This is a genomic window from Streptomyces sp. JNUCC 64 (assembly GCF_054484115.1).
This window is the reverse complement of record NZ_CM137015.1, coordinates 288213-749585: the sequence shown is the minus strand read 5'-3', so window position 1 is coordinate 749585 and position 461373 is coordinate 288213. Positions and strand designations below refer to the sequence as shown.

The 461373-nt window shown below is 74.2% G+C and carries 336 protein-coding genes, 9 pseudogenes and 1 riboswitch (2 of these 346 running past the window's edge); of the genes and pseudogenes, 189 read left to right on the top strand and 156 right to left on the bottom strand.

What is annotated here, in order from left to right; genetic code table 11:
• The 4 genes in view from fxsT (ACVWNX_RS02845) to ACVWNX_RS02830 are tightly spaced (at most 36 nt apart) and all read right to left on the bottom strand, a layout consistent with a single transcriptional unit that may run on beyond the window.
• Window positions 1-345: the 5' portion of an FxSxx-COOH system tetratricopeptide repeat protein gene (gene fxsT, locus ACVWNX_RS02845; RefSeq protein ID WP_454412257.1), read on the bottom strand. Its footprint begins 3753 nt before the window's first position; only the first 345 of its 4098 coding nucleotides appear in the window; its start codon is at window positions 343-345; the stop codon falls past the left edge of the window.
• The gene (locus ACVWNX_RS02840) at window positions 338-1657 is read right to left on the bottom strand and encodes a TIR-like protein FxsC (RefSeq protein WP_454412256.1); all 1320 of its coding nucleotides are present in this window, start codon (window positions 1655-1657) and stop codon (window positions 338-340) included. The genes fxsT (ACVWNX_RS02845) and ACVWNX_RS02840 overlap by 8 nt, the downstream gene beginning before the upstream one ends.
• A 36-nt stretch (window positions 1658-1693) precedes the next feature.
• The gene (locus ACVWNX_RS02835) at window positions 1694-2557 is read right to left on the bottom strand and encodes a macro domain-containing protein (RefSeq protein ID WP_454412255.1); all 864 of its coding nucleotides are present in this window, start codon (window positions 2555-2557) and stop codon (window positions 1694-1696) included.
• Window positions 2554-3348, bottom strand: a complete 795-nt coding sequence (locus ACVWNX_RS02830) for a toll/interleukin-1 receptor domain-containing protein (RefSeq protein WP_454412254.1) — start codon at window positions 3346-3348, stop codon at window positions 2554-2556. Before ACVWNX_RS02830 ends, ACVWNX_RS02835 begins: the two co-directional genes overlap by 4 nt.
• Window positions 3349-3740: 392 nt before the next feature.
• Here ACVWNX_RS02830 and fxsT (ACVWNX_RS02825) point away from each other — a divergent pair.
• A pseudogene (gene fxsT / locus ACVWNX_RS02825) lies at window positions 3741-7663 on the top strand (FxSxx-COOH system tetratricopeptide repeat protein).
• 18 nt (window positions 7664-7681) lie between these two features.
• On the opposite strand, the gene kdpB reads toward fxsT (ACVWNX_RS02825), so the two are convergent.
• Window positions 7682-9823 (bottom strand): potassium-transporting ATPase subunit KdpB, encoded by a 2142-nt coding sequence (gene kdpB, locus ACVWNX_RS02820; protein ID WP_454412253.1) that lies wholly within the window; start codon window positions 9821-9823, stop codon window positions 7682-7684.
• Window positions 9824-10336: 513 nt separating this feature from the next.
• The gene (locus ACVWNX_RS02815; protein ID WP_454412252.1) at window positions 10337-11566 is read right to left on the bottom strand and encodes a Gfo/Idh/MocA family protein; all 1230 of its coding nucleotides are present in this window, start codon (window positions 11564-11566) and stop codon (window positions 10337-10339) included.
• 387 nt (window positions 11567-11953) lie between these two features.
• Between ACVWNX_RS02815 and ACVWNX_RS02810 the strand changes: the two genes are divergently transcribed.
• Complete coding sequence (locus tag ACVWNX_RS02810; RefSeq protein ID WP_454414609.1) at window positions 11954-13843, top strand: ABC transporter ATP-binding protein; 1890 nt, start codon at window positions 11954-11956, stop codon at window positions 13841-13843.
• Window positions 13844-13850: 7 nt separating this feature from the next.
• On the opposite strand, the gene ACVWNX_RS02805 is transcribed toward ACVWNX_RS02810, so the two are convergent.
• Together ACVWNX_RS02805 and ACVWNX_RS02800 are read right to left on the bottom strand one after the other, a co-directional pair.
• Entirely contained in the window at window positions 13851-14825 is a 975-nt protein-coding gene (locus ACVWNX_RS02805) for a class I SAM-dependent methyltransferase (protein ID WP_454412251.1), read from the bottom strand.
• Window positions 14822-15871: a saccharopine dehydrogenase NADP-binding domain-containing protein gene (locus tag ACVWNX_RS02800; RefSeq protein ID WP_454412250.1), complete on the bottom strand. Its 1050-nt coding sequence runs from the start codon at window positions 15869-15871 to the stop codon at window positions 14822-14824. Before ACVWNX_RS02800 ends, ACVWNX_RS02805 begins: the two co-directional genes overlap by 4 nt.
• A 140-nt stretch (window positions 15872-16011) precedes the next feature.
• On the opposite strand from ACVWNX_RS02800, the gene ACVWNX_RS02795 reads away from it, so the two are divergent.
• Window positions 16012-16644, top strand: coding sequence for a TetR/AcrR family transcriptional regulator (locus ACVWNX_RS02795; RefSeq protein WP_454412249.1), 633 nt, complete (start codon window positions 16012-16014; stop codon window positions 16642-16644).
• Between the two features lie 444 nt (window positions 16645-17088).
• On the opposite strand, the gene ACVWNX_RS02790 is transcribed toward ACVWNX_RS02795, so the two are convergent.
• Together ACVWNX_RS02790 and ACVWNX_RS02785 are read right to left on the bottom strand one after the other, a co-directional pair.
• Window positions 17089-17982 (bottom strand): hypothetical protein, encoded by an 894-nt coding sequence (locus ACVWNX_RS02790; protein WP_454412248.1) that lies wholly within the window; start codon window positions 17980-17982, stop codon window positions 17089-17091.
• Between the two features lies 1 nt (window position 17983).
• Window positions 17984-18400: a hypothetical protein gene (locus tag ACVWNX_RS02785; RefSeq protein WP_454412247.1), complete on the bottom strand. Its 417-nt coding sequence runs from the start codon at window positions 18398-18400 to the stop codon at window positions 17984-17986.
• A 118-nt stretch (window positions 18401-18518) separates the two neighbouring features.
• Here ACVWNX_RS02785 and ACVWNX_RS02780 point away from each other — a divergent pair, with 118 nt between their 5' ends.
• The 4 genes from ACVWNX_RS02780 to ACVWNX_RS02765 all read left to right on the top strand — a co-directional run bounded on the left by ACVWNX_RS02780 (window position 18519) and on the right by ACVWNX_RS02765 (window position 25069).
• Entirely contained in the window at window positions 18519-22838 is a 4320-nt protein-coding gene (locus ACVWNX_RS02780; protein ID WP_454412246.1) for a CHAT domain-containing protein, read from the top strand.
• A gap of 87 nt (window positions 22839-22925) precedes the next feature.
• On the top strand, window positions 22926-23648 hold the full coding sequence (locus ACVWNX_RS02775) for an alpha/beta fold hydrolase (protein WP_454412245.1): 723 nt from the start codon (window positions 22926-22928) through the stop codon (window positions 23646-23648).
• 176 nt (window positions 23649-23824) lie between these two features.
• Window positions 23825-24592 (top strand): thioesterase II family protein, encoded by a 768-nt coding sequence (locus ACVWNX_RS02770; RefSeq protein ID WP_454412244.1) that lies wholly within the window; start codon window positions 23825-23827, stop codon window positions 24590-24592.
• A 93-nt stretch (window positions 24593-24685) separates the two neighbouring features.
• Window positions 24686-25069, top strand: a complete 384-nt coding sequence (locus tag ACVWNX_RS02765; protein ID WP_454412243.1) for an ACP S-malonyltransferase — start codon at window positions 24686-24688, stop codon at window positions 25067-25069.
• 126 nt (window positions 25070-25195) lie between these two features.
• Here ACVWNX_RS02765 and ACVWNX_RS02760 read toward each other — a convergent pair whose 3' ends face one another.
• Entirely contained in the window at window positions 25196-25678 is a 483-nt protein-coding gene (locus ACVWNX_RS02760) for a MarR family winged helix-turn-helix transcriptional regulator (RefSeq protein WP_454414608.1), read from the bottom strand.
• A 276-nt stretch (window positions 25679-25954) separates the two neighbouring features.
• On the opposite strand from ACVWNX_RS02760, the gene ACVWNX_RS02755 reads away from it, so the two are divergent.
• Window positions 25955-26386, top strand: a complete 432-nt coding sequence (locus ACVWNX_RS02755) for a DUF6069 family protein (protein ID WP_454412242.1) — start codon at window positions 25955-25957, stop codon at window positions 26384-26386.
• A 93-nt stretch (window positions 26387-26479) separates the two neighbouring features.
• Here ACVWNX_RS02755 and ACVWNX_RS02750 read toward each other — a convergent pair whose 3' ends face one another.
• The 3 genes from ACVWNX_RS02750 to ACVWNX_RS02740 all read right to left on the bottom strand — a co-directional run bounded on the left by ACVWNX_RS02750 (window position 26480) and on the right by ACVWNX_RS02740 (window position 33893).
• Window positions 26480-27604 carry a terpene synthase family protein gene (locus tag ACVWNX_RS02750; protein ID WP_454412241.1) on the bottom strand — a complete coding sequence of 375 codons (1125 nt, stop codon included), beginning with the start codon at window positions 27602-27604 and terminating at the stop codon, window positions 26480-26482.
• The gene (locus ACVWNX_RS02745) at window positions 27601-28185 is read right to left on the bottom strand and encodes an EF-hand domain-containing protein (protein WP_454412240.1); all 585 of its coding nucleotides are present in this window, start codon (window positions 28183-28185) and stop codon (window positions 27601-27603) included. The genes ACVWNX_RS02750 and ACVWNX_RS02745 overlap by 4 nt, the downstream gene beginning before the upstream one ends.
• Window positions 28186-28454: 269 nt before the next feature.
• Entirely contained in the window at window positions 28455-33893 is a 5439-nt protein-coding gene (locus ACVWNX_RS02740) for an amino acid adenylation domain-containing protein (protein WP_454412239.1), read from the bottom strand.
• Window positions 33894-34249: 356 nt separating this feature from the next.
• Here ACVWNX_RS02740 and ACVWNX_RS02735 point away from each other — a divergent pair, with 356 nt between their 5' ends.
• The 3 genes from ACVWNX_RS02735 (at window position 34250) to ACVWNX_RS02725 (ending at window position 37283) form a co-directional block, all read left to right on the top strand.
• A complete protein-coding gene (locus ACVWNX_RS02735; protein ID WP_454412238.1) occupies window positions 34250-35446 on the top strand; it encodes an RNA-guided endonuclease InsQ/TnpB family protein in 1197 nt (398 codons plus the stop codon).
• Window positions 35447-35555: 109 nt separating this feature from the next.
• Entirely contained in the window at window positions 35556-36545 is a 990-nt protein-coding gene (locus ACVWNX_RS02730) for a helix-turn-helix domain-containing protein (protein WP_454412237.1), read from the top strand.
• A gap of 294 nt (window positions 36546-36839) precedes the next feature.
• Window positions 36840-37283 (top strand): peptidoglycan-binding domain-containing protein, encoded by a 444-nt coding sequence (locus ACVWNX_RS02725; RefSeq protein ID WP_454412236.1) that lies wholly within the window; start codon window positions 36840-36842, stop codon window positions 37281-37283.
• A gap of 58 nt (window positions 37284-37341) precedes the next feature.
• Here the strand turns inward: ACVWNX_RS02725 and ACVWNX_RS02720 are convergent, their stop codons facing one another.
• A complete protein-coding gene (locus tag ACVWNX_RS02720; protein WP_454412235.1) occupies window positions 37342-39147 on the bottom strand; it encodes a peptidoglycan recognition protein family protein in 1806 nt (601 codons plus the stop codon).
• A gap of 47 nt (window positions 39148-39194) precedes the next feature.
• Entirely contained in the window at window positions 39195-41063 is a 1869-nt protein-coding gene (locus tag ACVWNX_RS02715; protein WP_454412234.1) for a PhoX family protein, read from the bottom strand.
• A 515-nt stretch (window positions 41064-41578) separates the two neighbouring features.
• On the opposite strand from ACVWNX_RS02715, the gene ACVWNX_RS02710 reads away from it, so the two are divergent.
• Complete coding sequence (locus ACVWNX_RS02710; protein ID WP_454412233.1) at window positions 41579-42205, top strand: TetR/AcrR family transcriptional regulator; 627 nt, start codon at window positions 41579-41581, stop codon at window positions 42203-42205.
• 52 nt (window positions 42206-42257) lie between these two features.
• Here ACVWNX_RS02710 and ACVWNX_RS02705 read toward each other — a convergent pair whose 3' ends face one another.
• Together ACVWNX_RS02705 and ACVWNX_RS02700 are read right to left on the bottom strand one after the other, a co-directional pair.
• Window positions 42258-44003: an ABC transporter ATP-binding protein gene (locus ACVWNX_RS02705; protein ID WP_454412232.1), complete on the bottom strand. Its 1746-nt coding sequence runs from the start codon at window positions 44001-44003 to the stop codon at window positions 42258-42260.
• Entirely contained in the window at window positions 44000-45703 is a 1704-nt protein-coding gene (locus ACVWNX_RS02700) for an ABC transporter ATP-binding protein (protein WP_454412231.1), read from the bottom strand. Before ACVWNX_RS02700 ends, ACVWNX_RS02705 begins: the two co-directional genes overlap by 4 nt.
• Window positions 45704-45853: 150 nt before the next feature.
• On the opposite strand from ACVWNX_RS02700, the gene ACVWNX_RS02695 reads away from it, so the two are divergent.
• The 4 genes from ACVWNX_RS02695 (at window position 45854) to ACVWNX_RS02680 (ending at window position 49808) form a co-directional block, all read left to right on the top strand.
• Window positions 45854-46900 carry an ABC transporter substrate-binding protein gene (locus ACVWNX_RS02695; protein ID WP_454412230.1) on the top strand — a complete coding sequence of 349 codons (1047 nt, stop codon included), beginning with the start codon at window positions 45854-45856 and terminating at the stop codon, window positions 46898-46900.
• Between the two features lie 8 nt (window positions 46901-46908).
• Window positions 46909-48012 carry a FecCD family ABC transporter permease gene (locus ACVWNX_RS02690; protein ID WP_454412229.1) on the top strand — a complete coding sequence of 368 codons (1104 nt, stop codon included), beginning with the start codon at window positions 46909-46911 and terminating at the stop codon, window positions 48010-48012.
• Complete coding sequence (locus tag ACVWNX_RS02685) at window positions 48009-48836, top strand: ABC transporter ATP-binding protein (RefSeq protein WP_454412228.1); 828 nt, start codon at window positions 48009-48011, stop codon at window positions 48834-48836. The genes ACVWNX_RS02690 and ACVWNX_RS02685 overlap by 4 nt, the downstream gene beginning before the upstream one ends.
• 450 nt (window positions 48837-49286) lie before the next feature.
• Window positions 49287-49808 carry a helix-turn-helix transcriptional regulator gene (locus ACVWNX_RS02680; protein WP_454412227.1) on the top strand — a complete coding sequence of 174 codons (522 nt, stop codon included), beginning with the start codon at window positions 49287-49289 and terminating at the stop codon, window positions 49806-49808.
• Window positions 49809-50037: 229 nt separating this feature from the next.
• Here the strand turns inward: ACVWNX_RS02680 and ACVWNX_RS02675 are convergent, their stop codons facing one another.
• Window positions 50038-51096 carry a methyltransferase gene (locus tag ACVWNX_RS02675; protein ID WP_454412226.1) on the bottom strand — a complete coding sequence of 353 codons (1059 nt, stop codon included), beginning with the start codon at window positions 51094-51096 and terminating at the stop codon, window positions 50038-50040.
• A 370-nt stretch (window positions 51097-51466) separates the two neighbouring features.
• Complete coding sequence (locus ACVWNX_RS02670) at window positions 51467-53017, bottom strand: FAD-binding oxidoreductase (RefSeq protein WP_454412225.1); 1551 nt, start codon at window positions 53015-53017, stop codon at window positions 51467-51469.
• A 268-nt stretch (window positions 53018-53285) separates the two neighbouring features.
• On the opposite strand from ACVWNX_RS02670, the gene ACVWNX_RS02665 reads away from it, so the two are divergent.
• Window positions 53286-54863, top strand: coding sequence for an aspartate aminotransferase family protein (locus tag ACVWNX_RS02665; RefSeq protein WP_454412224.1), 1578 nt, complete (start codon window positions 53286-53288; stop codon window positions 54861-54863).
• 111 nt (window positions 54864-54974) lie between these two features.
• The gene (locus ACVWNX_RS02660) at window positions 54975-56006 is read left to right on the top strand and encodes a methyltransferase (protein ID WP_454412223.1); all 1032 of its coding nucleotides are present in this window, start codon (window positions 54975-54977) and stop codon (window positions 56004-56006) included.
• A gap of 251 nt (window positions 56007-56257) precedes the next feature.
• On the opposite strand, the gene ACVWNX_RS02655 is transcribed toward ACVWNX_RS02660, so the two are convergent.
• Both ACVWNX_RS02655 and ACVWNX_RS02650 read right to left on the bottom strand, forming a co-directional pair.
• Complete coding sequence (locus ACVWNX_RS02655; protein ID WP_454412222.1) at window positions 56258-57652, bottom strand: aldehyde dehydrogenase family protein; 1395 nt, start codon at window positions 57650-57652, stop codon at window positions 56258-56260.
• Window position 57653: 1 nt separating this feature from the next.
• On the bottom strand, window positions 57654-58685 hold the full coding sequence (locus ACVWNX_RS02650) for a phenylacetate--CoA ligase family protein (RefSeq protein WP_454412221.1): 1032 nt from the start codon (window positions 58683-58685) through the stop codon (window positions 57654-57656).
• A gap of 526 nt (window positions 58686-59211) precedes the next feature.
• On the opposite strand from ACVWNX_RS02650, the gene ACVWNX_RS02645 reads away from it, so the two are divergent.
• Window positions 59212-60411 (top strand): NAD(P)/FAD-dependent oxidoreductase, encoded by a 1200-nt coding sequence (locus ACVWNX_RS02645; protein ID WP_454412220.1) that lies wholly within the window; start codon window positions 59212-59214, stop codon window positions 60409-60411.
• A gap of 179 nt (window positions 60412-60590) precedes the next feature.
• On the opposite strand, the gene ACVWNX_RS02640 is transcribed toward ACVWNX_RS02645, so the two are convergent.
• Complete coding sequence (locus ACVWNX_RS02640; protein ID WP_454412219.1) at window positions 60591-61916, bottom strand: metal-dependent hydrolase family protein; 1326 nt, start codon at window positions 61914-61916, stop codon at window positions 60591-60593.
• Between the two features lie 3 nt (window positions 61917-61919).
• Window positions 61920-63836 carry an AMP-binding protein gene (locus tag ACVWNX_RS02635; protein ID WP_454412218.1) on the bottom strand — a complete coding sequence of 639 codons (1917 nt, stop codon included), beginning with the start codon at window positions 63834-63836 and terminating at the stop codon, window positions 61920-61922.
• 443 nt (window positions 63837-64279) lie between these two features.
• Between ACVWNX_RS02635 and ACVWNX_RS02630 the strand changes: the two genes are divergently transcribed.
• From ACVWNX_RS02630 to ACVWNX_RS02605, 6 genes are all read left to right on the top strand, one after another.
• A complete protein-coding gene (locus ACVWNX_RS02630; RefSeq protein ID WP_454412217.1) occupies window positions 64280-65605 on the top strand; it encodes a DegT/DnrJ/EryC1/StrS aminotransferase family protein in 1326 nt (441 codons plus the stop codon).
• Complete coding sequence (locus tag ACVWNX_RS02625) at window positions 65593-66774, top strand: NAD(P)/FAD-dependent oxidoreductase (RefSeq protein ID WP_454412216.1); 1182 nt, start codon at window positions 65593-65595, stop codon at window positions 66772-66774. The genes ACVWNX_RS02630 and ACVWNX_RS02625 overlap by 13 nt, the downstream gene beginning before the upstream one ends.
• A gap of 319 nt (window positions 66775-67093) precedes the next feature.
• Window positions 67094-74599, top strand: coding sequence for an amino acid adenylation domain-containing protein (locus tag ACVWNX_RS02620; RefSeq protein WP_454412215.1), 7506 nt, complete (start codon window positions 67094-67096; stop codon window positions 74597-74599).
• 76 nt (window positions 74600-74675) lie between these two features.
• Window positions 74676-77855 carry a non-ribosomal peptide synthetase gene (locus tag ACVWNX_RS02615; RefSeq protein ID WP_454412214.1) on the top strand — a complete coding sequence of 1060 codons (3180 nt, stop codon included), beginning with the start codon at window positions 74676-74678 and terminating at the stop codon, window positions 77853-77855.
• Window positions 77852-79033, top strand: coding sequence for an acyl-CoA dehydrogenase family protein (locus tag ACVWNX_RS02610; RefSeq protein ID WP_454412213.1), 1182 nt, complete (start codon window positions 77852-77854; stop codon window positions 79031-79033). Before ACVWNX_RS02615 ends, ACVWNX_RS02610 begins: the two co-directional genes overlap by 4 nt.
• Window positions 79026-79760, top strand: a complete 735-nt coding sequence (locus tag ACVWNX_RS02605; RefSeq protein WP_454412212.1) for a thioesterase II family protein — start codon at window positions 79026-79028, stop codon at window positions 79758-79760. Before ACVWNX_RS02610 ends, ACVWNX_RS02605 begins: the two co-directional genes overlap by 8 nt.
• A 34-nt stretch (window positions 79761-79794) precedes the next feature.
• On the opposite strand, the gene ACVWNX_RS02600 is transcribed toward ACVWNX_RS02605, so the two are convergent.
• Complete coding sequence (locus tag ACVWNX_RS02600) at window positions 79795-80448, bottom strand: helix-turn-helix domain-containing protein (RefSeq protein ID WP_454412211.1); 654 nt, start codon at window positions 80446-80448, stop codon at window positions 79795-79797.
• A 138-nt stretch (window positions 80449-80586) separates the two neighbouring features.
• Here ACVWNX_RS02600 and ACVWNX_RS02595 point away from each other — a divergent pair, with 138 nt between their 5' ends.
• Entirely contained in the window at window positions 80587-81747 is a 1161-nt protein-coding gene (locus tag ACVWNX_RS02595; protein WP_454412210.1) for an NtaA/DmoA family FMN-dependent monooxygenase, read from the top strand.
• A 360-nt stretch (window positions 81748-82107) separates the two neighbouring features.
• Here ACVWNX_RS02595 and ACVWNX_RS02590 read toward each other — a convergent pair whose 3' ends face one another.
• The 8 genes from ACVWNX_RS02590 to ACVWNX_RS02555 form a co-directional block, all read right to left on the bottom strand.
• A complete protein-coding gene (locus ACVWNX_RS02590) occupies window positions 82108-83286 on the bottom strand; it encodes an NAD(P)/FAD-dependent oxidoreductase (RefSeq protein ID WP_454412209.1) in 1179 nt (392 codons plus the stop codon).
• A 52-nt stretch (window positions 83287-83338) separates the two neighbouring features.
• Window positions 83339-84094: a thioesterase II family protein gene (locus ACVWNX_RS02585; protein WP_454412208.1), complete on the bottom strand. Its 756-nt coding sequence runs from the start codon at window positions 84092-84094 to the stop codon at window positions 83339-83341.
• Complete coding sequence (locus ACVWNX_RS02580) at window positions 84091-86418, bottom strand: amino acid adenylation domain-containing protein (RefSeq protein WP_454412207.1); 2328 nt, start codon at window positions 86416-86418, stop codon at window positions 84091-84093. The genes ACVWNX_RS02585 and ACVWNX_RS02580 overlap by 4 nt, the downstream gene beginning before the upstream one ends.
• Window positions 86415-86678, bottom strand: a complete 264-nt coding sequence (locus tag ACVWNX_RS02575) for a phosphopantetheine-binding protein (protein WP_454412206.1) — start codon at window positions 86676-86678, stop codon at window positions 86415-86417. Before ACVWNX_RS02575 ends, ACVWNX_RS02580 begins: the two co-directional genes overlap by 4 nt.
• A gap of 11 nt (window positions 86679-86689) precedes the next feature.
• The gene (locus ACVWNX_RS02570) at window positions 86690-88045 is read right to left on the bottom strand and encodes a class I SAM-dependent methyltransferase (protein ID WP_454412205.1); all 1356 of its coding nucleotides are present in this window, start codon (window positions 88043-88045) and stop codon (window positions 86690-86692) included.
• Window positions 88042-91053, bottom strand: a complete 3012-nt coding sequence (locus ACVWNX_RS02565; RefSeq protein ID WP_454412204.1) for a condensation domain-containing protein — start codon at window positions 91051-91053, stop codon at window positions 88042-88044. The genes ACVWNX_RS02570 and ACVWNX_RS02565 overlap by 4 nt, the downstream gene beginning before the upstream one ends.
• Before the next feature lie 137 nt (window positions 91054-91190).
• On the bottom strand, window positions 91191-93323 hold the full coding sequence (locus ACVWNX_RS02560) for a beta-ketoacyl synthase N-terminal-like domain-containing protein (protein WP_454412203.1): 2133 nt from the start codon (window positions 93321-93323) through the stop codon (window positions 91191-91193).
• Entirely contained in the window at window positions 93320-94135 is an 816-nt protein-coding gene (locus ACVWNX_RS02555) for a thioesterase II family protein (protein WP_454412202.1), read from the bottom strand. Before ACVWNX_RS02555 ends, ACVWNX_RS02560 begins: the two co-directional genes overlap by 4 nt.
• Before the next feature lie 1209 nt (window positions 94136-95344).
• On the opposite strand from ACVWNX_RS02555, the gene ACVWNX_RS02550 reads away from it, so the two are divergent.
• A complete protein-coding gene (locus ACVWNX_RS02550) occupies window positions 95345-96289 on the top strand; it encodes a ParB/RepB/Spo0J family partition protein (RefSeq protein ID WP_454412201.1) in 945 nt (314 codons plus the stop codon).
• A 61-nt stretch (window positions 96290-96350) separates the two neighbouring features.
• Here the strand turns inward: ACVWNX_RS02550 and ACVWNX_RS02545 are convergent, their stop codons facing one another.
• The 5 genes from ACVWNX_RS02545 to ACVWNX_RS02525 all read right to left on the bottom strand — a co-directional run bounded on the left by ACVWNX_RS02545 (window position 96351) and on the right by ACVWNX_RS02525 (window position 107457).
• On the bottom strand, window positions 96351-97448 hold the full coding sequence (locus tag ACVWNX_RS02545; RefSeq protein ID WP_454412200.1) for a cytochrome P450 family protein: 1098 nt from the start codon (window positions 97446-97448) through the stop codon (window positions 96351-96353).
• A complete protein-coding gene (locus ACVWNX_RS02540; protein ID WP_454412199.1) occupies window positions 97436-98734 on the bottom strand; it encodes an ACP S-malonyltransferase in 1299 nt (432 codons plus the stop codon). Before ACVWNX_RS02540 ends, ACVWNX_RS02545 begins: the two co-directional genes overlap by 13 nt.
• Window positions 98731-102618, bottom strand: coding sequence for a beta-ketoacyl synthase N-terminal-like domain-containing protein (locus ACVWNX_RS02535; RefSeq protein WP_454412198.1), 3888 nt, complete (start codon window positions 102616-102618; stop codon window positions 98731-98733). Before ACVWNX_RS02535 ends, ACVWNX_RS02540 begins: the two co-directional genes overlap by 4 nt.
• The gene (locus ACVWNX_RS02530) at window positions 102615-103928 is read right to left on the bottom strand and encodes an MFS transporter (RefSeq protein WP_454412197.1); all 1314 of its coding nucleotides are present in this window, start codon (window positions 103926-103928) and stop codon (window positions 102615-102617) included. The genes ACVWNX_RS02535 and ACVWNX_RS02530 overlap by 4 nt, the downstream gene beginning before the upstream one ends.
• An 82-nt stretch (window positions 103929-104010) precedes the next feature.
• A complete protein-coding gene (locus tag ACVWNX_RS02525) occupies window positions 104011-107457 on the bottom strand; it encodes an AMP-binding protein (RefSeq protein WP_454412196.1) in 3447 nt (1148 codons plus the stop codon).
• Window positions 107458-107847: 390 nt separating this feature from the next.
• Here ACVWNX_RS02525 and ACVWNX_RS02520 point away from each other — a divergent pair, with 390 nt between their 5' ends.
• The 7 genes from ACVWNX_RS02520 (at window position 107848) to ACVWNX_RS02490 (ending at window position 117340) form a co-directional block, all read left to right on the top strand.
• Complete coding sequence (locus ACVWNX_RS02520) at window positions 107848-108612, top strand: thioesterase II family protein (protein ID WP_454412195.1); 765 nt, start codon at window positions 107848-107850, stop codon at window positions 108610-108612.
• 94 nt (window positions 108613-108706) lie between these two features.
• On the top strand, window positions 108707-111697 hold the full coding sequence (locus ACVWNX_RS02515) for an amino acid adenylation domain-containing protein (protein WP_454412194.1): 2991 nt from the start codon (window positions 108707-108709) through the stop codon (window positions 111695-111697).
• Between the two features lie 26 nt (window positions 111698-111723).
• Window positions 111724-113592 carry a non-ribosomal peptide synthetase gene (locus ACVWNX_RS02510; protein WP_454412193.1) on the top strand — a complete coding sequence of 623 codons (1869 nt, stop codon included), beginning with the start codon at window positions 111724-111726 and terminating at the stop codon, window positions 113590-113592.
• Window positions 113589-114950, top strand: coding sequence for a KamA family radical SAM protein (locus ACVWNX_RS02505; RefSeq protein ID WP_454412192.1), 1362 nt, complete (start codon window positions 113589-113591; stop codon window positions 114948-114950). The genes ACVWNX_RS02510 and ACVWNX_RS02505 overlap by 4 nt, the downstream gene beginning before the upstream one ends.
• 16 nt (window positions 114951-114966) lie before the next feature.
• The gene (locus ACVWNX_RS02500; protein WP_454412191.1) at window positions 114967-116142 is read left to right on the top strand and encodes an argininosuccinate synthase-related protein; all 1176 of its coding nucleotides are present in this window, start codon (window positions 114967-114969) and stop codon (window positions 116140-116142) included.
• 292 nt (window positions 116143-116434) lie between these two features.
• Window positions 116435-116863, top strand: a complete 429-nt coding sequence (gene panD / locus ACVWNX_RS02495; RefSeq protein WP_454412190.1) for an aspartate 1-decarboxylase — start codon at window positions 116435-116437, stop codon at window positions 116861-116863.
• Between the two features lie 123 nt (window positions 116864-116986).
• Window positions 116987-117340, top strand: a complete 354-nt coding sequence (locus ACVWNX_RS02490; protein ID WP_454412189.1) for a GNAT family N-acetyltransferase — start codon at window positions 116987-116989, stop codon at window positions 117338-117340.
• Window positions 117341-117355: 15 nt separating this feature from the next.
• On the opposite strand, the gene ACVWNX_RS02485 is transcribed toward ACVWNX_RS02490, so the two are convergent.
• Complete coding sequence (locus ACVWNX_RS02485) at window positions 117356-117595, bottom strand: DUF5133 domain-containing protein (protein ID WP_454412188.1); 240 nt, start codon at window positions 117593-117595, stop codon at window positions 117356-117358.
• A gap of 178 nt (window positions 117596-117773) precedes the next feature.
• On the opposite strand from ACVWNX_RS02485, the gene ACVWNX_RS02480 reads away from it, so the two are divergent.
• The 3 genes from ACVWNX_RS02480 (at window position 117774) to ACVWNX_RS02470 (ending at window position 121296) form a co-directional block, all read left to right on the top strand.
• Window positions 117774-118472: a TNT domain-containing protein gene (locus ACVWNX_RS02480; protein ID WP_454412187.1), complete on the top strand. Its 699-nt coding sequence runs from the start codon at window positions 117774-117776 to the stop codon at window positions 118470-118472.
• 87 nt (window positions 118473-118559) lie between these two features.
• Window positions 118560-118793: a hypothetical protein gene (locus ACVWNX_RS02475; protein WP_454412186.1), complete on the top strand. Its 234-nt coding sequence runs from the start codon at window positions 118560-118562 to the stop codon at window positions 118791-118793.
• A gap of 757 nt (window positions 118794-119550) precedes the next feature.
• Entirely contained in the window at window positions 119551-121296 is a 1746-nt protein-coding gene (locus ACVWNX_RS02470) for a bifunctional metallophosphatase/5'-nucleotidase (RefSeq protein WP_454412185.1), read from the top strand.
• Between the two features lie 61 nt (window positions 121297-121357).
• Here the strand turns inward: ACVWNX_RS02470 and gndA are convergent, their stop codons facing one another.
• Window positions 121358-122797 (bottom strand): NADP-dependent phosphogluconate dehydrogenase, encoded by a 1440-nt coding sequence (gndA, locus tag ACVWNX_RS02465; protein WP_454412184.1) that lies wholly within the window; start codon window positions 122795-122797, stop codon window positions 121358-121360.
• Between the two features lie 326 nt (window positions 122798-123123).
• On the opposite strand from gndA, the gene ACVWNX_RS02460 reads away from it, so the two are divergent.
• On the top strand, window positions 123124-124485 hold the full coding sequence (locus tag ACVWNX_RS02460) for a transglycosylase family protein (protein WP_454412183.1): 1362 nt from the start codon (window positions 123124-123126) through the stop codon (window positions 124483-124485).
• 108 nt (window positions 124486-124593) lie between these two features.
• Here the strand turns inward: ACVWNX_RS02460 and ACVWNX_RS02455 are convergent, their stop codons facing one another.
• A complete protein-coding gene (locus ACVWNX_RS02455) occupies window positions 124594-125883 on the bottom strand; it encodes a DMT family transporter (RefSeq protein ID WP_454412182.1) in 1290 nt (429 codons plus the stop codon).
• A 456-nt stretch (window positions 125884-126339) separates the two neighbouring features.
• Between ACVWNX_RS02455 and ACVWNX_RS02450 the strand changes: the two genes are divergently transcribed.
• From ACVWNX_RS02450 to ACVWNX_RS02435, 4 genes are all read left to right on the top strand, one after another.
• Window positions 126340-128712: a GH92 family glycosyl hydrolase gene (locus tag ACVWNX_RS02450; RefSeq protein ID WP_454412181.1), complete on the top strand. Its 2373-nt coding sequence runs from the start codon at window positions 126340-126342 to the stop codon at window positions 128710-128712.
• A gap of 130 nt (window positions 128713-128842) precedes the next feature.
• Window positions 128843-130159 carry a wax ester/triacylglycerol synthase family O-acyltransferase gene (locus ACVWNX_RS02445; RefSeq protein WP_454412180.1) on the top strand — a complete coding sequence of 439 codons (1317 nt, stop codon included), beginning with the start codon at window positions 128843-128845 and terminating at the stop codon, window positions 130157-130159.
• 146 nt (window positions 130160-130305) lie between these two features.
• Window positions 130306-131769, top strand: a complete 1464-nt coding sequence (locus ACVWNX_RS02440) for an SDR family NAD(P)-dependent oxidoreductase (RefSeq protein WP_454412179.1) — start codon at window positions 130306-130308, stop codon at window positions 131767-131769.
• Window positions 131770-132226: 457 nt separating this feature from the next.
• Window positions 132227-132400 carry a hypothetical protein gene (locus ACVWNX_RS02435; RefSeq protein ID WP_454412178.1) on the top strand — a complete coding sequence of 58 codons (174 nt, stop codon included), beginning with the start codon at window positions 132227-132229 and terminating at the stop codon, window positions 132398-132400.
• Window positions 132401-132477: 77 nt separating this feature from the next.
• Here the strand turns inward: ACVWNX_RS02435 and ACVWNX_RS02430 are convergent, their stop codons facing one another.
• Entirely contained in the window at window positions 132478-133890 is a 1413-nt protein-coding gene (locus ACVWNX_RS02430; protein ID WP_454412177.1) for a lipase maturation factor family protein, read from the bottom strand.
• 101 nt (window positions 133891-133991) lie between these two features.
• On the opposite strand from ACVWNX_RS02430, the gene ACVWNX_RS02425 reads away from it, so the two are divergent.
• From ACVWNX_RS02425 to ACVWNX_RS02415, 3 genes are all read left to right on the top strand, one after another.
• Window positions 133992-136085 carry a SpoIIE family protein phosphatase gene (locus ACVWNX_RS02425; protein ID WP_454412176.1) on the top strand — a complete coding sequence of 698 codons (2094 nt, stop codon included), beginning with the start codon at window positions 133992-133994 and terminating at the stop codon, window positions 136083-136085.
• 10 nt (window positions 136086-136095) lie between these two features.
• Window positions 136096-136959 carry an Fpg/Nei family DNA glycosylase gene (locus ACVWNX_RS02420; RefSeq protein WP_454412175.1) on the top strand — a complete coding sequence of 288 codons (864 nt, stop codon included), beginning with the start codon at window positions 136096-136098 and terminating at the stop codon, window positions 136957-136959.
• Window positions 136960-137253: 294 nt separating this feature from the next.
• Window positions 137254-138429 (top strand): macrolide family glycosyltransferase, encoded by a 1176-nt coding sequence (locus ACVWNX_RS02415; protein WP_454412174.1) that lies wholly within the window; start codon window positions 137254-137256, stop codon window positions 138427-138429.
• Between the two features lie 288 nt (window positions 138430-138717).
• On the opposite strand, the gene ACVWNX_RS02410 is transcribed toward ACVWNX_RS02415, so the two are convergent.
• Together ACVWNX_RS02410 and ACVWNX_RS02405 are read right to left on the bottom strand one after the other, a co-directional pair.
• Entirely contained in the window at window positions 138718-139572 is an 855-nt protein-coding gene (locus tag ACVWNX_RS02410) for an ABC transporter permease (protein WP_454412173.1), read from the bottom strand.
• A complete protein-coding gene (locus tag ACVWNX_RS02405; protein WP_454412172.1) occupies window positions 139569-140480 on the bottom strand; it encodes an ABC transporter ATP-binding protein in 912 nt (303 codons plus the stop codon). The genes ACVWNX_RS02410 and ACVWNX_RS02405 overlap by 4 nt, the downstream gene beginning before the upstream one ends.
• Before the next feature lie 132 nt (window positions 140481-140612).
• On the opposite strand from ACVWNX_RS02405, the gene ACVWNX_RS02400 reads away from it, so the two are divergent.
• Together ACVWNX_RS02400 and ACVWNX_RS02395 are read left to right on the top strand one after the other, a co-directional pair.
• Window positions 140613-141854, top strand: coding sequence for a sensor histidine kinase (locus tag ACVWNX_RS02400; RefSeq protein WP_454412171.1), 1242 nt, complete (start codon window positions 140613-140615; stop codon window positions 141852-141854).
• A gap of 62 nt (window positions 141855-141916) precedes the next feature.
• Window positions 141917-142564: a response regulator gene (locus tag ACVWNX_RS02395; protein ID WP_454412170.1), complete on the top strand. Its 648-nt coding sequence runs from the start codon at window positions 141917-141919 to the stop codon at window positions 142562-142564.
• A 107-nt stretch (window positions 142565-142671) separates the two neighbouring features.
• Here ACVWNX_RS02395 and ACVWNX_RS02390 read toward each other — a convergent pair whose 3' ends face one another.
• On the bottom strand, window positions 142672-143130 hold the full coding sequence (locus tag ACVWNX_RS02390; protein ID WP_454414607.1) for a hypothetical protein: 459 nt from the start codon (window positions 143128-143130) through the stop codon (window positions 142672-142674).
• A 787-nt stretch (window positions 143131-143917) separates the two neighbouring features.
• Between ACVWNX_RS02390 and ACVWNX_RS02385 the strand changes: the two genes are divergently transcribed.
• Complete coding sequence (locus ACVWNX_RS02385) at window positions 143918-145159, top strand: CapA family protein (protein ID WP_454412169.1); 1242 nt, start codon at window positions 143918-143920, stop codon at window positions 145157-145159.
• A 41-nt stretch (window positions 145160-145200) separates the two neighbouring features.
• On the opposite strand, the pseudogene ACVWNX_RS02380 reads toward ACVWNX_RS02385, so the two are convergent.
• Window positions 145201-145397, bottom strand: a pseudogene (locus ACVWNX_RS02380) (hypothetical protein); the annotation flags it as partial.
• 397 nt (window positions 145398-145794) lie between these two features.
• Here ACVWNX_RS02380 and ACVWNX_RS02375 point away from each other — a divergent pair.
• Window positions 145795-146670 (top strand): polysaccharide deacetylase family protein, encoded by an 876-nt coding sequence (locus tag ACVWNX_RS02375; protein WP_454412168.1) that lies wholly within the window; start codon window positions 145795-145797, stop codon window positions 146668-146670.
• Between the two features lie 100 nt (window positions 146671-146770).
• Here the strand turns inward: ACVWNX_RS02375 and ACVWNX_RS02370 are convergent, their stop codons facing one another.
• On the bottom strand, window positions 146771-147442 hold the full coding sequence (locus tag ACVWNX_RS02370) for a class F sortase (protein ID WP_454412167.1): 672 nt from the start codon (window positions 147440-147442) through the stop codon (window positions 146771-146773).
• A 338-nt stretch (window positions 147443-147780) separates the two neighbouring features.
• Between ACVWNX_RS02370 and ACVWNX_RS02365 the strand changes: the two genes are divergently transcribed.
• On the top strand, window positions 147781-148344 hold the full coding sequence (locus ACVWNX_RS02365) for a hypothetical protein (protein ID WP_454412166.1): 564 nt from the start codon (window positions 147781-147783) through the stop codon (window positions 148342-148344).
• 144 nt (window positions 148345-148488) lie between these two features.
• Here ACVWNX_RS02365 and ACVWNX_RS02360 read toward each other — a convergent pair whose 3' ends face one another.
• The 3 genes from ACVWNX_RS02360 to ACVWNX_RS02350 form a co-directional block, all read right to left on the bottom strand.
• Window positions 148489-149055 (bottom strand): hypothetical protein, encoded by a 567-nt coding sequence (locus tag ACVWNX_RS02360; protein ID WP_454412165.1) that lies wholly within the window; start codon window positions 149053-149055, stop codon window positions 148489-148491.
• 247 nt (window positions 149056-149302) lie between these two features.
• Complete coding sequence (locus ACVWNX_RS02355) at window positions 149303-150067, bottom strand: bestrophin-like domain (RefSeq protein WP_454412164.1); 765 nt, start codon at window positions 150065-150067, stop codon at window positions 149303-149305.
• Between the two features lie 18 nt (window positions 150068-150085).
• Window positions 150086-150214, bottom strand: a complete 129-nt coding sequence (locus ACVWNX_RS02350; protein WP_454412163.1) for a hypothetical protein — start codon at window positions 150212-150214, stop codon at window positions 150086-150088.
• Window positions 150215-151706: 1492 nt separating this feature from the next.
• On the opposite strand from ACVWNX_RS02350, the gene ACVWNX_RS02345 reads away from it, so the two are divergent.
• The gene (locus ACVWNX_RS02345) at window positions 151707-152519 is read left to right on the top strand and encodes an SAM-dependent methyltransferase (RefSeq protein WP_454412162.1); all 813 of its coding nucleotides are present in this window, start codon (window positions 151707-151709) and stop codon (window positions 152517-152519) included.
• Window positions 152516-154654, top strand: a complete 2139-nt coding sequence (locus ACVWNX_RS02340) for a putative bifunctional diguanylate cyclase/phosphodiesterase (RefSeq protein WP_454412161.1) — start codon at window positions 152516-152518, stop codon at window positions 154652-154654. Before ACVWNX_RS02345 ends, ACVWNX_RS02340 begins: the two co-directional genes overlap by 4 nt.
• Window positions 154655-154756: 102 nt before the next feature.
• Here the strand turns inward: ACVWNX_RS02340 and ACVWNX_RS02335 are convergent, their stop codons facing one another.
• Window positions 154757-155656: a LysR family transcriptional regulator gene (locus ACVWNX_RS02335; RefSeq protein ID WP_454412160.1), complete on the bottom strand. Its 900-nt coding sequence runs from the start codon at window positions 155654-155656 to the stop codon at window positions 154757-154759.
• Window positions 155657-155750: 94 nt separating this feature from the next.
• On the opposite strand from ACVWNX_RS02335, the gene ACVWNX_RS02330 reads away from it, so the two are divergent.
• Genes ACVWNX_RS02330 through ACVWNX_RS02320 form a run of 3 tightly spaced genes read left to right on the top strand, consistent with a single transcriptional unit; the run spans window position 155751 to window position 159180 of the window.
• Complete coding sequence (locus ACVWNX_RS02330) at window positions 155751-156458, top strand: succinate dehydrogenase (RefSeq protein ID WP_454412159.1); 708 nt, start codon at window positions 155751-155753, stop codon at window positions 156456-156458.
• Window positions 156459-156460: 2 nt separating this feature from the next.
• Complete coding sequence (locus ACVWNX_RS02325) at window positions 156461-158434, top strand: fumarate reductase/succinate dehydrogenase flavoprotein subunit (RefSeq protein WP_454412158.1); 1974 nt, start codon at window positions 156461-156463, stop codon at window positions 158432-158434.
• Complete coding sequence (locus ACVWNX_RS02320) at window positions 158431-159180, top strand: succinate dehydrogenase/fumarate reductase iron-sulfur subunit (RefSeq protein ID WP_454412157.1); 750 nt, start codon at window positions 158431-158433, stop codon at window positions 159178-159180. The genes ACVWNX_RS02325 and ACVWNX_RS02320 overlap by 4 nt, the downstream gene beginning before the upstream one ends.
• 166 nt (window positions 159181-159346) lie before the next feature.
• On the opposite strand, the gene ACVWNX_RS02315 is transcribed toward ACVWNX_RS02320, so the two are convergent.
• From ACVWNX_RS02315 to ACVWNX_RS02305, 3 genes are all read right to left on the bottom strand, one after another.
• Window positions 159347-161857: an ATP-binding cassette domain-containing protein gene (locus ACVWNX_RS02315; RefSeq protein ID WP_454412156.1), complete on the bottom strand. Its 2511-nt coding sequence runs from the start codon at window positions 161855-161857 to the stop codon at window positions 159347-159349.
• A 464-nt stretch (window positions 161858-162321) separates the two neighbouring features.
• On the bottom strand, window positions 162322-163335 hold the full coding sequence (locus ACVWNX_RS02310; RefSeq protein ID WP_454412155.1) for an MsnO8 family LLM class oxidoreductase: 1014 nt from the start codon (window positions 163333-163335) through the stop codon (window positions 162322-162324).
• Between the two features lie 341 nt (window positions 163336-163676).
• Entirely contained in the window at window positions 163677-163886 is a 210-nt protein-coding gene (locus tag ACVWNX_RS02305; protein ID WP_454412154.1) for a dodecin, read from the bottom strand.
• A 184-nt stretch (window positions 163887-164070) separates the two neighbouring features.
• Between ACVWNX_RS02305 and ACVWNX_RS02300 the strand changes: the two genes are divergently transcribed.
• Entirely contained in the window at window positions 164071-165327 is a 1257-nt protein-coding gene (locus ACVWNX_RS02300) for an extracellular solute-binding protein (protein ID WP_454412153.1), read from the top strand.
• A gap of 285 nt (window positions 165328-165612) precedes the next feature.
• On the opposite strand, the gene egtD is transcribed toward ACVWNX_RS02300, so the two are convergent.
• The 5 genes from egtD to ACVWNX_RS02275 all read right to left on the bottom strand — a co-directional run bounded on the left by egtD (window position 165613) and on the right by ACVWNX_RS02275 (window position 171494).
• Window positions 165613-166578 carry an L-histidine N(alpha)-methyltransferase gene (gene egtD / locus ACVWNX_RS02295; RefSeq protein WP_454412152.1) on the bottom strand — a complete coding sequence of 322 codons (966 nt, stop codon included), beginning with the start codon at window positions 166576-166578 and terminating at the stop codon, window positions 165613-165615.
• Complete coding sequence (egtC, locus tag ACVWNX_RS02290; protein ID WP_454412151.1) at window positions 166575-167330, bottom strand: ergothioneine biosynthesis protein EgtC; 756 nt, start codon at window positions 167328-167330, stop codon at window positions 166575-166577. Before egtC ends, egtD begins: the two co-directional genes overlap by 4 nt.
• Window positions 167330-168682, bottom strand: a complete 1353-nt coding sequence (gene egtB, locus ACVWNX_RS02285; RefSeq protein WP_454412150.1) for an ergothioneine biosynthesis protein EgtB — start codon at window positions 168680-168682, stop codon at window positions 167330-167332. Before egtB ends, egtC begins: the two co-directional genes overlap by 1 nt.
• Complete coding sequence (egtA, locus tag ACVWNX_RS02280; RefSeq protein WP_454412149.1) at window positions 168679-169959, bottom strand: ergothioneine biosynthesis glutamate--cysteine ligase EgtA; 1281 nt, start codon at window positions 169957-169959, stop codon at window positions 168679-168681. Before egtA ends, egtB begins: the two co-directional genes overlap by 4 nt.
• A 986-nt stretch (window positions 169960-170945) precedes the next feature.
• Window positions 170946-171494 (bottom strand): GNAT family N-acetyltransferase, encoded by a 549-nt coding sequence (locus tag ACVWNX_RS02275; protein WP_454412148.1) that lies wholly within the window; start codon window positions 171492-171494, stop codon window positions 170946-170948.
• 353 nt (window positions 171495-171847) lie between these two features.
• Here ACVWNX_RS02275 and ACVWNX_RS02270 point away from each other — a divergent pair, with 353 nt between their 5' ends.
• On the top strand, window positions 171848-172351 hold the full coding sequence (locus tag ACVWNX_RS02270; RefSeq protein WP_454412147.1) for a TerB family tellurite resistance protein: 504 nt from the start codon (window positions 171848-171850) through the stop codon (window positions 172349-172351).
• Window positions 172352-172455: 104 nt separating this feature from the next.
• Here the strand turns inward: ACVWNX_RS02270 and ACVWNX_RS02265 are convergent, their stop codons facing one another.
• The gene (locus ACVWNX_RS02265) at window positions 172456-172932 is read right to left on the bottom strand and encodes a type II toxin-antitoxin system PemK/MazF family toxin (protein WP_454412146.1); all 477 of its coding nucleotides are present in this window, start codon (window positions 172930-172932) and stop codon (window positions 172456-172458) included.
• 424 nt (window positions 172933-173356) lie between these two features.
• On the opposite strand from ACVWNX_RS02265, the gene ACVWNX_RS02260 reads away from it, so the two are divergent.
• The gene (locus tag ACVWNX_RS02260) at window positions 173357-174343 is read left to right on the top strand and encodes a LacI family DNA-binding transcriptional regulator (protein ID WP_454412145.1); all 987 of its coding nucleotides are present in this window, start codon (window positions 173357-173359) and stop codon (window positions 174341-174343) included.
• Window positions 174344-175028: 685 nt separating this feature from the next.
• On the top strand, window positions 175029-176465 hold the full coding sequence (locus ACVWNX_RS02255) for an aldehyde dehydrogenase family protein (RefSeq protein ID WP_454412144.1): 1437 nt from the start codon (window positions 175029-175031) through the stop codon (window positions 176463-176465).
• Between the two features lie 107 nt (window positions 176466-176572).
• On the opposite strand, the gene trxA is transcribed toward ACVWNX_RS02255, so the two are convergent.
• Window positions 176573-176974 (bottom strand): thioredoxin, encoded by a 402-nt coding sequence (trxA, locus tag ACVWNX_RS02250; RefSeq protein ID WP_454412143.1) that lies wholly within the window; start codon window positions 176972-176974, stop codon window positions 176573-176575.
• A gap of 201 nt (window positions 176975-177175) precedes the next feature.
• Here trxA and ACVWNX_RS02245 point away from each other — a divergent pair, with 201 nt between their 5' ends.
• From ACVWNX_RS02245 to ACVWNX_RS02185, 13 genes and pseudogenes are all read left to right on the top strand, one after another.
• The gene (locus ACVWNX_RS02245; RefSeq protein ID WP_454412142.1) at window positions 177176-178609 is read left to right on the top strand and encodes a dihydrolipoyl dehydrogenase family protein; all 1434 of its coding nucleotides are present in this window, start codon (window positions 177176-177178) and stop codon (window positions 178607-178609) included.
• 828 nt (window positions 178610-179437) lie between these two features.
• Window positions 179438-180223 (top strand): annotated as a pseudogene (locus ACVWNX_RS02240) (AfsR/SARP family transcriptional regulator); the annotation flags it as partial.
• A 217-nt stretch (window positions 180224-180440) separates the two neighbouring features.
• On the top strand, window positions 180441-181262 hold the full coding sequence (locus tag ACVWNX_RS02235) for an AfsR/SARP family transcriptional regulator (protein WP_454412141.1): 822 nt from the start codon (window positions 180441-180443) through the stop codon (window positions 181260-181262).
• A 92-nt stretch (window positions 181263-181354) separates the two neighbouring features.
• Window positions 181355-182137, top strand: a complete 783-nt coding sequence (locus ACVWNX_RS02230) for a thioesterase II family protein (protein WP_454412140.1) — start codon at window positions 181355-181357, stop codon at window positions 182135-182137.
• Between the two features lie 101 nt (window positions 182138-182238).
• Entirely contained in the window at window positions 182239-182502 is a 264-nt protein-coding gene (locus ACVWNX_RS02225) for an acyl carrier protein (protein ID WP_454412139.1), read from the top strand.
• Window positions 182503-182617: 115 nt separating this feature from the next.
• Window positions 182618-182923, top strand: a complete 306-nt coding sequence (locus ACVWNX_RS02220; RefSeq protein WP_454412138.1) for a DUF6059 family protein — start codon at window positions 182618-182620, stop codon at window positions 182921-182923.
• A 177-nt stretch (window positions 182924-183100) separates the two neighbouring features.
• Window positions 183101-183469, top strand: coding sequence for a hypothetical protein (locus ACVWNX_RS02215; protein ID WP_454412137.1), 369 nt, complete (start codon window positions 183101-183103; stop codon window positions 183467-183469).
• Between the two features lie 58 nt (window positions 183470-183527).
• Window positions 183528-184970 (top strand): FAD-binding oxidoreductase, encoded by a 1443-nt coding sequence (locus tag ACVWNX_RS02210; protein ID WP_454412136.1) that lies wholly within the window; start codon window positions 183528-183530, stop codon window positions 184968-184970.
• The gene (locus tag ACVWNX_RS02205; RefSeq protein WP_454412135.1) at window positions 184967-185740 is read left to right on the top strand and encodes an SDR family NAD(P)-dependent oxidoreductase; all 774 of its coding nucleotides are present in this window, start codon (window positions 184967-184969) and stop codon (window positions 185738-185740) included. Before ACVWNX_RS02210 ends, ACVWNX_RS02205 begins: the two co-directional genes overlap by 4 nt.
• Window positions 185741-185804: 64 nt before the next feature.
• A complete protein-coding gene (locus ACVWNX_RS02200; RefSeq protein WP_454412134.1) occupies window positions 185805-187055 on the top strand; it encodes a cytochrome P450 in 1251 nt (416 codons plus the stop codon).
• A gap of 6 nt (window positions 187056-187061) precedes the next feature.
• Window positions 187062-187265 (top strand): ferredoxin, encoded by a 204-nt coding sequence (locus ACVWNX_RS02195; protein WP_454412133.1) that lies wholly within the window; start codon window positions 187062-187064, stop codon window positions 187263-187265.
• 87 nt (window positions 187266-187352) lie between these two features.
• Window positions 187353-188315: a GNAT family N-acetyltransferase gene (locus ACVWNX_RS02190; protein WP_454412132.1), complete on the top strand. Its 963-nt coding sequence runs from the start codon at window positions 187353-187355 to the stop codon at window positions 188313-188315.
• Window positions 188219-190009: an FAD-dependent monooxygenase gene (locus ACVWNX_RS02185; RefSeq protein WP_454412131.1), complete on the top strand. Its 1791-nt coding sequence runs from the start codon at window positions 188219-188221 to the stop codon at window positions 190007-190009. The genes ACVWNX_RS02190 and ACVWNX_RS02185 overlap by 97 nt, the downstream gene beginning before the upstream one ends.
• 18 nt (window positions 190010-190027) lie before the next feature.
• Here the strand turns inward: ACVWNX_RS02185 and ACVWNX_RS02180 are convergent, their stop codons facing one another.
• Window positions 190028-190549, bottom strand: a complete 522-nt coding sequence (locus tag ACVWNX_RS02180; protein ID WP_454412130.1) for a MarR family winged helix-turn-helix transcriptional regulator — start codon at window positions 190547-190549, stop codon at window positions 190028-190030.
• 119 nt (window positions 190550-190668) lie between these two features.
• Here ACVWNX_RS02180 and ACVWNX_RS02175 point away from each other — a divergent pair, with 119 nt between their 5' ends.
• From ACVWNX_RS02175 to ACVWNX_RS02155, 5 genes are all read left to right on the top strand, one after another.
• On the top strand, window positions 190669-192204 hold the full coding sequence (locus ACVWNX_RS02175; protein WP_454412129.1) for an FAD-dependent monooxygenase: 1536 nt from the start codon (window positions 190669-190671) through the stop codon (window positions 192202-192204).
• Between the two features lie 160 nt (window positions 192205-192364).
• The gene (locus ACVWNX_RS02170) at window positions 192365-193342 is read left to right on the top strand and encodes a quinone oxidoreductase family protein (RefSeq protein ID WP_454412128.1); all 978 of its coding nucleotides are present in this window, start codon (window positions 192365-192367) and stop codon (window positions 193340-193342) included.
• A gap of 179 nt (window positions 193343-193521) precedes the next feature.
• Window positions 193522-195108, top strand: coding sequence for an MDR family MFS transporter (locus ACVWNX_RS02165; protein ID WP_454412127.1), 1587 nt, complete (start codon window positions 193522-193524; stop codon window positions 195106-195108).
• A gap of 262 nt (window positions 195109-195370) precedes the next feature.
• Window positions 195371-196402, top strand: coding sequence for a methyltransferase (locus ACVWNX_RS02160; protein WP_454412126.1), 1032 nt, complete (start codon window positions 195371-195373; stop codon window positions 196400-196402).
• A gap of 44 nt (window positions 196403-196446) precedes the next feature.
• Entirely contained in the window at window positions 196447-198051 is a 1605-nt protein-coding gene (locus ACVWNX_RS02155; RefSeq protein WP_454412125.1) for an FAD-dependent oxidoreductase, read from the top strand.
• 151 nt (window positions 198052-198202) lie between these two features.
• Here ACVWNX_RS02155 and ACVWNX_RS02150 read toward each other — a convergent pair whose 3' ends face one another.
• Window positions 198203-199789, bottom strand: a complete 1587-nt coding sequence (locus ACVWNX_RS02150; protein ID WP_454412124.1) for an FAD-dependent monooxygenase — start codon at window positions 199787-199789, stop codon at window positions 198203-198205.
• A 214-nt stretch (window positions 199790-200003) separates the two neighbouring features.
• Here ACVWNX_RS02150 and ACVWNX_RS02145 point away from each other — a divergent pair, with 214 nt between their 5' ends.
• The 15 genes and pseudogenes from ACVWNX_RS02145 to ACVWNX_RS02075 all read left to right on the top strand — a co-directional run bounded on the left by ACVWNX_RS02145 (window position 200004) and on the right by ACVWNX_RS02075 (window position 212618).
• Window positions 200004-200456 (top strand): anthrone oxygenase family protein, encoded by a 453-nt coding sequence (locus tag ACVWNX_RS02145; protein WP_454412123.1) that lies wholly within the window; start codon window positions 200004-200006, stop codon window positions 200454-200456.
• On the top strand, window positions 200453-200986 hold the full coding sequence (locus ACVWNX_RS02140; protein ID WP_454412122.1) for a hypothetical protein: 534 nt from the start codon (window positions 200453-200455) through the stop codon (window positions 200984-200986). The genes ACVWNX_RS02145 and ACVWNX_RS02140 overlap by 4 nt, the downstream gene beginning before the upstream one ends.
• On the top strand, window positions 200983-202860 hold the full coding sequence (asnB, locus tag ACVWNX_RS02135) for an asparagine synthase (glutamine-hydrolyzing) (protein ID WP_454412121.1): 1878 nt from the start codon (window positions 200983-200985) through the stop codon (window positions 202858-202860). Before ACVWNX_RS02140 ends, asnB begins: the two co-directional genes overlap by 4 nt.
• Window positions 202861-202952: 92 nt before the next feature.
• Window positions 202953-203324, top strand: a complete 372-nt coding sequence (locus ACVWNX_RS02130; protein ID WP_454412120.1) for a TcmI family type II polyketide cyclase — start codon at window positions 202953-202955, stop codon at window positions 203322-203324.
• Window positions 203321-203755, top strand: coding sequence for a cupin domain-containing protein (locus ACVWNX_RS02125; protein ID WP_454412119.1), 435 nt, complete (start codon window positions 203321-203323; stop codon window positions 203753-203755). Before ACVWNX_RS02130 ends, ACVWNX_RS02125 begins: the two co-directional genes overlap by 4 nt.
• The gene (locus ACVWNX_RS02120; protein WP_454412118.1) at window positions 203752-205032 is read left to right on the top strand and encodes a beta-ketoacyl-[acyl-carrier-protein] synthase family protein; all 1281 of its coding nucleotides are present in this window, start codon (window positions 203752-203754) and stop codon (window positions 205030-205032) included. The genes ACVWNX_RS02125 and ACVWNX_RS02120 overlap by 4 nt, the downstream gene beginning before the upstream one ends.
• Complete coding sequence (locus ACVWNX_RS02115; RefSeq protein WP_454412117.1) at window positions 205029-206291, top strand: ketosynthase chain-length factor; 1263 nt, start codon at window positions 205029-205031, stop codon at window positions 206289-206291. Before ACVWNX_RS02120 ends, ACVWNX_RS02115 begins: the two co-directional genes overlap by 4 nt.
• A gap of 61 nt (window positions 206292-206352) precedes the next feature.
• Window positions 206353-206811: pseudogene (locus ACVWNX_RS02110) on the top strand (SRPBCC family protein); the annotation flags it as partial.
• Between the two features lie 12 nt (window positions 206812-206823).
• Entirely contained in the window at window positions 206824-207561 is a 738-nt protein-coding gene (locus ACVWNX_RS02105) for an SDR family NAD(P)-dependent oxidoreductase (protein WP_454414606.1), read from the top strand.
• Between the two features lie 32 nt (window positions 207562-207593).
• The gene (locus ACVWNX_RS02100; RefSeq protein WP_454412116.1) at window positions 207594-208343 is read left to right on the top strand and encodes an SDR family NAD(P)-dependent oxidoreductase; all 750 of its coding nucleotides are present in this window, start codon (window positions 207594-207596) and stop codon (window positions 208341-208343) included.
• A 2-nt stretch (window positions 208344-208345) separates the two neighbouring features.
• Window positions 208346-208669, top strand: coding sequence for an antibiotic biosynthesis monooxygenase family protein (locus ACVWNX_RS02095; protein WP_454412115.1), 324 nt, complete (start codon window positions 208346-208348; stop codon window positions 208667-208669).
• A complete protein-coding gene (locus tag ACVWNX_RS02090; RefSeq protein ID WP_454412114.1) occupies window positions 208666-208974 on the top strand; it encodes an antibiotic biosynthesis monooxygenase family protein in 309 nt (102 codons plus the stop codon). The genes ACVWNX_RS02095 and ACVWNX_RS02090 overlap by 4 nt, the downstream gene beginning before the upstream one ends.
• Window positions 208975-209074: 100 nt before the next feature.
• On the top strand, window positions 209075-210631 hold the full coding sequence (locus ACVWNX_RS02085; protein ID WP_454412113.1) for a peptide MFS transporter: 1557 nt from the start codon (window positions 209075-209077) through the stop codon (window positions 210629-210631).
• A gap of 266 nt (window positions 210632-210897) precedes the next feature.
• Entirely contained in the window at window positions 210898-211272 is a 375-nt protein-coding gene (locus ACVWNX_RS02080) for a MerR family transcriptional regulator (RefSeq protein WP_454412112.1), read from the top strand.
• Window positions 211273-211307: 35 nt separating this feature from the next.
• Complete coding sequence (locus ACVWNX_RS02075) at window positions 211308-212618, top strand: MFS transporter (RefSeq protein WP_454412111.1); 1311 nt, start codon at window positions 211308-211310, stop codon at window positions 212616-212618.
• A gap of 299 nt (window positions 212619-212917) precedes the next feature.
• On the opposite strand, the gene ACVWNX_RS02070 is transcribed toward ACVWNX_RS02075, so the two are convergent.
• Window positions 212918-214237 carry a glycoside hydrolase family 18 protein gene (locus tag ACVWNX_RS02070; protein ID WP_454412110.1) on the bottom strand — a complete coding sequence of 440 codons (1320 nt, stop codon included), beginning with the start codon at window positions 214235-214237 and terminating at the stop codon, window positions 212918-212920.
• 624 nt (window positions 214238-214861) lie between these two features.
• Between ACVWNX_RS02070 and tnpA the strand changes: the two genes are divergently transcribed.
• A complete protein-coding gene (gene tnpA / locus ACVWNX_RS02065) occupies window positions 214862-215284 on the top strand; it encodes an IS200/IS605 family transposase (RefSeq protein WP_454414605.1) in 423 nt (140 codons plus the stop codon).
• Window positions 215281-216477 carry an RNA-guided endonuclease InsQ/TnpB family protein gene (locus tag ACVWNX_RS02060; RefSeq protein WP_454412109.1) on the top strand — a complete coding sequence of 399 codons (1197 nt, stop codon included), beginning with the start codon at window positions 215281-215283 and terminating at the stop codon, window positions 216475-216477. The genes tnpA and ACVWNX_RS02060 overlap by 4 nt, the downstream gene beginning before the upstream one ends.
• 99 nt (window positions 216478-216576) lie before the next feature.
• Here ACVWNX_RS02060 and ACVWNX_RS02055 read toward each other — a convergent pair.
• Window positions 216577-216832 (bottom strand): annotated as a pseudogene (locus ACVWNX_RS02055) (glutaminase); the annotation flags it as partial.
• 776 nt (window positions 216833-217608) lie between these two features.
• Between ACVWNX_RS02055 and ACVWNX_RS02050 the strand changes: the two are divergent.
• The 5 genes from ACVWNX_RS02050 (at window position 217609) to ACVWNX_RS02030 (ending at window position 230448) form a co-directional block, all read left to right on the top strand.
• Window positions 217609-218547, top strand: a complete 939-nt coding sequence (locus tag ACVWNX_RS02050; protein WP_454412108.1) for a DUF4132 domain-containing protein — start codon at window positions 217609-217611, stop codon at window positions 218545-218547.
• Window positions 218544-223442: a DNA-binding protein gene (locus ACVWNX_RS02045; RefSeq protein WP_454412107.1), complete on the top strand. Its 4899-nt coding sequence runs from the start codon at window positions 218544-218546 to the stop codon at window positions 223440-223442. Before ACVWNX_RS02050 ends, ACVWNX_RS02045 begins: the two co-directional genes overlap by 4 nt.
• Before the next feature lie 255 nt (window positions 223443-223697).
• Entirely contained in the window at window positions 223698-224858 is a 1161-nt protein-coding gene (locus ACVWNX_RS02040) for an ATP-binding protein (RefSeq protein WP_454412106.1), read from the top strand.
• Window positions 224855-228514 carry a vWA domain-containing protein gene (locus tag ACVWNX_RS02035; RefSeq protein WP_454412105.1) on the top strand — a complete coding sequence of 1220 codons (3660 nt, stop codon included), beginning with the start codon at window positions 224855-224857 and terminating at the stop codon, window positions 228512-228514. The genes ACVWNX_RS02040 and ACVWNX_RS02035 overlap by 4 nt, the downstream gene beginning before the upstream one ends.
• Before the next feature lie 41 nt (window positions 228515-228555).
• Window positions 228556-230448: a hypothetical protein gene (locus ACVWNX_RS02030; RefSeq protein ID WP_454414604.1), complete on the top strand. Its 1893-nt coding sequence runs from the start codon at window positions 228556-228558 to the stop codon at window positions 230446-230448.
• A 309-nt stretch (window positions 230449-230757) separates the two neighbouring features.
• Here the strand turns inward: ACVWNX_RS02030 and ACVWNX_RS02025 are convergent, their stop codons facing one another.
• Complete coding sequence (locus tag ACVWNX_RS02025) at window positions 230758-231396, bottom strand: TetR/AcrR family transcriptional regulator (protein WP_454412104.1); 639 nt, start codon at window positions 231394-231396, stop codon at window positions 230758-230760.
• Between the two features lie 152 nt (window positions 231397-231548).
• Between ACVWNX_RS02025 and ACVWNX_RS02020 the strand changes: the two genes are divergently transcribed.
• The 5 genes from ACVWNX_RS02020 to ACVWNX_RS02000 all read left to right on the top strand — a co-directional run bounded on the left by ACVWNX_RS02020 (window position 231549) and on the right by ACVWNX_RS02000 (window position 238376).
• Window positions 231549-232946 (top strand): M14 family zinc carboxypeptidase, encoded by a 1398-nt coding sequence (locus ACVWNX_RS02020; protein ID WP_454412103.1) that lies wholly within the window; start codon window positions 231549-231551, stop codon window positions 232944-232946.
• A gap of 345 nt (window positions 232947-233291) precedes the next feature.
• Window positions 233292-234638: a tetratricopeptide repeat protein gene (locus ACVWNX_RS02015; protein ID WP_454412102.1), complete on the top strand. Its 1347-nt coding sequence runs from the start codon at window positions 233292-233294 to the stop codon at window positions 234636-234638.
• Between the two features lie 227 nt (window positions 234639-234865).
• Entirely contained in the window at window positions 234866-235957 is a 1092-nt protein-coding gene (gene rutA, locus ACVWNX_RS02010) for a pyrimidine utilization protein A (protein ID WP_454412101.1), read from the top strand.
• Between the two features lie 139 nt (window positions 235958-236096).
• Window positions 236097-237197 carry a hypothetical protein gene (locus tag ACVWNX_RS02005; RefSeq protein ID WP_454412100.1) on the top strand — a complete coding sequence of 367 codons (1101 nt, stop codon included), beginning with the start codon at window positions 236097-236099 and terminating at the stop codon, window positions 237195-237197.
• Between the two features lie 306 nt (window positions 237198-237503).
• A complete protein-coding gene (locus ACVWNX_RS02000; RefSeq protein WP_454412099.1) occupies window positions 237504-238376 on the top strand; it encodes a DUF3592 domain-containing protein in 873 nt (290 codons plus the stop codon).
• 321 nt (window positions 238377-238697) lie between these two features.
• Here ACVWNX_RS02000 and ACVWNX_RS01995 read toward each other — a convergent pair whose 3' ends face one another.
• Complete coding sequence (locus tag ACVWNX_RS01995; RefSeq protein WP_454412098.1) at window positions 238698-239669, bottom strand: helix-turn-helix transcriptional regulator; 972 nt, start codon at window positions 239667-239669, stop codon at window positions 238698-238700.
• Between the two features lie 541 nt (window positions 239670-240210).
• Here ACVWNX_RS01995 and ACVWNX_RS01990 point away from each other — a divergent pair.
• From ACVWNX_RS01990 to ACVWNX_RS01935, 12 genes are all read left to right on the top strand, one after another.
• Window positions 240211-240579 carry a hypothetical protein gene (locus ACVWNX_RS01990; protein ID WP_454412097.1) on the top strand — a complete coding sequence of 123 codons (369 nt, stop codon included), beginning with the start codon at window positions 240211-240213 and terminating at the stop codon, window positions 240577-240579.
• The gene (locus ACVWNX_RS01985) at window positions 240570-241640 is read left to right on the top strand and encodes a glycosyltransferase family 2 protein (protein WP_454412096.1); all 1071 of its coding nucleotides are present in this window, start codon (window positions 240570-240572) and stop codon (window positions 241638-241640) included. Before ACVWNX_RS01990 ends, ACVWNX_RS01985 begins: the two co-directional genes overlap by 10 nt.
• Window positions 241641-241942: 302 nt before the next feature.
• Complete coding sequence (locus ACVWNX_RS01980; RefSeq protein ID WP_454412095.1) at window positions 241943-242926, top strand: lysylphosphatidylglycerol synthase domain-containing protein; 984 nt, start codon at window positions 241943-241945, stop codon at window positions 242924-242926.
• Window positions 242923-244368, top strand: a complete 1446-nt coding sequence (locus tag ACVWNX_RS01975; RefSeq protein ID WP_454412094.1) for an aspartate aminotransferase family protein — start codon at window positions 242923-242925, stop codon at window positions 244366-244368. Before ACVWNX_RS01980 ends, ACVWNX_RS01975 begins: the two co-directional genes overlap by 4 nt.
• Entirely contained in the window at window positions 244359-245402 is a 1044-nt protein-coding gene (locus ACVWNX_RS01970; RefSeq protein WP_454412093.1) for an NAD-dependent epimerase/dehydratase family protein, read from the top strand. Before ACVWNX_RS01975 ends, ACVWNX_RS01970 begins: the two co-directional genes overlap by 10 nt.
• Before the next feature lie 33 nt (window positions 245403-245435).
• Window positions 245436-246422, top strand: coding sequence for a UbiA prenyltransferase family protein (locus tag ACVWNX_RS01965; RefSeq protein ID WP_454412092.1), 987 nt, complete (start codon window positions 245436-245438; stop codon window positions 246420-246422).
• Window positions 246423-246570: 148 nt separating this feature from the next.
• Complete coding sequence (locus ACVWNX_RS01960) at window positions 246571-247617, top strand: glycosyltransferase family 2 protein (RefSeq protein WP_454412091.1); 1047 nt, start codon at window positions 246571-246573, stop codon at window positions 247615-247617.
• The gene (locus ACVWNX_RS01955; protein WP_454412090.1) at window positions 247614-248828 is read left to right on the top strand and encodes an endonuclease/exonuclease/phosphatase family protein; all 1215 of its coding nucleotides are present in this window, start codon (window positions 247614-247616) and stop codon (window positions 248826-248828) included. The genes ACVWNX_RS01960 and ACVWNX_RS01955 overlap by 4 nt, the downstream gene beginning before the upstream one ends.
• Entirely contained in the window at window positions 248825-249982 is a 1158-nt protein-coding gene (locus ACVWNX_RS01950) for a glycosyltransferase family 4 protein (RefSeq protein WP_454412089.1), read from the top strand. The genes ACVWNX_RS01955 and ACVWNX_RS01950 overlap by 4 nt, the downstream gene beginning before the upstream one ends.
• Window positions 249979-251061 carry an endonuclease/exonuclease/phosphatase family protein gene (locus ACVWNX_RS01945; protein ID WP_454412088.1) on the top strand — a complete coding sequence of 361 codons (1083 nt, stop codon included), beginning with the start codon at window positions 249979-249981 and terminating at the stop codon, window positions 251059-251061. Before ACVWNX_RS01950 ends, ACVWNX_RS01945 begins: the two co-directional genes overlap by 4 nt.
• Before the next feature lie 2 nt (window positions 251062-251063).
• On the top strand, window positions 251064-252071 hold the full coding sequence (locus ACVWNX_RS01940; protein ID WP_454412087.1) for an aldo/keto reductase: 1008 nt from the start codon (window positions 251064-251066) through the stop codon (window positions 252069-252071).
• Between the two features lie 368 nt (window positions 252072-252439).
• Window positions 252440-253726 (top strand): phosphatase PAP2 family protein, encoded by a 1287-nt coding sequence (locus tag ACVWNX_RS01935; protein WP_454412086.1) that lies wholly within the window; start codon window positions 252440-252442, stop codon window positions 253724-253726.
• Window positions 253727-253811: 85 nt separating this feature from the next.
• Here ACVWNX_RS01935 and ACVWNX_RS01930 read toward each other — a convergent pair whose 3' ends face one another.
• Window positions 253812-254984: an agmatine deiminase family protein gene (locus ACVWNX_RS01930; protein ID WP_454412085.1), complete on the bottom strand. Its 1173-nt coding sequence runs from the start codon at window positions 254982-254984 to the stop codon at window positions 253812-253814.
• Window positions 254985-255413: 429 nt separating this feature from the next.
• On the opposite strand from ACVWNX_RS01930, the gene ACVWNX_RS01925 reads away from it, so the two are divergent.
• The gene (locus tag ACVWNX_RS01925; RefSeq protein WP_454412084.1) at window positions 255414-255995 is read left to right on the top strand and encodes a TetR/AcrR family transcriptional regulator; all 582 of its coding nucleotides are present in this window, start codon (window positions 255414-255416) and stop codon (window positions 255993-255995) included.
• Between the two features lie 114 nt (window positions 255996-256109).
• Here the strand turns inward: ACVWNX_RS01925 and ACVWNX_RS01920 are convergent, their stop codons facing one another.
• On the bottom strand, window positions 256110-257747 hold the full coding sequence (locus ACVWNX_RS01920; protein ID WP_454412083.1) for a penicillin-binding transpeptidase domain-containing protein: 1638 nt from the start codon (window positions 257745-257747) through the stop codon (window positions 256110-256112).
• Between the two features lie 86 nt (window positions 257748-257833).
• On the opposite strand from ACVWNX_RS01920, the gene ACVWNX_RS01915 reads away from it, so the two are divergent.
• The 4 genes from ACVWNX_RS01915 (at window position 257834) to ACVWNX_RS01900 (ending at window position 262642) form a co-directional block, all read left to right on the top strand.
• A complete protein-coding gene (locus ACVWNX_RS01915) occupies window positions 257834-258970 on the top strand; it encodes a LysR family transcriptional regulator (protein ID WP_454412082.1) in 1137 nt (378 codons plus the stop codon).
• Window positions 258967-259878: a serine hydrolase gene (locus tag ACVWNX_RS01910; RefSeq protein WP_454412081.1), complete on the top strand. Its 912-nt coding sequence runs from the start codon at window positions 258967-258969 to the stop codon at window positions 259876-259878. The genes ACVWNX_RS01915 and ACVWNX_RS01910 overlap by 4 nt, the downstream gene beginning before the upstream one ends.
• A 235-nt stretch (window positions 259879-260113) precedes the next feature.
• Window positions 260114-261559, top strand: a complete 1446-nt coding sequence (locus ACVWNX_RS01905) for an FG-GAP and VCBS repeat-containing protein (protein ID WP_454412080.1) — start codon at window positions 260114-260116, stop codon at window positions 261557-261559.
• 384 nt (window positions 261560-261943) lie between these two features.
• Window positions 261944-262642 carry a hypothetical protein gene (locus tag ACVWNX_RS01900; RefSeq protein WP_454412079.1) on the top strand — a complete coding sequence of 233 codons (699 nt, stop codon included), beginning with the start codon at window positions 261944-261946 and terminating at the stop codon, window positions 262640-262642.
• Between the two features lie 56 nt (window positions 262643-262698).
• Here ACVWNX_RS01900 and ACVWNX_RS01895 read toward each other — a convergent pair whose 3' ends face one another.
• Window positions 262699-263112 (bottom strand): (R)-mandelonitrile lyase, encoded by a 414-nt coding sequence (locus ACVWNX_RS01895; RefSeq protein WP_454412078.1) that lies wholly within the window; start codon window positions 263110-263112, stop codon window positions 262699-262701.
• Window positions 263113-263371: 259 nt separating this feature from the next.
• Between ACVWNX_RS01895 and ACVWNX_RS01890 the strand changes: the two genes are divergently transcribed.
• Together ACVWNX_RS01890 and ACVWNX_RS01885 are read left to right on the top strand one after the other, a co-directional pair.
• Window positions 263372-264256 (top strand): helix-turn-helix domain-containing protein, encoded by an 885-nt coding sequence (locus ACVWNX_RS01890; RefSeq protein WP_454412077.1) that lies wholly within the window; start codon window positions 263372-263374, stop codon window positions 264254-264256.
• A 41-nt stretch (window positions 264257-264297) separates the two neighbouring features.
• Window positions 264298-265275, top strand: coding sequence for a helix-turn-helix domain-containing protein (locus tag ACVWNX_RS01885; RefSeq protein WP_454412076.1), 978 nt, complete (start codon window positions 264298-264300; stop codon window positions 265273-265275).
• A gap of 58 nt (window positions 265276-265333) precedes the next feature.
• Here ACVWNX_RS01885 and ACVWNX_RS01880 read toward each other — a convergent pair whose 3' ends face one another.
• The 8 genes from ACVWNX_RS01880 to ACVWNX_RS01845 all read right to left on the bottom strand — a co-directional run bounded on the left by ACVWNX_RS01880 (window position 265334) and on the right by ACVWNX_RS01845 (window position 274741).
• Entirely contained in the window at window positions 265334-265651 is a 318-nt protein-coding gene (locus ACVWNX_RS01880; RefSeq protein WP_454412075.1) for a hypothetical protein, read from the bottom strand.
• A 78-nt stretch (window positions 265652-265729) separates the two neighbouring features.
• The gene (locus ACVWNX_RS01875; RefSeq protein ID WP_454412074.1) at window positions 265730-267622 is read right to left on the bottom strand and encodes a hypothetical protein; all 1893 of its coding nucleotides are present in this window, start codon (window positions 267620-267622) and stop codon (window positions 265730-265732) included.
• A gap of 37 nt (window positions 267623-267659) precedes the next feature.
• Window positions 267660-268832, bottom strand: coding sequence for an FAD-dependent monooxygenase (locus ACVWNX_RS01870; protein ID WP_454412073.1), 1173 nt, complete (start codon window positions 268830-268832; stop codon window positions 267660-267662).
• A complete protein-coding gene (locus ACVWNX_RS01865; RefSeq protein WP_454412072.1) occupies window positions 268829-271864 on the bottom strand; it encodes a LodA/GoxA family CTQ-dependent oxidase in 3036 nt (1011 codons plus the stop codon). The genes ACVWNX_RS01870 and ACVWNX_RS01865 overlap by 4 nt, the downstream gene beginning before the upstream one ends.
• A gap of 69 nt (window positions 271865-271933) precedes the next feature.
• Entirely contained in the window at window positions 271934-272374 is a 441-nt protein-coding gene (locus ACVWNX_RS01860; RefSeq protein WP_454412071.1) for a hypothetical protein, read from the bottom strand.
• Window positions 272375-272582: 208 nt separating this feature from the next.
• On the bottom strand, window positions 272583-272804 hold the full coding sequence (locus ACVWNX_RS01855) for a hypothetical protein (RefSeq protein WP_454412070.1): 222 nt from the start codon (window positions 272802-272804) through the stop codon (window positions 272583-272585).
• Window positions 272805-272960: 156 nt separating this feature from the next.
• Complete coding sequence (locus ACVWNX_RS01850; RefSeq protein WP_454412069.1) at window positions 272961-273542, bottom strand: hypothetical protein; 582 nt, start codon at window positions 273540-273542, stop codon at window positions 272961-272963.
• A 233-nt stretch (window positions 273543-273775) separates the two neighbouring features.
• Complete coding sequence (locus ACVWNX_RS01845; protein WP_454412068.1) at window positions 273776-274741, bottom strand: helix-turn-helix domain-containing protein; 966 nt, start codon at window positions 274739-274741, stop codon at window positions 273776-273778.
• Window positions 274742-274811: 70 nt separating this feature from the next.
• Between ACVWNX_RS01845 and ACVWNX_RS01840 the strand changes: the two genes are divergently transcribed.
• The gene (locus tag ACVWNX_RS01840) at window positions 274812-275153 is read left to right on the top strand and encodes a cupin domain-containing protein (protein ID WP_454412067.1); all 342 of its coding nucleotides are present in this window, start codon (window positions 274812-274814) and stop codon (window positions 275151-275153) included.
• A gap of 231 nt (window positions 275154-275384) precedes the next feature.
• Window positions 275385-275816 carry a DUF4440 domain-containing protein gene (locus tag ACVWNX_RS01835; RefSeq protein WP_454412066.1) on the top strand — a complete coding sequence of 144 codons (432 nt, stop codon included), beginning with the start codon at window positions 275385-275387 and terminating at the stop codon, window positions 275814-275816.
• A gap of 116 nt (window positions 275817-275932) precedes the next feature.
• On the opposite strand, the gene ACVWNX_RS01830 is transcribed toward ACVWNX_RS01835, so the two are convergent.
• Window positions 275933-276460, bottom strand: a complete 528-nt coding sequence (locus ACVWNX_RS01830) for an EF-hand domain-containing protein (RefSeq protein WP_454412065.1) — start codon at window positions 276458-276460, stop codon at window positions 275933-275935.
• A 328-nt stretch (window positions 276461-276788) separates the two neighbouring features.
• Between ACVWNX_RS01830 and ACVWNX_RS01825 the strand changes: the two genes are divergently transcribed.
• Window positions 276789-277409 (top strand): DJ-1/PfpI family protein, encoded by a 621-nt coding sequence (locus ACVWNX_RS01825; protein WP_454412064.1) that lies wholly within the window; start codon window positions 276789-276791, stop codon window positions 277407-277409.
• Window positions 277410-277694: 285 nt separating this feature from the next.
• Here ACVWNX_RS01825 and ACVWNX_RS01820 read toward each other — a convergent pair whose 3' ends face one another.
• Complete coding sequence (locus ACVWNX_RS01820) at window positions 277695-279392, bottom strand: MFS transporter (protein WP_454412063.1); 1698 nt, start codon at window positions 279390-279392, stop codon at window positions 277695-277697.
• 153 nt (window positions 279393-279545) lie between these two features.
• On the opposite strand from ACVWNX_RS01820, the gene ACVWNX_RS01815 reads away from it, so the two are divergent.
• The 3 genes from ACVWNX_RS01815 to ACVWNX_RS01805 all read left to right on the top strand — a co-directional run bounded on the left by ACVWNX_RS01815 (window position 279546) and on the right by ACVWNX_RS01805 (window position 282425).
• The gene (locus ACVWNX_RS01815) at window positions 279546-280070 is read left to right on the top strand and encodes a MarR family winged helix-turn-helix transcriptional regulator (RefSeq protein WP_454414603.1); all 525 of its coding nucleotides are present in this window, start codon (window positions 279546-279548) and stop codon (window positions 280068-280070) included.
• 109 nt (window positions 280071-280179) lie between these two features.
• Window positions 280180-280953 (top strand): ArsR/SmtB family transcription factor, encoded by a 774-nt coding sequence (locus ACVWNX_RS01810; protein WP_454412062.1) that lies wholly within the window; start codon window positions 280180-280182, stop codon window positions 280951-280953.
• 161 nt (window positions 280954-281114) lie between these two features.
• On the top strand, window positions 281115-282425 hold the full coding sequence (locus tag ACVWNX_RS01805; protein WP_454414602.1) for an MFS transporter: 1311 nt from the start codon (window positions 281115-281117) through the stop codon (window positions 282423-282425).
• Window positions 282426-282468: 43 nt separating this feature from the next.
• Here the strand turns inward: ACVWNX_RS01805 and ACVWNX_RS01800 are convergent, their stop codons facing one another.
• Window positions 282469-282852 carry a tetratricopeptide repeat protein gene (locus ACVWNX_RS01800; RefSeq protein ID WP_454412061.1) on the bottom strand — a complete coding sequence of 128 codons (384 nt, stop codon included), beginning with the start codon at window positions 282850-282852 and terminating at the stop codon, window positions 282469-282471.
• 134 nt (window positions 282853-282986) lie between these two features.
• Here ACVWNX_RS01800 and ACVWNX_RS01795 point away from each other — a divergent pair, with 134 nt between their 5' ends.
• Entirely contained in the window at window positions 282987-283952 is a 966-nt protein-coding gene (locus ACVWNX_RS01795) for a pirin family protein (protein ID WP_454412060.1), read from the top strand.
• Window positions 283953-284158: 206 nt separating this feature from the next.
• Here the strand turns inward: ACVWNX_RS01795 and ACVWNX_RS01790 are convergent.
• Window positions 284159-284431: pseudogene (locus ACVWNX_RS01790) on the bottom strand (IS630 family transposase); the annotation flags it as partial.
• 199 nt (window positions 284432-284630) lie between these two features.
• On the opposite strand from ACVWNX_RS01790, the gene ACVWNX_RS01785 reads away from it, so the two are divergent.
• From ACVWNX_RS01785 to ACVWNX_RS01775, 3 genes are all read left to right on the top strand, one after another.
• A complete protein-coding gene (locus tag ACVWNX_RS01785) occupies window positions 284631-286427 on the top strand; it encodes an acyl-CoA dehydrogenase family protein (RefSeq protein WP_454412059.1) in 1797 nt (598 codons plus the stop codon).
• Between the two features lie 66 nt (window positions 286428-286493).
• A complete protein-coding gene (locus ACVWNX_RS01780; protein ID WP_454412058.1) occupies window positions 286494-287039 on the top strand; it encodes an EF-hand domain-containing protein in 546 nt (181 codons plus the stop codon).
• A gap of 110 nt (window positions 287040-287149) precedes the next feature.
• Window positions 287150-288628 (top strand): aldehyde dehydrogenase family protein, encoded by a 1479-nt coding sequence (locus tag ACVWNX_RS01775; RefSeq protein ID WP_454412057.1) that lies wholly within the window; start codon window positions 287150-287152, stop codon window positions 288626-288628.
• A 183-nt stretch (window positions 288629-288811) separates the two neighbouring features.
• Here ACVWNX_RS01775 and ACVWNX_RS01770 read toward each other — a convergent pair whose 3' ends face one another.
• The gene (locus ACVWNX_RS01770; protein WP_454412056.1) at window positions 288812-290230 is read right to left on the bottom strand and encodes a YVTN family beta-propeller repeat protein; all 1419 of its coding nucleotides are present in this window, start codon (window positions 290228-290230) and stop codon (window positions 288812-288814) included.
• A 439-nt stretch (window positions 290231-290669) separates the two neighbouring features.
• Here ACVWNX_RS01770 and ACVWNX_RS01765 point away from each other — a divergent pair, with 439 nt between their 5' ends.
• Complete coding sequence (locus ACVWNX_RS01765) at window positions 290670-291128, top strand: MFS transporter (protein ID WP_454412055.1); 459 nt, start codon at window positions 290670-290672, stop codon at window positions 291126-291128.
• A 106-nt stretch (window positions 291129-291234) separates the two neighbouring features.
• Here the strand turns inward: ACVWNX_RS01765 and ACVWNX_RS01760 are convergent, their stop codons facing one another.
• Window positions 291235-291435 carry a hypothetical protein gene (locus tag ACVWNX_RS01760; RefSeq protein WP_454412054.1) on the bottom strand — a complete coding sequence of 67 codons (201 nt, stop codon included), beginning with the start codon at window positions 291433-291435 and terminating at the stop codon, window positions 291235-291237.
• A 752-nt stretch (window positions 291436-292187) separates the two neighbouring features.
• Between ACVWNX_RS01760 and ACVWNX_RS01755 the strand changes: the two genes are divergently transcribed.
• Complete coding sequence (locus ACVWNX_RS01755; protein ID WP_454412053.1) at window positions 292188-293171, top strand: IS481 family transposase; 984 nt, start codon at window positions 292188-292190, stop codon at window positions 293169-293171.
• Here the strand turns inward: ACVWNX_RS01755 and ACVWNX_RS01750 are convergent.
• From ACVWNX_RS01750 to ACVWNX_RS01735, 4 genes are all read right to left on the bottom strand, one after another.
• Entirely contained in the window at window positions 293168-293725 is a 558-nt protein-coding gene (locus ACVWNX_RS01750) for a hypothetical protein (protein WP_454412052.1), read from the bottom strand. The genes ACVWNX_RS01755 and ACVWNX_RS01750 overlap by 4 nt on opposite strands.
• A 169-nt stretch (window positions 293726-293894) precedes the next feature.
• Window positions 293895-294566: a helix-turn-helix domain-containing protein gene (locus ACVWNX_RS01745; RefSeq protein WP_454412051.1), complete on the bottom strand. Its 672-nt coding sequence runs from the start codon at window positions 294564-294566 to the stop codon at window positions 293895-293897.
• A gap of 45 nt (window positions 294567-294611) precedes the next feature.
• Window positions 294612-294743, bottom strand: a complete 132-nt coding sequence (locus ACVWNX_RS01740) for a thioredoxin family protein (protein ID WP_454412050.1) — start codon at window positions 294741-294743, stop codon at window positions 294612-294614.
• A 1067-nt stretch (window positions 294744-295810) separates the two neighbouring features.
• Entirely contained in the window at window positions 295811-296467 is a 657-nt protein-coding gene (locus ACVWNX_RS01735; protein WP_454412049.1) for a TetR/AcrR family transcriptional regulator, read from the bottom strand.
• A gap of 223 nt (window positions 296468-296690) precedes the next feature.
• Between ACVWNX_RS01735 and ACVWNX_RS01730 the strand changes: the two genes are divergently transcribed.
• Together ACVWNX_RS01730 and ACVWNX_RS01725 are read left to right on the top strand one after the other, a co-directional pair.
• Window positions 296691-296816, top strand: coding sequence for a hypothetical protein (locus ACVWNX_RS01730; RefSeq protein ID WP_454412048.1), 126 nt, complete (start codon window positions 296691-296693; stop codon window positions 296814-296816).
• Between the two features lie 64 nt (window positions 296817-296880).
• Complete coding sequence (locus tag ACVWNX_RS01725) at window positions 296881-297252, top strand: DoxX family protein (protein ID WP_454412047.1); 372 nt, start codon at window positions 296881-296883, stop codon at window positions 297250-297252.
• Between the two features lie 398 nt (window positions 297253-297650).
• Here the strand turns inward: ACVWNX_RS01725 and ACVWNX_RS01720 are convergent, their stop codons facing one another.
• Window positions 297651-298067 carry a PPOX class F420-dependent oxidoreductase gene (locus ACVWNX_RS01720; protein ID WP_454412046.1) on the bottom strand — a complete coding sequence of 139 codons (417 nt, stop codon included), beginning with the start codon at window positions 298065-298067 and terminating at the stop codon, window positions 297651-297653.
• 38 nt (window positions 298068-298105) lie between these two features.
• On the opposite strand from ACVWNX_RS01720, the gene ACVWNX_RS01715 reads away from it, so the two are divergent.
• The 8 genes from ACVWNX_RS01715 (at window position 298106) to ACVWNX_RS01680 (ending at window position 304048) form a co-directional block, all read left to right on the top strand.
• A complete protein-coding gene (locus ACVWNX_RS01715; protein WP_454412045.1) occupies window positions 298106-298612 on the top strand; it encodes a small multi-drug export protein in 507 nt (168 codons plus the stop codon).
• A gap of 113 nt (window positions 298613-298725) precedes the next feature.
• Complete coding sequence (locus ACVWNX_RS01710; protein WP_454412044.1) at window positions 298726-299292, top strand: TetR family transcriptional regulator; 567 nt, start codon at window positions 298726-298728, stop codon at window positions 299290-299292.
• A 108-nt stretch (window positions 299293-299400) separates the two neighbouring features.
• On the top strand, window positions 299401-299931 hold the full coding sequence (locus ACVWNX_RS01705) for a DapH/DapD/GlmU-related protein (RefSeq protein ID WP_454414601.1): 531 nt from the start codon (window positions 299401-299403) through the stop codon (window positions 299929-299931).
• A 336-nt stretch (window positions 299932-300267) separates the two neighbouring features.
• Entirely contained in the window at window positions 300268-300885 is a 618-nt protein-coding gene (locus ACVWNX_RS01700) for a hypothetical protein (protein ID WP_454412043.1), read from the top strand.
• A 262-nt stretch (window positions 300886-301147) separates the two neighbouring features.
• Window positions 301148-302593: a PepSY-associated TM helix domain-containing protein gene (locus ACVWNX_RS01695; protein WP_454412042.1), complete on the top strand. Its 1446-nt coding sequence runs from the start codon at window positions 301148-301150 to the stop codon at window positions 302591-302593.
• 256 nt (window positions 302594-302849) lie between these two features.
• The gene (locus ACVWNX_RS01690; RefSeq protein ID WP_454412041.1) at window positions 302850-303020 is read left to right on the top strand and encodes a hypothetical protein; all 171 of its coding nucleotides are present in this window, start codon (window positions 302850-302852) and stop codon (window positions 303018-303020) included.
• Between the two features lie 91 nt (window positions 303021-303111).
• Entirely contained in the window at window positions 303112-303441 is a 330-nt protein-coding gene (locus tag ACVWNX_RS01685; protein WP_454412040.1) for a hypothetical protein, read from the top strand.
• 148 nt (window positions 303442-303589) lie between these two features.
• The gene (locus ACVWNX_RS01680; RefSeq protein WP_454412039.1) at window positions 303590-304048 is read left to right on the top strand and encodes an NADAR family protein; all 459 of its coding nucleotides are present in this window, start codon (window positions 303590-303592) and stop codon (window positions 304046-304048) included.
• Window positions 304049-304234: 186 nt separating this feature from the next.
• Here ACVWNX_RS01680 and ACVWNX_RS01675 read toward each other — a convergent pair whose 3' ends face one another.
• The 6 genes from ACVWNX_RS01675 to ACVWNX_RS01650 all read right to left on the bottom strand — a co-directional run bounded on the left by ACVWNX_RS01675 (window position 304235) and on the right by ACVWNX_RS01650 (window position 312376).
• Window positions 304235-304729 carry a DUF4430 domain-containing protein gene (locus tag ACVWNX_RS01675; RefSeq protein WP_454412038.1) on the bottom strand — a complete coding sequence of 165 codons (495 nt, stop codon included), beginning with the start codon at window positions 304727-304729 and terminating at the stop codon, window positions 304235-304237.
• A 71-nt stretch (window positions 304730-304800) separates the two neighbouring features.
• Window positions 304801-305625 (bottom strand): ECF transporter S component, encoded by an 825-nt coding sequence (locus ACVWNX_RS01670; protein ID WP_454412037.1) that lies wholly within the window; start codon window positions 305623-305625, stop codon window positions 304801-304803.
• Window positions 305622-307319: an ABC transporter ATP-binding protein gene (locus tag ACVWNX_RS01665; RefSeq protein ID WP_454412036.1), complete on the bottom strand. Its 1698-nt coding sequence runs from the start codon at window positions 307317-307319 to the stop codon at window positions 305622-305624. Before ACVWNX_RS01665 ends, ACVWNX_RS01670 begins: the two co-directional genes overlap by 4 nt.
• On the bottom strand, window positions 307316-308506 hold the full coding sequence (locus tag ACVWNX_RS01660) for a CbiQ family ECF transporter T component (RefSeq protein WP_454412035.1): 1191 nt from the start codon (window positions 308504-308506) through the stop codon (window positions 307316-307318). The genes ACVWNX_RS01665 and ACVWNX_RS01660 overlap by 4 nt, the downstream gene beginning before the upstream one ends.
• A 4-nt stretch (window positions 308507-308510) precedes the next feature.
• Window positions 308511-309539 carry a hypothetical protein gene (locus tag ACVWNX_RS01655; protein ID WP_454412034.1) on the bottom strand — a complete coding sequence of 343 codons (1029 nt, stop codon included), beginning with the start codon at window positions 309537-309539 and terminating at the stop codon, window positions 308511-308513.
• A complete protein-coding gene (locus ACVWNX_RS01650; protein ID WP_454412033.1) occupies window positions 309536-312376 on the bottom strand; it encodes a prenyltransferase/squalene oxidase repeat-containing protein in 2841 nt (946 codons plus the stop codon). The genes ACVWNX_RS01655 and ACVWNX_RS01650 overlap by 4 nt, the downstream gene beginning before the upstream one ends.
• A gap of 556 nt (window positions 312377-312932) precedes the next feature.
• Between ACVWNX_RS01650 and ACVWNX_RS01645 the strand changes: the two genes are divergently transcribed.
• Window positions 312933-314345, top strand: a complete 1413-nt coding sequence (locus tag ACVWNX_RS01645; RefSeq protein WP_454412032.1) for a prenyltransferase/squalene oxidase repeat-containing protein — start codon at window positions 312933-312935, stop codon at window positions 314343-314345.
• Window positions 314346-314468: 123 nt separating this feature from the next.
• Here the strand turns inward: ACVWNX_RS01645 and metE are convergent, their stop codons facing one another.
• Window positions 314469-316787 (bottom strand): 5-methyltetrahydropteroyltriglutamate--homocysteine S-methyltransferase, encoded by a 2319-nt coding sequence (gene metE / locus ACVWNX_RS01640; RefSeq protein WP_454412031.1) that lies wholly within the window; start codon window positions 316785-316787, stop codon window positions 314469-314471.
• 167 nt (window positions 316788-316954) lie between these two features.
• Window positions 316955-317177, bottom strand: a riboswitch (cobalamin riboswitch).
• Window positions 317178-317441: 264 nt separating this feature from the next.
• On the bottom strand, window positions 317442-318842 hold the full coding sequence (locus ACVWNX_RS01635) for an NAD(P)-binding domain-containing protein (RefSeq protein ID WP_454412030.1): 1401 nt from the start codon (window positions 318840-318842) through the stop codon (window positions 317442-317444).
• Between the two features lie 105 nt (window positions 318843-318947).
• Here ACVWNX_RS01635 and ACVWNX_RS01630 point away from each other — a divergent pair, with 105 nt between their 5' ends.
• A complete protein-coding gene (locus tag ACVWNX_RS01630) occupies window positions 318948-320018 on the top strand; it encodes a flavin-containing monooxygenase (RefSeq protein WP_454415045.1) in 1071 nt (356 codons plus the stop codon).
• Between the two features lie 126 nt (window positions 320019-320144).
• On the opposite strand, the gene ACVWNX_RS01625 is transcribed toward ACVWNX_RS01630, so the two are convergent.
• Both ACVWNX_RS01625 and ACVWNX_RS01620 read right to left on the bottom strand, forming a co-directional pair.
• On the bottom strand, window positions 320145-320795 hold the full coding sequence (locus ACVWNX_RS01625; protein WP_454412029.1) for a superoxide dismutase: 651 nt from the start codon (window positions 320793-320795) through the stop codon (window positions 320145-320147).
• A 296-nt stretch (window positions 320796-321091) separates the two neighbouring features.
• Window positions 321092-321427: an antibiotic biosynthesis monooxygenase family protein gene (locus ACVWNX_RS01620; RefSeq protein ID WP_454412028.1), complete on the bottom strand. Its 336-nt coding sequence runs from the start codon at window positions 321425-321427 to the stop codon at window positions 321092-321094.
• A 102-nt stretch (window positions 321428-321529) separates the two neighbouring features.
• Here ACVWNX_RS01620 and tsaD point away from each other — a divergent pair, with 102 nt between their 5' ends.
• Window positions 321530-322600, top strand: a complete 1071-nt coding sequence (tsaD, locus tag ACVWNX_RS01615) for a tRNA (adenosine(37)-N6)-threonylcarbamoyltransferase complex transferase subunit TsaD (protein WP_454412027.1) — start codon at window positions 321530-321532, stop codon at window positions 322598-322600.
• 479 nt (window positions 322601-323079) lie between these two features.
• Here tsaD and ACVWNX_RS01610 read toward each other — a convergent pair whose 3' ends face one another.
• The gene (locus ACVWNX_RS01610) at window positions 323080-324147 is read right to left on the bottom strand and encodes a polysaccharide deacetylase family protein (protein ID WP_454412026.1); all 1068 of its coding nucleotides are present in this window, start codon (window positions 324145-324147) and stop codon (window positions 323080-323082) included.
• 630 nt (window positions 324148-324777) lie between these two features.
• Here ACVWNX_RS01610 and ACVWNX_RS01605 point away from each other — a divergent pair.
• The 3 genes from ACVWNX_RS01605 to ACVWNX_RS01595 all read left to right on the top strand — a co-directional run bounded on the left by ACVWNX_RS01605 (window position 324778) and on the right by ACVWNX_RS01595 (window position 338173).
• On the top strand, window positions 324778-327921 hold the full coding sequence (locus ACVWNX_RS01605) for a class I adenylate-forming enzyme family protein (RefSeq protein WP_454412025.1): 3144 nt from the start codon (window positions 324778-324780) through the stop codon (window positions 327919-327921).
• Window positions 327922-328526: 605 nt separating this feature from the next.
• The gene (locus ACVWNX_RS01600) at window positions 328527-331736 is read left to right on the top strand and encodes a non-ribosomal peptide synthetase (protein WP_454412024.1); all 3210 of its coding nucleotides are present in this window, start codon (window positions 328527-328529) and stop codon (window positions 331734-331736) included.
• Window positions 331736-338173, top strand: a complete 6438-nt coding sequence (locus ACVWNX_RS01595; RefSeq protein ID WP_454412023.1) for a non-ribosomal peptide synthetase/MFS transporter — start codon at window positions 331736-331738, stop codon at window positions 338171-338173. The genes ACVWNX_RS01600 and ACVWNX_RS01595 overlap by 1 nt, the downstream gene beginning before the upstream one ends.
• Before the next feature lie 176 nt (window positions 338174-338349).
• Here ACVWNX_RS01595 and ACVWNX_RS01590 read toward each other — a convergent pair whose 3' ends face one another.
• The 6 genes from ACVWNX_RS01590 to ACVWNX_RS01565 form a co-directional block, all read right to left on the bottom strand.
• Window positions 338350-338775 (bottom strand): VOC family protein, encoded by a 426-nt coding sequence (locus ACVWNX_RS01590; protein ID WP_454412022.1) that lies wholly within the window; start codon window positions 338773-338775, stop codon window positions 338350-338352.
• Window positions 338776-338968: 193 nt separating this feature from the next.
• Window positions 338969-340174: an MFS transporter gene (locus tag ACVWNX_RS01585; protein WP_454412021.1), complete on the bottom strand. Its 1206-nt coding sequence runs from the start codon at window positions 340172-340174 to the stop codon at window positions 338969-338971.
• A complete protein-coding gene (locus tag ACVWNX_RS01580) occupies window positions 340171-340512 on the bottom strand; it encodes an ArsR/SmtB family transcription factor (RefSeq protein ID WP_454412020.1) in 342 nt (113 codons plus the stop codon). Before ACVWNX_RS01580 ends, ACVWNX_RS01585 begins: the two co-directional genes overlap by 4 nt.
• A gap of 550 nt (window positions 340513-341062) precedes the next feature.
• On the bottom strand, window positions 341063-341305 hold the full coding sequence (locus ACVWNX_RS01575) for a DUF6332 family protein (RefSeq protein ID WP_454412019.1): 243 nt from the start codon (window positions 341303-341305) through the stop codon (window positions 341063-341065).
• A 100-nt stretch (window positions 341306-341405) separates the two neighbouring features.
• The gene (gene arsB / locus ACVWNX_RS01570) at window positions 341406-342524 is read right to left on the bottom strand and encodes an ACR3 family arsenite efflux transporter (protein WP_454412018.1); all 1119 of its coding nucleotides are present in this window, start codon (window positions 342522-342524) and stop codon (window positions 341406-341408) included.
• The gene (locus ACVWNX_RS01565; protein ID WP_454412017.1) at window positions 342521-342829 is read right to left on the bottom strand and encodes an ArsR/SmtB family transcription factor; all 309 of its coding nucleotides are present in this window, start codon (window positions 342827-342829) and stop codon (window positions 342521-342523) included. Before ACVWNX_RS01565 ends, arsB begins: the two co-directional genes overlap by 4 nt.
• Before the next feature lie 90 nt (window positions 342830-342919).
• Between ACVWNX_RS01565 and ACVWNX_RS01560 the strand changes: the two genes are divergently transcribed.
• A complete protein-coding gene (locus tag ACVWNX_RS01560; protein ID WP_454412016.1) occupies window positions 342920-343339 on the top strand; it encodes an arsenate reductase ArsC in 420 nt (139 codons plus the stop codon).
• A gap of 108 nt (window positions 343340-343447) precedes the next feature.
• Here ACVWNX_RS01560 and ACVWNX_RS01555 read toward each other — a convergent pair whose 3' ends face one another.
• Together ACVWNX_RS01555 and ACVWNX_RS01550 are read right to left on the bottom strand one after the other, a co-directional pair.
• A complete protein-coding gene (locus tag ACVWNX_RS01555) occupies window positions 343448-344563 on the bottom strand; it encodes a MerR family transcriptional regulator (protein WP_454412015.1) in 1116 nt (371 codons plus the stop codon).
• 128 nt (window positions 344564-344691) lie between these two features.
• Window positions 344692-346092: a WD40 repeat domain-containing protein gene (locus ACVWNX_RS01550; RefSeq protein WP_454412014.1), complete on the bottom strand. Its 1401-nt coding sequence runs from the start codon at window positions 346090-346092 to the stop codon at window positions 344692-344694.
• A gap of 192 nt (window positions 346093-346284) precedes the next feature.
• Here ACVWNX_RS01550 and ACVWNX_RS01545 point away from each other — a divergent pair, with 192 nt between their 5' ends.
• Window positions 346285-346794 (top strand): NUDIX hydrolase, encoded by a 510-nt coding sequence (locus ACVWNX_RS01545; RefSeq protein ID WP_454412013.1) that lies wholly within the window; start codon window positions 346285-346287, stop codon window positions 346792-346794.
• Window positions 346795-346880: 86 nt separating this feature from the next.
• Here ACVWNX_RS01545 and ACVWNX_RS01540 read toward each other — a convergent pair whose 3' ends face one another.
• Window positions 346881-348155, bottom strand: a complete 1275-nt coding sequence (locus ACVWNX_RS01540; RefSeq protein ID WP_454412012.1) for a transglycosylase family protein — start codon at window positions 348153-348155, stop codon at window positions 346881-346883.
• Window positions 348149-349495 (bottom strand): FG-GAP repeat domain-containing protein, encoded by a 1347-nt coding sequence (locus tag ACVWNX_RS01535; protein WP_454412011.1) that lies wholly within the window; start codon window positions 349493-349495, stop codon window positions 348149-348151. The genes ACVWNX_RS01540 and ACVWNX_RS01535 overlap by 7 nt, the downstream gene beginning before the upstream one ends.
• 598 nt (window positions 349496-350093) lie before the next feature.
• Here ACVWNX_RS01535 and ACVWNX_RS01530 point away from each other — a divergent pair.
• Entirely contained in the window at window positions 350094-351059 is a 966-nt protein-coding gene (locus ACVWNX_RS01530; protein WP_454412010.1) for an AraC family transcriptional regulator, read from the top strand.
• 41 nt (window positions 351060-351100) lie between these two features.
• Here the strand turns inward: ACVWNX_RS01530 and ACVWNX_RS01525 are convergent, their stop codons facing one another.
• Window positions 351101-351946 (bottom strand): hypothetical protein, encoded by an 846-nt coding sequence (locus ACVWNX_RS01525; protein ID WP_454412009.1) that lies wholly within the window; start codon window positions 351944-351946, stop codon window positions 351101-351103.
• On the opposite strand from ACVWNX_RS01525, the gene ACVWNX_RS01520 reads away from it, so the two are divergent.
• Window positions 351945-352280, top strand: coding sequence for a hypothetical protein (locus tag ACVWNX_RS01520; RefSeq protein WP_454415051.1), 336 nt, complete (start codon window positions 351945-351947; stop codon window positions 352278-352280). The two genes, ACVWNX_RS01525 and ACVWNX_RS01520, sit on opposite strands and share 2 nt — an antisense overlap.
• A 19-nt stretch (window positions 352281-352299) precedes the next feature.
• On the opposite strand, the gene ACVWNX_RS01515 is transcribed toward ACVWNX_RS01520, so the two are convergent.
• Window positions 352300-353136 (bottom strand): SDR family NAD(P)-dependent oxidoreductase, encoded by an 837-nt coding sequence (locus tag ACVWNX_RS01515; RefSeq protein ID WP_454412008.1) that lies wholly within the window; start codon window positions 353134-353136, stop codon window positions 352300-352302.
• A gap of 75 nt (window positions 353137-353211) precedes the next feature.
• On the opposite strand from ACVWNX_RS01515, the gene ACVWNX_RS01510 reads away from it, so the two are divergent.
• A complete protein-coding gene (locus tag ACVWNX_RS01510; protein WP_454412007.1) occupies window positions 353212-353625 on the top strand; it encodes a winged helix-turn-helix transcriptional regulator in 414 nt (137 codons plus the stop codon).
• 118 nt (window positions 353626-353743) lie between these two features.
• On the opposite strand, the gene ACVWNX_RS01505 is transcribed toward ACVWNX_RS01510, so the two are convergent.
• Window positions 353744-354160, bottom strand: a complete 417-nt coding sequence (locus ACVWNX_RS01505; RefSeq protein WP_454412006.1) for a hypothetical protein — start codon at window positions 354158-354160, stop codon at window positions 353744-353746.
• A 300-nt stretch (window positions 354161-354460) separates the two neighbouring features.
• On the bottom strand, window positions 354461-355816 hold the full coding sequence (locus ACVWNX_RS01500) for an FG-GAP and VCBS repeat-containing protein (RefSeq protein WP_454412005.1): 1356 nt from the start codon (window positions 355814-355816) through the stop codon (window positions 354461-354463).
• A gap of 649 nt (window positions 355817-356465) precedes the next feature.
• Here ACVWNX_RS01500 and ACVWNX_RS01495 point away from each other — a divergent pair.
• The 3 genes from ACVWNX_RS01495 (at window position 356466) to ACVWNX_RS01485 (ending at window position 358366) form a co-directional block, all read left to right on the top strand.
• Window positions 356466-356732, top strand: coding sequence for a hypothetical protein (locus tag ACVWNX_RS01495; protein WP_454412004.1), 267 nt, complete (start codon window positions 356466-356468; stop codon window positions 356730-356732).
• A 46-nt stretch (window positions 356733-356778) separates the two neighbouring features.
• Entirely contained in the window at window positions 356779-356994 is a 216-nt protein-coding gene (locus tag ACVWNX_RS01490) for a hypothetical protein (RefSeq protein ID WP_454412003.1), read from the top strand.
• 139 nt (window positions 356995-357133) lie between these two features.
• On the top strand, window positions 357134-358366 hold the full coding sequence (locus tag ACVWNX_RS01485) for a glycosyltransferase (protein WP_454412002.1): 1233 nt from the start codon (window positions 357134-357136) through the stop codon (window positions 358364-358366).
• 277 nt (window positions 358367-358643) lie between these two features.
• Here the strand turns inward: ACVWNX_RS01485 and ACVWNX_RS01480 are convergent, their stop codons facing one another.
• A complete protein-coding gene (locus ACVWNX_RS01480) occupies window positions 358644-359984 on the bottom strand; it encodes a transposase (protein WP_454412001.1) in 1341 nt (446 codons plus the stop codon).
• Window positions 359985-360231: 247 nt separating this feature from the next.
• Between ACVWNX_RS01480 and ACVWNX_RS01475 the strand changes: the two genes are divergently transcribed.
• Entirely contained in the window at window positions 360232-361083 is an 852-nt protein-coding gene (locus ACVWNX_RS01475; RefSeq protein WP_454412000.1) for an SDR family NAD(P)-dependent oxidoreductase, read from the top strand.
• A gap of 13 nt (window positions 361084-361096) precedes the next feature.
• On the opposite strand, the gene ACVWNX_RS01470 is transcribed toward ACVWNX_RS01475, so the two are convergent.
• The 3 genes from ACVWNX_RS01470 to ccrA form a co-directional block, all read right to left on the bottom strand.
• Window positions 361097-362401: a beta-ketoacyl-ACP synthase III gene (locus ACVWNX_RS01470; RefSeq protein WP_454411999.1), complete on the bottom strand. Its 1305-nt coding sequence runs from the start codon at window positions 362399-362401 to the stop codon at window positions 361097-361099.
• A complete protein-coding gene (locus ACVWNX_RS01465) occupies window positions 362401-364293 on the bottom strand; it encodes a fatty acyl-AMP ligase (protein ID WP_454411998.1) in 1893 nt (630 codons plus the stop codon). The genes ACVWNX_RS01470 and ACVWNX_RS01465 overlap by 1 nt, the downstream gene beginning before the upstream one ends.
• Window positions 364294-364549: 256 nt before the next feature.
• A complete protein-coding gene (gene ccrA / locus ACVWNX_RS01460) occupies window positions 364550-365899 on the bottom strand; it encodes a crotonyl-CoA carboxylase/reductase (RefSeq protein ID WP_454411997.1) in 1350 nt (449 codons plus the stop codon).
• A gap of 352 nt (window positions 365900-366251) precedes the next feature.
• Between ccrA and ACVWNX_RS01455 the strand changes: the two genes are divergently transcribed.
• The 4 genes and pseudogenes from ACVWNX_RS01455 (at window position 366252) to ACVWNX_RS01440 (ending at window position 390106) form a co-directional block, all read left to right on the top strand.
• Window positions 366252-375080: an SDR family NAD(P)-dependent oxidoreductase gene (locus ACVWNX_RS01455; protein ID WP_454411996.1), complete on the top strand. Its 8829-nt coding sequence runs from the start codon at window positions 366252-366254 to the stop codon at window positions 375078-375080.
• Between the two features lie 262 nt (window positions 375081-375342).
• Window positions 375343-384471, top strand: a pseudogene (locus ACVWNX_RS01450) (type I polyketide synthase); the annotation flags it as partial.
• Between the two features lie 89 nt (window positions 384472-384560).
• Window positions 384561-388847, top strand: a pseudogene (locus tag ACVWNX_RS01445) (type I polyketide synthase); the annotation flags it as partial.
• Between the two features lie 98 nt (window positions 388848-388945).
• The gene (locus ACVWNX_RS01440; protein WP_454411995.1) at window positions 388946-390106 is read left to right on the top strand and encodes an LLM class flavin-dependent oxidoreductase; all 1161 of its coding nucleotides are present in this window, start codon (window positions 388946-388948) and stop codon (window positions 390104-390106) included.
• Here ACVWNX_RS01440 and ACVWNX_RS01435 read toward each other — a convergent pair.
• The 9 genes and pseudogenes from ACVWNX_RS01435 to ACVWNX_RS01395 all read right to left on the bottom strand — a co-directional run bounded on the left by ACVWNX_RS01435 (window position 390080) and on the right by ACVWNX_RS01395 (window position 403153).
• Window positions 390080-393064, bottom strand: a complete 2985-nt coding sequence (locus tag ACVWNX_RS01435) for a helix-turn-helix transcriptional regulator (RefSeq protein ID WP_454411994.1) — start codon at window positions 393062-393064, stop codon at window positions 390080-390082. The two genes, ACVWNX_RS01440 and ACVWNX_RS01435, sit on opposite strands and share 27 nt — an antisense overlap.
• Before the next feature lie 102 nt (window positions 393065-393166).
• Window positions 393167-393949, bottom strand: coding sequence for a thioesterase II family protein (locus tag ACVWNX_RS01430; protein WP_454415044.1), 783 nt, complete (start codon window positions 393947-393949; stop codon window positions 393167-393169).
• Entirely contained in the window at window positions 393946-395211 is a 1266-nt protein-coding gene (locus ACVWNX_RS01425; protein WP_454411993.1) for an ABC transporter ATP-binding protein, read from the bottom strand. Before ACVWNX_RS01425 ends, ACVWNX_RS01430 begins: the two co-directional genes overlap by 4 nt.
• 232 nt (window positions 395212-395443) lie before the next feature.
• Window positions 395444-395938: pseudogene (locus tag ACVWNX_RS01420) on the bottom strand (ATP-binding cassette domain-containing protein); the annotation flags it as partial.
• Window positions 395935-396834 carry an ABC transporter permease gene (locus ACVWNX_RS01415; protein WP_454411992.1) on the bottom strand — a complete coding sequence of 300 codons (900 nt, stop codon included), beginning with the start codon at window positions 396832-396834 and terminating at the stop codon, window positions 395935-395937. The pseudogene ACVWNX_RS01420 and the gene ACVWNX_RS01415, both read right to left, overlap by 4 nt.
• A 3-nt stretch (window positions 396835-396837) precedes the next feature.
• On the bottom strand, window positions 396838-397779 hold the full coding sequence (locus tag ACVWNX_RS01410) for an ABC transporter permease (RefSeq protein WP_454411991.1): 942 nt from the start codon (window positions 397777-397779) through the stop codon (window positions 396838-396840).
• On the bottom strand, window positions 397776-399437 hold the full coding sequence (locus ACVWNX_RS01405; protein WP_454411990.1) for an ABC transporter substrate-binding protein: 1662 nt from the start codon (window positions 399435-399437) through the stop codon (window positions 397776-397778). Before ACVWNX_RS01405 ends, ACVWNX_RS01410 begins: the two co-directional genes overlap by 4 nt.
• Before the next feature lie 148 nt (window positions 399438-399585).
• Entirely contained in the window at window positions 399586-400758 is a 1173-nt protein-coding gene (locus ACVWNX_RS01400; RefSeq protein WP_454411989.1) for an acyl-CoA dehydrogenase family protein, read from the bottom strand.
• Window positions 400759-401839: 1081 nt separating this feature from the next.
• Window positions 401840-403153: an aminopeptidase gene (locus ACVWNX_RS01395; protein WP_454411988.1), complete on the bottom strand. Its 1314-nt coding sequence runs from the start codon at window positions 403151-403153 to the stop codon at window positions 401840-401842.
• 433 nt (window positions 403154-403586) lie between these two features.
• On the opposite strand from ACVWNX_RS01395, the gene ACVWNX_RS01390 reads away from it, so the two are divergent.
• Window positions 403587-405977 carry an ATP-binding cassette domain-containing protein gene (locus tag ACVWNX_RS01390; protein ID WP_454411987.1) on the top strand — a complete coding sequence of 797 codons (2391 nt, stop codon included), beginning with the start codon at window positions 403587-403589 and terminating at the stop codon, window positions 405975-405977.
• 264 nt (window positions 405978-406241) lie between these two features.
• On the opposite strand, the gene ACVWNX_RS01385 is transcribed toward ACVWNX_RS01390, so the two are convergent.
• Window positions 406242-407216 carry a dihydrodipicolinate synthase family protein gene (locus tag ACVWNX_RS01385; protein ID WP_454411986.1) on the bottom strand — a complete coding sequence of 325 codons (975 nt, stop codon included), beginning with the start codon at window positions 407214-407216 and terminating at the stop codon, window positions 406242-406244.
• Window positions 407216-408013, bottom strand: a complete 798-nt coding sequence (locus ACVWNX_RS01380; protein WP_454411985.1) for an aldolase — start codon at window positions 408011-408013, stop codon at window positions 407216-407218. Before ACVWNX_RS01380 ends, ACVWNX_RS01385 begins: the two co-directional genes overlap by 1 nt.
• A gap of 291 nt (window positions 408014-408304) precedes the next feature.
• Here ACVWNX_RS01380 and ACVWNX_RS01375 point away from each other — a divergent pair, with 291 nt between their 5' ends.
• Window positions 408305-408880 (top strand): helix-turn-helix domain-containing protein, encoded by a 576-nt coding sequence (locus tag ACVWNX_RS01375; RefSeq protein ID WP_454411984.1) that lies wholly within the window; start codon window positions 408305-408307, stop codon window positions 408878-408880.
• A 342-nt stretch (window positions 408881-409222) separates the two neighbouring features.
• Here the strand turns inward: ACVWNX_RS01375 and ACVWNX_RS01370 are convergent, their stop codons facing one another.
• The gene (locus tag ACVWNX_RS01370; protein WP_454411983.1) at window positions 409223-409567 is read right to left on the bottom strand and encodes a hypothetical protein; all 345 of its coding nucleotides are present in this window, start codon (window positions 409565-409567) and stop codon (window positions 409223-409225) included.
• Window positions 409568-409848: 281 nt separating this feature from the next.
• On the opposite strand from ACVWNX_RS01370, the gene ACVWNX_RS01365 reads away from it, so the two are divergent.
• Window positions 409849-410637 carry a sulfite exporter TauE/SafE family protein gene (locus ACVWNX_RS01365; RefSeq protein WP_454411982.1) on the top strand — a complete coding sequence of 263 codons (789 nt, stop codon included), beginning with the start codon at window positions 409849-409851 and terminating at the stop codon, window positions 410635-410637.
• A 25-nt stretch (window positions 410638-410662) separates the two neighbouring features.
• Here the strand turns inward: ACVWNX_RS01365 and ACVWNX_RS01360 are convergent, their stop codons facing one another.
• A complete protein-coding gene (locus ACVWNX_RS01360; RefSeq protein ID WP_454411981.1) occupies window positions 410663-411241 on the bottom strand; it encodes a helix-turn-helix domain-containing protein in 579 nt (192 codons plus the stop codon).
• Between ACVWNX_RS01360 and ACVWNX_RS01355 the strand changes: the two genes are divergently transcribed.
• Both ACVWNX_RS01355 and ACVWNX_RS01350 read left to right on the top strand, forming a co-directional pair.
• Window positions 411221-411703, top strand: a complete 483-nt coding sequence (locus ACVWNX_RS01355; RefSeq protein ID WP_454411980.1) for an FAD/NAD(P)-binding protein — start codon at window positions 411221-411223, stop codon at window positions 411701-411703. The two genes, ACVWNX_RS01360 and ACVWNX_RS01355, sit on opposite strands and share 21 nt — an antisense overlap.
• Before the next feature lie 89 nt (window positions 411704-411792).
• Complete coding sequence (locus ACVWNX_RS01350; RefSeq protein WP_454411979.1) at window positions 411793-412413, top strand: L-threonylcarbamoyladenylate synthase; 621 nt, start codon at window positions 411793-411795, stop codon at window positions 412411-412413.
• Between the two features lie 17 nt (window positions 412414-412430).
• On the opposite strand, the gene ACVWNX_RS01345 is transcribed toward ACVWNX_RS01350, so the two are convergent.
• On the bottom strand, window positions 412431-412925 hold the full coding sequence (locus ACVWNX_RS01345; RefSeq protein ID WP_454411978.1) for a tellurite resistance TerB family protein: 495 nt from the start codon (window positions 412923-412925) through the stop codon (window positions 412431-412433).
• Window positions 412926-413155: 230 nt separating this feature from the next.
• A complete protein-coding gene (locus ACVWNX_RS01340; RefSeq protein WP_454411977.1) occupies window positions 413156-414064 on the bottom strand; it encodes a helix-turn-helix domain-containing protein in 909 nt (302 codons plus the stop codon).
• Here ACVWNX_RS01340 and ACVWNX_RS01335 point away from each other — a divergent pair.
• A complete protein-coding gene (locus tag ACVWNX_RS01335) occupies window positions 414054-414332 on the top strand; it encodes a hypothetical protein (protein ID WP_454411976.1) in 279 nt (92 codons plus the stop codon). The two genes, ACVWNX_RS01340 and ACVWNX_RS01335, sit on opposite strands and share 11 nt — an antisense overlap.
• Before the next feature lie 182 nt (window positions 414333-414514).
• On the opposite strand, the gene mnhG is transcribed toward ACVWNX_RS01335, so the two are convergent.
• From mnhG to ACVWNX_RS01285, 10 genes are all read right to left on the bottom strand, one after another.
• Window positions 414515-414889: a monovalent cation/H(+) antiporter subunit G gene (mnhG, locus tag ACVWNX_RS01330; protein WP_454411975.1), complete on the bottom strand. Its 375-nt coding sequence runs from the start codon at window positions 414887-414889 to the stop codon at window positions 414515-414517.
• Window positions 414886-415203 (bottom strand): monovalent cation/H+ antiporter complex subunit F, encoded by a 318-nt coding sequence (locus ACVWNX_RS01325; protein ID WP_454411974.1) that lies wholly within the window; start codon window positions 415201-415203, stop codon window positions 414886-414888. Before ACVWNX_RS01325 ends, mnhG begins: the two co-directional genes overlap by 4 nt.
• A complete protein-coding gene (locus tag ACVWNX_RS01320; RefSeq protein ID WP_454411973.1) occupies window positions 415200-415802 on the bottom strand; it encodes a Na+/H+ antiporter subunit E in 603 nt (200 codons plus the stop codon). Before ACVWNX_RS01320 ends, ACVWNX_RS01325 begins: the two co-directional genes overlap by 4 nt.
• Before the next feature lie 7 nt (window positions 415803-415809).
• Complete coding sequence (locus tag ACVWNX_RS01315) at window positions 415810-417498, bottom strand: Na+/H+ antiporter subunit D (protein WP_454411972.1); 1689 nt, start codon at window positions 417496-417498, stop codon at window positions 415810-415812.
• The gene (locus ACVWNX_RS01310) at window positions 417495-418094 is read right to left on the bottom strand and encodes a Na(+)/H(+) antiporter subunit C (RefSeq protein ID WP_454411971.1); all 600 of its coding nucleotides are present in this window, start codon (window positions 418092-418094) and stop codon (window positions 417495-417497) included. The genes ACVWNX_RS01315 and ACVWNX_RS01310 overlap by 4 nt, the downstream gene beginning before the upstream one ends.
• Window positions 418091-421042, bottom strand: a complete 2952-nt coding sequence (locus tag ACVWNX_RS01305) for a Na+/H+ antiporter subunit A (protein WP_454411970.1) — start codon at window positions 421040-421042, stop codon at window positions 418091-418093. Before ACVWNX_RS01305 ends, ACVWNX_RS01310 begins: the two co-directional genes overlap by 4 nt.
• A gap of 339 nt (window positions 421043-421381) precedes the next feature.
• Entirely contained in the window at window positions 421382-421651 is a 270-nt protein-coding gene (locus tag ACVWNX_RS01300; protein ID WP_454411969.1) for a hypothetical protein, read from the bottom strand.
• Window positions 421648-422226: an RNA polymerase sigma factor gene (locus tag ACVWNX_RS01295; protein ID WP_454411968.1), complete on the bottom strand. Its 579-nt coding sequence runs from the start codon at window positions 422224-422226 to the stop codon at window positions 421648-421650. Before ACVWNX_RS01295 ends, ACVWNX_RS01300 begins: the two co-directional genes overlap by 4 nt.
• 268 nt (window positions 422227-422494) lie before the next feature.
• Window positions 422495-424186, bottom strand: coding sequence for a VanW family protein (locus ACVWNX_RS01290; RefSeq protein ID WP_454411967.1), 1692 nt, complete (start codon window positions 424184-424186; stop codon window positions 422495-422497).
• Window positions 424187-424392: 206 nt separating this feature from the next.
• On the bottom strand, window positions 424393-425262 hold the full coding sequence (locus ACVWNX_RS01285) for a universal stress protein (RefSeq protein ID WP_454411966.1): 870 nt from the start codon (window positions 425260-425262) through the stop codon (window positions 424393-424395).
• A 158-nt stretch (window positions 425263-425420) separates the two neighbouring features.
• Between ACVWNX_RS01285 and ACVWNX_RS01280 the strand changes: the two genes are divergently transcribed.
• From ACVWNX_RS01280 to ACVWNX_RS01270, 3 genes are all read left to right on the top strand, one after another.
• Window positions 425421-426200 carry an SDR family NAD(P)-dependent oxidoreductase gene (locus ACVWNX_RS01280; RefSeq protein ID WP_454411965.1) on the top strand — a complete coding sequence of 260 codons (780 nt, stop codon included), beginning with the start codon at window positions 425421-425423 and terminating at the stop codon, window positions 426198-426200.
• Window positions 426201-426335: 135 nt separating this feature from the next.
• Window positions 426336-426617, top strand: coding sequence for a DUF2087 domain-containing protein (locus ACVWNX_RS01275; RefSeq protein WP_454411964.1), 282 nt, complete (start codon window positions 426336-426338; stop codon window positions 426615-426617).
• Window positions 426618-426730: 113 nt separating this feature from the next.
• Entirely contained in the window at window positions 426731-427282 is a 552-nt protein-coding gene (locus tag ACVWNX_RS01270) for an SRPBCC family protein (RefSeq protein ID WP_454411963.1), read from the top strand.
• Here ACVWNX_RS01270 and ACVWNX_RS01265 read toward each other — a convergent pair.
• On the bottom strand, window positions 427183-430317 hold the full coding sequence (locus tag ACVWNX_RS01265; RefSeq protein ID WP_454411962.1) for a BTAD domain-containing putative transcriptional regulator: 3135 nt from the start codon (window positions 430315-430317) through the stop codon (window positions 427183-427185). The two genes, ACVWNX_RS01270 and ACVWNX_RS01265, sit on opposite strands and share 100 nt — an antisense overlap.
• A gap of 181 nt (window positions 430318-430498) precedes the next feature.
• Window positions 430499-431002, bottom strand: a complete 504-nt coding sequence (locus tag ACVWNX_RS01260) for a GNAT family N-acetyltransferase (protein ID WP_454411961.1) — start codon at window positions 431000-431002, stop codon at window positions 430499-430501.
• Between the two features lie 235 nt (window positions 431003-431237).
• On the opposite strand from ACVWNX_RS01260, the gene ACVWNX_RS01255 reads away from it, so the two are divergent.
• A complete protein-coding gene (locus ACVWNX_RS01255; protein WP_454411960.1) occupies window positions 431238-432314 on the top strand; it encodes a polyprenyl synthetase family protein in 1077 nt (358 codons plus the stop codon).
• Between the two features lie 145 nt (window positions 432315-432459).
• Window positions 432460-434163 carry a carboxylesterase/lipase family protein gene (locus ACVWNX_RS01250; RefSeq protein ID WP_454411959.1) on the top strand — a complete coding sequence of 568 codons (1704 nt, stop codon included), beginning with the start codon at window positions 432460-432462 and terminating at the stop codon, window positions 434161-434163.
• 7 nt (window positions 434164-434170) lie between these two features.
• Here ACVWNX_RS01250 and ACVWNX_RS01245 read toward each other — a convergent pair whose 3' ends face one another.
• Window positions 434171-437395: an AfsR/SARP family transcriptional regulator gene (locus ACVWNX_RS01245; protein ID WP_454411958.1), complete on the bottom strand. Its 3225-nt coding sequence runs from the start codon at window positions 437393-437395 to the stop codon at window positions 434171-434173.
• A 274-nt stretch (window positions 437396-437669) separates the two neighbouring features.
• On the opposite strand from ACVWNX_RS01245, the gene ACVWNX_RS01240 reads away from it, so the two are divergent.
• A complete protein-coding gene (locus tag ACVWNX_RS01240) occupies window positions 437670-438428 on the top strand; it encodes a DJ-1/PfpI family protein (RefSeq protein ID WP_454411957.1) in 759 nt (252 codons plus the stop codon).
• A 52-nt stretch (window positions 438429-438480) separates the two neighbouring features.
• On the opposite strand, the gene ACVWNX_RS01235 is transcribed toward ACVWNX_RS01240, so the two are convergent.
• Window positions 438481-439305 carry a L,D-transpeptidase family protein gene (locus tag ACVWNX_RS01235; RefSeq protein ID WP_454411956.1) on the bottom strand — a complete coding sequence of 275 codons (825 nt, stop codon included), beginning with the start codon at window positions 439303-439305 and terminating at the stop codon, window positions 438481-438483.
• A gap of 251 nt (window positions 439306-439556) precedes the next feature.
• Between ACVWNX_RS01235 and ACVWNX_RS01230 the strand changes: the two genes are divergently transcribed.
• Genes ACVWNX_RS01230 through ACVWNX_RS01220 form a run of 3 tightly spaced genes read left to right on the top strand, consistent with a single transcriptional unit; the run spans window position 439557 to window position 441907 of the window.
• Window positions 439557-440237, top strand: a complete 681-nt coding sequence (locus tag ACVWNX_RS01230) for an ABC transporter permease (protein ID WP_454411955.1) — start codon at window positions 439557-439559, stop codon at window positions 440235-440237.
• A 15-nt stretch (window positions 440238-440252) separates the two neighbouring features.
• Window positions 440253-440924: an ABC transporter permease gene (locus ACVWNX_RS01225; RefSeq protein WP_454415043.1), complete on the top strand. Its 672-nt coding sequence runs from the start codon at window positions 440253-440255 to the stop codon at window positions 440922-440924.
• Between the two features lie 23 nt (window positions 440925-440947).
• A complete protein-coding gene (locus ACVWNX_RS01220) occupies window positions 440948-441907 on the top strand; it encodes an ABC transporter substrate-binding protein (protein ID WP_454411954.1) in 960 nt (319 codons plus the stop codon).
• Between the two features lie 82 nt (window positions 441908-441989).
• Here the strand turns inward: ACVWNX_RS01220 and ACVWNX_RS01215 are convergent, their stop codons facing one another.
• From ACVWNX_RS01215 to ACVWNX_RS01200, 4 genes are read right to left on the bottom strand one after another with little or no spacing between them, the layout of a single operon-like run.
• On the bottom strand, window positions 441990-443153 hold the full coding sequence (locus ACVWNX_RS01215; RefSeq protein WP_454411953.1) for an ABC transporter ATP-binding protein: 1164 nt from the start codon (window positions 443151-443153) through the stop codon (window positions 441990-441992).
• A 9-nt stretch (window positions 443154-443162) separates the two neighbouring features.
• A complete protein-coding gene (locus tag ACVWNX_RS01210; RefSeq protein WP_454411952.1) occupies window positions 443163-443924 on the bottom strand; it encodes a LutC/YkgG family protein in 762 nt (253 codons plus the stop codon).
• Complete coding sequence (locus tag ACVWNX_RS01205) at window positions 443921-445453, bottom strand: lactate utilization protein B (protein WP_454411951.1); 1533 nt, start codon at window positions 445451-445453, stop codon at window positions 443921-443923. Before ACVWNX_RS01205 ends, ACVWNX_RS01210 begins: the two co-directional genes overlap by 4 nt.
• A complete protein-coding gene (locus tag ACVWNX_RS01200) occupies window positions 445450-446205 on the bottom strand; it encodes a (Fe-S)-binding protein (RefSeq protein ID WP_454411950.1) in 756 nt (251 codons plus the stop codon). Before ACVWNX_RS01200 ends, ACVWNX_RS01205 begins: the two co-directional genes overlap by 4 nt.
• A gap of 163 nt (window positions 446206-446368) precedes the next feature.
• Here ACVWNX_RS01200 and ACVWNX_RS01195 point away from each other — a divergent pair, with 163 nt between their 5' ends.
• The 9 genes from ACVWNX_RS01195 to ACVWNX_RS01155 all read left to right on the top strand — a co-directional run bounded on the left by ACVWNX_RS01195 (window position 446369) and on the right by ACVWNX_RS01155 (window position 455600).
• On the top strand, window positions 446369-447670 hold the full coding sequence (locus ACVWNX_RS01195) for an alpha/beta fold hydrolase (protein ID WP_454411949.1): 1302 nt from the start codon (window positions 446369-446371) through the stop codon (window positions 447668-447670).
• Window positions 447671-448109: 439 nt separating this feature from the next.
• Window positions 448110-448547 (top strand): hypothetical protein, encoded by a 438-nt coding sequence (locus ACVWNX_RS01190; RefSeq protein WP_454411948.1) that lies wholly within the window; start codon window positions 448110-448112, stop codon window positions 448545-448547.
• Window positions 448548-448781: 234 nt separating this feature from the next.
• The gene (locus ACVWNX_RS01185) at window positions 448782-449399 is read left to right on the top strand and encodes a helix-turn-helix domain-containing protein (protein ID WP_454415042.1); all 618 of its coding nucleotides are present in this window, start codon (window positions 448782-448784) and stop codon (window positions 449397-449399) included.
• Window positions 449400-449626: 227 nt separating this feature from the next.
• Window positions 449627-451222: an ABC transporter substrate-binding protein gene (locus ACVWNX_RS01180; RefSeq protein WP_454411947.1), complete on the top strand. Its 1596-nt coding sequence runs from the start codon at window positions 449627-449629 to the stop codon at window positions 451220-451222.
• Between the two features lie 62 nt (window positions 451223-451284).
• A complete protein-coding gene (locus ACVWNX_RS01175) occupies window positions 451285-452250 on the top strand; it encodes an ABC transporter permease (protein WP_454415041.1) in 966 nt (321 codons plus the stop codon).
• Complete coding sequence (locus ACVWNX_RS01170; protein WP_454411946.1) at window positions 452243-453145, top strand: ABC transporter permease; 903 nt, start codon at window positions 452243-452245, stop codon at window positions 453143-453145. Before ACVWNX_RS01175 ends, ACVWNX_RS01170 begins: the two co-directional genes overlap by 8 nt.
• The gene (locus ACVWNX_RS01165) at window positions 453127-454167 is read left to right on the top strand and encodes an ABC transporter ATP-binding protein (protein WP_454415040.1); all 1041 of its coding nucleotides are present in this window, start codon (window positions 453127-453129) and stop codon (window positions 454165-454167) included. Before ACVWNX_RS01170 ends, ACVWNX_RS01165 begins: the two co-directional genes overlap by 19 nt.
• The gene (locus ACVWNX_RS01160; RefSeq protein WP_454411945.1) at window positions 454160-454840 is read left to right on the top strand and encodes an ABC transporter ATP-binding protein; all 681 of its coding nucleotides are present in this window, start codon (window positions 454160-454162) and stop codon (window positions 454838-454840) included. The genes ACVWNX_RS01165 and ACVWNX_RS01160 overlap by 8 nt, the downstream gene beginning before the upstream one ends.
• Before the next feature lie 163 nt (window positions 454841-455003).
• Window positions 455004-455600, top strand: a complete 597-nt coding sequence (locus ACVWNX_RS01155) for a hypothetical protein (RefSeq protein ID WP_454411944.1) — start codon at window positions 455004-455006, stop codon at window positions 455598-455600.
• A gap of 100 nt (window positions 455601-455700) precedes the next feature.
• On the opposite strand, the gene ACVWNX_RS01150 is transcribed toward ACVWNX_RS01155, so the two are convergent.
• The 4 genes from ACVWNX_RS01150 to ACVWNX_RS01135 all read right to left on the bottom strand — a co-directional run bounded on the left by ACVWNX_RS01150 (window position 455701) and on the right by ACVWNX_RS01135 (window position 460118).
• The gene (locus ACVWNX_RS01150; protein WP_454411943.1) at window positions 455701-456327 is read right to left on the bottom strand and encodes a class F sortase; all 627 of its coding nucleotides are present in this window, start codon (window positions 456325-456327) and stop codon (window positions 455701-455703) included.
• An 85-nt stretch (window positions 456328-456412) separates the two neighbouring features.
• Complete coding sequence (locus ACVWNX_RS01145; RefSeq protein ID WP_454411942.1) at window positions 456413-457000, bottom strand: hypothetical protein; 588 nt, start codon at window positions 456998-457000, stop codon at window positions 456413-456415.
• A gap of 234 nt (window positions 457001-457234) precedes the next feature.
• Complete coding sequence (locus ACVWNX_RS01140) at window positions 457235-459334, bottom strand: ATP-binding protein (protein ID WP_454415039.1); 2100 nt, start codon at window positions 459332-459334, stop codon at window positions 457235-457237.
• A 61-nt stretch (window positions 459335-459395) separates the two neighbouring features.
• The gene (locus tag ACVWNX_RS01135; RefSeq protein WP_454415038.1) at window positions 459396-460118 is read right to left on the bottom strand and encodes a response regulator transcription factor; all 723 of its coding nucleotides are present in this window, start codon (window positions 460116-460118) and stop codon (window positions 459396-459398) included.
• A 405-nt stretch (window positions 460119-460523) separates the two neighbouring features.
• On the opposite strand from ACVWNX_RS01135, the gene ACVWNX_RS01130 reads away from it, so the two are divergent.
• Complete coding sequence (locus tag ACVWNX_RS01130; RefSeq protein ID WP_454411941.1) at window positions 460524-460736, top strand: hypothetical protein; 213 nt, start codon at window positions 460524-460526, stop codon at window positions 460734-460736.
• Between the two features lie 42 nt (window positions 460737-460778).
• On the opposite strand, the gene ACVWNX_RS01125 is transcribed toward ACVWNX_RS01130, so the two are convergent.
• A protein-coding gene (locus ACVWNX_RS01125; protein ID WP_454415037.1) for a phosphodiester glycosidase family protein crosses the window boundary here: on the bottom strand, window positions 460779-461373 show its 3' end. The gene runs 686 nt beyond the window's last position; only the last 595 of its 1281 coding nucleotides appear in the window; the start codon falls outside the window, past its right edge; it ends in the stop codon at window positions 460779-460781.

Genomic DNA, 461373 nt, shown 5'->3' with positions numbered 1-461373 from the left:
CGAACCGCCGCCGGGGAACGCCCAGTCGAGGGAGACCGCGTGCGGACGCGTCCTGGCGTGCCAGCGGATCAGCTCGGTCCTCGGCCGCTCCCCCTCCCGGGCCACCGCCACGTAGTCGGTGAGCAGGTCGACGAGCCCGGACGTCGAGGAGAGCGTCGAGGGCGGCAGGAACGGATGGACGTACCGGTGCAGCCCGGGCGCCTCCAGGTCGCCGTCCACCATGAGCACCCGCAGCCCGTTGGAGGCGAGGATCCACGCGGTGTTGGCCAGCGCCATGGTGCGGCCGGTGCCGCCCTTGTACGAGTAGAAGGTGACGATCCGGCCGTCCCGGTCGCCGTCAGCCATCGACGCCCCCCGGGGCCGTGTCGTCCGGTGGCCGTTCCTCGTCGGCCGCGTCCGCCATGGCGGCGGCCGGGCGGGTGCCCGCGACATCCGTCACCGGCCCCCGGAGCCGGGGCCGGAAACCGCCCGGCCGGGCGGGCGGTCGGGCGGGCGAGTGCCGCAGGTACGACTGGGCCGCCGCCTGCACCACCATCGGCAGCAGCGCGCGGAACGCCTCCAGGGTGGGCACCCCGTGGATCGCGGCCCGCAGGGCCGCCCGGCCCTGCTGCATCACCCGGGGCAGCACCGCGACCAGCTCGGCCCGGCCGGGGGCGTCGGGCGTCCCGTTGTCGGGGTCGTCCGGGTTCCACGGGATGACCACGCTCACCCAGGGCGCGGCCTCCCGGTCGACCTGGCCCAGCAGCTCCCGGAACCGGTCGTCGCGCAGCGCCCACCGGTCGATGAGCAGCACGGTCGGCACGATCGGCGCGCCTGTTCCCACCAGGTCCTTCACCGCGGCCTCGAAGGGCACCTGGGTGACCCGGTAGTCCAGCGCGGCGGCCAGCTCCGCGGTGACGTCGCCGAGCGGACGGTCGGACTCCCCGGGGTACGGGTTCCAGTCGGACCCGCGCCCGCCGTAGGAGTCGGGGGAGCGCCGCACGGGCAGCCCCGAGCGGTCCGGGGCGGCCACCACCACCCGCAGCCGTCGTGCCCCCGAGGAGGTGTCGAAGGCGCTGGGCAGCAGCCGGTAGTCCACCGGTGGGCCGGTCGGCGGTGGGGCGTGGCGCGCGGCCCGCACGATGCTCCGGGCGAGCGCGGAGAGCGCCCGCTCGTAGGCGCCGCGCAGATAACTCAGCTTGACCAGCGCGTACAGTCCCTCGGCGGCGTACTCCTCCCCGTACTCCTGGTCGAGGTGCCGGACGTGACGTGCCGCCGGGGGGAGGGCCGCGTCCCGCACCGGCACCCACAGCAGGGGGACGATCGGCCGCTCCGGGGTGCCCGGCCCCGTCCGCCGCGCGAAGGCCGTCCACTCCCGGCCGCAGGTCGGGCTCGCGAAGTAGCGGGGTGAGTACACCGGGACGAACACCTGGCACTCCGCGAGCGCCCGGGAGATCCGCTCCGACCAGTCGTCGCCGGAGCGCGTCTCCCGGTCCATGAACCCCGGCGCGACCCCGTCCGGCAGGTCCGTCAGCGCCATGATCCGCCAGCACAGGTCCTGGTAGACCCGGGCGATCCACAGATCGGGGTCCGCGCTCCCCGGGGTGAACCTCGGGGTGTGCGCGTAGCTGAGGAAGAAGTACGGGCGGGCCTCGCGGTCGCCGGGAACGGACGGCACGCTCACCCCCCTTCCCGGCCCGTTCCCGGCCCGGACTCACAGACTGCGCAGGAACGCGTCCAGTTCGAGCATGTCCACCCGGTCGCGGTCCTTGGGATGGACCACGATCGTCAGGTTCTCGCACACCACGCCCTGTCGGGACCGCGCGACGAACGACAACAGGATCAATTTCACCAGCCCGCCGTGGTCCATGGTGTCGATCCGCGCCAGATCGGACCCCACCACCGGCATCGCGACGGCCTCCCGCCGCCCGCCGAGGTGCACCGCCGTCCACAGCCGCCCCAGGCTCCCCCACAGGGCGTCCACCCCGGAGCTGACCGTGTAGTCGTTCGACAGCCGCCCGTACGCGGTGCAGAAGTACCGCCGGGCCGGGCCGCCCAGCACGGCCACCGTGCCGATCGGGTACCGGTCGAGCTTGCCCAGGGGTTTCGCCGCCCGTTCCTCCCGCGCCGAGGGCTCCGCCCCGGCCAGCGCCGCCGTCAGCTCGGCGTCGAGCCGGGCCACCTCCCCGTCGTACACCCGGTGCAGCAACTGCCCCTGCACACTGCGCCGGGCCACCAGCACCTCGTCCGCGGTGTCGGTGTCGAACGCGTCGTTGAAGCCGATCACCAGATGGGCGTCCTGGTCGAAGAGGTCGCCGATCTCCAGGGCCACCGTGAAGTCCGGGTGCCGGAAGGCCCGTTCGATCCGGTCGCGGGGCCAGGAGACCGCCACCCCCGCCACCAGCGACACCAGGGCGATGGCCAGCAGGCTCCACCCCCGGGGCAGCGCGCTGTCCGGCCACAGGGCCAGGTACAGCTGCGCCGCCCCGGCCAGCGCCCCGAACGGGACGGCCGTGTTGCGGGCCAGCAGGGCGAGACCGTGCCGGGTACCGAACAGCGTCCGCGCGCCCCGGGTCACCGTCGGCGGTCGGGGGAGTCGGGGCCGTCCTCCCGGGGCTCCGCGCGGGGCGGGGACTCGGGGGACAGGAGCCGGGGCACCTGGTTCTCCGCCAGCAGCCGGAGCGAGGACGCCCCGGAGTCGTACAGGTCCCCGAACGGCACCCCCCTGCGGTCCGCCGCGTGGACCCCGGAGCGCAGCGCGCCCACCGCGCGTTCCAGATCGGTGATCCGGTTGACCTGCTCCCGGATCAGGACGAGCAACTCGTTGAGGACGGCCTCGGTGGGGGCGGCCGGTGCCGCCTCCACGGGCGCGGCGGCGCCCGCCGTCAGGTCGACCTCCTGGAGGGTCTGCTCCAGCTCGGGCCAGAGCCTCTGGAAGAGGTGCGTCACCGTCTGTTCGGCGGCGGCCGGTTCACAGCGCGCGTTGATCGCCCTGACCATCTCCAGCACGTCCGCAGGGGAGTTGGCGTTCACCGCCTGGAACTGCGCCAGCGGGCTGCCCACCAGCTCCGCGACGGTCACGCCCAGCAGGAACGGGATCACCTTCCCCTCGCTGACCTGACGGGACAGCGCCCCCGACTCGAAGTTGATCCACGGCGCGGTCAGATTGCCCGGCGTGACGCACACGACACCGAACGACGACCCCTCCAACTGCTCGGCGATTCGCTGGAGTCCACGGTCGCCCTTGCGGATGTCCGCCGACGACACGAACGGCTCGATCGCCGTGTTGAAGTACTTCAGCCAGTTGTGCAGCGCCTCCGCGCACACCCGCGACGGCTCCCCGGACCAGCTCAGAAACACCTTCGGCATCCGCTCCCCGTTCCCCTCGGTGCCCGGCGCCCGTCCTCGTGAAGGCGACCGGCACCGGAGTGGTGCCGGTGTGCTTCCCGGGGTCCGGCGCCGTCACACCTGTGCCGTCCGCCCGTTCCGGCGGACCGTCAACCGGATCCCGCCCCGGCCGGGCCGGACCGCCATCCCCGCCGTCACCACGGCTGACGTCCGGGCCGCCGCCCGCCGCGCCGGGCCATCGGATCACCCGTCCGCACCTCCTCCACCATCCGTCCCACCCGCCCCGCGCTCACCGGACGGCGGCCACCGAAACCCGTCAACTCCCGTGCGCGGACGGTTAACCTGGGACGCCCAGGGCGACAGCGGGTGTTCCGGGCCGGGACGGACCGCGCGGTGACACAGCGGGGGCAGCGATGAGCGAGGGCCCGAACGGCCGGATCGTCACGTTCTACTCGTACAAGGGCGGCACCGGCCGGACCATGGCGCTGGCCAACACCGCGTGGATCCTCGCCGCCAACGGCCACCGGGTGCTCACCGTCGACTGGGACCTGGAGGCACCCGGACTCCACCGCTTCTTCCACCCCTTCCTCGCCCCTGGCGTCATCGGCTCCACCACCGGGGTCATCGACCTGATCACCGACTACGCGTGGGCCGTCACCGGCCCCGGGCCGTCCACCGACCCCGACCCGGTCGCCACCCACGCCCGGGTCCGCCCGCACGCCGTCTCCCTCGACTGGGCCTTCCCCGGCGGAGGTTGCCTCGACTTCGTGTCGGCGGGACGGCAGAACCGCGATTACTCCGCCACGGTCGGCACCTTCGACTGGGACGACTTCTACGACCGGCTGGGCGGCGGCCCCTTCTTCGACGCCCTGCGCGACGACATGAAACGCCACTACGACTACGTCCTGCTGGACAGCCGCACCGGTCTCAGCGACATCGCCGACATCTGCACCGTCCACCTCCCGACGTCCTGGTGGACTGCTTCACCCTCAGCGACCAGAGCATCGACGGCGCCTCCGCCATCGCCCGCCAGATCGATGAGCGCTACGCCTCCCGGGGCATCCGCATCCTGCCCGTCCCGATGCGGGTGGACGAGGGCGAGAAGGAGAAGGCCGACGCCGGACGGGCCCTCGCCCGGGCCCGCTTCGAGGGTTTCCCCGACGGCCTCACGGGAGAGGAACTCACCTCCTACTGGGGCAGCGTGGAGATCCCCTACCGGCCCTACTACGCCTACGAGGAGATCCTCGCCGCCTTCGGTGACCAGCCGGGGGTGGCCTCCTCCCTGCTCGGCGCCTTCGAACGGCTCACCACCGTCATCACCGACGGCCGGATCACCCGGCTGCCCCCGCTCGACGAGGACCGACGGCTGCGTGTCCTCGACGCCTTCACCCGTCGCCGTCCCGCGCCGCGCTCCGACGTCCGGCTGTTGTGCGCGCCCCAGGACCGGATGTGGGCCGAGTGGGCCGAAGCCCTGCTGAGCCGCGCGGGGTTCCTGGTGCGGCGGTACGACGGCACCGCCCCCGAGGCGGAGCCCGACCCGCTCGCCGCCGACCGCGGCGTCCAGACCGTCGTCATCCTCTCCGAGGCGTACGTCCGCTCGATCAGCGGCCGGGCGACCCGGGAGGGCTCCCTCTCCGCCGAACTGGGCGGCGGCAGAAGGAACCTGGTGCTCCGGGTCGGCGAGGTCCGTCTCCCCGGCTTCCCCATTCCCTACGCCCTGGACATCGCCCGGCTCGACGAACACACCGCGGGCGCGGCGCTGCTGCGCGCCCTCGACCGGGGCCACCGGACCGGCACCGAGGTCACGGCCGGGCTGCGCTTCCCCGGCGCGGTGCCCCGGATGTGGAACGCCCCGCCGCGCAACGCCGGATTCACCGGCCGCGACCGGCTGATGGACTGGTTGCGCGACCGGCTCGGCTTCGGTGGCCGGATCACCCTCACCGGTCTCGGCGGCGTGGGCAAGACCCAGATCGCCCTGGAGTACGTCCACCGGTTCATGTCCGACTACGACCTGGTCTGGTGGATCGAGGCCGAACAGCCCGAGCAGGTCGTCACCGGTCTCGCCGACCTGGCCGTCCGGCTCGGCCTCCCGGTCACCGCCGATCTGAACGAGGCCGCCCGCTCCGCGCTGGACGCGCTCGGCCGGGGCGAGCCGTCCCCCCGCTGGCTGCTGGTCTTCGACAACGCCGATGACCCGGCCCTGCTGCGCGGTCTGTCCCTCAGCGGCGGGCACGTCCTGGTCACCGCCCGCGACCGCACCTGGGCCGACTACGGGGACACCCTGGAAGCCGATGTGTTCCTGCGGGAGGAGAGCGTCGAACACCTGCTGCGGCGGGCCCCCGGACTGGAGCCCGCCGACGCCCAGCGGGTCGCCAACGCGGTGGGGGACCTGCCGCTCGCGGTGGAACAGGCCGCCGCCTGGCTCGCGGAGACCGCCACCCCGGTCCACCTCTACCTGGAGCAGCTCACCGAGGAGGCCGCCCGCCCCCTCGCACTCAACCAGCCGCCGGACTACCCCGCACCCGTCGCCGCCACCTGGAACGTCTCCATCGTCCGGCTCCGCGAGCGCTCCCCGGCGGCGGTCCGGCTGCTCCAGCTCTGTGCCTTCCTGGGCCCCGAACCGATCGCCACCTCCCTGCTCTACAGCGAGGGGATGACCGCCGCGCTGCTGCCGTACGACCCCGCGCTCAGCGAACGGCTGGTGCTCGGCCGGATCGTCCGCGACCTCGGCCGCTTCGCCCTCGCCAAGCTGGACCAGCACTCCAGCGCCTTCCAGGTGCACCGTCTCGTCCAGTCCGTGGTCCGCTCCCAACTCGACCCCGAAGAGCAGCGGGAGACCCGGCACACCGTCCACGGCGTCCTCGCCGCCGCCCGGCCGCCCGGCGACGAACCGGTCGACGACCCCGACACCTGGCCCTGGTTCGCCGTGCTCTGGCCCCATCTGGAACCCTCCGAGGCCGCGGACTGCGCCGACCCCGCCACCCGGGCGCTCCTCGTGGACCGCGTCCGCTATCTGTGGCGGCGGGGGGACCCCGGCTCCGCGCTCGCCCTCGCCCGGGAACTCGGGGACCGCTGGCTCACCCGGTTCGGCGCGCACGACCCGCCCTCGCTGCGGCTGCGCCACACCGTGGCCGCCGTGCTGCGCGCCCAAGGTGACCACCACGGCGCCCTCCGCGCGGACGAGGAGACCCTCGCCCTGCGCCGCGCCGCCCCCGGCCCGGGCGACCCCGACGCCCCGCTCACCCTGGGCGCGCTCGCGGAGGACCTCGTCCTGCTCGGCCGCTACGGGCGGGCGCTGGACCGGTCCGCCGAGGCCTACCGGACGCTCCTTGAGGCCCACGGAGCCGATCACCCCCGCACCTTGACCGCGGCCGAGGGGCACGCCCGGACGCTGCGCTGCGCCGGGCGGTACCGCGAGGCCCTGGAACTGGACCGGGCCACGCACGACACCCGCGCCCGGTCGCTCGGCCCCGACCATCCGCTCACCCTCGCCTCGGCCTCGGCCGAGGCGCGCGGACTGCGGGAGACGGACCGTGCCCCCGAGTCCGTCACCCGTCTCACCGGGCTCCACGAGGCGCACGTCCAGCGGCTGGGCGAGGACCACCCCGTCACCCTGGCCGTCGCCTCCAGCCTCGCGGTGTCCCTGCGCCGGGCGGGCCGCGCCCAGGAGTCCCTGCGGATCGCTCTGCGGACCCATGAGCACCACCGCGCCGAGGTCGCGCCCGGCGCGGCCCCGGCGCCGAGTGGGGGACCGCCGCCCACCGGCGGTACGGCCGACGCCCTCGCCGCCGCGCTGCACCTGGCCGTCGCCCGGACCGGCACCGACCCCGTGAGCGGCCTGGCACTGGCCGTCGGGACGCACGAGGAGTACCGCGCGCTGCTCGGCGCGGAGCACCCGGTGTCCCTCACCGCCCTGTGCGCCGTCGTCTGGGCCCGGTACGCGGCGGGCGTGCCCGGTGCGACGCCGCTGGCCTCGACCGCCCACCGGGGCCTGCTCGACGCCCTCGGCGAGGAGCATCCGCACGTCTGGCTGAGCGCCGGACTGTACGGTGCCGTCCTGGCGCGCGACGGATCCCTCCCCGAGGCCGAACGCTACGAGCGCCGGGCGGTGACCGGGCTCACCAGGGTCCTGGGCCCGGACCACTCGCTGACCCTGGCGCACCGGCTCAACCTGTCGGTCACCCTCGAGGCCAAGGGCTGGACGACGGCGGCGGCCGCCCTGCGCGCGGTGGCCGAGGCCGGGCTGACCGCCCGCCTCGGCGCCGGCCACCCCGTCACCGAACGGGCCGCCCGGGGCGAGCGGGTCAACTCCTATCTGGAGCCCCCGCCGTGGTGAGCGCCGGGCGGCACCGTCTCAGCCGAGGCCCGGGACGGCGGAGACGAGCAGGTCGATCAGCTTGATGCCGACGAAGGGCAGCACGAGTCCGCCGAGCCCGTACACCGCGAGGTTGCGGCGCAGCAGGTCGTGGGCGGAGGCGGGCCGGTAGCGGACGCCGCGCAGCGCGAGCGGGATCAGGGCCACGATGATCAGGGCGTTGAAGATGATGGCCGAGGTGATCGCGGACGTGGGGCTGTGCAGGCCCATGACGTTCAGCGTTTCGAGCCCGGGGTGGGCGGCGGTGAACATGGCGGGAATGATCGCGAAGTACTTGGCGACGTCGTTGGTGATCGAGAAGGTGGTGAGGGCGCCCCGGGTGATGAGGAGCTGTTTGCCGATCTCCACGATCTCGATGAGCTTGGTGGGGTCGGAGTCCAGGTCGACCATGTTCCCGGCCTCCTTGGCGGCGGAGGTGCCGGTGTTCATGGCGACGCCCACGTCGGCCTGGGCCAGCGCCGGGGCGTCGTTGGTGCCGTCGCCGGTCATCGCGACGAGTTTGCCGCCCTCCTGTTCCCGCCGGATGAGGGCGAGCTTGTCCTCGGGCGTCGCTTCCGCCAGGTAGTCGTCGACCCCCGCCTCCTGCGCGATGGCGCGCGCGGTCAGCGGGTTGTCGCCGGTGACCATCACCGTGCGGATGCCCATCCGGCGCAGCTCCGCGAAGCGTTCCCGCACGCCCTCCTTCACCACGTCCTTGAGGTAGACGATCCCGAGCGCGTAGGGGGCGTTGCCGTCGTGGACGGCGACCAGCAGCGGGGTGCCGCCCGCCGCGGAGATCCGGTCGCTCCAGGTCCGCGCCTCCTCGGGCACCGTGCCGCCGTACCGCTCGACCCAGGCGACGACCTGGGCGGTCGCCCCCTTGCGGACGTGGTGGGAGCCGTCCGGGCCGCGCAGGTCGACGCCGCTCATCCGGGTCAGCGCGCTGAACCTCAGGAAGCGGGCTCCCGCCAGTTCGTCTCCGGACGGGGCCCGCAGTCCGTACCGCTCCCCGGCCAGGGCCGCCACCGACCGGCCCTCGGGCGTCTCGTCGGCCAGGGAGGCCAACTGCGCGGCGGTCACCAGCCGGGCCTCCTCCACGCCCGGCAGCGGAACGAAGTCGACGGCCTTCCGGTTGCCGAGGGTGATCGTTCCCGTCTTGTCCAGGAGCAGGGTGCCGATGTCGCCCGCCGCCTCGACCGCCCGTCCGGACATGGCGAGGACGTTGCGCCGGACGAGCCGGTCCATGCCCGCGATGCCGATCGCCGAGAGCAGCGCGCCGATCGTGGTCGGGATCAGGGTGACGAGCAGGGCGACCAGGACGGTGGTGGAGGGGGCGGCACCCGCGTGCGAGGCCATCGGCTGGATGGTGACGACCACCAGGACGAAGACGACGGTGAGCGCGGCGAGCAGGATGTGCAGCGCGGTCTCGTTGGGCGTCCGCTGCCGGGAGGCGCCCTCGACCAGGGCGATCATCCGGTCCAGGAAGGAGCGGCCGGGACGTGAGGTGACCCGGACGACGAGGTGGTCGGAGAGCACGGTGGTTCCGCCGGTCACCCCCGTGCGGTCGCCGCCCGCCTCCCGGATGACCGGTGCGGACTCCCCGGTGACGGCGGACTCGTCGACGGCGGCGACCCCGTCGACGACCTCTCCGTCGGCGGGGATCGGCTCGCCCGCCGCGACGAGCACGAAGTCGAAGGGCTTGAGGTCGGAGGCGGGGACCAGCTCCCGCTCGGTGTCGTGCGGGTTCGTCCCGTACCGCCAGTGGCGGATGCGCAGTGCCGTCATGTCCGTCCGCGCCCTGCGCAGCGACTCCGCCTGCGCTTTGCCCCGGCCCTCCGCCACCGCCTCGGCGAGGTTGGCGAAGATCACCGTCAGCCAGAGCCAGCCGCTGATCACCCAGGTGAACACGGAGGGCTCGAAGAGCGCCGACAGCGTGGTGAGGGCCGATCCCGTGCCCACCACGAACAGCACCGGGTTGCGCGCCAGCGCCCGGGGGCGCAGCTTCCGCAGGGCCTCCGGGAGGCACCTCACGAGCTGTACCGGTTCGAGCGATCCGCCCCGGGGGGAACGATGGCCCGCCGGGGTGCGGGGCGGGGTGGCGGGAACGGTCGCGGGGGTCTGCTGGGGTGCGCGGGAGTGCATCGCGGATGACCTTCTGCTGGGCCGGGTCGCCCGATCGGTGTCGGCCGGGGGAGTCGGGCGGGCGTCCCCGTGACTTCCGGGCGCGGGGGCGCCGTCAGCGCGGCGGAGTCCCCGCGGCGCGGTGGGCGACCGGGGAAAAACTAGGCCCCCACGGACCCCGGACCGGTACCGGCGGAGGCGAATTGACGCCTCCCTGACGGGCGTCGCGCTCCACCGTCAAGACTTCGGCAAAAGGTGCTGAGGGGGCGTCAGGATCGGGTCAAGAAGCCTCCTGGCCCCGACTGGTGTGCCCGGACCGTCAGCGGGTGCCGGGTCGCGGCCGTTGCCCGGTGTCCCACCGGGCGGTCAGCGGCTTCACGTTCCGCACACGGACGAGCGGGACGGACGGCCACGGGCCCTCGCGGTCACGGTCCGGTCCCGGAGGCGCCGTCCCGTCTCCCGGCCGGAACGCTTGACGACGGGTGCGCGGGGGCCGGGAGCCGACCGGCCGGGCTCCGCGGTCGGGTGCCGGGTCTACGGGGCCCGGGTGCCGTCCAGGCGGACGGGTCGACCCGTGCGGGCGGAGCGGGCGGCGGCCGTCGCCAGCCGTACCGCCGCCACCCCGTCCCGGGCGCTCACCCGGGGCGGCGGACCGCCCGCCAGGGCCACCGCGAACTCCCGCAACTGGGTGAGGTACGGGCTCTCCGCCGACGGCCCGTCCGGTTCCGGTGACGTCTCCCCGGAGCCGTCCGGCGTTCCGGAGTCGTGCTCCAGCACGCCTCCCGGGCCGGTGATCCGGAAGCCCGTGCGGAACGGCAGGTCAGGGTGTCCCCAGAGGGCGTGCACCCGGCTGACCGCCCCCGAGGCGTGGGTCAGCACCGCCGTGCCCTCCATCAGGGGGCCGTCCGGCGCGGTGGCCGGACGTTCGGTGAGCCCGGCGCTGACCTCGGTCACCTCGCCCGCCACCAGCCGGGCGAAGTCCAGGTCGTGGATCATCAGGTCCATCAGCACGCCGCCGGAGCGCTCGGGGTCCGCGAACCAGGGGGCCCACGCGGGAAAGGCGCCGCCCCGGGTGAAACGGAGCGAGGCCGGGGTGCCGACGTCCCCCCGTGCCACCGCTTCGGCCGCCGCCGCGTAGGCGGGGAAGTACCGCACCACGTGCGCCGGGAACAGCGGGACCCCCGCGTCCTCGGCGGCCCGGGCGACCTCCTCCGCGTCCTCGGCGGTCAGGGCCAGTGGCTTCTCGCACACCACGGGACGTCCGGCGCGGATCGCTGCCAGCGCCAGCGGACGGTGAGCGGGCGTCGGGGCGCAGACGTCCACCACCGCGCACCGCGCCAGCAGGTCGTCCAGGTCCCGGGCCGTGGTGACCCCCGCGTCCCGGTGGCGGTCGGCCAGCGCGGCGGCCCCGCCCCCGGCGGACAGCACCACGACGCGGGCGCCCAGCGCGAGCCAGCCCGGCAGATGGGCGCGGGCCATCGCCCCCGCGCCGAGCAGCCCGACGACGAGCCCCCGCGCCACCTCCGCGTCCGTGGCCCGCACGTCCGCCGCCTCCGCGCCCGTCGTCTTCCGGTCCGCAGTCTTCCGGTCCGTCGCCCGCACGTCCGCCGTCCTCGCGTCGGCCGCCCGGGTCTCCCTGATCCCGCTGCCGCCGCTCTCCGCGTCCGGCACCCGGGTCCCCGTGGTCCCGTCCGTCCCGGCTCGCGCGCTCCGCCCGTCCGTCGCTTCCGCGTCGGTCCGTTCCGCGTCGGTCCGTTCCGCCATGCCCGCTCCCTCGTTCCGTGCCGGGCACGCACCCGGCGCCCGTCCGCTTCCCCTCAGCACCGGCCGTCCCGTTTCCCTCCGGGCCCGGCCCGGCCCGGCCGCGTGGGCCGACCCGGCCCGACCGGCCCGACCGGCCCGACCGGCCCGACCGGTCCGACCGGTCCGTTCCGTCCGCTGGTGCCCGGGACGTCCTGGACGTCCTGGACTCTCGCACAGTCGCCTTCCCCGAGGAACCCCGGCGTCCGGCGGTGCTCCGGGCGTCGACGGCCGGGGTGGGCAACCTCCCTTCCCCGGGCCGCCGCTGACGGTCCGGAACCAGCGGGAAGGCTTCTCGTGCCACGGCTTGACCTCAACATTGATCGAGGTTCTAACGTCTCCGGTATGACCATGGAAATCACCGCCTGGACCCAGATCAACAGCCTCACCCACGCCCGTCGGGGCTCCGTCAGCCGGGCCACCCTGCGCCGCGTCGGCACCTTCGCCCGCCCCCACCGGGCGACGATCGTCCGCTTCCTCCTCCTCACCGTCGTCACCTCGCTGCTCGCCGTGGCCACCCCGCTGCTCGCCGGACGGGTCGTGGACGCCGTGGTGAGCGGCGGGCCACCGGGCACGGTGGTCCGGATCGCCCTGCTGATCGCCGTGATCGCCGTCGCCGAGGCCGGGCTGGGACTGCTGGAACGCGGACTGTCCTCACGTCTCGGCGAGGACCTCATCCTGGATCTGCGCCGGGCGGTCTTCGACCATGTGCAGCGCATGCCCGTCGCCTTCTTCACCCGCACCCGCACCGGTGCCCTCGTCAGCCGTCTCAACAACGACGTCATCGGCGCCCAACGCGCCTTCAGCAGCACCCTGTCCGGAGTCGTCGGCCATCTGGTGACCCTGCTGTTCAGCCTCACCGTGATGCTCACCCTCTCCTGGGAGATCACCCTCCTCGCCCTGGTGCTGCTGCCCGTCTTCGTCCTCCCCGCCCGCCGCGCGGGCGCCCGGATGGCCGGGCTCCAGCGGGAGGCGACCCAGCTCAACGCGGCCATGGCCACCCGGATGACCGAACGGTTCTCCGCGCCCGGCGCCACCCTGGTCAAGCTCTTCGGACGGCCCGCCGAGGAGTCCGCCGAGTTCGCCGTCCGCGCCGCCCGGGTCCGGGACATCGGGGTGCGCACCGCGATGGCCCAGTACACCTTCATGACGGCCCTGACCCTCGTCTCCGCCCTCGCGCTCGCCCTGGTCTACGGACTCGGCGGCTGGTTCGCCCTGCGCGGGGCCCTGGAGCCCGGCGCGGTCGTCGCCCTCGCCCTGCTGCTGACCCGGCTGTACGCCCCGCTCACCGCGCTCGCCGGGGCCCGGGTCGAGGTGATGAGCGCGCTGGTCAGCTTCGAGCGGGTCTTCGAGGTGCTGGACCTGGAGCCGCTGATCGCGGAGCGGCCGGACGCCCGCGAGACCCCGGACGGACCGGTGTCCGTCGAGTTCACCGACGTCCGCTTCGGCTACCCGGCCGCCGACCGGGTCTCCCTCGCCTCGCTGGAGGAGGTCGCCGCGCTCGACGTCCGGGAGGGCGGCGAGGTCCTCAAGGGGCTGTCGTTCCGCGCCGAACCGGGTCAGACCGTCGCCCTCGTCGGCTCCTCCGGAGCGGGCAAGTCGACGATCGCCTCCCTGCTGCCGCGCCTCTACGACCCGGACTCCGGCACCGTGCGGGTCGGCGGCGTCGACGTCCGCGACCTGTCCACCGACGCGCTGCGCGCCACCGTCGGGATGGTCACCCAGGACGGCCACCTCTTCCACGAGTCGGTGCGGGCCAACCTGCTGCTCGCCCGCCCCGGGGCCACCGAGGCCGAACTGTGGGACGCCCTGCGCCGGGCCCGCCTCGACGGCCTGGTCCGCTCGCTCGCCGACGGCCTCGACACCGTCGTCGGGGAACGCGGCTACCGGCTGTCGGGCGGCGAGCGCCAGCGCATGACGATCGCCCGGCTGCTGCTGGCCCGTCAGCGCGTCGTCATCCTGGACGAGGCCACCGCCCACCTCGACAACACCTCCGAGGCCGCCGTGCAGGAGGCCCTCGCCGAGGCGCTGGCCGACCGGACCGCCGTCGTCATCGCCCACCGGCTGTCGACCGTGCGGACGGCCGACCAGATCCTGGTGGTGGAGGACGGCCGGATCGTCGAGCGCGGCACCCACGCCGGACTCCTCGCGGCGGACGGCCGGTACGCGCGGCTCTACCGCACCCAGTTCGCCGCCGGGGAGGAGGCGCTGTCCGGGGCGGGCGTCCCGGACCGGACGTGACGGCGGCTCAGCCCGCCCGGACCCGGCCGAGGACCAGCAGATAGGGCACGTCCATCACCAGCCGTCCGTCCACCGCGCGGTTCTCCCCGGCGAACAGGTCCGTCAGGGAGGACCGCGCGGCGTCCCAGCGCCCCGCCGCCTCCAGCGCGGCGCGGTAGGTCCGCAGCGGGCCGGGCTTGCGGGCGAACACCCGGACCGCCTCGTCGACGGACGGGTACTCCACCCGGACCTCGCGCACCACGGTCTCCACCGTCACCGGGAGCGGGGCGAACCAGCGGCGCACCCGCTCCGGTTCGCCCCAGCGGGTGGGGGCCGTCACGGCGGGCGGGGGCACCGGCAGCCGGCTCGTGACGGTCGGCGCGATCCGGCCCAGCGCCCCGTCGGGGGTCCAGGAGGCCACCGCCAGCAGTCCGCCCGGCCCGCAGACCCGCACCAGTTCGGCGGCGGCCCGCCACGGGTCCGGCGCGAACATCACCCCGAACGTGGACAGCGCCACGTCGAACGAGGCCCGGGGGAAGGGCAGGGCCCCCGCGTCCCCCACGACGAACCGGGTCCGCCCGGCGACCCCCGCCCCGGCCGCCCGCTCCCGGGCGGTCCGCAGCAGGTCCGCCGCCCGGTCCAGGCCCACCACCCGGGCGCCCGCCCGGGCCGCCGCCAGCGCGGCGGGCCCCGACCCGGTGCCCACGTCCAGCACCCTCGGCGCCGGTCCGTCCGGTCCGCCGGGTCCGCCGGGTCCGCCCGGGTGGTGAGACCAGCTGGGTTCGTAGCGCCAGCCCGGTTCGTCCAGCCCGTCCAGCCTGTCTGACCTGCCCGGTCCGTTCAGGCCCTCCGGTCCTTCCGGTCCTTCCGCTCCCCGGCTGAGGCCGCCGAGACGGCCGAGGCGGGCGAGCGCGATCCGGGTCACCTCGTCCGCCGCGTGCGCCCAGGCGTCCCCCGCCGCCGCGTATCCGTCGGGTCCGCCGCCCGACCAGTCGGCGCTCACCGGGTCCGCCCCCCGGTCCCCGCCAGCTTCCGGACCGTCAGTCCGTCGGCCGCCAGCCGGGTCGGCAGGCAGGCCAGTTCGGTCACCTCGTCCAGATGGCGCACCCCCGGCTCCGGCCCGTCGAGCAGCAGGTGCCGCGTGGTGTGGGCGGCGACCAGCGCGGTGAACCGGCTCTGGCGGCGCCCGGTGACCGCGTACGCGGTGTGCCGTCCGTCCCCGTGGGCGTCGACCCGTACGGCGAAGGCGTCGCCGCCTAGGTGCACCCGGCCGAACAGCCCGGTCAGCAGCCGTCCCGGTCCCGGCCGGGCCGCGGCCCGCAGCGCCCCGGTGGCCCGCAGCCCGAACAGCAGCGCCGTCAGCGTCCGGGAGTCCAGGCACAGCCGGGTCGTCACCCGGGGCACGCCGAGGGTGCGGGGCAGGGTGTGCTGGTCGGAGAAGGGGAAGGGGTGCGCCGTCCTGGTCCCGTGGCCGGGCAGTGAGACCCGCAGCCGCTGTCCGGCGACGGGCGCGGCGAGCCCCGCCACGGTCCAGCGCACCGCGTCGGCGCCGTGCCGTTCCCCGGAGCCCAGCAGGACGGTCACCTCGATCCGCCGGGCGCCGCCCACGTCCTCGTGGGCCCACCGGGCGAGGAGGTTGGTCAGCCCGGGGGCGACCCCGACGCTGAGGACCGCGCTGGCGCCGGTGCGGACCGCCGTGCCGTGCAGCGCGGCGGTCGCGTCCAGCAGCGCCCCGCTCGCCCCGACGTCGACCAGGTGGACGCCCCGCTCCAGACACACCCGGGCGATCGTCCCGTCCGGCGGCTCCACGCACAGCACCACCGCCGTGACGTCCCCGAGCCGGTCGAGGACCGCCGCGAAGCCGTCCGGATCGGTCACGTCCACCCGGACGCCGCCGAGCCGCCGGGCCCGTTCCGCGTCCCGGCCGCCGGGCACCACCCGGCCCGGGAACCACTGTCCGAGGGCGTCCGTCACCTCCGCGCCCACCGCGCCGTAGCCGCCCACGACCAGGACGCGGCCGGGGTCGGAACCCGTATTCGCTGTAGTCATGCTCCAGTGAACCACACTGTAGTGCCACTACAGTGAAATCGTGGTGGCGATCACCTGGGCCGGGACGGGGACCCGGAGGTGGAGTACCGTTCCGCCGATGTGCCGGACCGCCGCACCGCGCCCCCGAGGAGCCCCCGCCCGTGACCGCAGCAGCACCTCTCACCCGCGCCGAGAAGGCCCGCCGCACCCGGCTCCGGATGCTCGAAGCCGCCACCGCCCTGTTCACCGAACGCGGCTGGACGGGCACCACCGTCGAGGGCGTCGCCCGCGCGGCCGGGGTCGGCGTCCAGACCGTCTACTTCACCTTCGGCACCAAGCGGACCCTGCTGAAGGAGGTCCTCGACACCGCCGTCGCCGGGGACGCCGACCCTTCGGCCACCCTCGACCGGCCCTGGGCCCGTGAGGTCCTCGCCGCCCCCGACCCCGCCGACCAGCTCGCCCGGCAGGCCGCCGGGGCCCGCCGGGTGCTGCGCCGGGCCGCCCCCGTCCTGGAGGTGGTCCGCACCGCCGCCGCCTCGGACACCGAACTCGCCGAGCTGTGGCGGGACACCGAGGAGCGGCGGCGCGCCGTCCAACTGCGGTTCGCCCAGGCCCTGGTGACGAAGACCGGCGGGGCGCTGCGGGACGGCCACGACGCCGGATCCGCCGCCGACGTCGCGTTCGCCGTGCTCGGCCCCGAGACCTACGGACTGCTGGTCGGTGCCCGGGGCTGGTCCCCGGCCCGCTGGGAGCGCTGGGCCGCCGACGCGCTGGTCCGGCAGCTCCTGCCCTGAGGTCCGGTGCCCGCCGGGCCCGGCTCGTCCGGGGCTCCAGGAACCCCGTGCCGTACGAGGTCCCGTCCCCGTCGGGCCCTGGCGCCGCACCCCGGCTCTCCCGGACACCGGCCCGCACCCCGGCTCTCCCGGCACCCCGGCTCTCCCGGCACCCCGGCTCTCCCGGCACCCCGGCTCTTCCGGCACCCCGGCTCTCCCGGCACCCCGGCTCTCCCGGCACCCCGGCTCTTCCGGCCCCCTCCGTGCGGCACCGGGCGGTACCTCGGGGTGTCCGTCCCTGACGTCGGGGGTCCGTCCCCCGGCCTCCGGAGTCCGTCCCCCGCCTCCGGAACCCCGTTCTCCGGCGACGAGGTTCCGTCCCCGCCGCCTCCGGCGCGTGCCCCGGACGCGCTCCCGGACCGTCCGCCGCGCGTCACCGGGCGGCGGACGGCGCCGCCGCCCGGCTCAGTCGCCCTTGCGGAACACCTCCGACAGCCGGTCGCCGGACTCGTGCCCCAGTGGCCCGGGGGCCCGCTCCGGCTCCGCCGCCTCGACGCCCACCCGGACCGCGAGGCCACGGGCGTGGACGTCCACCGCCGCCTCCACCAGTTGGGCCAGCGCCTCCACCGAGTCCCGCGCCCGCAGCCGGGCGACCAGCGCGCAGCCCACGGCCACCACCAGGGCGGGCCACCACCACCGCGCCACCACCAGGTAGCCGAGGGCCCAGGCCGCCAGCCGGGCCGCCGACGCCACCGAGGCGCGGGCCGACTCGATCTGACGCTGCGCGGGTTCGTCCAGCACCAGCCACAACCGGGGCCACAGCGATGCCAGATCGACGCCGTAGGCCGCGTACACCCGTTCCCCGGCGGCCTGGAGGCGGTCGCCGTACCAGGTGGGACGGCTCGGGGGCACCAGCCCGGTCCGGTCCCGCGCCAGGGTGAGCCGGACGATCTCCCGCTCCGGGACGGCCGGGTCGCGGATGGCCTCGACCCGCCGCCGGTCCGCCCGTGCGTAACGCTCCGCCCGCCGCCGCGCCAGCGCCCGCGAGGGCGCCAGCCGCGCCTCCCGGAACCAGTACCGCTCGACGCCCGCGCCGAGGAACTGCGCGGTCATCGAGAGGGCGGAGGACATCAGCAGCACCAGCGCCACCACCAGCGCGGCCGTCCCGCCCCGGTCCAGGGCGGGCCGTCCGGCGAGGGAGTCGAGGGCGGTCCGCAGCCGGTCGAGGTCGTACCAGTGGGCGTGACCGAGCGTCACCCCGGCGGCCAGTACCCCGAGGAACAGGGCGCCGGGCAGCACCAGCAGGTTCAGCCAGCGCTCGGTGAGCTTGCCGCCGAGCGTCGCGAGCAGCGGGTTCACGTCAGGACTCCCGCCGGAGCCGCTCCTTGCGCATCCGCGTCCCCGTGACCGCGCACACCGGCGCGGGCCACAGGTCCCGGGCCGGTTCCCGGCGCGGACACGGTCGTTCACCCGGGCACAGCGCCACCTTGACCAGCGGACGCATCCCGGGCAGCGCCGCCCCCGACGGCCGGGCGTCCAGGACGCCCCGCGAGCGACCGAGCAGCCCCCGGGCGTCCCCCGCCCCGCGCAACGCCTCGTCGAGCGCGCGCAGCGCCTCGTCCACCCGTACCGGATCCCCGCCCGCGGCGAGCAGCGAACGGGCGTGCTCCGCGCTCCGGGTCACCTCCCGGTCCCACCCGGCGTCCGGCTCCGCCAGCAGCAGGCACAGCGCCGCGACCGATTCCGCGCGCCGCCGCTCCCCGTCCGTTGCCGTCATGATCCTGATTCTGCCCCATGGCGGACGGCGACGGGGAAGGATCCAAGGGGCGGGGCGGGCCCGTGCGTTCGGGCGCGGGGAGCCCGAGGGGCCGGGACGGAAGGGCGGAGGCGGCGTGATGGAACGGGACCACCGGTTGCGGGCGGTCGAGGAACGACTGGCACGGGCCCGACGGGACGGCGACCCCGGCGGACTCTTCGGACCGGAGGCGGACGCCGAACTGGGCGCCCTGCTACGGGCCTGCGACCTCACCACCGACCTGGCCGCGCGCCGGGCCGCGGGCTGGCTGTACTGGTTCCGGTGCGCCGCGCTCGGCGAGGGCCGGGGCGTACGGGAGGGCAGTTGCGCGGGCACCCTGCTCTTCCCCGTCTGGGCCGTCGACCCGGCGGCCGTCCCGGACGAGCTGGCGGCCGGGTTCGCCGGGCTCCCGGCCGGACGGCGTCCCGCTCCCGGGGCGGCGGACGGCCCCGTCGAATGGGCCCTGGTCTGCGAGTCCTCCGTGGCCGCCGTCCAACTCCCGCGCGGAGTGCCCGGAGCGCCCGACGCGCTGACCGCGCTCGCCGACCACGTCCGGGCCACGGCGGGCCTCGACCTGGAACAACTGCTGTGGACGGGGGCCGCCTCCGGGACCCTCGCGGTCCTCGCCACCCCGCCCGACGACCCCGCCCGCCCGGCCAGGCTGGACGTCCTCGCCGCCGCGCTGGCCGCCCTGGGCCGGATCGGCGCCCCGGCCGGGACCCTGGACGAGGCGGTGCGCACCGGCCGCCGCGCGGTCAAGGCCAGCCGCCCCGACGACCCGCTGCGCCCGGTCCGGCTCAACAACCACGGGCTCACCCTCGTCCAGCGCTACGAGGCCGCCTCCGATCCGGAGGACCTGGCCGAGGCCGTCGGCATCGCCCGGGACGTCCTGGACGGGACCGGGCCGGACCACCCCGACCACGCCCGGTACGCGAGCAGCCTCGCCCATGCGCTGGCCCTGGACGCCGAACGGGAGGGCGGGGCGGCCGACGGCTACGACGAGGCGGTGGAGCTGATGCGCCGGGCGGTGCCCGGCGATCCCAACGGCCGCGCGGCCGCCCTGCTGAACCTGGGCACCGTCCTGTTCCAGCGGTACCGCCGCACCGATCGCGCGGCCGATCTGGAGGAGGCCGCCGCCGTGCTGACCGAGGCCCGGTCGGACCCGTCGGCGGACGCGGGGCTGCGCGCCCGGACCGAAGAGACGCTCACCGCGGTGCTGCGCGCGCGACGGGCCCGCACCGGCCGCCACCCCGCCGAGCCCCCGAGCCCGAGCCCGAGCCCGGGACCGCCCGCCCGACCCGGCCGGGCCTCCGGATTCCGTCCGGCTTCGGGCTTCCGTCCGGCCGCCGAACCGGGTCCGGTCACCCGTCCGGGCCCGGCCACCACCGGGGAGCCCGCTCCCGCCCGGGGTCCGGCGCACGCCCCGGGCCCGGCCACCCACTCGGATCCGACCGCCCACCCGGGTCCGACCGCCCACCCGGGTCCGGCCGCCCACTCGGGTCCGACCGCCCGCCCGGGTCCTGCCGTCCACTCGGGTCCGGTCCCCGCCCCGGGTCCGGCCGCCCACCCGGGTCCGGTCACTGACCCGGGTCCGTCCGCCGGTCCGGGTGGTCCGGGTCCGGCCGCCGACCTCCGTTCCGCCCCCGTCCCCGCCCCCGGTCCCGCCGACGCCTCCGGGGACGCCGTCCGCGAGACCGGGGACACGGCCCACCGGACCGGGGCGACGGCTCATCGGCCCGGGGGCGAGCCCGAGCCCGCCGCCCGCACCGCCGCCCGGCTGATCGCCACCGCTCTGGAGCTGCGCGCCCGCCACGACGGGGGCACCGCGGGCCCCGAGGCGCTGCGGGAGGCGGTCGCCCGGCTGCGGGAAGCCGTCGCGCTGCTGCCGGAGGGCCACCTCCGGCGCCCCGCCGCCCTCCACGACCTGGGCGGCACCCTGGTCTCGGCCCGTCAGACGGGCGTCGGCCCGGTGGACCTGGACGAGGCGGTCGCCGTTCTGCGCGAGGCCGTCCGGCGCACCCCCGACGGCCACGGCGAACTCGGCGGACGGCTGACCACCCTGAGCGGGGCGCTGACCCTGCGCTACCGGGCGACGCACGACTCCGGTGACTTGCGGGAGTCCCTGCGCCACCGCCGCCGGGCCGCCGCCCTGCCCGGTCTGCCCGTGGCCCAGCGGGCCGCCGCCCTCGTCGCCTCCGGCTCGGCGGTGCTGGACCTCGCCGAGCGCGTCCCGGACCCGGAGCCGCTCCACGAGGCGGCCGACCAGATCAGGGCGGGGGTGGCCCTCACCCCCGCCACCGACCCCAAGCTGCCCGGACGGCGGACCAACCTGGCGCTCGTCCTCCTCGTCGGCTTCCAGCTCACCGGCGCCCGCGCCCTCCTGCGGGAGGCCCGTTCCCTCATGGACGCGGTCCTCGCGGACCTTCCGCCGGGCAGCCCCCAGCGGAGCGGCGCCCTGATGACCGCCGCGACCGTCCGGCTCGCGGGGGAGCGGACGGGCCGCTCGACCGCCACCCGTCGCGCCGCGGTCGCCCTGATGCGCGAGGCCGTGCGCGGCACCCCGCACGGACACCCCCGGCGGGCCGGACGGCTGTCGGTCCTCGGCTCCACGCTGCTGCTGCTCCACGAACGCACCCGGGCCGCCTCCGATCTGACGGAGGCGGCGGACGCCCTGCGCGCCGGGGCACTCGACCCGCACGGCGCCCCGCCCACCCGGGTGGACGCGGCCCGGGGCTGGGGCCGCGCCCTGCTCGCGCTCGGCCGCCCCGACCTCGCCCTGGAGGGCTTCACCACCGCGGTGGACCTGCTGCCCTCGGTCTCCCCCCGCCATCTGGTCCGCGACGACCAGGAGTTCGGGCTCGGCCGGTTCGTCGGACTCGGCGCGGAGGCCGCCGACTGCGCGGTGCGCCGGGGCGACCCCTCGCTCGCGGTCCGGCTGCTGGAACAGGCGCGCGGGGTGCTGCTCGCCCAGGCGTTCGACGCGGACAGCGATCTGACGGAACTGGCGGCGCGCTCACCCGGACTGGCCGAACGCTTCGTCCGGCTCAGGGACCGCGTCGACGCGCTCACCGACGAGAACCGCCCGGAGCCCGACGACCCCGTGACCCCGGAACCCGCCAGGTCCGCCCGCCCCGCCGGGTCCACCGGGTCCGCCGGGTCCACCGCGTCCGCCGGGTCCACGGAGCCCGCCGCGTCCGCCGCCGAGCAGCGCGCCCGGGCCGCCGCCGAGTGGGAGGCGCTGACCGCCCGCATCCGCGCCGAGCACCCCGGACTGCGGCTGTTCCGGCCGGTGCGCGAGTGGGACGGGACCGAACTGCGGGCCACCGCCGACCAGGGTCCCGTGGTCCTGCTGTACCTCCCGCCCCCGGACGGCGTGCCCGTCACGGACCCGACCGGGGGCGCGCTGCTCCTGACCGCCGACGGCGTGCACGCCCTGCCGCTGCCCGGGCTCACCGCCCGGGCGACCGCCGCCCGCGCGGCCCGGTTCCAGGAGGCGCTGGCCGTCCTCGCGGACCCCGGCGCCCCGCGCGCCCGGGCGCTGACCGCCCAGGCCGGGGTGCGGGACACCCTGGACTGGCTCTGGACGACGGTCACCGGACCCGTCCTCGACCGGCTGGGAGCGGCCGGAACGCCGTCCCAGGAAGGGGAGCCGCCGAGGGTCTGGTGGTCGCCCGGCGGCGCGCTCGGCGCCCTGCCGCTGCACGCGGCGGCCCCCGGCGGCACCGGGCCGGGCGCCCTCGACCGGGTGGTGTCCTCCTACACCCCCACCCTCCGGGCGCTGCGCCACGCCCGCGCCCGGGTGCGCGGGGGCCCGGCGGAGGGCCGCCCGCTGATCGTGTCCGTGCCCGGGGCCGAAGGGCTGCCCCCGCTGCCCGGGGCCCACGAGGAGGCCCGGCGGCTGGCGGAACTGCTGGGGGACGCCACCGTCCTGGACGGCGCCGCCGCCACGACCGCCGCCGTCCGGCGCCTGCTGGCGGACCATCCGTACGCGCACTTCGCCTGTCACGCCGTCAGCGATCCGTCGCACCCCTCGCTGACCCGGCTGGCACTGCACGGCCCGGCCGCCGCCGCGCCCACCGTCCGGGACCTGGCCCGGCTGCGGCTGCCGCGCGCCCGGCTCGCCTATCTGTCGGCCTGCGACACCCTGCGCACCAGCCCCGCGCTGGCCGACGAGTCGGTGCACGTGGTCAGCGCCTTCCAGATGGCGGGCTTCCCGCACGTCGTCGGCTCCCTGTGGAGCGTGGACGACACCGTCGGCGCGCGGGTCGCCCAGGCGGTGTACGCGCGGCTCACCGCCGCCGGGGGACCACCGGCCGTCCAGGACACGGCCCGCGCCCTGCACCAGGCGGTCCGCGCCCTGCGCGACGACTATCCGCGCACGCCCAGCCTCTGGGCCTGCCAGGTCCACGCGGGACCCTGAGGACCGGCCCCGGTCCGCCCGGTCGCCGGGTTCGGCCCCCGGCGAACGCCCGTCCCCGCGCCGGGGGTTCCCGGGTACGGTCCGGGCATGACCGACGGGGACGGGACGGCGCGGATCGACGGGGTACGGCTGGCCTACCGGGTGTCGGGCCCGCCGGACGCCCCGGCGGTGGTGCTGCTGCACGCGCTGGGGGAGCGCGGCGCGGACTGGGACGAGGTGGCGCCGGTCCTCGCCCGCGACCGCCGGGTGTACGTCCCCGATCTGCGCGGACACGGCCGCAGCGACCGGCCCGGGGCGTACGCGGCGGAGCGGCTGCGCGACGACGTGCTGGGGCTGCTGGACGTCTGGGGGCGGGACCGCGTCGACCTGGTCGGCCACTCCCTGGGCGGTGTGGTGGCGCACCTGGTGGCCTCCCACCGCCCGGAGCGGGTGCGCCGTCTCGTCCTGGAGGACGTGCCGGTCCCCCGCCCGCGCGATCCGGTGCCCCCGGTCCGCCCGGACGGCGAGCCGGACTTCGACTGGGACGCGGTCCTCGCGGTCCGGCGGTGGCTGGACCGGCCGGACCCCCGGTGGCTCGCCGGGCTCGCCCGGATCACCGCCCCCACCCTGGCCGTGGCCGGCGGTCCCGGCAGCCACCTCCCCCAGGAGGGCGTCGCCGAACTCGTCCGCCGCGTCCCCGACGGACGGCTGGTCACCATCCCGGTGGGCCATCTGGTGCACCGGGCCGCGCCGACGGAGTTCACGGCGGCGGTGACCGCGTTCCTGGACGCGCCGCCCCCGTCACCGCAGGCCCGTCCCCGTACCCGGTGACCGCCCGGCCGCGGCTCCCGGACGGGAACCCGTACCGCGCGGCGCACATCCGCCGCCCGTCGACGGGGTAGGCCGACGCACGGCCCCCGACACGGCCCCGGGCCGTCGAACCCGAGCCCGCGCACAGCACCCGAAACGGCCTCCCCGGCCGCCGAACCCCGAAGGGAACGATCCCCGTGGCGACCCCGCCCCCCGACGACCCCGAGCTGTGGGTCCGCAGGTTCCACCCCCGTCCGGACGCCGCCGTGCGGCTGGTGTGCCTGCCGCACGCGGGCGGTTCCGCCGGATCCCTCTTCGGCCTCTCCCGCGATCTGCCCGGCTTCGCCGAGGCCCTCTGCGTCCAGTACCCGGGCCGTCAGGACCGCCTCGGCGAACCCCTCGTCGACGACCTCTCCCTGCTCGCCGACCGGGTCCACGCGGCGCTGCGCCCCTGGACGGACCGGCCGCTGGCGCTCTTCGGGCACAGCATGGGGGCCTCCCTCGCCTTCGAGGTCGCCCGTCGGCTGGAACGGGACGAGGGCGTCGTCCCGGCGGTCCTCTTCGTCTCCGCCCGCCGCGCCCCGTCCGTCCACCGCCGGGAGACGGTCCACCAGTTGGACGACGCGGGCCTGCTCGCGGAGGTGATGGGGCTCGACGGGACCGACCGGAGCCTGCTGGACCACGAGGAGCTGCTGCGGATGGTCCTGCCCGCGATCCGCGCGGACTACCGTGCCGTCGAGACCTACCGCTGCGCTCCGGACGCGTCCGTGCGGTGCCCGGTGCTCGCCCTCACCGGGGACCGCGACCCCCGGGTGACGCCGGAGGAGGCCGCCGCCTGGGAACGGCACACCCGGGAGGAGTTCGCCCTGCGGGTCTTCGACGGCGGCCACTTCTATCTGAACCCCCACCACGCCGAGGTGGTGCGGACCGTCGGCGCCCGGCTGCGGGAGCGGGTGCGGGTCTGACGCCCGGACGCGGCGCCGTCCCTTGAGGAACGCTCGACGGAGCCTCCCCCGGGGATGGAGGGAGCCTCGACCCGGACCGGTCAGGCTGGCCCCATGACACCCCCTCACCGGCGCTCCGTCGTCCTGATGTTCCCGGGCACCGGCGCGCAGCACCCCCGGATGGCGGCCGGACTCTACGGCCACGAGGCGGTCTTCACCGAGGCGGTCGACGCGGTGCTGGCGCTGCTGGGCCCGGTGGGCGACGCGGTGCGCGCGGACTGGCTGGCCGGGGAACCCGCCGGGGCATCGGGGGCGGAGGTCCGACGGGCCGCTGGGTCCGGGGAGACCGGACGGTCGCCGTCCGCCCGGGGCGTGCGTCGCTGGTCTGTCCGGCCTGTCGCACTCACCGTCGCGCCTCCTCCGGGACCAGCGCGCTCCCCGCGGCAGCGGGACCCTGGCGCGCCGTCGGTATGCGGGGTTCTGGCGCGGTCAGCGTGACCGGGAGGGCTCGAAGGCGACTCGAAACCCGATGGGACGACGGCCCGGACGCACCGGGACGGGACGCACCGGGACCGGGCTGACGGCCCGGGCGGGCCGGACGGTCCGTCCCGGAGCCGGGGAGGGTCAGTCGCGCACGGCGGCGCTGTCCAGCGAGCGGACGAACTTGGTGAGCAGCCGGGCGAAGTCCCGCTGCTCGTCGGCGCCCCAGTCCTGGAGCACGCTGGTGTAGAAGCTCTGCCGGGTGCGGTGCGCGGCGGCCACCGCGTCCCGGCCCGCCGGGGTCAGCTCCAGACAGCTGCGTCTGCCGTCCTCCTGGGAGGCGACCCGGCGGACGAACCCGTCCTTGACCGCGTCGGCGACGATCCGGCTGGCGCGGGACGGGTCGATGGCCAGCCGGTCCGCGACGAACCCCACGGTGACGTCCCGGCCGCTCTCGCCCAGCCCCTCGTCCACGGCGTCGATCACGTTGAGCGTGTTCAGGGCGACGGGCTCGGCCATCCCCTGGACGACCGGCCGGGCCAGGCTGCGCCGGGACTGCCGCCGCCGGATCTGGATCAGTGCCAGCTCGACCGCGCTCAGCACGGACGCGTCCACGGAGGCGTCCACGGGGCCGCCAGGGCCGTCGGGGCCGCTCGCGGGGGCGGTGCGGGACCCGGCGGGTCCGTTCTTCCGGCCGTTCGCGACCTCGGGTGTCTCTGCGCCACTCACGCTTCGCATCGTACTCCACGTCGTATGGGACGGGCATTCCTGTGGACTGGGCACTCCTAGGTGTGAGACCATTATATGCGCGAATCATGCATATGCTGGCTCGTGTGAATCGGTCGTGGGGACGACCGCCGTCCGGGACGGCCGCCCCCGCCCCGGCATCCCAGGAGGTCCGCCATGCCCGACAACCCCACCGCCCCCCGCGCCACCGCCCCGACGCGCGTCCGTGCCCTCGCCGTCGTCGGCGCCGTCGTCGCCGACGCGCTGATCTGGGTCCTCGCCCGTACGGTGTTCGACGTCGATCTGCGCACCCCCGACGGCCCCGGCTCGACCACCGCCACCGAACTGCCCTTCCCCGCCGTCCCGATCGCGGTGGCCGTCGTCTCCCTGCTCGGCTGGGCCCTGCTGGCGGTGCTGGAGCGCCGCACCGCCCGTGGCCCGCGGCTGTGGACCGGGGCCGCCGTGGCCGTGCTGCTCCTCTCGCTGGTCGCCCCGCTGTTCGCCACGGGGCTGACCGCCGGTTCCCGGATCACCCTGGTCCTGCTCCACCTCACGGTCGGCGCGATCCTCATCCCGGCCTTCCGGCAGGGAGCGCCCGCACGGGCCTGACCCGTCCCACCTGTCCGTCCGCCGGTCCACCGGCCGGGGCGGCGCCCCGCCCGGCCCCGCTCCGGGACGGCGGTGTCACAACGATGGGGCGGATCAGGAGGGCGGGGGCACCGACCGCTCGGCGTAACGGGCGGAGTCCAGGGCCCAGGTGAGGTAGGCGGCGGGGAAGTTGAGGGTGGCGCAGACGACCCGGCTGACGTCGCGGACGGCGGGCGGCGGCAGGCCGAGGCCCCCGGCGACGGCGGGGACGCGCCGCCCCAGGGCCGCCGCCCGGTCGAGACGGTCGACGACGCGTCCGGTGACCCACCGGACGGCGGCGGCCTCGGTCATCCCCAACCGGTGACGGGCGACGAGGAGGTGGTTCACGGTGAGCCGGTCCGCGCTCTCCTTGGAGCGGGACAGGACGTCGTTGCACCAGTTCGCGGCGTCGCTGACGTGACGGGTCAGCTCCCGCCACAGGGCGGTGGCCGCGAAGGCGGGCGGCAGTTCGGCGCACAGCACCGCCTCGGGCAGGTCGTAGAGCCACGGTCCGCTGGAGCGCCTGCGCAGCAGCGGGTACTCCTCCAGGGTGGGCACCGCCCCGGCGCGGCGCAGGAGGTGCTCGCGCAGGCACCCGGCGCGCTGCTCGCGCAGATGGCGGCGGAACCGCTCCCGCCAGTGGCCGCTCATGCCCCGCCCGGTCCGCCGCCACAGATCCGCCAGCGCGTCCTCGACCGCCCGCCCGGCCGGGTCGGCCGGGCCGTTCGCCGCCGGGGCGACCGACCCCACCGGGCTGACCGGCCCCGGCGGTCCGGTCCGCTCCAGCAGCCGCCCGAACAGGGCGTCGACCGCCTCGGGAGTCGTCCGGGACTCGATGTGGTCGTCGAGGTGGAACACCCAGATCAGCCAGTGGGCGTACAGCAGCACGTGCTCGTCCCGCTCCTCGGGCAGGGCGACGGTGGCGAGCCGGTCGAGGCCGTGCGCGCGCAGCCGGTCCGCCGCCGCTCCGACGGCGAGCCCGTTCCCGGCGGCCCACCGCCGGGCCCGCCGCTCCAGGAGGGCGGAGTGACGGTGGCGGCGGTGCGGGGCGCACAGCCACCGGGTGGACTCCGCCAGCGCGGGCGGAGCACCCCCGGCGCCCCCCGGACCGGCCTTGGGCGCGGCCTCCGCCGCGCCCCCCGGACCGGCCTCCGCCGTGGCCCCCGCCACGACCGGGGCCACGGGAAGGGAACCGGTCACCGTCGGGCCGTGGGGAACGGGAACCGGAAGGTGGCCCCGTACAGCCAGTTGCCCGGGGCGTCGGGGTCGGTGCTGGTGTAGTACTCGCGCACCGCGGTGAGGTACTCCGGGACGTCCAGCGCCCCGTCCGCGTTGACGTCCAGCCGGTCGAACGCGGTACCGCTCTCGGTCTCCGGGACGCCCAGCACGGTCTCCATGGCCTGGAACTCCGCCCGGTCGATCGCGCCGTCCCCGTCCGTGTCGGCGACGATCGCCAGGGCTGCCGCGGCGGGGTGGAAGACCGCGTCGAACAGGTCGCCGTCGACGAACGCGGCCAGCATCCCGTTGCGGTACTCGGCCGGGGTGATCCGGCCGTCGCGATCGATGTCGCAGTGATCGGACAGGGTGTCCCAGAAGCGGTCGAAGGCGTCCATCAGGGACTGTCCCCTCGGGGTGGACGACGGCTCGGCGAACGTCAGCAGCAACTGTGCCGCCAGCCCCAGCAGGTCCTGACGCTCGATCAGCCCGTTCCGGTCGAAGTCGATGTGGAGGTACGACCAGTCGATCTTGTTGGCCAGTACCCGTTCCCGGTCCGTGCCCATGGGACGCTCCGTTCTCCGCGCCGGGCCCCGTCCCCCGGAACCGCCCGTCCCGTCGCGGTGCGCATGTCGATTCCTCTCCCTTTCTCCTTAGGCAGTCCTCCCGGGACTGTCAACGCCCGTCCCACGGAAGGGTGAACGCCTCATACGCCTCATACGCCTCATCCGTCGTCCCGTGGAGAGGCGGCGGGAAGGCCGCCGCGTCCCGGTCCGGCCGGACGGTCCCGCCGAACCGGAGGGGCCGGGGCGCGACGGCCCCGGCCCCGGGCCCGTCAGCCGACCGGACCCCGCCCGTCCGGCCGCGCGGCCGTCTCCGCCGCCGCCCGGGTGAGACGACGCAGCACGTCGAACCAGCCGTGCGCCAGTTCGCTGACGTCCTCCTCGGTGTGCAGAGCGCCGGGCCAGCTCCAGCGCGCGGCCAGCCGGGCCCCGTGCTCGCGCTCCTCGACGGCCAGCGTCAGCGCCACCGCCCGGTTGACGACGGAGTCCTCCTCCTGGGCGCCCCCCATCGCCGCCCCCTGCTCACCCGTGGACCGCCAGTACGCGGTCTCCTCGGCCACCCGGAACCTGCCCAGGTAGTTCAGCGCGACCTCCGGGTCGCCGAGCCGGGACAGGACCGGCGAGGTCCGGGGGTTCAGATAGCGCAGCAGACCGTAGCCGATGCCGTGGTCGGGCAGCGCCGCGATGTCCCGGGCGACCCGCGCGACCGCCTGCGCCGGAGTGGACGAGCCCTCGGCCGCCGGGCCCGGCCCGCCCTCCCAGTCGATCCTCCCCGGGTCGATCAGCAGGGGGAACTGGGCGGTGAACCAGCCCACCGTGGCCGACGGGTCGACACCGTCCGCCAACGGCTCGCGCCCGTGCGCCTGCAGATCGACCAGCACGCCGGACCGGTCCGGCGGCCCGGCGTCCCGGTACCGCCGCCACTGCGAGACGGTCAGCCCGAACGCGGTGTACAACACATCGCGCAGATCGGCTCCGAAGGCGGGCGGAGCCTTCAGCAGGGCGGCCGTCTCCTCCTCGGGCAGGTCCAGGGCCAGCCACCGCATCGTGCGTATCCGATGGGGCTCCCCGTCCGGCCCCCGGTCCGGGAACCGGGCGCGGTGCCCGTCGAACATGCCCTTCCAGAGGGCGAGTTCCCCTTCGCGGGCGGGACTCAGCGCCTCCCGCGCCAGATGCCGCGCCCACCTCCGGTACGACGTCGAGGGGGACCTCAGCCCCGGGTCACGACCGTCGACCGCCGCGCGCCAGGCGCGCTCCAGATCGGGCAGCAGCACCCGCCAGGAGACGCCATCGACGACCAGGTGGTGCAGCAGGAACAGCAGCCGTCCGGGCCGGTCCGGCCCGGCGTCCAGCCAGATCACCCGTTGCGTCCGCCCGGAGACGGGGTCCAGGGCCCGCTGCTGCGCGGTCTGCTCGCGCCGGATGATCCCGGCCCACCCGCCGGGGTCGTCCGGAGCCTCCACCGGGACCCGGACGAAACCTTCCTCCGCCAGTACCGTCCCCGGCGCGGTGACCTCCAGGACCCATGGCCCCGAGGACCCGGGCGGGGACCCCTCCCGTCCGGCCGGACCGGCGTGGGCGCCGTCCGGCAGCGTCAGCCGGGTCCGCAGCGCGTCGTGGTGATCGGTGACGGTCTGCACGGCGGCGATCAGGTGCTCCTCCCGCACATCGGCGGGGACCCGCACCGCCATGGAGAGGTGGTACTCCTTCAACGGGCCCTGGTCCTCCCGGGACCGTTCGAGGATCGGCGTCGCCGGGAACACCCCGACCGGGGAGTCCGGCCCGTCGGCCCCGGACCCCGGCGGTGGCGTCCGCCTTCCGATCCGGCCCGCGTCGAGGGCCTCGGCGAGCGCGGCGGTGGTGCGCAGTTCGAAGACGTCCTTCGGGGTGATGTCCAGTCCGGCGTGCCGTGCGCGGCCGGTGAGCTGGATGGACGTGATGCTGTCGCCGCCCAGCGCGAAGAAGTCGTCGTGCACCCCGACCTCCGGGAGGTCGAGGACGTCCTCGAGGACGGCCGCGAGCCGCTTCTCGGTGGAGGTGCGGGGTGGGACGCGGTCCGTGGCGGTGTACTCGGGAGCGGGCAGCGCGGCGTGGTCGGTCTTGCCGTTCGGGGTGAGCGGTATCGCGTCGACGGGGACGAAGGCCGCCGGGACCATGTGCTCGGGCAGCAGCCCGGCCAGGTGCTCCCGCAACCGCGCGGTGACGCCGTCGGTCCGGTCGTCGTCGAGCACCACGTAGGCGATCAGCCGCGTCTGGTCCCGCGCGTGCTCCCGTACGGCGACGGTGACGTCCCGCACCCGGGGGTGACGCAGGACGGCGCTCTCGATCTCCCCGGTCTCGATGCGGAAGCCCCGCACCTTGACCTGTCCGTCGCGGCGGCCGCGGTAACGGAGCGTTCCGTCGGGCGCGCGGGTGGCGAGGTCGCCGGTGCGGTACATGCGCCGGCCGGGCCCGCCGAACGGGTCGGCGACGAAGCGCTGCGCGGTGAGGCCGGGCCGCCGGTGATACCCCCGGGCGACCCCGGCTCCCGCCACGTACATCTCCCCGACGGTGCCCGCCGGTACGGGGCGCAGATGGCCGTCGAGGAGGTGGACCCGCAGGTCGTCGAGGGGGAGCCCGACCCGGTCGACGGCCGCCCCGGTGCCGATCCCGTCCGGGTCGACGGTGGCGAGGGTGACGTGGACGGTGGTCTCCGTGATGCCGTACATGTTGGTGAGCCGTGGCGCGCCGGGCCCCCGGTGCCGGGCGAACCAGGTGTCCAGCCGCTTGACGTCCAGCCGCTCCCCGCCGAACACCACGTGCCGCAGCCGCAGCGGCAGTTGACCGGCGGGCACCTCCTGGTCGGCCTGGGCGAGCTGGTGGAAGGCCGACGGCGTCTGGTTGAGGACCGTGACGCCGTGGTGGCTGAGGAACGCGCGGAACTCCCGGGGCGACCGGCTGACCTCGTAGGGCACCACGGCGAGCGTGCCGCCGTTCAGGAGCGGTCCGAAGACCTCCCACACGGAGAAGTCGAAGGCGTAACTGTGGAACAGCGACCACACGTCGCGGTCCGAGAAGCCGAACGCCCCGTGGGTGGTGTCGAAGAGCCGGGTGACGTTCCCGTGCGGGACGACGACGCCCTTCGGCGTTCCCGTGGACCCGGAGGTGTAGATCACGTACGCCGCCGAGTCCCCGGTGAGGACGCCGCCCCGGTCGGTGTCCACCGGATCGGCGGCCGACCGTCCCGCCAGCTCGTCGAGGACCGCCGGATCGTCCAGGCGGACGGTCAGCCGGTCCCCGGTGGGCAGCGCGTCGGCCAGGTGCCGGGTGGTGACCACGGTCTCCGCACCGGCGTCCGCGAGGAGGAACGCCAGCCGCTCCTCCGGATAGGCGGGATCCACCGGTACGTACGCCGCGCCCGCCTTGAGGACCGCCAGCACCCCGACGACGAGGTCCGCGCCGCGTTCGAGGGCGAGGGCGACCATGGAACCCGGACCCGTGCCCCCGCCGATCAGATGGTGGGCGAGCCGGTTGGCACGGGCGTTCAGTTCCGCGTAGGTGACCCGTGTCCCCCGGTCCACCACCGCGACGGCCCCGGGCACGGCCGCGGCGCGTGCCTCGAAACGCTCGGTCAGGGTCGCCCCACCGCGCTCCACCACCCCGCTGACGGACGGCGTGCCGGGCACGGCCGCCGCCGGGAGCGGCAGGGCCGTCGCCACGGGCGAGTCGGCGGTCTCCGGCAGCCGGGCCAGCAGCCCCGCCAGTCCGTCGGCGGCGGCGCGCGCCAGGAAGGACGGCAGCGCGTCGGGGCGGTACCGCACCCGGACCGCGAACCGGTCACCGGGGACGGTGGCCACGCTCAGAGGGTAGTCGTCGCCGTCGACGGCCGACGGTCCTTCCACCGGCCCGTGGACGAGGAGGGCGTCGAAGAGGGGGCCGACGCCGACCCGTCGCTCGATGTCGGACAGCGCGACGTCCCGGTGGGGGAGGAGCGCGGCGTCCTCGGCCTGGAGCCGGTGCAGCAAGCGCGCCGTGGACTCGGCCGGCCGTATCCGGACGCGCACGGGGAGCGGGGTGACGGACGGCTCCCCGGACCGGTCCGGGGAGCCGGGACCCTTGGACAACGACGTCCCCAGCACCAGGTCGTCGCGGCCGGTCAGCCAGCCGAGGACGATCGCCCAGGCACCCCGCACCACCGTGCCGACGGCCAGTCCCCGCTCCCGGGCGAAGGCCGTCAGGGCGGCGGTCTCCGCCCCGGACAGCTCCCGGACCTCGGTCACTGGGACGCCGCCCGCACCGGCCCCGTCCTCCGGCACCGTCATCTCGCGCGCCACCAGCGTGGCTTCCTCCACGCCCCGCAGCGCCTCGTCCCACACCTTCAGGGAGGCGTCCGGATCGGTGCCCACGGCGGACGCCTCACCGGGCAGCAGCACCTCCAGGGTGCCGATGGGCGTGTCCGCGCCGCTCTCCGCGACGGTGTCGAGCAGCCGCCGCACCCGGGCGGCGTGTCCACGGGTCTCCTCCTCGGTGTACACCCCCGTGTTGGCCTGGACCTCCAGGGTCAGTCCCCGGCCGTCGGAACGGTCGAGGAAGCAGAGCGAGAGGTCCTTGATGGGGCCGCTGGAGAGGGTCCGCGCCGCCGCCGGGAGATCTCCGAAGCGGAAGTCGTAGGAGAACGGCATGATGTTGACGAGCAGGGAGTACAGCGGCCCCCCGGGGCCCCCGGGCTCCGGCCGTCGCATCTCCTCCGTGCGGTAGCGGTGGTGGCGGAGCGCGCCGCGCAGGGACTCGTCCGCCTGCCGCGCCACGTCCGAGAAGGACAGCTCCGGTCGCGGCCGGACCCTGATCGGCAGGATGTTGGCGACCATGCTGGGCGTGGTCTTGGCGACCTTGGTGGCCCGGGTGGAGACGGGCATGCCGATGGCCACGTCCGTGGCGCCGGTCATCCGGTGCAGATAGATGGCGGCGAGCCCCACCAGCAGGGCCGACTGCCCGACCCCCGTCTCCTCGCACAGCCCGTCCATGGCGCGGATCCCGGCCGCCGTGAGCGGCTCGGAGCCGAGGGCGACACCCCCGAACGGGGCGGATCTCCCGGCGACCGGGGCCGCCTCGGGCAGCCCCCGCAACGTCTCCCGCCAGTAGTCGGCGCTCCGCCGGTAGGCCCCGGACGCGTGATGGACGCGCTCCGCCGCGAGATGCCGCTCCAGGTCCCCGAACGGACTCGGCCCCGGCTCCCCGCCCCGCTCCAGGGCGGTGTGGACCTCGGCGACGCGCCGCACCAGCATCGAGGTGCCGTACGCGTCGATCGCGATGTGGTGCAGGCACATGTACCAGAGGTACGCGTCGTCCGCGACGCGCAGCAGCGCGAAGCGGAACAGCGGCTCGTCGGCCGGGGAGAAGACGCGGGAGAAATCCTCGCGTATCCAGGCGTCGGCGACGGCGCGCGGATCCGGCCGGTCCCTCAGGTCGAGGAGCGGCAGGGGGACGTCGCCGGGCCCGTCGGGGCGCCGCAGCAGCCCGTGCGGACCCTGGACGAACCGGTCGTGTAGGGTGACGCACTCCCGCACCACCTCGCGGAGCGCGCGCGTGAACACGGCGGTGTCCAGGGCTCCTTGGATCTCGATGTACTGCCCCATGTTGTACTGCGGGTTGTCCGGGCCGAGGGTCTGGGCGAGCCAGACCCCCCGCTGCGCGGCACTGGGTTCCTCGACCGGGTTCTCATGACCGTGCATGGAGAGGCGCCTCCGTCGGGGTAGGGTCCGACACGTCGTCGACGGCGATGGCGACGGCGCATCGGCGGACGCCGGACGACGGGCGATCCCACCGGGAATCCGGGGGGTTCGAGGCTCGTCGAGGGGGCCGCCGACCGTCGGCCGCCCCCCTCCGGACTTCGGACGATGACCCGTCAGACTCTCTCAGGGAAGATCCCGTTCGCGTAAGAGGGCCCCGCGCCGGGTTCCGCGCCGGCCGGTGCCGAGGGAGTCCCCCGCCGTCCGGCGGGGGGGGCGACGCCCGGGACCTGAGGTGACGCGCTCCGTTCTGTTCCGCGAGTTTGGATTCTTACCTGTGGTGCCGCTAGTTTGTGAGCATGACCATGAGCCATGTGAAGCGGGCGTTCAAGTACCGCTTCTACCCGACCGATGCGCAGGCGGCCGAGCTGTCGCGCACGTTCGGCTGTGTTCGCAAGGTCTACAACCTGGCGCTCGCCGCACGCACGGAGGCGTGGACGCGACAGGAGCGGGTCAACTACAACCAGACGTCCGCGATGCTGACGGCGTGGAAGAAGACCGGGGAACTCGCGTTCCTGAACGAGGTGTCCTCCGTGCCGTTGCAGCAGTGTCTGCGGCACCTGCAGGCGGCGTTCACCAGCTTCTTCGGCAGGCGGGCCCGGTACCCGCGCTTCAAGTCGAGGAAGAAGTCCCGGAAGTCCGCCGAGTACACCACCAGCGGTTTCCGCTTCCGTGACGGACGGCTGACGCTGGCCAGGATGACGGAGCCGCTGGACATCGTATGGTCGCGCCCGCTCCCCGGGGGAGCGAAGCCGTCCACGGTGACCGTGTCGCAGGACAACGCGGGACGCTGGTTCGTCTCGATCCTGTGCGAGGACCCCTCCGTGAAGCCGCTCCCCGCCACCAGCGCGGAGGTCGGCATCGACGCGGGCCTGGACCACTTGCTGACCCTCTCGACCGGGGAGAAGATCGCCAACCCCCGGCACGAGCGCCGCGACCGCGCCCGTCTCGCCCTGGCCCAGCGCCGTCTGGCGAAGAAGGCCAGGGGCGACGGCGCCAACCGGGCCAAGGCCCGGCGGAAGGTCGCCAGGATCCACGCCCGGATCACCGACCGCCGCCGCGACCATCTCCACAAGATCACTACTCGTCTCGTGCGTGAGAACCAAACGCTCGTGATCGAGGACCTGACCGTGCGCAACATGGTCCAGAACCACAGCCTCGCCCGCGCCGTCTCCGACGCCGCATGGCGCCAGACGCGCACGATGCTGGAGTACAAGGCAGCCTGGTACGGACGGAACCTCGTGGTCGTGGACCGCTGGTTCCCCTCCTCCAGGCTGTGCTCCACCTGCGGCACCCCCGCCGGGAAGATGCCGCTGAACGTCCGCACCTGGACGTGCGACTGCGGCACCACCCACGACCGGGACGTGAACGCGGCGAAGAACCTTCTGGCCGCCGGGCGGGCGGTTACAGCCTGCGGAGCTGGTGTAAGACCTCAACGGAGTTCTCCGGGCGGGCAGTCGGCGACGAAACAGGAAGTCTCACGGCGCGAGCCGTAAGAATCCCCTCCCTTCAGGGAGAGGAACGTCAAAATGGTGCGTCCGACGGGCCGCTCGTGGCCGGCGGACGCACATGGACCAAGACATCTGAATGACCGGGGGGTCGGGGATGACCGAGGCGGACGAGGGCCCGAGAGGCGACCTCTTCTCGGAACTGCGTCGTATCAAGGACGCCTCGCGACTGAGCTACAACCGGCTCGCGGAGCGGACGCACTACAGCCGCTCCTCCTGGGAACGGTTCCTGAACGCCAAACAGCTGCCCACCAGGGTGGCCGTCGAGCAGTTCGCCGCGGCGGCGGGGGAGGACCCCGAGCCGCTGCTCGTCCTCCTCGACCGGGCGGCCATCGGCCCGGAGACCCCGGCGGAGAAGGCCGCGAGGGCGACGGGGAAGCCGACCGGAGCGGCGGAACCGGTGGAGCCCCCGCAAGGAGCGGAACGGGTGGCCGGGGACGGACCGGACCCGACGGACACGGGGAACCCCGCCGTTCCACCGGCCGGGAGCGGCCCGGTGCCGGAGGCGGCGGGAGCGGCGGTAACGGACGGACGGTCCCGGGGGCCACGGCGTTTCCTGCGGAGCGTCACCCTCCACACGGCCGTCGGCGTCATCGTCGGGGGACTGCTCGGCAGCGCGCTGACGCTCTACGTCAGCGGCACCGGGGACGGGGCGCCCCGGGGGACCGCTGCCGCGCGCACCGATCCGTCCGGCGCGGGGGCGGCGTCGATGGCGGTGGCGCGGAAGCCCAAGGTGAGCTGTGAGAGTGACACGTGTCTCCGGCGTGAGCCGCAGGCGCACGACTGCCACTGGGACGCGATCACCGTACGGGAGACCTTCCTGCGCGGCATGAGCATCCAGCTGAGGTACAGCGCGGCCTGCCAGGCCGTGTGGGGGCGGATAGAGAACGGCGACGTCGGCGACACGGTGACGGTCAGGGACAAGCGGGGGACGTCCGACACCGCCATGATCCGCATGGAACACGACACCTACACCCGGATGCTCGCCGTGACCCCGGACGAGCCGTGGGAGACCATCACCGTGTGCGGCGCCATCCCCAGCCAGAAGGAGCAGGAGTGCTCGCCGCTGGGCGAGCTGGCCCCCTGACCCACCGCTCCGGGACCCGGTTCCCGCGACCGGGCGCGCGTCCCGGACACGGCCGCCGTCCGGGACGCCCCCAAAACGTCCCTGGGACGGTGCCGGGAAGCCACCGGAACGGGAGCGCAACGGGCCCGGCCCGACGGGGGATCCGGCCTTCCCAACGCCGTCCGGGAAGGCCGGGACGCCCCCGTGGAGGGGCGGTCGGCCCCCTCCGGACGCTGTTAGCTTTCGAATCGCCGCACCTCAGCGGCACGACCCGGCCGCCACCCGATCCGGCCCTGCCCACTAGGGGGACCCACCATGAAACGCGCACTCGCCACCTTCGGCACCGTCGCCGTCCTCGCCCTGAGCGCCGTCGCCACCGGCGTCACGCCCGCCGCCGCGGCGACACCGACCTGCACCAACAAGGCGACCTACCTGGACACGGCCGGCTACGGCACGCGGGTTCCGGTCGACGCGTCCCGGAGCAACTTCTGCGTGCTGCGCCAGGGTGCCACCGGCGGCGGGGTCGAGGCCCTCCAGACGACCCTCCACTACTGCTACGGCGCGACGAACCTGGCGGTGGACGGCCAGTTCGGGCCCGCCACGGCCGCCGCGCTCAAGAACGCCCAGCGGATCGCCAACGTCACCGCCGACGGCGTCTACGGACCGAACACCCGGGACGCCCTGCGGTGGCACTGGAGCCGGAACTGGGAGCACATGCGCTGCCTCCGGCTGACCTCCGCCCCCGGACCGCTGCGCTAAACGAGCGGCACGTGTGCGGGGAGCGCCCGGGAGACCGGACGCTCCCCGCACACGGTTCCTAGAACCGGCCCCGGTTCAGTGCCGTCTGGAGGGCGCGGACGGTCGCGGGCCCCCAGGCGCCGTCCACGGCGAGCCCGGCCCCGATCATGTTGTTGAGGTGCTTCTGCAGCGCCTTGTACGTACCGGGTCCCGCGGCTCCGTCCACCACGAGTCCCGCGCCGCTCCAGGTGTTCAGATGGCGCTGCAGCCCCCGGACCGAGCCGGGCCCCCACTGGCCGTCGACCGCGACGCCGATGACCTTCTGCGTGGCGCGGATGGTGGCGGGTCCCCACTGGCCGTCGACGGTGAGCATGGCCCCGTTGTCGAGGTAGCCGATGTAGGCGGCCTCGGTGCCGGGGCCCCAGAGGCCGTCCGCGTCGGCGCCGACCTTCTGCTGGAGCCAGCGCACGCCCGCGTCGGTCTGCGGCCCCCAGGCCCCGTCCACGGCCAGCGCCGGGCTGCGGCCCAGCGAGTTGACCGCCACCTGCTGGGCGGTGACGGACCGCACCGAGGTCATGCCGCCGCCGGAGCCCCCGGTGTGCGCCACGTACTTGGCCTCGGTGCCGGGGCCCCAGAGGCCGTCCGCGTCGGCGCCGACCTTCTGCTGGAGCCAGCGCACGCCCGCGTCGGTCTGCGGCCCCCAGACCCCGTCCACCTCCAGCGCCGGGCTGCGGCCGAGGCCGTTGACGGCCTCCTGCTGGGAGGTGACGGACCGCACGGAGGTCATGCCGCCGGTGCTCCCGCCCCCGCCGGAGTGGCCGTCGCTCCCGTTGGTGATCGGCAGCGTCGCCGCCTGCATCCCGCCCTGCACCCAGGCCCTCAGCCCCGCGCCGGGGCACTGGGTGGACTGGCCCGACAGCCCGCCGTGGTAGGTCTGGTCGAGGGTCTTGCCGGTGAGCTGGTTGGCCTGGCGGTAGAGCGCGGCGATCGCCGAGAGCGCCCGTGGGGTGGCGTCGCCGTCCTCGCCGATGAAGCAGACGCCGATGTGGGTCGCGTTGTGGCCGGTCGCGTGGGCGCCCACGACGTTCCAGCCGCGCCCTTCGTAGATGTGCCCGTTCCGGTCGACGAGGAAGTTGTAGCCGACGTCCGCCCAGCCCCGGGAGTCCATGTGGTAGTTCTGGATCTGCTGGACCGTCTGCGAGGTGGGACCGCTGGAGTAGTGGACCGTGAACCCGGTGCGGCTCCCCGGCTCGACCCGGGTGACCTCGCGCGGCGGGCGGGCGCCCCACTGGGCGCGGGAGTAGACGAAGAGGGGGCTCGCGGGCTTCGGCGGCTGCGGGAGCCCGTCGTCGCCGTACTCGGCGAGCGCGCCGAACTCGCCGCGCAGCAGATACGGCTGGAGGTTGCCCGGGCAGGACGTGGAGTAGACCTCCTTGTGCCCCTTGAGGTGCGGTCCCGCCCGGAAGCCGGGACCCCCCGCCCGCAGGACGGTGACGAGCTTCCGGATCGAGGTGACCATCTCGGCCGTCGGCTGGTCCTCGGACTCCAGGAGCCCGCAGATCGCGTAGAAGTCCGAGTTGGCGCCCGGGGTGGAGGTCCCGTTGGCGGCCGAGCGGTGGTGGAAGCCCCGGCCCTCGAAGATCCCCCCGTGGTGGCAGACCACGAAGTTGTACGGGATGTCGGAGTCGCCCCCCAGCATCTTCTGGGTCTGGAGGGCGAGCACCTGGCTGTGGCAGAGCATGTGCGGGCCGTAGGTGATGCTCCCCTCGCCGCGCTGGTGGATGACGACCCCGCCCACCCAGGGCTGGAACAGTCCGTGGTTCCAGGTCTTCGCGGGCAGGGCGAGCCACGCCGCGCGGGGGATGATGCTGATGGTGATGGCCATGACGACTTTCTTCCGGTGGCTGGTGGGAGAGGCTGACGGCGTGGGGCTCAGCGCGAGCCGATGACGCCGCCGTCCGCGCGGCGGACGACGATGGTGGCCGACCGCGGACGGCCCGCGGGGTCCCGGTCGGGCCAGTCGCTGACCGCCCGGGGGTCCTCCGCCGTCGGGCCGCCCCAGACGGCCGTGCGCGCCCCGGGGTGCTGGATGTTGACGAACATCGTCCGCAGGTCCGGGGTGAGCACAGCCGAGGTGACCTCGGCGCCCCGGGGCGCGGTCAGGAACCTGCGGACGCCGTCGCGCCGGGTGGCGACCAGGACGGCGTTGTTGCCGAGACCGTCACCGAGGGCGTGACCGGAGATCCCGGTCTGGATCCACATGCGCCCCGCCGCGTCGAAGGACAGGCCCTTGGGCGAACCGAACTTCCCTTCCTCCGGCAGCCGGACGTCGGAAGCCCGCTCCGGATCGCCACCGAGGACGACGACCTCCCAGTCGAAGGCGCGGTCGTCGCCGGACCGCTCCCGCCAGCGGACGACGTGCCCGTACGGGTTGGCGTCGCGGGGCCCGGCCGTTCCCCGGGCCGGATGGTGCCCACCGGTCCCGTTGGCCAGCGCGCAGTACACGCTGCGGCCGTCCGGTCCGACGGCGATCTGCTGGGGCCGGTCCATGGGGGTCGCGCCCAGGGCGTCCGCGGCCTCCCGGGCGCGCAGCAGCACGTCCGCCTGGTCCGTCCAGCCGAGCGCCTTGGTCAGCGGACCGCGCCCGTGGACCAGGGGGAGCCAGCGCCCCGCCCCGTCCTCCTGGAAGCGGGCCACGTACAGGGTGCCGTGGTCCAGGGGGCTCCGTCCCCGGGCCCGCCGCGACCGCCACGAGCCGTTCCCCACGAACTTGTAGAGGTAGCCGCCTTCCTGGTCGTCACCGCTGTAGACGACGACCCGCCCGCGTGACGCGGTGACCGCCGCCGAGGAGTGGCCGAAGCGGCCCAGCGCGGTGCGCTTGACCGGGGTGCGGTCCGCCGCGAAGGGGTCGATCTCCACGATCCAGCCGAAGCGGTTCGGTTCGTTGCCGTTCCCGGCGGCGAGGTCGAACCGGGGGTCCGTCTGGTGCCAGCGCTTGCCGTGGCCGCCCGCGCTGAGCCCGTAGCGGCGCTGGGTCCGGGTGGGCGACCAGTTGGCGGCGTCCGTTCCGAACCAGGCGTTCGGGTTCTCCTCGCAGCTGAGGTAGGTGCCCCAGGGCGTCACCCCGTAGCCGCTGTTGCTGAGCGTGCCCAGCGGCGGGCGTCCGGTGCGCAGCGCCGGGTGACGGGGTCCGACCGGCCCGGAGAAGGTGACGGGGGTGGTGCCGGTGATCCGGACGTTGTTCCGCGAGCCGACCGTCCGCCAGCCGCCGTCGGGGTCCTGTGCGACCTCCACCACGCTGACGCCCTGCGCCGCCAGTTCCTTGGCGACCCGTTCCCCGTCCGACCGCTGCGCCGAGGGGTGGAGCAGCGCGGGGTCCACCGACTCGTGGTTGATCACCAGCACTCCGCGGCGGCTGCCGTCCGCGCCGCGCCGGGCCGGGAAGAAGTGCGTCCCGCTGTGGTGCGAACCGATCTGCCGCGCTTGGTCGGCCGCCGTGCCGGAGGCGTCCGCGCGCCATGCGGGATCCCCCGCGCGCAGTGGATCGCCCCAGGCCACCAGCGTCCGCGCGGTGTAACCGGCGGGCAGGACGACCGCGTCGGCATCGCCCACGGGCACGGCCTCGAAGCCGAGTTCCTCCGGGTCGGCGCCGCCCGCCGCCGGGGCGGGAACCGAGGCGGCCGCCGGGGAGGCGGCGAGCCCGGCGGAAGCCGTCGCGAGCGCGCCGGTGAGCAGCGCGTTCCGGCGGGACATCCGGGCGGTGACCACGTCCTGGAAGGACGGGCTGGGGTCGGCAGACATGGGGACAACTCCTGACTGGACGGAACGCGCGGTGCGGGGCGCCGGAACGCGGGGACCGGTCGGCGGGCCGGGAAGCGTCGGCACCCACCCCCGTGAGGTGCCGACGGCGGACGCGGTCCGGATCGACTCGCCGCCCGGGACCGAACGCTACGGCCCGATGGACGCGCTCCCGGGTGTCCCAGCCGTCCCGACGGCTGTCTCACGCCGCTGACCTGCGGTTTCAGTGATCGTCCCGAACCGTTTCCGAGACACCGGGGCGGACCACGGCCCGGCTGGGGAGGTCACGGCGGACCCGGGACGGGCCCATCGGCCGAGCGGTGCCGGGTGCCGCGTCGCGTCGGAGCCGGAAACGGGACGGTCCGGCGTTCCCGCGCGGTGGAGATGAATGAGTCTCACTCGAATGGGAGACGGGGGCGATGACGTGCCGAACCGTCATTGGCGCGTCCCGAAATGGCATCGGGAAGGAGACCGACCCTCGGCCGACGGCGCCGCCGCCGAACCCGTAAACTGCCCGGATGAGTCAGCGTCGAACAACGCGGGGTCGCCCGCGGACCAAACCCGCCGAAGAACGGCGTGCCGACCTTCTCGACGCAGCCGAGAAGGTGTTCGCCGAGCGCGGGATCGACGCTGCCCGAATTGATGAGATCACGGAGCAGGCGGACGTCGCCATCGGCACGTTCTATCTGCATTTCGGCTCGAAGCGCGATTTGATGCTCGCGTTGCAGACGCGTTTTGTCGACCGACTGGTCGAACGGCAGAACGAAGTGGTGCAACACCTGTCCGCCGACGACTGGGTCGGACGTCTGGACGCCTGGCTCAGCGACGCGGTCCGGGTGTACGTGGAGCACGCGGAATTGCATGACGTGCTCTACGGGCACACCCCCATCAACGCCAAGACGGATATGCAGGTCAGTACCGAGAACCCGCACGTCGAAGCGTTCCGGAAACTCATCGCCGAGCGCCCGGACCCGCCGTCGGACGCCCCCAACCCCGCCATGGCCGCGAGTCTGATCTACAGCGCCTGGTACGGGGCCACCCATGAGCTGCTGCACCACGAGGCCGAGGACATCGACCGGCTGGCCGATGAACTCATCGCCGACATCACCGACCTCGCCCACCGCTATCTGAGGGTCGACGGCTGACCGCCGCGAGCTGCCGACGACCCCGTACCACGGTCGTCGGCAGCGGCACGGGTCAGCGGGCCGAGTTGGCGATGCGCCAGTGCCGCGCCCGCTCGTACTGCTGACTCAGCCGAGCGAACGCCCCCCCGGTGCGCAGCAGCTCCTCCGGAGTGCCGGACTCCACCACCCGACCGTCGTCGAGCGAGACCACGTGGTCCGCGGCGGCCAGGGTGGCGGGACGGTGGGCGATGACGATCACCGTGCGGTCGGGGCTGTCCCCGAGGTTGGCGATGGCCTGGGTGATCGCCGCCTCGTTCTCGGGGTCGAGCGCGGAGCTGGCCTCGTCGACGAGCACGATGCGCGCCCGCTTGAGGATCGCCCGGGCGATCGCCACGCGCTGGCGCTCACCGCCCGACAACTGGGCGCCGCCCTCGCCCACCCGGGTGTTCCAGCCGTCGGGCAGCCGCTCGATGACCTCGTCCAGCCGGGCCGCGCGGGCGGCCTCCCGCAGCTCGTCCCAGGTCGCCTCCGGGTGCGCCAGCCGCAGATTGTCCTCGATGGTGTCGTCGAAGAGGTAGACGTCCTGGAAGACGATGGCGATCTCGTCGAGCAGGGCGGTCTGGTCGAGTTCGCGTACGTCGACGCCGCCGACGCGGACCTGCCCCGAGTCGACGTCGAAGAACCGGGCGATGAGCCGGGTCACCGTCGTCTTCCCGGAACCCGACGGTCCCACCAGCGCGGTGGTGGTGCCCGGCCGGCAGCGCAGGGACACGTTCCGCATCGCCGGGGAGTCGCCGCCCGGGTAGGTGAAGGTGACGTCCGAGAACTCCACCTCCGCCTCCTCGACCCGCCGCACCGGCTTCGCCGGCGCCGGGAGGGTGGGCGTGGCCAACAGCTCCTCGATGCGCCCGATCTGGTTCCGCATCGCGCGCAGGGCGCCGATGAGGTCGATGAGGTTGCCGAGCGGCTCCAGGAAGCGGGAGGCCAGCACGAGCAGCGCGATCGCCTCGGCGATCCCGATGCGTCCGCTCAGCATCAGCTCGGCGGCGAGCGCCAGCACCGCGATGAAGCCGCCCATGATCACACCGGTGTAGACGAAGAACGGCCGCCGCGCGCGCCGCATCCCGTCCCGGTAGGTCTCCCGGTGGTCGTCGAGCGCGGCCCGCATCCGGGGGGTCCCGTCGGCGTGACCGGCGGCCCGCAGCACGGGCTGCGCCTGGCCCAGCTCGATCGCCCGGCTGGCGACCCCGGTCGCCGCCTGTTCCAGCTCGCTCTCGGTGATCTCGGCGATCCGGGCGGCCCGCTGGAGCGCCCAGAAGGCGACCAGGGCGATCGCGCAGAGCAGCAGCGCCATCCGCCAGTCGACCGCGAACGTCACGATGACGACCGTCGCGGGCAGCAGCGTGGAGGTGATCGCGGGCCCGGCGACCGTCACGGCCAGATGCGCGGCGCTGCCCACGTCGGCGGTCACCCCGCGCGCGAGCCGTGCCTTGTGCTCGGCGGTGAACCACCCCAGCGTCAGGGTGCTCACATGCCGCATCAGACGGCGGCGCAGTTGCGCGGCGAGGGCGCCCGACGCCTTGAAGCCCACCGGTGTGGCGATGATGCTCAGCACCGCGTAGGCGACCGCGCCGACCGCGCCGAGCACCAGCCAGGGCGTGGCCGCGCCGACATCGGGCTCGGGCCGGACGACGGCGTCCAGGATCGGGACGAGCAGGGCGAGCAGCAGCCCCTGGAGGACGGCCTGCCCCGCCGTGAGCAGCCACAGCCGGGCCAGCAGCCTGGGCTCCGGCCAGAGTCGGTACAGCCGGCGGATCATGCGAGCACTCCTTCTTGCGCGGCCCACATCCGGGCGTAGAGACCTTCACGGGCGAGCAGTTCGTCGTGGACGCCCCGTTCCACCAGCCGTCCGCCCTCGAACACGAGGATCTGGTCGGCCCCGGCGATGGTGTGCAGCCGGTGGGCGATGACGATCACCGTCTTGCCGATCGCCAGGGTGGCCAGCGCCTCCTGGACCGCCGACTCGCTGTCGGCGTCCAGGGCGGCCGTGGCCTCGTCCAGCACGACGATGGGCGCCCCGGACAGGATCGCCCGGGCGATCGTCAACCGCTGGCGCTCACCACCGGACAGTCCGCCGCCGTTCGCGTCGAGCAGGGTGTCGTACCCCTGGGGCAGGCCCTCGATCACCTCGTGGATCTGCGCGGCGACGGCCGCCCGGCGGACCTCCTCGTCGGTGGCGCCCGGACGGCCGATGCGGATGTTCTCCACCACGCTGTCGCGGAGCAGCGCCACGTCCTGGAACACCAGGGACATCGACGCCAGCAGCTCGGCCGACCGGATCGAGCGCACGTCGACGCCGCCGATCCGGACGGCTCCCTCCGTGACGTCGTAGAAGCGCGGCAGCAGACTGGTGAGCGTGGTCTTCCCGGCGCCCGACGGCCCCACCACCGCGGTCACCTGACCGGGCGGACACACCGCGCTGACGTCCTCGATCGCGTTGGTCACCCCGTCGTAGGAGAAGGAGACCCGGTCGAACTCCACTCCGTGGCCCCGGGGCTTCTGCGGGTCCTCGGGCTCGGGCAGGGAGGTGCGGGCCAGTAGCCGCTCGATGTTGGCCGCGCCCATCCGGCCCTTGCGCACCCCCTGGGCGGCGGTCACGGCCGGCAGGATCGAGTTCGGCAGCCCGACCGCGACGACCAGGAACGCCACCAGGTCGGCGACGCCGAGCGATCCCCGGTCCACCAGGGTCAGTCCGACGGCCGTCACGGCGGTGAGCACGGCCATCTCGGAGCCGAGCAGCCGGGACGCCGCCGAGCTGTAGCGCACCTCGGCGACCCAGGCGGCGAAGGCGTTGGTGTGCTCGTCGACGGCGTCGTCGAAGCGGCGCAGGACCCGGCCCCCGGTGCCGAACGTCTTGACCACCTGGATGCCGTCGGCGTACTCGACGCTGGCCGCGCTGATCCGCGCGTCGGCGGCGATCAGCCGGTTCATATGGGTCGTCATGGAGCGCATCGAGATCCGGTAGAACACCCCCATCAACCCCAGCACCCCCAGCACCACCAGTGCCATCACGGGGTCGACGGAGACGAGGTAGCCGGTCCCGACGGCCACCACGGTGACCGCGCCGGTCAGTTGGCCCAGGGCGTGGGCGATGACCTCGTGCATCTCCTCCAGGTCGCCCGTCATCGCGCGCTTGACCTTGCCCGAGCCCGCGGCGCGGAACCAGCCCAGCGGCAGGGTGCCGAGGTGGCGCACGATCCGCACGCGCACCTCGTGCAGGATCGCCGCGTCCGCGTAGTGCCCCACCCGGGCCGACTGGACGAACAGCAGCAGCCACAGACTGGCGCCCGCGGCGCCGATGCCGACCCAGGTCCAGATGGCCGTGTCCGCGCCCGACGGGTCGTCGAGCATGAGGCGGGCGATCTCCGCGACGGCGATGTAGGGCACGATGCCCGCCGCCGCGCTCAGGGCCGAGAGGACCCCGCAGACCACCAGATGGGTCCGGATCGGAGCCAGCATGCGAAACAGAGCGCCCGGGCCAGCCAGCCCGGGCGTCTGTGATGTTGATGATTTCATTAGGGTACCCTAACATGGCGACTGAGTCTCATTCAATAATGTTCACACCACCGCTATTTGCTCTGTGCACTTCAGTGAAGGGAACGCCACTTCATGTTCCGTCCGCATCCTGACCGTCAGCCGCGCGGCCGTAGACCGCGCGTCGCCCCGTACCGGCTCCGGGCCGTCCTGCTCAGCACCCTCGTCGCCCTCACGGCGGCCGGGTGCGGCGACACCGACGACGGCTCCGGCGGGAAAGGCGGATCGGACGCCATCACCTTCGAGTCCTGCGGCAAGTCCTTCACGCTCGACCGGGCCCCACGACGCGTCGTGATCACCACGGACGCCCTCGCCGACACCCTGTTCGCCCTCGGGGTCGGGGACCGGATCGTCGCCAAGACGCGCGGCGAGTCCGCCCCCGCACCCGAGTTGAGGAAGCGCCTGGCCGCCCTGCCCAGCCTCGGGGCGCGCAACCCCGGCACCGAGGCGCTGGTCGCCGCCAAGCCCGACCTCCTGATCACCGATCAGATAGAGAAGGTCTCCGGCAACCAGGGCAGCCCGACCATCGCCGAGCTGAGGAAGCTCGGCATAGCGACCTACGTGGTCGGCGGCGGCTGCGCCAAGGACCTCACCTCGGACACCTCGGGGCTCGACTCCCTGGACGGGGACCTCGACCAGCTCGGCACCGTCTTCGACGTGAAGGAACGCGCCCGGGCGCTGGCCGACCGCTTGCACGGCAAGCTCGACGACGTGCGCCAGCGCGTCGCCGACCGGCCCAAGCGCAAGGTCGCCGAGATCTCCCGGGTCGCCGGACAGCTCTACGTGACCTCCGGCGGGCTCTCGAACGACGTGCTCCGACGGGCGGGCGGCGAGAACGTCTTCGCCGATCTGCCGGGACAGTTCGCACCGGTCAGCGCGGAGCAGATCATCGCCCGCGACCCCGAGGCCATCATCGTCGACGACTTCACCGCCTCGACGAAGGGGCAGAACGAGTCGATCGCCTTTCTGAAGCGGACCTTCCCGCAGACCGAAGCGGTCAAGAAGGGCCGCTTCCTCGCGATCGACTCGGCCAAGACCGGCGCCCGGGGCAGCACCCGGCCGGTGGACGGCGTCGTCGAAGCCGCGCGCTTCCTGCACCCGAGCGCCTTCCGCGCGCAGTAGGGGCCGGGATGTCACAGCGCACACCGGCTCCGGCCGTCGCCGAAGCCGTGGGGCACCCGAAGGCCGCCCCACGGCGGACCGGGGGCCCCGGCCTCCGCGGTGTCCCTCTCCGCGCCGCCGTACCGGTGCTCCTCCTCGTCCTCGCCGCCACCGTCTGCGTGGCCGTGTCCATCGGTTCCGTCGGCGTGCCGCTCGGAACCGTCGTCTCGGTCATCGCCGACCGTCTGACCGGTGCCGGGACCTCCGCCACCGTCATGGACGAGCAGATCGTGTGGCACCTGCGGCTGCCGCGCGTCCTCCTGGCGGCCGTCGTCGGCGCTGGCCTCGCCGCCGTCGGCGTCACCCTCCAGGCGACCGTCCGCAACCCGCTCGCCGACCCCTTCGTCCTCGGAGTCTCCGCGGGCGCCGGGCTGATGGCCTCCGTGGTGATCACTCTCGGCTCGGTGGCGGTGGCCGGGCTGTCGACCTCCGCCGCGGCCTTCGTCGGAGCCCTCGTGGCCACCGCCGCGGTCCTCGGACTCTCCCGCCGCGCCGGACGGGTCGTCCCCAGCCGGCTGATCCTCGCCGGGGTGACCCTGTCCTACCTGTTCAGCGGAGCCACCAGCTTCGTCATCTTCCGCAGCTCCAACGCGGACGCGGCGCACTCGGTGCTCTTCTGGCTGCTCGGTTCGCTGTCGGCGTCGTCATGGGCGAACCTCTGGCTTCCGGCGGCGGCCGTACTGGTCGTCGGAGGGCATCTGATCCTCCGGACCCGCACGCTCAACGCGCTCGCCGCCGGTGACGACGCCGCGCTCTCGCTCGGCGTCCCCGTGCACCGCGCCCGGATCCAACTGCTGGTCGTGGCCTCGCTGCTGACCGGTGTGCTGGTCGCCGTCTCCGGGGGCATCGGCTTCGTCGGGCTCATCGTCCCCCATCTGGTGCGTCTGACCATCGGTCCCGACCACCGGCGGCTGCTGCCGGTCGCGATGCTCCTCGGGGCGGTCTACCTCGTCGTCGTCGATCTGCTGTGCCGGGTCGCCGTCCGACCGGAAGAACTGCCGATCGGCATCGTCACGGCCCTCCTCGGGGCGCCGGTCTTCCTGTGGCTGCTGCGGCGTTCGGAGGCGTCATGAGACTCTCGCTGTCCGGGGTGGGCGTCCGCCTCGGCTCCACCCCGATCGTCGCCGACTGCGACCTCACCGTCGGCGAGGGCGAACGCGTCGGCCTCGTCGGGCCCAACGGCAGCGGCAAGACCTCGCTGCTGCGCACGGTCTACCGGGCGCTCGACCCCGTGGCCGGAAGCGTCGAACTCGGCGGTGACGACGTACGGAAGCTCAGTCAGCGGGACGTCGCGCGCCGCGCCGCCCTGGTCGCCCAGGAGAGCACCCCGGACTTCGACTTCACCGTCGAGGAACTCGTGGCCATGGGCCGAGGACCCTGGCTCGGGGCGTTCGAGGGCACCAGCGGCCGGGACGGCGAGCGGGTCCTCGGCGCGCTGGAACGCGTCCGGCTGGCCGGCCACCGCACCCGTCGGCTGTCGACCCTGTCCGGCGGCGAGCGGCAACGGGCCCTGGTGGCCCGGGCGCTCGCCCAGGAGAGCCCGCTGCTGCTCCTCGACGAACCCACCAACCACCTCGACATCTACGCCGCGCTGGAACTGCTCGAACTCGTCCGCGACCTGGGCCGGGCGACGTTGTGCGTCCTGCACGACCTCAACCTCGCGGCCGCCTACTGCGACCGGCTCTACGTCCTGCACGGCGGACGGATCGTCGCCGACGGTCCACCCGCCGAGGTGCTCACCCCCGAACTGGTCCAACGGGTCTTCGGGGTCGTCTGCACCCATCTGACCCATCCGGTCACCGGAGGTCTGCTCCTGGCGTTCTCGCCGCGGCGCGCCGTTCCGGTCCCCGATGCCCCGGGAGGTGGCGGAGCACCGTTGAGCGTCCGCGTTCCCTGACGGAACGGCGCATGACATCGGACACGGTCACGCCACGAGGTGAAGGAGCGTCACCGAACAGGCCACATCAGGCCGTTCCCACCCGTGGTCGTGACCGTGGCCGTCTTCGTGTGTGAACCGGGGATTGCGTGACGGCCACCCTGGCTGATAGAAAGATGCTATGTGCATCGGTTTCTTGATAGGCATGGACAATAGCCGAATCGCTCGGGAGACTGATGGGGGCGCTGCCCAGGGGTGCCGGTCGGACGGTCGGGTCGGCCCCACCGGGCGCGCGTACACCGGTGATCGACGACGAAAGGAGGTCGGCGTGCCGCTGAGAACCGCCCCACGACGATGAACCGATGGTCTCCCCGGACCCACGACAGGGATCCGCCACCGGAAACGCGACAGCCGCGGAAGCCGGTGCCCCCGAAGTCCGAAGCGCTCGTCAAAAGAAAGGCGAATCACCCGGTGATTGATCGTGCGAACGTCATACCGTTCACGGAACGCCAGGATGGAGACGAAGCCCAGGCCGCCATCGCCCAGATCGACGAAGTGCTCACCCTCTTACAGGAACTCGGCGACATCGCCCGCCGCGCCCGGAAGAACCTGGTGGCCCCGCAGCACCGGGAGCGGCCCGTCCGCACCCCGCAGAGCCAGGTGCCCGCCGCCCCCGCCGCGCCGTCCAGAACCCTGATACGGCCTCAGGACGAGCCCTGTAGAGACTCCCCCGGCGGGGGGCCGAGGCACCCCGGCGTCCCGCAGAAGCCGCCGCTGCCCCTCACCCGGCGCCAGCAGGAAGTGCTCGATCTGCTGGCCCAGGGCCTGTCGAACCGCCGGATCGGCCGTTCCCTGCACATCACCGAACAGACGGTGAAAGCCCATCTGCACATGGTCTACCACAAGCTCGGTGTCGCGGACCGCACGGAAGCCGTGGTCATCGCCATGCGCCAGGGACTGGTCCCGAACCAGCGGGAGGACACGCCCTCCTGACCCCCTCCCGCGACCGTCGTCGGACGGCTCGCGGACGATGACGACGGGCCGTCCCCCCCTGACCCGCCCGTCGACTGTGGTCGACCCCCAGGACCGCAGCGCCCTCGTCGGACCGTCGGCGGCCCGGCACCGTTCGTGCCGGGCCGCCGACGCCCGTGTCCCGTCCCGTCCCACCGCCGACCGGCTCGCCGTGGTGGCGCCGGACGGCGGCGGGTGGGACGGGACCGGCTCAGGGAGTGCTGTCGGGCACCGCCTCGATGAGCGACGCGTTCAGCTCCCGCTCCAACGGCACCACGTCCGTGACGCGCAGCCCGGCCCGGGCGCACAACGCGGTGTACTCCGCCCGGGTGCGCTCCCGTCCGCCGATGGTCACCAGCATGTGCAGATCGGTCAGATACGGGTTCTCGATGGCCACGTGGTTGAGGGTGTCCCCGTTGACCGTGTCGGGCAGCACCGGCTCGGCGATGAGCAGCCTGCCGTGGTCGGGCATGGCCGCCCGGACCCGCCGCAGGATCGTCAGGGCGCGTTCGTCGTCCCAGTTGAGGACCACGTTCTTGATGAAGTACAGATCGGAGCCCTTGGGGACCTCGGTGAAGAAGTCACCGGCGACCGCGCGGCAGCGGTCGGCCAGCCCGGCCGCGGCGATGGTCGCCCGCGCCTGGACCGCCCCCGCCTCGGTCTCCAGCACGGTGCCCGTCAGCTGCGGGTACCGGGCGAGCCAGGCGGCGAGCAGCGTGCCGTCGCCGCCGCCGACGTCGGTGATCGTGCCGAACCGGCCCAGGTCGTACGCCGAGGAGATCGCCGAGGCCATCTCCTGGGGGAGGTGGCGCTTGCTCATGGCGGCGTGGAACAGGGCGGCCAGCTCCGGCTGGCCCGACATGTAGTCGTACACCGGCTCGCCGAACTCCGTGTCGAAGGCGGCCCGTCCGGTGCGCAGCGACTCCTCCAGGTTCAGCCAGTTGCGCTGGAAGACGTGGTGTGTCAGGAATTTGGCGAAGGCCAGCAGGGAGGCCGGGTGGTCCTGGCGCAGCAGGGCCCCGGCCTCGGTGAGCGCGAACCGGCCGGGCACGCGCTCGGCGCACAGGCCCAGCGAGGCCAGGGACCGCAGCAGCCGCTCCAGTTGTTCCGGGGGCAGACCGCAGGCCGAGGCCAGCTCGGCGGTACCGGCCTCGCCGTCGCCGATGCGGTCGGCCAGGTCCAGGCGCGCGGCGGCGCCGATGGCCTGGGTGGCCAGTGTTCCGAAGATCCCCGCGACCACGGTGCGGCGGGCGTCGGCCTCGACCGTCATGAGGTCACCGGTCCTTCCCCGTCGGTGTGCCGGGGTTCGTCCGTGAACGGTGTCATGCGTGTTCCCTTCTCCAGGTGGGTGCCGCGAGGAGGCCGACGGTCCCGGTCCGTACGCGGAGTCCGTCGGTCGGCCGGTGCCCTCGCGGCCCCGGTGCTCGCGTGGTGCGCCGTCCGTTCCGGTGGCGGTGTCCGGGGCGGAGCCGCCGTGGAACGGTGCGGTCATGCGGACGGCCAAAGGCCGTTCCCTTCCGGTGCGGGCCCGTGCGGGGCGCCGTTTCCCACCGGGTGGTCCGGGTGGTCCGGGTGGTCCGGGTGGTCCGGGTCGGCCGGGGCGGCGGGCCGGGCGGACTTCCGCCGCCCCGGACCACGGCTCACGGCGTCGCGGTGACGGACAGGGCGTGGCGGAAGACGTTCAGCGGGTCCCACCTCGCCTTGACCTCCCGCAGCCGGGAGTAGTTCCCGCCGTAGTACAGGGCGTGCCACGGGGTGCCGGAGGTGTTCCACTCCGGGTCCGCCAGGTCGACGTCCGCGTAGTTGATGTAGGCGCCGGTGTTGGTCCCGTCCGGAACCGGCACCCCGCCCGTCGACGCGTGCACGTCCCGGTAGAACTCCCGGATCCACCGCAGGTGCCGGTCGTCCTCGGCCGGGTCCTGCCAGGTCACCATGTAGAACGTCTTCAGCAGGGCGGCGCGGGGGATCGCGGTCGCGTCGGAGGCCACGGTGTTCACCTCGCCGCCGTAGCCGATGAACTCCAGCGCGGAGTAGGTGCCCCGGTAGTCGTCCCGGGTGAGGTGGCGGTAGACGGTGGCGAGCTGGTCCTCGCCGTGCGGGGCGCGCAGATCGGCCGACTTGACCTTGCAGCGCAGGGCGAGGGCGGTCGGTCCGGTGTCCGGAACGGCCAGGTAACGGGTCGCGGCCAGCCACGGCAGCGACTGCCGCCGGACCGTGGGCTCCACCCCGACGCCGGTGCCGATCTCTTCCAGGAAACGGTCCATGCGGGCCCGGGCGTCCGGCGCGTCCGCGGGGATCTGCGCGTTCATGGCGATGTTCCCGGCGGACCGGTGGAGGCAGTTGAGCAGGGCGTACAGATCGACGTTCGGCGAGCCGGGCGCGCTGTTCGCCAGTTGCCAGCGGGTGAAGTTGCCGACCAGCCGGATGAAGGCCGCTTCGGTGAGCCCGTCCCAGGGCCAGCTGGCCTCGGCGATGTGCAGCGCACCCGGAGGGCGGGGCAGCAGGGCGGCCGGATCGGTGCCGGATGCCCCGGGGGACCGCATCCAGTAGCGGGTGACCACCCCGAAGTTGCCGCCGCCGCCACCGGTGTGCGCCCACCAGAGGTCGCGGTTGGGGTCGTCCTCCGCGCGGGTGGCCACCACCGTCGACACCTCGCCGTTCCCGTCCACGACGACCACCTCGACCGCGTACAGATGGTCGACGCTGAGCCCCAGCAGCCGGGAGAGGGGACCGTAGCCGCCACCGCTGAAGTGTCCGCCCGCGCCCACGCCCATGCAGAAGCCGCAGGGGACGGTCACTCCCGAGTGGTGGAAGAGGTCGTCGATCACCTTTCCCACCCGGGCGCCCGCCTCGATGACGAAGGCCCCGCGCTCCGGGTCGAACCCCACGTGGGACATCGGCGAGAGGTCCAGGACCACGTCGACGCCGGGCGAGGCCCCGAAGTCCTCGCCGCAGTGTCCGCCGGACCGCACCGTGATCCGTTTCCCCGCCGTGACCGCCTCGCGCACCGCCTCCTCGACCTGCCGGGGGGAATGGGCCAGCCGAAAGTATTCCGGCTGTGCGGGGAACCGGTAGTTGTAAGCGTGCCGCAGGTTCTCGTAACGGATGTCGTCCGGGGTGATTCTGATGGAACCCGGTGTCAGATAAGCCGGTCCATTTCCCGCTTCTTCATGGGTGCCGCCATGCTTCATGAGCTGTCCGCCGTCTCTGCTGTCCGGACCGGGAAGTGGGTAACGGCCTTATAGCCGTGTGGACTTGCCAAGTCGTTTGATCACTTTACCCTGGCGATGGGGTCGGGCATCGGGAACGTAAACGAAAGTTCAGTCCGGCTAAACCTGGAGATCTAAACCCGTTGTCGGTGGTGATGTCCGCCGGTAAAGTCGAGAATCACGTGAAAATGGATGAGTGAATGCGTGCCAGGGGCAGGATTCCTCAACGAATACGTGAAAGAGGCACAGCATGGGCAATCCGACGGATGAGCACGACTTCGCGGACCGTCTTCTGAACGGCTGGCTGGAGAGCGTGGGGCTGGACGTCGAGTACACCCGGGCGGAAGGGAACACGCTCCACTTCGTGGACGGGAACGGCCGGGAGACCGCCGTCCTCGACCATGTGTGCGGGTTCGGGTCCCTGCTCTTCGGACACAACGACCCGGAGATCATCGAGTACGCGAAGTCCGTACTGGACCGGCGGGTCCCGGTGTTCGCCCAGCTGTCCCGGCAGTCCCACGCCAACGACATCGCCGCCGTGCTCAACGGCATCCTGCGGCGCGAGACGGGCGAGGACCACTCCTACGCGCCGATCTTCGCCAACAGCGGGGCCGAGGCCGTCGAGATCTGTGTGAAGCACGCGGAGCTGGAGCGCCAGGCCCGCGTCGCGAAACTCGCCGACGAGGTCACCGCGCACATCGAGGAAGCGCGGGAGGAGGTCCTCGCGGGGCGGGCCACCGTCTCCGGGAGCCCACAGGTGCCGGGCGGCGGGTCCGCCGACCCCGTCGAGGCGTTCGAGGCCCTGGTCGCCGAGGTTGAACGACGGCGCGCGGAGCTGATGTCGAGGCCCCCCGTCCACCTGGCGCTGGAGAACGCCTTCCACGGCAAACTGGTCGCCAGCGTCCAGCTGACCCAGAACCCGCACTGGCGCACCCCGTTCACCTCGCTGGCCTCCTCGACCCGGTTCCTCCCGGCCGACCGGCCGGAGGCGATGGCGATGGCGGTCGAGGAACTCCGCGAGAGCCTGCTGGACGTCGTGGTGGACGACGGCGCGGTGAAGGTCGTGGAGCGGGACTTCCCCGTGGTCGGCGCCTTCTTCGTGGAGCCGGTCCAGGGCGCGAACGGCATGCGGTCGGTCACCGAGGAGGCCGCGCGCGAGATCAGGGCGGTGTGCGACGCGCTCGGATGCCCCCTGGTCATCGACGAGATCCACAGCGGCATGGGACGGACGGGGGCCTTCCTCGCCAGCACCCACATGGGCCTGCGGGGCGACTACTACGCGCTGGCCAAGGCCCTCGGCGGCGGGATCGCCAAGAACTCCGTGGCGCTCTTCCGACGGGACCGCTTCCGTCCGGAGTTCGAGGTGATGCACAGCTCGACCTTCGCGAAGGACGGGTTCTCCGGCGCCGTCGCGCTGAAGGTGCTGGAGATACTGGAGGCCGACGACGGCCGCGTCTACCGGGTGGCCGCCGAACGCGGCGACCGGCTGAAGGGCTCGCTCGAAGCGGTCGCGGCAGACTTCCCGGACGTGGTGGACACCGTGGAGGGCGTCGGCCTGATGCTCGCCCTGGAGTTCCGCGACCAGACGGACGTGGCCTCGGACCTCATCCGGGAGAAGGCCCGTTCGGGCATGCTCGGATACCTCGTCGCCGCGTTCGTCCTGCGCGAGCACCGGATCCGGGTGCTGCCCGTGGGGCCGGTGGGGAACTCCGTCCGGTTCGAGCCGTCCATCCACCTCACGGACGAGGACATCGCCCGTACGGAGGCCGCGCTGCGGGACGTCTGCACGCTGCTCCGGGACCAGGACGCCGACCGTCTGACCCCCTGACGCGGACCGCCCGCCCCCCCGCCACGGGAACCCTCCCGGGAACCGGCGGGGGCGGAAGCCGAACGGGCTGATGACCACCGATGGCTGGAAATGACAGAGAGGTGTTCCGCGATGAGCGGTGAGATGTCGGCCGAGTCCCTGGCGTCGGGCCTGATGGAACACGCGCTCAGTGCCGCGTGCGCGGCCTCCCTGCGCGCGGCTGTCACCCTGGGCGTGCCCGAGGCCCTGGGCGACGCGCCCGCGACCGCGGACGAACTCGCGACCGCGGTCGGCGCGGATCCGGAGGCCCTGCGGCGGCTGCTGCGGTCGCTGACGTCCTACGGCGTGTTCGCGGAAGACGGCGCGGACGCGTTCGTCCACACCGGGAAGTCGCTGGCCCTGCGCGAGGACTCCCCGGACAGCCTCAAGCACCTGGTGCTGTGGTGCACCGAGCCCTGGCTCTGGTCGCTCTGGGGCCGGCTCGACGAGTCGGTGCGCACCGGGGGCGAGGTGTTCAGCCAGGAGTACGGCCGGAAGTTCTACGAACACCTGCACAAGGAGTGGCCCGACTCGGCCGCCGTCTTCGACCGCGCCATGACCCAGCAGACCCGGCTGTCCGCGCGGACGCTCGCCGGACTGCTCCCGGTGTCCGGTGCCGGCACGGTCGCCGACGTCGGCGCGGGACAGGGACTCGTCCTCGCCACGCTGCTGGAACGGCACCCGGCGCTCCAGGGGTTCCTGCTCGACCTGCCCGACGTGGTGGCGAACGCCGACCCCCGGCTGCGCCCCGGCGGCGAACTGGCCCACCGGGTGAGGCTGGTGCCCGGCGACTGCCTCCGGGAGATCCCCGTCCGGGCCGACCTCTACCTCTTCAAGAACATCCTCGGGGTGGACGAGGAGAGGTCGGCGCTGATCCTGCGCAACGCGGTGGCGTCCGCCCGGCCGGGGGCGCGGATGGTCATCGTGGAGAACTTCGTCGACGCCGACGGCCCCGGGCTGCCGCTCGCCTCCGCGATGGACCTGCGGATGCTGCTGGTCATCGGCGGCCGCAAGCACACCCGGGCCGGGCTGCTGGGGATCGTGGAACGCGCCGGTCTGGTCGTGGACGGGGTGCGTCCGGTGGACTCGTCCCTGCACATGATCGAGGCGACCGTACCGGGGTAGCGGGCGGGCGCGTCACGTCCGGCGTGGAACGGGTCCGGTCGGCACTCCGCCGACCGGACCCGTCGTCCGTCGTTCTCGTCCGTCGTCCACCGGCCGGTGCGGCCGTCCGGCCCCGGGGCCCGTCTGGCCGTGGTCCGTCGGGCCCGTGGTCCGTCGTCCCGGCCGCCTCCGTGGCCGGGACGGGCCGTCGCCGACGACGACGTCGAGCGGCACCGCCCGGGGAGTGCCCGGACGGTGCCGCTCGACGCCCCTCACCGCCGGCCGACGACGACCGCCTTGCTCCGCATCAGGAACTCGCCGAGGTAGCCCTCGTGGGGGAGTCCGGGGCGCGTCCAGGTGGTCGGGTGGTCGCCGACGTGGACCTTGTCGATGGTCGGCTCGTCGACCAGCGCGTCGACGATTCCGTCGTCATCGGTGAGGACGGTGAGCGACAGGGTCTCGCGCAACGGTGCCAGCCAGTCGCCCTCGCGCCGCCACGGCAGGACCCACACACAGGGGAAGCCCATCTCGATCCGGGCCTGCGGGGCGTCCGGGCGGTCCAGCAGGAACACCGCCGGGCGCAGCACCGCGGAACCGTCCCCGAGGTCGTGGACGACGGTGTCCGGGCCGAGGACCGGCCGGGCGTCGCCCGCCTTGGCCCGCAGGTACTCCGCCACCGCGTGCGCGGCGGCGAGGGGGCGGACCGGGAGCCCGGCGCGCTCGTCACCCGGCGGCAGCGAGGGGAGCCGGGCCAGCCGGGCGGCGATCGCCTCGGCGACGGGCGCGGGATCGCCCTCCACGAACACCGCGGTCGCGTTCACGCAACCGGTCCCGGCGTGCCCGGCGACGGACTCCGTGAGGGTGTCCAGATGCCGTGCGGCGTCCACGCCGGAGGTGAGCAGGACCTTCGACCTGCCGGGTCCGAAGGGCATGACGAGCGTGCTGGCCGCGTACTTCCGGGCCACTTCGTCGGCGCCGAACGCGATGGCGACGTCGGCCTCGGCGACCAGCCGGTCGGCCGTCGGGTGGTCCGTGGGCAGCAGGACGACCTGGTCGTGGTCGTAGCCGACCTGGCGCAGCGCACCGACCAGCCGGTGCGCGGTGAACGGCTCCCGCTGCGAGGGCCGGACCGCCACCCGGTACCCGAGGGCGAGCGCGTCCAGCCAGGTGGTGTGCACGGCGGGGGAGTTGGCCGGGGCCTGGACCATCAGGACCTCGCCGCGCCGGGTCCAGACGCCGGAGCCCCGAGCGGTACGGGGGTCGCGCCAGTCGTCCGTCGCGCCGACCGGGCGGGCCTGTTCCACGCTCTCGCGGACGGTCGCGGCGTAGTCGCCGACCTCCCGGGTCGTCCGCCGCACGACGGAGACGGGTAGCCCGGACACCTCGGCCACGGTCCGGTGGAACACGTCGGAGGAGACCCCGTCGACCGAGCCGCTGGCGAACAGCCAGCCCGCCCGGGTCAGGAGCTTCGCCCGGCGCGCGGGGTCCGGCGGGGTGGCCCGGCGCAGCGCCTGGACGTTCCGCTGGGCGAAGAGCCAGGGCACGAGGCTCAGTTCGGCGACCGGTTCACCGGTGACGGACCGGACGGTCTCGCGGTTGCGGCTGCGGTACGGGCCTCCGGTGCCGAGGGCGTCGAGCCGCACGGGCACGGTGGACGGGGTCGGCACGTCAGTAGACCCCTTCGATGACGGTGGTGTCGCCGAACTCCTGGACCGGCCTGATCTCGGACACCGCGTCGCCGGGATGACCCAGCCGGTGCGGATGCCGGATGGCGGTGTCCCGGTCCAGGTTGTTGGGCAGGAACAGGTTCCGGGTGATGTGGTGGGTGACCACCTGGCCGCGCTCCCCGTGGGCCACGTTCCGTCCGGTGCCGGGATCGACCACCGAGAACATGGAGAACGGGGACGGCGGGTCGAAGACCGGCGGCTCCCCGGCCGGTGCCCCGGGCCGTTCCGGCATCGCGCAGAAGATCATCGTGCTGCCGAAGATGCTGACGAAGTTGACCCGGGGGAAGACCTCGGTCCGCAGCAGATGACGGGTGTCCTCGTCCATCGAGGTGCCGCCGTAGATGATCGTGTTGACCTTGGCGTTGATCAGGTCCACCAGGTGTTCGCGCCGGCAGACCGCCTCGATGAGCGGCGGGGTGATGACCATGACGCGGATGTCCTGGGTCTGGAGGATCCACTCGATCTGGTTGACCAGATGGGTGACGTACTCCTTCAGCTCGCCGACGGCGCCCCGGGCGGTGACCAGCTTCGCCCAGCGGGGGTCGAGGTCGAGGGTGAAGCAGACGCTCCGGAACCGCTCGGCGGTGTCCTGGGCCAGGATCCCGGCCATGTGCGGTCCGGTCGGCATGGCCCCGAGCCAGCTGTCGCCCGTCGCGATCCCGTGCTCGACCAGGCGCTGGTGGTACCAGGCCCAGGACTGCTCACGGACGTCGGGCAGGACGAACACCCGCTTCGGCGCGCCGGTGGTCCCCCCGCTCTCGCCCACCACCGGAGGAGTGGGCAGCGCGTCGATGCTCCCGTACCCCCGGGGGACCAGGTCCTCGATCCGGACGTTCCGCAGCTGGTCGACGACGTTGGGGAACAGCGAGAGGTCCGCCACGGTCCGCACGTCCTCGCGCGGGTCGAAGGGCAGTTTCCTCGCCAGCTCCCGCCAGAACGGGGAGCCGGTCTTCGGGCCGAAATGCCAGTCCATCGCTTCCTGGATGAGGTCCTGCGCCTCGGGCGGGCTATCCCACGAATTGTCGAGTGCGGATGCGGCACGTGAGGTCATTGCCTTGCTCCTCGGCATTCTCTTTCAATGGTCGACTGAGTGGACGCGGATGGTGATTGTGTTTCACACTCGGGCGGCCAGAGGTGTTTTCTGAGCTGCCTCCGCAGTCCCTTCCGAAGGTACAAGGCCGGATACTTCCGCCGCTAGCCCGGGTTTGTCATCCGATGGACCGTCTGGTTTTACAACCGTGGATTTAGTCTCGTTGCCCCGGGTGCGGGGGTGTGCGTAGTCTGCGATGCGCTGCCTCTCCACTGTGAGAGAAAAGCGGGAGTGACGGGGGAACCGGCGTTCACGCGCCCGGAATCGACCGGACTCCGGGGTGGGAAATGGGCTCGGCCGAGGGAATGCCGCCACCGGGCGGCCCCGTCCCGGCCCCGACGCCGCGCCCCGGAGCCCGTGGGCGGCCCCGTCCCGAGGACCACCACACGAGAGCGGGCAGGAGCGAAGGATGAGCGGAGCCGGTTACGACGTGATCGTCGTGGGAGCGCGGTGCGCGGGGTCGCCGACGGCGATGCTGCTGGCGAGGAAGGGGTACCGGGTCCTGGTCGTGGACCGGGCGACCTTCCCCAGCGACACGCTGTCGACGCATCTGGTCCATCCGCCGGGCGTCGCGGCCCTGCGCAGATGGGGCCTGCTCGACCGGCTGGTGGCCACCGGATGCCCTCCCATCCACACCTACGCGCTGGACTTCGGCTCCGTCGTGCTGACGGGCGGCCCCGGAACCGTCGCCGAACCGGTGGCGTACGGTCCCCGGCGGATCGTGCTGGACAAGCTGCTGGTGGACGCGGCGGTCGAGGCGGGCGCCGAGGTCCGTGAGGGGTTCGCGGTCACCGAACTCGTCTTCGACGGGGACGGCACGGTGACGGGGGTGCGCGGCCGGGAGGCGGACGGCCCCCCGGTGACCGAGCGCGCCCGGGTGGTGCTGGGCGCGGACGGTCTGCACTCGCTGGTCGCGCGGGCCGTGCGGGCGCCCCGGTACAACGAGAACCCCAAACTGATGTGCGGCTACTACAGCTACTACAGCGGGCTGGAGATGGACGGGGTCTTCAGGGCGCACTCCCGCCCCTACCGGGGGTTCGGGGCGTGGCCGACGCACGACGGGCTGACCCTGGTGGGCGGCTGCTGGCCGTTCGCGGAGCTCAACGAGGTGCGGAAGGACCTGGAAGGGAACTACCTCAAGAACTTCGAACTGGCGCCCGCCTGGGCCGAACGCATCCGTGGGGCGAGACGTGAGGCGCGGGTGGTCGGCGCGGCCCTTCCGAACTACTTCCGCAGGCCCTACGGACCCGGTTGGGCCCTGGTCGGCGACGCCGGTTACTGCAAGGACTTCTTCACCGCCCAGGGGATCAGCGACGCGTTCGTCTCCGCCGAACTCTGCGCCGACGCCTTGGACGGGGCGCTGTCCGGACGGCAGCCGTTCGACACGGCGATGGCCGATTACCAGTCCGCCCGGGACCGGCACGCCCAACCCGTCTACGACTTCACGATGCAGGTCTCCACACTGGAACCCCTTCCCCCGGAATTGCAGAAGCTCCTGGAGGACATCGAGGGGAACCAGGCGGCGATGGACGCCTTCGCCCAGGTGAACTCCGGCGTGCTGTCGATGGCGGATTTCCTTTCCACCTGGAATTCCCCGCACAACGGCTGAGACGCGGCGCCGGGAATTCCCCGGGCCCGGGTTCCGGGGCCGGGGACCCGGGCGGACGCCGGTGTAGGGGAACCGTCCGCGCGGACGGTTCCCCTACACCGGCGCGGACCGTGTCGCGCGGTGCCGACCGGATCGGTGGGCATCCCACGGCACGGTCCGCGCCGCGCGGTGACGGTCGTTCAGACGGTCCGCCCGGACGGGCCGGTGGGCACCCCGCCGTCCTCGCCGTCCCCGTTGTCCCGGCCGCCGCGTCCGTCCCCGCCGGTCCGCCGGTGGACGAGTTCCCCGGACTTCCACACATGGGTGATGCGGTCCTGGTCGGCCAGCACGGTGACGTCGGTCAGCGGGTCCGTGTCCACGGCCAGCAGATCGGCGTCGTATCCGGCGACCAGCCGACCGGACCGGGGGGCCCGGGGCCCGAGCGTGTCGGGGCCGTGTGCCGTGGCCGCCTCGATCGCCTCCAGCGGGCTCATCCCCGCGGCGGTCAGATGGGCGAACTCGCCGCCGTGCCTGCCCCAGGAGAGCGGTCCGTCCCGGTCGCTGGTGCCCAGATCGGTGCCGAGCGCGATGGAGACGCCCGCCCGGTGCGCGGTCCGGATCGCCTTGAGGTGCCGCTCCGCCATGACCTCGAAACGGTCCCGCCAACGGGGCGGCAGCGCGGCGACGTTCTGCCGGAGGGCTTCGTAGATGGTGCGCGTGGGCACCAGCAGCATCTCCCGCTCGGCCAGCAGGTCGGCGCACTCCTCGTCGAGTTCGGTGCCGTGCTCGATGGTGTGGCACCCGGCCTCGATCGCGGCCAGGATGCCCGCGCGTCCGTGGCAGTGCGCCGCGACCACCCGGTCCGCCCGCGCGGCCTCGGTGACGATCGCCCGCAGTTCCTCGTCCCGGTACTGCCGGTGCACCGGGTTGTCCACCTCGCTCAGCACCCCGCCCGAGGTGCAGACCTTGATCACCTCGGCCCCCGCCCTGAGCTGGAGGCGCACGGCCCGGACGCACTCGTCCACGCCGTCGGCGATGCGCAGCGTGCCGCCGCTCCGGCAGGGGTCGGTCACCCAGCGGTGGGGGAGGCGGTGCGCGTCGCTGTGTCCCCCCGTCTGCCCGATGACCTGGTTGGCGCTGTAGATGTTCGGGCCGACCAGGGTGCCCTCCCGCACGGCCTCCGCGAGGACGCAGCCGTGGCCGCCCATGTCCCGCAGACTGGTGAACCCCGCCCGCAGCGCCGTCTCGGCGTCCTTGACGCTGCGGGCGACCGCCAGCGCCTCGGGCGTCAGCATCAGTTCCTCGGTGCTGACCCGGCCGCGTATCCCGGCGAAGTGCACATGGCAGTCCCAGAGGCCGGGCAGCAGCGCGGCGACCCGGGTCGGTCGCAGGGCCCGGTCGTCGTCGCCCAGCTCGGCCGTCGGCCCCGCGAACAGGATCCGGCCGTCGGCGTGCACCACGGTGCCGTTGACGGTGGGTGCTCCCGAACCGGGGATGACCAGGTCCGCGTCGATGCGATGCCTCACGCCCTATGCCTCCGCCGTCTGGCGCCGCGCGACGTCGGCGCGCAGTGCCTTCTTGTCGATCTTGCCGATGGCCGTGGTGGGCAACCGTTCCACGACCTCCATCCGTTCGGGCAGTTTGTAGGCGGCCAGCCCGAGCCCGCGCAGGAAGCGGCGCAGCTCCGACAGCGTGGGCGCCCGGTCCGCCTCCGGTACGAGGTAGAGCCAGACCGCCTCGCCGTACAGCTCGTGCGGCGCGCCGACGGCGGCCGAGGCCCGTACGCCGGGGTGCCGGGCCACCATCAGCTCCAGGTCCTCCGCCGGGATCTTCTCGCCGCCCCGGTTGATGATGTCGCGCACCCGCCCGTTGACGACGAGGTCGCCCCCCGGCGTCCTGGTCGCCAGGTCACCGGTGCGGTAGAAGCCGTCGGGGGTGAACGCCTTCGCCGTGGCGGCCGGGTCCCGGTAGTAGCCCGCGACGGTGTACGGCCCCCTGGTGAGGAGTTCCCCCGCGGTGCCGTCCGGGACCGGCTCGCCGTGTTCGTCCACGATCAGCACCTCGTCGGCGGGGGAGGCGGGGTGCCCCTGGGTCCGGACGACGACCGTCTCGTCGTCGGTGAGCCGGGTGTAGCTGAGCAGGCCCTCGCTCATGCCGTAGCACTGCTGGAGCGTGGCACCCAGCGTGGAGCGGATCCGGCCCGCCAGCTCGGGGGTGGGCCGGGCGCCGCCGATCTGGAGGACCCGCAGACTGCTGAGGTCGGCGGTGCTCCCGGCCGCGGCGGCCAGCCACCGCGTCGCCACCGTGGGGACGAGCGCGCAGTGCGTCACCCGCTCCCGCTCGATCAGCTCGAACGCCTTGTGGGGGTCGGTGGGATCGCCCAGCACGACCGTGCCGCCCACGGCCAGGGTGCCCAGGACGCCGGGGCAGTTCAGGACGAAGCCGTGCGCGGCGGGCATCACGGCGAGGCAGACCGTGTCCTCGGACACCTCCGCGATCTCGCTGGCCGTCCTGATCATGTAGGCGTAGCCCGCGTTGCCCCGGGGGATCACCTTCGGCGGCCCGGTGGTGCCGCCGGACAGCAGGAACACGGCGGCGTCCAGCGCCGCGTCCCGGTCCGGGCGCGGCGCGGGAGCGATGGCCGCCCCGGTCGGCCCGTCCCAGGGCGAGTCGGGGTCGCACAGCGCGGCGAGGTCCACGTCCCCCGTCGTCGTGCCGTCGAGGGCGAGGACGTGCCGCAGACCGTCGTGCTCCTCGCGCGGATCGCGGGCCGCCCCCGGGGACCGGGACGAGCGGCCGCCCCGGTCCACGGCGAGGGCGACCGGCCGGGCGGTGCGCACCACATGGCCCAGCTCGTAGTCGCCGAACCCGGGCAGCACCAGCACCGGGGGCGCCCCGATGTCGATCAGCGCCAGGGTCAGCACCATGAACTCCGCGCAGTTGGGCAGACGCACCACCACCCGGTCCCCGGCGCGGACGCCGAGTCCCTCCAGCCGGTGTCCCGCCACGGTGACCGCCCGGTGCAGCTCGCCGTGGGTCAGGGTCACCGTCGGGCTCACCACGGCACGGCGGCCGGGGGAGCGCAGCCGCGCGGCCCGCAGCAGACCGGCGATCCGCTCCGGGCGCCACAGACCGTCCCGGAGGTAGCCCTCGGCCCGCCGCCCGTCGATCGTGGGCACGTCCGGATCCAGCGGCCCGGCGCCGAGCGGGCTCATCGGGACGCCCCCCCGGATGTCGTCGGACAGTTGCTCGATCGTGTAGTCCACCCGGTCCCAGAGGTTGACCTTGACGCCGAACTGTTCGCGCAACTGGATCTCCAGATCCGTGGTTTCGATCGAGCTGAGCCCGAGATCGGCGCGCAGCCGGGTGAACGGTTGGATCTCTTCGAGCTTTTCCCCCACGATCCCGATATCCAGCAACAGTTTTTTCAGCAGGTCCACGGACACGGTGACGTCCCCTTGTTGTCAGATGATGAAGATCCGGGTCGGCGGCGTTTCCGCGTTTATGGAACGGTGTCGCGGCGACGCAGGCCGAGGCTAATCGACGCCTGCTGGCGTGACAATGGTCTAGTACGTCGGTCGTAGCTGGTCCGTTGTCGTTCCCCCGAGGGGTGAAGGTCATGGATCAGTGGACTCACCTGCGTGTCCGCCGCAGGGGACCCGATGCCTTAGACCGTCGTACATCCCCAGCTCAGCTGGGGTGACACGAGGTCGTAGAACGGCATTAGATCAACCGGTGTATTCCCGATGGTGGCTGGATTTGAGATTCTTGGGTTATGCCGGACAAATATCGCAAGCCTAGGGCGTGCGGTAGTAGCCGTGAAAGGCTCTCCCTGATTCTCGGGGACGGTGCCGTCTCGGATAGGCGCACTGATACCCGATCCGCTCGGGTGGCACGGTGTTCAGGCAGTTGGGGGTCTTGGAGGTGGGCGGTGGACCAGTCGTACGCAATTCCTTACCCGCAGCTCGGGTCCGTGCTCGGAGAGCAGGAAATCAGAGTGCTGGCCCAGTTGGTGAAATCCGGTGACAACCTGTCCGGGGGGCGATGTCGAGAAGAGTTCGAGCGGCGTTTCCGTGAATACCTCGGAGTGCCGTACGCGCTTTCGGTGACGAGCGGGACGGTCGCCCTGGAGATCGCGATACGGCTGCTCGACCTGGAGGCCGGGGACGAGGTCATCGTCACCCCGCAGACCTACAAGGCGAGCGCCCAGCCACTGCTGAACTACCCGGTGAAGGTCCGCTTCTGCGATGTGGACCCGGTCTCGCTGAACATCGGCCCCGAGCAGTTCGAGTCGTTGATCACCAGCCGTACCAGGGCGCTGATCCTGGTGCACTACGGCGGGTTGCCGTGCGACATGGACCGCATCATGGCGATCGCCCGCAGACACGGCATCACGGTCATCGAGGACTGCGCGCACGCCCTCGGCTCGGAGTACCGGGGCCGCAAACCCGGCACGCTGGCCGACATCGGCTGCTTCAGCTTCCACTCCAGCAAGAACATCACCACCCTCGGCGAGGGCGGGATGATCACGCTGTTCGACCGGACGCTGGCCGACCGGGTGGACCGCGTCCGGTCCAACGAGGCCGACGCGGTCTACCACGAGAAGACACGGGTCATCGGGGAGAGCACCAGCGCCCACCCGTGGATGCTGCACCCCGGCTACGCCTTCACCCACGGCTGCGCCGCGATCCGCTACGGCGGCACCAACGCCACGCTCGCGGAGCCCAACGCGGCGGTGGGCGTCGTGCAACTGTCCCGACTGGACGAACTGGTGAGCCGTCGCGCCGAGATCGCCGCCGCCTACACGGAGGTGCTCGCGCGGTTCCCCGGCGTACAGGTGCAACGGGGCTCCGAACCGGTCCGGCACGGCTACCACCTGTACACGTTCTTCGTCGACCCGGCCGGAGGCATCCGGCGCGACCGGCTGGTGTCCCGGCTCGACGCGCTCGGCGTCCAGATGCAACTGCGCTACTTCCCCCTGCACCTGCTCCCCGAGTGGCGGGCCAGGGGCCATGACGTCGGCGAGTGCCCGGTGGCCGAGCGCATGTGGTTCGAGCGGCAGGTCAATCTGCCGTGCCACCCGGGCATGACCGACCGGCAGGTCGACCAAGTGGTGTCCACGCTGGACGCCGTCCTCCGCGAGGAGGTCCGCGGCACACCGATCACGCCGGGAACGGCGGGCAAGACGGAGGAGAACCCCCAGTGTCCGAAGTAGAGCACTACGACGTCGTCGTGGTCGGCGGAGGCCCGGTCGGGCTCGCCTCGGCGTGGCACGCCGCCCGGCGCGGCGCCCGGGTGGCGGTCTTCGAGCAGTTCGCGTTCGGCAACGAGCGGTCCGGCACCAGCGGGGCGGAACGCCACTGGCGCCTCCAGTACACCGAGCCGGACCTGTGCCGGCTGACCGGGGAGGCCCTGCCGCTGTGGCGGGAACTCGAACGGGCCGCCGACAGCCAACTGCTGCACGCCTTCGGCAGCCTCTGGTTCGGCGACGTCGACGTGGCCACCAACGAGGGCAGGATATCCGCGACCGCCGAGACCATGGACAAACTGTCCATCCCCTACGAGTGGCTCACCGCGCGCGACATCGAGCGGCGCTACGGGTTCGCCGATCTGCCCCGGCACTTCGAAGGGTTCGTCCAGCCCGACGGCGGGGCGGTCGACGTACGGGCCACCGTGAACGGTCTGCTGCGGCTGACCGAGGCGGCGGGCGTCGTGCTGCGCGCGGGGGAGGCGGTGGAGGAACTCGTCCCCGACGAGGGGGGCGTACGACTGCGCACCCCGCGCGGCTGGTGCCGGGCGGGCAAGGTGGTGCTGGCCAACGGCCCCTACGCCAACCGGCTGCTGGAACCGCTGGGCGCCCGCCTGGACCTCAACGTGTTCGAGATGGAGCTGGTCACCCTGCGCCAGCGGGACCCCCGGGCGCGGTACCCGTTCTGGTTCGTCTTCCAGGAGCCGACCGAGGAGGACACCAACCTGTTCTACGGCTTCCCGCCCAACGCCTGGCAGGACACCGACACGGTCCGGGTCGGCCCCGTCTTCGAGGTCAACCCGCTGGACGACCCCGACCGGGCGACCGGCACCCCGCACCCCCGCCACGTGGCCCGGGTGTGCGACTGGGTCGAGCGGCACCTGCCCCTGGTGGACCCGCGCCCCCTGGTGCGCGAGACCTGCCTCGCGGTGCTGCCCGCCGACCCCGAACGCCAGTTCTTCCTCGGCACCGCCGGAGACCTCTTCGACGGCGGGGACAACGTGGTGATCGCCACCGGGGGGTGGGGGTTCAAGTTCGTCCCGCTGCTGGGCAAGGTCTGCGCCGACCTCTGCGTGGACGGTGCCACCGACTACCAGGTCGAACGCCTCATGCTGCCCGGCCCGGCGCGGCCCTAGACACCGCCGCCCGACCCCGCGACGCCCGGCGCGGCCCCGCACACGGCAGTCCGCCACGCGAAGCCCGGTCCGGCGCGCCCCTGGACACCGCCGTCACACCGCCGCCCGCCGTGCGCCGCGCGGTCCGCCCGCGCGCGGCACCGCCGGAACCCCCTACTGGCTCCGCCACGAGGACGTTCCGGCACCCGACCACCACACACACGCACCAGACGCCGCACGGCCACCCCGTACGGGCGACGACGCCTGTCCGACGACAGGACCCGGTCCCGTCGCACGGGTACGCACGGCCGACGCCCCGTTCCGCAAAGGAGATCCTCCGGTGACATCCGCAGCCCCCGTCTCGGGTGCTCAACACGACGGCGCCGTCGTCGACATCGCCGTCGTCGGGATGGCGGGCCGGTTCCCCGGCGCCCCTGACCTCGACGCCTTCTGGCACAACCTCCGCTCCGGCGTGGAGTCGATGGAAACGCTGACCGAGGAGGAACTGCGGGCCGAGGGGCTCGACCAGGAACTCATCGGCGGACGGGACTACGTACCGGTCGCGCCGACGCTCGAAGGGATCGAACTCTTCGACGCCGGGTTCTTCGGCTTCACCGCCCGCGAGGCGGCGCTGCTCGACCCCCAGCAGCGGCTCTTCCTGGAGAGCGCCTGGCACGCGATGGAACACGCCGGGATCGACCCCGCCCGCTCCGGCACCACCGGGGTGTTCGCCGGTGGCAACATGCCGGCGTACCTGATGTCCAATCTGCTCGGCGGCCACCGGATCGTGCTCGACTCGACGATGTTCGAGCTGCAGATCCACAACGACAAGGACTACCTGGCCAGCCGGACCGCCTACAAGCTCGGGCTGACCGGCCCCGCGGTGAACGTGCAGACCGCGTGCTCCACCTCGCTGGTGGCGGTGCACCAGGCAGCCGCCGCGCTGCGCTCCGGGTCCTGCGGACTCGCCCTCGCCGGAGGGGTGTGCGTCCGGGTGCCGCACCGCGTCGGCTACCGCTACGAGCAGGGACTGATCTACTCGCCGGACGGACACTGCCGCCCCTTCGACGCCGACGGCGCGGGCACCGTCTTCGGTAACGGCGTCGGCGTGGTCGTGCTGAAGCGGCTGACCGACGCCCAGCGCGACGGTGACCGGGTGCTCGCCGTCCTCAAGGGCTCCGCGGTGAACAACGACGGCGCGGACAAGGTGGGCTACACCGCCCCCAGCGTGCGCGGCCAGGAGGCGGTGGTCGCCGAGGCGATCGCCGACAGCGGGGTGCCCGCCCGCTCGATCACCGCCGTCGAGGCGCACGGCACCGGCACCCATGTCGGCGACCCCATCGAGGTCACCGCGCTCACCCGGGCGTTCGCCCGGCAGACCGCGGACACCCAGTTCTGCGCGCTCGGCTCGGTCAAGTCGAACATCGGGCACCTGGAGTCGGCGGCGGGCATCGCCAGCTTCATCAAGGCCGTGCTCCAGCTCCAGCACCGGACCCTGGTGCCCAGCCTGCACTTCCAGCGGCCCAACCCGCGCATCGACTTCCCGGCCACCCCGTTCTTCGTCAACACGGAGCTGCGGGAGTGGCCGGAGGGGGAGTCCCCCCGCCGCATCGGGGTCAGCTCCTTCGGCATCGGCGGCACCAACGCGCACGTGGTCCTGGAACAGGCGCCGGAGCCGACCCCGGCACCGCCCTCCGACCGGCCGCAGCTGGTGGTCCTCTCGGCGAAGACCCCGGCCGCGCTGGACGCGCTCGGCGACGCGGTCGCGGAGCGGCTCGCCGCGCTCGCCGACCGCCCGCTGGCCGATGTCGCGCACACCCTCCAGACCGGCCGCGCGGCGATGCGCTACCGCAGGGCGGTGCTGGCCACCGGCACCGCCGAGGCGGCCGGGCTGCTGTCCGGGTCGGAACCGGGCCGGGTGCGCGGCGCGGACGCCGGTACCGCCCCGGCCAAGGTGGTGTTCCTCTTCCCCGGACAGGGCGCCCAGTACCCCGGGATGAGCCGGGGCCTCTACACGGACGAGCCCGCGTTCACCGAGGCCATGGACGAGTGCGCGGCCCTGCTGGAGGAACCCCTCGGCATCGATCTGCGCACCGTCCTCTACCCGGACGAACCCACCCGGGACGGACTCACCCACACCACGCTCGCCCAGCCCGCGCTGTTCGCCACCGAGTACGCGCTGGCCCAACTGCTGCTGTCCTGGGGCGTCGAACCGGACGTCATGGTGGGGCACAGCATCGGCGAGTTCACCGCGGCCTGTCTGTCCGGGGTGCTGTCCCTGGCGGACGCCACCCGGCTGGTGGCCCTGCGCGGCAAGCTGATGCGGGACCAGCCGACGGGGGCCATGCTCTCGATCGCGGCGCCCGCCGCCGACGTCGAACGCCTGCTGCCGCGCGGGGTCTCCATCGCGGCCGTCAACGCGCCCTCGCTGTGCGTGGCCTCCGGCCCGCACCAGGCGGTGGCCAGGCTCTCCGAGCGGCTGACCGCCGAGGGCGTCACCGTGCGCCCGCTGCACACCTCCCACGCCTTCCACTCGTCGATGATGGACCCGGTGGTCGAGCCGTTCACCCGGGCGGTGGCCGAGTCCGTCCTCATCGCCCCCGGCCGCCCGTTCGTCTCCTGCGTCACCGGGGAACCCGTCACCGCCGAACTGGCCACCGACCCCCGCTACTGGGGCACCCATCTGCGCCGCCCCGTGCTCTTCTCCGACGCGGTGCGCACCGCGATCGGCGACCGCCCCGCCGTCCTCGTCGAGGTGGGGCCCGGCAACACCCTCAGCACCCTGGCCCGGGTCGGCGCCGAGGACGGCCGCCCCCGCGCGGCCGCCGTCACCACCATGCGCCGCCCCGACGAGTCCGCCGACGACTCACGGGTGCTGCGCACCGCCGTGGGCGACGTCTGGCTGTTCGGCGGCACCGTCGACTGGCCCGCCCTGCACGAGGGCCGCCGCGAACGGGTGGAACTGCCCGGCTACCCCTTCCAGCGCGACCGCTACTGGATCGAACCCCGCTCCACCAAGACGGACGCCTCCGCCCTGGCCGACCTCGGCGGACAGCTCGCCGAACGCGAGGAGCCCGAGGCACGGCCGTCCACCAGGGCGGCCCGGCCGGGCACCCTGGTGACCGGGTACGTGGCACCGGCGGACGAGCTGGAGGAGACGATCGCCGGGGTCTGGGAGGAACTGTTCGGCATCGCGCCGATCGGCACCCGGGACAACTTCTTCGAACTCGGCGGCCACTCGCTGCTGGCCACCCAGGTGCTCAACCGGCTCCAGGCCACCGCCGGGGTCACCGTGCCGATGAGCGAGCTGCTGGCCGCGCCCACCGTCGCCGGACTGGCCGAGCGGATGCGCGGGGCCGACGCGACCGGGGCCGACGACCGGCTGGCCGCCGTCGTCCCCCGGCCGGAGCTGCGCCACGAACCGTTCCCGCTCACCGAGATGCAGCAGGCGCAGTGGATCGGCCGGCTGTCCAGCTTCGACATGGGAGGCGTCGCCCCCCATCTGTACTTCGAGTTCGACAGCCGCGTCATCGAGGTCCCCCGGCTGGAGACGGCCTGGCGGCGGGTGGTGGAACGGCACGACATGCTGCGGATGGTCGTGCTCCCGGACGGCCGCCAGCGCGTCCTGCCGGACACCGGGCCCTACCGCTTCGAGGTCCTCGACCTGCGCGGGACACCGGCGGCGGAGGCCGAGCGGGAGCTCGCCGCGATCCGCGACCGGATGGGCACCGAGGTGCGCCCGGCGGACACCTGGCCGCTGTGGGAGATCAGGGTCAGCCTGCTCCCCGACCACCTCGTACGGGTGCACGTCAGCTTCGACCTGCTGGTCGCGGACGTGTCCTCGTTCTTCTACCAACTGCTGCCGCAGTGGCGGGAGTTCTACCACGAGCCCGGAATCGACCCCACGCCCCTGACACTGTCCTTCCGCGACTACGTGCTCGCCGAGGAGGCACTGAGGGACACCCCGCGCTACGAACGCGCCCTGGAGTACTGGCGCAAGCGGGTCCGCGAGCTGCCCGCCGCCCCCGAACTCCCCACCGCGCAGACCACCGGCACCGGCGAACGGCTGGCGTTCGTCCGACGGCACGCCACGCTCGACGCCGAGCTGTGGGGCCGGATCAAGGCCAAGGCGGGCGAGTTCGGCGTCACCGCGTCCAGCGCGATGCTCGCCGCGTTCGCCGTCACCATCGGCACCTGGAGCAAGAGTCAGCGGTTCACCCTCAACTTCACGGCCGTCAACCGGCTGCCGGTGCACGAGGAGGTCGACGACCTGGTCGGCGAGTTCGCCTCCTTCGACCTGCTGGAGGTGGACGCGGTGGCGGCCGGCGACTTCGCCGGACTGGTCCGTGGACTCCAGCGGCAGAGCTGGGACGACTTCGAACACCGCTACGTCAGCGGGGTGCGCATCCTGCGCGAACGGGCCCGGGCGCGCGGCGGCGCCGGTGACGTCATGCCGGTCGTGTTCACCAGCGCGCTCGGCAGCGACGTCGACGGCAAGCCCGCGCCGTCCCCCGTGGACTGGCTCGGCGAGCAGAACTACTTCATCTCCCAGACGCCGCAGGTGACCATCGACCACTTCCTGCTGGAGTTCGGCGGCAACCTGGAACTGGCCTGGCACGCCGTCGACGGGCTGTTCCCCGAGGGCCTGATGGCCGAGATGTTCCAGGCGTACCAGGACTTCGTGGTGGGCCTGGCCGAGACCGACGGCTGGCACCGGCCCCCGGTGCTCGACCTGCCCGCCGGGCAGCTGGCCCCCCGGGCCGAGGCGAACGACACGGACGGCGCGCTGCCGGACGGGGTGCTGCCCGCGCGGGTGCTGGCCCGGGCCCGTTCCACCGAGCCCGCGGTGATCGCCGAGGACCGCGTCCTGGACTTCGCCGAACTCGCCGGACGCGCGGTGGCGCTCGCCCGGACGCTGACCGGGGCCGGGTTCGGCCCGGGGAGCGTGGTCGGCGTCGGACTGGCCAAGGGCTGGCGGCAGATCGTGGCGGCCCTGGCGGCCTCGGCGGCGGGCTGCGTCTACGTCCCGCTGGACCCCGGCCTGCCGGAGGCCCGCCGCCGCTGGCTGGTCGGACAGGCGGGCATCGGATGCGTGCTGGCCGACCCGGAGACGGCCGACCACTGGCCGGACGCGCCGAGGGTGCTGCCGGTCTCCGAGGACGACGGATGGTCCCCGGTGGACCCGGCGGAGTGGACCTGTCCGGCCCGCCCGGAGGACACCGCCTACGTCATCTACACCTCCGGCTCCACCGGAACGCCCAAGGGCGTGGCGGTCAGCCACCGGGCCGCGCTGAACACCCTGGTGGACATCGAGGAGCGGTTCGGCGTCCGGCCGGGCGACCGGGTGCTGGGGCTGTCCGCGCTCAACTTCGACCTCTCGGTCTTCGACGTGTTCGGGATGCTCGCGGCCGGCGGGGCCGTGGTGCTCCCCGACGCGGCGGACCGGCGCAACCCGGCCCGCTGGGCCGAACTGTGCGGGCGGCACGGCGTCACGGTGTGGAACTCGGTGCCCGCGCTGATGGGGATGATGGTCGAACACCTTGAGGCGACGGGCGATCCGGCCCCGGTCTCCTCACTGCGGCTGACCATGCTGAGCGGGGACTGGATCCCGCTGTCCCTGCCGGACCGGCTGCGGGCGGTGGCGCCCTCCACCGAGGTGATCAGCCTCGGCGGCGCGACCGAGGCCGCGGTGTGGTCGATCGCCCACCCCGTCGGCGAGGTCCACCCGGACTGGCCGTCCATCCCCTACGGCCGTCCCCTGCGCAACCAGCGCTTCCACGTCCTCAACGACCTGATGCGGCACGCGCCGGTGTGGGTGCCGGGCCAGCTGTACATCGCCGGGGCGGGCCTCGCCGAGGGCTACTGGAACGACGAGGCGCGCACCGCCGAGTCCTTCCTCACCCACCCGGAGACGGGGGAGCGGCTGTACCGCACCGGTGACCTCGGCCGGTACCTGCCCGACGGCACCATCGAGTTCCTCGGCCGCGACGACTTCCAGGTCAAGGTCGGCGGCTACCGGATCGAGCTGGGGGAGATCGAACACGCCCTCGCCGGGCACCCCCGGGTCGCCAACGCGGTGGTGTCCGCGCTCGGCCCCCGCACCCAGCAGCGGCTGGTCGCGCACGTCGTCCCGGCGGCCCCGGAGGACCGGGACGACCCCGGCTTCACCGACGGGCTGCGGGACCACCTCGCCCGGTCGCTGCCCTCCTACATGATCCCGGCCGACGTCGTCCTCATCGACGCGATGCCGTTGAGCGGCAACGGCAAGGTGGACCGCTCGGCGCTGCCCGACCCCCGGCGCGAGGGCAGCGGCGGGACCACGGACACCACGGGAGGGACGGACGGAACCGACGGGACGGAGGACACCGAGGGGGCGCTGGGCACCCTGCTGAGCCTGGCGGCCGATCTGCTCGGCGTGGACCGGCCCGGGGCGCGGGACAACTTCTTCGAACTGGGTGGCGACTCCATCATGGGCGTCCAGTTCGTCGGCCGGGCCAACGCCGAAGGCATCGCGATCAACCCGCAGGACCTCTTCGAGAGCACCACCTTCCTGGAACTGGCGCGGGCCGTCCCCGTCGAGGAGGCCGCCGCGAACACGGCCACCGCCGTACCGCTCACCCCGCACCAGACCCTCGCGGCCGCCCAGACGGGCTCGCTGGTGCTGGAGGTGCCGGACGACTTCGATCCGGTGCTGGCCGGACGGGCGCTGGACGCGCTGCTCCACCGCCATCCGGCGCTGCGCGCCCGGACGCGGACCGAGGACGGACGACGGGTCGCGGCGCCGTCCGACCGGACCGGGGACGCCGAGGTGCCCGAGATCGACCTCGGCGCCCTGCCCGAGGAGGTGCGGGCGGAGGCGCTGCCGCAGATGCTCGCCGAGATGACCGGGGAACTGGACGCGGAGGCCGGGCCCGTGGTCAAGCTCGCGGTGTTCCGGCTCGGCGAGCGGGGCAGTGTGCTGGCCTGCGCGATGGCCCAGGCACTGGTCGACGACGCCTCCGTCGTCCTCTTCTGCCGGGAACTGGTCCAGGCGTACCGGCGGCTCGCCGCCGACCAGCCGGTGGCGTGGAGCGCGGGCGCGGGTTCGCTCCCGGAGTGGAACCGGGGCCTGCGCCGGGAGCCGACGCATCCGGCCGGACTCGACGGGACCCCGGGCACCCCCCGGGCACTGCCCCGGTGCCACACGGTCGCCCTGGACGCCGCCCGCACCGCGGAGCTGCTCTCCGAGGCGGCGGCCCGCTACCACCTGGACCCCACCGAGGTCCTGGCGGCGGCCGCGTCCGCCGCGCTGGGCCGGGCGCTGTCCACCCCGCCGCAACTGCTGGTGGAGCGTTCGCTGCGGGCCGACCTGTCCGGCAGCACGGAACCCGCCGGCCGTCTGGTGGGCCGGGTGACCGAACTGCGGACCGTGGAGCCGGTGACGGCCGGAGAGGGACCGGACCGCTTCCTGCCCTCGGTGAAGACCCAGCTCAGGGCCCCGCTGCCGGACCCGGTCCGGGGAGCGGTGGTCGTCCTGCGGGAACCGGTGGTCTGGGACCGCCTCGACGACGGCATCGGGGTCCCCGGGGACTTCGCCGGGATCGACGGACTCGCGGGATGGCACGACCGGACGGCGGGCGAGCTGAGCGCGGCCCTGGTGGACGGTGCCCTCCGGATCCGCTGGCGACTGGACGGGGACCTGACCGAGACCGAACGGGACCGTCTGGCAGCCGCGTTCGACACGGTCGTCGAGGAGATCGGCGCGCACTGCCGCGAGGCGGCGGAGGGCTCCTACGAACCGTCCGACTTCCCCCTGGCCGGCCTGTCCGGGGACGAACTCGACGCCTTCCTGAACGACCTGCGGTGACCGCGATGACCCGCGATGCCCCGCGACGGCTTGTGGCGACTTGTGATGACTTGTGACGAAGACGGACGGGACAGAGATGAATGACAACGCACCCACCCAGCGACCCGTCCGCGACATCGCGGACATCTACGAACTAGCGCCGATCCAGCAGGGCCTGCTCTACGAGCAGCTCGCCCAGCCCGGCCTGGGCGTCTACGTGGAACAGCTGAGGCTGGAGTTCTCCGGGACGATGCGTCCCGAGCACTTCGAGCGGGCCTGGCAACTGGTCGTCGACCGGCACCCGATCCTGCGCACCTCCTTCCACTGGCGCAAGGACGGCACCGTGATGCAGGTCGTCCACGGGAAGGCCGTGCTCCCCCTGGAGACCCTGGACTGGCGCGACCTCGACGACCGGGAGCAGGAGGACCGGCTGGAGACCTCCCTCGCCGCCGAACGGGCGGCCGGGTTCGACCTGGCCGACGTCCCGCTGATGCGCAGCACGCTGATCCGGCGCGCCGCCGGACGGTGGACGTTCTCCTGGCGGTTCTCGCACCTGCTGATGGACGGATGGTCGTTCACCCTCGCCATCCAGGACTTCATCGACCACTACCGGCTGCTGTGCCGGGGCGGTGAGCCGACCGTCTCCCCCGGGCGGCCGTACCGCGACTACCTGTCCTGGTGGCGCGACCGGGACAGCAAGGAGGCACAGGAGTTCTGGCGCGCGGAACTCGCGGACTACCGGCCCGTCGAACAGGTCCACCTGGGAGGCACCGAGGTGCCCGCGGGCCGCTCCGTCCACGCCCACGTCGAGCGGCTGCTCACCGATCTGGCCCCCCGGCTGACCGCGCTGGCCCGCGCGGAACAGCTGACGCTCGCCACCCTCGCCCAGGGCGCCTGGTTCATCGTGCTGGGCCGCTTCCTCGGCCGCACCGACCTCGCCTGCGGGATCACCATGGCGCACCGGCCGCCCGACCTGGTCGGCTCCACGGACATCCTGGGACCGATGATCGCCACGCTTCCGCTGCGCCGGAGGCTGGACCCCTCGGCGGGACTGCGCTCCTGGCTGCGGGAGTTCGGCAAGCACGTCGTGGAGGCGAGCCAGCACAGCGCCGTGTCGCTGCCCGAGATGCAGTCGGTGCTCGGCACGGACACCACCGTCCCGGTCCTCCAGAGCAGCGTCTCCTACGAGAACGTCCCGATGCCGGACTTCGACCTGGCCGACGTCGGTGCGGAGATGACCGGACTGGCCTACGACGGACGGCCGCACTTCCCGATCACCATGGTGATCATGCCGGGGGCCGAGATGCCGCTGCGGATCGTCCACGACCGCCGCAAGGTGGCCGACGACGTCGCCGAGCGCTTCGCCGACGAGGTCGTCTCGGTGCTGACGCAGATCGTCGAACGCCCGGACGCGACCCTGGGGGAGCTGTCCTTCCTCAGCGCCCCCCGGTCCGCAGGCGATCCGCTCGTCGAGCCGGTGGACGCCTGTCTGCACGAGACGTTCCGGCGGCACGCGGCCGCCCGGCCCGACGCGGTCGCCGTGCGGTACGGGGAGCGGACCCTCACCTACCGGGAGCTGGACGAGTACTCCGACCGGGTCGCCGCCGCGCTCTCGGCGCGGTGTCCCGGGGTGACGCGGGTGGGCCTGTGCCTGCCCCGGTCCGCCGATCTGGTGGCCGCGATGATCGGCGTCTTCAAGGCCGGGGCCGCCTACGTCCCGCTGGACCCCGAGTACCCGCCGAGCAGGCTGGCCGAGGTCCTGGCCGACTCCGGCGCGGAGGTGGTGCTCACCGACGGTTCGCCGGACGGGGAGTTCGCCACGGGCGACGCGCGGGTGCTCACCCTCGCGGAGGCGGCCGGGCACCCGGCCGACGGCGGGCCGCCCACGGCCACCGACCCCGACGCGGTGGCGTACCTGCTCTACACCTCGGGCTCGACCGGACGGCCGAAGGGCGTGCCGGTCACCCACCGCAACGTCCAGAGCCTGCTGGCGGCGGGCCGCGAGACCTTCGGCTTCACCCCGGAGGACGTCTGGACCTTCGCCCACTCCTTCGCCTTCGACTACTCGGTGTGGGAGATCTGGGGAGCGCTGGGCAACGGCGCCCCGCTGGTCGTGGTGGACCGGGAGACCGCACGCGATCCGCGCGCCCTGGCCCGGCTGATCGACGGGGAACGGGTGACGGTGCTCAGCGAGACCCCCTCGCTGTTCGAACACCTGGTGCCCGAGCTGGCCCGGGACACCACCCTGCGGAAGGTGTTCCTCGGCGGCGACCGGCTGGACCCCGCCGTACTGCGGCCGTGGTTCGCCGCGTTCGGGGAGCGGGAGGTCGAGCTGTACAACCTCTACGGGGTGACCGAGGCCACCGTGGTGTCCACGTACCACCGGGTGCGCCCGGAGGACGTGGCCACCGACCAGCCGGTCCCGATCGGCCGCGCGCTGCCCAACCAGCGGGTGCACCTGCTCGACGAGCACGACCGCCCGGTACCGGTGGGCGCCACCGGTCAGCTGTGCGTCGCCGGACACGCGGTCGCCTCGGGGTACCACGCCCGGGACGAGCTCACCGCGCGGCGCTTCGGCACCGCCCCCTCGGACGACGCGTCCTGCGGGACGGTGCCCCTCTACCGCACCGGTGACCTCGCCACAGCCACGGCCGGGGGCGAGTACCGGTTCCTGGGGCGCGCGGACGCACAGGTCAAGGTGCGGGGGTTCCGGGTCGAACCGGGCGAGGTCGAGGCGGTGCTGCGGGAGACGCCCGGCACCCGGTCGGCGGCGGTGGCCGTGCACGGCACCGGGGAGCGGAAGCGGCTCGTCGGCTACGTCGTCCCCGAGGACCCGGACCCGGCGCTCGCCGACGCGCCCCGGCCCGCCGAACCGGTGCGGGACTTCCTGCGCGCCCGGCTGCCCGAGCACATGGTGCCGGTCGCGGTGTACTGGGTCGACCGGATCCCCACCACCCCCGGCGGCAAGGTGGACCTCGCGGCCCTGCCCGCCCCGGACGAGGTGGCCACCGGCCGCTCCACCGCCCCGAGGACCGACGCCGAACACCTGGTCGTCCGGCTGCTGTCCGAGGTGCTGGAGGTGCCGGAGGTGGGCGCGGACGACGTCCTGGGCGAGCTGGGCCTGCACTCGATCGGCGCCATGAGGCTGACCGCCCGGCTGCGCGGCGAGTACGGGCTCGACCTGGCCCTCGGCGAGCTGCTGGCCGCCCGCACGGTGGCCGCGCTGGCCGTCGCGCTGGAGGCCGTGGGACCGGTACCGGCCCGGGAGGCCCGATGAGCACGGCACCGTCCGGACGGACCGTTCCGGAGGACCGCCACGACAGCCCGGAGAACCAGGAGTGGCGGGAGCGGGTGCGGCGGTTCGCCGAGAAGGAGATCGCCCCCCTCTCCACCACGATGGACCGGACGGCCACCCTCGACGCGACGCTGCGCGAGCGGCTGTTCTCGGCCGGTCTGATGTCGGTGGAGATCCCGCGCGGCTACGGCGGCACCGGCGGCACGCTGTGCCAGCTGGTCCTCGCCATCGAGGAGGTGTCCCGGGTGGACCCCGGGGTCGCCGTCGGCGTCCACGTCCACAACGTGCTCGTCGCGGGAACGCTGCTGCGGCACGCGACGGGCGACCAGCGCAGGACGTACCTCCCGCTGCTGGCCACCGGGAGGATCGGGGCCTTCGCGCTCTCCGAGGAACGGGCGGGCAGCGACGCGTTCGCCCTGAGCACCGTCGCCCGGCGCGACGGCGGCGGGTACGTGCTCCACGGCCGCAAGCGGTGGACCAGCAACGCGCGCAACGCCGATCTGCTGCTGGTCTTCGCGCTCCTGGAGGACGGCGGGCCCACCGCGTTCCTGGTGCCCGCCGACGCCCCCGGGGTGTCCCTGGAGCACCGGGTGGAGCAGATGGGGGTGCGGGCGGCGGCCACCTCGGACGTGGTCTTCGACGGGACCCCGGTCCGCGCCGCCCAGCTCGTCGGTCCGCCCGGCGGCGGCCAGACGGTGGCGATGGGCGGACTGGACCTGGGACGGCTCGGCATCGCCGCCCAGATGACCGGTCTCGCCCAGGGGGCGCTGGACGCGGCGGTCGGCTACAGCCGGTCCCGCGAGCAGTTCGGCAACCGCATCGCCGACTACCAGGGCGTCCAGTTCCCGCTGGCGGACGTGGCCAGCCAGCTGGCGGCGGCGCGGGCGCTGCTGTACGAGACGGTCGGCCTCTTCCAGCGGGACTCCGATCCGGTCGAGCGGATCCGGTACGCCGCCATGGCGAAGCACACCGCCTCCCGGGTCGCGGAACGGGCGGCCTCGGTGGCCGTGGAGACACTGGGCGGCAACGGGTTCACCGACGCCTATCCGGTGGAGCGGCTCTACCGGGACGCCAAGGCGGGGAAGATCTACGAGGGCACGTCCAACGTCCTGCTCCGCACCATCGCCTCGATCATGATCGGGGGGAAGCCGGGTGACTGACCGGGTGCGGCTGCTCTGTTTCTCCTACGCCGGTGGCAACGCCCAGACGTACGTCCGCTGGCGGCGTCCGCTGGGCGAGGGCGTCGAGGTCCATCCCATGCAACTGCCCGGCCACGGCGAGCGGATCGGCGAACGGCCCGAACACCGCTGGGACGCGCTGCTGGACGACGTCCGCACCAGGCTGGCGAAGCTGGCGGACCGGCCGATCGCCCTGTTCGGACACAGCCTAGGGGCCCTGATCGCCTTCGAGTGCGCCCGGATGCTGGTGGCCGAACACGGCGTCCAGCCGGTGCGGTTGCTGGTGTCCGGCCACCGGGCGCCGCATCTGCCGATGCGCGAGGAGGCCCTGCGCCACCTCCCGGACGCGGAGTTCCTGGCGAGGCTCAGCGAACGGTCACGCGCCCTGCGGGCCCTGACCGACCCCGGGTTCCGCGCGCTGCTGCTGCCCGTGCTGCGGGCCGACTTCACCGCGTCGGAGACCTACGCGTTCACCGGGGGAGAGCCGTTGACCTGCCCCGTCACCGCGCTGGGCGGTGAACAGGACCAGGACGCCGGGCTGCCGGAACTCGCCGAGTGGCGTCAGCACACCACCGGCGGGTTCGAACTGGTCGCCTTCCCCGGGGACCACTTCTTCGTCGACGACGCGTGGCAGGCCGTGGTGGCCGCGGTCGGCGACCGGCTGCGGCCCCGCACCGGGACCACGGGACCCGGTCGGCCACCCGGCTGACCGGAGTGAGGGCGGCACCGGCCCGGTGCCGCCCTCACTCCGGCGGACGAGGGTCCGCCTGCCGCTCCCGCCGGTACCGCCGCTGTTGGCAGGCGCGCGAACAGTACCTGCGGCGACGGCCCCGCGCGGGCTGGAGGACGGGACCCGCGCAGACGGCGCAGCGACGCGAGGCCACGGTCTTTTCGTCACCGGGGCGCCTCCTTTCGTCACGCGGCCCCCGACGGCCCGCCGCCCGCCGGGGGATCGACTGCGCCGCGGCGACGAGGCCGGACGCCGCGACGAGCCCGCGCGGTGTGTGGTCGACCAGTTCGCCGTCGAGGTCCGGACACTGTCCGACGATGTCGTCGTCGGGACACCGCAACAGGTGCAGCAGATAGGCGTGGGCGCTCTGCAACCGCCGGATCTTCTCCTCGGTCAGCCTGACCTGGTCCTTCACCGCGCTCTGCCACTGCCGGTTCCGGCCGCCCGAGGTCACGGCGGACACCTGGTCGAGCGGCATCGCCCCCACCACGCAGCACAAGTAGGCGAGGCCGATGCGACGGAGTTCGGTCTCCCCGTAGGCCCGCCGTCCGTTGACCCTCGGCGGCTCGTCCAGCACGCCCTGGGCCTCCCACCACCGCAGGGTCGACGGGGCGAGGCCGTAGAGGGCTGCCGCCCGGCCGATCGAGACACGCGGGGGATCGCTCATGCGCCCATTTGACATCAAGTCGCCTGGAAGACTCAAGATTGAGGTTAGGTAAGCCTTATCGCACCCCTCCGGGGTGGTGGTGGAGGCGGCGTCGGGAGCCGCGCGGCTGTCCGGAGAACTCAGAAAGGCGACCGCCTGATGCAGCGTCAACTGGTGCTCAACTACGTGCTCACCTCCCAGGGCTACCCCTGGGAGGCATGGCGTCACCCCGCCATGGACGTCACTCGTGTCAACGATCTCGACTTCCACCTGGAACAGGCACGGCTCGCCGAGGCGGGACGGTTCGACGCCCTCTTCGTCGTCGACCACCGCGCCCAGTTCCACACCCCCGACGCGGCGCTCTTCTTCAACCTCGACCCCGTCCAGCTCCTGACCGCCGTCGCCGCCCACACCGAGCACATCGGCCTGATCGCCACCCTCGGCACCAGCTACTGGACGCCCTACGCGGCGGCCCGTCAGCTCGCCACCCTCGACCACCTCTCACGGGGCCGGGCGGGCTGGAACGTCGTCACCTCCGCGTCCGTGCAGGAGGCCCGCAACCACGGCCTCGACGACGCCGAGAACCGGGAGATCCGCTACGGCAGGGCCCGGGAGTTCATCGACGCCTGCCTCCAGCTGTGGCACTCGTGGGAGCCGGACGCGATCACCGCCGACCGGTCGCTGCCCACCCCGGTGGACCCCGGGAAGATCCACGCCATCAACTTCGCCGGTGAGTACATACGGGTCGACGGACCGCTCGGCACGCCCCGCTCCCCGCAGGCGGTGCCGCTGATCTGCCAGGCCGGACCCTCACCCGCCGGACGCGAACTCGCGGGCTCCTACGCCGACCTGGTCTACGCGGCCTACACCGGCCCGGAGGAGGGCCGCGCCTACCGCGAGGACCTCTCGGACCGGGCCGTCACGGCGGGCCGCGCGGCCGACGCGCTCAGGGTCGTGCCCAACCTGGTGCCCTTCGTCAAGAGCACCGAGGCCGAGGCCCGGGCCTTCCAGCGGGAACTCCTGGACCTCGCCCCCGAGGACGCGCCCACCCTCGGCTCCCCGAGCATGGTGGTGGGCACTCCCGAACAGATAGCCGACCGGATCACGTCCGACTTCGCCTCCGGGGCCCACGACGGCGTCACCCTCGCGGTCCCCCTCCTGTCCGGCCTCGCCGACTTCGTGGACACGGTGGTGCCGATCCTCCAGGCCCGTGGCGTCCACAAGCGCGAGTACGCCCCCGGCACCCTGCGGGAGAAGCTCGGCCTCCCGTTCACCCTCCCGGTGGCCCGCGACCGCTGGCACCGGTTCTACCCGGTGTGACGCGGCCGTACCGGGCCGCCGCTCCCCCACGCGGCGCCAGGCGGGGCGGTGCCGGATTCCGCCGCGCCGTGGCGTACCGCACGGGATCGGGGTCCGTGCCGGGGCTCCGGCGTGCCGGACGTACGGTCGGCCTCCGGCGTCTGGCTCTGAGCGCACGCCATGAGGAGAGAGACGCCAGGGCGATCCGCCACAGCGTCAGCTCGACCGCCCGGAACTTCGGCGCGCGAGCCTGACCAGGGCGGCTTCACGGCCCGGTGCGGCCCGCGCCGGGCCGGGCGCCCCCGCGAACGCCCGATGAAGCACGGCAGCGCCCCGGCGGTCGTGCCCGTGACGGAGGGCCCCGGCCCGGGCGGACGGGCCTCAGTGGCCGCCCGGTGCGGTGGTCAGCAACTCCTCGGCCGACCGGGTTCCGCCCAGGACCCCCAGATAGACCCGGGTCAGCGCGGGGGAGTCCCGGATCCTCCGGTGCATCGCCAGCCTGTCATCGGTCACCCGGAGGTCCGCCGTGGCCAGCGTGGACGCGTAGGACTCCATGAGCACTCCGTCCCGCAGGCTCGCGAACTCGGCCAGCGCCGTGTCCACCAGCCCGTCCGTGCCGCACCGCCCGGCGAGTGCCCGGCCGAGCGACTCCGCCTGGAGGAAGGCGTCGGTGATTCCCCGGGCCGTGATGCTGTCCTTGTGGTGTCCGGCGTCCCCCACCAGGGCCCAGCCGGGACCGGTCGCCTCGCGGAAGAAGTTCCGCTGGTCGCCCGTCCCCCGCAGCCGCAGCACCGGCTCCCTGTTCCGCACCTCCTCGTGGAGATCGGGCGCCAGGGCCCTGACGACCTCCAAATGGTGCCCGAGGGGATCCCTGCGCACCCGCGCGAACTCCGCCTGGGGGACGAAGGTGGACAGGAGGGTGACGCCCTCGTGCGTCGGTATGACCCCGAGGTAGCGGCCGGTGGACTCGACGAGTCGCACATGCTCCCCCGCCAGGCGCCACCCCGAGTAGTAGACGCAGGTGCGGCGTGGGTCCTCGACCGTGGTGCGGGCGGCGCAGAGCGTGGCGAGCGTCGAGCGCATCCCGTCGGCCCCGACGACGACACGGGCACTCTCCCGGACGACCGTCCCGTCAGGGCCGCCCAGCACCGCACCGGTCACCCGCCCGTCCCGGCGGACGACGTCCAGCAGTCTCGTCCGGGGTCTGAACTCGGCCCCCGCGGCCCGGGCCGCCTCGACCAGCAGACGGTCGAGCACATGACGGCGCGGGGCGACGGCGAAGTCCACCCCCTCGTACGCGGGGACCGGACCGGACACCGAGACCCGGTCGATGGTGTGCGTCATGGTCCGCAGCGGGGGGCAGCCGGTCTCCAGCAGCGGGTCCAGGACCCCCCAGTCCCGCAGCCGGGACACCCCCGGCGGATGGATGTACAGCGTGGACAACGTGTCCGAGGGGAACCCCGACCGGTCCACCAGCAGCACCCGGTGCCCGGACTCGGCCACCAGCATCGCGGTGGCCGCTCCCGCGCAGCGGGCACCGACCACGATCGTGTCGTACAAGGCATCACCTTTCGGTCGTGGCCCGTGCCTGACGGTCGGCCCGGCACAGGGATCAGTTCCAGCCCGACCGGGAGGCGATGACACCGGCGACGTCGTCGGCGCGGTCGAGGAGGAGGTTGTGACCGCCCGGCAGACGGCACAGCGCGAATCCCCCGTCGGTGAACGCGGACCAGGCCGCGAAGTCCTCTCCGGACACCGCCCCGTCCGAGACGCCGAGGATGCCGACCACCGGGGCACGCACCCTGGTGGTGCCGTCCTCAGCGGGCCGGTAGGTTTCGATCGCCGCGTAGTCCGCCCGCAGGGCCGGCACCAGCAGACCGAGCAACTCCTCGTCGTCGAGGACGAAGTCCGGTACGTAACCGTCGGCGGCGACCCGCCGGACGAAGGGACCGAGCGGGTACGTGTGAACACCGTTCCGGGGGACGCGGTCGGGCGGCTCGTGCGCGGACAGGAACAGCGTACGGACGGGGTGGTCGCGCAGCCGCCGGGCCATCTCGAACGCCAGGATGGCCCCGGAGCAGTGCCCGTAGAGGGTGACCGGGCGGCCCCCGGAGTGGTGGACGACCGCCTCCGCCGCGGCTTCGGCGAGCGCGTGCACGTCCCGGAGGGGCTCCTCGTGCAGCCGGGCCTCCCGCCCCGGCAGCCGCACCGCGACGGGAAGCGCGAAGCGCCCCACGGCTCGGCACAGGTCACGGACCGCTGCCGCGCCCGCGCCCGCGTGGGGGACCGCGTAGAACACCTCGTCCCGCGGCGCGGGCGCCCCGCTCGTCATCTCCACCAGCCACGGGCTGGTCCGTGTCTCCGTCACGGTCGTCCCCGTTCCGTCGTGACCAGCGCGGTCAGGGCCGCGCGGTCCACCTTCCCCACCCGGTTCACCGGGAACGACGGCACCTCGACCACGTGGTCGGGAACCATGTGGCGGGGCAGCCACCGCCGGGCGAACGCCAGCAGTTCGTCCCGGACGAGACCGTCGGCGAGGTAGAACGCGGCGAGGCGGCTGCCGCCCGGTCCCGGCACGGCCAGCACCACCGCCGCCCGTACCCCCTCGCACCTGGTCAGCACACCGCGGACCTCCCCCAGCTCGATGCGGTGACCCCGGACCTTGACCTGGTCGTCCGTCCGGCCGAGGAACTCCAGAACCCCGTCCTCCCCCCACCGGGCGCGGTCTCCGGTCCGGTACATCGGGGCGCCCGGCGTCGGCGCCCACGGGTCGGGCAGGAATCTGGTCGCGGTCAGCGACGGGTCCCCGGCGTAGCCGTCGGCCACGCACACTCCGCCGATGTACAGATCGCCCGCCACCCCCACGGGACAGACGGCCAGGCGCTCGTCCAGGACGTAGTAGCGCGCGTTGTCCATCGGTACTCCGTAGGGCACGCTCGGCCGGGCCGGATCGACGTCGTTGGCCAGGAAGTGGTTCGACCACACGGTGCACTCGGTCGCTCCGCCCAGGGCGACCACGTCCGCCGCGGGGAACGCCGCCCTGATCTCGCCGGGCATCGTCAGCGGGATCCAGTCCCCGCTCAGCAGCACCAGGCGCAGCGCCGCCCCGCCGAGGTCCCGGCGGAGCGGAAGATAGGGCGTCGCCATCCCCAGCATCGCGGGCGCGGAGTTCCACACCGTGATGTCCTCCCTGACCAGGATGTCCAGCAGGACGTCCGGCTCGCTCAGCTCCTCCTCGCCCGCCACGCGCACGTACCCTCCTGCCGCGAGGGTGCCGAACACGTCGAACACCGACAGGTCGAAGCAGAAGGAGGCCACCGACAGAACCCGGTCGCGGGGCCCCACCCCGTACGCGCGTCGGAGCCAGGTGATGAGGTTGACCACCGGGCGGTGCCGTACCACCACGCCCTTGGGGACGCCGGTCGAACCCGAGGTGAAGATCACGTAGGCCACCGAGCCGGGGGACACCTCCGCCTCCGGCGGGGTCGCGGGCCGCTCCCGGACGTCCGGTCCCGACCAGAACGTGCGCCGCCGGGGGAGCGCCGGGCCGGGCCCGAGGACCAGTTCGGCGTCGAACCGGTCGGCCAGCGCGCCTTCGAGACCGGCTCCGCCCCGCTCGTGGACCGTTACGCGGGCCACGGACGGAAGCACCTCCCCGATGCGGCGGAACGCCCCGCGGGGCAGGGCGAGACCCGGGTGGTCGTCCCGTTCGGGGTCGACCAGGTCGCCGAGCAGGATCCGTCCCCCGGGGCGGAGCAGACCGACGGCGGCCTCCAGCACCTCGTACAGGTACTCGACGTCGGGGAAGAACTGGACCACGCTCGACATCACCACCACGTCGAACGGGCCGGTCACCAACTCGCCCGCCCGGTGGGCGGGGCCGACGACGCCCTCCAGCTCCGGGTACCGTCCGCCGTGGCGCTCCAGCACCCCTTTCACCGACGACGGCGAGACGTCCAGGGCCACGTACCGGCCCGCGTCCCCCGCCAGCTCCCCGACGAGTTCCCCGGAGCCGCACCCGATCTCCAGCACCGACGGGCGCTCCGCGGCACCGGTGCCGTCGCCGGCGGCGAACAGCCGGGCGATGCGCCGCCGGTACGCCTCCAGACCGGCGACCGTGTAGGCGGTCGTGCCCCGGGTGTTGAAACCGGCGGCGAGGAGCCGGTCCGGGGCCTCGACGACATGGTCGAACAGGGCCGCGAGTGCCGTCTCCCCGCAGGCGTCCCCGGCGGAGTACCGGTCCGGACGTCCGGGGCACACGACGCCCCGGACGGAGGGCACGGAGGCCGCGAGCCGTTGCGCGGCCCGTTGCCGGCCGGCACCGGCCACCAGGTACGCGACCCCGAGCCGGTCGAGCAGCCGTTCCGTCCTCGCCGGGGGCCAGTCCGGGTCGAGGGGTACGTACGCGGCCCCGGTCTTCAGAACGGCCACCAGGGAGACCACGGCCCAGGAATCCCGCTCGCTGTACAACGCCACGTGCTCGCCCGGCCCCACGCCCCGGGCTGTCAGGAGCCGGGCGAGCCGGTCCGACCAGGCGTCCAGCTCCCGGTAGGTGAACACCGTCCCGGCGGCGTCCCCCACCGCGTCCGCGTCCGGGGATCGCCGGACCGCCTCCCGGAGCAGGTCGACGACGGTGGCGTGCTCCGGGAACGGGGCGGCGGTCGCGTTCCACCCGGCACGGGGGTACCTCATCGGGAGCCGTCCGTCAGGAAGCCCGCCACGGCCCGCTCCACCCCGTGGACCGTGGGGGCGTCGAAGAACAGCCGTAGCGGCAGCCGCACCCCCACCTGGCGCGAGAGGTCCGTCATGACGAGGGCGACCAGGTAGGAGTTGCCGCCGACGGCGAAGAAGTCGGAGTCGGGGGCGAAGTCCTCGTGCTCCAGCGCCGTTCGCCAGGCCCGGCGCACCATCCGGGGGAGTGCGTCGGTGGCGATGTCGACGTGCTCGTTCATCAGCGGCCCTCTCATTCCTGTCCGGTGGCACCGGTGTCACAGACGAGTTGGATGTCCGGGAGCGGGCCGCCGGGCGGTGCCGCTCCCTCCGACGCTTCGCGCACATGCCTTCTCAGGGCCTCCACCAGCGGCCACGCCCGGCCGGGCGGCAGCGGGGGCTGATGTGCCGTCACGGTGCCTCCCCGGTGGGGGAGGGAGAGCCGGAAGTGGTCGTCGGCGGTGCCGACGGGGGCGGCCCACACCTCCAACGAGGCCGTTCCGCGCCCCGGTTCGCAGCCGACCCGCACCCGCCACCCGCGCCGGGTGCCCAGACCCCACAGCGACTCCGGGTCCGCGCAGCCCTCGGCGGGCCCCAGCCGCGCGTTGCGTACGCCCCGCCACACCGCGGGCCCGCCCCCCTCCGTGAGATGCCGGGCGACCGCCGCCAGGGGGCCGCCCGGACCGGTCCCCCGGGGAGGCCGCTCCGGGGGCGGGCAGCCGACGTGCAGCACGGCGTCGAACCGGTAGACGCTCATCTCGTTGCGGAAGATCCCCCGGCGGGGGGCCACCTCGACGGCCGTGACCCGGTCGAGGACCTCCGCGAACCGCCCGACGTGATCCGGCGACAGACTCAGTTCGAAGTCCCGCCGTTGGTGTCGTTCGAGGTCGAACGCGACCGTTCCGTCCTCCTGCCGCGCGCGGTAGTAGTGGGGGAGCGTCGTCGCGTCGCGGAGGTCGCCCAGGAAGACGTGTCCCCCGGGGGCCGTCACCGCGACGGCCCGGGAGACCACGTCCTCCAGATAGGCCGTGCCCGGGAAGTACTGGACGACCGAGTTCAGGACCACGGTGTCGTAACCGGGGCCGGGCGGGACCGGTAGGTCCTCGTGCGCGGCGTGCTGGTGGACCTCCACCCGGGTACCGGGTCCGGCCCGGTCGGCGATGCCCCGCAGCGCGTCGAGGGAGGCCCGCGCGAGATCGGTGGCCACGTACGTGCCGGGGCCGCCGCCGCGCAGCAGCCCGTCCATCACCAGTCCGGTCCCGGCGCCGATCTCCAGGACGGTGCGGGGGCGCAGCGCCCGCACGCGGTCCACGGTCGCCCCCACCCACTCCCGCATCTGTTCTCCGGGGACCTCCGCCCCGGTGAGGCCGTCGATCCAGCCGACGAGCCGTGGATCGGGGTCCTCGGAGCCGGATCCCCGGCCGGACGCCACCGGCGTTCCGTACAGGTCCTCGAACAGGTACGACCAGCCGTCGACCGTCTCGTCCGCCCCGACCGCGGGTACCACCGCGATCCTGTCCCCCGGCCCCGGCAGCGGCCGGGCCGAGGAGACCCGGGGGTGGGACTCCAGGAGGGCGGCCCATGCCAGGGCCCGCTCCGCCCGGGTCATCGCGCGGCCTCCTCGTACGCGTCGGTCTCGTCGGCGAGCCGCTCGAAGTAGGACCGCATCGCGGCGAGCAGTTCCCTGATCCGGTCGTCCGGATACCGGTTCGCGCTGTAGGTGACGGAGAACGACAGCCGTCCGTCCGAGAGCATCGCGCCGATCTCCAGCTCGTGCGGGCGGGTGCGGTGCGGCGCCCGGTCGTGTTCGGGGAACCCCGCGAACCGCAGGACGCCGCCGTTCCGTTCGCCGCCCCCGACCGAGCCCAGGTACGTCACCCCCACCGGGTTGCGGTGCCGGGGCAGCGGTTCGTCCGAGACGAAGGCGAGCAGCCCGTGGCCCAGACCTCCGGTGGGAACGTCGCGCAGGGCGCGCCGGGCGTCGTCGAGTTCGTGGCGCGCGCTTCGCCCCGGTGCGGGCAGCGCCAGGGGGAACAGCGAGGCGAACCAGCCGATCGTCCGGGAGAGGTCGACCGAGTCGACGACGTCCTCACGGCCGTGTGTCTCGAAGTCGATCAGCAGGGGGCCGGGGTCCGTCACGGGCCGCAGTCCGGCGGCTGCCCCGGCGAGTACCACCGCGGTCAGCGACGCCCCGGTCGACGCGGTGACCCGGGAACGCAGGGCGCGGGTGGTCGTCTCGTCCAGGGAATCCGCCAGGGTGCGCTGCGAGGCGACGTCGTTGCGGCCGTCGGGGTGGTCGACCCGGAGCGCGGACGCCGCCGTCGCGGTGACCCGGCGCCAGTACTCGCGTTGGCCGAGCACCTCGGGGGAGGCGGCGAAGTCCCGCAGGGCCTCCCCCCAGTCGCGGTAGGTCGAGGGCTGGGGAAGGAGGACGATCTCCTCGCCGCGGTCGAGCTGCCCGCACGCCGTGGTGATGTCGTCGACGAGGATGCTCATGGAGGCGGGCTCCATGACGAGGTGGTGGGCCGTCAGGAGGAGGGTGCGCTCGCCGCCGGGCAGGGTGAACGCGGCACAGACGACCAGGGGCCCGCCGCTGTCGAGGGCGATGGCCGACTGGCAGGTGCGCACGGCGCGGTCGAGGGCGGCCCGCGCCCGGCCCGGTGCCAGGTGCGAGAAGTCGAAGCGCCGCATCGCGTCGCCCTTGGGCGCCTCGCCGTAGGATTGGGTCCATTCGCCCGAGGGCGACCGGGTGAAGCGGAGGCGGAAGGCGTCGTGGTGGGCGAGCGCCGCGTCGACGGCCGCGCCCAGCCGCTCGTCGTCGACGCCGGGGGCGATGTCGAAGAGATTGCTGTAGTTGTAGTGGCCCGCCCCGGGGTCGGGCCCCGTCAGGAACCACGACTGGACGGGCAGCAGCGGCACCGGTCCTGCCATCCGGTCGTCCTGGGCCGTCGTGGAGGAGGCGCTCGTGCCGGGCGCGAGGGGGGAGCCGGCGGTCAGCAGCGCCGCGAGGTCGGCCACGGTCTGTCCCAGGAACATGTGACGGGGCCGCATGGGATAGCCCGCCTGCCGGGCGGCTGCCACCACCCGCAGTCCCAGCAGGGAGTCCCCGCCGATGTCGAAGAAGTTCTGGTCCGGGGTGAGCGCGTCCAGCCCGAGGGTTTCCCGCCAGATGGCGAGCAGGGTGGTCACGGCCCGGTCCCACTCCCCGGTCGGCGCGTGCGGGGGGAGCGCGGGACGTTCCGGCCCGGCGGTTCCGGGAACGGCGGCGGGGGAGCGGACGGGGCTGGTCAGCGGGACGGCGTCGACCGGTCGGTCCGGATCATCCGCCAGGGCCCGCAGGACCGCGATCAAGTCCTGTGCGAAGCCCTCCCCCCACGGCGCGTCCCACAGGTCGGCGGAGAAGTCCACGACGCAGGCGAGCCGGTCGCCCTCCTGGTGGAACGAGGTGGTGACGTCGAGCGCGCTGCCCTCGGCGCCGGAGTCGAGGGTCCGTACTTCGACGCCCTCGGCCGTGAAGTCGGGGCCCGGCGGCTGGAGGGACACCGCGTGCTGGAAGAGGGGGTGGTGGGAGAGGCTCCGGGTGGGCGTCACGAGTTCCACGACCCGCTCGAACGGCAGCCGGTCGTGCCGGTAGACGCCCAGGGCCCGGCGGCGCACCCGTGACACCAACTCGGTGAAGGTGATCCCTGGCTCGTAGTCGGACCGGTACACGAGTTCGTTGACCAGGGAACCGATCATGGGGTGCGTCACGGGGTCGTGCCGCCCGGACGCCGCCCCGCCCACGCAGAAGTCGGCCTGTCCGCCCAGACGTGCCAGCACCACCTGGTAGGCGCTCAGGAGCAGCATGTACGGGGTCGCCCGCGACGCGCGGGAGCGGCGCTCCAGCGCCGCGGTCAGCGCCGCGTCCAGATGGGTCCAGACCCGGTGGGCGCGCCCGCTCAGGGCCGGGGGCCGGGGGCGGTCGGTGACCAGGGAGAGGTTCCGGGGCGTCGGGGTCAGGGTGTCCTTCCAGAAGTCCCGCCCGGCCCGCAGCGCGGCCGGGTCGGCGGTGCGCGCCTCCATGGCCGCGTACGCGCCGTACGGGACGGCGAGGCGTTCGACCGGTGTCCGCGAGCCGTTCCGGTGGCGTCGGTAGCCCTCGGTCAGCTCCCGGAGGAGCACCGCGCACGACCATCCGTCGAAGACGATGTGGTGGAAGCCGAGCAGGAGGAGGAAGTCCTCCTCGCCCCGCCGCACCAGCAGAGCGCGCATCAGGGAGTCGGCGAAGTCGAAGGGGGCGTTCGCCTCCCGTTCGACGGCCTCGGCCACCCGGTGGTCGCGTTCGGCCGCCGGTAGCCCCCGCAGGTCCAGCCGGCGCAGCTCCGGCCCCTGCTCCCGGACGATCTGGACGGGACGCTGGTCGCGCACCTCGATGACGGAGCGCAGCACCTCATGGCGCTCCACGATGTCCGCGAGCGCCCCGCGGAGGGCGTCGGCGTCCACGGGGCCCCGCAGTTCCAGGTGCACGGGGAAGACGTACATGGCCGCGCCCGTGTCCAGCTGGTGCAGGAAGAAGAGACGTTCCTGGGCGCTGGTCAACGGATGGGCGAGGGCCGCCGTGGGGACGGGGTTCGGCATGGGTGTCCTCTGGGGGTCGCGGAGGGGAACGGGTCGCTGAGCGGTGCGGGCCGGCGCCGGTCGTGTTCCCGGGCGGGAGCGGCCTGGCAGTTACCGGCGGGCGGGCCGGACCGGGCGGGCGTCCGGGACCGCCCGAGTCACTCTCCGGAGGGCGTGCGCCGGTGGGACGAGTCGACGAGTGCGGCGAGTTCCCCGAAGTCCTCGGCGCCCAGCAGGTCGCTCACGTCGAGGCGCCAGGCGTGGTCACGTGAGAGGACGGCCTGGATCCGCAGTGCCGACAGCGAGGAACCGCCCAGCCCGACGAACGAGTCGCCCTCCGCCACCTCCTCGTACCCGAGGGCGTCGGCGACCACCCCGAGCAGGGTGGCGAGGGCGTCGCCCGAAGGGCGCGGCCGGCGCTCGTCCGGCCCCTCGTGGAACCAGAACGACTCCTCGTCGAAGGGGTACGGCGGGAGGTCGGCTGGACGGGGACGCGGACCGTCGGCGAAGAAGCGCCGCCAGGGGACGTCCGCCCCGTCCGCCCCGTCGACGTACCGCTGTGCCGTCGTCTCCTCGGGAGGGAGGCCGTCGGCGGGTGCCCCGGGGACGGAGCGGACCCGTGGCACGTCCCGCCAGCTCTCGGGATCGGTGGCGGCCAGCGTCCGGCAGGTCTCGGCGAACTGGGCGGGGTCCCGCGCGAGGACCGCCACCCGGGGGCCCCGGTGGTGCTCGCGGTCGTGCCACAGGCTGAAGGCGGTCTCGTGGAGCGGGGCGTCGCCCCCGGTCCGGGCGTGCGCGGCGAGCAGCGCGCGCAGCGCGGTGGGCGTCCGCGCCGAGAGGGGGAGGACCAGGGGGTGGTGCGCGGGGCTCCCCTGCGCGGCGGCGGACGTCTCCCGGTGGGGCGCCTCCTCCAGCACGACATGGGCGTTGGTGCCGTTGAACCCGAAGCAGCTGACCCCGGCGAGCAGCGGACGGGCCCCGTCCCGGCCCGGGCGCAGGTCCCACGGGCCGGTCGGTACGAACAGCGGGGAGTCCAGGAAGTCGATGTGGCGGTTGGGCTCCCGGAGGTTGACGGTCGGCGGCACCATGCCGTGCTCCAGCACCAGCAGGGCCTTCACCAGGCCGGAGAGCCCGGCGACCCCGTCGACGAGGTGTCCGATGTTGCCCTTGACGGATCCGGCGGCGATGAACTGGCGCCGGTCGGTGTGGCTCCGTACCGCGTCGGTGATCCCTCGCACCTCGATGGGATCGCCGAGCGAGGTGCCCGTCCCGTGCGTCTCCAGGTACGCGAGAGCCTCCGGGGTGATCCCGGCGCGCCGCCAGGCGTCGAGGAGGAGCTCGGTGTGGGCCGTGGGGTTGGGGGCGGTCAACATGGCCGACGCCCCGTCGTTGTTGAGGGCCGAGGCGCGGATCACCGCCCGGACCCGGTCACCGTCGAGCAGGGCCCGCTCCAGCGGTTTGAGGAACACGGCCACCACGCCCTCGCCCCGGCCGATACCCGTTCCGTTCTGGTCGAACGGACGGCAGCGGTGGTCGTCTGAGGTGATGCCCGCGGCGTCCATCGGACGGTTCGCCGAGGCGATCGGGAGCGGGAAGAGGTTGACGCCGCCGACGAGGGCGGTGTCGCAGTCGCCGTTGCGCAGCCCGAGGAGCGCCTCGTGGAGCACGACGAGGGAGGAGGCGCAGGTCGCGCTGGAGACGAAGGCCGGGCCGTGCAGGTCGAGGAGGAAGGACAGCCGGGACGCCGCGAAGGAGGGGACCACTCCGGGTACGGCGGACGGCGTCATCTCCACCACGTCGCCGGAGTAGTCGCCCGCGGCGGCGGAGACGTAGACCCCGGCCCGGGTCCCGCGGACCCGGCCGGTCTGTCCGGCGTCCTCCAGACAGTGGTAGGCGGTCTGGAGGAAGCGTCGTTGCTGTGGGTCCATGGCCCGGGCGTCGGCCGGGGTGACCCCGAAGAACCGGGCGTCGAACCGGTCCACGTCCTCCAGCCAGGCGGCGGTGAGGAACTCCGGTTCCGTCCCCGGATCCGGGGCCACGGGTGCGCACAGCTGACGCCGCCGTGGCGGCGCGCTCTCCACGCGGTCCTCCCCGGCCATGAGGACGTCCCAGAACCGCGCGTACGTGGGGGCGCCGGGGAGCTGCGCCGCCACGCCGGTGATCGCGACGTGTCCCGACCGCTCGGCGCTCCGGCCCGGGGCGCCGAGCGCGGCGACGAGGTCCCGGGCGGTTTCGCGGTCGATGTGTCCGCGGGCGAGGAGTCCCATGATCGTTGTCGTCGGCTGCGTCACGTCCGGGCCTCCTGGCCGTGTGGGGGAGCGGGATGCGGGAGCGGACCGGCCATCAGATGGCGCAGCGCGACCCGGGCCTCGGGCCGTTCGGTGAGGTAGAAGTGCCCGCCGGGGAAGGGGCGTTCCGGTACCGGTCGGCCGGTCGACCGGGCCCACACCTCCGGTTCGTCGGGCGCGGTGAAGGGATCCTCCCGTCCGGCCCAGAACTCGTACTCCGGTCCGGGCGGTGGGTCGGCGGGGTCGGGGCGGTAGGAGTCCAGCAGGAGCAGGTCGTCGCCGAAGACCGTGATCACGTCGTCCAGGAGCTCCGGGGTGGAGAGGACCTCGGAGGGGGTGCCGCCGTAACCGGTCAGCAGGGCGGTCAGTTTCTCGCGGCTCCGCCGGGGCGCGGGTGACGGCAGCGCGGCGGCTTCGGCGGCGGCCCGGCCGGGGGAGATGGCACTCGACACGATCACCTTCCTCACCCAGGCCCGCCGTCCGGGCGTCAGCACGCGCAGCACGGCGTCGCACAGCAGTCCCCCCAGGCTGTGCCCGAAGAACACCGAGGGGCGGTCCAGGAGGGGCGCCACGTACCGGGCGAGGGAGGCGCGGGCCTCCTCGAAGGAGGCGGTGCGCGGTTCGTCCTCGCGCGTGCCCCGGCCCGGCAGGTCGAACAGCAGGCCCTCGGCGCGTGGGGGGAGCCCGGACGCGAGGGGCAGGAGCGACAGGGCCGAGCCCCCGGCGTGCGGGAAGAAGAAGACGCGTGTTCCGGCCGTGTCCGAGCCGACCGAGAGGTGTCCGTCGTGTACCGCCACCCGTGAGTTCGGGCTCACCGGCATCGCTCCTCGCATGCTGATCGTGGTGGGGGCCCCGGTGGCGCGGGCCACGCGGCGGGGAGGCCGGGCGGCGGGCGCCGCCCGCCGTCTCCGTGCCGCCGGGACGCTTCCGTTCCTGTTCGCGTTCTCCGCCGCATTTCCGCGTGGGGTCCGGAGTTTCCTCCGATGCATTCCCTGGCTGTAGTCGCGGTCATGGGCACTTCCGCAGGTGAACTCATTAACATGTACCCGACCGGTGGGGCGTGCGCAAGAGGCGCTGGTTGCACGCCCCTATGCGTGCCGCTGATTCCCGCTGGCGTCGAACCGTGATTCCGGTCGATGTCGGCGGGGCGGGAATTCGCTTGTGTGCGGCCTTCTTTCGCGGCCTCCGCAGGCAGGCCGTGCTCGGGTTCCATGTCATACGGGCAGGATGGGGCGCGTACGTTCCATGTGCTTCTCGGGCAAGTGTTTGGCCGGGATGATTGGAAGTGACTTCGAGGGGGAACCCTCCCTGGCCGGTCGCCCGGGGGCAGTTGAGCGGAGAGGGAATTCATCCCGGCATCGTGACGGTGCTGGGAAAGTTGGGCATACTCTTGATCGCCAACAGAACGAGTCATGACCTGCCCGTGCGTTGTTGGCCGGGCTGGCCCAGAAGTCGATGGAAACGCAGGTGTGCGAAGGGTGTGAGCAGGGGAAACCGGTGTTGTTCGACAGCCCTGACCATGCTTGCGAAGCTGGTGTCAGTCGTCTCGCCGCGTTCCCGCCGCCGAGACCCGGCGTATGCCGAATGACGATGAAGGAACACGGAAGAACATGAACGGGGGCTTTGGTTGTCGATGTCTTCGAAGCGTACCGGAAGGTCTCGGTACGCCCGTGCGCAAGCAGGCGGGAAGTTATTGGCGGTAATACGCCAGAACCTCGATCGCGCCGCATAGGTCAGTTTTCCGTGTCAGGTCCGGGGTCGTCGATCCCCTGGGTTGACACGGTAATCGCCACTCGCGAACCCGCGTTGAACGGCGGAAACCCAAGCGGTTGCTTCTCTGATCTTGAGCTCCATGCAAGGTGACCATCCAGGCAGAGCCAAAGGTTGAATGCGCTGTGATTGAGATGACGAAGTCCGCAGATCGGTCCGACGAAGGCTCGGATTACCTGATAGAGCTTCGGGACCGGGGACTGCGCGACCTACCGGTCAGCCTCGTTCCCCTCGAACGGATTTCCGTGACGTACATGCCGCGACTGACCGGCGAGGACGAGGAGTACGCCCGCCAACTCGCCCTGTCGGAGGCGGACCTCCCCCCGATCCTCGTCCATGGACCGACCATGAACGTGGTGGACGGGGTTCACCGGCTCCGCGCCGCCCGGCTGCGGGGGCACCACCGCGTCGCCGTCAGGTTCTTCGAGGGCAGCGAACAGGACGCGGCCCACCTCGCCATCGCGCTGAACGTGGCCCAGGGCAGACCGCTGTCACCGGACGACCGGGCGGCGGCCGCCGTCCGCGTCCTCACCGACCGCCCGGAGTGGTCGGACCGTGCCGTCGCCGCCGTGGTGGGGCTGTCGCCCGTCAAGGTCGCGCAGGTCCGCCAAGACGTCGCGGAGAGCCGGACGGTCCGGTTCCGCGTCGGCAGGGACGGGCGGGCCCGGCCGGTCAACGCCGCCAGCGGCCGCGAGCGGGCCAGCGAACTGATCCGGCTCAATCCGCACGCCTCGCTGCGCCAGGTGGCGAAGGAAGCGGGTATCGCCCCCGCGACCGTGGCCGACGTGCGCGACCGGATGCGCCGAGGTGAGGATCCCGTCCCCGCCCGGTTGCGGCCGCTGCCGGGATCCGCGCCGGAGCCGCCCCCACCGACCTCGGAGGAGCACGACGGCTTCCCTTCCCACCCCGGGAGCCTGGCCGGTCCCCCCACCGAGGTCTTCTCCCCGGCCGCGCTCCGGGGCATCGTCCACTCGCTGCACCGTGACCCCTCCCTCCGGCTGAGCGCGTCGGGCCGCAACATGCTCCGCCTCTTCGGGATCTGCGGACTCATCGCGGAGGACCGGACCTGGCTCACCGACCACGCGCCTCCCCACTGTATGGAGAAGATCACCAAACTGGCGGACGGGTACGCCGAGGCGTGGCGTCTGCTCGCCGAGGAACTGCGCTCGGAGGAGAAGCGCCAGCGCCGGGTGTCATAGACGACGTGGACGGGCCGGTGCGTCCGTCCTCCGTGAGGGGACGAGGGCACCGGCCCGCCGGTCAGGCCCCCAGGTCGAGCCGGAGGCTCTCCCGGCGCGCGTAGGTGGAATTGCGGTTCCACCGGGGCCGGGGCCCGATGGCCCGCGCCGCGGGGAAGCGGGCGCAGAACCGGGTCAGCAGGACGGCCGACTCCGCGCGCGACAGCGCGGCTCCCAGACAGTAGTGCGCCCCGTACCCGAAGGCGTGCGTCCGCACGCCCTCGGGGGCCGAAGGGTGCGGATCGGCGATGACGTCCCGGCCGTTGAGCGAGAGCAGCACCAGGTCACCGGCCGCCACCCGTCGACCCCGTAGTTCGAGGTCGGCGTCGGCGACGCGCGCGACATGGCTGAGCGGAGGGTTGCCGCGCAGGACCTCCTCGGTGACGGCCCGCGCCGCCGGAGCCCCTCCGGCCCGCACCGCGGCGGCGGCCCCGGGACGGGTCACCACGTGGTGGAGCACGTTGCCCAACAGCGAGGCCGTGGTCTCCAGCCCGCCGAAGAGCATCATCGAAGCGGTCGCCAGCCGGTACCTCTCGTCCGTCATCCGGTCCCAGAACCCCTCGTCCGCCCCGTCACCCGCGGCGCCGAGTTCACCGAGCATCTCGGTCAGGGCCCGTCCGGCCGCGTCCGCCGCGTCCCGGCGGTACACGCCGTCGAGGAAGACGGAGATCGCCCGGGTCCAGCGGTAGAGCGTCCCGGTGTCCACCTCCGTCAGTCGCAGCAACCGGCCCATCACCCGCGCCGGAACCAGATCCGTGACCAGGCTGACGGCGTCCGGTTCAGCGCTCCCCGCCAACCCGTCCAGGGCCTCGTCCACGATCCGGATGAGCACCGGTTCCAGGGCCCGCACCCGGCTCGGGGAGAACAACGGGCCGAGCTGTTCGCGCAACCGGGCGTGGTCGGTGCCGTCGAGCTGGACCAGCCAGCGGGTCAGGACCGACTCCAGCAGACCGCTGCGCTCCCTCGCCGCCTCGCTCATGTAGAGGTCCAGACAGCGTGTCAGACTGGCTGACGACAAACGCGGTTCGCCCAGTGCCTCGCGCACCGCCGCCGGGTCGGTCACCACCCAGCACCCGAGGCCGCTGTAGCGCACCACCTCCGCCTCCCCTACAGCAGGCACGTCAGCACCTCCTCCCGTGTCCCGGTGGCCCCGGCCAGGCCGTCCACCAGGCTCTTGCGCAGTGCCTCGTCCACGCCCTTGGCCTCCAGCGCCGAGAGGATCCGCCGGGCCGCCCCTGCCACCACGGCCGCTTCGACCGTCCCCGGACCGTCCGTCGGCACGGCACGCACCTCGTCCAGCGACCGTGCCAACTCCTCGTACGGCGCGCGGACGAACTCCGTGAACTCCGCCTGGGAACGGTGACGGGGGGACGGCGTGCCCACGGCCAGCCGGAGGCATCCGGTGAGGAACGACTCCGCGGTGCGGCGGTCGACCCGCGCGCCCGTCGTCCGGCGTGCCCCGGAGGTGAGGAACCCGCCCGCCGCGGCCACCGCGGCCGCGGTGCCGCAGACGAGGACCGGGATCCGGGGCCACGCCTCCCGGGTCAGATCGCGTAGTACCGTCTTGGGCCCCAGCTCCACCACGACCTCGACCGCGTGCTCGCGCAGCCCGTCCAGCGTCTTCGGCCAGGACACGCAGCCCGTCAGCTGCCCCACGAGGCGGGTAGCGGCCTCGTCGCCGGTGCGGTACGCGACGCCGTCGAGGGAGGAGACGACCGGTACCGTCCCGTCTCCGGGAGCCGCCTCCCGCACCGCCGCCGCGTAGTCGGCCGTCACGGGTTCCATCAGGGGGCTGTGCGGAGCCACGGCCACGTCCAGTTCGCGCACCACGGCACTCCGTTCCACCAGGAGCCGGCCCGCCGCGGCCAGAGCCGGCCGGTGTCCGCTGATGACCGTCTGTTCGGACGAGTTGACGTTCGCCAGGGTGACGACGTGACCGGGCCGGGACACCGTCGCGCAGACCCGGCGCACCTCGTCGGGCGCCGGCCCGAAGACGACACGCATCCCACCGGCCTCGGCCCCCGCCATGAGCCGGGCCCGCCGTGCCACCAGAGAGACGGCCCGCTCCAGGTCCAGAACCCCCGCGCACACGAGGGCGGAGATCTCCCCGAGGCTGTGCCCGGCCACCGCGACGACCCGGCTGAGGGCGCCGGGCACCTCGTCCAACGCCCGCCAGGACGCCAGGGCGTGCGTCAGGACCGCCGGCTGGACGACCGTGGGGTCGGAGAGTTCGCCGTGCTCGTCGAGGCAGGCCCGCAGGAGGTCGTAGCCGAGGACGCCGGAGGCCCGCTCGTAGACGTTGCGCGCGGCGGCCGACGCCGCCACCAGATCCTGTCCCATCCCCGCGGTCTGGGAGCCCTGGCCGGGGAAGACCAACGCGGTACGGGGGGAGTGGTCAGTGGTCACGGTCGGGCCGTCCTCTCGTCCAGGAGCCGGGCGGCGTCGTCGGGGGAGAGCGATCCGCCCTCCACCGCGTCGAGGATCGCCTCGACCGAGCCGGTGTCCGGCCCGTCGTCCGGGCCGCGGGGCGCGGTCCGCTCCACCAGCGAGCGCAGCTGGGCGTCCAGGGTCGGATTGCCGTAGAGGTCCGTCACCTCGAAGTCGAGGCCGGGGAGTTCCTCGCGGATGAGCCGGACGAACCGCAGGGCGCTCAGGGAGGTGCCGCCCGACGAGAAGAAGCCCGCCGATCCGTCCGGAGCCGGAGCGCCGAGGGTCCTGCGCCACACCGAGTCGAGGGCTTCGCGGAGCCGTGCGGCGTCGGGACGGTCGGTTCCGGCCGTGTCCCGGACCCCTTCGGCGGGAGGGTCACCGCGTAGTTCCAGCGCGGCCCGGGCCTCGTCGAGCACCCCGGGGCCGAACGGGATGCGCAGGACCGGCCGCAGATAGCCGACCTCGGCCAGGTCCAGCCGGACCACCATGTCGAGGGCGTGGCCGTTGCGGAGGAACCGGTCCAGCGCGGCACGGAAGTCGGTGGAGTCGATGGGCGGGATGGGACTCCTGGTGTCGTAGGCGCCGCTCTCGTCCAGCACCAGGGTGAGGTTCATGGTGTGGGTCGGGACGCCCCCGTCGGTGAACAGCGGTCCGACGGCGTCCAGATACTGGTTGACGGCGCAGCACTCGCTGGCGCCCTTGGTGCCGGAGAGCGAGGAGATGGAGGAGACGAGGACCAGGAAGTCGGGCCGGTCCGCGCGCAGTTCCCGATGCAGCAGCCACGCGCCGCGCACCCGGTTGGCGAGCCCGGCCCGGAACCGGTCGAGGTCCAGCTCCTCGACCCACTGGTGGAAGAGCTGCTTCGTCAGCATGAAGGCGCCGTGCACGGGACCGGCGTCACGGCGGATGCCGTCGAACGCCTCCCGCACGGCGTCGGCGTCCGTGATGTCGCAGCGCACCGACACCACCCGGGTGCCGTTGGCCTCGATCCGCGCGCGCCACTCCCGCTGGTAGGACCGGTGCCGGGCGGCGTCGGCTGCGGCCGGGCCGCCACCGGAGTCCTCGTCGGCCAGCCCGTTCCTGGACAGCAGGACGACCGTGCCCGCCCCGCGTTCGCTCAGCTGGTGGCCGATCTGCATGCCCAGGTACCCGGTGCCGCCCGCGAGGACGTAGGTGCCCCCCGGCCGAACGGCGATCTCCCGCCCCTCCTCGGTCCGCTGGCGCTCGACCACCTTCGTGTAGCGCCTGCCGTTCCGGTAGGCGACCAGCGGCAGCCGGGTCGCGGCGGACGCGGTGAGCTCATCGGCCAGGTGCCCGGCTACGTCGTCGGGGGTCCCGGTCAGGTCGTGGTCGACGGCCAGGTCCGTGACGGCGGGGAACTCCTGGGAGAAGACCCGGGCGAAGCCGAACGAGGTGACCCGTGCCGGGACCACCGCCTCCCCCGGGAGCACCCGTTCCGTGTGACTGCTGACCACCGCGAGCCGCAGCGGTCCGGGCACCTTCCGCCGGATCAGGCTCCGCGCCAGCTGGAACAGGGAGTGCGCGCCCTCCTCCTGCGCCCGGTCGAGCCCCTCGGGGCTCTCCATGGTGTCGTCCACCGGAGTGCAGGTCGTCGCGTGGACGATGCCCGCCAGCCCGGCCGGGTCCAGCCGGTGCCACAGCCGGTCCAGGTGCTCGGGGGTGAACGCGGGCAGCACGTGGTCCGCGTCCGTGCCGCCCCCGGACGCGCTGTCCGGGGAACCGACGTGGACCAGTTCGGCCCGCAGCCCCCGGTCCCGCAGCCGGTCCGCGAGCCGGGCGACCGCACGCTGCCCGGGCCGGGCGAACAACACCCAGGCCGCACCGGTCCCCACCGCTTCGCCGTCCGGCTCGGCCGCCGGCCGTTCGACCCAGTCGATGTCGAAGAACAGCTCGCCGACGTCCCGGCGGACGCCGCTGCCCCCGGCGGGCCAGACGCGTTGGTCGGTGGGAGGAGCCGTGGGCATGGTCAGTGCCCGGGCCTCCGGGACGTGGGACCCGATGTCCGGGGCGTCGAGCCCGGAGACGAACGCGGTGACCAGCTTCCGCAGCGCGGGAGGCACCGACGGCGTGAACCGCGGCGGCTCCACCGGGCCGGGCGGGGACTCCCCGGGCTCGTCCGCGAGGAAGACGCCCTGCGCGCCCAGGTCCTCGGGCATGCGCTCGAAGGTGCGCACCTGTAGCAGCCGCCCGAGCTTGTCGGCCAGGTCGCGGGTCGAATCGGCGAGGACGCAGATCCGCGCCGGGCCCGGGGAGCGCCGGACGCCCAGGGTGTGGGCGATGTCGGCGAGGTCCGCCGACGGGTGGGACTCCAGCCAGCCGGCCACGGCGGCCGTGTGCTCCCAGACCGCGCGGCGGGAACCGGCCGAGAGCAGCACCGGCAGCGTCCGCCCCGGCAGCGGGGCCGGGGGGCCGGGCCGGGGGGCCTCCTCCACGACCACGTGCACGTTCGTACCGCTGATGCCGAAGGAACTCACCCCGGCCCGGCGCGGCTCGCCGTCCACGGGTTGCGGCCAGGGCGCGCCGTGCGGGCTGACCACGAACGGGGTGTCCGCGAAGCCGATCGCGGGGTTGGGTTCCTCCAGCCAGGCCAGTCCCGGGAACGCGCCCCGCTCCAGGCAGAGGACGGCCTGCGCGAGGCCCGCGATGCCCGCCGCGTCGCCGAGGTGGCCGAAGTTGGTCTTGATGGAGCCGATGCGGCAGAAGCCCGTCCGGTCGGTGTCCTCCCGGAAGGCCCGGGTCAGCGCGTCGACCTCGACGACGTCGCCCAGTTTGGTCCCGGTCCCGTGCGCCTCGACGTAGCCGATGCGGTCCGCCCCGACCCCCGCCTCCCGGAGGGCCGCGCGGATCACCGCCGCCTGGGCCTCGGGATTGGGCGCCTGCATGCCGTTGGAGGCGCCGTCGCTGCTCATGGCGACGCCGGAGACGACGGCCCGCACCGGGTCCCGGTCGGCCACCGCCTCGTCGAGCCGTCTGAGCACCATCGCGACGACGCCCTCACCGTAGACGATGCCGTCCGCGGCGGCGTCGAACGCGGCACAACGGTTGCGCGGACTCTGCAGGACGTGGTCGGGCGCGTCGCTCCAGTAGGGGAAGAGACGCAGACTCACCCCCGCCACCACCGCCCGGTCGCACTCGCCGCGCTCCAGAGCCCGCTTGGCCAGGTGCACCGCGCTGAGCGAGGACGAACACGTGGTGTTGACGGTCAGCACCGGTCCGCGCAGATCGTTCCGATAGGCCAGCTGGTAGGCGAGGTTCGCGGGGATGTTGTTGATGAAGGCGCGTTCGTCGGGAGAGTCGTACAGCCGCAGGTACTCCATCGGGGGCTCGGGGGTGTAGCCGACGAAGACACCGGTCCGGGAGCCGCGCAGCCCGGCTACCGGGTGCCCGGCCGCCTCCAGCGCCTCGTGGGCCACCTGGAGGAAGAGGCGTTCCGCGGGTCCCAGGAACTCGGCCTCGTACGGGTCCAGTCCGAAGGCTCCGGGGTCGAACCGGTCGATGTCCTCCAGCCACGAACCCCAGGAACGGGGATCGTCCTCCGGCGCGGACCGCGCTTGCCCGTAGGCGTGCGCCAGGTCCGCGGAGACCCCCGCGACCAGGTCGAAGCGGTCCGGGGGGAAGGGACGCACGGCGTTGTGGCGCGCCAGCAGCAGCCGCCACAGCTCGTCCGGCGTCCGGGCCCCCGGTAGTCGGCAGGCCATCGAGGTCACGGCGACGGGGACGCCCGTCGGGCCCCGTCGCACCGACCGCAGCAGGGGCACGGCGTCCTCCGCCCCCAGCCGTCCCGAGGCGACCAGCGACAGGACGTGCGCGGCGAGCGGGCTGCTTTCCGTGGTGCTCACTTGTCCACCTCCGAGGCGGTCCGGTCCTCCACCGTGGGGGGAGCCGACGAGGGCGGCCCCGCCGGACGCCGTGACACGGCGTGCGCCAGCAGGGCGACGGCGGGGGCGAGGGCCGCCGCCGCCGTCGCGAGCGCGGCCCGCAGGGACACCGCGGAACCGACGTATCCGACGGCCGGGCCGCCGGCGAACTGTCCCGCCGAGTCGAACATGTCCTTGGCCGACAGCATCGTGGCCCGGGCGCGCTCCTCGGTGCGTTCGACCAGCCAGGCGTTGAGGAGCGGCGCGTACGCCGGCCGCAGCGCCATGGCGGCCCAGTACGCGGCCACGGCCAGCAGGAACTGCCCGGACAGCGCCAGGACGAGGGTCGTCCCCATCAGGAGCAGCACCAGGACGCACAGCATCCGGAGCGTGTCGCGCGGCACGGCCGTGTCGCCCACGTACTTCCCCACCACGTGGGTGGCACCCAGCCCGAGCAGCGTGGAGCCGAAGGCCAGCACGCTGAACCAGGTCACGGTGTTCATGCCCAGGAGGTCGGGGAAGGGCAGGTTCTCCAGGAAGTGCGCCCCCCACAGCCGGTCCAGACTCTCGTGCCAGACCCCGATGACCATCACCACGACGAGGACGGTGAGGACCGCGGGGCCGGTGCGGACGAGCCGGACGACGGAACGCAGGCTCCCGGCGGCCTCGCGCAGGACGCCTCCCGTCGGTGTGGCCCCCTCCTCGGGCGCGTCGGCCGGGGCCCGGCGCTTCTCCGGCATGGTCAGGAAGAGCGCCACGGAGAGCGCCACCAGGGCCCCGCCCGCGTACAGCAGGGGGAGGTGGTGGCCGAGGGTGGCGAGACCCGCGCTCAGCACGGTGCCCAGCAGCGTACCGACGAGCCCCGCCTGTGACCCGCGCAGATAGACCCGGGTCAGGTCCCGGTCCCCGGCCTCGTCGGCGACCCACGCCTCCTGGGCGCCGGTGACCAAGGCGAAGCCCAGCGCGCACACCACCTGGGCGGCGGCGATGCCCAGGAAGAACGGCAGCACGCCCTCCATCAGGAACGAGCCGCCCAGCAGGGCGACGCCGAGCACGACGGACAACCGTCGGCTGACGGCGTCCGCGAGTACTCCGGTGGGTAGTTGGAGGACGAAGTAGGCCGTTTCCAGAATGGTCCCGAGAAGCATCAGGTCGAGCGGGCTGAGGTGGGCGTCCTCGACCCGGTAGACGACGACGGTCGCGAACACCATGCCCAAGCAGGCGCCGATTCCGAACTCCATGAGGAGGTAGAGGCGGTAGGCCCCACATCGTGAGCGGAGTTGGTCCAGCAACAGGTCCTCCTGGTGGATGTCGTCCCCTGGTGGGGTCTCACTCGTGACGGGCTCCGGCGCGGGACCGCCCCCGGGGCCGGACTCACCGGCCGTTCCCGGGGCGGCCGTCGAGGGCGCGCAGCGCCGACGGCACGTCCAGTTCGCCGCGTTCCAGCGCGCGCAGCAGCCCGAGTTCGTCCGTGGGCACCGGCGGGCGCCGGTCCGGTGTGACCGGGGCGTCGAGCGAGGCGCGGAACGTGGTGATCGTCGGATGCGCGAAGAGGTGGCCGACGGAGAACTCGTGACGGGGCAGCGTCTCGCGCATCCGGGCGTGCAGCACCATGGCGAGAAGGGAGTTGCCCCCTTGGTCGAAGAAGCTGCGGTCGGGGTGGACGGGGCGTTCCAGGACCTCCTCCCACACCCGGGTGACACGGGCCGTGAGCTCGTCCCCCGAGGCCGTCGCGGGGGGCTCGGCGCCGGACGGGGAGACGGGGTGCGCCCGTGCCGCGCGGCGGCGCATGAGCACCCGGTCCAGCTTGCCGCTCTCGCCGCGCGGCAGCGCGGCTTCCACGATGACGTGGCCCGGCACTGCGTGTTCGGGCAGCAGTCCGCGCAGGCCGTCCCGTACGGTCCGTTCGTCGATGCCCGCACCACCCACGAAGGCGACCAGTTCGGCTCCCCAGGCCCGCTCGGCGAGCAGCGCGAACGCCTCCTCGACCCCGGGCAGCCGCAGCAGACGGTCTTCGACCTCACCCAGCTCGACGCGGTGTCCGCGCACCTTCGCGAGGCCGTCCCGGCGCCCGTGGAACTCCAGGGCGCCCGCCTCTCCGAAGCGCACGAGGTCGCCGGTGCGCAGGCGGCGCGTCCCCCCGACGGTCTCGAAGCGGTCGCCGTCTTCGTGGCCGTTCACGGTGCGGTAGCCGAGGCCCACCTGCGGTCCGGTGAGCACGAGTTCGCCCACCGCGCCGTACGGCAGGGGTCGTCCCTCGCGGTCCACGACGGAGACGGCGGTACCGGGCAGCGGGTGGCCGATCGGGCAGAGGCCCGACCGGGAGGACAATCCGGGGTGGCATTCCTGGACGAGGGACTCGATGGTGCCCTCTGAAAGCCCGTATCCGTTGTACAGCGTCACGCCCTCCCACAACCGCGTCACGGTCTCCCGCATCTCGTGCAGGCGGAAGGTGTCGGCCCCGACGATGAGCGTGGAGAGGTCGGCCGGGGGCGTCGTGGCAGCGAGGTGACGGACCAGGCGGGACACTACGGCGGGTGTGGACTCCAGAAGGGTGATCCGCCACCGGTGTATCAGTTCCCCGGTCCGGACCAGGTCGATCCGGTCCTCGTCCGGGCAGATCACCAAGGTGCCGCCGGTGGCGAGGGCCTTGAGGACGTCCCCGACGAAGACGTCCGACGTCCAGCTGCCGAACTGCAGTACGCGCTGTCCGTCGGACAGCGCGTAGAACGACCGCCACGCCTCGACGACGGGCCGCAGCCCCCCGGCCGGGAGTCCGACGAGCCGGGGGGTTCCCGTGCTGCCCGACGTCGCCACGTGGTAGGCGGGGGAGCCGGGGGCCAGGGTCCGTCCGGGGAGACGGCCGAGGGGGGCCGTCCCGGTGGTCCGCCCGGGGTCCGACGGCTCCGGGAGCGAGGAGAGCGCGACGACCGTCCGGGGCGCCAGGGCCGCCGCCACCCCGGCGCGCCGCTCCGCTGTCCAGGAGGGGCTCGTCGGACACCAGGAGGCGCCCAGCGACCAGACCGCGCACAGGGCGACGACGCCCTCCACACCCCGTTCGCCCTCCAGGATCACCCGGTCCCCGGGACCGACGCCGCGCGTGGTGGCGAGCCACTCGGCCAACTCCTCGATCCGATGACGGAGTTCCCGGCGGGTGAGCACCCGCGTCCCGTGGACCAGCGCCGGCAGGTCCGGGTCCCCGGCCGCCAGCAGGTCGCCGACGCACCAGGCGGCGGGCGCGGTCGTGGTGCCCGAGAACGCGTGCGAGGCGTCCGACGGGGTGACCAGTCCGGCGGCCGGATCCACCTCGTCGAGCCGGGCGAGCCAGTACTCGAGGTCGCGGACGAGCGCGGTGACCGACGACCGGTCGTACCGCTCCGTGTCCCAGGCCACCTCGACCGTCACCCGGTCCTCCCCCAGGTCCACGGTGAGGCTCAGCTCGTCGCCGCTGGCGCCGGAGGCGAACAGCGGCCGTACGGGCGCTCCGGGAAGCCCCTCCTCCCGGCGGAAGTTCTGGAAGACCAGGGTGGAGGTGAACAACCGGCTCATGCCCGGCAGTCCGGCGGCCGCGACGACCTCGGCGTACGGCAGGTGGGCGTGCTCGGTGACGGCGACAGTCCGTTCCAGGACGCGTGCGCAGTCGGTGGTGAAGTCGTCGGACAGGCTCAGACGCAGGGGCAGCGTGTTGATCAGGAAACCGCTGGCCTCACCGGCGCCGGGGAGCACCGACACCGGGCGGGTGTTGACGGTGAGTCCCACACTGACGTCGGGCCCGTCCTGGTACTGGCGCAGCAGGTGCATCCACAGCGTGGTGAACACGCTGGCCCTGGTGAGCCGGTGCCGTCGGCTGAACCCGTCCAGCCCACGCACCGCCCCGGTGGACAACGCCCTCTCCCAGCTCCGCTGACCGGGCTGGCCGCCCGGCTCCCGGTCCCCCGGGAGCCGGGCGAAGGACGGGTCCGGCGCGGCGCCCGCGCCGGACATCTGCTCGCGCCAGAACTCCCGGGCGGCCCCGGCCGGGCCCGGTGACGCGATCCAGGACAGGTAGTCCGCACTGGACGGGCGCTCCGCGAGCGGCTCGTCCGGACGGGCCAGCCGGCGGTGGAAGTCCCCGACGCACTGCTCCATGGACCAGCCGTCCATGAGCGCGTGATGGCCCACCAGCACCAGGACCGTGTCCCTGGCGCCGTCGTCGCTGGTCCCGCCCTGCAGGAAGTGGGCGCGGAGCAGTTCGTCGGGGAACCGGCCCCGCAGCTTCCGGGAGCGTTCCCGGCACCACTCGGCCAGCGCGGGCCCTGGGCCCGGTACTCCGTCCGTCACGATCTCCAGGGCCGGTCCGTGCGGACCGATCAGCTGGAACGGGCCCGAGCCGTCGACACCGATCCGGGTCCGCAGCGCGCTGTTGGCCCGGACGGTCTCCCGCCAGGCGGCCCGGGCCTCCTCGGGCGTGGTCCGCGGGGGGAGGGCGTAGGCGAGGACCAGCCAGTAGGCGTCGCTGTCGGGTCTGCGCAGACCCTCGACGACCATGACCGCTTGGAGGGGTGTCAGCGGCAGCCGCACCGGGCCGTGGGGCCCCGGCTCCCGGCCGCCGGGACCGCCCCGGGCGCCGTCCACCCGTTCCGTGACGCGCTCCGCCTGTCCTGCCGCGGTCGCCGCCAGATAGAAGTCCCGTGGCGAGATCGACAGTCCGTCCTCCGCCAGCAGATCGATCACGCGCAGCGCGGACACCGAGTCCCCGCCGACTTCGAAGAAGTTGGACCGCGGAGATAACGAGTCGTTCTCCAGAACACGCTTCCAAGCCTGGAGTATTCGGTTTTCCATCCTCACGGTGAGCCTCGTGTCTTCCTGCCCGCGTTCGGCTCGACGGAGAGTTCCTGGACCTTCTCGCACGCCCCCATGGTGTCAGGCTCCGGTGAATGTCCGGCAGTTGCTTGAACGCGATCCTGGTCAAGCAGCGCACGGCGTCGGCCGAGATCTCCCAGAAAGCGCGCGAGCGCTTTCAGTTCACCGCCGGATGCTCGTCCCGCAGGGTGCGGAGTGTCAAGGATTCCCATCCACCCGGTGGGTCGCTTTCCGTTCAACTGCTCGCTCCTTTCAGTTGAACAACGGTGCCCGAGTCGGGGCGGCGGCTCGTAGTCTGACGGAACATGACACGGAAAGCACTCCCGTCGTGGCGGGAGGGCACGCGAACCTCACACCAGGAGGAGCGCAGTGGCGGACGACGACCCCTCGGATCGCGCTTGGTTCGGCACCGGAACCCCCACGGGGGCCAGGCTCTACGTCATTCCGCAGGCGGGAGGCGGTGCGGCGGCCGTCACGGAGCTGCGACGGGCGCTGGCGCCCGGAGTCACCGCCGTACCGGTCCGCGCCCCGTACCGCGAGTCCCGGATCGCGGAGCCGCTTCCCGAATCCCTGTCCGCCCTCGCGGCCGAGTTGGCGGAACGGATCGAAACGCATTCGGGTGGCGAACCCTTTCTGATCCTGGGGCATTGCTCGGGTGCTTTCCTTGCCTACGAGACGGCCGTGCGACTGGACGGAAGCCGGGGGCTGGCCGGGCTCGTCGTGTCCGCCCAGGTGGCCCCCGAACGTTTCGCGCCGGTCCGGACGCACACCATGTCCCCGAAGGGCTTCCGTGCCTATGTGGCGGAGCATGGACTCGTCCCCTCGGAAGTCCTCGCCGCTCCGCTTCTCTGGGAACTACTGGAACCGACGCTACGCGCCGATCTGAGACTTTATGAGGAGTACCGGCCGTCCGAACACGCGCTCACCGTACCGGTTCTTGCGGTACACGGCCGCCACGACAGACGATTTCCCGCCGCGGCGGCACAGGCATGGTCGTCGCGGACCACCGGCGGGTTCTACCGGCTGACCGTCGAACGCGACCACGACTATCTCGGCTCGCATCCCGAGGAGTTCGCCGCGGCGCTGACGGACGCCCTCGTGCGCTTCGCCCCCGCATTCGAGTCGCTCGGCTGAACCGGCAACGCGAGGAGACCGCGTGTCCGCACCTTCCCGATCCATCCGGCCCCGGCCCCCTTCCCCCCACCCCCTTCGGACGACGGTCCACGGGGTGGTCGAACACCGGGCCGCCCTGACCCCCTGGGCGATGGCCGTCCGGACGACGACCGGCGACCGGCTCACCTACGCCCAACTGCACCGGCGTGCCGTGGCGCTGGCCGGACGGCTGACCGCGCGGGGCGTGCGCCCCGGGCAGCACGTCGTCCTCCGCGTGCGACGCGGTACCGCGTTCGTGGTGTCCTGCCTGGCCGTCATGCGCGCGGGTGCCGTCTGCGTCGCGGTGGACCGGGAGTGGCCGCCCGCGCGGGTGCGACACGTCATCGACACCGCGGGAGCGCACCTGCTCACCGACGAGGACGGGGACGGCTTCCCGGCGGCACCCGCCCCCGGCCGCCGCAGGTTCACCCCCGGTCCGTCGGACGCCCCCGGCCGCGTGCCGCCGGAGACCCCTCCCCCTCCCGTCCTGGGCACCGACCCCTGCATGGTCTTCTTCACCTCGGGGAGTACGGGCGAGCCCAAGGGTTCGGTGACCCCCCACCAAGCCCTGGTCCACCGTTTCGTCGGCGTCGACTACGCGGACTTCGGGCCGGGCCGGGTGGTCCTCCAGGCGGCACCGGTCTGCTGGGACGCGATGACGATCGAACTGTGGTCGGTGCTGATGAACGGAGGCACCTCGATCCTCCTGGACGAGGACTCCCGGGTCACCCCCCGGCTTCTGCGCGGACTCGTCCGGGACGAGGGACTGGACACGCTCTGGCTCACCGCGGCCCTGTTCAACGCCCTCATGGACGACGACCCCGGGTGCCTGTCCGGAACGCGCCAGGTGCTGACCGGCGGCGAACGGCTTTCCGTCCCCCAAGTGAACCGCTTCAAGGCGGCCCATCCGAAGGTTCGCCTCGTCAACGGCTACGGTCCCGTGGAGACGACGGTGTTCGCCACCACACGGACCGTCCAGAGCGGGGACGCGGAACGCTACGGCCAGATCCCGCTCGGCACCCCACTGCCCCGCACCACCGTCCACGTCCTCACCCCGGAGGGGACGCCCGCCCCGCCCGGTGAACCCGGAGAGATCTGCGTGGGCGGCACGGGTCTCGCCCTCGGCTATCTGGGACGCCCCGATCTGACCCGGGAGCGCTTCGTCGTCCTCCCCTCGGGCGAGCGGGTCTACCGCACCGGGGACATCGGATGGCGGCACCCGGACGGGGTCCTGTTGTACGGGGGGCGCGAGGACCGGCAGGTCAAGATCCGGGGGCAGCGGGTGGAGCCCGGGGAACTGGAGCGCTGTCTGGAGGGCGTCGACACCGTCCGGCAGGCCGTGGTCACCGTCGTCCGCGACGGGGCGGGGACTCCGGTCGGACTTGCCGCGCACTGTCTAGTCCACCCGGGACGCTCCGCCGTGGAGGAAGCACGTGCCGTCTGCGCGACCCGGTTGCCGCCCTACCTCAGACCCGCGTGGATCCTTGACCACGGGACGTTCCCGCTGACCGCCTCGGGAAAGGTGGACCTCCGGGCCCTCGAACTGGAGGCGGCCCGGGCCCGGCGGTCCGCCTCGACCACGGACGAGGGACCGGCGTCCGGTCCGCTCGCCGCCTGCCTCGCCGAGGCGACGGCGCTGCTGGCCTGCCCCGTCGGACCGGACGACGACCTCGTCGCCCTGGGCACGGACTCCCTCCTCGCCATGCGTCTGGTCAGCAGACTGGAACGACGCCACCGGCTCCACGTCCCGTTCGGTGCCGTACGGTCGTCCCGGACGCCCCGGCGGATCATCGCGCGGGCCCGGCCGTTGACCGAGCCGGAACCACCGGACCCCCCGCACTCCGGCGAGGTCGCCGACAGCCGTCTGGACCTGTGGTTGCGGGAGCGGTTCAGCCCGGGGGACCCGGCCCAGCTGCTGGTGTCCTCGTTCGAGGTCCGCCCCGCCGTGGACACGGAGGCACTGGGAGCCGCGCTGCGGACCCTGGCGGCCCGCCACCCGGCGCTGCGCACCCGCTATCTGCCGGGGGACGGCCCGCCGCGTGCCGAGGTCGGCGCCGATCCCGGGTTTCCCGTGCTCCCCGCCCCGGCGCCGCCTCCGCAACGGGACGGTCCCGCCCGGTGCCCCGCGGAGTGGCTCGCTCCGTTCGACCTCGAGGCGGGCACCCCCGCGCGCTGTCTCGTGTCCCCACTGCCCGACGGGTCCCTGGTGACACTGGTCGTCCACCACATCGCCTACGACGGCTGGTCGGAGCACGTGTTCCTCTCGGAGCTGGGCGCCGCCTACGCCGCCGCCCGCGCCGGGACGGCCGCCGGGACCGCGCCCGGAGCGGCGGACGGCGAAGTGCGGCGACCGCCCCCGACGGGCCCGGAACGAGCCCGGGCCCGCGACCGGTGGCGCGAGCTGCTCAAGGGAACCGCCCCCCTTCCCCTCCCGCCCGGCGACGGACGGGGCGACCGCATCGAGGAGACGAGGATCGCTCTGGACGCCGGGCGGGTACGGGCGCTCCTGCGCGCCACCGCCGCCGACGATCCCCACCTGGCCGCCGTCACCTGGTACGGCAGGGCCCTGCACCGCTGCACCGGCGTCGACCGCTTCGCCGTGGGCTCCTACTTCGCCGGACGGGAGACGGCCGGCGAGGACGCCGTCGGCTACTTCGTCCGCCCGGTACCGGTACCGCTGGACTTCGCGTCCGGCGCCACCCCGGCGACGGTCGCCGCCGAGGCCGGGCGCTACTGGTCCCGCGCCCTCGAACTGCCGGCCCTCCCCCTCGAAGCCCTCGCCGACCTGGCCCCCCGCCCGTCCCGTTTCGGACTGCCGCCGGTCTTCCAGGCGGCGCTGGCCTTCCAGAACCTCCCCACGGGCGCGCTCCGTCTGGAGGGCCACCACGTGCGTCGCCGCGAGCTGCTGCCTCCGGCGGCTCCGTTGCCGCTGGCACTGCAGATCAGGCCGGGGCCGGACGGCGGCTGGGACGTCCGGCTCCAGTGCGACCCCACGCTCGTCCACCGGTCCGTCCTGCCCCGACTGGCCGGCCACCTCACCGATGCCTTCCCCTTTCCCCCCTCATGACCATTTCCGGCCCCGAAGGGCGACCCATGGCCATCAGCACCTCCGAACCCGCACCCCGACTGGACGTCCGTCTCGTCGACCGGCTCCTCCGCGACCCGGAGGCGGTCGCCCTCGTCGAGGGCGACCGGACCCTGACCGCGGGGGAGGTCCACGCCCGGGCCGAAGCCGTCGCGCGCAGCCTGCGCGAACTGGGGGTCGGCACCGGCGACCTGGTGGCCGTCCGCATGGAACGGTCGGCCGAATCCGTGATCGCCCTCCTCGGGGTGGTGTTCGCGGGGGCCGCGCACGTGGCCCTCGACATCGGGGACCCGGTGGCCCGGGCCCGGTACGTCCTGGCGGACTGCCGTCCCGCCGTGCTGCTGACCCACGAGGACCGGCACGACCAGCTCGCGGACCCGGACGGACCGAGGACGCTCCTCTTCGAGGAAGCCGAACGGGCCTCCTCGCGGACCGCCGTGGGCGCCGTGGGAGCAGCCCCCACGGGGTCCCCTGACGATCCGGTCGCCGCGATCTACACCTCCGGTTCCACCGGCCGTCCAAAGGCGTCGATGATCAGCCATCGGGCCCTGGCCCGCCGACTGGACTCGCTGCAGGGGACCCATCCCCTCGGCGAGGACGACCGCATCGTCCACCACACGGCCTACGGCTTCGACATGTTCCTCATCGAGGTGTACTGGCCCTTGCTGAACGGCTGCGCCGTGGTGCTCGCCGAACCAGGACGGCGACGGGACGGCGGGTACCTGGCGGAGCTGATCCGGGAGCACTCCGTCACGACCCTCTACTGCGTGGTGTCCTTGCTGGAGATCTTCCTGGCGGCCCAGCCCCCGGACCGGCACTTCCCCACGCTGCGCCAGGTCCTCACCGGTGGGGAGCCCCTGAGCCCCGCGCTGGTCCGCGCCTTCCACGAGCGGTCGCCGGCCACACTGACCAATCTCTACGGGCCGAGCGAGTGCACCGTCTACTGCACCGCGTGGCAGTGCCCGCGCGACCCGGCCCTGGAGAAGGTGCTGATCGGGCGGGCGATCGAGGAGACCTCGCTGTGGATCCTCGACGAGCGGGGGAACCCCGTGCCCGACGGCGAACCGGGGGAACTCCACATCGGCGGCACCGGTCTCGCCCTCGGTTACCTCAACCGCCCGGAGCTCACCGCGGAGCGCTTCCTCCCCGACCACCTCGGGGACCCGGACGGTCGCCTCTACCGCTCGGGCGACCTGGTACGGACCTTGCCGGGAGGAGACCTGGAATTCCTGGGGCGCCTCGACGACCAGGTGAAGGTCAGGGGGCACCGGATCGAGCCGGGAGAGGTGGAGGCGGCGGCGCGGCGCTCCGGCCTGGTGAGGCACGTCGCGGTGGTGGTCCACCGAACGGCCGACGCGGCGCGGCTCGTCGCCTTCGTGGTGCCCCGCGAGGACGGCCCCGAAGCCCCTGCGGAACTCGTCCGGCGGCTGCGCGAAGCGCTGGCGGCCGAACTGCCCGCGGTCATGGTCCCCGCCGTCGTCTCGGTGGTCGACCGGCTCCCGCTGACGGAGAACGGCAAGCTGGACCGGCGGACCCTGGTGGAGCGGGCCGCCGCCCAGTCACCCCTGACCCGCGCGGCGGAGGAGCCGCCCGCGGACACCCTGGAGAGCACCGTGGCGGGCCTCTGGGCGACCGCCCTCGGAGTGCCCGCCGTCGGCCGCGCCGACGACTTCTTCGACCTCGGGGGCACCTCGCTCAAGGTCATCCACGTGATGCGGGGGCTCCAGGAGGAGTTCGGGGTCGAACCGCCGGTGCAACTGCTGTTCCGGCAGCCGACCCTGCGGGGTTTCGCGGCCCTGCTGCGGGAGCACCTGGCGACCACCCCGGCCTCCCTCGTGCCCGGGGGCTCCCCCGGGGAAGGGACGGCCTCCCGGTGACCGCGTACACCTACCGGCACGTGCCCCTGGTGGAGCCCGACTGGCGGCGCTTCCCGGGGTGGCGGGGGGTGACCCGGGCCGACTGGGAGTCTCCGCTCTGGCAGCGCAGGAACAGTGTCAGGTCCGCGCGGCACCTGAGGTCGGTGCTGGGCGACACCGTGGGCGACGTGTTCTACGCGGATCTGGAGCGCGATCGTGTGCAGCGTGCCACCATGCCGGTGCGCGTGACGCCGCAGATGCTCAACACCATGGCCGCGAGGGCGGCCCCGGCGGGTCCCGGCGGCCTCACCGACGCCTTCTACGAGGACCCCGTCCGCCGGTACATGCTCCCGGTCTTCTCCGACCGGCGCTCCGACTGGCCCTCCCACCCCCGGGCCCAGCGGGACTCGCTGCACGAGCAGGAGATGTGGGTCGTCGAAGGGCTGACCCATCGCTACCCGACGAAGGTACTGGCCGAACTCCTCCCCACCTGCCCCCAGTACTGCGGCCACTGCACCCGGATGGACCTCGTGGGGTCCTCCACCCCACAGGTGGACAAGCGTCAGTTCGCCTCGAAGCCCCTGCCCCGGCTGGAGGCCATGCTGGAGTACCTCCGCACGCACCCCGAGGTGCGGGACGTCGTGGTGTCCGGCGGCGACGTGGCCAACCTCGCCTGGCCCAGGCTGGAGTGGTTCGTCGAACGGCTGGTGTCCATACCCAGCGTCCGGGAGGTCCGGCTCGCCTCCAAGGCGTTGATCGGGCTTCCCCAGTACTGGCTGAGCGGTGAGGTGCTGTCCGGGCTGGAGCGGATGGCGAAGATCGCGGCCGACCACGGTGCCCGGATCGCCCTGCACACCCACGCCAACGCGGCGGCCTCGGTCACCCCGCTCGTCGCGCGGGCCGCGCGGGCCGTGCTGGCGACCGGCATCCGGGACGTGCGCAACCAGGGCGTGCTGATGCGCGGGGTGAACGGGACCGCCGCGGAACTCCTGGACCTCTGCTTCGCCTTGCTCGACGAGGCCGCGATCATGCCCTACTACTTCTACCAGTGCGACATGGTCCCGTTCAGCGAGCACTGGCGCCTCCCGATCGGCGAGGCACAGCACCTGCAGGACCAGATCATGGGATACCTGCCTGGCTTCGCGACCCCCCGGATCGTGTGCGACGTGCCCTACGTCGGGAAGCGGTGGGTGCACCAGGCCGCGAGCTACGACCGGGTGCGGGGGATATCCCGCTGGAACCGGAGCCACCGCCTGTCCGCCCCGGGGGCCGGCCCCTCGTCCGAGGACGAGCCGTGCGCCTACTACGACCCCATCCACACCCTTCCGGAACAGGGACGACGGTGGTGGCGCGAGAACAGCGCGACCCCGGCGAGTTGAGTGAGGAGAACGGCACGTGACGAGCCGGGCGGACATACGTTCCTTCCACGACGTGACGGCGGGGCCGGACGGCCCCGACCTGCCGGTGGTGACGCTCTTCAGCGGCGGGCTGGACAGCTCCTACCTGCTGTACCGGCTGCGCTCCGCCGGTTTCACCCGCGTCCACGCGGTGAGCGTCGACATCGGAGACGAGGAGACCACGGCGGAGAAGCGCGGGATCACCGACCGGCTGGGGGTCGAACTCCACGTCGTGGACGCGAGGCACCAGTTCGCCGAGGAATACGTACGGCCCGCGATCGCCGCCCAGGCCGTGTACCTCGGAACCCATCCGATCAGTTCCTCGCTGAGCCGTCCCTGCATCGCGGGCCTGGCGGTCGAGTTCGCGGAGGAGATCGGTGCCCGGACGGTCCTCCACACCGCCAACCGTTCGCAGAACACCCTGCGAAGACTCAACGGGGCGTTCGGCCTGCTCGGATTCCCCGGGCGCTTCGGCAGCCCGTACGACCTGGAGCCGGTGGACCGGTCCCGCAAGATCGAGGAGCTGGGCCGGGCGGGCCTGGGCGGTTTCCGGCGACGCACGGTGAGCGTCGACTCGAACCTGTGGTGCCGGGAGTTCGAGTCGGGCGACCTGGACGACCCGGAGGACCACCCGGTTCCGGAGGAGCTGTACCGGTGGGCACGCGCGGCCCTGCCCACCGGTGCCGCCGAACTCGTGACGATCGGTTTCAAGTCCGGGGTACCGGTGAGCGTCGACGGCCGTGAACTCCCTTTCGTCGAGCTGATCGACACGCTCAACCGCCGTGCGGGCGCGCACGGCATCGGACGGTACAGCGGTCTGGAGCACCTGGCGGGCGGCGAGAAGGTGCTGGAGGTACGGGAGATGCCCGCGGCTCATCTGCTGCTGAGGACCTCGCGCCATCTGGAGACGGCCGTTCTGGAGGCCGAGACGATCCGGGAGAAGATGCACCTGGAGCAGATCTGGGTCCGGGAGGCGCTGGAGGGCCGGTGGTTCGGCGAACTGCGCCGGGCCGGTCAGAGTTTCCTGGAAAGCTGCTCTGAGCGGGTGACGGGCACCGTCACCTGGAAGCTGTCCGGGCAGTGCGCCGACACCCTGGCGATCCGCGCCGAGGCCCCGAGGTACATCCGGAACAGGGAGGACTGGGAACGCCGCTCCCTTCCGCACGTACGGTGACGCTCCAGGAGGCGGGCGGCGGCGTGGTCCGGCAACTGCGCGCGGACCGTGGCCACGACTCCGGCACGTACCCACGGCCGCTCTGGAAACGGTGCGCCGAACCGGTCGTCGCCCGCCGCGAGGTGCCCACGGCTCCGGCCAGGGACCGTCCGACGGGCAGTCGGGCAAGTGGTCGGCGTGATCCCTTGGAACACCCGGGGAATCCGTCTGTGCATGCGGCTCGTTGTAAGGTGAAGAACCGCCCTTGACCTGCAAAAACGCAGGCAGGGAGCTGATCTTCAGGAGTACCTCCATGCTGCGCACCATGTTCAAGTCCAAGATCCATCGGGCCACCGTCACCCAGGCCGACCTGCACTACGTCGGTTCCGTCACCGTCGACGCCGATCTCCTCGACGCGGCCGATCTGTTTCCCGGGGAGCTGGTCCACATCGTCGACGTCACCAACGGCGCCCGGCTGGAGACCTATGTCATCGAGGGGGAGCGGGGCTCGGGGGTCATCGGGATCAACGGTGCCGCCGCGCACTTGGTGCACCCCGGGGACCTGGTGATCCTCATCAGCTACGCCCAGGTCGCGGACGCCGAGGCCAGGGCCCTGCGGCCCCGGGTGGTCCACGTCGACGGCGACAACCGGATCGTCGCGCTCGGTGCCGACGCCTCCGAGCCGGTACCGGGCGGCGACACCCGGCGCGGTCCCCACGCGGTGGCGGGCGCCGCCACCTGAGCGGCCGATCCCGGCGCCCCGGCCCGTCCCGTACCGTCGGGAGCGGGACCGGCCGGGTCCGCCCCACGGGGCCGCACCGGCACACGGCACCGCGGCGCGGCACCGACGCAACGGGAGGACGGCATGACGGCCGAGGACGGGACGGAGATCCGGGACGACCGCGCGGCGGGACGTCTGGAAGCGCGTAGCGGCGGGGCGCTCGCCGGGCACGTCGTCTACTTCGTCCTGGACGAACCGGGCCGCGCCCTGGTGCCCGTCCACACCGTGGTGCGCCGGGAGTACGAGGGCCGTGGCGTCGCCGGGTCCCTCGCCCGCGAGCTGTACGCGATCGCCGCCCGTGAGGGCGTGCCCGTCGCCCCTCTCTGCCCGTACGTGGTGAAGTGGGCCGCCCGGCACCCGGAGGAGGCCCCCGCCGCCGATCCGGAGCTGCTGGAGGCGGCGAAGCGGTACGTCGTCGCCCACCCCGAGCTGTGGTGACCCGCCGCTGACTCCTCAGGCCGCCGCGCGCACGGCGGTCGGCCGGTGGGCGCCGCAGCAGTCCCGGGCGAGCGCCTCGTCCGCCGCGGCCACCGCCGCCCGGAGGTCGTCGGTCCCCGTCGCCTCGCACAGGGCGCGGCTCACGGACGCCAGTGATCGCCGCAGGGCCGGACGTTCCCGCTCGGCGAGGGCGATCCGCAGGGTCGCGTACCGGGTGAGCAGGTCTCGCAGTACTTCGGGTGACGGTGTCTGCACGGAGGACTCCTTACGGTCACCCTGCTTATGTCCCCTCACGGCGGGTCCACACCTTCGGATCAGCGGCCGGGGGTCCGACCGGCCTCTCCCGGCCAGGATCCGCCACGTATCGCGCCCGCCCGACTGCGGTGCGTAAGCTGTGCGCTCGGATGATCATCGCACCCGAGGAGATGACTGAGTGAACCGCGTCCGCATCCGTACCGTCCTGGCCGCGCTCGGTGTCGCGGCGACCGTGGCGACGGCCCCCGCCGCCCAGGCCGCCGCCCCGTCCGCCGGGACCGAGGGGGCAGCCCCCTCCGTCCGGTCCGCCGCACCCGCCGCTCCCTGCACCGGCGCGTTCGAGGGCGACCCCCGGCTCGGCCCCGAGACCCTCCCGGCCAAGCGGGACCGGCCGGTCGGCCCCCTGCTGCGTGGCTGGCAGCGCACCGGTCAGCTCGGTTCCCAGGACTTCCTGCGCAAGTACTGGGAGGGCCCGGCCGACACCGGTGGCTGGAAGTACCCGCCGAACGACGGCTTCGCCGAGGTCAACGGGCAACTAGACAAGGAGCCCGCCAAGCTGCGCAAGGGCCAGCGGCTGGACCGCTTCGGCTCCGAGTACGGTGCCTATCTGGCCCCCGCGGGCGCCCCCTACGCCAAGCGGGCGCTGCCCCCGCAGAGCCTCAACACCCGTGACGCCGCCGTCCCCTGCGACTACCGCGTCTACAAGGTCGCCAAGCCGTTCTGGGTCTGGAAGGGCGGCATCGCCCCCTGGTTCGAGCAGCCCGGCGGCGGCCAGCAGATCAAGCTCGACCCCGTCTTCCTCGACCCGGGGCAGGGCCAGCGGCTCAACGTCAAGTGGCTCCTCGACAACGGCTACCTCACCCGGGCCGCCCGTTGAGCCGTCCGGTGACCGTCCCGCCGTGTCCGGTCGCTCCGGCCGGTCCGGCGGTCATCCCGGCGGGCGCGGGCGCGGGCCGGTGATCCGGTGAACCGCGCCGAGCTGCGCGGCGCGCTCGTCGTCGCGGGCGTCCCCGACGGCTACTACCGCGTCGAGGGCGTCCACGAACCGTCCCCCACCCCGACCGACTTCCTGTTCCTGCGGAGGGCGGAGGACGGCGGCTGGGAGACGGGCGCCTACGAACGGGGGCGGCACGAGGTGATCGCGCACCACCCGACCGAGGCCGACGCCTGCGCCCATCTGCTGCGGCTGCTCACCTGACCCGGTCCCCGGCCGTCCCCCTCGGGGGTGAGTGACCGGGACCGGAGCGGGCAGGCGGGGGAGGAGTGCGGAAGTCACCCCTCACGGAGGACACGATGACCCACCCCTTCCCCGACCCCGTCCCGCCCGGACCCACCCCGGGGCCGCTGCCCGGCCCCGACCGCCCGACGCCCCCGCCGACGCCACCGCTCCCGGACCCGGCTCCCACCCCGCCCGCCCCGCCGCGGCCACCGACCCCGCCCGGCCCCGATCCGGTCCCGCCGTCGCCCGTGCCCGGGCCCCCGGGGCCGGAGCCCGTCCCCCGGCCTGGCCCGGTCGGCTGACCCGCTGACCCGCCGCCGTGACGCCCGCCCCGGGCGTCACGGCACGGAGGACCCCGGGGAAGCGGAACCGCGTCCGGGGAAGCCCGTACGGAAGGGGAAAGCCCCGTACGGAGCCCTGTACGGGACCCGTAGGCAAGCGGAAGCGCCGTGCGAACCCCGCACGGAAGCGACGGAGAGCCCGCGTCGGCGGGGAAGCGACGGAGCCCGGATCGGCAGGGGAGCCCGGCGCGGAAGCGAGCCCCCGGGACCGCGAGCCCGGCCCCCTCCAGGACCGTGATCCCGGCCCCTGGGCCCCCCGGCCCCCGGGACCGCGACCCCGGGACCCCGGCCCCGCCGGGCGGCCACGCCCCCGTCGGGTGAACCGTTTCGGCCGTCCGGGCGACACGCTCCGATGGTGTCGGCCCGACCCGTCCCGGAGCGCTAGAACACCCTGAGTGATCAGCAGAATCATCCGGCGCGGCGCCCCCGTGCGCGCCCTCGCCCTCGGCTCCCTCCTCTCCCTCCTCCTGACCTCGCCCGCCCCGGCGGCCCCCGGGGCCCCGGCGCCCCGGGACCCCGTGCCCGTCCAGCTCCTCGCCCTCAACGACCTGCACGGCAACCTCGATCCGGTGGCCGGGGCGTCCGGCCGGATCACCCACCGGGGGCCGGAGATCCAGGCGGGCGGACTCGCCCAGGCGGCCACCCTGCTGGAGGCCGCGCGGGCGGGTCAGCGCAACACCCTCACCGTGGCGGCGGGCGACATGATCGGCGGCAGTCCGCTGATCTCCGCCCTCTTCCACGACGAACCGACCGTCGAGGCCCTCGGCGAACTCGGGCTGACCGTCTCGTCCGCGGGCAACCACGAGTTCGACGAGGGCGCCGCCGAACTGCGCCGCGTCATCGACGGCGGCTGCCACCCCGAGGACGGCTGCGCCCCCGACGCCCCGTACCAGGGCGCGGACTTCGACTACCTGGCGGCCAACGTCACCGCCAAGGGCGCCACCGAGCCCCTGTTCACGCCCTACGCGATCCGGACCCTGCCCGGCGGACAGCGGATCGGCTTCATCGGCGTCGTCACCAAGGACGCGCCCAGCGCCATCAACGCGGCGATGATCCGGGACGTCGAGTTCCACGACGAGGTGCCCGTCATCGCGCGCTACTCCCGTGAACTGACCCGGCGCGGGGTCCGCGCCCAGGTGCTCCTGGTCCACGAGGGCGAGGCCGTCAGCGGCACCGCGGGCGCGCGGTGCGACGAGGGCGGCCCGGGCGCCCGGCTGAACGGCCGGATCAAGGACATCGCGGAGCGCGCCACCAGCGCGGTCGACGTCGTGGTCAGCGGGCACTCCCACCTCTCCTACGAGTGCGTCGTCAAGGATCCGCGCGGGCGGGCCCGCGCGGTCACCCAGGCCGACTCCTTCGCCCGTTCCTTCACCGATCTGCGGTTCGACCTCGACGCGCGCGACGACGTCGTCCGGGACTCGGTGCGGGCCGTCCACGTCCCGGTGCCCGTGACCACCGCCCCGCAGCCCGCGATGGCCAAGCTCGTCGAGACCTGGCGGGCCCGTTCCCAGGAACTGGCGGCCCGGGTCGTGGGATACATCGCCGGAGACCTGCCGGGCCGGGGGTCGACCCTGCCCGAGACCCCGCTCGGCAGCTTCCTCGCCGACGCCCAGGCCGCCGCGACCCGGGCCCGGGGCGCCGATCTGGCCCTGCTCAACTCCGGCGGGATGCGCGCGGACCTCGTCCACCGGGGCGACGGCGCCGTCACCTACGCCGACGCCTACCAGGTCCAGCCGTTCGACAATCCGCTGTGGGTGCTGCCGCTGACCGGGGCCCAGCTCACCACCGCGCTGCGGCAGCAGTTCAGCGGGGAGAACGAGGCCGTCCCGCGCTACCTCCAGCTCTCGGACGAACTGCGCTACTCGGTCGACCTGAGCCGCTCCGGGGCGGACCGGCTGCTCGCGGAGACCATCCGGGTCAAGGGCGAACCGATCACCGCCGACGGCGTCTACCGGGTGGCGCTCAACGACTACCTCGCCAACGGCGGCAACGGCTTCCCGGTCTTCGCCGAGGTCACCACCCGTGAGGGCGGCGACACCACCGACCTGGAGGCCCTGGTCACCTATCTGGAGACGACCACCTCAGCGACGGCGCCCGCCCCGGTGCCCGCGCCCGGCCGGATCACCTTCGTGACCCCGTAGCACCCCGCCCGTGTGCGGGCCCGGCCGTCCGGGCCCGCACACGCGCCGGAACGTCAGAACGTCAGACGGCCACCTCGGAGCGGTCGCCGCCCCACAGGGTGTGGAACGACCCCTCGCGGTCGGTGCGCCGGTAGGTGTGCGCCCCGAAGAAGTCCCGCTGGCCCTGGGTCAGGGCGGCGGGCAGCCGCTCGGCGCGCAGCGCGTCGTAGTAGGCCAGCGCCGCCGAGAAGCCGGGCGTCGGCACGCCCTGCCGGACCGCGGTGGCCAGCACCTCCCGCCAGTCGTCCTGGGCCGCGCCGATCTCCCGGGCGAACCCCTCGTCGGAGAGCAGGCCCGGCAGTCCGGGACGGGCGTCGTACGCGGCGCGGATGCGGTCGAGGAACGCCGCCCGGATGATGCAGCCCTCCCGCCAGATCGACGCCACCGCGCCCAGGTCGACGTTCCAGCCGTACTCCGCGCTGCCCGCGGCGATCTCGTGGAAGCCCTGGGTGTACGAGACGATCTTCGACGCGTACAGCGCCTGCTCCACCCGGGCGGCGAACGCCTCCGCGTCCGCCCCGTCCAGCGGCCGGGCCACCGGTCCGGCCAGCGAACGGGAGGCCGCCCGCAGCCCGGCGTGGCCGGACACCGCCCGGGCGAACACGGCCTCCGCGATCCCGGACACCGGCACCCCGAGGTCCAGCGCGATCTGCACGGTCCAGCGGCCGGTGCCCTTCTGCTCGGCGCGGTCCTGGACGACGTCCACGAACGGCTTCCCGGTCGCCGCGTCCACGTGCGACAGCACCTCGGCGGTGATCTCGATGAGGTACGAGTCCAGCCGTCCGGTGTTCCACTCCCGGAAGACCTCCGCGATCCGGGCGGGGGAGTAACCGGCCACCTCGCGCAGCAGCTGATACGCCTCGGCGATGAGCTGCATGTCCGCGTACTCGATGCCGTTGTGCACCATCTTCACGAAGTGCCCCGACCCGTCCGGGCCGATGTGGGTCACACAGGGCGTGCCGTCCGCCGCCTTCGCGGCGATCCGCTCCAGCATCGGGCCGAGCGAGGCGTAGGACTCCTCCGGCCCGCCGGGCATGACGCTCGGTCCGTGCAGCGCGCCCTCCTCGCCGCCGGAGATGCCCGCGCCGACGAAGTGCAGGCCCCGCTCGCGCAGCTCCCGCTCCCGGCGCCGGGTGTCGGCGAAGTGGGCGTTGCCCCCGTCGATGATCATGTCGCCGGGCTCCAGCAGCGGGGCGAACTCCCGGATCACCGCGTCCGTCGGCTCGCCCGCCTTCACCATGACCACCAGCCGCCGGGGGCGTTCCAGGGCGGCGACGAACTCCTTCGCGCTCTCGGCGGGGACGAAGACGCCCTCCTCGCCGAACTCCGCCACCAGCTCCCGGGTCCGCTCGGCGGTGCGGTTGTGCACGGCCACGGAGTAGCCGTTGCGGGCGAAGTTGCGGGCGAGGTTGCGTCCCATCACGGCGAGACCCGTGACACCGATCTGAGCGGTGGCGCTCATGGTCGTGGCTCCTGTCGACGTACCGAACTCGATCACTCGGTCACCGGTGTCACGTCCCCCTCCGGGGCGTGCCACCGGCGCCTTCCTGAAGGGGAACCCCCTCGGGGTCGCGGCGGATTCCCGCACGCCGGAGTGACGAGCGTCGCTCCGGCGAATCGCGCACTTCCTGATGGTCCATCAGAAAGTGTCCGGAGGGCGGGATTCCGCGCCCCCCGTGCGCCGGACGGGCGACCGATTACCCTCTTGTCCGGCCGGTTCGCAGCGCATAGTTTGGCGAATCCTGATGCCTTGGGGGCCCACCCCAGAGGACAACTAGGGGGCACCGAATGGCTGTGCGTGGCCGACACCGCAGGGTCCAGCCGAAGCGGATCAACCGGACCTCACTGACCCTCACCGTCGGCGGCGCCGGAATCGCCATGCCGCTGGTCGGGGCCGACCTCGCGCACGCCGCCGACGTCAGCACCTGGAACAAGGTCGCCGCCTGCGAGTCCAGCGGGGACTGGAACACCAACACCGGCAACGGCTACTTCGGCGGACTCCAGTTCACCCAGTCCACCTGGGAGGAGTACGGCGGCCGGGCCTACGCCCCCCGCGCCGACCTCGCCACCCGCGACCAGCAGATCGCCGTGGCCGAGAAGGTGCTCAAGGGACAGGGCCCCGGCGCCTGGCCCACCTGCTCGGTCCGCGCGGGCCTGACCAGGGGCGGTGACGCCCCCGCCGTCAACCCCACGGCCACCCGCGCCAAGGCGGCGCCGGAGCGCTCCGTACGGGACGTCAAGCCGGAGACCACCCCGCAGTCCCGGGCGGGCAAGGCGGAGATGTACACCGTCGTCCGCGGTGACAGCCTCTCGGAGATCGCCGACGAGCGCCGGGTCTCCGGCGGCTGGCAGCGACTGTACGAGGGCAACCGTTCGACGATAGGGAGCGATCCCGACCTCATCGTCCCCGGCCAGCGTCTCTCCCTGGACCCCCGGGCCCGTACCGCGAAGCCCCGGCAGGCCGACCGCTCCACCGCCCGGGAACGCGAACGGGACCGCTCCGAGAGCCGCCCCGGAAGTGGGCAGCGCGCCGGTGAGCCGTCCACCGCGAAGAAGCCCACCGCCCGTAAACCGTCCGCCGCGCCCGAGAAGCCCCATCGGGATTCGGCCACGCCCAAGGCGAACCCGAAGGCCGAGCCGAAGGCCGCTCCGAAGTCCACGCCCAAGGCGAAGCCGAAGCCGAAGGCCGCCCCCGAGCGGGCCCGGACCGCCCCCGCCACCCGCAGCGACGAACGCCGCTCCACCGGTTCGCTGTCCTCCCCGGTCGCCGCCGCCACCGGCACCGCGTACCGGGTCTCCGGCAGCCACTGGTCCAAGGGCTACCACACCGGTGTCGACTTCCCCGTACCGACGGGCACGTCGGTACGGTCCGTCGCCAACGGCCAGGTGGTGTCCGCCGGGTGGGCCGGGTCGTACGGCTACCAGGTCATCGTCCGGCACACCGACGGCCGGTACAGCCAGTACGCCCACCTCTCGGCGATCTCCGTGCGGTCCGGACAGAGCGTGGTGAGCGGACAGCGCATCGGCCGCTCCGGCTCCACCGGCAACAGCACCGGACCCCATCTGCACTTCGAGATCCGCACCGGGCCCGGCTTCGGCACCGACATCGACCCGGTGGCCTATCTGCGCGCGGGGGGCGTCCGCATCTGACGGCGGCCCGTCGCGCGCCGGACGGGCGGGCGTCGGCCGGGCGGACCGGGTACGGGGCGCCTCCGCCCGGATGCCGGGCCTCCGCCCGGACCCCGGGTTCCGGACGCCTCAGATGCCCACCCGGTGTCTGCCGCCGGGGCTCCGGTAACGGTGCCGCTCCCGCACCGGCCCCACCACCGGGTCCCGGGACAGCCGCAGCACGTCCGGCCCCCGCTCCCGTGCCCCGTCGCGCTGCGCCGGAACGCCGGGCGCCCCGGAGGGCAGGACCGGCAGCACGGGGAAGCCGTCGAACGACCCGGGCGACCCCGGGGGTCCACCGGGCGGGCCGGCCACCGGCTCCACGGCCGGGCCGCTCACCGCCCCGTCGAACGCCCCGTCGTCCGGACCTTCCGGCGAGCCGTCCGGCCCGATGGCCGGCCCACCGACCGGAACGGACCGCGCGTCCCGTTCCCCGGCCGTCCGCACCGCCCCCGGAGCACCGGTCCGGGACACCGCTCCCGTGACGGCCTCCGGTGGCTCCGCCCCGGTCCCCGTCCGCGTTCCCGCTTCCGTCCCCTCCGGGGTCGGACCCTCGCGCTCGATCCGCTCGGTCGTCAGCAGGATCAGCCCGCCCGCCGCGACCACCCCGCACCCCAGGGCCAGCAGGGTGCCCGTCGTCCCGAACCGGAACGCCTCGCCCAGCAGGGTCAGTCCGACCGCCGCGGCCACCGCCGGGTTCACCACCGTCACCGTCGACAGCGGTGCCGCCAGCCCCGCGCCCCGGTACGAGGACTGCGACAGGGTCATGCCGACCGTCGCCAGCAGGGCGACCACCGCCAGGTTCGGCAGGTCCAGCGCCCCGACGCCGTCCGTCCACTCCACCGCCAGGGCCTTGGTGAACACCGAGGCGACTCCGAACGCCACCCCCGCCCCACCGGCCAGCAGCAGCCCGCGCACCACGGGCCGCCGGTGTGCCGTCCGGGCCGCCAACGTCAGCGTCACCAGCACCACCACGGTGAGCACGGCCAGCGCCAGCCGCTCCCCGTCCGTCATCGCCCGGTCGCTCCCGGCCCCGGTCAACGCCAGCATCCCGGCCAGTCCGACGGTCGCCATCAACGCCCCGCGCCAGGCCGCCGGGCCTGCCGTACGGCCCATCAGGACGGCCGCCATCGGCAGCGCGAACACGATGGTCAGCGCGCCGAGCGGCTGCACCAGACTGAGCGGTCCGTACGCCAGCGCCACCACATGGAGCAACGCGCCCACGCCGTTCAGCCCCACCGCGCCCCACCACACCGGACGCCGCGCCAACGCGTAGCCGCCGGACGCGCCGTCCGCCACCCGCTCCTGGAGGATCGCCCCGCCCGCGTACGCCACCGCCGACACGAGGCACAGCGCCACCGCGAACACGAACCCGCTCATACGGGCCCCCCAGGGGAACGGTCGGCCCTGCGCGGAGTGCGGCGCGCCGGGCGCGACGGTGGGTGGGATGTCATGGTTCCCAGCATTCCGCTCATCGGACCCCACGTCGTCGTACCTGAGCACGCAATCCGTCCTACTGCCGATGGAGTAGGACCCCGAGAGATCACCCATCCCGGTCGTCCCCAAGGTGGACCCCGGGTGCCCCGGACCCGCCGTCCGGGGGGTCCGCCGCCCGGTGGGCGGCGCCCTCGGGAGGCCGTCCGGGGGACAGCGCACCCCGGCCCGCCCGGCGCCTTGACCCCTTTCACCCCGCTGCCAAGAATGAGCCCCCGCCGCCCCGTTCACCGCTTCCGCACCACCGGTCCCGCCCCACCCCGTACGCGCCGGTGTCCCCGTCCGGCACGGTGCGCGCGGTACGGCGGGGCAACCCCCACCCCCTCCCGGAGGTCTCCCCCCATGCCACGGACCAGGCGACCGCGCCCCTCGCGCCGGGTCGCGGCGGCCCTCGCGCTGACCCTCGCGTGCGCCGTCACCCCCGTCACCGCCCCGGCCGCCGCCGCGCCGGAGCCCGTCGCGTCCCGGCTGACGGACCTGGTGAACCCGTTCATCGGCACCGCCGACGAGGGCAACACCTACCCCGGCGCGGCCGTGCCCTTCGGCATGGTCCAACTCTCGCCCGACACCGGCCACAACACCGGCTACGACCACGCCGACACCCGGATCCGCGGCTTCTCCGCCGTCCACCTCTCCGGGGTGGGCTGCCGGATCGGCGGCGACCTGCCGGTGCTGCCGACCACCGGGGACGTCACCGAGACCGACTACGCCAAGTACGCCGTCCCCTTCGACCACGCCGACGAGAGCGCCGCCCCCGGCTACTACCGGGTCGACCTCGGCAACGGCGTCCGCGCCGAACTCACCGCCACCACCCGCACCGGCGTCCAGCGCTACACCTTCCCCGCGACCGACCGGGCCAACGTCCTCCTCAACGCCGGTCAGGCGCTGCACCGCAACCGCGCCAGCGAGGTCGAGGTCCTCGACGACCGCACGGTCCGCACCAGCATCACCGGCAGCGGCTTCTGCCAGGCCACCGAGCCGTACACGGTCCACACCCTCACCCGCTTCGACCGCCCCTTCACCGCCCACGGCACCTGGCGCGGCGGCACCCTCACCCCCGGCGCCGACCGGGCCGCCGCCACCACCGGCCGCAGCGGCGCCTGGCTCCGCTTCGACACCCGCGGGGACCGCACCGTCGAGGCCACCACGGCCCTCTCCTACGTGGACGCCCGGGGCGCCGGGGCCAATCTGCGCGCCGAGGGCGGCCGTTCCTTCACCCGGGTCCGCGAGGCGGCCCGCGCCGCCTGGGAGGACCGCCTCGACGACGTCCGGGCCCACGGCGGCGGCACCGCGCTGCGGCGCACCTTCTACTCCTCGCTGTACCGGTCCTTCCTCGCGCCCAACGTCGGCGACGACGTCGACGGCCGCTACCGGGGCTGGGACCGGCGGGTCCACCGGGCGCGGGGCTTCACCTACTACCAGAACTGGTCCCTGTGGGACACCTACCGCACCCAGGCCCAACTGCTCGCCCTGCTGGCGCCCCGCGAGTCCCGGGACATGGCGCTCTCGGTGCTCCAGGTCGGCGAGGACAGCGGCTGGCTGCCCAAGTGGGGCTACGGCCCCGTCGAGACGAACATCATGACCGGCGACCCGGTCACCCCCTTCCTCACCAACGCCTACCAGCAGGGGCTGCTCGCGGGCCACGAGGAACGGACCTATCAGGCCCTGCGCCGCAACGCCGACGGCGTCCCGCCCGCCGGTTCCCCGGCGGTCGGCCGGGAGGCCAACGCCGAGTACCTGGCCCGGGGGTACGCGCCCTATCTGAAGGGCCGTCCGCACGCCAAGCCCGGCGACTCCGACTACGACCACGGGGCGTCCGCCACCCTGGAGTACGCCCTCGCCGACGCGGCCCTCGCCGGGATGGCCCGCGACCTCGGCCACCACGCCGACGCCCGCCGCTACACCGACCGCTCCCGCTCCTACCGCGCGCTCCTCGACCCCGCCACCGGCTTCTTCCGCGCCCGCGACGCCTCCGGCGCCTTCACCGGGCCCGCCGACCCGGCGCACGGCGTCGGCTTCCACGAGGGCACCGCCTGGCAGTACCAGTGGCTCGTTCCGCAGGACCTGCCCGGCCTGATCGACCTCCTCGGCGGCGCCGAGCGGACCAACGAGCGCCTCGACGCCTTCTTCGCCTACGACCGGCTGCTCGCGGACCCCGCCCGCACCGCCCGCGAGGTCTGGGTCAACCGCCCCTACGCCTACTACGGCGCCGCCACCTACAACCCGCAGAACGAACCCGACCTCATCGCCCCCTACACCTACCTGGCCACCGGACGCCCCTGGCAGACCACCGACGTGGTGCACGCCGCGCTCACCCTCTTCACCGACGCGCCCACCGGCATGACCGGCAACGACGACCTCGGCACCATGTCCGCCTGGCACGTCCTGTCCGCCCTCGGGATCTACCCGGTCCGCCCCGGCACCGACGTCTGGGGACTGTCCACCCCCGTCTTCCCCCGGGTGGACCTGGTCCTCGACCGCCGCCACCACCCGCACGGCGGCTTCACCATCCGGGCCCCCGGCACCTCCGCCGACCGCCGCTACGTCCGGTCGGTCCGGCTCGACGGCGCCCCCCACTCCCGCACCCAGCTGACCACCGGCACCCTGCGCGCCCTGCGCGAACTGTCCTTCGAGGTCGGCACCGCGCCCTCCGACTGGGGCACCGCAGCGCACGCCGCGACCCCCGGCCCGGTCCCCGGAGCCGCCCGCCGCTGAGCCGCCCGGCGGACCGCCGCCTCCCGGACGGGGGACTTCCCGGGCCGCCCGTACGCGTGCCGACCGCGCCGGGCCCCGGCCGCCCCCGACGCTTGAGGGCGCACCCCCGTCCCCCATCCGGGAGCTGACCATGGGCACCGATCCGCTGGCCCCCCTCGACCTGGCCTTCTGGAGCATGGAGTCGGACCGGCACCCCCTGCACATGGGAGCCCTCGGGGTCTTCACCGCGCACGCCCCGGGGGCGGCCCGGCACGCCGCCGAACTGCTCGCCGTCCGCGCCGCCGCCGTCCCCGGACTGCGGATGCGGATCCGGGACGTGACGGTGCCCCTCGGCGGCGCGGCCCGGGAACCGTCACCCGGCTTCGACCCCCTCGCCCACGTCCGCCTCACCGAGCCCGTCGCCGACTTCCACACCGCCGCCGGACGGGCCATGGGGCTCCCCCTCGACCGGACGAAACCGCCCTGGGAGGCGCTGGTCCTGCCCGCCGAGGGCGACCCCTCCTCCTTCGCCGTGCTGTTCAGGTTCCACCACGCCCTCGCGGACGGACTGCGCGCCCTGGGGCTCGCCGCCGCCGTCATGGACCCCACCGGCGCCCCCGACGACCGGCCGCCCCGCGCCCCGGAGCGCGGCACCGGCCCGCCGCCCGGCCCCGAGCCCCTGGCCGAACGGCTGCGCGGGGCCGCCGCCGGGCTGGCCCGGGTGCTCGACGTGGGTGCCGCCCTGGCCCGCGCGGGCTGGGACGCCCGCCCCCCGGCCGCCCTGACCTCCCCTCCCTCGGGCACCCGCCGCACCGCCGGGGTGCTGCTCGACCTGGACGACGTCCACCGGGTCCGCAAGAGCGCCGGGGGCACCGTCAACGACGTGCTGATCGCCCTGGTCGCCGGGGCGCTGCGGCGCTGGCTCGACGGACGCGGGGACGACGACGGGGTCCGCCCCCGGGCGCTGGTCCCGGTCTCCCGGCGGCGCCGCCGCACCGGGCACCCGCCGGGCAACCGGCTCTCCGGCTACCTGGTGCGGCTGCCCGTCGACGAACCCGACCCGCTGGCCCGGCTGCGGGCGGTGCGCACCGCCATGGACCACAACAAGGAGGCCGGTCCGCACCGGGGGCCCGGGGCCGTCGCGCTCCTCGCCGACCATCTGCCCCCGCTCGGCCACCGGGTCGGCGGACCGGTGCTGGCACAGGCCGCCCGGCTGCTGTTCGACGTGCTCGTCACCAGCGTCCCGCTGCCCAGCCTCGGGCTGCGGCTGGGCGGCTGCCCGCTCACCGAGGTCTATCCGCTGGCCCCGCTCGCCCACGGCCAGGCCCTCGCCGTCGCCGTCTCCACCTACCGGGGCGGGGCCCACGTCGGGCTGGTCGCGGACGGCGTCGCCGTTCCCGACCTGGACGTCCTCGCGGCGGCCTTCACCGCCGAACTCGCGGCCCTCGGCGCGGCCGCCGGAGGCTGAGACCGGCCCGGTCCCCGTCCGCCGGCGGGCCGCTGTTTGGCGTCCCGGCCGGGCCCTCCCGTAAAGTTCCGCTTTCGGACACCCACCCCCACCCCGGCCCGGGCCGACACCCGGGTCCCGGCGGACCGAGCGGCACGAGGAACGGCATGACGGCGACAGAGGACCTCCCCATCTACGGTCCGGGCATCGACCCGGAGCGGCTCGCCGTCTGTCTGAGCGTGCTGGAGGAACTCGACACGCTGGAGGTCGACCACCCGGACGCGATCACCGTCCGACGGGCCACCGCCGGGATCTACCGCACCGTGAAGCAGCGCCGCCGCCAGGAGCGCAGGGCGGCGAAGACCGAGCACGACCGGGCCGTCACCGAGGCCACCGCCACCGGCTCCGCCGAGCGGATCGACGACGAGACCCAGGGCATCCTGCCCTCCGGCTCGGCCCTCGGCGAACTCGCCGGGATACTCCAGCGCCCGCGCTCCTGCTACACCTGCAAGACGCGGTACGTCGAGGTGGACGCCTTCTACCACCAGCTCTGCCGGGACTGCGCCGCCGCCAACCGCGCCAAGCGCGACGCCTCCGCCGATCTGACCGGCAAGCGCGCCCTGCTGACCGGCGGCCGGGCCAAGATCGGCATGTACATCGCACTGCGGCTGCTGCGCGACGGTGCCCACACCACGATCACCACCCGGTTCCCCCAAGACGCCGTCCGCCGCTTCAAGGCGATGCCCGACAGCGCCGACTGGATGCACCGGCTGAAGATCGTCGGCATCGACCTCCGGGACCCCGCCCAGGTGGTCGCCCTGGCCGACTCGGTGAGCGCGGCCGGTCCGCTCGACATCCTGGTCAACAACGCCGCCCAGACCGTCCGCCGCTCCCCCCGGGCGTACAGCGAGCTGATCGCCGCCGAGTCCGCCCCGCTGCCCGCCGGTGAGCTGCCCGCCTCCGAGGTCATCGGGGGCTTCGGTTCCGGGGCGGTCGCCGCGCTGCCCGCCGCCCGGGAGGGCGGGCTGTCCGCGCGGGACGTCACCGAGCTGGCCCTGGTCTCCGGCTCGGCGTCGCTGGAGCGGATCGCCGCCGGGACCGCCATCGACGCGGGCGGTCTGGTGCCCGATCTGCACGCCTCCAACAGCTGGGTGCAGACCGTCGACGAGGTCGACCCCGTGGAGCTGCTGGAGGTCCAGCTCTGCAACTCCACCGCCCCGTTCATCCTGATCAGCCGGTTGCGCCCGGCGATGGCCGCCGCCGTACGGGCCGGGGCGCGGCGCGCGTACATCGTCAACGTCTCCGCGATGGAGGGCGTCTTCGAGCGCGGCTACAAGGGCGCCGGGCATCCGCACACCAACATGGCCAAGGCCGCGCTCAACATGCTGACGCGCACCAGCGCCCAGGAGATGTTCGACCGGGACCGCATCCTGATGACGGCCGTGGACACCGGCTGGATCACCGACGAGCGCCCCCACCCCGACAAGATCCGGCTCGCCGAGGCCGGGTTCCACGCCCCGCTGGACCTGGTGGACGGCGCGGCCCGGGTGTACGACCCGATCGTCCGGGGCGAGGCGGGCGAGGACCTCTACGGCGTCTTCATGAAGGACTACGCGCCCGGCAAGTGGTGAGGGGACGCGCCGTCCGGTCCGGACGGCGCGCCGTCCGGACTCACCCGGACGGATCAGCCCGCCCGTACGGCCCGGGGCGGGAGCCGACCGGCTCCCGCCCCGGGCCGTACGCGTAGGGGGGTGCCCCGGCGCCGGAAGACAGGGGGGCGTCCGGTGCCGGACCGTGACCAGATGGATTCCTCACACAGTTGGACACCCCGGTTTGTTACCTACGCTATAGAGCGGACACGTGCTCAGATGGTTAATCTGTACCGGACAGACGGCACCAAGGGGTTCGTACCCGGACTCCCTCCGATGCCGTCCGCCCCGGGACGGACCGCTCATCCGGTCCGCCCCGACGAGTCCCGGCGCCACCGCGTCCGAACCGTTTCCCACCCAGGCCCGTCGGCGCCGGGCACCCGCAGACAGCGTGAAGCCGGACCGCCCGGAGGGTGACCTCAGACAGAAGGAGTGCGCGGTGACACCAGAGAAGACCACGGGGGAGAAGCTCGCGGAACCCGTCGAACGGACCGTCCGCCGGGGACCCGAGACGCTCGGCAGCCTGGAGGTGTGGTCCCGCTCGGCGCCGATCCGGCTCGCCGGGTACGAGGACGACCTCGCGGAGCCGCACATCCTGCCCAGCGTGGACTGACGTCCGCGATCCGTCCGGGGACGCGCGCCGGTCGGGCCCCGTCCCCGGGTACGGCTCCCCGCGGGACCCGGTCGCCGTCAGCCCGCGCGGGTGGGCGGCAGGAAGTCCCGTACGTACGTCCGGGTCCAGCAGGCGCCCGTCCTCCGCAGCTCCGGTCCGGTGGTGAAGGAGTAGCGGAACAGCCGCGCCCGGACGTGGCGCGGCGGCGCGTCCGGCGGGAACGGACTGTGCCGCAGCAGCCGCAGGGTGTCCCGGTCACCCCTCAGCAGCCGTTCCACGAAGGCCCCGAACCACGGCTCCGCGTACGCCGGGGACAGGGCGGCGAACCACATCAGCCAGTCCAGCCGCAGATGGTACGGCGCGAACTGGCGCGGCCAGCGGCGCACGTCCCCCGGCTTCCCGTGGAACTCGTACGCCCGCCAGTCGCCGTCCCGCCGGGGCACCGCGTCGGCCGTGCCCTCGACGACGACCTCGTACCGGACCCGGCTGACGCTGCCGAACGCCCCGTAGCTGTTGACCAGGTGCAGCGGGTCGAACGAGCGGTTCATGACCTGCCGCCGCGACAGCAGATTGCGCGCCGGACGGTAGCTGAGCACCGCCACCAGCACGGTCACCGCGATCACCACCGCCGTGTACCAGGCCGGGGCGCCGCCCGTCGCGGGCGGGGGCCCGGGGGCGCCCGGGAGGTCCAGTACGGAGACCGCCAGCGCGATCGTCAGCCAGTTCAGCCAGGCGAAGTTCCCCGACAGCACCAGCCACAGCTGGGAGACGATCATCGCGCCCGCCGCCCAGCTCGCCACCGGCTGCGGAGCGAACAGGAACACCGGCACCACCAGCTGGGTGACGTGGTTCGCCGCGGCCTCCACCCGGTGCAGCGGACGCGGCAGCCGATGGAAGAACCAGCTCAGCGGACCGGGCATCGGCTGGGTCTCGTGGTGGTGGAAGAGACAGGTGAGCCGCCGCCAGCAGGGATCGCCCCGCATCTTGATCAGCCCCGCGCCGAACTCCACCCGGAACAGCGTCCAGCGCAGCAGCACCAGCACCAGCAGCGGGGGCGCCACCTCGTCGTTGCCGAGGAAGACCGCGAGGAACCCCGTCTCCAGCAGCAGCGACTCCCAGCCGAAGCCGTACCAGGTCTGCCCCACGTTCACCACCGACAGGTACATCGCCCAGGGCACCGCCCACAGCGCCATCGCCGCCCCCAGCGGCAGCCACCGGTCCGCTCCGGCCAGCAGCGCCGCCGACACCGCGCAGCCCGCCCACGCCCACAGCGCGTAGAAGCGGTCCGAGTAGTGCAGCCGGAACACGCTCGGCGCCCGCCGGGCGGGCACCCGCGCCACGTACCGCCGCACCGGGAGCATGCCGTCGTCGCCCAGCAGCGCCCGGAACTGACGGGCCGCCCCCAGGAACGCGCACAGGTACACGGCGGCCAGCAGCCGCTGGAACAGCTCCCGGGCGAGCCAGTAGTCGGGCTCCGTGAACCATCGCACCCCTCCATGGTGCCGCCCGTCACTCCCGGTGACCGTACGGGCGGGCATCCGGGCGAACCCGAAAAGTCGAACTATCGCGGTGGTGGTGGGAGGGTGGGCCCATGGCAGAGCGGGGAGCGAGAGACCCGTCACTCCCGGACGACTGGCCCGCCGCGCCGGAAGCGATCCTGTCGTTCACCCGCACGGGCAGCTTCGACTGGGACCTCGACAGCGGGCGGATGCACCTGGACCCCGCCGCCCTCGCCCTGCTCGACCTCGACCCCGACGAGTTCGACGGCAGCCCCGCCGGGCTCTCCGCGCGGATCCCCCCGGCCGACGCCCAGCGCCTGGACGCCCGGGTCGCCCAGGCCATGAAGAGCGGCGGCGAGACCTACGACGGCTACTTCCGGGTCCGCCACCGCGACGGCGTCCTGCGCTGGAACCACACCCAGGCCCGCATCCTGCGCGACGGCGACGGTCGGCCGCACCGCATCGCCGGGACCGTCCGGGACGCCACCGCGGACCTCGGCGACACCACCGCCCGCGCCCCCCACCCCACCGGCCGGGCCGCCCGCCACGCCAGCGTCGTGCGGATCGCCACCGACGCCCTCGCCCACGCCCGCACCGTGCAGGACGTCATCGACGTGCTCAAGGACACCCGGGGCATCACCCACCTCGGTGCGACCAGCCTGGTCCTCGGACTCGTCGAGGCCGGACGCATCCGGCTGGTCGCCGAGGGCCCCGTCGGCAGCTTCGTGCCGGGCACCCGGATCACCCGCGTCGACGAGCCCTATCCGATGAGCGAGGTCGTACGCACCCTCACCCCCCGCTTCATCGAGTCGGCGGAGGAGTTCGCCGACTCCTATCCCGTGCTGTGGCCGCACCTCACCGAGCTGCGGATCACCTCCGCCGCCTATCTGCCGCTGATCGCGCAGGCCCGGCCCATCGGCGCCCTCGGGCTGCTCTACCACGACCGCCACGGCTTCACCGCCGAGGAACGGGACGTGCTCGTCGCCCTCGGCAGCAGCATCGCCCAGGGGCTGCGCCGCGCCATGTTCTACGAACAGGAGAAGGACCTCGCCACCGGCCTCCAGCGCGCCATGCTGCCCCGCACCGTCCCCGCCGTCCCCGGCGCCGACATCGCGGTCCGCTACCGCTCCGCCGCCCTCGGCCGGGACGTCGGGGGCGACTGGTACGACGTGATCCCGCTGCCCGGCGGCCGGGTCGGCGCCGTCATCGGCGACGTCCAGGGACACGACACCCACGCCGCCGCCGTCATGGGCCAGCTGCGGATCGTGCTGCGCGCCTACGCGGCCGAGGGCCACACCCCGGCCACCGTCATGGCCCGCGCCTCCGTCTTCCTCCACGAACTCGACACCGAACGCTTCGCGACCTGCCTGTACGCCGAGGCCGACCTGTCCACCGGAGTCGTCCAGCTGGTCCGCGCCGGACACCTCGACCCGCTGATCCGCCACACCGACGGCACCTGCCGACGGCTGCCCGTCACGGGCGGACTGCCCCTCGGGCTCTCCGCCGAGTTCGGACGGCTGGAGTACGCGGTCACCACCGTCGAACTCGACCCCGGCCAGACCCTCATCCTCTGCACGGACGGCCTGGTGGAGACCCCCGGCGCCGATCTGGACGACGGGCTGATGGCCCTCACCGGCCTCGTCGAGGAGGGCCCCCGCGACCTCCAGAGCCTTGCCGACCGGCTCTGCTCCACCGCCCATGAACGCGGTGGCGACGACGACGTGGCGCTGCTCCTGCTGCGCCGCCTCGGCGTCGGCGCCCCGCAGTCCGGGGGACGGCTCCAGCAGCGGGTGCCGCCCGGCGACCCCGAGGCGCTGCGCGGGGCCCGCCGGATGATCCGCTCCGCCGTGGTGGCCTGGGGCGCGCGGGACCGGGCGGACGAGATCGAACTCGTCGCGGACGAACTGATCACCAACGCCCTGATCCACACCGAGGGCCCCGCCACCGTCACCCTGCGCGTCCTCACCGGAACGGAACGCCGCTTCCGGGTCGAGGTCGAGGACCCCTCCAGCGCGCTGCCCCGCCGCCGGGACGCCGGAGCGGCGGAGGTCTCCGGCCGGGGCCTGCTCCTGGTCGACCTGCTCGCCGACGTCTGGGGGGTGGAGTCCAGGGGCGGCGGCAAGTGCGTGTGGACCGAGTTCGCCGTCCCGCCGCGCACCCCGGGCGGGCCGCCGTCCGCCGTGTGAGGCTGGAGCCATGCCCGAGCTGCCGGAAGTCGAAGCCCTCCGGGACTTTCTCACCGAGCGCCTCACCGGCCACGAGATCGTCCGGGTGCTGCCCGTCGCGGTGAGCGTGCTCAAGACCCACACCCCGCCGCTCACCGCGCTGGAGGGGCACGCCGTCGGCACGGTGCGACGGCACGGCAAGTTCCTCGACATCGCCACCGAGGACGGCCCCCACCTGGTGACGCACCTGGCCCGCGCGGGCTGGCTGCACTGGCGGGACCGGCTCCCCGACGGCATGCCCCGCCCCGGCCGGGGCCCGCTGGCGCTACGGGTCGCCCTGGAGACGGGGGAGGGCTTCGACCTCACCGAGGCGGGCACCCAGAAACGGCTCGCCGTGTACGTGGTGGACGACCCCCAAGAGATCCCCGGAGTGGCCCGGCTCGGCCCCGACCCGCTCGACCCGTCCTTCGACGAGGCCGCCCTCGCCCGGCTGCTGACCGGGGAACGCCGCCGGATCAAGGGCGCCCTGCGCGACCAGAGCCTGATCGCGGGCATCGGCAACGCCTACAGCGACGAGATCCTGCACGCCGCGAAGATGTCCCCGTTCAAGATCGCGGCGTCCCTCACCCCCGGGGAGACGACCACCCTGTACACCGCGCTGCGCACCACCCTGACCGAGGCGGTCACCCGCTCCCACGGGGTCGCGGCGGGACGGCTCAAGGCGGAGAAACGCGGTGGGCTGCGGGTCCACGGCCGGGCCGGGGAGCCGTGCCCGGTCTGCGGGGACACCATCCGCGAGGTCTCCTTCCGGGACTCGGCGCTGCAGTATTGCCCCACCTGCCAGACCGGGGGCAAGCCCCTGGCGGACCGGCGTCTCTCCCGCCTCCTCAAGTGACCTCCCGGCACCGCGCCGGGGCACGTCCGACGCGGCCCCCGGTCCGGTCCGGCCCAGCCGTTCCGACGCGCTCCCCGTCCCGGCGCTCCCCGCCCCGGCCGGTCACCGGAAAACCAGATGCCCCGTGGCGCGCGGGTCGGCTAGGGTCACCCGCATGTCCTCCTTCCGACAGCTCTACGGCTGACACGGCCGGGACGGCCGAGAGCCGTCCCGCACCCCCGCACGCGCGCTGACCACCAGCGCGCGGGCGCCGCTGTGTCCTTTTCCGCCGCAGACCCGAAGTGAGTGACCACCATGTCCCGTCGCCGTGCCCATATCGCGATGATCGGCGTCCCCGCCGTCAGCCATGTCCTGCCCAGCCTCGACGTCATCCGCGAACTGGTGGCCCGGGGCCACCGCGTGACCTACGCCAACGACCCGGCGGTGGCCGGGCTGATCGAGCCCACCGGAGCCGAACCCGTAGCCTGCCCCTCGGTGCTGCCGGTCGCCGACAACGACTGGCCCGAGGACCCGGTCGCCGCGATGGGCCTCTTCCTCGACGACGCCGAGCGGGCACTGCCCCGGCTGCGCGCCGTCTACGACCGCGACCCGGCGGACCTGTACCTGTACGACATCGGCGCCTACGCCGCGCGGGCCCTCGCCGAAGCACAGGGCCGCCCCTTCCTCCAGCTCTCCCCGACGTTCGTCGCCTGGGACGGCTACGACCAGGAGGTGGGGGAGTACCTCCGTCAGCTGCCGGGCGCCGACGCCCACCGGGCCGACTTCGCCCGGTGGCTCGCCGGTTGCGGGGCCACCACCACCGACGTGGACGAGTTCCGCGGCGCGCCGCCGAAGGTCCTGGCCCTGATCACCCGGGCGATGCAGCCGCACGCCGACCGGGTCGACCCCGGCCGGGTGACCTTCGTCGGACCCTGCTTCGACCCGGCGGCGGACCCGGAGCGCTGGACCCCTCCGGCGGGCACCGAGAAGGTGCTGCTGGTCTCCCTCGGCTCGGCGTACACCCGTCAGCCGGAGTTCTACCGCCAGTGCCTGGCGGCCTTCGGCGGGCTGCCCGGCTGGCACGTGGTGCTCCAGATCGGCAAGTACACCGACCCGGGGGAACTCGGTGACGTCCCGGCCAACGTCGAGGTGCGTTCCTGGGTGCCGCAGCGGGCGATCCTGGAGCGGGCGGACGCCTTCGTCACCCACGCGGGCATGGGCGGCTGCGGGGAAGGGCTGCGGGCGGGCGTTCCGATGATCGCCGTGCCGCAGGCCGTCGACCAGTTCATGAACGCCGACCGGCTCGTGGAACTGGGCGTGGCCCGCCGCCTCGACACCGCCGAGGCCACCGCCGGGAACCTGCGGACGGCCCTGACGGAGCTGCTCGCCGACCCGGAGGTCGCCCGTCGCTCGGCACGGCTGCGCGACGAGGCGCGGGCCGAGGGCGGCACCTCCCGCGCCGCCGACCTCATCGAGGAGGCGCTGGGCTGATCCACGCCCCGTTCCGCCCGGGTGCCGTGACCCGTGTTCCCTGACCGGGTCGCGGCCCCCGGGCGTCCGTGGTCCGTGACCGGGTCGCGGCCCCCGGTGTCCTGTTCCCTGACCGGGACGCGGCTCCGGGCGTCCGGTGCCCGTTCGCGACTCGTGCGCCCGGTGCCGGTACCCGTCCGTCCGGGAGCCGTGACCGGGGAGCGGCGCCCGTCCGTCCGGAGACCGTCATCCGGACGGACGGGCGGCCGTCACCCGGACCGGGGCACGGCCGCCCGGCGGACGGCACCCTCACACGTCCCGCCGTCGCACCGTCTCCACGGCCACCACGACCGCCGCGCCCGCCCAGGCCGCGAACACCGTCCACGCCCCGGTGACGGTGACCGGGTACTTCTCCGGCGGTCCGGGCCGCTCAGGGTTCTCCACCAGTGCCGCCCAGGCGCTCAGCGGCATCGCGTTCCCGATCTCCGCGACCCAGCGGTACGTCTCCCCGCGGAACAGCGCGGGCAGCAGCAACAGCACCCCGGCGACGGCCAGCACACCGCCTGCCACGTGCCGGACCACGGCGGCGAGCGCCAGCCCCACCAGACCGCACACCGGGGCGAGCAGCGCGGCGGCGGTCACCGCCCGGAGCGCCCCCGGATCGCCGGGGCCCAGCCCGCCCTGGTCCCGCAGCAGCCACTGCGTCACCCCGAACGACCCCCAGGACACGACCGTGCCGAACCCGGTGAGCGCCACCGCCACCACCAGGGCCTTGGCCGCGACCACCGCCCGCCGGTCGGGCACCGCGGCGAACGTGGCCCGCACCAGTCCCGAGGCGTACTCGCCGGTCAGGGCCGCCGCCCCGAAGGCGCCCGCCGCCAGGATCAGCAACTGCCACGCGGGATCGGCGAACGCGGTGGACAGGGGGTCGAAGAGGAAGGGCGGATCCGGGCGGCCGGGCGGCAGCCGGGGCTGTCCGGCCAGCCGGTCCGCGTTGACCCGGGCGGAGTTGGCGTTGATCCCCGTCACGGTGAGCGCGGTGCCCAGGAGCAGCCATCCGGTCAGGGGCGGCGCCCACAGCTTGCCCCACTCGGCGGCCACCAGGTCGGTGAAGCGCGCCCGTCCCGCGAACCGCCCCCGGTACCCGGCCGTCGCGGCGCTCACGCGGCGGCCCCCGTCCCGTACTCGACGCTGTCCGAGGTCAGTTCGAGGAACGTCTCCTCCAACGACGCTCTCCCCGGCGTCAGTTCCGCCAGGGGAACGCCCAGGCGCGCCGCGACGGCGCCCACCTCGGCGGCGGTCGGACCGGTCACGGTGTACGCGCCGTCCCCGTCCGGGCGGACCTCCGAGCCCCGGTCCCGAAGCGCGGGCAACAGCAGCCCCGGCTCGGGCGTCCGCACGGTCACCCCCGTGTCGCGTCCGCGCGCCGCGAAACCGGTCAGCGGCCCCTCCGCCAGGAGTCTGCCCCGGCCGATGACGACCAGGTGGTCGGCGGTGTGCTCCATCTCGCGCATCAGATGGCTGGAGACCAGCACCGTGCGGCCCTCCCCGGCCAGCCGCCGGAACAGCCCGCGCACCCAGCGCACCCCCTCCGGGTCCAGCCCGTTGAGCGGTTCGTCGAACAGCAGCACCGGCGGGTCCCCGAGCAGCGCCGCGGCGATCCCCAGCCGCTGCCGCATGCCCAGCGAGAACCCCCGCACCCGGCGGTCGGCGACGGCCCCGAGGCCGGTCTCCGCCAGCACCTCGTCCACCCGGCGGCGCGGCAGCCCGTTGCCCCGGGCCAGCGCCGTGAGATGGGCGCGGGCCCGGTGGCCGCCGTGCGCGTCCCCCGCGTCGAGCAGCGCCCCGACCCGGTGGAGCGCGCGGGGCAGCCCGGCACAGGACCGGCCGTCGACCGTGACGGTGCCCCGGGTGGGCCGGGTGAGCCCGAGGACCATCCGCAGGGTGGTGGACTTGCCGGATCCGTTGGGCCCCAGGAACCCGGTGACCCGTCCGGGGGAGACGGTGAAGGACAGACCGCGCACGGCGGTGGTCCGGCCGTAACGCTTGACGACCTCATGGACTTCGATCATGCGTCCCACCGTGCCCGGCCCGGCGCCGCCGGGGCGTCGGCTCCCGGGCCGCACCGTCCGCTCCGGGGGTGGCCCCCGGGCGTATGCCCCGGGGCCGATGTCCTGACCAGGGACTCTCCTTATGATCGGGGCATGACCACCGCTGATCGGGGCAGGACCGCCCTGGTTCGGATGACGACCGCCGAACCGTTCCGCACGGCGCGGTCCTTGCGCCCGCCACCGGCGGTGGCCGGGGCACTGGCCTGGTGCGGTGCCCTCGCCTACCCCGCCGTGCTCCACGCGGCGGTGGCGGCCGAACCCGAGCCGACCGGCGTCCGGTTGCTGCCGTCGGCCCTGTGCGCCGTCCTGGTCGTGGCCCTGGTGCCGCGCCGCCCGCTGCCCGCGCTGGCCCTGGTCCTCGTCGCCTCCTTCCTCGCCACCACCACGGCCGCCGCCCAGGTCCCGCCGTTCCGTCCGCCGGGGGAGGGGCCCGGCCCGCTCTGGCAACTCGGTTACCTCCAGGCGCTCCTGGCGGACGCGGTGGTGGCCTGGATCGTGGCGACCGGCCCGGGGGTGCTGCGGATGGCCGGGGCCGCCGGGACGGCCTTCGCGGCGCAGGCGCTCGGCGCCTCGTCCTACCGCTCGGGCTCCGACGCCTACGTCTCCACCCTGGTGTTCCTGGTGGTGGCGCTCACCGTGGCCTGCACCGCCGGACACCTGGTCCACGAGCGCCGTCGGCACGCCGCCGTGGACCTGATCCGCTCCCGGGAGCTCGCGGTAAGCGCCGAACGGCTGCGCATCGCGCGGGAGTTGCACGACGTGGTCGCCCACAGCATCGGCGCCATCGCCATCCAGGCCGGGGTGGGCCGCCGGGTGATCGACACCCGGCCCGGGGACGCCCGGGACGCGCTGACCGCGATCGAGGGCACCAGCCGGGAGACCCTCGCCGGGCTGCGGCACATGCTGGGGGTGCTGCGCAGCGCCGACCCCGAGGGACCGCCGCCCGCCCTCGCGCCCGCCCTGGCCGACCTCGACCGGCTGGTCGGCACCGCGCGCGACGCCGGGGTCCGGGTCGGGGTGGAGTGGTCGGGCGCACGGCGTCCGCTCCCCGCCGACGTGGAGCTGGCGGCCTTCCGGATCGTCCAGGAGGCGCTCACCAACGTGATCCGGCACGCGGACGTCACGGAGTGCCGGGTGACGGTGGAGTACGGCGACGACGCCCTCTCCCTGACGGTCACCGACGAGGGCCGGGGCACCACGGCGGAGTCCGGCCGGGGGTACGGCCTCACCGGGATGCGGGAACGCGCCGCCCTGCTGCGCGGCCGCTGCACGGCCGGGCCGCGCCCCGGCGGCGGGTTCCGGGTGACGGCCTGGCTGCCCGTGGCGGACCGGTGACCGGGGGCGCGGGGGCCGGGGCCACCGGGACCCCGTCCGGCCCGGAGTCCGGGGAGGTCTCGGTGCTCCTCGTCGACGACCAGCCGCTGGTCCGGGCCGGGTTGCGGGTCCTCATCGCGGACAGCCCCGGTCTGATGCTCGCGGGGGAGGCGGCCGACGGCGCCGAGGCCGTCCGGCTCACGGCCGAACGGCGGCCGGACGTGGTGGTGATGGACATCCGGATGCCCGGGATGGACGGGGTCGAGGCCACCGGTCTGATCACCCGGGGACCGGCCGCCTCCCGGGTCCTGATCCTCACCACCTTCGACGACGACGCCCATGTGTACGGGGCGCTGCGGGCGGGCGCCAGCGGGTTCCTGGTCAAGGACATGGACCTGGACGAGATCCTGACGGCGATCCGGGTGGTCGCCGGGGGCGAGGCGCTGCTGGCGCCCCGGGTCACCCGGCGGCTCATCGGGGAGTTCGCCGCCCGCCCCGAGCCCGCCGTGGCCCGCCCGGCCGCCGCCGGGGGGATCACCGCACGGGAACGGGAGGTGCTGACCCTGGTCGGCGGCGGCCTCTCCAACCGGGAGATCGCCGACCGGCTGGTGATCAGCCCCGCCACCGCCAAGGCCCATGTGGGGCGGCTGTTCACCAAGTTGGGGGCGCGGGACCGGGTGCACCTGGTGATCACGGCCTATGAACTCGGTCTGGTGACGCCCTCGCGCTGAGACGCCCCCGGACGGACGGCTTGGCTGGCGCCCCGGGCAGACCGGACGCGCTCCCGCCGTCCGTCCGGCGCGCCCGCCGCGTCCGGACGGTCGGAACAGCCGGACGGTCAGAACAGATGGATGGCCAGATGTCCCAGGGGGACGCCGAGGCGCCACGCGGGTGTCCACACCTGCTCGTTCTCGTCGACGGCGGCACCGGTGCGCCGCCAGGCGAGCCCGGTGTCGAGGTCGGGGGCGAGCAGTTCGGTGTGCTCCAGCCAGCGCCACGCGGCCTCGGCGAGCCGGAGGTCCGGATTGACCCCGCCCCGGGCGCGCTCCCGGGCGGCGAGTCCGGCGAGCCGTTCGCGCACCCACTCCTGCCAGGGATGGCCGTACGCCGTCAGCGAGAGCCACTCGTCGAGCTGGGAGACGACCCGGATGCCCGACAACTCGTCGTTGAGGTCGGAGAGGTAGGCGGTGAGGGCGAGCGTCTGCCGCCCGGCCCGGAACTCCAGGGTGCTGGAGGGGACGAGATCGCCGGTGCGGAGCACTTCGTCCGCGATGTACTCGGCGTACAGCCAGGCCATGGGGATCACGAGTTCGTCGCCACTCGTGCCGTTCGTTTTGTCGGGCAGCACCGTTCCACCTTCTCTCGGACCCCGGCGCCCCGTGGACTCCGTGCCGGACCGGCACGGAGCCGGGGCCCGGGACGCGCCGCGGGTCCGGCTCACTCACGTTGACTCTGTGCTTCGCGGGCGGGCCTGCCGGGGTACGCGTGTCCCCGGACGGCAAGCCACAGGTGTGACGCAGGGGTGGGGCGCCCCGGCGTCCGGTCGGCCGAGCCCTCACATTACGGCCGTCCCTGGCGGAATGTGACGGTGAATCGTGAACCGAATCATCGGCGGGCCGCCCCGGGTGGCGTCGGACGGCAGGGGCGGCGGAAGAGCGGAGGGAGCCTCCGCGCCTCCGCAACCGTCCCGGGGGCCGCATCCGGGTCTTCCCGTCGCATCCGACGCACCGGAGGCGTGAATTCCGCTACACAGCGTCGCGCATCGGGTACGTGCGGGGGTTGAACGGCGGACCATCGTCACGCAGTGAAAGCGGCCCGAGTGAAACGTGAGATGCGTCACAGTGGGTGCGGATGCGCGCGTCGAGGGCGGGGGAGCGTCCGGCGGAGGGGTTTCCCGCGCCCGGCTCCGGGTGCCTCCCATCGGGTGACCGTCCCGCGTGGCCGCTTGCGACGGTTCCTCTTCCCCCGTGAAGTCATATGAAAGGAAAAGAAGACGGATATGTCGAGCGGAGGAGCCCGCGCGGTGCCCCGTGCCCGCCCCGCCCGCCGCCCGGCAGCACGCGCAGCGACGGGAAGCCGGTGCCATGACCCCGCATCACCATCCGTGTCCCCACCGCACGTTCCGCCCCCGGGCCGCCCTCGCGACCGGTGTGGCCCTGCTGCTCGGCGGAGCCGTCACCGCCTGCGCCGATCCGGCACCCCCGGACCGCCCGGGCGCCACCCGCGCCGCCTCCCCGTCGGCCGCCCGCTCCGGCCCGTCGGCGTCCGCCGCCGCCCCGGAGCGGGGCGGGGAACGCGGCTTCACCCTGGTCGCCACCGGGGACGTCCTGCCGCACGACTCGATCATCCGCCGGGCCCGGGCCGACGCGACCGGCGAGGGCTACGACTTCGCCCCCATGCTGGCCGGGGTCCGGCCCGTGATCTCCGGAGCCGACCTCGCCCTCTGCCACATGGAGACGATCTACGGCGCCGACGGCGACTACACCGGCTACCCCGCCTTCAAGTCCCCGCCCGAGGTGGCCGCCGGACTCCGGGCCACCGGCTACGACTCCTGCTCCACCGCCTCCAACCACACCCTGGACGACGGGGTGGCGGGCGTGACCCGGACCCTGGACGCCCTCGACCGCGCGGGCGTCAAGCACGCGGGCTCCGCCCGGTCCGCGCGCGAGGCCCGCACCCCGGCCTGGCTGACCGGCGGGACCGCCAAGGTCGCCCACCTCGCTTACACCTTCGGCACCAACGCCGATCCGCTCCCCGAGGACCTGGGATGGGTGGTGAACCCGATGGAGCCCGAACTGATCACCCGGGACGCCCGGGCCGCCCGCGCGGCGGGCGCCGACGTGGTCGTCGTCTCGCTGCACTGGGGCACCGAGTGGCAGGAGGAGCCCGACGAGGACCAACTCGCCCTCGGCGAACAGCTCACCGCGCTGCGCACCGGCGGCCGTCCCGACATCGACCTCATCCTCGGCACCCACGCGCACGTCCCCCAGGCGTACGAGAAGGTCAACGGCACCTGGATCGTCTACGGCATGGGCGACCAGATCGCCGGCGACATGGTGAACCACCAGGGCGAGTGGGACGCCCGGGGCAACGAGGGCAGCATCGCCCGCTTCACCTTCGCGCCCCCCGCCCGGCCCGGCGCCCGCTGGGAGGTCGGCGCGGCGGAGTTCCTGCCGCAGTGGTTCGACACCGGGCGCGGCCGGGTCGTGGACCTGACCGCCGACGGCGCGACCGGGGGCGCCGAGGCCGCCCGGGCGCGCGACCGGATCGAGGCGGCCGTGCTCGGCCGGGGCGCGGCCGGGGACGGTCTGACCATGGGACGCTGACCGCGCGGCTCGCTCCCCGGTCCGCTCGACCAGGAAGCGGGGTACCCGGAGCCGCCGATGGCCACCACCGCCACGATCGCGGTGCGTACTCCAGCTGGCGGGCCCCAGCCGATGAACCAGCCCGCCAGCTCCCCGAGGACCCCCGCGTACCCGTAGGCGTAGGCCGAACCCGCCTGGGGATCAGTCCGGCGAACTCGGCGAACTCGGCGAACTCGGCGTACGACAGAGCGGCGCACGCGCGGACCTCGCTCCTCGTGTCCGGTGTCCTGCTGACGGCCGCTCATGACGGCGCGGTGCCCCGGGCCGGGGACGCGGACGCGCCCGGGGCCCGGCCGGGTGACCCGTCCGCCCCTTCCTCCGGAACACGGAAGCGTGCCAGGGCGCGCGGACCCGTCGCGTACGCCGCCGGGTCCCCCTTCCGGGCCTTTCGGGCGACGCGGACCCCGTGGGCCGGGGCGCACGCCCCCGGCGAGCGCCGGGTTCCTCCGGCGCGTCCACCCCGGCCGGGCCCGCCGACCCGTGGCAGACTGCCCACCGGACCCCGGTCGGTGGCCCCTTGCTCCCATCGGGTGCATTGGAGCGGCGCTCCGGCGTCGGTGAACCACCGGACGGCTGAGCCGTGCGACGGATTAGTCATGAAAGATGATCGGACGACATCCGCGCGCCGTACGCTCCTCCGCGGTGCCGCGGCCCTCGGCGCGGCCGCCACGGCGGGCTGCTTCGCCGTCGACCGGCCGCGTCCCCCGGGTCGCCCGGTTCCCGGGCCCCCGGCCACCGCCACCGTCGCACCGGCGGCCCCCGGCCCTCCGGCCTTCGCCCCGCTGAGGTCCTCCGCCTACCGGCTCCAGCCGCTCACCGGCTACGGCCCCCCGCCCAGGACCCGCACGGTCACCCGGCCCGCCGTCCGCCGCGCCCCCGTCCTGCGGCTCGACAGCGACGGGCGGCGGACGATGGTCCTGACCTTCGACGACGGACCGGACCCCGCCTACACCCCCGACATCCTGAAGGTGCTGCGCCGGTACGCCGTGCCCGCGGTGTTCTTCGTCTGCGGCGAACAGGTCCTGTGGAACAAGGCGCTGACCCGGCGCATGGCCGACGAGGGCCATGTGATCGGCAACCACACCTGGAGTCACCCGCTCCTCCCCTCCCTCTCCCGTAGCGCCATCCGCTCCGAGATCAAACGCACCAGCGATGTCGTCGAACGCGTCGTCGGCACCCCGCCGTCCTGGTTCCGCGCCCCCTACGGCGCCTGGAACCGCCATGTCTTCGAGGTCGGCGCCGACCTCGGCATGGAACCCCTCGCCTGGACCATCGACACCGTCGACTGGGACACCCCCGGCACCACCGCGATCACCCGCGCGGTCCTCGACGGGGCGGGCCCCGGAGCCGTGGTCCTCTCCCACGACGCGGGCGGCGACCGCTCGCAGACCGTCCGGGCGCTGCGCACCTGGCTGCCCGGACTCCTCGACGAGGGCTACCGGATGGTCCTCCCGGACCGCGCGTCGCTCTGAGCCCCGGACCCGCGAGGGGCGGGGCCGCGCGCCCGCGCGACCCCGCCCCTCGCGGGTCCGCCCCTCGCGCATCCCGTGTGCTCCCGGCGTTCCGTCGTGCTCAGCGCACCCCGGTCATCCGGGCGAACACCACCACGTTGCCCGCGTAGCCGTCCTGCTTGGTGAACCCGCCGCCGCAGGTGATCACCCGGATCTCGGGGTACCCGGTGTCCCCGTACACCTGGTCGCCGGGGAAGTCCTCCTTCTGGAAGACCTCGATCCCGTAGACCTCGAACACCGCGGTCCGTCCGTCAGCCCGGTGGACCTCGACCCGGTTGCCCTTCTCCAGCGCCCCCAGCCCGTAGAACACGGCCGGGCCACTGGTGTTGTCCACATGGCCCACCACCACGGCGGTGCCCTTCTCCCCGGGCGACACCGCTCCCGAGAACCAGCCCGCGAGGTTGGGGTCCTCCGGCGGCGGGGCGTCCACCCAGCCCTGCGCGTCCAGGTTCACGGGCATCATCGGGGCGTCCACCCGGATCGCCGGGATCGTCACCCGCTCGGCACGGGAGAACGGCAGCGCCGCCACCTCCTCGCCGACGCCCGACGGCGGGACCGGGACGGGGCCCCGGCGGTCCGCCGCCGACACGGGCGCGGGCTGCGGGGGACCGGTGTCGAACTCGCCCGACCCGTTCCGTATCAGCGCGAGGCCGGTCAGCAGCACGAGAGCTATCACGCCCCACGGCGCGCGCTTCCTCGGCCGCTCGGGTTCGAACGGCTGGGACGCAGACATGGCCATCCCCTCTCGGCGCGGTCCGGCCGCGGCCGGACTCGTCGTCGGCGCGTAGCAGCACGCTAAGCGCGCCGGGCGCGGGCGGCGACGCGACGGCGGCGAACGGGTGGCGGCCCCGAGCGGCCGTGCGCCATCCGAGTCGGCGCCGCCCGGAAATTTCTGACGGTCCGTGACCTGCGGTGATGGCACACCACGGGGTACGCCCCCGGGCGCCGTCTCACCGGGACGGCCGAGCGCCGACATGCGCGCCCGCGCGCGTCCCGTGAGGGTCGGTTGCGGAGGCGCTCTCGCCGACCGACCGGGGACCGTACCCCGGGGCGCCTGCCCGGAGGATGTCCATGCGTAGCTTCCGTGCCCTGGTGGTCTCGACCGCCGTGGTGGCCGCCGTCGGGGTGGCCGCCCCCGTCGCGACCGCCGGGAACGACCAGAACAACAACAGCAACAACAACCAGAACAACCATCAGAACAACAACAACGACAACGGTGCGATCGGTGACATCACCGCCCATCCGAGCGTCATCGCCGCGGGCGGTCGGCTGACGGTCACCGTCGACGGACGCTCCTGCGGCAACGGCTTCGTCGAGTCGCCCGTCTTCGAGCGCACCCGGCTCACCGGCCTCGGCCGTGACGACCGTGACGGCCGGGGCACCGCCACGGCCACCGTCACCGTCCACCGCTTCGCCTCGGCGGGCTCCCACGAGATCACCGCCGAGTGCGACGGCCGCCGCCACACCCGCCACCACGCGTTCACCGTCATCGGCGGGGTCCGCGGCGGCCTCGGCGGCAGCAGCGAGAGCGGTGCCACCCGCACCGACATGGCGATCGGCGGCGGGCTGGTCGCCCTGGCGGCGGTCGGCGGCGGATTCTTCTGGCTGCGCCGTCGCGCGGAGAACCGCACCTGACGGGTTCCGCCGACCCCCTCCGGCGGAACTCCCCCCTCACAAACACGGGAAACGCACGGGACGGCCCGCCCCCCGGACCTCGCGGGTCCGGGGGACGGGCCGTCCGGCGTCGGCGCCCTCATCCGGATGCGCTCCCGGCGCCCGTCAGGAGGACGCGTCGTCGCCGGAGCGCCGCCGGGTCACGTACCAGGCCGAGCCGAGCGCGCCGCCGATCAGCGCGGCGCCCAGACCGATCCGCCCCAGGTCGAACCCGGCGACCGTGCCGCCGATCCCGGCCCGCACCCCGTACCGCTGCCCGGTGTCCGGCTCCACCGGGTGCCCGCTCGACTGGTGGCCGCCCGCGATGGTCAGGTGCACGGTCCGGCTCGCCCCGTCCTCGCAGCTGAACCGCACCGCGTACTCCGCGCCCGCCCGGGCGTCCTCGTCCACGGTCACCGTGTGCGAGCGGTCGCCCTCGCGCAGCCGCACGGTGTCGAAGATCCCGGCGGTGACCCGGGTCTCCCCGGCGCAGCCGGACGCCCGCAGGGTGACCCGTCCGCCCGCCGCGATGGTCGTGGGCGCGGCGCTCGCCTCGAACCGGCCGTGCTCCGCGCGTTCCTCCTCGGTGCCCCGGTCCTCCGCGGTCGCGTGCGGGGCCGCCAGGGCGAGGGCGCTGGCGGCCAGTGCGGTGCCCGCCAGCGCGGTGGCCGAGGCGAGGCGTATCGCGCGCATGGTGATCCTCCGGTCCCGAGGGGCAGCCGCGGACCTGTTCCGCTGGTGTCGGGTCGTGCCCTCCGTCGCCGAGAACGCTAGGGACGCCGCGCCCGGCCCGCGATCGGTGCCGGGCGAACGGGTCACACCGCTGGGCCGGACGGGGGAACGGCCACGCCGGTGGTGTCCCCCGCCCGGGGGACACCACCGGCGTGGCGGCGGGCCGCGCGCCCCGGGCCCGGGGCGGAGCGGCCGAGGGGACCGGAGGTCAGGAACCGGCCCCGGGGAACAGCGTCAGAAACGGTTCGGCGCCGGTGAGCGCGTTCCGCTCGTAGGGGGTGTCGAAGTCCCAGATCAGGAAGAGCAGGAAGGCGATCAGCACGGAGAACAGCCCGGCGAGGATCAGCTCCCGGGTGGTTCTCCTGATCTGGAGGGCGAACACCATCCCCAGGGTGACCACCGCGCCGACGATCAGCCCGAACCACACCACCCCGGGCATCGTCGGCTGGGCGGACGCCCCCCGGCCGTTGCGGGCCTGGTCGGCCACGGTCACCTGGTCGAGGAGCGGCTGGTAGGCCTGTGCCTCGAAGTCGTCGCGCGGTTCGTAGTCCGTCACGTCGTGGCGGATCCGGTCCATGAGGTCGTCCCCGCGCGCGGTCAGCTCACCGGTGTCCGCCATCTTCTTCCACTCGACGTCCACCAGGTGACCGACGTACGCGTCGACGTCGGCGCGGACGCGGTCCCGGACCTCGGCCGGGTAGACCCGCACCCGCTCGTGCACCTCGTGCAGCGCGCGGGCCTCCACCTGGACGTGGTCCTGCGCGGCGCTCCGGGCCTCCCAGACGCCCGCGATCGCCAGCCCCAGGACGATGGCGTACACGACGCCGATCATCATGGTGATGTACTCGATCACGTCCGGGGTCTCGGACGGGTCGTCGTCGATCCCGATCCTCCGGTGCTGGAAGAAGGTGACGGCGAGGATGACGCCACACGCGGCGACCATCGCGAGGGTGAGAACAAGCCATTCCGGCATCGGACATTCCTCCAGAGGTCAGCGCGGGCGGAGCGCGGCCACGGCGAGTACCGCGGGCGCGGTGATGAGCAGGGTCATGGAGACGAGAGACGGACCGTGCCGGACCGGGGCGCGGCGGAACGTCGGCCGGTACTCGGGATAGGTCACCTTCTTCCGGGGGGAGGGCCGCGCCGACGGGGTGGGTGTCGGGCGGGGGGTGGTGGGCGACGGCTTGACCACCGGGACCGGTCGGGGCCTCGGGGTCTCCGGGGGCGCTGCGGCGGGCGGCGGCTCGGGGGTGGGAGCCGGGGGCGTCGGCCGGGGCGCGGGCGGCGCGGGGTGCGCGGGCGGCGGTGGGGGAGTCGGCGCGGGCGGCTCCGGGGTCGGGGTGGGGACGGTCGGCGGGACGGGAGTCGGTGTCGGGGTCGGGATGGGCGTCGGTTTCGGAGGGGTCGGCGTCGGGGTCGGTTCCGGGGGCGTCGGGGTCGGAGTGGGCGTGGGTTTCGGAGGGGTGGGAGTGGGGCTGGGCGAACAGGTGAGGGCGTCGCCACCGGCGACCGCCACCGCGGTGGTGCCGTCGCCGGTCGACGCGTGCGCGCACGCGGTCGTGGGGACGAGTGCCACGGCGGGTGCGGCGGAGAGCCCGGCGAGCGCGAGCGGTGCGACCGCCCGTATCAGCAGGGCGGACCAGGTCCGTCGGTATCCGTACACCCCCTGAGGATGGAGGGAGCGCTCCCGCCCCACGCGCCCCATGGACATGAATGCTCCGAAAGGGTGATTGTCTGGCGTGTCGTATTGACGAACGCCCAGTCCAAGGGGGATAGGGGGCGGAACGCGTGGCCCGTTCTCGCCCCTCGTCGGGCGTGAGGAACCGGCCGCACCGTGTCCGTGGTCACGGCCGGTGACGGAGGGCTCGTCCGCCGCTCGTCCCGATGCCTCCCTGCGCCGAGCCCGTCCCGGGGGAACGCCTCCCCGGCGGCACGCGTTTCGGTGCGCGCGACGCGACGCGACGCGACGGGACGGGGTGGGGCGGGGTCCGTGGGTTCGCCGCGCCGTTGCCGGGAACCGGAACGGGACACCGGCCCGGCGCGCCCGGATCCGCGCCGCCCCCCGGACGCCCCCGGCGGACCGCGTCGTCGCGGCGGCCGACCGGGACCACCGGCCTCCCGCCCGCTCCCTCTCCGCTCCCGTCCCCGACGTTCCGGAACGCCAACCGGAAGGACCCGCAAGGCACCTGGTCCACCGTCAGGAAGGACGGCGGAACACCGCGCAGTAACGTCCGGCCGTTCCCGGACGCAGAGGCAGTGAGGGCTACCTCGGTGCGGACCGGCGGGTGAACCGGTCGGTCCGCACCGGAGTCGCACCCGGAAACGGCGACGGAAACGGAAAGGCGCGTGGGGGCGAGACGAGTGCGCGGGACCGGTCCGTTCCCTTCCCGCGCGCCGCGCCGGGAAAGAACGGACCGGGCCGTTCGGCGTTTCCGCGCGCGACGCCGGTTGCCAGCGCGAGGGAAACGGTTGTATGCGTACAGCGGGCCATTGGCACTTGCCGGTGGCAGTGACCGAGAACGGACCGCCAATTTCCGCTTCGGCTCGCTCCCTTGGCGGCCGATCAGTAGCCTCGGCCCGAACACCGGCCGGACGACGCGTAGGAGACTGCGATGGACCGCCCTTCCTGGGCCCCTCAGGGAATTGACATCACGGTTCCGAGCGTGTCGCGGATCTATGATTTCTACCTCGGAGGTTCACACAACTTCGAGGTCGACCGGGAAGCGGCCCGGCAGGCCATGGAGTTCATTCCCGCCATACCCCGGGTCGCCCAGGCGAATCGCGCTTTCCTGCGCCGGGCGATCGAACTCGCGGTATCGGAAGGCATCACCCAGTTCCTCGACATCGGGTCCGGCATTCCCACCTTCGGAAACGTCCACGAGGTCGCGCAGGCCGCCGATCCCCGGTCCCGGGTCGTCTACGTCGACCACGATCCCGTGGCGGTCGCCCACAGCAAGGCGGTGCTGGCCGAGAACGAGCGCGCCGACGTGGTCGGTGCGGACCTGCGCCGCCCGCGTGAGATCCTCGCTTCGGAGCCCGTCGGGAAACTGCTCGACCTCGACCGGCCGGTGGCGTTGCTCCTCGTCTCCGTGCTCCACTTCGTGCAGGACGCCGACGACCCGCACACCGCGGTCGCGCAGCTCCGGGACGCGCTCGCACCCGGCAGCCTGCTGACCGTCAGTCACGGTTCCTACGAAGGGATGAGGATCGCCGCCGAACGCGCGGAGGGGACCGTGGACGTCTACAAGAGCACCCGCAATCCACTGATCATGCGCTCTCGCGACGAGATCGCACGGTTCTTCGAGGGATACGACATGCTGGAACCCGGGCTCGTGCCGCTGCCGGATTGGCGGCCCGAAACCGATCCGAACGAGGCGGACCCGTCGTTGTTCGGCGGATTCGTCGGGGTGGGGCGCAAAGCGTGAGCACCGAGCCGGACGGACCGGAAGACAGAGCACGCAGGTTCGCCACCATCTGGAGCCGCACCCTCTACCCGGTGACGGCGACCTCCCGGACCCGGGTCGAGTTCGAGCGGGAACTGCTGCCGCTCGCCCGGCGGCTGCGGGACGCCCTGCTCGCCCGCACCTTCGACGCGGCGGAGGGCAAGGCCGTCGGCGCCGCCCTGGTGGACGCGCACTGCACCGATCCCGAGGCGCTCAGCCGCACCCTCGACGTGGTCGAGGCGTACCTGGTGCTGTACTGCGGTGGCGACGGCCCCCAGGAGGAGCTCCAGGCCAGGTCCGCCCGGCTCCAGCACGCGGCGGCGGCCGGGTTCGCCCACGCCCTGCGCGAGCGCACCCTCGCCGAACAGGAGGCCATCTCCCGGGCGGCGCTCGCCGCCCGCACCGCCGTCGCCGAGGCCCTGCACGCCAGCGAGGCCCGTTTCCGGGCGGTCTTCGAGGGCGCGGCGATAGGGATCTGCATCGCCGACCTCGACGGCATGGTCCTGGAGGTCAACGACGCCCTGGTCCGGATGTTCGGCAGCGGGGAACGGCAACTGCGCGGCCGTCCCCTCGTCGAGTGGACCCACCCCGACGACCCGCCGCACGTCTGGCAGTTGTACGCGGAGCTGATCCGCGGGGAGCGGGAGCACTACCGGGTCGAGAAGGCGTTCCACCGCCCCGACGGCACCGCCCTGTGGACCAACCTCACCGTCTCCCTGCTGCGCGACGCCGACGGCCAGCCCAAGTACCAGCTCGCGCTGATGGAGGACACCACCGAGCGACGGCTGCTCAACCTCCGGCTGCGCTACGAGGCCACCCACGACGCGCTCACCGGACTGCCCAACCGGACCCTGTTCTTCGAGCGGCTGGAGAAGGCGCTCTCGGCGGGGGAGGGCCAGCGCTTCGGGCTCTGCTACCTCGACCTCGACGGATTCAAGATCATCAACGACAGCCTCGGGCACGCCGCGGGCGACCGGCTCCTGGTGGAGGTCGCCGACCGGCTCCAGGGGTGCGCCACCGCCCCCGGCGAGATGGTCGCCCGGCTCGGCGGGGACGAGTTCGTGGCCCTCACCACCGGCCCCGACACCGAGGAGGCGGTGGACGAACTCGCCGGACGCATCCTCGCCGCGCTGTCCGCCCCGATCCTGGTCGACGGCCGGGAGCTGTCCGTGCGCGGCAGCATCGGCATCGTCGAGGGCCCGGCCGGGGAACGCGGCGCCGCCGAGGTGCTGCGCAGCGCCGACATCACCATGTACCGGGCCAAGTCCGCGGGCGGCAACCGCTACGAGATGGCCGACGAGGAGGCAGACGCGCGCGCCATCACCCGGCACGGTCTGACCACCGCGCTGCCCACCGCCCTGGAACGCGGCGAGTTCTTCATCGAGTACCAGCCGCTGGTCCAGCTCGGGGACGGCAGCGTCAGCGGGGCCGAGGCCCTGGTCCGCTGGTCCCATCCGCAGCACGGGGTGCTCGGCCCCGACCGCTTCATCCCCCTCGCGGAGCGCACCGGACTCATCGTCCCGCTCGGCCGCTGGGTGCTGGAGGAGTCGGTGCGCCAGGCGTGCCTGTGGCAGGAACGGCACGGCACCGTCGACGGACCGCTGCGCGTCAACGTCAACCTCTCCCCGTGCCAGCTCACCCACCCCGGGCTGGTCTCCGACACGGTGGAGATCCTGGAACGGGCGGGGCTCGCCCCGGCCGCGCTCTGTCTGGAGGTCACCGAGTCGGCGCTGATCGGCGCCGACGACGACCTGCTCAAGCCGCTGCGACGGCTGGCCGAGATGGGGGTGGACATCGCCCTGGACGACTTCGGCACCGGTTACTCCAACCTCGCCAACCTCCGTCGGCTGCCCGTCAGCGTCCTCAAGCTCGACCGCTCCTTCACCCAGGGCATGCAGCGGTTCCCCGCCGACCCGGTCGACATCAAGATCGTCGAGGGGATCGTCTCGCTCGCCCACAGCCTGAACCTCGCGGTGACCGTGGAGGGGGTCGAGACCGGGGCCCAGGCCGAGCAACTGCGCGAACTGGGCTGTGACACGGCCCAGGGCTGGTACTACGCCCGCCCCGGCCCACCGGACCGGCTGCACGAACTCGCCCTCGCGGACGCCGTCGGCTGACCGGCCGTCGACCGGCCGCGCGTCCGGTGCCGTCTCCCGGGGAGGTGTTCCCCTCCCCGGTCCGGGAGCCCTCCCTCCCGGAGGGACCGGTACCGAGGCGGCTCAGCGGTCGGCCGTCGTCTCCCGTTCCAGCAGCAGCCGCTGGAGCTCCCGGGCCGCGCGCGGCGGGGCCACGTCACTGCGGTGGGCGAGCGCGATGGTCCGGTGCAGACCCGGCCGGGACAGCGGGGTGACCCGCAGGTCCAGTCCGGCGCGGGTCGCGACCATCCGGGGCACCACGGCGACGCCGAGCCCCGCCCGGACGAACCCGAGCACCGCGTCCAGCTCGCCGCCCTCGACCGCGAAGTCCGGTTCGAAGCCCTCCGCGCGGCAGGCGGCGACCGTCAGCTCCCGCAGGTCGTAGCCGTGCCGGAACATCACCAGGGGTTCCCCCGCGAGGTCCCCGATCCGGACCTCGCCGCCGTGACCGGGAGCGGGCGCGTCCGGTGAGGACACCACCACCAGGTCCTCCCGCAGCATCTCCACGGTGGTCAGCGCGGGCGACGGCGAGGGCAGCGGGAGCACCACCAGCGCCAGGTCCAGCGCACCGCGCGCCAGCTCCCGCACCAGATCGTGCGAGCCGCCCTCCTCGATCACCAGCCGGACGCCCGGGTAACGGTCGCGGAAGGCCCGCAGCACCTCGGGCAGCAGCCCCGTGCACAGACTCGGGGTGGCGCCGAGCCGCACCCGGCCGCGCCGCAGCTGCGCCAGCTCCTGCACCTCGTGCCGCGCGGTGTCCGCGTCGGCCAGGATGCGCCGGGCCAGCGGCAGCAGGGCCTCCCCCGCGTCGGTCAGGGTGATGTTCCCCCGGGCCCGCAGGAAGAGGTCGGCGCCCAGCTCCCGCTCCAGCGCCCTGACCTGCTGGGAGAGCGAGGGCTGCGCCACGTGCACCTGCTCGGCGGCCCGGGTGAAGTGCCGGGTCTCGGCGACGGTGACGAAATAGCGGAGCTGCTGGAGCTGCATGACGCCAGTGTACGCGGCACATAGCGCATCACTATGGAAATGAGCCACTCCATGTCTTGGACCGATCGGAAACCGGTCCGTAGCGTGCTGGTACATGGCTCTGGCAACGCGGACGGGCCGACGGCCGTCCATGACGCGCACCATCTGGGACTCGACCGTCGGCAAGAAGACCGTGATGGCCGTCAGCGGCCTGATCATGCTCGGCTACCTCGTCGCCCACATGATCGGCAATCTGAAGATCTTCTTCGGTACGAGTTCCTTCAACGAGTACGCGCACTGGCTGCGCACCCTCGGCGCCCCCGTCCTCCACCACGAGTGGGCCCTGTGGATGCTGCGGGTCGTGCTGGTCGCCGCCGTCGTCGCGCACGGCGTCTGCGCCTACCAGCTCAGCCGCCGGGACATCCGGGCCCGCCCCGCCCGCTACGTCCACAAGAAGCCCCGCGCCAGCTACGCCACCCGCACCATGCGCTGGGGCGGGATCATCCTGCTGCTCTTCCTGGTCTGGCACATCCTCGACCTCACCACCGGCCACGCCCACCCCGGCGGATTCGAGCAGGGCCGTCCGTACCAGAACGTCGTGGACACCTTCTCCACCTGGTACGGCAACGTCGTCTACATCACCGCGGTGCTCGCCCTCGGGCTGCACGTGCGCCACGGCTTCTGGAGCGCCGCCCAGACCCTCGGCGCGGGCAGCCGGTCCCGGGACCGCTTCCTCAAGACCTCCGCGAACGCGCTCGCACTGCTGCTGACGGTCGGCTTCGTCTCCGTCCCCGTCGGCGTCATGACCGGATTGGTGAGCTGACCATGGCCTCCCACGACCCCTCCCACCCGTACACCGCCTACCGCACCGGCGACCCCCTGGTGGACGCCAAGGCGCCCGGCGGCCCCATCGCCGAGCGCTGGGACAAGCGGCGGTTCGAGGCGAAGCTCGTCAACCCCGCCAACCGGCGCAAGCAGACCGTGATCGTCGTCGGCACCGGACTCGCGGGCGGCTCGGCGGGCGCCACCCTCGCCGAGCAGGGCTACCGCGTCGTCCAGTTCTGCTACCAGGACTCCCCGCGCCGCGCCCACTCCATCGCCGCGCAGGGCGGCATCAACGCGGCCAAGAACTACCGCAACGACGGCGACTCGGTGCACCGGCTCTTCTACGACACCGTCAAGGGCGGCGACTTCCGCGCCCGCGAGTCCAACGTCCACCGGCTCGCCCAGGTATCCGTCGAGATCATCGACCAGTGCGTCGCCCAGGGCGTCCCCTTCGCCCGCGAGTACGGCGGCCTCCTCGACACCCGCTCCTTCGGCGGCGTCCAGGTCTCCCGCACCTTCTACGCCCGGGGCCAGACCGGACAGCAGCTCCTCATCGGCGCCTACCAGGCGATGTCCCGGCAGATCGCGGCCGGGAACATCGAGCTGCACCCCCGCACCGAGATGCTCGACCTCGTCGTCATCGACGGCCGGGCCCGGGGCATCGTCGCCCGCGACCTGGTCACCGGACGGATCGACACCCACTTCGGCGACGCGGTGGTCCTCGCCTCCGGCGGCTACGGCAACGTCTTCTACCTCTCCACCAACGCGATGAACTCCAACGCGACCGCCGTCTGGCGGGCCCACCGCCGGGGCGCCCACTTCGCCAACCCCTGCTTCACCCAGATCCACCCCACCTGCATCCCGCGCACCGGGGACCACCAGTCCAAGCTCACCCTGATGAGCGAGTCGCTGCGCAACGACGGCCGCATCTGGGTCCCCAAGGCCAAGGGCGACGACCGCCCGGCCGCCGCGATCCCGGAGGACGAGCGCGACTACTACCTGGAGCGGATCTACCCCTCCTTCGGCAACCTCGTCCCCCGCGACATCGCCTCCCGCGCCGCGAAGAACGTCTGCGACGAGGGCCGTGGCGTCGGCCCCGGCGGCCAGGGCGTCTACCTCGACTTCGCGGACGCCATCCGGCGCCTGGGCCGCGACAAGGTCGAGGAGAAGTACGGCAACCTCTTCGACATGTACGCGCGGATCACCGCGGAGGACCCGTACGAGACCCCGATGCGGATCTACCCCGCCGTCCACTACACCATGGGCGGGCTCTGGGTCGACTACGACCTCCAGACCACGGTCCCCGGGCTCTTCGCCGTCGGCGAGGCCAACTTCTCCGACCACGGGGCCAACCGGCTCGGCGCCTCCGCCCTGATGCAGGGCCTCGCCGACGGCTACTTCGTCCTGCCCGCCACCATCAACGACTACCTCGCCCGCCACCCCCGCCCCGCCGGAGAGGACCTCGACCCCTCCCACCCGGCCGTCCAGGAGGTCCTGGCCGAGACCGAGGACCGGCTGCGGCTGCTGCTCGCCGTCGACGGCGACCGGACCCCCGACTCCTTCCACCGCGAACTCGGCGAACTCATGTGGGAGTACTGCGGGATGGCCCGCGACGAGGCCGGGCTGCGCAAGGCCCTGGAACGCATCCCGCGCATCCGGGACGAGTTCTGGCGCCGCATCAAGGTCCCCGGCACCGGCGAGGAGTTCAACCAGTCGCTGGAGAAGGCCAACCGCGTCGTCGACTACCTGGAACTCGCCGAGCTGATGTGCCTCGACGCGCTGCACCGCGAGGAGTCCTGCGGCGGCCACTTCCGGGCGGAGTCCCAGACCCCCGACGGAGAGGCGCGACGCGACGACGACGCCTTCGCGTACGCGGCCGCCTGGGAGTTCACCGGCACCGGCACCGCCCCCGTCCTGCACAAGGAAGACCTGGTCTTCGAGTACGTCCACCCCACCCAGCGGAGCTACGCATGAAGCTCACCCTGCGCGTCTGGCGCCAGCGGAACGTCGACGCCGACGGCGCCATGTCCACCTACGAGGTGGACGGCGTCTCGCCCGACATGTCCTTCCTGGAGATGCTCGACACCCTCAACGAGGAACTCATCCTCAAGGGCGAGGACCCCGTCGCCTTCGACCACGACTGCCGCGAGGGCATCTGCGGTGCCTGTAGCCTCGTCATCAACGGCGACGCCCACGGCCCGGAGCGCACCACCACCTGCCAGCTGCACATGCGGTCCTTCCGGGACGGCGACACCATCGACGTCGAACCCTGGCGGGCCGCGGCCTTCCCGGTGGTCAAGGACCTCGTGGTGGACCGCTCCGCCTTCGACCGGATCATCCAGGCGGGCGGCTACGTCAGCGTCCCCACCGGCTCCGCGCCCGAGGCCCATGCCACCCCGGTGCCCAAGCCGGACGCCGACTTCGCCTTCGAGCACGCCGAGTGCATCGGCTGCGGGGCCTGCGTCGCCGCCTGCCCCAACGGGGCGGCGATGCTCTTCACCTCGGCCAAGGTCAACCACCTCGGCGCCCTGCCCCAGGGCGCCCCGGAGCGGGAGACCCGGGTCCTCGACATGGTCGCCCAGATGGACGCCGAGGGCTTCGGCGGCTGCACCCTGGCCGGGGAGTGCGCCACGGCCTGCCCCAAGGGCATCCCGCTGTTCTCCATCACCGGCATGAACCGCGAGTGGCTGCGCGCCACCCGCTCCTCCGGCGAGCGGTAACCGCCGCCGGACCCAGGACCGTTCGCCCCATCCGCGAACGGACGGGGCCGGGAGGTGGTGCTCATCCCCGGCCCCGTCAGCCCCTCGGTCGCTCAGCACCGCTCCTGCCCGTCAGCCTCCGGCCCACCGGCTCGCCGGTCCGGCGACCCGCGAACCGCTGTCCCCGTCAGTCCTGTTCCCCGTCGGCCCGGTCGTCGTCGGAGGGGACGGGCGCGTCCGGGCGGCCGTCCAGTTCGCGTGCCAGGAACGGGCCCGTCCGGCTGCCCGCCGCGCGGGCCACCGCGCCGGGCGGGCCCTGCGCCACCAGCCGGCCGCCCTCGTCCCCGCCACCGGGCCCGAGGTCCACCACCCAGTCCGCGTCCGCCACCACCGACATGTCGTGCTCCACCAGCACGACCGTGTGCCCGGCCGCCACCAGCTCCCGCAGCCGTGCCGTCAGCACCGCCACATCGGCCGGGTGCAGCCCCGTCGTCGGCTCGTCCAGCAGGTACAGGGTGCGCCCCCGGCGCCCCCGCTGGAGTTCCGTCGCCAGCTTGACGCGCTGCGCCTCGCCCCCGGACAGCTCCGTCGCGGGCTGCCCCAGCCGCAGGTACCCGAGTCCCACGTCCAGCAGCGCGGCGAGGCTGCGCGCCGCCGCCGGGACGTCCGCGAAGAACGCGGCGGCGGCCTCCACGGTCAGGTCCAGCACCTCCGCGACGGTCCGCCCCCGGTAGCGCACCTCCAGCGTCCGCGGGTTGTAGCGGGCGCCCGCGCACTCCGGGCACGGCGCGTACGTGCTCGGCAGGAACAGCAGCTCCACCGAGACGAACCCCTCGCCCTGACAGGTCTCGCACCGTCCGCCCGCCACGTTGAACGAGAACCGGCCCACCCCGTACCCCCGCTCCCGGGCCGCGTCCGTCGCGGCGAACAGGGAGCGCACCACGTCGAAGAGCCCGGTGTAGGTGGCGAGGTTGGAGCGCGGGGTGCGTCCGATCGGCTTCTGGTCGACGCTCACCAGACGGTCCACCCCGTCGGGCCCGGCGGCGAGCGCCCCGATGAACGTGGACTTCCCGGAGCCCGACACCCCGGTCACCGCGGTGAGCGCGCCGAGCGGAACCCGGGCCGTCACCCCGCGCAGATTGTGCCGGGTGACCGGACCGACCGTCAGCCACTCCCGCCCCGGGGCCCGCCCGCCGTCGTTCCGCGACGGCGCCCGGCCGTCACCGTTCCGGGACTCGCCCCCGGGCGGCGTCCGGTCGTCGTCACCCCCGGGCGGCGTCCGCCCACCGGCCTCCCGGCCCGGGGCCCGTACGCCCCGCTCCCCGAACAGGAAACGGGCGGTCGCCGACTCCGCCACCCGGGCGAGGTCCGCGACCGGGCCGCTGTGCAGTACCCGGCCCCCGTGCTCGCCCCCGCCCGGGCCCACCTCCACCAGCCAGTCCGCGTGCCGCACCACGTCGAGGTGGTGCTCCACCACGAACACCGAGTTCCCCGCGGCGCGCAGCCGGTCGAGGACCCCGAGCAGCGCCCGGGTGTCGGCCGGGTGGAGGCCCGCGGACGGCTCGTCCAGGACGTAGACGACCCCGAACAGGCCCGCCCGCAGCTGGGTGGCCAGCCGCAGCCGCTGGAGTTCGCCCGAGGACAGGGACGGCGCGGACCGGTCCAGGCTGAGGTAGCCGAGGCCCAGTTCGGTCACCGGCCCGATCCGCGCCAGCAGGTCGTCCACCAGCACCCGCGCGGTGGGGGAGTCCCCGCCGTGCTCCGCCAGGACCCGGCCCAGTGCGGCCAGCGGCAGCGCCGCCAGCGCCGCGATGTCCCGTCCCGCGAACGTCACGGCCAGCGCCTCGGCCCGCAGCCGCCGTCCCCCGCACTCCGGACAGGGGGCGCTCCTCAGGAACCGTTCCGCCTTGGCCCGCAGCGCCGCGCTCCGCGAGTCCGCGAAGGTCTTCAGCACCAGCCGCCGGGCGCCGGTGTAGGTGCCCTGGTAGGGCCGCTGGATCCGGTCCGCCTCCCGGACCGGGTGCACCGTCACCACGGGCCGCTCGTCGGTGAAGAGGATCCACTCCCGCTCCTCGCGCGGCAGCTCCCGCCAGGGCCGGTCCACGTCGTGGCCGAGGGCGGCCAGCACGTCCCGCAGGTTCTTGCCCTGCCAGGCCCCCGGCCAGGAGGCCACCGCCCCCTCCCGGATCGACAGGGAGGGGTCCGGGACGAGGAGTTCCTCGGTGGTGTCGTGGGTCCGGCCCAGCCCGTGGCACCCGGGGCAGGCCCCGGCCGCGGTGTTCGGGGAGAAGGCGTCGGAGTCCAGCGGCGGGGCGCCCGCCGGATAGGTCCCGGCCCGGGAGAACAGCATCCGCAGCGAGTTGGACAGGGTGGTCACCGTGCCCACCGAGGAGCGCTCGGTCGGCGTGGCCCGCCGCTGCTGGAGCGAGACCGCGGGCGGCAGCCCGGTGATCTCCGCCACCTCCGGCGCCCCCACCTGGTGGATCAGCCGCCGCGCGTACGGCGCGACCGACTCGAAGTACCGGCGCTGGGCCTCGGCGTAGACCGTGCCGAACGCCAGGGACGACTTCCCCGACCCGGACACCCCGGTGAACGCCACCAGCGCGTCGCGCGGGATGTCCACGTCGACGTCCCGCAGGTTGTGCTCACGGGCGCCGCGCACCCGTACGAACCCGTCGGGGGCCGGGAGCCCGGGCACGGGGGACTCCGGTGGCTCCGGTGGTTCCGGGGAGGCTGGAGGGACTGCTGGGGACACGACGTACTCCGTACGGGGTCGACTCGTCCGCCCGGGGCCGGTGGGCCGGTGGGCGGTGGCCGTCCGTCCGGGGCGCTCGGGGAACGGTGGCCGGGACGGTCGTCGAAGGGGCCGCCGTCGCGGGGCCGGTCGTCCGGGGACGCCCGTCGGAGCGCGGTCACCGGGGCGGCGGCGCACCCCACGATCCTAGGTCGTTTCTTACGGGTCTGGCTGGATCAGGGAGCGGGGCCTGGTGCGTGCGATCGCAAGGCGGAGGAAGGAGCCCACGCGGTGGGGGCACCTCCCGGGCCCCTCGGGCCCGGGGGACGTCGGCGACTGACGACAACGCGGCTGGGGGTCCCCCCGGGCGGAGCCTGGGGGAGGGCGTGCCAGGCCCCGCGAGCCCAGCAAGATCCGTAAGAGACGGCCTAGGCTCCGCCGAGCCCCGCCACCCGGGCCAGCCGCCGGTAGGAGTCGAACAGCGCCTCCCGGTCGTAGGTGCTCGTGGTCACCAGCACCTCCTGGGCGCCGCTCTCCTTGACCACCGCCTCCAGCTCCGCGGCCACCTGCTCCTCGGTGCCGTGGAGCTGGCCGCTGAGTCCCGCCTCGTGGAGCCGCCGCTCCCGTTCCGTCATCGTCAGCGCCTCGATCCGCTCGGGCGGGGCCAGCGGGGGGAAGGCGCCCCGGGTGCGGGCCACCGCCATCGCCCACGCCTCGGAGAGCAGCAGACGGCGCGCCCGTTCGGGTGTCTCCGCCACCGCGACCGCGCCCGACACCACCACGTACGGCTCGGCGGCCCAGGAGGAGGGACGGAAGGCCGACCGGTACCGCTCGACGCCCCGGAGCATCTTCTCCCGGCCCCTGAGGTCGCCGATCACCAACGGCAGGCCCGCCGCGGCGGCCAGGTCGGCGCCCTCGCCCATCGCGAGCAGGAAAGGGGGTATCCGCAGCCCCTCGGCGGGGCGGGCGTGGACCCCGGTGGGCGAGGTGCCCTCGAACCAGCCCAGCAGTTCCGCGAGCTGTCCGGCGAAGTCCCCGGCGGCGGCGTCTTCCTTGTCCACGCCCAGAGCCCTGCGCACCCCGTCGGTGAAGCCCACCGACCGGCCGAGGCCCATGTCGATCCGGCCGGGGAAGAGGGACTCCAGCACTCCGAACTGCTCCGCCACCACGAGCGGCCGGTGGTTGGGGAGCATCACTCCGCCGGTGCCGACCCGGATGGTCCGGGTCGCGGCGGCGACGGCGGCGGCGAGCACGGTCGGGGCGGATCCCGCGACCCCCGGCACCCCGTGGTGCTCGGAGACCCAGAAGCGGTGGTAGCCGAGGCGTTCCGCCTCCCGGGCGAAGGCGACGGTGTCCCGCAGCGCCCGTGGGCCGTCGTGGCCCTCGCGGGTGCGCGAGCGGTCCAGGACGGAGAAGCGGACGGACTCCAGTACGGAACTCACACCCGCTTCAACGCACGGGCCGCCGGATGATTCCCGTGCGGTGGGCTCCGGACCCGGCCCGTGCGCGGCGCACCCGGGGCGTTTCGAAGCGCCCCGGATGCGGATGTGACGGATGTGACGACGGTGGCGGCCACACGGGTGTCCGTTCCATCCGTTGTGCCCGTCTATGGAGGAGTAACTCCGGGTCTGGTGGCGGTGGAGAAGGGGGAGAGGTCTCGGTGGGGGAGGGGTTGTGCGGACGTGAGACTTCCCTCATTACCGGCCACTGAAGGTGCCCTTCCGGACACCCGGCGGGATCGTCGGGAAGGGCCGGTCGGAGCTCCTGCCCCCTGGTCCGGAGATCATTCCTCCAGTCGGAACCCGACCTTCAGTCCCACCTGGAAGTGCCGTACTTCGCCGTTCTCGATCTGCCCCCGTACCTGCGTGACCTCGAACCAGTCGAGGTTGCGGAGCGTGCGCGAGGCCCGGGCGACCCCGTTGCGGACGGCTTGGTCCACGCCGTCGGGGGAGGTGCCGACGATCTCGGTGACCCGGTACGTGTGGTCGGACATGGGAGTTCTCCTCTCCGCCTCATCTGGGCGTCCACCCCTCACGGTAGACTCGGGGAGCGCACTCAGCCTCTTGACCTGCGTCTTGGTGCATACCAAACTTCGAGCCCACCCGTATGAGCTTCGCGCTCTTCCCCCACATCGGGTCCGGTACCCCCTTGCTGTTGGAAGAAAGCGACTACACGTGATGCCCCGCCGACGGACCGTCCTCTCACTCGCCGCCCTGGGTTCCTCGGCTGCTCTGGCCACAGGGTGCGGTGTCCTGCCGGGACAGAGTTCGGGACGCCGCAAGATCACCGTCTGGATGATGAAGGACAGCGCGTCCGACAAGTTCATCGAGGACTTCACCAAGTGGTTCGAGGACGAACACGGTGACATCGAGCTGGACATCCAGATCCAGCCGTGGGTGGGCATCGGCGACAAGATCATGAAGGTGCTCCGGGGCGAGGAGAAGGGCCCGGACGTCATCGAGGTCGGCAACACCCAGGTGGCCCAGTACGTGGAATCGGGCGGCCTGCTGGAGCTGACCCTGGAGGCCACCCGGGACCTCGGCGTCGAGGAGTGGGTCCCCGGTCTCGCGGAGCCGGGACGCATCAACAACCGCCAGTACGGCATCCCCTGGTACGCGGCCAACCGGGTCGTCGTCTACAACAAGCAGCTCTGGGAAGAAGCCGGCATCAAGAAGGTGCCGCAGACCCGCGACGAGTGGCTGAGCATCACCCAGACCCTCAACAGCGGCAACGTCCAGGGCATCTACCTCGCGGGCCAGGACTGGTACACCTTCTCCGGCTTCGTCTGGGACGAGGGCGGCGACCTCGCGAGCGACAGCTCCGGCCGCTGGGAGGGCACCCTCAAGTCCGCCGCCGCGATCCGCGCCATGGAGTTCTACGCGGAGCTGCAGGCGCTCGGCAAGGGGCCGAAGCGGGCCGACGAGATGCACCCGCCGCAGACCGGGGAGTTCGCCCGGGGCAGCATCGCCCAGATCATCGCGGTCCCCGGTGCCGCCCGCGCCATCGAGCAGGCCAACTCCGAGATGGCCGACAAGCTCGGCTACTTCGCCATCCCGGGCAAGACCTCGAACCGCAAGGCCGCCGTCTTCACCGGTGGTTCCGTGCTCGTGGTGCCCGAGAGCACCTCGGACCGCCGGGCCGCCGTCGCCGTCATCCAGGCCCTCGCGGGCGAGCAGTGGCAGACCGAGCTGGCCCGCGCCATGGACTACGTGCCCAACAAGACGACCCTCGCCCGGGTCGTCGCGGGCAAGCCCGGTGTGGCCGCCATGGCCGAGGGCGCCGCGCGCGGCCGGGCCACCCCCAACTCGCCCAACTGGGCGAAGGTCGAGGCCGACAACCCCATCAAGAAGTACATGTCGGCGGTGCTGACCGGGGGCGACGTCAAGAACGAGGCCGAGAAGGCGTCGATGCAGATCACCCGCGCCCTCACCTGATCCGACCCCTCACCCGGCCGGTCCCGTCCTCACCCGGCTGATCCTTTCGGTCACCTCGGCCGCCGCCGTCCTCCGGGAGGCCCGGCGGACGGGGTGCGTCCGGCCCCACCGCGCCGGACGGGACGGGACCGCCCGGGCCTGGCGGTTCGCCGGGCCCGGGCGCCGGGGCCGAACCGTCCCGCCCGGAGCGGGGGACGGCCGGACCGGCCGGTGGACGGCCGCCGGTGGACCCGGCGGCCGCCGTACCGCGACGGGCACCCGCCCCCGGCCCCGACGGGCCGGGGCTCAGCGCGCCACGCTCAGCGACAGCGCGAACCGGCCCGCCCGGTCCGTCCACCAGTGGGTGCGCTCCAGGCCCGCCGCCGCCAGCTCCGCCCGGACGCCCTCCGCCCGGAACTTCGCCGACACCTCCGTCCGCAGCTCCTCACCGGCGGTGAAGTCGACGGCGAGGTTCAGCGCCGGGATCTTCACCGTCATCCCGGTCCGGGCCCGCAGCCGCATCTCGATCCACTCCCGCTCGGCGTCCCAGAGCGCCACATGGGCGAAGGCGTCCGGATCGAAGTCGGCGCCCAGCTCCCGGTTGAGGACGGACAGCACGTTCTTGTTGAACGCGGCCGTCACCCCTTGGGCGTCGTCGTAGGCGGCGACCAGCGTCCGCTCGTCCTTCACCAGGTCCGTCCCCAGCAGCAGCGCGTCCCCGGGTGCCATCAGGGCCCGCGCCGAGCGGAGGAACCCGGCCCGCTCACCGGGCAGCAGATTGCCGATCGTGCCCCCGAGGAACGCGACCAGCCGGGGCCCCGGGGTGGCCTCCGGCAGCTCCACCACATGGGTGAAGTCCGCGATCAGCGCTTGGACGTCCAGCCCGGGCCGCTCGTCGAGCAGCGCGGCCCCCGCCCCCTCCAGGGCGCTGGCGCTGACGTCCACCGGGACGTAGACCCGCAGCCCGGTGAGCGCGTCCAGCAGATGACGGGTCTTGTCGGAGGAGCCCGACCCCAGCTCCACCAAGGTGCGGGCGCCGGTCGCGGCCGCGATCTCCGGGGCGCGGTCGACCAGGATCTCCCGCTCGGCCCGGGTCGGGTAGTACTCCGGCAGGGTGGTGATGCGGTCGAACAGTTCGCTGCCCCGCGCGTCGTAGAACCACTTCGGCGGCAGGGTCTTCGGGGTGCCGGTCAGACCGGACAGCGCGTCGGCGCGCAGCGCCGCGCCCGCGGCGTCCTCGGCCAGGGTGCGGGTGACGTGGAACGGGCTCACGCGGTGGGCTCCTTGAGCGGGGTCAGCTGGACGCCGTCGGCGGTCGCGGTCAGCAGGGTGCGGTCCGGTACCCGCCGCCAGCGGGGGTCGTCGTCATAGGGCTCCGAGGCCACCACCGTGCCGGTGTCCGGATCCGCCAGGACGAACAGGGAGTCCCCCCAGACCGTCGCGGCGAGCGTGACGCCGTCGGTGAGCAGGAGGTTCAGCCGGGAACCGGGAGCCGCCCGCGCCACATCGGCGACGGTCTCCCCGAGCGCCCGGTCCGGTGGATCGCCGTCGGTCAGCCGCCGCAGCGCCAGTGCCCACACCAGCGCCGCGTCGCAGCGGGCCGCCAGGGACAGCAGATCGGCGGGCGGCAGGTCCGCCGCGAGCGGGGCCAGGGCGTCGGGCCAGCCCAGGACCGCCCCGTTGTGGCTGAACAGCCAGGGCCCCGAGGCGAAGGGCGCCGCCGCGGCCTCCCCGTCGGCGTCCGGCACGGTGGCGTCCCGGACCGCCGCGAGCAGGGCCCGGGTGCGCACCACCCGGGCCAGGTCGGTGAACGAGGGATCGGCCCAGATGGGCCCGGTGCGCCGGTAGCGGGCGGGCACCGGGTCCCCCGCCGCGTACCAGCCGACCCCGAAACCGTCGGCGTTGACCGTTCCGTACCGCTGGTGGCGAGGTGCCCAGGACTGCCGGTACAGCGCGTTCGGCGGTGCGCTGAGCAGTTCGCCGATCGCGATCTCCGGCCCCAGATAGGCGATGTGACGGCACATCAGACGCCCTCCAGGGGAATCCCGTCGGCGGGGGTGACGTCCCGGGCGGTGCGGAAGCCCGCGAAGATCTGCCGCCGGACCGGATGGTCCCAGTTGCGGAACGTGCCCCGGCAGGCCACCGCGTCCACCGCGAACGACCCGCCCCGCAGCACCTTGTAGTCGCCCCCGAAGAACACCTCCGAGTACTCCCGGTAGGGGAACGCGACGAACCCCGGGTACGGGGTGAAGCCGCTCGACGTCCACTCCCACACATCACCGATCAACTGCCGTATCCCCAGCGGAGACTCACCGGCCGGATAGCTACCCGCGGGCGCCGGACGCAGATGCCGCTGACCGAGGTTGGCGTGCTCGGGCCCCGGGTCCGCGTCCCCCCACGGGTAGCGGGTCGACCGGCCGGTCGCCGGGTCCAGCCGGGCGGCCTTCTCCCACTCCGTCTCGGTCGGCAGCCGTCGTCCCGCCCACCGCGCGTACGCGTCCGCCTCGAACCAGCCCACGTGCAGCACCGGCTCGTCGGGCACCAGCGGTTCGGTGAGTCCGAAGCGGCGGCGCAGCCACGTCCCGCCCTCCCGTCGCCAGTACAGCGGGGCGGCGATCCCCCGGGACCGGACGTGGTCCCAGCCGCGCGGCTCCCACCAGCGGGGGTCGTCGTAGCCGCCGTCGTCGACGAACCGCAGGTAGGCCGCGTTCGTCACGGGCGTGGTGTCCAGGAAGAACGGCGGCACCAGCCTGTGGTGCGCCGGTCGTTCGTTGTCCAGCGCCCACGGTTCCACGGAGGTCCCCATGGTGAACGGACCGCCGGGGACGAGGACCTCCGCCGGACCGGCGAAGTCCGCGGGCTCCGGCTCCGGCGCGGTCAGCACCGCGCCCCCGGTGCGCAACTGATGGGTGATCAGCATGGTCTCGTCGTGCTGCTGTTCGTGCTGGGCGATCATCCCGAAGGCGAAGCCCGCGTCGGTGAGCGGCGAACCGCGCAGCGGGGTGGACTCCAGGACGTCCAGGGCCCGGCCGCGGACCTCCGCCGCGTAGGCCCGGGCCTCCGCCGGGGGCAGCAGCGGCAGCGACGGCCGCTCGGCGCGCGGGTGCTCGAACGCGTCGTACAGCGGGTCGATCTCCGGCCGGAGGGCGTCCCGCCCGGCCACGGCCCGCAGCAGCCACTGCTCCTCCTGGTTGCCGATGTGCGCGAGGTCCCACACCAGCGGCGACATCAGCGGGGACACCTGCGCGGTCAGCTCCCCGTCCGTGACGGAGTCGGTGAGCAGCGCGGTGCGGGCGCGGGCGGTGAGCAGCGCGGCGCGGGCCCGGTCCCGCAGCGCCCCGGGGTCGTCCGACGGGGTGGTGACGGACTCGGTCATGCGGTCAGTTCCTTCCCGTGCCGGGCGAAGCCCTCGATCAGATCGTCGGCGGGGCACCGGCCCCGTGCCACGTAGCGGTCCGCGTACCCGGCGACGGCCGCCGTGACGCGGTCCGGCGCGCCGAGCCGGTCCAGCGCGGCCAGGGCCGCGCCGAAGCAGACCGTGGCGGCCTCCCTCAGATCCGGGTCGGTGAGTGCGGCGCGGGCCGCGGTCAGCCACAGCTCGCTGCCGGGCGCGGCCGTGCCACGGGCCCGCTCCGCCAGGGACTTCACGCACCGGTACGCCGTCTCGGTGGCCTCCGGGTCGTCGAAGAGGGCGGTCGTCACCGCCAGCGGAACCGTCCAGCCGTCCTCCCCGGTCTGGGCGTCGATCATCCGCAGCTCCAGATGCCCACGGGGCCGGACCGGGGGGAACAGGGTGCTGATGTGGTAGTCGAGGTCGGCGCGGGTCGGCGGCCGGGGGAGCCCGCCGCGTATCCAGGCGCGGAACGTCAGCTCCTCGGGAACCAGCCAGGGCCCGTCCTCGGTGCGCACGCACATCACCGGGGCGTCGAGCACCCGGCGGGCCCAACCGGCGCGGGGCGCCGCGTCGAGCGGCGGGGCGGCGGAGCGGCCCGGTTCGATGTCCGCCCACAGGGCCTGCCGGGTGGACCGCCAGCCCGTCAACCTCCCTTCGAGCAGCGGGGAGTTGGCGAAGGCGGCCACCAGTACCGGGCCGAGCAGATGGGCGAGGCGCCAACGGCGGCCCAGTCCCAGTGGACCGGGCTCCTCGAACCCGGCGTCCAGACACACCTGCACCGACGCCGAGGAGCACATCATCACGCGTCCGGCGTTCCCGGCGCGGTCCAGATAGGTCTCCATCGCCGCGTACCGGGGGGCCCGCAGCCAGCGGACCGGGTCGCGCCACGGGTCGGTGCCGATTCCCGCGAGCGCCAGCCCCAGGGGGCTCAGGGCGGCCCGCACGGCCGCCAGATCGGCCGACACGGCCGTCACGCACTCGGTGAGCGAGGCGGCGGGAGCCGAACTCAGCTCCAGTTGTCCGCCGGGTTCCACGGTGAGCGCCGAACCGAGCGGCAGCTCCCTCAACGCGGTGTAGACCTCGTCCAGCCGGGCCCGCGGAACCCGTTCGCGCGGCCGGTCGGCGGGGCGGACCAGCCATTCCAGCTCGACCCCGACAGTGCGGGGTGGTCCTGTCTTGAAACAGATGCCGCGGACCAGTGCCTCCGTGTCCGCGTCCGAGACCAGGGTGGTGGACTGCGTACAGTCTCCCTCTGTCATTGCCGGACCCTCCAGATCCTCAGGTGGAGATCCCTGGGCACCGACCGGACCGGAAACGGCCCGGTTCGGTGCTTCTCATCCACCCAAGACGGTCGGCGCCGTCCGCACAAGAGTGCCCCCGGCCGCCGAAAAGATGTCGCGGCCATGTGTTTGGCCGCGCGTCCCGTCGGACGGCCCCGGCCGTGTCCGGTGCGGGGGCCCGGCCACCAGCATGGGGGAGGGGCGCCGGGCGCGCGACTCAGCGCGGCCCGCCCGGGCCGCCCGGGAGACCGCCCGGCCGGTCGGCGTGGCCGGTACGGGCCGTCCCGTGACGACCCGTACCGGACCCGCGCCGGGGCAGCCGCCGACCGCCGCCACAGGTCGCGGTCCGGCCCCCGGCGCCGCCGCGACAGGGCCCGGAGCCGCTGACGGGGCCTTCCGGGGAGCGCCGGGCGCACGCCGTGCCCGGGAGCGGGCGCGGAGCGCGCCGTCGGCCGGACGGGACTGCGCCGCCGGGCCCGCCCAGGCCCGTCCGGCCCCGCTTCCCGGGCGCGCTCGGGGCCGGGCGGGGCGCCCTTCCACCACCCCGTCCTCCACATCGCCGTGCCGACGGCCCCCGAAGCGGCACGGTCCGGAGGGATCACCGTGCCGGGGCTCCGCGTTGTAGACGCGTCTACGGGGCATGCCGGATTTCTACGAACATCACCGGACGCGTCGGGACCCCTTTCCACTGACCGGGTGGTACACAGCCCGGCCGCCCCGCCTTCCCCTATGAGCGGGCCCGACGCCGGTCCGCCCCGTCGTGGAGGGCGCGCCGCGCGTCCGTGCGGCGCGCGCGGTTCCAGGCCGGGGCGCGCGGCCTGGCCGGGGCTGCTCGGGGTGGGCTCGGGACGGGCTTCGGCGGGACGGTCCGCGCGGGCCGTCCCGCCCCGGTACCCCACGGTCCCGGGAGGTCCCGCGGCGTCTTCGGGACGGTGGACGCGACGGGTCGGCGAACGGCGTCCGGCTCAGTCGGACGGGGTGGGCGGTGGCCGTACGCCGAACCACTGCTCGGCGCCGTACTCCTCGAACCGGCCCGCCTCGGTGAACCCCAGCTTCGCCGCGAGGCGCGTCGCGCGGGCGTTGGCCACCCGGGAGCAGAGCACCACCGGCTCACCGGGGCACGCGCCGGTGAACCAGCCGAGCGCCGCCGCGCCCGCCTCGGCGGCGTACCCGTGACCCCAGGCCCGGGGGAGGAACAGAAAGCCCAGCTCGGCCTCCCCGGCCTCCGGCCGTACGTGTCCCGGCCGCTCGGCGGCGCGCCGGTCGAGCGTGATCATCCCGATCATCGCCCCGTCGAGGTCGACCACGAAGAGGCCGGTGCGCCGCCCGGGCACCTCGGGCATCGCGCGTTCCAGCTCGGCGCGCGGGCGGGCGCCGCCGATGTGGGCGCCCACCTCGGGCGAGGCGAACAGCTCGACGAACGCCGCGCGGTCGCGGGCCTCCGAGGCGCGGAGGACGAGCCGTTCGGTCCGCAGGGGAACGGGCGGCCAGGCGGCGGCTTCGGGTCCGGTCATCCGGGCAACCTATCGCACGTGCGTGCGAGTTAAGGTCGCTGGTCGCTGGTCGCTGGTCGCTGGTCGCTGGTCGCTGGGCCCGGTGCCTGGTATCCGGTGTGCGGGTGGCGCGGGTGGCGCGGGTGGCGCGGGTGCCCGGTGGGTCCACCCCGCTCGCCGACGGTCGCACCGCACCGGACATCCCCCCGGCCGCCGGGTCCCGGCCCCGGTCGTCACCCCCTGGCCGGAGTGAAGGGGGCGGCCCGTCCCGCGCGGCGGTCCACGGCGTGGGACGCTCCCCGCGTCACGTGCCGGTGCCCCCGTGCGCGACGAGACGAGGGAGAACACCCGTGCCGGACGCCGACCCCCTCCCCATGTCGGACTTCAGTCGCCGTGAGTACGGCATCCACGAGGTGTCCGCGCGGTCCGTCCTCGACTACGGCCTGGCCCTGCTCGTCATCGCCGGGGCGGACGGCGAGGTGGCCCCCGAGGAACTGCGGTGGCTCCTCGACCACCAGCGGCGGTTCGGCGCCCCCGCCGAGGTGCTGGAGCGCTACCGGACCTTCGACCCCCGGGGCGTCGACCTGGTGGACCTCTTCCGTGAGGTGCGCGTCGACCACGACTCCTGGCAGGGCGCCCGGCACCTGCTCTACCACGCCGTCCAGATGGCCTCGGCCGACGGACTGCTCCACGAGGCGGAACGCGCCCGGGTGGAGGAGGCCGCCGCCCTGCTCGGCGTCACCGACGACATCGTCGGGGCCCTCGTCGCCCTCGTCGCGCTGGAACGCTCGGTGACCGCCCTCCGGCAGTCCCTCTTCGGGCTCCCCGACCCCGCCGCGCCCCTCCACCTGGACGGACCGCCGACCGACGACGACTGACGGGCCGACGGCAGGCTGACAGGCCGACGACGGGCTGACGGGCCGACGCGGGAGAGCGGCGGCCGTCCCGAGAGCGTCGGGGGCGGCCCGGGGCCGGAAGGACGTCAGGACCAGTCGTACCGTTCGCGCAGCCGGGCGGCGACCGTGTCGTAGCGGGCCCGGTCCAGCGCGCACGCCTCCCTGCGCATGCCGTCCTCGTGGACCCGCAGGACCCGGTCCAGATCCACCCAGGAGTCCCGGCCCGCCCGGTCCCACGGGCCGCTGCCGATGGCCACCCACTCCCGGTCGTCGTCGTGCCGTTTGCTGGACAGCGCGACGGCCAGCAGGGTGCCGGACGGTTCCCGGGCGACGACGAGCACCGGACGGTCCTTGCCGCGTCCGTCGGCCTCCTCGTAGGGCACCCAGGTCCACACGATCTCCCCCGGGTCGGGGTCGCCGTCGTGCGCCGGGGCGTACTCGGTCCGCACCCGCCGGACGGAGCGCGGTGCGGCCTCGGAGGTGGCGTGCGGGCCGGAACGGCCCGGCGCGTCCGGCTCGCCGTGGTCGTCGGAGCCGTACGGGCCGTCGGGAGGGGCGGTCATGAGGGCCACGGTAGGGGTCCGCGCCCCGGTCCGCCGTCCGGAGTGCCCGGACGGGTGACCTTGCCCCCGGCCCCCGGTCCCTCGCACCTGGCCCCGGCCCCTGGCTCCCTGTCGTCCCACATGTCCCTCAAGGCATAGCCGACCCCTTGGAACACAGCTGACTCACAGTCAGAGAGCTTTTTCCAGAAGGGAGTTGGCCGATTCCAGGTAGGCCGAAAATGCTGTCCGCCGCCATGGAAGGATGCGGAGCGTCATGGTGCAGATACCCGAGCAGCCCGTCATGCGCGTACCCGATCAGCCAGCCGAGCGGGAGCCCGTACCGAGGCGTGGTGCGCCACGCCTGACGGATTCCCACTCAGCCAAGCCCGCACACAACACCGCCTCCGCGCAATCCCGTTCCTCCCCGCGTCCCCTCACCCGCGCGGTGCCCACCAGCGCCGACGTGGCCCGCCTCGCGGGCGTCTCGCGGGCGACCGTCTCCTACGTCCTCAACAACACCAGTGCCGTACGGATCAGTGAACCCACCCGGCGGCGGGTCCACGAAGCCGCCAAGGAACTCGGCTACGTCCCGCACGCCGCCGCCCGCAGTCTGCGGGCGGGCCACAGCCGGATGGTCCTCATGCCCACCCCGGCCGTCCCGGTCGGCCCCCTGTACAGCCGTTTCCTCGGTGAACTCCAGTGGGCCCTGGGCCGACTGGACTACACCGTCGTGCAGTACGGGCGGGTCGGACTCACCGGGGAGGAAGCCGCCCGGGCCTGGGCCGAGCTACGGCCCGTCGCCGTCCTCGCCCTCGGCGTCCACGACCTCGGACCCCGCAGCGTGTCGCTGCTCAAACGGTCCGGGGCGCGGGCGGTGATGACCTTCGGCCCCCACCAGGTGACCGGGGCGCACACCCTGCTGATGGACCAGCACGCGGTGGGCCGCGTCGCGGGTGAGCACCTGATCGACCGGGGTCGTCGCCGGATCGGTGTGGTCGTCCCCGAGGAGAAGGGGTTCGAAGCGTTCTCCCGGCCGCGCGCCGACGGCGTCCGGGAGAGCGCGGAGGGTTCCGGGGCGGAGGTGGTCGAGGTGCCCCTGCGGTACGACGAGGCGTCCGCCGCGCGGCTCGCCGCCCGCTGGCGCCGCCTCGGCCTCGACGGGGTCTTCGCGTTCAACGACGAGTACGCGATGCTGTTGACGCGGGCGCTCCAGGACGAGGGCGTCCGGGTCCCCGACGACACCGGAGTGGTGGGCGCCGACGACCTGATGCTGGGGCGGCTGCTGCGTCCCCGGCTCACCACGGTGCGCACCGAACTGCCCTCCGGACAGGAACTCGCCGGGCTCGTCGACCGGGTCGTCCACGATCCGGCGGTGGAACCCCTGACCAGACAGCTCCTGGACGCGGTGCTCGTGGAACGCGAGAGCGGCTGACCCGTCGAACCCGGTGACCGGCCGGCCCGTGGCTCAAGGCCCCGCGGTCGGCCGGTCCCTTTCCAGCGGACCGGTGGACCGGCGGCTCGGTGGACCGGTGGACCTGCGGTTCGGCGGCTCGGTGGACTGGCGGTTTCCTGGGCCTCACACGCCCCGGACGACCCGCCGCTCCCTCCGTACCCTCCACCCGCACCCGATCGTCCCCTGACCCGGCAGCCCGACCCGGCGTCCCGGTGCTCCCCGGCCCCGGCGCCTCCGTCGGCCGACCCGCACCGGAACAGCGCGCGGGGACGCCCCGGCCGCCCCACGAACGGACAGCGCCGCGCCGCACGACGCGCGGCGGGCGTCCCGGAGAACGGCGCGTGAACCGAACCGTCCCCGCACCCCGGCGCGCGAGGGCGCACGTCTCCGCACGAAGACCACCCGGCACCCGAACCGCGACACCCGCACCACAACGCGACAGATCAGCGACCCCCACGACCGCCCCACGGCGAAGATCCGTGCCCCCGCGACAGCCCAGAGCGAAGACCGCGCCCCACGGCACCCCGCGACAGCCCGGGCCAAGTCCCACGGCATCCGTGCCGTCCGCGCCGTCCGAGGCGTCCGTGCCACCCACCCGACCGTCCCGCACGAAGACCCACGACAACGGAGACCGGTTGCGTCTCCCGGCGAAGGGAACTCCGCGATGACCCAGCTCCACCCCTTGACCTGGCGTCCGTCCACCCGGACCGGACCGTCGTACGCGGTGGTCGAACCGGCCACCGGCGGGACCCTGGGGGAGGTGCGGCGCGCCGGGGACGAGGACGTCGCGGCGTCCGTCGCCCGGGCCGTGACCGCCCAGCGGGACTGGGCACGACTGCCCCACACCGAACGGGCCGCCGTACTGCGCCGGGCGGGCGACCTGCTCGTCACCCACGCCGACGAGATACGGGACTGGCTGGTCCGTGAATCCGGCTCGATACCGGGCAAGGCCGACTTCGAACTGGGGCTCGCCACGCAGGAGTGCTACGAGGCCGCCGCGCTCGCCTCCCGCCCGACCGGACAGGTCCTGCGCACCGGTGGCCCCCGGCTCTCCTACACCCACCGGGTCCCGGTCGGGGTGGTCGGGGTCATCACGCCGTTCAACGCGCCGCTGGTGCTCTCGGTCCGCTCCGTCGCCCCGGCCCTCGCGCTCGGCAACGCCGTCGTCCTCAAGCCCGACCCCCGGACCGCGGTCTGCGGCGGGCTCGTCCTCGGCGCCCTGTTCGAAGCCGCCGGACTCCCCGGGGACCTGCTGCACGTCCTGCCCGGCGGCGCGGAGACCGGACAGCGGCTCATCGCGGACCCGGGCGTCCCCGTGGTCTCCTTCACCGGCTCGACCCGAGGCGGACGCGCCGTCGCGGAGGCCGCCGGGCGCCACCTCACCCGGGCGCACCTCGAACTCGGCGGGAACTCCGCGCTGGTCGTCCTGGAGGACGCCGACCTGGACGCCGCGCTGTCCGCCGCCGCCTGGGGTTCCTACTTCCACCAGGGGCAGGTCTGCATGACGACCGGCCGCCACCTGGTGCACGCCTCCCGGTACGAGGAGTACGTGGAACGGCTCGCGGCCAAGGCCGACGCGCTGACCGTCGGCGATCCCCACCGGGAGAAGGTCCACCTCGGTCCGCTGATCGACGCGGCGCAGGCGGACGCCGTCCACGGACTCGTCACGGCCAGCGTCGCGGCCGGGGCCGAACTGCGCGCGGGCGGTCGTCGCGACGGCCTGTTCTACCGTCCCACCGTGCTCACCGGGGTGGACGACGACACCCCCGCGTACGCCCGGGAGGTGTTCGGACCGGTCGCCCCGGTGCGGTCCTTCGCCACCCTGGACGAGGCGGCCGCCCTCGCCGCCGCCGGTCCCTACGGGCTCTCGCTGGGCGTCGTCACCCGGGACGCGGCCCGGGGTCTGGCGTTCGCCGCCCGGGTTCCCACCGGGATCGTCCACGTCAACGACCAGACGGTCGGCGACGAGGCCGTGGCGCCGTTCGGCGGCACGGGGGCGTCCGGCACCGGCGCGCGGTTCGGCGGGGACGCCAACGCCGACGCCTTCACCGAACTGCGCTGGATCACGGTCGACGAGGACGTTCCCGCGTACCCCTTCTGACCTCCGGCCCCGGAACGCCAGGGCGGCCGGTGCCCGAAGGTCCACCGGCCGCCCGTCCACCACCGCCCGGCGCGGACGGGGCCGCCTCCCCGCCCGTGACCACGGGGTCAGGAGCCCTGGGTGCCGCCCTGGCCGTCCCCGCCGCCCTGCGCCTGCTCGGCGATGGACTTGCGGACCTCGTCCATGTCCAGCCCGCGGGCTTGGCCGATCACGTCGTCCAGCACCGCCTGCGGCAGCGCGCCCGGCTGGGAGAACACCGCGACCTGGTCCCGCACGATCATCAGCGTGGGGATCGACTGGATGCCGAACGCCTGGGCCAGCTCCGGCTGGGCCTCGGTGTCGATCTTGCCGAAGACCAGGTCCGGGTTGGCCTCGGCGGCCTGCTCGTAGACCGGGGCGAACTGACGGCACGGCCCGCACCAGGAGGCCCAGAAGTCGATCAGCACGAACTCGTTCTCGGTGACCGTCTGGTCGAAGTTCTCCTTGGTCAGTTCCACGGTCCTGCTCATGTCCGCCGCCTGCTTCCTGGGTGTCTCGTGGTCTCGGCTCCGGGCCTTCCGGGCTCCCCGTCACAACGGCGCCGGGCCGCGCCGTATTCCGCGCGGCGCCGCGCGGGCGCCGGAACCGGGCCCCGCCGACCGGGGGACCGGCCCCGCCCGCCGGACGCGGACCGCATGGCCCCCGGACGCGGCGGCGTCCAGACTGGCTCCATGACGGAAACGAGCGACTACACCGAGTACGACGTGGTGGTGCTGGGCGCGGGCCCGGTGGGGGAGAACGTGGCCGACCGGACCAGGGCCGCCGGCCTGAGCACGGCCGTGGTCGAGAGCGAGCTGGTCGGCGGGGAGTGCTCGTACTGGGCGTGCATGCCCAGCAAGGCGCTGCTGCGCCCGGTGATCGCCCGTGCCGACGCCCGCCGGACCCCCGGACTGGCCGACGCCGTCCGGGGCCCCCTCGACGCCGCCGCCGTGCTCGCCCACCGGGACGAGGTCGTCGCGCACTGGAAGGACGACGGCCAGGTCGGCTGGCTGGAGTCCACCGGGGCCCGGCTCCACCGGGGCCACGGTCGCCTCGACGGCCCCCGCCGGGTGACGGTCACCGCCCCCGACGGCGGTACGCACACCCTCGTCGCGCGCCGGGCGGTGGCCGTCTGCACGGGTAGCCGGGCCGTCCTGCCGGACCTGCCGGGCCTCGCCGAGGCCCGGCCCTGGACCAGCCGGGAGGCCACCAGCGCCCGCCGGGCCCCGGAACGGCTCGTCGTCATCGGCGGGGGCGTGGTCGGCGTGGAGATGGCGACGGCCTGGCAGCACCTGGGCTCCCGGGTGACGCTGCTGGTGCGCGGCGAACGGCCGCTGCCCCGGATGGAACCCTTCGCCGGGGACCTCGTCGCCGAGGCACTGCGGGAGGCGGGAGCCGACGTCCGGACGGGGACCTCGGCGCGGTCGGTGACCCGCCGGGGCGCGACCGTCACGGTGGAACTCGACGACGGCGGGCGGATCGAGGCCGAGGAGGTCCTCGTCGCCGCCGGACGCGCGCCCCGCACCGAGGACATCGGCCTCGACACGGTGGGACTCGTCCCCGGCGACTGGCTCCCGGTCGACGACACCCTGAGCGTGACGGGCCACCCCTGGCTCTACGCCGTCGGCGACGTCAACCACCGCGCCCTCCTCACCCACCAGGGCAAGTACCAGGCACGGATCGCGGGCGCCGCGATCGCCGCCCGCGCCCAGGGCGTGCCGATCCTGGAGACGGACCGCTGGGGCGCCCACGCGGCCACCGCCGACCATGCGGCCGTCCCCCAGGTCGTCTTCACCGACCCGGAGGCCGCGGCGGTCGGTCTCACCCTGGAGGAGGCCCGGGCGGCGGGCCACCGGGCGCGCGCAGTGGACTACGACATCGCCTCCGTCTCCGGCGCCTACCTCTACGCCGACGGCTACCGGGGCCGGGCCCGCATGGTCGTGGACCTGGACCGCGAGACCGTCCTCGGCGTCACCTTCGTGGGCCCCGGGGTCGGCGAACTGATCCACTCGGCCACCGTGGTGGTCGCGGGCGAGGTCCCCCTGGACCGGCTGTGGCACGCGGTTCCGTCGTATCCGACGATCAGCGAGGTGTGGCTGCGGCTGCTGGAGGCGTACCGGGGGTGAGGGCGCACCGGCGGAGGCCGCGGTATGCATGGCATGGCTCGAACATGATCGAACATCCCTTTGACGGTTGTGATCGATGCCTTGTCGGAGTCCGCCGCTTCTCCCGGATGTCCGCAGCCACCAGCTCCCCGGAGCGTCAGCGTGACAACGTGCTCGCCGCGGTCGAGTCCGTCGGCGGGCGCGTCATGGTGTGGGCCGACGGCTGGGAGGTCTCCGGAGCCATGGATCCGATGACCCGCCCGAAGCCTGGTACCTGGTTCCGGGGCGGGGCGGGGCGGGGACCGTACGACGCATCGTCGGCGCGGCCTGATCCCGGGACCGCTACGCCGGGATGGGCCGTGAACTGTGTTGAGGGGCATTGGTGGAACGATACGGAAAGGTCTTGCGTTCGAATATGGGGATTCTATGGCCGCGCTGTGCCGGTAAACCTGTTGCGGTCGATTCACCGGATTCACTGAAAAGGGAGTCAGGGGATCTTGCTCTCGTTGGGATTCCAGTCGCCGGATAATCCGTGAGTTGCGGTGGCGGGGGGCCTTCGTGTGCAGGTTTTGCCACGATAAGCAGGAGTAATTGACGGCAAAGTGCGTAATGATGCACGGAAGTCATGGTTCCAGGCGAACTGGAGCGCCTCGCGCCGTGAAAGTCGGGTCAAAATGGGTGTTTTTCGGTTATGCTCAAGCGCCTTCGATGGATGCAAGGTTTCTCGCTGGCGTCGGCGGGGAGGGGCAGGTTTTGTTGCGTTCTTAGCTTGGTAGAAACCCTCTTGGCGTGGTCGCGGGTGTGCGGACTCAAAGAAGGCCAAAGCTGATGAACCGCAGGGGGAAGATCGTGGATATTGAAATCCTGGGAGCTCTGGTCGTGACGGAAGGTGGGTTCTCCGCCACGCCCACCGCGCCCAAAGTGCGGCAAGTGCTCGCTCTCCTGGCGTGTTTCGCCGACCGGGTCGTGCCGGTATCCGCGCTGATCGAGGAATTATGGGCCGACCGGCCGCCGCGCAGCGCTCGCACCACCCTCCAGACCTACGTGCTCCATCTGCGCCAGCTCATCACCGCCGCCCTGTCGGCGCAAGGCGGCGACAGGGAAGCCGTGGCGGCCAAGGACATCCTCGTGACCTGTCCGGGTGGCTACCTCCTCAAGACCAGAGGAGGGGGCAGTGATGTGCGGGAGTTCGAGCGGCTCGCGGGGCTCGGCTACCGTGCCCTCGGCGACGGCGACCACGCGGGCGGTGCGCGACTGCTGCGCGAGTCCCTCGCGCTGTGGCGTGGGGCGCCCTTCGCCGACGTCCAGCTGGGCAAGCAACTGGAGATGGAGGCCGCACGCCTGGAGGAGAGCCGGTTGTGCGCGCTCGACCGGCGCGTCGAGGCGGACTTGGAGCTGGGGCGGCACCGGGAACTGCTCGCCGAGCTGACCGTTCTGGTCGATCGGTACCGCACCCACGAGAACCTGAGCCGACAGTTCATGATCGCTCTGCAGCGCTCGGGCCGCAGGAGCGAGGCGCTCGACGTCTACCGGAAGCTGCGTGGAACTGTCATGCGGGAGCTGAGCCTGGAGCCCTCGGTCGCGCTGCGCCAACTGCAGCGTTCGGTCGTGCTGGCCCAGGGCGACCAGGCGCCGATGCTGCCGGGTCCGCCTCCCCCGTGCCCCGCGCCGACCGATCGCGCGCGGCGGAATGGAGACCTGCTTGACGAACGCTCAAGGAACGTGGAGCGCCCTGCTTTAGCCAGTACGGTGCATGAAGCCGTACACGCGGATGCGGACAAAGTGGTCTGTATTCCCTGCGTCGGGGAACGAATCGAGAAAGAAGCTTTCGACGAGTGATGGGGGAACAGTTATGAGGATCCAAGTGCTGCGGCCGTTGAAAGCCGAGGTCAATGGTGTCTCCATTGTCCCCACAGCGGGAAAACCACGTCAGATCCTGTCACTTCTCGCGCTGTACCCAGGGCGGATCTTGCCCGTGCCCACGCTGATGGAGGAGATCTGGGGCGCCAACCCCCCGGCCAGCGCGCTGACCACGCTGCAGACCTACATACTTCAGTTACGGCGCCAACTCGGCACCGCCATGGGGCCCGACGCGCCGCGCACCGCCAAAGAGGTACTCGCCACCCGGCACGGCGGATATGTGCTGCAGATCCCGCCCGACAGCGTGGACGTGTATGAATACGAGCGACGGGTGTCGGCAGGGCAGGCGGCCTTCGAAGTGGGAGACGACGAGCACGCCGCGCACACCCTGCGCCAGGCTCTGACCCTGTGGCAGGGGCCCGCTCTGGTCGATGTGCGGGTCGGTCCCGTGCTGGCCATAGAGGTGCTCCGGCTGGAGGAGAGCAAGCTGGTCGCCATGGAGCGCCGGATAGACGCCGATCTCCGGTTGGGGCGGCACTGCGAGATCATCGCCGAGCTCCGGGACCTGACGGCACGCCACCCGCAGCACGAAGGGCTCCATTCGCAGGCCATGGTGGCTCTGTACCGATCGGGGCGGCAGGCCGCGGCTCTCGACCTCTACCGGAAGCTGCGCATGAGACTCGTCGAGGAACTGGGTGTCGAGCCGTCGCGGCAGATGCAGCGGCTGCACCAGGCGATGCTCGCCGTGGACCCCGCCCTCGACCTGACCACCGCGCCAAGGCGTGGATCGACCTTCGACCTCTACGCCGCCTGACGCATCGGCCCGTCGTGCTTCAAGCCCGCCTCCAGGGTTGTCTGTGAGCCTGAACCAGACCCGCGCGACACCCACAGGCCAGGAGGGCGAAGATGACGGACACAGGATTATCGGTGCGGCTGTACTGCTTCGCGCACGCAGGAGCGGGAATTTCGGGCTTTCGTAATTGGGCACGCAGCATCGGTCCGGGCGTCGAACCCGTACCGGTGCTGCTGCCGGGCCGTGAGGGCCGGCGCCGGGAACCATGCCTGACCGACCGCCACTCGCTGGTCGCCGACCTGATGGACCGCATCAGCGTCACGTCCCGACAGCCCTTCGCGCTGTACGGCCACAGCCTCGGCGCGATGGTGGCCCACACCTTCGTCCAGGCTCTTCACGAAGAAGGGCTGCCGCTGCCCGCGCTCCTCGCCGTGGGAGCCTGCCCGCCGCCTGACGAGACCAGCAAGCTCTCCGACGCCTGCGACAGCTCCGACGAGGACCTGACGGAGATGGTCCGAGCCCTCGGAGCGCTGCCCGACGACGCGGAAGCGCGGCGGTACTGGCACCGTGCTTCGCTCCCCGTGCTCCGCGACGACCTGCGGCTGGCCGTCGCACTACGCGCCGCCGCCCGTGCGACCGCAGCCTCGAACGGACCGTTGCCAGTCCCGCTGCTCGCGGTGTCCGGGAACCGTGACCCGCTGGTGTCCCCCGCGGCAGTCGGCGGCTGGCGCCGTTGGAGTGCCGGGCCGGTGGCGACCCGCACCGTGAACGGCGACCACTTCTTCCTGCGCGGCGACGCGCTGCCCCGTCTGATGGGCCGTGCCTGCCGTGTCGTGAGGCGACTCGAAGCCGCGGCCGGGCGAGCCTCGCTCCTGGCCCCCGTCGCTCAGCCCTGAGAGGTGCCGACCGTTGGCGAGCCGCCGACCCGGCCCGCCGATCCGAAGGCCGGCCGATACCCCAGACCGTGCTCAGCACGAGAAAAGAGAGAGGCACCATCATGCAGCAACTCGACATCGCCACTCTGATCGGCCTCCTGCGCGGCAGCGGAGGCGATAGCGGGACCCACGACCTGAACGGTGACGTACTGGACGTCAGCTTCGCCGACCTCGGTTACGACTCCCTGGCGCTTCTCCAGGTCACCGGCATCGTCGAGCGTGATTCCGGTGTCGCGCTCGACGGGGAGGCGCTGGACGAGGCGGAGACCCCGCGGCAGTACATCGAGGCCGTCAACCGAGTGCTGTCCTCGCAGACCACGGCCTGATCCACGCGGTCGGCAGAGGCTCTTCGCCCCGTGGGGCGGACCCCGCAGGGCCCGCCCCACGATGCGAAGAGCCTTTGAGCCCGCCTCCAAGGGGCCTTGAGCCCAACGCGTCACCGTGAACCGTCCAACATCACGTCAAGGAGGGCGGTGCGTGCCCGTGCGGTCGACCAGGTCCTCGGTTACGGAGGGGCCTGTGGGTTTCCGGTCCAAGGCGGTCATATTCCTGTGCTGGGTCGGCCGGGCACTGGCCACCAGTGGCGCTCTCTGGGGCCACCTTCCCCCACCCGGTGATCCGGCCGGGCCATGGGCACTGACCCAGCCTCCGCCGGGCCACCCCGAACAACTGCGCACCGACATCCCGCTCAGCGCGGAAGAACGGGACCTGGCACGTCGGTTGCTCGATCCGAAGGAGATCGCGTGAGCACCGACAGCGCTGCCGCCGCAGCGGCCCGGTCCGCCGCAGCCGCCGGCCTGTGGCGCCGCGGATGACCTCCGGCCTCCCCCCGGCTACAGAGCCGTTCAAGTGCCGCTCTAGCCCCGGACGGAACCGTACCTATGGCACACCACGCGAACCGGACCCACGTCAGGAGAGCCCACCATGACCGACGCCAGGCTTGTCGGAACCTGGACCACCGAACTGGAAGACGACGGCAAGTCCGTGTTCGGACTCGCGTCCTTCACAGGTGACGGCGGCGTCACCTGCTACCAGGTCAACGCCAAGAACATCGGCCTGGGCAACTGGGAGTCCACCGGGAAGGACTCCTTCCACTACAACTTCCACATCCTCGCCGTGAACCCGCAGGGCGAGCACGTCGGCGAGGCCCACGTCTTCGTCACCGGCGAGTTCGTCTCGGACGATCAGTGGGAGGGCACGGGCGGAGCCAATTTCTACTCGCCCTCCGGCGACCTCCTGCGCGGCCACGAAGGCTCCAAGGTCACCGCCCGCAAGTTCGGTGTCGACAAGTAGGCAGGGCAGCCGGAAGACACCCCGTCCCGGACCGGTGACCCCCGGAGGGAAGACTCCCATGCTGCGCGATGAACTCAACGGCGAGCTCGTTCTCCCCTCCGATCCGGGGTACCGGCTCGCCAGGCAACTGCAGAACACCGAGTACGACTCGGTCATGCCCTACGGCATCGCCTACTGCGCGTCCCCCCAGGACGTCCTCGCCTGTGTACGCCACGCGCGGGAGACCGGTATCGCGGCGCACGTCCGGGGGGCAGGCCACAGCTTCAACGGCTGGTCCACCGGCACCGGCCTGGTCATCGACCTGTCCCGGATGAACCATGCCGCCGTCGACGGCCCCACCGTCCGCATCGGAGCCGGCATACAGTCGCTCGACGCGCTCGACGCCCTCAAACCGCACGGCCGCCAGATCATCACCGGCACGTTCCCCACCGTCAGCCAGGGAGGCTTCCTCAGCGGTGGCGGGCTGGGCTGGCAGACCCGCAAGTTCGGCATCGCGAGCGACCACGTCGTCTCGGCGCGGGTCGTCCTCGCCGACGGCAGGACCGTGCTCGCGTCGGCGGACGAACACCCGGATCTGTACTGGGCCCTGCGGGGTGGCGGCGGAGGGAACTTCGGCATCGTCACCGAATTCGAGCTGCGCCCCGTCGACGCCCCGCGTCTGACCGGCTTCGAGACGCTGTGGTCCTACGAGGACGCCGCCGAGGTGCTGGCCGCCTGGCAGTCCTGGGCCGTCGAGGAGTCGGAGGACCTCGGCACCTCCCTGGTCGTGCTGCCCGGCATGTTCGGGCCTGGCGGCAAGCCGATCCTCAAGGTCTGGGGGGTGTACCACGGTCCGTCCGGCGAACTCGAACGCGCTCTCGACGCGCTCACCGAACGCACCGGGACGAAGCCCGTGCACCGAGAGGTCTCGGCGTCCGGGGCGTACGCCGACGTCATGCACGAGGCGCTGTGCGGTTCCAAGACCGTCCAGCAGTGCCACCGCACCGGCACCCACCCGGAAGCGGTCGGTCACCGGCACCCCTACACCCGACAGGCATACCGCCTCACCGGCAGGGCGGTCACGCGTGCCGAGGCCGACGCCCTGCTGTGCGCGTGGGACCCCGGACTGGACAACGAGCGCTACCTGCTGTGCATCGCGCTCGGCGGAGCCGCCAACCGCGTCGGCCGCGCGGAGACCGCCTACGCGCACCGTGACGCCCAGTTCCTGACGGGCTTCCAGACGGCCACCCGTGACGCGGCGTCGGCCGCGCGGTGCCCGGCGGAACTCGACGCGTGGGCCGACCGGTGCGGCGCGGCCCTCGCTCCGCTGGCCACCGGCTCCTACATCAACTTCCCCAGCTCACGGACGCAGGCCGAGTGGGAGACCGACCACTACGCGGAGAACGCCGCCCGACTGCGCGAGATCAAGCAGGTCTACGACCCCGACGGCTTCTTCCGGCACGGCCAGAGCATCGGCTCCGGCTGGGAGCGCGGCCAGCAGACGACGAAAGCAGGACGATGAAAACGGATCTGACGGACAAGGCGGTGCTCGTCACCGGTGCTTCCCGCGGTATCGGCCGGGCTACGGCCCTCGCCTACGCGGCCGAGGGCGCACGGGTCGCGATCACGTACCACTGCGACGAGGCGGGGGCGAAGGAGACCGCCGATCAGGTCGCCGCAGCCGGCGGCACCCCGTATGTGGTTCGCTACGACCTCGGCGATGAGGACTCCATACGGGCTGCCGTCGCCGCGGTGGGCGCCGAGTGGGGCGGGATCGACGTTCTCGTCGCCAGCGCCGTCGAGTGGGGCGACGCCATCCCGCGGCCCGGTCGGCTGATGCCCGCCTTCGAGGACGTCCCACCCGGGCAGTGGCAGCGGGTCCTGCGCACCTCCGTGGACGCCGTCTTCCACACCGTCCAAGCCGTGCTGCCCCTTATGCGCGGTCGGGACTGGGGCCGTGTCGTGCTGATCGGCGCGGGCCTCGCGGACACCGGTATGACGGGCGCGGGCGCGTACGGAGCCGCCAAGGCCGCCCTGCACGGGCTGGTGCGCAGTCTCGCCTGGGAACTCGGTCCTGCCGGAATCCTGGTGAACGAGGTCGTGCCCGGCCAGACCCTCACCGAGAACGTGCTCCTGCACGCCTCGCCCGCCTTCTTGGAGAACAAGGCCGGATCCCTTCCTTCGGGCCGGATGAACACTCCCGAGGACGTCGCCCGCGCTGTCGTCTTCCTTGGCTCCGCCGCCAACGGGAACATTCACGGAGAGGCCCTACGGGTCACAGGCGGTCTGTGAGCCCTGCCTCCAACAGCCCCGAGCCGCACCGCACGGCCCACCGGCCGCTCACTCAGGAGTTCCCATGACCGACATGCTCGACGAGTTGAAGACGCTGGCGGACGGAGCCGATGACGCTCCCGTCTATCCCATCAAGCGCACCTGCCCCTACCAGATGCCGCCCGGCTACGAGCGGCTCCGTGAGAAGGGCCCCATCTCCCGGGTCACCCTCTGGAACGGCCGCATCGCCTGGCTGATCACCGGCAACGAGCTCGGCCGCAAGCTGTTCCCGGACGCCCGGCTCTCCTCTGACGTCCTCGATCCGAACTTCCCGCTGCTCGCGCCCCGTGTCGAGGCCCAGCGCCAGCAAGCCGCCGCGCCTCCGCTGGTCGGCGTGGACGACCCGGTGCACGCCCGCCAGCGCCGCATGGTGCTGCCCAGCTTCGGCGTCCGCCAGGTCAACGCGCTGCGTCCGGCGATCCAGAAGTACGCCGACGACCTGCTCGACAAGATGCTGGCCAAGGGGCCCGGCGTCACCGTCGACCTGCTCACCGAGTACGCGCTGCCGATGCCGTCCGCCGTCATCTGCATGCTGCTGGGCGTTCCGTACGAAGACCACCACTACTTCGACGAGCGCTCGCGGCACGTGCTTTCCTCTTCCGGCCAGGAGCAGGCGGCGCAGGCGCAGCGGGCGTTTACCGAGATCCTCGGATACCTCGACGACCTGATCAGCCGCAAGCAGGCCGAACCCGGCGACACCCTGCTCGACGAGTTGATCGCCCGCCAGCTGGAGGAGGGCCGGGTCGACCGCCAGGAACTCGCGATGATCGCCACTGTCCTGCTGGTCTCCGGCCATGAGACGACCTCCAACATGATCGCCCTCTCCACGATGGCGCTGCTGGCCCACCAGGAGCAGCTGGAGGCGCTGCGCGCCGACGAGTCCCTGATGCCCCAGGCCGTGGACGAGATGATGCGGTTCTCCTCCATCGGCGACATGCTGATGCGCGTGGCCAAGGAGGACATCGAGATCGAGGGCCACCTGATCCAGGCCGGCGACGGGGTGATCCTGTCGACGATGCTGATGAACCGTGATCACGGTTCTTTCGAGCGCGCCGACGACCTGGACGTTCTCCGGCCTTCCGGCCGCCACGTCGCATTCGGTTACGGCATCCACCAGTGCATAGGCCAGAACCTGGCCCGTGCCGAGATGGAGATCGCCCTGGCAACCCTGTTCCGCCGGGTGCCGACGCTGAAACTGGCGGTCCCCGCCGACCAGATTCCGGGCAACGCGCCTTTCGTGCTCCAGGGAGTCTCCGAACTCCCCGTCACCTGGTAGGCCGCCGTGCACATCTCAGTCGACTCCGACCGATGCATCGGCTCCGCCCAGTGCGCCGTCACCGTGCCCTCCGTTTTCGAGCAGGACGAGGACGGACTCTCCACCGTCATCTCCGGCCGCGAGGACGGCGGCGGCGAGCCACTGGTGCGCGAGGCCGTCCGGGCGTGCCCGGTGCGAGCCATCACCATCAGGGAGACCGAGGACGTGTGACCGCGGACCGGCCGGGCCCCGCGAGCCAGGTCCGGGGCCCGAGCCGTTCTTGACGGAGCCTCAAGTGCCCCGGGCAACGATGAGTCCATGGACATGCGCAGCCTAGACGGCGACGACCCCGCCACGATTGCCCTCCTCCTGCCGGGTTTCCAGGAGACGATGAGCCTCGAACTGCCCGGCGACCCGCCGGTGTCGGATGCCTTGCTGGCCCGGTTGCTGCAACGCAGACACGGCACCGACCGGATCGTTCTGGTGGCCTTCGACGGTGACCGGCCGGCTGGCTGCATCAAGCTCGGCCTCGACCTCGGCGCCCCGAACGGGCCCGGCCACGGCTCGCTGTGGGTCTTCCCCTCCTTCCGACGCCGGGGCGCGGGTACCGCCCTCGTCGATGCCGCTCGTGCCGAACTGCGGGCCCGCGGCCGGGACCGCCTGATGGTCGACGCCCCCCGCACCCCCGCCGCGGAGGCGTTCGCCGCCGTCTGCGGCGCCGAGCCGCACGGCAGCAACCTGCGCAACCGGCTCTTCCTCAAGGGCCCCGCCCGCGCAGCTCTCGACGGGCTGGCCGACCGGGTGGTGCCGGGCCACCGGCTCGTCCATTGGAGCGACCGCTGTCCCGAGGCGCTGGTCGACCTCTATGCCCGGGCCTGGGGTGCCCTGGACGCTCCCGTGAACGGTCAGGCGGAGGTCCGCACGCCCACTGCCGCCGACGTCCGCGCCCGCGAGGCCGAGGGGGAACGCGCCGGGCACCGCCAGTACGTGACCGCCGCCGTCGACACGGCCACCGGCGATGTCGCCGGGTACGCCACCCTCTTCGTCCGCGACAGCCCGATGGCCGACGTGGGGGAGACCCTGGTCCTCGCCGACCGACGCCGCCAGGGCTTGGGCACTTGGGTCAAGGCGGGCCTGATCGCCCGGGCCGCGGTCGAGAACCCCCGCCTCGCCCTGGTGCAGGCATGGAACGACGTACGCAACGACGCCGTCCTCGCCCTCAACCGCCGCCTCGGCTTCATCGTGGACAGCTGTTGGTCAACGTACTCCGTCAAGAGCTGAGTGCCCGAGGGAAGTCCGAGGTCCGATCCACCAGCCGCTGCCACGATCCGCACGTTCGGAAACCGCGAGAGGGGATCCCTGTGAGTAGTAACGGCACCCGCGTACTGATTGTCGGTGGCAGCCTCGTCGGCCTGTCCACCGCTGTTTTCCTTGCCCATCACCATGTGCCGGTCACCTTGGTCGAACGGCACCCGAGCACCTCCATCCACCCCCGTGCGGTCGGCTACTACCCACGCACCGCCGAGCTGCTGGCCACCGTCGGCGTCGAGGAGGCCGCCAAGGCCGCCGCCGCTGGCTTTGAGAAACACAAGACCCGCGCGGGAGTGGAGTCCCTCTCGGGCAAGGTCTTCTTCGCCAAGGAGGAGCTGGAGGGCGGAGACGAGCTCGGGGATCTGACCCCCTCCCGGTTGCTGCTGCTGCCACAGGACCGCCTGGAGCCGATCCTGCGCGCCCGCGCCGAGCAGCTCGGTGTCGACCTGCGGTTCAGCACCGAGCTGCTCTCCTTCACCCAGGACGATGCCGGGGTCAGCGCTGTCGTTCGGGTTGCCGACGGCGGCGAGGTCACGGTGACGGCCGACTACCTGGTGGCCGCCGACGGGCCGCGCAGCTCCGTGCGCGAGTCCCTCGGGGCCGGGCGGGAAGGCCGGGGCGTGCTCTCCCGGCACATGAGCATCGCCTTCGGCGCGGACTTGGGCGCGGTGCTCGGTGAGCGCCGCTACAGTGTGGTCCACGTCAAGAACGACAAGGTCACGGGCATCCTCGTGCACGACGACACCCTCACCGAGGGCACCCTGATCGTCGGCTACGACCCTGAGAAGGGCGAGGGCCCGGATGATTTCACCGACGCCCGCTGCACCGAACTGATCTCCGCGGCCATCGGTCCGGACGAGGTCGAAGTCACCATCCGCTCCCGCTTCCCGTGGGACATGGCCGAGTTGGTCACCGATCACTTCGTGCGGGGCCGGGTGCTCATCGTGGGCGACGCCGCCCATCAGATCCCGCCCACCGGTGGGTACGGTGCCAACACCGGCATCGCCGACGCCTTCAATGTGAGCTGGAAGCTGGCCTTGGTGCTCAAGGGCACCGCGGGCCGCGCGCTGCTGGACACCTATCAGGACGAGCGCCGACCGGTCGGCACGTACACCGCGCGGCAGGGATCGCTTCAGCTCGCCGTACGGTCTCAGTCCGCGACCGAGGAGCAGCGGGCCGCCACGCATGACGCGATGCGCGTCACCATGGGTCAGGCATACCCTTCCGGCGCGTTCATCGCCGAGGAGGGCGCGGAGCGGCTGCCGCTGACTTCCGATCCGCGCGCCCTGCGCGGCGAGCCGGGCACCCGCGCCCCCTATGTGGTGCTGGAGCGCGGGGACGTGCCGGTGACCACGCTCGACCTGTTCGGCGACGGCTTCGTGCTGCTCGCCGGGGCCGAGGGCGGATCCTGGGCGGAGGCGGCCGAGACGGCCGCGTCGGCGCTCGGCGTGGACCTCGCCTCCCACCGCGTCGCCCTGACCGCCGAGGGGGGTGCGCTGACCGACGCGCGGAGCCGTTGGGCCGAGGCGTACGGAGTGAGCGCGACGGGCGCCGTCCTGGTCCGCCCCGACGGGATCGTCGCCTGGCGCACCCGCGAGGGTGTCCCCGTCGATGAGCGGGGCCCGGTGCTTGAGGAGGTGTTGCGCACCGTTCTGGCGCGATGAACGGTGGGGGACCGGCGGTCAGCCGTCGGCGGAGGCGCCCTGTGCCTGCGCGACCGAGTCGACGTATTTGATCAACAGACGGGCGAACTCCAGACGTTCGTCATCGGGCCAGCTCTGGGTGATGAACTCGAAAGCCGCCCGTTGATGCCGACGGAAGGCCGCCAGCATCGTCAGCCCTTCGTCCGTCATCTGCAGGATCGTTCGGCGTCCGTCCTGCTGGGAGGCGGCGCGGACCAGGTATCCGGCGGAGATGCAGTCGGTGACCATCCGGCTGGCCACGGAGGGGTCCACGACCAGCCGCTCGGCGACGACGCCGACGGTGATCTCCTGCCCGGCGTGCTCGGATCCCTCTTCCACGATGTTGAGCACCAACGTCCGCGTCATGTCCTTGCGGGTCACCGGGCTTTCCACGTTCAGCGCGGAAGCGCGGCGCAGTCGCGAGAAGGCCGGGCCGACCGCGTCGAGCGGGTCCACCGCGGCCAGTGGGCCCTGGGCGGACGGGAGCTGGGTGGTCTTCTGCCTGGTGGTCGGAGTCTCCATGGTGAACATCCTAGGCGCGGCAATCTAGGATAGCGAGCATGTGTATGCTCACATGCTATTGCATGACATTGCGCACATGATTTCATCCAAAGGCACCTCCATCACCGGAAAGGATCGCAATGCCGGACAGCAGGGACTTCGATTTCGACGTGATCATCGTCGGCGGCGGCCCGGTGGGCATGCTGCTCGCCTCCGAGCTCCGTATCGGCCGAGCCGAGGCCGTCGTGCTGGAGAAGCTCACCGAGCGCACCCCCCACTCCAAGGCTTTCGGGCTGCACGCGCGCTCGCTTGAGTCGCTCGACCGCCGTGGGCTCGCCGACCGCTTCCGCGAGGGTGCCCGCTCATGGAACAACGGCCACTTCGCCGGCCTCGACGTCTGGGTCGACTTCTCTCTCTTGGACAGCGCTCACAACTACGCCCTGCTTTCCGAGCAGACCCGGACCGAGCGTCTGCTGGAGGAGCGCGCCGAGGAGTTCGGCTGCAAGATCCGCCGTGGCCACGAAGTGACGGCTGTCCGCCAGGACGAAGACGGTGCCGAGGTCGACGTCATCGGCCCGGGGGGCCCGTACACCCTGCGCGCGCGGTATGTCGTCGGAACGGACGGCGGGCGCAGCCTGGTCCGCAGGTCCGCGGGGATCGGCTTCCCCGGCACCGGTGGCCGCGTCACCGCGCGCCTGGCCGACGTCGTCCTCGCCGACCGTGAGAACGCCCCGATGGGCATGGAGCGCACCGAGCGCGGTCTGCTCTTCTGCGTCCCGCTCGACGAGAAGTACCACCGCGTCGCCACCTTCGACTTCGCGAAGGGCAAGGAAGCGGACTCCGAGCTCACCTTCGAGGAGTTCAAGGACGGCGTCCGCGAGATCTGGGGCGATGACCTGGGCGTCTCGGAGCCGCGCTGGCTCTCCTGGTTCACCGACTCCGCCTGCCAGGCCGAGACCTACCGCAGGGGTCGGGTCCTGCTGGCCGGCGATGCCGCCCACACCCACTTCCCGGTCGGCGGCCAGGGCGTCAACCTGGGCCTGCAGGACGCGCTCAACCTCGGCTGGAAGCTTTGCGCCGACATCAACGGCTGGGGCGGCGAGGGGCTGCTCGACACGTACGACGAAGAACGCCAGGGGCCGGCCCGCCAGGTGCTGGCCAACACGCGTGCCCAGATCGCGCTGATGGACCCCGATCCCTATGTCACCCAGCTGCGCGAGCTTTTCCAGGACCTCATGCGGAAGGATCAGGTCAACCGTCACCTGGCCGAGATGCTCAGCGGTGTGCGGGTCCGCTACGACCTGCCGGGCCCCGAGCACCGCCTGCTCGGCGACTTCGCCCGGGACCTGACGCTGAAGACCGAGGGCGGAACCGGGACCCTTCCGAAGTATCTGCGCCGGGGCAACTTCGTTCTGCTCGACCTGGCTGGCCGACCGGAGATCGCCGAGGAGTACGGGAAGTGGGCTGCGCCGCTCGACTGGGCGGGCCGCGTCCGCCATGTCGTCGCCGTATGCGAGGACGAGCCGGAGCTGGCCGGTGTGCTCATCCGCCCTGACGGTTACGTCGCCTGGGCCGCGGACCGCGGTGCCTCGCCCGCCGAGATCGCCGAGGGCCTGCGTACGGCCATCGAGACCTGGGCCGGAGTGACCGACCCCACTCGCGAGGTCTTCAGCTGACCCGCCCGTCAACCCCGTCGGCTTCGCAAGGGACTGGCAAAGAATGCCCGCGCCAGTCGCAATGTGTAGACCCGCAATCAAATGCGTGACAGCATGCATATGTGTCGACCCCGAGCCGCAGCGACCCGCGACGGCTCGACGGAAACCATTTGGAGAGATCATGCGAATCATCCGCCACTACGAGCACGGCGCGCCGTCCGTACTGCGCCTCGAAGAGGTGGAGAAGCCGCAGCCCGGCACGGGTCAGGTCCTGATCCGCGTCGAGGCCATCGGCGTCACCTTCGCTGAGGTCCAGCGGCGTCAGGGCATTCCGATCGGCGGCCACGCCGGTCTCCCCGGCGCCCCCGGTGGTGACGTCGCCGGCACGATCGAGGCCGTCGGCGACGACGTCACCGGCTTCGCCGTCGGTGACCGCGTTGTCGGTGACATCGACCAGAATGCCTACGCGGACTACGTCGTCTCCGGCACCGACTGGCTCATCAAGATCCCGCGGGATCTCGACGCCGCCGAGGCGACCCTGCTGCCCAGCCCGGCCCAGACCGCGTACCACGCGATCAAGGAAGCCGGCCGTCTCCAGCCCGGCCAGACCGTGGTGATCGACGCGGCCTCCGGCGGCGTCGGCCACCTGGCCGTCCAGATCGCCAAGGCCCTCGGGGCCGGCACGGTCATCGCCACCGCCAGTACCCAGGCCAAGCTCGACTTCGTGCGAGAGCTCGGCGCCGATGTCACCATCAACTACAGCGACGAGGACTGGACCGATCAGATCCTCTCCGCCACCGGCGGCCGCGGCGCCGACATCGTCCTTGAGACCGTCGGCGGCGACATCCTGCTGAAGTCCCTGGGCGTCACGGCGCAGTTCGGCACTCTCGTCTTCTACGGCTCCGCCTCCGGGGACATCCCGGATCTGCCGACCCTGGCTCTGTCCCGGATGAAGAACGTCGCCGGCTTCAGCCTCTACGCCATGCTCTACAACAAGCAGGACGCCGTAGCCGAGGGTCGGCGCCACCTGCTCGAACTCATCGCTTCCGGCCAGGTCAAGCCAGTCGTACACGACCGGCTTCCGCTCGACGAGGCTGTCAAGGCCCACGAACTCATGGAGGCCCGCGCACAGCTCGGCAAGATCGTTCTCGTTCCCTGAGGCGGTCGCTGAACAGGCGGTCGGCCCGTCGCCCCACGACGGGCCGACCGCCCCCTCACCGCACAACAAGTACCGCGATTTCCCCTAAGCCCTTTTCGGGCCGAGAGCCAGGTGACGCCGACCGCTTCGGGCGGCCGGTGCGACGGGGAGCACACACCAATCCGAAAGGCGGCACGACCTTGTCCGCTCCCATCCCGCAGGTACCCAGCGGGCCGGACTCATCCGGCACCAAGACCACTCCGGTCATGGTCGCCTGCATGCTCTCCGCCTTCCTGGCCATCCTCGATCTGCAGATCGTCGCCACCGCTCTGCCCCGCATCGTGGGTGAACTCGGCGGTATCGACCTCTTCGCATGGGTGACCACTGCCTACGTCATCGCCTCCAGCGTCACTACGCCGATCTACGGCAAGCTCGGCGATCTCTTCGGCCGCAAGGTCACCTATCTCTCGGCGATGGGCCTGTTCCTGCTGGGCTCCGCGCTCGCGGGTGTGGCCGGCTCCATGGAGCAGCTCATCGTCTTCCGCGTGGTGCAGGGTCTGGGCGCCGGAGGCTTGTTCGTCTCCGTCCTCGCCATCATCGGTGAACTGTTCACCCCGCGTGAAGGTGCCAAGTACTACGGCATGTTCGGCATGGTCTTCGCTGGCGCGTCCCTCGCCGGTCCCGCCGTCGGCGGCGTCCTCACCGACGCGCTCAGCTGGCACTGGGTCTTCCTGGTCAACCTGCCCGTCGGTGCCGTGATCGTCATCCTGCTCGTCAAGTACCTTCACCTGCCCCGTACGGTCCGTGAGTCCACACTCGACTACGCCGGCATCGTCACCCTCTCCGGTGCCATCATCGCCCTCACCCTCTTTACCTCATGGGGCGGTGTCGAGTATGCCTGGATCTCCCCGCAGATCATCGGCCTCGGCCTCGGCGCCCTGCTGTTCATCGGTCTGTTCATCAGGGCCGAGTCCACCGCCGCGGAGCCGATCGTCCCGCTGCGCCTTTTCAAGGACTCCACCTTCACCATCTCGCTGCTCGGCACCATCGTCTGCGGCGTCGTCTTCGTCGGCGCCGTCCAGTTCCTCGCCCTGTACGTCCAGGTCGTCACCGGTGCCAGCCCCACCACCTCCGGCCTCATCCTGCTGCCGATGATGATGGGCCTCGTGCTCGCTTCCATCGGCTCCAGCAAGATCATCGGCAATACCGGCAAGTACAAGATCTTCCCCATCCTGAGCATGGCCCTCGGCATCGTCGGCGCTCTCCTGCTGTCCACCCTGGACACCGAGACCCCGCGTGCGCTCGCCATCCTCTATATGGCCGTCTTCGGCTTCGCCTCCGGTCTTTCCGCTCAGGTCTTCACACAGGCCGCCCAGAACACCGCGCCCCCGCAGGACATGGGAGCCGTCTCCGGCACCGTCACCTTCGGGCGCTCCTTCGGCACCTCCATCGGCATCGCGCTCTTTGCCGCCATCTTCTACGGCCGCCTCACCGACGAACTCGCCACCCGTGTGCCGACCGGTGCCCTCGACGGCATCGACCACGATTCGCTCTCCTCGGACACGGTCCTCGACACGCTCGCCACCCCGGTGCGCAGCGCCATCGAGCAGTCGTACGCCGCCTCGCTCACCCCGGTGTTCACCGCCGCGGTGCCGATCCTCGGGCTGGGCCTCGTCCTCACCCTGTTCATGAAGAACCTCAAGCTCCGCTCCCGCCACCACGGCGGAGATCTACAGGCCGATGACCCGGCCCGGGCCGCCGCCGACAACACCCCCGAAACGGCCTGATCACATCATCCCCCGTATGTGACTCATGGCCGAAGTGCCGCTCTCCCGCCGCGAACCGTGCGGGAGGGCGGCACTTCTCTGGTGATGCCCCGGACGAGCCCCCGGCGCTTTGCGATCGCACGCACCGGACACCGTTCCTCGCCCCACGGGGAATCGCCAGACACCCCCAGGCTTCAGAGCGCTTCGAGCGGGACTCCACGCGAATCGGCCATCGTCGGGAGGAGGACCGGAACGGTCCCTCATGGCTCGCTAGGAGGCTCGCGTGACAACGACCGATGACCGTATGACGGCCGCAGCGGTCGACCCCGGTCCGCTGATCAAGCTGACCATCGCGGACTGCGCGGCCAAGGTGCTGCACAGCGCGGTGGCCCTCGGCGTGTTCGGTGCCCTCGCCGAGGGCCCGGCCGGTGCTGACCACGTCGTCGCTGAGACCGGCCTGCACAAGCGCATGGCCGCCGACTTCCTCGACGCACTGGCCGGCCTCGGCCTGCTGGAGCGCACCGGGGACCGCTACGGCAACGGCCCGCTGGCCCAGGCGTACCTCGTCCCGGGCACCGCCACCTACCTCGGCGGGTTCGTCGAGCTGACCAACGAGACGCTGTATGGCACCTGGGGGCGGCTCACCGAGGCCCTCACCACCGGAGCCCCGCAGCACCTCGACCCCGACAAGGGCGGCTTCGTCGGAGACGAGCACAAGGACCCGGCAAAGATGAAGCGCTTCCTCGCGGGCCTCGACGCCTACAGCGACCGCATGGGCATCGAGATCGCCGGCGCGATCGACTGGAGCCGCCACACCTCCTTCGTCGATCTCGGCGGCGCGCGCGGAAACCTCGCCTCAGTCCTGGTCAGGGAGCACCCGCACCTCAAGGCCGGGGTTTTCGACCTTGAGCGGACCCGCCCGCTCTTCACTGAGCACACCACTCGCCTGGGCCTGGACGAGCGTATCGAGTTCAGCGGTGGCGACTTCTTCACGGACGACATCCCCAAGGCCGACGTCATCGTGCTCGGTCACATCCTGCACGGCTTCGGCACCGACCGGCGCCAGGAGCTGCTGCGCCGTGTCTTCTCCGCGACCAACCCCGGCGGCCAGGTCCTCATCTACGACCGGATGATCGACGACGAGCGCCGGGACGCCGAGCGCTTGCTCTCCAGCCTGCACATGCGCCTGGTCAGCCAGGACGGCTCCGAGTACCGCATCGACGACGTCCGCGACTGGCTTGCCGAGACCGGCTTCAGCAACAGCACCGCGGGACCACTGCTGGGCACGCACACGCTGGTCACCGCAACCCGATGACCGCTCGGACCCGGCCGCCCGCCCCGACCACCCAAGGAAGCAGCATGAGCCAGGAAAAGGTTCCCGTCCTCATCGTCGGCGGTGGCCTCACAGGACTGTCCGCCGCCGTGTTCCTCGCCCACCACGGAGTGAAGTCCACGCTTGTCGAACGCCACCGCGGCACCTCCACCCACCCCAAGGCCCGGGCCATCAACCCGCGCACCATGGAGCTCTACCGTGCGGTGGGCCTGGAGGAGCGCGTCAAGGCCGGTCGCTCGCCGATCTCCGGCAACACCGACCTGGTGCACGTCGAGACCCTCGCTGGCGACGAGCGGGTCCGTATGCCCAACGCCTCCATCGAGGACATCAGCCGCATCAGCCCCGCCCGGTGGACCCTTATCGACCAGAACCAGCTTGAGCCCATCCTGCGCGAGCGGGCCGAGGAGGTCGGCGTCGACCTGCGCTTCCACACCCGTCTGGACGGCGTCACCGAGGACGCCGACGGCGTGACCGCGACCCTCACCGATGTCGGCACCGGCGAAAGCACCGAGCTGCGCACCGAGTACGTGATCGCCGCGGACGGCAGCCGCAGTCCGGTCCGCGAACTCCTCGGCATCGGTTCCCACGGCCGCGGCACCCTCACCAATCTGGTCAGCTTCTTCTTCGACGCCGACCTCGAGAAACCGCTACGGGGCCGGAAGATCATCGCCGCCTACGTCAACAACCCCGAGGTACGCGGCACGATCATCCCGATGGACAACGACCGCAAATGGGTCATCAACGTCTCCTTCTTCCCCGACAAGGGCCAGAGCGCCGAGGATTTCACGCAAGATCGTTGCGTCGAACTGGTCCGTGCCGCCGTCGGCGTCCCGGACCTGCCGCTGACCATCGAGTCGGTCGACATGCCCGCGTGGGACATCTCGGCGCGTGTCGCGGACACCTTCATCCGCGGCCGCTGTCTCATCGCGGGCGACGCCGCGCACGTCATGCCGCCCACCGGCGCCTTCGGCGCCAGCACCGGCATCCAGGACGCCTACAACCTGGCCTGGAAGCTGGCCCTCGTCCTCTCGGGCACAGCCGGGCCGGGACTGCTCGCCTCCTACGACACCGAACGCCGTCCGGTCGCCCAGGAGACGGTCCGTCAGGCGATGCTGCGCTTCGCCGTCCGCGAGGGCAAGCGGTTCCAGGACGTCGCGAAGGACCTGGTCGACGAGACGACGATGACTTTCGGATACGTCTACCCGGCCGGCGCGTTCACCGATGATGACGCCGAGGGCCGGAGCATCACCGAGAACCCGGACAAACCCAGCGGCTGGCCCGGCGCCCGCGCCCCGCACGTGCTCATCAAGGGCGCCCACGGACCGTTCTCCACAGTCGATCTCTTCCCGGTCGGCTTCACTCTGCTCACCGCGGGCCCAGCCGCCCCATGGGCCGCGGCGGCCGCCGCCGGCCGCGAACTCGGTCTGGTCCTCAACGTCCGTGGCATCGGCGCGAACGGCGACTACTCCGACACCGAAGGCACCTTCAAGGAGCGCTACGGCCTCGGCGACGGTGGCGCGGTCCTGGTCCGCCCCGACGGCATCGTCGCCTGGCGCGCCCGGAGCGGCCCCCCGAGCGACGTCTTCCAGACCGTGACCAGCCTGCTGCGGGGGATGCTCTCGCTGGCCTGACCACCGGCAACCACCACGCACGACTGGCGCGCCTCCCGGACCTCCGGGAGGCGCGCCAGTCTTCGGTCTTCCTGCCGGGTGGCCGACCCCGGGACTACTGTGCCCGGCCGGGGAGGAGGAACCAGGCCGGTACCCCACCACGGCCGGGAACTCAGGCCGGGCGCGCGAGCAACCGGTGGACGACCGCCGACAGCTCGACCGCCGGGTCCGCGGGCTGTTCCGCCGAGCGCCAGGCCACGAACCCGTCCGGGCGGACGAGCACGGCGCCGCCGGTCGTGATCCCGTACTTCTTCAGGAAGCCGTCGGTCACCTCGGCCGGCTCCGTACGGCCCACCTGGTGGAAGTCGACGGCGAGGCCGGTAAGCCGGGACACCTGGCCCGTTGCCCGCTCCCACAACCCGGCATCCGGCCCGGCCAGCAACCACCAGCCGCCCTTGAGCAGGTCGTGCAGGGGGGCGTCGGTGCCGCCGATGCGCAGCTCGAAGTGCGGTGCCCGGGTGCCGGGACGGCCCGACGGCTGGGTCGGGTCCTCCACCAGGGGGCCGTCCGCGCCGGACTCCGGGAGCACCGCGCCAGAGCGGTAGACATGACCGAAGAGCACCGTGGTCTCCGGTCGGTGCCGGGCCGCGGCCTGCGCGTCCAGACCACTGCGCTGCAGATAGCGAATCACGCCCTGCTCCACGGTGAACTCCGCGACCGGGGCACGCTCCTGCTCGTAGGTGTCCAACAGTTCGGGACCGGCCTGCCCACGCAGCACCGCCGCCAGCTTCCACGCCAGATTGTGTGCGTCCTGCACTCCCATGTTGCCGCCGAACCCACCCGTGGGCGGCATCACATGGGCCGCGTCACCAGCCAGGAAGACCCGTCCGGAGCGGAACCGGTCGGCGATGCGGGCGGCGACCTCCCAACTGGTGTTCGACTCCACCTCCACCTCAAGATCCGGCACGCCGACCGCGGCGCGTACCATCCCGACGCAGTCCTCCTCGGAGTACTTGGTGTGCGTCTCCTGCGGAGGCAGGCTGGGCGCCAGCACCCAGCGGTCCGCGTTGTCGAGCCGGCCGAGCACGCCCTTGACGCCGTCGTTGCTGACGAAGCAGAGGAAGAACCGACGGTCCGCCACATAGCCGTCGAGCGCGGCGTGGAAGATGATGCTCATCTGGCGACCGAAGACACCCTGTCCGTGCGTGCCGATCCCCAGCCCCTCGCGGACAGGGCTTCGAAATCCGTCCGCCGCGACCATGTACTCGGCGCGGACAGCGGTCTCTTCGCCGCGCCGCGCGTCCCGCAGAACCGCGGTGACCCCGTCGGCGTCCTGCTCGTAGCGCACCATCTCGGTGGCGAAGCGGATATCCGCCCCCAGCTCCTCGGCCTTGGCACGCAACAAGGGCTCGAACCGGTCCTGGCCGATCAAGGTCCATCCGGTCGTGCTGACCTCATTCGGGTCATGACGGAACGGCCCGTCGAAACGGCCCAGCTCGCGGCCCGTGAGCGACTCCACCTGCAAGATGTCTCCGTACTGGGCATACGGGTTCTCCCGCGCGCGCACCTTCGGCTCCAAGCCCAGCGCACGCATCAGCTCCATCGTGCGGGGGCTGGCCGCCTGCGCCCGCGGATGCGCCGAGACCCGCGCATGGCGTTCCACAACGATCGACCGGATGCCCTGCTGGGCGAGGAACAGAGCCTGGGCCAGGCCCACCATGCTGCCGCCCACGATCAGTACGTCGGTTCGCTCCGCCACCGGAGGTGCTCCCTTGTCTCGATGCGGTTCCGGACACTCCCGGCAAGCGAACACCGCTCGGCTAGAGGACCACTCGGGCTGTGAACGCGTCCGTCCGGAACTTTCCCCGGCTTCCGGACGGACCTGCCCTTCCAGATCGCTTCGAGCGGCACCCGAGGCACGGCTGAAATCTTCATAGCGCCGCTGAACCCTGCTGGACGGGAGGACCAGGGACATGGTGGAAACCCTGAGTGTGCTGGTGCTACTGGGCACCGGCTTGGTGGCGGGAGTGCTGTTCGCCGTGGCGGTCAGCGTCATGCCCGCCCTGATCGCGATGCCACCGGACCGCTACGTCGACACCCACAAGCTGCTGGGCAAGCGGTACGACCGCGTCATGCCGTTCATCGTGAGCAGCTCCGTCGTCATCGACGCGGCCTTCGCCGTCAGCGCCGACGAGACGGGACCACGCGTGCTGTTCACCGCCGGTGCCCTTGCGATGGCCGGCGTCGCCGTCGTCTCACAGACCCGGAACGTACCCATCAACAACCGGGTCAAGAAGACGCGCCCCGAAGACCTCGGGCCCGACTGGGAGGACCCGCGCGTCCAGTGGCGTGATTGGCACCTGCTGCGCACCTGCTTCGCCATCACCGGCTGCTCCTTGACCGCGGCCGCGGTGGTGCTCTCATGAACGCCGGTACGGAAGCGGGCGCCGCGGCGGGTCCGGGCATCTCCCGGGTCCTGCCCGCCGCTGAGGAAAGGGCCGCCGCCAACGCCCGCATGATCGCGGTCCTCACCGGGACCGACCCGGGCCCCGTAGCCGAACACCTCGCCCTGCTGCACTTCACGGGTCGGCGCAGCGGTCATCGGTACACCGTGCCCGTGGGTGTGCACCACATCGGTGGCGCCCTGTTCATCGCCACCGGCAGCGCCTGGCGCCACAACTTCACCGACGGGGCGTCCGGAGAGATCACCTGGCGCGGCAGCCGCACCCCTGCCCACTTCGCACTGGTCACCGACCTGGAGCAGACCGCCCGCGGATACCACGACCTGTACGAACGCTACGGCGCCGAGGCCGCCCAGCGGCGCCTGGGCATCGTCGCCCACGCCGACACGCTCACTCTGGCCGACTTCCGGGCGGCCGTCACCGGCATCCCGATCGCTCTGGTGGCCGTGACCCCCACCACCGAACCCGTCGTCAACGAGAGGACCTTCCGATGAGCGCGATCGCCGGCTGGGTCGACTTCGAGCGGAACCTGTCCGAGGAAGCCGGGACCGTCGAGACCATGGCGGCAGCCCTCGCCCACCGCGGCCCCGACGGCCGCGGCGTCTGGGCCGAGCGCCACGCCGTGCTCGCCCACCGGCGGTTGGCCCTGCGCGACGTGACGGAGACCGGCGTGCAACCCGCTGTCCACACCACCGAGGGCGGCGCCGTGGTCGCCGTCCTCACCCTCGACGGAGCCCTCACCAACCACATCGAGCTGCGAGGCGAACTCACCACGAAAGGCCACCGGTTCACCGGCGGCGGCGATGGCGAGACCGCGCTGCGCGCCTATCTGGAATGGGGAGCCGGATTCCTCACACGTCTTGAGGGCCACTTCGCGATCGCCGTGTGGGACGTACGCCACCAGGAGCTGCTGCTGGCCCGTGACCGCCTCGGTGTCAAGCCGCTCAGCTACTACCCGACTTCCGGCGGAGTCCTGTTCGGTTCCGAACCCAAGGCGATACTCGCCCACCCCGACGTCAAGCCGGTCGTCGACGCCGACGGCCTGCGTGAACTGTTCGCACACAGCCGTAAGCCCGGCACCGCCGTCTTCCGCGGCATGCGCGAGGTCGTCCCCGGCCACGCGCTCGTCGTCCGTGGCTCCGGCAGCCAGGAGCGGCGGTACTGGTCGCTGCCCGCCCGGCAGCACACCGACAGCCTTGAGGACACCATCACCACCGTCCGCGGCCTGCTCGCCGACGCTGTCGCTTCCCATCTGCGCGCCGATGTCCCCGTGGGGGCCATGCTCTCCGGCGGTATCGATTCCAGCGCCCTGACCGCCTTGGCCCATCGGAACCTCGCCGCCGCAGGCATCGGCCCGCTACGCAGCTTCTCCGTCAACTTCACCGGCTACACCGAGAACTTCGAGCCCCACCCCACGATGCGCTCCACACCCGACGCGCCCTTCGCGGCACTCGCCTCGCGGCACATCGGCTCTCAGCACTCCGAAGTCCTGCTCGACACGGCCGCCCTCACCGACCCCGAGGTGCACGCCGCCGCCCTGCGCAGCCAGGACGCCCCCTCGCCGCTCGGCGACATGGACATCTCTCTCATGCGGTTCTTCGCCCGGCTCCGCAAGGCGGGATTCACCGCCGTGCTCTCCGGCGAGACCGCGGACGAGGTCTTCAACGGCTACTTCTGGGCGTACGACCCGAAACACAGCAACTCGCAGACGTTCCCCTGGGTCTCCTTCGAACGAGGTCACGACGCGGCGGCCGGGGGACTGGGCACCTCCATGATCGACCGGCAGCTGCGCAAGCAACTGGACTTCCTCGGTTACGCGGACCAGCACTACCGCGATGCCCTCACCGAGGTCCCGCACATCGACGGGGACACTCCCGCCGAGCGCCGGGCCCGCGAGGTCACCTATCTCGCCCTGACCCGCTGGGCGCCCACCCACCTCGACCGTGCCGACCGCATGAGCATGGCTCACGGCGTGCAGCTGAGGCCGCCTTTCTGCGACCGGGCGCTCGTCGAATACGTCTACAACGTGCCGGCCGCCATGAAGCGGGTCGGCGGTGTCGAGAAGAGCCTGTTGCGCTCCGCGGTCGCCGACCTGTTGCCCGACGCCGTTCTGTACCGCAAGAAGAGCGCGTATCCCACCACCCAGGAAGCCGCCTACGGAGACTTCGTGCGCCGCCGCTTCACCGAGTTGGCCACCGACCGCGGCGCAGCCGTCGCCGGGCTGCTCGACGCGACGGCCTCCGCCGAGGCGCTGACCGCGGCCAGCTCCCCGCAGGGCGCCTTCGCCTGGGTCGAGCGAGCCAGCATGGAAATGGTGCTGCAATGCGAGACCTGGCTCACCGAGTACCGGATCGACCTGCGGCTCTGACATCGCCGGGCCACCGCTCCAGGGCGTTCCAAGACAGCTTTGAGCACCACTCATCAGGGTGGAGCAACGACCGAAGAAGCCAGGAGGGCAACGTGCACCGCACACTGATCGTGGCCAGGATGAACCTGTCCGACGCTGAAGGCGTCGGACAGGTCTTCGCGGATTCGGACAGCACCGATCTGCCCCACATGGTGGGCGTCTCCAGGCGGACGCTGTTCGCCTTCCACGACCTGTACTTCCACCTCGTCGAGGCGGAGCAGGACATCGGCCCGAACCTCTACAAGGCGCGCAGCCACCCGCTCTACAACGACGTCAACACCCGGCTTCAGGAATTCATCTCCCCCTACGACCCGAACTGGCGCGAGCCGCGCGACGCGATGGCCGTTCCGTTCTACTCATGGACGTCCGACAGCGGCCCCCTCGTCACCCAGCCGTCCGCCCCGAACCTGGGGGGTGGCCGATGACGACCGCGGCGACCACTCCCACCAAGGTCAACGTGGAGGAGGTCGTCTCCAACCGCAAGCGCGGCGGCGACATCCGGATCACCCTCAGCCCGCGCACCGTCGGCTGCACCTCCGGCTTCGGCGGCTCCCTGCGGCTGGCACCGGGAGAGTACGTCACCGAGCACCTCCATCCCTACTCGGAGGAGTTCCTGCACGTCGTCACCGGAGAGCTGGAGATCACCCTCAACGGCGAGCCCGTCATCATCGGCCCCGGCGACTCGCTGCTGGTCCCTATCAACATGCGCCACCGCCTGGTCAACACCGGTCCGGAGCCGGCCCTGGTGGTCTTCCACCTGTCACCGCTCGCGCCCCGCCCGGAACTCGGCCACGTCGACACCGAGGCCCCACTCGTCGAGAACGGCGGCACCCCGGATGTCGGAGGGCCGCGATGAGCCGTCGCGCCGTCATCACCGGGGTCGGCGTCGTCGCTCCCGGCGGCATCGGCCGGGACGCCTACTGGGAGCTGCTCACGGACGGCCGTACAGCCACCCGTCAGATCACCCTGTTCGACGCGTCGACGTTCCGCTCCCAGGTCGCCGCCGAGTGCGACTTCGACCCGGTGGCCGCTGGCCTGAGCCCTCGGGAAGCGCGCCGGATGGACAGAGCCGCCCAGTTCGCCGTAGTCGCGGTCCAGGAGGCGATCGAGGACAGCGGCATCGACGTCGAAGCCGGTGACCCCGGCCGGACCGCTGTCAGCATAGGCAGCGCCGTCGGCTGCACCACCGGCCTGGAAGGCGAGTACGCGGTCCTGTCGGACGGCGGCAAGAACTGGCTCGTCGACCACACCTACGGCGTTCCGCACCTGTACGGCTACATGGTCCCCAGCACACTGGCGGCCGAAGTCGCCTGGCGGGCCCGGGCGGAAGGCCCCGTCGCGCTGATCTCGACCGGTTGCACCTCCGGCCTCGACGCGATTGCCCACGGTGTCCAGCTCATCGAGGAAGGCGCCGCCGACATCGTCGTCGCGGGCGCCACCGATGCCCCGCTGTCACCCATCACCTCCGCCTGCTTCGACGCGATCAAGGCCACGACACCGAACGCCGACCACGACCCCGGCACCGCGTCCCGCCCCTTCGACGGCCGCCGCGACGGCTTCGTCCTGGGCGAGGGCTCCGCGGTCATGGTGATCGAGGAAGCCGGGGCGGCCCGTCGGCGCGGCGCCACCGTCTACGCCGAGGTGGCCGGCTTCGCCAACCGCTCCAACGCCTTCCACATGACCGGACTCAAGCCCGACGGGCGTGAGATGGCCGAAGCCATCAGGATCGCCCTGCGCCGCGCGAAGCTCGATCCGCGCGACATCGACCATGTCAACGCGCACGGTTCCGGAACCAAGCAGAACGACCGGCACGAGACGGCCGCCTTCAAAAGGAGCCTGGGACAACGCGCCCATGAGATCCCGGTCAGCTCCATCAAGTCGATGATCGGGCACTCGCTGGGAGCGATCGGCTCCCTGGAAGTGGCCGCCTGCGCCCTGGCCCTGCGCTACCAAGTGGTGCCGCCCACGGCGAACCTCACGGTCCCCGACCCCCAGTGCGATCTCGACTACGTGCCGGTCGTCGCACGGGAACACCGCATGGACCACGTACTGAGCGTCGGCAGCGGATTCGGCGGCTTCCAGAGCGCCATGATCCTCAGCCGTCCAGGAAGCCGGAAGACGGTGGTGGCATGAGCGCGCTCGGCATACCGGAAGGACGCCGACGCCCGGCGGTCGTCACCGGGATCGGAGTGGTCGCCCCCACCGGAATCGGGGTCCGCCGGCACTGGGAGTCCGTGCTGGCCGGAAAGAGCGGCCTTGGCCGCATCACCCGCTTCGACCCGACCGGCTATCCGGTCAAGGTGGCCGGGGAAGTACCCGGATTCGCGGTCGGCGAGCAGGTACCCAAAGGTCTGATCGACCGGACCGACCGGTTCACCCACTTCGCTCTGGCCGCGGCCGAGGCGGCCCTCGCCGACGCGGACGCCGACCCGCGGCGGTTGCCCGAGTACGAAATGGCCGTGGTCACCGCGAGCTCCTCCGGCGGCACCGAGTTCGGCCAGCATGAGATGGAGCGGCTCTATCAGCAGGGCCCGGCCTGGGTCGGCGCCTACCAGTCCATCGCCTGGTTCTACGCCGCCACCACAGGCCAGGTCTCCATCCGCCACGGCATGCGCGGACCCTGCGGAGTCATCTGCGCCGAACAGGCCGGTGGCCTGGACGCGCTGGGCCAGTCCCGGCGGTTGCTGGACACCGGCTCCCGGCTGGTCCTGAGCGGGGGCACGGACGCCTCGCTGTGCCCCTACGGTCTGACCGCCCAGCTGGCCACCGGCGACCTGTCCACCGCGGACGACCCGGCTCGTGCCTATCTGCCCTTCGACGAAGCCGCCGGTGGCTACGCGCCCGGCGAGGGCGGGGCCATGCTGCTGATCGAGACCGAGCAGGGTGCCCGTGAGCGAGGCACCCAGCACTACGGCCGGATCCTTGGCTACGCCGCCGGGTTCGACCCGCTGCCCGGCACCGGACGCCCGCCCGTCCTGGCCTCCGTCATCCGCCGGGCCGTCGAAGACTCCGGGATCACCGCGGACTCCGTCGGCGTCGTCTTCGCCGACGCCGCGGGCACGCCCGACCTGGACCACGCCGAAGCCGCCGCGATCAACGAAGTGTTCGGCGCCGGACAGGTGCCGGTGACCGCGCCCAAAACCCTCACCGGCCGGCTGTACGCCGGCGGGGCACCCCTGGACGTGGCGACCGCCCTGCTCAGCCTGAGCGCTGGCGTGATCCCGCACACCTCCGGAGTCGACCGCCCCGCTCCCGGTCTGGGCCTTGACCTGGTCGTCGGCAGCCCGCGGCACACCGCTGTCCGCGTCGCCGTGGTTCTCGCCCGCGGCCACGGCGGATTCACCTCCGCCCTGGTCCTGGGCGCGGGCGACCGCACCGACCACACCAAGTGACCCGTCCGTACACGAAAGGGCAGGAAGTCATGAGCGAACGCGCCGAGGAGGCCCGAGTCTGATGGCAGGCCACACCCGCAACTCCGTCGTCATCGACGCCCCGATGGACTTCGTCTGGGAGCGCACGAACGACGTGGCGTCCTGGACCGAGTTGTTCAGCGAATACTCCGTCGCCGAAATCCTGGAGCAGGACGGCCCCACGGTCACCTTCCGGCTCGCCCTGCACCCGGACGAGGACGGCAAGGTGTGGAGCTGGACCTCTCAACGCACCACCGACGCGGCGACCCGCACCGTCCGTGCCCACCGTGTGGAGACCGGTCCCTTCGAGTACATGAACATCCACTGGGAGTACACCCAGACCGATGAGGGCGTTCGGATGCAGTGGACCCAGGACTTCCACATGAAGGACGGGGCCCCGCTCGATGACGACGGCATGACCGACCGGATCAACCGCAACAGCCTGGTCCAGCTGGGGCTCATCAAGTCCAGGATCGAGGCCGCCGCCCGTGCGCAGCGCACACCGTTCGCGGACCTGGCGGATAAGCGGATCCTGGTCACCGGCGGCTCCCGTGGCATCGGGCGCGCCATCGTGCTCGCCGCCGCTCGCGCCGGTGCCGATGTGGTCACCTGCTACCGCCGGGAGAACGACTACGTCACCTCGCTGACCAAGGAGCTCACTCCGCTCCCCGGCACCCAGCATGTGCTGCGGGCGGACGCGAGCGAGGCGTCCGGCGCCCGGCTGCTGGCGGAGCGGGCCGAAAAGCTGCTCGGTGGCCTCGACGCGGTGGTGAACAACGTCGGCGACTTCGCACCGACGCCCTACGCGGAGCTGACCGACGCGGCGTGGGCCACGGCGCTGCAGTCGAATCTCACCGGCGCCCACCAGGTCATACAGGCCGTGCTACCGCTACTCGGCAAGGACGCCTCGATCGTCAACCTCGGCTCCACGGTGGCTCGTATCGGCATGACCGGAGGAGCCCACTACACCGCGGTCAAACAGGCACTGGTCGGTCTGACCCGTTCCCTGGCTCGTGAACTGGGCCCGCGGGGCATCCGGGTCAACACGCTCTCACCCGGCCGGATCGCCACCGAGGCGCTCGACGAACTGCCGCCCCAGGTGGCCGCCCAGCAGCGTGCGACCTTCTCGCAGTTCGCCGCCCTGGGCCGCCTCGGCACCCCGCAGGAGATAGCCGGTGTCGTGCTGTTCCTGATCAGTGACCAGGCCTCCTACATCACCGGACAGAACATCCACGTCGACGGCTGCGTGTGAGCCACCGTCGCACCACTGAGAGGACGGACCACATGGAACTCGGACTGCGGGGCAGGAAACTCCTGGTCACCGGCGGCTCCCGTGGCATCGGGCGCGGCATCGTGCTCGCCGCGGCCCGCGCCGGCGCCGATCTGCTGACCTGCTACGTGCGGGACAGCGAGCACGTCGAGAGCCTGCGCCGGGAGCTGAAGGGGACCGGCGGCGACCACGAGGTCGTCCGTGCGGACGTCGGCGACCTGGAACAGGTCGACGCCCTGGTGGCGAGGGCCAAGGAGAAGTACGGAAAGCTCGACGGCATCGTCAACAACGCGGGTGTCATCAGCCACATCCCCTTCGCCGAGCTTCCTCCGGACGAGTGGTCGCGTGTCCTGGACACCAACCTGACGGCTGTCTACCGCGTGATCCAGCAGTCGCTGCCGCTCCTGGGCACCGGCGCGTCGGTCGTCAACATCGGTTCACGCGGTGCCGCCGCGGGCATTCCGCTGCGTGCCCACTACACCGCGGCCAAGGCGGCGCTGACCGGCCTCACCCGCTCGCTCGCCAAGGAACTGGGCGGCCAAGGTATCCGGGTCAACGTGGTCGCCCCTGGTGTCATCGAGACCGAGGCTTTCGACGCCATGCCCGCCGAGCGCGCCGAGGGCCTGCGCGCGACGTACGCGCGGAAGACGGCCCTGGCGCGGCTGGGCCGGGTCGACGAACTCGCCGCCCCGGTCCTGTTCCTGCTCAGCGATCTGTCGGCGTACATCACAGGGGAGACCCTCAACGTTGACGGAGGTATCTGACCGTGTCCGACGCGACTTTCCGGGTCATGCTCCGCATGCAGATCAAGCCCGGCATGGAAGCCGACTTCGAGCAGGTGTGGAAGGAGGTCGGCGGGTCGGTCACCAGCCATCCGGCCAACCGCGGCCAGTGGCTGTCCAGGAGCACGACCCCCGACGAGGACGACATCTACTACATCATCAGCGATTGGGTCGACGAACCGCAGTTCCGTCAGTTCGAGACCAGCGACACCCACCTGCGGCACCGCACCAGGCTGCACCCGTACCGCAGCGGTGGCTCCATGGCGACGATGAACATCGTCGCCAGCCTCTCCGGGACCGCCGCATGACGGTCGCTCCCGCCGTGGAAGTGGTGCTCTACCACCTGTCTCCCAGCAGCGAGGACGTTCTGGCGGCTTACCACGAGACCAGCCGTCGCATGGCTGGCACTCCGGGTCTGCTGGGCAACCAACTGATGAACGAGCTGGGCCGTCCCGAGAGTTATGTCGTTGTCAGCCACTGGGACACGTGGGAGTCCTTCGAGGAGTGGGAGAGCGGTCCGGAGCACAAGGGCCAGACTGCACCACTGCGCGAGTTCCGCGACACCGAACGGGCCCGGCCTTTCGAGATCTACGAGGTCCTCGCCAGCTATTGAGACCGACCCCTGCCGAGGACTCGGCGGAAGACATCCAGCCTCTTCCGCCGAGTCCTCGACAAGCCGGTCCGGAGCTTCGCTGGTACACGAAGGAGAGAACGTGGACGGCCCGAGCCGGACGCACGACGACAGCACGGGCTCACCACTGCCCCCGGGTGGGGAGAGCCAGCCCGGCCCGGTCGGGCACACCTCCCCGGTCCACAGCGGACCCGCCCCCGTTCCCGAGGGCCGACGCGCGTTCGCAACCCTGCTCGGCGTGGATCTCTGGGAACGCTTCAGTTTCTTCGGGATGGCCGCGATCCTGGTCCTGTACCTCACCGCGGCCCCCGCCGACGGCGGTCTGGGCATGCCCGCGCAGACCGCCACCGCCGTGTTCGCCACCTACATGTCCTTGAACTTCATGGCCGGACTGCCCGGTGGCTGGCTGGCCGACCGGGTACTCGGCGCGCGCCGGGCCGTGCTTCTCGGCGGCGGACTCATCGCCGCCGGACACGCCGTCCTCTCCCTCACCTCCGCCCCCGCGCTCTACGCCGGACTCTCGCTCATCGTCGTCGGCACCGGCCTGTCCAAGCCCTCACTGGCCGCGATGGTCGCCGCCGTCAGTGGTGCCGACAAGCGGGAAGCGGCCTTCTCCCGCTTCTACATGTGCATCCAGATCTCCGCGCTCCTCGCCCCGGTCGTCACCGGACTGCTGGCACAGAAAGTCGCCTGGCACCTCGGTTTCGCCGCGGCAGCCTTCGGAATGGCGGCGGGCTTGGCCCAGTTCGGCATCGGGATGCGTGCCCTCGAACAGGTCGGCCGGGGACCGACGCGTCCGATCCCGCGCGAAGAGGCCCGTACGGCGGCCCGGCGAGCGGGCATCGTCCTTGCGGTCGCCGCGGTCGCCGTCGCCGCGGTCTCGCTGGGTGCGCTGCCGCTCACCGCGCTGCTGGCGCTGTTGGGGCTGGCGACCGTGACGCTGCCGTTCCTCTATCTGCGGGTGCTGAGCCGCCGTACATCCATCGACGCCAAGCGGCTTTCCGCGTTCACCGCTGTCATGGGCGCGTCGGCGGCCTTCTGGATGATCTTCGCTCAGAGCGGTTCGGCGCTCTCCCTCTTCGCGGAGCGCCACACCGACCGCGTCGTCCTCGGCTTCGACGTACCAGCGAGCTGGATGCAGTCGGTGCACCCCCTGTTCGTGCTGCTGCTGGCCCCCTTCGTCACGCGACTGCCCGGCGCGGTGACCACGAAGGTCGCGGGCGCGCTGTGTGTGGCCGGCCTGAGCTTCGTGGTCATGGCCGGGGCCGCGCTTCTGGCCCAGCAGCGCCCGGTCTCCATGGCCTGGCTGACCGGTGTCTATCTGCTCTGCTCCCTCGGTGAGATCGTCCTGGCCCCGGCGGGCCTCGCGCTCACCGCGGCGGTCGCCCCTCCCGGTTTCGCCAACCGGTTCCTCGCCCTCAACGGCATGTTCGCCGCGGTCGGTGTGGTGCTGGGTGGTCAGCTCTACCGGCTGACCGAGATGCTCCCGCTGTCGGCCTATTTCCTGCTGATGGGCACTGCCGTGCTCACGATCGGTGCCGTTGTGGCAGCTGCGGCCCGCCGTCTGCGTCCGAATCTGCCGCTGCCCGTCCACAGCGCTGGAAGACACGAAGGCACTGGCCAGATGCCGTGCTCCTAGCGCTCGACCGGGTTGACGGCGAGCCCGCCCCGGGCCGTCTCCCTGTCATGCCGGACAGGGGGAGCGCCCCGCGCGACCAACCCCGCCGGTCGTACGGGGCCGGGACCGGATGCGCCGGGGCACTTGTTGTTGGCCATGGCGAAATCCATACCCCCTTCAGTCGGGCCGGGGCTGGCCTGGATCAAGACCCGGACGCCGTCGGGCCCGGCGTACCGGAGGTACCGTGAACCCTCACGTCCATGTGAGGCGTCAAGGGAGGGGTGCGAGTGAGGATCGGTGAACTGTCCCGGCTGGCCGGAGTCAGTGTGCGCGCGCTGCGCTACTACGAGGAGGAGGGCCTGATCCGCCCCGCCCGTTCGGGCAACGGCTACCGCGACTACTGCGAGGGCGCGGACGAGGTGGTCCGGCAGATCCGGGGGCTGATCGACTGCGGACTGCCCACCCGGATCATCCGTGACATCCTGCCCTACCTCGAAGGGCCGGTCGATCTGCTGCCGCCCGTTCCGTGTGCGCGGATGCTCGACCAGGTCACAGCCGAACGTGAACAGCTCGACCGGCGCATCCACTGCCTGGTGCGGAACCGCAACGCTCTCGACGCCTATCTGAAGGCGGCGCGGAGGGCGGCCGGAGACCGGGCTTGACCCTCACGCATGCGTGAGGGTTTTACGGTCCGGCCATGACATTGACGACGTGCTCATCCCCGCCCGCCACGGCTCCCGCGCCGCCCCCGCCGTGGCCGCTCGGCGGCCTGCTCATCCTCTCCGGCGCCGCCTTCATCACGATCCTGACCGAGGCGATGCCCGCCGGGGTCCTGCCTGGTATGAGCGAGAGCCTCGGGGTGCCGGAAGCCCGCGCCGGACTGCTCGTGACCGTTTACGCGCTGGCGGCCGCCCTCACCGCCATCCCGATGACCGCCTGGACCCTTCCCCTGCCCCGTCGCACCCTGCTGCTCGCCCTCCTGCTCGGCTTCGCCGCCACCAACGCGGTGACCGCCGTTTCGGCCGACTTCGCCGTCACCCTGGGGGCGCGGATCGTCTCGGGAGTCTTCGCGGGCGTGCTGTGGGCGATGGTTCCGGCGTACGCGGCCCGGCTCGCTCCGCGTCGCGAGGGCAAGGCCATCGCCACTGCGCTCGCGGGCATGACCCTCGGGCTCTCGCTCGGCATCCCGGTCGGCACCCTGCTCGGAGAACTGATCGGCTGGCGCGGGGTGTTCCTCGTTCTGACCGGTCTCGTACTGGTGCTGGCCGCAGTGGCGCGGTGGCGGCTGCCGGGGCTTCCGGGGGCGGCTGTCGCGGGAGCCGGAAAGGCCCGGGGTCTTCTCGTCACGATCCGCACGCCCGGTGTCGCCGCCGTCAACGCGGCCTCGATCGCCATGGTGCTCGGCTTCTACGTCCTCTACACGTACATCGCGCCCTTCGTGGAGCGGGCGGAGCTCGCCGTCTCCACCGGTGTGGTGCTGTTCGTCTTCGGACTCGGCTCGACGGCGGGCGTGTGGATCGCGGGTGCCACCGCCGACCGGTGGCTACGGGGCTCGACGCTGGCCCTCCTGACCCTCGCGGCCCTGTGCCTCACCGCTCTCGCCGTCTTCGACGGCAGCACGGCGGTCGTCCTCACGGCCGCGGTCCTGTGGGGCGTGACCCACGGCGGCGTCCCCGCGCTCATGCAGACCGCGGGCGTCAGAGCGGCCCCGCGAGCCCCGGACACCGCCAACTCCCTCTGGGTGACCGGCTGGAACATCGCCATGGCGGGCGGTTCCCTCCTCGGTGGCGCGGTCCTCACGGGTGCGGGCACCACGGCCCTGCCGTGGACGGCTGCCGGGCTCCTCGCCGTCTCCACCCTCACGGTCTTCCTGGCCCGCCGGAACGGCTTCCCGCGTACGGACCGCCGGGGAGCGTCCGACGGATCGGGCCGGGAGGGCGGATCCGCCGCCCTCGGGTCCGCTGTCGTTCCCGACGGGAACCGGGAGGGGCGCGCCGGGAGGGACTGACGGGTCCCAGGGAAGCGATCACGTCACCACCGCCCGGGGACAAGGCGTCCCGGACGGCCGTGGTGGCCAGGGGTACGGGGCGGGGGCCGACGGGAGGCAGGAGAAACGCCGGGACGTTTCTCCTGGGTGCTGGTCGTCCGTGCGGCCCGGGGCGACGGCGGCGGCGGCGCGAGCGACGCCGTCCGGCGGGCGGGCGTCCGGCGTCGGTTGACGGGCCGCCCCCCAGCCGACCGCTGGAGCGACGGGCCACCCGGTGGCGGCCGGGTCGCCCCGCCCGCCACCGGGTGCGCGACCGCGGGTCAGTGCCGCAGACCGCGGTCCAGCGCGGTGATCAGGGAGCCTTGGGCGTCGTCCCCGTCCAGGGACCAGACCATCACGCCGCCGAGGCCGTTCCGCCGGGTGTAGCGGGCCTTCTGGGCGGCGGTGGCCGGGGTGTCGTACGTCCAGAAATCGGTGCCGTCGTACTTCCAGGCCGCGCCGTGCTTCCGGTCGGTGTACACGGTGCCCGGCAGGTCCTTGATGGCCTTGTAGGGCAGCTGGTCGCCGCGTGGTGACATGCCGGTGGCGGGCTGGTAGAGGCCGTTCTTCGTTCCGGCGGGCACTCCCGTCCAGCCGTAGCCCCAGGACGGCACCCCGAGCACCGCCTTGCGGGCCGGCAGGCCGCCGGCCAGGTAGTGCCGCACCACCTTGTCCGCGCTGTAGCTGTAGTCGACGCCGGAGGGGTCGGCCGGGTCGGTGTACAGGTTCGCCTGGTGGTTGGTCGGGCCCTGCGGCTCCCAGGAGCCGTGCATGGTGTAGGTCATCAGGTTCAGGTAGTCCACGTGGCGGGCGACCTTCTTCAGCTCCAGCCGGTCCGCGACGTCGGTGTTGGCGGCGACGGCCGCCGTCAGCAGGCGGCGCCCCCGCTCGCCGTCGCCCAGCGCGTCCAGCTGCCGCCGGAACTCGGCCAGCAGCAGGGTGAAGTTGCGGCCGTCCTCGGGGCGCACCGAGTTGTCCGGCAGACCGTCGCCGCCCGGGTGCTCCCAGTCGAGGTCGATGCCGTCGAAGACGCCCGCGCCGCTGCCCGGGCCGCCCTCCGGCGAGCCCAGCTGCGGCAGGTTGCCCTTGATGTAGAGGTCGACGCAGGAGGACACGAACTTCTTGCGCGCGGCGTCGGTGGCGGCCACGTCCGAGAAGTACTTGGACCAGCCCCAGCCGCCGATCGAGATGACGGCCTTCAGATGGGGGTTCTTCGCCTTCAGCTTCCGCAGCTGGTTGAAGCTGCCCTTCAGCGGCTGGTCCCAGGTGTCGGCGACGCCGTCCACGGAGTCGGCCGCGCTGATCGGGCGCTGGTAGTCGGCCCAGGCGTCGGCCTGGTCGGCCAGGTTGTCCTCGAAGCAGGTGCCCTCGGGGGAGATGTTGCCGAAGGCGTAGTTGATCACGGTCAGCTTCGCCGCCTGGCCCGAGTCCTGGACCTTCTTGACGGAGAAGCCGCTGTAGGCGCTCCACGCGGTGAGGTAGGCCACGCGGTGGCCGGGCAGCCGGCCGCTGTCGTCGTCATCGGCGTGGGCGGTCGCGGGGACCGCGACGAGCGAGGTGAGCAGAGCCGTCGCCAGGAACGTGGAGGTGCGTCTGAGCATGCTGGTGGCCTTGTCTGAACGGGGTCAGGTGGTCTGTACCAATCGAGAGAAGAGATCTAGTCCATCAGGGAGGTGCGCACAAGAGGCCAGACCACACGAAGTGGCCTGGCCCTCTTGGGAATTGACGGAACGTTAGTCGTTTCTTCCGCTCGCCACGCGCCGCGCGTCGTGAACGACGAGGCGGTCTCGTGCGCCGGACGTCCGGGCAGGGGCGGGGACGGGCGTCCCCTCCCCGCCCCTGCCGGGAACTCGGCTCCGCTGAACGTCACGCCCCCGCCGGGCGATTCGTCCGGCGGGGAGAAGACGTGGTCCCGGTGCCGTGGGTCGGTGTTGACGGCTTCCCGGACGACCCTCTCGGCTCTGGTAAACCGATCCCGCCCTGCAGTTGGATGACCCGGACCGCGTTCGGGCCGCTGCCGAGCACCTGGCTGGACCGCACGATGGCGCGCGCAGCGGCGGGGACTCCATCAGTTCCTAGCCAGGGGACGCCCCGGTTTTGCGGGGTGGGGAATGGCTTCTCTGGGTTGTTCTGACTTCAGGTGAGTGTGCGGATCTGCGCTGCTCACCTGTGCCCGCCTTTCCGGTGTATTAGACCTGTGGCGTGTGTATAGTGATCGTGTGACGGTGCCCAGGAAGGTTCGTCGGTTTTCCGGCGGTGTGTATGACCTTGGGCTCCATGTGGTGTGGTGCCCGAAGTACCGCCGTCCGGTCCTCGACGGACGGGTCGCGGAACGCCTGGACGAACTGATCCGGCAGAAGGCGGAGGAACGCGGCTGGGAGATCATCGCCCTTGAGGTGATGCCCGACCATGTCCACCTCTTCGTCAAGCACGACCCGAAGTCCTCGGCCTCGTATGTGGCCAACCAGTTCAAGGGCTTCACCTCCCACGTGCTGCGCGAGGAGTTCCCGCACCTGAAGTCGCGGATGCCCACCTTGTGGTCATCGTCGTACTTCACGGCATCGGCCGGTGCGGTACCGGCGGCGACAGTGGAGAGGTACATCAACACCCAGTGGGAACGCCCGCGGAAGAAGGGAGACGGCCCGTGATCCGCGCGTACAAGTTCCTCCTGCGTCCCACGGCCCGTCAGACGGCCGCGCTGGGTGAGATGCTGCGGGACCACCGCTCGCTGTACAACGGTGCCCTCCAGGAACGCCGGGACGCCTACCGGCACACCTCGAAGACCACCATCCGCTACGGCGACCAGTCTGCCCAGCTCAAGGACATCCGCGCGTTCGACCCCGAGTGCCAGGGCCGCTGGTCGTTCAGCTCGCAGCAGGCCACCCTGCGCCGCCTCGACAAGGCATTCCAGGCGTTCTTCCGCCGCGTCAGGACCGGTCTCACGCCGGGCTACCCCAGGTTCAAGGGCGCGGGCCACTTCGACACCGTCACCTTCCCGAAGGACGGTGACGGCTGCCGCTGGGACTCCACTCCCCATGACCCGCAGACCCGCGTCCGTCTCCAGGGCGTCGGGCACGTCCGCGTGCACCGGCACCGGCCCGTACAGGGCCGCGTCAAGACGATCTCGGTGAAGCGCGAGGGCGACCGCTGGTACACCATCCTCGTCTGCGACAACGTCCCCGCCGAGCCGCTTCCGCCTGCCGGGGCGATCGTCGGCATCGACATGGGCATCGCCCACTTCCTGACCACTTCGGACGGCGAACACGTCGCCAACCCCCGCTTCCTCCAAGCGGCGGCCAACGAACTGGCCGAAGCGCAGCGGCACCTCGCGACATTCCCCAGGCGCACCAGGGCGCACCGGGCCGCCGCGCGGAAGGTCGCCAGGCTGCACGCCAGGATCAGGCGCCAGCGTGCCGACTTCCACCACAAGACCGCCCGCGCGCTCATCACCGGCCACGACGTCATCGCGCACGAGCGGCTCAACACGGCGGGCATGACCAAGAGCCCCGCCCCCAAGGCCGACCCCGGGCGGCCCGGCAGCTTCCTGCCTAACGGTGCTGCCGCGAAGGCCGGACTCAACCGCAGCATCCTCGACGCGGGTTGGGCGCAGTTCCTCGGAATCCTGGCGGACAAGGCTGAGAGTGCCGGTCGCCTCGTGGTCCCGGTGGACGCGCGCAACACCTCCCGCACATGCCCCGAATGCGGGCATGTCACGAAGGAGAACCGCGCCACCCAGGCGAAGTTCCAGTGCGTCAGATGCGGGTTCGCGGCCAACGCGGACCACGTCGGCGCGGTGAACGTGCTCAACAGGGCCGGGCTGGTCCTCTGCGACGTGGCCTAGCCACCGACACAGGAAACCCGCGCGCCTTTACGCATGGGTGGAGTCACCACGTGCAGACCCATGTGTCTGCGGTGTCTGTGTCTGTCTGTCTCTGTCGTCGTCGGTGGAGAACCTCCCGAACAGCGAAACTCCACGGACGCTGTTCCCGTGGGAGTCCAGCCGTGGTGAGAACGTGGCGATGCCGATCTGACCGGGGAGCGCGCCGATCAGGCCCCCGACGCACCACCGGTTCGCTCACCACGCGCTCGCTCGAGAGGGGATTCACGCCGCGATTGGCCAAGGTCGCGGCCATCACGGCCAGGTCCCGGGCGGTGACGAGCACGGAGCACTGGCGAACGTAGCCTTCGACGACGGCCGTCGGCTCTCCGGACGTGTCCGACGCGACGTCTGCGAGGGCCTCGGCCAGATAGTCGGGAATCATCGACCGCATCAGTCCTCCTCCGTGCTTCCGCCCGTCTCCGCCGTCCGCCCGGACGCCCTCGGAGCGGACGCCGCGCGTCCGGCTCTTCCCCTGCCCGGACACGGCCGCTCGTGGTCCTTCGTCCCCGCCCTGGAGCCGTCGGCCGCGGGGGTGCTGGGCTCACCGGGATTCCGACACCGTCACCGCGCAGACCAGATCAACAGGATATGCGGGCTGATGTGATCCCGCTCGCCGCCGCGACCGGTGGCGGAACAGGCGTCCGTACCGTCTCCGGCGGTGAGCGGGAACACCGCGGCGGCCGGGGAGAGCCGTCCAGGGGCGTCGGGGAGAAGCCCCTCTCGGGGCACCGGCACCCGGCCCCGGCAGGTGAGACCTGTGCGGGGTCGTCGACGGCGTCGGGCCGGGACTTCGGCGGCCGGTGTGGTGGGGCGGCGTACGCGTCGCGGCACTCGGCGCGGACCGGGCCGCGAGGGTGCTCCGGGGCGCGGACGCGAGGGAGGAGCGGCGGCTGGGGCGTTGGACGCGTCCCCGGTGCGGAGTCCGCGAGCGCGGTACGGAAAGCCTCCCGCGTGAAGCGTCCGGGCGGGGCCGTGGGACCGCGTTGTCAGTGGCCGCCGATAACGTCTCGCCCATCGACGCACTTGTGCCGGGATTCCCCCGGTACGACCGTGCTCTCTTCTGGTGCTCCTGAACGCGGAAGGCTGTGGCTCGTGGGTTGGCTGTCAGCGGGTGACGGGTATGAAGTCGCCTTGGTGGAAGGGCGGGTGGCGGCACGCGCCACCTCGGGCCGGGCGGCGGGACGGCAGTTGAAGACGCTGCCGCGCGCGCTCAAGGACCACCCGGAGGTGGACCGGCTGCGGAGGTTCGCCGAATGGCTGGACCGGCACTCGGCCGCGTGCGTCGCGCAGGTCGACGCCTGGATGGTGTCCTCGCTCCCCGTGCCCACCGGTTTGCTGGCCCGGGTCTGGCCGGACGAGGCCTGGCGGTCCGCGCTGCGCGATCTGGCGGTGGTCGGCGACGACCCGGACGAGGTCGGCTTCCTGCGGGGTGCCACGGACTCCGGCGAACTGCGGATAGTGAACCTGGACGGGGACACCGTCCGGCTCTCCCCGCTCACCGTCACCCTGCCGCACCCCGTGCTGCTCCCCGACCTCGACGACGTGCGCGAGTTCGCGGCGGAGCTCGGGATCACGCAGAGCGTGGAACAGATCCACCGGGCGACCTGGCGACGCCCGGAGAACCCCGGGAACCCGGAGAACCCCGGGAACCCGGAGAACCCCGGGAACCCGGAGAACCCCGGGAACCCCGGAAGCCCCGACACCAAGGCCACCGAGGTGCGCGACTTCACCGGGGGCACGTTCCGCTCCCGTTTCGCCCTCGCCGCGCGCGCCTCCTCGCTCGGCTACCGGGTGTCCGGCGGCTACGCCACCGCCCGCGTACGGGACGGCGGACGGACCGTCGAAGCCTCCGTGTGGATCGGTGAGCCGTACATGAACGACGAGGTGAACACCGGCGCGCTCACCTGGCGCGACCGCGACGGCCGCGCCCTGCCGCTGCGCGAGGTGGGCCCGGTGGCCTGGTCGGAGGGCATGCGCATGGGCGCGGCGCTGTACGCCGGGCGCGTGATCGAGGAGGGCAAGGACGCATGAGCGGGGGAACTGAGATGCCGTACGAGGAGCTGCTGGCGGCCGGCGGGATACTGCCGCCGGACACCGGGGGAGCCGGGGAGGGGGCCGTCCCGCTGACCGCGCGGACCTACCGTCACCCGGGCCTGGACGACCGGGTGGTGGTGCGCCTGGTCGCCGGGGAACTGGGCGAGGCCGAGGACCTGGCCGCCGGCTACCTCGGCATGGTGCCGGACGCCGGGCCCGCCGTGGTCGGGCTCGGCCCGCGCCAGTCGCTCGGGTTCCCCGAGTGGGTCCTCGTGCACCACCCCCGGGACGGCCATCACGCTCTGGGCGTCGTACCGGACCTGGAGCGGGTGTCCCGGCAGGTGAAGTCCAAGCCGAAGGCGGCCCTGGACGCCTATCTGGAGCTGGCCGCCCGGCTCGCCGCCTCGGTGCCGCACTTCCTGCCGACCTTCTACGAGCAGGCCGCACGCGTGTTCCTCGCCGAGGAGAACACCACCTACGCGGCCCAGCTGTTCTCCCGCGCCCGCAAGGCCGAGGCGGAACACGGACTGACGGTGGAGGAAGAGCGGCTGGACGCCGTGTTCCTGGAGTTCGCCCTGGCGGGAGCACTGCCCGTGAAGGCCCTCTCCGGCTACGCGAGGGAACTCTCCGCGCGGGTGCCCGCCGAGGAGGCGCTGCGACGCTTCACCCGGCTCTGTCTGCGCCGCACCGCGGGCGGCCTCCCGCCGTCCGCCCAGATGGCCAACGACCTGCGCAGACTGGCCCGTGCCGCCGGACAGGACACGGCCCTGACGGAACAGGAGTACCTGGCCGAACTGCTCCGTCTGCCCGCCACCCCGCGCGCCACGACGGGCTGGTGGAAGGGACACCGGGCCGCCCTCGTGGCGCTGGCCGCGCGCGAGCCCCGGCTCCGGGGCACGCTGCTGGACCTGGTCCCCGCCTGTCACGACGACGACCTGCCCGCGACCTGGCTGGACATCCTCCGGGAATCCGGTGCCCTGGCCGCCCTGTGGGACGGGTCCCTGCCCGCCGAGGAGAGGCCGCGGGACGGCGCCGCCGGATGGCTGGAACGGTTCCTGGCGTTCCGCGAACGCGCCCGGCCCTGGCGTTCCTCCACCCGGATGCCCGAGCTGTACACGCTGGTGGAGCGCGCGGCGGGTCAGCTGCGGACCGAACTCGCCGAGGCCGGGCGCGGGCTGCGGGTGGAACACGACATCGACCTGATCGACCTGCTGCTGTCCCTGGACGTACCGGTGGCGGCCCCCGGACCCCGCCACCACTTCATGCTGGCCCAGTGGGCGTCGGGGGACGGACACCGCGACCTGCTGGCGCTCGCCGCCGACCCCCGCTTCCACGACGCGTTCCGGCGCGGCGCCGAACACTTCAACGCCAACGACGCGTCGCGGCGGGCGATCCGTCTGCTGGCCCAGTCGCCGGGCGGACGGCCGCTCCTCACCGAGTGGGTGCGCCGGGTCGTGCGGAGCTTCACCGCCGTCGGACTGCCGAAGCTGCCCGAGGCGATGGGCCGGCTCACCTGGCTGCCCGCCGAGGCGCTGGCGCTCGCCGAGGACGAGGTGCGCGAAGCCGTCGGCACCGACCTCGCGCCCGTCCTGGTCCGCACCCTGCGGGCTGGCCTCTTCGACGAACTGGGCTGGCCCGCCTGGGAGGAGGCGACGGCCGCCCTCGTCCCCCGGAAGGACGTCGAGGACGTCATCGTCGCCGACGCCTGGCCGCACCTCGTCGTGGCGGGCCCCCAGCAGGCCCGGGTGATCGGAGCCGAGGGCACCGTCCTCACCCACGACCTGCGCCTCCCCGCGCACGACAGCCACGGCGACCCGGGCTTCCACCACGTCGACGGCGAACTGCTCGTCTACTGGAACCACAAGGGCGAAACCCTGCGCGGCTACTGGCACACCCGCCCGGACCAGCCCCGGACCCTCCAGGGCCCCCGCTCCGCCCGGGGCACCGAGATGGACTGGTACCGCGGCGACATGCCCATCACCCTGCCGCTGCCCGGCGGCGGCCGGACCACCGGCGCGGGCGTCCTGCACGCCGGGGACACCACGGTGCCCGAGGAACGCGCGATCCTCTCCGACGGCGTCGCGCACTGGGTGTGGCACCCCTCCGGCGACGGGAGCGGACGGGACTGGCACGAGTACGACCCGGCCACCGGAGAGGTCGGCCGGGCGAGCCGTCCCGCCTTCGTCGCCGACATGCTGCGCGACGCCCCGGAGGGCAGCGTGCTGGCCGGAGCCCGGCTGCGTCCCTCGCCGACGAAGGGCCGGACCCCTGCCTCCGAGCCCGTCGACGGTCTGATCGGCATGTGCGTGGTACGGCTGCCCGACGGCTCCCACCGGGTCCGTGACCTGGCCGGACAGACCGTCGCCCTCGCCGCGGACCAGGGCACGCCCGCCGCGCTCGTGCGGTTCCCGGGCGCCGACCGGCCCCGGGTCGTCGTCCGGGGGAGCTGGCGGATCGAACTGATCGACGAGGACGGCGTCGTCACCTCGGTGGCCAAGACCGACCGCACGCCCGGCGTGTTCGGCGAGGGCACCCTGCTGCTGCCGCCCACGCAGTACTGGGAGTGCCTGACACCTCGTGACGAGCGGGGCTCCCGGGCCCTGCGGCGGATCGACCGCGACACCGCGGCGGCCCTGCTGACGGCCGCCGGGCAGGACGACGAGACGGCCCTGCCCGCCGCCGTCCGCGCCCTGCTGCCCGTCACCCACGACGCGCTCGTCGCCGGTGTCGTCGGCGTCGTCCGCCACGCCGCGCGCCAGCGGGCCGTACTGGACGAGGTGGCCGCCCGGCTGACCCGGGCGCTCGCCGGTGACCGGGAGGAGGGCCCGGCCGGACCCTCCGACGCCGTGCTGCTGGACGCGATGAGCGGACTCGGCTCGCCGCGCTCCCACTGGCGTTACCACTCCGAGGAGGCGGACACGGTCTTCCGCACCCTGCGCGTGCTGACCCGCGCCGCCGGGCTCGCCGACACCGCCGTCCCCGCCGAGCGGACCGCGCGACTGCATCTGGACGGGCCGGAACTGCCCTCCGGACAGACCGGCCCGCAGATCCTGCTCAGCCGGGTGACGGCCCTGGCCTTCCGCGCCGCCGCGGCCACCACGGCCGAGGAACACCGCGAGGCGCTGGGCGCGCTGCTCGCCGGATTCGACGCGCTCGGGCTGACGGCGGGCGGCTCCGGACGCTGGCGCGAGGTGGTGCTGCGGCTGCCGGCCGGTCCGCTGCGCACCCGGGCGGGCGACTGGCGCGAGGGCACCTGGAACGGCCTGCTGCCGCTCGGCGGCGGCGCCTTCCTCGCCGTCCTCGACCGCGGCTCACGGAACGACGACGGCTGCGTGTTCACCGGGCTCTTCCACGACCCGGCCGGACGGTTCGAGACCCCGGAGCCCTACACGCTCCTGGAATCCGCCTCCCCCGGTGGCCGGGACACCCGCCCGCCCGGCGCGCTCCTCGCGGAACTGGCCGCCCGGGGCCCGGCACCCTGGTTCCCCTCGGCCGCCGAGGAGTTCGCCGCGCTCACCGGGGTCACCGACACCACGGCCCGGCTGATCGTGGCCGGTCTGCCCCGGGTCGACGAGTACGAGCGGACGTTCCTGACCGCACCGGTACGGGCCCTGCTCGGCGTGAAGTCGGTCCAGGCCGCCGTCGCCAAGGACGAACTGCGCGGCCTCGACAGCGACGTCCGCGCCGCCGTGGTCGCCGCCCTGGTGCCCGCCGACCCGGCCCGCCTGTGGACCGAGGGGCCCGACGCGGCCGCGGCCGCCGAGGTCTGGAACGACCGCGTCGGCCGACGGACCGCCGTCCCCGAAGAAGTGCTCGGCGACGCGCTCCGCGCCGTCAAGCACACCCCGTGGGAGGTCCGCGCCGCCCTCCCGGCCCTGCTGAGCCCCGCCGGTGAACCCCGGCTCACCCAGGACCTCGCCTGGGCGGTCGACGGCGACCGGGTCCGGCCCGTCGGGGACGACCCCGTCGGGTTCACGGCGGGGACGCTGACCGGCGCGGTCGGCCTCGCCGCCTGGCTCGCCCACCGGCTCCCCGCCGGAGACCCGATGCGGGCCGCCCTGCCGTCCGCGCTCACCGCCGTCCGCGAACGGCTGGACCACCCCGGAATGGTCCTCGACCTCGGGGCGTACATCCGGCTCTCCACCTTCAAGAAGGTCGCGGGCACCCCGACCGAGACGGGCCCGGGCTACGAACGGTACGGCGCCGTCATCCTCGCCACCCAGGACGACCAGCCCGCGCCGGGCCTGCGCGTCGACCTGCTCGACGAGGCCGGTCAGGACCCGTACCTGCCCGCGCTGCGCGTCCAGCACCAGCGGCCCTACCGGGCCGAGGTGGCGCTGCGTCTGGCCCGCTCCCCCCATTTCGCGGCGCTGCTCGCCGACCCGGGCGGGCCCCGGGCGGGCGACCGCGCCAAGGACGGCACCTGGTGGCCCCAGGACCCGAGCCGCTCCGTGCCCGACCTGGTCACCCAGGTGGCGAAGGAACACGGCATCGGCGAGGACGCCGCCACGGTCTATCTGATGCTGCTGACCATGCCCGACCCCTCCGACCGGATGACGGCCCGGTGGACCGGCTGGAAGCCCGCCCGGCTCAAGGCCGCCCGCGCCGAACTGGCCGCCACCGACCTGGTGGTGGAGGCCAGCCGCACCCGGGCCGGACGCTCCCTCTTCCTGCCCGGCGGCTGGACCGACCCCGGTACGCCGCGCGTCCCCCTGGAAACGTGGAAGCTGCCGCTGTACGGCGAACTCATGCACGAGGAGTACGCCGTACTCGGAGTCGTCGTGCCCACCGAACCCGCCACGGAGCTGTACCGCAGGGCCTGGCAGCGGGTGCGGGACGGGGAAGGGCCGCGCTTCGAGGAGCTGACGGTCCGGCGCGGACGCCGTCGCTGAACCGGGGACGGCCGGGGGAGGGCGGGCCGGGTCGGCCCCGATGCCCGCCCCCGGCCGTCCACGGGGCCGTCCGGGCCCGCGCCACGGGCCCGGACGGCGGCGGACCCCCCTACGGACCGACCACCACGACACCCCGGCCCGGACCGCACCCGCCGAGAGGAACCCCCACCCACCAGAACCAGCCAGAGCCGACCGGCGACAGCCGGACGACCACCACGATCAGCGCGAACCAGTACCGACCAGCAAGGAACCCGCATGCCTTCGACCGATACGGCGACGGCCCCCACGGCCCGGCAGACCCTGCCCGCCGAGGAGCGCCACGCCACCGAACTCGCCTTCCTCGCCGCCCATGACGAGGGGCCCCGTCCGCCCGGCTGGCGGCTCACCCCCCGCGCGGTCATCACCTTCGTCTGCGGCAGCGGAGGAGAGACGCTCCGGCTCCCCGAGCCGCACGGGACGCTGCCGGACCGGCTGGAGATAGCCCCCAAGTTCGTCGGTGAACGCGCCCTCGTCGAACGGTGCGTGGTCACCCTCGCCGGTGAGCGCGGCCTGCTGCTCGTCGGGGAGCCCGGCACCGCCAAGTCGATGCTCTCCGAACTGCTGGCCGCCGCCGTCTGCGCCACCAGCGCCCTCACCGTGCAGGGCACCGCCGGTACCACCGAGGACGCGCTCCGCTACGGCTGGAACTACGCGCTGCTCCTCGCCCAGGGCCCCACCCCGGGGGCGCTGGTCGACTCACCGGTGCTCAGCGCCATGCGCACGGGCCGGGTGGCCCGGGTCGAGGAGATCACCCGCTGTCTGCCCGAGGTGCAGGACGCCCTGGTCTCCCTCCTCTCCGACCGCCGGATCAGCGTGCCCGAACTCTCCGGCACCGACGAGGCCCAGGTCGCCGCCGCACCCGGCTTCACCGTCATCGCCACCGCCAACCTGCGCGACCGCGGCGTGTCGGAGATGTCCGCGGCCCTCAAGCGCCGGTTCAACTTCGAGACCGTGCACCCCATCGCCGACGCCGACGCCGAGACCACCCTGGTCCGGCGGCAGGCCACCGCGGCCGTCGAACGGGCCGGCGCCGCCTTCGCGGTGGACGACGCGGTCCTCGACGTCCTGGTCACCGTCTTCCGCGACCTGCGGGCCGGACGCTCCGCCGAGGGCTGGGACGTGGAACGCCCGGGCACCGTGATGTCCACGGCCGAAGCCGTCCAGGTCGCCACCTCCCTCGGGGTGGCCACCGCCTACCTGCCCGGCGGCGACGTCCTCGACCTGGTGCCCGGACACCTCCTCGGCGTGGTCCGCAAGGACGACCCGGCCGACCACGCGCGGCTCCTCGGCTACTGGGACGGCCCGGTGCGCCGCCGCGCCGAGGACGGCTCGCCCACCTGGCGCCGCCTCTGGGACCTGCGGGAGAACCTCCGGTGACACCAGCCCAGGACCCCCGGGACGCCGTCGAGGCCCTCGCCCGCTCCACCACCCCGTACCTGCTGGGGGTACGCCACCACAGCCCCGCCCTCGCCGCCGCCGTGCCCGCCCTGCTGGACGCCTCCGGCGCCGAGGTCGTCTGCGTGGAGCTGCCCGCCGACTTCCAGCCGTGGCTCACCCATCTGGCCGCCCCCGGCACCCTGGCGCCGGTGGCGCTGGCCGGGGCCGGTGAGGACGGTCGGCTCGGCTTCTACCCCTTCGCCGACTTCTCGCCCGAACTCGCCGCGATCCGCTGGGCGCGCGAGCACGACGTGGAGGTCGTCTGCTGCGACCTGCCGATGACGGATCCGGCGTGGCACGGCGACGACACCACCGGCCTCCCGGGCGACACCCGTGACGCCCCGGCCCGGACGGCTCCCCCCGCTTCCGCCACCCCGTTCGCCGACGCGCTCACCGCCGCCGGGACCGGGCGCGACGGGGACGACCTGTGGGACCGCTGCGTCGAGGTACTGGCCCCCGGCTGTTCCCCGGAGGCGATCCGCAGGGCGGCGCTCGGCGTGGGCTGGGCCCTGCGCCGGGACGCCGAGTCGGCGGACCGCGTACCGGCGGTGGACCTGGCCCGCGAGAGCCACATGCGTCACACGATCGCCCACGCCTCGGCGGGCGGACGCCGGGTCGCCGCCGTCATCGGCGCGTTCCACGCGCGGGCCCTGACGCCCGGGGCGGACGGAGCCGACCCGGACGGCCGCGCACCGGACCAGGGCACGGCCACCGCGCCGCCGACGGCCGCGCCCGGCACGACCCGGGCCGGGCGGCGACCGGCGGTGGTCACCTCGCTCGTCCCCTACTCCTTCGACCTCCTCGACTCCCGCTCCGGCTACCCCGCGGGCATCCGCGACCCGCGCTGGCAGCAGGCCGTGTTCACGGCCGGGGGCCGTCCCGGGCCGCTGCGCACCGCCGCCGCCCGCGCGATCACCGACGTGTGCCGCCAACTGCGGGCCGCCGGGCACGCCGCGGGCACCGGCGAGGCGGCCGAAACCCTGCGGATGGCCTGCGACCTGGCCAGCGTGCGGGGTCTCGCCGCCCCCGGGCGCGGTGAGGTGCTGGAGGCCCTGACCACCGTCATGGGCCAGGGCGAGCCCCTCGGCCGGGGCCGGGCACTCGCCCGCGCCCTCGAAACCGTCCTCGTCGGCACCGACCGGGGCCGGACCGCCCCGGGAACCCCACGCTCCGGACTCGGCCCGTCCGTGGAGGCCGAACTCGCCGCCCTACGGCTGCCGGGCCCGGACGAACCCGCCGCCCGCGAGGTGCGCCTCGACCCGTTCCGCTCGGCCCTGGACGGCCGCCGCGAGATCCTGCTCCAGCGCCTCGCGGTGTGCGGCGCGGGCTACGGCGAAGCCGTGGAGGTGGCCGGAACGGGCGACGGCACGGCCCTCACCACCCGATGGCGGCTGGCCTGGACCCCGGCCGTCCCCGTGCGACTGGACCTGGCCGGAATCCGGGGAGTGACCGTGGCCCTCGCCGCCGAGGGCACCCTGCGCGAGACGCACCGCCACGCGTCGGCGGACGGCGGGCCGACCTGCGCGCTCGTGCTGACCGGGCTGCGCTCGGCGGCCCGCTGCGACCTGCCCGCACTCGTCACGGAACGACTCACCGACGCCGCCGCCCTCCTCCCCGCCGCCGCGACGCTCACCGAACTGCTGGAAGCGCTCGACCTGTTGGAGGCACTGCTTCGCGGCCATCTGCCCGGCACCACCGCCGAGAGCCGCGAGCTGGCCGCCGCGCTCGCCATCGACCTGCTGGAAACAGCGGTCCGCGCCCTGCCCGGCCTCTCGGGCAGCGACGCGCCCCACGACGCGGCCGCGCTGATCGCGCTCGCCTCGCGGGCCGGTGACCACCGGCTCGGGCTGCGGATGGACCACGCGCTGGCCGCCCTCGCGCACACCGGCTCCCCCCTGGTCCAGGGCGCCGCACTCGTCGCCCGGGTCCTGCTCGACCTCGACGACGCCGGAACGCTCGGCACCCGGACCGCCGGCTGGATCGACAGCGCGACCACCCCGGACACCCGGCTGGCGCTCGCCCGCAGACTCGCCGGACTCCTCAGCGGCGCCGCCCCGCTGCTCCAGTCGTCGCCGACCGCGCTCGACCCGCTCCTCCACCGGATCGACACGCTCACCGACCAGGGATTCCTGGACCGGCTGCCCGCGCTGCGAGGAGGCTTCGACACGCTCAGCCCGGCCGGCCGTGGCCGTCTGCTGGACGCCGTCACCGAACGCCTCGGCGACCGGCTCGACCTCTCCCTCGGCGCCCCGCCCCAGCTGCTCGCCCTGTGGACGGCGGCCGACACGGCGGGCCTCGCCGCGGTGACGTCGCTGGCCCTGCCGACGGGGACCCCGCCCGGCCAGCCCGCCCCCGCACCGGCCCCGGCCCCGTCCCCGTCCCCGTCTCTATCCCTGGCACCACGACGGCCCACGACCCCCGCTGACAGCCCGACGGACCCCGACCCGGTCCCACCCGCGTCCCCGCCCGGCGCGCCCCACCTCTCACCCACCGACCGGTGGCGGCTGCTGCTCGGCCGGGAGAGCGAGAAGCTGCCGACGGACGCCCGCCGCTACGCGCACGCGCTGGACGAGCTGTACGGCGCGGGGCGCGGCGAGGGCGCCACCGACCTCGGTCGCGAAGGCGGCGCGGGCGGCGGCCGGGAGGCGGCCTTCCCCACCGCCCGCGAGTGGGCCGCCGAACTCGACGCGCTGTTCGGCGCGGAGATCCGCGAGGAGGTGCTCGCCCGCGCCGCCGACCAGGGCCGCACCGATGTGCTGGCCGAACTGGACCCCGCCTCGGTACGTCCCTCGATCGACCTGCTGACGTCCGTGCTGTCCCTCGCCGGGGGCCTGCCGGAGCAGCAACTGGCCAGGCTGCGGCCCTTGGTGCGCCGACTCGTCGACGAACTGGCGAAGGAACTCGTCACCCGGACGCGTCCGGCGCTGACCGGCCTGGCCACTCCACGGCCGACCCGGCGCCCCGGCGGCCGTCTCGATCTGCCGCGCACCTTGCGGGCCAACCTCGCGACCACCCGCCGGACGGCCGACGGCCGGACCCTGGTCGTCCCGGAGAAGCCGGTGTTCAGCACCCGTTCCCGCAAGGAGGCCGACTGGCGCCTGATCCTGGTCGTCGACGTGTCGGGATCGATGGAGGCGTCGGTCGTCTGGTCGGCGCTGACCGCGGCCGTGCTGGGCGGAGTGCCCACCCTCTCCACGCACTTCCTGGCGTTCTCGACCGAAGTGATCGACCTGACGGACCGGGTGGACGACCCGCTGTCGCTGCTGCTGGAGGTGCGCGTCGGCGGCGGCACCCACATCGCCGCCGCGCTCGCGCACGCCCGCACCCTGATGACCGTGCCCAGCCGGACGCTCGTGGTGGTGGTCAGCGACTTCGAGGAGGGCTACGCCCTGGGCGGACTCCTCGGCGAGGTGAACGCCCTCGCCTCCTCCGGAGCGCACCTGATGGGTTGCGCGGCCCTGGACGACACCGGCACCCCGCGCTACTCGGTGCCCGTCGCCCGCCAACTCGTCGCCGCGGGCATGCCCGTCGCCGCCCTCAGCCCCCTCGCCCTCGCCCGCTGGGTGGGCGACCGCCTCCGCGGAGAGACCCGATGACCACAGATCCGACGCGGACCGACCCGACGCACACGGACCCGATGACGCCCGACCGGACGGGCGCCCCGACGTCCGACCGGACCGGCGACGGCCCCGCGACCGCCGAACTGCCGCCGGTGGCGCCCGATGTCGTGGCCGCCGCCGTCGAGGGCCTGACCGCACGCCTCCGCAAGAAGCTGGACGCCACGATCGAGTCCTACGCGGCCCTGCCGGTCACCCGGGCCGACGGCGTGCTGCGGATCCGGTGCGGCGAGGACACCGAAGTCGCCCTCGCCCCCGGCCCCACCGGCGCGGTCACGGACGCCGGACAGGCGGTGTGCACCTGTCTGCTCTCCCCCCGGTGCCTCCACCGCGCCGCCGTGCTCGGCGCCTGCCCGGTCGCCGACGCGGACGCCCTGGCCGTCGTCGAACCGGCACCGGACCCGGCACCCGCCCCGGCGGACACCGAGGTCCCGGCGCCCAGCGGCCCGACCCCGGCCCAGACCGCCGCGGCGGCCGCGCTGTGGACGGCCGCGGCTGCCGTGCTCGCCGCAGGGGTCCCAGGCGCGGGCGCGGTACCCCAGGCGGAACTGCTGCGGGCCGCCCACACCGCCCGGCTGGCGGGACTGCACCGAGCCGAGGCCGCGGCGCTGCGCGTCACCCGGGGGCTGCGGGCGGCCCGCGCCCGGCACGACGGCCACCGGCTGGCCGACCTGGTGGCCCAGATCCGCGAACTGCTGCTCACCGCCCATCTGCTGGCGGCGGGGGACCCGTCCCCGGCGCTGGTCGGCACCGCCCGCCGCGCCTACCGTCCCGGTGGCGGACTGCGCGTGTACGGGGTCTGCCGGGAACCGGTGATCACCGCCACCGGATACGGCGGTGTCGTCACCCATCTCGTCTCCGACGACGGAGGCTGGTACTCCGTCGCCGACGTCAAGCCCGGCGGTCCGGCCCGGGCGCGCGGCGCGGGCACGGCGAGCGTGACGCTCGGCTCGGGCACCCTCGACCACGCCCGGCTCTCCCGGGGCGGACTCCTGATCGCGGGCGCGACGCTCTCCCCGGACCGGCGGCTGGGCTCCGGAAAGGGAGTGAGGGCGACCCCGCTCGGCGGACTGCCGTGGACGTCGGGGGCGCTCGCCGAGCTGTTCGCCCGACCGCTGTCCGAGGCGGTCGCGGCACGGCTCGGGGAGGGCGCCGGGACCGACCCGGAACAAGCCGACGCGACGGTCCGCGAGCTGATCGGCTGCGACCTGGTCCTCGTGGGCGCCACGGGCGAACACCTCCTCGCCCGCGAACTGCCTCCCGGCCGGACCGAGCCGGGCGGTCCGCTGATCAGGCTCGCTCCCGCCAACAGCCACCCCGACCTCGCCCACACCGCCAACTTCCGCCGCCTCGCCTCCCGGCCCGGACTGCGGATACGGGTGATCGGCCGACTGGACCCCGACCGGGCGGCGACCCTGCGTCCCCTCGCGGCGGGCCCCGTACCCGGTACCGAGGCCACCCTCAGGCTGCCGGCGGCCTGGGACGGTCACGCCGACCTCGGCTACGACCGCATCGAGGGCGCCCACCTTCCGCCACCCGACGACCCCGCCCCGGTGGGCGCGCTCCACGACGCCCCTCACGACCCCCTCGCGCGAGCCCCGCTGTGGCGGCTGCGGCGCCTCGTCGAAGCGGCCGTCTCAGGAGGCCGCCGGGCCGTCGCCCAGCCCGCCCGCGACGGGGACCGGGCCGGTGGCGGAGCGGCACTGCGACGCGGGGGGTTCCGGGCGGCGGCCGACCTGTCCACCGCCCTCACCACGGAGGCCGACCGCCGCACCCGCGACGTCTTCGGCCGCACCGCCGAAGGCGACCCCGACCAGTACGCCCGGGTGTGGCTGGCCGCGGCGGTCTACCTGGAGGGCACCGAACGGGCGCTGGTGGGGGCGACCTGGCGGGACGAGGAGGCGCCCGCGTAGTCGGCCGGGGCGCGCGGAGCCCACGACGGGAGCGGTGAGGCCCTCCACCGCCCCTCGGCGGCCTCACGGGCTCGCTCGCGACGATCGGTCGGGTCACCGTTTCCGGCCGCGTCCAGCCCGTCGACCGGTTCGACGGCCGCCCGCCGCGCCACCGGACCGACGGATCGGGGACGGCGCCGTCCCCGGAACACCGTTGGGCCCGGGGACGGGAGGGACGCCGCCGGAACGGGTGCCGCCTCTGTCCCTTCCCGAGGGCGCGGGCGCCCTCGGCCGCTCCCGGAACGACCCAGCGGGAACTTCCGGAAGAGGTCAGCGGTCTCCGGGTTCCTCCCCGGCCGCCGCCAGGGCCGCCGCCGTGGCCGCCCCCACCCAGGTGTCCACACCGGAGGCGTCCAGGCCGAGGGTGTGCTGGAGGGCCAGGCCGCGCAGGAGGGCGACGACCACCGAGGCGGCGCGGTCGGCCTGTCCGGGGCCGAGAACGGCGTCCGGGAGGCCGGACGCGGCGCGGCGTCCGGTGAGTAGTCCGGCCAGGGTGTTCCGGGGCCACACCGCGCTGGCCCGGAACGTCTCCTCGGCCTTGTCGTCGCCCAGGGCGAGGGCGGTGGCCTCGGCCTCCAACCGCAGCACCCCCCGGCCGTCGGGCGCGGTGGCGCTGTCGTACCAGGCGCGGGTCCACGCCTCCACGACGTCCTCGGCCGGGAGGCGGGGGTTCTCCCCGAGGGCGCGGGCGGCGTTCTCGACCGGGACGAACCGGCTGTCGACGACGGCGTGGAGCAGCCCCAGCTTGGCGCCGAAGATGGAGTAGATCGCTCCGGTGGTGAGATCGGCGTCCCGGGCGATGGCCTCGATGCCGACCGCGTGGTAGCCGTGCGCGAGGAACTGCCTGCGCGCCGCGTCGACGAGAGCCTCCGCGTTGCGCCTCCGAGACTCGGCCCTTCTCCCCGTCATGCGCGTCGTCCTCCTCCGGTCCGGGACCGCCCCGGCCGCTCGCCCGCGCGCCCTGATGGGCGCCCGGGTCATTGTGCCCGCGAAACCGTTTCCGTAGAGTCTCTACGGTAATAGCATCACTATCTCAATAGGGCTCTACGAGAGGTGGCGTCGTGGACGGTACGACGAGGGACATACGGGCGGCGGTCGCCCGGATCGGGGACGTGGACCGCTACCCGGCCGTGGACGAGGCGCAGGACGAACTGGACCGGCTCGCCGAGGCCCACCCCCGCCTGGTGACGGTGCGCAGGGTCGGCACCTCCCGGCAGGGGGAGCCGATCCGGATGGCGTCGATCGGCAGCGGGGCACGCGACGCCCTGGTCTTCGGCGGCCCCCACCCCGACGAGCCCGTCGGAGCCCTGACCGTGCGGGAGTTGGGCCGGATCCTCTGCGCCGACCCGGATCTGAGGGAGCGGCTGGGCCTGCGCTGGCACCTGATCCCGTGCGTCGACCCGGACGGAGCCCGGCTGAACGAGGGCTGGTACGCGAGGCCCGGCACCCGCGAGGGCTACGCCCGGGGGTCCTACCGCCCCGCCTTCGCGGAACAGGTCGAATGGACCTTTCCCCGGCTCACCGAGCCGGGGTACTTCGACCGGGTGCCGCCCGAGACCCAGGCACTGGCCCGGGTCATCGACGAACTGGCTCCCGCCCTGCTCTGCTCCCTGCACAACGCCGAGTACGGGGGCGTGTTCCACTACGTCACCGCCGCCGACACCGGCCTCGCCGAACGACTGGCCGCCATCCCCGCCTGGGAAGGGCTCACCTCGCACCGCGCCGTCTTCGAGGTTCCCGACAGCGACGTGGTGGCCCCCGGAGTACTCCTCCTCCCCACTCCCGAAGACCTGCTCGCCGAATCCGGCGGGGGCGAGCGGGCCTTCGGAGCGGGCAGCGCCGAATACGCGCGACGGCACGGCACCCTCTCGGTGGTGACCGAGGTCCCCTACTGGGACGATCCGTCGACCGCCGACACCACCCCCTCGGGCCGCGCCTACCGGCAGGTCGTCGCCGACAGCGTGAAGGTGCTGGAGGAATCGTCACGACAGGCCGCCGAGCTCGTCGACCGCGCACGGCCCGACCTCCGTCTGGACACCCCCTTCCTGCGCTCCTGCGACGACACCGTACGATCCGGCGCCGCGTCCGCCGCGGGCTGGCGCCGGGTCGCCGCCGACCCCGCCACCGAGCGGAGGACCGCCACGGTGGCCGAGGGAACCGCCTTCCGGGCCCTGCCCCATCTCTTCCGGCTGCGCTGCGCCGGGGCCGCCCGACGCCTGTTCGACGCCGAACTGGCCGCCGGGAACACCCGACGGGCCGTCCGCCGGGGCCACGGCGACGCGGAGCGGCTCCTCGCCCGGTGGCTCGCCGACGCCGACGCCGACCTCCCCGGCAGGTTCATCCCCCTGCGACGGATCACCGCGGTCCAGGTCGCGTCCGTGCTCACCGCCGCGCACCACCTCCGGGAGCACCCGACGGCGAGCGCGGCGGAACGACCGGCGGACGGGGAGCGCGGGTGACGCGCTCACGAACGGAGCGGCCTCCGGAGCCGCACCGGTGCGGTGCCCGGGACGCTCACGGGTCAGCGTCCCGGGCGGAGGGTACGCCACCACACGCGCACCCCCCGACCGTGGACCAGCGGCCGTAGACGTGCCGGGTCGGCGGCGGGCCCCGCGCGGAGGCGGGCGCCGCTGACGTCGGTCAGCGCTGTGGACGGGACCGGGAGTGCCGCTCGTGCAGTCGGTGGAGCTGGTCGACCCAGAACTCCTCCTTCTGCTCGCGCGACGCCTTGGCGGGCGGTGGGACCGGCCGCGTGGCGGACGCCCCTCGGCACCGTGTCAGTGGCCGCTTCTACGCTCCCGGGTATGAGCGGTGTGCGCGGTTCCGCCCGGCAGACGAACGGTCATCAGAGGCTGTCTCCGGGGAGGGTCGGGCTCCTGGTGGCGCACGGGCACCTGGAGCTGGTGATCCGCGCGGCGGCGGAGCGTGGTGAGTGGTTGTGGGCGAAGAGCGCCGTCGAGGAGCTGTGCCGGACGGGGGACCCGGGGCGGGCGCTGGAGGTGGTGGAGCCGTTCGTCGCGGCGGGGGAGGAGGACGCCCGGTGGGCGAAGGCCGACCTCCTGCTGCGGACGGGCCGGACGGAAGAGGGCCTGGACCTGGTCCGTCCGGACGACGCGGGCCGTGCCTCGCTGACCGGCTGCCGCGACTTCGCCGGACTGCTCGCCACGGCGGGGCGCGTCGACGAGGCCGTCGACCTGCTCGTCCCGCACCTCGACGGATCGTGGCCCCTGGCGGTCCTGGTGGAGATCACCGAAGGACGGGACCGTGACGCGAGGGTGCTGGAGCTGATCGCCCCGCACGTCGACAGCGTGTGGCGCGACCAGCGCGAGGACTGGTGGAACCACCCCTTCCAGCAGGCGCCGGAACTCCAGGCCCGGGTGCTGGAGCGCGCGGGCCTGGTGGACGAGGCGATCCGGACCCTCCACGCGTACACGAACCGGCACCGGTTCGCGAACGCCCAGGTCGCCCACGCCGAGCTGCTGGCGCGTCACGCTCGGCTCGACGAACTGAGCGAGCTGGCCGCCCGGGAGGCGCGCGACTGCCTGGGCGTCCACGCCGACGCCCTCCGCGCCCACGGCCGGGCCCGGGAGGCCGAGGTGCTGTTGCGCGCCGCCCTCGCCGCCGACGAATGGCCCGGGCACCGTGGCACGCTCTCCGAGGCGCTGCTGCGGGACGGCCGGTTGGACGACGCGGTCACCGTCGCCGAACCCGGCTTCGGCTGGTACGGCGACGGTGCCCCTGACAACCTCCTGGCGCCACTCGCCTTCCTGCTCCTCGACCGGCCCGGGGAACTGCTCGACCTCTTGGAGCACCCTCTCACCGTCCCCCACCACGGCCACCCGGAGTTCCCGCACGAGTGGCGGGCCTTCGCCCTCGCCTCCGTCGGCCGGGTCGACGAGGCGGTCACCGTGGCCGAAGCCCACCCGGATCCACGGACCGATCCCCGCGTCGTCAGGGCCCGTCTCCTCCGCGCCGCCGGGCGCCTCGACGGCGCCGCCGCCGAACTGCGGGCCCTCGGCACGATCGACGCGCGCGAGGAACTGTTCGAGGTCCTGGTCCGGCAGGGGCGGGCGGCCGAGGCGATCGCCGTCCATCCCACGGCGGCGGAGCGGCGGGCCGGGTCCGGCCCTCCGGGAGACGTCCCCTTCTGACGGACAGGGGTACGGGAGAAGGGGCGGGACGTATGGACGGGCGGGCGGCGTGCGCGGGCGGTGGAACCGGTCGGGCCGGGCCGCGTCGGGCGGGGCCGTCCGGGGCGGGCGGCGACGCGCGCCGGGGGGTGTACCGCACGCCGCCACGGGCAGGATGGACCGCACGGTCACGGAGGCGAGGGCGGGAAGCGGCCTGGTGCCGTCCGCCCCGGCGGCAGAGGAGCGGAATGGACATCGGGGTCTTCCTCCCCATCGGGAACAACGGCTGGCTCATCTCGAAGAGTTCTCCGCAGTACATGCCGACCTTCGAGCTGAACCGGACCGTCGTGCGGCGGGCCGAGGAGCACGGGCTGGACTTCGCCCTGTCGATGATCAAACTCAGGGGCTTCGGCGGCGAGACGGAGTTCTGGGACCACTGTCTGGAGTCGTTCACCCTGACGGCCGCCCTGGCCGCCGTCACGGAACGGATCAGGCTCTACGCCTCCGTGCCCATCCTCGCCCTGCCGCCCGCCATGGCCGCCCGGATGGCCGCCACCGTCGACTCGGTCGCCCCGGGCCGGGCCGGTGTCAACCTGGTCACCGGCTGGGCGCCCGCCGAGTACGCCCAGATGGGCCTGTGGCCGGGGGACGAGCACTTCGCCAACCGCTACGCGCGGGCGGTCGAGTACATCACCGTGCTGCGGCAGTTGTGGGGCGAGGGGGTGAGCGACTTCAAGGGCGAGTTCTACCGGATGGACGACTGCGTCCTGTCGCCGCGCCCGACGGGCGGTCACATCGACGTCCTCGCCGCCGGACAGAGCGGTACGGGGATGGGGTTCGCCGCCGGGCACGCCGACGGGAACTTCATCCTGGGCAGTGGCGTCAACACCCCGCTCGCCGTCTCGGACGCCACCGCCGCGCTCGCCTCGCGGGCCCGGACGACCGGGCGCGACGTGGGGGCCTTCGTACTGTTCATGATCATCGCGGCGGAGACCGACGAGGCCGCGCGGGCGAAGTGGAAGGACTACCACGACCACGCCGACCTCTCGGCGCTCGGCTATCTGACCGAGCAGACGGCCACGGACAAGGACGCCGACTCCTCCTCGACCGCGCGGACCGTCTCCCTCCCCGAGGGCGCGGTGAACCTCAACATGGGAACGCTCGTCGGGTCGTACGAGACCGTCGCCCGCATGCTGGACCAGGTCAGCACGGTTCCCGGGGTCAAGGGGGTCATCCTGGTGTTCGACGAGTTCATCGAAGGCGTGGAGGACTTCGGGACCCGCGTCCAGCCGCTGATGAAGTCCCGTGCCCCGGTGACGGGGCGTCCGGCTGAGCTGTGAAACCTGGCGCGGGCCGTGAGCCGGGCGCGGGGTCGGCGGACCGTGTGCTCCGCCGTTGGCCGGGCCCCGGCGCCGCCCGGAAGACGTCCGGCCGTGGGACGCCTTCCGGGCACCGGCCGCGACCGACACAATCAGCGGTATGACGATCACCACGGTCGCTCCGCCCGGGCGTTCCCCCGCCGTCGCCCTCGTCCAGGGGTTCCTCACGGGAGGGGTGGTCGGGGTCTCGCTCGCGGCCCTCGTCGTGGCGGTCGTCATCGAGGAGGCGCCGCTGTTCTGCGCGGGTCTGGCCCTGCCCGCCGTCTACGGACTGGTCCGCTTCCTGGCCGCCCGGCCCCGGCGGATCAGGGAGGCGGCCGTCGCCCCCCGGACGGCACTGGCGGCGATCGAGGAGCGGGAGCCCCTGGGGAACCCGGGCGAGTCGAGCGACGTGCCCGTGCGGTTCGACCTCACGGTCGCGCCGGACGGAGCGCCCGCGTACCGGGTCGAGGTCCGGCACGAGGTCCATCGCTCGGAGCTGTCCGGCTTCCGGCCGCGCGACGTCCTGGTGGTCGAGTACCCGCCGTGGGCGCCGTGGCGGGTGAGCGTCGTGAGGCGGCCGACACCGTCGTGGGAGGAGCGGGCCGAAGGGGCCCGGATCGACTCCGCGCCCGGACCGGTCCTGCTGAGGGAGCCCGAGGAGGGCCGAGCACCCGGACTCCTCTCGTTCCTGGGGCTGCTGCTGGGCGCGGCCGGGATGGTCCTGCTGTTCCGGGCCGAGCTGTTCGCCGGGGGTGCCGCGGACGCCGGGGGCCTCTCGCCCGCGCTCCCCGCGCCGTCGGTGTCCGTGTCGGCGTCGGCCGTGGAATCCGCGTCCGGCATGGTCCTGCTCGACCCGGGCCGCTCCTTCCTCGACGACGGCGAACTCCGCCGGGCCGTGGAGTCCCTCACCGGAGGCGAGGGGAAGCGCCGGGCCGTCACCCTGGTGGTGCGCGACCGGACGCTGTCGGTGGTCTTCGCCGGGACGGGCGCCGGGACCCCGGACTTCGACCCGCGCTCCCTGCCCTACGGGCGGATGCCCGCGCTGGTCGAGGAGGCCCGGACCGGTCTCGGCGCCACCCGTCCCGGAGCCTGGCGGATCACCGTCGACCGCCTCGGCGGATCCGTCACCCTCAGGGTGAGCGTGACCGGGGCCGGGGGCACGGCCTTGCTGGAGGCCGACGGCCGGGGCGAGGTGGTGCGCCGCGTACCGGCCCGCTGAGCCCGTACCCGTCCCGTTCCCGTCCTGTTCCCCGTGTCCCGTTGGGCGAGGGCGGGGAGGGCCCAACGGCTGGGCTGGGCTGGGGTGGGGTGGGGTGGGGTGGATGGGCCGGGCCGGTACGAGGTGGGACGGGACGGGGGACCGGGGGCGGACCGGGCCGGACCGGTCGCCAGGACCGAGCCGCCGCCGGGCGGCGGGAGCGGAACGGACGGGCGGGAACCGGGAGTGGCGGGGGCGCCGGGCGGGAGCCGGGAGCGGAACGCCCCCGGGCGGCAACGGGAGAGCGGCGGGGCGGGGAGGACACGGATGGACTGGTACGACTGGCACGGGTATCTGGCGCTGTGGTGCGGGGTGTTCGGGGTGCTGGCGCTGATCGGGTACGGGAGGTCGCTGGCCGGGGTGAACCGGGCGCGGCGGGCGGTCCGGGTCATGGGCCGGATCGAACGGGTCCGGCCGCCCCGGCACGGGGGTTCCTGGCGGGACGGGATAGCCGTCGTCGTCACCTTCCGCGATCCGTCCACCGGGCGGGAGCACACCGTGACCAACGACCGCGACCGCGGTGTCATGATCGACGCGGCCTGGGAGGGGCGCGAGGTCCCGGTCAGCTATCCCGGGGGACGGCCGTTCGCCTACCGGTTCACCCATGACCTCCACACGGGCCGGTACGGACTCGGCTGGCCCCACACCGCCCTCTTCCTCGTCTACGCCGGTCTGGTGGTGGGCGCCTCGGTCGAGTGGGGCTGGCCCTGGGCGCTGATCGGGGTGTTCGGTCCGTGGACGGTGTGCGGGATCCTCTATCTGCCCGGGAGCGTGAGCGGGCCCGGACGCGCCCTCGACGAGCTGGGCTCCGGGCCCCCCGTCCCGGGCCGGGTCGTCGCCGTGCTGGAGGACGTCAGCACCGACGAGGACGGCCACACCATGACCCGGCACACACCGGTCGTCTCCTTCACCACCCGTCAGGGCGTGACGGTCACCGCCTACCGGACCTCGGGGCTGACGGACCCGGCCCGTTCGTTCGGCCGGGACGTCACGGTCCACTACGCGCCCGCCGACCCGGCGCGCTTCACCCTCGACCTCGCGGCGGACCGCCGGTCCCGGTGGTCGGAGGTCGCGTTCGCCCTGGTGGCCTTCGGCCTCGGGGCCGCGGCGGTCGTCGTCGGGGCCGTTCTGCTGTGGTGACGGCGTCCGGGTCCCCCCGCCCTGTCCGGAGACTCCCTCCGCATTCACTGATGTACCCTCAAACAAGGCTGCCGGACCGGTGGTTGACCGGTCCGACAGCCCTGGGTGGTCATGTCGTGAACGTGTCAGGGTGAGTGGTGGGGGTGTTCCCGGGGGTGAACGGCGCGGGGGCGCCGTCGGTGGTGTGTGTGGTGTGCGTGAGGGGGTGCGGGGCCGCCGTGGACGGGGGCGATCGCGCCCCGGTCGGACCGGGACGATCCGCCGTCGGGCCGACACCCGGGTGCGTGGTGCCGCCGATCGCGCGTCCGCCGGGAGGAGCCGTCAGATCCAGCCCTGGCGCACCGCTTCCGCGCCCGCCTGGAAACGGCTGCGGGCGGCCAGCCTGCCCGTGAGGTCGGCGTTCATCCGGCGTACCGTGCGCAGCGACACCCCGAGGTGGCGTCCGACCGTGGCGTCCGTGTGGCCGTTGGCGAGCAACCGCAGCAACTCCTTCTCCTGCGGGCTGAGATCGTGGTGGTCATGGGGTTGGGTGGGGCCGATCGGGTTGGCCCGCGCCCAGTACTCCTCGAAGAGCAGCCGGGCGACCGTGACGGTGCCGGTGCTGCGCAGTTCGAGCGCCCCGGCCCCGTTGTTCCCCGGGTCCAGCGGCACCAGCGCCACCTCGCGGTCGAAGATCACCATCGGAACCGCCAGGGACGGCAGGGTGCGCACCTGACCGCCCAGTTTTCCCAGCCAGTTGACGTAGCGCACGGTCTCGGGCGCGTTGCGGAAGCTGTCCTGGTAGATGCTGCGGATCCGTACGCCACGGCCCAGCGCGCGCTGGTCGAGCGGCCGGTTGGCGGCGATGACATCGGGCGACTGGGCTCCGCCGGGAAGCATCGACAGGTACTCGAAGCGCGCCAGTTCGGCGAGTTCGGAGACCCGTTTGCACATCTCCTCGCGGCCCTCCAGCCGCTTGACCACGTCGTAGCCGCGGGGCAACCGGGCGGAACGGCGGGCGGCCAGGGTGGAGACCACGGTCCTCGCCTCCTCCAGTCCGCGCTGCTGTCTGGCGAGTTCGGCTTCCCTGCGGGACAGCAGATAGGAGAGGCCGACATCGGGATCGGTCGCGCGGAAGAGCAGTTCGTCGGCGGCGTGCGCCTCGGCCTGATCGAGTAAGCAGAGATCGGCGAGGCGGTCGAGCGTGGAGAGCACCTCCTCCTCGCTCCAGCCGACTCTGGTGACGATCTGTTCGAGTCTGAGTTCCGGTTCCTCCAGGAAGAGCCGGTAGACGATCTCCGTTTTCGGGTCCAACCCGAGAGCGTGAAGCATTACTTCCCCCCAAACCTCTGGTGGCGCACGTCGTTCGGTGAAGAGCACTGGTGCGGGCGTGGGTGCAGGAGTCGGCCGGGTGACACGGCCGGACCGGGCGGGGTCGCCGCCGGTGGACATCCTCAGGCTTGCCTATGGTGTAGACCAGCAGAACGGCATGGCCGAAAGGTGCCGGGCACCTCCCTGCCAGCCCGCCGATTGTGCCAGGTCGGCGGCGATGTCGGCACGGGCATCGGCATGGCAGCCGGTTGCGGAGCAACTGCCTGCCAGCCGAGGGGTGTGGCCAATCCCCCGGGCGGCTGGCCAGACTCTCCGGCGGGCCGGGGGTGACGCCGGCCCACTGCCGAGGGGAGCAGCCACATGACCAGTTCACCACATCGATTGACGATCTGTCAGATCTCTTTCCGCAGGAGTCCGAGGGGCCTGAGGGGCTGGACGGGAAGGTCCCTCGGGCCGCCCGCCGACGCCCCCGGCGGGCCCCCGTACGGTTCCGCCCGGAGCTGAGACCGGGCGCGGGCAGCCCATGTACCTCGTGACCGCGCTGCTGATCCTCACCGGGTCCCGGGGGGCACCGAACGTCCCCGAGCCCGGCGAGTTCGCCGAGATCATGCGATCGTTCCGGCGGCCCAGAGCCGCCGGGGACACCACCGTCCCCGCGCATCTGTACGCCGTCGCGGGCCCGGACCGGGTCCACGCCGCGCTCTTCATGGAAGCGGCCGGACCGGTCGACGCCGAAAGCGCCGCCTTCGGGTTCCTCGCCGGAGTGCTCGCCTCCTGCCCCGCCCCCGTCGGCTGGGAGCTGGCGGCCTTCGGGCGGGTGGCGCCGACCCGTACCGCCGAACCGAGAGACCAGGGAGCGACATGCCGGGGGAACGCCCCACCGTGTCCGTGATCATCCCCAACTACAACTACGAGAAGACCCTGGGCGCCGTCCTGGAGTCGGTCTACGCCCAGACCCTCGCCCCGCTGGACGTGGTCGTGGTGGACGACCACAGCACCGACGGCTCCCGCGAGGTGGCGGAACGCTTTCCGTGCGTCCTGGTGTCCACCCCGGTCAACCAGGGGGTCTCGGCGGCGAGGAACCTCGGCGCGCGCAGCAGCCGGGGCGAGATCCTGTTCTTCCTGGACTCGGACATCGCGCTCGCCCCGGACGCCCTCGCCAACGCCGTCGACCTGCTGCTGAGCGACCCCGCCACGGGGTGCGTGCACGGCATCCTCGACGCCGAACCGCTCTTCGACGACGGTCCGGTGGAGCGCTACCACGTGCTGCACGCGCACTTCTGGCGGCGGCGGGCGGTCGGGGTGGTCGGCACCGCGTTCTTCGCCCTGGCGGCGATCCCGCGCGCCGTGTTCGAGGAGATCGGTCCGTTCGACGAGAACCTGCGCGACTCGGAGGACGTGGAGTACAGCGACCGGCTGCGCGCGGCGTACCGCATCAGGATGACCGAGACGGTGGTGGGGCGCCACGACGACGTGGACCGCCTCGGCCCGATGCTCTCCGAGCAGTTCCGCCGCTCGCAACTGCTGGTGCCGGTCGCGGCGGTGGAGCGCGGGGGCGGCGGCGGTCTGAAGGCCAACCGGCCGGTCGGGGCGCTCGCCGCCGCGCTGGTGCCGGTCACGCTGCCGCTCGCGCTGGTGGCCCCGTGGCTGCTGGCGGTGCCCGCGGGCTGTCTGCTCTGGTTCGCGCTGGTCGACCCCGGGCTGGCCCGGTGCGCCGCCCGGCACCGGGGCACGGGCTTCCTGCTGTGGTTCCTGCTGGCGCACTTCCTGGTCCATCTGGCGCTGGTGTCCGGGGCCCTGGTCGGCGCGGTGCGCTGGCTGGTCCAGCCGGGCTTCGGGCCCTCGGTCCGCCGCCGCGAGGACCGGACGGCCGAGCGCGGCGCCGACGGTGGAGCCGATGGCGGCGGGGGCGGGGAGCGGGGCCGCGAGGGCTCGGCGGCGGTCGGCCGGTGAGCGGTCCCGTTCCGGTGCCGTCCCGCGCGACCACCGACCCGTCCGTCCCGTCCACCCCGTCCGTCCCGTCGGCGCCCTCCGACCCTGCCGCCCCGTCCACGTCTTCCGTCCCGTCCACCCTGTCTGTCCCGTCCACCCCGTCCCGCCCGTCCACCCCGTCCGGTCCGGCCGACCCGTCCGGCCGACCCGTTCCGTCCAGTGCGTCCACCCCGCCCGGTCCGACTGCCTCAGGGACCCCGGAGGAACCGTCCACCCGGACCGGCTCACCCGACTCAGCGGTTCCGGAGGACCCGTCCACCCCGGTGTCCGCTCCCGTCGCCCCCGCCGCTCCCCGCTCACGGCGTTCCCGCGTGCTGCGCGCGCTCGCCGCCGTGGTCCTGCTGGGGGCGACGGCCCTGGCGGTCGGCGGTTCGCTGAAGGGCGCCGGGGCGGAACTCTCCGCCGCCGTCGGCAGCCCCGGCGGGATCGCGCTGCTGGGCGCCGCCGTGCTCGCCAACGCGGCGGGCCTGGTGCTGTCGATGCTCTCCTGGCGGGTGCTGGTGGCGGACGGCGACACCCGGCTGCCGATGCCCGCCGCCGCCCGGATCTTCTTCATCGGCGTCATCAGCAAGTTCATCCCCGGCCGGATCTGGGGCGTGCTCGCGCACCTCCAGCTCGGCCGGGACGCGGGGGTGGCGCCCGAGCGGATGCTCTCCGGGTTCGGGCTCGGGCTGGTGATCGGCATCGCCACCGGCGCCGGGGCCGGACTGCTGGTGGCGCCCGTCGTCCTCGGCGCCTACGCCTGGGCGTTCGCACCGCTGGTGGTGCTGGCCGTCGCCGCGTACGTCCGGCCCGGCTGGGTGAACCGGCTGGTGGCGTTCGCCCTGAGACTGGCCCGGCGGCCCGCCGTGGAGCCGGGCTCGCCCCGGGCCGTCCGCCGCTCGATCCTGCTCGCCCTCGCCTCCTGGGGGGTGTCCGGGCTGCACCTGTGGGCGCTCGTCGTGCTGTTCGGCGCGCCCGCCGGACCCTCGCTGGCGGTGTCCGTCGGAGGGTTCGCGCTGGCCACCGTGGCGGGCAGCCTGGCCTTCGTCCTGCCCGACGGCATCGGCGCCCGGGAGCTGGTGCTGCTGGCCCCGCTCGCCGCCGTGATGCCGCTGTCCGCCGCGACCGCCGCGGTGATCGCCAGCCGACTGGTCTGCGTGCTCAGCGAGGTCGCCGCCACCGGAGCCGCGCTGCTCTGGGCCCGGCTCGCCCGCCCCGCTCCACCCGTCCTGTCCCGCACCACCGTTCCGGAAGGGATCCGATGACCGACCCCGCACCCCTGATCGGCCTCGACGAGGCCGAGGAGCTGACGGTTCGTCAAGTGCACGATCTGTACCGCTCGCACGTCAACAAGAGCCAGGTCTCCCTGATGACCTCCTTCGGCTTCGGGCGGGAGCTGGTCGACCACGCCGAGGGCGCCTGGATCCACACCCGCGACGGCCGTCGCGTCCTGGACTTCACCGGTGGCGTCGGCGTGCTGAACCACGGCCACAACCACCCCCGCATCCTGGCCGCCCGCAAGCGCTTCCAGGAGCGGCGGCGGATGGAGGTCCACAAGACCTACTTCTCGCCGTACGTCGCGGCCCTCGGCCACAACCTCGCCCAACTGCTGCCGGGCGACCTCGGGATGTCCTTCTTCCCCAACTCCGGCGCCGAGGCGGTGGAGGGAGCGGTCAAGCTCGCGTACAAGTACCACGCCGGGCGCCGGGGGAAGATCCTCCACGCCGACATCAGCTTCCACGGCAAGCTCCTCGGCTCCGGCAGCCTGACGGGCAGCCCCCAGGCCACCTCCTTCGCCTTCCCCGGCATCCCCGGGGTCGGCTCCTTCGCCTACGGCGACCTGGACTCGGTCCGCGAGGCCGTCGACCGGGCCCGCGACGCCAAGGGCCGCTGCGACGTCTACGCGATCCTGATCGAACCGTTCTCGGCCTCCACCATGACCGAGTGCTCCGAGGAGTTCCTGCGCGGTCTGCGCGAGCTGTGCACCGCCGAGGACATCGTGCTGATCTTCGACGAGATCTACACCGGCTGGGGCAAGACCGGCAGCCTCTTCCACTTCATGCGCTACCCGGGCCTGGTGCCCGACGTCGTCACCACCTCCAAGGCGTTCGGCGGCGGCAAGTCCTCCATCTCCGCCTTCGTCGCCCGGGAACCCGTCTTCAAGAAGGCGTACGACAACCTCGGCGACGCCATGCTCCAGTCCACCAGCACCACCTACTACGGCTTCGGCGAGGAGACCGCCACCGCCATCGAGGCCGTCAACATCGTCGTCGAGGACGACTACCCGGCCCGCGCCCGCGACATCGAACGGGTCCTCGTCCCCGGCCTGGAACGGCTCCGCAAGCAGTACCCCGACATCATCGCCGACCTCCGGGGCGCCGGGGCGCTGCACGGGGTGTTCCTGGACGGCGGCCCCCGCATCCTCGACCTCGCCGCCAAGCTCGCCCCCGGCGGCCTCGCCCGCGACCCGCTGCTGCGCACCAAGCTGATCACCTGCGCGGTGATCAACGCGATGTACCAGGAGCACGACGTGTTCCTCTACTACACCCTCAACGGCCGCAGCCCGCTGGTCGTCGCCCCGCCGCTGGTCGCCGGACCCGCCGAGGTCGAGATCTTCCTCGACGCCTTCGAACAGACCCTCGCCAAGGGCCTCACCCGGCTGCTCACCTCCTTCGTCAAGGACAAGGCGGTGTCCCGATGGGCCTGAGGATCGCCGTCACCGGAGCCGCCGGCATGCTCGGCTCCCACCTGGTCACCCGGCTGGCCGCCGACGGCCACGAGGTCACCGGACTCGATCTGCGCCCCGCCGAGCACACCCCCGAGGGCGCCCGGCACCTGATCGCCGACATCCGCGACGGCGCCGCCCTGGCCCGCGCCTTCACCGGGGCCGACGCGCTGGTGCACTGCGCCGCCGCGCTGCCCAGCTACCCCGTCGACCAGATCCGCTCCATCACCGTCGACGGCACCCGCGCCGTCCTCACCGCCGCCGAACGGACCCGCGTCCCGCGCGTCGTCCACATCTCCTCCACCGCCGTCTACGGTCTGCCCAAGCGGGTGCCCACCCCGGAGGAGCACCCGCGCGAACCCGTGGACCCGTACAGCTCCGCCAAGGCCGAGGCCGAGACGGTCGCCGAGGAGTTCCGGGCCCGGGGGATGTGCCTGCCGGTGCTGCGCCCCAAGACCTTCGTCGGCCCCGGCCGGATGGGTCTGTTCTCGATGCTCTTCGAATGGGCCGACGAACGCCGCAACTTCCCCGTCCTCGGCCGTGGCGACGTCCGCATCCAGATGTTCGGCATGGACGACCTGGTGGACGCCGTGGTGCTCGCCCTGGAGGCGCCGCCCGAGGTCGCCAACGACGTGTACAACGTCGGCGCCGCCGAGTTCGGCACCATCCGCGAGGACTTCCAGGCCGTCCTGGACGCCGCGGGCCACGGCAAGCGCGTCGTCCCGCTGCCCGCGGGCCCGGCCCTCGCCGTGCTGCGGGGGCTGGAGCGCACCCGGCTCTCCCCGGTGTACGGCCGACTGCTGTACAAGCTCCTCGACGACAGCTACGTGGACATCTCGCGTGCCCGCGAACGGCTCGGCTTCCGGCCGAAGCAGTCCAACCGCGACGCGATCCTGCGCACCTACGACTGGTGGCGCACCCTGCCCGCCGCCCGGGCCGCCACCGGCGCGAGCGGCCGGACCAGCCGCGACCCCTGGAAACAGGGAGCGCTCGGGCTGGCCAAGGTCTTCTTCTGACCCCCTGGAGCCCCAGCCGTGGAGAGCCCTGCCGTGGACATCCCGAAGACCGCCGCCGCGCCCGGCCGCGTGGCGACCCCACCCACCCCCGTCACCCCCACCACTCCCGTCACCCCCCGACCGGCCGCCGGTACGCGCCGCCGCCCCCTGGCGGACGCGCTGGCCCTGATCCGCCCCGGCCAGTGGGTGAAGAACCTGGCCGTCGTCCCGCTCGCCCTGCTCGACACCCGCCACTGGACCCTCCCCGGCGCGGGGCGCGTCCTGTGGGCCCTGGTCGTCTTCACCCTCGCCTCCGCGATCGTCTACGTGGTCAACGACCTCGCCGACCGCGACCGCGACCGACTGCACCCCGTCAAACGGCACCGCCCGATCGCGGCCGGCCGGATCGGCACCGGAGGGGCGCTCGCCCTGGCCGCCCTGCTGGCCGCCGCCCTGACCGGGGCCCTCCTGGCACGGCCGCTCGCCGAGGGCTGGCCGGTCGCGGTCTACCTGCTGATCAGCCTCGGCTACAGCCGGGGACTCAAACACGTGCCGCTGCTGGACGCGTTCATCGTCGCCTCCGGCTTCGTGCTGCGGCTGGTCATGGGCTGCGTCGCCCTCGGCCGACCGGTACCCCAGTGGCTCGCCATCTGCGTCTTCTCGTTCTGTCTGCTGCTCTCCCTGGGCAAACGGCGGCACGAGCTGCTCGCCGCCGGACTGGGCCACCGCCCCGCGCTGCGCGGCTACACCCTCGCCTTCGTCGACCAACTCATCGTCCTGATCGCCGGACTGACCGCCGTCTCCTATCTGCTCTCCCTCCACGAGGACCTGGCCCTCACCGGGGCCGCCCACACCGCGGCGCTGCTCACCGGGGTCTGCGCGATCTTCGGACTGGCCCGCTACCTCCAGGTGCTGCTGGTCGAGGAGGGCGGCGGCAACCCCGTCCGCGTACTGCTGCGGGACCGCGCCACCCTCGTCAACTCCGCGCTGTGGACCGCCCTCATCGGCACCGCGCTGGTCCTGGAGGCGACCACGGCCTGACACCGGCCGTGCCCCGCCTCCACCCGTCCACCCGTGCCCCCGCGCACCGACGCGTGTCCCCGCGCACCCGCGCCGCCGCGCACCGACGCACGCCCCGCGCCGCCGCGCACCGACCCATGCCCGCCCCGCCCGAAAGGCCCGGCCCGACATGACCCGCCCCACTGGAAACCCCCTGGTCTCGGTCGTCATCCCGAACTACAACTACGGTCGCGCCCTGGAGCTGTGCCTGCGCGCCGCCCAGGCGCAGACCTACCAGCCCCTCGAAATCCTGCTCGTGGACGACTGCAGCACCGACGACTCGGTGGCCGTCGCGGAGGCCCTCGGCGTACGGGTCGTCAGCACCGGGGTCAACAGCGGGGTCGCCATCACCCGCAACACCGGAGCGGCCCACGCCCGGGGCGAGATCGTCGTCTTCGTCGACTCCGACGTGGCCATGGAACCCGACGCCGTCGCCAACGCCGTCGCCATGCTCCGGGAGAACCCCCGCATCGGCGCGGTCTGCGGCACCTACGACGCCGAACCCCTGATCCGCGACAGCCTCATCGAGGAGTACCGCTGTCTGCACCAGTACTACTGGCTCGCCGAACACGAGGGACGGATCGGCACCCTGCACACCGCGATCTGCGCGATGCCCGCCGCCGTCTTCGCCGAGATCGGCCCGTTCAACCCGAGGCTGCGGCACACCGAGGACGGTGACTACGCCGCCCGGATCTGCCGCCACTACGAGGTGCACAGCTCCACCACCGTGCGCGGCCGCCACGACCACGACGACACCTGGCGGGTGGTCCTCCGCAAGGTCTTCCACCGCACCCGGCTGCACATCCCGCTCTACGTCCGCCGCCGCGACCTGCCCGGCGGCATCGCCACCGGACCGCGCGCCGGAGCCAGCGTCGCCGCCCTGCTGGCCCTCGCCACCCTGCCCGCCGGACTGTTCGGCGCCCTGTGGCTGCTGCTTCCGGCCGCCCTGACCGCCGGTTCGCTGCTCGCCGACACCCGGCTGTACGCCTTCGTGCTGCGCCGCCGGGGCATCGGCTTCACCGCCTTCTTCGCCCTGGCGCACTTCGTCGTCAACGCCGCCATCGCCCTCGGCGCGGGCATCGGGGTGATCCAGTGGCTCACCTCCGGACGCTTCCGGAGGCTGTACGACCAGCCGCCCGCCCGGGACGCCGGACGGACCGCCGGAGCGACCGCGTGAGCGCGCCCGCCGACCTCGGCCGCCCCGCGCCCGGACCGGAACACCCCGACCCCGGATCCGGGCCCCCCGCCGCACCGCCCCCCGCCCCGTCTCGCCGGACCCGCGCCGCCCGGGCCGCCCGGGCCGCCGCCCTCGCGCTCTGCGTCCTCGCCGCCCTCTGGGCGCTGAACACCGTGCTGCGCACCGCGTTCAGCGGCCGCTGGTGGCTCTGGAACGGCTTCGACCTCGCACCCCCCGTCGCCTACCTGGCCGTTCCCCTCGTCCTGCTGGTGCCCGCCGTCCTGCTCCGCCGACTGCGCCGCCCCACCCTGCTGCTGCTCGCCCTCGCCCTGCTGCTGGGCGCCGGACAGGCGGGCGTCCACCCCGGCGCCCTGCTGCGCGACCAGCCGCCGGTACCGCCCGGCGCGCTGCGCGTGGTCACCTGGAACACCTTCTTCTGGCACCAGGACGGCGACCCCGACCGCTTCTACGACTACCTGCGCGGCTACGACGCCGACGTCTACCTGCTCCAGGAGTACCAGAACGCCCGGGGCGACCGGCCCGTCCCGATCGACGACCTCGACCGGATCGAGGCCGCCTTCCCCGGCTACCGGATCGCGACCGAGGGCGAGTTCCTCACCCTCTCCCGCCACCCCGTCACCCTCACCCGGGCGCTGCGCCCGGACGGACTGCCCGCCCCCGACACCGACTGGCCCGACTACTGGGACGTCCGCGCCCTGCGCACCGACATCAGTGTCGACGGGCGGGTCCTGTCCCTCTACAACACCCATCTGCCCGACCTGCTCAACGTCGACCGCAACGCGCTGACCCCGGCCTACTACCACGCGGTCGGCTCGCTCGCCCACCGCCGGCTGCTCCATCTGCGCGAACTCCGCGCCGACCTGGACGCCAATCCGCACCCGGTGGTCCTCGGCGGCGACCTCAACGTGCTGCCCGGCAGCGAGGACCTGCGCTGGTTCGAGGGGCTGCGCGACACCGCCGACTCCGGCACCGACGTCTACCCGGCCACCTTCCCGGCCGGACCCCTCGCGATGTGGCGGCTGGACTGGACCCTCGCCTCCCCGGACGTCGACGTCCACCGCCAGTCGCTGGACGACCCGCCCGCGGACCTCTCCACCCACCGACTGATCGACCTGCGGCTCTCCCTGCCGTCCCCGCCCTCCGCCGACCGCGACCGCCCGGCCCCGGAAGACCCGAAGGAACGGCCATGACCACCGCCCGCGCCGCGCGCCTGTACCGCTACGACCTGACCGTCGTCCTCACCTACTACCTGCCGTACACCAGCGGGCTGACCGAGGTGGCCCGGACGGTCGCCGAGGGGCTGGCGGCCCGGGGCCGCCGGGTCGCGGTGGTCGCCTCCCGGCACGACCCGTCCTCCCCGGCGCGCGAGCGCCTCAACGGGGTGGACGTGTTCCGCGCGCCCGTCGCCGCCCGGATCGGACGGGGGGTGATCAGCCCCGGCTTCCTTCCGCTGGCCGCCCGGCTGGCCCGCGCCTCCCGGGCCGTCAACGTCCATCTGCCGATGCTGGAGGCGGGCCCGCTGGCCCTGCTGGCGGGCCGGACCCCGGTGATCACCACCCACCACGACGACGTCTGGCTGCCGCCCGGCCGTCTCGCCGGGCTCCAGGTCCCGGTGGTGGACGCCTCGGTGGCCACCGCGCTGCGCCGGTCCGCCGCCGTCGTGGTCAACAACGCCGACCACGCCGAGCACTCCCGCCACTGGCCGCTGATGCGCGACCGCCTCGCCGTGATCGCCCCGCCCTGCCGGGAACGGGAACCCGCCCCCGCCGCCTTCCGCGAGGGGCCGGGCCCGCACTTCGGGTTCCTCGGCCGGATCGCCCCCGAGAAGGGGCTGCACCACCTGGTCGACGCCTTCCGGACCATCCAGGACCCCACCGCCCGGCTGCTGATCGCGGGGGACTACTCCAAGGTGGCGGGCGGCAGCGTGGTCGGCGCGCTGCGCGAGCGTTCGGCGGGCGACCGGCGGATCCGCTTCACCGGATTCCTGACGGACCATCAAGTATCCGAGTTCTACTCGTCGCTGGACGTCTTCGCGCTGCCCTCGGTGGCCGAGGAGTCCTTCGGCATCTCCCAGACCGAGGCGATGATGATGGGCGTTCCCTCGGTCGCCAGCGACGCCCCCGGCATGCGGGTCCCGGTCACCAGCACCGGCTTCGGCCGTCTCTTCCCGCCCGGTGACCCCACCGCCCTCGCCGCCGCCCTGCTGGAGGCGGCCGCCCTCTCCCCCCGGCAGCGGGCCGAAGGCGGCCGGGCCACCCGGGCCCGCTACGGCGCCGACGGCTGCCTGGACAGTTACGACGCGCTCCTGGACCGGATCGGGGCGGTCGGCCGGGTGGCCGCGTGACGACCGGTTCCGCCGCTCTGGCGGCGGCCGTCTCGTGGGCGGTGTTCCTGCTGGCCCATCTGCTGCTCAACGGGCGGTGGTGGGGCTGGCTGGTGCCCTCGCTGCTTCCGCCGCCGCTGTTCGTGGCGGTGCCCGTCCCGCTCGTCGCGCTCGGTCTGGCGGCGGGCGGGACCCGGGGCCTGACCGCCGCCGCGCTGGCCACCGCGAGCCTGGCCGTCGGCGCGCGCCAGAGCGGACTGCGGCCGCCCCGGCCGCGCCGGGGGCCGCGCCCCGCCGCGCCCGAGGGGGCGCCGCGGCTGGTCTCCTGGAACACCCGGCACTGGTGCCAGCGGACCGACCCGGAGCGGTTCTACCCCTATCTGCGGAGCCTCGACGCGGACGTCTACCTGCTGCAGGAGTACCACCACGACCGCTTCGACGGCACCTACGAACTGATCGACGACGAGGCCCGGCTGCGCGCCGCCTTCCCCGGACACGCGCTGGTCACCGCCCGGGGGCTGGTCACCCTCTCCCGGCTGCCGGTGGTCGCGGTCGTCGAGACCGCCGCCCGCCGCACCCTCCGGGTGGACCTGGGACTCCCCGGCGGGGGAGTGCTCACCACCTTCAACGTGCACATCCCCGTCCAGCTACGGCTGATCAGCCCGTTGCGGGCCGGGTTCTACCGGGCGGTGCGCTCCCGGGCCGCCGACCGGGAACGGGAGTACCGGGGCCTCGCCGAGGACGTCGCCGCCTGCCCGCATCCGGCCTTGATCGCGGGCGACTTCAACACCACCCCGGCCATCGGCGACGCCCGTAGGATCTCCCAACTGGGCCTGGATGCGGTGGAACTGACGAACCGTCTGTACCCTGCCTCCTGGCATCCCCGACCGGGTATGCGATGGTGGCGGCTGGACTGGGTGCTGACCACGCCCGGCGCGCGGGTGCACACGTACCGGTTCCGCGACCCGGGGGACCTGTCCGACCACTGCGTCCAGGAGGTGACCGTCACCCTGGACGCCGCCCCCCGGACGCCCCGCCGACCGCACCACCCCCGAGCGCACTCGCGCGCCGTGAACCCGAACTACCGAGAGGACGACTGACGATGCGTCACCACTTCCTGGGATCGACCGGCCTGGTGGTGAGTGAACTCTGCCTGGGCGCCATGACGTTCGGACGCGAGAGCGCCGAGCCCGAGGCCCACGCCATCCTGGACCGCTTCACCGAGGCGGGCGGCAACTTCGTCGACACCGCCGACATCTACTCGGCGGGCGCCTCCGAGGAGATCCTCGGCCGCTGGCTGAAGCAGCGCCGCCGCGACGACCTGGTGATCGCCACCAAGGTCCGGTACGGCACCGGCGACAGCCCCAACGACCGGGGCCTCGGCCGCAACCATCTGATCGCCGGGGTGGAGGCCAGCCTGCGGCGGCTCGGCACCGACCACATCGACCTGTACCAGGTGCACGCGTGGGACCCCGCGACCCCGCTGGAGGAGACCCTCTCCACCCTGGACACCCTGGTGAAGTCCGGGAAGGTCCGCTACCTGGGCGCCAGCAACTTCACCGGCTGGCAGCTCCAGAAGGCCCTCGACCTCAGCAGGCTGCACGGCTGGGAGCGCTTCGTCGCCCTCCAGCCGCTCTACAACCTGCTGGACCGCTCCACCGAGTGGGAGCTGGTCGAGGTGGCCCGTCAGGAGAGCCTCGGCGTCATCCCGTGGAGCCCGCTGCGGGGCGGCTGGCTCAGCGGCTCGATCCGGCGCGGCGACACCGCCCCGCCGACGGGCAGCCGGGTGGAGACCGCCGAGCGGCTCGGCTGGGGCGAGTCCTGGAGCGCCTACCAGGACGAGCGCACCTGGCGGGTGCTGGACGCCCTGTTCGAGGTGGCGGAGCGCGCCGGGCTCACCCCGGCCCAGGTGGCGATCGCCTGGCTGGCGGGACGGCCCACCGTCACCGCTCCGATCATCGGCGCCCGCACCCTCGACCAGCTGGAGAACCTCCTGGGCGCGGCCGACGTCGACCTCGACCCGGCCGACGCGGCGCTCCTCACCGAGGCCAGTGAGCTGCCCCTCCCGTACCCGTACAACGTCATCGCCACCGACCCGGCCCAGCGCTGACCCGTCCGGCGGCCCGTCCCGTCTCCCCGGGGCGGGCCGTCCCGCCTCCGTCCCGTCCGGAACGGAGGCGGAACCCGGCCCTCGGTCGAGGACAGGGATACGGGCAGGGCGCCGAGCTGGTGCTTCAGGCGGGCCGGCGCTCCGGGTGGCCGGTGAGGATCACGAAAGTCGCTTGTATAGCATGACCCGATTAACGGCGATCGCTTCCGATCGGCCACCTGACGTACAAACCGTGCCACCCGGTACGAATAGTGACCTTTCGATCAACATCAAGTAAATCGGCCGAATAATTGATACGAGTAACATCGCGGTTCTTTTCGCGAATATGGTCCAGGATCCCGTTCGCCGCGTGGCGTCAGCCACGGGTGATGCTGTGGGTCGCGGCGGCTGTGGTGGCCCTCGGGTTCCTCGTCGCGCTGGAGGTCGCGGCCCGTCGCTACGGCGTGCCGGGTCCGGTCTACCAGCAGGTGAGGGAGGTGGTCCTGGTTCCCGCGTCGGGGCCCCTGCTGTACGCCAGCATGGCCTTGATGATGGTGGTGCTGACCTGGCGGGAACGGCGCCTCGCGGCCGGGATCGCCATCGGGATCGACGTGGTCTTCGCGCTGGTGCGCCTGGCCGCCGGAGCCGAGCAGGAGTACGGCAACGGCGCCCTCTGGGTGATCATCGGCTGCGCGGTCATCGCGGTGACCCGCCGCACCGGCCCGGAACGGCTGCTCCTGCTGAAGGGCGTCGGACTGGGACTGCTGCTGGTGGCGGGCCGCAAGACCGGTGACGCCTGGCTGCTGATCACCTCCAAGACCCGTCCCGAGGTGCTCGACCAGTACGTGCTCACCGCCGACCAGGCGCTGGGCAACCCGTCCTGGCTGGTGGGCCGGGTGATCGAGGCCACCGGCACGGTCGGCGCCCGCTTCCTCGACTTCGTCTACGTGATGCTGGCGGTCGCCGCGGTCGTCGTCGCGGTGTACCAGCTGCGGCACGTGGCCACCGAGCGCAGGTTCCCGAGCCACCACCTGGTGCGCACCTTCCTGGTCATCGGTCTGCTCGGCCCGGGCATCTACATGATCTTCCCCGTGGTCGGTCCGGTCTTCGCCTTCGGCCCGGACGGCGGTCCCTGGGCGACGGCCGACGTGTGGCCGAACACGATGCCGGGGATCACCGTCCCGGAGCACATGCCCTTCGACGAGATCACCCCCCGCAACTGCATGCCCAGTCTGCACACCGCGTGGGCCGTCGTGATCTTCATCCACTCCCGCAAGGCCACGCGCTGGCTGCGGGCCGCGGGGACGCTCTGGCTGATCGCCACGCTCTCCGCGACCCTGGGGTTCGGCTACCACTACGGAGTGGACCTCGTCGCGGGCGTGGTGTTCACCCTCACCATCGAGGCGGCGCTGCGCGCCCACGACCGGGGCTGGGACCGGGCCGGGGTGTGGACGGTGGCCCACGGAGCGGCCGTCTTCACCGCGTTCCTGCTGGCGTACCGCTTCCTGTCCGTGGAGATGGCCGAGTACCCGTGGGTGGCCGGCCCGCTGCTGATCCTGGCGATGGGCTCGGTGATCTACCTCTACCTCCGGACCACCAGGCGCTGGGACGCCGACGCCGTGTCCGTCGAGGCGGCGGCGCCCCCGCTGGAGGCGGCCGCTCCGGCCGGTCGCTGACACCACGGCGCGGGTTGGACCGCGAGGTTCCCCGGGGGGACGGTTCCGGCAACGGCCGGGCCGTCCCCCCGCTGTCGTTCCCCGGTCAGTCGACCGGTTCCCCGGGCTGGTCGTGGGTGGCGCAGTGGATGCCGCCGCCGCCCGAGGCCACGGTGTCGATCGTGACCGGCACGACGTCCCGGGTGGGAAAGTGCTCCCGCAGCAGGCCACGGGCGTGGTCGTCGGCCTTGCGGTCGCCGAACCGGGGTAGGAAGACGGCGTCGTTGGCGATGTAGAAGTTGGCGTAGGACGCCAGGAACTCGTCGCCCTCGCCCCTGATCCTCCGGAAGTCGGGCTGCGGCAGTTCGACGACCTCGAAACCCCGTCCCCGGGCGTCGGTCGCCCCGGCCAGGACGGACCGGGCCTGGTCGGCGGAGCGCGACCAGGAGTCCGGCGGGGTACTGGGGTGCGCGCGGTCCAGCAGGACGACACCGGGCTCGGTGAAGCGCACCAGGCTGTCCACGTGGGCGTCCGTGATGTCCTCGCCGCGCACCCCGGCCAGCCAGACCACCTTGGTGACGCCGAGGGTCTCCTTGAGTTCGGCCTCGATCCGGTCCCGGCTCTTGCCCGGGTTCCGGTTGGGGTTGACGATCGAGCTCTCGGTGATCAGCAGGGTGCCCTCGCCGTCCGTCTCGAAGGAGCCGCCCTCGGAGACCAGCGGGGCCTTCTCCCGGGGGACGTCGTACTCGGCGAGGAGGGTACGGCCGACCCGGGCGTCACGGGTGTGTTCCTGCTTGTCCCCCCAGCCGTTGAAGTTGAAGTCGACACCGGTGACCTCGCCGTCCCGCTCGACGAAGACGGGGACGGTGTCCCGGGCCCACAGGTCGTCGACGGCCAGCGGGACGACCTCGACCTGGGAGCCGCACGCCCGCTGGGCCGCCTTCACCTGGTCGGGACCGGCCAGCATCACGACCGCCTCGTACTCCCCGACGGCCCGGGCGATCCGGGCGATGTCCTTCCGTACGTAGGGCAGGTCCTCCTCCCAGACCGAGGCCAGCGCGGGCCAGGACATGAACGTCCGCGCGTGGCTCTCCCACTCCGCGCCCAGCCGCCGCCCTCCGGGGGCCGTCACGGACCGGGACGGGGTGACCGCCCGGGTGGTCCGGGCGCCGGAGCCGCCGGAGTCGCCCGAGCCGCAGGCGGAGGCCCCCAGGACCGCCGTACCGAGCCCGGCGAGCGCGCGCAGGGCGGCCCGGCGGGTGGGGGAGAGGAAGGACATGGGTGGCTCCTGTCATGGACGGCCGGAGGATGCCCGGCCGGGGCGGGGGCGCGGGCTGCCGGTTCCGGTGGCGGCCGACGGGCGCGACGGCCCGTGGGCGCTCCGGTACCAGCATGCGCGCGCGGCGCCGTGGACGCCGGGTTCTCCGGACGTGGCGCGGGACCTTCTGTCGCCACCATGAAACTGACGGGAATTTCAGTCAATTTCCCTACCTTATGGAGTCGATTCGTCGCTTTCCATGTAGTGAGTGTCCTTGGGGTGGTTGTTTTCTGGGCATTTCGGGCTTCATCGGCGCTCTGCTGAGGCGGCTTGCCTGCCCCTGGCGTCTCTGAAGTCATCCCGTGAGGTGCCTCCTCGCCGCATCTCCTGAAAATCTGATCAGTCGATGTCGCCCGATCCCCTCCAGGAGTCCCCGGTAGAGTGCGCGCCATGGCGTCTCGCAGCACTCAGATCCTCGAAGCGGCCGCCCGGGTGATCGCCCGGCGGGGGGTGCGCGGGCTGCGGGTGGAGGAGCTGGCCGCCGAGGCGGGCGTGTCCACCGCCCTGGTCTACTACCACTTCAAGGACCGCACCGGGGTACTGCGCCACACCCTGGAGTTCATCAACGACCGGGCCGAGCGCTACACCACGGACCGCGCCCCGGACGCCCCGCCGCCCACTCCCCGCGAGGAGTTGGAGGACGCGCTGCTGCTGGAGCTCCAGGACACCGTGGAGGTGCGGGAGAACAGCTCGGCCTGGGGTGAGCTGCGGGCCAGCGCCGTCTTCGAGGAGGCCCTGCGCGAGGACCTCGCCCGGGCCACCCTGGTGTGGGTCCAGGAGGTGGCGGCGCTGCTGGGCAGGGTCGAGCCCCTCGCCCCCGCCTCCTCCCTCGCCGCCGCCGCCGAGCGGCTCACCGCGCTGCTGGAGGGGCTCAGCACCCGGTGGCTCAGCGGTGGCGTCCGGATCGGTCACGCGCGGGAGCTGATGCGGGGCGCCGTCGAGGCCGAACTGGCCGGACTCCGGCGGGACTGAGCGTTCCGGCGCCCCGCGAAGGGGCCGGGGTCCGGGCGGGACGGCCCGGGGCTCGGGTGGACGGCCCGGGCGCGCCCTGATGATCCAGTCAGCGCCGGGTTCCGCCCGCCCCGGTCAGCCGCCCGCCGCCACCTTCCTCAGGAACGAGGCGGCCACCGGCCCCGCGTCCGCCCCGCCGGAGCCGCCGTCCTCGATGAGCACCGCGAACGCCAGGTCGCCCTGGAAGCCGATGAACCAGGCGTGGGTGCGCGGCGGGGTCCCGGTGCCGAACTCGGCGGTGCCCGTCTTGGCGCCCGGTGCGCCGGGCAGACCCCGCAGCGCCTCGCCGGACCCCTCGGTGACCACCGCCCGCATCAGCGACCGCAGTTCGGCGGCGGTCGCCGGGGGCAGCGGCGCCGTGGCCCTCGCCCGCCCGCGCACCGCGTCGGGGACGAGGACGGGCTGCCGGAAGGTGCCGTCCTTGACGGTCGCCGCCACCGAGGCCATCACCAGCGGACTCGCCTCCACCCGGCCCTGCCCGATCATCGCTGCGGCCTTGTCGTTCTCACTGGTGTTCCGCGGCACCGAACCGTCGAAGGTGGCGGCGCCCACGCTCCACTCCGGGCCGATGCCGAACCATCCGGCCGCCTCGGCCAGGCCGTCGTCGTCCAGCCGGTCGCGCAGACCGATGATCCCGGTGTTGCAGGACCGGGCGAAGCCGTCCCGGAAGGTCGACCCCGGGGGCAGCGAGAACAGGTCCTGGTTCTCGAAGCGCTGACCGTTGACCCGGGCGTAGCGGGGGCAGGGCACCACGGTCTCCCCGCGCAGCCCCTTCGCGATCAGCGCGGCCGCGGTGACCACCTTGAAGTCGGAGCCCGCCGCGTACCGCCCCAGCAGGGAACGGTTGGTTCCGCCGGGCGGGTTGTCGGCGGCGGCGAGGACCTCCCCGGTGCTCGGCCGGACGGCGACCACCGCGGCGTTCTTCTCCAGGCCGCGCAGCGCCGCCTCGGCGGCCCGCTGCGTCCGCCGGTCCAGCGTGGTGCGGACGGACCGGCCGGGGCGGCCCTCGGAGGTGTGCAGGGTGGCGAGGGTCCGGCCGGAGCTGGTGCCGACGATGGCGACCGAGTCCGCGGGCTTCCCGGCCAGCCGTTCGCCGTAGCGGTACTGGAGGCCGCCGCGCCCCGGCGCGCCCACCAGCGCCGGGGCCAGTCCGTCCAGGGGGCGGCCGTCGGCGGCGAGGACCTGTCCACGGCCGTCGGTGTCGGGCCGCAGGGCGAGGGTGCTGCCGTCGGTCAGCCGGGGGTGCAGCACGGCCGGGCTCCAGCGCACCACCCAGCGGCCGTCGCGGCGCACCACCGGCGCCGCCGACTCGTACCGCCAGGTGTCGCCGCCCTTCAGACGGAACGCGGCCCGGAACCGGTGGGCGCCCCCGGGGGTGGATCCGTCGCGCTCGAACGAGATCCGGCTGGTCGGCAGGGACCGGGGGAGCGCCCGCAGCCGGGCGGTGGCCGCCGCCGGGGCGTCGGTCAGCCGCCCCGCCTCCCGGGCGTCGCCCCGGGCCCAGGCGGCCAGGAAGCCGTCGACGGCGGCGGCCCGCGCGTCGGGCCGCTCCTCCCCCTCGCCGCCGAGCAGGAACCAGGCCGTCGTGCCGCCGCCCGCCAGGACGGTCAGCGCGACGGCGGCGGACAGCAGCCGCCGACGGCGGCGGCCCGGGGGCGCTCCGTAGAGGTGGCCGTGATCCGTACCGGAGTGAGGTGCGTAGGTGTCGGACATGCGGCCACCCCAGCAGGCGGACACCCGTGCGATCCAAGAGTCCTATGGGTCCGGAGCTGATAGCGGAATGACTATGATCCCTGTTCGTGGACCTGGTGAAGCACGTCCGGTACTTCGTGGCCGTTACAGAAGAAAGACACTTCGGGCGGGCGGCGGCACGGCTCGGCATGGCCCAGCCGTCGCTCTCGCAGCGCGTCCAGCGTCTGGAACGGGAACTCGGCGTGCGCCTCTTCGACCGCACCGGCCGTCAGATCGAACTCACCGAGGGCGGTCGGCTGCTCCTCGCCGAGGCCCGGCCGCTGCTCGCCCGGGCCGACGCCCTGCTGGGGGTGGCCGCCCGGGTGCGCGGCGGCGCGGCGGGGGTGCTGCGCGGGGCGGTCCCCCCGGAACTCGGCGGCTCCGTGGTCGCGGCCCTGGTCCAGGGCTTCCGGGAACGCTCCCCGGGCGTCCGGCTCGCCCTGCGGGAACTCGGCGCCGAGACCCAGCTCACCGAGTTGCGGGCCGGAACCCTGGACGCGGGGGTGCTGAGGCATCCCGTGGACGTCGCGGGCCTCGGCCTCGGTGACGTGCTGTGCCGCCCGTACGGGGTGCTGCTGCCGCGCCCGCCGGAGCCGGGGACCGCCGGGACCTCCCGCACCGGTGCCGGTGGGGCCGGCCGGGGCCGGCGCGCCGACGGGCCGGCCGGGACCCGGGGAACCGGTGGGCCGCAGACCGGGGCGCGACCGGGTGGGCCGGAGACCGGCGAAGGGGCGCGGGCCGGTCGACCGGCGGGGGCGGACGGACCGGAACCCGGGGCCCCCGTGCCGCTGGCCTCGCTCGACGGCCTCGACCTGGTCCTCTTCCCCCGGGCCGTGGCGCCCGCGCTGCACGCGGAGATCCTCTCGGTCTGCCGCAGACACGGCTTCGAGCCGGGTTCGGTGCTCGCCGGACAGGACCCCGAGTTCGTGGACGGCCTGGTGCTCTCCGGGACGGCCGTGACCTTCACCGGCCGGGACCGCAGGGTCCCCGCCGGGACGGTGTGGCACCCCCTGGACGGTGACCCCTTGCTGGAACAGGTGTCGGCGGCCTGGTCGCGCGGCCGTCAGGACGACCCGGCCGTACGGCTGTTCGCGGAGGTGGTGGAACGGGTGCTCACCGGAGCGGGAGGGATGACCCCGGTGCGGGAGACGGCCGTGGCCCGGCGGAGCGCCGTGTCCGGCCCGGCGTACGGGTACACGGTATGAGCGCCCGGGAGACGGCCGGACGGGGCCCCTCGGCGCCGAGCGGCGTCCGGGCCCGCGTCCGGGCCGTGTTTGACGAGGCGGACGTCACCGGCTGGATGCACGCCCTGGACCTCGCGACGGGCGCCGAGGTCGCCCTCGGCGCGGACACCCCGGTGAGCACCGCCAGCGTCCACAAGCTCTGCCTCGCCGTCACCGTCCAACGGCTGGCGGACGCGGGCCGCCTCGACCCCGACGAGCAGGTCGAGTCGCTTCCGGCCGACCGGACGCCGGGCCCCACCGGACTGGCGATGCTGCGGGGGCCGGTGCGGATGTCCGTGCGCGACCTGCTGGCGCTGTCCCTGACCGTCAGCGACAACGCGGCGACGGACCTGCTCCTGGAAAGGGTCGGCCTCGACGAGGTCAACGCGGCGATGGCGGCCCTCGGACTGCGCCGGACCGTCGCGGCGCTCACCATGCGCGAGCTGATCGCCGCGATCGACGAGGACTCCGGGGGCGACCCCGGACGGCTCGTCTCCGACCCGGCGGTCCTCACCCGGCTGCGGGTCCTCGACCCGGCCCGCGCCAACCGCAGCACCCCCCGTGAGATGACCCGGCTGCTCGCCGCGCTCTGGCACGACGAGGCGTGCTCGCCGGAGCGGGCCCGGGAACTGCGCGAGGTGCTCGGACTCCAGGTGTGGCCGCACCGGCTCACCAGCGGCTTCCCCTACGACGACGTCCGGGTCTACGGGAAGACCGGCACCCTGCCCACCCTGCGGCACGAGGCGGGCGTGGTCGAGTACCCGGACGGCGGCCGGTACGCGGTGGCCGTCTTCACCCGGTCCGCCCGCCAGCGGGCCCGGCAGCCCGCCGCCGACGCGGCCATCGGCACGGCCGCCCGGCTCGCGGTCCAGGCCCTGCGCGCCCCCTGACGGCGGGGGCCCCGACCGGCCGCGCCCCCGCCGGGCCTCCCGCGCTCACCCGCGTGAAGATCCCGTACAACCCCCGGCACCCCTCGGCGGTCATCTCAGCGCCGGACGACACACGCGCGGAACCGGGGCCGTCGGACGACCGCCGCCGTCCCCCACCACGCGCGTTCCGTCCCGGCGAACCGTTCCGGCGGACGCCCAGCCGTCCGCCGTGCCGCAGGAAGAAGAAGACACGCTTATGCGACAGCACCACCTCCGTGCCGCCCTCGCGACCACCGCGTCGGCCGCCCTCGTCGGCGGACTGCTCCTCGCCGCCGGGGGAAGCGCCGCCGCCGCGCCGTCCGGGGTGCGGGGAGACTTCAACGGCGACGGGTACCGCGACCTCGTGGTCTCCGCGCCGCTCGGGAAGGTCGAAGGAAAGGCGGGGGCCGGGTACGTGGCCGTCGTCTACGGGACCGCGAACGGTCTCGACCGCTCCCGGCGCGCCGTCATCAGCCAGGCCACCACGGGCATCCCGGGCGTCCCCGAGAAGGGCGACCACTTCGGCGACCGCGTCACCACCGGCGACCTCGACGGCGACGGCCACACCGACCTGGTGGTCGGCGTCCACGGCGAGCGCGTCGGGAACACCGACGACTACGGTGTCGTCACCGTCGTCTGGGGCGGCCCCAACGGGCTCACGTCGGGCGTCGACCTCAAGACCCCGCTGCCCCAGTACCGCAGCGCCCTCGGCTGGTCCGTCGCCGCCGGGGACTTCGACGGCGACGGACAGGACGACCTGGCCACCCTCAGCAACTCCGTCCCCGCGCTGAACGTCTTCAAGGGCCCGGTCTCCCGGTCCGGCAAGGCGGCCGGACTGACCGGGATCGACACCGACGACCAGACCGGCGTCAGCGCCGACCGCGTGGTCGCGGGGAACGTCACCGGCGACCGCGCGACCGACCTCCTGGTCATGGGCCAGGAGCGCAGCGGGAACCTCTACCGGACCCGCAGCGTCCTCTACAAGGGCGGCACGACCGGACTCAAGCCCGCGGGCAAGGTCGCCGGGGGCTACGACGCGGTCATCGCCGACGTCGACAAGGACGGCCACGGCGACATCGTCACCGGCAACTTCATGGAGAAGTCCGCCGAGGAGCCGAACGGCGACCGCGGGGGCGCCGTCACCGTGACCTACGGCAGCGCCAACGGACTGTCCGGGCGCACCGTGCGGATCACCCAGGACACCGCCGGGGTCCCCGGCGCCGCCGCGCTCAACGACCGCTTCGGCTGGAGCGTGTCCGCCGGGGACACGAACAAGGACGGCTACGCGGACATCGCGGTCGGCGCCACCGGCGAGACCACCGGGAGCCGCAAGGCGACGGGCTCGGTGACCGTGCTGCGCGGCTCCGCGCAAGGGCTCACCGGTACCGGGGCCAAGACCTACACCCAGGACACGGCGGGCGTCCCCGGCGCCTCCGAGGCGTGGGACCAGTTCGGCGCCGCCGTCCGGCTGACGGACGGCGACGGCGACGGCCGCGCGGAGCTGGTGGTCGGCGCCTTCGCCGAGAACGACGGCGCGGGCGCGGTCTGGGTGTTCCCGGCCACCCGGAGCGGACTGACCACGACCGGCACCACGTCCTTCGGCGCCTCCTCGGTCGGCGCGCCCACCGGACTCTCCTACTTCGGCGAGTACCTGACGGGCTGACCGGCGCGCCGGGCCCGTCGCGATGGAGCGGCGGGGCGGCGGGGCGGCGGGCGTGGCGGGGCGATGAAGCGGTGAAGCGGCGGGGCCGGGTCCGACGGGACCCGGCCCCGCCCTGTGCCCGCCCGTGGCACTCCGCGCCGGGCGCGTGCGCGCCTGCGGGCGCGGCCGGGACACGGGCCCGCGCGTTCACCTCCGTCCCCCGCGCGTGCGCACCCGTACCCGGGGCGGCCGGAAGGATTCCGGTTGTGGAGGACGGGACCGGTTCCCCCCGGGACCTCCCGGGTGCTCCTAGCATCGACGGGTGCCCGGACGGGCGCCGGTGTCCGGTGACGGCCCGGCGCCGCTGTCCGGCGAACCCACAGCCGAGGAAGGGAAGTCCCGACGATGAACTCCCCGGGCCCGTTACGCCTCCCCGCCGCTCCGCTCAGAGCGCTGACCGTCCTGCTCGCCGCCCTGGCCCTGGTGCTCGCCGTGCCCGCCCCGGCCGGGGCCACCGCCCTCTACGAAGTGCCCGCCGCCCGGGAGGGCGGTGTCGCCCTCACCGTCCGGCTGCACTCGGCCAGCGTGCCCCGGCCCTACCAGCCGGACCCCACGGCGTCCGAGGGACCCCGCAAGTGCGTCCTGCGGTACCACGAGTACTACGGCACCCAGGGCTGCGGCGGTTTCCAGGTGAACGTCCTGCTGCGCGGTCTGCGCGCCCAGCCCGGATACCCGGCGGCCGTCCGCGACGGTGTCCAAGGCCGTTTCGCGGCGTACGCCGACGTGGCGCGGACCTTCGGCTGCGCGGACGCCGGCGGCGTCATCGACCCCGCCACCAAGACGGTCGTCCGTGAGACCCAGCGCCGACTGGACGAGGTGTACTTCAGCGCGGACGTCGGATACGTGGTCGAGTCCCACGCCAAGGGATCCGGGGACTTCGGCCCGCAGTTCTACGTCAACTTCGCCCCGGTGCGGGTGGACTGCCCGTCCGGGACGACGGCCACGCAGTACGGCCTCAAGGTCTCGAACCTCACGGTCCACGCCCCCGCCCCGGCGCTCTTCCGGGACCCGGTCTGGACCCACCCCGGCCCGTACTACGCCTGACGCGACGGCCCCGGCCCGGCCGGACGACCGGGCCGGGGCACGGGGAGGGGCCGGGCTCAGCCGCCGGTCGTGCGGGGACGTCCGTACTGCTCGTCCGTGACCGGCTCCAGCCAGTCGGTCTCGGGGGTGTTGTCCCAGAACCCCTCCCACAGGGCGAGGTGTTCCATGAACCGGTCCGGTCCGGCGCCGTGCCAGTGCTCCTCACCCGGCGGACAGAGGACCGTGTCGCCCTGCCGGACCTCCAGCACGACCCCGTCCCGGGTGCCCACCAGGGCGGTTCCGGAGACCACGTGCAGGGTCTGCCCCAGCACATGGGAGTGCCAGTGGGTGCGGGCCCCGGGCGGGAAGCGCACCAGACCGGCCCGCATCCGGGACTGCTCCTGGCCGACGGGGATGACGTCGAGCCAGACGTCACCGGTGAACCGGTCGGCCGGGGCCCTGGTGGTGGCCGACCGTTTGACGAACTCCATGATCGTTTCTCCGGGTGTGCGCTGGAAGACGGTGGGAAGGGGACGGCGACGACGGGACGGGAACGGCGGGAACGGGCGACCGGACGTGCCGGACGGGGGCGCCCGGCGTCGCGCGCCGTGCGGCGACGCCCGGCGCGCGACGGACCGTCCGCACGTCCGCCGGTCCCTCCGGCAGAGCAGGATTCCCTGCCGCCCCCGATCGAGCCAGGGACAAAACCCTCCCTCCCGGCGGACGCCCGGTCCCGGCCACACTGGGCCCATGAGCAGCGGTACACGCCCCGACCGGCTGGGAACCTTCCTCCGGGAGCGCCGGGCGGAGCTGAGTCCCGGCGCGGTCGGGCTGCCCGACACCGGGAGACCCCGCCGCGTCCGGGGACTGCGCCGTGAGGAGGTCGCCGCCCTGGCCGCCCTCAGCACCGGCCACTACACCCGGCTGGAACAGGGCCGGGCCCGGGCCTCCACCGCCGTTCTGCACGTCCTCGCCCGGGCACTGCGCCTGGACGACGTCCAGCGCGCCCGGATGTTCGCCCTCGCCGGACGCCTCGCGGACCGCCCGCCCCGGCGCACCCCGCAGCGGACCCGCCCCGGACTGCGACGGCTGCTCGACGGCCTGACCGCCGTCCCGGGCGTGGTCCTCGGCCGCCACACCGACGTCCTCGCCTGGAACCCGCTCGCGGCGGCCCTCGTCACCGACTTCGCCCGGCTGCCGGAGAAGCACCGCAACTACACCCGGCTGGTGTTCACCGATCCCACGGCGCGCGAGCTGTACGCCGACTGGGAGCGCGTCGCCCACCTCTGCGTCGCCCGGCTGAGGGCGGAGGCCGACCAGGACCCCGGCAGCCCCCGGCTGGCCGCCCTCGTCGGCGAACTGTCGTTGCTGGACGCCGACTTCCGCCGCTGGTGGGCCGTTCCCCAGGGCGCGGCGCGCGAGGCGGGCACCATGCTCCTGCGCCACCCCCTGGTGGGCGAACTGACCCTCGACCACGACGTCCTCACCACCGCCGCCGACCCCGGGCAGCGGCTCGTGGTCTGGTCCGCCGAACCGGGTTCCCCCTCCCACGACGCGCTGCGCATCCTCGCCTCCTGGAACCCGGGTCCGAACGCCACCACCGTTACGGGTGAAGGGAGTTCGCCGTCCGGCTGAACCGCCCGCCGGTCCGTCCCGGCGCTGCCACACTGACGGACATGAACAACGGTGACGGCGACCCCAGAGAGCTCGGGGCGTTCCTCAGGACCCGTCGGGCCGCGCTGGACCCGCTCCAGGTCGGGCTGCCGGACGACGGGACGCCCCGCAGGGTGGTGGGGCTGCGCCGGGAGGAGGTCGCCCGGCTGGCCTCCATCAGCACCGACTACTACACCCGGGTGGAACAGGGGCGGATGAACGCCTCGGTCCCCGTGCTGGAGTCGCTGGCCCGGGCCCTGCGCCTCACCGACGACCAGCGCGCCTACCTCTTCGGCCTCGCCGGACGCCCCCTGGCCGAACCGGCCGCCCGGGCGGGCCGGGCCGTCAGTCCGCACACCCTCAGGGTCCTCGACCAGCTGACCGCCTGCCCCGCCGTCGTCCTCTCCGACGCCATGGACGTGCTGGCCTGGAACCGGCTCGCGGCGGCGCTCCTCACCGACTTCGGACGGCTCCCCGAAGCCGACCGCAACTACGTCTGGCTGCTCTTCCACCACCCCGGGCTGCGCGCCCTCTACGCCGACTGGCGGGCCGGGGCCCGGGCCTGTGTGGCCTATCTGCGGATGCGCTCCGCGCGCCGCCCCGACGACCCCCGGCTGCACCGCCTCCTGGACCGGATGACCGGCCAGCCCGACTTCCAGCGCTGGTGGCGGGAGCGGGAGGTCGCCGTCCAGGGAACCGGCAACAAGGTGTTCCTCCATCCGCGCGTCGGCACCCTGGTCCTGGACTGGGACACCCTCGGCAGCGCCGTCACCCCCGATCAGCAGGTGGTGGTCTGGACGGCCCGGCCCGGCAGCCCCTCGGAGGCGGCACTGCGCAGGCTCGCCGAGCACGCGGCGACGGAGTCCGGGGCGACGGGGGAGACGGGGGCGGAGACGGAGACGGTCGACGGGGCGGGGGCGGCGTCGGGCGCGACGACGGTGGACGCGACGGCGGTGGACGCGGGGCGGAACGGGTCGCCCGAGCCGTCCAGGGCCCGCTGAGGGCGGTACCGGCCCGGCCCGTGGTCAGCCGACCGAGGGCCGGACCGGCAAGGGCGTCTCACATCAGCACCCGCTCACAGACGCACTGTTCGTCCTGGTAGCCGCAGATCCACCCCCAACTGCTCGACTGGGGGAGTCCGCCCGCCGTGGCGAAGCGCGGATCGGACTGATCGGTGATCCACTCCCGGCGGCCCGCGTCCCAGACGTGGTCCTTCACAGTGACGGTGAGGTTCCCGGGGTCATGGCCGAGTTCCTTCAAGGTGCCCGTGGGGTTGGCGAGGAACGCGGGGAACTCCTCCTGACTGAAGCGGAGGTAGAAGAACGGCGGCAGGTAGTCCTCGGCCTCTTCCGGCCGCAGACGGGTGACGTTCGGCATGGCACGCTCCCTGTGACGATGGGCCGCCGCCCGGTGGTGCCGGGGCCGGAGGGCACGGCGGGGGAGCCGTCCGGCCGGTCAGACCTCGATGGCCTCCGTGTCGGCGGTCGTACTGGTGAATCCATTGGTCGTGGTGACCCTCAACCGGACGCGATCGCCCGGCCGCAGCCCGGTGCGGTCGATCCGCACCACCGGGTCCCGCAGCCCCACCCCGACGGTCCGCCAGGTCCGTCCGTCGTCCGTGCTGATCTGCGCGGAGTAGGTGGGGGCGCTCCCCGGATCCCCTCCGCCGTCGAACTCCAGCGCGAGCCCCAGGGCCCCGCCGTCGCTTCCCGCGTGCCGGGCGGCGCGCAGTCCGGCCGGCGGGCCGCCGGGCCGGAAGGTGTCCACCACCCGCCCCCCGACGACCAGTTCGACCGACTCGGGGCTGGCCCCGGCCGGGACCACCGCGTCGACCAGACCGACGCGGTCGTCGTCCGGGGCCAGTTCGGAGGCGATCCGGACCGGTACCGGTATCTCGCGCGGAGGCGCCCCGTCCGACTGCGTGACGCGCAGGACGACCTGGGGCACGGCGTCCGGGCCGTCCGCGCCCCCGGGCGGAGCGGGGCGCGCGGCCCGCGACGACACCGGGTTGACGAAGCGGATGCCGCCCTCGCCCCGGGTGAGGTTCACCGTGCCGACCACGCTCACCAGGTCCTCGTCACCGGGCGCCGCCCCGGCCAGGTTCCGGGGGACCGCCACCCGGGCGACGGACACCTCGGGGAACCGTCCGTCGGGGCGTCCGCCCACGGCGCCGCCCACCGCGACGGGCGGTTCGGCGGGCGCGACGGGGGCCCCGGGACCGTCCCCGGGGGCGGGGGCACCGGCCGACAGCGACTCCTCGGCCAGCAGCCGACGGCGTACGCCCTCGTAGGTGTAGCTGCTGAGCCACTGGCGCGGGCAGTAGGTCATGACGTCGTGCCACTGGACCCCGGGCAGGGCCCGCATGGGCAGGTTCAGCGCGGGATCGCCCACGTCGAACCCGGTGAAGCCGTCGGCCGTGTCGGAGAGCTGCCCCTTGACGAAGGGGTAGCCCGCCAGGTCGTCCGGGGTCTCGCCGCAGAACCCGGGGTGCTTGCGGCCCAGGGTGTGGGCGAGTTCATGGGCCCCGTACCAGTCGCTGTACGAGCCGTCGAAGTCCCAGCCCCAGTCGCCCGCCCCGGCCGGGGACGAGGCGACGGTGGCCGGGTCCGGCAGCGCGGGGATGCCCGCCGCGCAGCCCCGCAGGAAGAACCCGCCGTCGGACACCAGGGCCAGGTAGTGGACCCGGGGATCGGCGCCCGCGCTGATGTCCAGGGCCCGGATCGCGGCGAGTTGGGCGTTGGCGTCGTTGCAGGTGAAGGGCGGCGCGGCGGTCGCGTCGAGGACCGTGTACGAGCTGATCACCTCGGCCACCGGATAGGCCCGCCGCAGCCAGCTGAGCAGCGCGGCGAGGTCGGCGGGCCGGGGGGTGTGGGTGACCGTCGGGGTGCCCTGCCGGTAGCGCAGCCCCAGGACCCGCACCCGCAGCGGCGCCCCGTGGTGGAACCAGACGGTCGGGCCGTGCGGGGCGCCGCCCAGGGGGACGACGGCCCCGGTGACGGAGTCCGTGAGGGCCACCGCGCTGACGCTGAGCGGCCCCTCCCCGGTCAGGGCGGCGGGCAGGAGGAAGTTGAGGCTCAGCGCGGCGTCGGCCCGCCGGGCGGCGAGGTCACGGGGGTCGGCGGGATCGAGGGTGACGGTGTTGACGGAGGTCAGCGTGACGGGGGGCTCGGCGGGGGAGCGCAGGGCGGTCAGGGTGCCGCGCACGGTCCGTGCCGGGCCGTCGGCGCAGTGGACGTAGAGCCGGACGGCGGTGGCCTTGCGGGCGATCAGGGTGACGCTGTGCTGGAGGTCCTGCACCGACTGGGTGATCTCGGTGGCGTCCAGGACCGCTGGGGTCAGGGGGGACATGACGGATTCCTCGAACAGGTTTTCCCGTAACTCCAGCCTAGGCCGGTCGGGGGGTTCCCGCCCGTTCCCCGGGGCGCCCGGTGGCGGGAGCGTGGCGGCGCGCCCAGAACGGCCGGTCCGGCCAGCGCCCTTCCCCCCGGTAGGCGTGGGCGTGGTTCCCGAGGTACGCGGTCTCGATCCCGTCCAGGAACGCGGTGTAGTCCGCGAGAGCTGCTGTCCCGTCGTCGTCCCCGGCCAGCGCGTCGGCCACCGCCCGTCCGGCGCGGGCCCCGGTGTGCAGGGCGGTGAGGACGCCCTGGGAGGAGAGCGGGTCGAAGGCGAGGGCCGCGTCGCCCGCAGCGATCCAGCCCGGCCCGCAGGACGGGTCCAGCCGACGGCCGTGGGCGGCGGCCCAGCGGGGCGCGGGGCGGCCGTCCAGGACGTAGCCCTCCAGCCGTCCCCGTACGTGCGCGGTCGCGTCGGCCGCCGCCCGGAAGCCGTCGGGGGAGCGCAGCGCGGACGGCGCCAGGTCGGGGTCGGTCAGATGGACGGCCAGCCGCCCGGCGGGGACCCGGGTGGTGTACCACCAGCCGTCGGGCACCGCCTCGACCAGGGTGCGCGCGTCCCGGTCCGGTCCGTGCCCCGGACGGCGGCCCGGGAAGAGGGTGTACGCGGCGATCAGACGGTCCTGACGGCGGCGGACGCCGTGGCGGCGGCCGAGCGCGCAGCGGCGGCCGGTGGCGTCGACCACCCACCGGCAGCGGACCTCCCGCGTCGCGCCGGTCTCCCGCTCCCGGACGAGCAGCCCCTCCCCGGAGCGGGCCAGCGCGGTGCCCCGCCACGGCCGGGCCCCGGCCGCGACCGCCGCCGCCCGCAGGAAGGCGTCGAAGCGGACCCGGTCGAGGTGCCAGCCGGGCCCGTACGGATCGAAGAGGTGGCCCCGGCCGTACGGCGTCCCCGAACCCCAGGCGGCCCAGGTGCCGGTGGACTCGGGGTGCCCGGCCGCGAGGAAGCCGTCCAGCAGCCCGAGGTCGCGCAGCAGCGGACGGGCCGCCGGGGGCAGGAACTCCCCGATGCGGAAGGCGTCCGGCGCGCCGTGGCCGTCGGCGCCGTCGACGAGCAGCGTCCGGTGCCCGCCGCCCGCCAGCACCAGCGCGGCCGCCGCCCCCGCCGGGCCGCCGCCCGCCACCACGGCGTCGTAGACCCCGGTGGGGCGCGGACCGCCGCTCACCGGTCGCGCCGGAACCGGACGACCTTGTCGATGAAGCCCGCCGACACCTCCTCGTCGGGCTGCTCGGCGGTGCTCACCGCGCTGGCCAGCGCGGCCCCGCCCAGCACCGGGTCCGCGCCGAGCGGCACGTGCAGCGGCACCAGGTTCCGTCCCGCCGGGGGCGCGGGCGCGCGCGGGAAGCTCACCTCCGACTCGACCAGCATCTCCGCCGGGAGCCGGGGGTCGTCGGTGGCCCCGGGGCGGCGCTCCACGAGACCCAGCTTCCCGAAGTCGCGGACCATGGCGTTGATGGTGTCGAGGTATCCGGAGGGCAGCCAGCGCATCCAGGGCCGCCGGTTCTCGAACGCCGCCAGCCGCTCGGCCAGCGGGCGGGAGGTGTCCACGGCCACCTCGTAGTCCTCCTCGGCCAGCACCTGGTTGGGCACCCGGGCGGGCCAGAAGGTCGGCAGGTACGGGTCGTACTTGGGGCCGAAGCCGGCCGCGCCGTAGCCGTACCCGGACAGACAGCTCGCGGTGTCGGTCTGCCAGGGCACCGCCATCCACCGGGTGAGCCCGCCGGGCTCCTGGCCGTACAGCGGACCGTCCACGGAGAGCGCCGCCCTCGGGGTGAGCTTCGGCCCGTAGGACAGGGGGGCGGGCCGCGCCGGATCGCGGTGGCGCACCCGGAAGGGGGCGCCGTACAGGGTGGTGTGGCGCATCGGCCAGGTGAGTTCGCACCCCGGGTGGAAGGCGTCCGCGAGACAGAACGACAGGGCCGCCCGGTCGAGCGTCGCGGGCCGCTCGGCGAACGGCACCTGGTCCAGCGAGGTGGGCGCGACGGCCGTCGGGTCGTGGTCCGCGGTGAACCTCCCGTCGGCCCAGCGGTCCAGCAGCCGGTACTGGAGCGGGGAGAGCGTCGAGTGCTGGCGCGGCGACTCGGGCGGCAGGCTCATCGCGTCCCCGTAGAGCGCGGGCCACGGCACGGGGGACAGCCCGTCCCGGTCGTAGTCGCGCATCGCGGCCCAGACCTGGCGGCGCAGTTCCCGGCGCGCCGGGGACGGGTCGGCCAGCGCCGCGAGCCGCTCGGGGTCGAGGAAGTGTTCGCGTCCGCCGTGTCCGAACTGGGCGGCCAGGCCCCGGTTGACCCACTGGAGGCCGCACAGCCGCCGCAGCACGGGCAGCACGTCCCGGGTGAACGACACCTCCCGCGGGGCGGGCAGCGCGCCGGAGGCGACGTAGGCGTCCCGCAGCAGGTCGTAGAGGGTGCGCACCGAGGTCAGTTCGGGCGCGTAGTTGGGCGGCGCGGTCACCACCCAGCCCGGCTCCACGGGCACCGTCCGCCCCTCGATCCTGACCTCGGCGGTGACCGGGCCGTCGGAGACGTCGTCGTACCAGCCGTCGTTGTTGGCGAAGGTGTCGGCGGGGGCGCCGGTGAGCGAGGCCGAGCGCCCCCGGCCGCCGAGGAACACCAGCCGTCCGGCGCCGTCGGTGCGCAGCTCGCCCAGGTAGACGGACACCCCGAGGAAGGCCCCGGTGTCGAACCGGTACTCGGGCCGGTCGGAGCGGTCGCGGCCCCGCACGGAACGGGGGCCCGGGTCGATGACGAGGCGCTCGCGCTCGGCGGCCGGGACCGTAGCGTTGCGCGGCAGGCTGTCCTCGGTCCGGTCCGCCTCCGGGATGTCGAGGGCCAGCTGGAACTGGTACCAGGCGCCCTTGGCGTTGGCGACGTGCACGGTCCAGCGGATGTCCGCGTTGTCGGCGGTCAGCTCCGCGACCGGCTCGCCCGCCGCGTTGTAGCCGTACAGCCGGAAGCGGACCGCCTGCCGTTTGAGGGCGCCCGTCGCGTCCTTGTAGCCGTCCGGGGGAGCGGCGGGCGCGGTGTCGGTCTCGGGGGCGAGGAAGAACCCGTCGGCGCTGTCCCCGACCCGGGCCACCCCGATCGCGGGGTGCACGGCGGCCCGCACGATCCGGGTGTCGCGGGCGGGCGGCGGGGTGAGCGGCGGCCGGGCGGGCCCCGGCTCGGCCTCGGGGACCCCGTTGACGTCGCGGCGCTGCCGCGCCGAGGCCCGGTACACGCTCCGGCGCGCCTCCGCGACGCTGCCCACCGGGCGGTGTTCGGCGAGCGAGTGCCAGGGGTTGAAGGCGAGGTTCTCGCCGTAGGCGGCCTGTCCCCGGGCGTCGACATCCTGCTGCCGCAGGGTCAGCCGGCCCACCGGCACCGGGGCGCTGTCGGCCTCCTCCCAGCGCACGGTGGCCCGGTCCAGCGGCATCCGCTCCGGGTCGGTGCGGAACTGGAGCAGCAGGTCGAAGGCGGCGGTCCCGGCGGCGAGCCGGTGCCGCAGATCGGTCCCCAGGTACCCGGGGTCCTCGTCGGGCGGGACGGCCGCCGGGTCGCCGGGCGCGTGGCCGGACGGCACCAGCTTGTACTTCACGAACCGGTCGGGTCCGAAGGCGTAGGGCAGGACGCCCCAGTAGGTGGCCGTCAGCACGCTCTCCTCGGCCTTGGCCATCGCGTCGAGGACCTCCCGGGTGACCGGATGGTCCCTCAGGTACGGCTCGTAGTCGCCGTCCACCACCCCCGCCCGGGTGAACGCGCACATGTCCTTGGCGGTGTCCACGAAGAACACGTCGTGGTTCTGGAGCAGCAGGTCCTGCGTCCCCGCCGTCTCCTCGCCCGCCAGCAGCTTCGCGCCGGGCACGCCGAACAGCTTGACCCCCGCCCCGAGGGTGGTGCGCAGGTCAGGGCGGCCGGGGACGGTGTCACTGGAGAACCGCACCCAGGCGGCCAGCCCCCCGGGCCGTTCGTGGGCGGCCCGCAGGAACCCGACGCGCAGCTCGGGCGGAAGGTCCGGCGCCACCGTGAGCACCCCGCGGGCCACCCCGTGCGGCTTGAGGAACACCGGCCGCCGCACCGGGTCCTGACCCCGCGCCATCCGGGCGCCCTGGGTCCGCTCCACGAACATCTCCCGCAGCGCGGCCTCGGCGTCCTCCTCGCAGGAGGGCGGGTCCTGGGGGCCGGAAGGTCCCTCGGCGGACCCGGGGGTACCGATCATGCTGTGCTCCTTCGAGGACGGGCGCGGAGACGGGTCCGGACGCGGAGTCCGGGAGGGCGGGGGCCGGGGTCAGGTCCCGGGCGCGGGGCCCCGGCTGCACGCGGACGGTCCCGGTGGCGCGGGTGGCGCGGGTGGCGCGGGTGCGTCGGTCTCGGTCACGATCCGCAGCATCTCGTCCGAGGGCACCCGCTGATGGGTGACGATCTGCGGGCACCGGCGGCACATCGGCGGACCCTCCTGCCGGAACCAGCGGCACCGCGCGCGGATCGGACAGGCGGGGAGCCGGACGGTGACCTCGTCCAGCAGGACGACGCCACGGCCCGCGATCCCGCAGGCGGAGTCCTTGAAGTGGGCGCACTCCGAGGTCCGGCAGGGCGCCGCGAACCGGAACACCTCGTCCGGCGCCACCGGCCCGGCCAGTTCGATCAGCTCCCGGTCCACCGGCAGCGCCCGCTCGGTGGGGACGACCCGGGGTTCCTCCGCCGTGCCGGACAGCACGCCGATGAGCACCGACTCCCCGGGGACCGGGGGAGCGCTCGGACACAGCAGCGGCTTCCCGGTCCCCCCGTCGCCGTGCCCGTGGTCCGGCGCGGGTCGGCCGTCTCCGTCCGGCCCCCGGTGCGGCCCTTCGGTTCCGTCCGGGCCCCGGGTCCCGTCCGGCTCCCGGATTCCGCGCGGCCCGTCCGTTCCGTCCGGCCGCTGGCGGGGCACGGCCGGACTACCCGTTGAACTGACGGGGCTGGATGTTCTGCACCGCGAACTGTCCCGTGACCTCGTCCCGGGCGAACGACACCTCGAACAGCGCGTCCGGGAAGTATCCGACCAGGATGGGGCCGCGCGCCTCCACGTCGTCGGAGAAGTTCCGGGCGGCGAGCGCGATCGCGACGCCCTCGGCGGCGGCCTTCGCGACCTGGTCCGGGGCGATCCTCTCGTCAGCCATGTCCTGCCTTCCTGCTGGTTCTCGACCCTGGCGGCTCCACGCTCGCACGCCCCGGCACCGGTCGCACGGCCACCGGGACCGATCGGGGCGGCGGCCGTCCGGCACGTCCGGGACCCACGGACCGGCCCGGTCCGTGGGTCCCGTCACCGGCCCGGCTCAGCGGGTCCGCCGCCGGTAGTAGGCCACCGTGACCACCGCGAGCAGCGGGCCCCAGGCCAGCAGCGGCAGGTAGCAGCCGCTCATCACCCAGTAGTGGACGCCCTCGGGGGCCCCGGGGGCGCTCATGTTGTCGGAGTCGTTCCAGTCGAACGCCCCGGAGACGGTGACGAAGGTGACGAGCGCCGCGCCGACCGAGGCGGGGATCACCGCGGCCAGGACGGGGATGCGACGGCCGCCCAGGACCGGTACCCAGCGGGGGAGTTCCTCGCCCCACCGGTGGATCAGCCCCAGGGTGAGCAGTCCGAGCGTCTCGGCGAGCAGGCTCACTCCGACCAGGTAGAAGGATTCGAGGCTGGGGAAGTTGTCCGGATGGAGGTACGCGTCGGTGAAGCCGGAGTCCCAGCCCAGGGCGATGGCGACGCGCCAGAGCCCGGACGGCACCAGGGTCAGCGCGGCGGCGTGCGCCGCCAGCCTGATGGACCGTGGCACCCGGGGCGCGGCCGTGACGGGGACGTCGGCGAGCGGGGCGCGGGCGACGGCGGTGACGGTCGAGGGGGTGCCGGTCGTGGTGCTGGGCATTGGGGGACTCCCGTGTTCCGGAGGGGGGCTCGTCCACCGCTCCGGTGGACGTCTCAAGCCTCGCTCCCGGAGCCCCGCGGTCCCATCCGCCGTTCGGCACAAAGACCGGGTCCGCCGTCCGGCCCCGCTATGCCGTTCGGCGGAGGGCTCCGTACGCCGCGCGCCCGGACGGAGACGTCGGGCGCGACGCGGCGGGCCCCGTCACGGCCCGTCCGGTGCTCCGCCCGTCCGCCCTATCCGCCGTCCCCGGCGCGGGGGACGGCACGGAACGCCCGGCGGTAGGCGCCGGGGGTGGTGCCCAGGGCCCGTAGGAACCGTCGGCGGAGGTTGGCGGCGGAGGAGAGGCCGGTCCGGCGGGCGATCGCCTCCAGCGGAAGGTCCGAGGTCTCCAGTAACGCGCGGGCCGCGGTGACCCGTTGGGCCAGCAGCCACTTGCCCGGGCTCTGTCCGAGCTGCTCGTGGAAGCGGCGGGCGAGGGTGCGCGGCGAGACCCCGGCCCGCGCGGCCAGGACCTCGGCGGTGAGCGGTTCCTCCAGCCGCTCGGTGACCCAGCCCAGCAGCGGGGCGAGCGTCCCCTCGATCTGCGCGGCGCGGGGCGGTGCCGCGTACTGCGCCTGCCCGCCCTCGCGGTGGGGCGGCATCACCATGGTCCGGGCGATGTGGGCGGCGTGTCCCGCGCCGTGGTCGGTGCGCACCAGGTGCAGGCACAGGTCGACACCGGCTCCGGAACCCGCGCTGGTGGCGACGTCCCCGTGGTCGACGTACAGCACGTCCGGGTCGACCTGGACGTCGGGGAACCGCTCGGCCAACTGGTCGGCCAGGGTCCAGTGGGTCGTCGCCCGCCGTCCGGTCAGCAGCCCGGCGTACGCGAGGACGAAGGCGCCGGTGCAGATGCTGACCACCCGCGCGCCCCGCGCGTGCGCCCGGCGCAGGGCCCCGATGACCGCGGCCGAGGGCGGTTCCTCGATGACCGGCCAGCCCGGGACGACGACGGTGTCCGCGCGTTCGACGCCGTCCAGCCCGCCGGTGACCAGCATGTCGTACCCGGCGAGGGTGGCGACCGGACCGGGCCGCTCGGTGTGGACGCCGAACGCGTACCGGGTCGGGAGGCCGGGTCTCTCGACGCCGAAGACCGCTGCCGCACAGGCGAGTTCGAAGGTCGACTGAGGGGGATGGACCAGTGCCGCCACTTGATGCATGGCAGGAAAGTACCTCAGGATGTCAATCGTGCCACTCGGATGATCGACGAGGTCCCGGCAGGCTGCCCCCATGACATCCGACGCATCCGCACGCGACACGGCAGGGTACACATGGGCCGCGGTGCACGACGCGCCCGTCCAGGAGATCTTCCCCGGCATCCGGCTGCGCCCCCTGTGGAGAGGGGAGCGCGGAGCCAAGGCGTACGTCCTGGAGATGGACCCCGGGGCCCGCTGGCAGGGTGTCGACGTCCACGAGCCGGGCCCGGAGGAGGTCTTCGTGGTCTCCGGGACGTTCAACGACGGGACGCGGGACTATCCGGAGGGCTCCTTCATCCACGCCCCCGCGGGCTCCTCGCACGTTCCCCAGACGACGACCGGCTGCATGCTCTTCCTCTTCTATCCGGAGGGGTAGGCGCGGACCGGGTGGGACCGGACCGAGCGGGCCCGGGGCGGGGTGGACGGCGGGATGGCCGCCTCGCCCCGGGCGGCCGCCGGTCCCGGGCGGACAGCGGCTCCGGGCCGGACGGCCGTCCGGCCGGGTGATCCGGATCACATTCAAGTAATCAAGTTTGACTAGAAGTCGCGAGCGGTATACCTTTCTGTGTAGTCAAGTTTGACCAGCTTGTGTGTGAGGAGAACGCCCATGACTCAGCTCCCCGACGCGGGATACACCCCGACCGCCGAGGACCACGCCGGTGTCCAGGCGTGGTTCGCGGAGTACGACGCGGCCGCCGCGCGCCGGGACGTCGAGCGGATGGCCGACCTGGCGGTCTTCCCCCTCAACCTCGTCAGCGACGACCCGGGCGGGGACGCCGCCTCCGCCCAGTGGGACCGCGAACAGTTCGTCGGCACCATGAAGCACGTGATGGGAGACGGCTCCGACGACATCGCCTTCGAGTCCGTGCGCACCCCGGTCTTCCTGAGCCCGGTGATGGCCGTCGTGTTCACCGATTCGACGATGACCACGGGTGACACCACCCAGCGGCTGAGGTACGCCGACATCCTGGTCAAGCGGGACGGCCAGTGGGCCTTCCAGACGATGATCCAGGGCGGTTGGGGGAGCAACCTCCGCTGACGCGGGCGGTGCGCGACGAGAGATGAGGGCCCCCGGACGGCGACCGTCCGGGGGCCCTCACCCGTTCCGTGCGCCGCCCCGCCCGTCCGGTCCGGGCGCGGCGCCTGCGCGCGGGCTCAGCCCGTGACGAGCCGGTCCCCGGCGATGCCCGCCTTGTCGGGGTGGTAGTAGTCCCGGATGCCCTCCGCCCACACGGCGACGGGCACCCGGTCGCCCTCCACCGGGCCGAAGGCGTCGAACAGGGCCTCGATGTGGCCCGGCGCGAACCCGATGGCGGTCATCAGCGCGAGGAAGTCCGGCCGCTCGACCAGTCCGTCGCCGTCCGGGTCGCCCATCGCCGCCAGGGCGTCCGCGAACGCGCCGACAGCCGCGTCGAACCGTCGTGGATCGAGGACGACCGCGGCGAACTCCTCGGGGCTGACCCGCCCGTCGCCGTCCGCGTCCAGCTCCGACGTCAGTGTGGCGCCGTAGCCCCGGAAGGCGTCGAGCAGCACCCGCCCGGCCTCCTCACCGGCGGAGGGCAGGGCCTCGACCGTCCTGCGGGCCATCAGATCGAAGTCGCCCGGCTCCAGATAGCCGTTGCCGTCGGCGTCGAAGAGGGAGAACACGAGCCGCGCGCGGGCGGTCGCCTCGGTGGTGGGCATTACGGTGGACCTCTGCTTCCGGTACGTGGTCGAGGGGAGACGGGAACGTCCCCGGGAACGGCACCACTATCGGGCGCCCTTCCGGCCCCGCCCCGCCGGACGGCGTCCGGTGCACACGAACGAAGGCATACCCCCGGTACGGCGCATGGCGCGCCGGAGGACGGGAACGCGCGGAGGGCACCCCGGGCGTCCCCCCGTCCCTCCGTCGGCCCCCGATGGGCGGCAGCCCGGTCGGGATCGCCCTCCCCGACGGTCGGGGAGGACGCTCTTCCGGACGTGCCGGGCCGCGACCGGGAACGCCCGGCGCCCCGCTGACTATGCTGCGGCGATGGACATCGTGATCCCGCTCTTCGACGACTTCGAACCGCTCGACGCCATCGGGCCGTACGAGATCCTCGGGTACGTACCCGGTGCCACCGTGCGCTTCGTCACCGATGAACCGGGTCTGGTGCGGGACGTGTTGGGCTCCCTGCCGGTGCACATCCCGACCGGGTACGCCGAGGTGGAACACTGTGACGTCCTGCTGATCCCCGGCGGCGGCAGCTTCCTGACCATGTCGGCCGACCCCGCCTTCCTCGACTGGGTGCGCCGGATGCACGCGGGCACCCGCTTCACCACCTCGGTCTGCACGGGGTCCCTGGTGCTCGGCGCGGCCGGTCTGCTGGACGGGCTGACCGCCACCACCCACTGGAACGCGGTCGCCGACCTGGAGGCGTACGGCGCCGCCTACACCGCCGAGCGGGTGGTCCGGCAGGGCAGGGTGATCACCTCGGCCGGGGTCTCCTCCGGCATCGACATGGCCGTCGGACTGGCCGCCCTCCTCACCGACGACGTCACCGCCCAGGCCATCCAGCTCTACACCGAGTACGATCCGCAACCCCCGTTCGACACGGGCTCGGTGGCCAAGGCCCCGGCCGAGGTGCTGGAACGGGCCCGCGCCCTGGAGTAGTCCCGGCCGCCTCCGTACGCGCCTCCCCGCGCTTCCCCCAGCCCGGGAAGGCGTCGGGAAGGCGGTACAACCGTCCCTCTGCCCGGGCCGTCCAGGGCACAGACCGCTCCGGCCGGGCCTCCAGGGGCGGGCGTGCGCCCGCCGGGGTCCGGGTCCACCGCCCGGCCCGGTTGGGTGAACCCGCGCGACCTCCGTGCTGACCGCGAATCCCGTCACCTCGGCCACCTCCGTGACCTCGGCCAGCGTGACGGGCACCCGATGGGCCTCAGCGGACCCCGGTGGGCCTCAGCGGGGACCCCGCTCCACCGTGGCCCGCTCCGCCCCGGCGGGTTCGGACCCGCCGTCGCCCTCCCCCTTCCCCTCCTTCTTCGCCTTCCCCTTCGCCTTCGCCGGAGTGACGAACGCCGTGGCCGCCAGGGCGAGTACCAGCAGCCCCGCGCACAGATGACTGGAGATCTCCAGACCGGTCGTCATCGCCTCCCGTGCCGCCTGCCCGGCGATCGCGGTCCGGGGGTCGTCCACCAGTGCGGGGATCGCCGATCCGGCGCTGTCGGTGACGGCCCCGCCGATCCGTTCCGCCTCCGCCGCCGGGTAGCCCGCCGTGGTGAGCCGCTCGCGCACCCCCGAGGCCAGGGTGCTGAAGAAGAGGGTGGTGAGCACCGCGATGCCGAGCGCCGCGCCCAGTTCGCGCGCCGCGCTCTGGATGCCCGACCCCTGACCCGCGCGGCGCGCGGGCACGTCCACCAGCACGATGTTGGTCACCTGGGCGGTGGCGAAGCCGACCCCGACCCCGTACAGGAACAGCGCGAGCGCGATCACCCACCACGCGGTGCCGACCGAGGCGGTCAGCCCCAGGGCCACCAGCCCGATGATCTCCAGCACCAGCCCGATCCGGACCAGGGAGAGCGGGGTCGTGGCCATCGAGAAGCTCGCGCCGCTGGAGAAGAGGCTGCCCGCCGCGATCGCCACCAGCGACAGCCCGGCCTGGAACGCGGTGTAGTCGAGGGTGTACTGGAGCCACAGCGGCAGGACCGCGAGGACACCGAACTCGCCGAGTCCCACGACCAGTGTGACGACGTTGCCGTTGCGGAACGACGGGATGGCGAACAGCCGCACGTCCATCAGCGGCTCGTCACCGCGTCGCTCCAGCGACCGTTGCCGCCGCCAGAACGCGACCGCCGCCAGGACCGACACCACGAACGACACCAGGACCGGCGAGGGGCCGCCGCTCCACGACACCCCGCCGACGTCGAGCGGCTCGGTGGTGAACAGCCAGCCGTGGGTGCGGCCCTCGATGAGCCCGAACGCGAGCAGCCCGAGCGCGAGGCCGGACCAGAGGGCGCTCGGGACGTCCACCCGCCCCGGGACGCGGGGCGACGCGGGCAGATAGCGGAAGGTGGCGATGACGACCAGCACGACCAGCGGCACGTTCATCCAGAAGGTCCAGCGCCAGGAGAGGTCCGCGAGCCAGCCGCCGAGCAGTGGGCCCACGGCCGCCGCCGCGCCGATGGTGGAACCCCACACGGCGAACGCCTGACCCCGGGCCCGACCGGTGAAGGTGGAGTTCACCAGGGCCAGTGACGAGGGGAGGATCAGGGCGCCGCCGATGCCCTGGAGGAACCGGGCCGCGATCAGCGGTCCGCCGTCGGGCGCGATCGCCGCCGCCACGCTCGTCAGCCCGAACACCACCAGCCCCAGCAGAAAGGTCCACCGGGCGCCCCGCAGATCGGTGAGGCGGCCGGTGACCAGCAGCAGCGCGGCGAAGGAGATCGCGTAGGACTCCTGGATCCACTGGGCCTCGACCGAGGTGACGCGCAGGTCGTCGATGATCGGCGCCAGGATCACGTTGACGATGGTGATGTCCACGACGATCAGGGCCACGCCGAGGGAGACGGCGACCAGTCCCAGCCAGTGCCGCAGGGGCGGGGAGGCCCCGTCGGCGGGAGGCCCCGCGCCGTCCGGACGTTTCGTGCTGTCGGTCATCACTCTCCTGCGGTGAGTTATCTTTGCCACAAAGGGAAATATCTTTGCGGCAAAGGTAGATTGGGCCGGGATAGGTTGTCAATCAAGCGGGGCGCGCCCCGTCGGCAGGGATTCGATAGGTGTCGGGTAGAGATGCGGAAGCGGTGCATGTCCATGGAGAGACCGGAGTTCGCCGATCTGGAGCAGCAACGTGACCGCCTGATGGACGGTTTGCGGGGTTTCGGGGCCAACTACACCGAATTCACCCGGCGCTTCGCGGTCTGGCTGGGACTGCACTCCACCGACGCCGCCGCGCTCGCGGAGATCCTCTACGCCGAGGACAAGGGGACCCCGCTGTCCCCCGCGCGGCTCAGCGAGCGGGTGTCGCTGTCCTCCGGGGCGACCACCATCCTGCTCAACCGGCTGGAGGCGGCCGGTCATGTCGTCCGCACCCGTGAGCACACCGACCGCAGGGTGGTGACCCTCCGGTCGAGCCCCCGCATCCGGCCGAGGGCCGAGGAGTTCTTCGCTCCTTACTCCGAGCGCATGACGGCGGCGATGGCGCAGTACCCGCCCGAGCGGCTCAAGGAGTTCGAGGACTTCGTCGCGCATCTGCGCGGCACCATGGACGCCCTGCTCGCCGACGAGTACCGGAGCGGCCGCACCCCCAGGGAGAGTTCCCCGTCCGGCGGCGCCTGAGGGGTGCCCAGGTGGCGCGCGGGGGTGGGCGCGCGGAGCGCGTGGTCAATGCGAAGAAGTCTTCGCGAAGGACTGTTCGCGAAGACTTCTTCGCGTTTACGCTCACGGGATGGACCGCACTCCCGCGCACGATGACGACACCCCCGCACACCGTGACGACGTCCCGGACGCGGCGGACGCGACGCCCGGGACCCCGGCGGCGGAAGCGGCGCGCCCCGCCGGACCGGCGGACGACCCCTTCCCGACCGTCACCCCAGAGGTGCTCGACCTCTCCCGCGATCCCCGGGCGCTGAGGGTGCTGGCCCACCCCGCCCGGCTGGCCCTGCTGACCAGACTCCGGCACCACGGCCCGGCCACGGTCCGTCAGCTCGCCCGGCACTTCGACCTCGACTCCGGAGCCGCCAGCTACCACCTGCGACGGCTGGCGGCGGGCGGACTGATCGAGGAGGACCCGGGCCGGGGCACCCGCCGGGAACGCTGGTGGCGGGCCCGTCACACCGGTACCCAGCACGACCCCGCGCACTCGGCCACCGACCCCGCGCGCGCCACGGGCGACGACGTCCGCTCCGGCCCGGACTCCGGGGACGACGCCGACCGGGCCTACAGCCAAGCGGTCGCGCTCGCCCAGAGCGAGCTGCTGCGCCGGGTCGCCATCGAGACCCTCCCCGCCCTGCCCGACGCCTGGTACCGGGCGACGGCCTTCACCGACCACCGGCTGTGGCTGACCCCTGACCAGACCCGGGCGATGCGCGCCGAACTGGCCGAGGTCATCGCCCGCTACCGCGCGGAGGGCGAGGCCCGGCGCGAGGACGGCACCGACGGGGACACGGCGGGGCCGGTCGCCGCCCACCTCCAGGTCTACGGCACCCCGGAGCCGGGGTGAGCGGTCGAGCCGACCGTCCGACGTCCGGGGGCGACCGGTCGGGACGACGGGGAGAACGCCCGGCGCCCACCGGAAACCGGGTCGGGTCCGGCCGGCGGGACACCGGAGCGCCGCCCCGCCGGGAGCCCCGGGACCGTCCCGCCTTCCGCGACCCCAACGTCCTGCGCTGGCTGGGCGCGTACACCGCCTCGCTCACCGGTGACGTCGCCTACTACTTCGTCCTCGCCTGGGCCGTCTCCCGGGTGGCGGGACCCGCGCAGGTCGGACTGGTCCTCGCGGTGGGCGCCGTCCCCCGGGCCGTGCTGATGCTGGGCGGCGGGGCGCTGGCCGACCGGTTCGGCCCCCGGCGCGTCCTCATCGGCAGCGACCTGGTGCGCACCGTGGTGGTGCTCGCCGTCGCCCTGGTGACCTGGGCCACCGGGCCGGGACTGTGGCCGCTGTGTCTGCTGGCGCTGGTCTTCGGCGCGGTCGACGCGGTGTTCATGCCCGCGGTCGGGGCGTTGCCCCCGAGGATCGCCCCCGTCGCCCAGCTGGCCCGGATCCAGGCGTTGCGCGGGCTCGCCGTCCGGCTCGGCAACGCGACGGGACCCCTGCTCGCGGCGGCCGTGGTGGCGGCGGGCGGCGCGGCGGCCGGGTTCGCGGTCGCCGGGGCGCTGTTCGCGGTCTCCCTGGCGCTGATCGCCGCCGTCCGGATCACCCCTCTGCGGGAGCCGTCCGACAGCCGGACGGCCGGGACGACGGCGGGAGAGGGAACGGGGGAGACGAACGCGCCGGAGGACGAACAGGGGACGGGGGAGACGTACGCGCCGGAGGACGAACAGCCGAAAGGGCGAGGGCGAGGGGCCCGCCCGGGTGCCGCCCGCGCGTTCGCGGGCTTGTGGGGCGACACCCGGGAAGGACTGCGGCTGCTGCGCGGGGACCGACGCCTCACCCGGCTGGTCGCGATCCTGGCCCTCGCGGAGATGTGCTTCGGCGGCCCGTTCGCGGCGGGACTCGTCCTGCTCACCGACGCCCGGGGCTGGGGCCCCACCGCGCTCGGCTGGATGCTCGCCGCGTTCAGCGCCGGGGGCGCCGTGACGGGACTGACGCTGGCCGTCCTGCCACGGGTGCCCCGCGCGGCGACCGTGACGGCGGCGGCCCTGTTGACGACCGCGGTCGCCGTGACGGCCCTGGGCCGGACGGGGGACCCGGCGACCGCGCTGCTGCTGTGCGGTGTGGTGGGCGGGGCCTCAGGGCTCGCCGGAACACTGGCGCACACCCTGGTCCAGCGCGCCACCGAGCCCCGGTACCTCGGGCGGATCACCGCCGTCACCACGCTGTGCACCCTGGGGCTCGCCCCGCTGCTCTACCCCCTGACGGGACTGGTCACCGCCTGGTGGGGCGTCGGGGCGTTCCTCCTCGGCTGCGGGGCGATCTGCGCCACGGCGGGCGTCCTGGCGCTGACCGCCCCCGCGCGGCGCGCGGAACCGTGAGTCCGCGCGCCGTCGTGGACCGTCCGGCGCGGACGGCCGGGGGTCAGGCGCCGCCGGTCGCCGTGGCCGCGCCGCCGGTCGCCGTGGCCGGGAACTCCCCGGCGAAGGCGGCCGCCATCCGCAGATGCGGTGCGGCCTCCGCGTCCCGGCCCTGGCGCTCCAGGGTCCGGCCGAGCATCAGCCGTGCGTAACCCTCGACGGGGTCCCGCTCCAGGACCTCCCGGAGCTGCTCCTCCGCCCGTCCGAGCCGGGCGGAGTGGTAGTACGCGCGGGCCAGCAGCAGCCGCGGGGCGACCTGCTCCGGCTCCTCCTCGACCAGACCGGTGAGGATGCGCGCGGCCGTCAGGTACTCCTTGGCGTCGAAGAACATCCGGGCCCGGTCCCAGCGCTCCGCCGCCGTTCCGAACTCGTAGTACGCCGTGCTCACCGTGACCTCTTCTCGTCTCGTCCCGACGCCACCGTGGCGCCCGGTCGACTGCGGCAACCGGGCCGGGCGGAGGAATATTCCATCAGGGCGAGCGGGCCTGACGGGACCGGGCCGCCGGGGTTAGGTTGTCAGGCATGAGCAACCTTGATCGTGAGGCGGTGCCCGCCCTGTGCGGCGGCCGGGCTTTCGTCGTCGCGGAACCGGTCCGGGAGCTCCTCAGCCCCCGGCGCGTCCAGCTCGGCGAGTCCACCGAGGTCCGTCGGCTGCTGCCGAACCTGGGACGGCGCATGGTGGGCGCGTGGGCCTTCGTCGATCACTACGGCCCGGACGACATCGCGGACGAGCCGGGCATGCAGGTGCCCCCGCACCCGCACATCGGACTCCAGACGGTGAGCTGGCTGCACGACGGCGAGGTGCTGCACCGGGACAGCACCGGCAGCCTCCAGACGATCCGCCCGCGCGAGCTGGGGCTGATGACCTCCGGCCGGGCGATCAGCCACTCGGAGGAGTCGCCCCGGCCGCACGCCCGCTTCCTGCACGGCGCGCAGCTGTGGGTGGCCCTCCCGGACGCGCACCGCCACGTCGAGCCGGGTTTCGAGCACCACGCGAACCTTCCACGGGTCACCGCGCCCGGGCTCACCGCGACGGTGATCCTCGGCGACCTCGACGGCGCGGCCTCCCCCGGCACCGTCTACACGCCCATCGTCGGCGCGGACCTGGCCCTCACCCGGGGCGCGGACGTCCGCCTTCCGCTGGAACCGGACTTCGAGTACGCGGTCCTGTCGATGTCCGGCGAAGCCCGGGTGGACGGTGTTCCGGTACTCCCTGGATCCATGCTCTACCTCGGCTGCGGACGCACCGAACTCCCGCTGAGCGCCGAGTCCGACGCGGGCCTGATGCTCCTGGGCGGCGAACCGTTCGCGGAGGAGCTGGTCATGTGGTGGAACTTCGTCGGACGAAGCAACGAGGAGATCGTCCAGGCGCGCAAGGACTGGATGGAAGGCACCCGCTTCGGCGAGGTGAAGGGGTATGACGGTGCCCCACTACCCGCGCCCCAACTCCCGCCGGGGCAGCTGAAGAAGCGCGGGCGGACGGGCTGACCTGGCGGAGGGGTCCGCGCGGGGCGGAGGCCGCTTCGGCGGGCTCGATCAGGCTGTCATCGGTCCGGGGTCCGGCTGTCTGCGGCTAGTGACTTGAGTCGGGTAAACCCCATGCTGACCCGATGCTGACTTTGCTGACGAGTGATCAGGTCGACAACCGTCCCGCGCGACGGCCGCTGGCCGTCACGATCGGGGTCACACCCCGTCGGCCCCTGGTCCGAGAACCCCGACGGCTTCTCCAGGTAGCGCGGGGACAGACGGCACCGCGACCCGCTCGGACCGCGCGAGGCCAGAGCGTCCGCACCACCCGCGCGCCAACGCTGCTGCCGCTGACGCGCCGACTTCACGCTCACCCGCGGACGCCAGGCGACCTTCGCTGCCGTGATGCCTTCCTCGAACGGCTCGGCCGCCCGAACCCGGACCGGCTCACGCCGTCGACGGACACCAGGCGTCAACCCACCACCGTCCGCATACCTCACGCACCGCGAAATACAACCAACAGCCCATCTCTGTAAGGCACTTCGCGAAAAGTCACCCTGGCGGGTCGAATTCATTGGTCGATGTTCCTGTGCGCTCGAGGCCGCTGCGGCTCCGGGCTACCTTGGCGCCGTTGACACGCCAGGGTGGGCCTCTCCGTGCTGAAGGGAGCGGATCATCTCTGAGGGAGGGCTGGGGTGAATGTCGATCTCGGTGGAACCCGCGTCCTCGCGGTGCGGGGGCGCGCTGGCGGACGCCATGCGCGGAATCGTCTTATCGGGTGAGAGCGCCGACCTCGATGGTGAGCTTCCCGGTCTGCTTTCGCGGATCGCCGGTGGCTCCCGGACGGGGCTTGCTCCGGAGGCGGCGACGGCCCGCTCCTACGCGGTGATGCGCGCGCTGTGCGCCGCGACGGACCCGCCGTCCGTGATCGTCCGCGATGTGCACCGGCTGTGCGCCGTGCACGATTGGGCGGCGGTCGCCGAGCCGACGGCAGGGGCCTTGATGAGCGTCCACTACAACCTGTGCGTCGCCTCGGTCGTGGGGCTGTCCCAGCGGCCCGAGTACACCCGGGACCTGCTCGCGGAGCTCGACGGCATGCGTTCGGTGGGGTTGCTCATGGCGACGGAGGGCACCACCGGAAACGATCTGACCTCGATCAGGACCCGGGCGCGGTACGACGAGGCGACGGACTCGTTCGTTCTGACGAGCCCGGACGCGGCGGCGTACAAGGTCATGTCGACGTCGGCTTACCCGGGGGTGGCGAAGATCGCGGTGGTGCTCGCCCGGCTGGACCCGCCGGCCGGGGCGGGCGGGCCGGACCGGGGTCCGCTGCACGCCTTCCTGGTGCGTGTCGCCACGCGGGACGGGCCGGTCCCGGGGGTTTCCGTCACCCCGCTGTCGCGGGGCCTGGCCGGGGGCATGGACTACGCGCGCACCGGGTTCCACGGGGTGGCGGTGCCACGGACGCACTGGCTGGCAGGGCCGTGTCCGGACGGTGCCGACGCCGATCCGCGCAGGCCCGATCCCGGTTCCCCCGGCCGGTTCTGGCTCACCCTGGACTGCCTGAAGCTCGGGCGGATTCTGCTGCCGGGCATGGCACTGGCCACCGCCCGCGCGTCACTGGCCATCACCGTGCGCTACTCCCTGCGCCGGATGACGCGGGGCGCGGCCCGGGCGACGGTGCCCGCCTTGTCCCAGCGTAACCACCGCGCGGCCCTGATGACCTGCCTGAGCCGGGTGTACGCGGCCACCGCCCTCGTCAACGACGCCAAGGACCGCTGGGCCGCGGGTATCGAGGAGCCCGAACGCACCCTCATGGTCAACAGCGTGAAGGTCCACGCCTCCTACACGGCCCTGTCGGTGATCGACGAATGCCGGGAGCGGGCCGGGGCCCGCGGGATGCTGCTGGGCAACCGCATCGCCGAGTACCTGGGCATCGCGCACGGCGCGGTGACGGCCGAGGGCGACAACCAGGTGATCGCCCTCGCGCTCGGCCGCCTGCTGGCCGCCCGGCCTCCAGCCCACCTCGGCCTGCTCGACGCGGAGGTCCCCGCACCGTCTGGAGGGGCCTTCGACGCCGCGCGGCTGCGGTCCCTGCTCCAGGCCCGTGTCCGCGGCCTGCTCGGCGAAGCGGCCCGGATCCACCAGGCCGGCGGCCGGGCGCCGGGACGCGAGACGGCCGCGGAGACGTTGCGCGACGCCGCGTTGGCGTACGCGGACGCCGAGGCGTTCCGCAGCCTCGGCGAACGGATCCCGGTGGGCGGCGCCGACGCGGCGCGGTGCGTCCTGGAGCACTACGGCCTGGGCGCGGTGCTGCGGCACGCCGACTGGTACCTGGCGCACGGGCTCCTGGACCCGCAGTCCTGGAACGCGGCGCGCGAACGCCTCGAACACCGCCATCGGGAGCTGGCCGGGATCGCGCGGGAGTTGGTCGACGCCTTCGGATACGCCCCTGAGTTTCTCGGTGCCCCCATGCAGGACGGGATCGGCATCTGAGCATCACCGTGCGCCCGCGGGGGAGCACGCCGTCACATCGTCCCGAGAGGAAGGCAGTACGCGATCATGAGCGCACACCTGGAATCCAAGCACCAGCGCGCGTTCGAGCAGCAGCTCGACCTGGACGGCAACGGCTACATCGAGCGCACGGACTTCGTGGCGTTCGGCGTGCGCGTGCTCTCCGCCTTCGAGAGCAGCCCGACCTCCGCCAAGGGCAAGGCACTCGTGGGCGCCGTGCTCGATGTCTGGGAGGCGTTGCGTGCGCAGTGCGACATCGACGGCGACGGACGCATCAGCCCGCAGGAGTACCACCGGGGCATGGCGGGCGCCTTCGTGCACGAGGGCGGCGGCTACGACCGCGCGTTCCACCCCGCGGTACGCGCCGTGCTCGAACTGGCCGACATCGACGGCGACGGGAAGATCACCCCACCGGAGTTCCGTGCGCTGCAGGCGGCCCTGGGCACCCCGGACGACGCGGTGGACGCCGCGTTCCAACGCCTGGACACCGAAGGCCGCGGCGTGCTGAGCATCGATCAGATCGACGCGGCGGCACGGCAGTTCTACACCGGCGAGGGCCAGGAACCCGTCGGCGACCTGCTGTTCGGCGCGTAGTGATCCGCTCCTATCCGCCGCTGGTCGCCGGCGCACCCGAGACAGCCGACCACTGGGTGTACACGGCCCGTGCGAGCGCCCTGATCCGAGATCCACTCACCGTCGGCCGCATGGTGTTGCGGCGCGAGCGCGGCCAGGCCGACGGCGAGGACGAGGACAGCGAGGACCCCCGGCTGGCCGGGCGGGTAGCGCTGGCCCGCCCGGACCAGCTCGCCCGCGCGCTGCGTGCCGCGCGCACCGCCCAGCCCGCCTGGGCCCGCGTTCCGCTCGACCAGCGCCTTTCGCTGGTCTCCGCGTTCCATCACCGTCTGGCCCGCCGTGGCGAGGAGTTCGTCGACCTGTGCGTCGCCGAGGGCCACCCGCTGCCGGTGGCCCGGTGGGAGCTGTCCGGAATGCTCGAAGGCTCACATCAGGACTCGATCGCTTTCGCCCGCCGCACCGCCGAGCACGAGACGCGGGTCGGACGCCGCACCGTGCGCCTGCGTTACCAGCCCGACGGCGTGGTCGCCCTCAGCCCTCCGCAGAACGCCCCGGCCAGCGCCGGCGCGCTCGGCGTGTGGGCGCTGGCCGGCGGCAACGCCCTGGTGGTCGGGGCGCCGCGCAGCAGCCCGCTGGCGCTGGCCTTCCTCTATCACGAGATCGTCTCCCCGGCCCTGGCCGAGACCGGCGCGCCACCGGGCGTCCTGTCAGTGCTGTGCGGTGACACGAAGGAGACGCTGCGCTCCTGGGCCGAGAGCCCCGACGTCGACACCGTCTTCTACTTCGGCTCCTCCGGGCGCGGCCTGGCACTCGCGGCCGAGTGCCTGGCCCGGGGCAAGAAGCCGGTGCTCGAACTGTCGGGCAACGACGGCGCGCTGATCTGGCGCGACGCGGATCCCGCCCAGGCGGCCCGCGCGCTGGCCGAATGCTTCCACGCCTCCGGGCAGATCTGCATGGTGCCCCGCTACGCGATCGTGCACCCGGACATCGCCGACCGGGTCATCGCCGCAGTGGTCGAACAGGCCGAAGCGCTACGCCCCGGGCTCCCCGAGGATCCGCGGGTGCTGCTCTCGCCCGTGTTCAAGGCGCCCAGATTCCGGCAGGCACTGCGGGAGGCGACGGCGGTCGGCGCCCGGGTCGTGACCGGTGGCACCCAGTGGGACCACACCGGCCAGCCGGCCACGGACGGCATGTTCATCCAGCCCACCGTGATCCGGATCGACGGCCTCCAGACGGCGTCGGCGATCCCCAGCGTCCACGAGGAGACGTTCTTCCCGCTCCTGAAGCTCGTCGTGCCCGACCGGGCCCCCGACGCCGAACTGCTCGGCGGGGCACTGGCGTTCCTCGACGCGAACCCCTATGGCCTGCGCAACTCCCTGTGGGCGGCCGACCCCGACGTCATCGCGCGGTTCTCCAACGAGCTGCGCAACGGCGGCATCCTGAAGATCAACGACACGCACAGCGGCAACATCGCCGTCCTGCCCACCCACGGCGGCACCGGCCGCTCCGGCGGTCCCTTCGGCGGCGCCGCACTCCCGCTCCTGCGCACCAGCAGACTCCAAGCCGTCTGCGACGCCACCCACGCCACAGCGCGGGACCACGTCCTGTGACACCGCAGCGGCCACCGGCCACCTCGAAAGCCGACACGGGCCCCGGAAGCTGATGCCGGACCAGCCGCTCGGGCAAGCCCGACCTCTTCGGCGGGCGGGGCCGCATCGGAACCTGCGGAAGATCCGCCAGGGCTTCAGGTGGCTCCGTGCGCGGGGCGGGTGGTCGCCCCGCACACGGGTCGGTCAGGTGCAGCGGATGATGAGGGGGGTGGTGGCGGTGCAGGTGCGGGTGGCGGTGTCGTTGGTCGTGTCGGGGTCCTGGGGGCTGCTGGTGGTGCGGGTGGCGGTGGCCTTGTAGGGGGTGCCCAGGGAGAGGAGGGCGACGGGCAGGCTGAAGCTCCGGGTCACGCTGGCGCCGGGTGCGAGGTCGGTGACGGTGCAGGTGACCGTGGCGGTGGCGGTGGTGCATCCGGTGCTGGTGGGCCTGACGCCGCCGGGGGTGAAGGTGGTGGTGACGGTGCCGGTGGCGGCGGTCCGGGGGCCGTTGTTGGTGAGGGTGAGGGTGTAGTCGACCCGGCCGGTGAGGCCCGGCCTGGGGGTGGCGGCGAGTTGGACCTGGAGGTCGGCCGCCGGGCGTGCGGGGGCCACCACCACGTAGCTGGGCTGCGTGGCGAGGTTGACGGTGCGGGTGAGGGCGCGGGTGGCGGTGTCGAAGACGGAGAGGGTCCGGCTGGCGCCGTTGGTCACCCAGGCGTGGGCGCCGCCCGGGGTGAAGGCGATGTCGAAGGGGCTGTCCCCGGCCGGGACGGTGGCGGCGACCGTGTTGGTGGCGGTGTCGAGGACGGAGACGTTGTCGGCGCCGCCGTTGACGATCCAGGCGTGGCGGCCGTCGGTGGTGACCGCTGCGGCGTTGGCGTCGTGGCCGGTGGTCACGCTGGTGGTGGCGGTGTGGGTGGTGGCGTCCACCACGGTGACGGAGCTCTGGTCGCGCCCGGAGGGTACGTACGCGTGCTTGCCGTCGGGGGTGAAGGCGGCCGCGCGCGGATACCCGCCGGTGGGGATGTTGCGGAGGACGGTGTTGGTGGCGGTGCTGACGGCCTGGAGTCCGTTGGCCGTGCTCTGGGTCGCGTAGACCACGGTACCGGCCGGGTTGATGTCGACGTCGAAAACGCGGTCGAAGGTGCGGATGGTGGTGGTCACCTGCTGGGTGGCGAGGTCGACGACCCTGAGCCACGGGCCGGTGCTGTCGCCGACGTAGGCGTGGCGCCCGTCGGGGGTGACGGCGATGGTCGAGGGCGAGCCGGTGACGGTGAAGCTGGTGGCGGTGTTGGTGGCGGTGTCGATCACCCCGACCTTCCCGGTGTGCGCCCCGGCGACGTAGACGCGCGAGCCGTCCGGGGACAGCGCCAGGCCGCCCGCTTCGACGCCCACCGGGATGGTGGCCAGCACCTCGCCGGTGACCGTGTCGACCGCGAGGACCTTCTGGGTGTTGACGGTCGAGACGTAGGCCGTCGGGTGCCGGGGGTCCGCCGCCGGGGCCGGAGCGGCCTGGGCGCCCGGGGCGGACAGGGCGGTCAGGGCCGAAGCCGCCAGTAACAGCGCCCCCGCCCACGCGGTGACGCTGCGGACGTTCCAACGGCTCTCACCGGTCTGGTCGTTCATGAACACACGCACTCCGTGGACCTCTGTTCTCTTCGCCGCTCGGAGCCCGCCGTACCTTCCGGCGGAATCACCGTGCGTGCACGACTGGTGGCAACAGGTCACAAGGTTGTGGCTGGCCGCTCCCGCCCGCAAGGGCGGAAACGGGCCAGCGCCCGCCCCACCCGCCCCGACGGCCCCCACTCGGCGAACAGCGTTCCGGCCTCCGGCCCAGACGGCGAAATCCGCAGTGCCGCGACCCGCGCGGCCGGTTCATCTCGTCAATCGGGCACTCGACCACCCGACCGGACATCCGCTGGATCTCGACCTTGTGCCGCAGCTCCAGGAATCAGGAAGTACGTGGTCAGCGCCTGAGAACGCCCCAGCCGGGTGCCGCTCGGCGAAGCCCACAGCACCTTCTCGAAGTACGCGTCGGCATCGGGCGGCCGCATCTCCTACAGCGGTGGCCGAACCAGGTCCGCATCTGCTCCAGGTGTCCGACGTCCCTGCGGATCGTGCGGTCCGCCAGCCCCGCCGAGGCCCACGCCAGCGCGTCGGTCTCGAACCGCTCCAGTTCCTCCACCATGGCCGACGGTCGGACATCACTCAGGTCCGTACGACAGCCAGCGCCAACCCGAGCCTCCTCGCCTTCGGCCAGATCGCGAACCGAAGGCTTGACCCCGGACCGGGCACCTCCGCCCCCGCCGTCCTCGCTCTGGACGCCGCCCCCGGCCAGGTCGCCGCCCTCAGCCAACTGCCCGCGTTCGTGCTGGCCCTGCCCGCCGGGGTGATCGCCGACCGCACCTCCAAGCAGCGGCTGATGATCTGGTCCCATCTCACGGCGGTGGGTGTGGTCGCCGCAGTCGCGGCCGCCGCCGTGCTGGACGCCCTGTCCATGTGGGTGCTGCACCGGTCACGCTGATCACCGGGTCGGCGTTCGCCGTGGCGGACAGTGCGGGCACCTACCTCGGGACAACGTTTGCCGCGGTCCTCGGGGCCACCCACTCCCCGATCTCTGACGCCCTCTCCTACCTGGTGGGGGCCTGGACGTAGCAGATCGTCTGGGCGTCGCCTGCGGCGCGGGCCGCGCGGAGAGCTGTGTCGAGGTGGTGGCGGGCCCGGTCGTGGCGTCCCATGTCGATGTCGGCCCAGGCAACGACGCGGGTCAGTTCGGCGACGGCACGGAACAGGTCCCGGCCGACCGCTTCGGTGTAGTGGCCCGTCAGCAATGGGGTGGCACGGTGCTGGAGGCAGGCCAGAGCCCGGGGATCGTGCGGGTTTCCGCCGCCGTACCAGGCGTCGGCCCGGCGGGCATCGGCGGCGGCATTCCACAGGGTCGCGACATCCGTCCGCCCGACCCGTCCCGCCGCCGGGGCGCTCGGGGCGGGTGTGGCACTCCGCGCCCGGCCCGGTGTCGTCGCGGCCGGTCGCGCGGGCGGTCTGCCGCTGCCACAGCGCGCGCCTGAGCACCGCCGCCGCGGCCAGGTCGGCGACCGCGGCCAGCCGCTCCACCGCCATGGTCCGCGCCGCCGCAGCGGCCGCGCTGGTGCGGGCGGTGCGCTGCTGCGCCCAGCCCGTGACGAGCGCGCCGAGCAGTGTCCCGGCGATGGCGAGCACGCCGGCGGTGAGGGTGGAGTCCATGACCCCAGGCTGACGGGGCCGGGCGGACCGCGGAAGGGGTTGCCCGGTGCCAGTCGGGCGGAGGGCGGCGGGCCGCCCCCGGGCCCCGGGGGGTGACGGCCGGGGCCGGTCCGGCCGCTGCCGGTTGCGGGGTGGCAGCGGCCGGGGGGCTCTCGTCAGGGCGCCGCCGGACGGTTCACGGTGACCTGGTCGCGAGGCCGTGAACCGTCGTCGGGTGCCCTGCCGGAGCTTGGCTAGTTGTATTGACCACGAGCGTTGTTGACGCTGGTTGGGTCTTGATCATGACGAAGACCTCCGGTGTGGTGAAGGTGTCTAAGCTGCACCGCACACGGAGGTCTTCGTGTCCCACCGTAATGCCCGTCTGACCGTTCATGGCAGGCGGATCCTGGTCGAGCGTGTTCTCGAGGGACGTCCGGTCGCGCATGTGGCGGCCGAGATGGGCATCTCCCGGCCGACCGCCCACAAGTGGGTGCGGCGCTGGCGGGCCGAGGGCGACAGTGGCCTCGCCGACCGCCCGAGCAGACCCCGCACGACGCCGCACCGCACCCCGTCCGCGGTCGAGGCCGAGGTCTGCCGGCTGCGGACCGAACGCAAGCGCGGCCCTGCGCGGATCGGCCCGGTCCTGGGCCTGCCCGCCTCGACCGTGCACCGGATCCTGGTCCGCCACGGCCTGAACCGCCTCGCCTTCCTGGACCGGCCCACCGGCCAGGTGATCCGCCGCTACGAACACGCCCGGCCGGGCGACCTGGTCCACGTCGACATCAAGAAACTGGGCAACATCCCCGACGGCGGCGGCTGGCGAACCGTGGGCAGGGCCGTCGGCGAAGCAAACCGCCAGGCCACCACCGATGAGCGCAGGAGCTGCAAACCGGTGATCGGCTACTCCTTCGTCCACTCCGCGGTCGACGACCACTCCCGCCTGGCCTGCAGCGAGGTCCTGCCCGACGAGCGCCAGCACACGGCCGCAGGCTTCTGGCAGCGGGCGAACGTGTTCTTCGCCGCCCACGGCATCACCGTCCAGCGGGTCCTCACCGACAACGGCTCCTGCTACAAGGCCCGGCTGTTCACCCGGACCCTGGCCGCCGCCGGCATCACACACAAGAAGACCCGGCCCTACCGGCCGCAGACCAATGGCAAGGTCGAACGCTTCAACCGCACCCTCCTGGACGAATGGGCCTACCAGCGGCCTTACCACTCCAACGACGAGCGCACAGCGGCCCTGGCAGACTTCCTCCACACCTACAACCACCACCGCAGCCACACCGCCCTCGGAGGCAGGCCACCCATCAGCCGCGTCAATAACCCTGCGGGTCAATACAGCTAGTGCGTGCGGAGGGAGCTGATCTGGTTGTCCAGCACGCCGAGCCAGGGTGCGTCCGTGCCGAAGTACTGGGACGCGCCGCTGAAGCCATAGTGTTCAAAAGCGTTCACATGGCAGTTGCTGAAAACCCGTAGGGAGCTGACCTGGTCATTCCAGCCGGTCGGCATGCTGTACTCGGCGTCCCACGTATAGTCGTTCTTGCACGAGCGCGGTCCAGTCAAGAAGATGCTGGATCCTGCATAGTTGGGTTCCAAGTACAAGACCGCTTGGATGGTCGTGCTTGCGGCGGTGCGTGAGGTGCGGCTGTCAGCTCCCTTGTTGACCTGGTCGACGAAGTTCGGCGTTCGGGCGGCCTTTTCCTGGGTGGCGTCGGTGACCCGGCCGCCGGTCGCCGCGGCGACGGCCTCGCGGAACGTCTTGTAACAGGTCGTCTTGTTCGTCTCCCCCTGGGCGACGCAGTGGGGGCCGGTCCCGGACACCCGGGGCGCCTGCTCCGCCGCGGTGGCCGACGGTGTTGTCAGCAGGCCGACGGACGCGACGGCCGCGAGGACGGCCATACCCGCTCGTGTTCTCACAGTGTTCTCACCTCTCCGTGGTGGGTACCGGCCGGTTCCGGACCGGTACAGCGGTCCGCCCCGTGGCGTACCGGCCGGGAAGAGGAAGATCTCGGCCCAGGCGTTGCCTCCCGCCCCGCAACTCCGCTCCGCGAAGAGCGCTTTGGAGCAGTCAGAGCTCTGCGACGCTCGCGCCCGGGCGCGGGACACAAACAAGATCACTGGAGGTTCGAGGACGGGTTCTGATGATGCGGGGCAGACGCACCGCGAGGGAGGCGTACCGGCAGGAGCCGAAGTCGGCGACCGCACGGCCCACATCGGCGCGCAGGGCCCCGGGCGCGGGTTCGGCGGCGCCCGGTCCGAGGTCGAGCATCGCGTCCCTCGGCCGGGCGACGAGCAGCTCTCGCAGGAGAGCGTCGCCGCGTCCCAAGCTGGCGTCCGGTGGGGCGCCGCCGGGTGTGGCCGCGGTGGCCGCCAGGCCCGCGAGCAACCGCCTTCTCCGCAAGGGGTCACCGTCTTTCCGTCCGGAAGCGCCCACCCTGGGGGTGCGCACGAGGGGATATCCGGTCGCCGTACGATCCCGCCAGCCGTGTCGGTACTCCGGACCGTCCTGCTGCGGTGCGAGGCCGAGGGCCTGGTGGGGCAGGTCCAGCCCGTCGGCGAAGCGCCGCAGCACGGTGCTGTCGGTCAGCGGCGTGATCCCGCGCTCGCACCGGGAGACCCGGGCGGCGGAGTAGCCGGGCCTCGCTCCGACCTGGGCCAGGGTCAGGTCCCTGCCCCTGCCGCCGCCGCCATGGCGGCGGGAGTCTTCGGGTGTCGGCGGATGTGCGGTGTCCGGTCTCATGGCGGGCCGCCTCCTGGGTATCTGCGCCGGGCACCTGACCTGGCCTCAGCGGAAAGGGTCCAAGGCCCGGCAGGGACTGCTCCACTCGGCACGGAAGACCACGAGGACCGGTCCGGTGGCCTTGACCGCCTTCGCCTCGAAGTCCGCGTCGGTGACGTCGACGACTGTGCTGCTCAAGGGATTCGCTCCTTCATGACGGGCGGCACGGCGGTGGACACCAACGCCGTGCCGCGGGATTCCGGCACTGTGGTGATCCGGCCATCGGTGGCCGACCCCGCTCCGGACGTCGCGCGGAAGCCCGGGGCGGGATGTGAGTCAGGGGTGGCGAGGCCGAACCGGCACCCGAAGGGCACCGGCAGGCCGTCGAGGGTGTTGAGCGGCCCAGGGTGCCGGTGGTGACGGTGGGTTCGCCGTCGGCCCGGAGCCGGGAGGGCGTGGCCCGGGCGATGGCGAGGCGGTCGGGGCCGGTGCGGGTGACGGTGTGAGTGGCGTCGGCCGTCGCCGGGTTCGTCAGGCCGGGGGTGTGGACGAGGACACCGTCGCGCACCTGGAGCGTGCGGTGGGCGGGGTCGCCGTCGAGGTGGACGCCGAGGCGGTCGAAGGGCATCTCCAGCGACATCGCCTCCGGTGCGGGCCGGGCGATGATCTGCGGGGGAGGGTGGGTTCGGCGGGGCGCCGTCAGCCGGGCGGGTGTGCGGCTCGTGCGCGGAGGCGGGGTAGGAGTTGCGCCAGGGGCCGCTCTCCGTCTGGTGGCCGAGCTGTTCCATGCCGTTGGCGGACGGGCTTCGGATCCTGATTGACCGTGCCGCGCCGCCTCGGAGGGCACGGTGTGCGTCGGCTTCGGCGGACCTGCGGCCCGGTGGACGCGGTCTTGCCCGGCCCCGGGTCCTGAGGCGGAACGGCCACCGCCGCGTTCAGACCCCTCGTCAACGACGGCGCGGGTCGCGGCGCGTCCGGTGGACCGGTCAACGAACTCTCCCTTCATCGGGCGGAGCGCACCTGGTGCGGAACAGCGCGAGCCCCGCGAACAGGACTCGGAGGCTCTCAGGGAGCACTCGAACACAGTCACGCAATGTAGTGGATCGGCTACTGGAGCATTCCAGCTCTCGGCTGATCCGCGAAAGGAGACGAACCAGCCAATCCGGCGCGCGCGACGAGCCGGCCGAAGTTTCCGGCCCACGCCTTCGGTGGCAGCCCCGAGGTCAACGAAGGCGCCTGGGGTGCCCGCTCCGGCTCGCCGCGGATCAGGCGCGATCTGCCTGCTGTGGTGAGGGGTCGGTGTCCCTTAGGAGGCGTTCGACGAGGTCCTGCCAGCTCTCGGCCAGGGGGTGCCCGGCGTCAGGGGCGGGGGCGGCGGCCGCTTCGTCCATGGACAGGTAGAGCAGGAGGGGGCCCTCCAGCGCCGCTGCGAGCTGGACGGCGAGGTCGTCGAGGTAGGGCGGGGACGGGCGGGTCTGCCCGAGGAGGACGCGGATGTGGGGGCGGGTCATGGTGGCGCCGCCGATGGGTACGGGCTGGGTGCGGTCCAGTGAGGCCCGTGCGATGGCGTGGTGGTCCAGGAGGAAGGCGATGCGGGCGCGGCCGTAGGCGATCAGACGCTCGGCCGGACCCGCGCCGGGGCCGAGGGGAGGCGGGCCGGACAGGACCTGTTCCTGGAAGTGGCGCTCGTCCTCGTCGAGGAGGGCCTGGAAGATGCCCGCGCGGGTGCCGAAGCGGCGGAAGACGGTGCCTTTGCCCAGGCCGGCCCGTTCGGCGAGGGCGTCCATGGTGACCTTCCGCGTTCCCTGCTCGTCGATCATCTCGCGGGCGGTCCGCAGGAGGTGTTCACGGTTGCGCGCCGCGTCAGCGCGTTCACCGCGCGGTTTTCCGAAGGGCACGACAGGCAGGTTCACAAGCTCCAATGTACCTCCCCGGAACAGCTAAGCGGGGTAAAGTCCGTTTGAGTGCTAGCGTGGCGGCGCGAGCCGGAGCTGTCCGGCCGTGCCCATCGATCACCCATGCGGAAGTGAGAAGCTCCATGCGCCTGTTACGTCTGGACGTCAGCGTCTTCCCGGCGGCGTCCGCCGGCGGCGAGATCGCCGACCGCGTCGGGCCGGGTGGCCCGCCGCCCGCCCCGAGGGCACGGTGACCCGTTGCCACCTGGGCACCGACCCGATCGGCGCCGATGCCCGGGTGCGGTCCACCACCTCCGGGTTCGCCCCCGAGGAGCAGGGCACCACCGAGCGGAGCGACGCTCCCGCCCGTATCTGACCACCGGGCGGTGGACGGCGGTGCCGTTCCCGCCCACCACCTTCACAAGACGAGGAAACCTGCCGTGAACGTCTTCCTGTGGGTCCTGCAGATCCTTCTGGCGCTGGCCGTGTTGGCCGCCGGCGGATTCAAGCTCACCCAGTCCCGCGAGCAACTCGCCGTCTCGATGAACTGGGTGAACTCCTTCACCCCGGCCCAGATCAAGGGCATCGGCGTGCTGGAGGTGCTGGCCGCCGTCGGGCTCGTGGCCCCGGCGGCCGCCGACATCGCACCGGTCTGGACCCCGATCGCCGCCGTCGGCGTGGCCCTGCTCATGATCGGCGCCGCGATCACCCACCTGCGGGCCCGGGAACTGCCCAACGTCGCCGTGAACGCGGTCCTGTTCGCCATCGCCGTCGTCATCGCCTGGGGCCGGTTCGGCCCCTACGCCTTCTGATCAATTCCAAGGGGTTCAGCGGTCGTGGGCGGCGAGTGCGAGGACGCGTCGCAGGACTCGGACGGCTGCGTCGCGAGGGGGCCCGGACGGGCCGCGCCGCGGGTTCGTTGAGGGCGGTGCGTCCGTGAGGCGGGAGGCGGTCCCACGGTGGAAGGGCTTCACGGGGGAGGAACCGTCGTGGACCGTTCCTCCGGAGCCTGACCGCCGCAGGGGTGCCGTACCGGAATCGTTCTCGTGGACCGGTGGGTGCCGGGTCGGTCGTGGGCGCGCGAGCCTCGCCCCGTGAGGGGCCGGGCTTCGGCTCGGGGCGGTCGTCATGGGCTTCGCGTCCAACCGGCGACGTGGGCCCGCGAACGTGGGCTCGCGTCCCATCGGCGGCGGAGTGACCCCGCGCGGGGTCACTCCGTGAGCCGGATCCGGATGCCCACCGTGCGATGTCCGCGCCCCTTGAGCCGGCTCCCCAGCAGGCTGACCCGCGCGACGAGGCCGTACTTGCGCTTCATCAGGTCGAGGTAGCGGGCGGTGTCCCGGTCGGCGGGCAACTCGGCGACGCCCGGGACGGCTTCGCCCTTCGGGTTCCCCCTCCAGTCGCACGGGGCGATGGTCACCCGGCCGCTGTTCCGGATGCGCTTGACCTTGCCCGCGTCGGCCGCGCTCCATACGGCCAGGTGGTCCCCGTCCCGCATCACCCACACCGGAGTGGGGACCGCGCGTCCGTCCCTGCGGAAGGTCGTGAGGAGTACGTACTTGGCCGCCGCCAGCCGCTCAAGTGAGCTGCCGGGTACGGGTGCTGAGGCGGATGACGAGTCGCTCATTCCATTAGCATAACTGGTTAGTTAACTAACTGGCCGCCGTGAACCGCCGCGGTGCCGATCCCGCCGACGAGGAGCGTGACGTGCTGACCTTCGCCTGGGCCGTGCTCGCCGGATTCACCCTGGGCGTTCCGGCCGTCCCCGTCGGCCTCTCGATCTCCCTCCCCCCGCCCGTCGCGCTCCTCGCGGTGCTCCTGGGCTCGGCCGGATGCCTGCTGTCCGCCGTCTTCGCGGTCGAGCGGTTGCGTACCCGGTGGCTGGCCTGGCGCTCGAACCGCCGCTCCGCCGAAGCCGGTTCGCCGCCCGGGAACCGCCTCACCGGCCCCACCGGCCGACGGGCGCGGCGCGTGGTGGACCGGTACGGGGTGATCGGATTCGGCGTCATCGGACCGGCGCTCTTCGGCACTTGGGGATCGGCCGCGCTGGGAACGGCGCTGGGGCTGCCCCGCTGGCGGCTGATCGGCTGGCTCATGGCAGGCGTCACCCTGTGGTGCACCGTCATGCTGCTCGCCTCCGAAGCGCTGATCGACGCCCTCGGACTGTGGTGACGACAGCTCCAAGCGCTGGTGCGCTGTCACTGGCGGAGTGCCGTCCATGCGCTTGTCAAGTGCTTGTCGGCTCAAAAGGTATTCCTTTGGTAGGCGCTGTTAGCATGATCCGTATGTCCCGAGCCGAGGCGACGAAGGCGCGCATCCTCCGGGCCGCGACCGAGGAGTTCGCGGCGTACGGCATCGCGGGAGCCCGTGTCGACCGCATCGCCAAGGCGGCCTCGGCGAACAAGAACCTCATCTACGTCTACTTCTGCAACAAGGACGGGCTCTTCGACGCCGTCTTCGACGCACACGTCGGACGCGGTCTCGACGCGGTGCCCTTCACCCCCGACGACCTGCCCGACTACGCCGGGCGGCTGTTCGACTTCTACCAGAGGCACCCCGAGGTGCTCCGCCTGGCGACCTGGCACCGGCTGGAACGCGGCACTGCCAGGGGACGGGACACCGTCGTCGCCGGGTCGGCCCGCGACGACAAGCTCGCCTCGCTGGAAGCGGTCCAGCGGGATCGGGGCGGCGCGCCGGGCTTCGCTCCGGCCGCGCTCCTCACCCTCGTCCTGGCCATCGCCTCGGCCTGGAGCCCGACGAACGCCGCGAGCACGCCCGCGTCGGCCGTTCCGGCGCAGAGCCCGGCGGAATGCCGGAACGCGATCGTGGAAGCCGTGCGACGCTTGCTGTGAGGCGCGGGCGGTCCGCCCGGCCCGGCACCCGCACCTCGTGCGGGGCCGTTTGATCGGCTGTCCGCACGGTGGTGGGATCGGCGCATGTCCACTCGCACCGAACAGGTCATGTACCCCAAGACGCCCGAGTCCGCCCGCTTCGTGGAGCGGATCGCCGAGGTGACCGACGCGACGTCCCGACTGAACGTGCTTCCGTTCAGTGACAGCGCGGGCCGCGCGGAACTGCTCTCCGTCGTGTTCGGCGGCCCGCTGCCGGAGTCGGTGGTGATCTACCCGCCGTTCTTCACCGAGTACGGGCTCAACACGACGTTCGGGGAGAACGTCTTCGTCAACCAGGGATGCACCTTCATGGACAAGGGGGGCATCCGCGTCGGCGACCGCGTCATGATCGCCCCGAAGGTCAGTCTCGTCACCGGAGGCCATCCGCTGCCCCTGGCCGAGCGCCGCGAGTACCTCACCTTCGCCCCGATCGTCATCGAGGACGACGTCTGGATCGGGACGGCAGCCGTGATCACGCAGGGGGTGACCGTCGGCGCCGGTGCGGTGGTCGCCGCCGGTGCCGTGGTCACCCGCGACGTTCCCGCCGGAACGGTGGTCGCGGGCGTGCCCGCCCGGGTGATCAAGACCATCGACGACTGAGCCCGGCCGGGCCGCCGACCGGGACGCGTGGTGCCCGGTACCGCCGAGGGGAGGGTCGCGGGGTGGAACACCGTCCGGGCGGTGTCCTCGCCGTTGTTCCGGGCCTGTTCGACGCGTCGGCCGACCCGGGTCGCCCGGGTCGGGGTTCCCTCCCATGGTGTGAGGTGCATCACTTGAAGGCTTCGGCTTTGTCCGTTCGTTACGGATGATTGTCCGAATACCCCCTGGTGGTGGTCGTGTTGACGGACCGTTGGATGAAGGGGGCGGGTGCGCGTGTCGCCCCCGGGGAGCGCCCGGACGCTGACAGCGTCCGGGCGCGCGGACTACGTTGTGCCGGTGCGCGGACCGGGAAGCTGGCTGAGGCGGCCCTGGACCGGCCTGCTCGGCGCCTCCGCATGCCTTCTCCTGGGCGCCGCCGGTCACACGGGGGCGGGCGGAACCCTGCCCGGCCCGGTGGCCCTCGCGGGCATCTTCCTCGTCCTCGTCGTCCTCTGCGGAACGCTCTCCACCGTACGCCGCCGCCATCCGGGGAAGACCGTTCTGGCGCTGGTGGTCGCCCAGGCGGCGCTGCACCCGGTCTTCCATCTGCTGTCGGCCGCTCCCGCCGCCCCGGCGGGACCGGCCCCGGGGCGCGTGACGGGCCCCCACGCCGTCGGTCCGCACCCCGCCGGGTACCCGGCCGGTGCCGACGGACACCTCACGCACTTCGGGATGCCGCTGGCCCACGCGCTGGCCGCCCTCGGCGGAGTCCTGACCCTGTTCCACTGCGACCGCGTCCTGGCGCGGCTCGCCGTCCTCCTGCGGCGTCCGGTACGCCCTCCGGCCACCGTGACGGTGGTGCCTTCCCGGTCCGTACGGCAGTGGGTCGTCGGGGCGGCGCCCCCCGCGCCGCTCTTCGGGGTCCTCCTGGCCCGGCTCCGCCCCCGGCGCGGCCCTCCGGTCACGGCGAGCTGAACGCTCGCCGACCCGTGCCACCCGCCGACCCACAGGCGGTCCACGTCCACGGCTGCCCTAGGGGCTGTCTGATAATTCCCCGCGGCGTCACGGCGCCCGGCACGCACGCTCGCCGCGTTGCCGAAAAGCCCTAGTAGCTCCGCTACGAGGACTCTCCGGCGCCTTGCGATCGCACGCACCGGACACCGCTCCTCACTCCACGGAGAATCATCAGACACCCCCTAGCGGCCGTGGTTCCCGTACGCCCGACCGGAGAACACCCATGTCTTCCCCCACCGAACCCACGCCGTCCTCCGACGGCGGTCCGCCCCCCACGGCGCCCCCGTCCGGCAGATCCTGGCGCGGTGCGCGTGCCCTGCTGGTCCGCCTCCACTTCTACGCGGGGGTCTTCGTCGGCCCCTTCCTCCTGATAGCCGCCCTCACGGGCCTCGCCTACACCGTCACCCCCCAACTCGACCGGATCCTCTACGGCGACCGGCTCCGGGTGGAGGAGGTCGGCGACCGGGTGCTCCCCCTCGCCGACCAGGTCGCCGCCGCCCGTTCGGCGCACCCCGGGGGCACCCTGGCGTCCGTGATCACTCCGCCCGGTCCCGAGGACACCACCAGGGTCGTCCTCTCCCTGCCCGAACTCGGGGACAAGCAGCGCACCGTCTTCGTCGACCCCTACACGGCGGAGGTCAAGGGCGAACTGACCACCTGGTTCGGCTCCACCCCGGCGACGACCTGGCTGGACGACCTGCACCGCAACCTCCACCTCGGCGAGGCCGGGCGGCTCTACTCGGAGGCGGCCGCGAGCTGGCTGTGGGTGGTCGTCGCCGTGGGCCTCGTCCTGTGGACCGGCCGCAGCCGGGGACAGCGCGCGAAATCGCTCCGGGGCGTGCTGCTCCCGGACCGCTCGGCCAAGGGCGTCCGGCGCACCCGAAGCTGGCACGCCGCGACCGGGGTCTGGCTCGCCGTGGGGCTGTTCTTCCTCAGCGCGACCGGTCTGACCTGGTCCCAGTACGCGGGTGAGCGCTTCGGCCGGGTCCTCGACGCGGCGAGCGGTCACGCGCCCGCCCTGGACACCTCGCTGCCCGGTGCCGAACCGGCCGCCGGAGGGGACGGCGGACACGAGGGGCACGGTGGTCACGCCCCGGCCGACGACCGGCCCCGGGTGGGCCCGGCCGACTTCGGCGCGGCCCTCGCGGCGGCCCGTGAAGCGGGTCTCGACGGTCCCGTCGAGGTGACCCCGCCGAGCGACGCGGCCAGCGCCTGGGTCGTCGCCCAGTCCGACGACGTCTGGCCCGTACGGTACGACCGGGTCGCCGTCGACACGGCCAGCGGTGAGGTCACCTCGCGCACCCGGTGGGCCGACTACCCCCTGCTGGCCAAGTTCTCCAAGCTCGGCGTCCAGGGCCACATGGGCGTCCTGTTCGGGGTCGCCAACCAGATCCTGCTGGCGCTGATCGCGGTGGGGCTCGTCCTGGTGACGCTGTGGGGGTACCTGATGTGGTGGCGGCGACGGCCCACCCGGGCCGACCGCGCGGCACTCGTCGGCAAGCCTCCCGTGCGGGGGGCCTGGCGGCAGACGTCCTGGCCGGTCCTGGTCATCGGCGTGCCCGCCGTGGTCGCGCTCGGCTGGGCACTCCCGGTGCTGGGCGTCACGCTGGCCGCCTTCGTCGCCGTGGACGTGCTCGTCGGCCTCGTGCGCCGCGTCCGCCCTGCCTGATCCCCGGCCGGTCCGTCGCACCCGTGTGCCGTCTCCCGGCACACGGGTGCGACGAGGAGGCCGACACGACGTCAGGACATCGGCTCCGGGCGCTGCGAGCCCCGTCCGTCCGCCCGTCCGCCGGTCCGTCCGTCCCGCCGTGTGACGCACCTCATGCTCCCGGAAGGGCACCAAGACGGGGTCTTCCCCGACTGCTGGGACGTCAGCGGTCGCCTCCGGGTGACGGCCCGCTCCCCGAACCGTGGAGGCACGTCCTGTGAACGCCCCGACGCCCACACCCCCCGACCGTGAGGGGCGCGTCCGGTTCCTGCCGACTCCGGCGGTCTGCGGTCTGTTCCTGCTGGTGCTGTTCACCGTCGTCGGTGGATACGGGGTGGGCATGGCGATGGACTCGGTGTCACCGGCCGCCTCCCCCCACCGCCGGTGACCGCGCCCCGAGCGATGCCGACCGCCGCCGCTCGCGGGGGACACCGTTCATACCGGGAGCGCCGGGGGCCGGCCCGAGTAGGCTCCTGTCCATGGGGTCCACGGGCGCGTTCCTGCCGTTCCTGATGGTGGTCGTGGCACTGGGCGTCGCCGGGTTCCTGGCGGATCGTCTGCTGCTGGCGATGGAGGCACGGGGCTGGATCTACTGGCGCAGGACCAAGAGCCTGTCGTCCATCGGCACCGACCTGGTCCAGGAGGGTGACCCCGGGGCCCAGGCCGTGAAGCGCGCGATGGAGCAGGAGCGCGTGCGCAAGAACGTCAGACCGGCGGACGATCCGCCGTTCCGGGTGGATCTGGACGCCGGTACGGTGCGCGTCCGCCGCACCGGTCGCGACGGGCCGGAACGGACGCCTCCGCCGTGACGGCCGCGCATGACGCCTCCGGTCGGCGTCGCTCCGCCAGCCCCTTCCCGGCGGGGAGCCGCGACGGTCGGCGCGGGGGCCAAACCGGTTGCGGGCGCGGCCCGGTGCCTGCGACCGTACGGGTTTCCACGACCCCGACGAGGCCCGGATGACGATCTACTTCTACGGTGCGGACGACGTCCCCCACGGCTGCTTCTCCAACTTCTCCCCGCACGCCCTGGAACTCGACGGGCGGGTGTGGCCGACCTCGGAACACTACTTCCAGGCCCAGAAGTTCACCGGCACCCGCCACGCGGATCTCATCCGACGGGCCCGTACCCCGCTGCGCGCCGCCGAGTTGGGCCGTGACCCGTCCAAGCCCCTGCGACGGGACTGGGAGCGCGTCAAGGACGAGGTGATGCGACGTGCCGTGGAGACCAAGTTCCGCACGCACGCGGACATCCGCCACGTCCTGTTGTCCACCGCCGACGAGGAGATCGTCGAGGACACCGGCACCGACCACTACTGGGGCCGCGGCAGGACCGGAACGGGCAGGAACAAGCTCGGACGGATCCTGATGCGCACCCGCACCCGGCTCCGCGCCGAAGAGGACGGGCGTTTCGGATAGCGGCCGGTGGCGTCGGGGACCCGGACCCGCCCGCCGGGCGTCGGCGTCCCGTCGGAGGGGGAGGCGCGCGGCGCCCGGTCCGGACCGCCGGGGGGAGAGGGACCGGGCGCGCGGCGGCCGGAGCGCGGGCCCCGGCCTCCGTACGGCCCGGTCCCGGGGGCCGGGGTGCCCCGGCCGGTGAACCGGTCAGAACGCGGTCCAGGTGAAGGCCACCTGGTCGCCGTTCCTGATCCTGAACTGGCACCCGCCCACCGGGGTCGGCGTGCCGTTCACGGAGACGTTCCAGTAAGCGGAGCCGCCTGCGCTCACGCCCTTCACGGTGTCGACGAGGTAGTCGTCGAAGGACGCGTACCAGGCGCCGTCCCAGGTGAAGCCGTTCCGCTGGGCGGCGTGGTCCAGGGCGGCCGTCGGGGTGGGGACCTTCGTCGGGTGGGCGCCGCCGTTGGTGCCGTCGCACTTGTGGGTGCCGCCGGACACCGTGGTGACGTCGTGGCCCCAGGTGAAGAGCCTCTTCCGGAACAGCGGGCCGTCCGGGCCCTGGACGGTGACGGTGACTCTGACCGGGGCGTTGGTGAACGGCACGGTCTCCGTTGTGGCCCGCGCGGCGCCGGGGGCGGCGGTGAGCGTGAGGCCGACGGCCGCGGTGGTGACGGCGACGCGGCGGAGCAGGGTCGGACGCATGGGGTTCCTCTCGGTCGGTGGGTGTGGTGCGGGTGCCTGGTACGGCCCGCGACGCTCGCCGCGGGCCGGGTTCAGTCGGTCGTGGAGGACGGGGGCCCGGTGGGCCGGGCGAAGCGGACCGGGGCCTGGAAGCGGGCCTTGCGGGCGGCGCGGCGCAGGACGGTGAGGACGGCGGGACCCGCCAGGGTCACGCACACGAAGTTGGTGACCGCGCGCCCGGTGTCCCAGCCGAGGGAGGTCGCGAGGTCGAAGGCGACGTAGCGCTGGAACTGCTCGGTGAAGGGGAGCCCCGGAAGGTAGGCGATCGAACTGCCCGGGTCCAGGGAGAAGGGCCAGAAGGAGAGGTTGAGGAGGAAACCGAACACATAGCCCGACAGCGATCCGTAGAAGGCGAGCAGAAGGACTTCCCGCCGCCCCGTGGCCCTGGGGAGGAGACCGGCGAGCAGACCCACGAAGGCGCAGCCGAACATCTGGTACGGCATCCAGGGGCCGACCCCGCCGGTGATCAGGGCAGAGGCGAACAGCGAGGTGCAGCCCAGGGCGAAGCCGAAGCCCGGGCCGTAGACCCGTCCGGCCAGCACCAGGAGGAAGAAGACCGTCTCGACGCCCGCGGTGCCCGCGCCGAGCGGGCGGAGGGCGGCGTTGACGGCGGAGAGCACGCCCAGCATGGCCAGTGCCTTGGAGTCGATCCCGCCCTCGGCGATCTCCGAGACGACGACGCAGAGCACGATGACGAGCAGCGCGCCGAAGATCAGGGGCGGCGCGTAGGCCGCCCCGAACTTCCCGGGAGCCACCAGGAACGGCCAGAAGAACGCGACGACGCCGAGGAAGGCGGCCATCGTGATGACGATCCCCGCGCGCGGGCGGACGCGGATGGCCGCGCCGTGGACGCTCATGCCTCCGGCCCCTCCTTCCGGCCGGGTCCGGGGAGGACGGCGGCGAGCTGCCCCACGGTGAGGAAGGGCAGGGGGGCGAGGACCTTCGCGGTCTGCGGGGCGAAGACCGGGGAGGCGACGATGACCTCGTCCGTGGGACCGTCCGCGACGACGTCCCCCTCGGCCATCACCACCACCCGGTCCGCCGCCCGGGCGACGAACTCCACGTCGTGCGTGGCGATCACGACGGCCCGGCCCTCCGCGGCGAGCCGGTCCGCGATGCCGATCAGTGCCTCCTTGGCCCGGTAGTCCAGGCCCCGGGTGGGTTCGTCCAGCAGCAGGACCCCCGGAGCGGCGGCGAGCTGGATCGCCAGGACGAGCGCCAGCCGCTGCCCCTCCGACAGGTCACGGGGATGGACGGCGTCCGGGACGCCCGGAGCGAGGCGGTCCAGCAGGGCCCGTGCCGTACCGCGTTCCCGGACCGTGGACTCGGAGTCGGCCTGGTCCAGTTCCTGCGCGACGCTCTCCAGGTACAGGAGGTCGGTGGGGGTCTGCGGGACCAGGCCGACCAGACGGCGGGCCTCCGCCGCCGGGACCAGGAACGGGTCCCGCCCCTTCGGTCCGCCCGGACCGTCCCGTCGTCGGTCCGGGCGGCCCGCCGCGTCCCGTCCGCCGACGGCCACGGTGCCCGACGCGCGGGGACCGGAGCCCTGGAGGGCCCACAGCAGCGAGGACTTCCCCGAGCCGTTGCGGCCCATCAGCGCGGTGACCTCCCCTCCGCGCAACGCGAGGCCGACCTCCCGGACGGCGGGGAAGCCCCGGTACGCCACGGTGACCCCACGGGCGGTGAGCAGGACCGGACGGTCCGGCGCGGGCTCCGGCCGCACCGGGGGCGGAGCGGTGCCAGTCAGTGCCGCGCGCAACGGGACGGCGGCCCGGCGGGCGTCACGGACGGACAGCGGAAGGGGCGACCAACCGGCGGTGCGGCCGAGTTCGACGATCGGCGGTGCGACGGACGAGGTTCGGAACACCTCGGCGGGCGGTCCGGTCACCACCCGGCCGTCGCCCGGCAGATGGATCACCCGGTCGGCGTACTGGACCACCCGCTCCAGCCGGTGTTCCGCGAGCAGGACGGTGACGCCGAGGTCGTGGACGAGCCGGGTGACCGCCGCCAGCACCTCCTCGGCGGCCGTGGGGTCGAGGGCGGAGGTGGGCTCGTCGAGGACCAGCACACGGGGGTGCGCGGTGAGCACCGAACCGATGGCGACCCGCTGCTGCTGCCCTCCGGACAGCTCGTACAGCGCGCGGTGGCGCAGCTCCGCGAGGCCGAGGAGGTCGAGGGTCTCCTCCACCCGTTTGCGCATGGTGGCCGGGGGGATCGCCAACTGTTCCATGGTGTAGGCGAGTTCCTCCTCGACGGTGTCGGTGACGAAGCCGTCGAGGGGGTCCTGGCCGACGACGCCCACCACGTCGGCGAGTTCGCGGGGCGGATGGCCGGCGGTGTCGCGGCCGTCCACGAGGACCCGTCCGTACAGGGTGCCTCCGGTGAAGTGGGGGACGAGACCGTTCACGGCCCCCAGCAGGGTGGACTTGCCGACGCCGGTGTGACCGACGACGAGGCAGAGTTCGCCCTCCTCCACGGTGAGGTCCACGTCCCGCAGGACGGGTCCGGCGGTGTCCTCGTAGCGGACGGTGACCTGGTCGAAGACGATCACACGGCTTCCTTCGCGCGTCGTGCCGGGGCGGTGGGCCGGGCGGGGGCGTCCGGGGGCGGGGCCAGTAGTCCGGCGGCTCCCGCGAGGAGGATCGCGCCCGCCGGTACCGGGGGCAGGGCGGGCCAGCTCAAGGGGTGGAAGGACGGGTTCAACGCGGCGGCGTCGAAGCCGGTGTTGGCGAACAGCAGCACCGCGGACAGCACCCCGCACCCGGCGACCGCCCACTCCGCGGCCCGCCAGGGGTCGGGCCGGTAGGCCGTACGCGTCACCCGGCGCCCGCCCAGCCGGAGCCCCGCCGCGCACAGCAGCGTCCCGGCCGCGAGCGCGGGGAAACCGAGGAGCGTCGGCGCGCCGGCGTCGAGCAGGCCGTACGCGCCCGCGCACAGACCGCACATGCCGAGGAGCATGAGGGCGCCGGTCGCCCGCCGGGACCGGCGGGTGGCGGACCCGGCCCGTCCGTAGCCCCGTGAGTCCATGGCGGCGGCCAGCCGCAGGGAGCGTTCCAGGGCGTCCTCCAGGACGGGGACGACGATGCCGCGCAGCGCGCGGGTCCCCTTGACGCTCCCGGCCCGCAGCCGTCGCGCGCGACGGACCCGCCGCACGCTCTGCACCAGCTGCGGTGCCACGCTGAGGGAGACGGTGACGGCGACGCCCAGTTCGTAGAGGGCACCGGGCAGTACGCGCAGCGCGCGCTTGGGGTTGGCCAGGGTGTTGGCGGCGCCGACGCAGCAGAGCATGCAGGCCAGCCGCAGTCCGTCGGTGGCGGCGGAGAGCAGGGCCTCCAGGGAGACGGGTCCGCCGATCCGGATCCCGGCGTACCAGTCGGGGGTGGGCACCCGGGGCAGGGAGAAGAGGAAGCGGTCCTCCGGGGTGACGCCGGTGGCGAAGACCGCGCGGAAGACCACCCGCACCGCCACCACCGCCAGCGCGAGGTAGAGGTAGTACGCGAACCCCCTGGCCCAGGGGGCCTCGGTCCGCCGCAGGGTGATGACGAAGCCGAGCACCGCGAGGACCAGGAACAGCAGCAGCGGGTTGTTGGTGCGGCTGACGGCGGTGGCGAGGGCCAGGGCCCAGATCCACCACGCGACCGGGTGCAGGGCGCGCGGGAGACGGCGGCCCCCCGCGCGCCGGAGGAGGCCGGACGGGGGCGGAGCCGTTCCCGCCGGGACGGTGGTGGCAGGGGGCACGCGGCTACTCCGGACGGCGGCGCCGGGCCGCGTACCAGGCCGCGCCGCCGATCAGCAGCACCAGCACACCGGTCAGCACGGCGGGCAGGGACGAGCCCGTGTCGTGGGCGGCGTCCGGGGCCGGTGCCGCGTCGACGACCCGGGGACCCCGGGAGGGCTCCGCCGCCGCGACACCGGACGCGGTGCCCGACGCGGTGCCCGACGCCGTGCCGGACGCCGGGGGCGTGCGGGTCGGTGGAGGGGAGGGGCGGACGGAACGGGAGGGGCTCCGCCGCGCGGCCGGGCTCCGGGTCTTCGTGTGCGGCGCGGTGCTCACCGGCCGGGAAGTGCTCCCCTCCGTCGGCTCCGGGGGGACGCGCCCGGACGCCGGTGCCGCCGGGGGCGGGTCCTCCGCCTCGGGTCCGGTGTCGACGTCCGGGGGGAGCGGGGCCGCCGTCCGGGTGTCCCCGGGTGCCGGTCCGTCCCCGTCGCCGCCGACGGGCCTGGTGTTCTTGGCGCGCAGTTGGTCGGGGGTGACGGTGGGGCGCCCCTCGGTGCCCCCGACGTCGGTTCCGCCGAAGGTCCACAGGTCGACGCTGCCCGGCTTCGGTTCGTACAGCACGGCGCCGAGCCGGCTGTACCGCCAGGTGTTCTGTCCCGGGTCGGCGTGCCAGTACGACCAGTAGGCGGAGGCGGGCGGGGTGAGGACGCAGTCGTCCTCCCGGGGGGTCGGGAACCGCTTGCCGCCCCGGTGGCCGCTGTAGCCGATGCGGCAGATGAACGCGGGCCCGTCGTGAGCGGTGCCGGTGGTCTGCCAGCCGCCCTGGTTGAGCAGTTCGTAGCCGGTCGTGGGCGTGGTGCCGCACGAGCGGTAGACGGGCCCGCCCCAGTGACCGAAGTCGACCGCGAGGACGACCCCGGAGGAGGTGGTGCACCGTCCCATCGGCTGCGGAGCCGCGCCGACCGGGCTGACGGTGGCGGCGAACGCCGCCACCGTCAGCCCCAGCGCGCTCACCGCGCGGCCGAGGACGTACGGGACGCGGTCGCCGTTCACGCTCCTCCCTCCGTGCCGCCGCGGCGCCGTGCCGCCCGGGTCGCGCCCCAGCCGCCCAGGACCAGGACCACGGCCGCCGCCCCCAGGAGGCCGACCCGCGCGCCGGTGGACGCCAGGCCCCCGTCGGCGGCTCCCGCCGTGCCGCCGGAACCACCGGTCCCGGCGGCCGGACCGTGGGCGGACCCGGTGGTTCCGGTCGTTCCTCCCGGGCCGTCCCCGCCCGGGGTGACGATGTCCGGCGGGGACGGCGACGCGGACGGCCGGGGCGTGGAACCGGGCACGGGACGTGGGGTGGTGCCGTCCAGGTCGCGGGTCAGGGTGCCGAAGGAGATCCCGGTGGCGCCCCCGACGGCCTGGGCGGACGCGCGGACGTCGGACCGGGGCCGGCCGCCCTTGACGACCGTGAAGCCCCCGTCGGCGTTCTGCCGGGCGGCGAGGAAACCACGGGCCCGGGCGATCCGGTCGGCGTACCGGTCGGCGTCGAGCGACAGCGCCTGTACGGCCAGCGCCGCCGAGTTCACCGAGTTGCCCGCCGCGCCGGGGAAACCGCCGTCCGCCAGCTGCCGGGCCGCCAGCCAGTCCAGCGCCTCGTCGACCGCCGCCCGTGAGTCCGCGTCGGGCAGCAGGTCCAGGGCCATCGCCGCCATGGCGGTGGAGTCGACCTCGGCCCGGCTCGCCTCGCCGATCAGGCTCGGCCAGGCGCCCGACGGTTCCTGAAGGCTCTTCAGATAGGCGACGGGATCCTTGGCCGCGGCCGTCTCACCGGCCCGGACCTGGGCCATCACGCCGAGGGCCTGGGAGAAGACCGAGGTGGCGTACCGGTAGTTGCCCCGGGCCGCGCACGGCCGGGGCGGGGTGCTCCGGTCGGGGCAGACGGCCCGGGCGAGGGCCTCGATCAGGTCCTGGCCGCCGAAGTCGCGCGGGTCGCGCCCCACGACTTCGGCGAGCAGCGCCGCCTTCCCGAGGGAGCCGCCCCCCGCGTGGGCGGTGCCGACTCCCGTCCAGTCGTGGAGGTCGCGGCCCGTGCCGTCCTCGCCGCCCCCGTCGAGGAAGTCGACGACGTCGCGCAGGGTGGCGTCGTCGTGTCCGGTGGCGGCGAGCGCGTAGGCGCCGTCGATGGTCAGACCGTAGTCCGCGAACCCGGAACCCGGGGCGTTCTCGTAGTACCGGCCGTGGATCAGCCGGCCGCGGTCGGTGAGGTAGGCGGTGCCCTTCCTCAGATCGGGCCGGTCCCCGGCGGGCGGTGCCGTGGTGGTCGGGGTGGGGGTGGTCGGGGTGGGGGTGGGTACCGGCGGAGCGGTCTTCCGGGTGGTCAGCGCCACCAGGTCGCTCTTGGCCGCCGCGACGGTCACCGTCGTGGTGGCGAAGATCCTCGGGTCTTCTTCGCCTTCCTCGAAGCCGAACCCGCCCCCGGGGAGCTGCTGCCGGGAGAGCCAGGAGAGTCCCGCGTCCGCGTGCCGGGCGTCGCCCAGCGCGCGCAGCGCCTGTGCCGCCCAGCCGGTGGCGCCGGGGCTGCCCGTCGTCTGGTACGAGACGGAGGGCCAGGAGCCGTCGGCGGACTGCGTCCCCTTGAGGTGGGCGCGCGCCCTCTCGACGGCCCGGTCGTGGCCGCCCGCCCGCTCCAGGGCGAGGGCGATCAGTCCGGTGGAGGCCGCGTCGCTGTCGCACCACTCGCCGGAACGGATGAGGACACCGGTGAAGCCGCCGTCCTCGCACTGGAGTCCGGTCAGCCGGTCCACCGCGTGGGCCGGGGGCGTCACCCCGCCGTTCAGCAGGGCGATCACCGCCATGGCCTGGGCGTCCGCCTGCCCGGTGGTGCGGAAGTCGCCCTTGGTGAGACAGCCGGGGACGGTCTCCCCGTCGCCGATGTCCCGGGGACAGACGTGCTTCACCAGGTCGCCGAGCAGATCGTGGCCGCCGAAGTCCCGGGGGTCCTTGCCGGTGGCCTCGGCGACGAGCGCGAGCCGGGCGGCGGCTCCCGCGTCCGGCACCCCGTCCCCGCCGTCGGGGTAGGCGAAGGCGTCCGTCCGCGCGGGGGCGGCGAGGAAGTCGGCGGCCTTGCGGGCCACGGGGCTCTTCCGGTCGACGGCGGCGAGGGCGTACACCACTTCGGTGGTGAGCGCGTGGTTCGGCGTGCTGGAGCCTTCGTCGACGACCCGCTCCCCGTCGGTCAGCTTTCCGGTCAGCCACCGGGTCGCGGCGGCGACGTCGACCGAGCCCGGGGGGACGGAAGGGCCGGTGGGCCCGGTCGGGGTGGGGCCACCTCCTCCGGCCCGTACGTCGTCCGGGGAGAACGCGGGCCTGCCGCTGCCGCCGCCACCGACGTCGGTGCCGCCGAAGACCCAGGCGTCCACGTCGCCCGGCCGGAGCGTGCGGGACAGGGCGCCGAGCGGGCTGTAGGTCCACCTCTTCTGGCCGGGGGAGGCGGTCCAGTACGACCAGTACGCGGTGGACTGCGGGGTGAGGACGCAGTCCTCCTCGTCGGGCGTCGGGTACGGGGTGCCGTCGTCGAAGGAGGCGGTGCCGATGCGGCAGACGAACCCGTCCCCGTCGTGGACGGTCCCGGTGGTGGTGAAACCGCCCTCGCGCAGCAGCTCGTAGCCGGTCGTCGGGGTGGTGTCGCAGCCCCGCACCACGCCCCCGCCGAACGGGCCGAAGTCCACGGCGACGACCGCTCCGACCGAGGCCGTGCACCGCTCGACGGGGTCGGCCTCCGCCGGGGGCGCCCCGGTGAGCCACGCCACGGCCAGCCCGAGCGCCAGCAGCACGGCGGTCCCCAGGGCCAGCGGTCGCCGCCCCGCGCGGGCGCGCCGTGCCGTCCGTTCGTCGGTCCCCACCGCAGCCCCTCGTCTCTGCCGGGCGGCTGCGCACGTGGCGGCGGGGCCTCCCGTGGCCGCCGTGGCGGGGGAAGCCCGTGACGACCACGCCGTAGTCCGCGACGGCGGCCCTCGTGACTCCGTACCGCTCCAGGCATTCCGGCTCACCCGGGACGTCGGCCCGGGTCCACGGTTGCGGGTCAGCGCCGGGATTCGACCGGCTTCCCCTGGAACTGAGTGCTCATCAGACGACAGACAGGGAACACGGTTGTACGTGCACCGTCAAGATGGCCTCCCTTGTGCGGCGGCGCCCCGAAGGGTCCGGCGTCCGCACCCTGGCGGCCCCGTGACCACTCGGGTAGCGTCCTGGGCCGCCGTGCGGGGGAATCCGGTGCGAGACCGGAGCTGACGCGCAGCGGTGTGGGGCGGCGGGAGCCGCGTCCGAGCCCGAATGCCCGTACGGCGAAGCGGTACAGAAGCCGTGCCCACGCGTTCCGGGCGACGGCTGCCCCGCCGCGCCCGGCGGTCCCGGGCACGGAACGGAGCGGTCGGCGCCCGCCGAATCCAGGAGCAGGTCATGCCCCGATCCCGTCCCGCCCGCCGTCGCGCCCTCGTCCTCGCCGCGACCCTCGGCGCCCTCGTCCTCACCGCCCCACCGGCCTCAGGGACCTCCAGCCCCGCGCAGCTGGCCACGTCCAGGACGAACGGCGTCGCCTACCTCAAGTCGCTCCAGGCCGCCGACGGTTCGTACGCCGGGTCCGGTCTGTCCAACGAATGGGCGTTCAGCGCCTTCGCCGCCGCCGGTACGGCCGCCGTCGACGTGGCACCGGGCGGTGACACCACCAAGAACGCCCGCACCGTCTACCGCGCTCTCCTCTCCACGGCCTCCTGGCCCTCCGCCTCGCCCGTGGTCACCGACTACGAGCGGGGAGTCCTCAACGCCTACGCGGCGGGCATCGACCCCGCGCGCGTCTCCGCGTCCCGCAACCTGGTGGCCGACGTCTACGCCCACTGGCAGACCGCCGAGGCCGGATACTTCGGGCCCTCCGCCAACTTCAACGGCACCGTGTTCGCCGCGCTCGCCCTCGGCGGCGCGAAGACCCAGTCCGGCGGCGCGCGCGTGCCCCAGCGGCTGACCGACGCGGTCGTCACCCGCCTCCGGGCCAATCAGCACGTCGACGGCGGCTGGACCTACGGCAAGGCCGAAGGGAACCCCACGGCCCTCAACTCCCCGAGCGACATCGACATGACCGGCGCCGGGCTGGCCGCGCTCTGCGTCTCGGGCGTTCCCCGCACCGACCCGGACGTGGTGCGGGCCAAGAACTTCCTCAAGGGGAAACTCGTCCCCGGCACCGGGGCGTTCGCCTCCCTGTACGGGGTCAACACCAGCTCCAACGGATGGGGCGTCGCCGGACTGAACGCCTGCGGCATCGACCCGCAGACGGGCGACTTCCTCACCGCGAACGGCAAGACCCCGGTCGACTTCCCGATCGCCCACCAGTACAACCCGGCGGGAGGCTTCAAGTACAAGCCGTCCGACACCGCGCCCTCCCCGTACGCGTCGATCGACGCGCTCCGCGCGGTCGCCGGGGGCGGATTCACGACCGCGCCCCCGACCCCGGTCACCCCGGGCGCCCCGCGCTGGGTCGCCCAGCCGGCGTTCACGCCCGGAACCGTCACCGAGCTGGCGCTGAGCGTCGACGACGGCGCCGGCAACCTCAAGGTCTGCTCGGTGACCCTCACCCCGACCGGCGCCACCACCACCCTCGGTGCCGTCCTGGCCGCCGCGACGGCCTCCGCCGCCCCGTCCGGCTGCGTCACCTCCGTGGCACCGGCCTCCGGCACCGGCGCGATCACCTCGGTCAACGGCAAGGCCAACAGCGGCTCCCAGACCTGGAAGGCCAGCGTCGACGGCTCCGCCTTCACCGGCGCCCTCCGCGAGAGGGTGATCAACGTGGGGGACACCATCGCCCTGCGCTGGGGTTCCTGAGCGGCGGCACGACGAAGGACCCCCGCGCCCCGAGCGTCCGGGGCGAGGGGGTCCCCGGCCGGGTGACGCCGTACGCGTGCGGGGCCGGGGCGCTGGCGGCGCCCCGGCCCCACGGGACCGGCGTCAGGAGGAGGGGAGTTCACCCCGGACGGTGCGGGCCGCGACGACCAGGTTCTCCAGCGAGGCGCGGGTCTCGGGCCAGCCCCGGGTCTTCAGCCCGCAGTCCGGGTTGACCCAGAGCCGTTCGGCGGGGATGGCCTCCAGGCCGGTGCGCAGCAGCCCGGCGACCTCCTCGACGCCCGGTACGCGGGGGGAGTGGATGTCGTAGACACCGGGTCCGGCCTCGCGCGGATAGCCGTGGGCGGCGAGTTCCCGGGCCACCTGCATATGGGAGCGGGCGGCTTCCAGGCTGATGACGTCGGCGTCGAGGTCGTCGATGGCCTGGACGACGTCACCGAACTCGGCGTAGCACATATGGGTGTGGACCTGGGTGTCCGGACGGACCCCGGAGGTGGTGAGCCGGAACGCCTCGGTGGCCCAGGCCAGGTAGCCGGTGTGGTCGGCGGCCCGTAGCGGCAGCGTCTCGCGCAGCGCGGGCTCGTCCACCTGGATCACCGAGGTCCCGGCCGCCTCCAGGTCGCCGACCTCGTCGCGCAGCGCGAGGGCGACCTGGCGGGCGGTCTCGCCGAGCGGCTGGTCGTCGCGGACGAAGGACCAGGCGAGCATGGTGACCGGCCCGGTGAGCATGCCCTTGACCGGGCGGTCGCTCAGCGACTGGGCGTAGGACGTCCAGCGGACCGTCATCGGCTCGGGGCGGGAGACGTCCCCGGCCAGGACCGGCGGACGCACGTACCGGGTGCCGTACGACTGGACCCAGCCGTGCTGGGTGGCGAGGTAGCCCGTGAGCTGTTCGGCGAAGTACTGCACCATGTCGTTGCGTTCGGCCTCGCCGTGCACCAGGACGTCGATCCCGGCCTTCTCCTGGAAGGAGACGACCTCCTGGATCTCCGCCTTGATCCGCTCCTCGTACCCGGCCGCGTCGAGGTGTCCGGCGCGCAGATCGGCGCGGGCCACCCGCAGTTCGTCGGTCTGCGGGAACGAGCCGATGGTGGTCGTCGGCAGCAGCGGCAGCCCGAGGCGGGCGCGCTGGGCCGCGGCCCGTTCGGCATAGGGCAGGGAGCGGCGCGCGTCGGCGTCGGTCACGGCCCCGGAACGGGCCCGCACCGCCGGGTCCCGGGTGATCGGGGAGGCGGCGCGGGAGGCGAGGTCGGCGCGGTTGGCGGCGAGTTCCGCCGTGATGGCGTCGGCGCCCTGCGCGAGGCCCTTGGCGAGGGTGACGACCTCGGCGGTCTTCTGCTTCGCGAAGGCCAGCCAGCGCAGGATCTGCGGATCGACGTCCCGCTCGGCGGACGCGTCCAGCGGCACGTGCAGCAGGGAGCAGGAGGCGGCGACGTCGACGCGGTCGGCGAGTCCGAGGAGGGTGCCGAGCGTCGACAGGGACGCCCGCAGGTCGTTGATCCAGACGTTGCGGCCGTTGACGACCCCGGCGACCAGCCGCTTGCCGGGCAGTCCGCCGACCGCCGCCAGGGCCTCCAGCTGGGCCGAGGCGGCTTCGGTGAAGTCCAGTGCCAGCCCCTCGACGGGCGCCTTGGCCAGGACCGGAAGCGCTTCGCCCAGCCGGTCGAAGTAGGAGGCGACGAGCAGCTTGGGCCGGTCGGTGAGGGCCCCCAGCTCCCGGTAGGCCCGCTCGGCGGCGTTCAGTTCGGCTGGGGTGCGGTCCTGGACCAGGGCGGGCTCGTCGAGCTGCGTCCACTCGGCCCCGGCGGCGCGCAGGTCCGCGAGGACCTCGGCGTACACGGGGAGCAGCCGGTCGAGGAGGGTGAGCGGCTCGAAGTCGGCGGGGACGCCGGGCGCGGGCTTGGCGAGCAGCAGATAGGTGACCGGGCCGACCAGGACGGGACGGGCGGTCAGCCCCAGGCCGAGGGCCTCCGTCAACTCGGCGACCTGCTTGGCGGAGTCCGCGCTGAACTCGGTGTCCGGCCCGAGTTCGGGGACCAGGTAGTGGTAGTTGGTGTCGAACCACTTGGTCATCTCCAGCGGAGCGACCTCCTGGGTGCCCCGGGCCATGGCGAAGTAGCCGTCCAGGGCGTCCGCCGCCACGGCGGCGCGGTGCCGTTCGGGGATCGCGCCCACCATGACGGTGGTGTCCAGGACGTGGTCGTAGTACGAGAAGTCGCCGGTCGGCACTTCGTGGAGACCGGCTCCGGCGAGCTGCCGCCAGGTGTTCCGCCGGAGTTCCACGGCGGTGTCCCGGAGGGCGTCGGCGGTGACACGGCCCTTCCAGTACCCCTCGATCGCCTTCTTCAGTTCCCGGCGCGGGCCCTGGCGGGGGTAGCCGTACACGGTGGCCCGTGCTGCCGCGGCTGCGGACTTCGTGGTCACGGAGATCTCCTTCGCGAGATGAATCCCTGAGCCCGGTGACGGGACGAGAGCGCGAAGGGGATGACGAACCGGACGGCGACGATCCGCGCCACGGGGGCACGGCCGTTCCGTCTGGTGTGTACGCCGACCCGCCCACGAGGTCACCGGGATGTCCGCGCGCGGAACGGTCCGCGCGCGGGCGGTCGGCAGGTCTTCGGACTCACGGGCACGCCCACCGGACTCGTCCGGCGGACCCCTACTGGCCGTCGCTTCCCAGGTCCGTCCGGACCCAGTGCGTATGACGGCGGTCGTTCCCACTCACCGCTGCGGGGCAGTCCCGGATTCCCACCGGGTTCCCTCTTGCGACACCCCGTCTGGCGGACGGGGCGAACCGACTGCTGGAGATCACCTTACGGGCTGCGGCGCGACGCGGGGATCCCCGGCGGGCGGAGGGTGACGGGGAGCACATCGCGTGGCGCGGCCTGCGGTGTCCGCTCCGGCCACCGCGAGCCGCGCGGTGCCCCGTGACGTCTGTGTGCCCTGCGTGTTCCCTGTGCTCTGTGCGCCCTGTGTGCCATCCGCGTCGCGGGAAGCCCTCCCGTCGCGGAGGGTCCTCCCGGTGCGGGGCCGGTGAACCGTGCTCCCGCGCGGCGGCGCGTTCGGGCGTAGGGGGGACTACGAGTGCCGTCCCCCGGCCCCGGTCTCCCGGCTCCCGGCCGCCGTTGTCGCCGGGGCGAGGGTGACGGGCCGGGGCCCGGGCGCGCCGCAGCAGTCTCCGTCGCCGTCCGTGGCGGTGCCGGGGGCGTCGTAGAGGCCGGAGCCGCCGCAGACGCCGGTCTCGGGGAGGGTGAGTTCGACCCGGTCGGCCGAGGCGGGGTCGCCCGCGAGGGCGGCGGCGACGGAGCGGACCTGCTCGTAGCCGGTCAGGGCGAGGAAGGTGGGGGCGCGGCCGTAGGACTTCATGCCGACGAGGTGGAAGTCCTTCTCCGGGTGGGCCAGTTCGCGGTGGCCGTGGGGGTAGACGGTGCCGCAGGAGTGCTGGTTGGGGTCGATCAGCGGGGCCAGCGCGGTCGGCGCCTGGAGGCGTTCGTCCAGACCGAGGCGGATCTCGGAGAGGAAGGACAGGTCGGGGCGGAGTCCGGTGAGGACGATGACCTCGTCCACCGGGTCGAGACGGCGTCCGTCCTCCGCGACCAGGACGAGGCGTCCGTCGCCGTCGCGCTCGATCGCCTCGGTGCGGAAGCCGGTGACCGCGTCCGCGTGGCCGTCCGCGACGGCGGCCTGCGCCGCGAGCCCGAGGGCGCCGCGCGCCGGGAGCTGGTCGGCGGTGCCGCCGCCGAAGGTGGCGCCGGAGAGGCCCCGGCGCAGGATCCACACCGCCTTCGTCCCTCTGCCGTCCGTGGCGCGGGCGAGGTCCGCGAGGGAGGCCAGCACGGTGAACGCGGAGGCGCCGGTGCCGATGACGGCGGTGCGTCCGCCCGCGTACCGGGCGCGGACGGCCGGGTCGGTCAGGTCGGGGACGCGGTAGGAGACGCGGTCGGCGGCGGCGCTCTCGCCGAGCGCGGGCAGTCCGTCGCCGCCCGCGGGGGCGGGGGTGGACCAGGTGCCGGAGGCGTCGAGCACCGCCCGCGCGGTGAGGCGCTCCTCCCGGCCGTCCGGGTGCTCGACGTGGACGGTGAAGGGCCGGGCCTCGCGGTCGGCGTCCACGATCCGGTCCCGTCCGGCCCGGGAGACCCCGGTGACCCAGGTCCCGTAGCGGACCCGGTCCCCGAGGGCGTCGGCCAGCGGCTGGAGGTAGTCCTCGACCCACTCCCCGCCGGTCGGGTACCCGACCGGGTCGGGAGCGGTCCAGCCGGTGGAGGCGAGGAGCTCGGCGGCGGCGTCGTCGATCACCTCGCTCCAGCGGGAGAACAGCCGTACGTGCGACCACTGGCGCACCGCGTCGGCGGCGGCCGGTCCCGCTTCCAGGACGAGCGTGTCGACACCGCGGGCGGTGAGGTGGGCGGCGGCTGCCAGCCCGATGGGACCGGCGCCGATCACGACGACGGGCGGTACGGTGATGGAGGACGCGGACACGGCGGTTACCCCTTGCTGGTTCGACGTTTGTCGATGGCTTGCCCTCCCAGCATGGCAACTGCTTCGATGGGCGTCAACATAGACAGATATCGAAACGAGGTCGTCGTGGAGCGCGCTGACGTGGTGGTGATCGGGGGTGGCCAGTCCGGGCTGGCGTCCGCCCGGGCCCTGGCCGGGGAGGGGCTGGGGGCGGTGGTCCTGGAGGCGTCGGGCCGGGCCGTGGGGGCGTGGCCCCGCTACTACGACGGCCTCACCCTCTTCACGCCCGCCCGCTACAGCTCCCTGCCCGGACCGGCGTTCCCCGGGGACCCGGACCGCTACCCGCGCCGGGACGAGGTCGTCGCCTACCTCGCCGACTACGCCGACCGCCTCGACGCCGACATCCGCACCGGGCGCCGGGTCCACGCCGTGCGTCGCACCGGCCACGGCCACGGTCACGGCTTCGAGGTGGAGACGGCCGACGGGGAACGGCTGGCGGCGCGGGCCGTCGTCGCCGCCTCCGGCTCCTTCGGCCGCCCGTACCGCCCCGACCTGCCCGGTCTCGACGCCTTCACCGGAATCGTCCTGCACGCCGCCGACTACCGTGATCCCGCCCCCTTCGCCGGGCGGCGCGTGATCGTGGTCGGCGCGGGGAACTCGGCCGTCCAGATCGCCGCCGAACTCGCCGTCGTCGCCCGGGTCACGCTCGCCACCCGGCGCCCGGTCCGGTACGCCCCGCAACGCATCCTCGGCCGCGACCTCCACTTCTGGCTCACCCGCACCGGCGTCGACCGCGCGCCGCTCGGCCGCTTGCTGCGCGTCCCGCCCTCGCCCCCGGTCATCGACGACGGCCGCTACCGGGCCGCCCTCGCCCGCCGGGAGCCGGACCGCCGGCCCGTGTTCACCGGGACCGAGGGCGCGGAGGTGATCTGGCCGGACGGAACGCGGGAGGCGGTGGACACCATCGTCCTGGCCACCGGCTACCGCCCCGACCTGCCCTATCTCACCGGCCTCGACGGCGCCCTCGACCGGGCCGGGCGCCCCCGCCACCGCGAGGGCCGCTCCCTTGCCCACCCGGGCCTCGCCTTCGCCGGGCTGGAGTGGCAGCGCGGCCTCACCTCCAACTCCCTCCGGGGCGCCGGACGCGACGCCACCCGCACCGCCCGCCACCTCGCCGCCCTTCTCGGCAGGGGTTGACCGGGGCGGCGCAGTCGCCGGGCGTGGTCGGGGGCGTCCGGTGGTGAGGGGCTTCCTCGGGCGGGTGTGCGAGGGAGCCCCTCACCGTTGCCGCTGGTGGGCGGGGGAGGGGCGGCGTCCCCGGGGTCAGGGGGCGAGAAGCAGGCTGTCGCCCCGTTCCCTGGCGGCGGCGTAACGCCGCGCCACGTCCTGCCAGTTGACGACGGCCCACATGGCGTCGATGAAGTCGACCTTCTGGTTCTTGTACTGGAGGTAGAAGGCGTGCTCCCAGGCGTCGAACACGAGGATCGGGGTCGATCCCTGGCCCACGTTGCCCTGGTGGTCGTAGACCTGCTCGACGATCAGACGGCCGCTGAGCGGTTCGTAGGCGAGGACGCCCCAGCCCGAACCCTGCGTCGTCGCCGACGCCTTCGTCAGCTGGGCCTTGAAACCGGCGAAGGAGCCGAAGGACTCGGTGATCGCGTCCGCGAGGTCGCCGACCCCGTCCGCGGCCGTCGGCTCGCCGCCGCCCCCGTCCTTCGGGCCGTTCATGTTGTGCCAGTAGATGCTGTGCAGGATGTGGCCCGAGAGGTGGAAGGCCAGGTTCTTCTCCAGACCGTTGATCGAGGCCCACTGCTCTTTGTCACGTGCTTCGGCGAGCTGCTCCAGGGTGTCGTTGGCACCCTTCACATACGCCGCGTGGTGCTTGTCGTGGTGCAGCTCGATGATCTGCGGGTTGATCACCGGCTCAAGCGCCGCGTAGTCGTACGGAAGCTCGGGCAGCGTGTAGATCGCCATGGTCGACGTCCTCCGACGTTCTTGCGAATGATGTGCAATCGCAAGCTAACAGCGGGAGGGGTGCGGTGTGATCGGACGCTGGACCTAGGGCCGACGGCGGGGGCCGTGGTGGAGCGGTCGCGACGCTGGGCGGCCGGGTCCATCGGATCCACCGGGTGCGCGGGTCGGGTCGCCGTCCGTCCACGCGGTGGGTGGGGCCGCCCGTGCGTGCGGTGGGCACGGAGCCGCCCGGGCGCGGTGTGACGGCGTCCGTGCCGGGCCTCGCTCGCGGCGGGGGTGGGACGGGCGGCCGGGGGTCAGGGCTTCGGGTGCTGTGACGCCACCCGGAAGAGGCGCGGCTGCACATCGGTGGCGATGGTGGCGGCCAGGTCCATGTGGACCCGCGCCCTGGGGTCGGCGCGCATGGCCCAGTAGTGTTCCTCGCTCTCCCACTGGGCGTAGTTGATCACGCGCAGCCCGTCCCGGCTGGCGTGGAAGTTGGCGCAGACGAAGCCCGGCAGGTGCTTCATCGTCTCCTCGGTCGCCCGTGCGAGCAGGTCGATCAGCTCGTTCTGCCGCTCGGGGGTGACGGTGAACACGTTGATCAGGGTTGCCACGGTCCGGCTGCTGTCGATGGTCGCGGTGGTGGGCACGGGCGGATCTCCACTTCGGGTGTGCTGAGCGGGCGAGCTGCCTCCATCGACTTATTGACCATATATTGCAAGTGCGCAATATATGCAGAAGGAGGGATCGCCATGGGCGGACCAGTGGTGCTGGGGGTCGAGTCGTCGTGTGACGAGACCGGTGTGGGCATCGTGCGGGACGGAAAGCTGCTGGCCCACGTGGTGGCGTCGAGCATGGACGAGCACGCGCGCTTCGGCGGTGTGGTGCCCGAGATCGCCTCGCGCGCCCACCTCCAGGCGTTCACCCCGGTCGTGCGGCAGGCCCTGGCCGAGGCCGGTATGGGGCTCGGCCGGATCGACGCGGTGGCCGTCACCACCGGCCCGGGGCTGTCCGGCGCCCTCCAGGTGGGTCTGGCCGGGGCGAAGACCCTTGCCTACACGGCGGGCGTCCCCCTCTACGGGGTGCACCACCTGGCCGGACACGTGGCAGCCGACACCCTGGAGCACGGCCCGCTGCCCCGGCCGTGCGTGGTGCTGATCGTCTCCGGCGGTCACACCTCGCTGCTCCTGGTCCGTGATCTGGTGCGCGAGCCGATCCTGCATCTGGGTGACACGCTCGACGACGCGGCGGGCGAGTGCTTCGACAAGGTCGCCCGCGTCCTGGGGCTCCCCTATCCGGGCGGTCCCGCCATCGACCGCGCCGCGCAGGCCGGGAACCCGGACGCCGTGGCCTTCCCGCGTCCGCTGAGCAAGCCGGGCGACGACCCGTACGCGTTCTCCTTCTCCGGACTGAAGACGGCCGCCGCCCGCTGGGTGGAGCGGCACCGGCTGCGCGGTGAGGAGCCGCCGGTGGCCGATGGTGCCGCCGCGTTGCAGGAGGCGGTCGCCGACGTGCTCACCCGCAAGGCCCTGCGGGCCTGTCTCGACCACGAGGTGAAGACGCTGATCGTGGTCGGCGGAGTGGCCGCGAACTCCCGGGTGCGCGCGCTGGCCGAGCGGCGCTGCGCGGCGGCGGGCGTCGAACTGCGGGTACCGCCCATGACTCTCTGCACCGACAACGGCGCGATGATCGCGGCCGTCGGTGACCTGCTGGTCCGTTCGGGCGCCGAACCGGCTCCGCTCGACGTGTCCATCGACCCGTCCGCGCCGTTGGAGTACGCCGCGCTGACCCCGTCGGCCACCCTTCCGGCCCGGGCCGCCTGACGGCCCGGGCCCGCGCGGTGCCCCCGTCCCCTGGCGGACGGCGGCGGGTCTGCCCGGTGGCCGGGAGGAGAGCCGGTGCCTCCGGCCGGTGCCGCGCACCCGGGGCGGGGCCGGTCGCCGAAGGCATGGGCGCGGCCGTCCGGAAGCCGCACGACGCGCCGTCGTTCCGACCCGTGCGGGCGTCCGACGGACGGTCTCGGCGGCGGGAGCGTACCGAGTGGCGGTCCGCTCCGGTGTGCCCTCCCCGAGCGTCGGCACGGCCCGTCCCGTCCCGTCCCGTTCCGGCCGGTCCCGGGCCGTCCCGCGCCGGGTCTTCGCTCCCGTGCGTGGCTGACTCCGGGCGCGGCCCCGGCCCGTTCGGCCCCGGCCCGTTCGGGACCGGGGCCGTTCGCTTCCCCTGGTCACGTGGCGGGCTGGCGCGCCGATGGCGCGCGCCGGTCCGGTCGGCGTTCCGGGTCACGCCGACGGCGGGTCGGCGGTCACCCGGCTCGGTGCGTGCTCGCGCTCCCGGGGGCCGCGTCGCGTATCAAGGCGTCCGCTGACACGAAGCGCAGATCCCGTTCCAGCAGCCCCTCGATCACCGCCGGAAGGGCCGCCACGCTCTGGCGGCGGTCGCCGCCGCCGTCGTGCATCAGGACCAGGGAGCCCGGTCCCGCGTGGTCCAGCACCGTGCGGGCGATCTTCTCGGGGCCGGGGCGGGCCCAGTCCCAGGAGTCGACGTCCCACAGTGCCAGGGCGGGGCCGCCGGGCAGGAGTTCGTCCAGGGTCTCCGGGGTGCGCGCGCCGTACGGCGGACGGAAGACCGTCGGGACCCGTCCCACCGTCCGGTCGAACGCCTCGTCGGTGCGCTCCAGTTGGAGCCTGAACTGGCGAGGGCTCAGATCCGGGAGGAACGGGTGGGACCAGGTGTGGTTGCCGAGGCTGTGGCCCGCGTCCACGATCCTGCGCACCTCGTCGGGGAGCGCGCGTACGTGGAGGCCCACGCAGAAGAAGGTGGCCCGCACCCCGTAGCGGGCCAGGATGTCCAGTACCTGGCCGGTGAAGAGCGGGTCGGGGCCGTCGTCGAAGGTCAGGGCGATCTCCTGGCGGTCGCGCGGGCCGTGGCGGAACCAGCGGCCCGCGCGGGTGAGTTCCGCCTCGTGTCCGGCGCTGCGTCTGATGCCGTCGTGGTAGTCCTCGTCCCGCCCGGACTGGCCGCCGCCCTCCGCCGTGAGCGGGGAGAGGGAGGCGAGGCCGGTCCTGGCCCGTTCGGCGAGGGAGCGCGCCGGGACGGAGCCGAAGTCGGGCCGCTCGGGGAGCACCCAGGGATCGGCGCGGTAGACCGGCAGACCGGCCGCCGTGAACAGTCCGTCCACGAGGCCGTTGGTGCTCTCCACGACCACGGCGGCGGGGGGCTCGGACGAGGGTCCGGGCGCCGCCAGCCAGGCGGTCAGCTCCGGTACGCGCTCCGCGCCCCAGTGGGTCGGGGCGGTCGCCCGGTTCCCGTCGGCGTCGATGACCTCCACGTCGTAGCCGTCGGCTGACCAGGCGATTCCCGCGTACAGCATGCGTTCTTCCTCCTTGGGGATGGGGACGATCGGGGTGGGCGGGGCGGCCCCCGCGCGTCCGTCCGCCGGGAGCCGTGAGGGCGCACGGGCACGCAGGCGCACGGGCACACGGGTGCATGGGCACACGGGTGCACGGGCGCAGGCGGACAAGCGGACGCGCGGGGGTGTTACGGGTGTGGAACGGGGCGGGGCCGGGGACCTCGGGCGGGTGGGTGGCCTCTTCCGGGGGCGCCAGCGGGGGAGGGCGGTTCGACGCGCGACATCGTTGCGGGTGGGCACGTGTGGGAATCCCGGCTTCCTGTGGGACGGGGGATTCCTGTGGTGCGGAGGGGACGACGGCCGGAAGTGATCCGGGGTTCCTGGTTCCGGCGTGCTGCTGAGTTGGCTGGTTTACCCCCTCTGACGAGGGGTTTTGCTGCTGTGCTCAGGTTCCGTTCGGGGCGTCGGGGCCGCCCGGCGCCCACCGATGTCCATGAACTCTCCATCATTGCGACACAAGTACGACACCGGCACGCTATTGTTCGCATGCCCTGCCGAAGGTCCAGACCATATCCAAGGGCATCACCGCGCGCCATGCCCGTGAACGTCTCCTGTGTCATCGCATTCCCGGACCAACCTCCCCCGGGGACCATGCTCTTGGAGGACATCATCAACGCCCAGCCCGCACCGTTGACCGTTCCGGATCTGCTCGACGCCCGGGCCGAGAAACAGGCCGACCGTGTCGCGATCGAGGTGCTCGGCGGCGGCTCGCTCACCTACGGGGACTGGCGTGAACGTGCGGTCCGGGCCGCCCGGGGACTGGTCGACGCCGGGGTCCGGCACGGTGAGGTCGTGGCCCTGCGCTTCACCGACCGGGAGTGGGACGACTACGCCGTCGCGATCCTCGCGGTCCACTACGCCGGGGCGGCCGCCCTGCCGCTCCGGGCGGACCTGGCCCCGTCGGAAGCGGTGCGGCTCGCCGGGACCTGCGGAGCCACCACGGTCCTGCGCGGCGCCCAACTGCCCCCGCTGGACGCCGTTCCGGGCGGCGCGGACCTCTCGCTGGCCGCCGTCGAGGCGGCCGGGGGCACCTCCGTCGGCCCCGGGCGTCCGGGCCCCGCCCCCGGTGACCTCGCCCAGGTCGTCGGCACCTCCGGCACCACCGGCGACCCCAAGGGCGTCCGGGCCCGGCACGCCAACCTCACGGCGGGCCAGCGGCTCAACCCCCGCCCCCGGCCCTACGCCCACTCCCGCCGGGCCCTGCACTCCTTCCCCATCGGCACCAACGCCGGCCAGGTGATGCTGGTCAGCGCCCTCACCGGGGCACCCACCACGGTGGTCCTCCCGCGCTTCGACGCCGAGGCGTTCGGCCGGGCCATCGAGGAACGGGACGTCGGCACCGTCTTCCTGGTCCCCTCGATGGCGATCGAACTCCTCAACTCCGGCGTCCCCGACCGCTACGACCTCTCCGGCGTCCTGCTGCTCAGCTCCTCCGCCGCCGCCCTCCCCGCCCCCGTCGCCCGGGCCCTCGACCAGGCCCTGCCGAAGGCCACCGTCGTCAACGTCTACACCTCCTCCGAGGCCGCCCCCGCACAGCTCTCCGCCGTCGTCGGACAGGCCCCGCCCGGTGCGGTCGGCCGCCCCACAGACCCCCGTGACCTGCGGATCCTCACCCCGGACGGCACCCCCGTACCGGGCGGCGGGACCGGCGAGATCTGGCTGCGCCAACCCGGCCCCCCGCGCTCGTACGCCGGTGACCCGACCGCCGGTACCACGGTCTTCCGCGACGGCTGGGTGCGGATGGGCGACCTCGGACGGCTGGACGAGGACGGCTATCTGCACCTGGTGGACCGCGAGAGCGACGTCATCAAGTCCGGCGCGCTCAAGGTCTCCACCCTCCGGATCGAGGACGCGCTGCACGAGCACCCGGGCGTCGCGGACGCGGCGGCGCTCGGGGTGCCGCACCCGGTGATGGGGTCCGTCCCGGTCGCCGTGGTGGTCCCCGCCGCCAGTGGTCTGGACCTCGACGCGCTCCGGCTCTTCCTCAGCACCCGTCTCGCCCGCGCCGAACTGCCCGTGCGGGTCCTGCTCGCCGACGACCTGCCGCGCAACGCCTCCGGCAAGGTGCTCAAGAACCGACTGCGCCCGCTCTTCTCCCCGGACGGGGACCACCCGGCGGACCCGGCCACCGGGGAACCGGCCGCCGCCCGGCCGCCCGGCACCCCCACCGAACTGCGCCTCGCCGCGATCTGGCAGGAGGTGCTGGGCCGCCCGGTGCGGGACGCGGCCGACGAGTTCTTCGCCCTGGGCGGCGACTCCTTCCGCGCCGTGCACCTCGCCACCGCCGTCGCCGACCGGTTCGGCGTCGACACCGGTGCCGACCTCGTCTTCGGCCGCCCCTCGCTGCGCGCCCAGGCCGCCTGGCTGGACGAGGAGACCGCCCGGGACCGCGTCCCCGGTGCCGTCCCCGCGCCGACGGCCGCGCCCGGCCCGGGACTCCCGCCCTATCTGCGCGCCCTGCGGGCCCAGCACCACGAGGTCCCGCTCACCAGCCAGCAGGAGGACTTCCTCGCCTGGATGGCCGAGGAGGACGGTCGCGACGTCGGCGCCGTCCCCGCCCTCTTCCGCGTCACCGGCCCGCTGGACCGCCACGCCCTCGGCCGCGCGCTGTCCGCGCTGGTGCGCCGCCACCCCGCGCTGCGGACCCGGTTCGTCCCCGTCCCCGGCCCGACGCGCGGCCTCGTCCGCACCGTCCTCGACGAGGAGGCCACCGCCCGGATCACCCTGCGGGACGCCCCCGGAGCCACCGACGAGGAGGTGAACGCCCTGCTCATCGCCGAGCGGGACCGGCTCACCGATCTGGCGGCCGACCCGACCGCCCGGCTGCTCGTCGTCACCCGCGCCCCCGAGGAGCACCTCGTCCTGCTCGCCGTGCACCACATGGTCGCCGACGGCTGGTCGATCGGCGTCCTGCTGCGCGAACTCGGGCTCGCCTACGACGCCCTGCGCCGGGGCCGCACTCCCAGGCTCCCCGAACCCGGCCTCCCCTACCCGGAGTTGGTTCGCTGGGCCAACGACCGCTGGGAGAGCGGCCGACGGCACTTCGCCACCGCGCTCGCGGGCGCCCCGTCCGCGCTCGACCCCTTCCCCGGGCGGCGCGCCGTCGACCGGGTGCACACCGTCGCGCACCCCTTCACCGTGGCGTCCGGCCCCGCCGGACGGCTGCGGGAGCGGGCCGGGGCGCTCGGCGTCACCCCGTTCATGGCCGTCGCCGCCCTGTGGAGCGCGCTCCTCACGGCCCGCGCCGACAGCCCCGACCTGGTGCTCATGACCCCGGTGCCCGGCCGCACCAGGGCCGAGGCGCAGCAGGCCGTCGGCTGTCTGGTGCAGTCCCTGCTGGTCCGGGTGGACTGCTCGGGCCGTCCGGGCTTCGCCGAACTCGCCGAACGGGTCCGCCGCGCCGCCACCGGGGCGCTCGACCACCAGATGTATCCGTACGCCGAGTTCAAACCGCACGTGGTCGCGTTCCCGGCCTGGCTGCGGTACGAGAGCTGGGCCGCCGACGCCCAGCTGCCCGGGCTGATGTGCGAGCCGTGGGAGCTGCCGCGCGGCACCACCGTGCCCTGGCCGCTGCCCGGCGGGGACCTCGGGGTGCCCGAGCTGACCGTGGTGGAACACCCGGACGGATCGCTGAACTGCTGGATCCAGTACAACGCGCTCGCCTTCGAGGAATCCACCATCACCGCGCTCGCCGACGACTTCCACACCGCCCTGACCACGGCCGCCGCCCCCTGACCCGGGCGCGCCCCCTGACCACGACCGTCACCTCCGGCCCGGGGTCCGCCTCCTGACGGCGGACTCCGGCCCCCGGCCCCGGAGTCCGCACCCCTGACCCCGCCGTGACCGCCACCCCCTGACCACCGTCCCGTCCTCCGAGTACTGACCGTCGGCCCCGCTCCGGCGCCGGTCACCGACGCACCGACGTACCCACGCACCGCCGGGCACCGCGGCCCACCCCCGCCGCGTCCGTGTCCCCGGTCCCGTACTCCCGGGTCCCCGTCCTCCCGCGTACTCCCGCCACGCCAGCACCCCGCGTCCCGCCCGCTCCGCCCGCCGCCAGCGCCGCCGCCGGGCCTCGTCCCCGCGCCGTTCCGTGCCCGTCCGTGTCCCGCCCCCGCCCGTGTCGCGTCGATCCGCGCCCGGCGGGAGCGGGGCCCGGCCGTGCTCCCGTGCGCGCCCCCGCCGCCTCCCCGACCACGCTCCCGTTCACCCGAGCCGCCCCGAGCCGCTCCGATCCCTTCCGTATCACCCCGTACCGCCTGTTCATCCGTGCCACCTGTTCTCCCCTCCCGCTCCTTCCGCGCCATGCGTTCCGACGCCGAACAGACCGAGGAAGACCTGTGACCAGCACCCCCGCCAGCGCCGCCCAGCAGGGCATCTGGATCAACGAGCGGATCGCCCCGCTGGGCTCCGTCCACCACATGCCCTTCACCGTCCGCTTCGAAGGCCCCCTGGACCGTGCCGCCCTCGCCGCGGCCTGCGCCGACCTGGCCGACCGCCATCCCGCCCTGGCCCTGACCGTCCGGGAGGAGGACGGCGTCCCCCTGCTCGTCCCCGGCACCGCGCCCGAGCTGACCGTCCGCGACACCACGGCGGAGCGGCTGCCCGGCGAACTGGCCGCCGCGAGCGCGGAACCGTTCGACCTCGCGGCGGGACCGCCCGTGCGGTTCGTTCTGCTGAGCACGGGCCCGGCCGACGCCACCCTGCTGGTCGTCGCGCACCACATCGCCTTCGACGGCACCTCCACCGACGTGTTCCTCCGGGACCTGGCCGCCTGCTACGCCCACCGCACCGGTGACGGCCCCGCCCCGGCGCCGCTCGCCGCCGACGGCCCGCCGCTCGCCCGCGCCGCCGACCTCCCCGGGCCCGACGACCGCGCGGTCGCCGAGGCGTCCGCGCACTGGGACGGCCGTCCGCTGCCCGGCCCCACGGTGGCGCTGCCCGGTCTGGACGCCGGTCCCGACGGCGCAGAGGGCGTCGGGCCGGGCGCCGCCGTCGACTTCGACCTCGACGCCACCCTCCGCGCCGACCTCGACGACACCGCCAAACGGCTCGGCCTCACCTTCTTCGAACTGCTCGTCGCCGCCGTGCACACCCTCCTGCTGCGCTACGGGAACGAGAGACCCGCCGTCGCCGTCGGCCTCGGCACCCGGGGCCCCGGCGCCGACGACCGGATCGGCATGCACGCCAATGAGCTGCCGGTGGTCACCGCACCCGAACCGGGCACCCCCTTCGAGGAGTTCGCCCACACGGTCCGCGCCGAACTGCGCGGCTGCTACCCGCACCGCCGGGTCCCCCTGACCCGGGCGGTCCGGGGCGTACGGCCCGGTGTCTCCCTCGCCCCCGTCGTGCTCACCTACCGCCGCCGGATCGCCCCCGTCACCTTCCCCGGCGTCCAGGCCACCACCGACTGGACGCTCTTCCCCGGCACCGCGCGCGGCGCCCTCCGGTTCCACCTCCTCGACGGCCCGGACCGGCTCCGCGTCCTGCTGACCTACCGCACCGACCTGCCGTCCCCGGTCCGCGCCGACCGCGTCGGCGACCATCTGCGCCGACTGCTCGCCTCGATCGCCGCCGCCCCCGGCACCCCGCTCGACGCGCTGCCCTTCCTGGACGGGACGGAACGCGCCCCCGCCCGGGGACCCGAACCCGCCCCCGACGCCCCCGGCGCCACCCTGCCCGCGCTGCTCGCCCGCTCCTTCGCCGCGCACTCCGCCCGGCCCGCCGTCACCGTCGGGGAACAGACCCTGGAGTACGGGGAGTTGGCCGCCGTCGCCACCGGTCTCGCCCGACGGCTCACCGCCGCCGGGGTCACCCCCGGCACCGTGGTCGCCGTCTGCGCGGAGCGCTCCGCCGAGATGGTCGCCGCCGTGCTCGCCGTCACCCTCGCCGGAGGCGCCTACCTCCCCGTCGACCCGTCCTACCCGGCGGACCGCGTCGCCCTGGTCCTCGCCGACGCGGGCACCCCGATCGCGCTCGCCCAGCGGAGCACCGCCCGGCTGGTCGAGGGCCAGGGCGCCGTCCTCCTGCTGGACGACCTCTTCACGGCGGACGGGACCGGCTCCCCGGCGGACGGGGCCACCGGTTCCCCGACGGACGGGGCCGGCTCCCCGGACGACGGGGACGGTTCCCCGGCGGGCGGAACCTCCACCGCCGGGGCCGCGTCGCCGCCCGCCGTCACCCCCGACGACCTCGCCTACCTCATCTACACCTCCGGTTCCACCGGCCGTCCCAAGGGCGTCGAGGTCCCCCACGGCGCCCTCGCCCACCTCCTGCTGGCCTTCCGCGACATCCTGGACGCGGGCCCCGACGACACCTGGCTCGCCGTCACCTCGCTCTCCTTCGACATCTCCGCGCTCGAACTGCTGCTGCCGCTCGTCACCGGCGGCCGGGTGGTGATCGCCCGGGAGGCGGAGACCCGTGACGGACGCGCCCTCACCGCCCTGATCGAACGGCACGGCGTCACCCACGCCCAGGCCACCCCCTCGGGCTGGCGCCTGATGCTGGACGGCGGCCTCACCGCCCCCGGCCTCACCGCCCTCAGCGGCGGCGAGGCCCTGTCCCCGGCGCTCGCCCAGCGGCTGCGCGAACGCGTCGCACGGCTCTGGAACGTCTACGGGCCCACCGAGACCACCATCTGGTCCACCGCCGCCGAGGTGCCGTCCGAGCCCGGGGAGATCACCATCGGCCGTCCCATCGCCGGGACCACCGCCCTGGTGGTCGACCCGGCCGGACGCCCCGTACCGCACGGGATCACCGGCGAACTGGCCCTGGGCGGCGCGGGGCTGGCCCGGGGCTACCGGGGGCTGCCCGAGCGCACCGCCGAACGCTTCGTCACCGACCCCGGCACCGGCGACCGCCACTATCTGACCGGTGACCTCGCGAGGGTCCGGCCCGACGGCGCGCTCGACTGCCTCGGCCGCCGCGACGACCAGGTCAAGCTGCGCGGCCACCGCGTCGAACTCGGCGAGATCGAGGCCCGTCTCCAACGGCACCCCGCCGTGACGGACGCCGCCGTCGCCGTCCGGGGCACCGACGACGACCCCGGCGGCCGGATCCTGGTCGCGTACCCGGTCTGGCGCCCGGACGCCCCCGTGCCGACCGGCGCCGAACTGCGTTCCTTCCTCGCCCTGGCCCTGCCGGACGCGATGATCCCCGGTGTCGTCCACCCGCTCCCGGCCCTCCCGCTCACCCCCAACGGCAAGACGGACCGCGCGGCCCTGCCCGAGCCGGTCCGGGGCACCCCGCGCACGGAGCCGGACACCGAACCGCCGGGCGACGGGGCCGTGGACGACGGTGACGACGGTTGGGAGGAACTGGCCGACGGGATCGCCGCGATCTGGAGCGAGGTGCTCGGCCTGCCCGCCGTCGGCCACCACGACGACCTCGTCGACCTCGGCGCGCACTCCCTGCACATCACCCAGGTCATGGCCCGCCTCCGGGACCGCATGGGCGTCGACGTGCCCCTGCACGTCTTCTACGAGGAGCCCACGACGGTGGCCACGGTCACCGACGCGGTCGTGTCCGAGCTGCTGGCGGAGGAGGCGTGATGGAGCCCTCGACCCCCCTGCGCCCCGCGCCCTCCGGGACGGCGCCCACCCCGCCGGGCGGCCCCGCGCCGACGGCCACCGCCCCGGCGGCCCTGACCTCCGCCACCCCGACCGGCACTGCTCCGACCGGCACCGCGCCGACCCGTGCCACCCCGACCGGCACCGCGCCGACCTGTGCCACTCCGACCGGCACCGCGCCGACCTGTGCCACTCCGACCGGCACCGCCCCGGCCCGCACCGCGCCGAGCTCCGCGCCGACGAGCGGCATCGCACCGACCGGCATCGCGTCGGCCGCCGCCCCGGCCGCCGCCCCGGCCGCCGCCACCCCGCCGGGCGGCCCCGCCCCGACCGCCACCGCCCCGGGGGCTTCCGTGCTGACTGCCCCCGCATCCGGCGACGGGCCAGGGGGAACCGATCCCGTCGGGAGCCGTCCGCCCCGCCGCGCGCTCGACGCCGGTCAGCGCGCCCTGCTCGCCCGGCGGATGCGGGAACGCGCCGCCGCCGCGGCCACCCGGTCCACCGGCATCCCGGCCCGCCCGGACGACGCCCCCCAGCCGCTGTCGCTCGCCCAGGAACGCCTCTGGTTCGTCGAGCAGTTGACCCCCGGCACCGCCTCCTACGTCCTGCCCACCGCCGGGCGGCTGCGCGGCGCGCTCGACGCCGGGCACCTCGCCGGGGCGCTGCGGCTGATCGCCGTCCGGCACGACACCCTCCGCTGCTCCTTCCCCACCGACGAGGACGGTGCGCCCCGGGTGCGGATCGCGCCCGCCGACGGCTTCGCCGTGCCCTGGAGCACCCGCGATCTGACCGGACTCCCGCCCGGGGAACGGGAGGCCGCCGCCCGGGCCGCCGTGGAAGCCGAGGTCGCGCGCCCCTTCGACCTCGTGGACGGGCCCCTGCTGCGGGCCCTGCTGCTCCGGCTCGCCGACGACGACCACGTCCTGGTGATCTGCCAGCACCACCTCGTCGGCGACGGCTGGTCCGCCGGAGTGCTCCTGGACGAACTCCTCACCGGCTACGGGGAACTGGCCCGGGGCGCCGCCCCCGCCCCGCCCCCGCTGCCGGTCCGCTACGGCGACTTCGCCCACTGGCAGCGCGCCCGCCAGGAGCTGCCCCGGGCCGCCACCGAACTGCGGTACTGGTGCGGGGCCATGACCGGGGTCCAGCCGCTGGACCTGCCCACCGACCGGCCCCGCCCCGCGCTGCCCGGCCCCGGCGGGGCGACCCATGCCTTCCGCCTCGACCCCGGCACGTACCGGGCGGCCCGGGAGCTCTCCCGGGCCCGGGGCGCCACCCTCTACATGACCCTGCTCGCCGCCTTCCAGGTGGTGCTCGGCCGCTGGTCGGGGCAGCGGGACTTCGCGATCGGCACCCCGTTCGCGGGCCGCCCCGACGAGGCCACCGAGGGTCTGATCGGCCTGTTCAGCACGATGCTGCCGATCCGGGCCGACCTCGGCGCGCCCGGAACCGGCCCGGACGCGCCCGGAACCGGCCCGGGCCCGGACGGCGACGCCGCCGGACCCGACTTCGCCACCGTCCTCGACCGGGTCCGCACCGCCGCCCTCGGCGCCCAGGAACACCGCGACACCCCCTTCGAACGGCTGGTCGAGGCCCTGGACCTGCCGCGCGACCTGGGACGGCCGCCGCTCTTCCAGGTCTCCTTCGCGCTCCAGAACCACCGCGCCCAGACCGCCCGTCCGCCCGGCCTGGAATGGCGGACCTTCCCCTTCGAGGGCAGCGCGGTCCACCTCGACCTCGGGCTGTACTGCACCGAGACCGAGGACGGCCTGGACGCCTTCGTCACCTACCGCACCGACCTCTGGGACGCCGACACCGTCGCCCGGCTCGCCGGACACTGGCAGCGCGTCCTGGCCGGGGCCGCCGCCGATCCGCACACCCCCGTCGGCGCCCTCGACCTGCTCACCCCCGGCGAACGCGACCGGGTGCTGTACGGATGGAACGACTCCGGCACCGTCCACCCGATCGCCCCGACCCTCGCCGACGCCGTCGCCGCGCAGGCCGCCCGCACCCCCGACGCGGTCGCCCTGGTCCACGGGGACGACACCCTCACCTACGGCGAACTGGACCGCCGGGCCAACCGGCTGGCCCGGCTGCTGCGCACCACCGGGGCCGGAGCCGACCGGCTGGTCGGCGTCTGCCTCGACCAGGGGCTCGACCAGGCCGTCTGTCTGCTCGCCGTGCTGAAGTCGGGCGCCGCGTACGTCCCGCTCGACCCCGAGCAGCCCCGGGAACGCCTCTCCCACATGCTGACCGACTCCGCGCCGGTCGCCCTGGTCACCACCTCCGTCCGACGGTCCCTGCTCACCGCGTCCGACGCCCCGGTCCTGCTGCTCGACGGACTCGCGGACCGGCTCGCCGCCGTCCCCGACACCCCGCCCGACGCCGACGGGGACGCCGGACCGGACCACCTGGCGTACGTGATCTACACCTCGGGCTCCACCGGCACCCCCAAGGGCGTGGCCGTGCAGCACCGCCAGGTGCTCACCTACCTCGCCGGGGTCCGGCGGCGCTTCGCGGAGGCGGGACTGCCGGACGGCGCCCGCTACGTCCTGCTCCAGTCGCTGGCCTTCGACTTCGGCCTCACCACCCTGTACCTCTCGCTCACCACCGGCGGCACCCTGGACCTGCTGCCGCCGCGCACCCCCGGTCCCGAACTGGCCGCCTACCTCGCCGAGCACCGCGTCGACTGCGTCAAGCTCACCCCCTCCCATCTGGCCGCGCTGAGCGCCGAGGTCGACGACCCGGCGGAGCTGCTGCCCCGGCGGCTGCTCGTCCTCGGCGGCGAGGCGTCCGGCTGGGAGTGGGCGCGGCGGCTCGCCGAGGCCGGTGCCCGCACCGGCTGCCGGGTGATCAACCACTACGGGCCGACCGAGGCCACCGTGGGCGCCACCACCCACCTCGTGGACCCGGAACTGCCCGTGGCGGGACCCACCACCCCCATCGGCCGCCCGCTGCCGGGCGCCCGGGTCTATCTGCTCGACGCCCGACGGCGGCCGGTGCCCGCCGGGGTGCCGGGGGAGCTGTGGATCGGCGGCGACCGGCTGGCGCGCGGCTATCTGGGCCTGCCGGAGCTGACGGCCGACCGCTTCCGCGCCGACCCCTTCGCCGGGGACGACGCCCGGACAGCCGTCGCCGGGGGACCCGGGGACGCCCGCACGGTCACGACCGGGGAGCCCGGGGACGCCCACCGGCCCGCCACCCGGGCCCCCGGGGACGCCCGCCCGGTCACCGCCGAGGGGTCCGGGGAGCCGCGCCCTGCCGTCACCGGAGGGCCGGGGGGAGCCGCCGTCCCCCGGATGTACCGCACCGGGGACCTCGCCCGGCACCGCTCCGACGGCACGATCGAGTTCCTCGGCCGTGACGACCACCAGGTCAAGATCCGTGGCTACCGGGTCGAACTCGGGGAGGTGGAGGCCCATCTGGCCCGGCTCCCCGGAGTCGCCCAGGCCGTCGCCGCCGCCCGGGGGCCCGCCGGGGAACTCGTCCTCGTCGGCTATCTCGTCCCCGGCGCGGACGAGGCCCCGCCCCCGGTCGCCGAACTGCGACGGCTGCTGGCCGAGAAGCTGCCCGACTACCTGGTCCCGTCCCGTTTCGTCGTCCTGCCCGATCTGCCCCGGCAGGCCCACGGCAAGGTCGACCGCCGGGCGCTGCCCGAACCGGGCGCGCCCGGCCCCGGCGAGGGCGCCGTCTGGACGGCCCCCGCCACCCCCACCGAGGAGACCGTCGCCGCCTGCTGGGCGGCTCTCCTCGGGCTGGAACGCGTCGGCGCGCACGACGACTTCTTCGACCTCGGCGGCCACTCCCTGCTCGCCATGCGGATGGTGGCGACCCTGCGCAGAGAACTCGGCCCGGAGGCCGGGATCACCCTCATGGACGTCTTCCGGGAGCGGACGGTCACCGCCCTCGCCGCCCTGGCCGACCGGTCCGAGTCCGACCGGGGACCGCGCCGCCTCCTGCATGAACTGACCCCCCGTCAGTCCGCCGACCGGGTCACGCTCTCCCTGGTCTGTCTGCCGTACGGCGGCGGCAGCGCCGTCGTCTACCAGCCGCTCGCGGACGCCCTGCCGCCCGGGGTCGCCCTGCACGCCGTCGCCGTCCCCGGGCACGACCTCGGCATGTCCGAGGAGTCGCTGCCGCTGGAGGAAGTGGCCCGCCGCTGCGCCGAGGAGGTGCTGAGCGGGGTCACCGGCCCGGTCGCGGTGTACGGGCACTGCGGGGTGGGCGCGGCGCTCGCCGTCGAGCTGTCCCACCGGCTGAAGGCCGCCGGACGGGAGCCCGCCGCCGTCTACCTGGGCGGGATCTTCCCCTTCGCCCGGCCCACCGAGGGGCTGCTCGGGCTGCTCGCCCGCTTCTCCGTGCTCGACCGGCGGCGCAGCGGACGGCTCCATCTGAACTGGCTCCGCTCGATGGGCGCCGACCTGGAGGGCCTGGACCCGGAGCAGCTGGCCACCATCGTCCGCAACGTACGGGAGGACTCCCGGGCGGCAGAGGCGTACTTCACCGGACAACTCGCCGACCCGTCGCCCGCGTTGACCTCCCCGGTGGTCTCGGTGATCGGTTCCGCCGACCCCGGTACCGAGTTCCACCGCGAACGGTTCCGGGAGTGGGGGTTCGTCGGCCCCACCACCGCCGTGGCCGTGCTCGACGAGGGCGGCCACTACTTCCTCAAGCACCGCGCGGGGGAACTCGCCGAGATCGTCACCACCGTCCACCCGGCGGTCACGGCCTCGCACGCCCCACCCGCCGCACGGGACGGGGCCGACGCCGATGCCGCCCCGGACGTCACCGCGGCGGTCGCGGAGCCGGACGGCGCCGGTCCCGACGGTACGGAGCCCGGCGGCACGGAGCCCGACAGCGCGGAGCGCACCGGGGCCGCCGCGCTCACCCGGGCCCGTCGTCCCGCGCGCGCCACCTGGTGGCTGGACGGAGTCCACCACGCCTCCGGCTCCGCCGGTGACCGACCCACCGGCCCGGCGACCCGGCGCGACACCCGTCGCTTCCTGGCCGTGGCCGCCTCCCAGATGATCTCGCAGACCGGTTCGGCGCTGACCGAGTTCGCCCTGCCGCTGTGGATCTACCTGTCGACGGACTCGGTCGCCTGGTTCGGCCTCTTCGCCGTCCTCGGGATCGTGCCGGGGCTGCTGGCCGCCCCGGTGCTCGGCAGTCTGGTCGACCGGGTCGACCGCCGTCGGGTGATGCTGGTCTCCACCCTGGTCTGCGGGACGTCCGAGGCGGTCCTCGCCGTGCTCCACGCGTTCGGGAACCTGCGGCCCTGGCACGTCGGGGTGTTGATGGCGGTCCTCTCGGTCTCCCTCACCGGACAGCGCCTCGCCTTCCAGTCGGCGATCCCGCAACTCGTGCCCAAGCGCTACCTCGGGCACGCCAACGGCGTCGTCCAGATATCCGGTGGCATCGCCCAGGTGGTCGCCCCGCTCGCGGCGGTCGGTCTGCTCGCCGCCGTCGGGCTCGGCGGGGTGCTGCTGATCGACGTGGTCAGCTATGTGGTGGCGGCGCTGGTCCTGCTGACGGTGCGTTTCCCGCGCACCCTGGCCGCCCGGCGGCGCGAGACCCTGAAGCAGGAGATCACGGCCGGGTTCCGGCTGGTCTGGCGGCGGCCCGGGTTCCGGGCGATGCTGGTCTTCTTCGCCGTGCTCAACCTCTTCCTGCCGGTCCTCTTCCAGCTCGTCTCGCCGCTGGTGCTCGGCTTCTCCGTGCTGGGCACGGTCGCCACGGTCTCCCTCGCGGGCGGGATCGGCGCGGTCGTCGGCGGGCTGGCGATGGGCGTCTGGGGCGGTCCGCGCCACCGCAGGATGCGCGGCATGCTGCTGGTGGTGCCGGTGCTGGCGTTCTTCGCCGTGCTGACCGGACTGCGGCCCGATCTGCTGGTGGTGTGCGCGGGGGTGTTCGGGATGTCCGCGTCGCTCTCGCTGCTCAACGGCATCTATCTGACGATCATTCAGGTGAAGGTGCCGCAGCGGTTCCACGGCCGGGTGATGGCGCTCAACCAGCTCGTCGCCTGGTCCACCCTGCCGGTCGGCTTCCTGCTGATCGCGCCGTTCGGCACCCGGTTCCTGGAGCCGCTGATGGCCTCCGGCGGTGGCCTCGCCGACACCGTGGGCGCCGTCCTGGGCACCGGCGGCGGACGGGGCATCGGACTGCTCTACGTCCTGCTCGGGCTCGCGATCCTGCTGCTGGGCGCGGTCTCGCTGCGGGTGCGGGTGCTGGCCCGCTTCGACCGGGAGGTGCCGGACGCCCAGGCGGACGACCTGGTGGGCCTGGCCGCCCTGACCTCCGACCGCCCCGCCGTCGTTCCGGCCCCGGCCGTGGCGGTCCCCGGCGCGGACGCCTCCGGTGCGGACGTTCCCGGTGCGGCCACTCCGGCCGCCGAGGAGGCCCGTCTCACCCGGACCGGCTGAGCGGGACGGCCGAACGGCGGGGAGCACGGGAACGGGCAACACGGGTACGGGGTCGGTCACCGCGCGGTGACCGACCCCGTACCTCCCCGCCCAGGACGGGATCGTGCCGGAGGGAAGGACCGGGGCGTCCCGGCCCCGTTCCCCCGCCTCCGGCGGACCGCGCGGGCGTCGGACGGTCAGTCGATGCAGAACTCGTTGCCCTCGACGTCCCGCATCGGGATGCAGGAGTCATGGCCGTCGTACAGGAGCCCCACCCGGACCGCGCCCAGCGGGACCAGCCGGGCGCACTCGGCTTCGAGCACGGCCAGACGCTCTTCCCCCACGAGCCCGGTACCGACCCGCACATCGAGGTGCACCCGGTTCTTGACGACCTTCCCTTCGGGGACGCGCTGGAAGTACAGCCGGGGCCCCACCCCCGAGGGGTCGACGCAGGCGAACCAGGAGCCCCGCTCCTCGGGGGGCCGGGACCGCTCGTACTCCTCCCAGGCGGCGAACCCCGTCGGCGTCACGGCGGAGTACCCCAGCGCCTCGCACCAGAAGCGGCCGACGCGTTCGGGCTCGGCGCAGTCGAAGGTGACCTGGAACTGCTTGATGGCGGACATGGGCGCACCGTACAAGCGTCCCCGCCCCGGCTGCCTCCGAATTTCCGGCGGCCCGCCGCCCCCGTCGGGCGGGCCGCAGACCCGAGCGACCGGAGAACCCCCGTTCAGGCCGGGCCCCTTGCCCGTGGTCCCGTGTGTCGGCCCTGGGACGGCCCGCCCGAGCGGGCCGCGGGCGCGCCCCCGGTCGCGGAAGCTACGGGCGGTGTGCCCCGGTCGGTGCGCGCCGTGCCGCCGGGCCCCCCGACGCCGGGGCGTCGGGGGCGGGCCGGGGCGTCAGCCGGGCGACCAGCACGGCGAGCACCACGCCGCCCGTGACGGTCAGCGCGGCCCACCCCGGCAGGGCGTCGGCTCCGACGCCCCCGGCGAGCAGCGCGCCGCCCAGCGCCGATCCCACGGCGGAGCCGAGGTACATCGCGGCCATCTGCAGGGCGACGACGGCCATGGCCTGTTCGGTGCGGTCGAGGGTGAGCGCCTGCTGCAGCACCGGCACGCTGATCCAGCCGCTCGCGCCCCATGCGGCGGTGGCGACGAGCCATGCCACGGGGCTGTCGACGAGCCAGACGACGAGGAAGGAGACGAGCAGGAGGGCGGGGGCGACCGGCATCAGCCGTCGGGGGCCCCACGCGTCCAGCGGTCCGCCGATCAGACCGGAGCCGAGTACGCCGCCGAGGCCCCAGGCCCATACGAGCGCGAAGCCCCAGCCGCCCTGGCCGCTCTCGTCGGCCATCGGCAGCAGATAGGTGTAGAGACCGAGGCTGGCCAGCCCCAGGACGAAGGACAGCGCGACGCCGAGGGCGACGCGGGGGTTCCTCAGCACGGCGCCGTCGCCGGAGCGGCGGGGGGCGGGAAGCCGGGGCAGCGTGCCGGAGCGCAGGGCGAGGGCGAGCATGCTCAGGACGCCGATCAGCACCACGAGGCCCATCGTCCCCCGCCACCCCACCTGTTCGCCGATCAGCATGCCCAGCGGGACACCGGCGACGGTTCCCGTGGACAGGCCGAAGGTCACCAGTGCCATCGCGCGCCCGCGTTCGTGGTCCGCCACGAGGGCTCCGGCCGTCGCGGTGGCGACCGCGGTGAGCACCCCGGCCCCCGCGCCCGCGACGACGCGGGAGGCCAGGAAGACCTCCAGGGTCGATGCCAGCGCGGTGACGAGGTTGCCGAGGTTGAAGGCGCCGAGCGCGACCAGCAGCGCGGTGCGGGTCGATCCGCGGACCAGGACGCGGGAGAGGAGCGGGCCCGCGGCCGCGTAGGCGGCGGTGAACGCGGTGACGCCCAGTCCGATGGCGCCGACCGTCGTGGCCAGGGAGTCGGCCATGTCCGGCAGCACCCCGGCCAGTACGTAGGCGTCGATCCCCAGGGCGACCGCGGCGACGACCAGCGGCCAGACCTTCCCGATCACGCGGCACCCTCCCCGGCCCCGGTCGTGCTCCGGTAACCGGCCAGGACGGTCCGCACCAGACCGGGGAACCGGGCCTCGAGGTCCTCGGCGCGCAGCCGGATCATGCACTTTCGCCCCTCGGCGCGGACGAAGACCACTCCGGACTCGCGCAGCAGACTCGTGTGGTGGGTCAGCGTCGAGCGGGGCAGATCGGGGCCGAGCTCCAGGCTGTCGACCTCCCCGCGCTCGGTGAGGACGTCGACCATCGTCAGGCGCAGGGGCTCGCTGAGCGCGAACAGCACGCGCGCGAGGGCGATCTCATCCGTGTCGGGATGGTGGTACGTGCGGGCCGCGGCCATCACGCCACTCCAATCGTTCGGGAATTCTCGCACGAATGTAGTGCGGGAATTCTCGAACGATCAACCTTCGGTGGCGTTCTCCCCCTACCGGGGCGGGATCCCGCCTCGGCGTGCCGGGACGACGGGACCCCGGACCGACCGGGCTCGCCGGAGCCGGGCGGACCGCCACGGTGCCCGCCGGGGGCCGGGTGGGCCGGGGAGAAGGGGTGGCGGCCCCGCCCGCCGTACGCCCCGGGCTGGCAGGATCGGTGCTCCCTTCGCGTCACCGGACGCGGACCGGACGGAGGAACGGGGCATTGGCCACCGCGAATCCGCTGGACACCCGTGCGGTGCTCTGGGAGCCGTCCCCGTGGAACCGGTGAGGGCGGTCCCGTCACCCGTCACCCCGTCCATGCGGACGGCCCGGCCGCCGTCCGGGCGTTCGTCCGGGAGGCCCGGTGACAGCCCTGCTGGTGCCGCGCGCCGGCACCGGGAACGCCCCTGCGCGCTGACCGTGCTCGCGGTGGCTCCGGAGCGTTTCGGTGAGGCCGGGGAACGTCCGGCGGAGGGCTCAACGGCGCTTTCCGTACCGCCACAGGACGTGGACGACACGGGTCGCGGCGAGGATTCCGGCGGTCCAGGCCCCGGCGGTCAGCAGGAACCCGTCGACGCCGGGCGGAAGTCGCCAGACGGTGCTCGGTCCGGCGATCGTCGCGAAGACGACGGCACCGAGGAAGCCCGCGCTGAGCAGCGCGTATCCGATCTCGACCGTGATCGCGTCCCGTTCGGCCTGGCTCCGTCGTCCCGTCGTCATGGCCGAAGAATCGCATGGTGAGGGGCTACCTTCCACGGGACCGGCCGTTTCCGGCCGGTGGTCGGACGCCCGATCGTCGGCGACCCGCCCGGGAGCGCGCTCAGCCCGGGGCGAACCGTCGGCGCCGGGCCAGGGCGACGTGCACCAGCCCGATCAGGACCGGGACCTCGATCAGCGGCCCGACGACCCCGGAGAGGGCCTGGCCGGAGGTGGCGCCGAAGGTCGCGACGGCGACCGCGATGGCCAGTTCGAAGTTGTTGCCCGCCGCGGTGAACGCGAGCGTGGTGGTCCGCTCGTACGTCATCCCGAGCGCCCGGCCCAGGGCGAAGGAACCGGAGAACATCACCACGAAGTAGACGAGCAGCGGCAGCGCGATCCGGACCACGTCCCACGGCTGCGAGGTGATCGTCCTCCCCTGGAGGGCGAAGAGCACCACGATCGTGAACAGCAGCCCGTACAGCGCCCACGGCCCGATCCCCGGCAGGAACCGCGACTCGTACGCCTCGCGTCCGAACCGCCGTTCGCCGATCCGGCGGGTCAGGAACCCGGCGGCCAGCGGTACGCCGAGGAAGACCGCCGCGTTCAGCGCGATCCCTCCCGTGGAGACACCGGGTCCCGTTCCGCCGCCGAGTCCCAGCCAGCCGGGCAGCAGTTCCAGGTAGAACCAGCCGAGCAGACCGAACGCCAGCACCTGGAAGACCGAGTTCAGCGCCACCAGTACGGCGGCGGCCTCGCGGTCGCCACCGGCCAGGTCGTTCCAGACGATCACCATGGCGATGCAGCGCGCGAGACCGACGACGATCAGCCCGGTGCGGTACTCGGGCAGGTCCGGCAGGAAGGTCCACGCCAGGACGAACATCACCGCCGGGCCGACGAGCCAGTTGACCACCAGCGACGAGACCATCAGCCGTCGGTCGCCGGTGACGGCGCCGAGCCGGTCGTAGCGGACCTTCGCCAGGACCGGGTACATCATCACCAGCAGACCGAGCCCGATAGGCAGGGAGACCCCGCCGATCTCCGTCCGCGCCAGCGCGCCGTCCAGCCCGGGGACCAGCCGTCCGAGCCCCAGGCCGACGCCCATGGCGAGCAGGATCCACACCGTCAGGTACCGGTCGAGGACGGAGAGCCCGGCGGTGGCCGGGACGCCGTCCCCGTCGCCGTCCCCGCCCGCACCCGGGACGGGAACGGGCGCCCCGGCGGTGGCTCCGGTGGAGGTCACGGGCAGGCCCGCTTCTTCGCGGTCGCCTCGCGGGCGGAACCGGCGAGCCCGGCGAACCGCTCCGACAGTCCGGCCAGCGCCTCGGGCCTGAGCCGGTAGTAGGTGAAGCGCCCGCACGGCTCGGTGTCCACCAGTCCCGCGTCCCGCAGGACCTTCAGATGGTTGGAGAGGTTCGTCTGCTTCGCGCCGGTCTCCTCGACCAGGTGCGTCGTGCACAGCGTCTCCTTCGCCAGCAGGTTCACGATCCGCCAGCGGAGCGGATCGCCGAGGATCCGCAGCACATCGGTTTCGGGGGTGAGGGGCATGGGCTGATAGTGTCACATCACTCTCCGCTGATGTCAGTGGGGAGTGATGTGATCGGTGGCGAGGGTCGCCACGAGACGGGAAGGCGTCCCATGCCCGAGACCTCCGGCCGCAAGCCGTCCGTGCTGTTCGTCTGCGTGCACAACGCCGGACGTTCCCAGATGGCCGCCGCCTGGCTCGGCCACCTCGCGGGGGACCGGGTCGAGGTCCGCTCCGCCGGATCGGCCCCGGGCGCCGCCGTCAACCCGGCGGCCGTCGCCGCCATGGCGGAGGTCGGCGTCGACATCTCCGCCGAACTGCCCAAGCTCCTCACCGTGGACGCGGTCCGCGAGTCCGACGTCTGCGTCACCATGGGCTGCGGCGACATCTGCCCGGTCCTCCCCGGCAAGCGCTACCTCGACTGGACCCTCGACGACCCCGCCGGGCAGGGCCTCGACGCAGTCCGCCCCATCCGCGACGAGATCGAGCGCCGGGTGCGCATCCTCCTCCGGGAGTTGGTGGGCGGGGCGTAGCTCCTCCCGGAGCCGTTCGGGGCCGCCGGGCCCGTCCGCTTCGGGTCGGTTCCCGGCGGGCCCGGATCCGTACCGCCGTGGCGGCCGCGCGGTGCTTCCGGACGGGGCTCAGGCCACCAGCAGCCGGAGGCCGAGTTCCGCCGTGTCCAGGCCGACGAGGTCACGGTTGCGCTCGGCCCACCGGCCCGAGGAGAGATCGGCGCGGAGTCCGTCCACCGCCCGCCGCTCCGCCCCGGGGCCGACCCTGGCCCACACCGACACCGCGCGCCGCACCCGTTCGTCCAGGTACGCCTCGGGGCGGCGCCAGTACGCCTCCAGGAAGCCGTCGGCGCAGTCCCACGGGATGAGCACCGGCTCCATGCGGGCCCCGATCGCCCGGGCCAGCCGGTCCACCGGAGGACGGTCCGCGACCAGACCGGTGATCTCGGGCAGGTAGTCACGGGTGAGCCAGAAGCGCCGCCGCCACCCCGCGTCACTGGTGTCGTGCGTGAACACCACCACGCGCCGGGCCACCCGCCGCATCTCGCGCAGCCCGGCGATCGGGTCCCGCCAGTGGTGCACGGTGCTGAAGGCCATCGCCGCGTCGAACGACCCGTCCCGGAACGGGAGGCTCTCCGCGGCGGCGGCCACGCACGGCGCCGCGCCGGACGGGCGCCGCGCCCGCATCACCGCCGACGGTTCCACCGCGGTCACCTCGCGGTCCCGGGGCTCGTAGGAACCGGTTCCGGCCCCCACGTTCAGTACCGTCCGGGCGTCCCCGAGCGCCTCCCAGACCCGTGCGGCGATCCGTGGCTCGGTGCGCCGCGTCGCCGGGTAGTCGGAGCCTATGGCGTCGTACAACCGCGCTCCGAACAGCTTCAGTTGCTCTTCCGGCGCCGTTCTGATCCCCATCGTCCGCGCCTCCAGTTCCCTGTCGATGGCCGTCACCATGGCGGCGGTGCGGTCGCGTTGCTCCCGCAGCAGCCCGCGCAGTCGGCGCAGCCGCGCCACCGCGTCGGTCTCCGGGTCGTCGACCAGGTCCGCGATCTCGCGCAGCCCGAAGCCCAGCCGCCGGTGGGCGAGGACCTCCCGCAGCCGCTCCACGTCGTCCGCCGCGTAGGCCCGGTATCCGGCCGCCGTCCGCGCGGACGGCCGTACGAGACCGATCGCGTCGTAGTGGTGCAGTGTGCGGACGCTCACCCCGGCCAGCCCGGCCACGCGCCCCACGGTCAGGTGTTCCTCCATGCCGACGACGATGCGCCATGACGTCAGGTGAGGGTCAAGTACCGCCCTCCGGAGGGCGGGTGCGGGCGCTGTGGTGCCGGTGCGGCCCGTCGTGCCCGGCGGATGGCGGCCTACGGTCCCGGACGGGGTCAGGGGAGGTCGGGCGGGAGGAAGTGCACCCCGGTGGTGCCGTTCCGGTTGCCCGCGGCCAGCAGGGTGCCCGAGGGGGAGCAGACCAGGGAGACCGCGATGGACGTGGTGCCGCAGTCCGTCAGCGGGGTGCCCAGGGGCGAGCCGGTCGCCAGGTGCCACAGCCGTACCGTGCGGTCCGTGCCGCTGCTGGTCGCCAGGAGGCGTCCGTCCGGAGTGAGCGCGGCGCCGCTGATCGCCCCCGTGTGACCGAGGAGCGGGCCGGTGGTGGGGCGGCCGGTGGTGGGGTTCCAGAGCCGTACGGTGCGGTCGTGTCCGGTGGTGACCAGGGTGCGCCCGTCGGGGGTGAGCAGCACCTGGGCGACGGGGCCGGTGTGGCCGGTGAGGGGTTTGCCCACGGGGTGGCCGGTGGCGGGGTTCCAGCGGCGCACCGCGCCGTCCTGACCGCCGGTCACCAGCAGTCGGCCCTTGACGGAGAGGGCCAGGGCGCCCGGGCCCGCCAGGTCCGCCGGGAGCGGATCGGCGACGGGCAGGCCGGTGGTGGGGTTCCAGAGCCGTACGGTGCGGTCGTGCCCGGCGGTGACCAGGGTCCGGTCGTCGGGGGTGAACAGGATCCGGGTCACGGGACCGGTGTGACCGGTCAGGGGCTCGCCGACGGATCCGCCGGTGGCGGGGTCCCAGCGGCGCACCGTGCCGTCCTGGCCGCCGGTCGCCAGCAGTCGGCCGTCACGGGAGAAGGCCAGGGCGAGGACCCGGCCGGTGTGCCCCGTCAGGGGCCCGCCCACGGGCCGCCCGTTCGCCGGGTCCCACAGCCGTACCGCGCGGTCCCAGCTGGCGCTGGCGAGCGGGGTCCCGGAGGGGGCGAAGGCGAGGGCGGTGACCGGCCCCTCGTGCCCCCGCAGGGGAGGTCCCGCCACCCGGGCGGTCACGGGGTCCCACAGCCGTATCGCCGGGTCCCACCCGGCGGTGGCGAGCGGGGTTCCGGAGGGCGCGAAGGCGAGCGCGCTGACCGCTCCGGAATGGCCCCCCAGTGTCAGCGCGTACCAGAAGGCCCCCCGCCCCGGACCGCCGGGCGCGCCGTCGTTCCCGGTCCGGGGGCGGGCCCGGCACGCCTCCCGCCAGGGCCGGAGCGCCGGGTCGTCGGGCGGGAGCGGGCCCCGGTGCCCGCCGCCGTGCAGCATCAGCGCGCGGACCAGGTCGACCACGGTGTCGGCGTCCAGCGCCCGCCGTCCCGTGAAGGCGGCGTCGAGGACGGACGGCGACAGGGTGTGGATCCCGTGGCGTTCCGCTTCGCGCAGGACCGCCCGGGGCGGTGGTGAGCCCCGCTCGGCGCGCAGCCCGCGCAGCGCGGCGGCGAGGGCGGCCAGCCGCTCGCCGGTGGTGCCGTCGGCCGGTCCCATGGGTCCCCCTGGTGTGCGCGGTTCGCTGTCCGGATGGTTCGGGCGGTTCGGATGTTCGAGTGTGGACGGAGAACCCGCTCCGCGGCGACCGGTTCCGGACGGCGGCGGACGCGTGCCGGACCGCCGGGGCCTCCGGGGCCGTCCGCCGGGGTCCGCCGGACCGGCGGCGCGTTCCCTGGCATCGTGGTGTCCATGGGTGAACTGGTCGACAGGGTCGACGGACGGGACCGGGTGGTGGGGGTCGTCGACCGGGCCGAGGCGATCCGCCGGGGCTGGCCGCACCGCGTCGCCACCATCGTGTGCCGCGACGGGGAGGGACGGTTCCTCGTCCACCGCCGTCCCGGCGGTTCGCCCCGCTTCCCGGGGCGGTACAACTGGATGCTCGGCGGCGCGGTCGCGGCCGGTGAGTCGTACCGGGCGGCGGCGGCCCGCGAACTGCGGGAGGAACTGGGCGTGGACGCGGTTCCCCGCCCGGTGCTCAGATTCCTGTGCGCGGGGGCGATCGCCCCCTACTGGCTCGGACTGCACGAGGCCGTCGTCATGACGCCCGTGCGCCCGGACGGACGGGAGGTCGCCTGGCACGGCTGGCTGACCCGGACGGAACTCGAATCCCTGGTACGGCAGCGGGAGTTCGTCCCGGACGCCCGCGAGGCGTTCGACCGGTACCGCGCCCTCGGCGGAGCGGCGCGGACACCGGAGTAGCCGGGCCGGGGCTCCCGGCCCGGCGGTGCCGGAGTCCGCGCCCGCCCCGACCGGGGTCGGCACGGGCACGGACTCCGGTGGGCGGATCACCAGTTGGTGCCGATCTGCACCCGGCCGCCGCCGCCGAAGCCGGGGCCGGAGTAGCGGTACAGCCGGTCGGTGACGGGATCCACGGCGAGCAGGTCGGGCACGCCGTCGCCGGTGAGGTCGCCGATGCCGGTGAGGTTGGTCATGGAGTCCCAGTTGGTGCCGACCCTGACCTTGGTGGAGCCGCCGTAGCCGGGCCCCGAGTACCGGAACAGCTCCCCGGTCCGGGCGTGCACGGCGAGCAGGTCCGTAGTGCCGTCGCCGGTGAGGTCGCCCACGCCCACCAGGGTGTCGTAGACGTTCCACCCGTGGCCGATCCTGACCCGGCCGCCGCCCCCGAAGCCGGGGCCGGAGTAGCGGTAGAGGTCACCGCTGGACGCCTCCACCGCGATCAGGTCGGGCACGCCGTCCCCGGTCTGGTCGCCCACCGGGGTCACCTTGGTCATGGAGTCCCAGTTGGTGCCGACCTTGACCCTGGTGGAGCCGCCGTAGCGCGGCCCCGAGTAGCGGTACAGGTCCCCGGTCCGGGCGTGCACGGCGAGCAGGTCCGCCACCCCGTCACCGGTGAGGTCGCCGGGGCTGAGGAGCCGGCTCATCCCGTTCCAGCCGTAGCCCAGCTTCACCCGCGTGGAGCCGCCGAAGCCGGGGGCGGAGTAGCGGTACAGGTCGCCGGTCCGCTTCTCCACCGCGAGCAGCTCGGTCCTCCCGTCGCCGGTGAGGTCGCCCACCGGGGTCAGCTGGGCCATCTTCGACTGGGGGGCGGGCGGTTCGGCGGGGTACGGGTCGGCGTGGTCGTCGCCGAGCCGGGCCCGGGCCCCGCACACCGGCCAGGCGCCGGGCCCCTGGGTGGCGAGGATCTTCTCGGCGACACGGATCTGCTGCTCCTTGGTCGCCTGGTGGGGGTAGCCGCTGTACTGCGTCCCGCCGAAGTCGTCCCAGGTGGCCTTGTGGATCTGGAGCCCGCCGTAGTAGCCGTTGCCGGTGTTGATGGCCCAGTCGCCGCCGCTCTCGCAGGCGGCGACCTTGTCCCAGGTGGCGACGGACGCGGCGGTCGCGGTCGGTGCCGTGACCGGGATCAGGGCGCACGCGGTCAGCAGGGCGACGAGACCGCCCCTCCAGCCGTGCCGCCGGGCGCGCGTCCCGCCCGGTGGACGGCCGTGCGGCGCCGGGGCGGTACGGGATTTCCCGGGCGCTTCCCGGTCCGCACGGCCCGGACGGCCCGGCACGGCGGCCGACTTCGTGGTGGTGGGCCGGGGGCCGGGGCGGGCTACCACTTGGTCCCGATCTGGACGCGGCTGCCGCCGCCGAAGCCGGGGCCGGAGTAGCGGTACAGCTTCTGGGTGGCGGCGTCGACGGCGAGGAGGTCGGGGACGCCGTCGCCGGTGAGGTCGCCGATGCCGGTGAGGTTGGTCATGGAGTCCCAGTTGGTGCCGACCTTGACCTTGGTGGAGCCGCCGAAGCCGGGCCCCGAGTACCGGAACAGCTCCCCGGTCTCCGCGTGGACCCCGAGGATGTCCGCGACGCCGTCGCCCGTCAGATCGCCCACGCCCACCAGCGTGTGGTAGGCGTTCCAGCCGTGGCCGATCTTCACCCGGGTGGAACCGCCGTAGCCGGGGCCGCTGTAGCGGTACAGGTCGCCGCTGGAGCGCTCGACCGCGATGAGGTCGGGACGGCCGTCACCGGTCACGTCGCCGATCGGGGTGACCTGCGCCATGGAGTCCCAGTTGGTGCCGACCTTGACCTTGGTGGAGCCGCCGAAGCCGGGCCCCGAGTACCGGTACAGGTCCCCGGTGTCCGCCTGCACGGCCAGGATGTCGTTGTTGCCGTCGCCCGTCAGATCGCCGATCCCGACGATGTCGCTGATGGAGTTCCAGCCGTGGCCGATCTTCGTCCTGGTGCCGCCGCCGTACCCGGGGCCCAGGTACCGGTAGAGGTCGCCGGTCGCCGTCTCGACCGCGATCACGTCGGGCTTGCCGTCGTCGTTCACGTCGCCGACCGGGGTGACGTTGGTCATCCCCTTGTCCGGCACCGGCACCGGGGTGTCGACGACCTTGTTGTAGCGGTACGGCTTGAACCCGTTGGCCTGGATGTAGGACCGGGTGTACTGGGCCCTGCGCGCCACCGTGCCGGGGCGGGCGTGCTCGATGATGTTCGCGGTGGTGCGGGAGCTGTTGGCCCACCCGGTGAAGAGCACCACATGGCTGCTGACGTCGTTCAGCGCGTCCCCGGGCTGCAGGTCGTCCAGGTCGCCGAGCCGGGTGGAGTAGTCGGGCAGGGTCCGGGTGGTGGCGCTGGTGCTGAGGTGCCAGGCCATCGAGACGAGACCGGAGCAGTCCGTGCGGTAGAGACGGCCCTGGGGGTCGCGGTGGTAGCCGCTCTGGCTGTACGGCACCTGCTGGGCGACCCAGTACTCGGCGCGGCTGATGATCTCGGCCCGGTCGATCGCCCCGCCGACGGTCGAGGTGGCGGCCGCGTCCGCGGCGGTGGTCGCCGCGACGGACGCGGGTGCCGCCTGGGACGGGGCCGTCAGACCGAGGACGGCCGAGGCGAGTGCGAGGGTGACCGCCGCCGAACGGACGGCGGCGCGCGGGAAGCGCTGTGCTGACCACAACATGAGGAACTCCACGGTCGGAGGGAGTGGCGCACGGCGGGGGAAGGACCCCGCCGCCCGGGGCGCCGGTCGGCCCGGACCCGGAGGACCGGACCTCCGGTGCCCCCGGGGCCGTTCCGGGCGCCACGGGCGTGGGCACGGAACACGGACTGTGGGGGGACAAGGAGAACCGGGGAGGCGGACCGGTGTGGGTGTGCGGTCCGCCTCCCCGGCGAACCACACGCTACGGCCTTGCTCCGATGGGGAGTTGACGAGGAGCGCGGGTCTTCTTGACATCGCGCGCGGGACGGGGTCCGGCCCCCGCGGCGCGGGGCCGGGGCGCGGTCACCCGCCGCCGGAACGTCCCACTCCGGAAGCCCCGCCCGGTCCGGGAACCCCGCCCGGTCCGGAAGCCCCGCCCGGAGCGGAAGCCCGCCCGGTCCCGAAGCCCCGCCCGGAGCGGCCCCACCCGGAACAGGCTCCGCCCGGAGCCGCCCCGCCCGGAACGGACCCGTCCGGAAAGGCCGTTCCGGCGACGGGAAACCGCCAGGAGGAACGCAGTCCTCCGGGCCACCACGGACGTCGTACTCCGGTAGGAGCACACGACCGTAGGAGGACCGCCATGTGGGTGTGGACGTCGACCGATGACATCGCCGAGGACGACCGTGCCGACTGGTACCACGAGACCGTGGCCCGGACCGTGGCGCCCCATCGGCTGAGGATCGCGGACCCCACCGCCCTCCGCGCCCGGATCGGGGTGCTGCGCCTGGGCGGGATCGAGGTGTCCAGCCACACCCACGCGTACGACTCCTGGCGGACGCCCCGGCTGATCCGGCAGAGCGATCCGGAGCAGTACCTGCTCGGCTTCGTCTCCGGAGGCGCGATGGGGATCTCCCTGCTCCGCGAGAGCTCCCGGGTCGACCCGGGAGGCGCGGTCTTCTTCGACACCTCACACCCCTACTTCGCGGGCCCCCCGGACCGGGAGGGCGCCGTGGTCACCCTTCTGCACATCCCCCGCGCGGAGATCGCGCTGCCCGCCGACCGGCTGGACGCCGCACTGGGCCGGGGCATGTCCGCGCACCACGGCATCGGCGGCATCCTCCACCAGTTCCTCCTGTCCCTGACGGCCCACGCCGCCGACTGCGCCCCGCAGGAGATCCGTCTGCTGGAACGGACGGCGGTCGACCTGGCGTCCGGACTGCTGGCCCGTCAGCTCGCCCTGCGCGAAAGGCTCCCCGCCGAGACCCGGGAACAGATCGCGCTGAGGACGATCGACGCCTTCATCGACGACCACCTCGCCGACCCCGCCCTCACCCCCAGGGCGGTCGCCGAACACCACCACGTCTCGCTGCGCACCCTCCACCACCTCTTCCGGGGCCGCGAGGAGACCGTGGCCGCCACCATCCGCCGACGCCGCCTCGAACGCTGCCGCGCCGACCTCACCGACCCCGCCCAGGACGACCGGCCGATCCACGCCATCGCCAGGGCCTGGGGCATCAGCGGGGCGTCGGTGTTCAGCCGGATGTTCCGCGACGCCTACGGGATGTCGCCCACCGCCGCACGGCGACGGGCCCGCGACCGGAACTGAGCGCCCGGGGCCGGGACCTCCGCACCGGGCGCCCGCTTCCGTCACCCGATCCGGAAGACCGCCGAAGCCGCCTGTCCCTCGCCCAGCTCCCAGCCCGCGACGACCTGGTGTCCCGGCTGGTCCGCGAACCAGTCGAGGGCCGCCGGACAGTTCCCGGGGCCGAGGTAACGCGCCCCGTCACCACGGGCCCAGTGGTCCGTCAGACACAGCAGACGGAGGTGGTCGCGCAGCCGGGCACCGGGGACGCGGGACAGCGCGGCGTCCCACCGGGGTTCCACCTCGGCCTCCGGCGGCAGCGGGACCAGCCCCTCCGGGCCGCCCGTGGTCCAGGTGGCGGCGCGCATCGCGTCGAACAGCGTCCCGTCCGTGTCCACCCGCAGCAGCAGACCCGCCATCAGCAGCTCGTCCTCGTCGACCTCGTCCAGGGAGTCGCCGTGCTCGGCGAACACCCGGGCGAGGTCCGCGCCGGACACCGCCCGCCGGGAGTCCCGGGCCGGGTGCGCGACCGCGTCCAGCGCCCCGGCGGCCGCCGCGCCGAACGGTCCGTCCGGGTCGAACGCGTCGTCCTCCCACAGCCAGATCGACCGCCCGAGGTCGAAGGACCACCCGCTCCAGCCGAGCGGGACGCCGTCCTCGTCGTAACGGGCGCCGTCGACCGGTATGCCCCGGGCGACGGCGTCCGGGTCCAGTTCACCGTCGAGGAGGTCGCCGAGGACCGTGGACGGCATCAGATCGTCCTGGTGGAAGAACGCGTACCGGGGCTCCGGCGCCGGGCCGGCGGCGGCACCGGGCCCGAAGGGCGCGTCCAGCAGCACCTCGAAGGCACGGGCCAGTTCACGCTCCCACGGCTGCGGGGCGGGGACGGGCTCGGGGACGGACGACGACATGGGCGCTCCTCGTGCGGGACGGACTCCGGGCGCGGTCGGCGTCCCGGCGGCCGAGGGCACCGGGCCGACCGCGTCACCACGGTTGCGCAGTGGTCTACCACAGGGGTCCGACAACGCCGCCCGGCCGCCCGTCACGGACACCGCCACCGACGGCACCACCGGGGGCGGCGGGGACGGCGCGGGGTCGTGCTCGATCGTCTCCAACTCGGGGAACTGCTACGCGGCGGGGCAGTTCTGCCGCGACGGCGACCACGGCGCCGTCACCACCACGGCCGACGGGACGAAGATCACCTGCGCGTACCGCTCCAACGCCTGGCGCTGGACGTACGTCTGACGGGCGGCGCGCGTCCGGGTCAGCGGCCCGGGCGGCGCAGCAGTTCCTCGGTGTAGTCGGCCAGCCGGGCGGCGTCCCCCGGGTCCAGGGTCCTCAGGGACCGGGGGACCGGCCGGCCCCGGTCGACGGCGGACAGCTCCTCGGCGGGCGGACGGTCGATCCACTCGACCACCGGCCGCACCGCCTCGGCCACCGGGCGGGCGAAGAACCTCCCGAGCAGCCTCACCGCCCCCCGGACCAGGGGACTCGGGTGCCCGTCGGCGCCGCTGCGGGTGAACCCGGGGTGGTACAGCACGTAGCGGGCCCGGCCCCGGTCCCGCTCGGCGAACGCCACGCCCAGCAGGTCGTTGGCGCGCCCGGCCTGGAGCTGGGCGCGGACCTGTCCGTAGCGGCGGGTCAGCTGGGGGTCGTCCCAGTGGATCCGGCCCGCCGTGTTCCCCACCCCGGCCACGTTGACGATCACCGGAGCGGCGCTGGCGTCCAGCAGCGGACGCAGCCCCCGGCCGAGCAGAAGGCGGCTCAGGTAGTACAGGGCGAACGTGGACTCCAGCCCGTCCACGGTCGTCACCCGCCGGGGGGCGACCCGGTTGGCGAACAGCGCCAGCGCGTCGACCCGGTCGTGCCGCTCGGCGATCCGCGCGACGACCCGTTCGTTCTCCGCGATCGAGGACAGGTCCGCCCTCAGGAACCGCAGGTTCGGGTGGGCGGCGTGGGCGAGCAGCGCGCGTCCCTTGGCCTCGCCGCTGCCGATCACGGTGACGTGGTCGCCCCTCGCCAGCCGGGCCAGGGCGGTCGCCCGGCCCATGCCGTCGGTGCCGCCGCTGACGATCACGGTCTTCGCTGGTTGGTCCGGCACGGTGTCCTCCGTAGGGTCGGGGTCGGCCCCTCCATCGTGGGCCGCCCCCGTCACCGTCCGGAAGAAGGCAGTTCGATGTCCGATGCGCACACCGGTGTTCCCTCGGTCCTCGCCCATGACCTCCCCCGCCCGGTCCCGGCCGGTGAACTCGCCGTGTGCCCGGTCGGCGAGGTGCTCCGGAGGGTGGGCGACAAGTGGAGCGTGCTCCTGGTGGTCCTGCTGGGCGGCCGACCGCACCGCTACAACGAGTTGCACCGGTCGGTCGAGGGCATCAGCCAGCGCATGCTGACTCGGACGCTGCGCGGGCTGGAGGCCGACGGGCTGGTGCGGCGCGAGGTGCGTCCCACGGTCCCGCCGAGCGTCGAGTACAGCCTCACCCCGCTGGGGCGCACCCTGCTCCCGCCGCTGTCGGCCCTCGCCGACTGGGCGGTGGACCACGCGGCCGAGATCCAGGAGGCGCGGGCCCGCTTCGCCTCAGGTGCGCGGTGACGCCCCCGTCGCGGTGGACGGCCCGGACGGGTGAAACGGGACGGGCACCCTCCGGGGAGGGTGCCCGTCCGTGGGCCGGGCGGTGGGCGGTCCCGTCCGGGGCCCGCCCACCGCGCGGTCAGTGCTCGACCAGTCCGACGACCCGGTCCACGACGCCACGGGTGAAGGTGACGGTGGCCCACACCGTGTACCGGTCCTTCTTCAGGGTCCGCTCCAGCTGGGCCGGGGTGCAGCGGTAGGGCAGCTGCCGCCCCCCGTCGCAGATCACGCCCAGGGAGTCGATGACCTTGGTGGTGGTCGAGAGGAGGAGGATCCGGGGCGTCCGGCCGTTGCCGGGATCCACGACGATCTTGCCGGGGGCCAGGTACGACAGCTGGCCCACGAGCTTCCCGGAGGCGGGCGCCCGCGTCACCGACTCGCTCACGGCCGGGGCCTTCGCGGTGTCCGGGGCGGCGGACGCCGTGGCGGCGGGCGCGGCCAGGGCGGCGGCCCCGAGGGCGGTGGCGAGCGCCACGGCGGCGATGTGCTTGCGCATGAGGAAGTCCCCGTTCTCTCTGTCGGTCGTGTGCCGGTCACCGGCCCGTGCTCCCGGCGACAGGCACAACGTAGGCGCGCCACCGCACGGTCACCCCACGGACGGGTAACGGTCGTCCATCGGGGACCCGTCGGTTTCCGCACGGCCCGTTGGTTCCAACTCGCCTTTTCCGTAACGGACTTGATTCATGCTGGGCTTCCGTCGCGGGCCCGGACGGACGAGACCGGAGGGGTACGGGTCCGGACGGACGAGGGCCCCGGACCTTCGGGAGAAGGTCCGGGGCCCCGGGGCCGCACGCGCTCAGCGGGCGAAGCGCGTACCGAACATGGTGCTGCCGCTGTCCAGGCCCAGATCACCCGGGTTGACGGCGTACGACGACTTCCCGGTCACCGTGGTGGACGTCCCGGGCAGGACCCAGACGGCCCCCGAGTCCGGCTCGGAGGTGTCCTCGCGGGGCGCGCCGACCGCGAGGTCGGCGCGGCGGTCGCCGGTCAGCTCCGTCAGGGAGACCGCCTTGCCGAACTCGTCGCCCGTCTCGGCCACGCCCGGCACCCGGGCCGAGTTCTGGTGCAGGACCACCGCGCCCGTGCCGCGCAGACCGGCGGCGGCGCCCTTGAGGACCACCACCGTGCCCGCGTCCTTGAGGCCGCGCCCGTTCACGGTCAGCTTCTCGCCGGGCACCCCGACCGCGACGTCGGCGTACCCGTCGCCGTTGACGTCACCGACCGAGAGGGCGTCCCCGAACTGGTCGCCCTTCTCGTTGACGCCGGGGACGCCCGCGCTGTTCTGGTTGAGCGTCGTGGTGCGCGTCCCGGGGCCCGAGCCCGAGCCGTAGAGGACCTTCACCGTTCCGTGGTCGTAGAGGAGGTCCTCCACCAGCCCGTTGGGCACCGTGCGGATGACCAGGTCGTCCTTGCCGTCGCCGTTCACGTCACCGGCGGCGGCCCGGGCGCCGGCCTCCAGATAGCGCGAGGAGGTGGCGGGCAGCCCCTGGCCGCTCCCGGTCCACAGCTGGCTGCGGCGGCCCGACTCCTCGAAGGCGTGCAGGGTGACGAGGTCGTCCTTGCCGTCGTCGTTGAAGTCCCCGGCCACCACGTCGGTCGGCCGGAACGTCTCCCTGGTCTCCAGGGTCACCGTCCTGGCGGGCCGTCCGTCCCGGCCGAAGGGGCCGTAGCCCACCCGCAGCCGTACGTCCGCCGCGTCCTCGGGAGCCGTGCCCACGAGGTCCAGGTGCCCGTCGCCGTTGAAGTCGCCCGCGGTCAGACGGCCGTCGAGTTCCACGTCGGCGGGGACCGTGACCGGCTGGGCGGTCAGCCGGCCGGCCCGGCCCCAGTGGATCCACACCCCGCCCACGTCACCGGTCCGGCGCACCGCCAGGTCGGTGCGGCCGTCCCCGTCGAAGTCCCCGGCGACCGGTCGGGTGCCCGGCACTTCCTGGTGCCGGGTGCCGCGTCCGCCGTACAGCACGCTGACGTACTCGGCGGCGCCCGCCTCCACGGCCAGGTCCCCGCGGCCGTCCCCGTCGAAGTCCGTGACGGGGACGGCGGCCGGGGCGCGGCCGGAATCCGCCCATGCGGCGGGTACGGGTCCGACGGGTGACACGAGGACCCCCGCGAGCGTGGCACAGCACAGCGCGAGCCGATGACGAGCGAGCATCGAACCTCCCCAAGCCCCTGAGGGCCGGTTGACGGCCCGCCCGCGGACCGCGGGCGGCGGGCCGCCACCGTGCGGCCGTACCGCCTAGACCAGCCAACCGGGGGAAGAGTTGTACGGCTTGGACGGGAAAGTCCCCGGTGGGGTGAACGGCGGGGCCGCCGTTCCGCCGGACGCCTCCCCGCCCCGCCTTCCGGAGGGGGCGGCCGGCGGCGGGGACACGGGCGGCGGGACGGCGACCCCGCGTTCCTCCCGGACGGCGGCAACGCTCCGACGGGCGGCGGGACATGGGGCCGCGTAGACTGGAACACACAAGTGCGGCCCATGAGCGAAGAGCGAATGAGGCGACGAGCGAAACGGCACGGGACGTCGTCCCGTGGTCCCTCGCCCCGCCGTTCCGCTCCCACCCCGCTCGTCATCCGCCCTCCGGTCGGTTCTCCGGAATCTCCCGGGTCCTTCCCGGAATCCTTTCGGATTCACCGGTATTCCTCTGGAGATTCCCTCGCGCCGGATGTTCCGTGCGTGTGCCACCGGATGGGCGTTCCAGCGAGAAGTGACCTCCGCGACCCCCGGGGTGGTATCGGGCGACGGGAATTCCCGTGGGCGCGCGGCGAACGGCTCGTCCTCATTCCCGCTGGAGAGGAGGAACGCCATGGCCTGGGAGATCGGGGCCTACTGGCTGAACACCGGGGCGACCCAGGACTTCTGGTTCAGCTGGGACGAGACCTGGCAGGGACTGCAGTACGCGCAGACCAGACCGGCACCGAGCGGAGCGCGGGTGGACGTCGTCGCGTACGGGATCCAGAACCGGGGCACGACCAGTACCCACTGGGACGGACTCATCACCTACTGGCTCACCGTCGTCAACCGGGCGAATCACGGCACCAATTTCTATATCCGCGGTGCCGGACTGGGATAGGAGCGCCACGATGAATCTGATAACGCGAGGTGAAAGGCTCCTCGTCGTGACCGACGGGAAAGGCCGTATCACCGCCGCCCTGTGGCCGGGCCCGGGAGGGCCGGACGCGCCGACACGCGTCGGCGTCGTGCTCTCGGACGGACAGGAGGCGTACGAAGTGGACCTTCCCGCCGCGCTCGACGGACCGGAGGAGGTGGACTTCAGCCAGTTCACCGTCCGTACGGACGCCACGGGAACGGCGACCCTGGTACCGGCCGGATGACACGGGGGGCGACCGGGAGGAACTCCCGTTCCTCGCCACTCTCAAGCTATAGCGCATGGGGGGCCTTGCCACAAGGCCCCCTTTCCGTCGGAGAATCACCGGCTGAAGCCGGAAGCCGAGAGACGGGGGACCGTGAGGAATGCGGGTGCTGTTGTCGACCTACGGGTCGCGAGGAGACGTGGAACCACTGGTGGGGCTCGCCGTACGGGTGCGGGAGCTGGGGGCGGAAGTGCGGGTGTGCGCACCGCCGGACGAGGAGTTCGTGGCGCGGCTGGCGGACGCCGGGGTGCCGGTGGTGCCGGTCGGCTGGGCGGTGCGCCCGATGGTGACCGGGGCGGTGCCGCCGCCGGACGGTGATCTGCCGCGCCGCGCGGCGGAGTGGGTCACCACGCAGTTCGCCGCGGTCGCCGAGGCCGCGAAGGGGTGCGACGTGGTGGTCGGGGCCGGGATGATGCCGGTCGCGGAGCCGTCGGTGGCCGAACGGCTCGGCGTCCCGTACGTCTACGCGACCTATCAGCCGGTGACCCTGCCCTCGCCGTACCGGCCGCCGCTGCCGAGGCCGGGACGGCCGTTCCCGCCGGAGGTGACCGACAACCTGGAGCTGTGGGACCTGGACGCCCGGGACATCGGGGAGCTGTTCGGTCCCGCCCTCAACGCCCACCGGGAGTCGTTGGGCCTGCCGCCGGTGGACCGCGTCCGCGACCACTTCTACACCGGACAGCCCTGGCTGGCGGCCGACCCGGTGCTCAGCCCCTGGCGTCCGACCGGCCTCGACGTCGTCCAGACCGGCGCCTGGACCGCCCCGGACGGGCGCCCGCTCCCGGTGGAGCTGGAGGAGTTCCTCGCGGCGGGCGGACCACCGGTGTACGTGGGGTTCGGCAGCATGCCGATGCGGGCCGCCGAGGACGTCGCCCGGGTGGCCGTCGAGGCGGTGCGCGGCCGAGGCCGCCGGGTGGTGCTGGCCCGGGGGTGGGCCGGGCTGTCGGCCGAGGGCGGGGACGACGTCCTCGTCGTCGGTGAGGTCAACCAGCAGGCGCTGTTCGGCCGGGTGGCCGCCGTCGTCCACCACGGTGGCGCGGGCACCACCACCACGGCCGCGCGGGCCGGGGCGCCCCAGGTGGTGGTGGCGCAGGCGGTGGACCAGCCGTACTGGGCGGACCGGGTGGCGGCGCTGGGGATCGGCGCGGCGCACGACGGACCCGTCCCGACCGTCGGTTCGCTGTCGGCCGCGCTGGGAACGGCCCTCGACCCCGGGGTCCGCGCCCGGGCGCGGGCGGTGGCCGGGACGGTACGGACGGACGGGGCGGCGGTGGCCGCGCGGCTGCTGCTCGACGAGGCCCGCAGGGGAGGCCGTCGCCGACCTGGTGGGTAGGCGTCGGAGGCCGTCCCGCTCCGGCCCTCCGGCCGACGCCCGGTGGGCGTCGTACTCCTCCCGCAACGACGACAGCCAGTGGTAGTCGCCGAGACGATCGGTGCGGACCTCGTCGAGCGGAGCGAGCCGGAGGTTCCGGTCCGGCGGGTCCCGCGCCCGGTCCGGCGGGTGCGGCTCCGGAGGGGGCACCCGGGTCGGTGGTCCTGGCGCTCCTCCAGGGCGACACCGTCCCGGTCCGGAGGGCGCCCGGTCCGGTGCGCCCGGGGGCGATGCCCCCTCAGCGGGGGGCCTCGGCCCCGGCCGTCTCCCCGCGGGGGCGGACGAGGGGGTCCGTGGACACCGGGGCGGTGCCCGCCCGTTCGCGCACCGCGCGCTCCTCGGCGGCGGCCCTGCGCAGGGTGTCCAGCCGCCGTGGGGCGAGGCCCGGCGGACCGGGGGAGCGGTCGCCGCTCCCGGCGCCGCCCCGGTCGGGGACACCGGCCGCCGTGACGAGCGACTCGAACGCCCCGGCCAGGGCCCACTGCTGGAAGCGGTGGTGGACGGTCTGCCAGGCGCCGTACCGAGGGGGGACGCTGCGCCAGGAGGCGCCGGTGCGGAACCGCCACAGCACCCCGTCGAACTGTTCGCGCAGCCCCTCCGGGTAGGGGCCGCGCTCCCCGACGGGGAGCAGCGGGAGGACCGACTCCCACTCCCCGTCGGTGAGGTCGCCGGGGGACGCCGTGGCCGGGTCCGGGGCGGGGGCGTCCGGCCGTCCGCCGGGGCGGGGCGGGTCCAGTTCGGTCAGCAGCGAGCGGACCGCCTCGACCACGTGCATCACCAGGGTGGGATCGGCGCCCGCCCGGGCGTGGGCGCTCATCCGGACGGCGGGCGAACGGGGCAGACCGGGGTACTCGACCAGACCGTCCGGACCCCCGCTGGTGGCCGCCAGCAGCGCCACGCCGAGTCCGGCGCGGGCGGCGTCCAGCACCCCGGCGAGATAGGCGGCGTCGCAGACGACCGAGGCGGGTATGGAGTGCGCGGCCAGCACGTCCAGCGCCCGGCGGCGGATGGCGCAGGGCTCCTCGATCGCCACCAGCGGCAGCGCGCCCCGCGCGGGCGGGGTCCAGCCGGGAGCGGCGTACCACTTCAGGGGCAGTCCGCCGAGCGGGATGCCCCGCAGCGGGACGGCCTCGGTGACGTAGACCGCCAGGTCCACCGCCCTGCGGTCCACGGCCTCCACCAGCCGCACGGAACGGTCGATGCGGAACCGCAGCTCCCGGCGGGGGCCGGTGGCGTGGACCGCGTCGGTGATCCTGGGCAGGATCTGCGCGGCGGCGTGCTCGGCGGAACCGAAGACCAGGGTGGCCGGGCCGGAGTCCAGCAGCCGCCGGGCGGCCTCGTCGTGCACGCCGAGTATCCAGCGCGCCTCGTGGAGCAGGAGGTCACCCGCCGGGGTGAACCGGGTGACCCTGCCCACCCGTTCGACGACCGGTCGGCCGAGCGTCTTCTCCAGCCGCCGCACGTGCTGGCTGACCGCCGACTGGCTGAGGGCCAGCGACTCGGCCGCCCGACGGAACCCGCCTTCGTCCGCGACGGCCACCAGACTGCGCAGCGCGATGATGTCAAGGACCGGTCTCATGGCCGCACGCTAGCATCAACTAATGTGTATTTCATGTGACTTGGGGTCCTTTTTCCCTGCGGGAGGGCCTCGGGGCCCGCCCGGCGCGAGGTGCCGTCGAACTAGGGGACGGAGACGGGACGTTAGGGGTTGGCCCGGCCCGGCGACGATGACACGTTGGGCGGGACACCGGCCGTGCCCCGCGACCCTCCCGGGCGGGCCCCGCCGGTGCCCTCCCGCCCACGCGCCCACCGGAAGAGGCACGCCCATGACCACCGCAGCACCCCGTACCGTCCTGATCACCGGCACCTCCTCCGGCATCGGGCTGGCCACCGCCGTCGCGGCGGCCCGCGCCGGATGGAACGTCGTCGCCACCCTCCGCGAACCCGGCCGGGCGGACGCCCTGCGCGCGGCCCTCGCGGAGGCCGGTGTCGTCGAACGGGTCCGGATCGAGCGCCTCGACGTCACCGACCCCGCCTCCGTCACGGCGGCCGTGAGCGGCGCGGTCACCCGGTACGGACGCCTGGACGCGGTGGTCGCCAACGCCGGGATCGGACAGCTCGGCACCGTCGAACAGATCGGTGTGGAGCCCTTCCGGTCCGTCATGGAGACCAACTTCTTCGGAGTCGTGGAACTCGTCCTGGCCGCCCTGCCCCGGCTGCGCGCCGACGGCGGCCGGATCGTCGCCGTCAGCAGCCTCGGCGGAGTGATCGGCCAGCCCTTCAACGAGGCGTACTGCGCCGCCAAGTTCGCCCTGGAGGGCTTCCTGGAGTCCCTCGCCCCGGTCGCGGCGAGCACCGGGGTACGGGTCTCCGTCGTCGAACCCGGCCCGGTGGCCAGCGAGTTCGTCAACCGTCTCGGGCCCTCGGTGCCCGCCCTGGTGGAGCGGGCCGGGCCCTACGAGGCGGCCTTCAAGTCGTATCTGGAGACCACGGCGGGCTACTTCGACCAGGCGCAGAGCGCGGACGGCGCGGCGGACGTCGTCCTCGACGCCCTCACCGCCGGGCGGCCCGCCTTCCGGATCCAGACCTCCGGCCTCGCGCGGGACCTCGCCCGGATCAAACTCGCCGACGTGGACGGTTCCGCCGTCCAGGGCTTCACCGCCCCCTGGCTCACCTGACCGGCCCGCTCCCTCACGGCAGCGCCACCACCTGGGCCGCGTGGTTGAGCCCCGCCCCGAACCCCACCAGCAGCGCCAGACCGCCCCGGGGCACCGCGCCCCGGGCGAGCAACCCGTCCACGGCGAGCGGGATCGACGCCGCCGAGGTGTTGCCCGCGTGGACGACGTCCCGGGCCACCACCACGTGCGGCGGCAGCCCCAGGGCGGTGGCCGCCCCGTCGACGATCCGCAGATTGGCCTGGTGCGGGACGAACGCGGCCAGGTCGGCCGTGGTCAGCCCGGCGGCGGCGAGCGCGGCGGCGGCCGTCCTCGGCACGGTCGCCACCGCCCACCGGAACACGGCGGGCCCGTCCATCCGCAGGGTGGCCGGGCCCGCCGGGCCGTCCCCGGGCGCGGGCCAGGGCGCCTGGTGGGCGATGGCCCGGTGGCGGTCGCCCTCGGACCCCCAGACCACCGGCCCGATCCCGGGCTCGGCGGCGGGACCGACGACGACCGCCCCGGCGCCGTCCCCGAAGAGGAAGGCCGTCCCCCGGTCCCCGGGGTCCACGATGTCGGTCATCCGCTCCGAACCGACCACCACCACGTATCTGCTGTTGCCCGACCGGATCAGGGAGTCCGCCGTCGCGAGCGCGTGGCAGAACCCCGCGCACGCCGCGCCCAGGTCCATGGCGCCCGCCCCGACGGCCCCCAGCCGGTGGGCGACCCGGGGCGCCGCCGGGGGCGACTGCTCCCGGTGGGACATCGACGCCAGCAGGACCGTGTCCACCTCGTCCGGTGCCACGCCCGCCTGCGCCAGCGCCTTCACCGAGGCGGCCACCGCCATGCTGACGACCGTGTCGTCGGCCGCCGCGAAGCGCCGGGTCGCGATCCCCGACCGGCGCCGGATCCACTCGTCGCTCGATCCGATCGGCCCGGCCACCTCGGCGTTGCCCACCACCCGGGCGGGCCGGTACGCGCCGACGCCCAGCACCCGGGCGCCCGGTACCGTCGCCGGGGCGGTCAGCGCGCGGGGCGCGGCCCGGACGTCCTGCTCCGCGTCCGGCCGGGGCCACGGGCCCGGTCCGGTCGGCGTCTCCGGTCCGGTCCGGGTGTCCGGTCCGGACCGGGTGCCGGGTCCGTCGTACGTCGTCCGGGGTCGGACGCCGTCCGTCGTTCCACCGCCCGCCGGACCCGGTCCGCCGGTCCGTCCGTCGGTCCGTGTGTCCCCGGTCGTCGTCCCGGGACCGCTGTCCGTCGGCCCGCCGACCGCCGACCGGCCGACGCCGTGTGCGCCCGGTCCGCCGGTCCGGGTGTCCCCGGTCGTCGTCCTCCCGTCCATCACGCCTCCGCCGTGTCCGGGCGGGGGCCGAACTCCCCGTCCAGGTAGCGCCGCCGGGTCAGCCGACGCTGCACCTTGCCGCTGGAGGTCTTCGGCAGCGCGCCCCGTCTGACCAGCAGCACCTCGTCGGCCGTCAGCCGCTGGCCGTCGCGCACCGCCTCCCGCACCCGGGTCCGCAGCGCCTCCGGACCCCCGTCGCGCAGGGCCCGGCCGTCGGCCTCCACCACCAGCACCAGCCGTTCGTCGGTGCCGTCGTCCACCGAGAAGGCCGCCGCGCAGTTCGGGCGCAGCGCGGGGTCGGCCCCTTCCGCCGACGCCTCGACGTCCTGCGGGTAGTAGTTGCGGCCCTTGCGGATGATCACGTCCTTGATCCGGCCGGTGACGAACAGCTCGCCACCGTGGACGAACCCCAGGTCCCCGGTGCGCAGCCAGGTGCCCAGGGCCTCCTCGCCCGCCAGCCTGGCCCCGAAGGTCTCCAGGCTCTCGCCGGGCCGCCCGTGGTAACCGTCCGCGACACAGGGGCCGTTGACCCAGATCTCCCCGATCCGGCCGTCCGGCAGGGACGTGCGGGTGGCCGGGTCCGCGATCCGCACCGAGCTGGCGCCCACGGTGGTGCCGCAGCCGACGGCGTGGACGACCCGGGGGTCGGCGGGGGGCCGCGGCGCCGGGTCCCCGTCCGTGGGGTTCCCGGCCGTGAGGCCGGTGGGGTTCGCGGGATCTGTGAGGTCCGTGGGGTCCGCCAGGTCAGGGAGGGGTTCGGCGCGGCCCTCGCGCAGGGCCTCGGCGGAGAGGCGGAGCAGGACGGGCTCCTGGTCCTCGCGTCCCCCGGTGACCTTCAGGGTGTTCTCCGCCAGCCCGTAGCCGGGGCACATCGCCCGGGAGCGGAAGCCCGCCGCCGCGAAGGCCCGGGTGAACGCGCGCACGGTGTTCCAGCGCACCGGCTCCGCACCGTTGGCGGCCACCCGCAGACTGGACAGGTCGAGCCCCTCGGGGAGTCCGCCCGCCACCGCGTCCCGCGCGCACAGCTCGTAGGCGAAGCTCGGCGCCGCGGTGTGACTGCCACGGAACCGGGAGATCGCCTCCAGCCAGCGGGCCGGTCGCCGGATGAACGCCTCGGGAGCCATCAGATAGGCCGGGATGCCCGCCCACAGCGGCAGCACCACACCGAACAGCATCCCCATGTCGTGGAAGAGCGGCAGCCAGTTGACCACGGCGCTGTCCCGTCGGCAGGGCCACAGCAGATCCGTCTCGGCCACGTTGGCCCGGAAGTTGGCGTGGGTGACCCGGACGCCCTTCGGATCGCCGGTGGAGCCCGAGGTGTACTGGAGCAGGGCGATGTCGTCGGGCCCCGGCGCCGGACCGGTCGGCTCACCGGCCTCCGGCTCCGGCCCGGTGGGTCCCCCGGCCCCGGGCTCCGGCCCGGGCTCCGTGGCGGACCCGAGGTCCACCAGGGTGAGCCCGGACAGTTCCGGGGTGTCGCCGAAGCGCTCCTCCAGATCGCTCTTGACGGCGGCCGTCGTGAGCACGGTCGTCGTCCCGGCGTCGTCCGCGATGCGGCGCAGCCGTTCCAGTCCGCGCCGTCGGCTGGGCACCTGCACCGGGGCCCCCGCGACGCCCGCCGTCATGCAGGCCAGCAGGGTGGAGACGAACTCCAGACCGGACGGGTAGAGCAGCACGGCGGCGCCGCCGCGCAGTCCGGCCGCCTCCAGCACGGCGGCCCGGGCCCGTGCGGCGCGGTCGAGTTGACGGTAGGTCAGCTGGGCTTCGGGGGTCTCGCCGTCCCGGAGGAAGACGTAGGCGACGTCGTCGGGCTGGGTCCTGCCACGTAGCCGTAGAACCTCGGGGAGGCTGGGCGAATCGGTCACGAGGGGAGCGAGTGCGGTGGCGGTCATGGGCGTCGTGACTCTCCTTGCTGGGGCGTGGCCCGGCGGTGCGCGCGGCCGGTGTCGTGACGTTCCGGGAGCCGGTGGGGTGGGGGTGCGGAGGCCGGTGGGGGCCCCGGGGTTGGGGAGGTCGGTGGGGGTGGCCCCGGGGGCGCGGAGGCCGGTGGGGTGGGCAAGGCGAGGCGGCCCGGGGAGACGGGAGGCCGGTGCGGCGGGGCCCGTGAGGCCGTGGGGCCGTGGGGCCGGGGGCCGGAGCCCGGGAGGCTCAGCCGGTGAGCGCCGGGGAGGGGACCGGCCGCAGCGGATTGAGGCGCTCCTCCCCGATCGCGGCCCGCAGTCCGGGGTCGGTGACCCCCAGCCCGGGAGCGGGTGCCAGGGCCAGGACCCCGACCTTCCCGGTGTGCCGGTTCGTCTGCACCAGCCGGGCCGCCTCCCCGATCCGGGACAGCGGGAAGACCTCCGACAGCACCGGAGAGATCGCGCCGAGCTTCATCAGCCGCATCATCTCCGCCGCCTCGTGCAGGTTCATGCCGTGGCTGCCGACGATCCGCTTGAGGTTCATCCAGAAGTACCGGTTGTCGAAGGAGTGCTCGTAGCCGGTGCTCGAACCGCAGGTGACGACGGTGCCGCCGCGCCGGGCCACGATCACCGAGATCCCGAAGGTGGCCCTGCCGACGTGGTCGAAGACGATGTGCGGGTCCTCGCCCAGCTCCGCCCGGACGGCACGGCCGAGCCGTTTGGCCAGCTCCACCGTCCCGGCGCCGGTCGCCGGGACGCCGCCGATGCCGATCTCCTCCCGGTTGATGACCACGTCGCAGCCCAGCCGCTCCAGCAGCTTCGCCTTGGACTCGGAGTTCACCACCCCCACCGGGATGCCCCCGCCGTTCTTGACCAGCTGCACGGCGAAGGCGCCGAGGCCGCCCGCCGCGCCCCAGATCAGCACGATGTCGCCCTGCTTGAAGCGGGCCCCCCGGTCGCTGACCAGCATCCGGTAGGCGGTACCGCCGCACAGGGGCACGCAAGCGGTCTCCTCCCAGGTCAGATGGGCGGGCTTGGGCAGCAACTGGCTGGCCCGGACGACGGTGTAGTGCGCCAGGCCGCCGAAGTTGGTCTCGTACCCCCACGCCTTCTGGTCCGCGCCGAGCATCCCGTCGGAGTGCGTCACCGGGTCCTGCTCGTCCACCACCGCCGCGTTGACGGCCACGTGGTCGCCGATCCGCCAGCGGCGGACCCCGGCGCCCACCCGGACGACCACCCCCGCCGCGTCCGAGCCGACCACCTGGAACGGCTGGTCGTGCCGGGCGGTGTAGCCGCCCGCCCGGGCGAACCGCCGGAGGGCGCCGAACGTCGACACCGGCTTGAAGGTCGCCGACCACACGGTGTTGTAGTTGACGGAGCTGGCCATCACCGCCACCAGCACCTCGTCCGGGGCGAGTTCGGGCATCGGCACCCGGCCGACCCGTAGCGAGCGCCGTACGTCGCTGTCCGCGTCCCCGTCGAACATGCCGACGTCCTCGCGCCGGATGTGCGCCGCCACGAAGTCCCGGGGGACCGGAGCGCGTTCCAGTTCGTCGGCGGGGGCTCCCCGGAGAACCGCCTCGGTCAGCTCGTCCATATGACATTCTCCTCTGGCCGGGTGGATCGTCGTGCCGTCTCCTGTCAGCGGTCGACGCTATGTCGGTCCGCTTTTTCGGGGGAACCCCTAATCGGGACCCCTAGCGCGGGTCGTCGGATAAACGCCGCCATCGACCCCCGACTGTCGTCAACATGGCCGCTTGCAGCGGGGATGCGGGGACTAGGGGGAGATTAGGGGTAGGCGTGCGAAGCGGCCCGAAGGAAGGATGTGGGCGATGGCGCCGGAACAGAGAAGGGGAATTCGACCCTCCTTTCCGGAGAATTCGCCGAGGAATTCGGACTCCGTGGGAATTCAAGCGCGCGGAGCAGACGGGAAGGGCCGGGCGAGAGCGATGACCAGGCAGGCTGACAACCCCGTGACCGGGACCGGCGGGGCCCAGGCCGCCCCCGCCGCCGCCCCCGTCGCCGTGATCGGGCTGGCGTGCCGACTGCCCGGGGCCCCCGATCCGGACGCCTTCTGGGACCTGCTGCGACGGGGCGGGAGCGCGATCCGTCCGCTCCCCGGGGAGCGCCGGGGGCGGGGCGGTCCGGACGGCCCGGACCGCTCGGGCGGTGTGGACGCCCCGGGCGCTCCGCCGGAGGGACGGGACGCCCCTGGCGGCGGTCCCGGAGCGCCGCGCGAGGCCGGTCTGCCCGGCGGGTTCCTCGACCGGGTGGACCACTTCGACGCGGACTTCTTCGGGATCTCCCCGCGCGAGGCCGCCGAGATGGACCCCCAGCAGCGGCTCGTCCTCGAACTGGCCTGGGAGGCGCTGGAGGAGGCCGGGATCGTCCCCGCCGCCCTCGCCGGGAGCCCCGTCGGGGTCTACGTGGGCGCCATGGCCCACGACTACGCGACCCTGCGCCACCGGACCGGCGCGGACCCCCTCACCCGGCACACCCTCACCGGGCTCAACCGGGGTCTACTCGCCAACCGGGTGTCGTACGCCCTCGGGCTGCGCGGTCCCAGCCTCACCGTGGACTCCGCCCAGTCTTCCGCCCTGGTCGCCCTCCACCTGGCCTACCGGGCGGTCCGCGACGGCGACTGCGCCCTCGCGCTCGCGGGCGGGGTGAACCTCAACCTGGCCCCCGACAGCACCTCGGCCGCCGCCCGCTTCGGCGGACTCTCCCCGGACGGGCGCTCGTTCACCTTCGACGCCCGCGCCAACGGCTACGTCCGGGGCGAGGGCGGCGGCGCGGTGCTCCTCAAACCGCTGGCGGCGGCGCTCGCCGACGGCGACCGCGTGCACGGGGTGATCCTCGGCAGCGCGGTCAACAACGACGGCGCCACCGAGGGACTGACCGTGCCGAGCGCCGACGCCCAGCGCGACGTCCTGCGCGCGGCGGCCCGGCAGGCCGGCGTCGATCCACGGGAGGTCCAGTACGTCGAACTCCACGGCACCGGGACCCCGGTGGGCGACCCGGTGGAGGCCGCCGCGCTCGGCGCGGCGTACGGCGCCGGGCGGCCGGACGCCGAGCGGCTGGCCGTCGGGTCGGTGAAGACCAACATCGGGCACCTGGAGGGCGCGGCCGGGATCGCCGGACTGCTCAAGACGCTGCTCAGCCTGCGCGCCCGGCGGCTGCCCGCGACCCTCAACCACGAGACCCCCCATCCACGGATCCCGCTCGACGAGCTGGGGCTGCGGGTGCAGCGCGCCCTGGGCCCCTGGCCCCGGCCCGACCGGCGGCTGATCGCCGGGGTCAGCTCCTTCGGCATGGGCGGCACCAACTGCCATGTGCTGCTGGCCGAACCGCCCGGCGCCGACACCCGCCCCGCCGGTTCCGGCGCCGTCGCCGGTAGTGGAGCCGGGTCCGAGACCGGGGCTCGTACGGGGACCGGCGGAACGGATCGCGGTACGGACGGCGGTACGGGGCCCGGTACCGGTATCGATGGCGGGTCCGGCACGGCCACCGGCGACGTGTCCGGTACCGGTATCGGTACCGAGGGTGAGTCCGGCACGGCCACCGGCGAGGTGTCCGGCGCCGGTACCGGGTCCAGCGCGGCTGCCCGGAGCGCGGACGGGGGAAACGCGGCGGTGGGAATCGCGGCCGTGGCGAACCCGGACGTCCCCAGCGGGGCCGCCCCGGGCGCCGACGCCCGTGACGGGGCGGACGCCGGGCCCGGTGCCGTCGTCGTCCCCTGGCCGCTGTCCGGCGCCACCCCCGCCGCCCTGCGCGCCCAGGCCCGGCGGCTCGCCGCCCACGTCCGGGCCCGTCCCGGGCTCGCCCCCGGCGACCTCGGACACTCCCTGGCCGTCACCCGCACCCCGTTCGCCCACCGCGCGGTGGCGCTCGGCACCGACCGGGGCGGCCTGCTGGAGGCGCTGGACGCCCTGGCGGACGGCACCCCCGCGCCCGGGGTCGTCACCGGCCGAGGACCCGTACGGGCCGCCGCCCCGGTCGCCTTCCTCTTCCCCGGCCAGGGCAGTCAGCGACCCGGCGCGGGCCTGGGACTCCACCGGTCCGACCCGGTGTTCGCCGACGCTCTCGACGAGGTCTGCGCGCTCTTCGACGCCCATCTCGACCGTCCGCTGCGCGAGGTGCTCCTCGCCGCGCCGGACACCCCCGACGCGGCGCTCCTCGACCGCACCCGGTACACCCAGGCGGGCGTGTTCGCGCTGGGGGTGGCGCTGCACCGGACCGTGGCCCCGCGCCTTCCGGCGCCGGACGCCGTCCTCGGGCACTCGGTCGGCGCGCTCACCGCCGCCCATGCGGCCGGGGTCCTCACCCTCGCCGACGCGGTCACCCTGGTGGCGGCCCGGGGACGGCTGATGGAGGAGGCCCGCGAGGGCGGGGCGATGATCGCCCTGGAGGCCACCGAGGAGGAGGCCCTGCGGGAACTCGCCGACCGTCCGGGAGCGCTGGCGCTGGCCGCCGTCAACGGGCCGCGCTCGGTCGTCGTCTCGGGGGACGCGGACGCGGCGGCCGAGGTCGCCGCCCGGTTCGCGGCGCGCGGTCGCAGGACCCGGCGGCTGCGGGTCAGCCACGCCTTCCACTCCCCGCACATGGACGCCGCCGTGGACGCGTTCCGCGAGGTCGTCGCCACCGTGGGGTTCCGTCCGCCGACCGTCACCGTGGTCTCCGACCGCACCGGACGGCCCGCCACCCCCGAGGAGCTGGCCTCGCCCGACCACTGGGCCGAACACCTCCGCCGCCCGGTGCGCTTCCACCACGCGGTGCGGGAACTGGCCGCCCGGGGCGTCACCGGGTACGCCGAGCTGGGCCCCGGCAACGTCCTCACCGCCCTGACCCGGGAGAGCCTGGCGGCACTGCCCCGGCCGCCCCGGGCCACCGTGGTGCCGTTGCTGCGGCCGGGGACGCCCGAACGGCTCTCGCTGCTCACCGCTCTCGCGGAACTCCACGCGGCGGGTGCCGACACCGACTGGCGCGGTCTCTTCGGCGACGTCCACGAGGAGCGGGTGCCGCTGCCGACGTACGCCTTCCAGCGGCGGCCCTTCCGCCTCGCCGACCCGGCCGCCACGCCCGTTCCCGGCTCCGCCGCCGAGCCCGTTGCCGTACCGGTCCCGTCGCCGTCCACCGGTGCGGTCCCCGCCGGCCCGGCCAGCCCGGCACCTCCGTCGGCCGCTTCGCCTTCTCCGTCCCCCGCCGACCCGCCGGACGCGTCGGACGAGCGGGTGCCGTCGGAGGACGCGGACACCACCGCCACCGCCGGGACGGCCGGACACGGGGCGGGGACCGCGCCCGGGCCGGAGGCCGAGCCCGGCACCACCACCGGCACCACCACCGGTGCCGACGCCCCCGCCGCGTCCACCGCGCGCGCCGCCGGACTGCTCGCCCTCGTCCTGGCCGCCGCCCGGGAGACGCTGGGGCACCCGCCGGGCCGGGGCGTCGACCCGGAACGCACCTTCACCGACCTCGGACTGGACTCGCTGGGCGCGGTGGAGTTCGCGGACCGGCTGTCCCGGGCGAGCGGGCTGCCGCTGCCGTCGACCCTGGTCTTCGACCACCCCACCCCGCTCGCCCTCGCCCGGCACCTGGAGCCGGCCGCCCCGGCCGCCGCCTCCGGACCGCCCCTTCCCGTCCGGCCCGACGACGACCCGATCGCCGTCACCGCCACGGCGGGCCGCTGGCCCGGCGGCGCCGACACCCCCGAACGCCTCTGGGACCTGCTGCTGTCGGGGACGGACGCGACCGGCGGGTTCCCCGTCAACCGGGGCTGGCCCGAGGACCTCCACCACCCGGACCCGGACCGCCCCGGCGGGACGTACGCGCGCCGGGGCGGGTTCCTGTACGACGCGGACCGGTTCGACGCCGACTTCTTCGGACTCTCGCCGCGCGAGGCGGAGGCGATGGACCCCCAGCAGCGGCTGCTGCTGGAGACCTCCTGGGAACTGCTGGAACGGGCCGGGATCGACCCCGTCGCCCTGCGCGGCACCGGCACCGGCGTCTACGTGGGCGCCACCCAGCAGGAGTACGGTCCCCGGCTGCACGAGGCCACCGGTGACGGCGCGGGCCACCGGCTGACCGGCGCCACCGTCAGCGTCGCCTCCGGCCGGATCGCCTACGCCCTCGGACTGGAGGGCCCGGCGCTCACGGTCGACACGGCGTGCTCGTCGTCGCTGGTGGCGTTGCACCTGGCGGTGCGGGCGCTGCGCTCGGGGGAGTGCGACCTCGCCCTCGCGGGCGGCGCGGCCGTGATGGCCGCCCCGGGCATGTTCACGGAGTTCGCCCGCCAGCGCGGTCTCGCCCCCGACGGCCGCTGCAAGCCGTTCGCCGCCGCCGCCGACGGCACCGCCTGGTCCGAGGGGGTGGGGCTGGTCCTGCTGGAGCGGCTGTCGGACGCCCGCCGCGCCGGACGCCGGGTGCTCGCCCTGATCCGGGGGAGCGCGGTCAACGCGGACGGCGCCAGCAACGGGCTGACCGCGCCGAACGGCCCCTCCCAGGAGCGCGTCATCCGGCAGGCCCTCGCGGACGCCCGGCTGACCGCCGCCGAGGTGGACGCCGTGGAGGCCCACGGCACGGGCACCGCGCTCGGGGACCCCATCGAGGCCCGGGCCCTGATCGGCACCTACGGACGGGACCGCGCCGGTGCGGGGCCGCTGCGGATCGGCTCCCTGAAGTCGGTGCTCGGCCACACCCAGGCGGCGGCGGGCGTCACCTCGGTGATCAAGATGGTGCAGGCCCTCGACCACGGGACGCTGCCCGCGACCCGGCACGTCGACCGGCCCACCCCGCACGTCGACTGGAGCGACGGCACCGTCGAACTCCTCACCCGTGACACGCCCTGGCCCGCCACCGAGGGCCGCCCCCGGCGCGCCGCCGTCTCCGCCTTCGGCATCAGCGGCACCAACGCCCACCTCGTCCTGGAGGAGGCGCCGCCCGCCCCCGGGCCGTCACCGGCCGCCCCCGTCCGTGAACTGCCCGTCCCCTGGGTGCTGTCGGCACGCACCCCCGAGGCGCTGCGCGACCAGGCCGCGCGGCTGGACGGGGCGCTGGCGGACGACGCGGACCCGGCCGGGGTGGGCCACGCGCTCGCGGGGCGCACCGCCTTCGCCCACCGCGTGGTGGTGGTGGGCCGCCGGTCCCCTGACCTCCGGGCCGCCGTCGGGGAGCTGGCGCGCGGCGGGATACCCGGCGGAACCGTCCGGGGCGAGGCCGCCGCCTCCGGCGGGCTGGCGTTCCTCTTCACCGGACAGGGCAGCCAACGGACCGGCATGGGGCGGGAGCTGTACGACGCCTACCCCGTCTACGCCGCCGCCTTCGACGAGGTCTGCGCCGCCCTCGACGCCCGCCTGGACGCCCCCGAGCCGCTGCGCCGGACCGTCCTCGGACCGGACCCGGAGCCTCACACGGACCCGGAGCCCGGCACCGGATCGGAGCCCCGCACCGGATCGGAGCCTCACGCGGACTCCGGACCCCGCGCGTCCTCGGAGCCCTCCGCGGACCCGGCGCCCCGAGCGGACTCCACGCCGGAACCGGACCCGGCCCCGCACCGGGACCCGGCCTCCGGTCCGGAACCGGGGGCGGCCCCGGAACCGGACCCGGTCTCCGGCCCGGAACCGGACCCGGCTCCGGAGCCCGGTGGGCCGTCCGCCGGGGCCCCGGCCGTCACCGCCCCCTCCCCGCTGGACCGCACCCTCTACACCCAGCCGGGGCTGTTCGCCCTCGAAGTGGCGCTGTTCCGGCTGCTGGAGTCCTGGGGCGTGCGCCCCGACGTGGTGGCCGGGCACTCGGTGGGCGAGCTGGCGGCGGCGCACGTCGCGGGCGTCCTCGGGCTCGAAGACGCCGCCACGCTGGTCGCCGCCCGCGCCCGGCTGATGCAGGCCCTGCCCGAGGGCGGCGCCATGGCCGCGCTGGAGGCGGACGAGACCGAGACGCGCGCCGAACTCGCGGGCCACGAGGACGGCGTGGGGATCGCCGCCGTCAACGGCCCCCTCGCCACGGTGATATCGGGACGCGAGGACACGGTCCTCGCCACGGTGGAACGGCTGCGCGCCCGGGGCCGCCGCGCCACCCGGCTGCGCACCAGCCACGCCTTCCACTCCCCGCTGATGGACCCGGTGACCGGGGAACTCGACCGGGTGGCCGCCGGACTCGTCCGCCGTCCCCCGCGCGTCCCCCTGCTCAGCGCCCTCGACGGCGGCCTCTTCACCGCCGACCGTCCCGTCCCGCCCGGATACTGGGGGGCCCACGCCCGGGGCACGGTCCGCTTCCTCGACGTGGTGCGCCGGCTGGAGGCGGACGGCGTCACCGCCTGGCTGGAGATCGGACCCGACGCGGTCCTCACTGCGCTCGCCGAGGAGGGACTCGGCGGCGACCGCCCCGACGGAGTGCCGCCGCCCGCCCTCGCCGCCGCGCTGCGCCGGGACCGCCCAGAACCGGAGACCCTGCTGACCGCGCTCGGCACGGTCCACGCCCGGGGCGCGCACGTCGACTGGCGCGCCGTCCTCGGCCGGTCCGGCCCGGGCCGGACGGACCTGCCGACCTATCCGTTCCAGCGCCGACGGTACTGGGCCCCGGAACCCGGGCACCCCGCGCCCCCGGCCGCCCCGGACCGCGACGACCGCTTCTGGGAGCCCGTCGCCCACGGTGACCTCGACGCCCTCGCCGCCGCCCTCGGCACCGAGGACAGCGGCCACCGCGAAGCCCTCGGCACCGTACTGCCCCTGCTGGCGTCCTGGCGCGCCGACCGCGACCGGAGCGCCGGGGCCGACCGCTCGCGGTACCGGCTGCGCTGGCACCCCGTCACCGATCCGGGGCCCGGCGCCGTACGGGGCCGCTGGCTCCTGGTGCTGCCCGCCGGGGAGGACGGCGGCCCGCACCCCGTCTGGGGCCCGCCGCTGGCGGACGCCCTCACCCGGGCGGGCGCCCGGGTCGACGTCCTCCCGGTCGGGGACGCCGACCGGGACCGTGCCTCCCTCGCCGCCCTGCTCACCCGCACCACCGGCCGGGAGCCCTCGGAACCGGTGACCGGAGTGCTGTCGCTGCTCTCCCTGGACCACCGCCCCGAGCCCGGCCGGACGGCCCTGCCACGCGCCCTGGCCGCCACCACCGCCCTGCTCCAGGCCCTGGACGCCACCGGGACCACCGCGCCCCTGTGGTCCCTCACCCACGGCGCGGTGGCCACCGGCCCAGACGACCGGGTCGCCGACCCCACCGGGGCGCTCGTCTGGGGGCTCGCCTCCGTCGCCGCCACCGAGGCCACCGGCTGGGGCGGCATCGTGGACCTGCCCGCCCGGGCGGACGCCACCGCCGTCGCCCGGGTGCTCACCGCGCTCACCGGCCGTCACGGGGAAGCCGAACTGGCCGTCCGCCCTGAAGGACTGCTCGCCCGACGGCTGGTGTCCGCCGCCGGGGAGACCGCACCGGCCGGAGCCCCGGACCGGGGCTGGACCCCCCGGGGCACCGCACTGATCACCGGCGGGAGCGGGGCGCTGGCCCGGCACACCGCGCGCTGGCTGGCCCGCGAGGGCGCCGACCACCTGCTGCTGCTCAGCCGACGGGGCGCCGACGCGCCCGGCGCGGACGCCCTGCGCGGGGAACTCACCGCGCTGGGAGCCCGGGTGACCCTCGCCGCCTGCGACGTCTCCGACCGGGAGGCCCTCGCCCGGGTCATCGCCGCGATCCCCGGCGAACACCCCCTCACCACGGTGGTGCACACCGCCGCGGTCCTCGACGACGCGCCCCTCACCGACCTCACCCCCGAACGGATGGACCGGGTGCTCAGGGTCAAGGCGGCGGGCGCGCGCCACCTGGACGAACTCACCCGCGCCCACGACCCGTCCGCGTTCGTCCTGTTCTCCTCCGTCACCGGGGTCGCGGGCACCCCCGGACAGGCCAACTACGCGCCCGGCAACGCCTACCTCGACGCCCTCGCCTTCCGGCGGCGCGCCGAGGGCCTCCCGGCCACCTCCGTCTCCTGGGGGCTGTGGGCGGGCGAGGGCATCGCCGACGGCGGGGCCGCCCGCCACGCCGAACGGCACGGGCTGCTGCCGCTGGACCCGGAGGACGCCGTCACCGCGCTGGAACTCGCCCTGGACCGGGACGAGACCCATCTGGTGGTCTGCCGCGCCGACTGGGCGACCCTCGCCGCGTCGCGCCCCCATCCGCTGCTCGACCCGCTCACCGGAGGCACCCGCGTCGCCGGGGCCGCCGGTCCGGCCGGGCGGACCGGCCCCGACGGGCTGCTGGCGGAGCTGGCGGCGACGGCCGGACGGGACCGGCACGCCCTGCTGCTCCGTTTCGTCCGGACCCAGGTCGCCGAGGTCAGGGGAGGCGGCCCGGCGGACTCCGTGGACGTCCACCGGGGCTTCAAGGAGCAGGGCTTCGACTCGCTCACCACCGTCCAGCTGCGCAACCGGCTCAACCAGCGCACGGGGCTCGGTCTGCCCACCACCGTCGTGTTCGACCACCCCACCCCGCACGCGCTGGCCGGACTGCTGCACGAGCTGCTCGTCCCGGCGGCGCCCGGGGCGACGAGCGGGACCGCCGCGGTGGAGGAACTCTCCGGTCAACTCGACCGGTTGGAGGAACTGCTGGCGGCCCTTCCGGCCGACGGCCCGGAACGGGCGGTGGCCACGGCCCGGCTGACCGCGCTGGCGGCGGACGGTCCGACGGGGTCCGCCCCACCGGCACGGGACGGGGACGTCGCCGCCGGGCTCTCGGCGGCCACCGACGACGAGCTGATGGACTTCATCGGCAAGGAACTCGGCATCACCTGAGGCCCTGAGATCCCTGAGGCCCCTGAGGCCCCTGAGGCCCCGGCTTCCGAGACCCCCGAGGTCCCTGAGGGGCCCGGCTCCCGAGGTCCCGGGACCGGGGCGCCCGGGACCCGCCGTCGGCAAGCGTGCCGCGCCCCCTCCCGCCGCCCCTCCCGTCCCCCTTCTTCCGTTACCCCCGCCCCCTCGTCTCCCCTCCCGCCGCTCGACCTCTCCCGCGCCGGACCCCGCACCGGGCCGTCCGCACGAAGGGTGGAACATGAACGACAGCCGTATGCGGTACCTCCTGGAACGGGTCACCGCCGAACTGCACGAGACGCGCGCCAAGTTGCGCGAGGCCGAGGACGGCGACCGGGAACCCATCGCCATCGTCGGCATGGGCTGCCGCTTTCCCGGTGGCATCGACTCCCCGGAGGACCTCTGGCGGCTGGTCTCCGAGGGCGGTGACGTCGTGGGGGACTTCCCCGGGGACCGGGGCTGGGACCTGACCACCCTGTTCGACCAGGACCCCGACCGGCCCGGCACCTCGTCCACCCGGCGCGGCGCCTTCCTCACCGAACCGGGCGCCTTCGACGCCGATTTCTTCGGCGTCTCGCCCCGTGAGGCACTGGCCGTCGACCCCCAGCACCGGCTGCTGCTGGAGACCGCCTGGGAGACCTTCGAACGGGCGGGCATCCGCCCCGAGACCCTGCGCGGCAGCGGCACCGGCGTCTTCGTCGGCGGCAACGGCAACGACTACGCCCCCGCCGCCACGGCCGTCCCCGAGGACCTGGAGGGCTACGTCCTGGTCGGCAACGCGGCGAGCGTGGCGTCCGGGCGGATCTCCTACACCTTCGGCTTCGAGGGGCCCGCCCTCACCGTCGACACGGCCTGCTCCGCCTCCTCGGTGGCCGTGCACCTCGCGGTGCGCTCCCTGCGCTCCGGCGAATGCGACCTCGCGCTGGCCGGCGGGGTGACCGTGATGACCACCCCGGGCACCTACGTGGAGTTCTCCCGGCAGCGCGGACTGGCCCCCGACGGCCGCTGCAAGGCGTTCGCAGCCGGAGCCGACGGCACCGGCTGGTCCGAGGGGGTGGGCCTGCTGCTGGTCGAGCGACTGTCCGACGCCCGCCGTCTGGGCCACCGGGTGCTCGCCGTCATCCGGGGCACCGCCGCCAACCAGGACGGCGCCTCGCACGGACTGACCGCCCCCAACGGCTCCGCCCAGCGCCGGGTCATCCGCCAGGCCCTGGCCGACGCCGGGCTGACGGCCGCCCAGGTCGACGCGGTCGAGGCGCACGGCACCGGCACCACCCTGGGCGACCCCATCGAGGCCCAGGCCCTGCTCGCCACCTACGGCAAGGAGCGGCCGGAGGGCCGTCCGCTGTGGCTGGGCTCGGTGAAGTCCAATCTCTCCCACACCCAGGCCGCCGCCGGAGTCGCCGGGATCATCAAGATGGTGCAGGCCATGCGGTACGGCGTGCTCCCGAAGACCCTGCACGTGGACGAGCCCTCCCCGCACGTCGACTGGACGTCCGGCGCGGTGGAACTGCTGACCGAGGCCCGGCCCTGGCCCGGGACCGGGGCGCCCCGCCGGGCCGGGGTCTCCGCCTTCGGGATGAGCGGCACCAACACCCACGTCATCCTGGAACAGGCCCCCGAGCCCACGGCGGCGGACGGCGACGCCCCCGGCGGTTCCGGCGACGGCGCCTCCGCGTCCCGCCCCGCCGCCCTGCCGCTGCTGCTCTCCGCCCGCACCCCCGCCGCACTGACCGCCCGGGCGACCGCGCTCGCCGCCCGGCCGGAACTCCTCACCGCCGCCGACCCGGTGCCGGTCGCCCGCGAACTGGCCCATGGGCGGACCGCGTTCGAGGAACGGGCCGTGGTCGTCGGCGCCGACGGCGACGCCCTGCTCGCCGGGGTCGACGCGCTCGCCTCGGACCTGCCCGCGCCCGCCCTGGTGCGCGGCACCGCCGGAAGCGACCCCCGCACGGTGTTCGTCTTCCCCGGACAGGGCTCCCAGTGGACCGGCATGGCCCGGGAACTCCTCGACTCCTCGCCCGTGTTCGCCGCCGCCGTCGACGACTGCGCCCGCGCCCTCGCGCCCCACACCGACTGGTCCCTCACCGAGGTGCTGCGCGGCGCCGACGGCGCGCCCGGCCACGACCGGGTCGACGTCGTCCAGCCCGTCCTGTGGGCGGTGATGGTGTCGTTGGCGAAGCTGTGGGAGTCCCACGGGGTCCGGCCGGACGCCGTGGTCGGACACAGCCAGGGCGAGATCGCCGCCGCGTACGTCGCGGGCGCCCTGACGCTCGACGACGCCGCCCGGGTGGTCGCCCTGCGCAGCCGGGCCATCGGCGCCCTGTCGGGCGGCGGCGGCATGGTGTCCGTGGCCCTGCCGCTCGCGGAGGCCGGGGAGACCGTCGCCCGGTGGGAGGGCCGGATCTCCGTCGCGACGGTCAACGGGCCCTCCTCCGTGGTGGTCGCCGGGGACCCCGGCGCCCTCGACGAACTCGTCGCCCACGCCGAACGGAACGGGATCCGCTGCCGCCGGATCGCGGTGGACTACGCCTCGCACTCCCCCCAGGTCGAGCGGATCCGCGACGAACTCCTCGACGTCCTCGCCCCGGTGGCCCCGCGCCCGCCCGTGATCCCCCTGCTCTCCACGGTCACCGGCGACTGGCTCGGCGACACCCCGATGGACGCCTCCTACTGGTACACCAACCTCCGCCGGACCGTCCTGTTCGAACCGGCCGTGCGGAAACTGGTCGCGGCGGGCCACGACGTCTTCGTCGAGGCCAGCCCGCACCCGGTGCTGACGGCCGCCGTCCAGGAGACGGCGGAGGCGGTGGACGCGCCCGTCACCGTCACCGGTTCGCTGCGCCGGGGCGAGGGCGGCCCGGCCCGCTTCCTCACCTCCGCCGCCGAGGCGTGGGTCCACGGCGTCGCGGTCGACTGGACCCCGGCGTTCCCCGGCCCCGCCGCGCCCGGCCCGGAGACCCCCGTTCCCGATCTGCCGACCTACCCCTTCCAGCGGCGCCGCTTCTGGCTCGATCCCGCCGTCGCGGGCCCGGCCGACGCCTCCGCGCTGGGACTGCGGCCCGCCGGGCACCCCCTGCTCGGCGCGGCGCTCAGCACGGCGGAGGACGGCACCCTGCTGCTGACCGGACGCCTCGCCGCCCGCTCCCAGCCCTGGCTCGCCGACCACACCGTCCTCGACCGCACCGTCCTGCCCGGCACCGCCCTGGTGGAACTGGCGGTCCGCGCCGCCGACGAGACCGGGTACGACACGGTCGACGAACTGCTCATCGAGACCCCGCTGGTGCTGCCCGCCACCGCCGCCGTCCGGCTCCAGCTCGCCGTGGCCCCGCCCGACGCCGACGGCCGCCGCGCGCTGACCTTCCACGCCCGGCCCGAGGACGCCCCCGAGGACACCGACTGGACCCGTCACGCCACGGGCCTCCTCACCCGCGCGGACGCCCCCGCCCGCGCCGCCGCGCCCGAGCCCGGCGCCTGGCCCCCGCCCGGGGCGGTCGCCGTCCCGCTGGACGGCCTGTACGACCGGTTCGCGGAGTCCGGGGTGGTCTACGGACCCCGCTTCCAGGGCGTGCGCGGCGTCTGGCGGCGCGACGGGGAACTCTTCGCCGAGGTCGCCCTCGACGAGGAGGAGCGGGCACGGGCGGGGGAGTTCGGCCTCCACCCGGTGCTGCTGGACACCGCCTTCCACGCGGCCGGGTTCGCCGAGCCGTCCCCGGACCGTCCGGAGGGCGCCCTGCTGCCCTTCGCCTGGAGCGGGATACGGCTGCGCGCCACCGGCGCCACGACCCTCCGGGTACGGCTCGCCCCCATCGACGGCGGCGGACTGTCCCTGGACGCCACCGACCCGACCGGCGCCCCCGTGGTGTCGATCGCCTCCCTGGTGTACCGACCGGTCCCGGCCGGACGGCTCACGGACGACGACCCCACCCGCACCCCCCTCCACCGGCTGATCTGGCGCCCGTTGCCCCAGCCCGCCGGGACGACGTCCGGAGCGGCGACCGGAGGGACGGCGGCCGGTACCGGAGCCGCCTCGGTGTCCGGCGCGGTGGCGCTGCTGCGCGCCGGGACGCGCCCCGCCGCGCCCCACGGCCCGCTGACCGTCTTCGACGACCCCGCCGCCGTCGAGGAGGCGCTCCGCGCCGGACACGGCGTACCGGGAACGGTCTGCCACGAGGTCCCCGCCCGGGGACCCGCCGCCCCGCCCGGCACGGACACTCCCCACGGCACGTCCGGCACGGACACCCTGGCTGACCCCGACGACCCCTCGGTGCCGGTGCGCGCCCGGGCCGCCCTGGACCACGTCCTGGCCCTGGTCCAGGACTGGCTGGCCCGTCCCGCGCTGGAGGGGACGCGGCTGGCCGTGGTGACCCGGGGCGCGGTGTCCGTCGACGGCGAGGCGCCGGACCTGACGACCGCCGGGGTCTGGGGCCTGCTGCGCACGGCCCAGTCCGAGCACCCCGGACGGCTGCTGCTCCTCGACGCCGACCCGGACGCGGAGCCGGACGCCGACGGCCGCTGGCTCGCCGGGGCCGTCGCCGCCGCCGACGCCTCCGGCGAACCCCAGCTCGCCCTGCGCGGCGGCGTCGCCCACGTCCCCCGGCTCGTCCCCGTCACCCCCGGACCCGCCGCCCGGGCCGGGGAGTTCACCCCCTCCCACGGGACCGTCCTGGTGACCGGCGGACTGGGGCTGCTCGGCGGGCTCGCGGCCCGGCGCCTGGTCACCGAGCACGGCGTGCGGCACCTGCTGCTCACCGGTCGCCGGGGCGCGGCGACTCCCGGCGCGGCGGAGACCGTCGCCGGACTCACCGCGCTGGGCGCCCACGTCACCGTCGCCGCCGCCGACGCGGCCGACCGGGACGCCCTGCGGGCCGTCCTCGACGCCGTCCCGGCGGCCCGTCCGCTGACCGCGGTGGTCCACGCCGCCGGAACCCTCGACGACGGGGTCCTGACCGCGCTGACCGCCGACCGGCTGGACACCGTCCTGCGCCCCAAGGCCGACGCCGCGTGGAACCTCCATGAACTCACCCGGGACGCGGACCTCTCCGCGTTCGTGCTCTTCTCCTCCGCCGCGGGCGTCCTCGGCGTCCCCGGGCAGGCCAACTACGCCGCCGCCAACACCTTCCTGGACGCCCTGGCGGCCCACCGCCGGGCGCGGGGGCTCGTCGCGACCTCCCTCGCCTGGGGGCTGTGGGAGGAGTCCAGCGAGCTGACCGGCCATCTGGACGACACCGCCCACCGCCGCAACGCCCGGCACGGCACCCGGCCGCTCACCACCCCCGAGGGGCTCGCCCTCTTCGACGCGGCCGGGGTCTCGGAGCACGCCCAGCTCGTTCCGCTCGCCCTCCGCCACGGCGCCGACCCCGAACGGCTCCCGCCGGTGCTGCGGGACCTGGTGCGCGCCCGGCGCCCCGTGGCGCGGACGTCCGCCCCGGCGGACGGCACCACCCTCGCCGGACGGCTGCTCCCCCTCGACCCGGCGGCCCGCGAGGACCTCCTGACCGCCCTGGTCCGGGCGGAGGCGGCGACCGTCCTCGGCCGCGACGACCACCAGGACGTCGCCGCCACCCGGGCCTTCAAGGACCTCGGCTTCGACTCGCTGACCGCCGTGGAACTGCGCAACCGGCTGGGCGCGGCGAGCGGTCTGCGGCTGTCGCCCACCCTCGTCTTCGACCACCCCACCCCCCGCGCCCTGGCCCGTCACCTCCTCACCGAACTGGTGGGGGAGGAAGGCCCGTCGGCAGCGGGGACCCCGTCCCCGGGCACCACCGCCCGGGTCCCGTCCGGCTCCCCCGGCGCCCCCGATGACGCCGACGACCCGGTCGTGATCGTCGGGATGAGCTGCCGGTTGCCGGGCGGGGTGACCTCCCCCGAGGAGCTGTGGGAACTGGTGGCCTCCGGGGGCGACGCGATCACCCCCTGGCCCACCGACCGGGGCTGGGACGCCGAGGGCCTCTACGACGCCGACCCGGACCGGCCCGGCCGCACCTACACCCAGCTCGGCGGTTTCCTGCACGACGCGGCCGAGTTCGACGCGGAGTTCTTCGGGATCTCGCCGCGTGAGGCGCTGGCGACGGATCCGCAGCAGCGGCTGCTGCTGGAGGCGTCCTGGGAGGCGTTCGAACGGGCGGGCATCGCCCCGGAGGCCCTGCGGGGCAGCGGCACCGGCGTCTTCGTCGGGGTGATGTACGACGACTACGCGGGACGGCTGCGCGCCCTGCCGCCCGAGCTGGAGGGCTACCTCCACAACGGCAGCGCGGCCAGTGTGGCGTCGGGGCGGATCGCGTACACCTACGGGTTCGAGGGTCCGGCGGTGACGGTGGACACGGCGTGCTCGTCGTCGCTGGTGGCGTTGCACCTGGCGGTGCGGGCGCTGCGCTCGGGGGAGTGCGACCTCGCGCTCGCGGGCGGGGTGGCGGTGATGGCCTCCCCCTCGGGGATGGTCGCCACCTCCCGGCACCGCGCCTTCGCCCCCGACGGCAGGGTCAAGGCGTACGCGGCCGCCGCCGACGGCACCAGCTGGGCGGAGGGCGTGGGGCTGCTCCTGGTGGAGCGGCTCTCGGACGCGCGGCGCAACGGGCATCCGGTGCTGGCGGTGGTGCGGGGCACGGCGGTGAACCAGGACGGCGCCTCCAACGGACTGACCGCCCCCAGCGGCCCCGCCCAGGAACGCGTCATCCGACGGGCCCTGGCCGACGCCGGACTCGGCCCGCACGACGTCGACGCCGTGGAGGGCCACGGCACCGGCACCACCCTGGGCGACCCCATCGAGGCCCGCGCCCTGGTGGCCGCCTACGGCCAGGGGCGCCCCGACGACCGTCCGCTGTGGCTGGGCTCCCTCAAGTCCAACATCGGCCACACCCAGGCCGCCGCCGGGGCGGCCGGAGTCATCAAGATGGTGCAGGCCCTGCGGCACGGCGTCCTGCCCCCGACCCTCCACGTGGACGAACCCGCCCCGCACGTCGACTGGGAGTCCGGCGGCGTCCGGCTGCTGACCGGTGAACGGCCGTGGCCCGCGACCGGGGACCGCCCGCCGCGCGCGGGCGTCTCGTCCTTCGGCGTCAGCGGCACCAACGCCCACGTCCTGCTCGAACGGCCCGCCCCCCTGACGGAGCCGTCGGAGCCGACGGCACCGGACGCGTCCGGCGATGCCGCGCCGACGCCACCGGCCCGCTCCGACGGAACCCCGGGCACGACGGCCGCGTCCACCGACGACCCCGCGACGGCCACCATGCCCGCCGGGGGTCCCGGAACGGCCGGCGCGTCCGACAAGGCCCCGGGCACGACAGCCGCCTCCCACCACGACCAGGGAACGACCGGCACGTCCGTCGAAGCCCCGGGCACGGCACCGGCGGGAGCCGGAGGGGAGCCGGAGACGGCGACGGAACCCGACGGGGAGCCGGGCGCGGCACCCGACCGGCCCGCCGCCCGGACGGCCCCGTCCGCACCGCTGCCCTGGGTGCTCTCCGGCCGCACCCCGGCCGCCCTCGCCGCGCAGGCCGGACGGCTACTGGAACGCCTCGACCCGGCCCGTCCCGCCCCCGTGGACCTCGCCCGCGCGCTGGTCACCGACCGCACCGCCTTCGCGCACCGCGCGGTCGTCGTCGCCACCGGCCACGACGGGCTCACCGACGGCCTGACGGCCCTCGCCTCGGGCGAACCCGCCGGGAACCTCGTCCGGGGCCGCGCGGGCGAGGACACCAGGACGGTGTTCGTCTTCCCCGGACACGGCTCCCAGTGGGCCGGGATGGCCCGTGGACTGCTGGACGCCTCCCCGGTGTTCGCCGCCAGGCTGGCCGACTGCGCCCGGGCCCTCGACCCCCACCTCGACTGGTCGCTCCTCGACGTGCTGCGCGAGGTGGAGGGCGCGCCCTCCCCGGACCGGGTGGAGGTGGCGCAGCCCGCGCTCTGGGCGGTGCTGGTGGCGCTCGCCGCCCAGTGGGAGGCGTACGGGGTGCGGCCGGACGCGGTGGTCGGCCACAGCCAGGGCGAGGTCGCCGCGGCCTGCGTCGCCGGGATCCTCTCCCTGGAGGACGGGGCGCGGCTCGTCGTGGAGCGCAGCCGGGTCCTCGCCGGGCTCGTCGGCCGGGGCGGCATGGCCTCCCTGGCCCTGCCGCTCGCCGAGGCCGGGCAGCGGATCGCGGCCTGGCCGGGACTGTCGGTGGCCACCGTCAACGGGCCCTCGGCCGTGGTGGTGGCCGGTGACGAAGAGGCCCTGGACGCGCTGCTCGCCGACTGCGCCGAGCGGGGGACGCGCGCCCGGCGGATCAGGGCGGCCACGGTCGCCGGACACTCCCCGGTGATCGACGAGGTGCGGGACGAACTCCTCAAGAAGTTCGCCTTCGTGACGCCCCGTCAGGGACGGGTGCCGTTCCACTCCACGGTCACCGGGGAACCCGTCGGACCGGGGGAGCTGGACGGCGGGTACTGGTACCGCAACATCCGGCACACCGTACGGTTCGCCCCCGTGGTCCGGGACCTGGTCGACGCGGGCCACACCGTCTTCGTCGAGGTCAGCCCGCACCCCGTGCTGACCGGCGGCGTCCAGGACACCGTGGAGGCGGCGGGCGTCGACGCCGTCGTCACCGGCACCCTGCGCCGGGATCACGGCGGCCTGGACCGCTTCCTCGCCTCGGCCGCCGCCGTCCACGCCCGGGGCGTCCCGGTGGACTGGGCCCCGGCCTTCCCCGCCACCCGCCCCAGCCCGGTGGACCTGCCCACCTACGCCTTCCAGCGGCGGCGCTTCTGGCTGGACGACCCGGCCGCCGCCGTCACCCCCACCGCCCCGGACCCGCTGGCCCCCGGGGGCCCCGCGCTCTCCGAGGCCCCCGGGACCCCCGGCCCCGTCGACTCCCCGGCGGCCCGCCTCGCCGCGCTGGCACCCGCAGCCCGGGACGCGGAACTCCTCGACCTGGTCCGCCGTCAGACCGCCGACGTCCTGGGCCACGACGACCCCGACGAGGTCGGCGCGGACCGCGCGTTCAAGGACCTGGGACTGGAGTCCCTGACCGCCGTCGACCTGCGCGACCGGCTCGCCACCGCCCTCGGCACCCGGCTCCCGGCGACCCTCGCCTTCGACCACCCCACCCCGGAGGCCGTCGCCGCCCACCTCGCCACCCTGCTGCCCGCCGCCCCGGCCACCGGCACCCCCGGGCCCGACGGCCCGGGCGCGGCCCTGGAGGCCCTGGCCCTGCTGGAACGCTTCGCCGTCCCCGGCTTCCCCGCCGCCGATCCGGAGGGCCGGGCCCTGGCCGCCCGGCTGCGCGCGCTGGCCGCCCGCTGGGACGACGGCGGACCGGGCCCCGACGGCGACGACGACGTCGACCTGGAGTCGGCGACCGACGACGAACTCTTCGACCTGATGGACAGTGAGGCGTGATGGACCACCACCGGGCGGCGGACGACCGGGGCACGACCCCGGCACCGGGCACGGCCGACGAGGAGAAGCTGCGCCGCTATCTGCGGCGCGCCCTCGGGGAGAGCCGGGAGGCGCGCAGACGGCTGCGCGAACTGGAGGAGGGGCTGCGGGAGCCGATCGCCGTCGTCGCGATGAGCTGCCGGTTGCCGGGCGGGGTGACCTCCCCGGAGGAGCTGTGGGAGCTGGTGGCGTCCGGGGGTGACGCGATCACTCCCTGGCCCACCGACCGGGGCTGGGACCTCGACGCGCTCTACGACCCCGACCCGGCCCGGCCCGGCACCAGTTACGCCCGCCACGGCGGTTTCCTGCACGACGCGGCCGAGTTCGACGCGGAGTTCTTCGGGATCTCGCCGCGTGAGGCGCTGGCGACGGATCCGCAGCAGCGGTTGCTGCTGGAGGCGTCCTGGGAGGCGTTCGAACGGGCGGGCATCGCCCCGGAGACCCTGCGCTCCAGTGCCACCGGCGTCTTCGTCGGGCTGACGGCACCGGACTACGCCTCCCGGCTCGACGGGGTGCCCGCCGAACTGGAGGGCTATCTGGGCATCGGCAACCTCCCCAGTGTGGCGTCGGGGCGGATCGCGTACACCTACGGGTTCGAGGGTCCGGCGGTGACGGTGGACACGGCGTGCTCGTCGTCGCTGGTGGCGCTGCACCTGGCGGTGCGGGCGCTGCGTTCCGGCGAGTGCGACCTCGCCCTCGCGGGCGGCGCGACGGTGCTCGCCACCCCCGCGGGGTTCGTGGAGTTCTCCCGGCAGCGCGGGCTCTCCCCGGACGGCCGCTGCCGCGCCTTCTCCGCCGCAGCCGACGGCACCGGCTGGGCGGAGGGCGTGGGGCTGCTTCTAGTGGAGCGGCTCTCGGACGCGCGGCGCAACGGCCACCCCGTGCTGGCGGTGGTGCGGGGCACGGCGGTGAACCAGGACGGCGCCTCCAACGGACTGACCGCGCCCAACGGCCCCGCCCAGGAACGGGTGGTGCGCCGGGCGCTGACGGACGCGGGGCTCGGTCCGCACGACGTCGACCTCGTGGAGGGACACGGCACCGGGACCACCCTGGGCGACCCCATCGAGGTCCAGGCGCTCCAGGACGCGTACGGCCGGGGCCGCCCCGACGACCGTCCGCTGTGGCTGGGCTCCCTCAAGTCCAACATCGGCCACACGGCGGCGGCGGCCGGGGTGGCCGGGGTCATCAAGACGGTCCAGGCCCTGCGCCACGGAGTCCTGCCCGGCTCCCTCCACGCCGACGAACCCACCCCGCACGTGGAGTGGGAGGGCGGCGGCGTCCGGCTGCTCGACACCGCCCGGCCGTGGCCCGCCGACGGCCGCCCCCGCCGGGCCGGGGTCTCCGCCTTCGGCGTGAGCGGTACGAACGCTCATGTCGTCCTGGAGGAGGCACCCCAGGACGCGGAAGAGCCGAGCGAGCTCCGTGAGGCGCGTGAGGCGGGTGGCGTCGGGAAGGCCGCGCCGGAGCCGTCCGGAGCCCCGGGAACTGCCGGAACATCCACGGCACCCGGGACGGTCGCACCTGAGACGGCGACGGCACCCAAGACGCCGGAGACGCCCGACGTAGTCGAGGCGTCCGGGGCGTCGGGCACGTCTGGGGCGTCGGGCACGTCTGGGGCGTCGGGCACGTCTGGGGCGTCGGGCACGTCTGGGGCGTCGGGCACGTCCGGGGCGTCCGGCACGCCCCGTACGTCCGCCGCGTCCGGGGCGTCCCCCCTGCTCCCCTGGCCGCTCTCCGCCCGTTCCGCCGGGGCCCTGCGCGGACAGGCCGCCCGTCTCGCGGCCCTGCTGGAGGACCGTCCGGCGCTGGAACCGGCCGACGCGGCCTGGTCCCTGACCACCACCCGCGCCCGCCACGACCACCGCGCGGTGCTGGTGGCGGCCGACCGCGCGGAGGCCCTCGACGGACTGCGGGCGCTGGCCGCGTCCCCCGCCACCGGGGAACGCGGCCCGGGCGGACGCGGCGGCACCGCCTTCCTCTTCACCGGACAGGGCAGCCAGCGGACCGGCATGGGACGGGAACTCCACGCCCGGTTCCCCGGCTACGCCCGCGCCTTCGACGAGGTGACCGCGGCCTTCGACGTCCACCACGCGGGACGGCTGCCCCGCCCGCTGCGCGAGGTGGTGCTGGCGGCGGGGGAGGGCCGGGAGACCGGCGGATCCGCCGGTCTCCTGGACCGCACCGAGTACGCCCAGCCCGCCCTCTTCGCGGTCGGGGTCGCGCTGTTCCGGCTGCTGGCGGAGTGGGGCGTGCGGCCCGACGCCGTCGCCGGGCACTCGGTGGGCGCGCTGGCCGCCGCCCATGTCGCCGGGGCGCTGTCACTGCCGGACGCGGTGGCCCTGGTGGCGGCGCGCGGCCGGTTGATGCAGGCGCTGCCGCCCGGCGGGGCGATGGCCGCCGTCGAGGCGACCGAGGAGGAGATCACCGAGGCCCTCGCGGAGGTGGCGGACACCGTCGCGCTCGCCGCGGTCAACGGCCCCCGCTCGGTGGTCGTCTCCGGCGACGAGGAACCCGTCCTCGCGCTGGTGGCCCGGTTCCGGGAACGGGGCCGCCGCACCTCCCGCCTCCGGGTGGCCCACGCGTTCCACTCGCACCGCGTGGACGGCGCGCTGGACGCGTTCCACCGGGCGGCGAAGGCCGTCCACCACCGTGACCCGGTGCTGCCGGTGGTCTCCGACCTCACCGGCGCCCTGGTGCCGGACGGCGGCTTCGACGCCGACCACTGGACCGCCCACGCCCGGCGGCCCGTACGGTTCCTGGACGTGGTGCGGCGGCTGCGGGACCTCGGCACCACCCGGTTCGTGGAACTGGGCCCCGACGGCGTCCTCACCGCCCTGACGGGGGACGCCCTCGCCGCGGAGGGCGGCGACGGACCGGCCCCGGCCGTCCTCACCCCGGTGCTGCGCGCCGGACGACCCGAGGAACGGACCCTGCTCACGGCACTCGGCCAGCTCCACGCCGACGGGGTGGACGTCGACTGGCGGGCCGCGTTCGAAGGGCTCGCGCCCCGGGTGGTGGACCTCCCCACCTACGCCTTCCAACGCGACCGCCACTGGCTCGACGCCACCGTGACCCGCGCCACCCGGCCCGCCGCCGTCCCGGCGCCCGCGCCCACCGCCCCGGAACCCGTCGCCTTCGCCACGGAACCCGTCCCCGCCGGACCGGCGCCGGGACCCGACTGGGCCGAACGCCACGCCGCGCTCCCGGGCCCCCGGCTGGACGCCGCGCTGCTCGACCTCGTCCGCACCGAGGTGGCGGCCGTCCTCGGCTACCCGGAGGCCGGACGGGTGACCCCCGGACGGCCGTTCGTGGAAGCCGGACTGGACTCCCTCTCGGCGGTGGAACTGCGCACCCGGCTCGCCGCCACCACCGGACTCCCGCTCGGCGGTGCCCTCACCATCCGCCACCCCACCCCGCAGGCCCTCGCCGGACACCTGCGCGCCCTGCTCGGCGAAGAGCGGCGGCCCGGCCCGTCCGACGGTGCCCCCGGCGACCCGCTCACCGCCCTCTATCTGAAGCTGTGCGCCGCCGGGCAGATCACGGCGGCCACCGAGGTGATCGTGGCCGCCGCCCGGCTCCGGGACGCCTTCGGCACGGCGGACCGCGCCCGGCACGCCGCCGAACCGGTCACCCTGGCCCGGGGGGACGCCCCGGAGGCACTGGTCTGCTTCCCGGCCCTCACCGCGCTCTCCGGCCCCCACGAGTACGCCCGCCTCAGCCGGACCTTCGACGGCGTCCGGGACGTCCTCGCCGTCCCCGCGCCCGGCTACACCGAGGACGCCGCGCTCCCCGACACCTCCGCCACCTTCGTCGCGCTCCAGGCCGACACCGTCCAACGACTCGTCGGGGAAAGGCCGTTCGCCGTGCTGGGCCGCTCGCTCGGCGGCTGCGTCGCCCACGCGGTGACCGCCGAACTGGAACGCCGGGGCACCCCGCCCACGGGCCTCGCCATGGTCGACACCTATCCGATGGACACCGCCTCGCTGCCCGGCATGGAATGGTGGATGCCCGCCATGATCGAGGGCATGGTCGCCCGGTTCGACGCCTTCGACCTGGGCCTCAACGACACCGGACTGACCACGATGGGCGCCTACCTCCGGGTCTTCGGCGACTGGCACCCCCGCCCGGTCACCACCCCCACCCTGCTGCTGCGGGCCGAGGACCCGCTGCCCGGCACCCCGGCCGCCACCGGACGGGACACCCGCGCCTTCTGGCGGCTGCCGCACACCACGGCGGACGTCCCGGGCGACCACTTCACCGTCCTGGAGGACCACTCCGGCACCACCGCCGACGCCGTCGCCCGCTGGCTGGACACCCTGACCCCGCCCACCCGTTGACCCCGCGCCCGCTCCGTCGCCACCCCTAGCCCGCACCCGGCCCGTCGCCCCGCACCCGGCGCCACGGCACCGACCCGAGAAGAGAAGAGAGAGACACGATGACCGCGCAACGCCCCCTGCACCTCGCCGTCGCCCTGGACACCGTCGGCTGGCACCCGGCGGCGGCCACCGGACCGGACGCCCCCGACGGGGACCTCTTCGGGCTGGCGCACTGGACCGGACTGATCCAGGAGGCCGAACGCGGCCTGCTGGACTTCGTCACCCTGGAGGACCCGCCCAAGCGTCCCACCGGAGCCGTGCGGCACCGGCTGGACGCGTTCCTGATCGCCGCCGCCACGGCCGCCCGCACCTCGCACATCGGCCTGGTCCCCACCGGACTGCTCGACCAGTCCCAGCCCACCCGGCTGGCCCGCGCCCTCGCCACCCTCGACCACCTCACCGGCGGCCGGGCCGGATGGCGCACCCAGGTCAGCCCCGCCCGGCCGATAGCCCTCGCCGACCTGTTCACCCCCGAGGTGCAGGAGCCGATGGCCGAACTCTTCGACCGGGCCGCCGACCTGGTGCGGGTGGTCCGCGCCCTCTGGGACGGCGTCGACGACGAGAAGGCGCTGCGCGACCTCGCGCCCGGCCGCTTCGCCCCCGCCGACCCCGACCCCGGCGGCCGCTTCGCCGACATCGTCCCCCTCGGCGGCACGGCGGGCGACTGGGTCACCATCGACTCGCCCGCCCTCGCCCCCCGCGCCCCGCAGGGCCACCCGCCCGTCTTCACCCTCGCCCACATCACCCTCCCCTACCGGTACGGGGCCCGCGCCGCCGACGTCGTCTCGGTGACCCCGCACAGCACGGAGGAGGTCCGGGACACCGTCGAGGAGGTCCGGCGGGAACAGGCGGACGCCGGGCGCGCCGACCAGAAGGTGCACGTCTTCGCGGACGTGGTGGTGTTCCTCGACCCCGAGCCGGGCCGCGCCGCCGAGCGCAAGGCCCGGCTCGACGACGCGCTCGGCACGCCCTACACCTCCGACGCCCCGATCGCCGTCGGCACCCCCGCCGAGGTCGCCGACCTGCTCCTGGAGTGGCGGGACGCGGGGCTGACGGGCTACCGGCTGCGGCCCGGCGCCCTGCCCCACGACCTCACCGCGATCACCCGCCACCTGGTGCCCGAACTCCAGGCCCGGGGCGCGTTCCGCACCGCCTACGAGGCGGACACCCTGCGCGGACTGCTCGGTCTGCCGCTACCGCAGGCCCCCGGCACCCGCTGAGTCCACCGTCCGTTCCGCCGCCCGCGCCGCCCCGTGCGCCGCGGGCGGCCGCTCCTCCTGGTCCAGCGCCCGCAGCGACGGCGGCAGATCCGCCCGCCCCTTCACCCGCAACTTGCGGTAGGTGTGCGTCAGGTGCTGCTCCACCGTGCTCACCGTGATGAACAGCCGCCCGGCGATCTCCCGGTTCGACAGCCCGGCCGCCGCGAGCGCCGCCACCTGTGCCTCCGAACCGCTCAGCACCCCGTCCCGGACCGGTTCCCGCCCGTCGGAGGCCCGCGCCCCACGGGCCGTCAGCCGCCGCGCGAGCGGGGCGTACCCGTTCTCCTCGGCGATGTCCAGCGCCCGCCGCGCCACCAGCCGGGCCTTGGCGCCCTGCCCCGCCCGGACGTGGGTCTCGCTGAGGTCCGCGAGGGCCCGCGCCGTCTCCAGCCGGTCGCCGCTCGCGTGCAACAGGTCCACCGCCTCCCGCAGCAGCCCGCCGCGCTGCCGGGGCGCGGACACCGCCGCGGCCGTCCGCAGTGCCATCCCCCGGGCCCGGGGCTGGGCGGCCGGGACCATCGCCAGCTGTTCGACGGCGAGCGCCCGCGCCTCGTCGGTCCGGCCGAGCCGCAGCAGGACCGCCACCGCGTCACCGCGCCACGGCACGAACGCCGGCAGGTCGATGTCCCACTCCCGCATCAGCCGCCCGCACCGGGTCAGATCGTCGAGCGCCCCCTGGAGCAGGTCCCGGGAGAGCCGCCACCGGCCCCGCGCGTGCAGGTACTGGACCCCGAACCGGGTCTCGTACAGCTGCCCGGGGGTGCCCGACTCGGCGGGCGCGTCGGCGGGCGACCCCGTCGCCGTCGACGCCAGCAGCAGACTCGACAGCGGCGAACCGATCAGCACCCCCCAACTCCGCAGCGACATCAGGTCCATCGCCCAGCGCGCGTACCGCTCCGCGCGCCGCGCGTCGCCCTGCCGGACCGCGATCTCCGCCCGCACCGCCGCGAACAGCGCCTGCCACGCCGGGACGTCCCGCTCGGTCGCCTCCCGCAGCAGCGCGTCGCACCAGACCACCGCCAGATCGCAGCGGTCCGCGTAGACCAGCACCGACAGCGCCAGATGCACCGTGTCGAAGCCGGTGTCGTCCAGCACCGTGGTCTGGAGCGCCAGTTCGGCGCCGCGCACGCTCTCCGGTCCTGGCCCCGAGCGCAACAGCCGGTTCAGGACGTCCGCCATGCGCTTCGGCGTCCCGTCGGGGAGCGGGGCCGTGACCGCCGGACGCCCGGGGCGCTCCGGACGGGCCCGGCCGGTCACCCGGGGCAGCAGCGCCGGATGGGAGGCCCGCAGCCACTCGCGCGCCGCGTGGTACTCGGCCTCCGAGGCCGGGTCCAGGGTCTCCGCGGTCCGTTCGAGACGGCGCAGGGCGAGGGCGAGTTCATCGCGGCTGCCGTTCCACAGCAGCCGCCCGAGCAGGGACACGCTCTGGCAGCCCGACAGCCGCCCCTCGCGCAGCGCGCTGATCAGCGGCCGCAGCCGACGGCAGGCGGTGTCGGGGTCGGTGCGGAAGTCGACGAGGCTGCGCAGCATCGTCACCGTCACCCGCTGCTCCTCGTTGGCGCCCGCCTCCCCGGCCACGTCCAGGCACGCCTCGGCGAAGGAGGTGTCGTCCCGTCGCAGGGCCTCGCGCGCCGCCTCCAGCGCCACCGCGAAGGCCCACGGCTCCCGGCTGCGCCCGCCCGCCACCAGATGCCTGGCGACCACGGCCGCCGGGGCCCCGTCCTCGTGCAGCAGCCGTGCCGCGTCCCGGTGCAGCGCCGCCCGTTCCGCCGCGGGCATGCCCGCCAGGACCGCGGCCCGGGCGGCCGGATGACGGAACCGTCCCCCGTCGAGGACCCCGACGACCTCCAGCGCCGTCAGCACCTCGTCGACCGACGGCCCCGGCTCGTCCAGCAGCCGCGCCAGCCTGCCGCCCGACTCCGAGGCGTCCAGCACCGCGAGGGCGCGGGCCGCGTCCCGGAACCGCCGTCCGGCGCGGCGCACGCACGCGTCCACCGCCCGGCCGTACTCCTCGCCCACCACCGGCTCCGCCGACCGCCCGGCGACCGCCGCGCGCTCCCGGTGGTCCTCCGCGAGCGCCCGCACCAGCAGCGGATTGCCGCCGCTGAGCCGGTGCCAGGCCACGGCCGGAGCGGCCTCCGCGCCCGGGGCGTCTCCGGCGTCCGAGGCGCCCGGGGCGGCCAGGGAGTCCGAGGCGGCCGGGGCGGCCGGGGCGGTGGAGACATCCGAGGCGGTGAAGGCGGTGAGGGCGGTGGGGACGGCCCCCGCGTCCGTCCCCACCAGCCGGGCCGCCAGTTCCCCGGTCGCCGCCACGGACAGCGGACGCACCCGCACCCGGGTGAAGTGCCGCTGCCGCAGCAGCGGAGTGCGCCAGGCCCGCTCCTCCGCGCTCCCGTCGGTCGGCGGATCGCACTCGGTGACGACGAGCAGGATCCGCGAGGCGCTCAGCGACCCCCCGATGTGGATCAGGGAGTCCAGCGAGACCGGATCGGCGAAGTGCAGATCGTCCACCGTCACCACCACCGGGGACCGCTCCGCCAGGGCGCTGAGCAACTGCCAGTGCACCTGGTTGACCCGGGTGGACGCCTGCCCCCGGGGCAGCAGGTCCGCGTCGCACGGGTCGATCCGGCCCTCCCCGGACGGGCGCAGCGCCCGTTCCCGGTCGGCGGCCGGGAACTGCGGATGCCCGAAGACCTGCCCGACCACCCCCAGCGCCACCCCCTGTTCCGAGCAGCGCGCCACCGCGTCCAGCACCACGGCCCCCTGGGCCGCGGCGTACTCGGCGAAGACCCGGATCAGTTCCGTCTTCCCACTGGCGACCGGGCCGCTCACGGCGACCACCCCGCCCCGCCCGGCGAGGCAGTCGGCCAGCGACTCCCGCAGCCGCTCCCACTGGGCCTCGCGTTCCACTAGAACCACGGTGAACTCCCTCTCCCACACGGCACGGCGGCGTGGTACGCGTCCGGGACGTCAACGCCGCCGGGTGACGTCCCCTCTTCGGTGGCGCGGGGGCCGGCGACCTCAGACGGGCTCCGGGGCGGTCACGGCGTCCGGGAGCAGCCGGGAGCGGATCAGCGAACCGATCCGCTCCCGGTGCCGGTCGACGAAGAAGTGACCGCCGTCGAAGGCGAGCACCTCGGTGGGCCCGCTGGTGTGCTCCCGCCAGGCCAGCGCCTCCGCCGCCGTCACCTTCGGATCCTCGGTGCCCCTCAGCACGGTGACCGGGGAGCGGACCGGGGCGCCCGGCCGGTGGCGGTAGCGCTCGACGGCCCGGTAGTCGCCGCGCAGCGCGGGCAGGAACATCGCCACCAGCTCCGGATCGTCCAGCAGCGCGGCCGGGGTCCCGTTCTGGCTGGCGACCTCGGCCAGCAGGGTGCGGTCGTCCGCGAGGTGCAGCCGCTCCTCGCGCGCGGTGGACGGGGCCCGCCGCCCGGAGACGAACAGCGCGGGCGCCGACCGGCCCGTCGCGGACTCCAGCACGCGGGCCGTCTCGTAGGCCACCACCGCGCCCATGCTGTGCCCGAAGAACGCGGGCGGCCCCTCGCCCCACCAGGGCGCCAGCACGGTGGCGAGGGCGTCGGCCAGGGTGCCGATGTCCGGGGCCGGGGGCTCCGCGCGACGCTCCTGACGCCCCGGGTACTGCACGGCCAGCACCTCCACCCGGGGGCTGAGCAGCGCGGAGAGCCAGAAGAGGGAACCGGCCGAGCCCCCGGCGTGCGGGAAGCACACCAGCCGGGCGGCCGCCCCCGGGGAGGGGTGGAAGCGGCGGATCCACCGCTCGCCGTCGAGGTCGGTCGTGGTCATGTCCGTGCTCCCCGTTCCTTCCGCTGGCCCTGGTCCCGGTCCTGTTCCCGGTCCTTGCCCCGGTCCCGGTCCTGGTCCCGCTCTCGTCCCCGCTCGTCTCCCCGTCCGTGTCCCCGTCCCCGGCCACGGCCGCCGCGCTCCGGACGGGGCAGCGCGGCGAGCAGTTCGCGGGTGTAGGGGTGGACGGGATGGTCGAAGACGCGTGTCACGTCCCCGCTCTCCACCACCCGTCCGTCCTTCATTACGAGCACCCGGTCGCTGACGTGGTGGACGACGCCGAGGTCGTGCGAGATGAACAGCAGCGCGAGGCCCAGCTCCCGCTGGAGGTCGGCCAGCAGGTCCAGCACCTGCGCCTGGATCGACACGTCCAGCGCGGAGACCGGCTCGTCGCACACGATCAGCCGGGGCCGGGTGGCGAGGGCCCGGGCGAGGGCCACCCGCTGGCGCTGCCCCCCGGACAGCTCCAACGGCCGCCGTCTGCGCAGCCCGCCCGCCAACCCGACCTGGTCGAGCAGCCCCTCGATCCGCGCCGAACGCGTCCGCCCGCGCGGTACGCCCACCAGGGCCAGCGCCTCCCCGATGACGTGCTCCACGCTGTGCCGGGGGTCGAAGGAACCGAGCGGGTCCTGGTGGACCACCTGCATCCGCCGCCGCCGTTCCCGGCGCGCCCCTTCGGCCACCCCGCTCCACGGCTCGCCCTCGAACCGGACGGTCCCGGCGTCCGGTTCCACCAGCCCGAGCGCGATCCGGGCGGTGGTCGTCTTGCCGGACCCGGACTCCCCGACGAGGCCCAGGGTCTCCCCTGGGGCGATCCGGAACGACACCTCCCGCACGGCGGCGTAGACCCCGCCGTCCTCGCTCCGGAAGCTCTTGGCGACCCCGTCCACCTCCAGCAGCGGGGGCTCCCCGCCCGTCGCGGACCGCACGGTCCCGGCGGCCCCGGGCCCCACGCCCCCGTCCCGGACTGCGACGGCGACGGCCGGACCCGCCGGACCCCCAGGGTCCCGAAGGTCCCCGTCCGCCGGAACGGTCGACGGGGCGGACAGGGCGGACCGGGCGGACGAGGCAGCCGGGGTGGGCAGTCGACCATGCACCGTCCCCGTCCCCGTCCCGGCCTCGGCCCCCGTCTCCGTTCCCGGGCCCACCGCTTCCGCCGCCCCGGGAACCCAGGCCGCGGCGGACAGCCGCCGCCCCTTGCCGCCGAGGGTGGGCACCGCCGCCAGCAGCGCCTTGGTGTAGGGGTGCCGGGGGTCCTCCAGCACGTCCCCGGCCGGGCCCTGTTCGACGACCAGCCCCCCCGTACATCACCGCGACCCGGTCCGCGAGCCGTGCCACCACCGCCAGGTCATGGCTGATCAGCAGTAGGGCGGTGCCCCGGTCGACCAGTCCGCCCAGCAGCGCCAGCACCTGGGCCTGGACCGTCACGTCCAGGGCCGTCGTGGGCTCGTCGGCCACCAGCAGTTCCGGCTCGCCGGACAGCGCCGACGCGATCAGCGCCCGCTGCCGCAGCCCGCCCGACAACTGGTGCGGGTACTGCGCGGCCCGCCGGGCCGGGTCCGGTATCCCGGCGTCCGACAGCAGGGCGAGCGTCCGTTCGCGGGCGTCCGCCCCCCGGGCCAGCGCATGGGTGCCCAGGGTCTCCCGCACCTCGGCGCCCACCGTGCGCAGCGGGTCCAGGGAGACCAGCGCGTCCTGGAGGACCAGTCCGATCCGCCGTCCCCGCACGGCGCGCCACCGCCGCTCGGAGAGCGCGGTCAGATCGATGCCGTCGAAGTCGAGCCGTCGGGCGCGGACGGTGGCGTCCGCCCCGGTCAGCCCCAGCAGGGTCCGGGCGGTGACGCTCTTGCCCGAGCCGGACTCACCGACCACGGCGAGGCATTCGCCCCGGTCGACGGTGAACGACACCCCCCGGACGGCGTGGGTGCGGACCCGGCGCCCGAAGGAGACGTCCAGGTCCTCGACGGTCAGCAGCGGTGCGACGGCGCTCATCGGGCGGCCCTCCGGGTGAAGCGGTGCTGGAGGTGGCGGCCGACCACGTTCACGGCGACCACGGTGAGGGTGACGGCCGCGCCCGGGAACACCCCGATCCACCAGGCCGTCTGGAGGAAGTCCCGGCCCGCGGCGAGCAGCGCCCCCCACTCGGGGGAGGGCGCCGCCGGGCCGAGGCCCAGGAAGCTGAGTCCGGAGGCGGAGATCAGGGCGGTGCCGAAGCCGACGGTCGCCAGGGTCAGCACGGGCGCCAGGGCGTTCGGCAGGACGTGCCGCAGCACGATCAGCGACCGGGGCACTCCCAGCGCCACCGCCGACTCGACGTATCCGGAGCGCCGCACCACCAGCGCCTCGGCCCGCACCAGCCGGGCGTAGCCGGGGGCGAAGGCGATGCCGATCGCCGTCATCACCTGGACGGTGCCCGGCCCGAGGACCGTCACGATCAGCAGGGCCAGCAGCAGGGCGGGCAGCGCCAGCAGGACGTCGGCCAGCCGGGTCAGCACCTGGTCGGCGATCCGTCCGCCGAGCGCCGCGGCCAGTCCGATGACGGCCCCCGCGACCACCGACACCACGGTGGACCCGAAGCCCAGCAGCAGGGACGGCCGGGCACCGTGCAGGATCCGGGCGAACAGGTCGCGGCCCAGCTGGTCGGTGCCCAGCCAGTGTCCGGCGCCGGGACCCCGGAGCGCCGCCGCCGGATCGGTGGCGGTCGGGGAGAGCCGGGTGAAGAGGCCGGGCGCCACGGCGACGGCGGTGACGAGCAGCAGCAGGACGCCCGCGAGCAGCACGGTCGGCGGGACGGAGGGCAGGGCGGCGGTCCACCGCCGGGCCCGCGCGGACGGCGCGGACGCGGCGGCGGGGGTGCCGGAGCCGGTGAGCAGGGGAGGACTGGCCATGGATCAGGCACTCCTGAGCCGCGGGTCGATGACGGGGTACAGCAGGTCCACCACGGTGGAGATCACGACGAAGGCGAGGGCCGACAGCAGCACCACGCCGATCACCACCGGCATGTCCTTGGCGCTGACGGCCTGGAGCACCAGGGAGCCGAGCCCCGGCCGTCCGAAGACGGTCTCCACCAGCACCGCCCCGCCGAGCAGCGAGCCGGTGAGCCACCCGGTGAGGGTGAGCAGCGGGATCGCGGAGTGCCGCAGGGCGTGCCGCAGCAGCACCGCGCTCTGCCCCGCCCCCCGGGCCCGGGCGGTGACCACGAACGGCTGCCGCAGGGCGGCCTCCAGCCCCTCCCTCAGCACCTGCGCCAGGACGCCGGTGAGCGGGAGCGCCAGGGTGACGGCGGGCAGCACCAGCGAGGCGAAGCCGTCGGCCCCGGCCACCGGGAACAGGGGGATCCGGAAGGAGAAGACGGTCAGCAGCACGATCCCCACCCAGTAGGACGGGGTGGACGCCGCGATCAGCTCCCCGAACGAGGCGAGCGCGCGGAGCGCGGGCCGCCGCCCGGCCGTCGCCACCGCGGAGAGCACCGCGAGGACGACGGCCAGCAGCAGCGCGGCCAGCGCCAGTTGGACGGTCGGCAGCGCCTGGTCGCCGATCAGCGACCAGACCGGCCGTTGGAGCTGGTACGACTCTCCGAGGTCCCCGACGGCCAGCCGTCCCAGATAGCGCAGGTACCGCTCGGTGAGGGACAGGTCGAAGCCGTACGCGCGGCGGATCTCCTCCCGCACCTCGGGCGACCCGGCGTTCGAGGGCCCCAGCAGCACCGACACCGGATCGCCGGGGATCAGCTGGAGCGCCAGGAAGGCGAGGGTGGCGGCGCCCAGCAGGACGGCCGCCGCCGCCCCCAGCCGCCGGGCCGCCGCGAGGGCCAGCCGGGTCGCCGGGTTCACTTCGCGGCCAGCCAGGCGTCGTAGTACGTCAGCCAGTTGCTGGCGTCGAAGGTGAGTCCCCGGACCGCGGTCGACCGTCCGACCAGGGAGACCTGGGTGTAGAGGGGGACGACGACCGCGAGGTCGATCGCCCTGCGCTGGGCCTTGGGGTAGACGTCCGCGTGGACCTTCCCGTCCAGGGTGGCCCGGCCCCGGTCGGTCCACCGGTCGAAGTCGCGGTCGGCGATGAAGGTGGCGTTGAGGCCGCCCTTGGCGGGCGCGCTGGCGGAGTTGAGGAACAGCCACAGCACGTCCGGGCTGAACCGGGGCCAGCTGAGGTCGATGAGGTTGGCCTTGCCGCCGTAGACCCGGGTGTTGTAGGTGCCGATGTCGAGGTTGGGGCGGGTCACCTCGACGCCGATCTCCTTGAGGTCCGCCTGCACGGCCTGGCCGAGGGTGTCCCGGCCCTCCCGGGTGGCCTGCACCGACAGCTGCGGCCACTGGAGGGTGAGCCGTTCGCCGTCCTTGGTCCGGTAGCCCTTGGCGTCCCGCTCGGTCCAGCCCGCCTCGTCCAGCAGTTTCCCGGCCAGCTCGGGGTCGTGGGGCCAGCTCCCCTCCAGGGAGCGGTCGTAGTGCGGGGTGGTGGGGCTGAGGGGGCTCCAGGCCCGGGGGTACTGTCCGAAGCCGACCGTCTTGACGTTCTGGCCGATGTCGATGCCCCGCTGGACCGCCTTGCGGACCCGGGGGTCGTCGAGGGGGGCCAGCGAGGAGTTCAGCCACAGGTTGTAGTTGCTGCCGGGGGCGGGGCGGGAGGTCAGTTCCAGCGCCTTGTCCGCCTTGACCGCCGCGACGTTCTGCGGCGGGACGGCCTTCGCGACCTGCACCTGACCGCTGGTCAGGGCCCCGGAGCGGACGGAGGCGGTGGGCAGGAAGCGGAAGACCAGCTCGTCCAGGTGGGCGGGCCCGGAGTGGGCGGCGGTCGCGGGCGCCCAGTCGTAGTCCGGGTTGCGGGTCAGCACGGCCGACTGGCCCTTGGTGTAGCGGGTGAAGACGAAGGGGCCGCTGCCCACCCCCGCCGGGCCGCCCGCCGGGAGCCGGCCGGCCTTCGCGCTGAGGGCCTTCGGGGAGTAGAGGCCCAGGTAGGTGGTGCTGGCGGCCTGGAGGAAGGTGGCGAACGGCTTGGCGAAGGTCACCTTGGCGGTGTGCTCGTCGACGACCTCGGTGCCCTCGTAGGGGCCGAGCAGCCCGGCCGCGTACAGCGACTTGGTGGACTTGGCGACGATGTGGTCGAAGTTGGCCTTCACGGCGGCGGCGTCCAGCCGGGTGCCGTCGGTGAAGGTCACGTCCTTCCGCAGGTGGAAGGTGTAGCTGCGGTAGTCGTCCGCCACCTCCCACTTGGTGGCCAGCCAGGGGTGGAACTTGCCCTCGGCGTCCTGGGAGACCAGGGAGTCGAGCACCGAGCGCTGGATCTCGGCGGTGATGTCCTGGGTGCTGGCGTGGACGTCCCAGGAGACCGGTTCGGTGTCGACGGCGGTGGTGAGCGTCCCGCCCCGCACCGGCTTCTTCCCGGCGGACGGCTTGCTGGTGGCGTCGCCGTCCGTGGAGCAGGCGGTGAGCAGGAGCAGTCCGCTCAGCGTCACCGCGAGCAGACGTCTGGACCCGGGCAGGGCAGGGCGCATGGTGGTGGAACCCCCGATGGGTGTGGGTCTCGGCGCGGACCGCGGCGCGGTGGACGGCGGCGCGGTGCCGGAGGGAAGGCCGGCGGTGGGCACGGCGTTCCCGGTGGTCACGGGGACCGGCCGGGGACGGGCCGGACGGGGGCGCGGTTCAGTCACCGGGGGCCTCCGCGGCGAGGGCCGTCGCGCCGAGGGTCGGCAGGATGGCGTCCTCGCCCGGCGCGTGCACCCCGACCGACTGGATGTCCCGGAAGTGGCGTTCCAGCGCCCCGCCCCGGGCGAGCCCCGGGTTGCCCAGCAGCTTCAGCCCGGTGTGGACCGCGCCGGTGACATGACGGACGACGACGACCTTCGAGGCCAGGGCGTCGACACCACGGACGGGCTCGCCCCGGTCCACCCGGTCGGCCACCGAGAAGATGAGCTGTTCGGCGGTGGAGAGCAGGGCCTCGATCTCCCCGGTCGCCCGCCGGAAGCGGCCGGTGGTGGCCAGCGGCCTGCCCAGCGCGGCGGGCGCCCGTTCGTGGGCGAAGGCGTGCACCTGGCTCTGCGCGGCCCGCGCCACCCCCAGGTAGATCGCGGACGAGAGCAGCAGCGTCACACTGCCGGGCAGGGTGCCGGGGGGCGGTCCGGCGTCCGGCGCGGCCAGTTCGTGGACGTACCCCGCGGGGATCTCCACGTCCTCGAAGACCACCTCGTGGCTGCCGGTCGCCCGCATGCCCAACTGGTTCCAGGTGGGCACGATCTCGATGCCGGGAGCGTCGGCGGGCACCACGAAGTTGCCCACCCGGGGCACCGGTTCGTCGGTCACGGCCCAGACCAGGAAGTAGCTCAGCCCCTCCGCGCCGGTGACGTACCGCTTGCGGCCCCGCACCACCCAGCCCGTCGCGGTCCGCCGGGCGGTGGTCGCCGGTCCGCCCCAGGTGGAGGAGCCCACGTCCGGCTCCGCCCGCGCGTGGTTGAGCAGGGTGGGACGCTCCGCCGACTCGGCCAGCACCCGTGCGTACAGCTCCTCGGGCCAGGGACTGCGGGGCTCCAGCAGATGCGGGACGATGGTCATCCCGGCGATCAGCGCGGTGGACGGGTCGCCCCGGCCGAGCGCCAGCAGGATCCGGGTGACGTCGGAGAAGGAGGCCCCCGGACCCCCGTGGTGCGGGGCCACCCCGGCGGTGAGCAGCCCCGCCTCGTGGAGCACCCGGACCGGTCCGTGCGGAAACGCCCCGGTGCGGTCGTGCTCGGCGGCGGTCGCCGCGAGCGCCGCGGTCACCTCGTCCAGCTGGTCCAGGGCGGGCACCGGCAGCTTCCGGCTCTCGGTGGCGGAACTCATGGGCGCCTCCCGGCGACGGGAGGGGTGGGTCTGGGGACCATGTCCGTGTCCTTGCTCGTGTGCGTGCGGTGCGTGTCTTCGGGGTGGCGGGCGCGCGGCGTCGCGGGACGTCGCGGTACGCCGACCGGGCGCGGGTGACGGGCCGGAGCCCGGCCGGACGCCGGTGGGGAGGGGAACGTGGATGACGGGGACGACGTGGTGGCGCGGATCAGCGGGGGAGGCCCCACCGGCGGACGGGTCCACGGGACGTCGGTCCGCCCCGGAGGGCCGAAGGGGAAATGCCCGGAATCAGCGACAGCCGGTGGACGTGACCCTGCCGAAGTCGACGAACCTGCGGTGCGTCAGACGGGGCGTCAGATGTGCCACGGCCGCGTACGGGCAGGCGAGGACGTCGGCCGGAAACCGGCCGGACCTCGTCACTGCCCCGGGCTTGAACATGCGTCCGAGCATGCAGGACGGACGGACCCCACGTCCAATGCCGAATTCTGATCAGAAATGATCGCGCGGACCGATCGATGGCACCCTGAGGTCGCTGAGCGCCCGGGGCGACAAGGGATCTGACAGGCCGTCACCCATCGGGTCCGACGACGCCCGGTGGCCGGGGCGATCGGGTCCGCCTGGTCCGGGGCCGTTCCGGTCCACCCCGTTCCGGCCCGTGATCACGGGGGAGGACGGCCTTCCGCCCACGGTGGACGGCCGCGCTCGGGACCGCGCCGGGCGGCCGGGGCCGTCCCGCCCGGCGGCCGTTCCGCCCGGGCGGCCGGGGCGGCCCCGGGAAGGGTGTTCCCGGTTTGGATCACGGAAACCGGATCCACGGCCCGGTACGGGTCCGGACCCCGGGCGACGGCCGTCCGTCCGGGGTGGGGGCACCTCCGCCGTCCGGTGGGTCCCGTCGCACCGGGAACGGCCAGAACGTGCCGGTCCGGTTCCGGCCGCGCCGCCCCGGGACGGATGCCGGGGCCGGACGGCGCGATGCCCGGCCCGTACGCTGGCACGGACCGGGCGCGGGCCCGGACGGGCCGTCACCGGCTCCGGCCGGACGGGGGATCAGGGGACGTGCCGCCCCCGCCCGGCCGGACGGTCACACCAGACCGGCCCAGCCCTTGAGGGTCGCGGTCAGCTCCTGCTGTTCGGCCGGGGTCAGCTTGTCGACCCCGCCGTTCGGACTGAGGTAGACCTTGGCGCCCGTGTCGCGTTCACCGGTGTCGAAGCGCTCGGCGCTGCTCGGGTGGTCCCGGCCGTAGAGGAAGACGATGTCGGACGAGTCCTCGCGCACCCATCGGTCGATGTCCGCCATCGCCCGGCCGTCGAACGTCATGGGAGCGCTCCGGTCCACCAGGCTGCGCGGCTCGTTGATCCCCGGGTAGCGCAGCAGGTCGTCCAGGTGCGAGGTGTCGATCGTGGGCCAGCCGGTCTGGGTACCGGCGAGGTAGTGTTTCACCTCGTCCCAGCGCAGTTGCTTGTCCCCTTCGTAGAAGACCCCGCCGTGCTGGAGCCCTCGCCACAGTTCGGCGGTGGTCGCCGTCTTCAGGGGGACGATGACACACATCCGCTGATCATTGAAAGTGTTCCAGAACCGCCACATGTAGTTGGTGACCGAGATCTCGAAGGCTTTGTCGGCCGAGCCGATCACCTGGTGGGAGTCGCCGTTCCTGCGTGCCTCCTCCTTGTACAGCTCCAGCAGTTCGTCCCGGCGGACCAGTGCCTCGCGCTGGAAGTCTTTGATCCGGTCGGTGCACGCGGGCGTGCTGATCCGCTCGATGGCCTCGCCGTACGCCGAGTCCTCGGCGTTGTCGACGTCGTTCCGTCCCCCCTGCACGAAGGTGCCGTGGACGTCCGCCGGATAGAACCGGCGGTGGTAGGTCGCGACCTGGCCGGTCTCACCGGCACCGGCGGAGAGCCACCTCCCGGTGTACAGCCCCTTGAGCGCGTTGGTCACCCGGTGCAGATCGGTGGCCACCTGCCAGACGTCCAGCTTGGTCAGGTCCTTGGGAGAGGGCTGGGAGGTGCCGGTGAAGCGCTGCTCCACGGCCACGTCGTTGGTGAGGAAGCCGATCGCGTACGGCTTGAACCCTTGGTACTGGTGGGGGGTGAGCGTCAGGAGCGTCGTGGGGTGCTGGTCCGAGTAGTGCCGGACGGTGACGCGCTGCGAGAAGGTGCCCGCCGAGGGGGCTCGGTGGTCCTTGAACTGGGTGAACTCGATCTCGTACGCGCGCAGGTCGAAGTCCTCCATGCTGGTGACCTCCCGGGCGGAGGTGACACCGGGCAGGGCCAGTAGTCGTCCCTTGATGTCGGGGACGGCGTTGGCGGGCGCGGCGGCGGCGGGGGTGCCCACTGCGCTCGCCGAGCCGAGGAGCAGCGCGGCGGATAAGAGCCATCTCAGGGTGTGGCGCATTCACTCTCCTAGGGGTGTGAGAGAAACGGGAATGCGCCGGACAACGTAATGCCGACCGCCGGTGATCACCAGACTGCAAGGCGTGGCGTAAATGCGCCGCAGACGCATCCTTCAGTCGCCCCCCGTGTTTTCCCGATTACCGTACGGAAAGGGTTCTGGTCGACTGCTTGCACGGAGCATCTTTATGTTTTTCCGGGGTTAATCGGCAAAGGCGGATAAGGGTGACTGGCGGCCGCAAGGGAATTCCGGCCAGAGTCCGGGGCCGGGCCGGGTCGGACCGCGGACCGTCCCGCCTCCTCGTTTGAGTGGTAAACGGGAAATGGGGATACTTGTTCGCCGCGGGGGAGCGCCGTGACCTCCGGGACGCGTGAGGGGCCGCCGGGATCCGCCCGCCCGGCCCCCGGCGCCGTCCCCCCGACCGTCTGGAGACACCATGAGCAGGACCGACGAGGCGGCCGGGGGCCGGTCCGACGGGCACACCGCCGACAGCCACGAGCTGATCCGGGTGCACGGCGCGCGGGAGAACAACCTCAGGGACGTCAGCATCGAGCTGCCGAAGCGACGGCTGACGGTCTTCACCGGGGTCTCCGGCTCCGGCAAGAGCTCACTGGTGTTCGACACCATCGCCGCCGAGTCCCAACGGCTGATCAACGAGACCTACAGCACCTTCGTCCAGGGCTTCATGCCGACGCTGGCGCGCCCCGAGGTGGACGTCCTGGAGGGGCTCACCACCGCGATCATCGTGGACCAGCGGCGGCTGGCCGCCGACCCCCGCTCCACCGTCGGCACCGTGACCGACGCCTACGCGATGCTGCGGGTCCTCTACAGCCGGATCGGCGAACCGTACGTGGGCCCGCCCGGCGCCTTCGCCTTCAACGTGCCCTCGGTCCGGGCCAGCGGGGCGATCACCGTGGAACGCGGGACGCGCAAGACGGTCAAGCAGACCTTCACCCGCACCGGGGGCATGTGTCCGCGCTGCGAGGGCCGGGGCACGGTCTCCGACATCGATCTGAGCCAGCTCTACGACGACACCAAGTCGATCTCCGAGGGCGCGTTCACCATCCCCGGCTGGAAGTCGGACAGCTGGTGGACCGTCCGGCTCTACGCCGAGTCCGGCTTCCTCGACCCCGACAAGCCGATCCGCGACTTCACCGAGGAGGAGATGCGGGACTTCCTCCACCGGGAGCCGACCAAGGTCAAGGTGGAGGGCGTCAACCTCACCTACGAGGGCCTGATCCCCAAGATCCAGAAGTCGTTCCTCGCCAAGGACAAGGAGGCGATGCAGCCGCACGTCCGGGCGTTCGTGGAGCGGGCCGTCACCTTCACCGACTGTCCCGACTGCGGGGGCACCCGGCTCAGCGAGGCGGCCCGCTCGGCGAAGATCCAGGGGGTCGGCATCGCCGACGCCGGCGCGATGCAGGTCAGCGATCTGGCCCAGTGGCTGCGCGCCCTCGACGCGCCCTCGGTGGCGCCGCTGCTCACCGCGCTGCGGCGGACCCTGGACTCGTTCGTGGAGATCGGCCTCGGCTACCTCTCCCTCGACCGCTCCTCGGGCACGCTGTCGGGCGGCGAGGCCCAGCGGATCAAGATGATCCGGCACCTCGGCTCCTCCCTCACCGACGTCACCTACGTCTTCGACGAACCCACCTCCGGGCTGCACCCGCACGACGTCCAGCGCGTGAACGACCTGCTGCTCCGGCTGAGGGACAAGGGCAACACGGTCCTCGTGGTGGAGCACAAGCCGGAGGTGATCGAGATCGCGGACCACGTCGTGGACCTCGGCCCCGGCGCCGGCGCGGCGGGCGGCACCGTCTGCTTCGAGGGCACCGTCGAGGGGCTGCGGGCCGGGGGCACCGTCACCGGCCGCCACCTGGACGACCGGGCCGCCCTCAAGGAGGCGGTGCGCGAGCCCGTCGGCGCGCTGGAGATCCGGGGCGCGACCGCCAACAACCTGCGCGGCGTCGACGTGGACCTCCCGCTCGGGGTGCTCACCGTCGTCACCGGGGTCGCCGGTTCCGGCAAGAGCTCCCTGGTCCACGGATCGCTCCCGGCCGACGCGGACGTGGTGCTGGTGGACCAGAGCCCGATCCGTGGCTCCCGGCGCAGCAACCCGGCGACCTACACCGGGCTGCTGGAACCGGTCCGCAAGGCGTTCGCCAAGGCCAACGGGGTGAAACCGGCGCTGTTCAGCGCCAATTCCGAGGGCGCCTGCCCCCAGTGCAACGGCATCGGCGTGCTGTACACCGATCTGGCGGTGATGGCCGGGGTGGCCACGCCCTGCGAGGAGTGCGAGGGCAAGCGGTACCAGGCGTCGGTGCTGGAGTACCGCCTCGGCGGCCGGGACATCAGCGAGGTGCTCGCGATGCCGGTGGCCGAGGCCACGGAGTTCTTCGGCGCGGGGGAGGCCCGCGTCCCGGCGGCGCACCGGATCCTGGAGCGCCTCACCGAGGTCGGCCTCGGCTACCTCACCCTCGGCCAGCCGCTCACCACCCTGTCCGGCGGCGAGCGGCAGCGGCTGAAGCTGGCCACCCACATGGGTGCCGAGGGCGGGATCTACGTCCTGGACGAGCCGACCAACGGACTCCACCTAGCGGACGTCGAGCACCTGCTGGGGCTGCTGGACCGGCTGGTGGACTCCGGGAAGTCGGTCATCGTCATCGAGCACCACCAGGCGGTGATGGCGCACGCCGACTGGATCGTGGACCTCGGCCCCGGCGCCGGTCACGACGGGGGCCGCGTCGTCTTCGAGGGCACGCCCGCCGCGCTCGTCGCCGCCCGCTCCACCCTCACCGGGGAGCACCTCGCGGCCTACGTCGACGGCTGACCGGGGACCGTCGCCCCGGGACGGCCGTCCGGAGCCTCCCCGGGCTGTGCCCGCGGCGGTGGCCCGGGGCTGGACCGGCCGACCCGGCCCCGGACGGCCGTCCGGGGCCGTTCGCCGGGGGACGGCTGACCACGGGTGCGCCGGACCGGGGCGGTCGGCCGGGCCCGTCCGCCCGGCGGAGGGTCGGGGGCCCCACCACCGAACGAACGGACGAGCGGACGAACGGACGAATGGGCGAACGGTGGGCCGGACGCCCGGCCCCGCTCAGCCGGTGACCGCCGTCGGGACCGCCGTCGGGACCGTCGTCGGCCCGGCCGCCGGGAGCGGAACGTCCTCCGTCACCAGCGGATGGGAGCCGAGCTCCCGCAGCAGCTCCCGCAGCCGTTCGGTCGCCTCCCCGGGCAGCGCCCGCAGCGGAGCCCGGGGCGGACCGACCGCCCGGCCCTGGAGCTCCCGTCCCGCCTTGACGGCCCTCGGCAGCCCGTGGTCCACGATGAACCGCAGGAAGGGCAGCAGCGCCGCCAGGAGCGCGTCGGCCCGCGCCGGGTCCTCGTCCAGGGCGGCGGCACGCAGATCGAGGCACCAGCGCGGCAGCAGACAGGGCGCGGCCGTGCACCAGCCCGCCGCCCCGGCGCGGAACGCCTCCAGGGCGACCGGGTTGTTCCCGTTGTAGACCGACAGCGCGCCGTCGGACAGTTCGGGTATGGCCCGGAAGCGGGACACGTCCCCGGAACTCTCCTTGACCATGGTGATCTGGGGGACGTCCCGGGCGAGTGCCACGACCGTCCGGGGCCGTAGGTCCACCCCGCTGGTGCCGGGGTTGTTGTAGAGCATGACCGGAAGGTCGGTGGCCGAGGCGACGGCGGCGAAGTGCGCGCGCAGCTCGTCCTCGGTCAGCTTCCAGTACACCTGGGGGAGCACCATGATCGCGGTGGCGCCGTGGCGGGCGGCGAACCGGGCCCGGCGGACGGTGCCCTCGGTGCTCCAGTGGGAGACGCCGACCAGGGTGGGCACCCGTCCGGCGACGGCCCCCAGCGTGGTCTCGCAGACGGCGTCCCACTCGTCCTCGCGCAGATAGGCGCTCTCGCCGGTGCTGCCCAGCGGGGCGACCGCGTGGCTCCCGGAGGTCACCAGTTCGTCGGCGAGGCGGTCCAGCGCCGCCAGGTCGAGCGCCCCGGTGCGCGGATCGAAGGGGGTGACGGGGTAGGCGATGACGCCTTCGAGCGGTGGCCGTGCCATCAGACGCTCACCCCGTCCCGGACGCAGTCGGGGTGGTTGCGCAGCGCCCGGCGGGCGTAGTAGGCGAAGTTCACCCGGCTGCGCCGGTCGGTGGAGGTCCAGTCGTGGGCCTCGCGGGCCAGCGCGGGGTCGAGCGGCCGGATGGTGCCCGCCGCCATCGCCAGCAGCTGGAGCCGGGCGGCGCGCTCGATGAGGACGGCCAGGTTGCACGCCTCCTCGACGGTGGCGCCGGTGACGAGCTGGCCGTGGTGGGCGAGGAGGATCGCCCGCTTGTCGCCCAGGGCGGCGGAGATGATCTCGCCCTCCTCGTTGCCCACCGGTATCCCCGGCCACTCCTTGAGGAAGGCGCAGTCGTCGTACAGCGGGGTGGTGTCCATCTGCGCGATGACCAGGGGGACTTCCAGCATCGACAGCGCGGCGGTGTGCGGGGGGTGGGTGTGGACGACGCAGTGGACGTCCTCGCGGGCCCGGTAGATCCAGGAGTGGAACCGGTTGGCCGGGTTGGGCATGCCCTCGCCTTCGAGGACCCGGAGGTCCTCGTCGACCAGGAGCAGGTTGTCCTCGGTGATCTCGTCGAAGCCGAGGCCCAGCCGCTGGGTGTAGTAGGTGCCGGGCCGTTCGCCGCGGGCGCTGATCTGTCCGGCGAGGCCGGAGTCGTGGCCGCCGTCGAAGGCGATCCGACAGGTCAGGGCCAGCTTCTGCCGGGTGGTCAGGCGCGAGGTGCCGAAGTGGTCGTCCATCTGCCGCTTGGCACGGTCGACGAGGACGTCCTTCGGTTCGCGCAGGGTGTTCGCCATGTCTTCCGCTCCGGTTCGGGGGTGTCCCGTGGTGGGCACCGGGCGCCCTGTGCGACACCCGGTGAGGAAACTTCGTTCACCATAGGACACCTTGTGTCATGACGGCAAGGTCCGCCCCGGACGCGGCGGCGCGACAGGCGGGACGGGGGTGCGACGGTGGCGGGACGCTCCCCGGTCCGGCTCCGGCCGGGCGCGGGGAACGGGACATACTGGGGTCCGGTCCCGGGCGGTGGGACCTGCCGGGGCAACGCGGAAACCCGGGAGACCCGGGAAGCACGGAGGGAAGCGTCAGTGATCAATCGGGTGCGGCGGCTGCGCAAGGAACGGCTGATGACGCTGGAAGCGCTCGCCGCGCGCGCCGGGGTCACCAAGAGCTACCTCTCCAAGGTCGAACGGGGGCAGAGCGTGCCCTCGATCGCCGTCAGCGTCTCGCTGGCCAAGGCCCTGGACGTCCCCCTGGACACCCTGTTCTCCGACGCGGAGGAACTCGCGGAGGTCACCGTCACCCGGGCCGGGGAGCGCCTTCCGCTCACCCCCGGCGACGAACCGGGCTCCCGCTACGAGGGGATGGCCCTGCGGGCGGGCACCAAACGGATGACCCCCTTCATGCTGTACCCGCCGCACGACGCCGGTCCGGTCCCCTTCCGCGACCACCCGGGCGAGGAGTTCCTCTTCGTCCACCAAGGCGAGGCCGAACTGCTCCTGCCGTCCCGGAGCATCCCCCTCGCGGCGGGGGACTGCGCCTACTTCAGGGCCACCACCCCCCACAAGGTCCGCTCGCTGGGCGCGGAGCGCGCCACCGTGCTGCTCCTGGTGTGCGACGACCGCGACGGCACGGGGGAGCCCCACCCCCACGCGCTGCCCTGAGCCGGACGGGCCGGGCGGCCGGTGCCGACCCCGGTCCTCGGTCCGGGTCCGCTCCCGTCCTCAGCCCGGGTCGGCCCCCGGCCCCGGCGCGGCGCGGCCGTCCGGTGCGCGGCGAAGGGCTTGCCGGTGGTGAACTCCCGGAACCGTGGCGCCGCTTCGAAGAGGTGGGCGTCCCGGGCGTGGACCAGGGCGAGGGTCCGGTGGCAGTACGGGGCGTCCCCCCTCAGGCGACCGGGGCATGGGCGTCGGTGCCGACCAGCCGGGAGCCGGACGAGCCAGCCGGACGAGCGACGTGCTCTCCGGCCCGGCCCACGGCGACGGCCCGGCGCGAACGGGGGCGGCTCAGCGCACGGTGACCGACCACGGCACGGCGCAATCCACCTCGATCAGTCCGGGCCCCGGCACCTCCAGCGTGTCCCGGAACGGTCCGGAGGCCCGCCGGATCTCCCGGCGGCCTCCGCCACCGGGCCCGTAGTGCCGGACGACGACCTGTCCTCCGCCCGCCTCCAGCGTGAGGGAGGTCCCGTCCCCGGTGTACCGCAGCACGCCGGGCCGCTTCCCGGCGGCGGTGGCCGTCAGCGCGGGCAGCTCCCCGGAGCCACCGAACCCCAGCCGCCAGCGCGGCAGCACCGACTTGCCCACCGGCTTCTCCACGGTGACGTGGGTGTACTCCCCGGGCACCACCACCCGCGAGGAGCGCGGTCGAGTGTGCCACCCGGGGCCCGCCGGGGCACGGGTGAGGAGGGGTCAGGGCCCGGTGCGAGCGTCCGCCCGGCCACCGGCGATGACCGCCCGACCGCCCCGACCCACGCCCCCGGAACCCTCCGGAGCCCCGGTGAGACGGTCCCCGTTCATGAACATCTCGTGTCCGAACGGCCGTCCGACCCGCCCCGCCGCCGATACTGACCGCGCGACGGAGGGGAGCCTGGAGGACCGGGCGGCGCGAACGGGCACGGGGCGGGCACGGGATGGACGGGACGACGATGGCCGCGGGGTTCGCCGCGGGGCTGCTGCTCGCCACGGTCACGGCGCCGGTCGGGGTCTCCGGAGCGGTGTTCCTGCTCCCCGTCCAGGTCAGTCTGCTCGGCGTGCCCAGTCCGGCCGTCACCCCCACCAACCTGCTGTACAACGTGGTCGCCGGACCCGGCGCCCTCTGGCGCCATCTGCGCACCGGCGCCCTGCGCGACCCGTTGGCGCGCCACCTGCTGCTGGGCACCCTGCCCGGAGTCGTCCTCGGCGCCGTCGTCCGGGTCTTCGCCCTGCCGGGCCCGACGGTCTTCCGCGCCCTGATCGCCGCCCTGCTGCTGCCGCTCGGACTGTGGCTGTGCGCCCGGACCCTCCGCCCGGCCCCCGTCCCCGCCCGGGGCACGGCGGATCCGTCCCCCCGTTCCCTGACGGCCCTCGCCCTCGCCGTCGGCACCGTCGGCGGGATCTACGGCATCGGCGGCGGCTCCCTGATCGGCCCGGTCCTGGTGGGCCGGGGACTGCCGGTCTCCCGGGTCGCCCCCGCCGCCCTCGCCACCACGTTCGTGACCTCCGTGGCCGGGGCCGCCGCCTACGGCCTGCTCGCCCTGGTCAGTTCCGGACCGGTCGCCCCCCACTGGTGGCTCGGACTGGCCTGCGGCGCCGGGGGACTGATCGGCGGTTACCTCGGGGCCCGGCTCCAGCCCCGGCTCCCCGAGACCGCCCTGCGGTTCACCCTCGGAGCGCTCGCGGCGGCCCTCGGCGCGCTGTACGCCGTCCGGACGGCGATCTGAACCGGTGGGCACGGACGGCCGGGCCTCACCCCCCGTCCGTACCGGCCGTCACCGGAACGGCGGTCCGCACCCGGCCCGGGGGCCGTCCGGGGCGCCGCAGGGGCACCGGCTCCGGCAAGGCGGGCCAGTAGTGGTCGGTGAACAGCAGGGCCACCAGCTCGCCCCGGCTGGAGACACCGGTCTTCCCGAAGACGGCCTTCAGATGGTCGCGGACCGTGTGCGGGGAGAGGAACAGCGCCGCCGCGATCCCGTCGGTGGCCGTCCCCCGCGCCACCCACTGGGTGACCTGGAGCTCCCGGGGCGTCAGCCCGTACGCGTCGGCCACCAGGACCGCCAGGTCGGACGGGGCCGCGGGCTCGGTGACGAGCGCCACCGGACCGGGCTCGCCCCCCGGGCCGGTGAGACAGGAGGCGTGGCACACCAGCCAGCCGCCCTCGGTCGTGCGGACCCGTATCCGGGCGTCGACGTGGTCACGGCCGTCGGCGACCGCCCGCGCCTGCAGGGCCGTGGAAACCACCCAGATCCGGCCCGCTGGCTGCGGCACCAGCTCGACACCGTCCACGATCCCCGCGTCGGCCGCCGGGTGCTCCAGGAGACCGCGCACACCGTCGGTCCGTACGCCTGGCCGCTGCTGCCGGAGGCGGACCGGGCCCGGCTGCGCCGCCGTCTGCGCGCCGCCGTCGGCGTGGTCTCGCCCATGGTCCCGGGGAACGCCGCCGTCCTGCTGCGCCTGCTGGACTCCGGTCAGCTCACCGTCACCGGAGGCATCCGCGCGGTCGCCCCGGTGCCGGGCGGGTTCCGGATCCGGCACGACGACGGCGAACTGACCGTCCCCGCCGTCGTCAACGCGGTGAACGCCCCGCCGGGCGCCGTCCCGGCCGGGGCCCGGGAACTGGTCCGGTCCCTGGTCGGGGGCGCGCTCGCCGCCCCGCACCCGGCGGGCGGCCTCACCCCCGTCGACCCCCGGGTGGCAGTGGTCGGGGACCTCAGCGGCGGCGGCCCGTTCCTCACCTCCGGCGTCCCCGGGATCGCCGCCCGGGCGGCGCACGCCGCCCGCGCCCTCTGAGGCCGTCGCGCACCGGCCGGGCCGCCGCCCGTGTGAGACGGCGGCCCGGCCGGTCGGAGGCACCCCGGCGGGGGACGTAAACTCGCCGGATGGCGAAGTACTTCGACGTGCACCCCGAGAACCCCCAGCGGCGCATGATCACCACGGTGACCGACAGCATCCGTTCCGGCGCCCTCATCGCCTACCCCACGGACTCCTGCTACGCCCTCGGCTGCCAGCTGGGCAACCGCGAGGGCCTCGCCCGGATCCGTTCGATCCGCCAGCTCGACGACCGCCACCACTTCACGCTGATGTGCGAGGACTTCGCCCAGCTGGGCCGGTTCACGCACATCGACAACGCGGTCTTCCGGGCGGTCAAGGCCGCGACGCCGGGCCGCTACACCTTCATCCTGCCCGCGACGAAGGAGGTGCCGCGCCAGCTGCTGCACCCCCGCAAGAAGACGGTGGGCGTCCGCATCCCCGACCACGCGGTCACCCAGGCCCTGCTGGCCGAACTCGGTGAGCCCCTGCTGTCCAGCACCCTGTTGCTGCCGGGCGAGGAGGAGCCGCTCACCCAGGGCTGGGAGATCAAGGAACGGCTCGACCACGTGGTGGACGCGGTGGTGGACTCTGGCGACTGCGGCACCGAACCGACCACCGTCGTCGACTTCTCCGACGGCGCCCCCGAGATCGTCCGCCTCGGGGCGGGCGACCCCGACCGCTTCGCCTGACCCCGTCCGGTCCCGCGTCAGAGCGGTGACCCGTCGGGGTACAGCAGGGCGTTGCGGGCGGTGCGGGCCGCCTTCTCCTGGAGGTACAGCTCCTTGAGCCGGTCGACGGTGTCCTCGTCGACGCCCAGGGCGGTGGCGGCCCGTTTGATCCGCGCGACCTCGCCCGGCGCGAGGTCGCCGTCCGCGTCGCACGCCCGCAACGCGTCGAAGACCAGGGCGCCCCGGCTCCCGTTGACCACGGCGGACCGGGTGACCAGGTCGACGATGTCGTCGTCCCCCGGGTAGACCGCGAGCCGCGCCAGCCCCTCGGGGTGCCCGGCGAACGCGGCGTAGTAGCCGAGGACCCAGTCGCGCTCCCGCAAGGAGATGACGCCGTCCCCCTTGGCGCAGACCAGCAGCGCCCTCGCATAGGTGTCGATGTCGCCGGTGCGCGGGCTGTTGTCGAAGTTCCACTCCTGCTTGAACAGCCATTCCTGCGCGAACCGGCCGGTCTCCGCCGCGGACGGGGCCATGCCCTGGCCTCCTCGTGTGGTCAAGCCCCCGACGGGGCCGGGGTCGCTTCCAGGGTCACTTTGCCCTGGCCGGATCACCCCCAACCCCGCTGTCACGGCAGCCCGCGCGCCGCCCTCCTCCCCGTCCCACGGAAGGGTGCACGTGCCTAGGGTGATGGTCGGTGTGCCGTGCTCCGACGCCTTCTGACCCGCTGTGAGCCCGCACCAGGGGCTGTCCGCCGAGGGGGTTCCTAGCCGAGGGGCGCGGACCGGCTCCACAACTCCTCGGCGTGTTCGGCGAACCGGTCGAACAACCCGCCCGGCCCGTGCCGTCGCAGGTGCAGTAGGGGCGAGTCATGCCCCACGAGCCGGGCGAGGTGCGGAGTGACCAGCGCGTCGGCGTCGAACCGGAAAACGGACAGGGAGACGTGGTTCACCGCGTCCTCCGGGGAGCTGAAGCGCGCTTCCAGGCCCTCCGCGGGTCCCATCCGGGCCAGCTCTCCGAGCGTGACGCGGACCCGGGCGGAGACGGTGAGGGCCGCGTCCTCGACGATCTCGCGCTGACGCGTCACCTCCCCGTCCGGGTCCCCCAGCAGGAACCGGACCCTGACCCCGGCCGCGGCCTTACGGCGCAACGCGTCGGCGAACGCGGGCACCTGGGTCCACAGGAAGTAGTTCGTGTACCCCGCGAAGAAGAGTTCGTCCGTCGCCCCGGCGATCAGATCGGCCCACACGGTGGACGGGCAGGCGGACCGGAACGGATAGCTACGGACCAGCTCGCGATCGGCACCGGTCTTGACTCGGTCCTTGACGACATCGGGCCACACCATGTCCTCGTCCACTCCCAGCGCTCGGGCAGCGTCCTCGCGGTTCCGTGCGTGAGGCCTCACCGCCTCATCCGCGAGCCATCGTTCCACCTGCTTGGAAGATACCCCCACGCGGTATGCGAGCTGTCGGGGGGTCACTCCGGCCCTGTGCATCGCGGTGCGGAGCGCGGTGTTCAAGTCAACACCCTTCAACGGGACGTTTGAGACGTCTCGGAGCCTAGCGTCAGACTTCTGGACCGTCCTGCCGATACGGGTGAGTACGTCCTTGCGGGCCGTCGATGATCCCTGGGTAACCCACCGCCGATAACGGAAGGCCCCCACGATGAACGCCATTGACCCCCGTTACCAGCCGGACACCTGCTGGCGGGTCGACCTCATCCCGTCCCGGCGGGTGCGGAAGATCGAGTGCGAAGACGGGATCACCCGCTATCTGCTTCCGCTGATGATCCTCTGCGACGGAAGGTACAAGGGGGACTCCGGACTGTGGCTTTCCCCCAGTGAAGCCGAACTCCTCCACGCGGCCCTGTCATTGGTCCTCGCGGATGACCGGCAGAGCCGTCGCCCTCCCCAGGACGAGCCCGTCGTGTATCCCTTCGCATGAGTCTCCGTGACCGTGTGGCCCGATGGGCGGGCCCCTCGCTGGGGCGGCCGACGGATTCCGTCACGCCCGTTGAGGCACCCCAGACGGCGTCGGTGACGCTGGGGGTGACGCGGTACCGCCCCCGTCACCGGACCGCCGGACGCCCCGGGCGGCGCCCCCGATGAGCCGGGCGGCCCCCCCGCTCACCCGCCCCCGCCGTCCTCGGGCGGCGCCGCGCTCAGGCGTTCGTCCAGCTCGTCGAAGAGCAGGCCCTCCCGGCCCGCGTAACCCGTGCGGTACGCCACCCGAGCCACCAGATGGGCGGCCACCGGACCGGTCAGCAGCTGGAAGAAGCCCACCAGTCCCAGCGTGCCCAGGTCGATGCCGGTGCGCAGGCGCAGCGCCACCCCCATCAGCACCAGCAGCATGCCCAGGGACTGGGGATTGGTCGCCGCGTGGCTCCGTGACAGGACGTCGGGCATCCGGACCATGCCCAGCGCGCCGAACAGGCTGACGGCCGAGCCGACGAACAGCAACACCGCCCCGGTCGTGTCGGCGGTCTGCTCCCAGCCGCTCACCGGCCCTCCTCCCCGGCCCGGGGCAGGTCCGGCGCGCGGTCCCGGACGGCGATGAACCGGGCGATCCCCACCGACCCGGTGAACCCCAGGAAGGCCAGCACCAGCATCACGGGGAAGTAGAAGGAATCCCGGTTCAGCGCCGACCGCACCCCGATCCCCGCGATCATCAGCGCGGCGATCACGTCCAGCGCCATCGCCCGGTCCAGCATCGACGGCCCCCGCCACACCCGGTACAGCACCAGTGCCCCGGCGAGCAGCAGCATCACGGCGGCGGCCGCCAGCAGCACCCGGTCCACGCTCTGCGCGGCGCTCACCGGGTCCCCCCGGACGGCGGCGGCTGGCGCACCCGGGCGATCTCGTCCCGGTCGCCGAACGCCCGCACCACCAGCTCCTCCATCCGCCACACCGCCCGCCGCGCCCGCTCCGGGGTCTCCGGGTCGTCCGCCTCCAGGACGTGCACGAACAGGGTGGCCTGGGAGCGGTGCACCTCGACCACCGAGCCGTCGGGCACGTTGGAGACGGCGAGGGCGGTGGCCGTCAGCATCAGATCGCTCCGGCAGCGCAGCGGGACGGCGAGCACCCCGGCCAGGAACGGGCGCCGGTCCAGCATCTGGTGGGAGACTTTCGCCCCGGCGGTGTACATCTCCCACAGCAGCCGGACCGTCAGCCGGGCGATCCCCAGCGGGTGCAGCCGCAGTCCGATGTTCACCAGCGGCAACGGGAACACCAGGCACACGGTCACCGCCACCACCACCCCGGTGAGCGCGTTGGCGAGGCTGAGGGTGCCCCACAGCAGCATCCACACCACGGTCAGCCAGGCGATCAGCGGCAGGTCGAGCACCCTGTTCCGGCGCCCGGCCACCACACAGCTGTAGCGGGGGAGTCCCGGGTCGCGGAACCGGAGCGAGATCACGGGAGGGTCATTGGCCGAGCACCGCCTCGATGTAGGGGGAACGTTCCAGGAGTTCGGCCGCCGCCCGCTCGGTGAGCGCGGTGAACGGGTCGCCCAGCACCGTGTACGCGAGCGACAGCAGCACCAGGGCGACGGTCGCCCAGGTCATGCGGCGCGGCAGCCGGTCGCTGGTGGTGGTGATGGACCGTCCGGACAGCGTCGCGGTCACCGCCCGTCCGGCGGGCGCGGGCCGCCGGTCACCGTCCGCCCGGTCACCGTCCGTCCGGCCGGGGGAGCCGTCGGAGTCGTCCGGGTCGTCGCGGTCGTCGGGGCCGTCCGGGAGCCCGTCGTCCGGGTCGGTCTCCTCCAGCACCGTGACCCGGGCGGGCCGTCCCGGGGGAGCGGCCCGCCAGAAGGCGAGGTTCCACACCTTGGCCATCACGTAGAAGGTCAGCAGACTGGTCACCGAGGCCGCGGCGACCAGCAGGTACGCGAGGCCCCCGCCGTCCGCCACACCGGCCTGCAGCAGTCGCAGCTTCCCGATGAACCCGGACATCGGCGGAATGCCCGCCAGATTGAGCGCGGGCACCAGGAACAGCGCCGCCAGCGCGGGCGCGGCCCGGGCCAGTCCGCCCACCCGGGTCAGTTCGGTGGTCCCGGTCCGTCGTTCGATCAGCCCCGCCACCAGGAACAGCGCGGTCTGCACGGTGATGTGATGGACCACGTACACGATGGCGCCGCCCAGCCCGGCCCGGGTGCCCACCCCGATCCCGAAGATCATGTAACCGATGTGGCTGATCAGGACGAACGACAGCACCCGCTTCAGATCGGTCTGGGCGACCGCCCCCAGCACCCCGATCACCAGTGAGGCGAGCGCCGCCACCAGCAGCAGACCGCCCAGCCGGTTCCCCGGGAACAGCAGGGTCTCCACCCGCAGCACGCAGTACACGCCCACCTTGGTCAGCAGGCCCGCGAAGACCGCGGTGACCGGCGCCGGGGTGGTCGGGTACGAGTCGGGCAGCCAGGCCGCGAGCGGGAACACGGCCGCCTTCACCGCGAACACCGTCAGCAGCGTCGCCTCCAGCAGGGTCCGCACCCCGGGCGGCAGCGCGGCCAGCCGCACCGCGAGTTCCCCCATGCCGACGGTGCCCGTCGCCGCGTAGGTCAGGGCGACCGCCGTGAAGAACACCATCGAGGAGACCAGCGACACCAGGACGTACGTCGCCCCCGCCCGCAGCCGCGCTGCCGTTCCGCCCAGGGTCAGCAGCACGAAGCTCGACACCAGCATGATCTCGAACCCCACGTAGAGGTTCACCAGGTCACCGGCGAGGAAGGTACAGGACACCCCGGCCACCAGCAGCATGTACGCCGGGTGGTAGATCGCCAGCGGCGACTGCTCCTCCCGGTCCGCCATGCCCTGTCCGATCGAGTACACCAGCACCGCCAGGGTCACCGCCGCCGACACCGTCAGCATCAGCGCCGACAGCCGGTCCGCGACCAGGGTGATGCCCACCGGCGGGGGGAAGTCCCCGAGGTGCACCACCAGCGGCCCGTGCCGGTCGGCGGCCACCAGCAGCGCCAGCGACAGGGCCAGCACCGCGCCCAGCACCACGACGCCGACCACCCGCTGCGCCCGGGGGAAGCGGGTGCCGAGGACGAGTTCGGACCCGGCGGCCAGCAGCGGCAGCAGTACGGGCAGCGGGACCAGCGCGTTCACCGGGCGCCCTCCTCGGGTTCGGTCCGGCCCGGGGCGGCGAGGTCGGCGGGGTCCTCGCCGAGGATGTCGTTCCACAGGTCGCCCGACGCGTCCCGGGCCCGGGCCTGGAGCGCCCGGTCCTCGCGCAGCACCTCCCGCAGCCGCCGCCGTTCCGCGCGGTAGGCGTCCCGGTCGCCCTCGGGACCCCGGCCGCGCGGCCCGTGCCGCTCCCGCAGCGCCGAACGCTGCTCCAGCACCTCGGCGCGCAGCGCGATCCGGCGGTCCTCGATGTCGTCCATGACCTCGTCGGTGCCGTTGACCCGATGACTGCGGTACGCCATCGCCAGCAGGAACGCGGTGGTGGCGAGGGTGATGACGATGGCGGTGAGGGCCACGGCCTGCGGCAGGGGGTCGCTGATCCGCGCGGGGTCCACCCCCGGGTAGAGCAGCGGCGCCGCGCCCGCCGGTCCGCTGGCGGCCAGCATCAGCACGTTGACGCCGTTGCTGACGATGACCGCGCCGGTCAGGATGCGGGTCAGGGCCCGCATCAGCAGCAGTACGCCGCCCACCGCGCACAGCACCGCGCCGGTCACCAGCAGGGTCAGACTGACGCTCACGCCCCGCCCTCCCCGCCCTCGCGCGCGGCCCGTTCGATCTGCCGGTCCACCCGGGCGCCGAGGGCCCGCACGATGTCCAGGACCACCCCGAGGACCAGCAGGTACACCCCGGTGTCGAAGAGGACGGGGGTGCCCAGGTGGACGTGTCCGAGGACCGGCAGCCGCGTCTCGTAGGTCAGCGGGTGCAGCACCGATCCGTCGGCCAGCCCCAGCAGGGCCACCGAGGCGGAGAGCAGCAGCCCGAGTCCGGTGAGCAGCCCGGGATGGCCCGGGGCGGCGTCGGCCAGTTCATGGCGTCCGCCCGCCAGATAGCGCGCCGTCATCGCGAGGCCCGCCACCAGCCCGGCGACGAACCCGCCGCCCGGCAGGTTCTCCGCGCACATCAGCAGATAGACGGAGAGCACCAGCACGGGGTGGAAGACCAGCCGGGCCACCACCTCGAAGACCACGGACCGGTGTTCGGGGGCCAGGGTCCGCCCGGCGGCCAGCCAGGTGCGTTCCGGGGCGGTGTCCCGCGCCACCACCGGCCCGGGGGCGACGAAGTGCGAGCCGTACGACCACGCCGTGGGACCGGCCGGGGGCCCCGTCGCCTCCGCCCCCGCCGGGGACCCGGACGCCGGTCCCGTCACGCTCCCGGCGTCCGCCACGCTCTCCGCGGACTCCGCCGTCCCGGCCCTGCGGTGCACGTAGATCAGGCTGGTCACCCCCACCGCCGCCACCGCGAGGACCGCCGACTCGCCCAGGGTGTCCCAGGCCCGGAACTCCACCAGGACCGTCGCCACCACCTCCTTCACCCCGTGGTCGGCGGTCGCCGCCGCCAGGGCGTCGCGCGCGGGTTCGGCGACCCGGGCGGCGGCCACCACCCACATCGCGGTGGCCACGACCGCCGCCGCGACCAGCGCCAGCGGGATCCGCGCCAGCAGCCTGCGGCGGCTGATGGTCTCCTGGAAGTACAGCGGCATCCTCCGCAGCACCAGCACGAACACCAGCAACGAGACGGTCTCCACGCAGAACTGCGTCAGCGCCAGATCGGGCGCCCCGTGCACCACGAACAGCAGCGCGGTGCCGTAGCCCGTCAGCCCGGCGAGGACCACGACCTTCATCCGCCGTCGCACCGGCAGACACAGCAGCGCCGCCGCGCAGGTCAGCGCGGCGATGGCGCCCTGTGTCGCCGAGTCCCACAGCCGGGGCGCGACGGCTCCCGCCCAGGGCTCGTCCACGGTCAGCACCGCCAGCTGCCCGGCGAGCAGCACGCTCAGCACCGTCGCCAGGTACACCGAGACGGAGCCGCGCTGGAAGAACCCGGTCACCTGGAGGGCGATCCGCTCCAGCCCCAGCAGTCCCAGCCCGAACACCCGGTCGGCGGTGGGCCACGCGACCCGCCGCGACAGCCGCACCACCGGCTCGCGCGCCGCGAACAGCGCGGCGCCCCCCGCCCAGGCCGCCGCCGACAGCGCCAGCGCCGTCCCCGGGCCGTGCCACAGCGACAGCGCGTACGGGTGCGCGGGCGCCGGGAAGGCCGACGCGTACGCGCCCAGCAGCCCGTTCAGCCAGGACACCCCCGGCCCGAGGAGCGCACAGGCCGCCGCGAGCAGTGCGGGCGGAGCGAGGAACAGGGCGCCCACCGGACGCACCGGGGTGTCGGACAGCCCCGGCTTGCGGGCGAACGCCCCCCAGAGGAAGCGCAGGGTGTAGGCGCAGGTCAGGGCGGAGCCCACGGTCGCGGCGGCCAGCGCCCAGCGGTCGGCGACCCCGCCGTGCAGCAACGCCTCGAAGGCGGTCTCCTTGGCGGCGAACCCCAGCAGCGGCGGCAGCGCCGCCATCGAGGCGCCCGCCACCACGGCGGTCGCGGCGACCAGGGGCAGCGCCCGCCCCACCCCGGACAGCCGCCGCAGGTCCCGGGTGCCGGTCACCCGGTCCACGATCCCGGTGACCAGGAACAGCGGGGCCTTGAACAGCGCGTGGGCGAGGATCAGGACGGCGGCGGCCAGCGCCGCGTCCCGGTACCCGGCCCCCGCCAGCACGGTGAGGAAACCGAGCTGGCTGACCGTGCCGTACGCCAGGACCAGTTTGAGGTCGCCGAGGCGCAGCGCCCGCCAGCCGCCCAGCAGCATCGTCACCGAACCGAGGACCAGCAGCAGCGGCCGCCACGGCGGGACGTCCGCGAACGCGGGCGCCAGCCGGGCCACCAGGTACACGCCCGCCTTCACCATCGCCGCCGCGTGCAGATAGGCGCTGACCGGGGTCGGCGCCGCCATGGCGTTCGGCAGCCAGACGCTGAACGGCCAGATCGCGGACTTCGACAGCGCCCCCACCAGCACCAGCACCACGGCCACCGACACGGTGGTGGAGGGCGCGGGCGGCGCGGCGAGCAGCTCGGAGATCCGGTAGGTGCCCGCTTCCTGACCGATCATCAGGAAGCCGACCAGCATCGCCAGTCCGCCGAGGGTGGTCACCGTCAGCGCCTGGAGCGCCGAGCGGCGGTTCTGTTTGCGTTCGCTGCCGTGCCCGATCAGCAGGTACGAGAAGACGGTGGTCAGCTCCCAGAACACGTAGAGGACCACCAGGTCGTCGGCGAGGACCAGCCCCAGCATCGCCCCCGCGAAGGCCAGCAGGTTCCCCGCGAACCGCCCCAGCAGCGGGGTGCCGTCGTCGAAGTAGCGCACGCAGTACAGCAGCACCAGCGCCCCGATCCCGGCGGCCAGCAGCACCATCAGCAGCGCCAGCGCGTCCAGCCGGAGCGCGATCCACACGTCGTACGCGGGGAGCCAGGCCAGCGACCAGTCCACCGCGCCGCCGTCGGCGGCCCCGCCCCAGTGGGTGACGGCCCAGCCGACGGTGACGGCGGGGGGCACCGCCAGCGGGACGAACGCCCAGGTCCCCAGCCGCCGCACCAGCGGCCCCGCGCACGCCGCGAGCAGGAAGTGGGCGAGGATCAGCGCCGCCATGCGACCCCGGGGACCGAGGGGCCGGGGCCGGGGGCACGGCCGGGGCGAGGGAGATCGGGCATGGGACATAGCTATAAGCCGTGGCCGGATTTCCCGGTCCGGCACGCCGCACGGCGGTGGACCCCGCCCCAGGTGCCCCCCTCCGGCCCAGCGCGGACGGACGGCGGACGGTCCCGGTGGCGCTCCGGGCGCGGGGTGCCGCGCCGTGGCGGCGGAGATCGGGGAACGGACGGCCCCGGTGGAGTCCGGGCCGGGAACGCCGTGGTCGTGGCGGCGGTCATCCGCCGGGAACGGACGGCGGTGCTCCGGGCGTAGGGTGCCACGCCCGGAGCCCGGGCCTCACCGCCGCGCGGGAACGGTCAGTTCGCACCGGCCGTCGTCGCCGCAGGACCGCCGCAGCCGTCCCCGGGAGACCGTCCGCACCAGTCCGACCGTCCAGCACATCGGGCAGCCGCGCAGGGCGAGCAGTCCGACCGGGGCGAGCAGCAGGCTCCATGCCCCGGTCACCGGGAGCAGCAGCACCGCGCCCGCCAGCGAGCCGAACCCGGCCAGCCCGCGCAGCAGATGGACGGGGACGGAGCGGCTCGCGAAGGCGGGGGAGTCCGTCATGACCGCCCTCCCCGCCGCCCGTCGTCCCCGCCCGGCAGCGGGCCCGTGGCACCGAGCTGCTGCCGCAGCGCTCCGCGCGCCCGGTGCAGCCGGGACTTCATCGCGGCGGTGGACAGACCGAGCGCCTCGGCGGTCCGGCGTCCGCTCAGCCCCTGGAGGTCCCGCAGCACCAGCACCCGGCGCTGGTCGGCGGGGAGCGCCAGGATCGCGTCGGCCACCCACTGGGCCTCCAGCCGTTCCAGGACCTGCTGTTCCGCCGAGGGCAGCCCCGGATCGGGGGCGGGCCCGGAGCCCCGCCGGGCCGCCGCCCGGACCCGGCGCAGACACTCGTTGCGCACCACCCGGAACATCCAGGAGGCCAGCGCCCCCGAGGCCCGCAGCATGCCGATCTTCCGGTAGAGGACGATCAGCGCCTCCTGCGCCGCGTCCTCGGCGTCCTCCGGGGAGGCGCACAGCGAGTGGGCGAACCGGCGGACGTGCGGATGGGAGCCGGTGACCAGCGCCGCCGTGGCCCCGGCGTCCCCCGCCTGGGCGGCCCGCACCAGCCCCTCACCGGGCCAGTCGCGGTCAGCCACGGGACCGCCCCCGCCGCCTCAGGACGTGGACCGCACACAGGCACATCAGCACGGCTCCGGTGACGATCGCACCGACGAGCATGGTTACCTCCAGGTTCCGTGCCCACCGGGTGGTCGGCACACCCATGAGAGCCACGGGCCCCGGAAAGGATTCACCCCGTCCCGCCGACGGCCGCGCGCGGGGGCGTGCCCGGCACGGTACGCGCGACGGCCCGGTCCGGCCGCCCCGTACGCGGGGCGGCCGGACCGGGCCGTGCGGTGCGTCCGGTCAGTCGCAGGTGACCTCGTCGCGCGGGGTGTAGCGGGTGTGGAACGGCTCCCGCTTCACCTCGACGCCGTCGTTGCGGAAGACCCGCTCCACGGTGACGTCGAAGCCCTCCAGCGGGGTCTGCACCTGGCAGTCCTTCTTGGCGCCCTCCCGGGTGCCGGGCTCCTTGATGTTCTTCCGGGGCCCGGTGACGGACTCCACCGCGTCGTACTTCTTGGTGCCGAGGAAGGTGACGGTCACCGAGGTGTCGGTGGAACTGGCCAGGATGTGCAGGGCCTTGCCCGAGTCGTTGGTGAACTTCAGGTCCAGGCTGCCCCAGGCGACGGTGGCCTCCCGGCCCTCCGGGTAGCGCTCGATGTAGAACGAGTGGGCGCCGTACTCCACGGGCTTGACGCCCGCGAAGAAGATCGCGTTGAACATGGCGGTGGCGACGGTGGAGACGCCGCCGCCGGACGCCTTGGTGTACTTGTCGTTGAGGATGATGATGCCGTCGACGAAGCCGTTGGCGGTGGTGCGTTCGCCGACGGTGTCGTTGAAGCTCCAGGTCTCCCCGGGCAGCACCGTGGAGCCGTTGATCAGCTCGGCGGCCCGTCCGATGTTCTTGGTCCGGTACTCGGCCTTCTCGAAGTTCGCGGTGAAGGACGACACCTTCTCCGTGAGCCCCAGCTCCGGCAGCTTCGCCCGGCTGAGCGCGGGCTGCTGGCGCACCGTGTCCACCTCGCCGGTGCGGGCGGCCCCGGTCTTGGTGAGCAGCGGCAGCACCGCCTCGTGCAGCGCCTCGGAGGTGACCCGCTGGCCCGCCTTCCCCTCGGTCGCCACCGCGACCCGGTCCCCGTCCAGCCGCAGGGTGGCGTCCCGGGGGGCGGTGGTGACGGCCTTGACGGCGGCGGTGACGGCCGGGTCCTTGAACAGTCCCTCGCGGTCGAGGACGGGCTTGAGCTGGTGCGTCCGGTCGGGGCGCAGGCTCAGGTGCTTGCCCAGGGTGGCGGGGGTGAGGGTGATCCGGCCCTCGTCGGTGGTGAGGACGACCGGGGCGGACATCGCGGGGCGGGCGAACGCGCGCAGCGCCCGTTCCGTCTCGGCGGCCGTCACGGACGGCTCGCTCTCGCGTGCGGGCAGGGCGACCGGGCGGGAGCGGGGTTCGAGGTAGGCGTCGCGCAGCGCGTCCACGGCGCCGTCGGTGTTCAGGGCGATCCCGGTGCGGGCGGTCACCGTCTTCGGCTCGCCCTTGACGAAGGTGACCGAGCCGTCACGGACCGTGCGGTCGTGCTTCTCGGCGAGGCCCTGTACGGCGTCCCGGGCGGTCTTCTCGTCCATCCGGACCACGGGGGCGACCGGGCCGCCGTCGGAGGAGAAGAGGTTCCCGATCACGGTGAGGGGGGCCTTGCCCGAGCGGGCGGCGCGCTCGGCGGTCTCGGCGGTGTCCACCGTGAGGCCGGCGGCCCGGGGGGAGACGCGGTCGCTGGCGTCCCCGATGGTCACCGGGATCGGCGCGGTGGTGACGGCCTTCAGTTCGCGGTCCAGCTTCCGCTGGGCCTCGGCCTTGTCGAGCCCCCCGATGTCCACCCCCAGCACGCTCGTCCCGGAGGGTGCCTCCTCGGCCGTGACCAGCAGTCCGGTGAGGTAGAGCGCGCCCGTCCCGAGCACGACGGCCCCGCCCGCGAGGGCGGCGGGATGTATTCGGCGACGCATGGAACTCCCAGGAGGTGACCGGCACGGTAGGGGGCGGGGCCGTGGCCCGGCCGCTGCGATGCTACTCAGGAACCTACCGTCTCAAATACAGTCAAATGGTAAATGGCTGAAAGCTGCCTCAGGGCGGCTGGTGACTGATGGCACACCGGCGCGTGACGGCCCGCCCCGCGCCCCCAAGGGTCGGGACGGGCCGTGTGTGACCCGCATCACTCGTGCGGGATCACCGCCACCGGGCAGCGCGCGTGGTGCAGCGCCGCGTGCGCCACCGAGCCGATCAGCCCGCCGGTCGGGGTGTACCGGGCCCGGCGTCCCACCACCAGCAGCCGGGCCCCGCCCGCCACCGAGAGCAGCACCTGCCCGGCGCTGCCCATCTCCACGTGTTCCACCACCTCCACCCCGGGGAACCGCTCCCGCCAGGGCGCGAGGACCTCCCGCAGCGCCTTCCGCTCCAGGGCCTCCGGCCCGCCCGCCGCGTCGGAGCGGCGCAGGAACTCGGGCCCGAAGGCGTGTGGCGACGGCAGGTGCCAGGCCCGCACCGCCCGCAGCGGCGCTCCGTGCGCGGCGGCGGCCTCGAAGGCGAAGCCGAGCGCCGGATCGCTGTCCCGGGCCTCTCCCCGCTGACCCACGACGACCTCGCCGGTCCGCCCGGGCGCCCCGTCGTCCCCGGACGCCCGCACCGAGACCACCGGCCGGGTGGTGTGCGCGATCACCTGCTGACCGTGCGAGCCCAGCAGGAAGCCGAGCAGCGCCCCCTGCGCCCGGGAGCCGAGCACCAGGGTTCCGGCCTCCCCGGCGGTCCGCAGCAGCGCGGGCACGGGGGCGTCCGCCAGGACCTCGGTGGTGACCTCCAGCGACGGCCGCCCCTCGACGGCCCGTTCCCGGGCCTCGGACAGCACCGCTTCGGCGGCCCGGTCCAGGACGTCGTCGGTGAGCACCGGGAAGTCGCGCGGCTCCCACCAGGGCGCGTGGACGATCCGGAGCGGAAGGCCGCGCAGGGACGCCTCCCCGGCCGCCCAGTCGACGGCCGCCCCACTCGCCGGTGAACCGTCGACCCCGACGGCGATAGCGCGGGTCATGTGTCCTGCCTCCTCGTGACGGTACGGAGCGGTCACGCTACCGCTCCCGTTCCCCCAGCCTTCCGGACGCCGGGGCGCGGGGGCAGGGCCGATCGTCCCGAGATCACCGGCCCGTCCCCGGCGGGAGCGGCGCGGAGGACGCGTTCTAGGGTGCGGGGATGACCTCACAGGACTATCTGTCGCAGTTGTTCTCCCTGGACGGCAGGGTGGCGGTGGTGACCGGGGGCAGCTCCGGCATCGGCCGGGCCGTCGCGGAGGCGCTCGCCCGGGCCGGGGCCCGGGTGGTGCTCGTGGCCCGCCGTGAGACGGAGCTGAGGGCGACGGCGGAGGAGCTGACGGCGGCCGGGTGCCGTGCCGCCTGGGTCAGCGCCGACCTCGCCACCCGGGCCGGGACCCGTGAGGCCGCCGAGCGGGCCGCCGCCGTGTTCGGGGAGCCCGACATCCTGGTCAACAGCGCCGGGATCAACCTCCGGCCCCCGCTGGGCGACCTGGACGAAGAGGTCTGGGACCGGACGATGGCCGTCAACCTGGAGGCGCCCTTCCTGCTGGGCCAGCGGTTCGGTCCCGGCATGGCCGCGCGCGGCTTCGGCCGGATCATCCACGTCAGCTCCCAGCAGGCGCACCGGGCCTTCGTGGACAGCGGTGCCTACGGGGTGTCGAAGGGCGCCCTGGAGTCGCTGGCCCGTTCGCAGGCGGAGGCGTGGTCACCGCACGGCGTCACCGCCAACACCCTGGTCCCCGGGTTCGTGATGACCCCGCTGAACGCGCGGCTGTCCAGCGACCCGGAACGGGTGGCCGCCCTCGCGGCCCGCACCATGACCGGACGCAACAGCCTCGCCGGGGACTTCGCGGGCGCCGCCGTGTTCCTGGCGTCCACCGCCTCGGCCTACGTCACCGGCCAGTCCCTCTTCGTGGACGGCGGCCTCTCGGTCCACTGACCGTCTGCCGTCTGCCGTCTGCCGTCTGCCGTCTGCCGTCTGCCGTCTGCGGCCCCGGTCCGAGTCCGGTTCCGGTCCGGTCCGGCCGGGAAAACGCGTTGCCCCGCCACCCCCGCACGGGCCACGCTGACCCGCATGAACGATCACACGACCGTACGGACCCGGGGTGTCGAGGACCTCTTCTCCCGGGGCAGGCTGACCACCGTCCCCCGCCGCGCCGCCCGGCGAGACCAGCTCTTCGACCACCTCGTCGAACGCCTCTTCACCCCCGACCGCGCCTACACCGAACGGGAGGTGAACGACGCGCTGCGCACCGTCCACGACGACTGCGCCGGGCTGCGCCGCGACCTGGTGTCCACCGGACGCCTCACCCGGACCCGCGACGGGGCGGCGTACCGGGTGTCGGACACCCCCTGACCCTGGCGGGCCGGGCCCCGGCCCGGACCGTAAGCGGACCGGAGGGGGACCGTAAGCGGGGGAGGGCAGGGTGCGAAACGACCCAGCGCCCGCCGTCCGGGAGGAACAGGCCGATGCCCCCCACCGCTTACGAGATCGTCCGTGAGACCGCCGCCAGCCGGGAGGAGGTCTTCGCCGCCTGGACCGAACCCGGGCGGTTCGCCCGGTGGTTCGGCCCCCGGATGCTGACCACCCCCGTCGAACGGGTCGCCCTGGACGTCCGGCCCGGCGGCCGCTGGCGCGCCGCGCTGGTCGGACAGGAGGGCTTCGAGGCCCTCCTGAGCGGGTGGTACCGCGAGGTGGACGCCCCCCGGCGGCTGACGTTCACCACCGGGGACGTGGACCGGCCCGGTACGGAACCCGCGTTCCTGTCGACCCTGCTCCTGGAACGGCTCCCCGGACCCGGAGCGCCCCGCACCCTGACGCGCTTCCACCAGCGCGGGGTGAACACCGACGCCGAGCACGTCGCCCGGGTCCGCGCGGGGTGGCTGGAGTACTTCGAGCGCCTCGACGAGTACCTCGCCGTTCAGACGGGGTCCGCGCCGGACGGTCCGGTGCCGGGTTCCGGTCCCCACCCCCACACCACGGCCACGTCGTCGAACGTCAGCGTCCGCCCCCGGGCGTAGGCCGCGTCGAACGCCTCCGTGCCCAGCGCCGCCCTGGCCCGCCGCTCGGCCCGCTCCGCCTCGCGCAGTTCCGGGGCGGCGGTGGGCAGGGAGCCCGTGGCGCGGGCGGCGGCGGCCAGCCCCAGCAGCACGGCGGCCCGGTCGGGCGCCACGACGAGGGCCGCCGCCTCCACCGCCGCCGCCGTGGTCCGGGGGTCGCCCACCGTCCGCGCCGCCGCGAACGCCCGGCGCAGCACCGCGACGGCCCGCTCCGGACGGCCGCTCAGTTCGTACACGTGCCCGAGTTCCACCAGGGTGCTGGGGAGGAACAACGGCGGTTCGCCGGTGTCGGGGGCGCTGTCGACCAGCTCCCGCAGGGACGTTTCCGCGCGGTCCAGGTCACCGGCCCGGCGGGACGCGAACCCGTGCGTCATCCGCGCGAACACCAGCCCCTCCGCGTAGCCCTGCTCCCCGGCCAGCCGCAACGCCCGCTCCGCGTACTCCACGGCCCGCCCGTAGGAGTCCCGCGCCATCGCCAGCCACCCCAGCCAGGCGAGCCGACGCACCACGTCCGGCCAGAGCCCGAGCGTCTCGGCCGCCCGCAGGTCCCGCTCGAACGACTCGGCGGCCAGGTCGGGTTCGCCGCGCATCTCGGCCAGTCCGCCGCGCCACTCCCCGGCCTGGATGACCCCCCAGCCGTCCCCGAGCCGGGCGAACAGCTCCGCGCCGCGACCGCTGGTCCGCTCCAGCTCCGCCTGGTCCCGGACGGTGAACGCGTCCCGGGCCTGACGGCTCAGCGCCAGGGCCGTGCCCCAGGTGTCGCCCACCTCCTGACAGTCCGTCAGCGCCGAGTCCACCAGGGCCCGCGCCGAGGGCATGTCCAGCGGTCCCATCGCCAGGAACAGCCGGGCCCGGGCCCGCTCGCCCCGGTCCTCGATCTCCCCGGCCACCGCCGGGTCGCCCCCCTCGCCCAGCAGCAGCCCGAACCCCTCGTACCAGGCCCGCGCCCGGGCCCGCTCGTCGGCGGACGCCGCCGTGGGGCCGCCCGCCGCCTCCGCGTCCCGCTCCAGCGCCGACCGCAGCTCCTGGCGGGCCTCCCCGAGCCGTCCCCGCAGGAACCAGAACCAGCACAGGGCGTTCGCCAGCCGCACGGCCCGACCGGCGGGCGCCACCGCCAGGGCCGCGCGCAGCTCGGCCGAGTCGGCGGCCAGCCGGGTCAGCCAACGGCCCTGCTCGGGGCCCCGCAGCGCGGTGTCCGCGGTGACCGCCAGCTCCGCGTAGTGCGCGAGGTGCGCGGCCCGGATCCGGTCCGTCTCGCCCGCGTCCTCCAGTCTGCGCAGACAGTACGCGGTCACCGACTCCAGCAGCCGGTAGCGCGGACCCGCCGGACCGTCCACCACCGTCACCAGCGACCGGTCCACCAGCCGCGCCACCACGTCCAGGACGTCGACGCCCGGCTCCGCGCAGACCGCCTCCGCCGAGGCCAGCGCGCAGCCGTCGGCGTGCACCGCCAGCCTGCGCAGCACCAGCCGCTCCTCGTCGCCCAGCAGCGTCCAGCTCCAGTCGATGACCGCCATCAGGGTCTGCTGGCGCGGCGGCACCCCCCGGTGCACCCCGGCCAGCAGCCGGAACCGGTCGTCGAGCCGGGCCACGACCTCCTCGACGCCGAGCGCCCGCACCCGGGTCGCCGCCAGCTCCAGCGCCAGCGGGATGCCGTCCAGCCGACGGCACAGCTGGGCGACGGCCGCCGCGTTCGACGCGTCGAGGACGAACCCCCGGGCGCTCGCCCGGACCCGGTCGAGGAACAGCCGGGCCGCGTCGGACCGTCCCACGGCCTCCGGATCCGTCCCGTCCGGCGGGGTCAGCGGGGGCACCTGCCACAGCGCCTCGCCCGCCACGCCCAGCGGCTCGCGGCTGGTCGCCAGGACCCGCAGTCCGGGCACGGACGCCAGCAGGTCGGCGGCGAGGTCCGCGGCCCGCTCCACCACGTGCTCGCAGTTGTCGAGCAGCAGCAGCGGGGACCGGCCGTCGAGCGCGGCCACCAGCTGGTCCCGGGCCCGGCCCGGCCCCTCCCGGACGTCCAGCGCGGCGAGCACGGCCTCCGCCAGGGACCCGGACGCCCGGTCCAGCGCGGCGAGTTCCACCAGCCACACCCCGTCCGGACAGGTGTCGCGCAGCCCGCGCGCCACCTCCAGGGCGAGCCGGGTCTTGCCGACCCCGCCGGAGCCGGTGAGGGTCACCAGCCGGTGCTCCGCCAGCGCCCCGGTCACCTCCGCCACCGCCGCGTCCCGGCCGATCAGCCCGCTCACCGGGGCGGGCAGGTTCCCGGCCGGACGGGCGGCGGGCGCGGCGTCGAGCGCGGGGTCCTGGCGCAGCATCCGGCCGTACAGCTCCGCGAGGGCGGGCGACGGGTCGAGCCCCAGCTCCTCGTCGAGGAGCGTCCGCAGCTCCGTGTAGGAGGCGAGGGCCTCGCTCTGCCGACCCGCCCGGTACAACGCCCGCATGTGCGACCCGCGCAGCCGTTCCCGCAGCGGGTGCCCGGCCACCAGCTCGGCCACGTCGACGGGTTCGCCCGCCGTCAGCCGCCGTTCGGTGAGGTCCTCCACGGCGGTCAGCCGGGCCTCCTCCAGCCGGGCCACCACCGGCCCCAGGAACGGCAGATCGGCGAAGTCCGCGTACGCGGCGCCCCGCCACAGCTCCAAGGCCTCGGCGGGGCGGCCCCCGTCCAGCAGCCGGGCGAACCGGCGGGCGTCGACCGCGTCCGGCCCGGCCTCCAGCGCGTACCCGGGGGCCCGGGACACCACCAGCTCCCGGGCGCCCGGCTCGGCCTCCTCCAGGGCGCGCCGCAGCTGCGAGACCCGCACCTGGAGCGCCGCCGCCGCCCGCGCGGGCGGGGCGTCCCCCCACAGGTCGTCGATCAGCCGGTCCACGGAGACCACCCGGCCCTCGTGCGCGAGGAGGTCGGCGAGCAGCGTCCGCACCTTCAGCCCCGGCACCGCCACCGGCCGCCCGTCGTCCGTGAGCACCAGCAGCGGGCCCAGTACACCGAATCGCATAACGCGAGACCCTAGTACTCCACCGGGGTTCCGCTCCGGCCCGGTCCCGGACCGTGCGGTGGGGGCGTGGCGGGACGCCTCACGGGGACGGCCTCCCCGGCCGGGCCTCGGAGGCCGTCTCCCGGAGCGGCCGTCGACGCACAGCCTTCCGGAGCGGTCGTCGACGCACGGCGGTGACGCCTCACACGGCCCGTTCCATGCAGACCAGCCCGTCCCGCTCGTCCCATGACCCGGTGACGGTGAATCCGAGCCGCTCGTACAGGGCGATCGCGCCCGTCCGCCACTTCCACACCGACAGCCGCACCGTGCCGACACCGCTCTCCGCGGCCCGCGCGAGCGCCGCGCCCACCAGGCCGGACGCTACGCCCCGCCCCCGGAACGCCGGGTCCGTCCAGAGCCTCTTGACCTCGCACCGCCCGTCGACGGACGCGGTCACCACCAGACAGCCCACCGGAGTGTCCCCGCTCAGCGCCAGCAGCACGACGTCGTCGGCGAACACGGCCTCCGGCTCCGCGATCTCCGCCCGGTAGCGGTCCGGCAACCCCTCCACACCGGCGACGGCCTCGCCCTTCTCGGCCTGCGTCCGCAGATGGTAGGCCGCCAGCAGATCCGTCAGCCCGCCCTTGGCGGAAGGGGCCTGATCCGGCCAGCTGACGACGGAGACCCCGTGTTGATGATCAGTCATGACGGGAGCATGGCACGACACGGGCCGGGTCCGGAACGAGGTCCAGGTCCGCACCCGACGCACGCCCTCCGGTCCGTCCCCGGACCCAAGGCGCGCTGCCGGACTCGACGGCCTCGGCACGGAACCCGCCCTGGCACGGCGGCTGCCGGGGGCCGGAGATACTGGGGGCGGGTCTGTTCGCGTCGGTCGGCTGCCGGCCCCGTGTCGTACCGACCGTGTCCCGGGGGTGTCCTTGATGTCGGTGGAGAGCGCGGCCGGTGTTCCCGAGCGGCTCGCCGGGTACCGCGACCGTTTCGACGCGCTGTTCGCCGGGTACTTCGACGCGCTGGCCCGGGAGGGGCTTCCCCGGGGCCGGTTCGCGGCCGAAGCACTGGACCTGGTGCGGGACATGTCGCTGCGCGGAGGCAAGCGGCTGCGGGTGGCGCTGCTGCACGAGGCCGCGCGCCTGGTCGCGCCGGGGCCCGTGCCCGCCCTGGACGAGGCCGCGCTCAGCATCGAACTGCTCCAGACGCACGGGCTCATCCACGACGACATCATCGACGACTCGCCCACGCGCCGGGGCGCGCCGTCGGTGTACTACGCCTACCGGGAGCGGTTCCCCGACCGTCCCCGGACGGCGCTGGGCCTGGCCGTCCTGGCCGGGGACCTCGCCGCCTTCCTCTCCGTGCGGGTGCTGCTGGACGCGCCCGTCCCCCGGGAGCTGCGACAGGCGCTGGCGGCCGTGCAGGCGACCACCGGCGCGGAGACGGTCATCGGGCAGTTCCTCGACCTGGAGCGCGACTTCGGGCCGGTGCCCGACCGGGAGCGGCTGGACCTGGTGTCCGACTACAAGAGCGCCCGCTACTCGGTGCTGGCCCCCTTGCGGATGGGCCTGATCGCGGCGGGCGAGGACCCGGCCGACCACCAGGAGGAACTGGCGCGGTACGCGCGGCTGGTCGGGGTGAGCGGGCAGCTGCGCGACGACTACCTCGACCTGTTCGCCGACTCCCGGGCCACGGGCAAACCGGTCGGCGGGGACCTGCGGGCGGGCCGGAGGAGCTACGCGGTGTGCGCCCTGCTGACGGCGGTGGACGGCCGGGACCGGGACGTGGTCGAGGCCGCGCTCTCCGATCCCGTCTGCTCCGACGAGACCGTCGGACGGGTGCAGGAGATCGCCCGGCGCCACCGGGTCGACGAGCGGTTGCGCGGTGAGATCCACCGGACCGCCGGGGAGGCGTCCGCGCTCGCGGCCGGCTGGCGTCCGCGCTGGCGCGCGGAGGCCGTCGGATTCTTCGAGCGGTTGCCGCTGTGGGGCGCGGAACGCACCCGCTGACACCGGGGCGGCGCGGGGCGCCGGGGCGGCCCGTGGGGGCGCGGCCCCACCGCCACCGGCGCCGACCACCGCCGACCGGCGGCGTCCGGCGTGCCGACCGGCGGACGGGCGCCGAGGATGGCCGCATGACGCCGAGGACGGCCGTATGAGGACGCCCACCGCCCGGCGGCCCCGCCGACGGTGGATGGTGGCGGCCGCGCTGGCCCTGCTGTGCGCCGCCGCTCCGGCCGCCGCGCGGGAAGAGCCGCCCCCGGCGGCCGCCGGGCCCCGGAGCGGGGGAGGGACCACCGGGACCCCGGACCGCGCCGACGCGCCCGCCGGTGATCCGGTCCGCACCGAGGCGGGCTGGGTGCGCGGCACCCGGACCGCCGGACACCGCCTCTACCAGGGCATCCCCTACGCCGCCCCGCCCACCGGGGAGCACCGATGGGCCCCGCCCCGCCCGGTGACCCCCTGGCCCGGGGTCCGGGACGCCACCCGGCCGGGGCCGCTGTGCCCGCAGGTCCCGTCGCCCTACGCGCCGATCGCCAGCACCGAGGAGGACTGCCTGGTCCTCAACGTGACCGCGCCCGCCGACGGCCGGAGCACGGGCCCCGCGCCGGTCCTGGTGTGGATCCACGGCGACGGCGCGGTCGGCGGCGGCGCCTTCTTCGACGGACGGCGGCTGGCCGACCGGGGCGTCCTCGTCGTCACCGTCAACTACCGCCTCGGCGTCTTCGGCGGCCTGGCCCATCCGGGGCTGGAGGGCTCGGGCACCTTCGGACTCCAGGACCAGCAGGCCGCGCTGCGCTGGGTGCGGGCCAACGCCGCCGCCTTCGGCGGGGACCCAGGCCGGGTCACCGTCGCCGGTTCCTCCTTCGGCGCCGCCGCCGTCACCGCGCACCTCACCTCGCCCGCCGCGCGCGGTCTGTTCGACCGGGCCGTCCTCGCCAGCGGCGAGGGCATGATGGACATGCCCGCCGGGGCGATGGGACCCGAGGTCCCCGGCTACCGCTGGTACGTGTGGCGCACCGCGCGCGAACTGGAGGACGTCAGCGCCGAGATCACCGCCCCGCTCGGCTGCGGCGGCCCCGACGCCGAACGGCTGCGCTGTCTGCGGGCGCTGCCGGTGGCCCGGATCCTGGAGGTGCCGTCCGTCATGAACGTCTTCCAGGCGTTCCCGCACGGCACCCCCACCCTCCCCGAACTCCCCCCGAAGGCCCTGCGCGAGGGCCGTTTCCACCGGGTGCCGGTGCTGTCCGGCGCCACCCTCGACGAGCACCGCACCTTCGTCGGCATGCGCTACGACGCGGTCGGGACGCCCTTCACCCGTGACGACTACACCACCGCCCTGCGCACCGCGTTCGGCGCCGACGCGCCCCGGGTGCGCGCCGCCTACCCGCTGAGGGACTTCCCCTCCCCGGCGCTGGCCTGGTCGACGGTGGTCACCGACCGGATGTGGGCGCTCGGCACCCACGCCCAGCACACCGCGCTCGCCCGCCGCACCCCCGTGTACGCCTACGAGTTCGCGGACCGGGACGCCCCGATGTACCTGCCGTTCCCCGGCGACTTCGACTTCGGCGCGTTCCACGCGGGCGACACCCCGTACCTCTTCGAGGACGAGGCGGCCCGGCCGCTGTTCACCCCCGCCCAGCTACGGCTCTCGGACACCATGACCGACCAGTGGGCCGCCTTCGCCCGCACCGGCGCGCCGACCGGCCCCGGACTGCCCGACTGGCCCCGCTACGCTCCGGGCCCCGGCGTCCCGTACACCCAGTCCCTGGCCCCGGACCGCACCGGCCCGGTCGACTACGCGCGGGAACACCGCCTCGGCTTCTGGCGCGGCCTGCCGAGCACCCCACGTCCCTGACGGACCGTCATTCCTCGCCCGCCGCCCGGAGGGCGTCCGCGATCCGGGCGAGCAGCGGGCCCCGGTGCCCGATGTCCGCGAGGATCGCCGCCGCCTCCCGCAGGGTCGCCCGCGCCGCCGGATCCCCGGTCACCTGCTGGAGCTCCCCGAGGTGGCAGAGCGCCTCCGCCTCGCTGAAGCGGTGCCCCAGTTCCCGGTTCAGCCGCAGCGCCCGGCGGTAGCAGTCGGCCGCCTCGGCGTGCTCCCCGAGGCGCTGGTGGGCGAAGCCCAGGCTGTCCCAGGTGTTGGCCTCGCCCCGCACGTCCCCCAGCTTGCGCTGGAGGGCGAGCGCCTGACGGCAGTACGCGGCGGCCTGGGCGTGGTCCCCGAGCTGCGCGTGGTCCCAGCCCACCGCGTTCAGCGCCCGCGCCTCGCCCGCCTCGTGCCCGGCCGCCCGGAACAGGGAGAGGGCCCGCTGGTCCTCCCGCAGCGCCCCGGCGAGGTCCTGCCGCCGCTCGTACAGCCAGCTCAGCCCGAGCCGGGCGCGGGCCTCCCCGGGGGTGTCGCCCAGCTCCCGGTACATGTCCAGGGCGAGCGCGAGATGGTGGTGGGCGTCGTCCGGGCGGTCCGACTCCGCCTCCGCCAGGGCGATCTCGCCGTGCGCCTGGGCCTGCCAAGGACGGTCGTCGAGCCGTTCGGCGGCGGCGAGGCCGAGCCGGTGGGCGGCGATGAGGTCGGACCACAGCGACCGCCGGGCGAGGAAGGTGGTCAGCGCCCACGCCAGCTGCCGGACGTGGTGGTCGAAGCCCGTGCGCGCGGCCAGTTCCACCACGGCCAGCAGCACCCGGTGCTCCACGGCGAACCAGCCGAGGGCCCCCGCGTGGTCGGGGTGGTCCACCGGGGTGACCTCCGGCAGCGGGGCGGTGACGGCGAGCGGATCGCGGTGCGGGGCCAGCAGCCGGTCCGCCGCGTGCGCCGAGACGGTGTAGTGGTCGAGCAGCCGCCGCACCGCCGCCCGCCGTACCGCCCCGGCCTCCCCCGCGCCGCCCGCGCCGTCCGTGCCGCCTGTGCCGTCCGGCTGGTCCGTCCCGTCCGGGTGGCGTGCCACCAGCTCGGCGGCGTACGCCCGCAGCAGGTCGTGCAGGGTGAACCGGCCGGGCGCGTGCTCCGTCACCAGATGGGCGGTGCCGAGTTCGGCGAGGGCCGCCCGGGTGTCCCGGACCGGCTCCCCGAGCAGGCTCGCCGCGGCGGGCACCGCGATGTCCTGGCCCGGATGCAGCCCCAGCAGCCGGAACAGTCGCGCCGCCCGCTCCCCGAGCGTGCGGTACGACCAGGAGAACACCGCCCGGGCGTCCGCCGTGCGGTCGGTGCCCTCGAAGGCGTCCAGACTGCCGTGCGCCGCCCGCAGCTCCCCGGCGATCGCGGCCAGCGGGAAGCCGGGGTGGGCGGCGGCCCGCGCGGCCACGATGGCCAGCGCCAGCGGGAGCCGCCCGCACAGGGCGGTGATCTCCCGGACCGCCCGGGGCTCCGCCCCGGCGCGCCCCGCGCCGAGCCGTTCGGCCAGCAGCGCCCGGGCCTCGCCCGGGTCCGGGACGCCGAGGGCCAGCGGCACCGCGCCGCGCCCGGCGACCAGACCCGTCATCCGGTCCCGGCTGGTCACCAGGACGGTGCAGCCGGTGCCGCCGGGCAGCAGGGGGTCCACCTGGGCGGCGTCCCGGGCGTTGTCGAGGACGACCAGCAGTCGCCGTCCGGCGGTCAGGCTCCGGTACAGCCCCGCGCAGGCGTCGGCGGTCGGGGGCACGGCGGCGGGGTCCACCCCGAGGGCCACCAGGAAGCCCCGCAGCACGGTCTCCGGCGCCACCGGGTCCCCCGACGGGGCGAAGCCCCGCAGATCGGCGTAGAGCTGTCCGTCCGGGAACCGGTCGAGGTGGTCGTGCGCCCAGCGCAGTGCCAGCCAGGTCTTCCCGATGCCACCGGTCCCGGCGATCGAGGAGATCACCGAGGGGCCGCCCGGCACCCCGGAGCCGTCCACCGCCCTTCCCAGCCGCGCCAGTTCCGACTCCCTGCCGACGAACCCCCTCGGATGGACGGGCAGTTGACGGGGCACCGGCGGGTCGGCCCGCCCGGCGGCGGAGACGGTGCCCGTGTTCCCGACACCGTCCCTTTCCCTTTCCCCCTCCCTGTTTCCGTCGCCGTCCCGGGGCCGGTCCCCGTCCGGGTGCTCGTGCCCGCCCCGGCGTCCGTCCCCGGCCCGGTCTTCCCCGTCCGGAGCGGCGGCGTCCCCCGGCCCGGCATCCCCCGGCCCGGTGTGCCCCGGACCACGACCCGGGGCGGTGCCGACGCCCCCGGCGGCGCCGTGCGCGCCGCCGGGACCACCGCCGGCGCTCACGGGACCCACCGGGTCCGGGGCCGCTGGGACCCCGGCCGCCGGAGCCGGACGCACCGCCGGAGCCGGACGCACCGCCGTGCCCGCGTCCGCGCCGATGCCCGTGCTGTCGGCGCCCGGGGGCGGGACGAAGTCCAGCGCCGGGTCCGCGGTGAGCACCCGCCGCTGGAGCAGTCGCAGCCCGGGCCCGGGATCGGTGCCCAGTTCCCGGGCGAGCCGTCCGGCCAGCGACCGGTAGTGGGCCAGCGCGTCGGAGGCGCGTCCACTGCGGTACAGGGCCAGCATCAGCTGCGCGGTGACCCGTTCGTCCAGCGGATGGGCGGCGGCCCGCGCCCACAGGTCGGTGAGCACCCGGCCGTGCTCTCCGAGGGCCAGCCGGGCGTCCGTCAGCTCCAGCCGCGCCGCCAGCCGTTCCCCGTCCAGCCGTTCCCGCAGCGCGTTGAACCACGGCGTGTCGGCGCCCGGGAACGGCTCGCCCCGCCAGAGCCCGAGCGCCTCCTCCCACAGCTCGGCCGCCTCCCCGGGCGCCGCGCGCGTCCTGGCCCGCCCCACCAGGTCCCGGAACAGCAGCGCGTCCACCCGATCGCGGGGGACCAGCAGCCGGTACCCGGCGGTCTCCCGGACGAGTTCCGCGCCGGTGCCGTTCAGCGTCCCGCGCAGCCGGGACACATAGCTGTACAGCGCGCCCCTGCCCCGGCGGGGCGCGCGCTCCCCCCACACCCGGTCCACCAGGGCGTCCGCGGTGACCACCCGCCCCGCGTCCATCAGCAGGGCCCCGAGCACCCACCGCTGCCGCGCGTGCCCCACGTCCACGGACACCCGGTCCGCCGTCCACACCTCGATACCGCCCAGGACTCCGAAGAGCACGAAACCCGACTCCTGACTCCCCCCGCGCGGATCACCGGGACCCTCGATCGTCTACCGGCTGTCTACCGGTCCGCACAGCGGTCGTTCCAGCCGCATTCCGGTCGTTCCCGGCCAGCGGGATCCGGTCGCTCGGCCCGTGGTGCCGGGCGCCCCTCCGTCACGGACGGGTCCGGCGTCCGCCGGAACCCGCCGGAGAAGGGGCGCGACCACTGGCACGACACACCCATCGGGTGCCGCCGAGAGGCGCCGCCCCCCATCGCCATCTGGAGGTTCCGTGACCGGAATCGGACGTAGGAACGCGCTCGCGACGGCCGCCGGGGCGGCGCTCGGCGCGGGCGTCGTCGCCGGAGCGGGCCCCGCGACCGCCGCCGCGGGCACGGCCACCGGCGCCCGCGCGGCGGACCGGCCCCGGGGGAAGGACGACCCCCTGCGCGTGGACATCGTGATGTTCGACGGCGTCGAGGAACTCGACGTGTTCGGCCCCTTCGAGACGTTCGAACTCGCCCGGGCGCTCGGCAACCCGGTCCGGGTCCGGCTGGTCACCGCCGGTTCCCCGGCCCGGGTGACCCTCTCCTTCGGCACCCGGGTGGACGTCACCCAGGGGTGGGACCCGGACGGGACGGACGTCATCGTCGTCCCCGGCGGCGGGTTCCAGGACCGTAACCGGCCCGGCATCTGGCCGGAGATCCGCAGCGGGGTCATCGCCCAGCGGCTGCGCGCGGCGGTCCGCCGTGGTGGACCGGCCCTCTACGGCATCTGCACCGGAGTGGTGCTCCTGCACGCGGCGGGCCTGGTCGGCACCCGGCCGTGCACCACCCACACCGGCGCCCAGCCCTACCTGAGGGAGCAGGGCTGCGACGTCCACACCGCCCGGGTCGTCGACGACGGCGACCTCGTCACGGCGGGCGGCATCACCTCCGGCATCGACGGCGCGCTGCACCTGCTCGCCCGTGAGGTGGGCTCCAAGGCGACGGCGCGCGTGGAGTCCGTGCTGGAGTTCGAGGCCCGGGGCACCGTGCTGCGCACCGGCTGACCCGCGCGGCACCGCGCCGGACGGGACGCCGCTCCGGCGCGGTGCCCCGCGTTCACCGCCGCAGCGACCCGGCGTCCCCCATCACCACCACCGGCCGCAGCCGTGGGTCCAGCAGCCGCAGCAGCTCCCGCATCCGGCCGCGCGGCAGGGACACACAGCCCTTCGTCGGCCCGCCGTGGTCCACGTGCAGCCAGATCCCGCTGCCCCGGCCGAGTCCCAGTGGACGGGTCCGGTCCAGCGGGGAGGTGCCCGGCACCCGGTTGTAGTCGATGGCGAGGACGTAGTCGAAGGAGCCCTCCAGCGACTCGTCCAGGAACCCCGTCCCCGAGTCGCCGAACCGGTCGTCCCGGTCGTAGGGCAGCTTCGTCCCCGGGTCCGGCAGCAGACCGCCCGCGTCCCCGAGCCCGAAGACCCCGACCGGGGTGCGCAGATCGCCCGCCCGGTGCTCGTCGGTCCAGCCGCGCAGCGCGTTGTGCGCGGGCCAGGGCCCGGCGACCGCCCGCCAGACGCCGTGCGCGTCCCGCTGGTGCAGGGCGGCCGTGCTCGCGCTGGAGTCCCGCCCGGTGCCGGTCACCACCAGCGCCTGGGCGGCGCGCGCCGGGACCCGGGCCCGGGTGGCGGGGCCCAGCCCGGGGACCGCCGCGCTCTCACCGCCCGCCCCCGGACGTCCCTCGATCGGGGGACGGGGGGAGGGACCGGCGGGGACGCGCGGCGACGCGTCCTCCTTGTCGTCGCCGCCGGACACGGCACGCGGGACGGGCCGCGCCCCGTCCGGGGAGCAGCCGGTGACCAGCAGCGCGGCGCAGCAGACGACGGCGGCGAGGCCCCCGGAGGCCCGGCGGGCGGGCGGACGGGGACGGACGGGACTCGCGGGCACGGCGGAACCTCTCGCTCAGGGGGCCGACGCCCGGCCCACCGGTGTGCCATCCGTTCCCGTCCGCGCGGTCCGCCGCGCCTGCGTTGGTCCGACCCGCCCAGCCCCCACCCGGACGGGCGAGCCGCGTCCCCTCCCGGACGGGACCCGTCCCGCGTGCCCGGCCCACCCGGACGGGTGAGCCCGGTCCGCGCCGCCTCCCGGACGGCCCAGCCCACCGGGCGACGGCGCCCGGCCCGCGCTGCAATGGCCAGATGACCGTGCCCCCGGACGACTGCCTGGCCCGCAACGAGTGGATCTGCGGCGCGTATCTGACGACCCGGAGCCACATCCTGGCCGACGCGGTGCTCCAGCACCTGCGGCTGACCTTCCTCGCCGTGCTGATCGCGGTGGTGGTGGCGGTCCCGCTGGCCGTCGTCGCCCGCCGCTGGCGCTGGGCGTCCGGACCCGTCCTCGCGGTGACGACCGTCCTGTACACCGTCCCGTCCCTCGCCATGTTCTCGCTGCTGCTGCCGGTGTACGGGCTCTCCGCCTCCCTCGTCGTCACCGGACTCGTCCTGTACTCGCTGACCCTGCTGGTCCGCAACGTCCTCGCCGGGCTGCGGGCCGTCCCCGAGGAGACCCGGCAGGCGGCGCGCGGCCTCGGCTTCGGACCGGTCCGGCTGCTGCTGAGGGTGGAGCTGCCGCTGGCGCTGCCCGCGTCCATGGCGGGGCTGCGGATCGCCACGGTCTCCGCCGTCTCCCTGGTCACCGTGGGCGCGATCGTCGGCTTCGGCGGCCTCGGCAACCTCATCTACTCCGGGATGAACACCTACTTCAAGGCCCAGGTCCTCACCGCCTCGGTGCTCTGCGTGGTGATCGCGGTGGCCGCCGACCTCCTGCTGCTCGGGGTGCAACGGCTGCTCACCCCCTGGACCCGGGCCCGCGGCGCCTGACCCGGGGAGACGGCCCTGGACACGCTCACGGAAGCCTGGGGGTGGCTCACCGACCCGGCGCACTGGTCCGGCGAGGACGGCATCGGGCACCGGCTGCTCCAGCACGCCGTGCTCACCGCGGTCTGTCTGGTCGTCAGCTGTCTGATCGCCCTGCCGGTGGCGCTGGTCCTCGGCCACCTCGGACGGGGCGGGGCGCTCGCCGTGAACCTCGCCAACGCGGGCCGGGCCGTCCCCACCTTCGCGGTGCTGGTCCTGCTCCTGCTCACCCCCCTCGGCCGGTACGGGGAGGGCCCCACCGTGGTGGCGCTGGTGCTCTTCGCGATCCCCCCGCTGCTCACCAACGCGTACGTGGGGATGCGCGGGGTCGACCGGGACGTGGTCCGGGCCGCGCGGGGCATGGGCATGACGGGACGGCAGCTGCTGTTCCGGGTGGAACTCCCGCTGGCGCTGCCCCTGGTGCTCACCGGGGTGCGGATCGCCGCCGTCCAGCTCGTCGCCACCGCCACCATCGCGGCCCTCGCGGGCGGCGGCGGCCTCGGCCGGATCATCACCGCCGGGTTCAACCTCGCCAGCACCCCCATGGTCGTCGCGGGAGCCGTCCTCGTCGCCGCGTTCGCGCTGCTGGTGGAGGGCCTCTTCGAACTCCTCGAACGGCTGGCGCCCGCCCGGCTCCGGGGCGCCCGGTGACCGGCCGGCCGTCCCGGACCCCGGTGACCGCCCGCGCCCGGACCCTCCTCTGCGGGGCTCTCGCGCTCGCCGTCCTGGTCCTCCTCCCGGCGGGCTGCGCGGGCGGCCCCGCCCTGGAGGACCGGGACGCCGTCACCGCCCCGCCCGGGGACAGCCGTGACCTCGTCGTCGGCTCGGCGGGCTTCACCGAGAGCGATCTGCTCGCCCAGATGTACGCCCTGCTCCTCAGGGACGCCGGATACGGGGTGCGGCTGCTCACCGTCGCCAACCGCGAACTGTACGAACCCGCCCTGGAGTCCGGGCAGATCGACGTCGTCCCGGAGTACGCCGCCACCTTCGCGGACTGGCTGAACGCCAAGGAGAACGGCTCCGACGCCGCCCCCGTCGGCTCCCCGGACCTCGCCACCACCATGACGGCCCTGCGACGGCTCGCCCGGCCCCGTGGACTCGTCGTCCTCGACCCGGGCCGGGCCGTCGACCAGAACGCGTTCGCGGTGGCCGGCTCCTACGCCCGCGAGCACGGTCTGCGGACCCTCAGCGACCTCGGCCGGTCCGGGCTGCCGGTGCGGCTGGCGGCCGGGGACGAATGCGTGCGACGCCCGTACTGCGCGCCCGGGCTGAAGGAGGTCTACGGCATCGACGTGACCGGAGTCGACCCCAAGGGCGTGGGCACCACCCAGGCGAAGAAGGCGGTGCAGGACGGCCGGGACCAGATGGTCCTCACCACCACGACCGACGCCACGCTCGACGGGTTCGGACTGGTGATCCTCGCCGACGACAAGCACCTCCAGAACGCCGACTACGTCGTCCCCGTCGTCAACCGCTCCCGCGCGGGCGGCGCCCGGGTGCGGACCGCCCTCGACCGGGTGAACGAGGTCCTCACCACCGCCGACCTCGCCGACCTCAACCAGCGGGTGGACAGCTGGCGGCGGCTGCCCGAGGACGTGGCCCGCGCCTATCTGACGGAGAAGGGCCTGCTCTGACCGTCCGTCCCCGTCCCCCGCCCGTCCGCCGTTATCGTCGTCCGGGACGGCCCGGGCCGGGCTCGGAGGTGACGTCCCCGTCTCAGACGTCCGGCACCGAGTCGAACGACGCCTCGTCCCGGGCCACTCCCCGGGCGTCCGCGTCCACCGACCGCCGCAGTGCCTCGTGCAGCCTCGCCGGAGTGAGCACCCCCAGGAACCGGGCCCCGTCGAGGACCGCCACCCACCCCGCGTCGTGCTGGAGCATCACCCCGAACGCCTGCTTCAGCGGCGCCCCGACCGGCACCCAGGCGCTCATCCGGTGGACATGGTCCCCGACCGCGTCCCCCGTGTCCGCGCCCGCCAGCTCGTCCGCCCCGGCCCAGCCGCGCAGATCCCCGGCCGGATCCAGCACCACCGCCCAACGGGCCCCCGCCGACCGCAGCGCCTGGACCGCCCGCCCGGCGGACCAGGCGGTCCGCACCACGACCGGCTGCTCCAGGTCGTCCGGCTCGATCGCCGTCACCGACAGCCGCTTCAGCCCCCGGTCCGCGCCGACGAACCCGGCCACGTACGGCGTGGCGGGGGTCCCGAGGACCGCGGCCGGGGTGTCGTACTGCTCGACGCGGCCCTGCCCGTACACGGCGATCCGGTCACCGAGCCGGACGGCCTCCTCGATGTCATGGGTGACCAGCAGCACCGTCTTGCGCACCGCCGCCTGCATCCGCAGGAACTCGTCCTGCAACTGCTCCCGGACGACCGGGTCCACCGCCCCGAACGGCTCGTCCATCAGCAGCACCGGCGGATCGGCCGCGAGCGCCCGCGCCACGCCCACCCGCTGCCGCTGACCGCCGGAGAGCTGATCGGGGTAGCGGGAGCCGTACGTCGCCGGGTCCAGGCCCACCAGGTCCAGCAGTTCGGCGGCCCGCTCCCGGGCCCGGTCCTTCTTCCAGCCGATCAGCGCGGGCACGGTCGCCGTGTTGTCGAGGACCGTCCGGTGCGGGAAGAGCCCCACCTGCTGGATGACGTACCCGATCCGGCGGCGCAGCCGCACCGGGTCCACCGAGGCGACGTCCTCGCCGTCGACCAGGACGCGTCCCGTGGTGGGTTCGACGAGCCGGTTGACCATCATCATGGTGGTGGTCTTGCCGCAGCCCGACGGCCCCACCAGGGTGACCAGTTCCCCCTCGGCCACCTCGAAGTCCAGCCCGTCCACGGCCGTCGTCCCGTCCGGGTAGCGCTTGCCGACCTGCTCGAACCGGATCATTCCCCCACGCTAACCGGGGCCGTCCGCCCCCGCACACGCGCCGCCGCCCAGCAGCACCACGTCCAGGACGCGCGGACCGTGCACCCCCTCCACCCGGTCCAGTTCGATGTCGCTGGTCGCCGACGGCCCCGAGATCCAGGTCAGCGGACGGGTCGGGACGAGCCGTCCGACGGCCTCCGGCACCGACCACACCACCTGGTCCGGGACCCGTACGACACAGACGTGGTGGTCGGGGACCAGGGTGATCCGGCGGCGGCCCTGGCCCGGGCCGCCGTCCAGCACCAGGGTGCCGGTCCCGGCGACGGCCAGCGCGCAGCCGGTCAGCACGCTCCCGGTCCGGTCCAGCGCGGCGGGCGGGTCCGACGCCCGGTCGGGCACCCGTTCCTGACCCGCCGCCGACAGCCAGCGCGACGGCAGCCCGGACGGGACCAGCACCCGGTCCGCCCCGCGCGCGTCCAGCAGCCGGGCGATCAGCCGGGGCAGCCCGTCCGGGTCCGCGCGGTGGACGTGCGCGCGGTACCCGGCGAGACGTTCCGCCAGCAGCTCGACCCGCTCGGCCGGGGCCCGGCCGCCGTGGGCCCGGCCGGGGCCGGGTACGGGCCGGTCGCCGTCGCGGTCGCGGTCACTGTCCCCACGGCCGTCGCCGTCCCCGTGGCCGTCGCCCCCGGCGGGCGGCCCGCCGTCGTGGGCCAGCGCCCTCCGCACCCGGCCGAGGACGCGCTCCCGACTGCCCGTTCCACCCATCCCGCTCGTTCCGCTCGGCCCGCTCATCCCGTCCGCCCCTCCGTCCCCTCCGGTGCGCCGCCCGTCCGTCCCGCCTCCGCCGTGCCGTCCGCGCCGCCCGAGGTCCGCCGCCACCAGTCGCGGAAGGACTCGGGGGGCACCGCGGGCAGCGCGCGGTCGGCCGTCCAGGCCCGGCCCGGCCGCCCGGGCAGCCGGGCGGGGTGCGCCCGCCGGGTCCGGGCCGCGATCCGCTGGGCCGCGGTGAGGGCGGCGGGGTGGCTGAACGCCCAGCGGGCCGCCCGCATCGCCGCCCGCTCGGCCGCGTGCCCCCGGGCGGGGCGCAGCACCACCCGCTCGCCCCCGCGCACCGCCGGTCCCCCCTCGGCCACCCGCTCCCGCAGCCGTACCAGCACCTCCGGGATGTCGATGGCGACCGGACAGACGTCGTAACACGCCCCGCAGAGGGTGGAGGCGAACGGCAGGGAGGCGCCGACCGGGTCGTCCGTCCCCCACAGCTGCGGTCCGAGGATCGCCCCGATCGGACCGGGGTACACCGAGCCGTAGGCGTGTCCGCCCGCCCGTTCGTACACCGGGCAGACGTTCAGACACGCCGAACAGCGGATGCAGCGCAGCGTCTGACGGCCCACCCGGTCGGCGAGGACGTCGGTGCGGCCGTTGTCGAGGAGCACCAGATGGAAGGCGGACGGTCCGTCGCCGTCGGTGACGCCCGTCCACATCGAGGTGTAGGGGTTCATCCGTTCGGCCGTGGAGGAGCGCGGCAGGGTCTGGAGGAAGACCTCCAGGTCCCGCCAGGTGGGCACCACCTTCTCGATGCCGACCACCGAGATCAGGGTCTTCGGCAGGGTCAGGCACATCCGGCCGTTGCCCTCCGACTCCACGACGACCATCGTGCCGGTCTCCGCCACCATGAAGTTCGCCCCGGAGATCCCGACCTCCGCCCGCAGGAACTTCTCCCGCAGATGCAGCCGCGCGGCCTCGGCCAGCGCGGCGGGGGAGTCCGTCAGGTCCTCGGGCGCGGGCCGTCCCCAGTCGCCCATCCGCCGGGCGAACAGCTCCCGGATCCCGGCCCGGTCGCGGTGGATCGCCGGGACCAGGATGTGCGAGGGCCGGTCCTCGCCGAGCTGCACGATCAGCTCCGCCAGATCCGTCTCGTACGCCCGGACGCCCGCTTCGGCGAGGGCCTCGTTGAGCCCGGTCTCCTGGGTGGTCATGGACTTGACCTTCACCACCTCGTCGTGGCCGGTCGCCCGGACCAGGCCGACGACGATCCGGTTGGCCTCCGCCGCGTCCGCCGCCCAGTGCACGGTGCCGCCCGCGGCGGTGACCGACTCCTCCAGCCGGACGAGGTGACGGTCCAGGTGGCGCAGCGTGTCGTCCTTGATCCGGCGGCCCTCCTCCCGCAGCCGTTCCCAGTCGGGGAGTTCGGCGACGGCCCGGGCCCGCCGCTCGCGGATGGTGTGGGTGGCGTGGCGCAGCGTACGGCGCAGGGCGGCGTCCCGGACCGCGTCGCGCGCGGCCACCGGGAAGGCGGGCATGCCGAGGAAGGTGCCGCTCACGAGGGGGCGCCCCCGTCCGTGCTCGCCAGGATCTCCGCGAGGTGCACGGGCCGCAGCCGTGAGCCGCGCCGGGTGAGCAGTCCGCCGAGGTGCAGCAGACAGGAGTTGTCGGCGGCGCACAGCACCCCGGCGCCGGTGCCCTCCGCCGCCCGGACCTTGTCGACGCCCATCGCCACCGACACGTCCGGGTTCTTCACGGCGAAGGTGCCGCCGAAGCCGCAGCACTCCTCGGCGCCCGGCAGTTCCACCAGGTCGAGCCCCCGCACCGCCCGCAGCAGCCGCAGCGGCCGGTCGCCGAGCCGCAGCGAACGCAGCCCGTGACAGGTGGGGTGGTAGGTGACGCGGTGCGGGTAGGACGCGCCCACGTCGGTCACCCCCAGCACGTCCACCAGGAACTCCGTCAGCTCGTGGGTGCGGGGGACGACGGGGGCCAGCGCCCCGGCGAGCGCCCCGCCCCGGCCCTCCTCCCGGGCGCGGCGGCCGAGCCGTGGATACTGCTCGCGCACCATCGCGGCGCAGGACCCGGAGGGGGTGACGACCGCGTCGTACCCGGCGAACACCTCCGCGTAGCGCAGCGCCAGCGGTTCGGTCTGGTGCCGGTAGCCGGTGTTGTACTGCGGCTGTCCGCAACAGGTCTGCGCGACGGGGAAGTCCACGTCGACGCCCAGCCGCGACAGCAGGGTGACCACGGCCCGCCCGGTGTCCGGGAAGAACGTGTCGTTGACGCAGGTCAGGAACAGGGCGACGCGCATCACGCCCCAGCCTCCTCGGTCGGCCGCACGATCGGACGGCTCGCACCCTACGCGGTGGGGGGACCGGTACGGGGGGCTTCGCGGGCCCCCCGCCCGGCGCGCCGGGCGCTGTGGTCCACTGGACGCTCAACCCCTTGACCCCATGCACCACAGGAGCACCCCCGTGCCTCTCACCTACCGCCAGCCGGGCGTCGTCTACACGGATCACCACTTCGACGTGCCCCTGGACCACGACCGTCCCGAGGGGGAGCGGATCGAGCTGTTCGCCCGGGAGGCGGTCGCGCCCGGGCGCGACCCCGAGGGGCTGCCGTGGCTGGTCTACCTCCAGGGCGGGCCCGGGTTCGGCGCCAACCGGTTCGCGGGCGCCTCCGCCTGGCTGCCGAGGGCCCTCCAGGAGTACCGGGTGCTGCTGCTCGACCAGCGCGGCACCGGTCGCTCCACTCCGGCCAACCGCCAGACCCTCCCCCTGCGCGGCGGCCCGGAGGCCCAGGCCGAGTATCTGACCCGGTTCCGCGCGGACTCCATCGTCCGTGACTGCGAGGCGATCCGGCCCGGTCTGACCGGCGGGGCGCCCTGGACCGTCCTCGGTCAGAGCTTCGGCGGCTTCTGCGCCACCCACTACCTGTCCGCCGCGCCCGAGGGGCTGGCCGGAGCCCTGATCACGGGCGGGCTGCCGTCCCTGGACGCCCACGCCGACGACGTCTACCGGGCCGCCTACCCCCGGATCGCCCGCAAGGTCGCCGCCCACTACGACCGTTACCCGATGGACGTCGAGCGGGCCCGGCGGATCGCCGCCCACCTCGCCGGGCACGAGACCGTCACGGACGGCGGCTACCGGCTGACCGTGCCCGCCTTCCAGTCGCTCGGCATCCTGCTCGGCACCGGCGACGGCAGCCACCGGCTGCACTTCCTGCTGGAGGACGCCTTCGTCCGCACCCCGTCCGGACCGGCCCTCTCGGACGCGTTCCTGGCGGAGGCGCACGCCCTGCTCTCGTACGCGGGCAACCCGCTGTACGCGGTCGTCCACGAGGCCATCTACGCCCAGGACCACCGGCCGACGGCTTGGTCGGCGGAGCGGGTCCGCGCGGAGTTCCCGGAGTTCGACGCGGACGCCGCCCTCGCCGGGGACGGGCCCCTGACGTTCACCGGGGAGACCGTCCACCCGTGGGCGTTCGAGGTGGACCCGTCCCTGCGCCCGCTGCGCGAGAGCGCCGGGCTGCTGGCGGCGCGTACCGACTGGGCCCCGCTCTACGACGCGGGGCGACTCGCCCGCAACGAGGTCCCGGTGGCCGCGGCGGTCTACCACGACGACATGTACGTGGACACGGAGCACTCGCTCGCCACCGCCCGGGCCGTGCGCGGGCTGCGCACCTGGGTCACCGACGAGTTCGAGCACGACGGGGTGCGCGCCGGTGGCGGCCGGGTCCTGGACCGGCTGCTCGGACTGCTCCACGACGCGATCTGAGAACTCGTTCGTATGCACGGGGTTCACTCCGATCCGGCGGTGAACGGGAGTGAACGGGGTGCGAGAGGCCCGGCCGGGTGTCCGGTCGGGCCTCCGCCGGTTCCGAGGGGTGGCCCCCCGGTGCGGGGGGCGGCCCGAGGGCGCTCGGAAGGACAGGGCGGCGCACGGGTTGACACTGGGCGCCGGAGTGTGCGCGGGTGGTACACGGGGAAGTCAGGAGGTGGGACCTCCGGCCGACGTGCCGTCGGACCCCGAAGGGTGGCGGAGGGAGAGGTTCCGGAAGGCCCCCGGGAACCCTTCCGGTAGATAAAACCGCTGGTCCAGACCACTTTGGCGCTGCGTTACGGGTAGGAAACGAACCGTTCGGATTCGTGCTCACGCGATCCTTCTGTGTACAGAATGTCGCCCTGTAACCACTGTTCTCGTGGGGGGCACCGTCATGCGCACCAGGACCGCTCTATTCGCCATCACCGCACTGTCGGCGACGCTCGTCGCCTGCGGTACCGACACTCCGGGGGATTCCGGGAGCACCCGTTCCAGCACCACCGCCGAGGCCGGCAGCTCCGGCCCCGCCACCGACGCCAAGCCCCGTCCCGTCCGGGGTGCCGACGGAACCTACGAACAGACCTGGAAGCGGGACTCCGCCGACACCACCTGTGACCAGTACCAGCAGCAGATGACCCCCACCGAACGCTGGGTGATGGCCGCCGGGCTCCTCGCCGGGGAACGCGGCGAGGGGGCCGCCGAAGCGGGCAAGGCGGACGTCACCCGCTTCGAGGCCGACCTCGGGGTGGCCTGTCACACCGCGGTCGCCGACAGCGTGATGACCGAGGTCGGGGCGACGCTCTACAAGCTGGACCCCAGCTACGCGCCCTGATCCGGCCGGGTCGCACCCCGGGGCGCCCAGCACCGGCGGGAGGACCGCGACGGGGATCGACGACCGCGCCGAGGCGAGCCCGGCGCGGACGGTGGTGTGCCCGCCCGGCCGTCCCCGATTGACAACCGGCGTTGCCGAACCTGCAATGAACGCGTGACCCACGACGAACGACCCCCCGCCCCCGCCGAGGACGACCGGGACCGCGCCGACGGAGACCGGGACCGCACCGACGAGGTGCTGGCGGGGGTGGGGCCCCGGCTGCGGGCGCTGCGCCGTGAGCGCGGGGCGACCCTCGCCGGGCTCTCCGCGGTCACGGGGATCTCCGTGAGCACCCTGTCCCGGCTGGAGTCGGGGCTGCGCAGACCCAGTCTGGAACTGCTGCTCCCGCTCGCCCGCGCGCACGGGGTCCCGCTCGACGAACTCGTGGGGGCGCCGCCCGCCGGGGACCCCCGGGTCCGCTCGCGCCCGATCCGCAGGAACGGGCGCACGATGTTCCCGCTGACCCGTCAGCCGGGCGGCCTCCAGGCGTACAAGGTGATCGAACCGGCCCGCGCGGTGGAGCCGGACCCCCGGGTCCACGAGGGGTACGAATGGCTGTACGTCCTCGCGGGGCGGCTGCGGCTGGTCCTCGGTCCGCACGACCTGGTGCTCCCGGCGGGGGAGGCGGCCGAGTTCGACACCCGGGTGCCGCACTGGTTCGGCTCCACCGGCGAGGGCCCCGTGGAGTTCCTCAGCCTCTTCGGACCGCAGGGCGAGCGGATGCACGTCCGGGCCCGCCCGAGCCGTTCCGGGGACGGAAACGGGAACGGGAGCGGGAGCGGAAACGGGGACGGGGGCCGGGAGTCCGGCTGACCCCGTCCCCGCCCCGCGCGGTGAACCCTCCGGTGTGAGGTCCCGCACACCGGTGACCGCGCCGACCCCGGAATCAGGCCGCCGACCGGCCGCGTCCGCCCTTCCGTAGGCCCCCACCTGGTGATGTGCCTCTTACCTGTTGAATAATGCGCGGTTGCGAATTGTTCGCAATGACGTCCGAACGGCAGAAGGCAAGAGGCACCAGGGTGCGCGGAGGGTGGAACGGGATGAGGGCCCGATCGATACGGGGCACGGGCATCGTGGCGGTGACCGCCGCGACCGCGGTGGTGGCGACGGCCTGTTCGGCACCCGGCGGCGACGGCGGGACCGACGGCCCCGCCGACTCGGCCGTCGTCGGCATCGCCTACGAGCCCGAGAGCCTGAGCCCGCTGCTCGGCTTCGGCAAGGACGGCAACTCCAAGATCTTCGACGGGCTGCTCACCCATGACGCGGAGATGAGGCTGCGCCCCGCGCTCGCCGCCGCACTGCCGGAGGTCAGCGACGACGGCCTCACCTACACCTACCGGCTGCGCGAGGGCGTCACCTTCAGCGACGGCGAGCCGTTCACCGCCGAGGACGTCGTCTTCACCTACCGCACCATCCTCGACCCCAAGACCAACAACGCCTCCAAGGGCGAACTCGACGCCCTGAAGACCGTCACCGCCCGGGGCGACGACACCGTGGTCTTCCGGCTGAAGTACCCCTACGCGCCCTTCGCCGAGCGGACCGTCCTGCCCATCGCCCCCGAACACGTCGCGGGCCGCCAGGACGTCAACAACGGGCCCTTCACCACCAAGCCCGTCGGCACCGGCCCCTACCAGCTGGTCACCTGGTCCAAGGGCGAGAAGCTCTCCTTCAAGGCCAACCCCACGTACTGGGGCGGAGCGCCGAAGATCAAGAACTTCACCATGGCGGTCATCAAGGACGACGACGTCCGCGCCACCCGGCTGCGCTCCGGCGACCTCGACGGCGCCATCCTCCCGCCCAACCTCGCCGGGACCTTCGCCGACGACGAGGGGCGCGAGACGCACGCCGCCAAGACCTTCGACTACCGGGTCGTCACCCTGCCCACGGGCAACGAGGTCACCGGGGACACCGCCGTCCGCCGCGCCCTCGACATCGCCGTGGACCGCGAGGCCATGGTCGACTCGATCCTCGACGGCGCGGGCAAGGAGGCGTACGGCCCGGTCCCCACCGACAGCGAGTGGTTCGCCGAGGGCACCGAGCGCGACCACGACCCCGCCGCCGCCCGGAAGATCCTCGACGACGCCGGCTGGAAGCCCGGCGAGGGCGGCGTCCGGGCCAAGGACGGCGTCCGCGCCTCCTTCCCCCTCTGGTACCCCTCCGGCGACAAGCTCCGCCAGGAACACGCCCTCGCCTACGCCTCCGACGCCAAGAAGGCGGGCATCGAGATCAAGGTCCAGGCCGGCACCTGGGAGGTCATCGAACCCCGGATGTCCAAGGACGCCGTCCTCGCGGGCGGCGGCTCCCCGGCCGACCCCGACTTCGACCAGTACACCCTCCTCATGTCCTCCCTCGCGGGCGACGGCTTCAACAACATGGCCCAGTACGACAACCCCACCGTGGACAAGGCCCTCGACCGGGGCCGCCGCAGCGGTGACAAGGCCGAACGCGCCGCCGCCTACGACACCGTCCAGCGCGAACTGGTGAAGAACCCGGGCTACACCTTCCTCACCCACATCGACCACCTCTACGTCACCGAGGACCGCTTCGGCCCCCTCACCACCCAGGTCGAACCCCATGACCACGGCCTCGCCTCCGGCCCGTGGTGGAACGTCGAGGACTGGCAGCCCGCGAAGTGACCCCGCGCCCCGACGGCAAGGAGGGCGGCCCCCGCACCGGGCGGGGGCTGCCCTGGGGCCCCATGGCCCGGCTCGCGGGACGGCGCGCGCTGTTCGCCCTGCCGATCCTCCTCGCGGTCACCCTCGGCGTCTTCGCCGTCGCCGTCGCCTCCCCCTTCGACCCGGTCAAGGCGTACGCGGGCACCGCCGGACTCACCGCCTCGCAGGAGAACCTCGACCAGCTCCGCGCCAACCTCGACCCCGACCGGCCGTTCACCGCCCTGTGGTGGGAGTGGCTCACCGGCGCCGTCACCGGGGACCTCGGCGACTCCAGCGTGATGCGCCAGCCCGTCCTCGACGTCATCACCGAACGCGTCGGCTGGTCCGTGCTGCTCGCCGCCACCGCCTTCGCCGTCGCGGTGCTGCTCGGCACCGCGCTCGGCGTGCTCGCGGCCCGCCGCCGGGGCGGTCCCGCCGACCGGATCGTCACCTCCCTCGCCTACGTCCTGGAGGCCGCCCCGCCGTTCTGGCTCGGCCTCCTCGCGGTCTGGCTGTTCGCCCTGAAGCTCGGAGTGCTCCCGGCCGGCGGCCTCACGGACACCGGCAGCACCGTCGTCACCGCCGGGCAGGTCGCGCACCACCTCGTCCTGCCCGCGCTGGTGCTGGCCGTCTCCCAACTGCCGTGGTTCGCCCTCTACGTCCGCCAGGGCGTCGGCGACGCCCTGGACGAGGACCCCGTGCGCGGCGCCCGCGCCCGGGGCCTCGCCCCCCGCACCGTCCTCACCGGACACGCCCTGCGTTCGGGGCTGCTGCCGGTGCTCACCCTCGTCGGCTCCCGCGTCCCCGAACTCATCACCGGCGCCCTGCTCGTCGAGACCGTCTTCAGCTGGCCCGGGATCGCCGCCGCCACCGTCGAGGCCGCCACCTCCGTCGACTTCCCGCTGCTCGCCGCGCTCACCGTGCTCGCCACCGTCGCCGTCCTGCTCGGCAACCTCGTCGCCGACCTGCTGTACGGCCTCGCCGACCCGAGAGTGGGCTTCGATGGCTGACACCGTCCCCACCGTGCCGCTCACCAAGGAGACGCCGCCCGTCTGGACCTCCCGGGGCGGCACCCGGCGCTCCACCCACGCCTGGCGGCTGTGGTCCTCCGGGGCCGTCGTCATCGCCGTCGTCCTCGCGGTCCTCGTCGTCCCGCCCCTCGTCCACCTCGACGAACAGGCCGTCGACCTCGGCGCCAAACTCCTGCCCCCGTCCTGGGAACACCCCTTCGGCACCGACGACGTCGGCCGCGACCTGCTGCTGCGCTGCGTCTACGGACTACGGGTCTCGCTGCTGGTCGGACTGGTCGCCGCGCTCGTCGCCACCGTCATCGGCACCGCCGTGGGCACCGCCGCCGCCCTCCTCGGCGGCTGGGTCGACCGGCTGGTCATGCGGCTCGTGGACGCCTTCGCCTCCGTCCCGCACCTGCTCCTCGGCATCTTCCTCGTCGCCATGTTCCGCCCCGGGGTGTGGCCCGTCGTCTTCTCCGTGGCCGTGACCCACTGGCTCTCCACCGCGCGGATCGTCCGCGCCGAGGTGCTCTCGCTGCGCTCCCGGCCCTACATCGACGCCGCCGTCTCCGGCGGCGCCTCCCGCCGCCGGGTCGCGGTGCGCCATCTGCTGCCGGGCGTCCTGCCCCAGGCCGGACTCGCCGCCGTGCTGATGGTCCCGCACGCCATCTGGCACGAGTCGGCGCTCTCCTTCCTCGGCCTCGGACTCCCCACCCACCAGGCCAGCCTCGGCACCCTCGTCCAGAGCGCCCGGGGCTCCCTCCTCGCGGGCGACTGGTGGCCCACCCTCTTCCCCGGACTCTTCATCATCGTCCCGACCCTGGCCATCGCCGGGCTCGCCGGAGTCTGGCGCGAACACCTCAACCCGCGCCGCCGATCGGAGCTGATGCTGTGACCCGCGCCGCGCGTCCCACCGACCCCGCCGACCGCCCCGGCGAGACGCCCCTGCTGTCGGTGCGGGGACTGTCCGTCCGCTTCCGGATGCGCGGCGGCGCCCATGTCCACGCCGTCGGCGACGCCGACTTCGACCTCCGGCGCGGCGAGTGCCTCGCCCTGGTCGGGGAGAGCGGCTGCGGCAAGTCCGTCCTCGCCTCCGCGCTCCTCGGGCTGCTGCCCGCCAACGCCCAGACCACGGGCTCCGCCCTCCTCGACGGCGGCCCCGGCGAAGCCCCCCTCGACCTGCTCACCGCCGACGAGGCCACCCTCGCCCGCCGGGTCCGAGGCCGTCGCGTCGGCCTGGTCCCGCAGAGCCCCGCCGCGCACCTCACCCCGGTCCGCACCGTCCGCTCCCAACTGGAGGAGACCCTCCGCGAGGTCGCCCGCGTCCCCCGCGCCGGACTGCGCGCCGCCGCCCGGGCCGCCGCCGCCCGCGCCGCCTTCCCCGAGGACCACCTCGACCGCCACCCCCACGAACTCTCCGGCGGCCTCGCCCAGCGCGCCGCCACCGCCCTCGCCCTCGTCGGCGACGCGCCCCTGCTGCTCGCCGACGAACCCACCACCGGCCTCGACCGCGACCTCGTCGACCGCACCGTCGACGAACTCCGCCGCCACACCGGCGACGACCGCGCCCTCCTCCTCATCACCCACGACCTCGCCGCCGCCGCCCGGATCGCCGACCGGGTCGCCGTGATGTACGCGGGCCGCATCGTGGAGACCGCCCCCGCCGCCGACTTCTTCGGCGCCCCCGGCCCCCGTCACCCCTACGCCCACGGACTCCTCGAAGCCCTGCCCGAAAGGGCGTTCACCCCGATCCCCGGGATGCCGCCCGAACTGAGCGCCCTGCCCGACGGCTGCGCCTTCGCCGCCCGCTGCGACCGGGCCACCGACCGCTGCGGCGTCCGCCCCGTCCCCACCCCGGTCGCCTGCCACCACCCCCGCCCCGCCCGGACCGCCGCCGAGGAGGCCGCCCGTGCTTGAACTGCGCTCCCTCACCGCCGGATACGACCGACGGGCCCCGGTCGTCCGGAACGTCGACCTGAGCGTCGGCCCCGGCGAATCCGTCGGACTGCTCGGCCCCAGCGGCTGCGGCAAGTCCACCCTGGCCCGGGTCGCCGCCCTGCTGCACCGCCCCTACGCGGGCGAGGTCGACCTCGACGGCGAACCCGTCCGGGGCTGGCGCCACCAGGCGCCGCGCGCCCAGCGCACTGCGGTCGGCGTGGTGTTCCAGCAGCCCCGGCTCGCCGCGGACCCCCGCCTCCCCCTCGCGGACGTCATCGCCGAACCGCTGCGCGCCACCGGTCGCTCGGCCGAGGTCCCCGAACGCGTCGCCGCCCTCGCCCGGACCGTCGGCCTCGGCCCCGACCTGCTCCGCCGCCGCCCCCACGAGGTCAGCGACGGCCAGCTGCAACGCGCCTGCCTCGCCCGCGCGCTCGTCCTGCGGCCCCGGCTGCTGATCGCCGACGAGATGACCGCCATGCTCGACGCCTCCACCACCGCCGCGCTCGTCGCCGTCGTCGAGGAGTACCGCGCGGAGTCGGGCGCCGCGCTGCTCGCCGTCGGCCACGACCGCGTCCTGCTGGAACGCTGGTGCGACCGGACGGTCACCTGGGCGGAACTGACCGGGGACGGCGCGCCGACGGCGTCCGGCTGACCACGGCCGTCCCCGTGACGCGGGCGGGCACCTCCCGTGCCACGCGCCCGTTCGCACGCCGGGACGGACGTGTCCCCCACGAGGAGGACACCCGCTGCCCGGACGGGCGACCGCACGCGTGTGACCCCGCCCCGGGCCCCGGGGCGGCGCCAGGATGCCGGACATGCCGACACCTCGAATCCGTGCCCTCGTCCGGCACGCCGTGCTGCCCGCCGTCCTCGTCGCCCAGATCCTGCTGCCCGGCGCCACCGCCAACGCCCGGCCCCTCTGCGCCCCCGTCGAGTGCGGCTCGGTCGTCGTCGCCCCGCTCTCCCAGGAACCCCCGGGCCAGGGGCCGTGCGACAGCCCCGAGCCCGTGGTCTGCCAGATCCGCGCCCAGACCCCCGAGGAACGGGTGTCCTCCCGGGACGTCCGCGTCCGCTACCACGGGCTGCTCGCCGACATGGACCGCGAGGAGTGCGCGATGCGGGCCCGGGGCGCCTCGGAGGAGGAGATCGCCCGGCGGATGGTGGACCTGCGCAACGAGGCCAAGGACATCACCCGCGCCGGGATGACCCCCGAGCAGGTGCGGCGGCTGGAGGAGCGGAACACCGCCAAGTACGGCAACCCGCTCGGCCCGACGGCGGACCAGCTGTACGCCAAGTACGGCTCCTGGGAGGAGGTCACCGCCGCCGCCACCCGGACCAGCGCGGCCGTCGACCGTGAACTCGGCCTGGAGTACCGGCCCTGTCCCTGCGCGGTTCCCGCCGCGGCCGCCTGACGGCGAGCGGGTCCGTCCGGACCCCCTGTCCGGACGGACCCGCTTTCCCCTTCTTCCCCTTTTCCCCCTGATCCGTGGGCCCCCCGGCCCCCGGACCGGCTCAGCTCCTGACCGCGTACACGATCAGGTTGTCCACCGGGTGCCCTTCGGCGTCGAACCCGCCGTCGCAGGTGATGAGCCGCAGGGCCCGGTCGTCGGTGTCGCCGTAGACGCGTTCGGTGGGGAACGCCTTCTTGCGCACGGTCTCCCGTCCGGTCACCCGGAAGTGGACGTTCTTCCCCCCGGCGTCCCGCACCGTGATCCGCGCCCCCTTCCGGATCTTTCCCAGGTGCTCGAACACCCCCGGCCCGTGCCGGGTGGCGTTGTGCCCGATGATCACCGCGGGCCCCCGTTCCCCGGGCACCGGTCTGCCGGTGTACCAGCCCGCCGTCATCCCCCGGTCCGCCGGGGGCACCTCCACCGTCCCGTCCCGGTTGAGCCCCAGCGGCATCAGCGCGCTGGACACGCCGAGGGACGGCACGGACACCCGCACGGGTTCCTCCGGCACCGTGGCGGCGGAGGAACCACCGGCCGTTCCGGGCGCGGTGGGCCCCGTGGACTCCGGGGCGGCGGCGGGCCGGGAGTCCCGTGGCGGCGCCGGTTCGGAGCCGCAGCCGGTGAGGGCCGCGCCCGCCAGCAGCGCGAGCAGGGCCGGTCCGATGACGGTGGAGCGGAGCGACGGGGTCACGGGAGTCCTGGAGGTCGGTTCGGACGGGAGGGCCGGGCGGTGGCCGGGCGCCGTCCGGGACCGTCCGGACGGCGCCCGGGACGGATCAGCCGTCGCGGCGGACCGCCGCGCGGCGGCGCAGCACGACGGTGCTCGCGCCCGCCAGCATCAGCAGACCGGCCGCCGAACCGGCGAGGGCGACGGTGCCGTCGCGGTCCGCTCCGGGACGCTCGCCCGCGGCGACACCGCCCCGGGGGGTCTCCGCGTGGTCACGGGCGGAGAGGTCCGCCTTCCGGTCCGGGAACAGCGAGCCCTCCACGAGGGGGGAGGGCGTGGCCCGGTCACCCTCGCGGGGCCTCTCGGTGGAGAGGTCCAGCGAGGGGGTGGGCGACGGAGCGGGCTTCCCCGTCGTCGAGGGCCCGCCTCCCGCCGACGGTTCCACCGTGGGAGTGCGGCCCGCCGACGGTTCCACCGTGGGCGAGGGAGTCGCCCGGCCCGGGGTGGCGCCCCCGCTCGGTGTGGCCCGCTCCCCCTCCTCGACGACCGGCGACGGGGACGGTCCGGAACCGGCGGACAGGGAGAGCGGACGCTCCCCGTCACCGTCGGCGGCGAGGGCCGCGGTGGCGGGGGCGAGCACGCCGCCGACCGCGACGGTCACCAGGACGGCCCGGCGCAGAACGGTGTGATGGGACATGGGAGGGTCTTCCCTTCGAGCGGGATCGTGGCCCCCGGCGGTCCGGTCCTGACCGCCCCGCCGGGCATGTCCGCAAGACTGGCCCGGCGATGTGAAGAACCTGTCAGCGCGTTGTGCTGATCGCATCAGCCCTGGTCACCCACCGGTCCCGCTCGGCGCGGCCGCCGGACGGCCGACGACCGACCGCCCCGCCGTGACCGGCCCCGTTCCCGGCCCCGGCCCGTCCGGCGCCGCTCACCCCGTCCCGTCGGCCTCCGGCCCCGTTCCCTGGCCCCCGGACGGGACGCGCAGGGTGAACACCGACCCGGCGCCCACCGCGCTCGACACGCTCACCGTTCCCCCGTGCGCCTCCGTCAGCCGCCGGACGATCGAGAGCCCCAGACCGCTGCCCCCGGTCCGCCGGTTGCGGGACTTCTCCGCCCGCCAGAACCGGTCGAAGACATAGGGCAGATGCTCCTCCGCGATGCCCTCCCCGGTGTCCCGGACCTCCAGCAGCAGGTCCCCGTCCGGTCCGTCGCGGTACGCCCGCACGGTCACCTCCCCGCCCTCCGGGGTGTGCCGGACCGCGTTGGAGACGAGGTTGCCCACCGCCTGCCGCAGCCGCACCGGATCGGCCCAGGGATCGGGGTACCCGCTCCCGGGACGCTCCCCGTCGAAGGCACGGACCGTCAGCGTCACCCCCGCCGCGTCCGCCCGGGCCTGGTGGGCCGCCGTGACCTGGGTCAGCAACTCCGCGACGGGCACCGGTTCCGGATGCAGCCGCAGCATCCCCGCGTCGGCCTCGGCGAGGTCCTGGAGGTCGTCGATGATGTGCTGGAGCTGCACCGCCTCCTCCAGCAACGAGGACACCAGCGCCCGGTCCAGATCCGCGATCCCGTCCTGCGCGGCCTCCAGCCACCCCCGGATGTTGCTCAGCGGGGTCCGCAGCTCGTGCGCGACGTCGCTGACCATCACCTTGCGCTGTTCCTCCAGCCGGGTGCGGTGGGCCGCCATCTCGTTGAACGCCGCCGCGAGCCGCCCGATCTCGCTGTCCCCGGGGACGGTGACGGGCGTCCAGCGGTCGGCGTCCGTCCCGTCCCGCATCCGCTGCGCCGCCCCCGTCAGCGCGTGCAGCGGACGCACCAGCCGGGTCCCGGCCAGCACCGAGACCCCGACGGTGAGTGCCAGCACCAGCGCGGCGGCCCCCGCGATCTTCGCCGTGCTGTCGGCCGACAGGTCGAACGTCGAGGGGGTGCCGCCGTCGGGTTCGGTGATGAACAGCAGCGCGGGCGCGGCCACGTGGTCGGGCGACAACTGCTCGCGCCGGGCGCCGTCCAGGCACTCCGTCACGGTCTGGTCGTTGAGGGAGCCCTCGGCCCCGCCCGGGGAGGCCGGGGCCCAGGTCAGGTTGAGGGCGACCGTCACCCGGGGGTGTCCCTCACGGCTGAGGCAGGTGTTGGTGAGGCCGTCCAGCTCGTCGAGGGCGGCGCGTTCCGACGGGGTCGGCGTGTCGAGACCGTTGGAGCCGCACCGCCGGGCGTCCAGGAACATCCTCCCGGAGTCCTCCAGCCGCTGGTCCCGTTCGACCCGCGGCCGTCCGCTGGGACCGGTGACCACGGTGACGGTGAGACCGCCCTCGGCGTAACAGCGGGCCTGCTCGTCGGCGAGCTTCCGCAGCCGCTTCCGGTCCGCCGCCGAGAGCCGGAACGGGCCCACCGCGCGCGGATCGATCCGGGCCACCGCCGCGCTGACGGTGGGGGAGGGGGACGCCGGGGGCGCGGCGCGCGTCGTCCCCTCCGTGCCGCCGAGGGGCGCCCCCCGGCTCGCCAGGGGGCTCGGGGCGACCCGGCCGGGCGGGAACTCGTCCGGCGCCACGATCGGCGAGGGGGACGCCACGGGGAGGGGGACGGTCGGGGTGCGCGGGGCGAGGGAGGGGACGACCTCCTCCGGGGTGACCGTCCGGCGGGTCACCCGTTCGTCGGTGCCGCCGTCGGCCAGTGACGACAGTCCGGCGTCCACCGACAGCGGATTCACCACCGCGGACTCCTTCGGCGGCAGCCGGGGACGGGAGGCGTCGTCGCCGGAGTCCGCGAACGGGCTCCGGCCGGAGTCGGTGAGGACCACCCGGCGTCCGGTGCGCTGCGCCAGCCGGTCCACCGTGGGCTGGACGCCCTTCCAGTCCGGACGGGTGGCCGCGTAGCCGAGCAGGGTGTCGTAGATGAGCGCGTCGTCGGCGATCAGCCGCCCCTGTTCCTTGCGGATCGCCCCCGAGGTGGTCTGCACGGCGATCCACGCCGTCGCCGCCACCGAACACGCGGCCACCAGCGCCGACACGGCGAGGAACCGCCCCAGCATGCTCTTGCGCAGCGGCAGGCGTCGGGGCCGCGCGCCCCGGCCCGCCGTCGACTGCCGGAACCTAGGCACCCCGGCCGTCCCGGCCCCGGTCCGGGTCGATGAGCTTGTAGCCCACCCCGAAGACCGTGAGCAGCCGCACCGGGCGGCGCGGGGAGCGTTCGATCTTCTTGCGGAGGTTCATCACGTGGACGTCGACGGTGCGGGTGCTGATGTACCGGTCGAAGCCGTGCAGTTCCTCCAGCAGCCGCTGTCTGCTGAACACCCGGTCGGGTTCAGCGGCCATCGCGGCGAGCAGCCGGAACTCCCCGGGGGTGCACTCGACCGCCGCGCCGTCCACGCTCACCTCGTGGCGCCCGGGGTCGACCGTGAGCGCCCCGACCCGCAGCGGTCTCGGTCCCGGGTCCGGCGGGGGCGCCCCGTCCGGCGCGGGTCTGCGGACGCGGCGCAGCAGGGTGCGCACCCGGGCCATCAGCTCGCGCGGACTGTACGGCTTGGTCATGTAGTCGTCGGCGCCGAGGTCCAGCCCGAGCAGCAGGTCGTCCTCGGTGCTGCGGGCCGTCAGCATCAGCACCGGCACCCCGCGGGACTCGGCCCGCAGCACCCGGACGACGTCGAGCCCGTCGGCCTTCGGCATCATCACATCGAGGATCAGCAGGTCCGGTTCGCGCTGCCGGACCCGTTCCAGGACGGCCAGGCCGTCCCGGACGAGCGTGACGGCGTGCCCCTCCCGTTCCAGGTAACGGCGGATCAGTTCGGCCTGTTTGTCGTCGTCCTCGGCGACCATGACGTCTGCGCACACGCCGACGATCGTAGAGGAGGTACGACAATCGGCTAAGCGGACTGTTTCGGTCGCCTCGGGCTGGAAGACGGTCTCCCGGGCGATAGGGTTCCCGGACTACGGCCGGGAACGCGGCAGGGGGCCCGTATGACCCGTGGACCACGACGACGTCAGGACGGCCCACCGGCCCGCACGCCCCTGGTGCGCCCGGAGGAGGTTCCGGGTGGAAACGCGCCGACTGCCCGGCTGGCCGCGGTCGGCGTCGGCGCTGTTCGACTGGCTGCGGGAGCGGATCACCCGGGAACACCTGCGGGACATCGCGGACATGACCCGGTCGCGCTGCTCGCCGCCGCGCTCCTGCGGACCGCCGCCGACCCCGATGACGTCCGCCTCCCCGGAGCGATCCGGACCGTGGCCGACGCCCTCGCCCCGCCCGGCGGCCCGCCCCGGTACGTCCCGGGCCGGGTGTCCGAAGCACTGTCCGGAGCGCACGCGGGGGCCTGGAAGCGGCTGGTCTCCGATCTGCTCGCGTCACGACGCCCCGTCAGCCCGGACACCGCCCGGCTGACGGCCGCCCTGGACGGTTCCCCCCGACGGAAACGGTCGTCCGGAGCGGGACCGTGAGCCACCGTCCACGACGGACGGCCCCGCACGCCACCCGGACGCTCACTCCTGGACGAAGACCCCGATGCCGTTGGCGACCATCCGCTCCGAGCCGTCGGTGGGGTGGTTGCGCACGGACACCCGGGTCGCGCCCGGGGAACGGGTCGCCAGGGTGGAGGAGCCGCCGCCGTCGAGGTTGAACGCGTCGTCGGCGCCCGCGTCCCGCAGCACCCGGGCCAGCTCCGCGAGGGTCAGCCCCTTGCGGTAGGCGCTCGCCCCGTCCACCGCGAACAGCAGCAGCCTGCGTCCGTCCCGTCCGATCCCCGCCGCGGTGCGCACGGCGGCGGTGCCGGTGTCGAGCCCGGCGAGCGGGGCCCCGTCGCGCAGCACCGGGAACCCGCCGATCGCGAACCGGTACGACACGCCCGCCGTCGCGGGGACGAGCCGGTGCCGCACGGTCACCGGGTCGCCCACCGCGAGCTTCCGCAACTGCCGCGCGCCCTCCTCCCGGCCCACCAGCACCGTCGTGCCGCCGCCGATCCGACCGTCGCCGGGCGTGTCGCTGGTGTCGACGACCTCGCCGCCGCGCACGGTCACCTCATGGGTGTCCTCGCTGCACGGCGCGCCCCGGCTGGTGTCGCTGCCGCAGGTCGCGCGG

Excerpts from the sequence above, each read along its gene's own strand:
- ACVWNX_RS02830 (WP_454412254.1), bottom strand. The coding sequence starts at position 3,348 with ATGCCGAAGGTGTTTCTGAGCTGGTCCGGGGAGCCGTCGCGGGTGTGC.
- kdpB (WP_454412253.1), bottom strand. The coding sequence starts at position 9,823 with ATGCACTCCCGCGCACCCCAGCAGACCCCCGCGACCGTTCCCGCCACC.
- ACVWNX_RS02815 (WP_454412252.1), bottom strand. The coding sequence starts at position 11,566 with ATGGCGGAACGGACCGACGCGGAACGGACCGACGCGGAAGCGACGGAC.
- ACVWNX_RS02810 (WP_454414609.1), top strand. The coding sequence starts at position 11,954 with ATGGAAATCACCGCCTGGACCCAGATCAACAGCCTCACCCACGCCCGT.
- ACVWNX_RS02800 (WP_454412250.1), bottom strand. The coding sequence starts at position 15,871 with ATGACTACAGCGAATACGGGTTCCGACCCCGGCCGCGTCCTGGTCGTG.
- ACVWNX_RS02785 (WP_454412247.1), bottom strand. The coding sequence starts at position 18,400 with ATGACGGCAACGGACGGGGAGCGGCGGCGCGCGGAATCGGTCGCGGCG.
- ACVWNX_RS02780 (WP_454412246.1), top strand. The coding sequence starts at position 18,519 with ATGGAACGGGACCACCGGTTGCGGGCGGTCGAGGAACGACTGGCACGG.
- ACVWNX_RS02775 (WP_454412245.1), top strand. The coding sequence starts at position 22,926 with ATGACCGACGGGGACGGGACGGCGCGGATCGACGGGGTACGGCTGGCC.
- ACVWNX_RS02765 (WP_454412243.1), top strand. The coding sequence starts at position 24,686 with ATGACACCCCCTCACCGGCGCTCCGTCGTCCTGATGTTCCCGGGCACC.
- ACVWNX_RS02755 (WP_454412242.1), top strand. The coding sequence starts at position 25,955 with ATGCCCGACAACCCCACCGCCCCCCGCGCCACCGCCCCGACGCGCGTC.
- ACVWNX_RS02745 (WP_454412240.1), bottom strand. The coding sequence starts at position 28,185 with ATGGGCACGGACCGGGAACGGGTACTGGCCAACAAGATCGACTGGTCG.
- ACVWNX_RS02740 (WP_454412239.1), bottom strand. The coding sequence starts at position 33,893 with ATGCACGGTCATGAGAACCCGGTCGAGGAACCCAGTGCCGCGCAGCGG.
- ACVWNX_RS02735 (WP_454412238.1), top strand. The coding sequence starts at position 34,250 with ATGACCATGAGCCATGTGAAGCGGGCGTTCAAGTACCGCTTCTACCCG.
- ACVWNX_RS02730 (WP_454412237.1), top strand. The coding sequence starts at position 35,556 with ATGACCGAGGCGGACGAGGGCCCGAGAGGCGACCTCTTCTCGGAACTG.
- ACVWNX_RS02725 (WP_454412236.1), top strand. The coding sequence starts at position 36,840 with ATGAAACGCGCACTCGCCACCTTCGGCACCGTCGCCGTCCTCGCCCTG.
- ACVWNX_RS02720 (WP_454412235.1), bottom strand. The coding sequence starts at position 39,147 with ATGGCCATCACCATCAGCATCATCCCCCGCGCGGCGTGGCTCGCCCTG.
- ACVWNX_RS02715 (WP_454412234.1), bottom strand. The coding sequence starts at position 41,063 with ATGTCTGCCGACCCCAGCCCGTCCTTCCAGGACGTGGTCACCGCCCGG.
- ACVWNX_RS02710 (WP_454412233.1), top strand. The coding sequence starts at position 41,579 with ATGAGTCAGCGTCGAACAACGCGGGGTCGCCCGCGGACCAAACCCGCC.
- ACVWNX_RS02705 (WP_454412232.1), bottom strand. The coding sequence starts at position 44,003 with ATGATCCGCCGGCTGTACCGACTCTGGCCGGAGCCCAGGCTGCTGGCC.
- ACVWNX_RS02700 (WP_454412231.1), bottom strand. The coding sequence starts at position 45,703 with ATGCTGGCTCCGATCCGGACCCATCTGGTGGTCTGCGGGGTCCTCTCG.
- ACVWNX_RS02695 (WP_454412230.1), top strand. The coding sequence starts at position 45,854 with ATGTTCCGTCCGCATCCTGACCGTCAGCCGCGCGGCCGTAGACCGCGC.
- ACVWNX_RS02690 (WP_454412229.1), top strand. The coding sequence starts at position 46,909 with ATGTCACAGCGCACACCGGCTCCGGCCGTCGCCGAAGCCGTGGGGCAC.
- ACVWNX_RS02685 (WP_454412228.1), top strand. The coding sequence starts at position 48,009 with ATGAGACTCTCGCTGTCCGGGGTGGGCGTCCGCCTCGGCTCCACCCCG.
- ACVWNX_RS02675 (WP_454412226.1), bottom strand. The coding sequence starts at position 51,096 with ATGACGGTCGAGGCCGACGCCCGCCGCACCGTGGTCGCGGGGATCTTC.
- ACVWNX_RS02670 (WP_454412225.1), bottom strand. The coding sequence starts at position 53,017 with ATGAAGCATGGCGGCACCCATGAAGAAGCGGGAAATGGACCGGCTTAT.
- ACVWNX_RS02665 (WP_454412224.1), top strand. The coding sequence starts at position 53,286 with ATGGGCAATCCGACGGATGAGCACGACTTCGCGGACCGTCTTCTGAAC.
- ACVWNX_RS02660 (WP_454412223.1), top strand. The coding sequence starts at position 54,975 with ATGAGCGGTGAGATGTCGGCCGAGTCCCTGGCGTCGGGCCTGATGGAA.
- ACVWNX_RS02650 (WP_454412221.1), bottom strand. The coding sequence starts at position 58,685 with ATGGACTGGCATTTCGGCCCGAAGACCGGCTCCCCGTTCTGGCGGGAG.
- ACVWNX_RS02645 (WP_454412220.1), top strand. The coding sequence starts at position 59,212 with ATGAGCGGAGCCGGTTACGACGTGATCGTCGTGGGAGCGCGGTGCGCG.
- ACVWNX_RS02615 (WP_454412214.1), top strand. The coding sequence starts at position 74,676 with ATGAATGACAACGCACCCACCCAGCGACCCGTCCGCGACATCGCGGAC.
- ACVWNX_RS02610 (WP_454412213.1), top strand. The coding sequence starts at position 77,852 with ATGAGCACGGCACCGTCCGGACGGACCGTTCCGGAGGACCGCCACGAC.
- ACVWNX_RS02600 (WP_454412211.1), bottom strand. The coding sequence starts at position 80,448 with ATGAGCGATCCCCCGCGTGTCTCGATCGGCCGGGCGGCAGCCCTCTAC.
- ACVWNX_RS02595 (WP_454412210.1), top strand. The coding sequence starts at position 80,587 with ATGCAGCGTCAACTGGTGCTCAACTACGTGCTCACCTCCCAGGGCTAC.
- ACVWNX_RS02580 (WP_454412207.1), bottom strand. The coding sequence starts at position 86,418 with ATGAGGTACCCCCGTGCCGGGTGGAACGCGACCGCCGCCCCGTTCCCG.
- ACVWNX_RS02575 (WP_454412206.1), bottom strand. The coding sequence starts at position 86,678 with ATGAACGAGCACGTCGACATCGCCACCGACGCACTCCCCCGGATGGTG.
- ACVWNX_RS02570 (WP_454412205.1), bottom strand. The coding sequence starts at position 88,045 with ATGACCCGGGCGGAGCGGGCCCTGGCATGGGCCGCCCTCCTGGAGTCC.
- ACVWNX_RS02565 (WP_454412204.1), bottom strand. The coding sequence starts at position 91,053 with ATGCCGAACCCCGTCCCCACGGCGGCCCTCGCCCATCCGTTGACCAGC.
- ACVWNX_RS02550 (WP_454412201.1), top strand. The coding sequence starts at position 95,345 with ATGCCGCGACTGACCGGCGAGGACGAGGAGTACGCCCGCCAACTCGCC.
- ACVWNX_RS02525 (WP_454412196.1), bottom strand. The coding sequence starts at position 107,457 with ATGGAAAACCGAATACTCCAGGCTTGGAAGCGTGTTCTGGAGAACGAC.
- ACVWNX_RS02510 (WP_454412193.1), top strand. The coding sequence starts at position 111,724 with ATGGCCATCAGCACCTCCGAACCCGCACCCCGACTGGACGTCCGTCTC.
- panD (WP_454412190.1), top strand. The coding sequence starts at position 116,435 with ATGCTGCGCACCATGTTCAAGTCCAAGATCCATCGGGCCACCGTCACC.
- ACVWNX_RS02490 (WP_454412189.1), top strand. The coding sequence starts at position 116,987 with ATGACGGCCGAGGACGGGACGGAGATCCGGGACGACCGCGCGGCGGGA.
- gndA (WP_454412184.1), bottom strand. The coding sequence starts at position 122,797 with ATGAGCGCCACCGCTCAGATCGGTGTCACGGGTCTCGCCGTGATGGGA.
- ACVWNX_RS02460 (WP_454412183.1), top strand. The coding sequence starts at position 123,124 with ATGGCTGTGCGTGGCCGACACCGCAGGGTCCAGCCGAAGCGGATCAAC.
- ACVWNX_RS02455 (WP_454412182.1), bottom strand. The coding sequence starts at position 125,883 with ATGAGCGGGTTCGTGTTCGCGGTGGCGCTGTGCCTCGTGTCGGCGGTG.
- ACVWNX_RS02450 (WP_454412181.1), top strand. The coding sequence starts at position 126,340 with ATGCCACGGACCAGGCGACCGCGCCCCTCGCGCCGGGTCGCGGCGGCC.
- ACVWNX_RS02445 (WP_454412180.1), top strand. The coding sequence starts at position 128,843 with ATGGGCACCGATCCGCTGGCCCCCCTCGACCTGGCCTTCTGGAGCATG.
- ACVWNX_RS02440 (WP_454412179.1), top strand. The coding sequence starts at position 130,306 with ATGACGGCGACAGAGGACCTCCCCATCTACGGTCCGGGCATCGACCCG.
- ACVWNX_RS02425 (WP_454412176.1), top strand. The coding sequence starts at position 133,992 with ATGGCAGAGCGGGGAGCGAGAGACCCGTCACTCCCGGACGACTGGCCC.
- ACVWNX_RS02420 (WP_454412175.1), top strand. The coding sequence starts at position 136,096 with ATGCCCGAGCTGCCGGAAGTCGAAGCCCTCCGGGACTTTCTCACCGAG.
- ACVWNX_RS02415 (WP_454412174.1), top strand. The coding sequence starts at position 137,254 with ATGTCCCGTCGCCGTGCCCATATCGCGATGATCGGCGTCCCCGCCGTC.
- ACVWNX_RS02405 (WP_454412172.1), bottom strand. The coding sequence starts at position 140,480 with ATGATCGAAGTCCATGAGGTCGTCAAGCGTTACGGCCGGACCACCGCC.
- ACVWNX_RS02400 (WP_454412171.1), top strand. The coding sequence starts at position 140,613 with ATGACCACCGCTGATCGGGGCAGGACCGCCCTGGTTCGGATGACGACC.
- ACVWNX_RS02390 (WP_454414607.1), bottom strand. The coding sequence starts at position 143,130 with ATGGCCTGGCTGTACGCCGAGTACATCGCGGACGAAGTGCTCCGCACC.
- ACVWNX_RS02385 (WP_454412169.1), top strand. The coding sequence starts at position 143,918 with ATGACCCCGCATCACCATCCGTGTCCCCACCGCACGTTCCGCCCCCGG.
- ACVWNX_RS02375 (WP_454412168.1), top strand. The coding sequence starts at position 145,795 with ATGAAAGATGATCGGACGACATCCGCGCGCCGTACGCTCCTCCGCGGT.
- ACVWNX_RS02370 (WP_454412167.1), bottom strand. The coding sequence starts at position 147,442 with ATGTCTGCGTCCCAGCCGTTCGAACCCGAGCGGCCGAGGAAGCGCGCG.
- ACVWNX_RS02365 (WP_454412166.1), top strand. The coding sequence starts at position 147,781 with ATGCGTAGCTTCCGTGCCCTGGTGGTCTCGACCGCCGTGGTGGCCGCC.
- ACVWNX_RS02360 (WP_454412165.1), bottom strand. The coding sequence starts at position 149,055 with ATGCGCGCGATACGCCTCGCCTCGGCCACCGCGCTGGCGGGCACCGCA.
- ACVWNX_RS02355 (WP_454412164.1), bottom strand. The coding sequence starts at position 150,067 with ATGCCGGAATGGCTTGTTCTCACCCTCGCGATGGTCGCCGCGTGTGGC.
- ACVWNX_RS02345 (WP_454412162.1), top strand. The coding sequence starts at position 151,707 with ATGGACCGCCCTTCCTGGGCCCCTCAGGGAATTGACATCACGGTTCCG.
- ACVWNX_RS02335 (WP_454412160.1), bottom strand. The coding sequence starts at position 155,656 with ATGCAGCTCCAGCAGCTCCGCTATTTCGTCACCGTCGCCGAGACCCGG.
- ACVWNX_RS02330 (WP_454412159.1), top strand. The coding sequence starts at position 155,751 with ATGGCTCTGGCAACGCGGACGGGCCGACGGCCGTCCATGACGCGCACC.
- ACVWNX_RS02325 (WP_454412158.1), top strand. The coding sequence starts at position 156,461 with ATGGCCTCCCACGACCCCTCCCACCCGTACACCGCCTACCGCACCGGC.
- ACVWNX_RS02320 (WP_454412157.1), top strand. The coding sequence starts at position 158,431 with ATGAAGCTCACCCTGCGCGTCTGGCGCCAGCGGAACGTCGACGCCGAC.
- ACVWNX_RS02305 (WP_454412154.1), bottom strand. The coding sequence starts at position 163,886 with ATGTCCGACCACACGTACCGGGTCACCGAGATCGTCGGCACCTCCCCC.
- ACVWNX_RS02300 (WP_454412153.1), top strand. The coding sequence starts at position 164,071 with ATGCCCCGCCGACGGACCGTCCTCTCACTCGCCGCCCTGGGTTCCTCG.
- egtC (WP_454412151.1), bottom strand. The coding sequence starts at position 167,330 with ATGTGCCGTCACATCGCCTATCTGGGGCCGGAGATCGCGATCGGCGAA.
- egtB (WP_454412150.1), bottom strand. The coding sequence starts at position 168,682 with ATGACCGAGTCCGTCACCACCCCGTCGGACGACCCCGGGGCGCTGCGG.
- egtA (WP_454412149.1), bottom strand. The coding sequence starts at position 169,959 with ATGACAGAGGGAGACTGTACGCAGTCCACCACCCTGGTCTCGGACGCG.
- ACVWNX_RS02275 (WP_454412148.1), bottom strand. The coding sequence starts at position 171,494 with ATGACCGGACCCGAAGCCGCCGCCTGGCCGCCCGTTCCCCTGCGGACC.
- ACVWNX_RS02270 (WP_454412147.1), top strand. The coding sequence starts at position 171,848 with ATGTCGGACTTCAGTCGCCGTGAGTACGGCATCCACGAGGTGTCCGCG.
- ACVWNX_RS02265 (WP_454412146.1), bottom strand. The coding sequence starts at position 172,932 with ATGACCGCCCCTCCCGACGGCCCGTACGGCTCCGACGACCACGGCGAG.
- ACVWNX_RS02255 (WP_454412144.1), top strand. The coding sequence starts at position 175,029 with ATGACCCAGCTCCACCCCTTGACCTGGCGTCCGTCCACCCGGACCGGA.
- trxA (WP_454412143.1), bottom strand. The coding sequence starts at position 176,974 with ATGAGCAGGACCGTGGAACTGACCAAGGAGAACTTCGACCAGACGGTC.
- ACVWNX_RS02245 (WP_454412142.1), top strand. The coding sequence starts at position 177,176 with ATGACGGAAACGAGCGACTACACCGAGTACGACGTGGTGGTGCTGGGC.
- ACVWNX_RS02235 (WP_454412141.1), top strand. The coding sequence starts at position 180,441 with ATGAGGATCCAAGTGCTGCGGCCGTTGAAAGCCGAGGTCAATGGTGTC.
- ACVWNX_RS02230 (WP_454412140.1), top strand. The coding sequence starts at position 181,355 with ATGACGGACACAGGATTATCGGTGCGGCTGTACTGCTTCGCGCACGCA.
- ACVWNX_RS02225 (WP_454412139.1), top strand. The coding sequence starts at position 182,239 with ATGCAGCAACTCGACATCGCCACTCTGATCGGCCTCCTGCGCGGCAGC.
- ACVWNX_RS02215 (WP_454412137.1), top strand. The coding sequence starts at position 183,101 with ATGACCGACGCCAGGCTTGTCGGAACCTGGACCACCGAACTGGAAGAC.
- ACVWNX_RS02210 (WP_454412136.1), top strand. The coding sequence starts at position 183,528 with ATGCTGCGCGATGAACTCAACGGCGAGCTCGTTCTCCCCTCCGATCCG.
- ACVWNX_RS02205 (WP_454412135.1), top strand. The coding sequence starts at position 184,967 with ATGAAAACGGATCTGACGGACAAGGCGGTGCTCGTCACCGGTGCTTCC.
- ACVWNX_RS02200 (WP_454412134.1), top strand. The coding sequence starts at position 185,805 with ATGACCGACATGCTCGACGAGTTGAAGACGCTGGCGGACGGAGCCGAT.
- ACVWNX_RS02190 (WP_454412132.1), top strand. The coding sequence starts at position 187,353 with ATGGACATGCGCAGCCTAGACGGCGACGACCCCGCCACGATTGCCCTC.
- ACVWNX_RS02185 (WP_454412131.1), top strand. The coding sequence starts at position 188,219 with ATGGAACGACGTACGCAACGACGCCGTCCTCGCCCTCAACCGCCGCCT.
- ACVWNX_RS02180 (WP_454412130.1), bottom strand. The coding sequence starts at position 190,549 with ATGGAGACTCCGACCACCAGGCAGAAGACCACCCAGCTCCCGTCCGCC.
- ACVWNX_RS02175 (WP_454412129.1), top strand. The coding sequence starts at position 190,669 with ATGCCGGACAGCAGGGACTTCGATTTCGACGTGATCATCGTCGGCGGC.
- ACVWNX_RS02170 (WP_454412128.1), top strand. The coding sequence starts at position 192,365 with ATGCGAATCATCCGCCACTACGAGCACGGCGCGCCGTCCGTACTGCGC.
- ACVWNX_RS02155 (WP_454412125.1), top strand. The coding sequence starts at position 196,447 with ATGAGCCAGGAAAAGGTTCCCGTCCTCATCGTCGGCGGTGGCCTCACA.
- ACVWNX_RS02145 (WP_454412123.1), top strand. The coding sequence starts at position 200,004 with ATGGTGGAAACCCTGAGTGTGCTGGTGCTACTGGGCACCGGCTTGGTG.
- ACVWNX_RS02140 (WP_454412122.1), top strand. The coding sequence starts at position 200,453 with ATGAACGCCGGTACGGAAGCGGGCGCCGCGGCGGGTCCGGGCATCTCC.
- asnB (WP_454412121.1), top strand. The coding sequence starts at position 200,983 with ATGAGCGCGATCGCCGGCTGGGTCGACTTCGAGCGGAACCTGTCCGAG.
- ACVWNX_RS02125 (WP_454412119.1), top strand. The coding sequence starts at position 203,321 with ATGACGACCGCGGCGACCACTCCCACCAAGGTCAACGTGGAGGAGGTC.
- ACVWNX_RS02120 (WP_454412118.1), top strand. The coding sequence starts at position 203,752 with ATGAGCCGTCGCGCCGTCATCACCGGGGTCGGCGTCGTCGCTCCCGGC.
- ACVWNX_RS02115 (WP_454412117.1), top strand. The coding sequence starts at position 205,029 with ATGAGCGCGCTCGGCATACCGGAAGGACGCCGACGCCCGGCGGTCGTC.
- ACVWNX_RS02100 (WP_454412116.1), top strand. The coding sequence starts at position 207,594 with ATGGAACTCGGACTGCGGGGCAGGAAACTCCTGGTCACCGGCGGCTCC.
- ACVWNX_RS02090 (WP_454412114.1), top strand. The coding sequence starts at position 208,666 with ATGACGGTCGCTCCCGCCGTGGAAGTGGTGCTCTACCACCTGTCTCCC.
- ACVWNX_RS02075 (WP_454412111.1), top strand. The coding sequence starts at position 211,308 with ATGACATTGACGACGTGCTCATCCCCGCCCGCCACGGCTCCCGCGCCG.
- ACVWNX_RS02070 (WP_454412110.1), bottom strand. The coding sequence starts at position 214,237 with ATGCTCAGACGCACCTCCACGTTCCTGGCGACGGCTCTGCTCACCTCG.
- ACVWNX_RS02045 (WP_454412107.1), top strand. The coding sequence starts at position 218,544 with ATGAGCGGGGGAACTGAGATGCCGTACGAGGAGCTGCTGGCGGCCGGC.
- ACVWNX_RS02040 (WP_454412106.1), top strand. The coding sequence starts at position 223,698 with ATGCCTTCGACCGATACGGCGACGGCCCCCACGGCCCGGCAGACCCTG.
- ACVWNX_RS02030 (WP_454414604.1), top strand. The coding sequence starts at position 228,556 with ATGACGCCCGACCGGACGGGCGCCCCGACGTCCGACCGGACCGGCGAC.
- ACVWNX_RS02025 (WP_454412104.1), bottom strand. The coding sequence starts at position 231,396 with ATGACGGGGAGAAGGGCCGAGTCTCGGAGGCGCAACGCGGAGGCTCTC.
- ACVWNX_RS02015 (WP_454412102.1), top strand. The coding sequence starts at position 233,292 with ATGAGCGGTGTGCGCGGTTCCGCCCGGCAGACGAACGGTCATCAGAGG.
- rutA (WP_454412101.1), top strand. The coding sequence starts at position 234,866 with ATGGACATCGGGGTCTTCCTCCCCATCGGGAACAACGGCTGGCTCATC.
- ACVWNX_RS02005 (WP_454412100.1), top strand. The coding sequence starts at position 236,097 with ATGACGATCACCACGGTCGCTCCGCCCGGGCGTTCCCCCGCCGTCGCC.
- ACVWNX_RS02000 (WP_454412099.1), top strand. The coding sequence starts at position 237,504 with ATGGACTGGTACGACTGGCACGGGTATCTGGCGCTGTGGTGCGGGGTG.
- ACVWNX_RS01990 (WP_454412097.1), top strand. The coding sequence starts at position 240,211 with ATGTACCTCGTGACCGCGCTGCTGATCCTCACCGGGTCCCGGGGGGCA.
- ACVWNX_RS01975 (WP_454412094.1), top strand. The coding sequence starts at position 242,923 with ATGACCGACCCCGCACCCCTGATCGGCCTCGACGAGGCCGAGGAGCTG.
- ACVWNX_RS01970 (WP_454412093.1), top strand. The coding sequence starts at position 244,359 with ATGGGCCTGAGGATCGCCGTCACCGGAGCCGCCGGCATGCTCGGCTCC.
- ACVWNX_RS01960 (WP_454412091.1), top strand. The coding sequence starts at position 246,571 with ATGACCCGCCCCACTGGAAACCCCCTGGTCTCGGTCGTCATCCCGAAC.
- ACVWNX_RS01950 (WP_454412089.1), top strand. The coding sequence starts at position 248,825 with ATGACCACCGCCCGCGCCGCGCGCCTGTACCGCTACGACCTGACCGTC.
- ACVWNX_RS01940 (WP_454412087.1), top strand. The coding sequence starts at position 251,064 with ATGCGTCACCACTTCCTGGGATCGACCGGCCTGGTGGTGAGTGAACTC.
- ACVWNX_RS01935 (WP_454412086.1), top strand. The coding sequence starts at position 252,440 with ATGCTGTGGGTCGCGGCGGCTGTGGTGGCCCTCGGGTTCCTCGTCGCG.
- ACVWNX_RS01930 (WP_454412085.1), bottom strand. The coding sequence starts at position 254,984 with ATGTCCTTCCTCTCCCCCACCCGCCGGGCCGCCCTGCGCGCGCTCGCC.
- ACVWNX_RS01925 (WP_454412084.1), top strand. The coding sequence starts at position 255,414 with ATGGCGTCTCGCAGCACTCAGATCCTCGAAGCGGCCGCCCGGGTGATC.
- ACVWNX_RS01920 (WP_454412083.1), bottom strand. The coding sequence starts at position 257,747 with ATGTCCGACACCTACGCACCTCACTCCGGTACGGATCACGGCCACCTC.
- ACVWNX_RS01910 (WP_454412081.1), top strand. The coding sequence starts at position 258,967 with ATGAGCGCCCGGGAGACGGCCGGACGGGGCCCCTCGGCGCCGAGCGGC.
- ACVWNX_RS01905 (WP_454412080.1), top strand. The coding sequence starts at position 260,114 with ATGCGACAGCACCACCTCCGTGCCGCCCTCGCGACCACCGCGTCGGCC.
- ACVWNX_RS01900 (WP_454412079.1), top strand. The coding sequence starts at position 261,944 with ATGAACTCCCCGGGCCCGTTACGCCTCCCCGCCGCTCCGCTCAGAGCG.
- ACVWNX_RS01895 (WP_454412078.1), bottom strand. The coding sequence starts at position 263,112 with ATGGAGTTCGTCAAACGGTCGGCCACCACCAGGGCCCCGGCCGACCGG.
- ACVWNX_RS01890 (WP_454412077.1), top strand. The coding sequence starts at position 263,372 with ATGAGCAGCGGTACACGCCCCGACCGGCTGGGAACCTTCCTCCGGGAG.
- ACVWNX_RS01885 (WP_454412076.1), top strand. The coding sequence starts at position 264,298 with ATGAACAACGGTGACGGCGACCCCAGAGAGCTCGGGGCGTTCCTCAGG.
- ACVWNX_RS01880 (WP_454412075.1), bottom strand. The coding sequence starts at position 265,651 with ATGCCGAACGTCACCCGTCTGCGGCCGGAAGAGGCCGAGGACTACCTG.
- ACVWNX_RS01875 (WP_454412074.1), bottom strand. The coding sequence starts at position 267,622 with ATGTCCCCCCTGACCCCAGCGGTCCTGGACGCCACCGAGATCACCCAG.
- ACVWNX_RS01865 (WP_454412072.1), bottom strand. The coding sequence starts at position 271,864 with ATGATCGGTACCCCCGGGTCCGCCGAGGGACCTTCCGGCCCCCAGGAC.
- ACVWNX_RS01855 (WP_454412070.1), bottom strand. The coding sequence starts at position 272,804 with ATGGCTGACGAGAGGATCGCCCCGGACCAGGTCGCGAAGGCCGCCGCC.
- ACVWNX_RS01850 (WP_454412069.1), bottom strand. The coding sequence starts at position 273,542 with ATGCCCAGCACCACGACCGGCACCCCCTCGACCGTCACCGCCGTCGCC.
- ACVWNX_RS01845 (WP_454412068.1), bottom strand. The coding sequence starts at position 274,741 with ATGCATCAAGTGGCGGCACTGGTCCATCCCCCTCAGTCGACCTTCGAA.
- ACVWNX_RS01840 (WP_454412067.1), top strand. The coding sequence starts at position 274,812 with ATGACATCCGACGCATCCGCACGCGACACGGCAGGGTACACATGGGCC.
- ACVWNX_RS01835 (WP_454412066.1), top strand. The coding sequence starts at position 275,385 with ATGACTCAGCTCCCCGACGCGGGATACACCCCGACCGCCGAGGACCAC.
- ACVWNX_RS01830 (WP_454412065.1), bottom strand. The coding sequence starts at position 276,460 with ATGCCCACCACCGAGGCGACCGCCCGCGCGCGGCTCGTGTTCTCCCTC.
- ACVWNX_RS01825 (WP_454412064.1), top strand. The coding sequence starts at position 276,789 with ATGGACATCGTGATCCCGCTCTTCGACGACTTCGAACCGCTCGACGCC.
- ACVWNX_RS01820 (WP_454412063.1), bottom strand. The coding sequence starts at position 279,392 with ATGACCGACAGCACGAAACGTCCGGACGGCGCGGGGCCTCCCGCCGAC.
- ACVWNX_RS01815 (WP_454414603.1), top strand. The coding sequence starts at position 279,546 with ATGGAGAGACCGGAGTTCGCCGATCTGGAGCAGCAACGTGACCGCCTG.
- ACVWNX_RS01810 (WP_454412062.1), top strand. The coding sequence starts at position 280,180 with ATGGACCGCACTCCCGCGCACGATGACGACACCCCCGCACACCGTGAC.
- ACVWNX_RS01795 (WP_454412060.1), top strand. The coding sequence starts at position 282,987 with ATGAGCAACCTTGATCGTGAGGCGGTGCCCGCCCTGTGCGGCGGCCGG.
- ACVWNX_RS01785 (WP_454412059.1), top strand. The coding sequence starts at position 284,631 with ATGTCGATCTCGGTGGAACCCGCGTCCTCGCGGTGCGGGGGCGCGCTG.
- ACVWNX_RS01780 (WP_454412058.1), top strand. The coding sequence starts at position 286,494 with ATGAGCGCACACCTGGAATCCAAGCACCAGCGCGCGTTCGAGCAGCAG.
- ACVWNX_RS01775 (WP_454412057.1), top strand. The coding sequence starts at position 287,150 with ATGGTGTTGCGGCGCGAGCGCGGCCAGGCCGACGGCGAGGACGAGGAC.
- ACVWNX_RS01770 (WP_454412056.1), bottom strand. The coding sequence starts at position 290,230 with ATGAACGACCAGACCGGTGAGAGCCGTTGGAACGTCCGCAGCGTCACC.
- ACVWNX_RS01750 (WP_454412052.1), bottom strand. The coding sequence starts at position 293,725 with ATGGCCGTCCTCGCGGCCGTCGCGTCCGTCGGCCTGCTGACAACACCG.
- ACVWNX_RS01745 (WP_454412051.1), bottom strand. The coding sequence starts at position 294,566 with ATGAGACCGGACACCGCACATCCGCCGACACCCGAAGACTCCCGCCGC.
- ACVWNX_RS01720 (WP_454412046.1), bottom strand. The coding sequence starts at position 298,067 with ATGAGCGACTCGTCATCCGCCTCAGCACCCGTACCCGGCAGCTCACTT.
- ACVWNX_RS01710 (WP_454412044.1), top strand. The coding sequence starts at position 298,726 with ATGTCCCGAGCCGAGGCGACGAAGGCGCGCATCCTCCGGGCCGCGACC.
- ACVWNX_RS01705 (WP_454414601.1), top strand. The coding sequence starts at position 299,401 with ATGTACCCCAAGACGCCCGAGTCCGCCCGCTTCGTGGAGCGGATCGCC.
- ACVWNX_RS01695 (WP_454412042.1), top strand. The coding sequence starts at position 301,148 with ATGTCTTCCCCCACCGAACCCACGCCGTCCTCCGACGGCGGTCCGCCC.
- ACVWNX_RS01685 (WP_454412040.1), top strand. The coding sequence starts at position 303,112 with ATGGGGTCCACGGGCGCGTTCCTGCCGTTCCTGATGGTGGTCGTGGCA.
- ACVWNX_RS01680 (WP_454412039.1), top strand. The coding sequence starts at position 303,590 with ATGACGATCTACTTCTACGGTGCGGACGACGTCCCCCACGGCTGCTTC.
- ACVWNX_RS01675 (WP_454412038.1), bottom strand. The coding sequence starts at position 304,729 with ATGCGTCCGACCCTGCTCCGCCGCGTCGCCGTCACCACCGCGGCCGTC.
- ACVWNX_RS01670 (WP_454412037.1), bottom strand. The coding sequence starts at position 305,625 with ATGAGCGTCCACGGCGCGGCCATCCGCGTCCGCCCGCGCGCGGGGATC.
- ACVWNX_RS01645 (WP_454412032.1), top strand. The coding sequence starts at position 312,933 with ATGCCCCGATCCCGTCCCGCCCGCCGTCGCGCCCTCGTCCTCGCCGCG.
- ACVWNX_RS01625 (WP_454412029.1), bottom strand. The coding sequence starts at position 320,795 with ATGGCGATCTACACGCTGCCCGAGCTTCCGTACGACTACGCGGCGCTT.
- tsaD (WP_454412027.1), top strand. The coding sequence starts at position 321,530 with ATGGGCGGACCAGTGGTGCTGGGGGTCGAGTCGTCGTGTGACGAGACC.
- ACVWNX_RS01610 (WP_454412026.1), bottom strand. The coding sequence starts at position 324,147 with ATGCTGTACGCGGGAATCGCCTGGTCAGCCGACGGCTACGACGTGGAG.
- ACVWNX_RS01605 (WP_454412025.1), top strand. The coding sequence starts at position 324,778 with ATGCTCTTGGAGGACATCATCAACGCCCAGCCCGCACCGTTGACCGTT.
- ACVWNX_RS01595 (WP_454412023.1), top strand. The coding sequence starts at position 331,736 with ATGGAGCCCTCGACCCCCCTGCGCCCCGCGCCCTCCGGGACGGCGCCC.
- ACVWNX_RS01590 (WP_454412022.1), bottom strand. The coding sequence starts at position 338,775 with ATGTCCGCCATCAAGCAGTTCCAGGTCACCTTCGACTGCGCCGAGCCC.
- ACVWNX_RS01580 (WP_454412020.1), bottom strand. The coding sequence starts at position 340,512 with ATGGCCGCGGCCCGCACGTACCACCATCCCGACACGGATGAGATCGCC.
- ACVWNX_RS01575 (WP_454412019.1), bottom strand. The coding sequence starts at position 341,305 with ATGACGACGGGACGACGGAGCCAGGCCGAACGGGACGCGATCACGGTC.
- ACVWNX_RS01565 (WP_454412017.1), bottom strand. The coding sequence starts at position 342,829 with ATGCCCCTCACCCCCGAAACCGATGTGCTGCGGATCCTCGGCGATCCG.
- ACVWNX_RS01560 (WP_454412016.1), top strand. The coding sequence starts at position 342,920 with ATGCCCGAGACCTCCGGCCGCAAGCCGTCCGTGCTGTTCGTCTGCGTG.
- ACVWNX_RS01555 (WP_454412015.1), bottom strand. The coding sequence starts at position 344,563 with ATGGAGGAACACCTGACCGTGGGGCGCGTGGCCGGGCTGGCCGGGGTG.
- ACVWNX_RS01550 (WP_454412014.1), bottom strand. The coding sequence starts at position 346,092 with ATGGGACCGGCCGACGGCACCACCGGCGAGCGGCTGGCCGCCCTCGCC.
- ACVWNX_RS01545 (WP_454412013.1), top strand. The coding sequence starts at position 346,285 with ATGGGTGAACTGGTCGACAGGGTCGACGGACGGGACCGGGTGGTGGGG.
- ACVWNX_RS01535 (WP_454412011.1), bottom strand. The coding sequence starts at position 349,495 with ATGTTGTGGTCAGCACAGCGCTTCCCGCGCGCCGCCGTCCGTTCGGCG.
- ACVWNX_RS01530 (WP_454412010.1), top strand. The coding sequence starts at position 350,094 with ATGTGGGTGTGGACGTCGACCGATGACATCGCCGAGGACGACCGTGCC.
- ACVWNX_RS01520 (WP_454415051.1), top strand. The coding sequence starts at position 351,945 with ATGGGCGCTCCTCGTGCGGGACGGACTCCGGGCGCGGTCGGCGTCCCG.
- ACVWNX_RS01525 (WP_454412009.1), bottom strand. The coding sequence starts at position 351,946 with ATGTCGTCGTCCGTCCCCGAGCCCGTCCCCGCCCCGCAGCCGTGGGAG.
- ACVWNX_RS01510 (WP_454412007.1), top strand. The coding sequence starts at position 353,212 with ATGTCCGATGCGCACACCGGTGTTCCCTCGGTCCTCGCCCATGACCTC.
- ACVWNX_RS01505 (WP_454412006.1), bottom strand. The coding sequence starts at position 354,160 with ATGCGCAAGCACATCGCCGCCGTGGCGCTCGCCACCGCCCTCGGGGCC.
- ACVWNX_RS01500 (WP_454412005.1), bottom strand. The coding sequence starts at position 355,816 with ATGCTCGCTCGTCATCGGCTCGCGCTGTGCTGTGCCACGCTCGCGGGG.
- ACVWNX_RS01495 (WP_454412004.1), top strand. The coding sequence starts at position 356,466 with ATGGCCTGGGAGATCGGGGCCTACTGGCTGAACACCGGGGCGACCCAG.
- ACVWNX_RS01485 (WP_454412002.1), top strand. The coding sequence starts at position 357,134 with ATGCGGGTGCTGTTGTCGACCTACGGGTCGCGAGGAGACGTGGAACCA.
- ACVWNX_RS01480 (WP_454412001.1), bottom strand. The coding sequence starts at position 359,984 with ATGAGACCGGTCCTTGACATCATCGCGCTGCGCAGTCTGGTGGCCGTC.
- ACVWNX_RS01475 (WP_454412000.1), top strand. The coding sequence starts at position 360,232 with ATGACCACCGCAGCACCCCGTACCGTCCTGATCACCGGCACCTCCTCC.
- ACVWNX_RS01470 (WP_454411999.1), bottom strand. The coding sequence starts at position 362,401 with ATGGACGGGAGGACGACGACCGGGGACACCCGGACCGGCGGACCGGGC.
- ACVWNX_RS01465 (WP_454411998.1), bottom strand. The coding sequence starts at position 364,293 with ATGACCGCCACCGCACTCGCTCCCCTCGTGACCGATTCGCCCAGCCTC.
- ccrA (WP_454411997.1), bottom strand. The coding sequence starts at position 365,899 with ATGGACGAGCTGACCGAGGCGGTTCTCCGGGGAGCCCCCGCCGACGAA.
- ACVWNX_RS01455 (WP_454411996.1), top strand. The coding sequence starts at position 366,252 with ATGACCAGGCAGGCTGACAACCCCGTGACCGGGACCGGCGGGGCCCAG.
- ACVWNX_RS01440 (WP_454411995.1), top strand. The coding sequence starts at position 388,946 with ATGACCGCGCAACGCCCCCTGCACCTCGCCGTCGCCCTGGACACCGTC.
- ACVWNX_RS01430 (WP_454415044.1), bottom strand. The coding sequence starts at position 393,949 with ATGACCACGACCGACCTCGACGGCGAGCGGTGGATCCGCCGCTTCCAC.
- ACVWNX_RS01415 (WP_454411992.1), bottom strand. The coding sequence starts at position 396,834 with ATGGCCAGTCCTCCCCTGCTCACCGGCTCCGGCACCCCCGCCGCCGCG.
- ACVWNX_RS01405 (WP_454411990.1), bottom strand. The coding sequence starts at position 399,437 with ATGCGCCCTGCCCTGCCCGGGTCCAGACGTCTGCTCGCGGTGACGCTG.
- ACVWNX_RS01400 (WP_454411989.1), bottom strand. The coding sequence starts at position 400,758 with ATGAGTTCCGCCACCGAGAGCCGGAAGCTGCCGGTGCCCGCCCTGGAC.
- ACVWNX_RS01395 (WP_454411988.1), bottom strand. The coding sequence starts at position 403,153 with ATGCGCCACACCCTGAGATGGCTCTTATCCGCCGCGCTGCTCCTCGGC.
- ACVWNX_RS01390 (WP_454411987.1), top strand. The coding sequence starts at position 403,587 with ATGAGCAGGACCGACGAGGCGGCCGGGGGCCGGTCCGACGGGCACACC.
- ACVWNX_RS01385 (WP_454411986.1), bottom strand. The coding sequence starts at position 407,216 with ATGGCACGGCCACCGCTCGAAGGCGTCATCGCCTACCCCGTCACCCCC.
- ACVWNX_RS01380 (WP_454411985.1), bottom strand. The coding sequence starts at position 408,013 with ATGGCGAACACCCTGCGCGAACCGAAGGACGTCCTCGTCGACCGTGCC.
- ACVWNX_RS01365 (WP_454411982.1), top strand. The coding sequence starts at position 409,849 with ATGGACGGGACGACGATGGCCGCGGGGTTCGCCGCGGGGCTGCTGCTC.
- ACVWNX_RS01350 (WP_454411979.1), top strand. The coding sequence starts at position 411,793 with ATGGCGAAGTACTTCGACGTGCACCCCGAGAACCCCCAGCGGCGCATG.
- ACVWNX_RS01345 (WP_454411978.1), bottom strand. The coding sequence starts at position 412,925 with ATGGCCCCGTCCGCGGCGGAGACCGGCCGGTTCGCGCAGGAATGGCTG.
- ACVWNX_RS01335 (WP_454411976.1), top strand. The coding sequence starts at position 414,054 with ATGAACGCCATTGACCCCCGTTACCAGCCGGACACCTGCTGGCGGGTC.
- ACVWNX_RS01340 (WP_454411977.1), bottom strand. The coding sequence starts at position 414,064 with ATGGCGTTCATCGTGGGGGCCTTCCGTTATCGGCGGTGGGTTACCCAG.
- ACVWNX_RS01305 (WP_454411970.1), bottom strand. The coding sequence starts at position 421,042 with ATGGCGGCGCTGATCCTCGCCCACTTCCTGCTCGCGGCGTGCGCGGGG.
- ACVWNX_RS01300 (WP_454411969.1), bottom strand. The coding sequence starts at position 421,651 with ATGACGGACTCCCCCGCCTTCGCGAGCCGCTCCGTCCCCGTCCATCTG.
- ACVWNX_RS01290 (WP_454411967.1), bottom strand. The coding sequence starts at position 424,186 with ATGCGTCGCCGAATACATCCCGCCGCCCTCGCGGGCGGGGCCGTCGTG.
- ACVWNX_RS01285 (WP_454411966.1), bottom strand. The coding sequence starts at position 425,262 with ATGACCCGCGCTATCGCCGTCGGGGTCGACGGTTCACCGGCGAGTGGG.
- ACVWNX_RS01280 (WP_454411965.1), top strand. The coding sequence starts at position 425,421 with ATGACCTCACAGGACTATCTGTCGCAGTTGTTCTCCCTGGACGGCAGG.
- ACVWNX_RS01275 (WP_454411964.1), top strand. The coding sequence starts at position 426,336 with ATGAACGATCACACGACCGTACGGACCCGGGGTGTCGAGGACCTCTTC.
- ACVWNX_RS01270 (WP_454411963.1), top strand. The coding sequence starts at position 426,731 with ATGCCCCCCACCGCTTACGAGATCGTCCGTGAGACCGCCGCCAGCCGG.
- ACVWNX_RS01265 (WP_454411962.1), bottom strand. The coding sequence starts at position 430,317 with ATGCGATTCGGTGTACTGGGCCCGCTGCTGGTGCTCACGGACGACGGG.
- ACVWNX_RS01260 (WP_454411961.1), bottom strand. The coding sequence starts at position 431,002 with ATGACTGATCATCAACACGGGGTCTCCGTCGTCAGCTGGCCGGATCAG.
- ACVWNX_RS01255 (WP_454411960.1), top strand. The coding sequence starts at position 431,238 with ATGTCGGTGGAGAGCGCGGCCGGTGTTCCCGAGCGGCTCGCCGGGTAC.
- ACVWNX_RS01250 (WP_454411959.1), top strand. The coding sequence starts at position 432,460 with ATGAGGACGCCCACCGCCCGGCGGCCCCGCCGACGGTGGATGGTGGCG.
- ACVWNX_RS01230 (WP_454411955.1), top strand. The coding sequence starts at position 439,557 with ATGACCGTGCCCCCGGACGACTGCCTGGCCCGCAACGAGTGGATCTGC.
- ACVWNX_RS01215 (WP_454411953.1), bottom strand. The coding sequence starts at position 443,153 with ATGATCCGGTTCGAGCAGGTCGGCAAGCGCTACCCGGACGGGACGACG.
- ACVWNX_RS01210 (WP_454411952.1), bottom strand. The coding sequence starts at position 443,924 with ATGAGCGGGCCGAGCGGAACGAGCGGGATGGGTGGAACGGGCAGTCGG.
- ACVWNX_RS01200 (WP_454411950.1), bottom strand. The coding sequence starts at position 446,205 with ATGCGCGTCGCCCTGTTCCTGACCTGCGTCAACGACACGTTCTTCCCG.
- ACVWNX_RS01190 (WP_454411948.1), top strand. The coding sequence starts at position 448,110 with ATGCGCACCAGGACCGCTCTATTCGCCATCACCGCACTGTCGGCGACG.
- ACVWNX_RS01180 (WP_454411947.1), top strand. The coding sequence starts at position 449,627 with ATGAGGGCCCGATCGATACGGGGCACGGGCATCGTGGCGGTGACCGCC.
- ACVWNX_RS01175 (WP_454415041.1), top strand. The coding sequence starts at position 451,285 with ATGGCCCGGCTCGCGGGACGGCGCGCGCTGTTCGCCCTGCCGATCCTC.
- ACVWNX_RS01170 (WP_454411946.1), top strand. The coding sequence starts at position 452,243 with ATGGCTGACACCGTCCCCACCGTGCCGCTCACCAAGGAGACGCCGCCC.
- ACVWNX_RS01155 (WP_454411944.1), top strand. The coding sequence starts at position 455,004 with ATGCCGACACCTCGAATCCGTGCCCTCGTCCGGCACGCCGTGCTGCCC.
- ACVWNX_RS01145 (WP_454411942.1), bottom strand. The coding sequence starts at position 457,000 with ATGTCCCATCACACCGTTCTGCGCCGGGCCGTCCTGGTGACCGTCGCG.
- ACVWNX_RS01140 (WP_454415039.1), bottom strand. The coding sequence starts at position 459,334 with ATGCTGGGGCGGTTCCTCGCCGTGTCGGCGCTGGTGGCCGCGTGTTCG.
- ACVWNX_RS01135 (WP_454415038.1), bottom strand. The coding sequence starts at position 460,118 with ATGGTCGCCGAGGACGACGACAAACAGGCCGAACTGATCCGCCGTTAC.